Origin of the sequence: Amycolatopsis sp. GA6-003, assembly GCF_046267895.1 — a bacterium.
GTDB lineage: Bacteria > Actinomycetota > Actinomycetes > Mycobacteriales > Pseudonocardiaceae > Amycolatopsis.
In genome coordinates this window covers 5,460,020-5,911,660 of record NZ_CP176499.1, presented here as the reverse complement: position 1 = coordinate 5,911,660, position 451,641 = coordinate 5,460,020, and the positions used below count along the sequence as shown (strand labels likewise).

At 69.3% G+C, this 451,641-nt stretch carries 426 protein-coding genes, 5 tRNA genes, 1 other RNA gene, 5 pseudogenes and 1 riboswitch (2 of these 438 only partly in view); of the genes and pseudogenes, 180 read left to right on the top strand and 257 right to left on the bottom strand.

Translation table 11 applies throughout. The annotated features are described in order from the left end of the window. Positions 1 to 606: the 3' portion of a MerR family transcriptional regulator gene (locus F9C12_RS26745; RefSeq protein ID WP_409462198.1), read on the top strand. It extends 333 nt beyond the left edge of the window; only the last 606 of its 939 coding nucleotides appear in the window; its start codon lies off the left edge, out of view; the stop codon is at positions 604 to 606. 32 nt (positions 607 to 638) lie between these two features. On the opposite strand, the gene folK is transcribed toward F9C12_RS26745, so the two are convergent. From folK to dacB, 13 genes are all read right to left on the bottom strand, one after another. Beyond that, positions 639 to 1,133, bottom strand: coding sequence for a 2-amino-4-hydroxy-6-hydroxymethyldihydropteridine diphosphokinase (folK, locus tag F9C12_RS26740; RefSeq protein ID WP_134728484.1), 495 nt, complete (start codon positions 1,131 to 1,133; stop codon positions 639 to 641). After that, complete coding sequence (folB, locus tag F9C12_RS26735; RefSeq protein WP_409184542.1) at positions 1,130 to 1,489, bottom strand: dihydroneopterin aldolase; 360 nt, start codon at positions 1,487 to 1,489, stop codon at positions 1,130 to 1,132. Before folB ends, folK begins: the two co-directional genes overlap by 4 nt. Continuing rightward, a complete protein-coding gene (gene folP, locus F9C12_RS26730) occupies positions 1,482 to 2,288 on the bottom strand; it encodes a dihydropteroate synthase (RefSeq protein ID WP_409462197.1) in 807 nt (268 codons plus the stop codon). Before folP ends, folB begins: the two co-directional genes overlap by 8 nt. A gap of 26 nt (positions 2,289 to 2,314) precedes the next feature. Next, positions 2,315 to 2,929: a GTP cyclohydrolase I FolE gene (folE, locus tag F9C12_RS26725; protein WP_409184540.1), complete on the bottom strand. Its 615-nt coding sequence runs from the start codon at positions 2,927 to 2,929 to the stop codon at positions 2,315 to 2,317. Further along, the gene (ftsH, locus tag F9C12_RS26720) at positions 2,901 to 5,303 is read right to left on the bottom strand and encodes an ATP-dependent zinc metalloprotease FtsH (protein WP_409184539.1); all 2,403 of its coding nucleotides are present in this window, start codon (positions 5,301 to 5,303) and stop codon (positions 2,901 to 2,903) included. The genes folE and ftsH overlap by 29 nt, the downstream gene beginning before the upstream one ends. A 205-nt stretch (positions 5,304 to 5,508) precedes the next feature. Next, the gene (locus tag F9C12_RS26715; RefSeq protein ID WP_409462196.1) at positions 5,509 to 6,330 is read right to left on the bottom strand and encodes an ESX secretion-associated protein EspG; all 822 of its coding nucleotides are present in this window, start codon (positions 6,328 to 6,330) and stop codon (positions 5,509 to 5,511) included. Positions 6,331 to 6,425: 95 nt separating this feature from the next. Beyond that, positions 6,426 to 7,229, bottom strand: coding sequence for an ESX secretion-associated protein EspG (locus F9C12_RS26710; RefSeq protein WP_409184537.1), 804 nt, complete (start codon positions 7,227 to 7,229; stop codon positions 6,426 to 6,428). Positions 7,230 to 7,308: 79 nt separating this feature from the next. Beyond that, on the bottom strand, positions 7,309 to 8,604 hold the full coding sequence (locus tag F9C12_RS26705; RefSeq protein WP_409467078.1) for a hypothetical protein: 1,296 nt from the start codon (positions 8,602 to 8,604) through the stop codon (positions 7,309 to 7,311). Between the two features lie 125 nt (positions 8,605 to 8,729). Next, a complete protein-coding gene (locus tag F9C12_RS26700; RefSeq protein WP_409462195.1) occupies positions 8,730 to 9,098 on the bottom strand; it encodes a hypothetical protein in 369 nt (122 codons plus the stop codon). Positions 9,099 to 9,269: 171 nt separating this feature from the next. Further along, positions 9,270 to 9,824, bottom strand: coding sequence for a hypoxanthine phosphoribosyltransferase (gene hpt, locus F9C12_RS26695; protein WP_033292892.1), 555 nt, complete (start codon positions 9,822 to 9,824; stop codon positions 9,270 to 9,272). Positions 9,825 to 9,827: 3 nt separating this feature from the next. Then, a complete protein-coding gene (gene tilS, locus F9C12_RS26690) occupies positions 9,828 to 10,799 on the bottom strand; it encodes a tRNA lysidine(34) synthetase TilS (RefSeq protein ID WP_409462194.1) in 972 nt (323 codons plus the stop codon). Then, a complete protein-coding gene (locus tag F9C12_RS26685) occupies positions 10,796 to 11,812 on the bottom strand; it encodes a zinc-dependent metalloprotease (RefSeq protein WP_409186860.1) in 1,017 nt (338 codons plus the stop codon). Before F9C12_RS26685 ends, tilS begins: the two co-directional genes overlap by 4 nt. 109 nt (positions 11,813 to 11,921) lie before the next feature. Then, positions 11,922 to 14,846, bottom strand: coding sequence for a D-alanyl-D-alanine carboxypeptidase/D-alanyl-D-alanine-endopeptidase (gene dacB, locus F9C12_RS26680; protein ID WP_409462193.1), 2,925 nt, complete (start codon positions 14,844 to 14,846; stop codon positions 11,922 to 11,924). Positions 14,847 to 15,020: 174 nt separating this feature from the next. On the opposite strand from dacB, the gene F9C12_RS26675 reads away from it, so the two are divergent. Next, positions 15,021 to 15,539, top strand: a complete 519-nt coding sequence (locus tag F9C12_RS26675) for an inorganic diphosphatase (RefSeq protein ID WP_409184533.1) — start codon at positions 15,021 to 15,023, stop codon at positions 15,537 to 15,539. A 58-nt stretch (positions 15,540 to 15,597) separates the two neighbouring features. Here the strand turns inward: F9C12_RS26675 and F9C12_RS26670 are convergent, their stop codons facing one another. After that, on the bottom strand, positions 15,598 to 17,247 hold the full coding sequence (locus F9C12_RS26670; RefSeq protein WP_409184532.1) for an MDR family MFS transporter: 1,650 nt from the start codon (positions 17,245 to 17,247) through the stop codon (positions 15,598 to 15,600). 220 nt (positions 17,248 to 17,467) lie between these two features. Here F9C12_RS26670 and F9C12_RS26665 point away from each other — a divergent pair, with 220 nt between their 5' ends. Then, positions 17,468 to 17,875, top strand: a complete 408-nt coding sequence (locus F9C12_RS26665; protein WP_409184531.1) for a YciI family protein — start codon at positions 17,468 to 17,470, stop codon at positions 17,873 to 17,875. Continuing rightward, positions 17,872 to 19,008 carry an RNA polymerase sigma factor gene (locus tag F9C12_RS26660; RefSeq protein ID WP_409184530.1) on the top strand — a complete coding sequence of 379 codons (1,137 nt, stop codon included), beginning with the start codon at positions 17,872 to 17,874 and terminating at the stop codon, positions 19,006 to 19,008. Before F9C12_RS26665 ends, F9C12_RS26660 begins: the two co-directional genes overlap by 4 nt. A gap of 40 nt (positions 19,009 to 19,048) precedes the next feature. On the opposite strand, the gene glyA is transcribed toward F9C12_RS26660, so the two are convergent. The 3 genes from glyA to F9C12_RS26645 all read right to left on the bottom strand — a co-directional run bounded on the left by glyA (position 19,049) and on the right by F9C12_RS26645 (position 21,602). Further along, entirely contained in the window at positions 19,049 to 20,317 is a 1,269-nt protein-coding gene (glyA, locus tag F9C12_RS26655) for a serine hydroxymethyltransferase (protein WP_409462192.1), read from the bottom strand. A gap of 158 nt (positions 20,318 to 20,475) precedes the next feature. Beyond that, positions 20,476 to 20,994 (bottom strand): gamma carbonic anhydrase family protein, encoded by a 519-nt coding sequence (locus F9C12_RS26650; protein ID WP_409184528.1) that lies wholly within the window; start codon positions 20,992 to 20,994, stop codon positions 20,476 to 20,478. 20 nt (positions 20,995 to 21,014) lie between these two features. Further along, positions 21,015 to 21,602, bottom strand: a complete 588-nt coding sequence (locus F9C12_RS26645; RefSeq protein ID WP_037369190.1) for a TetR/AcrR family transcriptional regulator — start codon at positions 21,600 to 21,602, stop codon at positions 21,015 to 21,017. Positions 21,603 to 21,724: 122 nt separating this feature from the next. Here F9C12_RS26645 and F9C12_RS26640 point away from each other — a divergent pair, with 122 nt between their 5' ends. Beyond that, positions 21,725 to 22,183, top strand: a complete 459-nt coding sequence (locus F9C12_RS26640) for a GreA/GreB family elongation factor (RefSeq protein WP_409462191.1) — start codon at positions 21,725 to 21,727, stop codon at positions 22,181 to 22,183. A gap of 48 nt (positions 22,184 to 22,231) precedes the next feature. On the opposite strand, the gene F9C12_RS26635 is transcribed toward F9C12_RS26640, so the two are convergent. Continuing rightward, entirely contained in the window at positions 22,232 to 22,687 is a 456-nt protein-coding gene (locus F9C12_RS26635; RefSeq protein ID WP_409462190.1) for a hypothetical protein, read from the bottom strand. Between the two features lie 87 nt (positions 22,688 to 22,774). Continuing rightward, positions 22,775 to 22,909 (bottom strand): annotated as a pseudogene (locus F9C12_RS26630) (transcriptional regulator); the annotation flags it as partial. Between the two features lie 165 nt (positions 22,910 to 23,074). Here F9C12_RS26630 and F9C12_RS26625 point away from each other — a divergent pair. Then, on the top strand, positions 23,075 to 23,938 hold the full coding sequence (locus tag F9C12_RS26625) for a hypothetical protein (RefSeq protein WP_409462189.1): 864 nt from the start codon (positions 23,075 to 23,077) through the stop codon (positions 23,936 to 23,938). A gap of 72 nt (positions 23,939 to 24,010) precedes the next feature. On the opposite strand, the gene F9C12_RS26620 is transcribed toward F9C12_RS26625, so the two are convergent. Further along, a tRNA-Thr gene (locus tag F9C12_RS26620) sits at positions 24,011 to 24,087 on the bottom strand. A gap of 127 nt (positions 24,088 to 24,214) precedes the next feature. On the opposite strand from F9C12_RS26620, the gene F9C12_RS26615 reads away from it, so the two are divergent. Beyond that, positions 24,215 to 25,900: a hypothetical protein gene (locus F9C12_RS26615; RefSeq protein ID WP_409462188.1), complete on the top strand. Its 1,686-nt coding sequence runs from the start codon at positions 24,215 to 24,217 to the stop codon at positions 25,898 to 25,900. Between the two features lie 63 nt (positions 25,901 to 25,963). Here the strand turns inward: F9C12_RS26615 and F9C12_RS26610 are convergent, their stop codons facing one another. From F9C12_RS26610 to topA, 6 genes are all read right to left on the bottom strand, one after another. Further along, positions 25,964 to 27,163 carry a DNA polymerase III subunit delta' gene (locus F9C12_RS26610; protein ID WP_409462187.1) on the bottom strand — a complete coding sequence of 400 codons (1,200 nt, stop codon included), beginning with the start codon at positions 27,161 to 27,163 and terminating at the stop codon, positions 25,964 to 25,966. Next, positions 27,160 to 29,277, bottom strand: coding sequence for a bifunctional MFS transporter/dTMP kinase (locus tag F9C12_RS26605; RefSeq protein ID WP_409184522.1), 2,118 nt, complete (start codon positions 29,275 to 29,277; stop codon positions 27,160 to 27,162). The genes F9C12_RS26610 and F9C12_RS26605 overlap by 4 nt, the downstream gene beginning before the upstream one ends. 148 nt (positions 29,278 to 29,425) lie before the next feature. After that, on the bottom strand, positions 29,426 to 30,007 hold the full coding sequence (locus F9C12_RS26600) for a hypothetical protein (RefSeq protein ID WP_409184521.1): 582 nt from the start codon (positions 30,005 to 30,007) through the stop codon (positions 29,426 to 29,428). A gap of 1,004 nt (positions 30,008 to 31,011) precedes the next feature. Beyond that, complete coding sequence (locus F9C12_RS26595; protein ID WP_409184520.1) at positions 31,012 to 31,869, bottom strand: ESX secretion-associated protein EspG; 858 nt, start codon at positions 31,867 to 31,869, stop codon at positions 31,012 to 31,014. A 63-nt stretch (positions 31,870 to 31,932) separates the two neighbouring features. After that, on the bottom strand, positions 31,933 to 33,081 hold the full coding sequence (locus F9C12_RS26590; RefSeq protein ID WP_409462186.1) for an MFS transporter: 1,149 nt from the start codon (positions 33,079 to 33,081) through the stop codon (positions 31,933 to 31,935). Positions 33,082 to 33,142: 61 nt separating this feature from the next. Continuing rightward, positions 33,143 to 36,016, bottom strand: a complete 2,874-nt coding sequence (gene topA / locus F9C12_RS26585; protein WP_409184518.1) for a type I DNA topoisomerase — start codon at positions 36,014 to 36,016, stop codon at positions 33,143 to 33,145. Positions 36,017 to 36,321: 305 nt separating this feature from the next. On the opposite strand from topA, the gene F9C12_RS26580 reads away from it, so the two are divergent. After that, a complete protein-coding gene (locus F9C12_RS26580) occupies positions 36,322 to 37,137 on the top strand; it encodes a serine protease (RefSeq protein ID WP_409184517.1) in 816 nt (271 codons plus the stop codon). Positions 37,138 to 37,202: 65 nt separating this feature from the next. Here the strand turns inward: F9C12_RS26580 and F9C12_RS26575 are convergent, their stop codons facing one another. Beyond that, the gene (locus F9C12_RS26575; protein WP_409462185.1) at positions 37,203 to 37,904 is read right to left on the bottom strand and encodes a hypothetical protein; all 702 of its coding nucleotides are present in this window, start codon (positions 37,902 to 37,904) and stop codon (positions 37,203 to 37,205) included. A 114-nt stretch (positions 37,905 to 38,018) separates the two neighbouring features. Here F9C12_RS26575 and F9C12_RS26570 point away from each other — a divergent pair, with 114 nt between their 5' ends. Beyond that, positions 38,019 to 38,786 carry a nucleotidyltransferase domain-containing protein gene (locus F9C12_RS26570; RefSeq protein ID WP_409462184.1) on the top strand — a complete coding sequence of 256 codons (768 nt, stop codon included), beginning with the start codon at positions 38,019 to 38,021 and terminating at the stop codon, positions 38,784 to 38,786. On the opposite strand, the gene F9C12_RS26565 is transcribed toward F9C12_RS26570, so the two are convergent. Further along, complete coding sequence (locus tag F9C12_RS26565) at positions 38,753 to 39,340, bottom strand: hypothetical protein (protein WP_409184514.1); 588 nt, start codon at positions 39,338 to 39,340, stop codon at positions 38,753 to 38,755. The genes F9C12_RS26570 and F9C12_RS26565 overlap by 34 nt on opposite strands. A gap of 136 nt (positions 39,341 to 39,476) precedes the next feature. Beyond that, on the bottom strand, positions 39,477 to 41,762 hold the full coding sequence (locus F9C12_RS26560) for a sodium-translocating pyrophosphatase (protein WP_409462183.1): 2,286 nt from the start codon (positions 41,760 to 41,762) through the stop codon (positions 39,477 to 39,479). 276 nt (positions 41,763 to 42,038) lie between these two features. Between F9C12_RS26560 and F9C12_RS26555 the strand changes: the two genes are divergently transcribed. Continuing rightward, positions 42,039 to 45,014: a DEAD/DEAH box helicase gene (locus tag F9C12_RS26555; RefSeq protein ID WP_409462182.1), complete on the top strand. Its 2,976-nt coding sequence runs from the start codon at positions 42,039 to 42,041 to the stop codon at positions 45,012 to 45,014. A gap of 46 nt (positions 45,015 to 45,060) precedes the next feature. On the opposite strand, the gene F9C12_RS26550 is transcribed toward F9C12_RS26555, so the two are convergent. The 8 genes from F9C12_RS26550 to ssd all read right to left on the bottom strand — a co-directional run bounded on the left by F9C12_RS26550 (position 45,061) and on the right by ssd (position 51,555). Further along, entirely contained in the window at positions 45,061 to 45,681 is a 621-nt protein-coding gene (locus F9C12_RS26550) for a bifunctional DNA primase/polymerase (protein WP_409184511.1), read from the bottom strand. A 1,019-nt stretch (positions 45,682 to 46,700) separates the two neighbouring features. Then, positions 46,701 to 46,988: an Rv3654c family TadE-like protein gene (locus tag F9C12_RS26545; RefSeq protein ID WP_409462181.1), complete on the bottom strand. Its 288-nt coding sequence runs from the start codon at positions 46,986 to 46,988 to the stop codon at positions 46,701 to 46,703. A 71-nt stretch (positions 46,989 to 47,059) separates the two neighbouring features. Beyond that, positions 47,060 to 47,398 carry a TadE family type IV pilus minor pilin gene (locus tag F9C12_RS26540; protein WP_409462180.1) on the bottom strand — a complete coding sequence of 113 codons (339 nt, stop codon included), beginning with the start codon at positions 47,396 to 47,398 and terminating at the stop codon, positions 47,060 to 47,062. Next, on the bottom strand, positions 47,398 to 47,562 hold the full coding sequence (locus F9C12_RS26535) for a DUF4244 domain-containing protein (protein ID WP_409184508.1): 165 nt from the start codon (positions 47,560 to 47,562) through the stop codon (positions 47,398 to 47,400). The genes F9C12_RS26540 and F9C12_RS26535 overlap by 1 nt, the downstream gene beginning before the upstream one ends. Positions 47,563 to 47,592: 30 nt before the next feature. After that, positions 47,593 to 47,976: a type II secretion system F family protein gene (locus tag F9C12_RS26530; RefSeq protein ID WP_409467077.1), complete on the bottom strand. Its 384-nt coding sequence runs from the start codon at positions 47,974 to 47,976 to the stop codon at positions 47,593 to 47,595. 308 nt (positions 47,977 to 48,284) lie between these two features. Next, a complete protein-coding gene (locus F9C12_RS26525) occupies positions 48,285 to 48,881 on the bottom strand; it encodes a type II secretion system F family protein (protein WP_409462179.1) in 597 nt (198 codons plus the stop codon). Between the two features lie 473 nt (positions 48,882 to 49,354). After that, on the bottom strand, positions 49,355 to 50,497 hold the full coding sequence (locus F9C12_RS26520; RefSeq protein ID WP_409462178.1) for a TadA family conjugal transfer-associated ATPase: 1,143 nt from the start codon (positions 50,495 to 50,497) through the stop codon (positions 49,355 to 49,357). After that, a complete protein-coding gene (gene ssd / locus F9C12_RS26515; protein ID WP_409462177.1) occupies positions 50,497 to 51,555 on the bottom strand; it encodes a septum site-determining protein Ssd in 1,059 nt (352 codons plus the stop codon). The genes F9C12_RS26520 and ssd overlap by 1 nt, the downstream gene beginning before the upstream one ends. A 693-nt stretch (positions 51,556 to 52,248) precedes the next feature. Between ssd and F9C12_RS26510 the strand changes: the two genes are divergently transcribed. The 8 genes from F9C12_RS26510 (at position 52,249) to F9C12_RS26475 (ending at position 62,577) form a co-directional block, all read left to right on the top strand. Further along, positions 52,249 to 53,070 (top strand): HAD family hydrolase, encoded by an 822-nt coding sequence (locus tag F9C12_RS26510; RefSeq protein ID WP_409462176.1) that lies wholly within the window; start codon positions 52,249 to 52,251, stop codon positions 53,068 to 53,070. Between the two features lie 751 nt (positions 53,071 to 53,821). After that, positions 53,822 to 55,621: a glycoside hydrolase family 3 protein gene (locus F9C12_RS26505; RefSeq protein WP_409467076.1), complete on the top strand. Its 1,800-nt coding sequence runs from the start codon at positions 53,822 to 53,824 to the stop codon at positions 55,619 to 55,621. After that, on the top strand, positions 55,618 to 56,889 hold the full coding sequence (locus F9C12_RS26500) for an exo-beta-N-acetylmuramidase NamZ domain-containing protein (protein ID WP_409462175.1): 1,272 nt from the start codon (positions 55,618 to 55,620) through the stop codon (positions 56,887 to 56,889). Before F9C12_RS26505 ends, F9C12_RS26500 begins: the two co-directional genes overlap by 4 nt. 11 nt (positions 56,890 to 56,900) lie before the next feature. Next, complete coding sequence (locus tag F9C12_RS26495; protein WP_409462174.1) at positions 56,901 to 58,655, top strand: serine hydrolase; 1,755 nt, start codon at positions 56,901 to 56,903, stop codon at positions 58,653 to 58,655. 211 nt (positions 58,656 to 58,866) lie between these two features. Continuing rightward, positions 58,867 to 59,868 carry a MurR/RpiR family transcriptional regulator gene (locus F9C12_RS26490; protein ID WP_009084392.1) on the top strand — a complete coding sequence of 334 codons (1,002 nt, stop codon included), beginning with the start codon at positions 58,867 to 58,869 and terminating at the stop codon, positions 59,866 to 59,868. A gap of 16 nt (positions 59,869 to 59,884) precedes the next feature. Beyond that, positions 59,885 to 60,814 carry an N-acetylmuramic acid 6-phosphate etherase gene (locus tag F9C12_RS26485; RefSeq protein ID WP_409186858.1) on the top strand — a complete coding sequence of 310 codons (930 nt, stop codon included), beginning with the start codon at positions 59,885 to 59,887 and terminating at the stop codon, positions 60,812 to 60,814. Positions 60,815 to 60,905: 91 nt separating this feature from the next. Next, the gene (locus F9C12_RS26480; protein WP_409462173.1) at positions 60,906 to 61,982 is read left to right on the top strand and encodes a HoxN/HupN/NixA family nickel/cobalt transporter; all 1,077 of its coding nucleotides are present in this window, start codon (positions 60,906 to 60,908) and stop codon (positions 61,980 to 61,982) included. Positions 61,983 to 61,998: 16 nt separating this feature from the next. Then, positions 61,999 to 62,577: a hypothetical protein gene (locus F9C12_RS26475; protein ID WP_409462172.1), complete on the top strand. Its 579-nt coding sequence runs from the start codon at positions 61,999 to 62,001 to the stop codon at positions 62,575 to 62,577. Positions 62,578 to 62,641: 64 nt separating this feature from the next. Here F9C12_RS26475 and F9C12_RS26470 read toward each other — a convergent pair whose 3' ends face one another. Then, positions 62,642 to 63,094, bottom strand: a complete 453-nt coding sequence (locus F9C12_RS26470; RefSeq protein WP_409462171.1) for a carboxymuconolactone decarboxylase family protein — start codon at positions 63,092 to 63,094, stop codon at positions 62,642 to 62,644. Between the two features lie 71 nt (positions 63,095 to 63,165). Here F9C12_RS26470 and F9C12_RS26465 point away from each other — a divergent pair, with 71 nt between their 5' ends. After that, positions 63,166 to 64,044: a sigma-70 family RNA polymerase sigma factor gene (locus F9C12_RS26465; protein WP_409184497.1), complete on the top strand. Its 879-nt coding sequence runs from the start codon at positions 63,166 to 63,168 to the stop codon at positions 64,042 to 64,044. A 2-nt stretch (positions 64,045 to 64,046) separates the two neighbouring features. Here F9C12_RS26465 and F9C12_RS26460 read toward each other — a convergent pair whose 3' ends face one another. Beyond that, the gene (locus F9C12_RS26460) at positions 64,047 to 64,922 is read right to left on the bottom strand and encodes an aldo/keto reductase (RefSeq protein ID WP_409462170.1); all 876 of its coding nucleotides are present in this window, start codon (positions 64,920 to 64,922) and stop codon (positions 64,047 to 64,049) included. Between the two features lie 88 nt (positions 64,923 to 65,010). Between F9C12_RS26460 and F9C12_RS26455 the strand changes: the two genes are divergently transcribed. Further along, positions 65,011 to 65,580, top strand: a complete 570-nt coding sequence (locus F9C12_RS26455; RefSeq protein ID WP_409184495.1) for a TetR/AcrR family transcriptional regulator — start codon at positions 65,011 to 65,013, stop codon at positions 65,578 to 65,580. On the opposite strand, the gene F9C12_RS26450 is transcribed toward F9C12_RS26455, so the two are convergent. From F9C12_RS26450 to F9C12_RS26430, 5 genes are all read right to left on the bottom strand, one after another. Beyond that, complete coding sequence (locus tag F9C12_RS26450; protein ID WP_409184494.1) at positions 65,565 to 67,385, bottom strand: helix-turn-helix domain-containing protein; 1,821 nt, start codon at positions 67,383 to 67,385, stop codon at positions 65,565 to 65,567. The two genes, F9C12_RS26455 and F9C12_RS26450, sit on opposite strands and share 16 nt — an antisense overlap. Next, positions 67,382 to 68,689, bottom strand: a complete 1,308-nt coding sequence (locus tag F9C12_RS26445) for an MFS transporter (RefSeq protein WP_409462169.1) — start codon at positions 68,687 to 68,689, stop codon at positions 67,382 to 67,384. Before F9C12_RS26445 ends, F9C12_RS26450 begins: the two co-directional genes overlap by 4 nt. A 34-nt stretch (positions 68,690 to 68,723) precedes the next feature. Continuing rightward, positions 68,724 to 69,473 (bottom strand): 3-hydroxybutyrate dehydrogenase, encoded by a 750-nt coding sequence (locus tag F9C12_RS26440; protein ID WP_409184492.1) that lies wholly within the window; start codon positions 69,471 to 69,473, stop codon positions 68,724 to 68,726. 89 nt (positions 69,474 to 69,562) lie between these two features. Next, entirely contained in the window at positions 69,563 to 70,285 is a 723-nt protein-coding gene (locus F9C12_RS26435; protein ID WP_409184491.1) for an oxidoreductase, read from the bottom strand. Positions 70,286 to 70,367: 82 nt separating this feature from the next. Continuing rightward, positions 70,368 to 70,865, bottom strand: coding sequence for a phosphoribosyltransferase (locus tag F9C12_RS26430; RefSeq protein ID WP_009084412.1), 498 nt, complete (start codon positions 70,863 to 70,865; stop codon positions 70,368 to 70,370). Positions 70,866 to 70,978: 113 nt separating this feature from the next. Between F9C12_RS26430 and F9C12_RS26425 the strand changes: the two genes are divergently transcribed. The 3 genes from F9C12_RS26425 (at position 70,979) to F9C12_RS26415 (ending at position 74,308) form a co-directional block, all read left to right on the top strand. After that, positions 70,979 to 71,557 (top strand): GNAT family N-acetyltransferase, encoded by a 579-nt coding sequence (locus tag F9C12_RS26425; RefSeq protein ID WP_409184490.1) that lies wholly within the window; start codon positions 70,979 to 70,981, stop codon positions 71,555 to 71,557. 118 nt (positions 71,558 to 71,675) lie between these two features. After that, positions 71,676 to 73,655, top strand: a complete 1,980-nt coding sequence (acs, locus tag F9C12_RS26420) for an acetate--CoA ligase (RefSeq protein WP_409462168.1) — start codon at positions 71,676 to 71,678, stop codon at positions 73,653 to 73,655. Positions 73,656 to 73,792: 137 nt separating this feature from the next. Then, positions 73,793 to 74,308: a DUF6319 family protein gene (locus tag F9C12_RS26415; RefSeq protein ID WP_409462167.1), complete on the top strand. Its 516-nt coding sequence runs from the start codon at positions 73,793 to 73,795 to the stop codon at positions 74,306 to 74,308. Between the two features lie 62 nt (positions 74,309 to 74,370). On the opposite strand, the gene F9C12_RS26410 is transcribed toward F9C12_RS26415, so the two are convergent. Then, positions 74,371 to 74,709 carry a cupin domain-containing protein gene (locus F9C12_RS26410; RefSeq protein WP_409462166.1) on the bottom strand — a complete coding sequence of 113 codons (339 nt, stop codon included), beginning with the start codon at positions 74,707 to 74,709 and terminating at the stop codon, positions 74,371 to 74,373. Positions 74,710 to 74,829: 120 nt separating this feature from the next. On the opposite strand from F9C12_RS26410, the gene F9C12_RS26405 reads away from it, so the two are divergent. Then, positions 74,830 to 75,552 (top strand): VIT family protein, encoded by a 723-nt coding sequence (locus F9C12_RS26405; RefSeq protein ID WP_409184486.1) that lies wholly within the window; start codon positions 74,830 to 74,832, stop codon positions 75,550 to 75,552. Position 75,553: 1 nt separating this feature from the next. On the opposite strand, the gene F9C12_RS26400 is transcribed toward F9C12_RS26405, so the two are convergent. Genes F9C12_RS26400 through F9C12_RS26365 form a run of 8 tightly spaced genes read right to left on the bottom strand, consistent with a single transcriptional unit; the run spans position 75,554 to position 87,076 of the window. Then, positions 75,554 to 76,759: an MFS transporter gene (locus F9C12_RS26400; RefSeq protein WP_409462165.1), complete on the bottom strand. Its 1,206-nt coding sequence runs from the start codon at positions 76,757 to 76,759 to the stop codon at positions 75,554 to 75,556. Positions 76,760 to 76,802: 43 nt separating this feature from the next. After that, complete coding sequence (locus tag F9C12_RS26395; RefSeq protein ID WP_409462164.1) at positions 76,803 to 78,122, bottom strand: peptide ligase PGM1-related protein; 1,320 nt, start codon at positions 78,120 to 78,122, stop codon at positions 76,803 to 76,805. Between the two features lie 46 nt (positions 78,123 to 78,168). Then, positions 78,169 to 79,383 (bottom strand): 3-deoxy-7-phosphoheptulonate synthase, encoded by a 1,215-nt coding sequence (locus tag F9C12_RS26390; protein ID WP_409462163.1) that lies wholly within the window; start codon positions 79,381 to 79,383, stop codon positions 78,169 to 78,171. Positions 79,384 to 79,386: 3 nt separating this feature from the next. Then, the gene (locus F9C12_RS26385; RefSeq protein WP_409462162.1) at positions 79,387 to 81,330 is read right to left on the bottom strand and encodes an anthranilate synthase family protein; all 1,944 of its coding nucleotides are present in this window, start codon (positions 81,328 to 81,330) and stop codon (positions 79,387 to 79,389) included. Next, positions 81,327 to 82,046 (bottom strand): alpha/beta fold hydrolase, encoded by a 720-nt coding sequence (locus tag F9C12_RS26380; protein ID WP_409462161.1) that lies wholly within the window; start codon positions 82,044 to 82,046, stop codon positions 81,327 to 81,329. The genes F9C12_RS26385 and F9C12_RS26380 overlap by 4 nt, the downstream gene beginning before the upstream one ends. After that, positions 82,043 to 85,132 (bottom strand): non-ribosomal peptide synthetase, encoded by a 3,090-nt coding sequence (locus F9C12_RS26375; RefSeq protein ID WP_409462160.1) that lies wholly within the window; start codon positions 85,130 to 85,132, stop codon positions 82,043 to 82,045. The genes F9C12_RS26380 and F9C12_RS26375 overlap by 4 nt, the downstream gene beginning before the upstream one ends. Positions 85,133 to 85,166: 34 nt before the next feature. Beyond that, entirely contained in the window at positions 85,167 to 86,792 is a 1,626-nt protein-coding gene (locus F9C12_RS26370; protein ID WP_409462159.1) for an HAD-IIIC family phosphatase, read from the bottom strand. Continuing rightward, positions 86,789 to 87,076 carry a phosphopantetheine-binding protein gene (locus F9C12_RS26365; protein ID WP_409462158.1) on the bottom strand — a complete coding sequence of 96 codons (288 nt, stop codon included), beginning with the start codon at positions 87,074 to 87,076 and terminating at the stop codon, positions 86,789 to 86,791. Before F9C12_RS26365 ends, F9C12_RS26370 begins: the two co-directional genes overlap by 4 nt. A gap of 238 nt (positions 87,077 to 87,314) precedes the next feature. Here F9C12_RS26365 and F9C12_RS26360 point away from each other — a divergent pair, with 238 nt between their 5' ends. Both F9C12_RS26360 and F9C12_RS26355 read left to right on the top strand, forming a co-directional pair. Beyond that, entirely contained in the window at positions 87,315 to 88,766 is a 1,452-nt protein-coding gene (locus F9C12_RS26360; protein ID WP_409462157.1) for an SDR family NAD(P)-dependent oxidoreductase, read from the top strand. Between the two features lie 152 nt (positions 88,767 to 88,918). Further along, on the top strand, positions 88,919 to 90,121 hold the full coding sequence (locus tag F9C12_RS26355) for a LuxR C-terminal-related transcriptional regulator (protein WP_409462156.1): 1,203 nt from the start codon (positions 88,919 to 88,921) through the stop codon (positions 90,119 to 90,121). Here the strand turns inward: F9C12_RS26355 and F9C12_RS26350 are convergent. Next, positions 90,099 to 90,764 (bottom strand): isochorismatase family protein, encoded by a 666-nt coding sequence (locus F9C12_RS26350; RefSeq protein ID WP_409462155.1) that lies wholly within the window; start codon positions 90,762 to 90,764, stop codon positions 90,099 to 90,101. The two genes, F9C12_RS26355 and F9C12_RS26350, sit on opposite strands and share 23 nt — an antisense overlap. A gap of 167 nt (positions 90,765 to 90,931) precedes the next feature. Between F9C12_RS26350 and F9C12_RS26345 the strand changes: the two genes are divergently transcribed. Continuing rightward, on the top strand, positions 90,932 to 92,023 hold the full coding sequence (locus F9C12_RS26345) for an alkene reductase (RefSeq protein ID WP_409462154.1): 1,092 nt from the start codon (positions 90,932 to 90,934) through the stop codon (positions 92,021 to 92,023). A 20-nt stretch (positions 92,024 to 92,043) separates the two neighbouring features. Next, positions 92,044 to 92,640 carry an LmbU family transcriptional regulator gene (locus tag F9C12_RS26340; protein WP_409462153.1) on the top strand — a complete coding sequence of 199 codons (597 nt, stop codon included), beginning with the start codon at positions 92,044 to 92,046 and terminating at the stop codon, positions 92,638 to 92,640. A gap of 3 nt (positions 92,641 to 92,643) precedes the next feature. Here F9C12_RS26340 and F9C12_RS26335 read toward each other — a convergent pair whose 3' ends face one another. After that, positions 92,644 to 94,098, bottom strand: a complete 1,455-nt coding sequence (locus tag F9C12_RS26335; protein ID WP_409462152.1) for a peptide MFS transporter — start codon at positions 94,096 to 94,098, stop codon at positions 92,644 to 92,646. A gap of 287 nt (positions 94,099 to 94,385) precedes the next feature. Here F9C12_RS26335 and nhaA point away from each other — a divergent pair, with 287 nt between their 5' ends. Genes nhaA through F9C12_RS26320 form a run of 3 tightly spaced genes read left to right on the top strand, consistent with a single transcriptional unit; the run spans position 94,386 to position 97,064 of the window. Continuing rightward, positions 94,386 to 95,570, top strand: coding sequence for a Na+/H+ antiporter NhaA (gene nhaA, locus F9C12_RS26330; RefSeq protein ID WP_409462151.1), 1,185 nt, complete (start codon positions 94,386 to 94,388; stop codon positions 95,568 to 95,570). 59 nt (positions 95,571 to 95,629) lie between these two features. After that, entirely contained in the window at positions 95,630 to 96,127 is a 498-nt protein-coding gene (locus tag F9C12_RS26325) for a phage holin family protein (protein WP_409184483.1), read from the top strand. 19 nt (positions 96,128 to 96,146) lie between these two features. After that, on the top strand, positions 96,147 to 97,064 hold the full coding sequence (locus F9C12_RS26320) for an alpha/beta fold hydrolase (protein WP_409186857.1): 918 nt from the start codon (positions 96,147 to 96,149) through the stop codon (positions 97,062 to 97,064). A gap of 223 nt (positions 97,065 to 97,287) precedes the next feature. On the opposite strand, the gene F9C12_RS26315 is transcribed toward F9C12_RS26320, so the two are convergent. The 4 genes from F9C12_RS26315 to nth are packed head-to-tail and all read right to left on the bottom strand — an operon-like array spanning position 97,288 to position 100,475. Further along, a complete protein-coding gene (locus F9C12_RS26315; protein WP_409462150.1) occupies positions 97,288 to 98,472 on the bottom strand; it encodes a MarP family serine protease in 1,185 nt (394 codons plus the stop codon). A 7-nt stretch (positions 98,473 to 98,479) separates the two neighbouring features. Beyond that, the gene (locus F9C12_RS26310) at positions 98,480 to 99,196 is read right to left on the bottom strand and encodes an NUDIX hydrolase (RefSeq protein WP_409184481.1); all 717 of its coding nucleotides are present in this window, start codon (positions 99,194 to 99,196) and stop codon (positions 98,480 to 98,482) included. Further along, positions 99,193 to 99,795: a TlpA family protein disulfide reductase gene (locus F9C12_RS26305; RefSeq protein WP_409462149.1), complete on the bottom strand. Its 603-nt coding sequence runs from the start codon at positions 99,793 to 99,795 to the stop codon at positions 99,193 to 99,195. Before F9C12_RS26305 ends, F9C12_RS26310 begins: the two co-directional genes overlap by 4 nt. Continuing rightward, positions 99,792 to 100,475: an endonuclease III gene (gene nth / locus F9C12_RS26300; RefSeq protein ID WP_409467075.1), complete on the bottom strand. Its 684-nt coding sequence runs from the start codon at positions 100,473 to 100,475 to the stop codon at positions 99,792 to 99,794. The genes F9C12_RS26305 and nth overlap by 4 nt, the downstream gene beginning before the upstream one ends. 237 nt (positions 100,476 to 100,712) lie before the next feature. Between nth and F9C12_RS26295 the strand changes: the two genes are divergently transcribed. Beyond that, complete coding sequence (locus F9C12_RS26295) at positions 100,713 to 100,964, top strand: hypothetical protein (RefSeq protein WP_037369289.1); 252 nt, start codon at positions 100,713 to 100,715, stop codon at positions 100,962 to 100,964. 159 nt (positions 100,965 to 101,123) lie between these two features. After that, a complete protein-coding gene (locus F9C12_RS26290) occupies positions 101,124 to 101,798 on the top strand; it encodes a Crp/Fnr family transcriptional regulator (RefSeq protein WP_009084463.1) in 675 nt (224 codons plus the stop codon). Between the two features lie 414 nt (positions 101,799 to 102,212). On the opposite strand, the gene F9C12_RS26285 is transcribed toward F9C12_RS26290, so the two are convergent. Beyond that, a complete protein-coding gene (locus F9C12_RS26285) occupies positions 102,213 to 103,370 on the bottom strand; it encodes a glycosyltransferase (RefSeq protein WP_409462148.1) in 1,158 nt (385 codons plus the stop codon). Positions 103,371 to 103,462: 92 nt separating this feature from the next. Between F9C12_RS26285 and F9C12_RS26280 the strand changes: the two genes are divergently transcribed. Further along, entirely contained in the window at positions 103,463 to 104,719 is a 1,257-nt protein-coding gene (locus F9C12_RS26280) for an MFS transporter (RefSeq protein ID WP_409184478.1), read from the top strand. A 111-nt stretch (positions 104,720 to 104,830) separates the two neighbouring features. After that, on the top strand, positions 104,831 to 105,904 hold the full coding sequence (gene dnaN, locus F9C12_RS26275; protein ID WP_409462147.1) for a DNA polymerase III subunit beta: 1,074 nt from the start codon (positions 104,831 to 104,833) through the stop codon (positions 105,902 to 105,904). Between the two features lie 191 nt (positions 105,905 to 106,095). Here dnaN and F9C12_RS26270 read toward each other — a convergent pair whose 3' ends face one another. The 7 genes from F9C12_RS26270 to F9C12_RS26240 form a co-directional block, all read right to left on the bottom strand. Continuing rightward, positions 106,096 to 106,350: a glutaredoxin domain-containing protein gene (locus F9C12_RS26270; protein WP_037716041.1), complete on the bottom strand. Its 255-nt coding sequence runs from the start codon at positions 106,348 to 106,350 to the stop codon at positions 106,096 to 106,098. Continuing rightward, positions 106,347 to 107,123 carry an MBL fold metallo-hydrolase gene (locus F9C12_RS26265; RefSeq protein ID WP_409184475.1) on the bottom strand — a complete coding sequence of 259 codons (777 nt, stop codon included), beginning with the start codon at positions 107,121 to 107,123 and terminating at the stop codon, positions 106,347 to 106,349. Before F9C12_RS26265 ends, F9C12_RS26270 begins: the two co-directional genes overlap by 4 nt. Then, the gene (locus F9C12_RS26260; protein WP_409184474.1) at positions 107,124 to 107,948 is read right to left on the bottom strand and encodes an NUDIX hydrolase; all 825 of its coding nucleotides are present in this window, start codon (positions 107,946 to 107,948) and stop codon (positions 107,124 to 107,126) included. It abuts the gene before it with no gap. 128 nt (positions 107,949 to 108,076) lie between these two features. Continuing rightward, the gene (locus F9C12_RS26255; RefSeq protein ID WP_409184473.1) at positions 108,077 to 109,261 is read right to left on the bottom strand and encodes a hypothetical protein; all 1,185 of its coding nucleotides are present in this window, start codon (positions 109,259 to 109,261) and stop codon (positions 108,077 to 108,079) included. Positions 109,262 to 109,299: 38 nt separating this feature from the next. After that, positions 109,300 to 109,929 (bottom strand): hypothetical protein, encoded by a 630-nt coding sequence (locus tag F9C12_RS26250; protein ID WP_409184472.1) that lies wholly within the window; start codon positions 109,927 to 109,929, stop codon positions 109,300 to 109,302. Then, positions 109,929 to 110,384 (bottom strand): RidA family protein, encoded by a 456-nt coding sequence (locus F9C12_RS26245; RefSeq protein ID WP_409462146.1) that lies wholly within the window; start codon positions 110,382 to 110,384, stop codon positions 109,929 to 109,931. The genes F9C12_RS26250 and F9C12_RS26245 overlap by 1 nt, the downstream gene beginning before the upstream one ends. A gap of 10 nt (positions 110,385 to 110,394) precedes the next feature. Beyond that, complete coding sequence (locus tag F9C12_RS26240) at positions 110,395 to 110,556, bottom strand: DUF4177 domain-containing protein (protein ID WP_020664158.1); 162 nt, start codon at positions 110,554 to 110,556, stop codon at positions 110,395 to 110,397. A gap of 189 nt (positions 110,557 to 110,745) precedes the next feature. Here F9C12_RS26240 and F9C12_RS26235 point away from each other — a divergent pair, with 189 nt between their 5' ends. The 3 genes from F9C12_RS26235 to F9C12_RS26225 are packed head-to-tail and all read left to right on the top strand — an operon-like array spanning position 110,746 to position 113,139. Then, entirely contained in the window at positions 110,746 to 110,994 is a 249-nt protein-coding gene (locus F9C12_RS26235; RefSeq protein ID WP_409462145.1) for a hypothetical protein, read from the top strand. Positions 110,995 to 111,016: 22 nt separating this feature from the next. Then, positions 111,017 to 112,021, top strand: coding sequence for an ArsA-related P-loop ATPase (locus F9C12_RS26230; RefSeq protein ID WP_409184469.1), 1,005 nt, complete (start codon positions 111,017 to 111,019; stop codon positions 112,019 to 112,021). Beyond that, positions 112,021 to 113,139 carry an ArsA family ATPase gene (locus F9C12_RS26225; RefSeq protein ID WP_409184468.1) on the top strand — a complete coding sequence of 373 codons (1,119 nt, stop codon included), beginning with the start codon at positions 112,021 to 112,023 and terminating at the stop codon, positions 113,137 to 113,139. The genes F9C12_RS26230 and F9C12_RS26225 overlap by 1 nt, the downstream gene beginning before the upstream one ends. Before the next feature lie 44 nt (positions 113,140 to 113,183). Here F9C12_RS26225 and F9C12_RS26220 read toward each other — a convergent pair whose 3' ends face one another. Continuing rightward, the gene (locus F9C12_RS26220; RefSeq protein ID WP_020664154.1) at positions 113,184 to 113,477 is read right to left on the bottom strand and encodes a WhiB family transcriptional regulator; all 294 of its coding nucleotides are present in this window, start codon (positions 113,475 to 113,477) and stop codon (positions 113,184 to 113,186) included. 337 nt (positions 113,478 to 113,814) lie between these two features. Here F9C12_RS26220 and F9C12_RS26215 point away from each other — a divergent pair, with 337 nt between their 5' ends. From F9C12_RS26215 to F9C12_RS26205, 3 genes are all read left to right on the top strand, one after another. Next, on the top strand, positions 113,815 to 115,968 hold the full coding sequence (locus F9C12_RS26215) for a transglycosylase domain-containing protein (protein WP_409462144.1): 2,154 nt from the start codon (positions 113,815 to 113,817) through the stop codon (positions 115,966 to 115,968). Between the two features lie 235 nt (positions 115,969 to 116,203). Then, on the top strand, positions 116,204 to 117,184 hold the full coding sequence (locus tag F9C12_RS26210) for a metallophosphoesterase (RefSeq protein ID WP_409184466.1): 981 nt from the start codon (positions 116,204 to 116,206) through the stop codon (positions 117,182 to 117,184). 29 nt (positions 117,185 to 117,213) lie between these two features. Continuing rightward, positions 117,214 to 117,287: transfer RNA gene (locus F9C12_RS26205), tRNA-Pro, on the top strand. Between the two features lie 232 nt (positions 117,288 to 117,519). Here F9C12_RS26205 and F9C12_RS26200 read toward each other — a convergent pair. Further along, complete coding sequence (locus F9C12_RS26200) at positions 117,520 to 118,263, bottom strand: methyltransferase domain-containing protein (protein ID WP_409462143.1); 744 nt, start codon at positions 118,261 to 118,263, stop codon at positions 117,520 to 117,522. Between the two features lie 39 nt (positions 118,264 to 118,302). On the opposite strand from F9C12_RS26200, the gene F9C12_RS26195 reads away from it, so the two are divergent. After that, a complete protein-coding gene (locus F9C12_RS26195) occupies positions 118,303 to 120,150 on the top strand; it encodes a prolyl oligopeptidase family serine peptidase (RefSeq protein ID WP_409462142.1) in 1,848 nt (615 codons plus the stop codon). A gap of 408 nt (positions 120,151 to 120,558) precedes the next feature. Here the strand turns inward: F9C12_RS26195 and F9C12_RS26190 are convergent, their stop codons facing one another. The 5 genes from F9C12_RS26190 to F9C12_RS26170 form a co-directional block, all read right to left on the bottom strand. Beyond that, entirely contained in the window at positions 120,559 to 121,185 is a 627-nt protein-coding gene (locus F9C12_RS26190; protein WP_409462141.1) for a TIGR03085 family metal-binding protein, read from the bottom strand. Positions 121,186 to 121,249: 64 nt separating this feature from the next. Beyond that, complete coding sequence (locus F9C12_RS26185) at positions 121,250 to 122,641, bottom strand: glutamate decarboxylase (RefSeq protein ID WP_409462140.1); 1,392 nt, start codon at positions 122,639 to 122,641, stop codon at positions 121,250 to 121,252. Between the two features lie 95 nt (positions 122,642 to 122,736). Continuing rightward, complete coding sequence (locus F9C12_RS26180; protein WP_009084503.1) at positions 122,737 to 123,213, bottom strand: Dps family protein; 477 nt, start codon at positions 123,211 to 123,213, stop codon at positions 122,737 to 122,739. 26 nt (positions 123,214 to 123,239) lie between these two features. Beyond that, positions 123,240 to 123,662 carry an organic hydroperoxide resistance protein gene (locus F9C12_RS26175; protein WP_009084505.1) on the bottom strand — a complete coding sequence of 141 codons (423 nt, stop codon included), beginning with the start codon at positions 123,660 to 123,662 and terminating at the stop codon, positions 123,240 to 123,242. A 131-nt stretch (positions 123,663 to 123,793) separates the two neighbouring features. Continuing rightward, positions 123,794 to 124,366 (bottom strand): NADPH-dependent FMN reductase, encoded by a 573-nt coding sequence (locus tag F9C12_RS26170; RefSeq protein ID WP_409184461.1) that lies wholly within the window; start codon positions 124,364 to 124,366, stop codon positions 123,794 to 123,796. A gap of 185 nt (positions 124,367 to 124,551) precedes the next feature. Between F9C12_RS26170 and F9C12_RS26165 the strand changes: the two genes are divergently transcribed. Continuing rightward, positions 124,552 to 125,604, top strand: a complete 1,053-nt coding sequence (locus F9C12_RS26165) for an alpha/beta hydrolase (protein ID WP_409184460.1) — start codon at positions 124,552 to 124,554, stop codon at positions 125,602 to 125,604. A 112-nt stretch (positions 125,605 to 125,716) separates the two neighbouring features. On the opposite strand, the gene F9C12_RS26160 is transcribed toward F9C12_RS26165, so the two are convergent. Beyond that, complete coding sequence (locus F9C12_RS26160; RefSeq protein ID WP_409184459.1) at positions 125,717 to 126,238, bottom strand: hypothetical protein; 522 nt, start codon at positions 126,236 to 126,238, stop codon at positions 125,717 to 125,719. Between the two features lie 660 nt (positions 126,239 to 126,898). On the opposite strand from F9C12_RS26160, the gene F9C12_RS26155 reads away from it, so the two are divergent. Next, positions 126,899 to 128,047 (top strand): MFS transporter, encoded by a 1,149-nt coding sequence (locus F9C12_RS26155; protein ID WP_409467074.1) that lies wholly within the window; start codon positions 126,899 to 126,901, stop codon positions 128,045 to 128,047. 205 nt (positions 128,048 to 128,252) lie between these two features. Then, positions 128,253 to 128,507 (top strand): annotated as a pseudogene (locus F9C12_RS26150) (transposase); the annotation flags it as partial. Between the two features lie 82 nt (positions 128,508 to 128,589). Here the strand turns inward: F9C12_RS26150 and F9C12_RS26145 are convergent. Together F9C12_RS26145 and F9C12_RS26140 are read right to left on the bottom strand one after the other, a co-directional pair. Further along, on the bottom strand, positions 128,590 to 128,967 hold the full coding sequence (locus F9C12_RS26145; protein ID WP_409184458.1) for a hypothetical protein: 378 nt from the start codon (positions 128,965 to 128,967) through the stop codon (positions 128,590 to 128,592). A gap of 55 nt (positions 128,968 to 129,022) precedes the next feature. Then, positions 129,023 to 130,213: an RtcB family protein gene (locus tag F9C12_RS26140; RefSeq protein WP_409462139.1), complete on the bottom strand. Its 1,191-nt coding sequence runs from the start codon at positions 130,211 to 130,213 to the stop codon at positions 129,023 to 129,025. Between the two features lie 176 nt (positions 130,214 to 130,389). Here F9C12_RS26140 and F9C12_RS26135 point away from each other — a divergent pair, with 176 nt between their 5' ends. Genes F9C12_RS26135 through F9C12_RS26125 form a run of 3 tightly spaced genes read left to right on the top strand, consistent with a single transcriptional unit; the run spans position 130,390 to position 133,493 of the window. After that, positions 130,390 to 131,853: a M48 family metallopeptidase gene (locus F9C12_RS26135; protein ID WP_409462138.1), complete on the top strand. Its 1,464-nt coding sequence runs from the start codon at positions 130,390 to 130,392 to the stop codon at positions 131,851 to 131,853. Then, a complete protein-coding gene (locus F9C12_RS26130) occupies positions 131,841 to 132,941 on the top strand; it encodes a DUF4034 domain-containing protein (protein WP_409462137.1) in 1,101 nt (366 codons plus the stop codon). The genes F9C12_RS26135 and F9C12_RS26130 overlap by 13 nt, the downstream gene beginning before the upstream one ends. 57 nt (positions 132,942 to 132,998) lie before the next feature. Then, positions 132,999 to 133,493, top strand: coding sequence for a hypothetical protein (locus tag F9C12_RS26125; protein WP_409462136.1), 495 nt, complete (start codon positions 132,999 to 133,001; stop codon positions 133,491 to 133,493). A gap of 46 nt (positions 133,494 to 133,539) precedes the next feature. Here F9C12_RS26125 and F9C12_RS26120 read toward each other — a convergent pair whose 3' ends face one another. Next, a complete protein-coding gene (locus F9C12_RS26120; RefSeq protein WP_409184453.1) occupies positions 133,540 to 134,580 on the bottom strand; it encodes an aspartate-semialdehyde dehydrogenase in 1,041 nt (346 codons plus the stop codon). Beyond that, positions 134,580 to 135,845: an aspartate kinase gene (locus F9C12_RS26115; protein ID WP_009084527.1), complete on the bottom strand. Its 1,266-nt coding sequence runs from the start codon at positions 135,843 to 135,845 to the stop codon at positions 134,580 to 134,582. Before F9C12_RS26115 ends, F9C12_RS26120 begins: the two co-directional genes overlap by 1 nt. 236 nt (positions 135,846 to 136,081) lie before the next feature. Between F9C12_RS26115 and F9C12_RS26110 the strand changes: the two genes are divergently transcribed. The 3 genes from F9C12_RS26110 (at position 136,082) to F9C12_RS26100 (ending at position 137,438) form a co-directional block, all read left to right on the top strand. Continuing rightward, positions 136,082 to 136,672 carry a nitroreductase family protein gene (locus F9C12_RS26110; protein WP_409184452.1) on the top strand — a complete coding sequence of 197 codons (591 nt, stop codon included), beginning with the start codon at positions 136,082 to 136,084 and terminating at the stop codon, positions 136,670 to 136,672. 107 nt (positions 136,673 to 136,779) lie between these two features. Continuing rightward, positions 136,780 to 137,121: a hypothetical protein gene (locus F9C12_RS26105; protein WP_409462135.1), complete on the top strand. Its 342-nt coding sequence runs from the start codon at positions 136,780 to 136,782 to the stop codon at positions 137,119 to 137,121. Next, the gene (locus tag F9C12_RS26100) at positions 137,118 to 137,438 is read left to right on the top strand and encodes a hypothetical protein (protein ID WP_409462134.1); all 321 of its coding nucleotides are present in this window, start codon (positions 137,118 to 137,120) and stop codon (positions 137,436 to 137,438) included. Before F9C12_RS26105 ends, F9C12_RS26100 begins: the two co-directional genes overlap by 4 nt. A gap of 88 nt (positions 137,439 to 137,526) precedes the next feature. Here F9C12_RS26100 and F9C12_RS26095 read toward each other — a convergent pair whose 3' ends face one another. Further along, positions 137,527 to 137,904, bottom strand: a complete 378-nt coding sequence (locus tag F9C12_RS26095; protein ID WP_409184450.1) for a hypothetical protein — start codon at positions 137,902 to 137,904, stop codon at positions 137,527 to 137,529. Positions 137,905 to 138,149: 245 nt separating this feature from the next. Here F9C12_RS26095 and leuA point away from each other — a divergent pair, with 245 nt between their 5' ends. Further along, a complete protein-coding gene (leuA, locus tag F9C12_RS26090) occupies positions 138,150 to 139,934 on the top strand; it encodes a 2-isopropylmalate synthase (RefSeq protein ID WP_409184449.1) in 1,785 nt (594 codons plus the stop codon). Between the two features lie 20 nt (positions 139,935 to 139,954). Next, the gene (locus F9C12_RS26085) at positions 139,955 to 140,926 is read left to right on the top strand and encodes a helix-turn-helix transcriptional regulator (RefSeq protein WP_409462133.1); all 972 of its coding nucleotides are present in this window, start codon (positions 139,955 to 139,957) and stop codon (positions 140,924 to 140,926) included. Here F9C12_RS26085 and F9C12_RS26080 read toward each other — a convergent pair. Both F9C12_RS26080 and F9C12_RS26075 read right to left on the bottom strand, forming a co-directional pair. Beyond that, entirely contained in the window at positions 140,917 to 141,834 is a 918-nt protein-coding gene (locus F9C12_RS26080; RefSeq protein WP_409462132.1) for an SDR family oxidoreductase, read from the bottom strand. The genes F9C12_RS26085 and F9C12_RS26080 overlap by 10 nt on opposite strands. Positions 141,835 to 141,928: 94 nt before the next feature. Next, complete coding sequence (locus F9C12_RS26075; RefSeq protein WP_409462131.1) at positions 141,929 to 143,041, bottom strand: serine hydrolase domain-containing protein; 1,113 nt, start codon at positions 143,039 to 143,041, stop codon at positions 141,929 to 141,931. Positions 143,042 to 143,105: 64 nt separating this feature from the next. On the opposite strand from F9C12_RS26075, the gene F9C12_RS26070 reads away from it, so the two are divergent. Further along, entirely contained in the window at positions 143,106 to 143,660 is a 555-nt protein-coding gene (locus tag F9C12_RS26070; RefSeq protein WP_409462130.1) for a TetR/AcrR family transcriptional regulator, read from the top strand. Here the strand turns inward: F9C12_RS26070 and F9C12_RS26065 are convergent. Next, positions 143,657 to 144,562 carry a LysR family transcriptional regulator gene (locus F9C12_RS26065; RefSeq protein ID WP_409184444.1) on the bottom strand — a complete coding sequence of 302 codons (906 nt, stop codon included), beginning with the start codon at positions 144,560 to 144,562 and terminating at the stop codon, positions 143,657 to 143,659. The genes F9C12_RS26070 and F9C12_RS26065 overlap by 4 nt on opposite strands. 87 nt (positions 144,563 to 144,649) lie before the next feature. Between F9C12_RS26065 and F9C12_RS26060 the strand changes: the two genes are divergently transcribed. Continuing rightward, the gene (locus F9C12_RS26060) at positions 144,650 to 145,549 is read left to right on the top strand and encodes an EamA family transporter (protein WP_409184443.1); all 900 of its coding nucleotides are present in this window, start codon (positions 144,650 to 144,652) and stop codon (positions 145,547 to 145,549) included. Between the two features lie 149 nt (positions 145,550 to 145,698). On the opposite strand, the gene F9C12_RS26055 is transcribed toward F9C12_RS26060, so the two are convergent. The 3 genes from F9C12_RS26055 to F9C12_RS26045 form a co-directional block, all read right to left on the bottom strand. Next, complete coding sequence (locus tag F9C12_RS26055; protein ID WP_409184442.1) at positions 145,699 to 146,352, bottom strand: DedA family protein; 654 nt, start codon at positions 146,350 to 146,352, stop codon at positions 145,699 to 145,701. Positions 146,353 to 146,461: 109 nt separating this feature from the next. Continuing rightward, entirely contained in the window at positions 146,462 to 147,655 is a 1,194-nt protein-coding gene (locus F9C12_RS26050) for an RNA polymerase sigma factor (RefSeq protein ID WP_409462129.1), read from the bottom strand. Then, complete coding sequence (locus F9C12_RS26045) at positions 147,652 to 148,032, bottom strand: YciI family protein (protein WP_409462128.1); 381 nt, start codon at positions 148,030 to 148,032, stop codon at positions 147,652 to 147,654. The genes F9C12_RS26050 and F9C12_RS26045 overlap by 4 nt, the downstream gene beginning before the upstream one ends. 101 nt (positions 148,033 to 148,133) lie before the next feature. Here F9C12_RS26045 and F9C12_RS26040 point away from each other — a divergent pair, with 101 nt between their 5' ends. Then, positions 148,134 to 148,556 (top strand): YybH family protein, encoded by a 423-nt coding sequence (locus tag F9C12_RS26040; RefSeq protein WP_409462127.1) that lies wholly within the window; start codon positions 148,134 to 148,136, stop codon positions 148,554 to 148,556. A 77-nt stretch (positions 148,557 to 148,633) separates the two neighbouring features. Here the strand turns inward: F9C12_RS26040 and F9C12_RS26035 are convergent, their stop codons facing one another. The 11 genes from F9C12_RS26035 to F9C12_RS25985 form a co-directional block, all read right to left on the bottom strand. Continuing rightward, positions 148,634 to 149,746: an ABC transporter ATP-binding protein gene (locus F9C12_RS26035; protein WP_409462126.1), complete on the bottom strand. Its 1,113-nt coding sequence runs from the start codon at positions 149,744 to 149,746 to the stop codon at positions 148,634 to 148,636. After that, positions 149,743 to 150,738 (bottom strand): ABC transporter ATP-binding protein, encoded by a 996-nt coding sequence (locus F9C12_RS26030; protein ID WP_409184437.1) that lies wholly within the window; start codon positions 150,736 to 150,738, stop codon positions 149,743 to 149,745. Before F9C12_RS26030 ends, F9C12_RS26035 begins: the two co-directional genes overlap by 4 nt. 4 nt (positions 150,739 to 150,742) lie before the next feature. After that, positions 150,743 to 151,678: an ABC transporter permease gene (locus tag F9C12_RS26025; protein WP_409184436.1), complete on the bottom strand. Its 936-nt coding sequence runs from the start codon at positions 151,676 to 151,678 to the stop codon at positions 150,743 to 150,745. Further along, positions 151,675 to 152,676 carry an ABC transporter permease gene (locus F9C12_RS26020; RefSeq protein WP_409184435.1) on the bottom strand — a complete coding sequence of 334 codons (1,002 nt, stop codon included), beginning with the start codon at positions 152,674 to 152,676 and terminating at the stop codon, positions 151,675 to 151,677. The genes F9C12_RS26025 and F9C12_RS26020 overlap by 4 nt, the downstream gene beginning before the upstream one ends. 87 nt (positions 152,677 to 152,763) lie before the next feature. Beyond that, a complete protein-coding gene (locus tag F9C12_RS26015) occupies positions 152,764 to 154,440 on the bottom strand; it encodes an ABC transporter substrate-binding protein (RefSeq protein WP_409184434.1) in 1,677 nt (558 codons plus the stop codon). A gap of 427 nt (positions 154,441 to 154,867) precedes the next feature. After that, positions 154,868 to 155,344, bottom strand: a complete 477-nt coding sequence (locus F9C12_RS26010; RefSeq protein ID WP_409462125.1) for a uridine kinase — start codon at positions 155,342 to 155,344, stop codon at positions 154,868 to 154,870. A gap of 44 nt (positions 155,345 to 155,388) precedes the next feature. After that, positions 155,389 to 155,826 (bottom strand): DUF2304 domain-containing protein, encoded by a 438-nt coding sequence (locus F9C12_RS26005; protein ID WP_409184432.1) that lies wholly within the window; start codon positions 155,824 to 155,826, stop codon positions 155,389 to 155,391. A 9-nt stretch (positions 155,827 to 155,835) separates the two neighbouring features. Continuing rightward, positions 155,836 to 156,594 (bottom strand): glycosyltransferase family 2 protein, encoded by a 759-nt coding sequence (locus F9C12_RS26000; protein ID WP_409184431.1) that lies wholly within the window; start codon positions 156,592 to 156,594, stop codon positions 155,836 to 155,838. Between the two features lie 6 nt (positions 156,595 to 156,600). Beyond that, positions 156,601 to 158,547 (bottom strand): DUF6541 family protein, encoded by a 1,947-nt coding sequence (locus tag F9C12_RS25995; RefSeq protein WP_409462124.1) that lies wholly within the window; start codon positions 158,545 to 158,547, stop codon positions 156,601 to 156,603. A gap of 84 nt (positions 158,548 to 158,631) precedes the next feature. After that, complete coding sequence (locus F9C12_RS25990; RefSeq protein ID WP_409184429.1) at positions 158,632 to 159,936, bottom strand: hypothetical protein; 1,305 nt, start codon at positions 159,934 to 159,936, stop codon at positions 158,632 to 158,634. Beyond that, positions 159,933 to 160,952, bottom strand: a complete 1,020-nt coding sequence (locus F9C12_RS25985) for a glycosyltransferase family 2 protein (RefSeq protein ID WP_409462123.1) — start codon at positions 160,950 to 160,952, stop codon at positions 159,933 to 159,935. The genes F9C12_RS25990 and F9C12_RS25985 overlap by 4 nt, the downstream gene beginning before the upstream one ends. A 111-nt stretch (positions 160,953 to 161,063) precedes the next feature. Here F9C12_RS25985 and F9C12_RS25980 point away from each other — a divergent pair, with 111 nt between their 5' ends. Beyond that, on the top strand, positions 161,064 to 162,161 hold the full coding sequence (locus F9C12_RS25980) for a UDP-N-acetylglucosamine 2-epimerase (RefSeq protein WP_409462122.1): 1,098 nt from the start codon (positions 161,064 to 161,066) through the stop codon (positions 162,159 to 162,161). Positions 162,162 to 162,368: 207 nt separating this feature from the next. Here F9C12_RS25980 and recR read toward each other — a convergent pair whose 3' ends face one another. Together recR and F9C12_RS25970 are read right to left on the bottom strand one after the other, a co-directional pair. Beyond that, positions 162,369 to 162,965: a recombination mediator RecR gene (gene recR, locus F9C12_RS25975; RefSeq protein WP_009084581.1), complete on the bottom strand. Its 597-nt coding sequence runs from the start codon at positions 162,963 to 162,965 to the stop codon at positions 162,369 to 162,371. A 3-nt stretch (positions 162,966 to 162,968) separates the two neighbouring features. Next, a complete protein-coding gene (locus F9C12_RS25970; protein WP_009084583.1) occupies positions 162,969 to 163,325 on the bottom strand; it encodes a YbaB/EbfC family nucleoid-associated protein in 357 nt (118 codons plus the stop codon). A 103-nt stretch (positions 163,326 to 163,428) separates the two neighbouring features. Here F9C12_RS25970 and F9C12_RS25965 point away from each other — a divergent pair, with 103 nt between their 5' ends. Beyond that, complete coding sequence (locus F9C12_RS25965; protein ID WP_409462121.1) at positions 163,429 to 164,304, top strand: N-acetylmuramoyl-L-alanine amidase; 876 nt, start codon at positions 163,429 to 163,431, stop codon at positions 164,302 to 164,304. A 105-nt stretch (positions 164,305 to 164,409) separates the two neighbouring features. Then, on the top strand, positions 164,410 to 167,520 hold the full coding sequence (locus F9C12_RS25960; RefSeq protein ID WP_409462120.1) for a TIM-barrel domain-containing protein: 3,111 nt from the start codon (positions 164,410 to 164,412) through the stop codon (positions 167,518 to 167,520). Positions 167,521 to 167,622: 102 nt separating this feature from the next. Here the strand turns inward: F9C12_RS25960 and F9C12_RS25955 are convergent, their stop codons facing one another. After that, positions 167,623 to 169,665, bottom strand: coding sequence for a DNA polymerase III subunit gamma and tau (locus tag F9C12_RS25955; protein ID WP_409462119.1), 2,043 nt, complete (start codon positions 169,663 to 169,665; stop codon positions 167,623 to 167,625). An 87-nt stretch (positions 169,666 to 169,752) separates the two neighbouring features. Here F9C12_RS25955 and F9C12_RS25950 point away from each other — a divergent pair, with 87 nt between their 5' ends. Further along, on the top strand, positions 169,753 to 170,562 hold the full coding sequence (locus F9C12_RS25950) for a spermidine synthase (RefSeq protein WP_409467073.1): 810 nt from the start codon (positions 169,753 to 169,755) through the stop codon (positions 170,560 to 170,562). 8 nt (positions 170,563 to 170,570) lie between these two features. Here the strand turns inward: F9C12_RS25950 and ffs are convergent. The 4 genes from ffs to F9C12_RS25930 form a co-directional block, all read right to left on the bottom strand. Next, an RNA gene (ffs, locus tag F9C12_RS25945) (signal recognition particle sRNA small type) lies at positions 170,571 to 170,670 on the bottom strand. Positions 170,671 to 170,675: 5 nt separating this feature from the next. Continuing rightward, positions 170,676 to 171,170: a GTP-binding protein gene (locus F9C12_RS25940; RefSeq protein WP_409462118.1), complete on the bottom strand. Its 495-nt coding sequence runs from the start codon at positions 171,168 to 171,170 to the stop codon at positions 170,676 to 170,678. Between the two features lie 3 nt (positions 171,171 to 171,173). After that, complete coding sequence (locus F9C12_RS25935; RefSeq protein WP_009084595.1) at positions 171,174 to 171,593, bottom strand: roadblock/LC7 domain-containing protein; 420 nt, start codon at positions 171,591 to 171,593, stop codon at positions 171,174 to 171,176. After that, a complete protein-coding gene (locus F9C12_RS25930; RefSeq protein ID WP_409462117.1) occupies positions 171,590 to 173,917 on the bottom strand; it encodes an ATP-binding protein in 2,328 nt (775 codons plus the stop codon). Before F9C12_RS25930 ends, F9C12_RS25935 begins: the two co-directional genes overlap by 4 nt. 259 nt (positions 173,918 to 174,176) lie before the next feature. Between F9C12_RS25930 and F9C12_RS25925 the strand changes: the two genes are divergently transcribed. Then, positions 174,177 to 175,082 (top strand): serine/threonine dehydratase, encoded by a 906-nt coding sequence (locus F9C12_RS25925; protein ID WP_409462116.1) that lies wholly within the window; start codon positions 174,177 to 174,179, stop codon positions 175,080 to 175,082. Positions 175,083 to 175,117: 35 nt separating this feature from the next. On the opposite strand, the gene F9C12_RS25920 is transcribed toward F9C12_RS25925, so the two are convergent. Both F9C12_RS25920 and F9C12_RS25915 read right to left on the bottom strand, forming a co-directional pair. Further along, complete coding sequence (locus F9C12_RS25920) at positions 175,118 to 176,581, bottom strand: sensor histidine kinase (RefSeq protein WP_409462115.1); 1,464 nt, start codon at positions 176,579 to 176,581, stop codon at positions 175,118 to 175,120. Further along, on the bottom strand, positions 176,556 to 177,308 hold the full coding sequence (locus F9C12_RS25915) for a response regulator transcription factor (protein ID WP_409184419.1): 753 nt from the start codon (positions 177,306 to 177,308) through the stop codon (positions 176,556 to 176,558). The genes F9C12_RS25920 and F9C12_RS25915 overlap by 26 nt, the downstream gene beginning before the upstream one ends. A gap of 171 nt (positions 177,309 to 177,479) precedes the next feature. Between F9C12_RS25915 and F9C12_RS25910 the strand changes: the two genes are divergently transcribed. Further along, complete coding sequence (locus tag F9C12_RS25910; protein ID WP_409462114.1) at positions 177,480 to 178,034, top strand: hypothetical protein; 555 nt, start codon at positions 177,480 to 177,482, stop codon at positions 178,032 to 178,034. Positions 178,035 to 178,097: 63 nt separating this feature from the next. Continuing rightward, on the top strand, positions 178,098 to 178,286 hold the full coding sequence (locus tag F9C12_RS25905; RefSeq protein ID WP_409184417.1) for a hypothetical protein: 189 nt from the start codon (positions 178,098 to 178,100) through the stop codon (positions 178,284 to 178,286). Between the two features lies 1 nt (position 178,287). On the opposite strand, the gene F9C12_RS25900 is transcribed toward F9C12_RS25905, so the two are convergent. Next, positions 178,288 to 178,734 (bottom strand): nitroreductase family deazaflavin-dependent oxidoreductase, encoded by a 447-nt coding sequence (locus F9C12_RS25900; protein ID WP_409462113.1) that lies wholly within the window; start codon positions 178,732 to 178,734, stop codon positions 178,288 to 178,290. 126 nt (positions 178,735 to 178,860) lie between these two features. On the opposite strand from F9C12_RS25900, the gene F9C12_RS25895 reads away from it, so the two are divergent. Together F9C12_RS25895 and F9C12_RS25890 are read left to right on the top strand one after the other, a co-directional pair. Beyond that, complete coding sequence (locus F9C12_RS25895; RefSeq protein ID WP_409184415.1) at positions 178,861 to 179,541, top strand: TetR/AcrR family transcriptional regulator; 681 nt, start codon at positions 178,861 to 178,863, stop codon at positions 179,539 to 179,541. 46 nt (positions 179,542 to 179,587) lie between these two features. Beyond that, positions 179,588 to 181,105: a 3-hydroxyacyl-CoA dehydrogenase gene (locus F9C12_RS25890; RefSeq protein WP_409462112.1), complete on the top strand. Its 1,518-nt coding sequence runs from the start codon at positions 179,588 to 179,590 to the stop codon at positions 181,103 to 181,105. A 265-nt stretch (positions 181,106 to 181,370) separates the two neighbouring features. On the opposite strand, the gene F9C12_RS25885 is transcribed toward F9C12_RS25890, so the two are convergent. Together F9C12_RS25885 and F9C12_RS25880 are read right to left on the bottom strand one after the other, a co-directional pair. Next, positions 181,371 to 184,343 carry a PQQ-dependent sugar dehydrogenase gene (locus F9C12_RS25885; protein ID WP_409462111.1) on the bottom strand — a complete coding sequence of 991 codons (2,973 nt, stop codon included), beginning with the start codon at positions 184,341 to 184,343 and terminating at the stop codon, positions 181,371 to 181,373. A gap of 92 nt (positions 184,344 to 184,435) precedes the next feature. Beyond that, positions 184,436 to 185,065, bottom strand: a complete 630-nt coding sequence (locus F9C12_RS25880; RefSeq protein WP_409462110.1) for a L,D-transpeptidase — start codon at positions 185,063 to 185,065, stop codon at positions 184,436 to 184,438. Between the two features lie 262 nt (positions 185,066 to 185,327). Between F9C12_RS25880 and F9C12_RS25875 the strand changes: the two genes are divergently transcribed. Next, a complete protein-coding gene (locus tag F9C12_RS25875) occupies positions 185,328 to 185,846 on the top strand; it encodes a hypothetical protein (RefSeq protein WP_409184411.1) in 519 nt (172 codons plus the stop codon). Here F9C12_RS25875 and F9C12_RS25870 read toward each other — a convergent pair. Then, the gene (locus F9C12_RS25870; protein ID WP_409184410.1) at positions 185,830 to 186,723 is read right to left on the bottom strand and encodes a serine/threonine-protein kinase; all 894 of its coding nucleotides are present in this window, start codon (positions 186,721 to 186,723) and stop codon (positions 185,830 to 185,832) included. The genes F9C12_RS25875 and F9C12_RS25870 overlap by 17 nt on opposite strands. Positions 186,724 to 186,740: 17 nt before the next feature. Further along, positions 186,741 to 188,483 carry a class I SAM-dependent DNA methyltransferase gene (locus F9C12_RS25865; RefSeq protein ID WP_409462109.1) on the bottom strand — a complete coding sequence of 581 codons (1,743 nt, stop codon included), beginning with the start codon at positions 188,481 to 188,483 and terminating at the stop codon, positions 186,741 to 186,743. Between the two features lie 77 nt (positions 188,484 to 188,560). Here F9C12_RS25865 and F9C12_RS25860 point away from each other — a divergent pair, with 77 nt between their 5' ends. Next, a complete protein-coding gene (locus tag F9C12_RS25860) occupies positions 188,561 to 189,310 on the top strand; it encodes a PP2C family protein-serine/threonine phosphatase (protein WP_409184408.1) in 750 nt (249 codons plus the stop codon). 63 nt (positions 189,311 to 189,373) lie between these two features. Continuing rightward, positions 189,374 to 189,458, top strand: a tRNA-Ser gene (locus F9C12_RS25855). A gap of 232 nt (positions 189,459 to 189,690) precedes the next feature. Here F9C12_RS25855 and F9C12_RS25850 read toward each other — a convergent pair. Beyond that, on the bottom strand, positions 189,691 to 191,130 hold the full coding sequence (locus F9C12_RS25850; RefSeq protein WP_409462108.1) for an MFS transporter: 1,440 nt from the start codon (positions 191,128 to 191,130) through the stop codon (positions 189,691 to 189,693). Between the two features lie 125 nt (positions 191,131 to 191,255). Here F9C12_RS25850 and F9C12_RS25845 point away from each other — a divergent pair, with 125 nt between their 5' ends. From F9C12_RS25845 to F9C12_RS25815, 7 genes are all read left to right on the top strand, one after another. Further along, positions 191,256 to 192,014: a TetR/AcrR family transcriptional regulator gene (locus tag F9C12_RS25845; protein ID WP_409462107.1), complete on the top strand. Its 759-nt coding sequence runs from the start codon at positions 191,256 to 191,258 to the stop codon at positions 192,012 to 192,014. A 42-nt stretch (positions 192,015 to 192,056) separates the two neighbouring features. Further along, positions 192,057 to 192,434 carry a nuclear transport factor 2 family protein gene (locus F9C12_RS25840; RefSeq protein WP_409462106.1) on the top strand — a complete coding sequence of 126 codons (378 nt, stop codon included), beginning with the start codon at positions 192,057 to 192,059 and terminating at the stop codon, positions 192,432 to 192,434. A gap of 358 nt (positions 192,435 to 192,792) precedes the next feature. Continuing rightward, positions 192,793 to 193,053, top strand: a complete 261-nt coding sequence (locus F9C12_RS25835) for a hypothetical protein (protein WP_009084635.1) — start codon at positions 192,793 to 192,795, stop codon at positions 193,051 to 193,053. Between the two features lie 5 nt (positions 193,054 to 193,058). Next, positions 193,059 to 193,307 (top strand): hypothetical protein, encoded by a 249-nt coding sequence (locus F9C12_RS25830; RefSeq protein WP_409184404.1) that lies wholly within the window; start codon positions 193,059 to 193,061, stop codon positions 193,305 to 193,307. 7 nt (positions 193,308 to 193,314) lie between these two features. Then, positions 193,315 to 196,065, top strand: a complete 2,751-nt coding sequence (locus F9C12_RS25825; RefSeq protein ID WP_409462105.1) for an FtsK/SpoIIIE domain-containing protein — start codon at positions 193,315 to 193,317, stop codon at positions 196,063 to 196,065. After that, entirely contained in the window at positions 196,062 to 196,433 is a 372-nt protein-coding gene (locus tag F9C12_RS25820; protein WP_409462104.1) for a hypothetical protein, read from the top strand. The genes F9C12_RS25825 and F9C12_RS25820 overlap by 4 nt, the downstream gene beginning before the upstream one ends. A 55-nt stretch (positions 196,434 to 196,488) precedes the next feature. Then, positions 196,489 to 197,205, top strand: coding sequence for a DinB family protein (locus F9C12_RS25815; RefSeq protein WP_409462103.1), 717 nt, complete (start codon positions 196,489 to 196,491; stop codon positions 197,203 to 197,205). Between the two features lie 34 nt (positions 197,206 to 197,239). Here the strand turns inward: F9C12_RS25815 and F9C12_RS25810 are convergent, their stop codons facing one another. Then, positions 197,240 to 199,741, bottom strand: coding sequence for an endonuclease/exonuclease/phosphatase family protein (locus F9C12_RS25810; RefSeq protein WP_409462102.1), 2,502 nt, complete (start codon positions 199,739 to 199,741; stop codon positions 197,240 to 197,242). A gap of 125 nt (positions 199,742 to 199,866) precedes the next feature. On the opposite strand from F9C12_RS25810, the gene F9C12_RS25805 reads away from it, so the two are divergent. Further along, positions 199,867 to 200,883, top strand: a complete 1,017-nt coding sequence (locus tag F9C12_RS25805) for a CapA family protein (RefSeq protein ID WP_409462101.1) — start codon at positions 199,867 to 199,869, stop codon at positions 200,881 to 200,883. A gap of 381 nt (positions 200,884 to 201,264) precedes the next feature. On the opposite strand, the gene F9C12_RS25800 is transcribed toward F9C12_RS25805, so the two are convergent. Further along, entirely contained in the window at positions 201,265 to 201,954 is a 690-nt protein-coding gene (locus F9C12_RS25800) for an alpha/beta fold hydrolase (protein ID WP_409462100.1), read from the bottom strand. Between the two features lie 92 nt (positions 201,955 to 202,046). On the opposite strand from F9C12_RS25800, the gene F9C12_RS25795 reads away from it, so the two are divergent. After that, positions 202,047 to 202,610, top strand: coding sequence for a TetR/AcrR family transcriptional regulator (locus tag F9C12_RS25795; RefSeq protein ID WP_409462099.1), 564 nt, complete (start codon positions 202,047 to 202,049; stop codon positions 202,608 to 202,610). Between the two features lie 40 nt (positions 202,611 to 202,650). Here the strand turns inward: F9C12_RS25795 and F9C12_RS25790 are convergent, their stop codons facing one another. Next, entirely contained in the window at positions 202,651 to 203,577 is a 927-nt protein-coding gene (locus F9C12_RS25790) for a TauD/TfdA dioxygenase family protein (RefSeq protein ID WP_409462098.1), read from the bottom strand. 325 nt (positions 203,578 to 203,902) lie between these two features. Here F9C12_RS25790 and F9C12_RS25785 point away from each other — a divergent pair, with 325 nt between their 5' ends. Together F9C12_RS25785 and F9C12_RS25780 are read left to right on the top strand one after the other, a co-directional pair. After that, positions 203,903 to 204,196 (top strand): hypothetical protein, encoded by a 294-nt coding sequence (locus F9C12_RS25785; protein WP_409462097.1) that lies wholly within the window; start codon positions 203,903 to 203,905, stop codon positions 204,194 to 204,196. Further along, the gene (locus F9C12_RS25780; RefSeq protein ID WP_409184394.1) at positions 204,196 to 204,765 is read left to right on the top strand and encodes a hypothetical protein; all 570 of its coding nucleotides are present in this window, start codon (positions 204,196 to 204,198) and stop codon (positions 204,763 to 204,765) included. Before F9C12_RS25785 ends, F9C12_RS25780 begins: the two co-directional genes overlap by 1 nt. Here the strand turns inward: F9C12_RS25780 and F9C12_RS25775 are convergent. The 4 genes from F9C12_RS25775 to F9C12_RS25760 form a co-directional block, all read right to left on the bottom strand. Next, positions 204,762 to 205,556, bottom strand: a complete 795-nt coding sequence (locus F9C12_RS25775) for an SAM-dependent methyltransferase (RefSeq protein ID WP_409462096.1) — start codon at positions 205,554 to 205,556, stop codon at positions 204,762 to 204,764. The genes F9C12_RS25780 and F9C12_RS25775 overlap by 4 nt on opposite strands. A gap of 235 nt (positions 205,557 to 205,791) precedes the next feature. Then, positions 205,792 to 205,878, bottom strand: a tRNA-Ser gene (locus F9C12_RS25770). Positions 205,879 to 205,921: 43 nt separating this feature from the next. Then, entirely contained in the window at positions 205,922 to 206,362 is a 441-nt protein-coding gene (locus F9C12_RS25765; RefSeq protein WP_409184392.1) for a nucleoside deaminase, read from the bottom strand. Positions 206,363 to 206,385: 23 nt separating this feature from the next. Next, positions 206,386 to 206,868 carry a tRNA adenosine deaminase-associated protein gene (locus F9C12_RS25760; protein WP_037354362.1) on the bottom strand — a complete coding sequence of 161 codons (483 nt, stop codon included), beginning with the start codon at positions 206,866 to 206,868 and terminating at the stop codon, positions 206,386 to 206,388. Positions 206,869 to 206,944: 76 nt separating this feature from the next. Between F9C12_RS25760 and F9C12_RS25755 the strand changes: the two genes are divergently transcribed. Both F9C12_RS25755 and F9C12_RS25750 read left to right on the top strand, forming a co-directional pair. Further along, positions 206,945 to 208,174 (top strand): M20 family metallopeptidase, encoded by a 1,230-nt coding sequence (locus F9C12_RS25755; RefSeq protein ID WP_409184391.1) that lies wholly within the window; start codon positions 206,945 to 206,947, stop codon positions 208,172 to 208,174. Between the two features lie 170 nt (positions 208,175 to 208,344). Continuing rightward, a complete protein-coding gene (locus F9C12_RS25750) occupies positions 208,345 to 209,247 on the top strand; it encodes a dihydrodipicolinate synthase family protein (protein WP_409184390.1) in 903 nt (300 codons plus the stop codon). A gap of 4 nt (positions 209,248 to 209,251) precedes the next feature. Here F9C12_RS25750 and F9C12_RS25745 read toward each other — a convergent pair whose 3' ends face one another. Further along, the gene (locus F9C12_RS25745) at positions 209,252 to 210,217 is read right to left on the bottom strand and encodes an RNA polymerase subunit sigma-70 (protein WP_409184389.1); all 966 of its coding nucleotides are present in this window, start codon (positions 210,215 to 210,217) and stop codon (positions 209,252 to 209,254) included. Positions 210,218 to 210,427: 210 nt separating this feature from the next. Between F9C12_RS25745 and lysA the strand changes: the two genes are divergently transcribed. After that, positions 210,428 to 211,762: a diaminopimelate decarboxylase gene (gene lysA, locus F9C12_RS25740; RefSeq protein ID WP_409462095.1), complete on the top strand. Its 1,335-nt coding sequence runs from the start codon at positions 210,428 to 210,430 to the stop codon at positions 211,760 to 211,762. Here lysA and F9C12_RS25735 read toward each other — a convergent pair. Next, complete coding sequence (locus tag F9C12_RS25735; RefSeq protein WP_409462094.1) at positions 211,759 to 213,285, bottom strand: APC family permease; 1,527 nt, start codon at positions 213,283 to 213,285, stop codon at positions 211,759 to 211,761. The two genes, lysA and F9C12_RS25735, sit on opposite strands and share 4 nt — an antisense overlap. Positions 213,286 to 213,476: 191 nt before the next feature. On the opposite strand from F9C12_RS25735, the gene F9C12_RS25730 reads away from it, so the two are divergent. Next, a complete protein-coding gene (locus F9C12_RS25730) occupies positions 213,477 to 213,974 on the top strand; it encodes an Lrp/AsnC family transcriptional regulator (RefSeq protein ID WP_009084674.1) in 498 nt (165 codons plus the stop codon). A 1,748-nt stretch (positions 213,975 to 215,722) separates the two neighbouring features. On the opposite strand, the gene F9C12_RS25725 is transcribed toward F9C12_RS25730, so the two are convergent. After that, on the bottom strand, positions 215,723 to 217,555 hold the full coding sequence (locus F9C12_RS25725) for a LamG-like jellyroll fold domain-containing protein (protein WP_409462093.1): 1,833 nt from the start codon (positions 217,553 to 217,555) through the stop codon (positions 215,723 to 215,725). A 123-nt stretch (positions 217,556 to 217,678) separates the two neighbouring features. Further along, positions 217,679 to 218,152, bottom strand: a pseudogene (locus F9C12_RS25720) (DUF6328 family protein); the annotation flags it as partial. Positions 218,153 to 219,523: 1,371 nt separating this feature from the next. On the opposite strand from F9C12_RS25720, the gene F9C12_RS25715 reads away from it, so the two are divergent. Next, a complete protein-coding gene (locus F9C12_RS25715; RefSeq protein WP_409184384.1) occupies positions 219,524 to 220,111 on the top strand; it encodes a superoxide dismutase in 588 nt (195 codons plus the stop codon). 13 nt (positions 220,112 to 220,124) lie between these two features. Here F9C12_RS25715 and F9C12_RS25710 read toward each other — a convergent pair whose 3' ends face one another. Both F9C12_RS25710 and F9C12_RS25705 read right to left on the bottom strand, forming a co-directional pair. Continuing rightward, positions 220,125 to 220,526, bottom strand: coding sequence for a TIGR03667 family PPOX class F420-dependent oxidoreductase (locus tag F9C12_RS25710; protein WP_409462092.1), 402 nt, complete (start codon positions 220,524 to 220,526; stop codon positions 220,125 to 220,127). Between the two features lie 192 nt (positions 220,527 to 220,718). Then, complete coding sequence (locus tag F9C12_RS25705; protein WP_409462091.1) at positions 220,719 to 222,137, bottom strand: DUF2339 domain-containing protein; 1,419 nt, start codon at positions 222,135 to 222,137, stop codon at positions 220,719 to 220,721. 1,066 nt (positions 222,138 to 223,203) lie between these two features. Here F9C12_RS25705 and dusB point away from each other — a divergent pair. Then, complete coding sequence (gene dusB, locus F9C12_RS25700; protein ID WP_409462090.1) at positions 223,204 to 224,376, top strand: tRNA dihydrouridine synthase DusB; 1,173 nt, start codon at positions 223,204 to 223,206, stop codon at positions 224,374 to 224,376. A gap of 400 nt (positions 224,377 to 224,776) precedes the next feature. Continuing rightward, the gene (locus F9C12_RS25695; RefSeq protein ID WP_409462089.1) at positions 224,777 to 225,169 is read left to right on the top strand and encodes a hypothetical protein; all 393 of its coding nucleotides are present in this window, start codon (positions 224,777 to 224,779) and stop codon (positions 225,167 to 225,169) included. Positions 225,170 to 225,233: 64 nt separating this feature from the next. Here F9C12_RS25695 and F9C12_RS25690 read toward each other — a convergent pair whose 3' ends face one another. Beyond that, positions 225,234 to 225,653 carry an Hsp20/alpha crystallin family protein gene (locus F9C12_RS25690; RefSeq protein ID WP_409462088.1) on the bottom strand — a complete coding sequence of 140 codons (420 nt, stop codon included), beginning with the start codon at positions 225,651 to 225,653 and terminating at the stop codon, positions 225,234 to 225,236. A gap of 164 nt (positions 225,654 to 225,817) precedes the next feature. On the opposite strand from F9C12_RS25690, the gene F9C12_RS25685 reads away from it, so the two are divergent. The 3 genes from F9C12_RS25685 (at position 225,818) to F9C12_RS25675 (ending at position 228,137) form a co-directional block, all read left to right on the top strand. Beyond that, a complete protein-coding gene (locus F9C12_RS25685) occupies positions 225,818 to 226,651 on the top strand; it encodes an alpha/beta fold hydrolase (RefSeq protein ID WP_409184380.1) in 834 nt (277 codons plus the stop codon). 148 nt (positions 226,652 to 226,799) lie between these two features. Further along, positions 226,800 to 227,363, top strand: a complete 564-nt coding sequence (gene idi / locus F9C12_RS25680) for an isopentenyl-diphosphate Delta-isomerase (RefSeq protein WP_409462087.1) — start codon at positions 226,800 to 226,802, stop codon at positions 227,361 to 227,363. 114 nt (positions 227,364 to 227,477) lie between these two features. After that, positions 227,478 to 228,137, top strand: a complete 660-nt coding sequence (locus F9C12_RS25675; RefSeq protein WP_409462086.1) for a GGDEF domain-containing protein — start codon at positions 227,478 to 227,480, stop codon at positions 228,135 to 228,137. Between the two features lie 543 nt (positions 228,138 to 228,680). On the opposite strand, the gene F9C12_RS25670 is transcribed toward F9C12_RS25675, so the two are convergent. Next, positions 228,681 to 229,142, bottom strand: a complete 462-nt coding sequence (locus F9C12_RS25670; protein WP_409462085.1) for a hypothetical protein — start codon at positions 229,140 to 229,142, stop codon at positions 228,681 to 228,683. A gap of 2,424 nt (positions 229,143 to 231,566) precedes the next feature. On the opposite strand from F9C12_RS25670, the gene F9C12_RS25665 reads away from it, so the two are divergent. Together F9C12_RS25665 and phoU are read left to right on the top strand one after the other, a co-directional pair. Beyond that, a complete protein-coding gene (locus F9C12_RS25665) occupies positions 231,567 to 232,949 on the top strand; it encodes an LCP family protein (protein ID WP_409186852.1) in 1,383 nt (460 codons plus the stop codon). A gap of 84 nt (positions 232,950 to 233,033) precedes the next feature. Further along, positions 233,034 to 233,708, top strand: coding sequence for a phosphate signaling complex protein PhoU (gene phoU / locus F9C12_RS25660; RefSeq protein ID WP_037808604.1), 675 nt, complete (start codon positions 233,034 to 233,036; stop codon positions 233,706 to 233,708). A 105-nt stretch (positions 233,709 to 233,813) separates the two neighbouring features. On the opposite strand, the gene pstB is transcribed toward phoU, so the two are convergent. From pstB to F9C12_RS25630, 6 genes are all read right to left on the bottom strand, one after another. Continuing rightward, complete coding sequence (gene pstB / locus F9C12_RS25655; protein ID WP_009084706.1) at positions 233,814 to 234,590, bottom strand: phosphate ABC transporter ATP-binding protein PstB; 777 nt, start codon at positions 234,588 to 234,590, stop codon at positions 233,814 to 233,816. 3 nt (positions 234,591 to 234,593) lie between these two features. Beyond that, positions 234,594 to 235,508, bottom strand: coding sequence for a phosphate ABC transporter permease PstA (gene pstA, locus F9C12_RS25650; protein ID WP_409184376.1), 915 nt, complete (start codon positions 235,506 to 235,508; stop codon positions 234,594 to 234,596). 3 nt (positions 235,509 to 235,511) lie between these two features. Beyond that, positions 235,512 to 236,432, bottom strand: coding sequence for a phosphate ABC transporter permease subunit PstC (pstC, locus tag F9C12_RS25645; RefSeq protein WP_409186851.1), 921 nt, complete (start codon positions 236,430 to 236,432; stop codon positions 235,512 to 235,514). Positions 236,433 to 236,620: 188 nt separating this feature from the next. Then, positions 236,621 to 237,751, bottom strand: a complete 1,131-nt coding sequence (gene pstS, locus F9C12_RS25640) for a phosphate ABC transporter substrate-binding protein PstS (RefSeq protein ID WP_409462084.1) — start codon at positions 237,749 to 237,751, stop codon at positions 236,621 to 236,623. A 240-nt stretch (positions 237,752 to 237,991) separates the two neighbouring features. Continuing rightward, positions 237,992 to 238,891, bottom strand: coding sequence for a mycothiol synthase (gene mshD, locus F9C12_RS25635; RefSeq protein WP_409462083.1), 900 nt, complete (start codon positions 238,889 to 238,891; stop codon positions 237,992 to 237,994). Between the two features lie 22 nt (positions 238,892 to 238,913). After that, positions 238,914 to 239,645, bottom strand: coding sequence for a winged-helix domain-containing protein (locus tag F9C12_RS25630; RefSeq protein WP_409186850.1), 732 nt, complete (start codon positions 239,643 to 239,645; stop codon positions 238,914 to 238,916). A 174-nt stretch (positions 239,646 to 239,819) separates the two neighbouring features. On the opposite strand from F9C12_RS25630, the gene F9C12_RS25625 reads away from it, so the two are divergent. From F9C12_RS25625 to F9C12_RS25580, 10 genes are all read left to right on the top strand, one after another. Beyond that, positions 239,820 to 240,722, top strand: a complete 903-nt coding sequence (locus F9C12_RS25625; protein ID WP_409184373.1) for a DUF2993 domain-containing protein — start codon at positions 239,820 to 239,822, stop codon at positions 240,720 to 240,722. A gap of 5 nt (positions 240,723 to 240,727) precedes the next feature. Then, positions 240,728 to 241,162: a TlpA family protein disulfide reductase gene (locus F9C12_RS25620; RefSeq protein ID WP_409462082.1), complete on the top strand. Its 435-nt coding sequence runs from the start codon at positions 240,728 to 240,730 to the stop codon at positions 241,160 to 241,162. Positions 241,163 to 241,572: 410 nt separating this feature from the next. Next, entirely contained in the window at positions 241,573 to 242,007 is a 435-nt protein-coding gene (locus F9C12_RS25615) for a DUF4395 domain-containing protein (RefSeq protein ID WP_409184371.1), read from the top strand. 31 nt (positions 242,008 to 242,038) lie between these two features. Next, entirely contained in the window at positions 242,039 to 242,875 is an 837-nt protein-coding gene (locus F9C12_RS25610) for a sulfurtransferase (RefSeq protein ID WP_409184370.1), read from the top strand. Beyond that, complete coding sequence (locus F9C12_RS25605) at positions 242,875 to 243,180, top strand: DUF1416 domain-containing protein (protein WP_409184369.1); 306 nt, start codon at positions 242,875 to 242,877, stop codon at positions 243,178 to 243,180. Before F9C12_RS25610 ends, F9C12_RS25605 begins: the two co-directional genes overlap by 1 nt. A 102-nt stretch (positions 243,181 to 243,282) precedes the next feature. Then, positions 243,283 to 244,617, top strand: coding sequence for an MFS transporter (locus F9C12_RS25600; RefSeq protein ID WP_409462081.1), 1,335 nt, complete (start codon positions 243,283 to 243,285; stop codon positions 244,615 to 244,617). A gap of 129 nt (positions 244,618 to 244,746) precedes the next feature. Continuing rightward, positions 244,747 to 245,358, top strand: coding sequence for an FABP family protein (locus F9C12_RS25595; RefSeq protein ID WP_409184367.1), 612 nt, complete (start codon positions 244,747 to 244,749; stop codon positions 245,356 to 245,358). Positions 245,359 to 245,374: 16 nt separating this feature from the next. Beyond that, positions 245,375 to 245,977 (top strand): 5-oxoprolinase subunit B family protein, encoded by a 603-nt coding sequence (locus F9C12_RS25590; protein ID WP_409462080.1) that lies wholly within the window; start codon positions 245,375 to 245,377, stop codon positions 245,975 to 245,977. Further along, complete coding sequence (locus F9C12_RS25585) at positions 245,977 to 246,828, top strand: biotin-dependent carboxyltransferase family protein (RefSeq protein WP_409462079.1); 852 nt, start codon at positions 245,977 to 245,979, stop codon at positions 246,826 to 246,828. The genes F9C12_RS25590 and F9C12_RS25585 overlap by 1 nt, the downstream gene beginning before the upstream one ends. Before the next feature lie 2 nt (positions 246,829 to 246,830). Continuing rightward, on the top strand, positions 246,831 to 247,253 hold the full coding sequence (locus F9C12_RS25580; protein ID WP_409462078.1) for a hypothetical protein: 423 nt from the start codon (positions 246,831 to 246,833) through the stop codon (positions 247,251 to 247,253). Positions 247,254 to 247,537: 284 nt separating this feature from the next. Here the strand turns inward: F9C12_RS25580 and F9C12_RS25575 are convergent, their stop codons facing one another. Continuing rightward, positions 247,538 to 248,383: an aminodeoxychorismate lyase gene (locus F9C12_RS25575; protein WP_409184362.1), complete on the bottom strand. Its 846-nt coding sequence runs from the start codon at positions 248,381 to 248,383 to the stop codon at positions 247,538 to 247,540. Positions 248,384 to 248,414: 31 nt separating this feature from the next. Between F9C12_RS25575 and F9C12_RS25570 the strand changes: the two genes are divergently transcribed. The 3 genes from F9C12_RS25570 to F9C12_RS25560 are packed head-to-tail and all read left to right on the top strand — an operon-like array spanning position 248,415 to position 251,093. After that, positions 248,415 to 249,536, top strand: a complete 1,122-nt coding sequence (locus F9C12_RS25570; RefSeq protein WP_409462077.1) for a YgfZ/GcvT domain-containing protein — start codon at positions 248,415 to 248,417, stop codon at positions 249,534 to 249,536. Positions 249,537 to 249,585: 49 nt separating this feature from the next. Then, positions 249,586 to 250,152, top strand: a complete 567-nt coding sequence (locus F9C12_RS25565) for an aerial mycelium formation protein (RefSeq protein WP_409184360.1) — start codon at positions 249,586 to 249,588, stop codon at positions 250,150 to 250,152. After that, positions 250,149 to 251,093 (top strand): asparaginase, encoded by a 945-nt coding sequence (locus tag F9C12_RS25560; RefSeq protein ID WP_409462076.1) that lies wholly within the window; start codon positions 250,149 to 250,151, stop codon positions 251,091 to 251,093. Before F9C12_RS25565 ends, F9C12_RS25560 begins: the two co-directional genes overlap by 4 nt. Here F9C12_RS25560 and F9C12_RS25555 read toward each other — a convergent pair. Further along, entirely contained in the window at positions 251,074 to 251,970 is an 897-nt protein-coding gene (locus F9C12_RS25555; RefSeq protein WP_409462075.1) for a hypothetical protein, read from the bottom strand. The two genes, F9C12_RS25560 and F9C12_RS25555, sit on opposite strands and share 20 nt — an antisense overlap. Positions 251,971 to 252,177: 207 nt before the next feature. Between F9C12_RS25555 and F9C12_RS25550 the strand changes: the two genes are divergently transcribed. From F9C12_RS25550 to F9C12_RS25540, 3 genes are all read left to right on the top strand, one after another. Next, positions 252,178 to 252,360, top strand: coding sequence for a DUF3073 domain-containing protein (locus tag F9C12_RS25550; RefSeq protein ID WP_037716129.1), 183 nt, complete (start codon positions 252,178 to 252,180; stop codon positions 252,358 to 252,360). Between the two features lie 114 nt (positions 252,361 to 252,474). Next, positions 252,475 to 253,335: a 3-hydroxybutyryl-CoA dehydrogenase gene (locus tag F9C12_RS25545; protein ID WP_409184357.1), complete on the top strand. Its 861-nt coding sequence runs from the start codon at positions 252,475 to 252,477 to the stop codon at positions 253,333 to 253,335. Between the two features lie 268 nt (positions 253,336 to 253,603). Further along, positions 253,604 to 253,873: a hypothetical protein gene (locus F9C12_RS25540; protein ID WP_409462074.1), complete on the top strand. Its 270-nt coding sequence runs from the start codon at positions 253,604 to 253,606 to the stop codon at positions 253,871 to 253,873. On the opposite strand, the gene F9C12_RS25535 is transcribed toward F9C12_RS25540, so the two are convergent. From F9C12_RS25535 to F9C12_RS25520, 4 genes are read right to left on the bottom strand one after another with little or no spacing between them, the layout of a single operon-like run. After that, a complete protein-coding gene (locus F9C12_RS25535; RefSeq protein ID WP_409462073.1) occupies positions 253,866 to 254,651 on the bottom strand; it encodes an ECF transporter S component in 786 nt (261 codons plus the stop codon). The genes F9C12_RS25540 and F9C12_RS25535 overlap by 8 nt on opposite strands. Then, complete coding sequence (locus F9C12_RS25530) at positions 254,648 to 256,246, bottom strand: ABC transporter ATP-binding protein (RefSeq protein ID WP_409462072.1); 1,599 nt, start codon at positions 256,244 to 256,246, stop codon at positions 254,648 to 254,650. The genes F9C12_RS25535 and F9C12_RS25530 overlap by 4 nt, the downstream gene beginning before the upstream one ends. Further along, positions 256,243 to 257,322, bottom strand: coding sequence for a CbiQ family ECF transporter T component (locus F9C12_RS25525; RefSeq protein ID WP_409462071.1), 1,080 nt, complete (start codon positions 257,320 to 257,322; stop codon positions 256,243 to 256,245). Before F9C12_RS25525 ends, F9C12_RS25530 begins: the two co-directional genes overlap by 4 nt. Beyond that, complete coding sequence (locus F9C12_RS25520) at positions 257,309 to 257,959, bottom strand: hypothetical protein (RefSeq protein WP_409462070.1); 651 nt, start codon at positions 257,957 to 257,959, stop codon at positions 257,309 to 257,311. Before F9C12_RS25520 ends, F9C12_RS25525 begins: the two co-directional genes overlap by 14 nt. A gap of 12 nt (positions 257,960 to 257,971) precedes the next feature. After that, positions 257,972 to 258,102: riboswitch (cobalamin riboswitch) on the bottom strand. Positions 258,103 to 258,149: 47 nt separating this feature from the next. On the opposite strand from F9C12_RS25520, the gene F9C12_RS25515 reads away from it, so the two are divergent. Together F9C12_RS25515 and F9C12_RS25510 are read left to right on the top strand one after the other, a co-directional pair. Continuing rightward, entirely contained in the window at positions 258,150 to 259,043 is an 894-nt protein-coding gene (locus tag F9C12_RS25515) for a Gfo/Idh/MocA family protein (RefSeq protein WP_409462069.1), read from the top strand. Between the two features lie 164 nt (positions 259,044 to 259,207). Further along, positions 259,208 to 259,939 (top strand): GNAT family N-acetyltransferase, encoded by a 732-nt coding sequence (locus F9C12_RS25510; RefSeq protein WP_409467072.1) that lies wholly within the window; start codon positions 259,208 to 259,210, stop codon positions 259,937 to 259,939. Positions 259,940 to 259,993: 54 nt separating this feature from the next. On the opposite strand, the gene F9C12_RS25505 is transcribed toward F9C12_RS25510, so the two are convergent. From F9C12_RS25505 to F9C12_RS25470, 8 genes are all read right to left on the bottom strand, one after another. Next, complete coding sequence (locus F9C12_RS25505) at positions 259,994 to 261,211, bottom strand: cytochrome P450 (protein WP_409462068.1); 1,218 nt, start codon at positions 261,209 to 261,211, stop codon at positions 259,994 to 259,996. Between the two features lie 91 nt (positions 261,212 to 261,302). Further along, positions 261,303 to 261,731, bottom strand: a complete 429-nt coding sequence (arfB, locus tag F9C12_RS25500) for an alternative ribosome rescue aminoacyl-tRNA hydrolase ArfB (RefSeq protein ID WP_409462067.1) — start codon at positions 261,729 to 261,731, stop codon at positions 261,303 to 261,305. A gap of 33 nt (positions 261,732 to 261,764) precedes the next feature. Beyond that, positions 261,765 to 262,835, bottom strand: coding sequence for a phosphoribosylformylglycinamidine cyclo-ligase (gene purM / locus F9C12_RS25495; RefSeq protein ID WP_037354000.1), 1,071 nt, complete (start codon positions 262,833 to 262,835; stop codon positions 261,765 to 261,767). 31 nt (positions 262,836 to 262,866) lie between these two features. Continuing rightward, positions 262,867 to 264,414, bottom strand: a complete 1,548-nt coding sequence (purF, locus tag F9C12_RS25490) for an amidophosphoribosyltransferase (RefSeq protein ID WP_409184348.1) — start codon at positions 264,412 to 264,414, stop codon at positions 262,867 to 262,869. Between the two features lie 608 nt (positions 264,415 to 265,022). Further along, positions 265,023 to 265,412 (bottom strand): hypothetical protein, encoded by a 390-nt coding sequence (locus tag F9C12_RS25485; RefSeq protein WP_409462066.1) that lies wholly within the window; start codon positions 265,410 to 265,412, stop codon positions 265,023 to 265,025. After that, positions 265,399 to 265,638: a DUF397 domain-containing protein gene (locus F9C12_RS25480; protein ID WP_409184346.1), complete on the bottom strand. Its 240-nt coding sequence runs from the start codon at positions 265,636 to 265,638 to the stop codon at positions 265,399 to 265,401. Before F9C12_RS25480 ends, F9C12_RS25485 begins: the two co-directional genes overlap by 14 nt. 470 nt (positions 265,639 to 266,108) lie before the next feature. Next, a complete protein-coding gene (locus tag F9C12_RS25475) occupies positions 266,109 to 266,987 on the bottom strand; it encodes a helix-turn-helix domain-containing protein (protein WP_409462065.1) in 879 nt (292 codons plus the stop codon). Positions 266,988 to 267,156: 169 nt separating this feature from the next. Beyond that, complete coding sequence (locus tag F9C12_RS25470; protein ID WP_409184345.1) at positions 267,157 to 267,537, bottom strand: sterol carrier family protein; 381 nt, start codon at positions 267,535 to 267,537, stop codon at positions 267,157 to 267,159. A gap of 59 nt (positions 267,538 to 267,596) precedes the next feature. On the opposite strand from F9C12_RS25470, the gene F9C12_RS25465 reads away from it, so the two are divergent. Together F9C12_RS25465 and F9C12_RS25460 are read left to right on the top strand one after the other, a co-directional pair. Continuing rightward, positions 267,597 to 268,250 carry a type VII secretion system-associated protein gene (locus tag F9C12_RS25465; RefSeq protein WP_409184344.1) on the top strand — a complete coding sequence of 218 codons (654 nt, stop codon included), beginning with the start codon at positions 267,597 to 267,599 and terminating at the stop codon, positions 268,248 to 268,250. Between the two features lie 119 nt (positions 268,251 to 268,369). Further along, positions 268,370 to 269,158, top strand: coding sequence for a lysozyme (locus F9C12_RS25460; protein ID WP_409467071.1), 789 nt, complete (start codon positions 268,370 to 268,372; stop codon positions 269,156 to 269,158). Between the two features lie 46 nt (positions 269,159 to 269,204). Here the strand turns inward: F9C12_RS25460 and F9C12_RS25455 are convergent, their stop codons facing one another. After that, a complete protein-coding gene (locus tag F9C12_RS25455; RefSeq protein WP_378303814.1) occupies positions 269,205 to 269,339 on the bottom strand; it encodes a hypothetical protein in 135 nt (44 codons plus the stop codon). Here F9C12_RS25455 and F9C12_RS25450 point away from each other — a divergent pair. The 3 genes from F9C12_RS25450 (at position 269,332) to F9C12_RS25440 (ending at position 272,218) form a co-directional block, all read left to right on the top strand. Further along, positions 269,332 to 270,222, top strand: a complete 891-nt coding sequence (locus tag F9C12_RS25450) for a lysozyme (protein WP_409462064.1) — start codon at positions 269,332 to 269,334, stop codon at positions 270,220 to 270,222. The two genes, F9C12_RS25455 and F9C12_RS25450, sit on opposite strands and share 8 nt — an antisense overlap. A 186-nt stretch (positions 270,223 to 270,408) precedes the next feature. Next, positions 270,409 to 271,263 (top strand): hypothetical protein, encoded by an 855-nt coding sequence (locus tag F9C12_RS25445; protein WP_409462063.1) that lies wholly within the window; start codon positions 270,409 to 270,411, stop codon positions 271,261 to 271,263. A gap of 4 nt (positions 271,264 to 271,267) precedes the next feature. Further along, positions 271,268 to 272,218, top strand: a complete 951-nt coding sequence (locus tag F9C12_RS25440; RefSeq protein WP_409462062.1) for a pentapeptide repeat-containing protein — start codon at positions 271,268 to 271,270, stop codon at positions 272,216 to 272,218. A 42-nt stretch (positions 272,219 to 272,260) separates the two neighbouring features. On the opposite strand, the gene purL is transcribed toward F9C12_RS25440, so the two are convergent. Next, a complete protein-coding gene (gene purL / locus F9C12_RS25435; RefSeq protein WP_409462061.1) occupies positions 272,261 to 274,588 on the bottom strand; it encodes a phosphoribosylformylglycinamidine synthase subunit PurL in 2,328 nt (775 codons plus the stop codon). Between the two features lie 108 nt (positions 274,589 to 274,696). On the opposite strand from purL, the gene F9C12_RS25430 reads away from it, so the two are divergent. The 3 genes from F9C12_RS25430 to F9C12_RS25420 all read left to right on the top strand — a co-directional run bounded on the left by F9C12_RS25430 (position 274,697) and on the right by F9C12_RS25420 (position 278,563). Then, the gene (locus F9C12_RS25430; RefSeq protein WP_409462060.1) at positions 274,697 to 276,331 is read left to right on the top strand and encodes an ABC transporter ATP-binding protein; all 1,635 of its coding nucleotides are present in this window, start codon (positions 274,697 to 274,699) and stop codon (positions 276,329 to 276,331) included. Beyond that, positions 276,328 to 278,070, top strand: coding sequence for an ABC transporter ATP-binding protein (locus tag F9C12_RS25425; RefSeq protein ID WP_409462059.1), 1,743 nt, complete (start codon positions 276,328 to 276,330; stop codon positions 278,068 to 278,070). Before F9C12_RS25430 ends, F9C12_RS25425 begins: the two co-directional genes overlap by 4 nt. 73 nt (positions 278,071 to 278,143) lie before the next feature. Then, positions 278,144 to 278,563, top strand: a complete 420-nt coding sequence (locus F9C12_RS25420) for a pyridoxamine 5'-phosphate oxidase family protein (RefSeq protein ID WP_009084795.1) — start codon at positions 278,144 to 278,146, stop codon at positions 278,561 to 278,563. A gap of 49 nt (positions 278,564 to 278,612) precedes the next feature. Here the strand turns inward: F9C12_RS25420 and purQ are convergent, their stop codons facing one another. Further along, a complete protein-coding gene (gene purQ / locus F9C12_RS25415) occupies positions 278,613 to 279,290 on the bottom strand; it encodes a phosphoribosylformylglycinamidine synthase subunit PurQ (RefSeq protein ID WP_409184337.1) in 678 nt (225 codons plus the stop codon). Then, positions 279,287 to 279,526 (bottom strand): phosphoribosylformylglycinamidine synthase subunit PurS, encoded by a 240-nt coding sequence (gene purS / locus F9C12_RS25410; protein ID WP_409184336.1) that lies wholly within the window; start codon positions 279,524 to 279,526, stop codon positions 279,287 to 279,289. The genes purQ and purS overlap by 4 nt, the downstream gene beginning before the upstream one ends. A 93-nt stretch (positions 279,527 to 279,619) precedes the next feature. On the opposite strand from purS, the gene F9C12_RS25405 reads away from it, so the two are divergent. From F9C12_RS25405 to F9C12_RS25395, 3 genes are all read left to right on the top strand, one after another. After that, positions 279,620 to 280,498 (top strand): hypothetical protein, encoded by an 879-nt coding sequence (locus F9C12_RS25405; RefSeq protein ID WP_409462058.1) that lies wholly within the window; start codon positions 279,620 to 279,622, stop codon positions 280,496 to 280,498. A gap of 82 nt (positions 280,499 to 280,580) precedes the next feature. Continuing rightward, positions 280,581 to 282,161 carry a GMC family oxidoreductase gene (locus tag F9C12_RS25400; protein WP_409462057.1) on the top strand — a complete coding sequence of 527 codons (1,581 nt, stop codon included), beginning with the start codon at positions 280,581 to 280,583 and terminating at the stop codon, positions 282,159 to 282,161. Next, positions 282,158 to 282,952 (top strand): class I SAM-dependent methyltransferase, encoded by a 795-nt coding sequence (locus tag F9C12_RS25395; RefSeq protein WP_409462056.1) that lies wholly within the window; start codon positions 282,158 to 282,160, stop codon positions 282,950 to 282,952. Before F9C12_RS25400 ends, F9C12_RS25395 begins: the two co-directional genes overlap by 4 nt. Here the strand turns inward: F9C12_RS25395 and F9C12_RS25390 are convergent. After that, positions 282,949 to 284,103 carry a glycosyltransferase 87 family protein gene (locus tag F9C12_RS25390; RefSeq protein ID WP_409462055.1) on the bottom strand — a complete coding sequence of 385 codons (1,155 nt, stop codon included), beginning with the start codon at positions 284,101 to 284,103 and terminating at the stop codon, positions 282,949 to 282,951. The two genes, F9C12_RS25395 and F9C12_RS25390, sit on opposite strands and share 4 nt — an antisense overlap. 248 nt (positions 284,104 to 284,351) lie before the next feature. On the opposite strand from F9C12_RS25390, the gene F9C12_RS25385 reads away from it, so the two are divergent. Continuing rightward, a complete protein-coding gene (locus F9C12_RS25385; RefSeq protein WP_409462054.1) occupies positions 284,352 to 284,693 on the top strand; it encodes a hypothetical protein in 342 nt (113 codons plus the stop codon). Positions 284,694 to 284,697: 4 nt separating this feature from the next. On the opposite strand, the gene F9C12_RS25380 is transcribed toward F9C12_RS25385, so the two are convergent. Further along, positions 284,698 to 285,861, bottom strand: coding sequence for an alpha-hydroxy-acid oxidizing protein (locus F9C12_RS25380; RefSeq protein ID WP_409462053.1), 1,164 nt, complete (start codon positions 285,859 to 285,861; stop codon positions 284,698 to 284,700). Positions 285,862 to 285,870: 9 nt separating this feature from the next. Continuing rightward, on the bottom strand, positions 285,871 to 287,367 hold the full coding sequence (locus F9C12_RS25375; RefSeq protein WP_409462052.1) for an aldehyde dehydrogenase family protein: 1,497 nt from the start codon (positions 287,365 to 287,367) through the stop codon (positions 285,871 to 285,873). Positions 287,368 to 287,566: 199 nt separating this feature from the next. Here F9C12_RS25375 and F9C12_RS25370 point away from each other — a divergent pair, with 199 nt between their 5' ends. Further along, entirely contained in the window at positions 287,567 to 288,202 is a 636-nt protein-coding gene (locus tag F9C12_RS25370) for an MBL fold metallo-hydrolase (RefSeq protein ID WP_409184328.1), read from the top strand. On the opposite strand, the gene F9C12_RS25365 is transcribed toward F9C12_RS25370, so the two are convergent. From F9C12_RS25365 to F9C12_RS25335, 7 genes are all read right to left on the bottom strand, one after another. Next, a complete protein-coding gene (locus tag F9C12_RS25365) occupies positions 288,199 to 288,897 on the bottom strand; it encodes a DUF2334 domain-containing protein (RefSeq protein ID WP_409184327.1) in 699 nt (232 codons plus the stop codon). The genes F9C12_RS25370 and F9C12_RS25365 overlap by 4 nt on opposite strands. 1 nt (position 288,898) lies before the next feature. Continuing rightward, entirely contained in the window at positions 288,899 to 289,117 is a 219-nt protein-coding gene (locus tag F9C12_RS25360; protein ID WP_409462051.1) for a hypothetical protein, read from the bottom strand. A gap of 11 nt (positions 289,118 to 289,128) precedes the next feature. Continuing rightward, positions 289,129 to 289,989, bottom strand: a complete 861-nt coding sequence (locus F9C12_RS25355) for a class I SAM-dependent methyltransferase (protein WP_409462050.1) — start codon at positions 289,987 to 289,989, stop codon at positions 289,129 to 289,131. A gap of 248 nt (positions 289,990 to 290,237) precedes the next feature. After that, positions 290,238 to 290,729: an NADPH-dependent FMN reductase gene (locus tag F9C12_RS25350; RefSeq protein WP_409467070.1), complete on the bottom strand. Its 492-nt coding sequence runs from the start codon at positions 290,727 to 290,729 to the stop codon at positions 290,238 to 290,240. A 1,053-nt stretch (positions 290,730 to 291,782) separates the two neighbouring features. Next, a complete protein-coding gene (locus F9C12_RS25345) occupies positions 291,783 to 292,619 on the bottom strand; it encodes a patatin-like phospholipase family protein (RefSeq protein WP_409462049.1) in 837 nt (278 codons plus the stop codon). Positions 292,620 to 292,649: 30 nt separating this feature from the next. After that, positions 292,650 to 293,471, bottom strand: coding sequence for a helix-turn-helix domain-containing protein (locus F9C12_RS25340; RefSeq protein ID WP_409462048.1), 822 nt, complete (start codon positions 293,469 to 293,471; stop codon positions 292,650 to 292,652). 73 nt (positions 293,472 to 293,544) lie between these two features. Next, positions 293,545 to 294,426, bottom strand: coding sequence for a phosphoribosylaminoimidazolesuccinocarboxamide synthase (locus F9C12_RS25335; RefSeq protein ID WP_409184323.1), 882 nt, complete (start codon positions 294,424 to 294,426; stop codon positions 293,545 to 293,547). A gap of 47 nt (positions 294,427 to 294,473) precedes the next feature. Here F9C12_RS25335 and F9C12_RS25330 point away from each other — a divergent pair, with 47 nt between their 5' ends. Beyond that, the gene (locus F9C12_RS25330; RefSeq protein WP_409184322.1) at positions 294,474 to 295,268 is read left to right on the top strand and encodes an S-adenosyl-l-methionine hydroxide adenosyltransferase family protein; all 795 of its coding nucleotides are present in this window, start codon (positions 294,474 to 294,476) and stop codon (positions 295,266 to 295,268) included. Here F9C12_RS25330 and F9C12_RS25325 read toward each other — a convergent pair. Continuing rightward, a complete protein-coding gene (locus tag F9C12_RS25325) occupies positions 295,151 to 296,038 on the bottom strand; it encodes an MOSC domain-containing protein (RefSeq protein WP_409462047.1) in 888 nt (295 codons plus the stop codon). The genes F9C12_RS25330 and F9C12_RS25325 overlap by 118 nt on opposite strands. Before the next feature lie 84 nt (positions 296,039 to 296,122). On the opposite strand from F9C12_RS25325, the gene F9C12_RS25320 reads away from it, so the two are divergent. Beyond that, positions 296,123 to 296,644, top strand: coding sequence for an NUDIX domain-containing protein (locus tag F9C12_RS25320; RefSeq protein ID WP_409462046.1), 522 nt, complete (start codon positions 296,123 to 296,125; stop codon positions 296,642 to 296,644). Here the strand turns inward: F9C12_RS25320 and F9C12_RS25315 are convergent. The 7 genes from F9C12_RS25315 to F9C12_RS25285 all read right to left on the bottom strand — a co-directional run bounded on the left by F9C12_RS25315 (position 296,604) and on the right by F9C12_RS25285 (position 303,129). Beyond that, positions 296,604 to 297,344 (bottom strand): amino acid ABC transporter ATP-binding protein, encoded by a 741-nt coding sequence (locus F9C12_RS25315; protein ID WP_409462045.1) that lies wholly within the window; start codon positions 297,342 to 297,344, stop codon positions 296,604 to 296,606. The genes F9C12_RS25320 and F9C12_RS25315 overlap by 41 nt on opposite strands. Continuing rightward, positions 297,341 to 298,081, bottom strand: a complete 741-nt coding sequence (locus tag F9C12_RS25310) for an amino acid ABC transporter permease (protein WP_409184319.1) — start codon at positions 298,079 to 298,081, stop codon at positions 297,341 to 297,343. Before F9C12_RS25310 ends, F9C12_RS25315 begins: the two co-directional genes overlap by 4 nt. 4 nt (positions 298,082 to 298,085) lie before the next feature. Next, on the bottom strand, positions 298,086 to 298,850 hold the full coding sequence (locus F9C12_RS25305) for an ABC transporter substrate-binding protein (RefSeq protein WP_409184318.1): 765 nt from the start codon (positions 298,848 to 298,850) through the stop codon (positions 298,086 to 298,088). A 20-nt stretch (positions 298,851 to 298,870) separates the two neighbouring features. Further along, on the bottom strand, positions 298,871 to 299,674 hold the full coding sequence (locus F9C12_RS25300; RefSeq protein ID WP_409462044.1) for a substrate-binding periplasmic protein: 804 nt from the start codon (positions 299,672 to 299,674) through the stop codon (positions 298,871 to 298,873). A 145-nt stretch (positions 299,675 to 299,819) separates the two neighbouring features. After that, a complete protein-coding gene (purB, locus tag F9C12_RS25295) occupies positions 299,820 to 301,247 on the bottom strand; it encodes an adenylosuccinate lyase (protein ID WP_409462043.1) in 1,428 nt (475 codons plus the stop codon). 34 nt (positions 301,248 to 301,281) lie between these two features. Continuing rightward, entirely contained in the window at positions 301,282 to 302,430 is a 1,149-nt protein-coding gene (gene dgoD / locus F9C12_RS25290) for a galactonate dehydratase (RefSeq protein WP_409462042.1), read from the bottom strand. A gap of 18 nt (positions 302,431 to 302,448) precedes the next feature. Next, positions 302,449 to 303,129, bottom strand: coding sequence for an SDR family NAD(P)-dependent oxidoreductase (locus F9C12_RS25285; RefSeq protein WP_409462041.1), 681 nt, complete (start codon positions 303,127 to 303,129; stop codon positions 302,449 to 302,451). An 80-nt stretch (positions 303,130 to 303,209) separates the two neighbouring features. Here F9C12_RS25285 and F9C12_RS25280 point away from each other — a divergent pair, with 80 nt between their 5' ends. The 3 genes from F9C12_RS25280 to F9C12_RS25270 are packed head-to-tail and all read left to right on the top strand — an operon-like array spanning position 303,210 to position 305,514. Continuing rightward, the gene (locus F9C12_RS25280; protein ID WP_409462040.1) at positions 303,210 to 303,824 is read left to right on the top strand and encodes a bifunctional 4-hydroxy-2-oxoglutarate aldolase/2-dehydro-3-deoxy-phosphogluconate aldolase; all 615 of its coding nucleotides are present in this window, start codon (positions 303,210 to 303,212) and stop codon (positions 303,822 to 303,824) included. Next, on the top strand, positions 303,821 to 304,807 hold the full coding sequence (locus tag F9C12_RS25275; protein WP_409184312.1) for a lactonase family protein: 987 nt from the start codon (positions 303,821 to 303,823) through the stop codon (positions 304,805 to 304,807). Before F9C12_RS25280 ends, F9C12_RS25275 begins: the two co-directional genes overlap by 4 nt. Beyond that, entirely contained in the window at positions 304,804 to 305,514 is a 711-nt protein-coding gene (locus F9C12_RS25270) for a FadR/GntR family transcriptional regulator (RefSeq protein ID WP_409467069.1), read from the top strand. Before F9C12_RS25275 ends, F9C12_RS25270 begins: the two co-directional genes overlap by 4 nt. Here the strand turns inward: F9C12_RS25270 and F9C12_RS25265 are convergent. Next, positions 305,490 to 306,422, bottom strand: a complete 933-nt coding sequence (locus F9C12_RS25265) for a GlxA family transcriptional regulator (protein ID WP_409462039.1) — start codon at positions 306,420 to 306,422, stop codon at positions 305,490 to 305,492. The genes F9C12_RS25270 and F9C12_RS25265 overlap by 25 nt on opposite strands. A 71-nt stretch (positions 306,423 to 306,493) precedes the next feature. Here F9C12_RS25265 and F9C12_RS25260 point away from each other — a divergent pair, with 71 nt between their 5' ends. Next, positions 306,494 to 307,150: an HD domain-containing protein gene (locus tag F9C12_RS25260; RefSeq protein WP_409184310.1), complete on the top strand. Its 657-nt coding sequence runs from the start codon at positions 306,494 to 306,496 to the stop codon at positions 307,148 to 307,150. A 13-nt stretch (positions 307,151 to 307,163) separates the two neighbouring features. After that, entirely contained in the window at positions 307,164 to 307,577 is a 414-nt protein-coding gene (locus F9C12_RS25255; protein ID WP_409462038.1) for a Rid family hydrolase, read from the top strand. A 6-nt stretch (positions 307,578 to 307,583) separates the two neighbouring features. On the opposite strand, the gene F9C12_RS25250 is transcribed toward F9C12_RS25255, so the two are convergent. Genes F9C12_RS25250 through F9C12_RS25240 form a run of 3 tightly spaced genes read right to left on the bottom strand, consistent with a single transcriptional unit; the run spans position 307,584 to position 309,424 of the window. After that, positions 307,584 to 308,195, bottom strand: a complete 612-nt coding sequence (locus tag F9C12_RS25250; RefSeq protein WP_409184308.1) for a TetR/AcrR family transcriptional regulator — start codon at positions 308,193 to 308,195, stop codon at positions 307,584 to 307,586. Positions 308,196 to 308,232: 37 nt separating this feature from the next. Then, the gene (locus F9C12_RS25245; RefSeq protein ID WP_409184307.1) at positions 308,233 to 308,922 is read right to left on the bottom strand and encodes a hypothetical protein; all 690 of its coding nucleotides are present in this window, start codon (positions 308,920 to 308,922) and stop codon (positions 308,233 to 308,235) included. Further along, a complete protein-coding gene (locus F9C12_RS25240; protein WP_009084836.1) occupies positions 308,915 to 309,424 on the bottom strand; it encodes a SigE family RNA polymerase sigma factor in 510 nt (169 codons plus the stop codon). The genes F9C12_RS25245 and F9C12_RS25240 overlap by 8 nt, the downstream gene beginning before the upstream one ends. 141 nt (positions 309,425 to 309,565) lie before the next feature. On the opposite strand from F9C12_RS25240, the gene F9C12_RS25235 reads away from it, so the two are divergent. Both F9C12_RS25235 and F9C12_RS25230 read left to right on the top strand, forming a co-directional pair. Then, the gene (locus tag F9C12_RS25235; RefSeq protein ID WP_409186844.1) at positions 309,566 to 310,582 is read left to right on the top strand and encodes a threonine aldolase family protein; all 1,017 of its coding nucleotides are present in this window, start codon (positions 309,566 to 309,568) and stop codon (positions 310,580 to 310,582) included. 16 nt (positions 310,583 to 310,598) lie between these two features. Further along, positions 310,599 to 311,180 (top strand): HAD family hydrolase, encoded by a 582-nt coding sequence (locus F9C12_RS25230; RefSeq protein ID WP_409462037.1) that lies wholly within the window; start codon positions 310,599 to 310,601, stop codon positions 311,178 to 311,180. 68 nt (positions 311,181 to 311,248) lie between these two features. Here F9C12_RS25230 and F9C12_RS25225 read toward each other — a convergent pair whose 3' ends face one another. From F9C12_RS25225 to F9C12_RS25210, 4 genes are all read right to left on the bottom strand, one after another. Continuing rightward, positions 311,249 to 311,434: a hypothetical protein gene (locus F9C12_RS25225; protein WP_409184305.1), complete on the bottom strand. Its 186-nt coding sequence runs from the start codon at positions 311,432 to 311,434 to the stop codon at positions 311,249 to 311,251. 124 nt (positions 311,435 to 311,558) lie between these two features. Next, positions 311,559 to 312,725 (bottom strand): pyridoxal phosphate-dependent aminotransferase, encoded by a 1,167-nt coding sequence (locus tag F9C12_RS25220; protein ID WP_409462036.1) that lies wholly within the window; start codon positions 312,723 to 312,725, stop codon positions 311,559 to 311,561. Between the two features lie 41 nt (positions 312,726 to 312,766). After that, on the bottom strand, positions 312,767 to 313,906 hold the full coding sequence (locus tag F9C12_RS25215) for a transglycosylase SLT domain-containing protein (RefSeq protein WP_409184303.1): 1,140 nt from the start codon (positions 313,904 to 313,906) through the stop codon (positions 312,767 to 312,769). Between the two features lie 22 nt (positions 313,907 to 313,928). After that, positions 313,929 to 314,240, bottom strand: a complete 312-nt coding sequence (locus F9C12_RS25210) for a hypothetical protein (RefSeq protein ID WP_067577414.1) — start codon at positions 314,238 to 314,240, stop codon at positions 313,929 to 313,931. Positions 314,241 to 314,412: 172 nt separating this feature from the next. Between F9C12_RS25210 and F9C12_RS25205 the strand changes: the two genes are divergently transcribed. Further along, positions 314,413 to 316,257: a protein kinase domain-containing protein gene (locus tag F9C12_RS25205; protein WP_409462035.1), complete on the top strand. Its 1,845-nt coding sequence runs from the start codon at positions 314,413 to 314,415 to the stop codon at positions 316,255 to 316,257. A 1-nt stretch (position 316,258) separates the two neighbouring features. On the opposite strand, the gene F9C12_RS25200 is transcribed toward F9C12_RS25205, so the two are convergent. The 5 genes from F9C12_RS25200 to purD form a co-directional block, all read right to left on the bottom strand. Then, positions 316,259 to 317,017, bottom strand: a complete 759-nt coding sequence (locus F9C12_RS25200; protein WP_409462034.1) for an ESX secretion-associated protein EspG — start codon at positions 317,015 to 317,017, stop codon at positions 316,259 to 316,261. Next, positions 317,014 to 318,612 (bottom strand): hypothetical protein, encoded by a 1,599-nt coding sequence (locus F9C12_RS25195; RefSeq protein ID WP_409462033.1) that lies wholly within the window; start codon positions 318,610 to 318,612, stop codon positions 317,014 to 317,016. The genes F9C12_RS25200 and F9C12_RS25195 overlap by 4 nt, the downstream gene beginning before the upstream one ends. 9 nt (positions 318,613 to 318,621) lie before the next feature. Further along, complete coding sequence (locus F9C12_RS25190; RefSeq protein WP_409462032.1) at positions 318,622 to 319,119, bottom strand: DUF3558 domain-containing protein; 498 nt, start codon at positions 319,117 to 319,119, stop codon at positions 318,622 to 318,624. 85 nt (positions 319,120 to 319,204) lie between these two features. Beyond that, positions 319,205 to 319,594 carry a PE domain-containing protein gene (locus F9C12_RS25185; RefSeq protein ID WP_037354127.1) on the bottom strand — a complete coding sequence of 130 codons (390 nt, stop codon included), beginning with the start codon at positions 319,592 to 319,594 and terminating at the stop codon, positions 319,205 to 319,207. 99 nt (positions 319,595 to 319,693) lie between these two features. Beyond that, positions 319,694 to 320,953: a phosphoribosylamine--glycine ligase gene (gene purD, locus F9C12_RS25180; protein ID WP_409184299.1), complete on the bottom strand. Its 1,260-nt coding sequence runs from the start codon at positions 320,951 to 320,953 to the stop codon at positions 319,694 to 319,696. 241 nt (positions 320,954 to 321,194) lie between these two features. On the opposite strand from purD, the gene F9C12_RS25175 reads away from it, so the two are divergent. Next, positions 321,195 to 322,331 (top strand): glycerophosphodiester phosphodiesterase, encoded by a 1,137-nt coding sequence (locus tag F9C12_RS25175; RefSeq protein WP_409462031.1) that lies wholly within the window; start codon positions 321,195 to 321,197, stop codon positions 322,329 to 322,331. Between the two features lie 37 nt (positions 322,332 to 322,368). Here F9C12_RS25175 and F9C12_RS25170 read toward each other — a convergent pair whose 3' ends face one another. Beyond that, on the bottom strand, positions 322,369 to 322,836 hold the full coding sequence (locus F9C12_RS25170; protein ID WP_409462030.1) for a nitroreductase family deazaflavin-dependent oxidoreductase: 468 nt from the start codon (positions 322,834 to 322,836) through the stop codon (positions 322,369 to 322,371). A 367-nt stretch (positions 322,837 to 323,203) separates the two neighbouring features. On the opposite strand from F9C12_RS25170, the gene F9C12_RS25165 reads away from it, so the two are divergent. Together F9C12_RS25165 and F9C12_RS25160 are read left to right on the top strand one after the other, a co-directional pair. After that, positions 323,204 to 324,739 (top strand): amino acid permease, encoded by a 1,536-nt coding sequence (locus F9C12_RS25165; RefSeq protein ID WP_409184296.1) that lies wholly within the window; start codon positions 323,204 to 323,206, stop codon positions 324,737 to 324,739. A 452-nt stretch (positions 324,740 to 325,191) separates the two neighbouring features. Continuing rightward, the gene (locus F9C12_RS25160; RefSeq protein ID WP_409184295.1) at positions 325,192 to 326,829 is read left to right on the top strand and encodes a Na+/H+ antiporter; all 1,638 of its coding nucleotides are present in this window, start codon (positions 325,192 to 325,194) and stop codon (positions 326,827 to 326,829) included. On the opposite strand, the gene F9C12_RS25155 is transcribed toward F9C12_RS25160, so the two are convergent. Next, positions 326,810 to 327,712, bottom strand: a complete 903-nt coding sequence (locus F9C12_RS25155; RefSeq protein ID WP_409184294.1) for a TIGR03564 family F420-dependent LLM class oxidoreductase — start codon at positions 327,710 to 327,712, stop codon at positions 326,810 to 326,812. The genes F9C12_RS25160 and F9C12_RS25155 overlap by 20 nt on opposite strands. 150 nt (positions 327,713 to 327,862) lie before the next feature. Between F9C12_RS25155 and F9C12_RS25150 the strand changes: the two genes are divergently transcribed. Next, complete coding sequence (locus F9C12_RS25150) at positions 327,863 to 328,360, top strand: OsmC family protein (RefSeq protein ID WP_409184293.1); 498 nt, start codon at positions 327,863 to 327,865, stop codon at positions 328,358 to 328,360. On the opposite strand, the gene F9C12_RS25145 is transcribed toward F9C12_RS25150, so the two are convergent. Together F9C12_RS25145 and F9C12_RS25140 are read right to left on the bottom strand one after the other, a co-directional pair. Beyond that, positions 328,361 to 329,539: a pentapeptide repeat-containing protein gene (locus F9C12_RS25145; protein WP_409462029.1), complete on the bottom strand. Its 1,179-nt coding sequence runs from the start codon at positions 329,537 to 329,539 to the stop codon at positions 328,361 to 328,363. Between the two features lie 201 nt (positions 329,540 to 329,740). After that, the gene (locus F9C12_RS25140) at positions 329,741 to 331,027 is read right to left on the bottom strand and encodes an adenylosuccinate synthase (RefSeq protein ID WP_009084870.1); all 1,287 of its coding nucleotides are present in this window, start codon (positions 331,025 to 331,027) and stop codon (positions 329,741 to 329,743) included. Positions 331,028 to 331,103: 76 nt separating this feature from the next. Between F9C12_RS25140 and F9C12_RS25135 the strand changes: the two genes are divergently transcribed. Continuing rightward, complete coding sequence (locus F9C12_RS25135; RefSeq protein ID WP_409462028.1) at positions 331,104 to 331,775, top strand: hypothetical protein; 672 nt, start codon at positions 331,104 to 331,106, stop codon at positions 331,773 to 331,775. Between the two features lie 152 nt (positions 331,776 to 331,927). Next, positions 331,928 to 332,566 (top strand): HNH endonuclease family protein, encoded by a 639-nt coding sequence (locus tag F9C12_RS25130; RefSeq protein ID WP_409184290.1) that lies wholly within the window; start codon positions 331,928 to 331,930, stop codon positions 332,564 to 332,566. A gap of 65 nt (positions 332,567 to 332,631) precedes the next feature. Here F9C12_RS25130 and F9C12_RS25125 read toward each other — a convergent pair whose 3' ends face one another. Further along, complete coding sequence (locus F9C12_RS25125) at positions 332,632 to 334,509, bottom strand: FAD/NAD(P)-binding protein (RefSeq protein WP_409462027.1); 1,878 nt, start codon at positions 334,507 to 334,509, stop codon at positions 332,632 to 332,634. Between the two features lie 317 nt (positions 334,510 to 334,826). On the opposite strand from F9C12_RS25125, the gene F9C12_RS25120 reads away from it, so the two are divergent. The 3 genes from F9C12_RS25120 to F9C12_RS25110 all read left to right on the top strand — a co-directional run bounded on the left by F9C12_RS25120 (position 334,827) and on the right by F9C12_RS25110 (position 338,175). Continuing rightward, positions 334,827 to 336,086, top strand: a complete 1,260-nt coding sequence (locus F9C12_RS25120) for an MFS transporter (protein WP_409184288.1) — start codon at positions 334,827 to 334,829, stop codon at positions 336,084 to 336,086. A 323-nt stretch (positions 336,087 to 336,409) separates the two neighbouring features. Next, positions 336,410 to 337,594 (top strand): GGDEF domain-containing protein, encoded by a 1,185-nt coding sequence (locus F9C12_RS25115; RefSeq protein WP_409184287.1) that lies wholly within the window; start codon positions 336,410 to 336,412, stop codon positions 337,592 to 337,594. 74 nt (positions 337,595 to 337,668) lie between these two features. Continuing rightward, positions 337,669 to 338,175 carry a GNAT family N-acetyltransferase gene (locus tag F9C12_RS25110; protein ID WP_409462026.1) on the top strand — a complete coding sequence of 169 codons (507 nt, stop codon included), beginning with the start codon at positions 337,669 to 337,671 and terminating at the stop codon, positions 338,173 to 338,175. Here F9C12_RS25110 and F9C12_RS25105 read toward each other — a convergent pair. Together F9C12_RS25105 and F9C12_RS25100 are read right to left on the bottom strand one after the other, a co-directional pair. Next, positions 338,156 to 339,049, bottom strand: coding sequence for a helix-turn-helix domain-containing protein (locus tag F9C12_RS25105; protein ID WP_409184285.1), 894 nt, complete (start codon positions 339,047 to 339,049; stop codon positions 338,156 to 338,158). The two genes, F9C12_RS25110 and F9C12_RS25105, sit on opposite strands and share 20 nt — an antisense overlap. A gap of 111 nt (positions 339,050 to 339,160) precedes the next feature. Next, on the bottom strand, positions 339,161 to 339,571 hold the full coding sequence (locus tag F9C12_RS25100; RefSeq protein WP_409184284.1) for a DUF3151 domain-containing protein: 411 nt from the start codon (positions 339,569 to 339,571) through the stop codon (positions 339,161 to 339,163). Between the two features lie 234 nt (positions 339,572 to 339,805). Here F9C12_RS25100 and F9C12_RS25095 point away from each other — a divergent pair, with 234 nt between their 5' ends. Next, positions 339,806 to 340,984 (top strand): hypothetical protein, encoded by a 1,179-nt coding sequence (locus tag F9C12_RS25095; RefSeq protein WP_409462025.1) that lies wholly within the window; start codon positions 339,806 to 339,808, stop codon positions 340,982 to 340,984. On the opposite strand, the gene F9C12_RS25090 is transcribed toward F9C12_RS25095, so the two are convergent. The 3 genes from F9C12_RS25090 to F9C12_RS25080 all read right to left on the bottom strand — a co-directional run bounded on the left by F9C12_RS25090 (position 340,964) and on the right by F9C12_RS25080 (position 344,272). Further along, a complete protein-coding gene (locus F9C12_RS25090; RefSeq protein ID WP_409462024.1) occupies positions 340,964 to 341,749 on the bottom strand; it encodes a hypothetical protein in 786 nt (261 codons plus the stop codon). The two genes, F9C12_RS25095 and F9C12_RS25090, sit on opposite strands and share 21 nt — an antisense overlap. A 19-nt stretch (positions 341,750 to 341,768) precedes the next feature. Beyond that, on the bottom strand, positions 341,769 to 342,362 hold the full coding sequence (locus F9C12_RS25085; RefSeq protein ID WP_409462023.1) for a hypothetical protein: 594 nt from the start codon (positions 342,360 to 342,362) through the stop codon (positions 341,769 to 341,771). Positions 342,363 to 342,511: 149 nt separating this feature from the next. After that, positions 342,512 to 344,272 carry a hypothetical protein gene (locus F9C12_RS25080; RefSeq protein ID WP_409462022.1) on the bottom strand — a complete coding sequence of 587 codons (1,761 nt, stop codon included), beginning with the start codon at positions 344,270 to 344,272 and terminating at the stop codon, positions 342,512 to 342,514. 201 nt (positions 344,273 to 344,473) lie between these two features. On the opposite strand from F9C12_RS25080, the gene F9C12_RS25075 reads away from it, so the two are divergent. After that, positions 344,474 to 345,895, top strand: coding sequence for an alpha-L-fucosidase (locus F9C12_RS25075; protein ID WP_409462021.1), 1,422 nt, complete (start codon positions 344,474 to 344,476; stop codon positions 345,893 to 345,895). Positions 345,896 to 345,913: 18 nt separating this feature from the next. On the opposite strand, the gene F9C12_RS25070 is transcribed toward F9C12_RS25075, so the two are convergent. The 4 genes from F9C12_RS25070 to F9C12_RS25055 all read right to left on the bottom strand — a co-directional run bounded on the left by F9C12_RS25070 (position 345,914) and on the right by F9C12_RS25055 (position 348,870). Then, positions 345,914 to 346,570 carry an MBL fold metallo-hydrolase gene (locus tag F9C12_RS25070; RefSeq protein ID WP_409462020.1) on the bottom strand — a complete coding sequence of 219 codons (657 nt, stop codon included), beginning with the start codon at positions 346,568 to 346,570 and terminating at the stop codon, positions 345,914 to 345,916. Continuing rightward, positions 346,567 to 346,713, bottom strand: coding sequence for a hypothetical protein (locus tag F9C12_RS25065; RefSeq protein WP_409462019.1), 147 nt, complete (start codon positions 346,711 to 346,713; stop codon positions 346,567 to 346,569). The genes F9C12_RS25070 and F9C12_RS25065 overlap by 4 nt, the downstream gene beginning before the upstream one ends. A gap of 199 nt (positions 346,714 to 346,912) precedes the next feature. Continuing rightward, a complete protein-coding gene (gene fbaA / locus F9C12_RS25060) occupies positions 346,913 to 347,944 on the bottom strand; it encodes a class II fructose-bisphosphate aldolase (RefSeq protein WP_409184276.1) in 1,032 nt (343 codons plus the stop codon). Between the two features lie 104 nt (positions 347,945 to 348,048). After that, positions 348,049 to 348,870 carry an LLM class F420-dependent oxidoreductase gene (locus F9C12_RS25055; protein ID WP_409462018.1) on the bottom strand — a complete coding sequence of 274 codons (822 nt, stop codon included), beginning with the start codon at positions 348,868 to 348,870 and terminating at the stop codon, positions 348,049 to 348,051. 62 nt (positions 348,871 to 348,932) lie between these two features. On the opposite strand from F9C12_RS25055, the gene F9C12_RS25050 reads away from it, so the two are divergent. From F9C12_RS25050 to F9C12_RS25040, 3 genes are all read left to right on the top strand, one after another. Next, on the top strand, positions 348,933 to 349,847 hold the full coding sequence (locus F9C12_RS25050) for an aldo/keto reductase (RefSeq protein WP_409462017.1): 915 nt from the start codon (positions 348,933 to 348,935) through the stop codon (positions 349,845 to 349,847). An 82-nt stretch (positions 349,848 to 349,929) separates the two neighbouring features. Beyond that, positions 349,930 to 350,823, top strand: a complete 894-nt coding sequence (locus tag F9C12_RS25045) for an SDR family oxidoreductase (RefSeq protein ID WP_409462016.1) — start codon at positions 349,930 to 349,932, stop codon at positions 350,821 to 350,823. An 8-nt stretch (positions 350,824 to 350,831) separates the two neighbouring features. After that, positions 350,832 to 351,305: a pyridoxamine 5'-phosphate oxidase family protein gene (locus tag F9C12_RS25040; protein ID WP_409462015.1), complete on the top strand. Its 474-nt coding sequence runs from the start codon at positions 350,832 to 350,834 to the stop codon at positions 351,303 to 351,305. On the opposite strand, the gene F9C12_RS25035 is transcribed toward F9C12_RS25040, so the two are convergent. Then, positions 351,302 to 352,345 carry a zinc-binding dehydrogenase gene (locus tag F9C12_RS25035; protein WP_409462014.1) on the bottom strand — a complete coding sequence of 348 codons (1,044 nt, stop codon included), beginning with the start codon at positions 352,343 to 352,345 and terminating at the stop codon, positions 351,302 to 351,304. The two genes, F9C12_RS25040 and F9C12_RS25035, sit on opposite strands and share 4 nt — an antisense overlap. A gap of 68 nt (positions 352,346 to 352,413) precedes the next feature. Between F9C12_RS25035 and F9C12_RS25030 the strand changes: the two genes are divergently transcribed. The 4 genes from F9C12_RS25030 to F9C12_RS25015 all read left to right on the top strand — a co-directional run bounded on the left by F9C12_RS25030 (position 352,414) and on the right by F9C12_RS25015 (position 356,578). Then, positions 352,414 to 353,181: a helix-turn-helix transcriptional regulator gene (locus F9C12_RS25030; protein WP_409462013.1), complete on the top strand. Its 768-nt coding sequence runs from the start codon at positions 352,414 to 352,416 to the stop codon at positions 353,179 to 353,181. A gap of 75 nt (positions 353,182 to 353,256) precedes the next feature. Continuing rightward, the gene (locus tag F9C12_RS25025) at positions 353,257 to 354,726 is read left to right on the top strand and encodes a flavin-containing monooxygenase (RefSeq protein ID WP_409184269.1); all 1,470 of its coding nucleotides are present in this window, start codon (positions 353,257 to 353,259) and stop codon (positions 354,724 to 354,726) included. Next, positions 354,723 to 355,583 carry a metal-dependent hydrolase gene (locus tag F9C12_RS25020; protein ID WP_409462012.1) on the top strand — a complete coding sequence of 287 codons (861 nt, stop codon included), beginning with the start codon at positions 354,723 to 354,725 and terminating at the stop codon, positions 355,581 to 355,583. The genes F9C12_RS25025 and F9C12_RS25020 overlap by 4 nt, the downstream gene beginning before the upstream one ends. Beyond that, positions 355,580 to 356,578: a PDR/VanB family oxidoreductase gene (locus F9C12_RS25015; RefSeq protein ID WP_409462011.1), complete on the top strand. Its 999-nt coding sequence runs from the start codon at positions 355,580 to 355,582 to the stop codon at positions 356,576 to 356,578. The genes F9C12_RS25020 and F9C12_RS25015 overlap by 4 nt, the downstream gene beginning before the upstream one ends. Positions 356,579 to 356,594: 16 nt before the next feature. Here F9C12_RS25015 and F9C12_RS25010 read toward each other — a convergent pair whose 3' ends face one another. Continuing rightward, a complete protein-coding gene (locus F9C12_RS25010; RefSeq protein WP_409462010.1) occupies positions 356,595 to 356,879 on the bottom strand; it encodes a YciI family protein in 285 nt (94 codons plus the stop codon). Between the two features lie 197 nt (positions 356,880 to 357,076). Here F9C12_RS25010 and F9C12_RS25005 point away from each other — a divergent pair, with 197 nt between their 5' ends. From F9C12_RS25005 to F9C12_RS24990, 4 genes are all read left to right on the top strand, one after another. Beyond that, positions 357,077 to 357,652 (top strand): SigE family RNA polymerase sigma factor, encoded by a 576-nt coding sequence (locus F9C12_RS25005; RefSeq protein ID WP_409184265.1) that lies wholly within the window; start codon positions 357,077 to 357,079, stop codon positions 357,650 to 357,652. Between the two features lie 52 nt (positions 357,653 to 357,704). Beyond that, positions 357,705 to 358,895 carry an N-acetylglucosamine-6-phosphate deacetylase gene (gene nagA / locus F9C12_RS25000; protein WP_409462009.1) on the top strand — a complete coding sequence of 397 codons (1,191 nt, stop codon included), beginning with the start codon at positions 357,705 to 357,707 and terminating at the stop codon, positions 358,893 to 358,895. Between the two features lie 32 nt (positions 358,896 to 358,927). Next, positions 358,928 to 359,575 carry a hypothetical protein gene (locus F9C12_RS24995; protein ID WP_409462008.1) on the top strand — a complete coding sequence of 216 codons (648 nt, stop codon included), beginning with the start codon at positions 358,928 to 358,930 and terminating at the stop codon, positions 359,573 to 359,575. A gap of 138 nt (positions 359,576 to 359,713) precedes the next feature. Next, entirely contained in the window at positions 359,714 to 360,418 is a 705-nt protein-coding gene (locus F9C12_RS24990) for a DedA family protein (RefSeq protein ID WP_409184262.1), read from the top strand. 61 nt (positions 360,419 to 360,479) lie between these two features. On the opposite strand, the gene F9C12_RS24985 is transcribed toward F9C12_RS24990, so the two are convergent. The 3 genes from F9C12_RS24985 to F9C12_RS24975 form a co-directional block, all read right to left on the bottom strand. Beyond that, entirely contained in the window at positions 360,480 to 361,874 is a 1,395-nt protein-coding gene (locus F9C12_RS24985) for an FAD-binding oxidoreductase (RefSeq protein WP_409462007.1), read from the bottom strand. A 50-nt stretch (positions 361,875 to 361,924) separates the two neighbouring features. Then, positions 361,925 to 362,521, bottom strand: a complete 597-nt coding sequence (locus F9C12_RS24980; protein WP_409462006.1) for a class I SAM-dependent methyltransferase — start codon at positions 362,519 to 362,521, stop codon at positions 361,925 to 361,927. Between the two features lie 1,072 nt (positions 362,522 to 363,593). Then, the gene (locus F9C12_RS24975; RefSeq protein ID WP_409462005.1) at positions 363,594 to 365,108 is read right to left on the bottom strand and encodes an MFS transporter; all 1,515 of its coding nucleotides are present in this window, start codon (positions 365,106 to 365,108) and stop codon (positions 363,594 to 363,596) included. A gap of 89 nt (positions 365,109 to 365,197) precedes the next feature. Between F9C12_RS24975 and F9C12_RS24970 the strand changes: the two genes are divergently transcribed. Next, a complete protein-coding gene (locus tag F9C12_RS24970) occupies positions 365,198 to 365,770 on the top strand; it encodes a TetR/AcrR family transcriptional regulator (RefSeq protein ID WP_409462004.1) in 573 nt (190 codons plus the stop codon). A 696-nt stretch (positions 365,771 to 366,466) separates the two neighbouring features. On the opposite strand, the gene F9C12_RS24965 is transcribed toward F9C12_RS24970, so the two are convergent. Then, positions 366,467 to 366,892, bottom strand: coding sequence for a PPOX class F420-dependent oxidoreductase (locus tag F9C12_RS24965; protein WP_409462003.1), 426 nt, complete (start codon positions 366,890 to 366,892; stop codon positions 366,467 to 366,469). Positions 366,893 to 367,142: 250 nt separating this feature from the next. Between F9C12_RS24965 and F9C12_RS24960 the strand changes: the two genes are divergently transcribed. The 4 genes from F9C12_RS24960 to F9C12_RS24945 all read left to right on the top strand — a co-directional run bounded on the left by F9C12_RS24960 (position 367,143) and on the right by F9C12_RS24945 (position 371,955). Then, positions 367,143 to 367,670 carry a MarR family winged helix-turn-helix transcriptional regulator gene (locus F9C12_RS24960; RefSeq protein WP_409184256.1) on the top strand — a complete coding sequence of 176 codons (528 nt, stop codon included), beginning with the start codon at positions 367,143 to 367,145 and terminating at the stop codon, positions 367,668 to 367,670. Then, complete coding sequence (locus F9C12_RS24955) at positions 367,667 to 370,291, top strand: MFS transporter (protein ID WP_409184255.1); 2,625 nt, start codon at positions 367,667 to 367,669, stop codon at positions 370,289 to 370,291. The genes F9C12_RS24960 and F9C12_RS24955 overlap by 4 nt, the downstream gene beginning before the upstream one ends. After that, positions 370,288 to 371,112 (top strand): YceI family protein, encoded by an 825-nt coding sequence (locus tag F9C12_RS24950; RefSeq protein ID WP_409184254.1) that lies wholly within the window; start codon positions 370,288 to 370,290, stop codon positions 371,110 to 371,112. The genes F9C12_RS24955 and F9C12_RS24950 overlap by 4 nt, the downstream gene beginning before the upstream one ends. 165 nt (positions 371,113 to 371,277) lie before the next feature. Then, on the top strand, positions 371,278 to 371,955 hold the full coding sequence (locus tag F9C12_RS24945) for a DedA family protein (RefSeq protein ID WP_409184253.1): 678 nt from the start codon (positions 371,278 to 371,280) through the stop codon (positions 371,953 to 371,955). A gap of 4 nt (positions 371,956 to 371,959) precedes the next feature. Here F9C12_RS24945 and F9C12_RS24940 read toward each other — a convergent pair whose 3' ends face one another. The 8 genes from F9C12_RS24940 to F9C12_RS24905 all read right to left on the bottom strand — a co-directional run bounded on the left by F9C12_RS24940 (position 371,960) and on the right by F9C12_RS24905 (position 378,111). Continuing rightward, a complete protein-coding gene (locus tag F9C12_RS24940; RefSeq protein ID WP_409184252.1) occupies positions 371,960 to 372,370 on the bottom strand; it encodes a VOC family protein in 411 nt (136 codons plus the stop codon). A 132-nt stretch (positions 372,371 to 372,502) separates the two neighbouring features. Further along, positions 372,503 to 373,246, bottom strand: coding sequence for an SDR family oxidoreductase (locus F9C12_RS24935; protein WP_409184251.1), 744 nt, complete (start codon positions 373,244 to 373,246; stop codon positions 372,503 to 372,505). A gap of 3 nt (positions 373,247 to 373,249) precedes the next feature. Further along, on the bottom strand, positions 373,250 to 373,777 hold the full coding sequence (locus F9C12_RS24930; protein WP_409462002.1) for a hypothetical protein: 528 nt from the start codon (positions 373,775 to 373,777) through the stop codon (positions 373,250 to 373,252). Between the two features lie 4 nt (positions 373,778 to 373,781). Further along, complete coding sequence (locus F9C12_RS24925) at positions 373,782 to 374,417, bottom strand: nucleoside/nucleotide kinase family protein (protein ID WP_409462001.1); 636 nt, start codon at positions 374,415 to 374,417, stop codon at positions 373,782 to 373,784. Beyond that, the gene (locus F9C12_RS24920) at positions 374,414 to 375,280 is read right to left on the bottom strand and encodes a PfkB family carbohydrate kinase (RefSeq protein ID WP_409467068.1); all 867 of its coding nucleotides are present in this window, start codon (positions 375,278 to 375,280) and stop codon (positions 374,414 to 374,416) included. Before F9C12_RS24920 ends, F9C12_RS24925 begins: the two co-directional genes overlap by 4 nt. Before the next feature lie 7 nt (positions 375,281 to 375,287). Next, complete coding sequence (locus tag F9C12_RS24915; RefSeq protein WP_409184248.1) at positions 375,288 to 376,109, bottom strand: ATP-binding cassette domain-containing protein; 822 nt, start codon at positions 376,107 to 376,109, stop codon at positions 375,288 to 375,290. Beyond that, positions 376,106 to 377,095, bottom strand: a complete 990-nt coding sequence (locus F9C12_RS24910) for an ABC transporter permease (RefSeq protein WP_409462000.1) — start codon at positions 377,093 to 377,095, stop codon at positions 376,106 to 376,108. The genes F9C12_RS24915 and F9C12_RS24910 overlap by 4 nt, the downstream gene beginning before the upstream one ends. Beyond that, positions 377,092 to 378,111 (bottom strand): substrate-binding domain-containing protein, encoded by a 1,020-nt coding sequence (locus F9C12_RS24905; protein ID WP_409461999.1) that lies wholly within the window; start codon positions 378,109 to 378,111, stop codon positions 377,092 to 377,094. Before F9C12_RS24905 ends, F9C12_RS24910 begins: the two co-directional genes overlap by 4 nt. Before the next feature lie 131 nt (positions 378,112 to 378,242). Here F9C12_RS24905 and F9C12_RS24900 point away from each other — a divergent pair, with 131 nt between their 5' ends. Both F9C12_RS24900 and F9C12_RS24895 read left to right on the top strand, forming a co-directional pair. After that, entirely contained in the window at positions 378,243 to 379,265 is a 1,023-nt protein-coding gene (locus tag F9C12_RS24900; RefSeq protein WP_409184245.1) for a LacI family DNA-binding transcriptional regulator, read from the top strand. A gap of 133 nt (positions 379,266 to 379,398) precedes the next feature. Further along, positions 379,399 to 380,265, top strand: coding sequence for a LacI family DNA-binding transcriptional regulator (locus tag F9C12_RS24895; protein WP_409461998.1), 867 nt, complete (start codon positions 379,399 to 379,401; stop codon positions 380,263 to 380,265). A gap of 4 nt (positions 380,266 to 380,269) precedes the next feature. Here the strand turns inward: F9C12_RS24895 and F9C12_RS24890 are convergent, their stop codons facing one another. From F9C12_RS24890 to F9C12_RS24840, 11 genes are all read right to left on the bottom strand, one after another. Next, positions 380,270 to 381,235 (bottom strand): glycoside hydrolase family 76 protein, encoded by a 966-nt coding sequence (locus tag F9C12_RS24890; protein ID WP_409467067.1) that lies wholly within the window; start codon positions 381,233 to 381,235, stop codon positions 380,270 to 380,272. Between the two features lie 1,291 nt (positions 381,236 to 382,526). Next, complete coding sequence (locus tag F9C12_RS24885) at positions 382,527 to 383,186, bottom strand: TrmH family RNA methyltransferase (protein ID WP_409461997.1); 660 nt, start codon at positions 383,184 to 383,186, stop codon at positions 382,527 to 382,529. A 16-nt stretch (positions 383,187 to 383,202) separates the two neighbouring features. Further along, complete coding sequence (locus F9C12_RS24880) at positions 383,203 to 383,601, bottom strand: DUF2784 domain-containing protein (RefSeq protein ID WP_409184242.1); 399 nt, start codon at positions 383,599 to 383,601, stop codon at positions 383,203 to 383,205. Between the two features lie 380 nt (positions 383,602 to 383,981). Next, positions 383,982 to 384,284, bottom strand: a complete 303-nt coding sequence (locus F9C12_RS24875) for a hypothetical protein (RefSeq protein WP_409461996.1) — start codon at positions 384,282 to 384,284, stop codon at positions 383,982 to 383,984. Continuing rightward, positions 384,281 to 384,643, bottom strand: coding sequence for an Asp23/Gls24 family envelope stress response protein (locus F9C12_RS24870; protein WP_409461995.1), 363 nt, complete (start codon positions 384,641 to 384,643; stop codon positions 384,281 to 384,283). Before F9C12_RS24870 ends, F9C12_RS24875 begins: the two co-directional genes overlap by 4 nt. Then, complete coding sequence (locus F9C12_RS24865) at positions 384,640 to 385,197, bottom strand: Asp23/Gls24 family envelope stress response protein (RefSeq protein ID WP_409184239.1); 558 nt, start codon at positions 385,195 to 385,197, stop codon at positions 384,640 to 384,642. The genes F9C12_RS24870 and F9C12_RS24865 overlap by 4 nt, the downstream gene beginning before the upstream one ends. Next, positions 385,188 to 385,742, bottom strand: a complete 555-nt coding sequence (locus tag F9C12_RS24860) for an RNA polymerase sigma factor (protein WP_409184238.1) — start codon at positions 385,740 to 385,742, stop codon at positions 385,188 to 385,190. Before F9C12_RS24860 ends, F9C12_RS24865 begins: the two co-directional genes overlap by 10 nt. Positions 385,743 to 385,834: 92 nt before the next feature. Further along, positions 385,835 to 386,398 (bottom strand): orotate phosphoribosyltransferase, encoded by a 564-nt coding sequence (gene pyrE, locus F9C12_RS24855; RefSeq protein ID WP_037716211.1) that lies wholly within the window; start codon positions 386,396 to 386,398, stop codon positions 385,835 to 385,837. A 40-nt stretch (positions 386,399 to 386,438) separates the two neighbouring features. Next, positions 386,439 to 388,862 (bottom strand): ABC transporter permease, encoded by a 2,424-nt coding sequence (locus F9C12_RS24850; protein ID WP_409461994.1) that lies wholly within the window; start codon positions 388,860 to 388,862, stop codon positions 386,439 to 386,441. A 14-nt stretch (positions 388,863 to 388,876) separates the two neighbouring features. Further along, on the bottom strand, positions 388,877 to 389,623 hold the full coding sequence (locus tag F9C12_RS24845) for an ABC transporter ATP-binding protein (RefSeq protein ID WP_409461993.1): 747 nt from the start codon (positions 389,621 to 389,623) through the stop codon (positions 388,877 to 388,879). Between the two features lie 78 nt (positions 389,624 to 389,701). Then, positions 389,702 to 390,469, bottom strand: a complete 768-nt coding sequence (locus F9C12_RS24840; protein WP_409184234.1) for an SDR family NAD(P)-dependent oxidoreductase — start codon at positions 390,467 to 390,469, stop codon at positions 389,702 to 389,704. Between the two features lie 61 nt (positions 390,470 to 390,530). Between F9C12_RS24840 and F9C12_RS24835 the strand changes: the two genes are divergently transcribed. Beyond that, positions 390,531 to 391,400, top strand: coding sequence for a hypothetical protein (locus F9C12_RS24835; RefSeq protein ID WP_409461992.1), 870 nt, complete (start codon positions 390,531 to 390,533; stop codon positions 391,398 to 391,400). Between the two features lie 239 nt (positions 391,401 to 391,639). After that, the gene (locus F9C12_RS24830; protein WP_409461991.1) at positions 391,640 to 394,837 is read left to right on the top strand and encodes an arabinosyltransferase domain-containing protein; all 3,198 of its coding nucleotides are present in this window, start codon (positions 391,640 to 391,642) and stop codon (positions 394,835 to 394,837) included. 47 nt (positions 394,838 to 394,884) lie between these two features. Here F9C12_RS24830 and F9C12_RS24825 read toward each other — a convergent pair whose 3' ends face one another. Then, positions 394,885 to 396,033, bottom strand: a complete 1,149-nt coding sequence (locus F9C12_RS24825; RefSeq protein WP_409461990.1) for a glycoside hydrolase family 105 protein — start codon at positions 396,031 to 396,033, stop codon at positions 394,885 to 394,887. Between the two features lie 281 nt (positions 396,034 to 396,314). Here F9C12_RS24825 and F9C12_RS24820 point away from each other — a divergent pair. Next, positions 396,315 to 396,968: pseudogene (locus F9C12_RS24820) on the top strand (hypothetical protein); the annotation flags it as partial. 377 nt (positions 396,969 to 397,345) lie between these two features. Here the strand turns inward: F9C12_RS24820 and clpB are convergent. The 4 genes from clpB to F9C12_RS24800 form a co-directional block, all read right to left on the bottom strand. Then, complete coding sequence (clpB, locus tag F9C12_RS24815; protein ID WP_409461989.1) at positions 397,346 to 399,940, bottom strand: ATP-dependent chaperone ClpB; 2,595 nt, start codon at positions 399,938 to 399,940, stop codon at positions 397,346 to 397,348. A 93-nt stretch (positions 399,941 to 400,033) separates the two neighbouring features. Continuing rightward, entirely contained in the window at positions 400,034 to 401,221 is a 1,188-nt protein-coding gene (locus F9C12_RS24810) for an MFS transporter (protein ID WP_409184229.1), read from the bottom strand. A 139-nt stretch (positions 401,222 to 401,360) separates the two neighbouring features. Further along, a complete protein-coding gene (locus F9C12_RS24805) occupies positions 401,361 to 403,475 on the bottom strand; it encodes an MFS transporter (RefSeq protein WP_409467066.1) in 2,115 nt (704 codons plus the stop codon). 32 nt (positions 403,476 to 403,507) lie between these two features. Then, positions 403,508 to 403,999, bottom strand: a complete 492-nt coding sequence (locus F9C12_RS24800; protein WP_409184228.1) for a MarR family winged helix-turn-helix transcriptional regulator — start codon at positions 403,997 to 403,999, stop codon at positions 403,508 to 403,510. Positions 404,000 to 404,343: 344 nt separating this feature from the next. On the opposite strand from F9C12_RS24800, the gene F9C12_RS24795 reads away from it, so the two are divergent. From F9C12_RS24795 to F9C12_RS24785, 3 genes and pseudogenes are all read left to right on the top strand, one after another. Next, a complete protein-coding gene (locus F9C12_RS24795) occupies positions 404,344 to 405,522 on the top strand; it encodes a globin domain-containing protein (protein WP_183123475.1) in 1,179 nt (392 codons plus the stop codon). Positions 405,523 to 405,526: 4 nt separating this feature from the next. After that, complete coding sequence (locus F9C12_RS24790; RefSeq protein ID WP_409184227.1) at positions 405,527 to 406,219, top strand: dienelactone hydrolase family protein; 693 nt, start codon at positions 405,527 to 405,529, stop codon at positions 406,217 to 406,219. A 149-nt stretch (positions 406,220 to 406,368) separates the two neighbouring features. Next, positions 406,369 to 406,790: pseudogene (locus F9C12_RS24785) on the top strand (response regulator); the annotation flags it as partial. Here the strand turns inward: F9C12_RS24785 and F9C12_RS24780 are convergent. After that, positions 406,787 to 407,719 (bottom strand): SDR family oxidoreductase, encoded by a 933-nt coding sequence (locus F9C12_RS24780; protein ID WP_409461988.1) that lies wholly within the window; start codon positions 407,717 to 407,719, stop codon positions 406,787 to 406,789. The pseudogene F9C12_RS24785 and the gene F9C12_RS24780 overlap by 4 nt on opposite strands. A 101-nt stretch (positions 407,720 to 407,820) precedes the next feature. On the opposite strand from F9C12_RS24780, the gene F9C12_RS24775 reads away from it, so the two are divergent. Further along, entirely contained in the window at positions 407,821 to 408,411 is a 591-nt protein-coding gene (locus F9C12_RS24775; protein WP_409461987.1) for a TetR family transcriptional regulator, read from the top strand. 116 nt (positions 408,412 to 408,527) lie between these two features. Here the strand turns inward: F9C12_RS24775 and F9C12_RS24770 are convergent, their stop codons facing one another. The 7 genes from F9C12_RS24770 to F9C12_RS24740 all read right to left on the bottom strand — a co-directional run bounded on the left by F9C12_RS24770 (position 408,528) and on the right by F9C12_RS24740 (position 415,365). Beyond that, on the bottom strand, positions 408,528 to 408,962 hold the full coding sequence (locus tag F9C12_RS24770) for a heat shock protein transcriptional repressor HspR (RefSeq protein ID WP_037354416.1): 435 nt from the start codon (positions 408,960 to 408,962) through the stop codon (positions 408,528 to 408,530). Positions 408,963 to 408,967: 5 nt separating this feature from the next. After that, positions 408,968 to 410,146 (bottom strand): molecular chaperone DnaJ, encoded by a 1,179-nt coding sequence (gene dnaJ / locus F9C12_RS24765; RefSeq protein ID WP_409184223.1) that lies wholly within the window; start codon positions 410,144 to 410,146, stop codon positions 408,968 to 408,970. A 33-nt stretch (positions 410,147 to 410,179) separates the two neighbouring features. Then, positions 410,180 to 410,887 (bottom strand): nucleotide exchange factor GrpE, encoded by a 708-nt coding sequence (gene grpE, locus F9C12_RS24760; protein WP_409184222.1) that lies wholly within the window; start codon positions 410,885 to 410,887, stop codon positions 410,180 to 410,182. Then, positions 410,884 to 412,749: a molecular chaperone DnaK gene (gene dnaK / locus F9C12_RS24755; RefSeq protein ID WP_409184221.1), complete on the bottom strand. Its 1,866-nt coding sequence runs from the start codon at positions 412,747 to 412,749 to the stop codon at positions 410,884 to 410,886. Before dnaK ends, grpE begins: the two co-directional genes overlap by 4 nt. A gap of 189 nt (positions 412,750 to 412,938) precedes the next feature. Next, the gene (locus F9C12_RS24750) at positions 412,939 to 414,345 is read right to left on the bottom strand and encodes an alpha/beta hydrolase (RefSeq protein WP_409461986.1); all 1,407 of its coding nucleotides are present in this window, start codon (positions 414,343 to 414,345) and stop codon (positions 412,939 to 412,941) included. Continuing rightward, a complete protein-coding gene (locus F9C12_RS24745) occupies positions 414,342 to 414,560 on the bottom strand; it encodes a hypothetical protein (RefSeq protein ID WP_409184219.1) in 219 nt (72 codons plus the stop codon). The genes F9C12_RS24750 and F9C12_RS24745 overlap by 4 nt, the downstream gene beginning before the upstream one ends. Before the next feature lie 28 nt (positions 414,561 to 414,588). Further along, entirely contained in the window at positions 414,589 to 415,365 is a 777-nt protein-coding gene (locus tag F9C12_RS24740) for a DUF4097 family beta strand repeat-containing protein (RefSeq protein WP_409184218.1), read from the bottom strand. 162 nt (positions 415,366 to 415,527) lie between these two features. Between F9C12_RS24740 and F9C12_RS24735 the strand changes: the two genes are divergently transcribed. Both F9C12_RS24735 and F9C12_RS24730 read left to right on the top strand, forming a co-directional pair. Continuing rightward, complete coding sequence (locus F9C12_RS24735) at positions 415,528 to 416,067, top strand: YbhB/YbcL family Raf kinase inhibitor-like protein (RefSeq protein WP_409184217.1); 540 nt, start codon at positions 415,528 to 415,530, stop codon at positions 416,065 to 416,067. Positions 416,068 to 416,074: 7 nt separating this feature from the next. After that, positions 416,075 to 416,539 carry an NUDIX hydrolase gene (locus tag F9C12_RS24730; protein ID WP_409461985.1) on the top strand — a complete coding sequence of 155 codons (465 nt, stop codon included), beginning with the start codon at positions 416,075 to 416,077 and terminating at the stop codon, positions 416,537 to 416,539. On the opposite strand, the gene F9C12_RS24725 is transcribed toward F9C12_RS24730, so the two are convergent. From F9C12_RS24725 to F9C12_RS24715, 3 genes are read right to left on the bottom strand one after another with little or no spacing between them, the layout of a single operon-like run. Continuing rightward, positions 416,540 to 416,965 carry a GNAT family N-acetyltransferase gene (locus F9C12_RS24725; RefSeq protein WP_409184216.1) on the bottom strand — a complete coding sequence of 142 codons (426 nt, stop codon included), beginning with the start codon at positions 416,963 to 416,965 and terminating at the stop codon, positions 416,540 to 416,542. 22 nt (positions 416,966 to 416,987) lie between these two features. Further along, a complete protein-coding gene (locus tag F9C12_RS24720; RefSeq protein WP_009085017.1) occupies positions 416,988 to 417,548 on the bottom strand; it encodes a TetR/AcrR family transcriptional regulator in 561 nt (186 codons plus the stop codon). Then, the gene (locus F9C12_RS24715) at positions 417,545 to 417,871 is read right to left on the bottom strand and encodes a DMT family transporter (protein WP_409461984.1); all 327 of its coding nucleotides are present in this window, start codon (positions 417,869 to 417,871) and stop codon (positions 417,545 to 417,547) included. Before F9C12_RS24715 ends, F9C12_RS24720 begins: the two co-directional genes overlap by 4 nt. Before the next feature lie 169 nt (positions 417,872 to 418,040). On the opposite strand from F9C12_RS24715, the gene F9C12_RS24710 reads away from it, so the two are divergent. The 3 genes from F9C12_RS24710 (at position 418,041) to F9C12_RS24700 (ending at position 422,408) form a co-directional block, all read left to right on the top strand. After that, complete coding sequence (locus F9C12_RS24710) at positions 418,041 to 420,332, top strand: (Fe-S)-binding protein (RefSeq protein ID WP_409184214.1); 2,292 nt, start codon at positions 418,041 to 418,043, stop codon at positions 420,330 to 420,332. A gap of 134 nt (positions 420,333 to 420,466) precedes the next feature. Then, a complete protein-coding gene (locus tag F9C12_RS24705) occupies positions 420,467 to 421,405 on the top strand; it encodes a hypothetical protein (RefSeq protein ID WP_409461983.1) in 939 nt (312 codons plus the stop codon). A 10-nt stretch (positions 421,406 to 421,415) separates the two neighbouring features. Further along, positions 421,416 to 422,408 carry a cation diffusion facilitator family transporter gene (locus F9C12_RS24700; protein ID WP_409461982.1) on the top strand — a complete coding sequence of 331 codons (993 nt, stop codon included), beginning with the start codon at positions 421,416 to 421,418 and terminating at the stop codon, positions 422,406 to 422,408. On the opposite strand, the gene F9C12_RS24695 is transcribed toward F9C12_RS24700, so the two are convergent. From F9C12_RS24695 to F9C12_RS24680, 4 genes are all read right to left on the bottom strand, one after another. After that, positions 422,402 to 423,088, bottom strand: coding sequence for a CAP domain-containing protein (locus tag F9C12_RS24695; RefSeq protein ID WP_409461981.1), 687 nt, complete (start codon positions 423,086 to 423,088; stop codon positions 422,402 to 422,404). The two genes, F9C12_RS24700 and F9C12_RS24695, sit on opposite strands and share 7 nt — an antisense overlap. A gap of 103 nt (positions 423,089 to 423,191) precedes the next feature. Beyond that, positions 423,192 to 425,783 carry a rifamycin-inactivating phosphotransferase gene (gene rph / locus F9C12_RS24690; protein ID WP_409461980.1) on the bottom strand — a complete coding sequence of 864 codons (2,592 nt, stop codon included), beginning with the start codon at positions 425,781 to 425,783 and terminating at the stop codon, positions 423,192 to 423,194. Positions 425,784 to 425,955: 172 nt separating this feature from the next. Then, positions 425,956 to 429,945: a hypothetical protein gene (locus F9C12_RS24685; RefSeq protein ID WP_409461979.1), complete on the bottom strand. Its 3,990-nt coding sequence runs from the start codon at positions 429,943 to 429,945 to the stop codon at positions 425,956 to 425,958. 63 nt (positions 429,946 to 430,008) lie between these two features. After that, positions 430,009 to 430,479, bottom strand: coding sequence for a MarR family winged helix-turn-helix transcriptional regulator (locus F9C12_RS24680; protein WP_409184208.1), 471 nt, complete (start codon positions 430,477 to 430,479; stop codon positions 430,009 to 430,011). Positions 430,480 to 430,550: 71 nt separating this feature from the next. On the opposite strand from F9C12_RS24680, the gene F9C12_RS24675 reads away from it, so the two are divergent. Beyond that, entirely contained in the window at positions 430,551 to 431,747 is a 1,197-nt protein-coding gene (locus tag F9C12_RS24675; RefSeq protein WP_409461978.1) for an FAD-dependent oxidoreductase, read from the top strand. On the opposite strand, the gene dcd is transcribed toward F9C12_RS24675, so the two are convergent. Together dcd and F9C12_RS24665 are read right to left on the bottom strand one after the other, a co-directional pair. Further along, positions 431,744 to 432,325: a dCTP deaminase gene (gene dcd, locus F9C12_RS24670; protein WP_037354328.1), complete on the bottom strand. Its 582-nt coding sequence runs from the start codon at positions 432,323 to 432,325 to the stop codon at positions 431,744 to 431,746. The two genes, F9C12_RS24675 and dcd, sit on opposite strands and share 4 nt — an antisense overlap. Continuing rightward, entirely contained in the window at positions 432,312 to 433,532 is a 1,221-nt protein-coding gene (locus tag F9C12_RS24665; RefSeq protein WP_409461977.1) for an oxygenase MpaB family protein, read from the bottom strand. The genes dcd and F9C12_RS24665 overlap by 14 nt, the downstream gene beginning before the upstream one ends. 115 nt (positions 433,533 to 433,647) lie before the next feature. Between F9C12_RS24665 and F9C12_RS24660 the strand changes: the two genes are divergently transcribed. Then, positions 433,648 to 433,721 (top strand) — tRNA-Gly (locus F9C12_RS24660). Positions 433,722 to 434,092: 371 nt separating this feature from the next. On the opposite strand, the gene F9C12_RS24655 is transcribed toward F9C12_RS24660, so the two are convergent. Continuing rightward, positions 434,093 to 434,764 carry a helix-turn-helix domain-containing protein gene (locus F9C12_RS24655; RefSeq protein ID WP_409461976.1) on the bottom strand — a complete coding sequence of 224 codons (672 nt, stop codon included), beginning with the start codon at positions 434,762 to 434,764 and terminating at the stop codon, positions 434,093 to 434,095. 260 nt (positions 434,765 to 435,024) lie between these two features. Here F9C12_RS24655 and F9C12_RS24650 point away from each other — a divergent pair, with 260 nt between their 5' ends. Then, on the top strand, positions 435,025 to 435,423 hold the full coding sequence (locus tag F9C12_RS24650) for a hypothetical protein (RefSeq protein ID WP_409461975.1): 399 nt from the start codon (positions 435,025 to 435,027) through the stop codon (positions 435,421 to 435,423). Between the two features lie 383 nt (positions 435,424 to 435,806). Here the strand turns inward: F9C12_RS24650 and F9C12_RS24645 are convergent, their stop codons facing one another. The 4 genes from F9C12_RS24645 to F9C12_RS24630 form a co-directional block, all read right to left on the bottom strand. Next, positions 435,807 to 436,049 carry a hypothetical protein gene (locus F9C12_RS24645; protein ID WP_409461974.1) on the bottom strand — a complete coding sequence of 81 codons (243 nt, stop codon included), beginning with the start codon at positions 436,047 to 436,049 and terminating at the stop codon, positions 435,807 to 435,809. A gap of 64 nt (positions 436,050 to 436,113) precedes the next feature. After that, a complete protein-coding gene (locus F9C12_RS24640) occupies positions 436,114 to 437,487 on the bottom strand; it encodes an amino acid permease (RefSeq protein WP_409461973.1) in 1,374 nt (457 codons plus the stop codon). Between the two features lie 130 nt (positions 437,488 to 437,617). Further along, positions 437,618 to 438,268, bottom strand: coding sequence for a hypothetical protein (locus F9C12_RS24635; RefSeq protein ID WP_409461972.1), 651 nt, complete (start codon positions 438,266 to 438,268; stop codon positions 437,618 to 437,620). Positions 438,269 to 438,270: 2 nt separating this feature from the next. Then, the gene (locus F9C12_RS24630; protein WP_409184200.1) at positions 438,271 to 438,939 is read right to left on the bottom strand and encodes a hypothetical protein; all 669 of its coding nucleotides are present in this window, start codon (positions 438,937 to 438,939) and stop codon (positions 438,271 to 438,273) included. Positions 438,940 to 439,053: 114 nt separating this feature from the next. On the opposite strand from F9C12_RS24630, the gene F9C12_RS24625 reads away from it, so the two are divergent. After that, on the top strand, positions 439,054 to 439,431 hold the full coding sequence (locus F9C12_RS24625) for a nitroreductase family deazaflavin-dependent oxidoreductase (protein ID WP_409184199.1): 378 nt from the start codon (positions 439,054 to 439,056) through the stop codon (positions 439,429 to 439,431). 8 nt (positions 439,432 to 439,439) lie between these two features. Further along, positions 439,440 to 439,970 (top strand): GNAT family N-acetyltransferase, encoded by a 531-nt coding sequence (locus tag F9C12_RS24620; RefSeq protein ID WP_409184198.1) that lies wholly within the window; start codon positions 439,440 to 439,442, stop codon positions 439,968 to 439,970. 1 nt (position 439,971) lies between these two features. On the opposite strand, the gene F9C12_RS24615 is transcribed toward F9C12_RS24620, so the two are convergent. The 6 genes from F9C12_RS24615 to F9C12_RS24590 all read right to left on the bottom strand — a co-directional run bounded on the left by F9C12_RS24615 (position 439,972) and on the right by F9C12_RS24590 (position 445,142). After that, positions 439,972 to 440,247 (bottom strand): GlsB/YeaQ/YmgE family stress response membrane protein, encoded by a 276-nt coding sequence (locus tag F9C12_RS24615; protein WP_409184197.1) that lies wholly within the window; start codon positions 440,245 to 440,247, stop codon positions 439,972 to 439,974. Between the two features lie 159 nt (positions 440,248 to 440,406). After that, complete coding sequence (locus F9C12_RS24610) at positions 440,407 to 442,251, bottom strand: acyl-CoA dehydrogenase (protein ID WP_409184196.1); 1,845 nt, start codon at positions 442,249 to 442,251, stop codon at positions 440,407 to 440,409. Between the two features lie 159 nt (positions 442,252 to 442,410). After that, a complete protein-coding gene (locus tag F9C12_RS24605) occupies positions 442,411 to 443,199 on the bottom strand; it encodes a response regulator transcription factor (protein WP_409184195.1) in 789 nt (262 codons plus the stop codon). Between the two features lie 246 nt (positions 443,200 to 443,445). Then, complete coding sequence (mug, locus tag F9C12_RS24600) at positions 443,446 to 444,024, bottom strand: G/U mismatch-specific DNA glycosylase (protein WP_409461971.1); 579 nt, start codon at positions 444,022 to 444,024, stop codon at positions 443,446 to 443,448. 247 nt (positions 444,025 to 444,271) lie between these two features. Next, positions 444,272 to 444,913, bottom strand: coding sequence for a VanZ family protein (locus F9C12_RS24595; protein ID WP_409184193.1), 642 nt, complete (start codon positions 444,911 to 444,913; stop codon positions 444,272 to 444,274). Between the two features lie 103 nt (positions 444,914 to 445,016). Beyond that, positions 445,017 to 445,142, bottom strand: coding sequence for a hypothetical protein (locus F9C12_RS24590; RefSeq protein WP_409461970.1), 126 nt, complete (start codon positions 445,140 to 445,142; stop codon positions 445,017 to 445,019). 168 nt (positions 445,143 to 445,310) lie between these two features. On the opposite strand from F9C12_RS24590, the gene F9C12_RS24585 reads away from it, so the two are divergent. Continuing rightward, entirely contained in the window at positions 445,311 to 446,999 is a 1,689-nt protein-coding gene (locus F9C12_RS24585) for a bifunctional metallophosphatase/5'-nucleotidase (RefSeq protein WP_409461969.1), read from the top strand. A gap of 57 nt (positions 447,000 to 447,056) precedes the next feature. Here the strand turns inward: F9C12_RS24585 and F9C12_RS24580 are convergent, their stop codons facing one another. The 3 genes from F9C12_RS24580 to F9C12_RS24570 are packed head-to-tail and all read right to left on the bottom strand — an operon-like array spanning position 447,057 to position 451,083. Then, positions 447,057 to 448,895, bottom strand: a complete 1,839-nt coding sequence (locus F9C12_RS24580) for a VanW family protein (protein ID WP_409461968.1) — start codon at positions 448,893 to 448,895, stop codon at positions 447,057 to 447,059. A 24-nt stretch (positions 448,896 to 448,919) separates the two neighbouring features. After that, on the bottom strand, positions 448,920 to 449,252 hold the full coding sequence (locus F9C12_RS24575) for a GroES family chaperonin (RefSeq protein ID WP_009085068.1): 333 nt from the start codon (positions 449,250 to 449,252) through the stop codon (positions 448,920 to 448,922). A gap of 1 nt (position 449,253) precedes the next feature. Beyond that, positions 449,254 to 451,083: a thioredoxin-like domain-containing protein gene (locus F9C12_RS24570; protein ID WP_409467065.1), complete on the bottom strand. Its 1,830-nt coding sequence runs from the start codon at positions 451,081 to 451,083 to the stop codon at positions 449,254 to 449,256. A 169-nt stretch (positions 451,084 to 451,252) separates the two neighbouring features. Here F9C12_RS24570 and F9C12_RS24565 point away from each other — a divergent pair, with 169 nt between their 5' ends. Further along, a protein-coding gene (locus F9C12_RS24565) for a hypothetical protein (protein ID WP_409184189.1) crosses the window boundary here: on the top strand, positions 451,253 to 451,641 show its 5' portion. The gene runs 184 nt beyond the window's last position; 389 of the gene's 573 nt are visible here — the first part of the coding sequence; the start codon lies at positions 451,253 to 451,255; its stop codon lies off the right edge, out of view.

Below are 451,641 nucleotides of genomic sequence, written 5' to 3'. Positions count from 1 at the left end.
TCCGAGCTGGAGGAAGTGAAACTGATGAACCGCATCGCCCAAATGCCGGACGAGGAACGCCGCCGTCTGGTCGACGAGTTCTGGACCGAAATGATGCAGGGACTCGACGTCGATCCCGAGTTCTACGCGCGAATGCAATCAGCCAAACCAGACCTTCCGGATGATCCGACACCGGAACAACTGGAGGCCTGGATCGAGTTCGCCGAACTCGTGCGAGACCCGGACTTCCGGCAGTCCATCCGCACGATGAGCGAACGGCATTCGGCCACCCGGGAAGCGGGCGAATACGAGCACCCGACGAAGGCTCAGCGGGAGAACTGGGACGCCTGGATGACCGACGCCCGCTCCGCGCTCGACGCGGGCCACGCGCCGGACTCCCCGGCGGGACGAGCGCTGGCGGACGCGATCGCGACCGCCTCGGTCCGCCCCGGCCAGAACCCGGCCGACCCCGCGGTCCGTTGCCAGCTGGCGGACGGAATCGCTGTCGGTGCGGATCCGCGCGCCGAGCGGTACTGGCAGCTGCTCGCGACCATCAACGGCTGGCCCGCCATCCCCAGCCGCCAGGAAGAGGTCCAGTTCCTGCTGGCGGCGCTGCGGGCCTCGTGAGCGCCCAAGCCGGTTAGCACCGGCCTAAGCACTCACGACAGGGTGAGGTCGGGCCGCAGGACGACGCCCGCCCGGTCGGCTTCCGGCAGCCGGGCGAGCAGGTCGGCGGCCCGGCCGTGTCCGGGCACCTCGGCGTCCGGGTCGATCTCGAGCCACGGGATCAGCACGCTCGCCCGGTCCGGCGTCCCGGGATGCGGCAGCAGCAGCTCCGGATCGTCGGACGTCACGCCTTGCACGGTCACTATGTCGACATCCAGCGTGCGCGGGCCCCAGCGCAGTTCGCGCACCCGGCCCGCCGCCTGTTCGGCCGCCTGCCCGGCGCGCAGCCACGCCCAGTGGTCGCGCGCCGGGTCGTCGACGATGCACAGCGCGTTCAGGAAATCCGGCTGGTCCTCGACGCCCCAGGCTTTCGTCTCGTACACGCCGGACACCGCGACGAGCGCCGGGCGCACCGCGTCGACCGCGCTGCGCAGGTAGCCGAGCCGGTCGCCGAGGTTGGACCCCAGCGACAGCACCGCGCGGCTCATCGCTCCCGCCGGACGGTGACCGCGACGTCGTCGAAGGTCAGCGGAATCGGAGCGGACGGCTTGTGCACGGTGACCTCGACAGCGGTCAGCCGGTCGTCGCGCATGACCTCGTCGGCGATCTTCCCGGCGACGCTCTCGATCAGGTCGTACGGCTCCCCGGCGACGATTCCCGCCGCCAGCTCGGCCAGCTCGCCGTAGTGCAGCGTCTTGGTCAGGTCGTCCGACGCCGCGGCCGGCCCGAGGTCGAGCCACGCGACGATGTCGACGACGAATTCCTGTCCGTCGCGCTTCTCGTGGTCGAAGACCCCATGTCGGCCGAACACGCGCAGACCCGTGAGCGTGATGCGGTCAGCCATTGGCCCGTCCTTGCTGCCAGGCCGCGGCCACCGCCACGGCGTCCAGTGATGCCCCCACCTCGTGCACGCGCACGCCCCAAGCGCCCGCCGCCGCGGCCAGCGCCGAGATCGACGCGGTGGCGATCTCGCGGCCGTCCGGCGGCCTCGGCACGCCGTCCTTCCCGGCCAGCAACCGGCCGAGGAAGCGTTTGCGCGAAGCACCCACCAGAACCGGGAAACCCAAGCCCACCAACGAATCCAGCCCGTGCAGCAACGCCCAGTCGTGCTCGGCGTGCTTCGCGAACCCGAGCCCCGGGTCGAGCACGATCTCGCTCTCGGACACCCCGGCCGCGACCGCCTCGTCGATCCGCTGCAGCAGCTCGCCGCGCACCTCGGCGACCACGTCGGTGTACGTGGCCAGCGCGTTCATGTCCTTGCTGTGCCCGCGCCAGTGCATCAGCACCCACGGGGCCTTGGTCTCCGCCGCGACCCGCCCCATCGCCGGATCGGCGAGCCCGCCGGACACGTCGTTGATTACCTTCGCGCCAGCCGTCACCGCGGCCTCCGCGACCGCGGCCCGCGTGGTGTCGACCGACAGGACGACGCCTTCGGAAGCCAGCTGCCGGATCACCGGCAGAATGCGCGCGGCCTCGGTCTCCGCGTCGACCCGCGACGCGCCCGGACGCGTCGACTCGCCGCCGACGTCGATCAGGTCCGCGCCGCGCGCCCACATCTCGCGCGCGTGCTCCAGCGCCTGGTCGAGATCGAGGTAGCGGCCGCCATCGGAGAACGAATCGGGCGTCACGTTCAGCACGCCCATCACGGCGCACCGCCCCGGCCGGGGGATCACCGACGCCCCCGGATCAGCTCGATCGCCTCGGCCCGCGACGTCGCCGACGACCGCAGCATCCCGCGCACCGCCGACGTGGTGGTCCGCGAACCGGGCTTGCGGATCCCGCGCACCGACATGCACAGATGCTCGGCCTCGACGACCACGATCACGCCCCGCGGCTCCAGCCGGCGCACGAGCGCGTCGGCGATCTGCGAGGTGAGCCGCTCCTGCACCTGCGGACGGCGAGCGTAGAGATCGACCAGCCGGGCGAGCTTCGACAGCCCGGTGACCTTGCCCTCGCCGTTCGGGATGTAGCCGACGTGGGCCACACCGTGGAACGGGAGAAGGTGGTGTTCGCAGTTGGAATACATCGGGATGTCCGTGACGAGCACGAGTTCCTCGTGCGATTCGTCGAACGTCCGCGCCAGCACCTCGTCCGGATCGGTGTAGAGGCCGGCGAACATTTCCCGGTAAGCGCGAGCGACCCGGGCCGGGGTGTCCTGGAGACCGTCCCGATCCGGGTCTTCGCCGCAGGCGAGCAGCAGCTCGCGAACGGCGCGCTCCGCCCGGTCCTGATCGAAGACCGGGCGGATGCCGTCTTTACTGCTTGTCTGATCCGTCGACGTCACGCCGATGCTGCCCCTCGTCCGGCTGCTGGCCGTTCGCGCCGTCGGCGAACCAGCCCTGCTCACGCGGACGGTCTTCGGCGGGGCGCCACGGCTGCTGGCCGCCCGGGGACGTCGCCGGGGTCCAGCCCGGAGGCGCCCCGTAGTTCGGCGGTCCGCTCTGCGCACCGCCCGGGCCACCGGGCTGGTAGCCGCCGCCTGCCGGACCGCCCGGCTGCTGCTGACCACCATACGGCTGGCCCCAGCGGCCGGTGCCGTTCGGCCCGCCCGGACGGCCGCCGTTGGGCGGCGGGGCGTACGGGTTCGCGTTCGGGTCCGGAGCCTGGTACGGCGGACCGCCGGGCAGCTCGCCCGCACCCGGCGCGGTGCCGACCGGGGTCGGAGCGGGCTGCAGGGCGCGCTTTTCCTTCTCCGGAGCCGGCGGCGGCCACGGCTCGCCGCGCTCCATCGCCAGCTCGCCCGGGGTCTTGATCGGCGGCTTGTCCGACGGCGTGCGCTCGCCGAACTCGTTGAAGACGGTGATGTGCGGGCGCTTCTCGACCGTCGCGAAGATCCGCTCGAGGTCCTTGCGCTGCAGCGTTTCCTTCTCCAGCAGCTCCATGACCAGGTTGTCGAGCACGTCGCGGTAGGTGTTCAGCACGTGCCACGCCTCGGTGTGCGCGGTCTCGATGAGCTTGCGCACCTCCTCGTCGATCTCGTGCGCCACCTCGAGCGAGTAGTCGGCCTGCCTGCCCGCGGACCGGCCGAGGAACGGGTCGCCCTGCTCCTGGCCGTACTTCACCGCGCCCAGCCGCGCGCTCATGCCGTATTCGGTGACCATCGCGCGGGCGATCTTCGTCGCCTGCTCGATGTCCGAGGACGCACCGGTGGTGGGCTCGTGGAACACCAGTTCCTCGGCCGTGCGGCCGCCCATCGCGAACACCAGCCGCCCGATCATCTCCGACCGGGTCATCAGCTGCTTGTCGTCCTCGGGCACCAGCAGCGCGTGCCCGCCGGTGCGGCCGCGCGGCAGGATCGTCAGCTTGTACACCGGTTCGATGTCCGGCATCGCCCACGCGGCGAGCGCGTGCCCGCCCTCGTGGTAGGCGGTGATCTTCTTCTCCTTCTCGGAGATGATCCGGCTCTTGCGCGCGGGACCGCCGACCACCCGGTCGACCGATTCCTCGAGCGCGGCGTCGGTGATCACGTGCCCGTTCTCGCGGGCGGTGAGCAGCGCGGCCTCGTTCAGCACGTTGGCCAGGTCCGCACCGGACATGCCGACGGTGCGCTTGGCCAGCCCGGTCAGGTCGGTGCCCTGCGCGATCGGCTTGCCCTTGGCGTGCACCTCGAGGATCGCCTTGCGGCCGAGCAGGTCCGGCGCGGACACCGGGATCTGCCGGTCGAACCGGCCAGGGCGCAGCAGCGCCGGGTCGAGGATGTCCGGCCGGTTGGTGGCCGCGATCAGGATGATGCCGCCGCGGGCGTCGAAGCCGTCCATCTCGACCAGCAGCTGGTTCAGCGTCTGCTCGCGCTCGTCGTGGCCGCCGCCGAGGCCGGCGCCGCGCTGGCGGCCGACCGCGTCGATCTCGTCCACGAAGATGATGCACGGCGCGTTCTGCTTCGCCTGCTCGAACAGGTCGCGGACACGCGAGGCGCCGACACCGACGAACATCTCGACGAAGTCCGAACCGGAGATCGTGTAGAACGGCACGCCCGCCTCGCCGGCGACCGCACGCGCGAGCAGCGTCTTGCCGGTGCCTGGCGGTCCGTAGAGCAGGACGCCCTTCGGGATCTTCGCGCCGAGCGCCTGATATCGCGCCGGGTTCTGCAGGAAGTCCTTGATCTCGTACAGCTCTTCGACCGCTTCGTCCGCGCCCGCGACGTCGCCGAAGGTGGTCTTCGGCATGTCCTTGTTGAGCTGCTTCGCCTTCGACTTGCCGAAGTTCAGGACGCGGTTCCCGCCGCCCTGGGCGTTGTTCATCATCCACATCAGCAGGCCGAGCACCAGCGCCAGCGGGACCGCGAAGATGAGGATCTGGGTCAGCAGGCTCTGCTGGGTGACCTTGGTGGTGAACTTGATCGGCTGACCGCCGTTCTGGGCGGTGATCAGCTTGTCGTAGATCTCGTGCGTGGCGTTCGCGGGGAACTGCGCGACGATCTTGTCAGTCTGCTGGCCGTCGACGTCGATCTTCTGCGCGAGCAGCAGTTTGAGCTGCTGCTCCTTGTCCTCGAGGCTGGCTTCCTTGACGTGGCTCTGGGCGACCTGGCCCATCGCCGTCGAGATCGGAGCCTGGGTATAGCCACGATCGCTGTCGAAGATCGTGTTGTAGGCCAGCACCGCCAGCAACCCCGCGACGATCCACAGCAGTGGGTTCCTGAGCACGCTCTTCCGGTTCATACGACTCGGCCCTTGCGGCCTCGACCCTCCCTGGTTGGGCGGATCCTGTGATACCCGCCATCGCGATCTTGACAACCCGTGGGCACCGCCGGGCACCCGTCCCACCAGGGTACCGTCCGGACGGGCGGGGAAGCCTGGCGAGCCTCTCGCAGGTCAACGGCCAATCCCGCGCCAGGGTTCCCGGGCCGGTCGGCACGTCGGCCGGTCACCGCGTGTCGACCGCCACCGAGGCCGCCATTTCCCCCAGCCTGCTGCGCAGCGTGGCCGGGTCCGCCGGGGCGACGGTGACCCATTCGCGGCCGTCCGAACCCGCCCTCGACAAGCTCAAATACCGTCCGGTGGCGGTGTCGAACCAGCCCAGCACCCGCGACCGCTGCCGCGTTCCCAGCGATGACCTGCTGTTCGCTGCCAGCTGACCGCCGCGCAGCCGCGGCTGGCCCGCGATGAGCGCGTAAGCCTCGCGCGGGTCCACGGTGACGCGCTCGCTGAGCGACTGCCGCTTCGCGCGCCGCCCGCCCTTCTCCTCGGACTGGCCCCCGCCCGCCGCGACCGGAACCCGGATCGGCTGGATGCGCAGCGCCTCGTCCAGCGGAAGCGTGACCGACGCCTCACTGCCGCGCGGACCGCCGGGCAGCAGTTCGACGATGGTGGACACCAGCCCGTCCGGCGGGATCGCGCGCAGCCAGATGCCGTCCGCGTCCTGGATCGCGACCACGCCGGTGCGCTCGTCGCCCGCGGCGAGCAGCGCGACCGGATGCGCCTCGAACTGCGGGATGTGCAGCGCGTCGATGGATTGCGGGGCGCGCGCGAGCAGGGTCAGCCAGTCTTCGACGTCGGGTTCGACCCGGCCGCGCGCGTCGCGGATGCCGCGGGCCTTCAGTTCGGTGTCGACCCGGTGCCGCAGCGACACGCGCTCGTCCATCGTCGCGCCGTGCGAGCGCACGCGCAGCGGGTAGGGCAGCTCGCCCAGCTCCATCGACTCCCACAGGAAGTCGAATGCCAGCGGCGAGAAGAACTCTTGATGCATCCGGTGCTGCTCACCCTCCGGTCAACGATTTCCCGCCCAGCGTAGCGCCGGACCGGCAGTCTTCAAGCGCCCTGCGCCCGCGCTGGTCGGTTCGGTCAGAAGGCGCCCGCACTGGCCTGGTCGGCCACGCTGGCGAGCATTTCGCCGAGCCGGTGCCGCAAGGTCGCCGGGTCGGCGGGCGCGATGGTGATCCAGTCGCGTCCGTCGTGGCCCTGGCTTGCCTGCGTGAAGTATCGGCCGGTCTCGGTGTCGAACCAGCTCAGCACGGTCGACCGGCTGCGGCCGCCGAGGCGGTTGCGGGCGTTCGCGCCGATCTGGCCGCCGCGCAGCCGCTGCTGGGCGTGCAGCCGGGCGAGTGCCTTGCGGTCCTCGTCCACGCTCGCGCGGCCGGAGGCGTCCACCTGGTTGCCGCGCCGCTGCATGAAGTCGACCCCGGACGCGCCGACCAGCTGCTCCAGCGGCACGGTGATCGACTTCTCGGTGCCGCGCGGGGCGCCCGGCAGGAGCGAGATGATCGCCGTGGCCAGTCCGTCCGGCGCGCACGGGTGCAGGTGCAGTCCGCGCTGGTCCTGCACCGCGAACAGGCCTTCGCCGTTCGCGCTGCCCGCGACCGCGAGCAGCGGTTCGCCGTTCGGATCGAGCAGCTGGACGGTGTCGAGGCTGACGTCCGGCGAGGCGAGAATGCCGAAATAGTCCTCGACGTGCGGGGCGGGCCTGCCCCGGTCGTCGGCGAGCCCGCGGTCGGCCAGCGCGCCCAGCGTGCGCGTGCGCAGCGCCGAGCGCTCGTCCATCGTCGCGCCGTGCGAACGGATCCGCAGCGGATACGGCAGCTCGCCCATCCCGGCCGACTCCCACAGGAAGTCCACCTCGATCGGCGCGAGCAGCTCCGCGTTCGGCATCGACCAACCCCCTACCCCACGTGATTGCGAACGCTCGCGGGCGCGTGACCTTGCCGGTCACGCGCCCGCGAGCAGTGCGTCAGTTGTCGTCGTCCGACCACGCGCCGATGACCGGCGGCGGGGTGGCCTGGTTGGCCCCGAACGCGTCGTCCGGGTCCGGTTCGATGAGGAACGAGGCGTGCGTGTGCTCCTCGTCCTCCTCGCCGCCGCCGTGCGCGCCCGCACCGCCCATGCCGCCCATCGGGCTCATGCCCTGCGACTGGCCGATGGTGCCGCTCGCCGGGACGACGCCCTGCTGCTGCGGAGCCGCCGACGCGGCGCTCTGCCCGCTCTGGTGCTCGGACGCCGCGGAGGTCTTGCCTTCCTCCTCCTTGCGCGAACCGCTGCGGTTGCCCTCGCCGAGCTTGCCGCCGGCGAATCCGGCTCCCGCGCCGATGGCGCCGAGGCCGAGCGCCGCGCCGACCCCGCTGCCGCCGGTGCTCGCGGGCGCCGCGGCGACCGGGGCCGCGCCGACGCCGGAACCGGTGCCGACACCGGCGCCCGCGGCGAGCGCGCCGCCCTCGAGACCGGAGGTGCCGTACTTGCCCGAGTCAGCCGAGACGTGCGCCGGAGCGCCGTGCCCAGCCACTCCCGCGCCGCCGGGCCCGCCGTGCGCGCCCACCGTGCCGAAGCTGGCCGGGGAGCCGAGCGCGCCCGGAGCGTCGGTGTGGCCGACGGTGCTGACGTTGTTGAAGGAGTTGCCGTTGAAGTGCGTCGCGGTCGGCTTCATGCCGAGCGAGTCCGGGCCGAAGCTCGGGGTGGAGCTGTCGACCTCGCTCATCGCCTGGGTGTAGGCGTTGAAGAAGGCGACCTGCTGCGCCTTGACGTCGTTCGCGGCGTCCGCCTGCGCCTTCTGGTCCGCGGCCAGCGCGGCCGGGCCGCCCGCGAGCGCGGCCGCCATGGCCTGCTTCGGGTCGTAGTCGCGCGGGGCGGGCATCTTCTTGACCTCGGCGGCCGCGGCGGCCTGGCGGGCGAGCCGGTCGGCCATCGTGTGCGCGGCGTCGGAGGCCTGGGTGCCCGAGTTGGCGATCGCCACGAGCGCGCCCTGCGCACCCGCCGCGCCCTGGCCGACCCAGACGTTGCCCAGTTCGGTGATCGCGTTGTACAGGTCGTCGGACGCCTGCTTCAGCTCGGTGCCGTGCTTGGCCCAGTGCTGCCCGGTGGCCTCGGCGGTGCCCGGGTCGTTGTCCGTGGTCGCGCCGACGTAGAGCTGGTGGCTTTCCTGCGCCTGCCAGTTCGGCGGGTTGGCGATGGCGCGGTCGCCGCCGATCTCGAACCCGCCGGAGCTGCTGCGCGCCGACGCGACGATCTCGTTGGCCGCCGGGTTGGAGCCCATCGCCACGGTCGAACCGGGCGCGGGGACCGAGGACGACGTGCCGTAGCCGGAGGTGTTGTAGCCCGATCCGTCCGGGGCCGAGGTGGTGGTGTTCGGTGCCATGACTGCGTGATCCCCCTAGGACGTCAGGCCTTGCTGCGGAACGGGTCGCCTGCGGACTGGTCGAACTCGTGGTAGCGGGACATCGCCGCGACGATGCCTTCCTCCGCCGCCTGGTACTGGCTGAGCAGGTTCTGCAACGCGGACGAGTAGGAGTCGCCGCCGCCGTCGGCGCGCTGAACGAACTTCGTCGCCATCGCCTTGCCGACCGGGTTCGCGCCGAGCTTCGGCGGCTGCGCGAGCGTGCCCGCGCTGTTCAGAAGAGCTTCGATCGCGTCCCGCCCGGTCCGGATCTTCTTCAGCACGGTCTGCGCGGCATCCGGGTCGATCCCGACCTGGCCGTTGACAGCGGCGTTCTTGAACGCCGCGGCATCCGCCGAGCTGTTGTTGCCCATCTGCCCTCTCTCCGTTCCCCCGCGCGAGGACCAGCCCGTCGGCTGGTGTCACTCGTCCGCATGGCAATAGGTCTTCGCATAGGTTAACGCACCTGGTCGAGCCCTATGACGCGATTTCGGGCTTCGGGGTTCCAGACCCGAAAGAGTTATCGCGAACCGAGACGATCCGGACTATCCGGACGTGTAGACGTGCGGGTCCAGCGTGCCGATGTAGGGCAGGTCGCGGTAGCGCTCGGCGTAGTCGAGGCCGTAGCCGACGACGAACTCGTTGGGGATGTCGAAGCCGATGTACTTCACCGGCACCTCGACCTTCACGGCTTCCGGCTTGCGCAGCAGCGAGACGACCTCGAGCGAGGCCGGGTTCCGGCTCGCCAGGTTCTTCAGCAGCCAGGACAGGGTGAGCCCGGAGTCGACGATGTCCTCGACGATCAGCACGTCGCGCCCGGCGATGTCGCGGTCGAGGTCCTTCAAGATCCGCACCACCCCCGACGACGAGGTCGAAGACCCGTAGGACGACACGGCCATGAACTCCAGCTGCGCCGGCACCGGAAGCGCCCGCGCGAAGTCGGTCATGAACATGACGGCGCCCTTGAGGACGCCGACCAGGAGGAGGTCGCCCTGGCCGTTTTCCGGGTGGTCCGCGGCGATCTTCGCCGCCAGCTCCGCGATCTTGTCCTTGATCTGCTGCTCGGTGATGAGCACGGAGGCGATCTCGCCCTCGTACACGCGTCATTCCCCTCGGGTGGTGGGTTCGGGTCCGGCAAGCGAGAGCCTGCCACGCCGCCGTCGAGCCTCCAAGTTGCCCGGCAGCCACACCCCGCCCTGACCCCGCCAACGGGCCACGAGCGCGTCGACCGAACGCAGGTGCGCGTCGGTCAGTTCGCGGACCCCGGAGTCCAGCAGCCACCTGCGGAGAACCCGTCTGCGCAGCGCAGCGGGCTCGGCCGCGAGCACAGCTACGTCGAGGTCGCCTTCGCGGGTCGCGCGCTCGTGTACGCGCGCGGCGAGTGTGTCCAACGCCTCGGTGTCTTCGCGCAGCTGTGCGGCCGTACGGGCTAAAGCTGGAGCGACTCCACCCGACAGCACGTCCTCCAGGAGCGGCAGTGCTTCCGTACGCAGCCGTACGCGGGTGAAGCGCGGATCTGCGTTGTGCGGGTCTTGCCACGGCTCCAGACCGAGTTCTGTGCACGCCGCGACGGTTTGCGCGCGAGTGATGCCGAGCAACGGACGACCCCACGGCGGATCGTGTGGACGCATGCCAGCCAACGAGCGCGGTCCGGAGCCGCGGCCTAGCCCGAGCAGCACTGTTTCGGCTTGGTCGTCTTGGGTGTGGCCGAGCAGTACGAGCCCTTCGCCGTTCGGCAACGCTTCGCGCAGCGCGTGGTACCTCGCAGCGCGCGCCGCTGCTTCAGGACCGCCTTTGCCGACAACGTGTACGGCATGCACTTCAACGACGTCGATGCCAAGGCCCTTCACGACTGTCGCGGCTTCAGCGGCAACGACGGCGGAATCGGCCTGCAGGCCATGGTCGACGATAAGCGCCCGCGTACGGACGTCTCGATGCCGAAGGACGTACGCCGTCGCTTCAGCGAGCGCTAGCGAGTCCGCACCGCCCGACACCGCGACGCACACTTCGCCGGGAACAGCGACTGTCGCGAGGAAATCGCGGACCGCTGTCCGGACCGCGGCGAGCGCGTTCACCCGTGCAGGCGCCGCACCCAGGCCGCGGGGTCGGCGATCTCGGCGCGCGTCGGCAAGGTGTTCGGCGAGCGCCACACCTTGTTGAACCCGTCCATCCCGACCGCGTCGACCACGTGCCGCGTGAACTTCGCGCCTTCCTCGTACTGGCGGATCTTCGCGTCGAGGCCGAGCACCGCGCGCAGCAGCCGGTCGAAAAGCCCGCCGCCCTGGCGCCGCGCGGTGAACCGCGCCCGGATCTGCTCGACGCTGGGCACGACCTGCGGGCCGACCGCGTCCATCACGTAGTCCGCGTGGCCCTCCAGCAGCGTGGACAGCGCCAGCAGCCGGTCGAAAACCGAACGCTCCTTCGGCGACTGCAGCAGCTCCGCGATGCCGCCGCCCTTGCCGCGATTGCGCAGCGCGTCAGGCAGCCGGCCGACCAGTTCGGCGAGGCCCTCGGCGGAGCTTTCCGCGATCCCGGACACCAGCCGTTCGACCTCGTCGGCGAAGTAGTCGCGCAGCCACGGCACCGCGGTGAACTGCAGCCGGTGCGTGCATTCGTGCAGGCAGACCCACAGCCGGAAATCGTGCGCGGGAACCTTCATCGCGCGTTCGGCGGCCACCACGTTCGGCGCGACGAGCAGCAGCTCGCCCTTGTTCTCCGGACCGCCGAACGGGTCGTACTGGCCGAGCACTCGGGACGCCAGGAACGCGAGCAGCAGCCCGGTCTGCACGCCCGCGCCGGACGCCAGGATCGGGCCGAGCGGACCGCCTTGCGCCGCGGGCAGCGCGCGCCCGGTGAGCACGCCGAGACCGGACGCGGCGGACCGGACCCAGCCCGGCCGGTCGACCACGGTGCCGGGCAGCAGCGGCAGGTCGCGGCCGAGTCCGGTCAGCTCGCGGACGTGCCCCTCGGCCTCGGCGGTCAGCTCGCGCAGGTCGACCACGGCGCGGTCGGCCTCGCCTCGGGCGACCTGCGGGCCGCCGCGCACCAGCAGCGCGCCGGTGGCGGCCGCCCGGTCCCAGTCGACCATGGGCCGCCGTCGGGTCTCGGTTTCCTGGCTCACCCCTCCGACGCTACCTGCCGGTCGGAGATTGTGGGCAGCTCAGCCGAACCGGTTCAGCGAGTCGGCCCAGCGCCGGTTACTTGCAGCCACAGCCTCGCAAGGCCGTCGCCAGCACGTCGAGCGCCGCCTGCCCGGAGTTCTTCTCCGAACCGTTGGACATGAACGCGAAGGCGAGCACCCGGTTGTCGCTGTCGAGCACATACCCGGCGAGGGTGTTGACGCCGGTGAGCGTGCCGGTCTTGGCGCGCACCCAGCCCCTGCCCCCTTGGGTTTCGCCCGAGTGGTAGCGGCCGTGCAGCGTGCCCTCCGGGCTGCCCGCGACCGGCAGCCCGGCCAGCAGCGGACGCAGCTTCGGCGTGTTCGGGTCCTTGCCGTCCGGACCGGCCGCCGCGGCGAGCACCTGAGCCAGCAGCCTGGCCGGCACCTTGTTCTGATTGGACAGTCCGCTCGTGTCGAACAGCTGCAGGCCGTTGACGTCGAAACCGTGGTCCGCCAACACCTTCTTCACCGCGGCGGACGCACCGGCGAACGACGCTTCCCCGCCGGTGGCCATCGCGACCTGGCGGCCGAGCGCGTCGGCGAGCACGTTGTCGGAGATCTGCAGCAGCGCGTACGCGAGGTCCGGCAGCGGAGCCGACTGGACCTCGCCGAGCACCTTCGCGCCCTCGGGAGCCTTGGCGGCACCGGCCGGGCTCGCGCCGAGCTTGTCCGCGACGAGCTGGGTGAGCGCGGTTCCCGGGTTGGCCGAGCGCATCGTCTCGTCGACCTTCGGATTGCCGCGGCCGCCGTCGGTCATGGCCGGGACGATCGGCGCGCCGAACAGCGACGGCGCGTCGCCCGGCTCCCAGCCCGGCGCCGTGTTCGGGCCGGTGTAGGCGCTCGCGTCGAGCTGCACCTTCTTGATGTCGCCGCCGGCCTTCTTGGCCTGGTTGACGAGGTCGTCGAGGTGTGCCGCGCCCGGGTAGAGCGGCGAATCGGTGCCGACCGGCAGCGCGGTCAGCGACGGGTCGCCGCCGCCGACGATGATCACCGTGCCCGGCTGCGCGCCCTGGACGATCTTGGTGGAGATCCGCTTCGTCGGCTCCATCGCGAGCAGCGCCGCGGCGACGGTGAGGATCTTCGTGGTCGACGCCGGGGTCAGCGGAGTGTTCGACGCGTGGTCCCACAGCACGGTGCCGCTGGCCGGGTCGATCACGCTGCCGCTGAGCTGCGAGAGCGCCGCCGCGCCGGCCGGACCGGAAAGCTTCGCGGCCACGCCGTTCGCGGACGGTCCCTGCCCAGAGGTGTCCGGGCCATGCAGCGCGAGGCTGGCATCGGCGGGGTCGGGTTCGCTGCCCTTCGGCGCGTTCGGCGCCCACGGCAACCCGAGCCGGTTGGACACCGCGGGCACGGCTGACGCACCACCCGCGGCGGCGAGCAGAAGCAGCACGACGAGCGCCAGGACCAGCACCTTCCGGCGAGGCTTCTTCGGCGCGTCGTCCGCGGGCGGGACCGGCCCGGCACCGGCGGGCGGCTCCGGAGGCGACTGCTCCGCGGCGGCGCGCGGCGGAATCTGCTCCGGACCTGGCCGCTCCGCGAAGCCTTCCGCGGGCCGGGGAATGCCGACGGTCGCCTCAGACGGCCCCTGCTGCATGTCGGGTGCGCTCGGGAAACCCTCGGCCGGACGCGGGATCCCGACCGTCGCCTCCGCCGGGAACTGATCCCCGGACGGGTCGATCCGCATCGGCCGCACCTGACCGCCGCCCGCGGGCGGAACGGTGCCGGGCGCGGGTTCGGGCAGGGCGGGCCGGACGGGGATTTCGATCTGCTGCGACCACTCCCCGGAACCGGATTCGTTCCGATTGCCCTGCGACTCGTCGGGGCGACCCCGGTTTTCCTGCGCTTCGTTGCCCGGACGACCTGGCTGAGCCGGGTTGAGCTGCACCGCGCCCGGGACCGACTCGTCGGGGCGGCCCCGGTTTTCCTGCGCTTCATTGCCCGGACGACCAGGCTGAGCCGGGTTGAGCTGCACCGCGCCCGGGACCGACTCGTCGGGGCGGCCCCGGTTTTCCTGCGCTTCGTTACCCGGACGACCAGGCTGAGCCGGGTTGAGCCGCGCGGCCGCGGACCCGGCTTCCGGGCCCGATTCGCCCCGGGAGCCCGGCTGGTTCTGCTCCTCGGCGCGGCCGGGCTGAGCCTGGCCAGCCGTCCCTTCACCGCCACGACCCGGCTGCGCGGAGCCGGCAGCGTCGCCGGAGTCGTTGCGGAAGGCGGTCCAGCCCTCCTTGGGCGGCTCCTGCCCCTGCTCGTCCCGCGCGACGACCGGCCGGAACGCCGCCCAGCCCTGGTTGTTCTCGCTCGTTCCCGGGGTCTCGTCCCGGAACGCGGCGAACTGCTGTCCCTGCTTCTCCTCGGACCGAGCAGACCCAGCGGACTCGGCAGGCTGGCCGGACTGGAACGGATTCCACCCCTGCCCCTCGCCCGAAGACGCGGAACCCCCAGCGGGCTCGAACAGCGAGTTCCCCGGCTTCCGCGCGGCCTGCCAGGCGGGCGAGGACTCCTGCTGCCCGCCTTGCCCAGCCGAGACGTTCGGCTGCGCCCGGACCGTCTGCTCCGCGGCTCCCTCCGCGTCCGGGCGGCTCGCGTTGTCGCCCGGCCTCGGCACCCCGGCCGCGAACCGGGTCGGGCCCTCCACCGGGACCCAGGGCGCCTGCGGTTTCGGTGCCTCGGCCCGAGGGGGCATCGAGGTGCCGCTCACCCGGTCCGCGAGGTTCGACCGCGGCGGTTCCGGCGGCGGGACGGGAGCGTCCGAGGGGGCGTTCAGCCCGGGGACCTCCTCCGGCGGGACGTTCGGCCGGAACCACGATCCCGGGCCGTCGCCAGGTGTGACGTTGGGCACGGAAAGCTGCGCGGTGGCTCCCGCGTCGCGCTTGGGCAGGGGGAGGCGGGAAGTCGCCCGGTCCGGCTGCGACGAGGTGTCCTCGTCGCCCGTGGGCCACCTCGGCTGGTCGTTTTCCGGCACCCACCACTCCTTCTCACCCGCCCCCGGAGGGGCCAAGGTCACATGCCGTCTGGCCGACATCGGCGCGACCGGCCGACGGGGCGTAGTCCACACTAGTGACGTCAACGAGGTCATGAGGTTGCCGCCCACGAGCGCGTGGCACACCGAGAGTCAACAGAAGCAGCGAGGACGGCCGTGGAATTCGACGTCACGATCGAAATCCCCAAGGGGGAGCGCAACAAGTACGAGGTCGACCACAAGACCGGTCGGATCAAGCTCGACCGGACCCTGTTCACCGCGACCCAGTACCCGGCCGACTACGGCTTCATCGACGACACGCTCGGCCAGGACGGCGACCCGCTCGACGTGCTCGTGCTCGTCCAGGAGCCGACGTTCCCCGGCTGCCTGATCCGCTGCCGCGCGATCGGCATGTTCCGGATGACCGACGAGAAGGGCCCGGACGACAAGGTCCTCGCCGTCCCGACGAACGACCCGCGCCTTGAGCACCTGCGGGACATCCACCACCTGAACGAGTTCCACAAGCTCGAGATCCAGCACTTCTTCGAGGTGTACAAGGACCTCGAGCCGGGCAAGAGCGTCGAGGGCTCGTCCTGGGTGGGCCGCGCCGACGCCGAGTCGGAGATCACCCGCTCGTACGAGCGCGAGAAGGACCGCCTCGCCAAGGAAGAGATCAACGGCGAAGCGCACCACTGAGCCACGCGAAAAAGGGCCGTCCACCTGCCTGGTGGACGGCCCTTTTTTTACTGCCTGATCAGCCCGCGAGGGCCAGTTCGCCCGCTTCCTGCTCGGCGCGCTGCTCCATCGCCGACTTGTCCGACAGCGGCTTCTCCCGCAGCAGCCAGACCAGCGCGAACCCGACGGTCAGCACCGCGCCGCCGATCAGGAACACCGTGCTCATCGAGCTGGAGAACCCTTCCAGGATCGGCCGGGCGAGCACCGGGTCGAGCGTCGACAGGAACGAGGTGTCGTTCACGTCGAGGCCGCCGCCGGCCAGCTGCCGGGCGAACTCCGGGTGCTGCGCCAGCGCCGCGGTGTAGGCCGGGGAGGCCATCGCCGAGCGCACCGCCGCCGCGATCCGGTCGCCGACCGTGCTGAACAGGATCGACAGGAACACCGCAGTGCCCGCCGTGCCGCCGATCTGCCGGAAGAACGTCACCGACGAGGTCGCGACCCCGATGTCGCGGGGCGTGACGTCGTTCGTGGCGGCCAGGGTCAGCGTCTGCATGGTCGAGCCGAGGCCCAGTCCGAGCACGAACGCGATGGCCATGACCACGCCGAGCGCGGTGTCCACGCCGATCATCGAGAACGCGTACACCGCCGCGGCCATCAGGCCGAGTCCGGCGACCGCGAAGCCCTTGTACCGGCCGGTCCGGGTGATGATCCGGCCGCTGCCGAGGCTCGCGACCATGATCCCGAGGGTGAGCGGCAGCATCTGCAGCCCGGCCTGGGTCGGCGTCGCGCCCTTGACGATCTGCAGGTACAGCGGCAGTGACATCATCGCGCCGAACATCCCGATGCCCTGGATCACGGTGACCAGCGTCGACACCCGGAACACCCCGCTGCGGAACAGCCGCAGCGGCAGCAGCGCGGCGTCGCCCATCCGGCGTTCCTGCAGGACGAACAGGGCCACGCCGAGCGCGCCGACCAGGTACATCGCCAGCGACGCGGGCGAACCCCAGCCCCATTCGCGGCCCTGCTCGGCGACGAGCAGCAGCGGCACGAGACCGAGCGTCAGCGCGCCGGCTCCGAGGAAGTCGACCTTCTGGTCCACCCGGGTGTGCGGGAGGTTCAGCACCTTGCTCACGACGACCAGCGCGGCGAGCGCGATCGGGACGTTCACCATGAACACCCAGCGCCAGCCGGTCAGGCCGGCGAACGAGTCGAGTCCGGCGAAGAACCCGCCGACGACCGGGCCGGCGACGCTCGAGACGCCGAACACGGCCATGAAGTAGCCCTGGTAGCGGCTGCGTTCCCGCGGCGAGGTGATGTCGGTGATGATCGCCAGCGCGAGCGACATCAGCCCGCCGGCGCCGAGGCCCTGGAACGCGCGGAACGCGGCCAGTTCGTACATCGATCCGGCCATCGCGCTCGCCAGCGAACCGGCGAGGAAGAGCGAGATCGCGGTCAGGTACATCGGCTTGCGGCCGAAGAGGTCGGACAGCTTGCCGTACAGCGGCGTGGAAAGCGTCGCGGTGATCAGGTAGGCGGTGGTGGCCCAGGCCTGCAGGCTCTGCCCGTGCAGTTCGTCGGCGATGGTCTTCATCGCCGAGGACACGATGGTCTGGTCGAGGGCCGCCAGGAACATGCCGAGCATCAGCCCGGACAGAACCGTGAGGATCTGCCGGTGTGAAAGCCGTCCGTTCGTGGTGGCGCCCCCTTCCGCAGTGGCGGTGTCGCTCATGGTGGTCTCCCTCAGCGCCTGATTGAATGCTGTCGAGCTACTTGCTTGTATCCCTCAACTACTTGCTCGCCACAACTGTTCCCGAAAAACTTGCATTCATCAACCAAATATCCTGTGACGCTAATCTCTCGCCCGACGATGTCGAGAACGCGCGACCGGCTCCGTCCCTGGCGCGAACGTGGCCGACACCGAGTCGCCACCAGCACGGAGGAGAACCACCATGGCCAAGTACCTGCTGCTCAAGCACTACCGCGGCGCGCCGGCTTCGGTGAACGACGTCCCCATGGACCAGTGGACGCCCGAGGAGGTCACCGCCCACATCCAGTACATGCGCGACTTCGCGGACCGGCTCGTGGAGACCGGCGAGTTCGTCAGCGAGCAGGCGCTGTCCCCGGAAGGCACGTGGGTCCGCTTCGACGGCGAGGGCCGCCCGCCGGTCACCGACGGTCCGTTCGCCGAGACGAAGGACGTCATCGCGGGCTGGATGCTCATCGACGTCGACAGCTACGAGCGCGCGCTCGAACTGGCCGGGGAGCTGTCCGCGGCCCCCGGCGCGGGCGGCAAGCCGATCCACGAATGGCTCGAACTGCGCCCCTGCTACGGCGTGAACCCCTCGGTGACCGAATGAACGAGGAGTTGCTGCGGGAACTCGTGCCCGCGGTGATCGGCATCCTCGTCCGGCGCGGAGCGGACTTCGCGTCGGCCGAGGATGCCGTGCAGGAAGCGCTGATCCGCGCGCTGGACGCGTGGCGGGACGATCCGCCGCGCGATCCGAAGGCGTGGCTCATCTCCGCCGCGTGGCGCCGGTTCCTCGACGCCACGCGGTCGGAATCCGCGCGCCGGGGCCGGGAAGTGGCGGTGGACGCCGAGCCGCCGCCCGGTCCGGCGGCCGCGGTGGACGATTCGCTCCAGCTCTACTTCCTGTGCGCGCACCCGTCGTTGACGCCGTCGTCGGCCGTCGCGCTCACGCTGCGCGCGGTCGGCGGGCTGACCACGAAGCAGATCGCGCAGGCGTATCTGGTGCCGGAAGCGACGATGGCGCAACGGATCAGCCGGGCGAAGAAAACCGTGTCCACCGTGCGGTTCGACGCGCCCGGCGATGTCGCGACCGTGCTGCGTGTGCTGTACCTGGTGTTCAACGAGGGCTACTCCGGCGAACTCGACCTCGCCGCCGAGGCCATCCGGCTGACCCGGCAGCTCGCGGCGGGCTTCGACCATCCGGAGGTGGCCGGTCTGCTCGCGTTGATGCTGCTGCACCACGCCCGCCGCGCCGCGCGGACGAAGCCGGACGGCAGCCTCGTGCCGCTCGCCGAACAGGACCGGAGTGCCTGGGACACCCGGCTGATCGCCGAGGGCGTCGACATCCTGCAGGCGGCGCTGGCTCGGGATCAGCTCGGCGAGTACCAGGCCCAAGCCGCGATCGCCGCGCTGCACGCCGACGCTCTCACCGCGGAGGAAACCGACTGGGTGCAGATCGTCGAGTGGTACGACGAGCTACTCGCCCTGACCGACAGCCCGATCGTCCGGCTGAACCGGGCGGTCGCGGTCGGCGAGGCGGACGGGCCTCGCGCGGGGTTGAAGGCGCTGGCGGAGCTGGACGACAAGCTGCCTCGGCATAGTGCGGTGGCGGCCTACCTGCATGAACGCGACGGAGACCTGGCGACGGCCGCGCGGCTGTACCGCGAGGCGGCGGAGAAGGCGCCCAACGTGGCCGAGCGCAATCATCTGATCAGCCAAGCGGCCCGGCTCAACAACTCGTGAGTGGCGATCACGGTTCTAACCGTGATCGCCACTCACGACGTCACTCGCGGTAGCCCGGGATCGGGAACGGCTGGAGGAACTCGCGGATCTCCGCCGCGATCGAGTCCAGCTCGCCGTCCTGCTGTGCCGCCGCGGCGGTCACCGTCCGGTCGATCCAGTCGGCGACCTGCACCTGGTGCTCGGGCTTGAGCCCGCGCGTGGTGATCGCCGACGTGCCCAGCCGGATGCCGGACGGGTCGAACGGCTTGCGCGGGTCGAACGGCACGGTGTTGTAGTTCAGCTCGATGCCCGCGCGGTCCAGCGCCTGCGCGGCGGGCTTGCCGGGCACCGCCTTGTTGGTCAGGTCGATCAGCAGCAGGTGGTTGTCCGTGCCGCCGGAGACGAGGTCGTACCCGCGCTCGATCAGCGCTTCGGCCAGCGCCTTGGCGTTCGCGACGATCGTGTGCGCGTACTCGGAGAACGACGGCTGCTGCGCCTCCCCCAGCGCGACCGCGATGGCGGCCGTCGTGTGGTTGTGCGGACCGCCCTGCAGGCCGGGGAACACCGCCTTGTCGACCGCCTTGGCGTGCTCGGCGTCGGACAGGATCATCGCGCCGCGCGGGCCGCGCAGCGTCTTGTGCGTGGTCGTGGTGATGACCTGCGCGTGGCCGACCGGCGACGGGTGCGCGCCGCCCGCGATCAGGCCGGCGATGTGCGCGATGTCGGCCACCAGCACGGCGTCGACCTCGCGGGCGATCTCCGCGAACGCCGGGAAGTCGATGGTGCGCGGGATGGCCGTGCCGCCGGCGAAGATCAGCTTCGGCCGGTGCTGGCGGGCGAGGTCGCGGACCTGGTCGAGGTCGACGCGGCCGGTTTCCTTCCGGACCCCGTAGCGGACCGGCGTGAACCACTTGCCGGTCGCGGACACGCTCCAGCCGTGCGTGAGGTGGCCGCCGTCGGGCAGCGCCATGCCGAGCACGGTGTCGCCCGGCTGGGCGAACGCCAGGTACACCGCGAGGTTGGCCGGGGAACCCGAGTACGGCTGGACGTTCGCGTGGTCGACGCCGAAGACGGCCTTCGCCCGCTCGATCGCCACCTGCTCGACCTGGTCGATGAACTGCTGGCCCTCGTAGTAGCGCTTGCCGGCGTAGCCCTCGGAATACTTGTTGGTGAGCACGCTGCCGGTGGCTTCGAGCACCGCCTGCGAAACATAGTTCTCGGACGCGATCAGGCGGATCTTGTCGTGCTGGCGTTTCGCCTCGTCCTCGACCAGACCGGCGATCTGCGGATCCGCCGCGGACAGGGCGGACAGGGCGGGCTGGTGTGTCATGGCGTACTCCGGCTCTGCAATGGCTCGCACCCAGGCGCGCGGTGCCGGCCTCGTCGTCGCTCCCCGGTGGTGCTCCACCTCTTGAATGGCGCCAGTCGCTGCTGCGGGACGAAGTTTAGTGCACCGCGCCAGCCCGCGTCCGGTGCGCGGGAACGGGCTCAGACCTGCTCGAGGCCGCCCCGGTGCCGTCGCGCGAGTTCCTGGTAGACCGCCGCGTTGTGCTCGACCCACACGCGCGCGGAATCGGTGAGTTCCACGAACTTCTTCGCCGGGCTGCCCATCGCGATCATCTCCGCCGGGACCTCGGTGCCCGGCGTGACCGTCGACCCCGCGGCGACGAACGCGCGCGGGCCGATCACCGCGCGGTCGAGGACCGTGGAACCGTTGCCGATCAACGCCTGTTCGCCGACCGTGCAGTCGTGCACGAGGCACTGGTGCCCCACGGTGACGTTGCGGCCGATCTCGGTCATCTCGGGTCCGGAGTGAATGACCGAGTTGTCCTGGATGTTCGCGCCCTCGCGGATGACGATCGGGCCGAAGTCCGCGCGGATCACCGCGCCGTACCAGACCGAAGCGTCCTTCTCGACGGTCACGTTGCCGATCAGGGTGGCGGTGGGGGCGATCCAGGCGTCCGGGTGAACCTGCGGGCTGACGCCGTCCAAGGAGAACAAAGGCATGTGCGCGAGCCTATGCGGCGTCAGCGGTATCCGGCGAAGCAGAGCGCCTCGATGTCGCCGCGGAGACTCGCGGACGACCGCGGCCGGACCCGTTGCTGCACCACCGCGCCGAGCAGGTAGCTCAGCAGCGAGCGGGCGCGGGCGCGCGGATCGTCGACGTCGAGCGGGGCGAGGAGTTCGACGAGCAGTTCGGTGATCGAGGTGAGCATGGCGTCGATCGCCTGCGGATGCTGCGCGCGCCCGGCCGCGATCCAGTACTCGAACCAGAGGAACGCGCCGCGCGGATGGTCGGCGAACTCGGCGAGATAGGCCTCGGTCACCGCGAAAAGCCGTTTGCGCGGGTCGGAGTGCTTGTCCGCGACCTTGCGCAGTTCCGCCACGAAGGTGTTGATGTGCGCGGCCATCGCCCGGTCGATGAGCACGTCGATGTCGGCGAAGTAGTAATGGATCGCACTTTTGGTGAGCGGCCCGGCCTCGGCGATCGCGCGTACCGTGCACCCGGCGAGCCCTTCGCGGGCGAGGACCTTGCGAGCCGCTTCGACGATCAGTTCCTGCTTCTGCAACTGGTTGGGCGACAGCTGGGTGCTGCGACCGGGCACGGCGCTCACGGTGATCCTCGTTACGTTTGTCAGGACGGCGGCCCTGAATCCTAGGCCAGCAGTCCCAACGGCTTCCGGCGGGTGAAAAACCGGATTGGCCACCCCGGTCCGCGCGGCGGACAATGCCCGGCATGGTGATCTCAGGGGACAAGGGGCTCAGCGAGGCGGCGCGCCGTCAGCTGGAGAAGGAAATCGCGGACCTGCGCGCGCAGCGGGAGGCGCTGTCTCCGCAGCCGGGCGAGCAGGAACGCACGGGGGACGCCGCCGACCAGGCGGACGTGATCGACCGCGCCGAGGCAGCGGCGCGACTGGACCGGCAGATCGCCGAAGTCACCGCGAAGCTCGAGCACGGCGCGTACGACAGCTCGCTGCTTCCCGACGGCACGCGGGTTTCGCTGCGTTTTTCCGACGGTGACGAGGAAGAGTTCACCGTGGTGACCCTTCCCGGCGAGGACGCCGACGCGATCACTTCGGACAGCCCGCTCGGCCTCGCGCTGGCGAACGCGAAGACCGGCGAGGAAATCAGCTACCGCACCCCGCGCGGGCAAGCCACCGCGACAGTGCTGAAGCTGACGCCGCCCGCCAACTGACCACAGAGGACAGACAGTGGCCGCCCCGGTTTTCCGGGGCGGCCACTGTTATTTGTCCGCGTTGGCCACCGTTTCGGCTTGATACGCGTACACGCCGTCCGTCTCGACCGCGACGTGCCAGCCGCCGCAGTCCTTGTCCATCCGCTTGTGCTCGCCCGCCGGCCACCAGTCCGCGGTGAGCGTCGGCGCTTTCGCCTCGGCCTTTCCCGGCTTGCACAGCGCGGGCAGCTCCGACGGACCTGGCTGATAGCGCAGGATCCGCTCCGAACCGGTGGTGCGGATCAGCTCGGTGACCGACTTCGCGTCGTCCGGCACCCACGACGGGAGCCGGGCGTCCGAGTTGGCCTTGCCCTGCTTGCCGGTGTCGTAGGAAACCGCCTTCACGTGGCCGTTCGACTTCTCCTCGACCGAGGCGCCGAGCCCGCACGACGCGACCGTGGCCAGAGCCGCGATCCCGGTCACCGCCAGTACTGCCTTGTTCACCTTGTTCCGCACGCTGTTCATGACTTCCAGTCAACTGAGACCGGCGTGCGCCGCCCTCGTTCTTCCGGCTCTTTGCGGTTGGCCAGTCGGCCGACTCCGTCCCTCACATGAGTGAAATCGTGGGGTCGTTCTTCGCCGTCGAGATGCTCCCAGCCCGGCCTCGGACAGCAGGCCGAGGCGTGTGGCGATCGCCTGCCGGGTGATCGGAAGCCGGGCCGCGAGATCCGTCGCCGTCGCCGGACCGAGCCTGCATGCCCTCCTGACCACCGGCGCCGGTCAAGCCGATCCCGAAATCCGAGGCTCCGAAAGGACATTCGGCCAAACAAGATTCGCTGATCGCGGGTTCGCCCGGCCGTGGTTGTGCTAAGCAGGCGGGATGCGAAGATCAATTCCCCCGAGGGAATCCCGATGAATGATGACGTTTCCCAGAACCTAGTCGTCTTCCGGATCAAAGGCCTCCCCGAACCCGTGCTGGCCAGCGCGCCGACCCAGGCCGAGGACGCGGTCGAGCGGGCGTGGGCGAGCGTCCGGCAGCAGCACAAGGTGCGCGGGTCCGCGGTTCTGGCCGTGTACAGCGAATGGCAGCCTTCCGCCGCCGACCAGAAATTCATGGCCAAGAATTTCCGGAAGGCCGAGTGCACCTACAGCTTCGCCCGGCCCGCTCCCGGTGAGTGGGACCGAGCCTTCGCCGAAGCCCGCGCCGCGATGGCCGAAGCCGAACAGCGGAAAAGCGCCGAGGAGATACTGCCGATCCTCTGGAGCGCGTCCTCACCGCGCGCCGGGCTGCTCGATGCTTTGCCGCACCACCCTCTCGTGCCCGGCAGGCTGTCGGTCGCGCTCGCGGTGGTGTCGCGAACGCCCGAGGGCAAGATCGGGATGCAGCACATCACCCGGCACGAGCAGGAGCAGCTGGGCGCGCCGCTCGAGAAGCTGCTCGACGTCGGATTCGGAGCCCTGGCGCGCGGGCTGAAGTTCGAGGTGCGCCGCTCCGGCGCGGACGTCCTGGTCTCGCTCGCCCGGGAAAACCAGCTGGCGGCCTCCGCGCTCGCGCTGCCCGATCTGCACGCCCAGCTGACCCCGCACCTCGGAACGGGAGATCTGATCGTCGGCCTGCCCTGTCCGGACGAGATGTACGTCGCCCGGGAAGGCTCCGGGCTGGCGGACACCGTCCGGGAGCAGGTGCTGAATTCGCCGTACGAGACCACGGAGCTGGTCCCGTCCGTCCTGCGGCTGGGGACTGGCGGGCTGGAGCTGCTCGCCGAACGCCCCTAACGGGTGAATCTGGGAAGTGCCCACCCGACGAAGCAGGCCCCGTCCGGAGGTGTCCGGACGGGGCCTGATCTGTGGAGCCGCCTGGGGGAATCGAACCCCCGACCTATTCATTACGAGTGAATCGCTCTGGCCGACTGAGCTAAGGCGGCACGCCGCTGTGCGACGGTCATCAGTGTAGCGGAGGCGTGGTGCGTCACCTTGCGGGGGCCGCGTCGTTAGGCTCCTATGACTTCGGTCTCACTCCCCGACCCGGCGATCCACTGGAGGACCCGGCACATGCAGCGAAGACTGCCCCGTGCGCTGGCGGTACCCGCGACTGCCGCATTGCTGCTGCTCCTGGCCGCGCCGGCCGGTGCGCAGGAGATCCCGACGACGCCGATCCCGCAGCCCAACAACCCCTCGCAGCCGCCCGCGTCGGCGCCCGTCGGGCCGCAGCCGCTCGGGCACGCGGTGGGCGACGCGGGCACCGCGCTCGGCGTCCTGCGGCTGCTGCCCAACTCGGTCACCACGAGCACGATCCTTCCCGGTTTCGGCCAGACGCTGCCGAAGCAGTCCGCGCTCGAAGCGGGCATGGGCCTGTCCAGCGCGTCGGCGAACTCGGAGGCCTACCTGGCGTACGAGAAGGCGATCGCGCAGTCGTCGCCGTTCGGGCTGGCCGTCGGGGGCCAGGCTCCGCAGACGCCGGGCAGCCTCGTGCAGACCGCGCTGCCGGACAACCCGAAGGAGATCAGCGGGGGCCTGAACGCGCCGTCCAACCCGCTGCTGAACGTCGGGCTGCTCAACGGCACCGCGCACGCCCGCTGGAGCGAATCGCTCGGCCCGTGCGTGGACCCGATCGCCGACGCCAGCACGTCCGTCGCGAGCCTGTCGCTGCTGAACGTCATCCCGACGCTCCCGCAGGTCCCGATTCTCGGTAACGGCGGGCTGAACGTGTCGCCGGACCAGCTCGCGAAGGGCTTCGATCCGAAGACCGGGCTGCAGAGCCTCGGCGGCCTGCTGTCCGGCAGCGGACAGACGCCCGCCGCGGGCACCGGTTCGCTGCTGAGCCTGCCCAACACGCTGTCGTCGCGCTCGCAGGTCAAGCTCGTCGACATCCCCGGGTCGCCGAACAAGGCGGTGCAGTCGAGGTCCACGCTGCAGGCGGCGGACATCAACATCCTCAAGGGCACCCCGCTCGAGCTGAACCTCAAGGTGGCCAGCCAGCCGACGCTCACCGTCACCTCCACCGGCGACGCGAAGACGTCCAAGGTGGAGTACCAGGCTCCGGTGATCACCATCGCGGCCGGCGGCAAGACGCTGTACACGCTCGACGCGGCGCACCCGACCAAGGACATTCCGATCGGCCTGCCGCTCTCGCAGCTGAGCGACCAGTTCGGCGCGCTGGACAACGTGCCGGTCGTCGGCGGCCTGGTCGCCACCGCGACGAAGGGCCTGCAGCAGCTCGGCGACACCACCGGGAAGGTGCTCGACCTCGGCGTGCTGCGGCTGAGCATCGCGAATCTCGACCAGAAGCAGTCCGAGGCGACCACGCCGTTCAAGGGCTACCAGATCGGCGCGGCGGCGCGGCTGCTCGACCTGCAGGTGCTGCCGACGAAAAACCTGAAGGACCTGCTGCCGAAGCAGGCCGGCGACAACCTGCCGTCGTCGCTGGCGCAGCTGTCGCTTGGCGAGCAGATCGCCCGCGCGTACGCCCCCACCGGCGGCGTCGTGTGCGGTTCGACGACGACTCCGCCCGCCCCGCCGCAGGGCGGTGCCGCACCGGCCGGTCCGGTGAAGCACCTGGCCTACACGAACGGCGCGTACGACACGGTGCCGATGTTCTGGACGGGCACGGCGATGCTGCTGCTCGGTGTCGTGATGGTGGCGGCGTTCCCGAACCGGCGGCGTCCCGCGCTGGCGCTGAAACGGCCGACCGGCGGTCCGGACACGCCGTTCAAGCCGTCGCCGCATCCGCGCGACTGACGTCAGACAACGGAAACGGCCCCCTCGCTGACTGGCGAGGGGGCCGTTTTCGCTGAGCTGGGGTCAGCCTTGGCGAAGCGTGGTGACCATGGCTTCCACGGCGATCCGCGGCTTCACGTTCAGCCCGATCGCCTCGCGGCACTCCAGTACCGCTTCCAGGCGGCGCAGCGTCGACTCCGGCGACCAGGAGGCCGCGGCCGAGTTGATCTGCTCGGCGTGGTCGGGGTGCGTCAGCGTCGCGCCGGAACGCGTGCTCGTGACCAGGACGTCGCGGTAAAAGCCCGCCAGGTCGACCAACGCGAGGTCGAGGGTGTCGCGCTGGGTTCGCGTGGCGCGGGATTTCTGGCGTTTCTCCAGCTGCTTGACCGCGGCCTCAGCGGCTCGTTTCGCTCCGGCGACGCCCTTGCCGGTGCCGTCGCCGCCCATCGCGGTGCGCAGTTCGGAGCGTTCCTGCTCGTCGCGGCCCTTGCTTTCCTCGCCCGCGTCCGCTTCGGCCGCGCTGATCAGCTGGTCGGCGCTGGTGAAAACGTCGTCCGGACGCCGCAGTCCGAGCGGAATCCGCAGCACGGTGGCGCGGCGCTGCCGGGCGGCCTCGTCGGTGGCGAGCCGGCGCGCGCGGCCGACGTGGCCGTTGCACACCGACGCGGCCCAGTTGGCACGCTCGGGATCGACGCCGTCCCGGGAGATCAGCACCTGCGCGATCGCCTCGGCGGGCGGGGTGCGGAGCGGGACCAGCCGGCACCGCGAACGGATGGTGACCGAGACGTCCTCCGGATGGTCCGACGGCGCGCACAGCAGGAACACGGTGCGGGCGGGCGGCTCTTCCACGGCCTTGAGCAGGGCGTTCGACGCGCCCTCGGTGAGCCGGTCGGCGTCCTCGATGATCACGACCTGCCACTCGCCGGTCGTCGGCCGGCGCGCCGCCGCTTGCACGAGCGCGCGCATTTCGGCGACCGAAATGGACAGTCCTTCCGGGACGACCAGCCGCACGTCGGCGTGGGTTCCGGCCATCGTCGTACGGCAGCCGGGGCACGCGCCGCAACCGGTTCCGGTGCTGCACTGCAAGGCCGCGGCGAACGTGCGCGCGGCGACCGAACGGCCGGAGCCCGGCGGTCCGGTCAGGAGCCAGGCGTGCGTCATCGCCGCTGGCGCGACAGGTTCTCCGGCAACGATCTTGGCTGCCGCGGCCGCTGCGGCGGACAGTGTTTCCACCGCGGGTTCCTGGCCGACGAGTTCAGTCCAGACGCCGATCGGAGTCGTCACCGATCCTCCACTTTGGACACTACGGGCAATTCCGCCTCGGCCGCCGCGGCCTCGGAGAGATCGGCCGCAGCGGTTTCTTCGGGCTCTTTGTCCGCCGGTTCCGCGGGCGCGAGACCCGCGAGCGGGCCGACGAAGACCGACTGGACGGCGCTGCGGACGCGTCCGGCGACGTCGCTGTCGGAACCCTCGGCGTCGACCACCACGTACCGGTCCGGGTCGGCGGCGGCCATTTCGGTGAGCAGTTTCTGCACCCACAGCTGGTCCTTCAGCGACGGCTGCGGGTCGTCCGGGTGCTCGGAGTCGAGAAGCACGGTGAGGTCCGGGCGGAGCCGCCCGGTGGCCCAGTCGACCAGGCCTTCCAGCTCGCCGCGGTCCAGCTCGCCCGCCGCGGACAGCGACGCGAGCGGGGAGTCGACAAAGCGCTCCATGACGACCACGGACCCAGCGTCGAGCGCGGGCTGGATCTCGCGTTCCACCAGTTCGGCGCGCACGGCCGCGGCGACGAGCGCCTGCGCCCGCACCCCGGTGAGCGCGGCGTCCGAGACCAGCGTGCGGAAACGCTGTTCGCCGAGCGCCGGGTCGGCGGTGAGCACGACCGGCCGGGTGCCGGTGCCGAGCCAGCGCGCGAGGCGAGCGGCCTGCTCGGCGGTGTTGACGGCGGTAGTGCCCTCGATGGCGATCAGGAAGCCGTTGACGCGGCGCGGGTTGCGGCGCAGCGCGTTGCGCAGGTCGCTGAAGATCTTCTCGGTGCGCCGCTCGTCCATCTGCCGGTAGGCGATGATCCCGAGCAGGACCGCGAGCAGCCCGCCGCCGAGGATGACCGGACGGGTGCCGTCGACGATGATCGGGTTGCCGAACAGGTTGACGTTGCGCTGCCGGACCAGGCCGATCAGCACCGGCGTGACCACGGTCGCGCCGAACAGCACGATCTTGAGCATCGCCTGGTAGATCGCGTTGATCCGGCCGCGGATCGCGTCCTCGACGCGGGAGCCGATGATCGTGACGCCGGTGAGGAAGGCGGTGCCGGCGCAGACGCCGACGAAGGCGACCGCGGCCACCGAGATCGACAGGTGCGGCGACAACGCGACGACGCCGAGCGCGAGCCCGGCGAGGACGATCGAGATGCCGAACAGCCGGTCGTGCGGGAGCCGGTGCGCGAGCTTCGGGGCCAGCGCCATGCCGGTGGCCAGCCCGATGAAGACGGCCAGCATCAGCAGGTTGAACGCGGCGTCGCCACCGAGCAGCGACGACGAGTACGGCTTGGCCGCGCCGATGACCGCGCCACCCGCCGCGAACGCGCCGAAGGCTCCGATCAGCAGGCCGCGGACGATCGGCGTGCTGCGGACGAACTTGAGCCCGTCGCGCATCATCGCGCCGAAACCGAACTTCTCCTCGTCGGCCCGCTTGACCTTCTGCTGCGGCAGCGCGTGGACGTCGCGCAGGGACAGCTCGGGGATGCGGGTGGCGACGATGATGCCGCTGGTCAGGTACAGCAGGCCGGTGATGACGACGACGACCTTGGCGATGTAGAGGTCGACGCCGGGGCCCTGGAACAGGTGGAACGTGGAGTTCGCGCCGAGGATCAGCGCGTTGGCCCCGGCGGCGGTGATGACGGCGAGGCCGTAGGTCATCACCATGCCGAGCTGGTTGGCGGTCTCGACCTGCTCGGGGCGGCGCAGCAGGTTCGGCACCGCCGCGTCCTTGGACGGAATCCACATGATCGAGCAGCTGCCGACCAGGAAGTTCGCCACGAACAGCCACCACGGGGCCCCGACGACGGCGATCGAGAGCAAGAACCCGCAGCGCAGCAGGTCGCAGACGACCATGATCTTGCGCCGGTCGAACCGGTCGGCGAGCAGGCCGCCGAGCGGCGCGAAGAGCAGGCCGGGCAGCAGCGCGGTGACGACGACGCCGACGAACGCGTAGTTCTGCGCCGAGTAGTTGTCGAGGAGCTTGGTGCTCAGGCTGGTCAGGTTCAGCAGGTTCAGCCAGTCGGCGACACTGCACAGATACGTGACGCCCCACAGCCGACGGAACGGTTTGATCGCCAGCACCCGGCGGGCCCGGTGGATCGTGGACGTCCCGCCCGATCCGCCCGGGCCGGTGCCCGGCACCGACCGTACGCCCTCGCTGATACGCCCACCCCACTTGTCACGGCGGAGTCAGGCGACCCCTGCGGATCCCCCGACCGTGTAGCCGCCAGGGTAGTCCCGCCGCGGACGGGAGGAGGGCACGCCCCGTGATATGCGAGGTCAGCCAGGGTCAGCCGAACAGCCCCTTCACACTGCTCACCAGGCTGGCGATCAGTTCGATCGCGACGATTCCGAATACGATGAGCAACACCACGGCGAGCACCACGCCCGCCGTGCTGCTGGAGGGCCGCCCGAAACTGGGCATGCTGAGCGAGGGCAGCCCGCGCCGGCTCTGCCGCCCGGCGAGCTCTTCCTCGATGTCGTCGTCGGCGATCTCGGTAACCCGCTTCGGCCGCGGCAGGGGCACCTTCTTCAGCAGCTGAGGAGCCTTGGTCGGCCAGGTCCGCTGCCGGGGCAGCAGCCCGAGCGGAACCAGATCCGGCCGATCGGACGGCGGGATCGGATTCGGCGTCTTGACGACTTCTTTCTTCTTGGCTTCCTCTTTCAGCGCGGCCTCGACCATCCGCTTGACCTCTTCGGGATCATGCTGAACCGGCTTGGCCGTCGGCAACGGCCGAGGCGCGCGGCTCGTCGAGATCTCGAACCCGGCGAGCGGATCGGAGAACCGCTCACCCCCGACGTCACCGGCCAACGTCCCGTCCCGGTCCGGCCCGGAGGCGGGAAAAAACGGAGTCCCGTCGCTCGTGCTCATGGTGACCACCTCACTACGGAATGTCCGCCGAGTCCAGTGTCGGCGAGAGTACCGGCTCCCGCATCCGCCCAATGGCCGCAGAACCACTACTGCCCGCGCCCGGGGGAAGACACGCCACCCGGCCCAGTGACCGCTGACGGATGGCCGGAGGTGGGGGTTTTGGCGGGAGCGGTGGCCGGGGGCGGGATGGGAGCGGGGTGGGTTTTTAGGGGTAGGGCGGGCTGGTTTGGCGGGGCTGAAGCGGTTGCTTGGAGGGGCTGGATTGGGCGGCTTGGGTGGCGGGTGCGGCTGGCTTGGGTGGCAGGGCTCGAGTCGGCGACGCTGGCTCGAGCGCGACAAGGCGGACGCGTCGGCCCGGCCTCAGCGAGCGCCCGGATTGAAGCCGCGACCAGGCTGGCTGGCCGCCGGGCGCGGCCGAGCCGACAAGTCACCTATCCCAGGCGCGGGGCAGCCCGACGGGTTGGCAAGGCCGCCGAACCGACCGAGCAGGCTCGGCGAACAAGTCAGCCGGACCGCAGGTCGGCCGGGCTGGCTGGCTGACCCGGTCTGCGCGGACGACCTCACCGGTCCCAACCCCGAGGGGCACCGCGCGCGGCTGAGCCAAGCCACTCGAGCCCCCGCAGGCACCCGCCCAGCCTGAACCGGCCGAGCCCAGACCAGCGCGGCCCGGCCGGACACCCGGGACTCGGCCGACAACCCGGGCCCTCGCCGCACAACCCGGGGCCCGGCCGCCCAGCCCGACGTCAGGCCGCACCACCGCGACTCGACCGCACAACCCGGAGCCCGACCGCACAACCCAGGGCCCTGCCGGACGGCCCGGAGCCTGGCCGGACAACCCAGGGCCCAGCCCGACAGCCCGGAGCCTGGCCGGACAACCCAGGGCCCAGCCCGACAACCCAGGGCCCAGCCGAACAACCCGGGCCCGGCCGAACTACCGCTCGCTCAGCCGATCCCGCCCGACGACCCCGAGCCAACCAGACCGTTCCGGCCGCCATCACCCCCGCTCAAGCATGGCTTCGCACCGCCTCCACGATCCATGCCTCCGCGGTTCCCCTGGTCGCCGGAGACCACGTCACCACCCAGCCGCCGCCACTGCCGCTGTCCCGAGGCGCTGCCCGGAACTGATACCTCCCCTGATCGTTGTCCACCAGCCCGAACGCGCCGTGCGGGTACTCCGCCAGCACCGCGTCCCGCACCGCCAGGTCCACCAGCACCGTTCCCTGTCGGGGGCGGGCCACCGCTTGCCGGATGACGTCCAGGTCTCCCCAGGCCGCCCGCGGGATCAGGCCGCTGTCGTCCGTTTCGATGCGCACTGCCGGGCCGGGGCCGGGCGGGCGGTCCGGCAGGCCGTCGAACACCCATCCGGGCAGTGCGCTGAGCATCCCGGACCGCAGCCGCGCCCGGCGGCCCAGTTTGCTCATCACCGTGGTGAAGTCCTCGTCTCCGAAGAACCGCACCTCCCACGGCTCCTCGCTCGCCGGGAACACCCCGGTGACCACTCCCCGGATGAACCCGCCGCGCAGCACCCGGTACAGCTCGACCGCTTCGGCGGTCACCTCGCCGTCGGCGGCGAGGCCGAGCGCGGCCATTCCGGCGACGAACCGCGTGTACTGCTCCACCTCCTCGGCCAGCCCGGCGCCGAGCATCGGCCCGAACGACTGCCGGACCTCCTCGGCGAGGCTCAGTCCGGAAGCCGCTCCGGCGGGCTCCTCCTCGGCCAGCACGGGCGGCACCTCGAAATGCGGGTCGTAGAACTCCATCACCGAAGGCCGCTGCGGCATCTCGGCCCGCAGCGGCCCGATGACCTCGTCGATGACGTCGAAGACGACGGGCGCTGAACTGCTCACCCCGTCATTGAACACCCTGGTACCGACAATTTCTCGAACTTTTGTTCGAATCAACCCATCCGTGCGGCGAGCGGTCGGTCAGCGCCGCGACACCGGCTCGTCGACACGCATCGTGGGCGCGAGGAAACCCACCGTCACCACGAGAGCACCGACCACGGCGAGCGTCCAGTGCAGGCCGATCCCGCCGCTCAAGCCGCTGACCAGCACCGGACCGGCGAGAAACCCGAGGTAGCCGCACGCCGCGACGGCCGCGATCGCCCGGCCCGGCGCGTCCGGCTGCTTGCGTCCGGCCGCGCTCCACGCGAGCGGCACCATCTCGGACACGCCGAGCCCGACCACGGCGAACCCGAGCACCGCGACCACCGGCACCGGAACCGCGACCACCAGCAGGAACCCGGCGACCGTCACCGCGGTCGCGACCCGCATGAACAACACGGCGCCAACACGCTCGACAACCCGGTCGGCCACCGTGCGCACCGCGATCATCGTGATCGAGAACGCGAAGTAGCCCAGCGACGCGACGGCTGCGCTCGCGGTGGTGACCTGCCGGAGGTAGACCGCGCTCCAGTCGTTGATCGTGCCTTCCGCGACGAAACCGCAGAACGCGATCACGCCCAACGGGATCAAAGCCTTGCTGGGCAAGGCAAATGCCGCCTCACCCTGCCCCCGGTCGGCACCCGGCAAGAACTGCGCGGCAGCGAAAATCCCCAGTACCAGCAGCACCACGCCCGCACCGGTGAAGTGCGTCTCGATCGGCACGCGCCAGACCTCCATCAGCGCCGCGACGCCCGAACCCGCCAGTCCGCCGATGTTCCAGAACGCGTGAAACCCAGCGAAAATCGGTCGCCCGTAAGCCTCTTCGACGCGCGCGGCGTGCGCGTTCATCGAGACGTCCAGCAGGCTGTTGCCCACTCCGAGCACGACGAGCGCGGCGACGAACAACGGCGCGTCCGGCGCGAAGGCGACGAGCGGCAGTCCTCCGCACAGCACCGTGGCCCCGCAAAGCACCCCGCGTCGGCTGCCGATCTTCGTGATCAACGGTCCCGCGGCCAGCAGAGCGACGACCGAACCGGCGGCGAGCCCGAACAACCCGATCCCGAGTTCACCGGCGCTGAGGCCGAGTTTCGCTTGCACCGCAGGCACTCGAGCCGCCCACGAAGCGAAGGCCGCGCCGCACACCGCGAAAACCACGGAAACCGCGGCGCGAGCACGCTGTGTATCCCCCATAGCTCCCCCTGACACGAGAAAAGGCCACCCGGAGTTTTCCAGGTGGCCCTTCGGATCCTCGTTACTTCGACTTCGTCGCGGTGCTGCTCCGCTTCGCCGGCGCCTTCTTCGCCGTAGTCGACTTCGCCGCCGTCGACTTGGTCGACTTCGCCGCGGTCGACTTCGCCGGCGCCTTGCGCGTCGTGGTCCGCTTCTTCGGCGCGGGACCCTTCGCGCGCTTCTCCGCCAGCAGCTCAGCCGCACGCTCCGCAGTGAGTTCCTCGATGCTGTCGGACTTCCGCAGCGTCGCGTTGTACTCGCCGTCGGTCACGTACGGGCCGAAGCGGCCGTCCTTGACCACCATCGGCTTGCCCGACACCGGGTCGTCGCCGAGTTCCTTCAGCGGCGGACGCGCGGTGGCCGACCGGCCGCGCTGCTTCGGCTCCGAATAGATCTTCAGCGCCTCTTCCAGCGTGATCGAGAACAGCTGCTCCTCGGTCTGGAGCGACCGCGAGTCCGTGCCCTTCTTCAGGTACGGCCCGTAGCGCCCGTTCTGCGCGGTGATCTCGTCGCCCGACTCCGGGTCCTTGCCCACGACGCGCGGCAGCGAAAGCAGCTTCAGCGCGTCGTCGAGCGTGATCGTCTCGATCGACATCGACTTGAACAGCGAGCCCGTACGCGGCTTCGGCAGCTTCGCCTTCGCGGCCTTCTTCTGCGCCGCGGTGGCGTCCTCGGGCAGCTCCGGCTCCGGCAGCAGCTCCGTGACGTACGGGCCGAAGCGGCCTTCCTTCGCCACGATCTCGTGCCCGCTGACCGGGTCGGTGCCCAGCACGCGGCCTTCCTGCGGCGTCGCGAAGAGCTTCTCCGCGATCTCCGGCGACAGCTCGTCCGGCGGCAGGTCCTCGGGCAGGTTCGCGCGCTGCGACTCGCCGTTGACCTCGCGCTCCAGGTACGGGCCGTAGCGGCCGACGCGCACCACGACCTGGTGCCCTTCGGCGTCGCTGAACATCGGGATCGAGTTGATCTCGCGCGCGTCGATGCCCTCGACACTGCCGTCGACCAGCTTCTTCAGCCCGCCGAGCCGGCCGACCGAGCCCTCGACGCCGAAGTCGCCGCCGAAGTAGAACTTCGACAGCCATTCGACGCGGTGCTCGTCGCCGTTGGCGATGCGGTCCAGCTCGTCCTCGAGACCGGCGGTGAAGTTGTAGTCCACCAGCCGCTCGAAGTGCCGCTCCATCAGCCCGACCACGGCGAACGCGACCCACGAGGGCACCAGCGCGGAGCCCTTCTTCCACACGTAGCCGCGGTCCTGGATCGTCTTGATGATCGACGCGTACGTCGACGGGCGGCCGATGCCCAGCTCTTCCAGCTTGCTGACCAGGCTCGGCTCGGAGTAGCGCGCGGGCGGCGACGTGGAGTGCCCGTCCGCGGACAGCTCGGGCGCGGTCAGGCCCTGGTCCTTGACCAGCACCGGAAGCCGGCTCTGCTTGTCGTCGGCCTCGCCGCCGGCCTCGGTGTCGACGGCCTCGACGTACGCCTTCAAGAAGCCGGCGAAGGTGATCGTGCGGCCCGAAGCAGCGAAGGTGCACTCCTCGCCGGTCGCCGCGGTGCCGACGATGCGCACCGACATCGTGGTGCCCTTCGCGTCCGCCATCTGCGACGCGATGGTGCGCTGCCAGATCATCTCGTAGAGCCGGAACTCGTCGGTGTCCAGCTCCTTCGCGACCTGGCCCGGCGTACGGAAGACCTCGCCCGACGGACGGATCGCCTCGTGCGCCTCCTGCGCGTTCTTCACCTTGCGCGTGTACTGGCGCGGCGACGGCGAGACGTACTCCTTGCCGTACAGCTGCGTCGCCTGGTTGCGCGCGGCCGTGATCGCCGACTCCGACAGCGTCGTGGAGTCGGTACGCATATAAGTGATGTAACCGTTCTCGTACAGCTTCTGCGCGATCCGCATCGTGCGCTCGGAGGTGAAGCGCAGCTTGCGGCCCGCCTCCTGCTGCAGCGTCGACGTCATGAACGGCGCGTACGGCTTGCGCGTGTACGGCTTCTCTTCGACGCTCGCGACCTTGAAGTCACGCTCGCTCAACGCCTGGGCCAGCGCCCGCGCGTCGGACTCGCCGAGCACACGGATGTCCGCGGTGTTGCCTTTGAGCTGACCGTTGGAGTCGAAGTCGCGACCCGTCGCGAGGCGCGAGCCGTCGACCGCGACGAGGCGCGCGGGGAACGTACGCGGCGAAGCGTCCGCACCGGCGTCCATGGTCGCCGAGATGTCCCAGTACGACGCCGAGGTGAAGCGCATCCGCTCGCGCTCGCGCTCCACGACGATCCGCGTCGCCACGGACTGCACGCGGCCCGCCGAGAGCTTCGGCATGACCTTCTTCCACAGCACCGGCGAGACCTCGTAGCCGTACAGCCGGTCGAGGATGCGGCGGGTCTCCTGCGCGTCGACGAGGTCGGCGTCCAGCTCGCGGGTGGCCGCGGCGGCCGCCTGGATGGCCTGCTCGGTGACCTCGTGGAAGACCATCCGGCGCACCGGGACCTTGGGCTTCAAGGTCTCCAGCAGGTGCCACGCGATGGCCTCGCCCTCGCGGTCGGGGTCTGTCGCGAGGTAGAGCTCGTCGACGTCCTTCAGCAGCCCCTTCAGCTCGGTGACCTTGGACTTCTTGTCCGGGGTGACGATGTAGAGCGGTTTGAAGTCGTTGTCGATGTCGACGCCGAGCCGCGCCCACGACTCGCCCTTGTACTGCGCGGGGACGTCGGCGGCGCCGCGGGGCAGGTCCCGGATGTGCCCGACGGAGGACTCGACGACGTAGTTGCCGCCGAGATAGGGGGCGATCTTGCGGGCCTTGGTGGGCGACTCGACGATCACCAGCCGCCTTCGATCGGCACCGTTGCCCCCGGCGCCGCTCTTCTTGGTCCGTGTTCCTGCCACGCTGCCCTGCTCTCCACTCATCTCCGCGCCGCCGCAGCGGCGCTCTCCCCTCTGCGCCAGAGGGGTGCTGCGCCCGCGTCTCGACCTGTCAGTGTGCACGTCCCCGGTGTCCGCGCAGCGCCGAGGTGCCCTGACGAGCCGCCGGGCCCCTGCCCGTCGGATCGCCGCTGACCTCGGCGATGTTTCTTCTCCACACCTAGCACGTGATGTCGGACACGTGCCGTGCAGGGTAACCGGTCATACCACCGATACCCTCCGTTAGACGGTGGCGGGTCCAAGTCTGGCGACGGTTCACTTATTCCTCCCCCCAGCCGAAAGGAACCCACATGATCCGCCGACTGGTTGGCGCCACGATCGCCGTCGCGACGACATTCGCGCTGGTCACCGCCCCCGAAGCGAGCGCGGCGACCACCACGTTCACCGGTGCCGTCGCGCTGTCCAACTGCTCCGGTTCGGTCGTGAAACCGGCCGCCACGCCGATGGACGCGCCGGCGATGGTGCTGTCGAACGGCCACTGCCTCGAGGAAGGCATGCCCGATCCGGGCCAGGTGATCGTCGGACAGGCCTCGAACCGCTCGTTCGACCTGTTGTCGCCGGACGGGCAGAGCTCGGTGGGCACCGTGACCGCGACCAAGGTCGTCTACGCGACGATGACCGACACCGACATCTCGCTCTACCAGCTCAGCGACACCTACGCCGACATCGAGCAGAAGTACAACGTCCCGCCGCTCGAACTGGTCAACACCCACCCGCAGGCGGGCACGCCGATCGACGTGGTGTCCGGGTACTGGAAGCAGATCTACTCCTGCTCGATCGACGGCTTCGTGCACGAACTGCACGAGAACAACTGGGTGTGGAAGGACTCGATCCGCTACGTGCCGGGCTGCGAGACCATCGGCGGCACCTCCGGTTCGCCGGTCGTCGACCGCAACACCGGCAAGGTCGTCGGCGTGAACAACACGTCCAACGACAACGGCGAGCGCTGCACGCTGAACAACCCGTGCGAGGTCGACGAAGCCGGCAACGTGACCGTGCGGCCGAACTACAAGTACGGCCAGGAGACCTACGGAATCCCCGCCTGCTTGACCCCGGCCAACGAGATCGACCTCAACCAGCAGGGCTGCACACTGCCGAAACCGTAAGGCGCGCCGTCGAGAAGGTCCCTCGTCGCTTCGCGGAGCGATGGGGGGCCTTTCTTCTGCCGCCGCTACCCCACAGCCTCCAGTAAATACTGTGCGGGACTCTCCGCCGCGACGCTGCGCCGCGACTCTCCCGGCGTCCGCTCGCGGCGTTCCCCGGCCGGCGGCAGCTCCGGCCACGCCGCTTCCGCCCCGGCCGGAGGCTCGCCGATCAACTCGAGCAGACCGGCCAGCTTCCGCCGCCCGCTGACCCGCACCGCGGGCTGCTCCGCCTTCGGCCCCAGCAGCCGCGCCTGGACGCCCAGCGGCGCGAGCACGTCCAGCAGCTCCTCGTGCGTCGCCGGAGCCAGCGGATCGACGCCGAGGAGGTAGCCGCCGGGTTCGGGACGACCGGCCGCGAGCGCCCACATCCGCAGCATCGCGCCGCTCAGCCGGAATCCGCCGGGCACCGCCTTGCCCGAATCGCCCTCCGCCGGACCGGTGCGTCCCGGCCGGAGCCATTGCTCGGCGAGACCGAGCAGATCGACCCGGAACGACGTGCGAACCTGCGGACTGCCGCATTCGGCCACCGTGACCTGCGCGTCCGCGCCCCGGCTGCGGCATTCCCGCGCCAGCACGCGAGCCCGCCACGGCTCCTCGACCAGCACCGACAGCCGCGCCGCCGTGCGGCCGAACCCGGTGATCTGCCCTTGGCAGCACAACAGTCCGGCCAGGTCGGGCAGGCCCGGGCCGGTCGCCTCCGCCGAGAACAGCGAGATCGTCCGATCCACGCCGCGATGATAGAACACAAGTTCGATTGAAGGCGAGCGTCACGCCGAGGTTTTTCCCGGGCACACAGCGCTACCGGTATAGTTATCCCACTAGCGCTGAACTGGGGAGCGGAAATGTTCGAGGTTTCCGAACGCGTCCGGATCCGGGACGAGCTGATCGCCGCGGCCCGCCAGGACGTCGACATCGCGGGAGCCGCGCTGGTCGGCTCGGCCGCCCGCGGCGCCGAGGACCGCTGGTCGGACATCGATCTCGTCCTCCAGCTCGCGCAGGACGCGGACGAGGCCGCGGTCGTCGCCCGCTGGACTCGCTCGCTCGACGAGAAATACGGAGTCGCCGACACACTCGACGTGACCTCGCGCGAAGGAGTTCGCTACCGGGTCTTCCTTCTTGACTCGTCGCTCCAGGTCGACTTGTCGTTCTGGCCCCATGATTTGTTCCGCGCCACCGAGAACGGGTTCCAGCTCGTTTTCGGTCAGGCCAACGAGCCGACCAGCACCGCGGAACCCGATAGCGCGCAAGTGATCGGCATGGCCTGGCTGTACGCGTTGCACGCTCGCTCGGCCATCGCGCGCGGGCGGACGTGGCAAGCCGTGCTGATGCTCGATGACCTTCGCAACCAGATCAGCACACTGGAATGCCTGCGGTACGGCTTGAATCCCTGGCACGGCCGCGAAGTCGACCGACTGCCCGAGCCGGTTCTGGAGACGTTGCGGAACGGCCGTGCGGCGTCAGTCAGCTTGGCCGAACTCGAACGGTCTCGGCAGGCGCTGCTTCAGCACTATCTGGCCGCCGTCGAACACCATGACGCGGAGCGGGCGATTTCCCTTCGCCGGGCGCTCGATTCCGATCAGCGGGGCGCGGGCGGAATCACCAGCTGCTGACAGCCCGCCGCGCGTTTGCCCGCCGCGGACAGGGCTGGCGTCGCGTCCAGACCCTTGAGGACGTCGAGCCGGGAAATCTGGTCGAGCGCCGTTTTGGCGTCGTCCAGCGCCGCTTTCACCGCGTCGGGGCTTTCAGCCGCGTCGAGTTTGCCGCGCGCCTCGTCGGCCTTGTGCCGCACGGAAGTGAACTGGCCCAGCAAAGCCGTGCGCGCCGGTTCGCCGCCGGGCAGCGGCGCGGGACCGACCCGGTGCAGCCCGGAGACGGTCTGGTCGATGCCGTCGGAGACCGACGCCAGAAGATCGCTCGAGGTACGGGTGGCCTGCGCTGACGAACTCGGATCGATCGAGGGCAGATTCGCCAGCGCACGAACCAGATGCGTGACCGCCCCGCAGTATCCGTCGGCCCATTTCGCGGCCGGATCCGCCTGCCCCGCCGCCTCCGCGTGCCCGCCGGAAACGACCTGCTCAGCAGGCGGCGGCGGTTGCCCGCAGCCGGTCAGCCCCAGTCCGATTCCTGTTGCCAGCGCGGCTAAACCGGTCCACCGCGGCCGCACTCGCACCACTCCTGTCCCTCGGTTTCCCTGTCCTCCGCACGGTACCGACCCGCCAGTAGTCCGCAACTCGCCCCGGGTCGCGGACGCGAACGGGCCCGGTACGCGACGGCGTACCGGGCCCGAATGGAGCAGTGCGTCAGGCTTTCGCCTCCGCCGGAGTGTCCGACATGACGCTGCCGCGCCGCTTGGACATCACGATCGCCGCGACGATCACCGCGACCGCGACGACCGCGATCACGATCCGCCACGTCGTGTCCGCGCCGCCGCCGAGCGTCAGCGTGACCACCGCGGGCGCGATCAGCACCGAGACCAGGTTCATCACCTTGATCAGCGGGTTGATCGCGGGACCGGCGGTGTCCTTGAACGGGTCGCCGACGGTGTCGCCGATGATCGTCGCCTCGTGCGCGTCGGAACCCTTGCCGCCGTGGTTGCCGTCCTCGACGAGCTTCTTGGCGTTGTCCCAGGCGCCACCGGAGTTGGCGAGGAAGATCGCCATCAGCGTGCCGGTCGCGATCGCGCCCGCGAGGTAGCCAGCGAGCGCTCCGGTGCCGAGACCGAACCCGACCGCGATCGGCGCGAAAACGGCCAGCAGACCCGGCGTCGCCAGCTCCCGCAGCGAATCGCGGGTGACGATGTCGACCACCTTGCCGTACTCGGGCCGCGTGGTGCCCTCCATGATCCCGGGGATGTCGCGGAACTGGCGGCGCACCTCGTACACCACCGCGCCGGCGGCGCGCGAAACCGCGTTGACCGCGAGACCGGAGAACAGGAACACCACTGCCGCGCCGACGATCACGCCGACCAGCGTGTTCGGGCTGACCACCTGGTTGACGAACGAACTCACCGCGGTCACCGCGCCCTCGCCGCGTTCAGCGACGGTCTTCGCGATCGCGTCCGAATAGGACCCGAACAGCGCCGTCGCCGCCAGCACCGCGGTGGCGATCGCGATGCCCTTGGTGATGGCCTTGGTGGTGTTGCCGACCGCGTCCAGTTCGGTGAGGATCTGCGCGGCCTTCTCGTCCACGTCGCCGGACATCTCGGCGATGCCCTGCGCGTTGTCCGAGACCGGGCCGAAGGTGTCCATCGCGACGATGACGCCGACGGTGGTCAGCAGGCCGGTGCCGGCCAGCGCCACCGCGAACAGCGCGACGCCGCCGCCGAGCAGGTACGCGCCGAACACTGCCGCGCCGATCACCAGCGCGGTGTACACGGCGGACTCGAACCCGACCGAGATGCCGGACAGGATCACCGTCGCGGCACCGGTTTCCGACGTCTTGCCGACGTCCTGCACCGGCTTGTGCTCGGTGCCGGTGTAGTAGCCGGTGATGCGCAGGATCAGCGCGGCGAGCACGATGCCGATGATCACCGAGACGGTCGCGATCACCGCGGGGTTGCCGGTGTTGTGCGCGTAGCCCTCGCCGAATTCGGCGAAGCTGTTCGGCAGGTACACGAACGCGGCGATCGCCGACAGCACCGCGGAAATGACCGCGGAGATGTAGAACGAGCGGTTGATCGTGACCAGACCGCCCTCGCCCGCGCGCGCCTTGGTGATGTAGACGCCGATCACCGCGGTGATCACGCCGATGGCGGGCACGATCAGCGGGAAGATCAGGCCGGACGCGCCGAACGCGGAGCTGCCGAGGATCAGCGCGGCCACGAGCATCACCGCGTAGGACTCGAAGAGGTCCGCGGCCATGCCCGCGCAGTCGCCCACGTTGTCGCCCACGTTGTCGGCGATCGTCGCGGCGTTGCGCGGGTCGTCCTCGGGGATCCCCTGTTCCACCTTGCCGACCAGGTCGGCCCCGACGTCGGCGGCCTTCGTGAAGATGCCGCCGCCGACCCGCATGAACATGGCGATCAGCGCCGCGCCGAAACCGAAGCCCTCCAACACCTTCGGTGCCTGGCCGGTGTAGACGAGCACCACGATCGCCGCGCCGAGCAGGCCGAGCCCGACGGTGATCATGCCGACCACGCCGCCGGTGCGGAACGCCACGCGCATCGCCTTCTCGCGGCCGCCCTCCTCGCGCGACGCGGCGGCCACGCGCAGGTTCGCCTGCGTGGCCAGCCACATGCCGAGGTAGCCGATGGCGAACGAGAACGCCGCCCCGATGAGGAAGAAGATCGACCGGCCGATCCTCTCGTTCCAGTCGTCCGCGGGGAGCGCGAACAGGAGCAGGAACACGATCACGCCGAAGATGGCAAGGGTGTTGCGCTGCCGCTTCAGGTATGCGGCCGCACCTTCTTGCACTGCCTTCGCGATGTCCTGCATCTTGGCGGTGCCCTGGCCGGCGGCCAGCACCTCCTTGAGCAGTACGTAACCGATGGCCAGTGCGACAAGGGCGACCACGGCGACCACACCGACGATGGTGTAGCCACCCCCGGAGAGCGTGATACCGCCCTCCGCGAGGAACTGCCGGGACATTCGTCCTCCTGGGAACGCCGTCTGGCCAGCGCGGGCCCGTCGTACCCGGCGCGCCTGCGCTGGCGTGGATCTGTGCCGAAGGACACGCTAGCCGTGCAAGCAATGCACGTCTCACATGACGCTCGCCACAGTAGGTGTGGATCGAGGGAGTGTATTGGTAGTGATCTGCGCGTCCGCAATGTGTCCCGGCGAGAGCACGTTCGGTAACCTTGTGTGATTGGTCACTGGACCGGGCGCGTCCCGGTTTTGTCGGTGCCCTGTGCGAAGCTTCGGCCCGTGGTGGGAGAGCGAGGATGGAGGCTGCTGGACCGGGTCACGGCGGGGATCCCGGCGCACGAGAATCCGGTCACGCACGTGTCCCGGCTGCCGGAACGCGCGGCCCGATACGAGCCGTGGCCGGAGTGGGCCGAGCCGTCCGTGGTGGCCGCGTTCCGCGCGGCCGGAGTGGAAAAACCGTGGCGGCACCAGGTCGAGGCGGCGTCGCTGGCTCAGGCAGGCACGCACGTCGTGGTGTCCACCGGCACCGCGTCCGGGAAGTCGCTGGCGTATCAGCTGCCGGTGCTCAGCGCGCTGGCCACGGACGCACGGGCGACCGCGTTGTACCTCTCGCCGACGAAGGCTCTCGGCGCTGATCAGCTGCGTGCAGTGTCCTCTTTGGACGTCGCAGGCGTGCGCGCGGCGGCGTTCGACGGGGACACTCCGATGACAGAGCGCGACTGGGTCCGCGCGCACGCGAACTGGGTGTTCAGCAACCCGGACATGCTGCACCGCGGCATCCTTTCGGCGCACTCCCGATGGACGCAGTTCTTCCGCCGCTTGCGGTACGTCGTGGTCGACGAATGCCACAGCTATCGCGGCGTCTTCGGCTCGCACGTCGCGCTGTTGTTACGCCGGCTGCGCCGGGTGGCGGACCACTACGGCGCGTCCCCGGTGTTCGTGCTGGCTTCGGCGACCACCGCTTCGCCCGCTTCCTTCGCGACTCGGCTCACCGGCGTTGAGTGCTCCGCGATCACCGACGACGCGTCACCGCGCGGGGCGCGCACGGTCGCGTTGTGGGAACCGCCGCTGCTCGATGAGCTGACCGGCGAGAACGGCGCACCCGTCCGCCGTCCGGCTGGCGTCGAGACCGCGCGGATCCTCACCGAATTGGTCATCGAAGGCGCCCGCTCGCTCGCTTTCGTCCGCTCTCGCCGAGGCGCCGAGCTGACCGCGCTGGGGGCGCGTCGCCTTCTGTCCGAAGTGGACCCGCGGTTGGCGGACACCGTTGCCGCGTACCGCTCCGGTTATCTCCCGGAGGAACGGCGCGCGCTGGAACAGGCCCTGCTTTCTGGCCGGTTGCTAGGCGTCGCGACCACGAACGCGTTGGAGCTGGGCGTCGACATCGCCGGACTGGACGCGGTGGTTCTGGCTGGTTATCCCGGCACCCTCGCGTCGTTCTGGCAACAATCCGGCCGGGCCGGCCGTTCGGGCGATGAGGCGCTGGTGGTGTTCGTCGCGCGCGACGATCCACTCGACACGTACCTGGTGCACCATCCGGCCGCGTTGCTGGAACGCCCGGTGGAAACGGCGGTGCTGGACCCGACGAACCCGTATGTGCTGGGCCCGCAGCTCGCGTGCGCCGTCGCGGAATTGCCGCTGACCGAACCAGAACTGGAAACCTTCGGCGGCGAGGCAGCCCGCGCGGTGCTGGCGGATCTGGCCGAGGAGAAGTTGCTGCGCCGCCGTTCCAGCGGCTGGTATTGGACTTCCCGCGACCGTCCGCACGGCGAGGTCGGCATCCGAGGTTCCGGCGGCGACCAGATCGCGGTGGTGGAAGCGGACTCGGGCCGAATGCTGGGCACCGTCGATCCCGGCTCGGCTTGTTATTCAGTGCATCCCGGTGCGGTGTATTTGCATCAGGGATCTTCGTATGTCGTCGATGAGCTGGATCTGGAGACGGGTTTGGCGTTGGTGCACGCGGAGGACCCGGACTGGACGACTTCGCCGCGCGAGATCGTGGATATTTCGGTGCTGTCGACAGAGGAACAATGCCGCCACGACGGGGTGACGGTGTGCCTGGGCGAGGTCGCGGTGACGTCGCAGGTGGTGGGGTACCTCCGTCGGCGACCGTCGGGAGAGGTGCTGGACCATACGCCGCTCGACCTGCCGGAACAGAGCCTGCGAACGAGAGCGGTGTGGTACACGGTTTCGGGTGAGCTGCTGGAATCTCCGGTTGGGGGTGGCCGGGGTTCGGTGGCTGGTTCTCGGGCTGCGGCGGGGGCCGGGCGCGCATCGCTGAGCGCTGCGGACGTCGGCGGAACCACTGCGGGAGCCGCGGCTGACTCGGCGGGGGATGCGTCGCCCACCGCCGGAGAAATCGGCGAGGACGCCGCGACCAGCCATGCACCTGGAGAACCGGCGAAGACCGGGAGCACCTCGCCAACCACCGAGACCGCCGCGAACTCAGTCATCAGCCGTATGACGGGAACCGGGAGCGAGTCGCCAACCGCCGAGGGAAACGGCGAGGCCACTGCGGACGACCAGGCAGCGGGGGAACCGGCGGGGACCGGAACTGCGGCACCAGCCGCCGGGGGAAACGGCGAGGCCGCCGCGGACGACCAGGCAGCAGGCGAACCGGCGGGGACCGGAACTGCGTCGTCGACCGCTGCGGGGGCGGCCAGTCGTGCGGTTGGAAAACCGGTGGGGACCGGGAGCACCTCGTCGGTTGTCGGGGTAACCGGCGAAGTTTCGGGTGATCCGGCGGGTGGGCGGGGGCCTGGTGCCGGGGTGGAACTCGGTGGTGCGGTGGAACGCGGTGGTGCAGTGGGGCCGGTGGGGACCGGGGGTGCTGGCAGAGCACCGGGGGGCGCCGGGTTGATTCCGGCGCGCGTCCCCGGTGCCCTGCACGCCGCCGAGCACGCGGCGATCGGCCTGCTACCGCTGTTCGCTACGTGCGACCGGTGGGACATCGGCGGGGTGTCTACCGCGTGGCACGAGGACACCGGGGAGGCGACGGTGTTCGTGCACGATGGGCATCCCGGGGGTGCGGGGTTTGCCGACCGCGGTTATGCCGCGATTGTCCCGTGGCTGGCCGCTACGCGGGAGGCGATCGTCTCCTGCGAGTGCCCGACGGGCTGCCCGTCCTGCGTCCAGTCGCCGAAGTGCGGGAACGGCAACGATCCGCTGGACAAGGCAGGGGCGGTGGCCGTACTGGGAGCCGTGCTCGGGGCGTTGCGTCAGCACGGGGAACAGTGCGGCCACGGTGGAGCGTGAAACCTGTTTTTTGTTGTCGCGTGCTGCCTGCCGGGATGGAACCGGATCAGGCGGCGGCGGTTTCGACCAGCGTCGGGGCGTGCTCGGCGGCGAGGGCGCGGACCAGCACGTCCTGCACCTCGGCGGCGGGCGGCAGGTGCCAGCCGCACACCTCCGGCTTCACACGCCAGTGCACGACACCGTGCTGGAACGGCGACGGCGGCAGCGGGATGTAGCTGTCCTTGCCGTGCCACTGCACGGAAATCTGCTCGGCGAGTTCGGCCGGCAGCTGCTCGGCGGGCAAGGTGAGGAACAGCCAGCGGCCGTTCGGCATCGCGACGATCGGGGCCGGGTGTCCGATGGACCGCAGCAGCCGCGCCGCGCGCTTGCCCAGGTCCTGGTCGACCTCGACCGCGTCGATCACGGTGCCGGTCGCCACGAGCAGGCTGTGCGTACGGTCGCTGAACCAGCCGGCGACCTCGTGGGCGTGCGAACCGACCAGCTCACGCCAGTCGTCGCGCACCGGCACCGGACGGCGCCAGGTCAGGTCGTCCCCCTCCGCGGTAATCGGTTCCGGGGTCGCCCCCGGAAGCACCGGCCAGCCGCGCCAAGCGAGGCCGATCGCCTCCGCACGCAGTTCGATGCGGAAGGCGTTCCGCCAGCTGTCCGGCCAATTCGCGTCCAACATTGCTTTCCTGCCTTCGAGGTCCGGTTTCCGCGCCGTCCGGGTCGGGGCCGTGGTGGCGCACGTCTCACTAAACGGCAAGTTGCACATTGCGCGGAAGTCTTCAGCGACAACCGGCCGTTACCGAGCGATGAACGCCCAGTAGCCCACTGTCCGACCGATAACAAGGCGCCAATCGTCGGCCGCTGACCCCGCCGTCCGTCCCGCGAGAACGGGCCTACCACGGGATTCGACACTTTCCTGCCTTTACGCGCGCGTCCTGGAGTATCCGCTTGGCCGACCCGCTGACCTGCGTATTTGACCGTTCGCCGTACGTCAGCGACCGCTGCCCGTGTCGTTCGCCACTCGTCGGAGGTGCCGGAAAGTCCGGAGGCGCCGGGGGTTCCGGGGACTGGTCAGCGGGTCGGCTCGTCGCCCGATGAGCGGTCCGGCGGCTGTCCCGGAACGCCGCGGACGGGGCTGGAGGGGAGGGGTGGGCGGGAGGGTTGGCAGGTTGCAACTCCGTTCGGTTCGGGCGGGGAGGGATCGGTGCCGGGCTGTTCGTGCGGCGGGTCAGTGGTTGGGCTCCGCGGCGAACCGGGGGCCTGGGCTCGAGGGAGCGGTCGCGTGCGCGGGCGATCCGGGGACGCTCGACCGGTCGCGGAGGAACGCTCTCGCGACCGGCTCGAGCATCCGTGGAAAGAGCCGGCGGCCAGTCGCGGAGCCTGGTCGCCGGGCTGGGCCGGGATCGCCGCCACGGCTGCTGGCCGGGACCGGCCTCGCAGCCACAGCTACCGGACGAAGCCCGGCATCGCTGCCACAGTCGCCGGAGCAGACCGGACGACACTGTTACGGCTGCCCGCCGAGGCTCGGCATCGCTGTCACATCCGCGGGAGCGGGCCGGACCTCACTGCCGCGACTGCCCGGCGAAGGCGGACGTCACTGTCCCGGCCGCTGGGCGTGGGCGGGCATCGTTGCGTCTTGGCGTGGTTGCCGGGTCGGTGGCGGTGTTTGCGCGAGCAGGCCGGGGCGGCTGTCCTGGGCTAAGGGGGCAGGTCGACCGGGCCGGCGCGGGCTTTTGCGGTGGGGGCGGTCAGGCCTGGGATTGGGGTGGTAGCGGCGCGGACCTCGACGAAAGCGTCTCGGTTGTGCCAGCGGCAGCTGGTCAGCACTGCGCGTTCGTGGTCTGCGACCTCCTTTGCTCGGGTGCAGGCGATGGTCGGTCCGGCGGCGGCGTGCGCGGCTGCGGCCAGTGCGCCCAGGTCGGCGGCGGCTTCGGTTCGATGGCGGGCGGTGATGGCCGCGGCCAGCCACCACACCAGGACTGTCACGGCGATCAGGGTGGTTGCGGCCAGGGCGGTCCAGATGGTGGCTACCCCGGCGTCGGGTGGTTGTTCTCGGGTCATGAGGTGGGGCCTGGTTCGACGATGGCGTAGGCGGTCGCGCTCAGATGGAGAACCGTCAGGGCGTCGGTGGTTACTTCGGCGGTGAGGCCGTCGCCGGTGCGGTGGATGGTCAGGTGTGCGCCGTGCGGGGCAATGGTTTGGACCACTGCGTCGGCGGCTCCTGACTGTCCGGCCGCGGTGAGGCGGGCGGCTTCGCGGGCGGCGTCCAGGCATCGGAGGTGTCCGGCGATCGCGCTGGTGCCCGCGAGCAGGATCGCCAGCACGGCGGTTAGCGCACCCAGCGACAGGGCGGCTTCCACCGTGACGAATCCGCCGTCCCGGCGACGGCTGGCCATCAGGTGGCCACCGTCAGGGCTTTGTGCACCAAGCCGGCCAAGGTCGCGGAGACTGAGTCTCCGCTGAGCAGCACGTAGAGCGCCACAGCGAACGCCGCCGCGGCTACCGTGCCGATGGCGTATTCGGCGGTGGTGGTGCCCTCGTCTCCGGGCAAGAACCGCATGATCGGTTTTCCTTTCGGTCGTGGATGGGTTCACAGCAGGCCGCCGATTCGCCCGGCCAGGCCGAGCACTACCGGCAGCACGCCGAGGGCGAAGAACGCGGGCAGGAAGCACAAGCCCACCGGCAGGGCCAGGGCGACTCCGGCGCGTTCGGCGCGTTCTTCGGCCTCGACGCCCAGTCCGTCGCGGATGCGGCGGGCCAGGTCGTCCGCGGTCGAAGCGAGGGCGGCTCCGGACCGCGCGGTACGGGTGGCCGCGACTGCCAATTCGGCGAAGCCGGGCCGGGCTCGGATCGGTGCCCAAGACGGAGCTGCGTCCGCGCCCAGGGCTAGCAGGTTCGCTGTTGCGTGCAGGGCGTTTTCGGTATCCGGAGGTGCGCCGGGCGCTACTGCGGCCAGGGCAGTCGGGACTGGCATTCCGGCGCGCAGGCAGGCGGCGAGCATGTCCAGGACCGACGCGGAACGGAGTCTTTCCGAGGCATCGTCTGGGGTTTTCGGCTGACGAGATCGGCGCAGCAGCCACCAGGTGCCTGCTCCGGCGGCTAGCCCGATCGGGATTCCGGTGAGGACGGTGGCGGACAGGGCTACGACGATTGCGACGGCGGGGTGCCAAAGCTCTGGTCGCAGGGTTCGGTGATGGCGTTGGGGTTGGGCTAGGTGCCGGGGTAAGGGCGTGTTTGGCCAGAGCAGCAGGGCGGTGGCGGCTAGGACGAGACTTAGGGCAATCATGGGGCAGCTCTGCGGTTGGTCAGGGCTCTGGACCAGGCCGTGCCTGCCCACAGCAGGGTCGCGCCTGCGACCAGGAATGCTTGTCCGATAAGGGTTTCGGTGAGGACGGCTAGTGGGTTCGCTCCGATGAGCTGGCCCATTGCCAGGCAGCCGACGGGTAGCACGGTCAGGACGACTGCGCTCATGCGTGGTCCGGCCATTTTGGCGTGGAGGCGGCGGGTGAAGGCGGCTTCGGCGTCGACGTCTCGGCGGGCAGCGTCGAGGGCGTCGGCGATGGGGAGGCCGTGCTGGCGGGCGAGGTTCCAGGATTGGGCCAGTGCGGGGAGCGCCGTGGATTCCAGGGCTCCGTCCAGGCGGGCAGCGGTGGAGAGGTGGTGGAGTTCCGCGGTTAGTTCGGGGACGGCGTCAGCGGCTGCTTCAGCGGCGGCTACCGGGTGGGCGCCGGCGCGGAGTTCGGAGACCATCGTGCGGAGAACGGTCGAGGTGCGTTCGGCACGGGTCAGGGTTTCGGCGGTTTCCTTTCTGCTGCGCCATTCCTGACGGACGGCGAGGGTGAGCAGGGCGGTGGCTATCGCGGCTCCGATTCCGCCCAATGGCAGGGCGATGGCGGCCGGGGCTAGCCAGAGGGCCTGGCGGGGTGGGATGGGGAGACGGAGGCGTGGGGTCGGGAGAAGGCGGTTGGGGGTGGTTGGCCAGCACAGGAGTCCGGTGCCTGCGCAGAGGAATGGCCATGCGGAGATCAACGGGGCACCTCGATCCTCGGGCGGGTGGGCGATAGCGGGACGGTTCTTGTGCGGGGGCAGTGCATCCGGGGAATCGCGGATGTTCTGGGCTGACGCCGGGTTGTTGGGCAATGGGCGGACGGAGAGGCCTCCTGGGTCACCCGCTGGGCAAGCGCTGGCTGGGTGGATAGGTGCGGCAAGGGTGGGGTCTGATCGCGAATGTTGGGAGACTGCGCGGGAACCAGTCGCGGGTCCGGACGGAGAAGCCTCCGAGGTCACCCTCTGGCGCAAGCGCTGGCCGGGTGGCTACACGCGGCAAGGGTGCGACTGATCGCGAAAGCTGGTCATGGGTCCGGTGCGGTCAGGGCGGTGAAGAGGGAGCGGCGGCTGGTCCAGTGGCCGTCGCGCCAGACGGGGTGGGTTTTTACTTCTCCGTGGTAGCGCTGGAGCACTGCGACTTCCGTCAGGCGGCGGCCGGTGGGGGTTCGGCGCATGTGGAGGATTACGCGGACTGCCGCGGCTAACTGGCTGTGCAGGGCGCCCCGGGGCAGGCCGCCCAGGGCTGCCAGGGCTTCCAGGCGGGCGGGGGCTTCCGCGGGCGAGTTCGCGTGCAGGGTGCAGGCGCCGCCGTCGTGGCCGGTGTTCAGGGCGTTCAGCAGGGAACACACTTCTGCTCCGCGGACTTCGCCGACGATCAAGCGGTCTGGGCGCATTCGCAGGGCTTGGCGGACCAGCTCGGGGAGTTCCACGGCGCCGGCGCCTTCCACGTTCGCTGGGCGGGCGACGAGGCTTACGAACTGGGGGTGGGTCGGGCGTAGTTCACCTGCGTCTTCTACGCAGACGATTCGTTCGGTGGGGGCTACCGCGCTCAGCAAGGCGCTCAGGAGCGTCGTCTTTCCGGCACCGGTGCCGCCGGTGATCAGGAAGGCCAGGCGGTGGTTGAGGATGGTCTGGAGGATGGTGAGGGCGGTGGGGTCGATGGAACCGTGTGCGTGGAGCGCGGCTAGGTCGTGCGTCACCGGGCGCAGGACGCGCAGGGACAGGCAGGTGCCGTTGGCGGCGATGGGCGGCAGCACGGCGTGGACCCGGATTCGGCCTTGGCGGGCGGGGAGCCAGCCGTCCACGTAGGGCTGTGCGTCGTCCAGGCGGCGGCCTGCGGCCAGGGCCAGGCGTTGCGCTAGGCGGCGGACGGCGTCCTCGTTAGGGAAGCGGATTGTCGTGTGGGCGAGGCCGGCGGGGCCATCGGTCCAGACTTGGTCGGGGGCGGTGACTAGGACGTCGGTGACGGTGTCGTCCTCAAGCAACGGGGCTAGCGGGCCCGCGCCGACGAATTCGTCTCGGGCTTGGCGGACGGCGGCCAGTACTGCGTCGTGGCTCAGGGCGCCGCCGGCCTCGGCGCGGACTGCTTCGGCCAGGGCGATCGGGTCGGTGCCTCGGCTTTCGCCGGCTAGGCGGTGGCGGACTCGTTCTACGAGATCGGTGGTCATTACGCGGCCGCCGCGACGGTGAGGGGGCGCAGGTTCGCCAGTACGGCTCGGGCGGCGGTGGCCAGTGCGCCCTTCGGCGGCAGGTCGAACTCGCCGGATTCCAAGGTGCTCGCAACGCGGCGTTCCGGGGCGACCTCGGCGATCAAGGGCGGGCCTAGGATGCCCGCGGTTTGTGAAGCGGGAACGCCGTCACTGCGATGTCCACTTGCGACGACCGCGAACCGCTCGGTGTGCGGGCGGAGCCAGTTCAAAACTTGTTTCGCTGCCATGCAAGCCCGGAACTCGACGGGAACGACCAGCACGACCAGGTCGGCGACGGAAGCGACCGCCACCGTGGCTTCGTCGAAATGCCGGGGCAGATCGCAGACGATGGTGCGTCCGGCGCGGCTGCCCGCGGAGACCACAGCGGACACAGCGCGCGGAGTCGGGCCTTCACCGGAACGGCCGCAGGACAACACTGGGAGCTTGCCGCGGCTCGGCAGTGAAGCGAGTAGGGAAGGCACAGAGACGCGGCCGGACAGCCGAACTTCCGGCCAGCGCAAGCCTTTCGTGTGTTCCAGGCCTAGCGGGAGATCCAAACCGCCGCCCAACGGATCGCAATCGACCAACAACGCGGAGCCGGTGCGGGCGGCTTCGACCGCGACCGCGGCGGCCAGCACCGAGGTGCCGGAACCGACTCGGCCGCCTACGAAAGCGATTACTGGGCCTGGGGATTCGGCTGGTGCGTCGGTGACATCGGCGAATACGCCGGTCAATCCCGCTTCGTCGTCGGGCAGGCTGAAGACGCGGCGGGCACCGAGCGCGGCCGCGCGGCGCCAGGTGTCCAGCCCGGGCGCGCCTTTGCAGACGAGCACGACGCTATCGCGTGCTGGCAGTGCCGGACTGTCGTCAGCGATGTCCTCGTCCAGCACCACGAGCGGGGCCCGGGTCCATCGTCCGCGTGCGGCGGCCAGGTCTGGCGCGTGGTCGAACTCGCAGCCGACTACCGCGGCGACGCGGCGGATCTCTTCGAACACGGTGCCCTCGCCGGAGACGACGAGTGGTTGTGCGGTGGCCATGTGCCCCTCCCCTGGGTCTCGTGGGCCGGACCTCCACCGTCACCCACCGCCGGATCCCCCGGCAATGCCCGCTTTTCCGTCATGTGGATAACCCGGGGGTTGTGGACAACTCGGGGACCGAAATCGATCCAGAACCGCCGGAGCGTCGGTCCGCACGGGACAATGCACGGTTCCGCGCATTCGACCGAGAAAACGATTGCTGCGGAGAACCTCCGGAAAATCAAGTGAAAAGAAGTAAATTTGCCGCACCGGGCCGGGCAATGGGCTTCACAACCGGAGAAAACACCGGAAAGGTAAGCGTGCGGTTAATTGATCTTGCCGGTAAGGCGCGCCGGGAACAACCAACACTGCCCAGGTCAGGGGCGGAAACCCCGACTGTACAACGGTTTCCCGGCAGACCTGAAAATTGTTCGCCGACGCGGAAACACCGGAGCATAGAAGGCGGCCCTCGCCAGGGGGGAGGGACGAGGGCCGCCAGGGGTTCAGCCCCGGGGGGGTCGGACTGAACCGGCCCGGTTCACGACCGGGTCCGTTCACTGTAACTCCGTTAGCTATGAGTTGGCTGTGTGAGTGACACATACGATTCGATAACGGCACCCGAGGCCGCGAGCGAGCCGATGTCATCGATTTTCCGGCCGCCGCCGCGACCGGTGTGCTGCCAACAACACCCCGCGGTACGCCTATCCTGATCACGTGGCCGAACCCCGCAGCGAAGAAGCACCCCGGCGCGTAGCCGCCTTCTTCGACCTCGACAAGACGATCATCGCGTCGTCCAGCGCGCTCGCGTTCAGCAAGCCGTTGCTGCGCGAAGGACTGATCAACCGCCGCGCGGCGCTGCGAAGTGCTTACGCGCAACTGGTTTTCTCGCTAGCCGGCGCGGACGCGGACAAGACCGAGCGGATGCGCGCCGAGGTTTCCGCGTTGTGCGCGGGCTGGGATGTGGCACAGGTTTCGGCGATCGTGCGCGAAACCTTGCACGACGTAGTCGATCCGCTCGTCTACGTGGAAGCGACCGACCTCATCGCACAGCATCTCGCCGACGGACACGACGTGATCGTGCTTTCCGCGACCGGCGAGGAGGTCGCCGCTCCGGTCGCGGAGATGCTCGGCGCGACCCGCTGCGTGGCCACCCGCATGGAGATCGTCGACGGCCGCTACTCCGGCGAGGTCGATTTCTATTGCTACGGCGACAACAAAGCCGTCGCCGCGAAGCAGCAAGCCGCCACGCACGGCTACGACCTCGCCGACTGCTTCGCCTACACCGACTCCAGCACCGACATCCCCCTCCTGGAGGTGGTGGGTCACCCGCACGCGGTGAACCCGGACAAGCTGCTGCGCCGCACCGCGGAGGAACGCGGCTGGCCGGTCCTCGCGTTCGAGCGGCCGATGTCGCTGCGCACCCGCATCCCGGCGAAGTCCGCGGGCATGGTCGCGCTCGGCGTGGGGGCCGTGGCGGCAGGCGCGACCTGGTACAGCCTCAGCCGGCGCCGCCGGTCCCGGGGCTCCGACAACTGAGCACCCGCGTGGCGGTACCAAAACTCCGGTTTCCGCAGCTAGGTCCGTTGCTGTGGGTGGTGTTGTCACCGGATCGAGCCTCTGTACCGGTGCACCCGTACGCGCACTTGAAGTGACCGCGCTCACGGCGTAGAAAGTAGGTGCGGACGTTGATTCGGCCAGGACAGAGGTAGAAGAGAAGCCTCTGTCACCCCGGGCAACCTCCGTGCGCGGACTCCGGGTACCCACGCGCAGCACGCCGCGGGAGGCTCGTCGTCTAGGGACTGCGTACCGGGACGCCGGACGCCGAGTCCATGAAGGTACGACCAGAGTTGCACGCTTGGTCGCCCGAGATGTCCGCGCTGACTGGCGGCGCCCGTTGGCCCCTGGCTGACGGGCGCCGCCAGTGTTATGTCCGGGCAGCGGCATAGGAACCGCCCGACCTCGTATGTCCGGGCAGCGGCACAGGCACCGCGCGCCGAGCCTCGTCTGTCCGGCCAGCAGCACAGGCACCGCGCGCCGAGCCTCGTATGTCCGGCCAGCGGCATAGACACCGCGCGCCGACCCTCGCTCGAACAACTCCGAGTCCGCGGTCCTCCCAGGTGAACCCTCTCGTTCCTGCGCACGGCCGATGGACAACCCCGTGTCGCGGTGAGTAGCTTCCCGATACCGGTGCTGCCCGGTGGACGCTTCACAACTCGCGTCCGCACCCGCGGCGGCACGCGACACTGGGAGGCAATTCGTGACGAACCGACTCGCGCGCACGCGGAGGATGCAGGCGTTCGCCGTTCCCCTCGCGGGGGTGCTCGCCGTCGGGGGGTTGAGTTCCTCGGCGTTCGCGGCGCCGAAACCGCAGCAGACGCCTCAGCAGGCGGCCGCGCAGCTCGACGCCGCGGCCGCGCGGGCGCTGCGCGGCATGAGCCTGGAAGAAAAAGTGGGGCAGCTGTTCGTCACGTGGGTGAACGGCAAGTCCGCGGACGAGGTGAACCCGAAGAACCACACCGATTTCGGGGTCGACACCGCCGCGCAGGCCGTGCAGAAGTACCACCTCGGCGGCGTCATCTACTTCAACAACACCAGCCGCGACAACTTCGACGACCCGGTGCAGGTCGCGAAGCTGTCCAACGGCCTGCAGCGCGCGGCGATCTCCAGCGGCGCGCACATCCCGTTGCAGATCGGCACCGACCAGGAGGGCGGCACGGTCACGCGGATGGGCGCGCCGGCCACCGAATTCCCCAACTCGATGGCCATCGCCGCGGGCCGGGACGCCGGCAGCGCGACCAAGGCCGCCACGATCCTTGGCCACGAGCTGCGCGCGGTCGGCATCAACCAGGACTACGCGCCGGACGCGGACGTCAACTCCAACCCGGCCAACCCGGTGATCGGCGTCCGGTCGTTCTCCGGGCGACCCGACCTGGCCAGCAGTTTCGTGACCGCGGAGGTCAAGGGCTACCAGGACTCCGGTCCGGCGAGCCAGACCGTCTCGTCCACCGCGAAGCACTTCCCCGGCCACGGCGACGCGGCCACCGACAGCCACACCGGGTTGCCGAAGATCAACCGCACCGAAGAACAGTGGCGGGCGATCGACGTGCCGCCGTTCAAGGCCGCGATCGCGGCCGGCATCGACTCGATCATGAGCGCGCACATCCAGTTCCCCAGCCTCGACCCGTCCGGCGAGCCGGCGACGCTGTCGAAGCCGATCATCACCGGCAAGCTGCGCGGCGAACTCGGCTACAACGGCGTCGTGATCACCGACTCGCTCGAGATGCAGGGCGTGCGGGAGCTGCACAGCGACGCCGAAATCCCGGTCCTCGCCCTGAAGGCGGGCGTGGACCAGCTGCTCATGCCGGTGCACCTGGACGTCGCGATCAACTCCGTGCTCGCCGCGGTGAAGTCGGGCGACCTGCCGATGCAGCGGATCGACCAGAGCGTGCTGCGGGTGCTGAAGCTCAAGCTGAAGCGCGGAATCCTGACCTCGCCGTTCACCAATCCGGCGCAGGTGATGAAGAAGGTCGGCACGCCGGACCACCTGGCCACCGCGCAAGGCATCGCCGACCGGTCGATCACCGCGATCGCCAACGACGCCGGGGTGCTGCCGCTCAAGCAGAAGCCGTCGAACGTGCTGGTCACCGGCTGGGGCGTGACCACGACGCAAGCGCTTGCCGACCGCTTCGCCGCGCACGGCACGAAGGCGACCGCGCTGGCGACCGGGCAGACGCCGACCGACGCGCAGATCGCTGAGGCCGCGGCCGCCGCGAAGCAGAACGACGTCGTCGTGGTGCTGACCAACAACCTGGGCGGTTTCCCCTTGCAGGGCAAGCTTCTTCAGGCGTTGATGGACACTGGCAAGCCGGTGGTCGCGGTCGCCGCGCAGATTCCGTACGACGCCGGGTACGCGAACCCGGTGCCGACTTGGCTCGCCACCTACGGCTACATCACGCCGTCTCTCGAGGCGTTGGCCAAGGTCGTGCTCGGCGAGACGAAGCCCAGCGGGAAGCTGCCGGTCGACGTCCCGGCCGGGGCGGACGTGCACACCGTCAAATACCCCTTCGGACACGGGCTGACCTGGTGACTCTCAACCGCCGGAATTTCCTGGCCGTTCCAGCGCTCGCGGTACCGGTACTGACGGGTGGCTCAGCGGCAGCACAAGCGGCACCCGAAGCGGCACAACCCGAGTTGCAACGCCGGGTACTCACCGGTGCCGAGCAACTCGCCGCGCAGGGCTGGCGTCCGGTCGCCGGACGCAAGCTCGGCGTGCTGTCCAACCCGACGGGCGTGCTCGCCAACGGCGACCACATTGTCGACTCGATGGTCGCGGCGGGCGTACGTCCCGTCGCGGCCTTCGGGCCCGAGCACGGCTTTCGCGGCAGCGCGCAAGCCGGTGGCTCCGAAGGCGATTACACCGACCCGCGCACTGGCATCCCGGTGTACGACGCGTACGGCGCCAACGCGACGAAGCTCGCTTCGCTTTTCCAGAAGGCCGGTTTGGACACTGTCGTCTTCGACATCGCGGACGTCGGCGCGCGCTTCTACACCTACATCTGGTCGCTGTACACGGCGATGGTTGCCGCGGCGAAGGTCAACGCGGCCTTCGTCGTTCTAGACCGGCCAAACCCCATCGGCGGACGACTGTCCGGTCCAGTGCTCGACCCGAAGTTCTCGTCCGGCGTCGGGCTGAAGCCGATCGCACAGCAGCACGGCATGACCGTCGGCGAGCTAGCACGCTTCTTCGCCGCCGAGTTCCTGCCCGGCGAAGGCGCGCAGCTGGCGAAGCTCGAAGTCATTCAAGTACGCGGCTGGCGACGCGACAGCTTCTTCGCCGACACCGGTCTCCGTTGGGTCCTGCCCAGCCCGAACATGCCGACGCCGGACACAGCGCTCGTGTACCCGGGCACAGGCATGTTCGAAGGCACGGTGTTCTCCGAAGGACGCGGCACCACCCGGCCATTCGAGATCATCGGCGCGCCCGGCCTCGACTGGCGTTGGCGCGAAGAACTCGAGAAGCTCCACCTGCCGGGCGCAGCGTTCCGCGAGATCTACTTCGTGCCCACCTTCGGCAAGTTCGTGAACGAGCCTTGCGGCGGCGTACAGGTCACCGTCACCGATCCGCGGGCCTTCGACGCCATCAGCACCACCGTCTCGATGTTCGTGACGGCCAAGCGTGTCGCGCCGGACAAATTCGGCTGGCGGCCGGACCACATGATCGACAAGCTGTCCGGATCCGCACGGCTGCGCACCATGGTCGACGCCGGGGCCGGGGTCGACGAGATCACCGGCGCGTGGCGCGCCGAACTCGCCGATTTCGCCCGCAGACGCCGTCCCCACCTGATCTATCGCTGAGGAGAGCGGTCATGCGTGCTAGGAAAGTGCTCGTCGCGACGTTGGCCGTCCTAGTCGCGGCCACGACGACCGCGGGAGCAGCGACGATCGACAACCGACACGGCGGCTTCGCCGGGCGCTTCGACCGTCCGCAGCACGGGTTCGCTCCGGCGAGCACGACGCTGCGGGACGGCAGCCCGCGCGAGGTCAACCTCGACCCGCAGCCGATCCGCGACGCCGAGCAGTTCCTGAAGAGCTGGACGCAGCCGGACGCCAGCGGGCATCCGCACTTCTCCGGCGCGGTCGGCCTGCTCGCGCACGACGGCGTGGTCGTGGACCGGTACGCCGTCGGCGGCGCGCTCCGGTACGCCGACGCCAAGGGCACCGAACTGCCGCCGGACCAGCAGGTCCCGATGCGCAACGACACCATCTTCGACCTGGCGTCGATCTCGAAGCTCTTCACCTCGATCGCCGCGCTGCAGCTGACCGAGCAGGGCAAGCTGGACGTCAACGCGCCGGTCGTGCGCTACCTGCCGGAGTTCGGCGTCAACGGCAAGCAGGACGTCACCGTGCTGCAGCTGCTCACGCACACCTCCGGTTTCGACGCCGACCCGTCCCCGTCGCTCTGGCAGGGCTATCCGGACATCCCCTCGCGGCGCAAGGCAGTGCTCGACAGCCCGCTCAAGAACGCGCCGGGCAGCACGTACCTGTACTCCGACCTCAACATGCTCACCCTCGGCTTCCTGATCGACAAGCTGTCCGGCAAGCCGCTGGACCAGGTGGTGCACGACCGCATCGCCGCGCCGCTCGGCATGGTCGACACCGGCTACAACCCGCCCGCCTCGAAGCTCGCCCGGGTCGCCGCGACCGAGTACGAGACCACTCCGCCGCGCGGCCTCGTGCGCGGAGGAGTGCACGACGAGAACGCCTGGTCGCTCGGCGGCGTCGCCGGGCACGCCGGCGTGTTCTCCACCGCCAGCGACCTGGCCGTGCTCGCCCAGACCATCCTCAACGGCGGGAGCTACCGCGGGCACCGGATCCTGCGGCCGGACACCGTCAAGAAGATGCTGACGAACTACAACCAGCGCTTCCCCGGCGACGAGCACGGGCTCGGCTTCGAGCTGGACCAGCCCTGGTACATGGGCGCGCTGGCGTCGCCGATCAGCGCGGGCCACACCGGCTTCACCGGGACCACGCTGGTCATCGACCCCGAGTCGCGGTCGTTCGCGCTGCTGCTCACCAACCGCGTGCATCCCACGCGCACCTGGGGTTCCATCAACCTCGCCCGTCAGGTCTGGGCGACTTCGCTGGCGAAGGCGATGGCCGTGCGGCCGGTCGAAGGCCCCGATGCCTGGTACGCGAGCCTCGGAAACAACGGCGTCGCTACGCTCAGCACACAACCGCTTCCAGCCGGTGCGCCACTGCGCGTATCCTTCGCCGCTTTCGTCGACACCGAGGGTCCGAGCGACCCGTTGCAGCTCGAATCGAGCACCGACGGGGTTAATTGGCAACCTGTTCCGCTTCAGGCCCGTGGCCCGGGCGCACCCGGCGACGAGACGCTCACGCTGGGCGGACACGGGCACCGCTCCTGGTGGCGGGTGTCGGCAGAAGTGCCCGCGGCCGCGGCTACCTCGCTCCGGTGGCGTTACCGCACCGATCCGAATTACACCGGACGGGGAGTTTCCCTCGATAGTGTGAAAGTCACCCAACGCGGCCGCGTCGTTCTCGATGGTGAGCGAAACCCCTCGGAACTGGCCTCTTCGGGGTGGAAATTAAGCGCTCGGTAGGCGCCCTGGCGCACATTGCCACGATTGCGCCCCCACTCAGTGGAACAAGACTCCTTCGCTAGACACACTTAGTTGCCAAGTCGTTAGCTTGAGGTCGTTAACACCGTGGACTCGGTTGGCGACTTTCTTGACAACGATTAATCGCAAACCGAAGTCCGCAGACACGGACGGGTTGTGGTTCTGCCGAAGGATGTGGGTAGCCTTGTCGCAAATGCCAACGGTTAGTAACTTTCCGACGGCGGATGATGCGGGATCCGTAATCAGCAGCGCACCCTCCGAGCACCTCGCAGGTCAGGCGACGGCGCGCGACGCGGATGCGAGCCCCCTGGTCCGCATTCGCTCGCTGCTGCCCGGACTCGCCCGGGCCGAGCAGCGGGTCGCGAAGGTTGTCCTGGAAGACCCCGCCGCGGTCGCGCGCCGCAGCATCACCGAGGTGGCGCTCGCCGCGAACACCTCCGAGACCACCGTCACGCGCTTCTGCAAGGCCGTCGGCGTCGGCGGTTACCCGCAGCTGCGTATCGCGCTCGCCGCGGACACCGCCCGCACCGAGGCGCGGACGTCGCGCAACCTCGGCGGCGAGATCGGCCCCGGCGACGACCTGGCGTCCGTCATCGGCAAGGTCAGCTTCGCCGACGCGCGCGCCGTCGAAGAGACCGCGGACCAGCTCGACGTCGCCCAGCTGCAGAGCGTGATCGACCTCGTCGCCGAAGCCGGCCGGGTCGACGTGTACGGCGTGGGCGCAAGCGCTTTCGTCGCCGCTGACCTGCAGCAGAAGCTGCACCGGATCGGCCGCGTCAGCTTCTCCTGGTCGGACACGCACATCATGCTGACCTCGGCCGCCGTGCTGAAGCCGGGCGACGTCGCGATCGGCGTCTCGCACACCGGCGCGACCACGGACACCGTCGAAGCGCTGCGGGTCGCGCGCGAGCACGGCGCGGTGACCGTCGCGGTCACGAACTTCCCGCGTTCGCCGATCACCGAGGTCGCCGACCACGTGCTGACCACGGCGGCCCGCGAAACCACCTTCCGGTCCGGGGCGACGGCGAGCCGGATCGCCCAGCTGACCGTGATCGACTGCCTCTTCATCGGCGTCGCGCAGCGGCACATGGAGGCGTCGGTCAGCGCGCTGGACGCCACGAGGGACGCGGTCGGCTCGCACCGGCTCGGGGTCAGACCCGACGGTCGTCGTCGTCCGCGGGAAACCGGCAAGTGAACCAAGAAGCGAGGATCTGATGTCCGTCCCCTGCCAGACGGTGCACGTCGATTCGCCCACCGAACAACGCAACCCGCGCACGGTGGACATCGACCTGATGTCCACCATGGGGATCCTCGGCGCGATCAACGCCGAGGACCGCCGGGTGCCGGACGCGGTGGCCGCGGTGCTGCCGCAGCTGGCCCGCGCGGTCGACTACGCCGTCGAGGCGCTGCGCGGCGGGGGGCGCGTGCACTACGTCGGCGCGGGCACCTCGGGCCGCCTCGCGACGCTGGACGCGGCCGAGCTGGTGCCGACGTTCAACGTGCCCGGCGACTGGTTCATCGCCCACCACGCGGGCGGGGAGAAGGCGCTGCGGCAGGCGGTGGAGAACGCCGAGGACGACGCGGACGCCGGTGCGGAGGAAATCGCGCTCTCGGTGCGGCCGGGCGACTTCGTGCTCGGTCTCGCCGCCTCCGGGCGCACGCCGTACGTGCTCGGCGCGCTCGCCGAGGCCAGCCGGATCGGCGCGCACACCGGGCTCGTTTCGGCGAACCCGCGCGCCGCGCGACCGGCAGGCGTGGACGTCCTGATCGCCGTCGCCACCGGTCCCGAGGCCATCGCGGGCTCCACCCGGATGAAGGCGGGCACGGCGCAGAAGCTGATCCTCACCGCGTTCTCCAGCGCGACGATGATCAAGCTGGGCAAGACGTACTCGAACCTGATGGTGAGCATGCGCGCGACGAACGCGAAGCTGCGCGGCCGCACCATCCGGATCCTGCAGGAAGCCACCGGCATGACGATGGCCGACTGCTCGGACGCGCTCACCGAAGCCGGCGGCGACCTCAAGGTGGCGCTCGTGCACCTGCTGTCCGGCAGCGACGTCACCCGCTCCGCCGAGGCGTTGTCCGCGGCGGGTGGGCACGTGCGCAAGGCGCTCGACTCGCTGCACCTGCGCGCCGGCTGACGCTTACTGGTTTGTCCGGGAAGGGCTCGGTGAGGGAATCTGATTCCTTCACCGAGCCCTTCCCGGCTTTCCGGCGAGCGAGAGGACAGCGATGACGCAGCGGCTCACCCGCGGCGACCGGTGGTCGATCGGCGGCATGGCGGCCGTGATCCTGCTGCTCAACCTCGTCGGCTGGGGTTTGCTGGTGCTGGTCGTCGCGCCGCGGCACTACGCGCTCGGTGCGGGCGGCACGTTCGGCGTCGGCCTCGGCGTCACCGCGTTCACCCTCGGCATGCGGCACGCCTTCGACGCCGACCACATCGCCGCCATCGACAACACCACGCGCAAGCTGATGTCCGACGGCCAGCGTCCGCTCTCGGTCGGCTTCTGGTTCTCCCTCGGGCATTCGACGATCGTCTTCGCGCTGTGCCTGCTGCTGTCCATGGGAGTCCGCGCGATCGCCGGGCAGCTGGAGGACGACGGTTCCGCGCTGCACGAAACGACCGGGCTGATCGGCACGTCGGTGTCCGGGATTTTCCTGTACCTGATCGCGATCATGAACCTGGTCGTGCTCGTCGGGATCGCGCGCGTGTTCGCCCGGATGCGCCGCGGCGACCTGGACGAGGCCGAGCTGGAACGGCATCTCGACAACCGCGGCCTGATGAACCGGCTGCTGCGCGGAGCCACCAAAGCGGTGCGGAAGCCGTGGCACATCTATCCGGTGGGTGTCCTTTTCGGACTCGGTTTCGACACCGCGACGGAAATCGGCCTGCTCGTGCTCGCCGCGGGTGCGGCCGCGTTTTCCCTTCCCTGGTACGCGATCCTCGTGCTGCCGATCCTGTTCGCCGCCGGGATGAGCCTGTTCGACGCCGCGGACGGCGTGCTGATGAACTACGCGTACGGCTGGGCGTTTTCCCGGCCGATCCGGAAGATTTATTACAACCTCACCGTCACCGCGCTTTCCGTGGCGGTCGCGCTCGGCATCGGGACCATCGAACTGGTGACGCTGCTCGCCGAGAAGCTCGGCATCAGGTCCGGCCCGCTCGCCGCGATCGCCTCGGTGGACCTCGACTACGTGGGCTTCGCGATCGTCGGACTGTTCCTCGTCACCTGGTTGGCCGCGTTCGCGATCTGGAAATTCGGGAGAATAGAAGAGAAGTGGGCCGCGCGGCTGGGCACCGCCGACTGACGCGGGAGGGGGCACGGTGAAGAGGCAAGTGCTGGTACTGGCGCGGGCGTTGGCGTTCGTGGTCCGCCGCCGGATCGACGTGCCGTCTGACGGTGCCGCCATCCACTACAGCCGCGGCATCCGTCCGATGTTCTGGGCCTTGCTGGTGGTCAACCCGGTCGACATCGTGCTGGTCGAGGTCGTGGTGAAGTCGGTGCCGGTGCGCATCTCGGTGCTGGTGCTGGAAATCCTCTGCGCGCTCGCGTTCCTGGCCCTTGTCGCGACGCTCTACAAGTACCCGCATTCCGTCGGCAAGGACGAGCTGCGGGTGCGGTACCTGTCCGTCTTCGACTGCCGGATCCCGTTGGCCAGCATCGATTCCGTCCGGCAGGCGAGCCGGTCACTGCGGACGCGAGGCGGCGTCAGCGTGCCCGAAGACGGGGTGCTGGCAGTGGGAATCAGCCAGTCGACCAACCTGTCGGTCGTCCTCCGTGCACCGCGACTCGTCGATCTCGGCCGCAAGGGCACCGTCGAAATCACGCAGCTCGACTTCTGGGCCGATGAGCCGCGGGAGGCCGTTACGGCGATCCGGGAGCGGCTGCCCGCCAGCGTGTGAACCTGCCGGAAGCGGCGGCGGATCCCCTCGCCGCCGCCCCGGCAACACCCCCAGTACCCCAGCCTCAGAACGAGCCGACCGGCTGGCGGATCGCGGCGTTGAGCCGGTTCCACACGTTGATCCCGGCGATGGACAGCAGCAGCGACGAAAGCTCCTTCTCGTCGTAGATGTCCGCGGCGGCGTCCCAGACCGCGTCCGGGACCGGGTCGGTCTGGTCGGCCAGCCGGGTCACGTGTTCGGCCAGGTCCAGCGCGGCGCGCTCGGCGTCGGTGAAGTACGGCGATTCGCGCCACGCGCCGACGGCCCAGATCCGCTCGTCCTTCTCGCCGGCCTCCTTCATCTCGCGAGCGTGCATGTCGACGCACACGCTGCAGCCGTTGATCTGGCTGACCCGCAGGTGGATCAGGTGGTGCGTGGTCGCGGGCACGGTGCTGTCGTTCGTGGCCTTGCCCAGCGCCATCAGCGCCTTCATCGCGTCCGGGTGCACCTTGATCGGGTGGGTCATCCGAGCCTGCATGGTGATCTCCTCCTGTCACGTCCGCCTCGTTCGGCGGGTCTCGTCAGTAGGACCCGGCCCAAGGAGAAGATGTGACAGTGCGGGACGAAAAACAGGACGAGAATTTCTGGGCGGCGCAGTTCGAGGAGCATCGGCCAAGGTTGCGCGCGGTGGCGTACCGGATGCTCGGATCGTTCGCCGAGGCCGACGACGCGATCCAGGAGACCTGGCTGCGGGTGACGCGGTCCTCGGGAGAGGACATCCGCAACACCGGCAGCTGGCTGACGACGATCGTGTCGCGCCAGTGCCTCAACATGCTCCGCTCGCGCGCGACCCGCCGCGAGGACCCCTTGGACATCCGGGTGCCGGACCCGGTCGTGGAGACCGGGGACGGCGTCGACCCGGCGGAGCAGGAGGTCCTCGCGGATTCGGTGGGCCTCGCGCTGCTCGTGGTGCTGGAGGCGCTCGACCCGGCGGAACGGCTCGCCTTCGTTCTGCACGACATGTTCGCGGTGCCGTTCGACGAGATCGCGACGATGCTCGACAAGAACACCGCCGCGGTACGGCAGCTGGCGAGCCGGGCGCGCCGCCGCGTGCAGGGCGTGACCCCGGCCGGCCCGGCGGATCGAACCCAGCAGCGCAAGATCGCGGACGCCTGGCTCACCGCCGCTCGCGGCGGCAACTTCGAGGGGCTGGTCGCGCTGCTGCACCCGGACGCGCTGCTGCGCGTCGACACCGGCGGGCCCGGCTCGAAGGTCGTGCGCGGCGCGGCCGAGGTCGCGGGCAACGCGTCGCGATTCCGGTCGGTCGGCCTGGTGTCGCAGTACGCGACCGTCAACGGCGGCCCCGGCTTCATCGCCCGGCGCGACGGCAAGGCGGTTTCGGTACTGTCGTTCACCATCGCCGACGGGCTGATCACGGAGATCAACATCCTCTCCGACGCCGAGCGGCTCGCCGCGCTGAACTTTTGAACTCAGCCGAGCCGGTCCAGGGCGGCTACCGCTTCGGCGGGCAGCCGCACCTGGCCGGCGGCGAGGTTCTCGGCGAGATGCGCTCGCGTCGCCGTGCCCGCGATCAGCAGCGTGCCCTCGTAGCGCTGCAGCAGCCAGGCCAGCGCGACCTGCGCCGGGGTGCGGCCGAGTTCGGCCGCGACGCCGGTCACGACCGGGTTGCCGGTCACGTCCTGGCCCAGCTCGAACGCGGAGCCCAGCGGGAAGTACGGCACCCACGCGATCCCGTGTTCCCGGCACAGCTCCAGCACCGGTTCGGTGGCGCGGGCGAGCACGTTGTAGGAGTTCTGGACACAGACGATTCCGACGCCGAGCGCGTGCCGGAGCTGGTCCGCGGACACGTTGCTGAGCCCGAGCGCGCCGATCTTTCCCGCGTCGCGCAGGGAAATCAGTTCGGCGAGCTGGTCGTCGATGTCGACGAGCTGGTCGCCTTCCGCGATCAGGCCGGGTCCGGCGTCCGCGCGGCGCAGGTTGACCACGTCGAGCCGCTCGACGCCGAGCGCGGCGAGGTTGGCCTCGACTTGCGCGCGGAGCTGCGCTGGTTGTTGCGCGAGCCGGAGCCCCCGCGGTCCTTCCTCAGCCCCGACCTTGGTCACCACGACCAGGTCGTCCGGGTAGGGCGAAAACGCTTCGCGGATCAGGTCGTTGCAGCGGCCGTCGCTGTAGAACTGGGCGGTGTCCAGGTGGTTCACGCCCGCCTCCGCCGCTTCGCGGAGCAGTTTCACCTGGTCAGCGCGGTCGGTGCCGGGGCGGCCGAGCTGCATCACGCCGTAGCCGATCCGCGCGACCTCGTGGCCGGCGAGCTTCGCGGTGCCGCCTGGAGCAGTGGTTGCCGTCATGAGGAAAGACTCCTGCCGTGGCATAGTGGAAGTTGATGCGGAGGCGCCTCCGTATTTCCACCGTAGCAGAACCGGAGGGTCCTCCGCTTTGTCGAGCGTCAAGAAACCGCGCGCGGACGCTGAACGCAACCGTCTGCGCCTGCTCGCTGCTGCCCGCAAAGCGTTCGGCGAAGGCGACGAGCCCGTCACGTTGGAGCGCGTCGCCCGCGAAGCAGGGGTCGGCATCGGCACGCTCTACCGGCACTTCCCTACTCGCGAAGCGCTAGTCGAGGCGCTGTACCGCGATGAGTTGGCACAGGTGGTCGCGAGTGCACCGAAGCTGCTTGAGACCGAGAAGCCGCTTCGCGCGCTGCGTCGGTGGATGGACCGCTTCGCCGAGTACGCGAGCACGAAGTACGACATGGCCGACACGCTGCGCGCGATCATCGAGGCGGGCACCGTCGACATGACGCAGGTCCGCGCGGAGCTGACCGAGGCCGTCCAGCTGATCATGGACGCGGGCGTGGCGGACGGCACGCTTCGGGCAGACGTACGCGCGCAGGACGTGGTAGTGACGGTGGTCGGCGCGTGCAGCATCCCAGCGCTGCCGGACGGCCGGGAGCAACTGGGCCGGATGCTCGACCTGATCGTGGCCGGAGTCCGTCAGCCGCCGAGCTGATGCACGCGCAGCGCGAGCTGGATCTCCAGCGAGCGTTCGGGTTCGCGCCAATCCTCACCGAGCAGCACGGCGAGGCGTTCCATCCGCTGCGCGACCGTGTTGACGTGGACGTGCAGGGTTTCCTTTGCCCGCGCCAGATTCCCGCCCGCGGCGTAGTACGCGCGCAGCGTGCCGATGAGGTCGGTGCCGCGCCGGGCGTCGTAATCGAGGACCGGGCCGAGCGTTGCGCGGACGTACCCGGACAGGTCGGAATGGCGACCGAGCAGCACGCCGAGGAACCCGAGGTCGGACATCGCCGCGCCGTCGCCTTCGCGGCCGAGAGCCAGCAGAGTGTTCACGCAGCGAACAGCTTCGGTGTACGCCTGCGCCAACGCTTCCGGCCCGCTCGCCGGACCAGCCGCACCGACGGTCACCGGACAGTCCACAACGGACTTAAGTTCGGCCGCGATCCGTGCTGCCACAGGCTGATCCGGCGCAAGCGCGACGACTTGCTCCGCGTGGACACCGACCAAATCGCCGTACCGCGCACAGGCAGCGGCGAGCCCGCGGCGCGAGATGCCAGACGCGTGCGCGACCAAAACGACGTGTGGTGCCGACAAATCGACACCCAAGCGGCGTGCGCGGGAAACCAACGCACCCGGGTTGCGGGTCGGTGCAGTAAGGAGATCGGTCAGCAACTCGCCGCGTACCTGATCCTCAGCTTGCGCTACCGAACGACGCAGCAGCAACAACAATGCCGTGACAACCGCAGCGCGCTCGAAGAGCCGGCGGTCGTCCCCAGCCAGCTCCGGACGTCCAGAGAGGGTGAGGCTGCCGAGCAGTTCGCGGCCCGCCCGCACCGCACACACCCAGACGTCCTTTGTGGACACTGCCCGGCCGTTGGCATGCGACGAAGCCACCGCAGCCGCGTCGAACGGCACCGAAGTACCGGCCAGCAGCCCGCCTTCCTCGTCGTGCACGGCGATCGAGCCGCGCAGCACTCCGGCCACTTCCGCCGCCACCGCAGGCAAATCCGCGCCGCCGAGCACGAGGTCCATCAGCCGGTCGTGTGCTTCGTCGGCCCGGCGCATCGTCGCGTTGGCCGCGTTCAGCTCCGCAGCCGCCGACCGCGTTTCTTCCAGCAGATGCGCGGTGTCCAGCGCGATCGCGGCGTGCGCGGCCAGCGACGACAACAGCGCGACCTCCGCCGTCGAGAACGCCCGCGACGAACGGTCGGACGCGTACAGCACGCCCAGCACCTTGCCGCCGATCGCCAGCGGCACGCCAAGGATCGCCTTCAGCCCCTCCTCGCGGACGCCCGCGTCGATCGGCTTCGTGTGCCGGAACCGCTCGTCCTTGAAGTAGTCCGCGGTCGCGTATGGCCGTGCGGTCTGCGCGACCAGCCCGCCGAGCCCTTCGCCCATCCCCAGCACAATCTGTTGGAACAGCGCGGAAACCGATCCGTCGGTGACCCGGATGTAGGTCTCGCCGTTCGCCTCGTCGTTGAGGCTGAGGTACGAGACGTCCACGCCCAGCAACGTCCGCGCGCGCCGGACGATCGACCGCAGCACCGCGTCCGGGTCGCGCAGCCGGGCGAGGTCGCTCGCGGTGTCGAACAACGCGGTCAGCTCGGCTTCCCGCCGCCGGTGCTCGCTGAGCGTCTCGCGGATCCGCAACGCCAGCTCGGTCGCCGAACCGATCGCGGCCGCCTGCTCCGCGGACAACCCCCGGGCAGCGACGTGCGCCAGCTGCTCACTGCTCGCTCCGGCGGCGAGCAGTTCGAGCAGCCGGCGATACGCCTCGGCGGTGGGGTCCACACCCGTCATGCTGTCATTGAAGCCTGCCGTTCGGCCGTCGTCTCGTGCAACGACGCGCCGCGCGTCTCCCGTGCGGCAAGCAGCGCGACCAGCGACAACAGGCACATCGCGACCACGTAGAGCGAAACCGGCACGGTGGAGCGGTAGGCCTCGAACAGCGCCACCGCGATCAACGGCGCGACCGCTCCGGCCGCGATGGAGGACAGCTGGCCGCCTACCGAAAGCCCGGTGTAGCGCACCCGCGTGGGGAATTGTTCCGCGAAGAACGCCGCCTGCGGCCCGTACATCGCACCGTGCACGACCAGCCCGATCACCGCCGCGCCAATCACCGAACCGGTCGTGCGCAGGTCGAGCAGCCAGAAGAAGCCGAACGACCACGCGGCCATTCCGACGACGCCGAACAGGTACACCGGCTTCCGGCCGATCTTGTCAGACAGCAAGCCCCACAAAGGAATCGTCACGAAATGCACCGCCGACGCGACGAGGACCGCGGTCAGGCCAGTCGCCTTCGGGAGGCCGAGCCCGGTGGTCACGTACACGAGAATGAACGCGGTAATCACGTAGTAGGACACGTTTTCCGCGATGCGCGCGCCGAAGGTCACTGCCAGCGCGCGGAAATGTCCGCGGAAGACGTCGACAATCGGTGCTTGCTCACGTTCGTCCGCGGCCGCCTTCGCCGCGATGAACACCGGCGATTCCGAAACCGCCAGCCGGATCCACAGGCCGAGCACGACCAGCACACCGGACAGCAGGAACGGGATCCGCCAGCCCCAAGCCTGGAACGTCGCGTCCGGCTGCGCCGACGCCAGGATCGCGAGCACCGCGGTGGCCAGCAGGTTTCCGGCCGGAACGCCGGTCTGCGGCCAGGACGCCCAGAACCCGCGCCGCCGGTCGTCGCCGTGTTCGGACACCAGCAGCACCGCGCCGCCCCACTCGCCGCCGAGGGCGAAGCCCTGGATCAGCCGCAGCAGCGTCAGCAGGATCGGCGCGAGCACGCCGACCGCGCTGTAGGTGGGCAGCAAGCCCATCGCGAACGTCGAGCCGCCCATCATCAGCAGGCTCACGACCAGCAGTTTCTTGCGGCCGATCCGGTCGCCGAAGTGCCCGAACACGAGCCCGCCGATCGGCCGGGCGAGGAAGCCGACCGCGTAGGTGAGCAACGCCAGCAAGGTTCCGGTGAGCGGGTCGGCGGTCGGGAAGAACAGCTTGTTGAAGACCAGCGCGGCGGCCGAGGTGTAGAGGAAGAAGTCGTACCACTCGATGGTGGTTCCGATCAGCCCGGCTCCGACGACGCGCAGCAGCTTTTTGTCCATAGTGGACTCCACTCCGTTGTGGGGAAAGGGGAATTCAGCCGGCGGTCCAGCCGCCGTCGACGGGAAGCGACGCGCCGGTGACGTGCCCGGCGGAGTCGCCGCACAGCCACAGCACGAGAGCGGCGACGTCGGAGGGTTCGATCAGCCGCTTGATCGCGGCCCGGCGCAGCAAAACCTCTTCGAGCACTTCTTCTTGCCGCACCCCGTGTTCGGCCGCCTGCGCTTCGAGCTGCCCAGTGACGAGCGGCGTGCGGACGTAACCGGGGTTCACGCAATTGCTGGTGACACCGTGCTCCGCGCCTTCGAGAGCGGCCACTTTGGACAGTCCCTCAAGCGCGTGTTTCGCCGTGACGTAAGCGGCTTTGTACGGACTCGCCCGCACGCCATGCACGCTCGACATGTTCACGATCCGTCCCCAGCCGCGCGCGTACATCGCCGGAAGGCACTGGCGGATCAGCAAAAACGGCGCGGTCACCATCAACGACTGGATGAAGGCGAACCGCTCCGGCGGGAACTCCGGCAACGGAGCGACGTGCTGCACGCCCGCGTTGTTGACGAGCACGTCGACGTCCGCGGGGAGCGTCGCCAGCGCCACCGGATCGGTCAGGTCCACGACGTGCGCCTGCCCGCCGACCTCCGCGGCCGCCGCCTCCGCCCCGGCGACGTCCACGACGTGCACCTTCGCCCCGGCCGCACCGAACGCCCGCACGCACGCCAGCCCGATGCCGCTGCCGCCGCCGGTCACCAAGGCGGTGCGGCCGGCGAGGGAACTGTCAGTGGTCATGGCCGGAAACAGTAAGTCGCTCCGACCTGGGCGACCATGGCTCAATCCACCACAGAACGCCGTCCGGTGATGTGGTCAGACCACACAGCTCAGCCAGCGGCCGACGAGATGCTCCGCGCCTCGTTAGCCCCGGTTTCGAAAGCCTCGCAGCAGAAGAGCAGCCACTCGCGCACCCCGTCCGGCGTACCGCTGGCGAACCCCTGCGCCAGCTCGACATACCGCGGAACGCGCCGGAAATACGCGACCTCCGGCACCGTCAACGCCTTCGGATCAAGCCCAGTAGCGACCATCGACAGCCGCGCCGCCGCCCGGGCGACCACGCCGTCCGCCGAACCGAAGGGCGACAACGCGAGCAGCTCGCCGTGCACCACCGCGGTCAGCACCGGCCCGGGCACCGAAGTAGCACCGGTGACGAGCTGAGCCAGCAACTCCAGGCGCTCGCCGCCGCGCTGCGGACGGCCGAGCTGATCCGGATCGGACACGACGTCCGACGCGGCAAGCAAATGCAGCCGCGCCAAGGCCTGCAACGGCGCCCGCCGCCACGTCGGCAGCAACGACTCCAGCTTCTCCGCGACCCGCAACGCACCGGCCAGCAACGGATCCGTCACCGAACCGTCTTCCGGCAGCTCGGGGTTGGCCCCGTCGATCCCCGCCGAAGCCCGAGCCGCCCGGACCGAAGCCTCGGCCGCGGTTTCCGCCCCGCCCCGCAGATTCGCGGGCAGCCGGTGCACGGCGAACACCGCGTCCTGCGCGGCTTTCGCCGCCGCGGCGACGCCGTCCAGCTCCAGCAACGGCTTCAGCGGATCACTCATGCCGTCGCCTCCATGACGAGTTGCCCGCTCGCGGCCGAGAAGGCGCCGGCGTGAACATCGATGATTCGCTCGCAAGCGGCGCTCATGCGTCGAGCACCTGCCCCGCGCGCTCGACCACCGGAGGCAGCACCGACCACGGGAAGTTGATCCACCGGTCGGTCCGCTTCCACACGTACTCGCACTTCACCGTCGAAGCGGGCTTCTCGTAAACCACCGCGCACCGCACGTCCGCGACGTGGTCGGCGCAGAAGTCGCGGACCAGTTTGAGCGTCGCCCCGGTGTCCGCGACGTCGTCGGCGACCAGCACCTTCTTGTGTGTGAGATCCACCACGTTGGGCACCGGCGGCAGCATGACCGGAAGGTCCAGCCGCTGGTCGACCCCGGTGTAGAACTCGACGTTCATCACGTGCAGGTTCTTCACGTCGAGCGCGTACCCGAGCGCGCCGGCGACGAACAGCCCGCCGCGCGCGATGGAGAGGATGAGGTCGGGGACGAACCCGTCCGCGGCCACCTCCCGCGCCAGCTCCCGGCTCGCCGAACCGAACAACTCCCAGGTGAGGTTTTCTCGTTCCTCGGCCATGCGCGCTCTCTTTCTCGGGTGGTCCGCCGAGCATAAGCGGCCGGATAGTGGACTGCTGAAATGACCGGTAAATGGTACTTCTACGCAGCCACTTGCCGTCGTAGCGTGAGGCCGTGACCTGGAGCGAGCACCCTGTCCTGACCGGCCGCCACGTACGGCTCGAACCGCTGGCGCCCGAGCACGCCCCCGGCCTTCTCGAGGCCGGAGCCGACCCGGGCATCTGGGCCTGGCTGAGCGTCCGCCAGCCCGCCGACCTCGGCGAAGCCGAGACGATGGTCAAGGACGCGCTCGCCGACCCGGACCGCCGCCCGTGGGCGCAGATCGACCTCGCGTCCGGCCGCGTCGCCGGGACCACCTCTTATTACCAGGTAGTAGCGAAGCACCGGATCCTCTCGATCGGGCACACCTGGATCGGTGCGGAATACCAGCGCACCGCGCTCAACACCGAGGCCAAATTCCTCCTGCTGCGCAACGCCTTCGAAGACTGGGGAGCCCAGCGCGTCGCGTGGGAAACCGACAACCGCAACCTCCGCTCGCAACGCGCCATCGAACGGCTCGGCGCACTGCGCGAAGGAGTGCTCCGCGCGCACCGGATCCGTCCGGACGGCACGACCCGGGACACGGTGCTCTACTCGATGACGGACGCCGAGTGGCCGGGCGCCCGTGCCCGGCTGCTCGCCCGCCTCGGCTGAGCCTCGCCGCACGGCGCTTGGAGCTGTGCGCGCAACGTGGCTGCAACCTTGTCGTAGGCGGACTAACGTCGCTAGCGTTCCCTGAGCCGCGGGTTCGCACTACAGGAGGCTTTGCACCATGACCGAGCAGTCCCCAGCGTTGGACAACCTGCTCACGGAGAGCCGCACGTTTCCCCCCAGCGAAGAGTTCGCTGGTCAGGCGAACGCGAAGGCCGAGTTGTATGCGACGGCGGACGCTGACCGGGAGCAGTTCTGGGCCGGCCAGGCGGAACGGCTGTCGTGGGACACGAAGTGGTCCCAGGTATTGGACTGGACCAATGCGCCGTTCGCGAAGTGGTTCGTCGGCGGGAAGCTGAACGTCGCCTACAACTGCGTGGACCGGCACGTCGAGTCCGGCCACGGGGACCAGGTCGCGATCCACTGGGTCGGCGAGCCGGGCGACACCCGCGACATCACCTACGCGCAGCTGAAGGACGAGGTCTCGAAGGCGGCGAACGCGCTGTCGTCGCTGGGCGTCGCGGCCGGGGACGTCGTGGCGATCCAGCTGCAGATGGTGCCCGAGGCGATTTTCGCGATGCTGGCGTGCGCGCGGATCGGCGCCCTGCACAGCGTGGTGTTCGGCGGTTTCTCGCCGACGGCGCTGCGCGCGCGGGTGGACGACGCGGCGGCGAAGATCGTGATCACCTCGGACGGCCAGTACCGCCGGGGCAAGGCCGCGCCGATGAAGGCGAACGTCGACGAAGCCTTGCAGGGCGCGGAAACCGTGCAGAAGGTCATCGTCGTCAAGCGCACCGGCAGCGACCTCGAGGGCGAGACGCCGTGGACCGAGGGCCGCGACCTGTGGTGGCACGAACTGGTCGACGGACAGTCCACTGAGCACAAGCCGGAAGCGTTCGATTCCGAGCACCCGCTGTTCATCCTGTACACCTCAGGCACCACGGGTAAGCCGAAGGGCATTCTGCACACTTCGGGCGGCTACCTGACCCAGACCGCGTACACGCACAACGTCGTGTTCGACCACAAGCCGGGCGAAGACGTCTACTGGTGCACCGCCGACATCGGCTGGATCACCGGGCACTCCTACATCGTGTACGGGCCGCTGGCGAACCGCGTGACCCAGGTCGTCTACGAAGGCACGCCGAACACGCCGCACGAGGGCCGGCACTGGGAAATCATCCAGAAGTACAAGGTCTCGATCTACTACACGGCGCCGACGCTGATCCGCACCTTCATGAAGTGGGGCGAGGACATCCCGGCCAAGTACGACCTGTCCTCGCTGCGGGTGCTGGGAAGCGTGGGCGAGCCGATCAACCCCGAGGCCTGGATCTGGTACCGCGACAAGATCGGCGCGAACAAGACGCCGGTCGTGGACACGTGGTGGCAGACCGAAACCGGCGCGATCATGATCTCGCCGCTGCCCGGCGTCACCGCCGCCAAGCCGGGTTCCGCGCAGCGCGCGCTGCCGGGCATCTCGGCGAAGGTCGTGGACGACACCGGGGTCGAGGTCCCGCACGGCGGCGGCGGATACCTGGTGCTGGACAAGCCGTGGCCGTCGATGCTGCGCGGCGTCTGGGGCGACGACGAGCGCTTCCGCGACACCTACTGGTCCCGGTTCTCCGAGCAGGGCTACTACTTCGCGGGCGACGGCGCGAAGTACGACGAGGACGGCGACATCTGGCTGCTCGGCCGCGTGGACGACGTGATGAACGTGTCCGGGCACCGGATCTCCACCACCGAGGTCGAGTCCGCGCTCGTGTCGCACCCGACGGTCGCCGAGGCCGCGGTCGTCGGCGCGACCGACCCGACCACCGGACAGGGCATCGTCGCGTTCGTGATCCTGCGCGGCAACGCCGTCGACGGCGGCGATGAGGCGGTGCAGGAACTGCGCAACCACGTCGCGAAGGAGATCGGGCCGATCGCGAAGCCGCGGCAGATCATGGTCGTGGCCGAGCTGCCGAAGACCCGCTCCGGCAAGATCATGCGCCGGCTGCTGCGCGACGTCGCGGAGAACCGCCAGATCGGCGACGTGACCACGCTCGCCGACTCGTCGGTCATGGACCTCATCTCCTCCGGACTGAACTCCGGCAAGGAGGAGTAAGTTCTTCACCGTCAGGAAGGGGCTCTCCCGGCTGGGAGGGTCCCTTCCTGCATTGCTCCCCTGAAAGTGCGGGCATCGAACGCATGTTCTACGATGCCCGCGTACCCAACCCAGATCCGGGCAAGGAGACGACACGAATGTCCGTGGAAGCCTTGACGCACGACGAGGACACTGCGGCCGGGCCGGCGGCGGCGTCATCGCCGCAGGCCGCCGGCACCCCGGAGGCCCCGGAAGTCGCCGAGCCCACTGCCGCTGGAGAAGCTTCGAGCGCCCCGGCGGACGCTCCGAAGCCGGAGTCTTCGCAGGCTGAGGAGGCCCCGGCGGTCGAATCGCCGAAGCCGAAGCGCGGCCGCCCGAAGGCCGCGGCGTCGACGGCGAAGAAGACCCGCACCGTGGAGCTGACGCTCACCGTCACCGGCACGGCGGACGGCGAGTGGCAGGCCGAGCTGAAGAACGGCGCCAAGTGGGTCGCGAAGGGCCTGGCGATCCCGGCCGCGGCGGTGTCGCGCGCGGCGAAGGAACTGCACGACGACCTGTCCGGCCCGATCGACGAGGTCATCAACGCCGCCCGCGAGGCGCAGGCCGCGAAGGTCGCGCAGCTGGAGGCCGAGCTGGAAGCCGCGAAGGCGGCGCTGGCCGAACTCGACAACTGAGCCAGACCCGGTTCGTCCGGGTCCGGTGTCCGCTGGGGCGCCGGACCCGGGCGTTCGTCGTTTCAGCCCACCGGCGGCCGTCCGGGCAGCGGAGCCTTGAACTCGATCCACCGGCTGTCGGCGAGCGCTTCGACGTGGTGGCGCACGCCGCGCGGATGCACCACGACGTCGCCCGGCCCGAGTTCGGACCACACCCCTTCGACCGTGCCGCGCAGCCGCCCTTCCAGCACGTGCACGATGCTGTCGTGGTCGTGACTGTGCTCGGCCGACGCGACGCCCGCCGGATAACGGATTTCGTACGCCAGCCCGTGTTCCGCGCGCGCCCGTTCGCGGATCAGCCCGGTGCCGCCGCGCAACGGCTGGCCCTCCACCACCGACAACGTCCGCCACTGCTGCTCCATCCCGGCAGCCTATTCGCCCGGTCAGGCAAGGCACAATTCATTGAGGATTGCCTTTCTTAACCGAATTCCAGAACTCAGGAAAATGTCGCGCGGAAACAATTTCCGTGATTCACTGAAGCCGTGACCGAAACGATGGGCGACGCGGTGCACGCGCACGAGCCGCACGAGGACGTCGGCGGCAAGCTGAACTGGCTGCGCGCGGGGGTTCTCGGCGCGAACGACGGGATCGTGTCCGTGGCGGGCATCGTCGTGGGCGTCGCGGGAGCCACCACCGACAGCACCACGATCCTCACCGCGGGAATTGCCGGGCTCGTCGCGGGCGCGTTTTCCATGGCGGGCGGGGAATACGTGAGCGTGAGCACCCAGCGCGACACCGAACGCGCGCTGCTGCGGCTCGAGAAGCACGAACTGAAAACGATGCCGGAGGCCGAGGAACGCGAACTCGCGCAGATCTACGAGGACAAGGGCCTCTCGCCGGAGCTGGCCAAGCAGGTCGCGCGCGAGCTGACCGAAAAGGACCCCCTGCAGGCGCACGCGGAAGCCGAACTCGGCATCGACCCGGACAACCTGACCAGCCCGTGGCAGGCGGCGTGGGCGTCGCTGCTGGCGTTCTCCGTCGGCGCGCTGCTGCCGTTGCTGGCGATCGCCTGGACGTCGGTCGGCGTCCGGGTATGGGCGTGCGCGCTGGCGGTGGTCGTCGGCCTCACGCTCACCGGTTTCGTGAGCGCGAGGCTCGGCAACGCACAGGTGGGGCGCGCGATCGTCCGCAACGTCGGCGTCGGCGCCCTCACCATGCTCGTCACTTACTTCGTCGGGGTGGCTTTCGGCACCACCGTGGGTTAGCTCAGCATTCTTCGACACCCGGCACGGCAGGCATCGACGAAGCCGGTGCCCGGCGCAGCTCGGCTAGGGCACTGGCGACGGTGAGCAGGAGGGTCAGCGCCGCCGCGCCGATCAAGGCGGTGACCGGGGTGAACGACGCCAGGGCCAGGGCCGTCAACGTCGCGGTGAGCGTGTACCCGACCCCCTGAACCGCGTACATCACGGAGTATCCCCCGGTGTGCGCCTCCTCCGGCAATGCTTCGCGCAACGAGAGGTTCCGGGTCACGGCCACGGCAGCCTGGCAAAGACCACCGACGACCAGGACGATGCTGATCGCGATCAGGCCAGGCACGACAGCGATCAATGCCACGCAGGCCGACATGCCGACCAGAAGCACCAGGCTCTGCGTCCGCACCGCACCGGGCCACTTCCGCAGGCCGTAGACGAACGCGCCCACCGCGCTCGCCCCGGAGAACACCGTCAGCAGTACCCCAGCCCAGCCGGTCTGCAGATGCCGGAACTCAAGCAGCGGGGTGAGGATCAGTTCCGCGGCCGACAGCAAAGCCATCGACGCGGCGCTGGTCAGATAGATCGGCCAAGCCGACAGCAGCTGCCGCCCGTGTCCTCTGGTCTTCACCGGAGCCTTCGCGGGCAGCGCGGCGCCGGCCGGCCCGGGCAGCAGGGGCAAGGTCACGGCCGCGACCGCCATCGCCGCCGCGGCCAGCGCGAGGGGCACCTCGGCACCCGCCCACAGCGCCAGCGAAACCGACAGACCTGGAGCGATGGCCCAGATCGCCTGGGTCAGCGTGGATTCCGCACTCAATGCCGACGCGACAGCGTCCTCGTCGACCAGCCGGGTCAGCATCGCCCGCATGCCTCCCGGGCTCGCGGCAGGGCCGCCACCGGCCAGCACGGCCAGCGCCACCAGCACCGGATCGGGAGCCGAGGAGACAAGCGCGAGCGCCCCGAATGCGACCGCCCCCGTCCCCAGCCCGAGCGCGAGCCCCGGCTTGCCCCGGCTGACCGGCAGGGTGCCGATGAGCAACGCGCCGAGCACCTCGCCGACGACGTAGGCCGCGGCGAGGGTCGCGCCCAGCGAATAGCCGCCCGGCCGGTCTCTGGCCAGAAAGACAAGTCCCAGCGGGGCCATCGCGATGGGCAGCCTGGCCACCACCGCGACCAGCGCCCAGAGGATCACCGGTTTCTTGGCCAGCCTCCGGTAGCCCATGAACACGCCTCCGTTCCTCGATGCGATCAGCTCGGTGCCGGGATCAGCTGACGGACAGCTTCCCGATCCGGTCTTCCAGCTCCGTGGCGTGCTCCACATTTTCCGCGATCAGGCAATACTCGACAGTCCCTCCCGTGACGTCGTCCGAGGTGATCACCACGCCGGTGCGGGTCTCTCGGTCGAACGCGAGACCGCTGGCCCGCAGTGCGGCCAGCGCCTGGTCGAACGACGGCACCGGCCAGAAATGCCGCTGCATCACCACTCGCTCTCGCAGAAACGCCGGACCGACGAGATGCTGCGCGATCCGGGTGACATGCGTTGACCCGCCGACCCGCCCGTTCACCTCGTTGAGCAGCACTTCCCCTGCCGGAGTGACGATCCCGTCAATACTGATCAGCCCGCGGTAGCCCATGCCCCGAATGGCCTGGCACAGCTTTTCCGCGGCTTCGAGGTATCCCGGCCAACCGGGGTGCGCCGCGGACTGCGCTGGGATCACCAGGCCGTTGAAGATCGGCTTGGTCAGCATTTCACCGTGCCCGAAGAGCTCGACGTCGTCGTCGGTGATGCTCATCTCGACGTACACCGGGGTGCAGTCGGGAACGTAGTGCTCTACCACGACCCGGCGGCGGCCGTCGCCGGAATACCACGGCCAGCGACGGCAGACCAGATCGTGCAGCGCCTCCCGATCCGGGACAGTGATCACTTCGGCCGCGCCGATCGGCGTGACCCCGTCGTACGGGCTCAGGATCTCGTTGCCGTAACCGCCGACGTGCTGGTCCTGTTTGACGATCGCGCACCGGCCGCTGGAGAGCAGCTCCCAGAGCCATTCCTCGGTGGCGGCGGCGTTCGCGGTCACCCGGCCTTCGGGAATCGGGCAGCCGGTGCCGCCCGCCAGCGCCCGGAACACGGACTTGCTGTTGAGGAGGTCGCTTCCGCCCTGCCCGACAAAGCCGAACCCGGGAGTGTCCGCGGCCAGCCCGTGCCGTCGGGCCAGCCGGACCATCACGGCGTCGAAGATGATCGGGAACAACCGGGTCGCGCCGGTTTCCTGGATCGCCGCGGCCAGCGCACGGTCGAAGCGGAAGTCCTCGAACCGGTCGGCCGAGAGGACGTCCACGCCGAACCGGCCCGGCGGCGGCGCCATCATCCGTATCTTGCCGAGGTCGACGTCCATCAATTCGGTGAGGTACCGCGCGAAGGAATCGTTCGGCGGATGCGGCACTACCAGGACGTCGCCTTCACCAACGTAGGAAAGCATGCGCTGGGCGGTGTAGCCGGCGAGCCGGCGCTGTTCGTCGGTGAGCACGGCGAGGTCGCCGACCATGTGCTCAGTGCGGTTGTTGGCCACGAAGAGAGTGGGCATGTTCGCTTCCTTTCGCATCGGGCGGACGGAATTCCGAATGCTTTTCTCAGCCCGGCCACGCGCTGACCACTAGGCTCGCCTGGTCGGGGTTGAGCCGGGGATCGCACAGCGGTTCCGTCCCGTCGGGCAATCCGGCGAGTTCCTCCTCCTGGAGGACGCATTCGACGACCTCGTCCGGGGTGGCTTCCAGGTGCAGCCCGCCCGGCACGCCGTGCTCGGCCCGGACCGCGCTGTGGAAGCCGAGCATCTCCCGGATCAGAGAACCGACCAGCCGGGTCTTGCGCCCTTCGGCGGCACGTAAAGTGTTGCCGTGCATGGGGTCGCACAACCAGATCACGGGATGCCCCGCCTGGCGGACCGCCGCGACGAGCCCCGGCAGCCGGTCGGAGACCTGGCTCGCCCCGAGCCGGGCGATGAGAGTCAGCCGCCCCGGCTCCCGGCAGGGATCGAGGCGTTCGCAGAGTTCGACCAGGTCCGCGGCATCGAGGCCGGGACCGACTTTGCAGGCTACTGGATTGGCGACTTTCGAGAGCAGGTTCACGTGTGCTCCGTCGAGCTGCCGGGTGCGATCGCCGATCCACGGCCAGTGGGTCGAGGCGAGCACCAGCTCACCGTCTTCCCGCCGCAGCAGCGGCAGCTCGTAGTCCAGCACCAGCGCTTCGTGGCTGGTCCATACCCGAGGCCGGCTCAACCCGGACGGGCGAGTGCGGCGCAGTGCTTCGGACACCCGGGCCGCGGACCGGTAGCCATCCACTAACCGCCGCGCGTCCGGCCTCCGGGATTCCGCGTCGAAAGCCGGATCGTTGACCAGGTGGCCGCGGAAAACCGGCAGCTCGACTCCGGCTCTGACCTCGACGGGAGAGGAACGCGGCTTCGCGAACTGGCCGCCGATCCGGCCGACCGTGACGACCGGACGGCTCGACTCTTCGCTCATCAGGTCGCCGAGCCGCACGAGAAGTTCCGCTTTGCGCATGACGTGTTCGTAAGTCGCGTGCCGCGGGTCCTCCGCACAATCCCCTGCCTGGAGCACCCGCAACCGGCCCTCGGCGACTCCGGCGAGCAGACCGCGAAACTCGTCGACCTCGGCGGCGGTGACCAATCCTGGTGCGGCGCGCAGCCATTCGGTCGAAGCAGCCAGCGCCGCCGGGTCCGGCCAGCTGGGCTGTTGCCCGGCCGGAAGCGCGCGCAAGGCGTCGAGTTCGGCTTCCGGCAGCGGCGTCGCGGGAAGGCTGACGACGAAGCTGGGAGAGACAACGGACATCGATCAATCCTTTGCGGTCGGAACGGAACGAAGGCGGCCGACGGTGCGCACTCCCGGCCACAACGCCGTGCTGACGAGATTCCGCAGCAAGTGCGGGCCGTGCTCGGTGAGCAGCGATTCCGGGTGGAACTGGACTGACGTGAACCCGGAGCCGCTCAGCGCGTGCACCTCTCCGGTGGACTCGTCCCGGCTCAACCGCACTGGCTCAGGGGAGTACGGACTGAGCAGGCTCTCGCTGTCGGACCGCGCGGCGAACGTGTTGTAGAAGCCGACGTCCACGCTTTCGCCGAAAAGATCGATGCGGTGCCGCACCCCTTGATTGGGTTCGGAACGGCGGATCACCTCGAGCCCCAGCAACCTGCTGAGCACCTGGTGGGACAGGCACACCGCGACGAATGCGCGGCGGTCGGCGAGCAATTGCCCGAGCAAAGCGCCCAGCTCGGAGATCTTCGTCTGGCCGGTGTCGTTGGGGTCGCCGGGGCCGGGGCCAGGCACCACCACGTCGAAGTCCCGGTGCGACGGCAGAGCACGCCAGGAGGCGACGGAAACGACGAGGCCGAGTGCGCGCAACTGGTGGGCGAGCATCGCGGTGAAGGTGTCTTCGTTGTCCACGACCAGTGCCCGGAGCCCGGTCAGCTCGGGGGCCTGCCAGTCGACGCCGGTCCGGTCGCGCAGCCAAAATCGGGCCAGTCCAGTGTTACGGCTGGCCAGGCCGCGCCGGATGCCGGGATCACGGCTCAGGTCGGGACCTGCCGCGCCGACGGACGCGCGTTGCTCTCCGCGCAGCGCGGCGAGCAGACCAGCCGCTTTTGCGTGGGTTTCGGCCACTTCGCCGTCCGGGTCAGAATGGCGGACCAAGGTCGCCCCGACTCCGAACGTGAGAGAACCGTCCGGCGTCAGCTCGGCCGTCCGGATGAGAATCGCGGAATCCATCTCGGGCCTGCCCTCGGCGTCGTGGCCGATCAGCGCGGCCACTCCGCTGTAGTAACCGCGGCCCGCGGGTTCGTGTCGCTTCAGGACCTGGCACGCACTTTCCACCGGGCTGCCGGTGACCGTGGGAGCGAGCAAAGTCTGGCGCAGGATCTCGTGCGGAGGTCGAGCGGTCCGGCCGCGGACGAAGTACTCGGTGTGCGCCAAATGCCGCATCTGCCGGAGGCAGGGGCCGTCGATTTCAACGCCGTCGTCGCAGATCCCCGCCATCATCTTCAGTTCCTCGTCGACCACCATGTACAGCTCCTCGACCTCTTTGCGGTCGGCTAGGAAACTGAGTGCCTGTTCGACAGAAGGTCCGTTCGCGCCGTAGCGAAGAGTGCCGCTGATCGGGTTCATCGTGGCGACACCCGCCGTCAGGCCGACGTGCCGCTCCGGGCTCGCCCCGACGAACGTGCGTCCGCCGGTGTGCACCAGGAAGGTCCAGTGCGCTCCGTCCTCCCCCAGCAGCAAGCGGCGAAACAGAGCCAGCTCGGTGGCCACCGAGTAATTCCGTACTCGGGCCGAGAAAGAACGCTTGATCACGAAGTTGGCTCCGGCTCCGGAGCCGATTTCCTCGGCGAGCACCTTGGCGACGATGCGGGCGTACTCGTCGTCGGCCAGGTCGAACCCGGCCGCGTCGAAGCGCACCTCGCTGTCTGGTACCTCGGCGAGGAAGTCAGACCGGCTCAGGCTCGTCGCGGTGCGGATCCGCATAGCCAGTAACGGCGCGTGGTCGTCTTGGCAGGCGTAGCCCCGTTCGGCGACCTGCCGGAACGGCACCAGCACCAGCGTCGCCGGGCCGGGGCGAGGACGGCCCGGAGAGTCCTCCGCCAAGTCCGAGAGGCTCGTCATCTCCGCCACCGGCCCGCGGAACAGCTCTAGTGTTCCGGTCCCGGTCGCACCCGGCCGGTGCAGCAGGGCGAACGGTTCCCCGTCGGCCGTGAGTTCCCGCAAGAGCGTCTCCTGGTCGCTCACGGGTTCCCCTCCTTCCCCAGTACGTCTTGCAGGAAACCGCCGACGTGTCCGGCGACGGCAGGCAATCGTTTCGACACCAGCAGTCCGAAGTGGTCGCCGTCGACCACCTCCGTACGCAGCTGGCTGGAGAGCCGTTCCCATTCCGCGCGCTGCCGCCGCACCGGACCGTCACCGCAAGCCAGCAGCAGCGCCGGCCCGGCGTAAGGCACGGTCACCTCATGTCCGGCCGCGGCACGCACGTGCGCGGTCGCGGTACGGCGAAGACGGTTCCGGTCCGCCTCCGGCAGCGCGGCAGGCCATCCGTCCACAATGGATTGAGTGAAGGCGGCGAGGTCCGAGTCCGGCGGCAGCCGGACGAAGCTGTCGAGCAGCACGACAGCAGGCCGGTGTCCTTCGTGCGCGGCGAGATGAGCCGCGACGTGCCAGGCCAGCACGCCGCCGAGCGACCACCCGGCCAGCACGGCGGGCACGGACGACAGACCGCTGATCGCGGCCAGGCAGCGCGTAACCATCGCCGGCACGTCGGTGTCTGGATCCTCACCAGCGGCGAGGCCCCTCGCGCGCACCGCGTGTACGTCGCCGTGCTCGACGAGCGCAGCCGCCAAGCCGAGGTAGGGCAGGAAACCACCGCCTGCCGGAGGAAGCACGACGACCTGGCGGCCGGTCCGTCCGGAAGCGAGCTTCCGCAACTCGGGGACCAGCACCGCGCGGCTCACGCGGCACCTCGCCCGGCCTCGACAAGCCCGGCAAGCGCGCGCACAGTCGGTTCCCGGAAGAAATCCAGCACCGGCACTTCCACCCCGTGCTCGGCTTCGATCCGGCTGAGCACGACCACCACATTCAACGAGTGCGCACCGTGCTCGATCAGCGACCCGTCAAGGGGAACCGGCGCGCCGAGCGCCTCCTCCCACCACTGTCGCAGCTGCGCCTCCAGCGAACTCGACGGCGCTCCCGCGGCGGACGTCGGCTCGTCTCCCTCTGCCTCGATCGCCTTGCGCACCAAGGCTTCCCGATCAAGTTTTCCGGTGAAACCAGTCGGGATCGAGCTGACCGGATGGACCCGGACGGGCACCATGTATCCAGGCAGCCGCCGGGAAAGGGCGGCACGGACCGCGTCCGGCTCCGGGTTGCCATCAGGCACGAAAAACAGCATCAGTCGCTGTCCCGGTGCCACTGCCGCGACCGCGCGCTTCACCCCGGCGACACCGTTCGCCGCGGCCTCCACCTCTCCCAGCTCGACCCGATAGCCGCGGATCTTGACCTGGCCGTCGCCGCGACCGAGATAAACCAGTTCCCCGCCCGCCGCGGCCAGCACCTGATCGCCGGTGCGGTACTCGCCGTCGACGAATCGCTCGGCAGAGCGCCGCGGATCGCGAACGTAGCCCAACGCCGGAGCGATCCCTCCGAGCCGGAGTTCACCGGGTACGCCGGGAGGAGCCAACCGCCCGGACGCGTCGACGATCCGGGCGAGCACTCCGGGGAGCGGACGGCCGATCGGTGCGTGCACCGGCCACGGCTGGTCGGCGGCTCGGAAGAACGCCGCGGTCGTGACGTGGGTTTCGGTCGGGCCGTACATGTTCACGAGCACGATGTGCGAGCGCTCGGCGAAGAACCGCTGCACCAATTCGTCAGTCACCAGCTGCTCGCCCGCTACGCAGAGAAACCGGACCGTGGGCAGCAGTTCTCCCGCCGCGTGGGCAGCTCTGGCGAAGGCGCCGAGCGCGGCAGCGGGCAGATAAACGTGGGTCACCTCGGCCAGCGCCGCCCGGCGCACCAATGCGGGCAGGTCTTGCCGGTCGACCGGCCGTCGCGAGACGACGGTCCCGCCGGCCAGCAGCGTCGGGAAGATCTCTTGGAACGAGACATCGAAGCCGAGCGGCGCGTACTGCAAGAACCTGGTCCGCGGGGACATCTCCAGCGCCCTGTGCTGCCAAGCCGCGAGGTTCGCCAACGGCGCGTTCGCCATCAGGACGCCCTTCGGCCGTCCAGTCGAGCCTGAAGTGAACATGGTGTAGACACCGTGCTCGCGGCCTCCCCCTGAAACAGGCTCTGTCGCGGGACCGCGGAGTTCTTCGATCGGGTACACCCGTGCACCGGGGAAGTCGCCTTCACCGAGCACTGTCTCGCAACCCGCCTGCTCGACCATGCCGGCCAGCCGTTCCGCGGGAAGGTCCGACTCCAGCGGCAGATAGACGGCCCGGCGCGAAAGTATCGCCAATACCGCGACCACGCTGTGCACGAGGTCTCCGGTGGTCACCCCGACGATGTCACCCGGCCCCACGCCGCGCTCGGCAAGGCCGCCAGTCACTTCCCGAACGCGTTTCGCGAGTTCACCGTAAGCAAGCCGGGTTCGCCGTTCCTCCACGGCGACCGCGTCCGGACAGGCGTCGGCGACCTCCAGCACCCGTCGCGCGAAATCACAATGTTCCACGACGCTGCCTGGCAGCTCGGGCACCGCGGGACCGTCCTCGAACAATTCGCGCACCGTGATGGCACCGTGCTGCCGTCCTATGGTCGCGATGGCCGACCGAAGCGAGTCCACATAACCGGAGACCACCGGCTCCGGCAACAGCCGCTGGTCGTGCTCGACCTCCAGCATCCACCCCTGCCGGATCGGTTTCACCCACAGCAGCAAGTCGAACTTCGCGGTGTCGTTGCCGTGCTGGCGCATCGAACGAACCGTCGCGCCCGCGCCCGCCTCCGCCGGTTCCTGCATCGTCAGCAGCGTGGTGAAAACCGGGTTCCGATTGCCCTGGCGTTCGGGTTTCAGGCGAGCGGTGACCCGGCTCAGCGGAACGGCCGCGTTCCGCCGCGCCCGTTCCGCTTCGGCTGCCACCGAGCCGGTGACGAAATCGGCGAAGGTCTGGTCCCAGTGAACGCTCACGGCTACCGGCACGGTGTTCACGAAGAACCCGCACAGGTCGAAGGCCGCGCTGGTCCTGCGGGTCATCACGCTCGCCCCGAAGACGACCGCGTCCTCGCCGGTGTGCCGGGCCAGCGTCGCCGAGTGCAGCGCGGAGAACAGGGTGAACGGACTGATCTCGAGTTCGCGGCAGACCTGGTCGATCCCGGCGGATTCCGCTGGGGTGAGTGGAATTTCCCGGCGCGCGCCGGCGAAGAGCGTCTCGGGCGGGCGGCCCGGAAGCGGATACAGCACGGTCGGAGACACTCCCCGGAGCCGATCGGCCAATGCGGTCGCCGCGGCGTCCGCGTCCGGTGTGGCTGCAGCCGCGACCTGCTCGGTGAGTTCCTCGGCAAAGGCCGCTTCCCGTTGCGGAACCAGGCTTTCGACGTCCAGTCTTCCCTGCAGCGCCAGGTTCAGCTCGGTCCGCAGCACCCCCACCGAGTAGCCGTCGAACACCGAATGGTGCACCGCGAGGACAAGCACGGCCCGCGACCGATCATTGGCGCGCACGTGCACCGCGCGGACAAGAGGCGGCCGGTCGAGCGCGAAGGCGGTGGCACCGACTTCTTCGAGCGCGGCGGACCGGCAGAGATCGAACTCCTCGGCCGACACCGCCCAATCCCGGAGCACACCGGAACTGCCCACGTCCGAGGCCACAAGAAGCGCACCGTCGTCCGGCTGTTCGGTCAGGCCCGAACGCAACGCTGGTTGCACCGCCAGCACCGCGGCGAACGCCTCGGCGAGATCCGCCGGTTCGCAACCCGGATCGAGTTCCGCCTCCACCACCACGTTGTAGAGATGGGGCACCGGCACAAACCGATCGACTGCGAGCAGTTCGCGCTGGGCGTCGGTCACCGGCAACGCCACCGCCCGCATGTTCCCCACATCGCTTGACATGCGATTTCCTCCCTCTGCTCGATGTGCTCCGGGCTCAGACGGGCTGGCGCAGCCATTCGCGCACCGGGACCGGCACGGTCACCGGCTCGTCGTCCCCGCCGAGGACGACGCCGGCCGCCTGCTCGACGAACAACCGGGCCGGCGCGTTGCGCGCGGTAGGCCGCACCGGCAACCGGAGCGTCGAAGCCCCCGACTGTGCGGCTTGGTCCGCCGCGAACCGCAGCACCTCCTGTTCGACGCGTCGGTTCAGAACCCGGCAGCTGAGCAAGAAGACCGGCAGTTCGAGGGCATCGTCTTTGTGTTCGGCCACAACCAGGCCGACCGTGCCGTAGTCGCCGAACCGGTCCGCGACTCGTACCGTCCAGCCTCGAGAACCGCTGGCCAGCAACGCACGCAGCTCTCCGACCGAGTAGACGACACCGGCGAGGTTGAACTGCGTGGTGCGCGCGGTCAGCTGAGCCGCCCGGTCGAGCAGGTCCTCGGTCAGCTCGGTGAAGCCGACCTCGATCTCGCATCGGTCAAGGAAGTCCTGGTAGTCAGCACTCGCATCGCGCAGTGCGACCCGATCGCCGCGGGTCGAGTACCAGTCGGCGCGCAACCGGTCCTCCTCGGTCACCACCAGCTGGTCGAAGGCCCAGGCGTGGTCGAGCTGGCCATCGATCTCCGCGGGGTCGCGCGACAGCTCCAGCACGGTGACGTCCGGCAGCTGGGCCCGTACCGACGCACATTCCACGACATCGTCGTCGACGAACACGAACGAGTTCAGCGACAGGTCCAGTTCCTCGGCGATCTCGCGCAGAGAATGCGCTTTCGGGTTCCACCCGATCCGGTGCGCGGAGACGTGCTCCCAGCCCAGCACCATGCCTGGATTGCGCTCGAAGACTTCCTTGACGTCGGCCTCGTTGTTTCTGCTGCACAGGCAGAGCAGCTTTCCGTGGGCGCGCTGGTCGAGCATGAACTCCTGCAATCGCCGGTGTGCCGAGGTGACCTGGACGCCGAGAGCTCCGTCCTCACCGCACACCCCTGCCCACAATGTGTTGTCGCAGTCCAGCACGACGACCTTCTTCGGCTTGGCCCACACGCTCGCGGCGAGCCGCACCAGCTGAGTGCCGAGAGCGGCGCAGTACTCGTCGGTATACGGCAAGTGTCCGATACGGTCGGCATACTCGTCGTGTACTTCTTTTACGCGGTAACGTGTTTCGAGTTCATCGACGGCGACCGGGTACACCGCTGGCACGGCTTCCGCCGCCGCGATGATGCGAGCGCCAGCTTCACTGACCCACTGCCGCGTTTCCAGCTGGGCAACCACAGCGGGGGAAGCCGGGAGCACAGCCACGAACCAAGTAGCCGCCGCTAGGTCCGGGAGCCGTTCCAGCATCTCGACAAGTTCCGTGAGCATGGCGTCGGCCCGGCCTCGCGCGGCGGCGAATCCCCCGCCGCGAAAGAAGTCTTCGGGTCGCAGGAGAAGGATGTTGACGCCGTTGTGGCCGCGCAGCGGGCTCGCGGGATCATGCAGTGCCTCCAGCACCTGGCCATACGGCGCGAGAGCGAGTGGCCGCCCGCCTTCCCGCTCCGCGAGCAGCGCCGACATCGGGCTGGCCACGGCATCGAGGGTGAAGGTGCCGGCTAGTGCGATCCCCGGTTTCACGACGCCGTTCATGCGGACATCGCCTCGACGTGTTCCCGGACTACGCCGACGAACTCCCCGACCGTGGTGCCGGGCCGCAACGTGTGCACCGGGAGTTCGACACCCAGATCACGCCACAGCCTGGAAAGCACGCGCACCGCGCGCAGCGAATCGCCGCCTAGCACGGCGAACCGGTTCTCGGGAGCCACTTCGGCCACGTCCAGCACATCGCGCAACGCCGCTAAAACCGCCCCTTCGACCCCGTCGGACTGGCCGGCCGAGTTCACGGCCAGCGCGGAATTCCGATATTTCTCCATGAGATCACCCCAAAGAAGTTATTGCTTGCCTTATTGCGCCCCGGCGCGCATGCGTTGGAGAGAAAACTCGATCCCAGAGCGAACTCCCGCACTATTGCGGGCTTTCGCAGGCTACCGCACTATTCACGGCAAGGACAACCGACGACGAATCACCGTTCCCGTCCCATTTGCCGGCCGCATTGTCAACCGGTCGCGTTCATTCCCATAGTGCGGTAGCCCCCTCGAATGGAGTACCTAAATGTTGCTTACCCCCGCCGACCTCACGCTGTTCGCGGACGCGAGCGGCGACCGCAACCCCTTGCACGTCGATGCCGAATACGCTCGTAGGACGCCGTTCGGGCAACCGGTCGCACACGGGGTGCTCGCCGCCGTCGCGGCCCTCGACGAGGTTCCGGGGCCGCCGGGCGAGGTCTCGGGCATCGACCTCGAATTCAGGCGGCCGACACATCCCGGTTTTCCCTACAGCACCAATATTTCCCACGAACTGGACGGCCGGACGAGGGTCACCGTCGCCGAGGGGACCGAAACCTGCCTGACCGTCCGGGTGACCCACGGGCCTGGAGGCACCGCGGTCGCGGAACCGCTCCAGCCGCGCAGCCAGCCGCGTTCCTTCGCACCGGAAGAATTCGCCTCGGGGCTCGCGGTCAGCGGGCAATACGGCCCGGGCAGCGCACTGGAAACACTCATGACCCGGTGGCCGGGGGCAGCTCGGCTGCTCGGGCGACACGCACTGGCCGGACTTCTGTGGTGCAGTTTCGTCGCGGGCATGGAGCTGCCGGGGCGCGACTGCCTGCTCAACAGCGTTTCGCTGAGGCTGCGCCCGGCCACCGGGCGGCCCGCGCTGGAGTACCGCGCGGAGGTCCGGGACTTCGATCCTCGTTTCGGCCTGCTCACCGTCGAGGCCGTACTCAACGACAGCACCGCAGTCGTTGCCGAAGCGACCCTGGAGACGATGGTTCGCCGTCCGGCACCAGGACCGGACAGCGACCGGCTCACCGCCCACCTGCCCTGCTCAGACCGGCTGTACGGCCGCACCGCGGCCATCGTGGGCGGAAGCCGGGGCCTTGGCGCGGCGCTGGTGCTCGCTCTCGCGAGCCAAGGTGCCCGGGTGCTTGTCGGCCATCGGGGCGGCAGCCTGTCCGCATTGGCCGCGCAAGGCGCGGAACTCGGCGGGGAGGTCGTGTCATGTCCAGGTGACGCGGCAGATCCGGCCTGGTCCGATCAGGTTGGGCGGCTCGCCGGCGGCAAACTGGATCTGCTCGTCTGCAGTGCGGCACCGCCGATCCGCCCGCTGCGCTTGGACACCGCGGGTTTGTCCCGAGTCCAGACGTTCGTCGCCGACGCCTTCGCTCTGGTCAGCGCCCCACTGGCCGGATTGCTGCCCGCTCTGGCGAAAACGTCCGGCCGCTGCCTGGTCGTCTCGTCCTCGGCCGTCACCGATCCGCCCGCGGACTGGCCGCACTACGTCGCCGCCAAACACGCACTCGAAGGACTCGCCCAGTGGGCGGCCGCGCGGCATCCTGAGTGCGAATTCTTTGTCAGCCGACCGGGAATGCTGCTGACTGAGCAGATGAACACGCCAGCCACCCGGGAAATCGCACAAGCAGTCGAGCCAGTCGCGGCCGCGATGGCCGCTCGTCTCGCGGATTCGGCTCCCGCGAAGAGCCGGCCCGAAATCATCGCGCACTGAGTCACGGGTGATGTCCCGCGACGGCGGGACATCACCCGTTCGGCCGCCTCTGTTCGCATGAATATTCAGTGGTCTGAGCCACACCGGCGCAACGGAGAAGCATTCAATGGCATGATCAACGGACTGATTCCGGCGGGGCTACGGGCGGGAAGATGTTCGAGGGTGTGGTTGTGCGCGGCCGCGATGAAGTCCACGGCCGAATAAGGGAATTGCTTCTCCGCCTCGGAGCACACACCGGAATCATTGTTCTGCTGGAGGGTGCTCCAGGAATCGGGAAAAGCATTATATTGGAGAATACCCGCCGCATCGGCGAGGAACTCGGTTTTCACCTGGCACCACGCGACGTTTCCCTATTCGACACCACGCAGCAACCTGGCGCGGCTTATTACTGGTGTGCGCGGCAACCGGACGGCCAACCGCTGCTCATGCTCGCCGACGACGCTCAACTGGCCGCGCCGGACGCGATCCGGCGGCTGGCCTGGTTGCCCGGTTTGCTTTCCGCTCGCCCGTTCTGCCTCGTCCTCGCGCGGGTGCCGGGCATGGGCGGCACCGAACTGAACCGGTTGCTCACCACCGCCAGCACCCAAGTCCACCTGATCCGGCTCAGCCCGCTCGATACCGCTTCGTTCGAGGCCATGCTGGGCGACCTGCTCGGCGCGGAGCCCGATGAACCGCTGCGCCGGGCGGCAGCGGAACTCGGCGGCAACCCTCGGCTCCTGGTCGACCTGGTAACCGGGCTTCGCGCGGAGGACGGGATCGAAACCGCGGGCGGAATCGCGCGACTGCGCGGGACAATGCCACCGGAACGGCTGCGAACCACGTTGGTCCACAAGGTCCGCAGTCTGACCCCGCCGACCCGCAAACTGGTCCAAGTCGGCGCGGGGCTCGGCCAAGCTTTCCTGCTGGCGGACGCGGCGAAAATGCTGCGGGAGGCTCCCGGAAACCTGTTGCTGTGCGTGGATGAGGCGTTGGCCGCGGGGCTGCTCGTCGAATCCGGCGACCGGCTGCGCTTCCCTGGGCGACTGGTGTGGCGGGGCGTCGCCGAATCCGTGCCGCCGAGCGTGTTCGCGCCGCTGCGTGCCGAAGCCGAAGAGCTGCTAGGGGTATCAGCCGCCGAAGACCGCGAATCCGACAGCCAGTCCGAGCGGGAATCGTCCGCCAGATGGAGCCGGCTGACCAGCACCGAGCAGCACATCGCCAAGCTGGTCGGTTCCGGGCTGACCAACCGGCAGGTCGCGCGGGACGCGATGATCTCCACGCATACCGTCAACTACCACCTCCGCAGCATCTATCGGAAGCTGGCGATCCGGTCCCGGGTGGACCTGACCCGGCTCATCCACCAGAGCCCGCAGTGACCACCCGACTGTCCACTTGCGACAACAGCTCGGAGGTGGTCGGTACCGCGGCGCATCGCTCCGCCGCGTAGCGCAGAGCCATCCGGTGGTATTCGGCGGAGAAATCGGCCACTGCGTCCGCGACCAGGAACGGCTGGATGTCGTGGGAAAAAGCCTCGCACGCCGTCATCAGACAGCCGACGTGGGCGTATACCCCGCAGATCACCAGCTGGTCGCGGTCCTTGTCGCGCAACAACTCGAGCAACCCGGTGTGGTGAAAGGCGCTGTAACGCCATTTGGTGAACACGACGTCTTCCGCGGCGGGGGTGAGTTCGTCGACGACTTCCCGGTCGACCGGAGCCACCGTCATGCCCGGCCCCCAGAAGTCCTTGAGCAGTCCGCGCTCTGACTCCGTCATCCCACCCGGCTGCGCGGTGTACACGACCGGGATTCCGAGTTCCGCGCACCGTTCGCGCAACGCGGCGCAGTTGCGTACGAGTTCGGTACGCGGCGCTGCCCCCTCGGTGAACGGCGCCAGAAAGTAGCGCTGCATGTCATGCACGAGCAAGACCGCCCGGCTCGGGTCGAATCGCCACTGGGCGATGTTCTCCGGCACGTCCTCCGCAGCGGGCATCGCGTACGGTGCGATCGCTGGCACGCCCACGTCTTTTCCCTTCCGCCGAAACAAAACCGTTCCTCGCCAACGTAACCAGCGGCCGCTACCGCCGCACCTACCCGCTCACGCGGGGCATACCACTCGTACGAGCAGTTGCCCGCCGGGCGGCTTCGGGCCAAGGCTGGTGATCGACACCGATCCGAGGAGGGGAACAGGTGCGCTCCGCCTTCGAGCCCGCCGAATTGTTCGGCTCGACTTTGAAGAACCGCATCGCGATGTCTCCGATGACCCGCAGCCGGGCCTATGGCGCGGGACAGACGCCGGGGCCGGGGGCGGTCGAGTACTACGCCCAACGCGCGAGCGCCGGCCTGATGGTTTCCGAGGGCATGCACCCAAACCCGCAGGGGCAAGGCGAACCCGATACTCCTGGCATGTACACCGCGGAACAAGCCGAGGCGTGGCTGCCGGTGACCGCCGCCGTACAAGCCCAGGACACTCTCTTCTTCGCGCAACTCATGCACTCTGGCCGGGTCAGTCACCCGGAGAACAATCCGCGGGGGGTCGCCCCCGTGGCACCGTCGGCGGTGCCGGCTCCCGGCGAGATCTACACGCATCGCGGTCGCCAACCACATCCGTGCCCCCGCGCGCTGACGGCTGCCGAAATCGACCAGACCGTACGTGACTTCGCGACCGCGGCGGGCCTGGCGCTCGACGCCGGATTCGACGGGGTGACTTTGCACGCGGGCAACGGATATCTGCTCCACGAGTTTCTCGCCGAGAACACCAATCGCAGGACCGACGGCTACGGCGGCTCCCTGTCGGCTCGGCTGCGTTTCGTCGTGGAAGTCGTTGAAGCGGTCTGCTCGGTAGTGCCGTCGCACCGGGTGCTGCTGCACCTCACCCCGGCGAAGATCGGCACGGACATCGTCGAAGGCGATTCCGTCGCCCTCTACGACGCTCTGCTCGCCGCTCTGCCTGCCACCCTTGGCGGGCTGAGCATCTTCGAAACCCGGCGACGGGACCTCACCTGGCGGCTACGCGAACGCTGGCCGGGCCCGTTCGTGCTGAACCCACACGAGGATTACGGCAACGGCGCGATCCCGGCCGGCCCGGCGGACCTGCCGTTGATCGACGACGGTCTCGCCGACGTGCTCTCTTTCGGGAGGCTGTTCCTGGCCAACCCCGACCTGCCCGCGCGGCTCCGCGCGGGCGGCCCGTTCAATGAACCGGATCGCGAGACCTTCTACGGCGGCGGTGCCACCGGATACACCGACTACCCTGCCTTGCACACCACGGATGCCCATTGACCCCAAGGAAAGGAACGACCGTGGTACAAGACACCGCAACGCTGAACGGCAACGGCAGCGGTTCCCGAACCGCATTCGGCGTCGCGCTGCCCGGGCTCGCCGTGACGGCCAGCCCGGTCGGGCTCCGCTTCGAAGCGGAGCTCAGTCTGCCTTCCTGGTGCCGGCTCGGGTCACACGTGACTCAACTGGGCACCGCGGCCGCGTGGTGGATCGGCGATTGGCTCGTCTACGGCCAGGACCGGTACAAGGATCGGTACCGGCTCAGCATGTCGGAGCATTCGCTGGACTACCAGACGCTGCGCAACTACGCGTGGGTTTCCCGCCATGTCCACCTGTCCCGACGGCGCCGGGGGCTGAGTTTCCAGCATCACGCCGAAGTCGCCCGGCTGCCCGCGGAACAGCAGACCAGGTGGCTTCTCGCTGCCGAAGAACGCGGCTGGTCCCGCAACACGCTGCGGGACCAGCTGCGCGGCCGCGCCAGCGGGGCGCGGCCGGTCACCCTGCGTATCGACGCCCCTCCGCAGCACAAACGACGCTGGGAGGAGGCCGCCCAGGCCGCCGGGCAGAGCCTCACCGCATGGGTGATCAGCAGGCTCGACGCGGCGATCGGCGCCTGAGTTTCAGCGCACGCCGGACATCAGCTTGCGGATCATCGGCGACGTGGCCGCGATCACCAAGCCCACCAGCACCGCGATACCGCCGAGGATCCCGAAGTACGGAGTCTCGTTGTCCAGCGAGTAGTACCCGGCCAGCGCACCCGACAGCGCGCTGCCAAGGGCGACCGAAAGGAAGAACAAGGCGACCATCTGGGCCGGGTACGCCTCTGGAGCCAGTTTCGTCGACAGGGAAAGCCCAACCGGCGACAAGTTCAGCTCCGCGAGAGTAAAGACGAACAGGATCAGCACCAGCATCAGCAGCGGAGTCCGGGTCGTGCTGTCGGCGGTCGGAAGGAACAGCAGGAACGCGACGCCCATCAAGCCGGTGCCGAGGGCGAATTTGATCGGCGTCGCCGGCTGCCGGTCGCCGAGCCGGGTCCACAGCGCGGCGAACACCCCGGCGAACACGACGATGAACACCGGGTTGATCGTGTTCACCCAGGAGACTGGCATCGTCCAGCCGAACAGGTCGCGATCGAGCCGCTTGTCCGCGTAAATCGCGACCACCGTGAACTGCTGCTGGTAAAGCGACCAGAAGACGACGCTGGCCACGAACATCGGAATGAACGACACCACCCGGCGACGCTCGATCCGGGTGACCTTGCGACTGGTGAGCAAGATCGCGAAGAGAACGATCGACCCCGCGGTGATCACCAGCGCGGTGACAGTGGCGAGATTGCCCGCGGTGACCCAGCCCAGCAACACGGCGACGAGCACGACGGCCACCACCGCCAGGCCCACGCCGACCGCACCGCCGCGCTGCCCGGCCGGAAGCGGGTTCGGGACCGTCCTCGCGGTGTCCGGGAGATTACGCCTCCCGATGCTGTACTGGACGAGCCCGATGGCCATGCCGAGCGCGGCGATCCCGAAGCCGACGTGAAAACCGATCTCTTGCTGCACCCACCCGGTGATCAGCGGCCCGATCAGCGCCCCGAGATTGATGCCCATGTAGAACAGCGAAAAGCCGCCGTCCCGGCGCGGGTCCTTCTCCTCGTAAAGCGTGCCGACCAGCGCGGTGGCGTTACCCTTGATCCCGCCGCTGCCGAGGGCCACACAGACCAGGCCGATGCCCACTCCGGCCAGACCCGGCACGACGGCCAATGCGATGTGCCCCGCCATCACCAGCAGAGCGCTGAAGAAGAGCGTGCGCTCAGAACCCAGCAGCCGGTCGGCGACCCAGGCCGCAACGATTGTCGACAAGTAGACCAGGCCGCCGTAGGCGCCCACGATACTGGTCGCAGCCGCCTCCGGCTGGCCGAGGCCGCCCTTGTCGGCCTGGTAGTAGAGGTAGATGGCGAGGATGCCCTGCATCCCGTAGAAGGAGAAGCGCTCCCACATCTCCACGCCGAAGAGGTTCGCCAACCCCCTCGGGTGCCCGAAGAATCTGGTGTCGGCCTGGGCGTCGATAGGGGTGCTCACTACTGCCTCGTCCCTGTTTTCAACATCATTGTCGTTCTCTCCTCGCATGCTAGAAGGCGAACAGGTGAACGAAAAACCGGCGTCAGTATGGACTAGACAACTTGCCCGCCGCGATGGGCTGACCTGCGTTTGCGCCCGGTCGCCGGGGATGCGAGCGTCAACGGGCAATCGTGAGTTGCCGTTCGTCACAACGGGCGGTAATCGGCGACTGCGGACGGTAAACTGGACATCGGTGTGCCGGGAAGTCTGGTCGGCGGGAGAGCCGCCGTCCCCACAAGGAGTTTTTCGTGACCCCAGCACGCGCCGTCGCCGAATTCGCCCGTTTCCTTCGCACTGAAACCACCGGCGGGCTGATCCTGCTCGGCGCCACCGCGGTCGCGCTGATCTGGGCCAACTCGCCGCTCGCGCCGGCTTACGAGGCACTGCGCGACTTCCGGCTCGGCCCAGAATTCCTGCACCTCAACCTCACCCTCGGCGACTGGGCCAAGGACGGGCTGCTCGCCCTGTTCTTCTTCGTCGCCGGGCTTGAACTCAAACGAGAACTGGTGGTTGGCGAGCTGTCCCGGTGGCGGCAAGCGGTGCTGCCGGTGATCGCGGCGGTCGGCGGGATGGTCGTGCCCGCGGTGCTCGCGCTCTCGGTCGCCTGGGGAGCGCCGGGCGTCGACCGGGCGTGGGCGATCCCGGTGGCCACGGACATCGCGTTCGCGCTCGGCGTGCTCGCGCTGACCGCCTCGAACCTGCCCAGCAGCGCGCGGGTCTTCCTGCTTTCCCTTGCCGTGGTGGACGACCTTGGCGCGATTCTCGTCATCGCGATCCTCTTCACCAGCAGTTTCAACCTGATCGCGGCGGCGGTCGCGGTGGTCGCGCTCGGGCTTTACGCCTTCCTGCAGCACAAACGCGTCCGCACGCCCTGGCTGTACGTGCCGATCGCGCTGATCACCTGGGTCGCGGTGCATTCGGCGGGCATCCACGCGACGATCGCCGGCGTCGCGCTCGGGCTGCTCACGCGGGTCCGCGAGGACGAGGGCGAGGAAGAAGCACCCGCGGTCCGGCTCGAACACCGTCTGCAGCCGTGGTCCGCGGCGGTGGCGGTGCCGGTGTTCGCCTTGTTCGCCGCGGGGATTTCGGTGAACGGCGACGCCCTGTCCACGGTTTTCACCACCGCGTTGCCGCTGGCTGTCCTCATCGGACTGGTCGTCGGGAAGTTCGTCGGCATCTTCGGCGCGAGCCTGCTGGCGGTGAAGCTGCACGTGGCGGAAAAGCCCAGCGGGATGAGCTGGCGAGACGTGGCCGCGCTGTCCGTGCTCGGCGGCGTCGGGTTCACCGTCAGCCTCCTGATCGCCGAACTCGCGCTGCCCGGCGAAGCGGCCGAAGTGGCCAAAGCGGCGGTCCTGATCGCCTCGGCGATCGCCTCGCTGACCGCGGCTCTGCTGCTCTTGCGACGCAGCCGGGTGCACGCGAAGGCGGCTTGATCCCGACACTCCCGCCGGTCCGTCGCGCCTCGCATACGGTCACGTGGCACGATGACCCAGTGAGCAGCCCCAAACACGAGCGCACCAGCCCCGACGGCGTGGGGGCCGTGCCGTACCTGCCCCTGTCCAGCGACGAGGAAGCCGCGGCGAGCGAGCAGTCCATCGGCAAGCTCGTCGGCGACGCCACCCAGCACCTGTCGACGCTGGTCCGCGCCGAAATCGAGCTGGCGAAAGCCGAGCTGGCGCAGGAAGCGAAGAAGGCGCTCAAGGGGACGGTCTTCTTCCTGATCGCCCTCACCGTCTTTCTGTACAGCACCTTCTTCCTGTTCCTGCTGATCGCCGAGGGCCTGTCGGACTGGTGGGGCATCCGCTGGCCCGCGTTCGCGACGGTGTTCGGCCTGATGCTGGTCACTGTGGGCGCGACGGCGTTCCTCGGCTGGCGCAAGGTGAAGAAGCTGCGCGCGCCGGAGCGCACCATCAGCAGCGTCAAGGAGACGGCCGAGGCGTTCAAGCGCAAGCCGGCCGAAGACGCCGACCTGCCCTCGACGCAGGGCTGACGCCAGCCCTCGCCCGGTGGTGGAGCTGACGCCGGACCCGTCGAGCGTGCGGGTCGACGGGCCGTGGACGCATCGCGACGTCTCGGCCAACGGCATCCGCCTGCACGTGGCCGAATGCGGCGAGGGCCCGTTAGTGCTGCTCCTGCACGGCTTCGCCGGTTTCTGGTGGACCTGGCGGCACCAGCTGCCCGCACTGGCCGACGCGGGTTTCCGCGCGGCAGCGGTAGATCTGCGCGGCTACGGAGACTCGGACAAACCCCCGCGCGGCTACGACGCGTGGACCCTGGCAGGCGACGTCGGCGGCCTGATCAAGGCACTGGGCGCCCGCCGGGCACACCTGGTAGGCCACGCCTGGGGCGGCATGCTCGCCTGGACAGTAGCCGCACTGCACCCGCGCCTGGTGTCGTCGGTGACCGCGATCGGAGCCGCACACCCGCTGGCGTTCAAGTCCGCGGTGAAGCGCGCCAGAAGCCAGATCCGCGCAGCAGGCCACCTTTTCCGCTTCCAGATACCGATGGCCCCGGAAAAATGGCTGGTCCGCGACAACGCGGCGGCAGTAGAAGAGCTGTTCAGCAAATGGTCCGGCGAAACCTGGCGAGCATCCACGGACTTCACCGAGACCGTCCCGTCGTTCCGCCAAGCCATGCTGGTCCCAGGCGTAGCCCACTCCGCACTGGAGTACTACCGCTGGGCCTTCCGCGCCCAATTCCGAGGCGAAGGCAGACGCTTCACCGACGCAGTGAACGCCCGCGTCAACGCCCCAGTACTGCAACTGCACGGCGCAGCTGACACCTGCATCCTCCCGGAAACCGCGACGGCGTCAGTCCACTGGGCAGGCCCGCACAGCGAACCGAAAATCTGGCCGAACATCGGCCACTTCCCCCACCTGGAAGACCCAGACCGAGTAACAAAGTCCGTTGTGGACTTCATCAGCTAGGGCCGCAAGGCCAAAAAAACCGCAGGCGCCGCACCCAAACAGCGTGGCACCCAGCCCCTCCCCCGCACCCCGATACGAAGCCTCCCTGCGGTCTGGGGGTGCTTGTCAAGGCATCTTTCCCGCCTTGACAAGCACCCCCAGACCGTCAGCACAATGGGGCTTCGGGGTGCCCCACGCAACCCATCAATAGCAATGTCGCCCGCCAGGGCGACGAGCCGGACCCTCAATTAGCACAAGCCCCAGTCCCCACCCGCTCACTCTGCGAGGGAGCAGCCTCAACCTCACCCCGAACCTGATCCGCAGTCAACGTAAACCCAGTCTCCGGATCCTCAACCGCAGCCCCAAAAACCACCCCGATGACCTCCCCATCAGGAGTAATCATCGGCCCCCCAGAATTCCCGCTCCGCACCGTCCCCCGTACAGTGAAAACATCCCGCTGCACAGTACGAGCGTCGTAAATATCCGGCCCGCGAAGATTGATCCGCCCCCGAACCCGAGCCGGAGTAGCCGTATAAGGCCCATCCAACGGATACCCCAGCACCACCGCGTTATCCCCAGCCTTCGCAGTCGTCGGCGCGAACGGCAACACCGGCGCCCGCAACCCGGGCACGGCAAGCACCGCCACATCGACCTCCGGATTGAAATAAACAACCCGAGCCCGATAATCCCCGGAGGTCGACTCGATCCCGACCTCCTCGGTCCCCGCCACCACATGCGCGTTAGTCATCACCCGCTGCGGCGCGACCACAAACCCACTGCCCTCAAGCGCCCGAGAACAAGAAGGCGCGTTCCCCCGAATCTTCACCACGCTGGGATGCACCCGCTTAGCCACCGCGGACACATTGAGCGAAGTATCCGGCGGCGGCGTATCCGCCGAAGGCGCCTTCTCAAACGGCGACAACGCAGACGGAAACCCAGACGCGTCAAGCAACTTCCGCAAATCACTGGGAAGCCCCTGCGCCTCAGCCGGCATCAGGTCGTTGACCTCGCCCAACACCACCGACGAGTTGATCGACTTGGCCAGCCCGGGAATCGCCGACACCGTCGTCAATGGATTAGCGACCAGCCAAGCGACCACGAACACCGCGGCCGCCTGCAAAATCGCGCCGAGCGTCTTGTCGATGCCGGAAAGCTTGTCCGGATTGATCTTCTGCCGCAGCTTCCGCCCGACCCACACGCCGAGCGTCTCGCCCAGCACGATCAGGAACACCACCACCGCGAACGCGAACGCGACCTTCGCGACCGGGCTGTCGAAGAGGCTGATCACGAACGGGGCCAGTTTCACCCCGGCCACCGCGCCCAGCGCTACGCCCACGAGCGCGGGCAGCGCGACGATCACGCCCTGGAACGCGCCGGAAACCGCCGCCATGACCGCGAGCAGCAGGACGACGACATCGACCCAGTTCACCGCGCCGTCACTCCTCGATAGTGCCGTCCCGGGCCGCCAACCGGCCCTGATGTTCGGCCCACGCTACGTCAAGCTCGCGTACATCGCCGGTGTCCCACTCCCGTTCCCAGCCGCCGAGGGAGAGCAGCACGGACAGCAGACCAGCGGTGAAGCCCCAGACGAACAGGCCGTCGACGGTGAACGCGGGACCCCGCCAGGACGCGTCGCCGCGGCGCACGGTGAACCGGTTCGCCGGGTCCGCGAGGTCGGCCAGCGCCACCCGCGCGACCGCCGCCGTCTCGGCCGGATCGACCGCGCGCACCGGCGACGGGGTGTGCCAGTGCGCCAGCACCGGCGTGACCGCGAACCGCGACACCGGCACGAACAGCTCCGGCAGCACCGCGACCGGCAGGATCCCCGACGGGTCGACGCCGGTCTCCTCCTCCGCTTCGCGCAGCGCGGTGCCGACCGGCCCGTCGTCGCCGTCCTCCGCGCCGCCGCCGGGGAACGAGACCTGCCCGGCGTGCGAGCCGAGCGTGTCCGCCCGCCGCTGCAGCAGGACGTCCGGACCGGCGCCACCAGGCCGTTCGCCGAACAGGATGAGCACCGCGGCGGCGCGGGTGAGCAGGTCGTCCGGCGGGCTGAACCGGGTGAACGTGCGGCTGTCGACCTCTCCGGACACCTTCACCAGCGGCCGCAGCCATTCCGGCACGGCTTCGGGTTCGACGAGCGGTCCGGTGGTCATGAGTAGTCCTTCACAGCAGCGCGCACCTGGTCAGTGTTGTCGAACAGCCGCGGGTTCGCGATGAACCGGACCTGGCCGTCCGCGGTGACCAGGTACGACGCGGGCAGCGACGAGGGCGCCTTGAGCGCGGTGCGGATCGGGCCGGTCTGGCCGTCGCCGTCGTAGAGCGACGGCAGGTGCACGCCGAGCCGTTCGAACAGGCCGAGCCCGTCCGAGGCCGGGCTCGCGACCTGCACGCCGACCACGCGCACCGCGCCCGGCTCAGCCGCGTACCGCTGCAGCACCGGCAGTTCGGTACGGCACGGCTGGCACCACGAAGCCCACACGTTGACCAGCACCGGACCGCCGCCGAGGACCTTGCCGACGTCCACCCGGGACCCGTCGCCGAGGCAGTCCGCCTCGATCCCGGACAGCTGGCCGACCTCCTTCGCCGCGGCGGGCGGGCAGGCCTGGAGCTTCGCCGCCGCCCGCGCGGCCGCGAGGTCGCCGGACGCGGGCGGCGCGGACTTCGCGTCGCCGCCGCGCAGCGTCAGGACCGCGACCAACGCGGCCACCGCCAGCACCGCGACCCCGAGCGCCCATTTGGTGACCGCGGTCACCCGCGCGCCGCCAGCTCGAGAATGTGGTCCTTCTCCGGACCCTTGACCAGCTTCGCGGCCGCTTCGAACTCCGTGGGCCCGGCGCCGAACGACGGGCAGTCCTTGCGCAGCGGGCACGCGCCGCAGGCCGGTTTCCGGGCGTGGCACACGCGGCGGCCGTGGAAAATCACGCGGTGGGACAGCATCGTCCACTCTTTCCGCGGGATCAGTTCGCCGACCGCGTGCTCGACCTTGACCGGATCCTCTTCCGCGGTCCAGCCCCAGCGCCGCACGAGCCTGCCGAAGTGAGTGTCCACTGTGATTCCCGGCACGCCGAAAGCGTTGCCGAGCACGACATTCGCGGTCTTGCGGCCGACGCCGGGCAGCGTGACGAGGTCGTCCAGTTTCTTCGGCACCTCGCCGCCGTAGCGCTCCACGAGCGCCGCGCCGAGACCCATCAGCGAATTCGCCTTCGCCCGGAAAAACCCGGTCGTGCGCAGGTATTCCTCGAGTTCGGCGCGGTCGGCTCCGGCGTAATCGGCGGCGGTGCGGTACTTCGCGAACAACGCGGGCGTGACCAGGTTCACCCGCACGTCCGTCGTCTGCGCCGACAACACCACCGCGACCAGCAGTTCCAGCGGATTCGTGAAGTCCAGCTCGGCCTTCGCGTCCGGATAAACCTCGTCGAGGCAACGTTTCATCCGCCGGGCGCGTCTCACGAGGGCGAGCCGGCTTTCTTCGCGGTCCGCGCGGGGCCCGTTCGGGACAACAGGGGGCACCCCGATAGCCTACGGGCGAGTCGGACGAGCCGGTCGGGAGCATCCGCCGGTGGACGGCCGAACCGCCAGAGCACCACCTCTGCGGGCCGCGCGTCCGCCCTGAGCGAGGATCTGGAGATCCATGACCGAGTGCGTCACCGAAAACAGCGGAGCTGTGGCATGACCGTGTGGTTCGTGATCTTGGTCCCGCTGGTGATCATGTTCTTCGCGTTGTTCATGGAGCGGGTCGAAAGCCGGCTCAAGCACGTCGCGGTGCAGGAGAACGAGGTCGAGGAATTCCTGGAGCAGGCCCAGCCCAACGAGGTCAGGGCGCTGTACGGGCACGGGATCGGCCGCGCGCTCGAGCTCTTCCGGCTCCGCCGGCTCGGCGGACGGGCGGCCAGACTACGCGCGCGCAAGGTGCGGAGTTAGGCTGCTCAGTCGGACGTGATCGTTCCAGGCAGCCGCGCCGGGCGCGGCGAGCCGACGAGCGATCCGCCCGACACGCCCTAGACTGACGCGAAAGTGATCGGCGACACTGCCTTCGACCTGCGAAGGAAGTGATCGTTTCTCGACGAGGAGGCACCCGAGGTGGACGAAACCCTGGCCCGTGCGGGCATTTTCCAGGGTGTGGAGCCGGCAGCGGCGGAGGCGCTGGCCCAGACCTTGGAATCCGTGGAGTTCCCCCGCGGCCATGTCATCTTCAACGAGGGCGAGCCGGGCGACCGGCTGTACATCATCCAGTCCGGCAAGGTGAAGATCGGCCGCAAGTCCCCGGACGGCCGCGAGAACCTGCTGTGGATCGCCGGTCCGTCCGACATGTTCGGCGAACTGTCCATCTTCGACCCCGGCCCGCGCACGTCCGGCGCCACGACGGTCACCGAGGTCCGCGCGGTCACCATGGACCGCCCGGCGCTGCGGCAGTGGATCGCCACCCGCCCGGAGATCGCCGAGCAGCTGCTGCGCGTCGTCGCGCGCCGCCTGCGCCGCACGAACAACATGGTCGCGGAGCTGATCTTCACCGACGTTCCGGGCCGCGTCGCCCGTGCGCTGCTGCAGCTGGCGCAGCGCTTCGGCAGCCAGGAGGCGGGCCTGCTGCGGGTCACCCACGACCTGACGCAGGAAGAGATCGCCCAGTACGTCGGCGCGTCCCGCGAGACCGTCAACAAGGCGCTCGCCGACTTCGCCCACCGCGGCTGGCTGCGGCTCGAGGGCAAGAGCGTGCTGATCCTGGACCCGGAGCGGCTCGCTCGCCGCGCCCGCTGATCTTCCCCCGAGTGGGTTAATCCGCACGGGTTTTTCGAAGGCCACCTCCTGCTGGGGGTGGCCTTCGTGCGTGCGTCCCCCACAAGAGCGGCATTCCTCGCGGACCCCGTGTCGCCGCCGGAACCGGGCGGTCCGGCCCGGAAAATGACAAGGAGCCGGGCGCCACCCCCGACGTGGCGCACCGGCTCCTCGCCTGCGCGCGGATCATCCCCCGACGACCCGCGCTCCCCCCGCCCTCCGGACCAGGCCCCGACCCATATGCCGGAGGGAGCTGGGTGCTGCAGTGCTGTCCAGCCCGCAAGCGGGCTGTCGTTCAACCATCACGGCCAAAACTCACGAATTCAAGGCCTTTCACCCTCAAGGACGCCAAGACCGCGTCTTCGTTGCACGAGTTCACGAAGAATCCAGCTGGTGTTATCGGATCGAGACCTCTAAGTCACGCAACCGCGCCGCCACCGCCGCCGGGCCGGGCTGCTCGGCGATCCCGGCGGCGAGGGACTCCGCGGACGCCCGGTAGGTCCGGTCGGTGAGCACCGTCTGGACCGCGGCGAGAATTTCGTCGGCCGACTCGACCGCGATTCCGGCTTCCGCGGCCTGAATCTGCGCGGCGACTTCGAAATGATCAGTCGCCAACGGCAAAACCACGAGCGGCACCCCGTGCGCGAGCGCGCCGAGAACGGTAGCCGAACCGCCGTGACAGACCACCGCGTCGACCGCGGGCAGCAGCTGCGTCTGCGGCACGAACTGCTCGATCCGCACGTGGCCGGGTTGCTCGCCGAACCGGCTGAGGTCGCCGTCCCGGCCGATCGTCGCCACCACGTTCACCGGCTCGTCGCGCAGCGCGGCGACCATGCTTTCCAGCACTCCGGGCCGCGCGTTGTGGGTGGTGCCGAGGGTGACGTAGACGGTCCGGTCATACGGCAGGCCGTCGAGCACCGCCGGACGCGGGCCGGGCGTCGGCATCACGCCAGCGGGCTGGAGCGGCCAGCGCGTCGGGTACTCCCAGGCGACGTCAGCCGGGCGCAATTCCTCCGGCCAGAAGTCCAGGTAGGGCACTGCGTCGCGGGGCGGCAACTCTTCGAGGCCACGCTCGCGAACCAGGCCGTTCGCGACTTCCCAGGCCCGTTCCATGGTCGCGGCGGCCTTCGGCGGACCGATCGCGTGCATCGCGTACGGCACGCCGGCCAGGCCCGCGGCCATCACGGCGGCGCGTTCGGCGAGGTTGGCGATGACGAGGTCCGGCCGCCAGTCGCGGACGAACTCGACCATGCCGTCGAGCCGTGCGGCCGCGCCGAGGCCGACCAGGTACTCCGCGACCAGGTGGGAGAGCCGCTCGTCCGCGGTCATCCCGGCCATTTCTTCGCGAGCCCGCTGCCACGTCGAAGCCGCGGCGGCCGGGTCGCTCGGCTGCCCGACCGACACCGCGTGCAGGCCGGTGTTTTCCAGATACCGCATGGCTTCCGGGCCGGTCACGAACGCGACTTCGTCCCCGGCTTCGCGTGCTGCCCGGGCGAGCGGAAGCATCGGCGCGAGATGGCTGTATCCGGCTCCGGAGGAGAACATCAGCCGCATCGCGCGAGCGTACTGGCCGACCCGATCGGGCGTGACCAAGATGACCGGAAAATTACTGGTACCTCCGTACCAATTTCGCCATACTAGTACGCGTGTCCCAGTCTGCCCACTCCGAAGGCCGCACCACGCTCGCCGACTACCGTGCCGCGCTGACCGCCCCCGGCTCGCGCGGCCCGGTGATCGCGTCGATCCTCGCCCGGCTCCCGATCGCGATGATCGGCATTTCCGCGCTGCTGTACGTGCAGCGCGAAACCGGCTCGTTCGCCGCGGCCGGGCTGGTCTCGGCGAGTTCGCTCGCCGGGGTCTCGGTGGGCGCGGTCGTGCAGGGCAGGCTGATCGACCGGTTCGGGCCGAGCCGTCCGCTGCTGGTCGTCGCCGCGGTGTTCGCGCTGTCGATGGCGTCGCTCGCGATCGCGATCGAGGCGCATCTGCCCACGTTCGTGCTGATCCCGCTGGCCGCCGCGACCGGGCTCGCGGAGCCGATGGTGGGCTCCGCGTCGCGGGCGCTGTGGACGAAAATCCTGCCGGAAGGACCGGCGCGCAACGCCGCGCTGTCGTACGAGGCGATCAGCATGGAGGTCTTCTTCATCCTCGGCCCCGGCATCGCGGGCCTGCTGATCACCGCGCCGTGGGCGGGCACCGGCATGGTCGCCGGCTCGATCACCATGGTCACCGGTGCGGTGCTGTTCGCGCTGAACCCGACCGTGCGCGCGTGGGGTCCAGCCCCGAAGGCCAAGACGCCGCTGCTCGGCGCGCTGGCCAGCCCCGGGATGCGGACGCTCGCGGTGGCCGCGCTCGGTTTCGGCGTGGTGATCGGCTTCGTGGAGGTCGCCGTGCCCGCCGCCGCGACCGAATCCGGCCACCCTTCGCTCAGCGGTTTGCTGCTCTCCGCGTGGTCGCTGAGTTCGGTGGCGTTCGGCGTGGCCTACAGCCTGCACCCGTGGCCGCGCCGGCTGGGCCTGCGCCTGCCGGTCCTGCTGGGCGGTTTCGGTGCTCTTGTTGCCCTGCTTGCGCTTCCGTCGAGCCTGTGGGCGCTGGCGCTGCTGATGCTGCTGGCCGGGGCGATGATCACCCCGCAGTCGACCACCCATTCGGCAGCCATCGAGGTCGTCGCCCCGCGCGGCACCGCGGCCGAGGCGTTCGGCTGGGTCCTCACGGCGGTGACGCTGGGACTGGCGGCCGGCCAGTCGGTGAGCGGCTACCTGGTCGAACACTCTGGGACCGCCGCGGCGTTCCTGGCCGCCGGGGTGGCCGGGGTCGCGCTGGCCGTGGTGGTGTGGCTGCTGCGGGGGACTGTGCGGGCGGCTTCGCCTTCGGTGGATGGCGAATTGGTCGGGGCGGCGAACTAGCCGTCTCTTCGCTCGCGGTCAGCACTGTCCGTGCTCCCGCGGTGAGGCGTTTTCGCAGCTCAACGGTCTTGGCCGCGGTTTTTGTCGGTGGTCGCCGCTACTTTGCGTGGCATGGATCTCACCTCCTTCGTGCGGCCGCTGGCAGCGGTCGTCACCGCCGCCGCCCGGCTCCTGTCGAGGCAAGCCCGCTTGCGTTTGCGAGCGAGCGCAACCGGATTAGTCGTGTCCGGCAACGACCGCGACCTGGCCGTCCAGCTGTCCTGCCCGGCGACCACGCATGTGGACGGCGAGGTCGTAGTGCCAGCCGCGCCGTTCGCCGAAACGGTCCGGATGCTGGATGTCGACCAGGTCCGGCTGGCCGTCGAAGGAACCCGGCTCGCGATCCGCACGGACCATGCCCGCTTCGCCCTGCCCCTGCTGGACCGGGATCTGCTCCCCGAGCCAGCACCGCCACCGCTGCGGTCCAAAGTGGACGGAACAGCACTCGGCGAGGCCCTGCGCACCGTCGCCGGCACTGCCGCGAAGGACGATCCGCTCCCGGTATTCACCGGCGTGCGCGTGCAGTCGATGGGCGGCGAACTGTGCCTGACGGCATCCGACCGCTACCGAATGGCCGTGGCCCGCTTGCCGCTGCGAGAGGTTCGCGAGCCCATCGACGTCCTAGTCCCAGCCGCTTTGCTGACCGAAGCCGCCCGCCACGGCACCGGTCTGATGGGACTCCACGCCGACCACGGTCACTTCGCGCTGAGCTGGCCCGGCGGCACCGTCACGACGGCGGTGCTTGACGCGGGTTTCCTGTCCGCGGACTCGATCCCGTCCGACGCGATCGACACGGAAGTCGAGGTAGGCGCCGACGAGTTGGCCGCAGCCATCCGCCGAGTCGGCGTCTACTCCGAGGACCGCCGAGTCCTGACCCTGGAAGTCGGCGACGCCCACCTCCGCCTCGCCAGCGCGCGGCAAGACACCGGCGAGGCAGAGGAACTCCTGAAGGCAAACGTTTGCGAAGGCCGGACGTCGCCGTCCTTCCAGGCCCGGTACCTCTTGGACGCACTCGCCCCGTTCTCCGGAGAACGAATACGCCTGGCAATCCAGCCCGGACTGCGAGCGTGCGTCCTGACTCCGGCGGATACGGAGGGACGGGAGGTGAGCTTGAGGTACTACCTGATGCCGATGCTGCCTCGGTAACCGCGTTCTCGGGTCGCGACGGTTCGGGCTGCGGCCGGGACGGCTGCATGCGGCGGCGAGCTACCCGCCGACCTCGCGCCTGCGGATTCACCGGGAGCCGGTGCGGTGCGCCCGCAGCAAGGCCCGGACGACCAAGCCCAGACGGCCAAGCCCGCAGAAACGAGCCCCGGAGGAACGTCCGGGAACCGCCCTCAGGCAGCCGTCTCGGCGGCCACCGCGGCTTTGACCTCGTCGAACGTCGGGTTCACCAGCGCGGTCGACCCGACGATCACCGTCGGCACCGTTTCGTTGCCGTTCGCTACCTCGCGGACTCGTTCGGCCGCGCCCGGTTCCTCCCAGATGTTGATTTCCCGGACCGGCAGGCCGCTTTCCAGCAGCGGCCGGCGCAGGGCCGAGCAGAAACCGCAGCCGGGGCGCCAGTAGAACTCGACCTCGACGTCGCTCATTGTCCGTCCTCCGATGAAGCCCGTAGGTAGTCCAGTTGTGCGCGCACGCTCGCCTCGGCCGGTGCCCACAGCGCGCGGTCGACGTCCGCGTAGACGACCTCGACCACTTGCCGCGGCGTCGCGTCTTCGCCGAGCGTTCGCAAGGCGGAACGCACCTGATCCAGGCGCTGTTCCCGGTGGGCCAAATACTCCCGTGCGGTCGCGGGCAGGTCCGGCAGTTCCGGGCCGTGGCCGGGGAGGCCGGGAGTTCCTTCCGGAAGCGCGATCAGCTTGCGCAGCGAGCGCAGGTAATCGCCCAGGTCGTGCAGGACCGTCGTGCCTCGGCCGAGGATCGTGTCTCCGGTCAGGATCTGGCCGCCGACCAGCAGCGAGACCGAATCGTCGGTGTGGCCGGGGGTGTGCAGGACGCGGAAGTCCAGGCCGCCCGCGGTGAAGGAGTCGCCGTCGGCGAAAGGTGGGGCGTCGATGCAGAGGGAGGCGTCGAAGGCCCGTACCGGAGCACCCGTTTTCGAGGCGAGCCACGGCGCGCCCTCGGCGTGGTCCGGATGGTGGTGCGTCAGCAGGATCAGCTCGACCGGACCGGTCTCGGCGAGTTTTTCCAGGTGTTCCAGGTCGTGGTACCCGGGATCTACGACCACGGTTGCAGCGGCGTCCTTACCGCGCAGCACCCAGGTGTTGGTGCCCTCCAACGTCATCGTCGACGGGTTGTTCTCCAACAGCACTGACGCGGTCTCGGAAACACGGCGCAGCACGCCATAAGCGGGAGCGGTCACTCAGGACTCCGAAGTATCGAGGACGACGCGGATGGTCTCGCCGTCGCGGACCAGGGTCGGCACAGTCTTCACGATCTCGCGCGGCTCGGCGAGCACCGCGTCGGCCCTGGAAAACTCGGCGAGTTCGACGAGGGTCAGCCAGGTCGGCGGCATCAGCGTGCGACGGCCTTCGCGGGCGTCCGCGACCGCCTCGGCGGGCCGCTGCCACCCGGCGGCGGCCGCTTCGGAGGTCGCGCCGTCCGCGCGCTGGCCTTCCGGCAGTTTCGCGACGAAGAAACGGGTGTCGTACCGACGCTGTTCCTGCGGCGGCGTGACCCAGTGCGCGTACGGGTGCAGCAGGTCCGCGCGCAAGGTGAGCCCGGCGTCGGCGAGGAAGCCGGCGAGCGAGATTTCCCGGGATTCCAAGGCTTTCCGCGCTTCGTGGTACGGCGCGACGTCGGCGACCACCGTGTCCTCGGTCCCGGCCAGCAGCACGCCGGACTCCTCGAACGTCTCCCGCACCGCCGCGCACACGAGCGCGCGGGCGAGGCTTTCGTCGCAGGCGAACTGCTCGGCCCACCACGACGGCGGCGGCCCGGCCCACGCCACCGAAGCATCGGCGTCGCGCGGATCCACGCCGCCGCCAGGAAACACAGTCATCCCGCCGGCGAACGCCATGCCCATGACCCGGTGCTGGAGGAAGACCTCCACGCCGTCGGAGGTGTCCCGCAGCAGGATCACCGTGGCGGCGTCCTTCGGGGTCGCCGGCGGGCCATCCGCGTTGTCCCGGATCGCGATGCCGGGACGGGCGGGGATGTCGAAAACGAATTCACGCGGCCGTTCCACCCGGGCAACATACCTCGCAATCCGTACGCGTCGCGGATTACTTGTGTCACCTCGCGGCAGGCCCGAAGCGCGAAAAGGGCCCCTCGCGACGAAGCGCGAAGGACCCTTCTCAGCAACCCCGAAAGACCTCAGGACCAGTGCTGGTCCCCGCCGGAACGGGACGCGCCGTTGAGCCGCAACCGGGCGGCCTCGGCACGCTCGCGCTCGGCCAGTTCCTCGTGCAGCTCGCGCAGCAGGGCACGGTCGCGTTCGGACAGGCTCGGATCGTCCAGATCCAGCGCGGGCAGCTCGACCACCTCGTGCATGCTCGGTTTGCCCGCGGCGATCTCGCGGCCCTTCTCCGGGTCCTCGGCCAGCGCGCGCCGCAGCTGCGCCACCTCGGACGGCGTCAGGTCCGACGTGCGCTCGGCACGCGTCTCCGACCCAGCTGTTCGCGGCCGTTCCGCGGCGGCGGGCTCGGCCGCCGGCTCCGGCATCGAGACCGGCTGTGCGGGCACGGCCTGCACGATCGGCACCACGGGCGCGACCGGCACGACCGGTTCGGGCGCGGCGGCCGCTTCCGGTTCGGGCTGCCGGTGCCCGTGCCGGCTCGGCGCTTCCGAGACCGGTTCCGGAACCGGGGCCGAAGCGGGCGCCGGAGCGCTGCGCTGCGGGGTCGGTTCCGGCCGGTAGTCCGGGGCCGAATGCGTGCTGCCGGTGACCCACACCGGGCTGGCGACGGCACCCGCGGCCTGGTGGTAATCCGACTGCGGGATTCCCGGGCCGCTCACCTCGACGACCGAGCGGATGCCCGCCCGGCGCAGCGCGGTGTCGACGCGGAACGCGACCGCGGGCGGATTGCCCTCCGGACCCAGCTCGACCAGCACGACCCGCTGCGGCAGCGCGCCCGGCACGCTGCCCGCCGGGGTGTTGCGCCACACCGCGTGCACCGAACGCACGTCGGGCAGCACCTGCAGGGTGCGGTCGAGCGCCTCGGCGAGGCCGAACTCGGGCTGGTTGTCGCCGGTGAACCGGTGCGTGTGCATCGGCTCGTGGTCGGTGACCAGCAGGTCGTTGGCGAGCGTCGCGTCCGAGCGGCTCATCTCGAGCACCAGCGCCAGTTCGCGCTGTTCGGCCTCGCTCACCGGGATCCGGCCCGCGATCAACGTGCCGGTGGTGAGTTCCACCGCCTCGTCGATGTGGGCCCGGGCGATCAGCTCCCGCGCTTCGGTGAGCGCGCTGTCGTCGATGCGGCCCGCCAGGGCCAGCAACAAGTTATGCAGGCGCAGGGGCACCGAGAACCCGTCCATCGGGCCGTCGTGAACCTCCACCATGGCTCTGCTCCTCCCAGCTCGCCTGGCGGCAACGAGCGTTAAGCGGCGACAAGTCGATGACCGGCGCCCGCGGCGCCTACGCAGACCAGCTCGGACTCGGCGAGCGCGGCCCGGTGGTACCCGGGAAGGTCGAAGCGCGGCGGGATGACCTCGACGCTGGGTTCCTCGTCCCCCATGACCCGCAGCACCCGCTGCAGTTCACCGGTGAGCCGGGGCTGTCCCGCGGTCGCCGTCACCAGCAGGACTCGCTTCGCCCCGCTCTCACTGGCCGCACCGAGGCGCCGCCAGCTCTGCCGTACTTCCCCCACATCCGCGCGTCCACGCAACGTCGCGTGGAGCAAGACGGACACAGAGTCGACGGAGTTCACCCATTCGGGCGCACTCTGCGTGAATGTGTACCGGGTCTCGGTGACGTCGTCTACCCCCAGGGTGGAACTCACCTGGTGCCAGTCGGCGCCGTGCGGGATCAGACCGGCCACGAGCAGGCGGTACTCCGCCTGGTCCAAATCGATCCTGTGCTTGAGCAAAGACCTCGGCAGCGTCCGCGCGAGCGTCCCCATCGCGCCCTCGCCGAGCCAGTCGCGGAACCGCCACAGCAGCTGGTCGGGCAGGCGGCCGGCGAGCCGCAGCAGCAGTTCGTGCAGGGATTGCTCGATGTCGGGGTCCATCACTTCACCTCCACGATCAGTTCGACCTCCACCGGCGACGCGATCGGCAGCTCCGCGACGCCGACGGCCGACCGGGCGTGCACCCCGGCGTCGCCGAAGATCTCGCCGAGCAGCTCGGAGGCCCCGTTCACGACCGCGGGCTGGCCGGTGAAGCCCTCCGCGGAGGCGACGAAACCGACCACCTTGACAATCCGGACAACAGAGTCGATGCCGACGAGGGCGTGCACCGCGGCCAGCGCGTTCAGCGTCGCGGTGCGGGCGTGGCCCTTGGCTTCCTCCGGGCTGATCTCGCCGCCGACCTTGCCGGTCGCGGCGAGCGTGCCGTCGACGAAGGGCAGCTGGCCGGAGGTGTAGACGTGCGAGCCGGTGCGCACGGCCGGCACGTACGCGGCCAGCGGTGCGGCGACTCCGGGCAGTTCGATGCCGAGCTCGGCGAGCCGGTCGCTCCAGGTCAACGCCGCCCCCTCAGCTCTTCGGCCGCTTCAGGTACGCGACGTGCTGTTCGCCGCTCGGGTTGGGCAGCACGGTCACCAGTTCCCAGCCGTCCTCGCCCCACTGGTCGAGAATCTGCTTCGTCGCGTGGATCAGCAGCGGGACGGTGGCGTACTCCCATTTGGTCGCACTCATGACTCGGGAGCGTAACCAAGCGGGCAAGGCCCCTCCGGACCGCCGCCGCCGAAAGCCCGTCACCCGTCCAGGGGACAGGCTCGCTGAGCCGGGTGAGTGTGGGTCAGGTCACATCCGATCGTAGGTCTCGTGCGCGGCGATCACGGTAAGAACCGCGTTCGCCACTCACGAGATCGCTAGCGTGGGCACGTGGAGACCTGGCGGATCGTCGCGACCGTGCTGCTCGCCGTGGCCGGGGTGCCGCTCGTGCTGGCCGTGATGGCCAAGACGCGGGACCGGGTGAACGATTCGGCCCAGGTGGCGATCTCCGGCGCGGTCACCCTCACCGCGCTGATCGTGGTGGCAGTGCTCACGCTGACCGTGCTGCCGCCCGTGGTGACCTGGATCGTCGTCGCGGCGGTCGCCGCTGCGGTCAGCGTCATGATGCTGGCCAGCTGAGCACCGGTTTAGTGTGGATGACGTGACCACACCCTCCGCCGGCTGGACCGACGAGCTCGCCAGGGCCCGGCTGCATTTCGTCACCGGCAAGGGCGGAACCGGCAAGACCACGCTCGCCGCGGCGCTGGGTCTCGCGCTCGCCGCGGGCGGCCGCCGGGTGCTCTTGATCGAGGTCGAGGGCCGCCAGGGCATCGCACAGCTCTTCGACACCGAACCGCTGCCGTACGCGGAACAGCGGATCGCGTCGGTCCCCGGCGGCGGCGAACTGCGCGCGCTGCACATCGACGTCGAAGCGGCGCTGCTCGAATACTTCGAGATGTTCTACAACCTCGGGTTCGCCGGGCGGACGCTGCGCCGGATGGGGGCGATCGAGTTCGCCACCACGCTCGCGCCGGGCCTTCGCGACGTCCTGCTCACCGGGAAGATCAAGGAATGCGTCGGGCGCACGGAATCCGACGGCCGGCACACCTACGACGCGGTCGTGGTCGACGCGCCGCCGACCGGGCGCGTGGTGAAGTTCCTCGACGTCACCAAGGCCCTCACCGATCTCGCCAAGACCGGCCCGATCCGCGGCCAGGCCGACGGCGTCGTCCGGCTGCTGCATTCCGGCGAGACCGCCGTGCACCTCACCACGCTGCTGGAGGAGATGCCGGTGCGCGAGACCGTCGAGGCGGTCGCCGAGCTGGACGGAGCCGATCTGCGTCCGGGCGCGGTGCTGGTGAACCGGGTCCGCCCGCCGCGGCTGCCCGCGCGTTCGGTGACCGCGGCCGCCGACGGCCGGGTGGACGCCGACCGGGTGCGCTCCGGCCTCGCCTCGGCCGGGCTGAACCTGCCGGAGGCGACGCTGGACGCGCTGGTGGAGGAAACCGTGGAGCACGCCGTCCGCGTCGCCGCCGAACAGCGGGCCCGCGAACAGCTCGCCGAGGCCGATCTGCCGACGCTGGAGCTGCCGGACCTCACCGACGGCGTCGACGTCGCCGCGCTCTACGAACTCGCCGAAACGCTGCAGGAACAGGGGGTGCGCTGATGCCCGCCGACTCGAAGCTCGACGTGGACGCCCTCCTCGACGACCCGGCCAGCCGCGTGATCGTGTGCTGCGGTTCCGGCGGCGTCGGCAAGACCACCACCGCCGCGGCGCTCGCGCTACGCGCCGCCGAGCGCGGCAGGCAGACCGTGGTGCTCACGATCGACCCGGCGCGCCGGCTCGCGCAGGCGCTCGGGCTGCGCGAACTGGGCAACCACCCGAAGCAGGTGCGGGTCGAGGGCTTCGAGCCCAAGGGCGAACTCTGGGCGATGATGCTCGACATGCGCCGCACGTTCGACGACATGGTGCGCGTGCACGCCGGCCCCGAGCGGGCCGAGCAGCTGCTACAGAACCCCTTCTACCAGACCATTTCCACGTCGTTCTCCGGCACGCAGGAGTACATGGCGATGGAGAAGCTGGGCCAGCTCGCGGCGACCGACGAATGGGACCTGATCATCGTCGACACGCCGCCGAGCCGGTCCGCGCTCGACTTCCTGGACGCGCCGACCCGGCTGTCCACCGCGCTCGACGGCCGGATGATCCGGTTGCTCACCGGCCCGGCCAAAGCCGGCGGCTGGGGCCTGCGCAAGGTGGTCAGCGCCGGGTTCTCGATGTTCGCGAAGGCCGTCTCGACGATCATCGGCGGCCAGCTGCTCGCCGACGCGTCCGCGTTCATGCAGGCCTTCGACAGCATGTTCGGCGGCTTCCGCGAACGCGCGCGCAAGACCGCCGAGCTGCTGCGGTCGTCCGGCACGTCGTTCCTGGTGGTGGCCGCGCCGGAGCCGGACGCGCTGCGCGAGGCGTCCTACTTCGTGGAGCGGCTGGCCGGAGAGTCGATGCCGCTGGCCGGTTTGGTCGCCAACCGCACGCACCCGGTGCTCGCACCGCTGTCCGCGACCGAAGCGCTGACCGCCGCCGAGTCGGTACAGAACGCACCGCTCGCCGAGGCCGTGCTGCGGCTGCACGCGGACCGCGTCGCGCTCGCCGAACGGGAAAACCGCCTGCTGGCGCGCTTCACCCGCGCGCATCCGGAAGTGCCGCTGACCCGGGTGCCCGCGCTCGCCGGCGACGTGCACGACCTCGAAGGCCTGCGCGACATCGGAGCGAAGCTGACGTCGTGAGCGGCGATGCCGGTTCTCACCGGCATCGCCGCTCACGAGAAGACTCAGCCCGCCGCGGCGGCCAGCGCGTCCCGCTTGGCCGCTTCGAGCAGGTCAGTCCAGCTGGTCACGTCCGGACGACGGCGCAGCAGGGCGCGCCGCTCCCGTTCCGTCATCCCGCCCCAGACCCCGAAATTGATCCGGCCGTCGAGTGCCTCGGCGAGGCATTCGGTGCGGACCGGACACCCCATGCACACGGCTTTCGCCCGGTTCTGTTCGGCGCCTCGCACGAACAACCCGTCGGGATCAGCGTCCCGGCACGAGGCATCGACTCGCCAGCCAACCTGATTGGTTTGCATACCCCCAGCTCCCTCATCTGGTGTATGGCACCAGCGAAGGCGAAGCTCCCGCTCCCACCCCCGCGAGCGTTTCCCACTGCGCCGCACGTCGGTGACGGCACCTCCCCGGTGCCGCTGCCGCTGTCCGGACCAGCCAGGCTCCCACCCGGGCTGCTCCGTCTGTCGGCATCTACGTGAGACGTTGACGGACTGTAGGGTCCCTCGGTTCCCTCCGTCGAGACCTAGCATGCATTCCGTTACCTGAGGTCACGTCACGGGGTCCCGTTAATGATCGCGTTTAGGGGCGCGCGGGCGTGAGGTCACGAAGGCGACACGGGCCTTCAGTACCCTGGCTTTCGTGCGCAAAACGGATGGTCTTTTCAAGCTCCTCGGCCTGTGCCTGCTGGCAGGGGTGCTGGTCGCCGGGATCCTCTTCCCGGTGGTGGGCGCCGCGGGGGTCGTGTCCAACCAGGCGAGCGAGACGGTCGACAAGACGTCTTCCGACCTCGCCGACATCCCGCCGCCGCTGGTGACGACTGTCACCGACTCCGGCGGCAAGCCGATCGCGACGCTGTACGACCAGTACCGGATCCCGGTCCGCCCGGACCAGATCAACCCGGCGCTGAAGTGGGCGCTGCTGTCGGCCGAGGACAAGGCGTTCTACGAGCACCACGGGGTGAACTGGGGCCGGACGCTGCGCGCCGCCGTCTCCAACACCGCGGGCGGGGACACGCAGGGCGCCTCGACGATCACGCAGCAGTACGTGAAGAACTACCTGATCAACGTGGTCTACCGGAAGGACAAGAACGGGCAGGCGAAGGCGCAGGAGCAGTCGCTGTCGCGCAAGCTCAAGGAAGCCCGGATCGCGATCAATCTCGAGACGAAGCTCTCGAAGGACCAGATCCTCGCCGGCTACCTCAACATCGTCGAGTTCTCCCGGCAGATCTACGGGGTCGGAGCGGCCGCGCACGCCTACTTCAACACCACCCCGGAAAACCTGACCGTGCCGCAGGCGGCGCTGCTCGCCGGCATCGTGAACAACCCGATCGTCCTCGACCCGTGGAACCACCCGGACAAGGCCACGAAGCGGCGCAACCTGGTGCTCGACCGGATGGTCAGCAACCAGAAACTGGCGAAGGCGGACGCGGACAAGTTCAAGGCCGAACCGCTCGGCGTCGTGCCGGACACCCCGCAGAAGCCCGCGTCGAACTGCACCGGCGCGGGTCCGGAGAACGGCTTCTTCTGCCAGTACGTCGAGGACTATCTGCTCAAGTCCGGAATGACGAAGGACCAGCTGTACACCGGCGGCTACACGATCAAGACCACGCTGGACGAGAAGGCCAACCACGAGGCGAAGGTCTCGGCCGAAACCCAGGTGAGCAAAACCCAGAAAAACGTCGCGAACACGCTTTCGCTGATCCGGCCGGGCAAGGACCGGCACGAAGTGGTGGCGCTCGCGGCGAACCGGGACTACGGATTGGATCCCGATCAGGGCCAGACGATCTTCGCGTTGCCCTCCGGCGTCTACAACACCGGCGGCGCGGGGTCGAGCTACAAGATCTTCACCACCGCGGCGGCGCTGAACCAGCACATCGCCGGGATCTACAGCAACATCCCGGTCGGCAGCAGCTACACGTCGCACGTCTTCACCGGTGGTGGCAACCACTGCCCGCCGACCGGTCCGCCGCTGAACTCTCGCTGGTATTGCGTGGGCAACGCGGGCAACAACTACCCCGAGTCCTCGACGTTGCAGAGCGCGCTGGCGACCTCGCCGAACACCGCGTTCGTGGCGCTGGAGGACAAGCTCGGCAGCACCGGTCCCGGCATCGACATGGCGATCAAGCTCGGCATGCGCGACACCATGGCGAGCAACCCCGGCGGCGGCCGCGTCGACCCGAAATCGAACGAATCGGGCAAGAACCAGAGCCAGGCACAGGCCTACGGCCCCAAGCCGAACTACCCCGGCACGGGTGCGTTCACCCTCGGCTTCAGCCCGACAAGCGGACTGGAACTGGCGAACGTCGCCGCGACCATCCTGAGCGGCGGCAAATGGTGCCCGCCGACCCCGCTGGCGGCGGTGACCGACCGCGACGGCAAACCGGTGCCGATCAAGGAAGCCGCGTGCGAACAGGTCGTGCCGGAAGGCCTCGCGAACACCATGGCGGTCGGCATGAGCAAGGACGACCAGCCCGGCGGCACGTCCGCCGCCGCGGCCGGAGCGGTCGGCTGGAACCGTCCGCTGGTCGGCAAGACGGGTACGACGCAGAACAACGGCTCGGCGACGTTCGTCGCAGGCACACCGCAGATGGCCGGTGCGGCGATGGTGTTCCGTCCGGAAGGCGGCAGCGGCGGTCTTTGCTACAACGGCGTCGGCAACGTGACGACGTGCGGCACGGGCAACATGTTCGGCGGCAAGACACCCGCCCAGACCTGGTTCGGTGCGATGAAGAACATCATGGAGGGCCAGCCGGTCGTCCCGCTGCCGCCGGAGGATCCGGCGTACACGAGCTGAAACCGGTGAAAACGGGCCGGGAGACGCGATCTCCCGCCCCGTTTCGCTTGTCCCGTCGCCCTTTGAGCGCTCAGCACCGCCAGCACAAAGAGCACCGCCAGCGTCCCCGTCGGACTGGTCCAATCCAACCCAACGACGCCCGGTGCGAGCTAGAGAATCCCGCTGAGACCTCCGCCTTACGCCATCCGGCACCGGCCACAGCGGGCGACCCGGCCGAACACGTATCCTCGAACACGTGAGCACGCTCGGTAACGCCAGTCCGTCCGGAAGCCCCGCGAAGCGGTTGGCCGCAGGGACCATCGCCCTCGGGGCCGCCACCCTCGGTTACGCCGTCGGCATCGAACGCCGCCGCTTCACCCTGCGGACCGCTGAACTGCCCGTCCTCGCGCCCGGCACCCCGCCGTTCACCATCCTGCACGTCTCCGACCTGCACATGCTCCCCGGCCACCAGGCCAAACAGCGCTGGGTCGCCGCGCTCGACGAGCTCGACCCCGACCTCGTCGTCAACACCGGCGACAACCTCTCCCACCGCACCGCGGTCCCCTCCGTGCTCCGCGCGCTCGGGCCGCTGCTCGACCGGCCCGGGCTGTTCGTCTTCGGCAGCAACGACTACTACGCGCCGAAACCCAAAAACCCCGCGCGCTACCTCATGCCCCGCGGCAAAAAGAAGCGCATCCACGGCACCCAGCTCCCCTGGCGCGACCTCCGCGCCGCCTTCGTCGAACACGGCTGGGTCGACCTCACCCACGTCCGCCGCACCATCGACGTCGGCGGCCGCGCCGTCTTCGCCGCCGGCGTCGACGACCCCCACCTCCACCGCGACCGCTACTCCGACATCGCCGGACCCGCCGACACCACCGCGGCCGTCCGCCTCGGCGTCACCCACTCCCCCGAACCACGCGTCCTCGACACCTTCGCCACCGACGGCTACGACCTCGTCCTCGCCGGCCACACCCACGGCGGGCAACTCCGCATTCCCGGCTACGGCGCCATCATCACCAACTGCGAACTCGACCGCAGCCGCGCCCGCGGCGCCTCCCGCTGGGGAGCCCGCATGTGGCTCCACGTCTCCGCCGGACTCGGCACCTCCCCCTACGCCCCCGCCCGCTTCGCCTGCCCGCCGGAAGCCAGCCTGTTAACGCTGGTCCCGCGCGGATCCGGGCCCGCGAACCCCCGCAAACCAGCCCCGCGCAAAGCCGCGAAACCCGTCCGCTAGACTTACTCCCGACCCGCTAAGCAGTACCTCGGGGTGTGGCGCAGCTTGGTAGCGTGCCTCGTTCGGGTCGAGGAGGTCGTGGGTTCAAATCCCGCCACCCCGACTGGTGAGTGAGGGCTCTTCGTCTGCAAAAAGCGCAGACGGGGGGCCCTCACTTCGTTGTTTCCTCTGGGGGTCGGACCCCCAGGCCCCCGCCAGGGGGCGTTGCCCCCTGGACCCCCGAAGGTGCATCGGCTGCGGTTGGTGGGTGGGTCTAGGGGCCGAAGGTGCATCGGCTGCGGTTGGTGGGCGGGTCTAGGGGCCGAAGGTGCATCGGCTGCGGTTGGGTAGCGCTGTTAGTGGGTTGCGGTTAGTTCTTGCCAGCATTGGTGGAAGTCGCCTATTGCTGCGGACTTTGTCCAGGACCAGGCTGAGCGGGCTGCTGAGGTTAGTTGGTCTTGGTCTTTGGTTTGGGGGTTCGCCAGGGCGGCGGCCAGGCGGGACTCTACGTAGAGCGCCAGGGCTCGGTACGAGAGGTCTTCTCGGTAGCGGGTGCGTTCTGTGATGTTCGTGAAGCCCGCGGCGGCCAGTTTTGTGGCGATGGTGCGGCCCGAGAAAGGGTCGCCGCCGTGGTGGCGGCGTAGCAGGTAGTGGCCGCGCAGGGCGGCGTCTACGTTTGCGGTTCTTGGACGGATTTTCGCTCTGCTCCAGTCCGAGGTGGAGATTGCCAGGTGGCCGCCTGGGCGGAGGACTCTGCGGATTTCCGCCAGGGCTGCCGCGGGGTTTGTCAGGTGTTCGAAGAGGGCGTGGGAGAAGACGACGTCTATTGAGGCTGTTTTTAGGGGGAGGGCGTATGCGGTTGCGTTGATGTAGTCCACTGTGGACGGCATGGGGAGCAGGGCGTGGTGGATGTCTACGCCGATGACGTGGCAGGACGGGGCCAGGGTGGCGGTGATGGAGCCTTGGCCGCAGCCTAGATCCAGGACTTTCGCGCCTGGCGTGAAGAGCGGTTGGGCGAACGCGGCGCGGTCACTCGCTGTGCGCGTGTTCATCATTGACAGCGCGTCTTCGGCATAGCCCGGCGCGTAACCCTCCAGCACCCCGCACAGAGTACGGGTGAGAGGTGGCAGGATCGAGGGGTGAGCACGCAGTCAGGCAACCAAAATCCGCCCGCGGTGGTCCCGGACCGCCTGTTCGACGACCCCGAAGCCGAAAAGCGCTGGCTGGCGCGGTTCCACGCGCCGCGCATCTCGGTGCCCGAATGGGCCCGCGACGCGCCTGACGCCAACGTGTACGTCTCCAACGCCAGCGGCGTCTGGGAGGTTTACGCGTGGGACCGGGCCACCGACAGTCACCGGCGCGTCACCAACCGGCCCAACGGCACCCTGCAGGCCACGCTCTCGCCCGACGGAACAGCCATCTGGTGGTTCGACGACACCGACGGCGACGAGTTCGGGTCCTGGCGCAGCCAGCCGTTCGACGGCGACAGCTCGGCCGCCCGCACAGCACTGCCCGACATTCCCGACGGATACCCGGCCGGACTGGAAATCGGCCATCGGGTGATCGCGGCCGGCGTTTCGACCGACGACGGCAGCGCACTGTTCGCGAAAATCGACGGCGAAACCTCGCGGTTTTATCAGCACGCGGACGACGCGGGCATCGCGTCCATGTCGCGCGACGAAAGCCTGCTCGCCATTTCCCATTCCGAGCACGGCGATTCCCGGCACCCGGCGTTGCGCGTGCTGTCCACCGACGGGTTCGGCACCGTCGCGGAGAAGTGGGACGGCGAAGGAAAAGGCTTGCAGGCACTGGAGTTCTCGCCGCTGCCGGGCGACCAGCGCCTGCTGGTCCTGCACGAACGCCGCGGCCGCGAGGAACTGCTGATCTGGGACGTGCAGGCGGACACCGAAACCGAACTGCGGATCGATCTGCCCGGCGAGGTCGCCGCGGACTGGTACCCGGACGCGCGCGCCTTGCTCGTCGTGCACTTCCACCAGGCCCGCAGTTCGTTGTACCGCTACGACCTCGACACCGGCGAACTGTCCGCTGTGGACACTCCGGCTGGCCGGATCGGCGGCGCGGGCGTGCGCCCGGACGGGACCATCGAGTACTCGTGGTCCAGCGCCGCGGAACCCGCCGCGGTCCGCGCCCGCGCGACGGACGGCACGGATTCGGTGCTGCTGACGCCGCCGGGCGAGCGCGCGCCGGGTTCGGCTCCGGTCACCGACGCGTTCGTGGAAGGGGTCGGCGGCCGGATCCACGCACTGGTTTCCCGGCCCGAGAACGCCCCGGAAGGCCCGCTGCCCACGGTGTTCTCGCTGCACGGCGGCCCGCACGCGGCCGACGAGGACCGGTTCTCCGCCTACCGCGCGACCTGGCTGGACGCCGGATTCGCCGTGGTCGAGGTGAACTACCGAGGCTCCACCGGCTACGGCTCGGCGTGGCGGGACGCCATCGAGGGCCGCCCGGGTCTCACCGAACTGGAAGACGTCGCGGCGGTCCACGACTGGGCTGTCGAAAGTGGACTGTCCGATAAGGACAAGTGCGTCGTGAACGGCGCTTCCTGGGGCGGCTACCTGACCCTGCTGGCACTGGGCACCCAGCCGACGCGCTGGGCGGCCGGGATCGCGGGCGTGCCGGTGGCCGACTACGTGGCCGCGTACGAGGACGAGATGGAACAGCTGCGCTCGTTCGACCGCGCCCTGTTCGGCGGTTCCCCGGAGGACGTGCCCGCGGTGTATCGCGAGTGCTCGCCGCTGACGTACGTGGACGCGGTAGCCGCTCCGGTGCTGATCCTGGCCGGCGACAACGATCCCCGCTGCCCGATCCGGCAGATCGAGAACTACCTGGAGCGCCTCGCCAAACGCGACGCGCCCCACGAGTTCTACCGCTACGACGCGGGGCACGGCTCGCTGGTGATCGCGGAGACGATCAAGCAGACGTCGATCGAGGTGTACTTCGCCTTGCGGGCGCTGGGAATGCGTTGAGGGTTCGGGCCGTCCAGGTTTTCCTGGACGGCCCGGTCTTTCGGAACCACCACAGCGGGACCGTTGAGCCGCTCGGGTGCACATATGCCCAATGTCAAGTTTCGGGAGTTCCAGTACACCGCCACCGGTTCTCTCGCGCTTGACGACGTGTATCTCATTGACGCATGTTCGATGCAGGTGAAACTGACGCAAGTGCTGCAAATCAACACGCTGGCCGCTCAACTCCATCGCAACTCTACGAAACTGCGCCGACGTCCGATCGCATCCAGTACCTCGAGGGCAGAGAAGTTCGCGGTGACTGTTCGGCCGTGTTCTGCTCGCGACTTCTGAGGGCCTCCGCTCGCCCCGATGGAGCGACATCAGCGAACGACTTAGCTAGTAGCCATGCTCGCGCCGCGCAGACCTGATCTACAGCCCGCGCTTAGCACCCTTCAACTGCGCCACCGCGGCCTCGTCACCCTCAAAAGACACCTGCACCGCGTCCCGGCCGAACACGAACAGCAGCAGCTCCACCGGCGCGCCCACCACGGTCACCACCGGAGCCCCGGACTTCACCGACGCCGACTGGCCATCCGGGGTCCGCAGCACCACCCCGACCGGCGACTTGCGCAGGTTCAGCTTCGCCGTCCGCGTCGCCAGCCGCCACGCTGCTCCGTCTCGGGAAGGGTCTGCCGGGCGCGGGGTCCAATCCGGTTGTGCCCGGCGGACGTCCTCGTGGTGCACCAGGAACTCGGCGCTGTTCGTCGCCTCGTCCACCGGGCCGAAGGACGTCGGCCAAAAGCGGGACGGGCCGCGGCGCACCTGGGCGACCAGGTCGTCCCACGGGCGCGCCGCCACCCCGTCCTGCACCCTCTGCGTGTGCCCGGCGAGCGCGGGCACCACGATTCCGGGCATCGCGTCCGGCCGGTGCTCCCGCACGACCAAATGCGCGGCCAGATCCCGCGTCTGCCAGCCCTCACACAGCGTCGGGGCGTCCGGGCCGAGCTGCTCGAAGAGGTCGCTCAGCGCTTGGCGTTCATCCTTGGCAAGGCCCATGCACAGAGACAGTACTGCGCTCCGTTGAGGGCGGCGGAGGGGAGGAAGGCGGAGTACTCGTCAGTTAGTGATGGAAGCCGGTCGAAGTGGCGGGGTCGTGCTGCGGGGACGGCTGGCGGTTCAGTTCCGGCAGTATCCGCTTCAGGTCGGCGAGCAGCAGGTCGGCGAGGTCGTGGGTGAAGCCGTTGCGGACGACGACGCGCAGCACCGCCAGGTCCGTTCGGTGGTCCGGGAACGTGTACGCGGGCACCAGCCAGCCGCGTTCGCGGAGGCGGCGGGAAACGTCGAAGACGTCGAACGCGGTGACGTCCGAACGGGTGGTGAAGGCGAACACCGGCAACTGGTCGCCTCGGGTGAGCAGTTCGAACGGCTCAAGTTTCGAGATCTCTTCGGCCAGGTACATCGCGACATCGCGCGAAGCTTGTTGCACCGCACGGAAACCTTCGCGACCCAGCCTGACGAACGTGTAGTACTGCGCGGCGACTTCCGAGCCGGGGCGGGAGAAGTTCAGCGCGAAGGTCGGCATATCGCCGCCGAGGTAGTTGACGTTGAACACCAGTTCCTCGGGCAGCGCCGCCTTGTCGCGCCAGACCACCCAGCCGACGCCGGGGTAAACGAGGCCGTATTTGTGCCCGGAAGTGTTGATCGACGCGACGCGCGGCAGCCGGAAATCCCACTCCAAGTCCTCGTCGAGGAACGGGGCGATCATCGCGCCGGACGCGCCGTCGACGTGCACCGGGATGTCCCAGCCGGTCCGCTCCTGCAGCGCGTCGAGGGCGGCCGCGACCTCGGCGACCGGCTCGTAGCTGCCGTCGAACGTCGACCCGAGGATCGCGACGACGCCGATGGTGTTCTCGTCGCAGAGCTTCACCGCTTCTTCGGCGGACAGGTGGTACCGGTCGCCCTCCATCGGCACCAGCCGCGGTTCGACTTCCCAGTATTCGCAGAATTTTTCCCAGCACACCTGGACGTTGATGCCCATCACCAGGTTCGGCTTCCCGGTGCGGCCGAGCTTCGCCCAGCGCCGCTTCAACGCCATTCCGGCGAGCATGCAGGCCTCGGACGACCCGGTCGTCGAACAGCCCATGATGTTCGCGGGGTCCGGCGCGTGCCACAGATCGGCGAGGATGTTGACGCAGCGCCGCTCGAGTTCCGCGGTCTGCGGGTACTCGTCCTTGTCGATCATGTTCTTGTCGACGCATTCGGCCATCAGCTCGCGCGCCTGCGGCTCCATCCACGTCGTGACGAACGTGGCGAGGTTGAGCCGCGCGTTGCCGTCGAGCATCAGCTCGTCGCGCACCAGCTGCAGCGCGGTGTCCGGCGGCAGCGAATCGTCCCGCAGCCGATCGCGCGGCATCGTGAAGCCCGCGGCGAGCGCCGGATTGCTCCCGGCGTACAACGGATTCGTGCCGGTCTTCCGGTCTGCCCGATCTTGTTTCCCCTGATGCAGCACCATGTCAGCGAACCTACTGCCGGGCGCACCCGGCGACCACCGGATGACAAGAAAGCCGCCCGCGCGAAGGCGGGCGGCATTTCTTCCGGCGAGCGCGGTCAGGCCTGCTGCGCCTGCCACATCCAGTGCGCCTCTTCCAGCGCGCGGGTGATCTCGATGAGCAGATCCTGCGTCACGAGGTCGCTCTTGTCGGTCTCGTCGATGCGCTTGCGGAGCCGCTCGATCAGGGCCGCGAGGGTGTCCACGATCGCGGCGATGGTCGATTCGACGGACTGCCAGTTGTCCGGGTACTCCGGCGCGCCGGAAGTCGCCACGACGGTCTTCGCCTTGCCGTTGGGCGAAATCCCGATCGCGGCGGCGCGCTCGGCCACCTCGTCGACGTACTGCCGCGCGGTCGACACCAGCTCGTCCAGCTGCAGGTGCGCGCTGCGGAAGTTCTGGCCCACCACGTTCCAGTGCGCCTGCTTCGCGATCAGCGACAGGTCGATCAGGTCGGCCAGCGTCGCCTGCAGCGCGTTGCCGGTGATTTCCTTGTCCGCGTCGGAAAGCGGGCTCTTGATGGGGGAAGTGGTCATCTCGGGTGTCCCTCCTCGGTCTTGGCTCAGACGGTGGTGGTCAGCTCCACCTCGATGTTGCCGCGGGTCGCGTTGGAGTACGGGCAGACCTGGTGCGCCTGCTCGACCAGCTGGTCGGCGTCGGCCTTCGCCAAACCGGGCAGCGAAACGTCGAGCCGCACGCCGAGCTGGAATCCGACGTCCTTCTTGAAGACGCTGACCGAACCGGTCACCGTCGCGGCCGGCAGCGCGACCTTCGCCTGCCGGGCCACCGCTTGCAGCGCGCTCAGGAAGCACGCGGAGTACCCCGCGGCGAACAACTGCTCCGGGTTGGTTTTGTCGCCGCCGGGACCGCCCATCTCCTTGGGGATCGCCAGCGACTCGTCCAGCACGCCGTCCGAAGACGTCACGTCGCCGTTGCGGCCTTCTCCTCGCGCGGTCGCGACGGCGGTGTAGATCGGCTCGGCCATGCGTGTTACCTCCTCATCGGACGCCTCCGGAGTCAGCGTCTCAATGAGTTCAACGCTCCGCATCCGCGGAACAGTGCCCCGGCATGGCAGTCATCACCCCGGGAATAACCGGGATTCGAGGAGGCGAAACCTCAGTGTGCGCGAAGCAACGCGTGCTCCGCGACCTGCTCTCCGATGAGCCGCAGCGTGCGGACGCTCTTCTCGTCGGAAGCGCCGCCCGCCTCGTCGAATTTCGTCTCGGCGGAGTTGATCGAACCACCCAGCGGGGTGGACCAGCCGCGCAGCGCGTGCGTGATCGTGCGGAGCTGTTCGAGCGTGGTGACGGCGGCCTGCCAGCCGTACGCGACGGCGGCGAGCCCCACCGCGCGGCCGTCGAGGTAGGGGCGGGTGTCCTCGCGGAGGTCTTCGACGTAGTCCAGTGCGTTCTTGACCAGCCCGGACAGCCCGCCGTGGTAGCCGGGCGAGACGACGATGAGCCCGTCGGCCTGGCGGATGCCCTCGATGAGCTTCCGGGCGCGTTCGTCCCGCTCCGGGATGGCGGTGTCGTAGAACGGCAGGACCAGCTCGGGGCCGGGGATCAGCTCGGTCACGACGCCGCGCTCTTCGGCGGCGGCGAGCGCGATGCGCAGCGCGCGCTCGGATTGCGAGCCCTCTCGCAGCGAGCCGCCGATACCCAGCACCTTGACCGTTTTCGCTGAAGTCACGTCCGACCTTCCTCCCCACCACCACCCTCAACGGAGTGGCTGTGCCACGCTGGCTCGTTTCGAGGCTAACCCCTCTACTTAACTGGAGGACCAGGATCTGAGACGGAGGCCTGGGTCACACATCGACTGGACCAACGTACCTACTGGCAAGTAACCTCGGCTCATCCGGCGTTCGAGGAGGAACGATGGCAATTCCGCCGCAGATCCGTGCCCAGGCTGCCGCCGCGCAGTTGTTGTTCTGGCTGCCCCGGCCAGTGCGCAGGCTGATCGCCGGCGCGCCGCTGCGGCTGGACGGCCAGGAACTCGCCCTCGACGCCCAGTTGCTGCTGAAGCTGCAGAAGCTCTCCGGGGCTTCGCTGGTCAACGGGTCGGTCGAGCGGTCCCGCGCGCTGCTGGAAGCGAGCCAGCACCTGGTCAACGGCAAGCGGATCAACCCGGTCGCGACCCGCGACGTCGCCATCCCCTCCGGCGACGCGTCCCTCGACGCCACCCTCTACACCCCGGCCGGACTGCCGGAACCGTCGCCGCTGCTGGTGTTCTTCCACGGCGGCGGCTGGGTCATCGGCAGCCGGGCCACCCACGACAACGCCGCGCGCTACCTCGCGAAGCACGCCGGGGTCCGAGTGCTGTCGGTGGAGTACCGGCTCGCGCCGGAAAGCCCGTTCCCCGGACCGGTGGAAGACGCGCTCGCGGCGTTCGACTACGCGTACGCCAAGGCGGCCGACCTCGGCGCGGACCCGGAACGGATCGCGGTCGGCGGCGACAGCGCGGGCGGCAACCTGTCCGCCGTCGTCGCGCTGGAGGCGACCCGGCGCGGCGGCCCGGCCCCGGCGTTCCAGCTGCTGATCTACCCGGCGGTCGACTTCACCACGCGCCGCCGGTCCCGCGAACTGTTCGGCGAAGACCTCTTCCTCACCGACGAGGCGATGGTGTGGTTCGAGGGCCATTACGCGCCGGAGGGCGTCGACAAGGCCGACCCGCGGATGTCGCCGCTGCTCGCGTCTGACCACAGTGGACTCCCGCCCGCCTACATCGTCACCGCGGGCTTCGACCCGCTGCGCGACGAAGGCGAGGCGTACGCGGAAAAACTCCGTGCCGCGGGGGTTCCGGTGGCGCTCAGCCGACAGGCCGACCTGATCCACGGGTTCCTCAACTTCGCCGGGGTCGGGACGCGGTTCCGGGAAGCGATCGCGGAAATGGCCGGCGCGCTGCGGGTGGGGCTCGCCAAGCGCTCGTGAGTGTTCATCCCGGTGAGAACCGGGATCGCCACTCACGAGCCCGGACATGGAACGGAGCCTGGCGCGGCCGACCGCACCAGGCTCCGGGCCTTCCCCCTCCCCTCCGGACCGATCAGGAACCGGGCACCGGCACCGGCACCGGAAGCGGCGGCACCGGCACCCCGCCGAGCAGACCGCCCAGCAGGCTGGTCACCGCCGCGAGCAGGCCCTTGACCAGGTCGCTCACCGCCTTCAGCGGTCCGGGCAGGTCCGGCAGCGGCGGGATCGGCAGCGGCGGGATCTGCCGCGGCGTCGCCGTCGGGTCGGCCAGCAGCCGGTTGGACTCGTCCGCGCGGACCTTCGCCGCCGACGAGAGCTGCTGGGTTTCGGATTGGACCTGGTAGCGCTTGCCCGCCGCGATGTCGGCGAGCACCGGGCTGAGCCGCGTGAGGTCCGCCCTCGTCTTGGCGACATCGCCGGCGTACGCCACCTTGGTCAGGTCGTCGCGCATCTGCAGCACCTGCGCGGCGACGGCTTGAGTGGCCGAGGAGCCCTTGCCTCCCGCCGGGCTCGCGGCGGCCATCCCCGAAGTGCCGACGGCCAGCAGACTGGCCGCGGCGACCACAGCGACGATCCGCCCGATCTTGCCTTTCATTCTTTACCTCCCTGGCCTCTGGGACCTGCCGGGTAAATCGATACCCGCCGTGTCGGCCCAGCACCAGCCGATCACCGGATAGGGAGTTTTTCTAACCCTTACGTGCCGAATCCAAGAATCGGGAACCGGCCCGCAATTGATTAACGTGGACGGCTTGCGCGTCCCCCGACGATCACGGACCGCCGAGCTGAATCTGACTCTTCGTAGCCGAATTGCCCGAACGGCGGAATCGCTCACTCACACAGGCGTAGTTCGTGATCGATTACCTTCGTCACCCCGTCGGGACGCGTGATCTCGCTCGTCCGACCGTGGTGGGTCCCCCACGCACGCACCGCCGCCCGCATTCGGGTCCGCTCCCCTTTTCCCGGGGCCCGACCGGAGAACTCCAAGGTCGGCGCAGAAATATGAAAAACTGTTCGCAACGGGGCGGCGAAATGCTTTTCCGCGTCGCCTGCGAAGTTATCACCCAGGTCGCGCTCGCCTTTTCCGGGGCCGCCGAACGCCTGCGCGACACCCGGCCGGGTGCGCGGGTGCCGCTCAGCGGGTGTGACGAAAAGAAGTTGCACGCTCGTACCAACTCTTGCTCTCATGGGGTACGTGCCTTTTCAGCCTTATCGCCGTGTCCTGAGCGTCCCCGGAGTTCGCCCGTCGATGGCGCTGATGTTCTTCGCACGCGTGCCCATGACGATGACCGGCGTGACGCTGACGCTGTACGTCGTCAGCGGTCTCGGCCGGGGCTACGGCGCGGCGGGCGTCGTCGGCGCGGCCGTCACGCTGGGGATGGCACTCGGCGCGCCGGTGATCGGGCGCACCATCGACCGGTACGGCCTGCGCCCGGTGGTCGCGGTGTGCGGGGTGTCGTCCACCGCGTTCTGGTTCGCGGCCCCGCATCTTTCCTACGCGGCGCTGGTGGTGTGCGCGCTGCCGGCCGGCGTGCTGTCGGTGCCCGCGGGCTCGCTGGCACGGCAGATCCTGGCCGCGCTCGTGCCCGCCGAGCAGCGCCGCGCGGCGTATTCACTGGACACGATCCTGGTCGAGGCGTCGTTCATGATCGGCCCGGCGGCCGGGATCGCGGCGATCTCCTCGCTGTCGGCGACGCTGACGCTGAGCGGCATCGGTGCCATCTTCGGCGTCACCGCGCTGCTGATCTTCCTGCTCAACCCGCCGATCCGGAACGAGGACGAACTGGCCCCGGCCGGCACCGCGCGGCCGCCGCTGCGGTCCTGGCTGACCGGGCGGCTGCTGGCGACCCTGCTGATCGCCGCCGGGACGCTGTTCTGCCTGGTCGGCACCGAGGTCGCGACGCTGGCCGCGCTGCGCTCGCACGGCGACGTCGGCTGGACCGGCCTGGTCATCGCGGTGATGTGCGCGGCGTCGATGCTCGGCGGCATCGTGCACGGCGCGGTGCGGAAGTCGCTGCCGCAGGGACTGCTGATGCTGCTGCTGGCGCTGCTGGTGATCCCGGTCGGGCTCGCGACGCAGCCGTGGTGGCTGCTGATGCTCCTGCTGATCCCGACGAACCTGCTCTGCGCCCCGACGCTCGCCGCCACCACGGAATCGGTGAGCGAACTCGCGCCGCCCGCGGTCCGGGGCGAGGCGATGGGCCTGCAGGACGCGTCGACACGGCTCGGGCTGGCCGCGGGAAGCCCGGTGGTCGGCTTCGCGATCGACCATTCGAGCCCGGCGTGGGGTTTCGCGGCGGCGGGATTCGGCGGGCTGGCGCTGGCGGCGCTGGGACTGGTGTGGTCGCTGCGCCGAAGCTCGGTGCGAGTGCCTTCGCTGGCGGCCGCGGTGCGGGCTCGCCGCTGAGCTGTCCCGGTTGGGCTGGCGCGTGGTCCGTGAGGGGAACCCTGAGGGGGTGTTGTGGAACCTGGTGGTCGGTTCGGTGTGTCGGCTGTGGTAGCGGTGTGTCGATGGTGATCATCCGGTCGGGTGTGTGTTTGTCCGCGTAAGCCGGACTCATCCGGGCCTGGGCGGGGGTGCACGACGTGCTGCGCGGCCGGGTCCGCGAACCGACGCGGGGAAACGGGTGCGGGGCCGCGAACGGCATGTCCTGGTCGACACGCTCGGGCTGCTGCTTGCCGTGGCCGTGGGCGCGGCGTCGGTGCAGGACCGTCCCGGAATCCACCGGATCCTGACCGGGATCCGACGGGCCTTTCCCCGGCTCCGGCCGAGGTGGGTCGACGGCGGCTACGTCAACTCCGAAGACGCCACTCTCGCCGACGAACCCATCGAACCCCACGGCATCGAAACCGAAGCAGCCCGCAGAAGACACCAACGACTAACCACCCAGGTTCCCCAACACCCTCTCGGGGTTCCCCTCACGGACGTTTGCGTCAGTCGGGTGAAGATCAGGTGCAGGCTTTGCGCAGCCCGTCGAGTTTCTCCAGGTTCCGCTTGGTCCACCGGGCGATCACCCCAGCGTCCTCGAGGTGCTCCTTCTGCACCTGGACGTACGAGTCGGCCATGCCGAGCAGGGCGTTCTTGACGTCCTCTTCCTTGACGTTGGCCGCCAGCTCGCGCAGCCGCCGTTCCTTGTCCTGCGCGCGGGCCTTGAGCTTTTCGCCGTCCACCAACGGGTTCAGATCGGCCAGCCCCAGCGCTTCGGTGCACGTGGAGACCTTGTCGACCGCGGAATTCGTCTGATTGACCGCCGAATCGACCTGGTCGCATCCGGCCAGCAGCGCTCCAGCCGCCAGCAAGGCGGCCGCCACCCCCCAGCTCTTCATGGCTTCAGGGTAGCGGTCCCGCGGGCTTCTCGGAACGATTCGCCCGCGGGAGGCCTCATCCCTTCACGCACACGACCTGCTTGAGGTGGGCGACCACCTCGACCAGGTCGGTCTGTGCCTGGATCACCGTCTCGATGTCCTTGTACGCGGCCGGGATCTCGTCCACGACCCCGGTGTCCTTCCGGCATTCCACGCCCGCGGTCTGCGCGGCGAGGTCGGCCGCGGTGAAGGTCTTGCGGGCCTTCGTCCGCGACATCCGCCGTCCGGCGCCGTGCGACGCGGATTCGAACGACGCGGTGTTGCCCAGTCCGCGCACGATGTACGAACCCGTTCCCATGCTGCCCGGAATGATCCCGAGGTCGCCGGAGCCGGCCCGGATCGCGCCCTTGCGGGTGACGAGCAGGTCGACGCCGTCGTAGGTTTCCTCGGCGACGTAGTTGTGGTGGCACGAAATCGCGTCGTCGAAGCTCGTTCCCGGAATGACTTCCGCGACCGCGAGCTTCACCAGCGCGATCATCGTCGCCCGGTTCCGCGCCGCGTAGTCCTGCGCCCAGAACAGGTCGCGCCGGTAGGCCCGCATTTCCGGCGTGTCCGCGACGAACACCGACAGGTCGGGGTCCGGCAGATCCTTGTTGTGCGGCAGCTTCCGCGCGATCGCCATGTGCCGCTCAGCGAGTTCCTTGCCGATGTTGCGCGAACCCGAATGCAGCATCAGCCAGACGCGGCCCTCGTCGGTGCCGCCCTGTTCGAGGCAGACCTCGATGAAGTGGTTGCCGCCGCCGAGGCTGCCGATCTGCCGCGCCGCCCGGTCATGCAGGCCCTGGACGCCTTCGTGCAGATCGCCGAACGACTTCCAGAACGTGTCCCACCCACCGACACCGTGCACCTTCGCGGTGTTGACCGGCGTCTTGTGCAGGCCGAACCCGACCGGCACCGCCGCCTCGATCCGCTTGCGCAGCTTGCCGAGGTCGTCCGGGAGGTCGCTCGCGGTGAGCGAGGTCCGCACCGCGCTCATCCCGCAGCCGATGTCGACGCCGACCGCGGCCGGGGAGACCGCGTCGCGCATCGCGATGACGCTGCCGACCGTCGCGCCCTTGCCGTAGTGAACGTCCGGCATCACCGCGACGCCGTGCACCCAAGGCAGGTTGGCGACGTTGCGCAGCTGGCGCATCGCTTGGTCTTCGACCGACGCGGGATCTGCCCACATCCGGATCGGAACCCGCTCGCCGTCCACCGCCGTGTACATGACTTTCCTTTCCCAGACCGGTGTTTGCCCAGTCAGCATCCGGCACCGAGGCGCTCGCGACAACGGGTTTTCCGGATCCGCGGCAGGAGTGAAACGAAAACGGCACTGGCTTCGATATCGGGCTCGGACGACCGGTTCGCCCAGGGTGCCGGTCTTGGGGAGGATTCCGTTTTTCGATGAAGAACTCGTCGCGGGCGTTGCTCGCTGTCTTGCTGCTGGCCGGTTTCCCGGTGCTGATGCTCGTTGTCGCCGGACTGCTGATCTGGCTGGAAATCGCCGCGTTCCAGCACAGTCCGTTCTCCGCGGAGCGGCTTGGCATCTTCGTGGTCCCGGTGCTGTATGTGCTGTTCAGCGCCCTGCTGACGTTCGAGCGGACCCGCGACGACGACGTGGGCGTGCCTGTCACACCTGAGGAACAGCCCGAACTGTGGGCGACCGTCCGCGAACTCGCCAGCGAGGTGGGCACCCGGGCACCGGATGAGATTTACCTGATTCCCCAGGCCAACGCGGCGGTGTACGAGGACACGCACTGGCTGGGGTTGCGCGTGCGGCGGCGCCAGATGTTGATCGGCGCGCAGCTTCTCGCCGGGACGCGAGTCAGCCAGCTTCGCGCCATTCTCGGGCACGAACTGGGCCACTTCAGCAACCGCCACACCCGGTTCGCCAGCGCGACCTACCGCGGACGGCAGACGATCGGGCGCGTCCTGAATGGACTCCACCGGTCGGCCTGGTTGCTGCGACCGGTCTTCAGCGCGTACGCCGCGATGTACTTCCGGGTCTCGATGCGCGTGAACCGGGAACGGGAACTCGCCGCTGACATCGATTCCTCTCGGGTCGCGGGCACCGCGGCCGCGACCACCGCGTTGCGCGAGGCCGAAGTGCTCGACACGGCGTGGTGGCTCTTCCTGAACGAGTACGCGTCGATCGCCTGGGCCGCCGGCTATCTGCCAGAGCGGATGACCGAGGGCTACCAGCTGCTGCTCGCCGACGGGAAACGCACGGAGGAGTTCGCTTCCCTGCGGGAAAATCCGCCCTCGGAGCCAGAATCGAAGTACGACAGCCACCCGACGACCTCCGAGCGGATCGCGCTGCTGGAAGCCGCTCCGGCCATCCCCGTGCCGCCCGGCGGCGAGCGGCCGGCGACGGATCTTCTCCGTAATGCAATGACGCTGCTCGACGCGGTACTAGCGACTGGCTTCGCGGAAGAAGCGTCCTCGAAGAAGAAGCTCGATTGGGCCAGCCTGATCGACGTCGGAATGCGCAACTTGAATCAGGTCGAGGCACTGAGGATTCTCCGCAGCCGCAGCCTCGACGATCTGCTTGACCTGCTCGATGCCGGACGACTTGAGGACATCGCCGATCCCACCGCGCCACCGGAGGCCAAGGCGCGGGCGAAGCGCGAGCTTTACCGTCCGCAAGTCCACAGTCGACTGTCCATTGTGCTGCACACGGAACTCGCCAAAGCCGGTGCGGCGCACTGGGAACTGTCTTGGTCTGGACCAGCGAAGCTGGTGCTGGCCGAACCGTATGCCACCGAACTAGATCCCGCGCTCGACGCGGCGATCGACGGGGACACCGCTCCGCTTCGCGCGTTGCTCACCCCGGCCAATTCCGGAGAGGAAACCCCTTGCTGCGACTGATCAAGCTCTACACCGTTCCGCGCTACCGCCGGATGATGAAGGGCATCGCGAAAGACGCCAAGAAGCGCGGCTTGAGCACTTCCGACTACATGCGCACGCTCGGCAGCAAGGAGCTGGCCCGCTATCTCATCCCGCCGATCAAGCCGATGGACGTCGAACGGTTCGGCCTGCCGCCGGACGCCAAGCTCACCAAGAAGCCGCTGCTGCCGGAGCCGGTCCGGGCCGCCAAAATCGCGCATGCCGCCGGGGACTGGCAGCCGGGCGCTGATCTGCTCGCCGAAATCGGGCCGGACTGGGACCGGCGCAGCGCGATCGTGAGCCTTCTCGGCGAGGTCGCGGCCGACGACGACACCGCGTTGAAGGCTTGGCGGGCAGCCCGGCCCGAGGACGCCGGTGCCGCCGCGGTACACGCCGACGCGCTCACCAATGTGGCGTGGCAGATCCGCAGCGCGCGAAGGGCGAAGCACGTCAGCGCGGAGCAATTCACGGGATTCCAGCGCGTGCTCGGCGAGGCCGACGAAGCGAGCCAGACCGCCGCTGAACTCGCTCCCGACAACCCGACGCCGTGGGCGATCCGGTGCATGATCGCGATGGGCCGGCAGTACGGGCACGAGGAATTCCGCGCGGTGTGGAACGGCGTGCTGGCGCGCGATCCGTTGCACGTCCACGCGCACGCACGCGCCCTGCAGTACTGGTGCGGCAAGTGGTTCGGCAGCAACGAGCTGATGTGGGCATTCGCCGAGGAGGGCGCGGCGAAGCATCCGAAACTGGCGTTTCTGCCGCTCGCCGCGGCGTTCGAGGCGTCTATCGCGGACGTCAAGAACGCGTGGCGGGACAAGCGCGTCGAAGCCGCTCTCGATCGGCTGCTGCCGTGGCTCGACGGCGAAGGCCGGGACGCGCCGGACACGCCGAACAGCCGGGCCTACGCGGCCCGCGCGCTCGTGGAACTCCGGCGCGGCCCCGAGGCGGTGGAGCAATTCCGCCACCTCGGCCGGAGCGCGTCCGGTCGAGTGTGGTCGTACAGCGGCTACGGAGCCATCCACGAATTCCGGACGCACCGCAACCAGGCCTGCCGGCTCGCCCGGTAGCGGGGACCGGTCCCGAGCAGCCAGTGGTCTCCTGGCCCGGTTCCCGAGCTCGAGGTGGTGTCCGAGGTGTACCCGTCCAGCCCTGACCAGCCGATGCCCGCGTCCGGTGCGAACGCCGAGCAGGAGGTGCGGCGAGGAATCCGGTCGATGCGCTTGGCGGTCAGCGGTCAGGCCGGGCTCTGCCTGGCTCTCGCGGCGTTCACCGGATTCCTGCTCGGGCTCGGCGGTACTACGAGCGCCGTGGCCTTGCCGGTGACGTTCCTGGCGATCGACTCGGCGCTGATCATCGCGCTGGCGGGGTGCGCCGTGCTGCTGGGCAGGCGGCAGCGCAAGGTCGTGCTCGCGCTCATCTGGCTGGAGTGCGGGTTCGCCGCGATGCTGCTGCTCGGCTCGATCCTGTCGCTGGCCACGAGTTCCGGGTCCGGAGGCGCGCCGGTCGGGCTGGTCGCGTGGGCTTTCCTGATGCAGGCCGCGCTGCGGCCGCTGCAGAAGCCGGAGGTCCGGGCCGCGTTCGGGCTGAAACCGATCAAGCCGCGGCAGAAGAAGCAGTGAAAACTGCCCGGCCCCTCGGACGAGGGACCGGGCAGTTTCGCCAGCCTCAGCGGTTCTGCGCCACCAGTTCGGCGATCTGCACGGTGTTCAGCGCCGCCCCCTTGCGGAGGTTGTCGGCGGAGACGAACAGCGCCAGTCCGCGGCCGTCCGGGACGCCCGGGTCGGTGCGGATGCGGCCGACCAGGCTCGGGTCGATGCCCGCGGCCTGCAGCGGCGTCGGCACGTCCGCCAGCTGCACGCCCGGCGCGTTCGACAGCAGCTCCGTCGCCCGCTCGACCGACAGCGGCCGCTCGAACTCGACGTTCACCGACAGCGAGTGCCCGGTGAACACCGGGACCCGGACGCACGTGCCGGACACCAGAAGGTCCGGGATGCCCAGGATCTTCCGGCTTTCGTTGCGCAGCTTCTGTTCCTCGTCGGTCTCGAACGTTCCGTCGTCCACAATGGACCCAGCCATCGGGAGGACGTTGAACGCGATCGGCGCGACGTACTTGGCCGGGGCCGGGAATTCGACCGCCGAACCGTCGTGCGTGAGCGAGGCCGCGCGCGACGCGACCGCGTTCACCTGCGCGGCCAGCTCGTCGACGCCGGCCAGGCCGCTGCCGGACACCGCCTGGTACGTGCTCGCGATGATCCGCACCAGACCGGCTTCGTCGTGCAGCGGCTTGAGCACCGGCATCGCGGCCATGGTGGTGCAGTTGGGGTTCGCGATGATCCCCTTCCGCACCTCCTTGATCGCTTCCGGGTTGACCTCGCTGACGATCAGCGGCACGTCCGGGTCGCGGCGGAACGCCGACGAGTTGTCGACCACGATCGCGCCCGCCTCGGCGAACCGCGGCGCGTGCTCGCGCGAGGTCGCGCCGCCCGCGGAGAACAGCGCGATGTCCAAACCGGACAGATCAGCGGTCGCGGTGTCCTCGACCGTGATTTCCTCGCCGCGCCACGGCAACGTGCGCCCCGCCGAACGGGCCGAAGCGAAGTACCGGATCTGCTCGACCGGGAAATTCCGCTCGTCGAGCAGCTTGCGCATCACTGCGCCGACCTGGCCGGTCGCCCCGACCACGCCGACGCGAAGACCCTGCGCCATCAGCGACCACTCCCCGCGTAGACGACGGCTTCCTCGTCGCCGCCGAGTTCGAACGCCTCGTGGATCGCGCGCACGGCCTCGTCCAGCTGTGCGTCGCGGATCAGCACCGAAATGCGGATCTCCGAGGTGTTGATGATTTCGATGTTCACGCCCGCGTTGGCCAGCGCCTCGCAGAACGTCGCGGTGACGCCCGGGTGCGAGCGCATCCCGGCGCCGACGAGCGAGACCTTGCCGACGTGGTCGTCGTACAGGACCGACTCGAAGCCGATCTCCGCCTTGATCTTCTCGAGTTCCTTGACCGCCTTGGCCCCGTTGGCCTTCGACAGCGTGAAAGTGATGTCGGTGCGGCCAGAGGACGTGCTGGACACGTTCTGCAGCACCATGTCGATGTCGATCTCGGCGTCGGCGACGACCCGGAAGATCCGGCCCGCGGCGCCGGCGTGGTCCGGCACGCCGGTCACGGTGATCTTCGCTTCCGAGCGGTCGTGTGCCACACCGGTGATCAGCGCTTGTTCCACGGGGATCTCCTCGATCGATCCGGCCACCGTGGTGCCCGGCTTGTCGCTGTAGGAAGAACGGACTCGGATCGGCACGCCGTAGCGGCGCGCGTACTCGACCGAACGCAGGTGCAGGATCTTCGATCCGCTCGCCGCGAGCTCCAGCATCTCCTCGTACGGGATGGTGTCGAGCTTTTTGGCGTCCGGCACGATCCGCGGGTCGGCCGAATACACACCGTCCACATCGGAATAGATCTCGCAGACGTCCGCGTTCAGCGCGGCGGCGAGCGCCACCGCGGTGGTGTCGGAACCGCCGCGGCCGAGCGTCGTGATGTCCTTGGTGTCCTGTGCCACGCCTTGGAAACCGGCCACCAGCGCGACGTAACCCTGCTCGAGCGCCTCGGTGACGCGGCTCGGAGTGACGTCGATGATGCGCGCGTTGCCGTGCACCGACGTGGTGACCACGCCCGCCTGGGAACCGGTGAACGACCAGGCCTGCGCACCCTGCGCGGAAATGGCCATCGCGACCAGTGAATTCGAGATGCGCTCGCCCGCGGTGAGCAGCATGTCCATTTCCCGCTCCGGCGGCGCCGGGTTCACCTGCTGCGCCAGATCGAGCAGCTCATCAGTGGTGTCGCCCATCGCCGAGCACACGACGACCACGTCGTTGCCCGCCTTCTTGGTCGCGACGATCCGTTCTGCCACGCGCTTGATCCGGTCGGCACTTTCCAGCGACGATCCGCCGTACTTCTGGACCACGAGGGCCACGCCCGAACCTCCTTGACGGGCCGGGGCGTACTCCTTGGAGGGCACCGAGGAGCGCCCACGGCCCTTCATTTGGGGAAGAGCCTACCGGCGCGAACGGCGCTCGCCACCCCATCGAGTGGTCCGCCACGGCCGCTCCGGAGGGTTTGGAAGTAAATTTTCCTTAACGCCAGGGGAAAGCTCGAAGCCCTTCCGCCGGAGTGACGGAGAGCACTCCCCGGCCGTACTACGTTCGCCGCATGCGCAAACCAGCCGAGACGAGCGTCCCCGTCGCGCCGGCCATCGCCGAGCGCTGGAGCCCCCGGGCCTACGACGAGACCGCCGAAATCACCGCCGCCCAGCTGACCGCGTTGCTCGAAGCCGCCAGGTGGGCGCCGTCTTTCGGCAACACCCAGCCGGCGCGCTACCTCGTCGGCCGCCGAGGCGATCCGGTGTTCCCGCGCATCCTCGCCACGCTGAACTCGGGGAACCAGGCGTGGGCGTTCAGGGCGAGCGCGCTGCTGATCGGCGTGACGGTCACCACGAACGAGAAGGGCGAGGTGCCCTACACCGACTACGGGCTGGGCCTCGCAACCGAGAACCTCGTGCTGCAGGCGGTCGAGCTCGGCCTGATCGCGCACCAGATGGCCGGCTTCTCGCCGGACGCGGTCCGCGCTGAGTTCAGCTTGCCGGAGGCCGCGGTGGCCCGGGTGGCGATCGCCGTCGGATCGCCCGCCGCCCCGTCCGTGCTCGAGGATCCACGCCGGATCGAACGCGAACTCGCCCCTCGGCAACGACTGCCGCTCGCGGAGTTCGCGTTCGGCGACCGATGGGGCTCACCCGCACTGTGACCGGTTCGTAATCCTTCGAGGGAACCGGCATCTCGCCCATGAGGTCTGATGGACACCAAACCGGTCAGACCAATGAATCGGTGGAATATCCCTCAAGGAGTGACGAGATGCGTACTGGCCTGCCGGTTTTGACGGCGATTTCCGCTGCAACCTTGGCACTTGCCCTGTCCGGGTGCTCCAGCAAGGACGACAAGCTGCCGGACCCGCCGATCGCGCCGCCGGCCACTTCCTCGGCGAGCGCGCCCTCGTCAAGCGCCGCACCCGCTGGCGAGTCCGTCTCGGCCCCCTACACGAAGCAAGGCACGAAACTGAAGGTCGGCGAGAAGGCCGTGGTGCCGTTCAAGTCGAAGAACAACACCGGCGCGCTCGGGGTGACGGTGACCGGCATCGACAAGGGCGTCGAGGCGGATCTGGCCCCGCTGAAGCTGGGCGACCGGGCCAAGGGATGACGCCGTACTACATCCAGGTCAAGGTCACGAACGAGACCGGCACGGACTTCGCGTACGCCTCGCTGGGCCTGATGAACGGCCTGCTCGCGGACGGCACCAAGGGCCCGCACGTGACGGTGATCGGCAAGTTCGAGAAGTGCGACAGCGAGAACGGGGGCAAGACGTTCACCACGAAGGGGGCGTCGTTCACCAGCTGCGTGCTGGCACTGGCTCCGGCGGGCGCGGAGGTGAAGGGGGCCAGCTACAGCGCTAGCACGTATCGGGATCTGGCCCCGGAGACCGACTACGGCAAGGAAGCGGTGACCTGGCAGTCCTGAGGACGGGACGCCGGTCGGCGAGCGAATTCAGGGAAGCGGCTGTTTCCTTGGATTCGCTCGCACCGCAAAAGCCGCGGGCCGCGACCGGTCAGGCGCCCGCGCCGCCGACCCGGCGGATGATCTTCGCCAGGATCCCCGACACGACGAGCCAGAACACCGCCGCGATGCCGTAGTTCACCAGCACCCGCAGCTTGGCGTCGCTCGGGGTGAACAGGTCCTTGAAGCCGAGCGACAGGCCGTCGGCCCAGCCGCGGACGAACGAGACGATGCCGTTGCCCTGGTTGGCCTCGCCGATGACGAAAATCACGTGCAGCACCAGTACCGCGGCGAACAGCAGCCCGGCCCAGCGCACGAGGGACGCGACGAAAGACACCGCGCGTTCCCGAACGCGCCGCCAGTCCACCGGGGTGCGCTGGGGACGCGCCTTCGCCTCGGTTTCCTGTGCTTGCTCCGCGTGCTCGCCCATGCCGGGCAGTCTGGCACGTCGTTTCGCGGGCCGCTACCCGCTAGTAACAGGGATCAGCCACCCGACGTAACAGTTCGATCGCGGCGGGCGGCTTTCCTTTCGGCGCGTCGGGTGGTTACAGTGACCCCGTGGCGCGTGAACTCCTGCTTCGCTGCCGCGACGGGGCCTGATCTGACCGGCTCCTCGTCGCGGGGCTTTGTGGTGCCGGTCGTCCGCACCGATTCCCTTCAGGAGATTTTCCCGCGATGAGCACCGACCCCCGCACCACCAACTCCCGTCTGCGCAAGCCCTCTCGTCCCGCGCCCGCCGGGCAGCCCTCGTGGAACCCGCAGCGCGGCACGTCCATGCCGGTCCACCGCTACCGCCCCTGGTACGACGTCGTCGAGAACATCGACCTGCCCGACCGCACCTGGCCGGACAAGCGCATCGAGCGCGCGCCGCTGTGGTGCGCGGTAGACCTGCGCGACGGCAACCAGGCGCTGATCGACCCGATGTCGCCCGCGCGCAAGCGCAAGTTCTTCGACCTGCTGGTCCGCATGGGCTACAAGGAGATCGAGGTCGGCTTCCCGGCCGCGTCGCAGACCGACTTCGACTTCGTGCGCGAGATCATCGAAGAGGGCGCGATCCCCGACGACGTGCACATCCAGGTGCTGACCCAGTGCCGTCCCGAGCTGATCGAGCGCACCTTCCAGGCGCTCGAGGGCGCGCCGAGGGCGATCGTCCACATTTACAACTCGACCTCGATCCTGCAGCGCCGCGTGGTGTTCCGCGAGGAGCGCGAGGGCATCAAGAAGATCGCCACCTCGGCCGCGGAAATGGTCGTCGAGCTGGCGGCGAAGCAGCCGGACACCGACTTCCGCTTCCAGTACTCGCCCGAGTCCTACACCGGCACCGAGCTGTCCTACGCGCTCGAGGTGTGCAACGCGGTCACCGAGATCTGGCAGCCGACGCCGGAGAAGCCGGTCATCCTGAACCTGCCGGCGACCGTCGAGATGGCCACCCCGAACGTGTACGCCGACTCGATCGAGTGGATGTCGCGCAACCTGGAGCGCCGCGATTCGGTGATCCTGTCGCTGCACCCGCACAACGACCGCGGCACCGGCATCGCCGCCGCCGAACTGGGATACCAGGCGGGCGCGGACCGGATCGAGGGCTGCCTGTTCGGCAACGGCGAGCGCACCGGCAACGTGGACCTGGTCGCGCTGGGCATGAACCTCTACAGCCAGGGCATCGACCCGCAGATCGACTTCTCGGACATGGACGAGATCAAGCGGACCGTCGAGTACTGCAACCAGCTGCCGGTCCCGGAACGCTCCCCGTGGGGCGGCGACCTGGTGTTCACCGCCTTCTCCGGCAGCCACCAGGACGCGATCAACAAGGGTCTCGACGCGATGAAGGACGCCGCCGACAAGAAGGGCGTCCCGGTCGACGAGCACCCGTGGGAGGTCCCGTACCTGCCGATCGACCCGAAGGACGTCGGCCGCACCTACGAGGCCGTGATCCGGGTGAACTCGCAGTCCGGCAAGGGCGGCGTCGCCTACATCATGAAGGCCGAGCACCAGCTCGACCTGCCGCGTCGGCTGCAGATCGAGTTCTCGAAGGTCATCCAGGCCTACACCGACTCCGAGGGCGGCGAGGTCGACCCGGCCACCATGTGGCGCGCGTTCTCGGCGGAGTACCTGGAGTCGAAGACGCCGCTGGAGCTGATCAAGCAGCGCGTCACCGACAACGGCGGCGGCGAGTACGACCTCGAGGCCACGGTGAAGGTCGAGGGCGACGAGCACGAGATCACCGGCCGCGGCAACGGGCCGATCGCCGCGTTCTTCGACGCACTGTCCACTGTGGGCTACGACCTGCGGCTCCTGGACTACAGCGAGCACACCCTGAGCCCGGGCGACGATTCGCGCGCCGCGTCCTACATCGAATGCGCGATTTCCGACCGCGTGTTCTGGGGCATCGGCATCGACCCGTCGATCGTCACCGCTTCGCTGCGCGCGGTGGTAAGCGCGGTCAACCGGGCCAACCGCTGATCCGAGCCTGATCCAGCCTGATGCGAGCCGAGCGCTTGGTCGCGCTTCTCTTCACGCTGCACCGCAAACGCGCGGGCACGGTCGGGGAACTGGCCAGTGAATTGGGCGTGACCGAGCGGACGCTGCGGCGGGATCTCGCCGCGTTGCGCGAAGCCGGCGTGCCGCTCTGGAGCGAACCAGGGCGGCACGGCGGCATCCGGCTCGTCGACGGCTGGCGTTCGCGGCTCGACGGCCTCACCTCGCGGGAGGCCGTCGCGCTGCTGGCCCTCGACGTACCAGACGCGCTGGCCGGACTCGGCCTCGGCAACGCGGTGGCCGCGGCGCACGCGAAAGTGTCCGCGAGCATGCCCGCTCAGCTGCAGGAACAGGCCCGGACGGTCGCCGGGCGATTTCATCTCGACGCCTCGGCCTGGTTCAGCTCGCCAGACGACGCGGCCGCGCTGCCCGCGGTCGCGAAGGCGGTGTGGACCCAGCAACGGCTCGACGTGCGTTACCGGCGACGCGACAAGGTCACCCGGCGGACGCTCGATCCGCTGGGTCTCGTGCTGAAGGCCGGGGTGTGGTATCTGGTGGCGCGGGTCGACGCTGACCTGCGGACGTACCGCGTCTCCCGGTTGGAAGGGGTGGCCGAAACCGGCGAAACCTTTGCACGGCCGGAAGAATTCTCGCTCGCCGATTGGTGGCGGGCGTCGTCGGCGGAGTTCGAAAAGATGCCGTTGCCGCTGAAGGTGACCGCACGGCTGGACCGCTCCGCGACGGGCGCACTGCGGCGGGTTTTCGGGCCGGAGCACGTGAACGAGGTGCTGGTGTCCCTCGGCCCGCCCGACGACGACGGGTGGGCCGAGGCCGAGTTCGCCATGGAAGGCGAGAAAGTCGCTGTCGGACAGCTGGTTTCCCTCGGCCCCGGCGTCGAAGTGCTGACCCCGCCGGAAGTGCGGGCCGCGGTCGCGGAGTTCGGTCAGGCGCTTGCTGAGCGCAACCGTCAGCGGTAACCGGTGGCGTCGGCGGGCTTTCCGGGTTCCTGGACCTCCTCGATGTACCGCCACGCGTCCGGGCGGCTGCCGTCCACGTCGTCGATTTCGTAGACCTTCGCCAGTTGCCCGCTGGAAACCGTCTGGCCGGTCCAGCGGTGCCGGTCCGGGTCGGCGGCCAGTGCGACGACCGTGCGGCCGGAGAAGGCCGGCGACTCCGAGATCACGAAATGCGGCTCGCGAACGGTCGCGTCGCGCCAGTTTTCCTCGGTCACTTCGAAGATCTCCAGCATCGCTTCCGAACGCAGCCAGCCCGGCGTGAACGCGATCGCGGTGCACTCGTGCGCCTTCAGCTCCGCCGCTTCGCCGACGGCCAGGACGTTGATCGCCGCCTTGGCCAGGTAGTACGGCAGCGACGTGCCCTCGCGATACTTCCGGTTGTACTCGGCGGTGCCGTCGGTCAGCTCGATCACCAGCCCGCCCGGACGGCGGATCACCAGCGGAAACAGGTGGTGGCTGGTGATCAGGTGGGCGTCGAGGGACAGCCGCATCATCCGGAGGCTTGCCTCCAGCGAGTGCTCCCAGACCGGTTTGCCCCACTCCAGGTAGCGGTCGCCGCCCCAGATGCCGTCGACCAGGATGTCGAGCCCGCCGTGCTCGGCGTCGATCCGCTGGGCGAGCGCGGCGACCTCGTCGCTCACCAGATGGTCGACCCGCAGCGCGGTTCCCTTGCCGCCCGCGGCTTCGATTCGTTCCAGAGTGTCCTCGATGGTCTCCGGACGGTCCACTTCGGACCGCCCAGCCCGCGTCGTGCGACCGGTGACGTACACGTACGCCCCGGCCCGGCCCAGCTCGACCGCGATCGCCCGGCTCGCCCCGCGCGTGCCGCCCGCCACGAGCGCGACCTTGCCGGCCAGTTCCCCGCTCATCTCGTTCGTCCTCTTTTCTCTCGGTGGACCACCAGCGTGCGGGCAAACCCTGACATCCTCTGTCCGGGTTCTCGAGAAATCCGCGTTCCGGCGATCACCCCCGGGCTTCGACGGCACGCACCGCCGAGTACACCGCCTTGATCAGCGGCTCGTTCTCCGGAGCGGCCGCGGCCGGGAACGGGACGCGGCGACGGGTGTAGCCGTAGGCGATGCCGTTGCGCGGATCGGCGAACGCCTGCTGGCCGCCCGCGCCGCTGTGTCCGAAACTGCCCTGGCCCAGCTCCGGATAACGCTCGCTCGTGACGTGGAAGCCGACCCCGAACGCTTTGTGCTCGCGCAGCACCACGTCGTGCCCGATGGACTGGATCTGCGCGAACTCGGCGGCGGTTTCCGGTTTCAGCAGCGGCGATTCGCCGTCCAGCGGGCTGATCGCCGCCGCGTACATCCGGGCCAGGCCGCGGGCGGAAGCGACACCGCCGAACGACGCCGAGCCGAGCCGCCGGACTTCCGGGAAGTTCGGCAGTTCCCACACCTCCGGGCTGCCGGGACGATGCCGGTTGAAGGCGATCCCGGACAGGCTGTTCGCCGCGGGCAACGGGAGCTGCCGTTCGGGCGTCCGCACCATCGGCTGCGTGTTCACGAACCGCGGCTCCAGTTCGGCGGGAAGGCCGAGGTAGAAGTCCACCGCGTACGGATCGCGGACCCGGTCGGCGAACTGTTCCTGGATCGTGCGGCCGGTTGCCCGCCGCACGACCTCACCGCTGAGCGCACCGATCACCAGTGCGTGGTACCCGAAAGCACTGCCTGGCCGCCAAAACGGGCGTTGCCGCGCCAGTCGTTCGGCGACGATCCGGTCATCGGCGAGCTCCTCGCGCGAGAAGCCTTCGTCGGAGCCGACTAGGCCGGCTCGGTGCGCCAGGAGGTCCCGCAGGGTGACGTCGGCGGGGAACTCCGGCCAGTAATGGCGCACCCGCTGGTCGAGGTCCAGCACGCCGTCCTGGACCAGCAACGCGACGACCAGGTGTGCCGCGCCCTTCGTCGCGGAGTAGGCGCCGAGCAGGGAATCCCCGTCGACGCCGGTCCACAGATCGACTACCCGCTCACCGCGGTGGTACACGACCAGCTGGGCGGCTCCGTCCTCGACTGCCGCGAACGTGTCCCGCACCTGTTCGAAACCGGGCCGCACGGTGCCCTCGATGTCTGCCATGCCCCGACTGTACGCCCATTAGTAACCATTGGTCACTAACCTGTTCTCGGTAGAGTCCCGAGCCATGACCCGACCGCGGCCCGGCCGCCCCGCACAGCTCGATCGCGAGCGGATCGTCGACGCGGCGTTGTCCGGCGGAAACCTCGACACGTTGACCATGCGCGAACTGGCGGCGCGGCTGGGCGTGACGCACGGCGCGCTTTATCGCTGGGTCGCCAACCGGGACGCGCTGTTCGATCTGGTCAGCGAGGTGGTGCTGGAGCGGGTGCTTCCGGCGGAGGGACCGCCGCGCCGGTCCTGGCGGCCGTGGCTCGCGAAGGTCGCGTGGGCAATGCACGACCAGTTCCTCGCGGTTCCCGGTTACGCGACCCGCTTGTCCCGGCCGCATCGGCATAACCCGGATTCGTTCGGCCGCCTGCGCGGTCAGGTGGTCACGGCGTTCACCAATGCCGGTGTGTCGCCGGAACTGGCCGAACAGAGCTGGTACATCTTCATCACGTGCACGGTGAGCTGGCTTGCCGTGCGGGAAAACCCGCTCGATCTCGGCCCCGGCGCACCGCGGTTCGACCTGTTCCTCGACACCCTGCTGCGAGGTCTGCCCGCCCGGGAACCCGCCTAGGTGGTCAGCGCGGCCACTTCGGCGCGCATCTCGTCGATCACGGTCGCGACAGCGGGGCGGTTCGCGGCACCCGTGCGGCACACCACTTCCACCAGCCGCGCCGCGCGGATTCCCGCCAGCGGGCGGCCGACCAGGCCGCTGCCCCGCCGGGTGTCCATTGTGTACCGGGGCATCAGCGCGATCCCGTGCCCGGCCGCGACGAGTCGTTCGGTGATGCGGAAATCGTTGATGCGCTGGACGATCTGCGGCCGCACCCCGGTGCGCACGGTCAGCGAGCGCAGGACGTCGTCCACCGGGAAGCCGTGGTCCACCGAGATCCAGCGTTCGTCCGCGAGGTCGGCCAGGCCGACGCGGCGGTTGCGGGCGAGGCGGTGGCCGACCGGGAGGGCGACGTCCAGCGGTTCGCGCAACAGGGGGACGACGTCCAGGCGTTCGGTGTCGAATTCGGGCGCGTGCTCGTCGCGGTGGGCGACGACGACGTCGTAGTCCGCGACCAGGCCGGGGACCTGCGGCGGGACCATGTCGACGTCGCGGACGTCGACCTCGAGGTTCTCGTGCGCTTCGATGCGGCGCAGCAGTCCGGGCAGGAGCATCAGCCCGGCGGATTGGAAGATCGCGATCCGCACGCGTCCGCGCGGGGCGCTGCGGTAGGTGTCCAGCTCCGCTTCGGCGCGGTCCAGCGCGGCCAGCACGTCGTCGGCGCGGGCGACCAGCGCGCGGCCCGCGTCGGTGAGCCGCAGGCCGCGGCCGGCCGGTTCGGTGAGCGCGATGCCGACCTCCGCCTGCAGCGCGCGCAACTGCTGTGAGATCGCCGACGGCGTGCAATGCAGCGCCCGAGCGGCGGCGGTGACGCTGCCTCGATCGGCGAATTCGCGCAGCGTGCGGAGCCTGCCCAAGTCCATTGGCGCAGTGTATGTGAAGCAGTGCTACACAGTCAGTGCAGTATTTCTCGCTGGTGCTTCAAGGTTCGCCTAGGCAAGCTTGGGGGCATGGCCATCCGGGACCGTTTGCTCGCTGTGTTCGTCGCCGTCTTGTGGGGCCTGAATTTCATTGCGATCCACGCCACTCTCGGCCAGTTCCCGCCGATGTTCGCGGGCGCGCTGCGGTTTCTGCTGATCGCGATTCCGACGGTGTTCCTCGTGCCGCGGCCGCGGGTGAAGCTGCGTTACCTGCTGGGTTACGGGCTCGGGTTCGGCACCGGACAGTTCGCGTTTCTGTTCGTCGCGATGCACCTGGGCATGCCGACCGGGCTCGCGTCGCTGGTGCTGCAGGCGTCCGCGCCGTTCACCGTGCTGCTGGGCGCGGTGCTGCTGCGGGAACGCGTCTCCGGACGGCAGCTCGCCGGAATCCTGCTCGCGGTGGCGGGCATGACGGCGATCGCCTGGCAGCAGTCCGCCCACGCCGCGCTGGTGCCGGTGCTGCTGACCTTGCTGGCCGCGCTGAGCTGGGCGATCGGCAACCTGAGCATGCGCCGCGCGGAGCCGGACAACCCGCTGCATCTGACGCTGTGGATGTCCGTGGTGCCGCCGCTGCCGATGCTGGCGCTGTCGAGCATCTTCGAGGGACCCGGCGCCGCCTGGCACTCACTGACGACGCTCGGCACGAAGACCGGCCTGATCGGCGTCGCGGGGCTGGCGTACGTGGTGCTTTTCGGGACGGTCCTCGGTTCCGGCATCTGGACCACGCTGATGCGCCGCAACCCGGCGGGCGTGGTCGCGCCGTTCTCGCTGCTGGTGCCGGTGGTGGGGCTGACCGCGTCGTTCTTCATCCTCGGCGAGGTGCCGACAGCACTGACCCTGGTCGCCGCGGCGGTGGTGATCGGCGGAGTGCTGCTGGGCTCGCTGCGGCGGAAGCCGGTGGTGACGCCGGAGGAACTGCAGCCCGTGTGAGGGTTACCGGCGCAGCAGTTCGGGTCGTACGCCGTCAGCGTCCCCGGGTCGCCTCTGCTTGCGCAGGCCGCCCGGGGCATCGCTTATTTCCGGGCCCGGCAGCAGAAAACCCCGGCAAGTCCGAAGACCTGCCGGGGCGATCAGTCGCCTCAGGCGACCGCGTCGTTTTTCTCCTCCGCCGACGTGGCCGAGGAAGCCGTCGCGTTGCGGGCCATGCGCTTCTTCAGCACCAGCGTCACCACCACGCCGATCACCAGCGCCGCTCCCAGGCCTGCCCACTGGAAGCCCTTCAGCCACTTGTCCGCGACCACGCCCAGGTAGTAGATCAGCGCCGTCGTTCCGCCCGCCCAGACGATGCCGCCCAGTGCGTTCGCGATCAGGAAGCGCGGGTAGTGCATGTTGAGCGATCCGGCGAGCGGGCCGGCCAGGATGCGCAGCACCGCGACGAACCGGCCGAAGAACACCGCCCACATGCCGCGTTTGTGGAACATTCTTTCCGCGCTCGCGATGTGGTCCGGGCCGAAATGTTTGGGGAACTTCCGGCCTGCCCAGGCGAACAGCCGTTTGCCGCCCTTTTTGCCGATCAGGTATCCGATGCTGTCGCCGATGATCGCGCCCGCCGACGCCAGCACGCCGATCCACAGCGGGTTCAGCCCGCTGTGCGACGAGGCCAGCAGCGCCGCGCTCACCAGCACGATTTCCCCCGGCAGCGGGATGCCCAGGCTTTCGACCATCACCACCAAGCCCACCAGCAGGTAGACCGAGAGCGGAGGAATCGCCTCCAGCACGTGGTCGATGTTCACTGCCAACCCCCTTGTGATTCGTGCCCGGTCTCCGCAGGGTACCCAGCCGAAGCGCATTCTCGCGTCCGCCTGGAGTCGGGGGTGGGGTCCGTCTTCCGGCAGGGGTATTTCAGGGTTTTTCCGACATAACACGCAAAGCGCGCGATTCGAAATATGCCCGTTCCGGAAGGCTCAAGGTGCGCTGGGCGGCGCGGACGTAACAGTCGTGGGCGCCTCGCGGGTCGCCGGACAGTTCCAGCAGGTGCGCGCGGACCACGTCGGCCCGGTAGTGGTCGGGTTCGGCCGCGTCCAGTTCGGCGAGAGCGACCGCCGGGCCTTCGACGCGGGCGAGCGCGACCAGGCGGTTCAGCGCGACCATCGGGCCGGGTGCGACCTGCTGAAGGAGGTCGTACAGCAGCAGGATCTGCGGCCAGTCGGTGGCGTCGGCGGTCGGGGCTTCGTCGTGCACGGCGGCGATCGCGGCCTGCAGCTGGTACGGGCCGACCGGGGTGGTCGCCAGCGCGTGTTCGATCAGCGCACTGCCCTCGGCGATCGCGGACGCGTCCCAGAGCGAGCGGTCCTGTTCGGCCAGCGGCACCGGGACGCCGTCGCGGCCGGTGCGGGCCGGACGGCGGGCGTCGGTGAGCAGCAGGAGGGCGAGCAGTCCGGCGACCTCGCCGTCGGCGGGCAGCAGGGCGTGCAGTTGCCGGGCGAGCCGGATGGCCTCGGCGGTCAGTTCGACGCGGTTCACCTCGCTGCCGGAGCTGGCGGTGTGGCCTTCGGTGAACACCAGGTACAGCACCTGCAATACCGAAGCGACGCGTTCCGGCAGCTCGTCCTTCGGCGGCAGGACGAAATCCGCACCGCGCAGTTTCTGTTTCGCGCGGCTGATCCGCTGGCCGATCGTCGGCTCCGGGACCAGATACGCCCGCGCGATCTCCGCGGTGGTCAGGCCGCCGACGGCACGCAAGGTGAGCGCCACTTGCGACGGCCGGGTCAACGCGGGATGGCAGCAGAGCAACAGCAGGGTGAGGGTGTCGTCCTGCTGCGGCACGAGTTCGAACGACGGCGGTTCCAGCGCGGCCACCGTCTCCTCCCGACGAATGCGCGCGGCTTCACTGCGCCACATCTCGATCCGCCGGCGCGAGGCCGTCGTGATGAGCCAGGCCTTCGGGTTGTCCGGCACCCCGTCCTTCGGCCACTGCACCGCCGCGGCGAGCAGGGCCTCCTGCACGGCGTCCTCGCATTTGCCGAAGTCGCCGTAGCGGCGCACGAGCGCGGTCAGTACCTGCGGGATGAGGTCGCGCAGGAGGCCGTCGATCACAGCTCGAAGTCCACGTCGCCGGTCAGTCCCATCACCGGCCGCACCTCGATCGTGGCGAACGGGGCCTCCGGAATCCGCGCGGCGATCTCCAGCGCGCGAGCTTCGGAATCGCATTCCAGCAGGTAGAACCCGGCGAGCTGTTCCTTGATCTCGGCGAACGGGCCGTCGGTGGTGCTCACGCCGTCCGCGGTGACGCGCACCTGCTTCGTCAGCTCCGGCGCGGCCAGCCGTTCGGACACGATCCGCTCGCCGGTGCCCGCCAGCTCGTCGTGGAACCGCTGGTAGGCCCGCAGGCCCTCGGCCTTCTGCTCGTCGCTCATCCCCGCCCAGGCCGCGCGCGACGCCGGGTTGCCGTAGATCAGGACCAGATACTTCATCGGGATCCTCCTCGAAAAGTTCTTCCACCCCTGATGTCGAAGCCGGGCGGACGGCTTCGACGTCCCGGACGTCCACCGCATCCGGAAAAGGAGAACACAGAATGTCCGAAAACGAGATCCGCGACCTGCTGGCCGAGCGCACCGCCGCGATGCACGAGAAGGACCCGCAGCGGGTCGTCGCGAGCTACACCGAGAAGGTGGTCAAGTTCGATCTCGCGCCGCCGCTGCGCAGCACCGGCGCTTCCGCGGAATCCGTCGCGCAGTGGCTCAGCACCTTCGACGGGCCGGTTTCCTACACGTACCACGACGAGGAAATCACCGTGTCCGGCGAACTGGCGGTGGTCGCTGCGCTGGCGAAGCTGACCGCGACGCCGCGAGGCCTGAGCGAACCGTTCACCCTCTGGTTCCGCACGACGTTGGCGTTGCGGCACACGGAAAACGGCTGGCTGGTTGAGCACGAGCACAATTCGACGCCGTTCCACATGGACGGTTCGTTCCGTGCCGCGGTGGATCTTCAGCCCTGAGACTGGGAACCCGGCCGCGGGGGCCAGGGACAGGTGAAGGCCCCCACCTGTAAAAGGCAGGGGCCTTCACCGGGCGATCAGAGAATCTCAGCCGCCGACCCGACGTCCGGCGGGCCGAGGTCCGGGTTCAGTGCGCTGGCGTCGACCAGTTCCACGTCGACCTTGTGCGGCTGGATCCGTCCGTCGCGGATGTCCTCCGCGTAGTGGCAGGCCACCCGGTGTCCGGCGCCGATCTCGCGCAGCTGCGGGCGATCGGTGGTGCACAGGCTTTCCTGCTTCCACGGGCACCGCGTGTGGAAGCGGCAGCCCGACGGCGGATTGGCCGGCGACGGGAGGTCCCCGGCGAGCAGGATTTGCTCGCGGCTGTCCTCCACCACCGGGTCCGGCACCGGGATCGCCGACAGGAGCGCCTTCGTGTACGGGTGCAGCGGGTTCTGGTACAGCTCCTCCGACGTCGTCTCCTCGACCAGCGCGCCGAGGTACATCACGCCGATCCGGTCGGAGATGTGCCGGACCACCGCGAGGTCGTGCGCGATCACCACGTAGGTGAGCCCCAGCTCGTCCTGCAGATCTTCCAGCAGGTTCACCACCTGCGCCTGCACCGAAACGTCCAGTGCGGACACCGGTTCGTCGGCGACGATCAGGTCCGGCTCCACCGACAGCGCCCGCGCGATGCCGATGCGCTGGCGCTGCCCGCCGGAGAACTCGTGCGGGTACTTCCGCAGCGCGGTCTCCGGGAGGCCGACCGCGTTCAGCAGCTCGCGCAGCCGTTTCGCGGTGGACTCCTTGTCCTTGTCCAGCCCGTGCGCGCGCATGCCCTCGACGAGAATCGACTCGACCGACTGGCGCGGGTCCAGGCTCGACATCGGGTCCTGGAACACCATCTGCATCCGCCGCCGCGCCTTGCGCAACTGCTCGCCCTTGAGCTGGGCGACGTCGGTGCCGTCGAACACGACCTTGCCGCCGGTCGGCTCGTTGAGCCGCAGGATCGCGCGGCCGAGCGTCGACTTGCCGCAGCCGGATTCGCCGACCAGGCCGTAGGTTTCGCCGCGGCGGATCGACAGGTCGACCCCGTCCACCGCGAACACGTGCCCCACCGTGCGGTCCACGACGATGCCGCGCTTGATCGGGAAGTGCACCTTGAGGTCGGTGACCTCGAGCAGCACCTCGTCGGTGTTCGCCACCGTCATCGGGTTCCTCCTCCTGCCGCCACGGCGGGTCGCACCGGGTTGTGGCAGCGCAGCAAGCCGTTCCGGTCGGGAACGAGATCCGGCGAATGCTCCAGGCAGGCCTGGATCGCGTTCGGGCAGCGCGGCGCGAACGCGCAGCCGCCGTCCCACGGGATGTTGTCGGCCACCGAGCCGCGGATCGGCACCAGCTTCTCGCCGCGGCCCTCGTCGAGCCGCGGGATCGAGGCCAGCAGGCCGTGCGTGTACGGATGCCGCGGCTGCGCGAACAGCGAATGCCGCGCCTGGCGCTCCACGATCCGGCCGCCGTAGAGCACGTTGACCTCGTCGCAGAGCCCGGCGACGACGCCGAGGTCGTGCGTGATCATCACCAGCGCGGTTCCGGTGTCCTGCACCAGTTCCCGCAGCAGTGCGAGGATCTGCGCCTGGATCGTCACGTCGAGCGCGGTGGTCGGCTCGTCCGCGATGAGCAGCCGGGGACGGCACGCCAGCGCGATGGCGATCAGCGCGCGCTGGCGCATCCCGCCGGAAAGCTGGTGCGGGTACTCGGAAAGCCGTCGCGTCGGGTCGGGGATGCCGACCTTGTCGAGCAGTTCCGCCGCTTCGATCCGTGCCTTCTTGCGCGGCATGTCGCGGTGGCGCTCCAGCACCTCGGTGATCTGCAGCCCGATCGGGATGACCGGGTTCAGCGAGGACAGCGGATCCTGGAACACCATGCCGAGATCGCGGCCGCGCCGGTCGCGCATTTCGCGGTCGGACAGGGACAGCAGGTCGGTGCCCTCGAAGCGCACCGCACCGCTGACGGTGTTGCCGCGCTTGGCGAGCAGCCGCATGATCGCGAGCGACGTCACGGACTTGCCGCAGCCGGATTCGCCGACCAGCCCGACCGTCTGGCCGGGTTCGACGTCGAAACTCACGCCGTCGACCGCGGTGAACGGACGCTCTCCGCGGCGCTGGAACACGACCTTCAGGTCGCGGACTTCGAGAAGTGCCACGGGGTCACCGCCGGTTCTTCGGGTCGAGGGCTTCGCGGAGGGACTCGCCGAGCAGCGTGAACCCGAGCGCCACCACGATGATCGCGATCGCCGGGTAGTAGGCCAGCTCGGGCCGGATGTCGAGGAAGTGCTGGGAAGCGTTGCCCAGCATCAGTCCCCATTCCGCGCGGGTCGGGTCCGGGTCGCCGAGGCCGAGGAACGACAGCGCCGCGGCTTCCAGGATCGCGGTCGCCAGGGTCAGCGTCGCCTGCACGATCACCGGGCCGAGCGAGTTCGGCAGCATGTGCCGGAACACGATCGTCGTCCGCTTCACGCCGAGCGACGTCGCCGCCAGCACGTGGTCCGCCTCGCGCTGGGCGAGCATCGAACCGCGCAGCAGCCGGGCGAAAATCGGCACGCCGATGATCGACACCGCGATGATCACCGTCCACTGGCTCGGCTTCGCGAACAGCGCCGCGATCGAAATCGCCAGCAGCAGCGAGGGAAACGCCAGCAGCACGTCGACCAGTCGCATGAGGACGGTGTCGACCCAGCCGCCGAACGCGCCGGCGAGCCCGCCGATGACCGCGCCGAGGAGCACGCCGATCACCGTGGCGAGCACGCCGACCAGCAGCGTCTGCTGCGCGCCGATCAGCAGCCGGGACAGGAAGTCGCGGCCGAAATCGTCGACGCCGAGCGGGAAACCGGGCTGGGCGCCCGGGATGATGCCCCGGCCGAGGACGACCTTGTCCTGCAGATACCGGACCTGCGGGTCCTTCGGCGCGAGCAGCGGCGCGAAAATCGCCAGCAGCAGGAACAGCAGGGTGATCACGCCGCCGACGATCGCCACCGGGCTGCGCAGCATCCGGCGCAGCGCCTCGGCGCCGAGGCTCCGCCCGCCCGCCGACGCCGCGGCGAGCTTGTCGATCGGTTCTTTCTTCTTGTTCAGCAGAGTGTTCACCGCACACGCACCCTCGGGTCGATGAGCCCGTAGGAAATGTCCACGAGCATGTTCACGAGCACGTAGACCAGTGCCCCGAGAAGCAGCAGTGCCTGCAGCCGCGGGTAGTCCCGCTTGTCGATCCCTTCGGCGAGAAGGAATCCGAGGCCGCGGAAGTTGAACACTCGCTCGGTCAGCACGGCGCCGCCGAGCAGCGCGCCGGTCTGCAGGCCGATCGTGGTGATCACCGGAAGCAGCCCGTTGCGCAGCACGTGCCGCTGGCGGACCACGGACTGGGTGAGGCCCTTCGAGTTCGCGGTGCGGATGAAGTCCTCATTGAACACGTCGAGCACCGACGCGCGGGTGATCCGGGTGATCACCGCGAGCGGAATGGTGGCGAGCGCGAGCGCGGGAAGAATGAGGTGCTTGATCGCGTCCCACACCGCGTCCCATTCGCCGGTCATCATTCCGTCGAGAATGGCGAAATGCGTGACCACGGTGGCGTTGATGCCGGGAGCCTGCCTGCCCTGCGACGGCAGGCCGAGCGGCGTGGACAGCAGGTCCTGCATCATGTAGCCGAGGAAGAAGATCGGCACCGCGACGCCGACCAGCGTCAGCACGATGATGACGTTGTCGACGATCTGGCCGCGGAACCGGGCGGCGAGATAGCCGAACGAAATGCCGAACAGCACCGCGATGAGCATCGCCGTGATGCCCAGTTCGATGGTGGCCGGCAGGAACGTGCCGATCTCCGACATCACCGAACGGGACGACACCAGCGAATTGCCGAAATCGCCGGTGATCGCGCGACCGAGGAATTTGAAGTACTGCACGAAAATCGGCTGGTCGAGGCCGAGCACGTGATTCAGGTTCGCCAGTTTTTCCGGAGTCGCCTTGTCCCCGAGCAGTGCGGACGCGGGTCCGCCGGGGAGTGAGCGCAACCACGCGAACACCAGGATGGACAGGATGAGCAGCGTCGGGATCGCTTGTAGCAGCCGACGCACGAGGAAACGGAGCACGAGTAGTCCTTTGTGTACAGCCCGGGAACGAGGCCAAGGGCAGGCGCGGTAGCACCTGCCCTTGGCCTGGCTGCTCAGTGGAGCACGTCAGCCGATCGTGACGTTGTAGAAGCGTTCGTCGGTGAGCGGGCTGGCCACCACGCCCTTGATCTTCGGACCGACCACGATCGCCGGCGTCGGGTAGGCGATCGGAATGGCGGGCAGGTAGTCCATGATCTTCTTGTTGGCTTCCTGGTACGCCTTGGTGTGCGCGTCGCCTGCCGGCGCGGCGTCCGCGTCGGCGAGCGCCTTGAACAGATCCGCGTTGTCGAAGCCGAATTCCGGCTTCGGGCGGCCGAAGAAGGTGCCGACGAAGTTGCCCGCGTCGTTGTAGTCACCGGTCCAGCCGAGCAGGTGGATGTCCTGCTTCCCGGCCTGCTGCACGTCGTCCTTGTACCCGCCGTTCCACGACTCGGCGACCGGCTGCACGTTGATGCCGATGGCCTTCAGGTCCTCGGAGATCGCGGTGTAGGTGTCGGCCGGGTTCGGCATGTAGGGCCGGGTGACCTCGGTCGGGTAGTAGAACTTCAGCGTCATGCCCTCGGCGCCGGCGTCCTTCAGCATCTGCTTGGCGCGGTTCGGGTCGTACGGGTACTTCGCGACGTCGTCGGTGTACCCGGAGATCGCCTTCGGCACGAACTCGGTCGCGACCTCGGAACCCTCGGCCAGCTTGGAGCGCACGAACTGCTCGCGGTTGATGCCGTAGGCGAGCGCCTTGCGGACCTCGTCCTTCTTGAGCAGCGGGTTGTTCTTCTGGTTGATGCCCAGGTAGAGCACGTTGAACGACGGGCGGATCAGCACCTGCTCGCCGTCGTTGCGCAGCAGCCCGTAGTCGGCGGGGGCCGGGAAGTCGTAGCCGTTGATGTCGCCGGCCTTGAGCGCCTGCTTGCGGGCGTTCTCGTCCGGGATCACCTTGAACACGAGCTTGTCCAGCTTGGCGGGCTGCGGCATCGTGCTGGTGTCGTTGCGCACCAAGGTGATCTGGCCGTTGCCCTGGTCCCAGCCGTCGAACTTGAACGGGCCGGTGCCGGTCGGGTGCTTGTAGCCGTACTCCGGATACGTGATCGACGTGCCGGAGCCGGTGACCTTGTCCGCGTTGTACTTCTGCAGCGCGGTGGGGCTCTGCATGGCGAACGACGGCAGCGTGAACGCGGCCGGGAAGGCGCCCTTCGCGCGGGTCAGGTTCAGGACCGCGGTGTGGTCGTCCTTCGCCTCGCAGCTCTTGTAGACCGGCTGGCCCTTGGTGGTGCCCTCGTTGTGCGCGAAGCCCTCGAAGACGTCGCCGTAGTAGATCATCTGGCTCTGGGCGGTGGCGCCCTTCATGTTGTACCAGCGATCGAAGTTGAAGCAGACCGCCTTGGCGTCGAACGCGGTGCCGTCGCTGAACTTCACGCCCTGCTTGAGGTCGAAGGTCCAGGTCTTGCCGTCGTTGCTCGGCGTCCACTTCGTGGCGAGCGAAGGCTCCAGCTCGGCGGTGCCCGCCTTGTTCTGGATCAGCGTGTCCAGCATCTGCCGGGTGATCCGGAACGTCTCGCCCTCGTCGTTGAAGATCGGGTCGAACGTCTTCGGGTTGCCGGTGTTGCCGAAGACCATGGTGCCCCCGGACCCGCCGCCTCCGGCCTCGTCGCGCTTCGATTCCGCACACGCGGACAGCGAGACTGCGAGCGCGCCCGCCAGCCCGATCAGAGCTGCCCGGCGTGTTCGGGTCAGCCGCAATTGCTGCATCTGGCACCCCTTGGGAATGTTCGGTCTCTCGAAATTCACCGTCGGCGGTCAGTTCGGGAAGACCAGTGCGATCGGTGTGTTCGGTGACACTAGCGGCAACTCGGCCTCCGCTTAAGCACGTGAGGTTACGATCGCGCTACGTAAGCCCCAAATAGACCGCAACATGTCAGCAAATGTGCGCGCTGTGTAGCGAAATCTGCCGGTTTAGTACGTTGAGTGGCGGTTTGCTCACCCGGTTGGCCTAACGGTCCGGGTTGTCCGTTCCGGGTGCCGTGGATGTTCCGGAACCCCTCCGGGGGGCGCGCGAAGCTGCCCGCGAAGGCCACTTAAAGCGCCCGAATGTACTCGAGTTCGCCGCGCTCGCGCATTCGCACAATAGCCGTCTTTCGGCTGCCGCAAACCGATGTCGAGCCGGGCTTCCGGTTGTTCAGACCAGCTGGTCGGCGGCCTCGCGCGTGCCGTCGACGGCGAACCAGCCGCGTTCGAACAACTGCCAGCGGCGCAGTTCGGCCCGCGCCGCCTCGCCGTCCCGGGCGACCGCTCTGGACAACCGTTCGGCCTCGGTGCCGCCCTCGATCCAGCACAGCCGCGACAGCCGGGACCGCACCGCCCGGCGTCCGCTCGAGACGCCTTCCAGCACCAGCACCTCGGGAACCTCGACGCGCACCAGCTCGCCGGGCCGCGGGGCGCCGGAGGTCCAGTCCATCCGGCGATACTCGCCGGGCCTGCCCTGTGCCAGCGGCGCCAGCACGCCGTCCTCCAGCCGCGGCCACCACGCGACGGGATCGTCCCAGGTGGCGAAGGCGTCCGTGCTGACCAGCGCGGCGCGCGCGCCGAGAGCTTCGACCGTCTCGGCGGCGAGCGTGGACTTCCCGGCCCCGGACGGACCGTCGATGGCGAGCACCCGGACGCCGCCGAGCCGGGGCGGAGCGGCGAGCAGCGCGGAGATCAGCGAACGCGTGCCGGACTCGCTTCAGGCAGGCCGTCCACGCTGTCCGGCGCGGACGTGCGCTTCTCCAGCTCGGCGATGCGCGCTTCGAGCGCGCGCTGGGTGTCCTCGAGTTCGCAGCGCAGCAACGCGGTCTCCTCGACCGCGGTCCGCACCTCTTCCTCCAGGTGCCCGACCTCGGTCGAAAGCTGCAGCGCGACCAGCGCGAGAACCACTCCGGCCAGGAAGAAGACGAAGTTCGACGGGGTCGCGACCCCGGTGAGATGCGCCAGGAACTCCGCGACCGGCGGGACCACCGCGAGCACCACCACGCCGATGGCCACCACGAGCCAGATGCCGGCGTACTTCTCGCGCAGCTTGCGCCGCCGCATCATCTCGACGACGACGAGCAGCACCAGAGCCGCGATGACGATGCTCAGTACCTGCCAGCCTGCCATGGAGCCTCCCTACGCCGCGTCGGACGAGTCAACGGACGGACGGCGGCGCACCAGCGCGAGCAGCAGGGCGAGCCCCGCCCGGCCCAGGTACACCGCGGACTTCACCGGCGAATGGCTCGGCTTGCCGCCCGCCCGTTCGCGCATGACCACCGGGGTCTCCCGGATGGACAGTTTCGCCCGGATCGCCATCACCAGCGCCTCGACCGTGTCGCCGAGGTACTCGGCCGGGTAGTAGCCGGCGAACAGGCGGATCGCGCGCGGGCCCATCGCCTTGAACCCGGAGGTGACGTCGGTGAGCTTGCTGCCGGACAGCCGGGTGAACACCAGCGACAGCACGACCATCGCGTACTTGCGCGGCCCGACCGCGCGGTAGGAGCCCTTGCCGGCGAACCGGGAGCCGATCGCGATGTCCGCGCCCTCGTCGAGCAGCTGCAGCAGGGCGCCGACCTCTTCCGGGTCGTGCTGGCCGTCGGCGTCGACCTGGACGACGGCGTCGTAGCCGCGCGCGGCGGCGTAGCGGAACCCGGTGCGCATCGCGCCGCCCACGCCGAGGTTCACCGACAGCCGGGCCACCCGGACGCCGGAGGCTCGGGCGAGTTCGGCGGTGCGGTCGGTCGAACCGTCGTCGACCACCAGCACGTCCGCGCTCGGCAGCGTCTGCTTGACCTGGCCGAGCACCGCGGAAATGCTGTCCTGCTCATTGAGCGCGGGCATCACGATGAGCACGCGTCGAGTGCTCACGGATGTGCTGGACACGGCAGCCACCATAACCGCTCACTGACCGTTCGCCGTGGTAGGGCCGGTCACGCCGGACTGTCCGGCGATCTCGTAGATCGTCGCGCCCTCGTTGCGGAACACCACGCGGAACTCCGGCCCGGGCCGCACCCGCGCGACGCCGGCGGACTCGATCGCGTCCTCGGTGGCCTTGCCCTTGCCCTGGATGAGATAGCGCACCCGCAGGTCGGTGAGGTCCGCGCGGACCTGCCGGTACTTGTCGATGTCGTTGACCCAGGCGCTGAGATAGGCGGCCTTGGTGTTGGCCTGGGCACCGTAGAAAGTCCACTCGACCGGCTGAACTCCGGCCAGCGCGTACATCCACGCGGAACCGTCCGCCCGGTCGTTCATCACCCGCTCGCCCGGCACGGTGTGCTGGCTGAGCCAGGTGTAGGCGGCTTCCTCGGCCTTGGACACCGTCGGCCCGTCCTGGTAGGTGACGGCGAGCCGGGACGCGTTGCGGCCGAGGTAGCCGCCCTTGCTCAGGCCGCCGCAGACCAGCCCGAGCAGGACGACCGCGACCACGCCGAGGGTGGCCGAGGCGAGCTTGACCCGCGGCTGCGCCTTCCGCACGAACCAGGCGGCTCCGGTGTGCGCGAACTCTCCGAACGCGACCGCGCCCGCCAATGGGATCAGCGCGGCGATCCGCCAGTGGTCGTTGTAGAAGAGGCTGGTCAGGGTCTGCATGATCGGCGAGTTGATGGACACCGTCAGCATGAAGAGGCCGCCGAACACGACGTACGCGCCGACCAGCCACAGCATCCGCCGGTGCCGCACCAGCAGGACGAGCCCGACGAACGCGGGCACGCCGATCCACCACTGCGGAAAGTCCGACATCGGCGAGAAAGTGATCGTCTGGCCGAAACCGCCGGCGAGCGTGGTCTCCGGCGCCCAGTACGCGCTCGTCACCCCGCCCGCGTTGTACAGCGAGGGCAGCACCAGCGGCACGCCGAGCACGATCGCGAGCCCGCCGGTCGCGATCAGCGAGGGCAGGCTGCGCCGCCATTCGATCTTCTCGAAACGGCAGAGAACGGCGAGCAGAATAAGCAGGAAATAAACGACGACCACGAACACGACACTGGTGTGCAGACCGCACAACCCCGCCACGCCGACGCCGATCGCGACCGGGCCGGCGATGCCGTTCGGCTTCAGCAAATAACGGCCGAGCGCGAGCATCGCCGGAACCAATGCGACACCGGCCACATAGGGCCACAACGGACCGCGCCACAACGAGTCGTACGGGAAAGCGCTGAACCACGTGCTCACCGCGGCCGCGGCGGCGGCGCCGAGCGCGGGCATGCCCCAGACCCGGCACAGCGCGGCGACCCCGAACGGCACGGTGAAAATCACCGCCAGCGCGGCCAGGTTCAGCGTGGGCATCATGGTCAGCCCGCCCTTGCCGAAAACCAGCGCGAGCAAGGCGTGATACGTGTCCGGGTAGAAGTAGTCGGTCTGGTTCGGCAGGTTGGCGATCGTGCCCACCGTCGAGGGCCGGGCGTCGCCGTGTTCGGCGATCCAGCGGACCAGGTTGCCGTGGAACGGCGCGTCCCAGCCCTGCTGGACGCTGGTGATCCCGTTGGTGCCGCGCAAAAAGGTGACCGCGCCCACGCCCAGCGCGACGACGACGCCCGCCGCCAGCACGAGGTGGTCGCGCAGCGGCAGCTTCTCCAGGTCCTCGCCCGTCCAGTCCGGATGCCTGCGGGCGCGCAGCCGCTGCGCCGCGAACGCCAGCGCGGCTCCGACGACGACGAGCACCAGCGTCCACAGCGCGACGTTGAGCAGCGACCAGCGGATGCCGAGGCCGCCCAGCACCGGGACGCCGAGCGCGACGATCCCGAACGTCAGCAGCGGGGCCGCCGCGGCGAGCGTCCACCCGCGCAACCGGATGGCCGCTCCGAAGACGAGCCCAGGCACCCAGAATGCAAGCAGCACCAGAAGAACGTTCATCGAATTCGAATCCAAACCTGATCGGCTTTCGCCATCCGAAGCGCACCGGGAAACCGGCAGCCCGGAACTCACACTACTGCGACGCTAAGAACACGCTTCACCCGTGTCGGAGGTTCCTTCCGCGGACGAATTAGCGAGCACGAATACCAGCACGACGGCGAGCCCGGCCATCGGCGCGACGGCGAGGGAAACGACGGCGCGCAGCACGGTGTCGCCCGGAATGGCGAGCAGCAGCGCCGAAGCGGTGACCGCGACCACCGCCCAGGTGATCAGCACGCGGTTGGCCTGGGCGCGCGCCACCAGCACGGCGGTGAGCAACTGCATCGGCACCAGCAGCACCGAGGACCACACGAGCCCGGCGACCGCCCAGCCGTCCACCTGGTAGGCGGCTCCGTAGACGAGTTCCACCGCCCACGGGCCGATCAGCATGCCGACCAGCGCGCCGAGCGCGGCCAGCGCGAGCGCGGCGAAGGTGCCCAGCAGCAACACGCGGCGCAACCGGCTCCTGCCGTCCGCGGTGGCGGAGAGCCGCACCACGAACGGCACGGCGAGCGACTGCACTGGCGCGACCAGCGTCAGCGGCAGCCGGGCGATGACCAGCGCGGCGAACACCGCGCCGAGCTTGTCCCGGTCGCCGCCGGGGGCGAGCAGGCCGACCAGCGCCGGGTAACCGGTGATGACGGTCGCGGTGAGGGCCGCGCCGAGCAGCAGCATGAGCATCCGGCGGCTGGTGACCGCCCAGCCGTCGCCGTCCGCCCGGACGTCCAGCAGCCGCCACGCCTGGCGGACGAACAGCAGCCAGGCGAACGAGCCCGCCGCGACCGCCAGCGCCAGCGGAACCAGCCGGTAGGCGGTGGCGAGCACCAGCAGGCCCAGCACCAGCACGCGGACCGCGGGTTCGGCGACGATCAGCCCGGCGAAGTGCTTGACCTGGTGCTGGCCGATCAGCAGGCCGCGGACGCCGAACTGGCAGGCGAACGCGATCCCGCCGGCCACCACCACCAGCGCGAGTTCCCCGCTGCCGTGGAAGAGCCGGTCGTTGACCGGCGGGATGAGCAGCGCCAGCCCGAACGCCGCCGCGGCCGCCGCCGAGACGGCCACCGCGCGCAGCGCGCCGCGGCCGGCCACGCCGCCGGTCAGCGCGGCCGTCGCGGACTGCCGGGAGAGCTCCTGCTCCAACGGGGACAACGCGCTGCCGAGGCCCATCAGCAGGCCCCAGAACGTGAGGAAGGTGGCGTACTGGTCCGGGGGCAGCAGCCGCGCGCAGGCGACGGTGAGGACGTAGCCGAGGAGGATCGCCACGAGCAGCGAACCGCCGAGCTTGCCCGCGGTGCGATGGGTGTCCCGGACGACCCCGTTGGCCGCCGCGCCGGTGTCCGCCACGCTCATCGGCGCCGCAGCCGGGCGCGCAGGGCGAGGGACAGACCGCGGAACACGCCCGAGCCGAACCCGGCCGCGAACACCGGCAGCAAGGTGCCGACCGCCCGCGCCTCGGCCGTGCTGGCCCCGCACTTCTTGACCGCCGCGGCGGCCGCCGCCGACCCGGCGATCCCGAGCGCGGCGGCCGTTTTCGGCTTCTTCACCGCCAGCCCGGCTCCGGCCGCGCCGACCGCGAGCGCGCCGAACAGCGCGGTGCGCGCCGGACCGGGCGAACCGAGGTAGGAATCCACGTACGTGGTGCCGCGGAAGAACGACTGCGCCCAGAACTTCTTGAGCGAATCGCGGCCGTGGTAGGTCCCGGCGAACTCCGGGGACAGGTGAATGCGCGCGCGTTCGGCGATCCAGCGCAGCATGCGGGTGTCGTCGCTGGCGAACCGGACGTCGTCGAACAGCGATTCGAAAGCGGCGACGGAGCCCTCGAGCAGATCGCGGCGGGCGCAGAAAAATCCGGTGCCCTTCGGGTAGAGATCGAATTCCTCGATGCCGAACGACGTCAGCTTCGGATCCGCGAAGTACCTGCGCCACGAGAATGCGACCAGCCCGGCCATGAAACCGGCGTAGGGATTGTGCTCGGACGCGACGTTGATGTGGCCGTTCCAGGCGGTGCGTTCGGGGTGGGCGGTCAGCTGGTCGCGCAGGAAACCGAGGCTGCCGACGTCCACGAGCACGCGGCTGTCCAGCAGCAGCAGCCATTCGCCGGACGCCTTCGCCATTCCGGCCCGGCGGGCCTCGAACCGGCCGCTGTTGGCCTGGCTCAGCACGGTGATGCCGTGCTCGTCGCGCAGCCGGGCGAGCCGGGCGGGGGTGTCGTCGGTGCTCCCGTCGTCCACGACAAGGATTTCCACCGGCCACCGCGCCGCCTCGGCCGAGGCGATCAACGCGCCGACGCTGCGATCGATCCAGTCTTGTTCGTTGTAGACCGGAATCACGACGCTGAGCGACGGGAGGGGCGGATTCGCACTCACCCCGGCGAGGCTACCCTGTACCGGCCGGGACAGCGTGCGCAGCATCCTGACCCGCGGCGTTGACCTGCTGTTTACCCGGCTGCGGCCGGTACGGAGATTGGGTAATCCACGGTGATTTCGTTCATTGTCGGCACCACCGCGGAACTGATCAAAATCGCGCCGGTGTTCCACCGCGTCGCCGAGCGCGGGGCGAAACCGGAGATCTGGTTCACCGCGCAGCACGTGGACGAGGTCGCGGACGTGCTCTCGGATCTGAAGCTGCCGGAACCCGCGCTGTGGTTCGTGCCGCGGGACCGGGCGCACAACCTCGAATCGCCGGCGCAGGTGCCCGGCTGGGCCGCGCAGGTGCTGCGCACCGCGTGGAGCCGCCGCGCCGAACTCCGCGCCCGGCTGTCCTCGGACGGCCGGCCGCCGCTGGTGCTGGTGCACGGCGACACGTTCACCACGCCGTACGGGGCGTTGCTCGGCAAGAAGATCCTGAAGGCCCGCGTCGGGCACATCGAGGCGGGCACGCGGTCGGGCAGCATCCTGTCGCCGCTGCCGGAGGAGCTGAACCGCAAAATCGCCGGGAAGCTGGTGGACATCCACTTCTCGCCGAGCGAGCGCGAGGTGCACAACCTGCGGGGCGCCCGCGGCATCGTGGTGAACACCGAGGCGAACACGGCGATCGACTCGATGCGCCAGGTCGTGGACCAGCCGCTGGACGTGCCGAACCTGCCGGAGAAGTTCGGCTTGGCGACGCTGCACCGGTTCGAACTGGTGTCGCGCGCGGACAAATACCGCGAGGTACTGGAAATCCTGCGCGAGCAGAGCCGCGAGATGCCGATCCTGTACATGGCCGGCGCGCCCGAGCGGGAGAAGATCCGGGCGCTGGGCCTGGACAATCTGTTCGACGACAAGTTCATCGCGCAGCCGAAGATGCGGTATTTGAAGTTCTTGCCGCTGGTCGCGCGAGCCGAGTACGTGGTCACGGACTCCGGCGGGCTGCAGGAGGAATGCGGTTACCTCGGCCTGCCGTGCGCGGTCCACCGAGCCCGCACGGAGCGGCACGTGGGCCTCGGCGAGAACGTCGTCCTGACCGAGATGCGCGGCGACCGGCTGCGGGAATTCCTGGCCACGTACCAAAACCGGCGCGGAGAGTCCTGGATGGACAAATACCATCCGTCGGACATCGTGGTGAACTCGCTGGCACAGCTGGGCTACTGCTGACCGGAGAGCAGCGTTAGGCGCGGCCGTCGGCGCGAAAAGGTGGAAGTCAGTCGCCGAACTCGGGGCTGCCACAGAGAAAACCGACCCGAACGCGGGATCGCGTCGGCGTCTGACGGAGCTGCGTGCACGGCCCCCGGGCCGGGTGCGCAGCTCCGTCAGACGCCGACTTGAAGGCGATCCCGCCGCGCCGACGAAGTCGGCGCCAAATTACAGCGCACGTCTTCCGGACAACGCGCGTCCCAGGGTCAGCTCGTCCGCGAACTCCAGGTCCCCGCCCATCGGCAACCCGGACGCCAGGCGCGTCACCGACAGGCCCGGGAAGTCGCGCAGCATGCGCACCAGGTAGGTCGCCGTCGCCTCGCCCTCGGTGTTCGGGTCCGTCGCGATGATGATCTCCTTGACGTCCGCCTCGCCGATGCGCTGCAGCAGCTGCCGCATCCGCAACTGCTCCGGCCCGATCCCGGACAACGGGTCCAGCGCACCGCCCAGTACGTGGTAGCGGCCCTTGAACTCGCGGGTCCGCTCGACCGCCAGCACGTCCTTCGGCTCCTCGACCACGCAGATCACCGTGAGGTCGCGGCGTTCGTCGCGGCAGATGCGGCACGTTTCCTGTTCCGACACGTTGCCGCAGATCTCGCAGAACTGCACGCCTTCCTTGACCTTGCCCAGCACGTCCTGCAGCCGCGCGATGTCCGCGGGGTCGGCGGCCAGCAGGTGGAACGCGATGCGCTGGGCACTCTTCGGACCGACGCCGGGCAGCCGGCCCAGTTCGTCGATCAGGTCCTGGACGACACCCTCGTACAAGTGTCAGCCGCCGAAGCCGAGGCTGCCGAGGTCCGGCATACCGCCGCCGAGGCCGCCTGCCAGCGGGCCCAGCTTCTGCTCGGTGAGCTTCTGCGCGCTCGCCGACGCGTCGCGCACCGCGGCGACCACCAGGTCGGCCAGGGTTTCGACGTCGTCCGGGTCGACCACCTTCGGGTCGATGACGAGGCTCTTCAGCTGGCTGTCGCCGGACACCGTCGCGGTGACCAGCCCGCCGCCCGCGGTGCCGGTGACCTCGGTGCTGGCGAGTTCCTCCTGGGCCTCCACCAGCTTCTGCTGCATCTGCTGGGCCTGCTGCATGATCTGCGACAGGTCGAAGCCGCCGCCGCCGGGTTGCACCATGATCGCACTCGGTCCTTCCGCGTTTGGGTGTTCCTCTCCAGCCTAGCCGCGAGCCCGGCGCGTCCGTCCTGGCGGCACGCGTGTGCTGTGGCACCGTGGTCTCGTGCGAGCGAAGACTCTCCCGCTGCTGACCGGCCTGGTGCTGCTCACGGCGTGTTCCGGCGGCGGCGAGACGCCTCCCTCACCGGCCGCCGCGCCGACATCGGCGCCCCAGGCGACCCCGGCGTCCCCGGCGTCCCCGGCTCCGAGCCCGTCGTCGTCCAGCCCGGCCCCGCCGTCCTCGTCTTCGAACCCGCCCTCGACGTCCGCGGCGCCGCCGGTCGGCTCGGGCAAGGTCGTGGTCCTCGATCCCGGTCACAACGGCGGCAACGCCTCGCATCCCGCCGAGATCAACCGGAAGGTGCCCGCCGGGCGCGGCCAGACTAAGCCGTGCAACACCACCGGCACTTCGACCAACGCCGGGTACCCGGAGCACGCGTTCACCTTCGCGGTCGCGCGGGAGGTCGGGAACGCGTTGGCGGCCAAGGGAATCAAGGTCGTCTACACCCGGCAGAACGACTCCGGCGTCGGCCCGTGCGTCGACGAGCGCGCGCAGCTCGGCAACGACGCGAACGCCGACGCCGTGGTCTCGATCCACGCCGACGGCTCCACTTCGCCGACCGCGCACGGCTTCCACGTCGCGTACTCGGCGCCTCCGTTGAACGCGGCGCAGGGCGAACCGTCGCTGAAGCTCGCGCGCACCCTGCGCGACGGAATCCGCGACGACGGCTTCGCCACCTCCACATACATCGGCTCGGCGGGCCTTTCGCCGCGGAATGATCTGGCCGGGCTCAACCTGTCGACCCGGCCGGCCGTGCTCGTCGAATGCGGCAACATGCGCAACGCCGACGAGGCGAGCCAGATGTCGTCCGCGGCGGGCCGGGCGCACTACGCGCAGGCCATCGCGAAGGCGATCGAGGCGTACCTCGCCGGCTCCTGACGCAGGGAGCCGAAAGGGCTACTGAGCGGACAGAACACCGGACACCGTCTTCTCCCTTGATCGGTCCCGACTTACCGTCGCTGGGGACCTGTCGAGGAGGCGCCGGTGGCCACATCACTCCGAGGACGACTGGTACGGCTGCTTGCCGTGGCAGCCATGGCGGGCACGCTCGTGTCGACGGGGGTCGCCGAGGCCGCTCCACCGGCGGTGACCGCCGGGCAAGCCCGCTTCGAAGTCCTGTCGCCGACGCTCATCCGCACCGAGTACGCGGGCGACGCCAAGTTCGTCGACGCTGGCACGTTCAACGCGATCGGCCGCGGCAGTTTTCCCAAAACCCCTTACACCGCAACAAAACGCGACGGCTGGCTGACCATCCGGACCAGCGCCGTCCAACTGCGTTACAAACTCGACTCGGGCGCGTTTTCCGACGACAACCTCACCGTCCAGCTGCGCACCGGCGGCCAGGATGTCACCGCGCGGCCGTGGGCGGGCAAGCTGACTCCGGCCTGCGCGTTCGGCACCCTCTGCGAGGCCGAACAACTGCAGCTCTACGGACCCGGCACGGCTACCGACCACCGCGGCTACACCGGCGACGGTTTCGCGGCGGGCTTCACCAACCCCGGCGACAGCCTGTCCTTCCGCGTCACCGCGCCCGGTGCTCAGCAGCTGGATCTGCGCTACGCCAACGGAACCGGCGGCGACGGGCAGCACACCACCCGCACGCTCACCGTCCTCGTCGACGGCACGAACGCGCACCCCGTCACCCTTCCAGCCACCGCGGACTGGGACACCTGGGCCCTCGCGACCGTGCCGCTCACCTTGCCTGCCGGACAGCACCAGGTGACCGTCAAGCGCGGCACCGCCGACTCGGGCAACGTCAACATCGACAGCCTCGCCGTGGTCAACCCCGGTGCCGCGTACCCGCAGCCCGTGCCGCCCGCGCCGACGCCGTGCGCGTTCGGTGCCCTGTGCGAGGCAGAACAAGGCGCGCTGTCCGGCGGCGCACACCCGGCCAGTGACCACGACGGCCACTCCGGCAAGTCCTTCCTCGCGGGCATGGAGCGACCCGGCGCAGCCGACGCGTTGACCATCACCGGCGTCCCCGCCGACGGTGCCTACGACCTGCAGCTGCGCTACGCGGACGCGACCGCCGTCTCCGGCCAAACCCAACCGACCTCGTTGACCCTCCAAACCGGGGGCACCTCGACCGACCTGACCCTGCCGTCGACCAGCAGCTGGAATTCGTGGCGCACCAAGGCAATCCCGGTGCGACTCAAGGCTGGCGCCAACACCGTCACGCTGTCCTGCCCGGACGCGAACTGCCACGTCAACCTCGACACCGTCGCCGTCACCGCCGCGCATTCGGCACTGCTCGCCCCGCACGCGCCGCTCGGCGGTTACCGACGCGGCCTCGACGGCGTCGACGGAAGCGCGGTCTCCGCACCCGGAATCCTTTACCAGGACGGCTGGTCACTCCTCGACGACACCGCATCGGCGCTGTACGACCCGCGCACCAAAGCCGTCACCCAGCGGCCCAGCAGCGAGACCTACCAGGACGGCTACGTCTTCGCCTACGGCCAGAACTACGGCCAAGCGCTGCGGGAACTGGCCCAGCTGACCGGACCGTCGCTGTTGCTGCCCCGCTGGGCTTACGGCGTCTGGTACTCCGAGTACTACGACCGCACGGCCGCCGACTTCCAGCAGACGATCGTGCCGAAATTCCGCGAGCAGCACGTACCGCTCGACATGCTCGTCATCGACACCGACTTCAAATCGCCGGACCGCTGGAACGGCTGGGAAATCGACCCGACCCGCTTCCCCGATCCGAAGGCGTTCTTCCAGTGGGCGCACGAGGAGGGCCTGCACACGTCGCTGAACATCCACCCGAGCATCCGCGCCGACGACCCGCAGTTCCCGGCGGCGCAGGCGACCGCGAAGGGCAAACTGCAGCCCAGCTGCGGAAAAGACTGCTACGTCTTCGATTTCGGCGACCCTGACCAGCTGCGCGCGTATTTCGACCTGCACCGGCCGATGGAACAGCAAGGCAACGACGTCTGGTGGCTCGATTGGTGTTGCGACAGCTCGAAATCCAGCCTCGCCGGCGTCACTCCGGACGCGTGGATCAACCAGCAGTACGCAAAGCGCGGCAGCTTCGCGTTCTCCCGCGCGTACGGCTCGCTGCAAGCCGGCGGATACAGCTCGCCGACCGCGGTGCCGACCGGACCGTGGGCGGACAAGCGCACCACGCTGCACTTCACCGGAGACACCATTTCCGACTGGGCCACGCTGGCTTTCGAGGTCGGCTACACGCCCGGTGAATCCGCGGCGACCGGCCTCGCTTCGATTAGCCACGACATCGGCGGCCACACCGGCGGATTGCAGCAGCCGGGCACGGAGCCGGGCAGCACGAAACTGCCGGACGACCTGTACGCGCGCTGGGTCCAGCTTGGCACGTTCCAGCCGATCGACCGGCTGCACTCCAACCACAGCGACCGGTTGCCCTGGCAGTACGGAGCGGAGGCGGACGCGTCCGCGACGAAATTCCTTAACCTGCGCGAGAATCTCGTGCCCTATACGTACACGCTCGCACAGCAGGCCACGGCGACGGGAATGCCGATCGTGCGCCCGCTGTACCTGCAATACCCGGACCAGCAGGAGGCGTACGTACAGGCTGGCGGGGAATACCTGTACGGCCCGGACGTCCTCGTAGCTCCGGCGACCAGCCCGGGCACCACGGCGACCACCAGCGTCTGGTTCCCGCCGGGCAGCGACTGGACGGATTACTTCACCGGCAAGACCTACCGCGGCGGCACCAGCGCGCAGATCACCACGGGCTGGGACACCATGCCGGTATTCCTGCGCTCGGGCGGAATCATGGTGACCCGCAGCGGAAACGTGCCCGGCGACGCACAGGATCCGCGCACGGCCGCGACCGTCACCGTGGCTGGCGGGCACGACGGCGCGTTCACGCTGAACGACGGGTCGGGCACGACTGCGTTGCGCTACACCGAAAATCCCCACTCGGCGACGCTCGCGATCGGTGCCTCGCAGCGCGCTTGGACGGTCCGGTTCACGAATGCCAGCGCGCCTGCCGCGGTGTACGTGGACGGGCGGCGCAGCGGAAGCTGGAGCTGGGATGCGGCGACCCGGACCGTGACCGTGCAAGCGCCGCCGACGCAGCACCCGCAGAAGGTCGTGAGTGTTTATCCCGGTTAGAACCGGGATGCGCACTCACGAGCCACCTGCGGCTCAGGCCGGGCGGACACGCCGGTGAGTGCTGCGCACGGGGACTGACCGTGCGCAGCACTCACGAGCCGGTCAGTCCAGCGGACGTGCGCCGAGGTGGTCCGAAAGCAGCTTGCGGGCGATCTGCTCCGGGTCCTCCTCCGCGGGCGGCGGCGGAGGCGGCGGGACCGGGCTCGAGTCCTCGGAGTAGATGTCGTCGTCCTCGTCCGTGGGTTCGGGCGGGAGCGGGATGTCCGGTTCGCTCGTGGTGACGCGCGGGCGGCTCGGGGCCTCCGGCGCGGGTTTCGGCGGCGGGGGCGCGGCGGCCGCCGGGGCCTGCGCGGACGCGGACGGACGCGTGAACGACCGTTCCGGAGCCGGTGCGGCCGGTTGCTGCCGGGGCGCCTGCCGCGCCGGAGCGGCGGCCGCGGCCGCGCCGTGCACGCAGCGGACCTGCCATTCGCCGCCGAGCACCTCGCTCAGCCCGGCCGCGATCTTGCTCGCGTTGCCCTGATCGCTCAGGCGCCGGGCGAGCGGTTCGGACTTGTGCGTCAGCGTGACCGCCGAACCGTCGACTTCGGCGACCGTCGCCTGCGTGAGCATGGCTTCGAGCGCGCGCCCGCCGGTGAACTTCCGCAGCGACGCCAGCAGTTGCGGCCACTTCTCGCGCACCTTGGCCGCGTCGATCCCGCCCGCGGCCGGGGCTTCCGCGGCGGACGGCGCTTCCGGGGCGGGAGCGGGGGCAGGCGGTTCAGCAGGAGCCGGACGGCTCACCTCCGGGCGAGCCGGACGCGCCGGTTCGGCCGGTGCGGCGGGAGCTTCCTGCACCGGACGTGCGGGGGAAGCTTCCTGCGCCGGACGCTGCGAAGGCCGCTGGAACCGAGCCGGAGCCTCCGCCGGAGCAGCGGATGCGGCCGGAGCAGCGACCGGAGCGGGACCAGCGTGCGGAGCCGGGGCACCGGCCGGAGCGGGCGCACCGGCCGGACGCCGCTCGAGCTTTTCGATCCGCGCCAGCAAGGCTTTCTCCGCCTCGGTGACCGACGGCAGCAGCATCCGCGCGCAGAGCAGTTCGAGCACGAGCCGCGGCGACGTCGCGCCGCGCATCTCCAGAAGTCCACTGTGGACGATGTCGGCATAGCGGGACAGCGTGGCCGGGCCGAGCTTCTCGGCCTGCTCGGTCATCCGCTTCAGCTCGTCGTCCGGCGCGTTGACCAGGCCGCGTTCGCCCGCTTCCGGGACCGCGCGCATCAGCAGCAGGTCACGCAGCCGGTCGAGCAGGTCGGTGGCGAAGCGGCGCGGGTCGTGCCCGGCGTCGGCGAGTTTCTCGACGGTGCCGAACACTTCGGCCGGGTCGTCGTTCGCGAGCCCGTCGATCACCGCGTCGATCAGCGCGGTGTCCGTGACGCCCAGCAGCGCCACCGCCCGCGGGTACGTGACACCTTCCGGACCGGCCCCGGCGAGCAGCTGGTCCAGCACCGACTGCGTATCGCGAGCCGAACCCCCGCCGGCGCGGATCACCAGCGGGTACACCGCCGGTTCGACCGTCGCGCCCTCGGCGGCGACGTTGCGCTCCAGCAGCTCCCGCATCGAACTCGGCGGGATCAGCCGGAACGGGTAGTGGTGCGTGCGCGAGCGGATGGTGGTGAGCACCTTGTCCGGCTCGGTGGTGGCGAAGATGAAGATCAGGTGCTCAGGCGGTTCTTCGACGATCTTCAGCAGAGCGTTGAAGCCCTGCGTGGTGACCATGTGCGCCTCGTCGATGATGAACACGCGATAGCGCGATTCGGCGGGCGCGTAGAACGCCTTGTCCCGCAGGTCGCGGGCGTCGTCCACACCGCCGTGGCTGGCCGCGTCGAGTTCGGTGACGTCGACGCTGCCCGGGCCTTCCGGCGCGAGCGCGCGGCACGAGTTGCACTCGCCGCACGGATCCGGCGTCGGGCCCTTGGCGCAGTTGAGCGAGCGCGCCATGATCCGCGCGCTCGATGTCTTGCCGCAGCCGCGTGGCCCGGAGAACAGGTACGCGTGGTTGATGCGCCCGGCGGCCAGCGCCGTGCGCAGCGGTTCGGTCACATGCTCCTGGCCGACGACCTCGGCGAAGGTCGCCGGACGGTACTTCCGGTACAGCGCGAGAGCCACGTGCCCGAGACTACAGTGAGCACGGTGAGCCCCTCCCGTTCCGGTCGCGGCCGTGCGCCGAGCGGCCCGCGGCCGGGCACGTACCCGGTGCGGTTCGGGACCGCCGAGCTGCTGCGCGACGCCGATCGGCCCAACGCGTGGATGCTTTCGGTGGGCGGGGTGGCGCAGTCCTACGTCGATCTGGACGATCCGACGAATCTGGAGTTCGACTACGTGCGCCGGCTCGGCGACCTGGTCGACTTCCTTCCGCCCGGCCCGCTCGACGCGCTGCACGTCGGCGGCGCGGGCTGCTCCCTGCCGCGCTACGTCGCCGCGACGCGCCCGGGTTCGCGGCAGCTGGTCTTCGACGCCGACGAACCGCTGATCGACCTGGTCCGCGAACAGCTTGACCTGCGCAGCGTCCCGAAACTGCGGGTGCGGATCGAGGACGGTCGCGCGGGCGTGCGCAGCCGGCCCGACTCGACGGCGGACCTGATCGTGCTCGACGCCTTCGAACGCGCGACGCTGGCGAGCGGCTTGGCGACCGTCGAGTTCGCGACCGACGTGGCCCGCGTGCTGCGCCCGGGCGCGACGATGCTGGCGAACATCTCCGACGGCCCTGGCCTGCCGTTCGCGCGCCGGTTCCTCGCGACGCTGGCGGAGGTGTTTCCGCACGTCGTCCTGCTGGCGGAACCCAGCGTGCTGCGCGGCCGGCGGTTCGGGAATCTCGTGCTGGCCGCTTCCCGGCTCGAGCTGCCGACGGCGGAGCTGACCCGGCGCGCGGCGTCTTCGCCGTATCCAGCGCGTGTGGTGCACGGCGCTGAGCTGCGGCAGCTCCGGGGAAAGGCCGCGCCGGTGTTTGACGCGGAAGCGCTGCCCTCGCCGACACCGCCGGACGACGTCCTCGGCTTGTTTTAGGGCCATAAAAAAAGCGGGTTCCCCCCGTACCCGCCAGAGCCCGCTTATCCTTGCTGCCTTCCGGCCCTGGGGAAGTTCACAGGGTGGACGCCACGGGGGGTCCCCGCAGACGACTATAGCGGACTCGGTTGCCGCGCCCGCGCCCCCTCGGCCGCCCCCGCCGCGACCAGGTCGAGCACCTCGCGCACGGACGCCGGGTCGCGGGCGTCGAACGGGTGCACCGGGACGCCGTCGCGCACGGTCAGCGCCCAGCGCACGTCGTGCAGCGGCCGGGTGAGCAGGCCGTCGAAGCAGTTCACCCCGACCACGAAGGGCAGCCGCATGCCCTCGACCGCGTCGAGCACCGGGTAGGCGTCCGCGATCCGCCGCGGGTCGACCACCACGAGCGCGGCGTCCGCGCCCCGCACGAGGTCCGGCCAGCGGAACCAGAACCGGGCCTGCCCCGGCGCGCCGAACAGGTACCGCCGCCGCTCGCCCTCGCCGAGCCGGCCGAAGTCGAGCGCCGCGGTGGTGGCGCCAGCGTCGGTGCGCACCGGCGCGATCTCCGAAACGGCGTGCACCGCCGTCGTTTTCCCGGCTCCGGCCGGGCCAAGCACGAGGATCTTCACGGGTCAGGCGAACGCGGTGTTCTTCAGCTCCTCGACCAGCGCGGGGGTGAGGACTTCGGACGCGCGGTTGGCGAACATCGCCATCTCGTAGGCGATCGTGCCGAGACTGGCCTGCTTGTTGGCCAGCACGCCGAGCGAGCAGCCGATGCTGATGGTGCAGACCACCAGGTAGCCGCGTTCCAGTTCGACCACGACCTTGTCCGGATCGCCGAGCGGATGGCTTTCGGACACGCTCTGGGCCAGCGCGAGCATCGCCGAGCAGGTCGCCGCGAGCCGGTCGGCGTCCGCCCGGTCGAGGTCCTGCGAGGCGGCGATCAACAGCCCGTCCGCGGACACCGCGAGCGCGGCGATCGCGCCGGCGGTGTGCAGCGCGAAGCGGTTGACCAGCCAGTTGAAGTTCTGCGCGGCGGCGGGAACGGTCATGATCCTCCTTGATCGGCCTGGCGAGCGGTGACTTGCTGTGCTTTGGCGACGCCGTCGGAAAACGAGTCGAAGGTGGCCCGCTCGGCGGCCGGATCGCGCAGTTCGCGGCGCGGCAACGGGGTGCGGACGAGCTGCGGGAGTTTCAGCCCGGGAGCCAGCTGGGCGCCGGGGACGCGGCGGAACACTCCGTCGCGGGATTCCGGCGGAACCACGGTGAACTGATGCGTCGGGGACGGGTCAGCGGCACCCTCGGTGTCCTTTGTGGACGGCTCAGGCTCTTCGGGTTCGTCGGGGAGTTCCAGCGTTCCGGTGAGCGAGGCGAATTCCGGCTCCGCCTCAGGCCACTCCGGAGCCTCTTCCGGTTTCGCTTCGTCGGCTTCGGGCTCCGGCTGGTCGGCGAACCACCGGAATCCGGGCGGGGTCGGCGTGGACAGCGCGGCGATCGCGGGCGCGGGCAGCAGCACCGGCCGCGGGTCGGGCACCTGTCCCGGTTCGAAAAGCCCTGGCCCGCGCCGGAAATCGACGTCGCGGGTGAACAACGCCTGCGGCACCGAAACCATCGCCGTCACCCCACCGTCCGAAGTAGACTCCAATTGGACGCGCAGCGAATGCCGCCGCGCGAGCCGCCCGACCACGGCCAGGCCGAGTTGCTGTCCGGACGCCGCGTCGACCGGTTCGGCGAGCCGGTGGTTCTCCTGCGCCAGCCGTTCCGGCGACAGCCCGACGCCGTGGTCGGCGATGCGCACCAGCAGATCGCCGGAGGGCTGGAACTCGGTCGAGATCTCCACCAGGGACTCCGGCGGCGAGAACGCGGCCGCGTTTTCCAGCAGTTCGGCGAACAGCAGCACGAGGTCGATGCCCAGCGACGGCGCGAGCAGCGCCTCCGCCGGTTCGCCGATCCGGATGCGGGATTCGTCGTCGATTTCCGCGGCGGCCGAGCGCAGCGCGGTGGCCAGTTCGATCGGGCCGCCGACCCGCGTTTCGTCCCGGTTTCCCGTCACTACAAGGAGATCGTCGGCGGTGCGGCGCAGCCGAAGGGCGGCGTGCCCCACGCGACGCAGCCCGGCGAGCAATACCGGATCGTCGGTGCCGCGCGTCAATTCCTCCACCGTGGTGCGCTGGCCGGCGACCAGGTTCTGCGTGCGCTTGGCCGCTCCGACCAGCAGCTGGAGCGCGGCGCGGCGGGCATTCGCCTGTTCTGTCACGGCTTCGACCGCGGTGCCTCGGAGCCGGTTGAACGCGTCGGCCAGCTCAGCGAGTTCGCCACCGGTACCCGCCTCGAGCGCGGGCAGCAACGGTTGCGGCGGACCCGACGCCGGCTCCGCGGCCTGAACCAATTCAGGGCCGGCCAGGTCCGCGGTCGAGCGGGCTTGCCCGCTCAGCCGCCGCAGCGGCCGGACGACCGATCGCGCGGTCAGCACGGACAGCGCAGCGATTAGTCCGAAAAGGACAATCGCGGCACCGCCGACGAGATAAGCCGTCCGGGTCGCGCTGGACGCTTTCGCGGAGGCGGTATCGGCGATCGCGCCGGCGATCCGGGCTTCCACCGCGCCGCGCTGCTCGGCGAGCTGAGTACCGGCAGTGACCACATCGGACACAAACTGCCGGTCCTGCCGCGGCGCGGCGGCCAGCCGGTCGAGCTGCTGGGCAGTCGCCCCGGTTTCCATCGCGGAGACCTGTGCCGCGTCCTGCTTCCCGGCCAGCCGGTCGAACTGTTCTTCGTAAACCGCAGCGCGCTGACCTGCGCGATCAGCTCCGGCGGACGCGATCAGCGCGGTCGCCCTGGCCGCTCGCTGCTCGTCCGCGCGCAGCAGTGCGTCGAGGGCCCGGACCCCAGCATCGTCCGAAGTGGCCAGTCCGAGTGCGTCGATCAGCCCACCGGAGATGGAATCGTAGCCAGAGGCAACATCAGCTACGGAAATCTGTCGATTGAGCGCGTTCTGCCGCAGTTTCGACAGTTCGCCGCCGGGGCCGACCAGGCTGTCCGCGACGCCGTGCGCGGTGCCGTCCACCGTCTGCTGCTGCCGGACGAGCGCGGTGTTGGTGGCCGACGGGTCCGCGACAAAAGCGGCCGTGAGCAGGCCTTCCTGCTGCAACTGCCCCACCAGCGAGCCCACCTGCCGCGCCCGGGCCGCGGTGTCCGAAGTGGTCGCGGCCTTCGCCGCGGCGGTGACCTGGGTGAGCACGAGCGGGACCGCCGCCGCTGCGGCCAGGATCAGCGGAGCCACGACCAGCACAGTCACTCGCGCCTGCACAGTGCGGATCCCGAGGCGGTCAAGCAGCCGCGCAGCGGATTCCGGCGACCGGGCCGAGCCGTCGCGCATCCACGTCACCTTCCGTTCCCGAGGAGTCCCGGCGAGACCGAGGCGTGAAGTGCACCGAACGGGGACACCCGCAGGACGCTACTACTCTCGGTAGTACTCGTCGCGGTACGCACATGGTCGGACACCCCACGTCTGCGCAGAGCTTAGCGAGATCGGCAAGAACTAGACAATGCCCTCTTGTCCCGTGTCGCGCCCTGTCACGCTGGGGTTTTCCCGGCGAGTGGCACCCGAGGCGGCCCGGGAGAGGAGAATGACCGATATGCGCATCGCACCCTCTGCCGCCGACGTCGCCGCTGCCCACCTCCGCCTCCGACCACACGTCCGGTGGACGCCGCTGTTACGCACCGAAATCGACGGTCGTCCGCTTGTCCTGAAGCTGGAGCACCTCCAGCGGTCCGGTTCGTTCAAGCTGCGCGGCGCGGTAAACGCCCTGCTCAACGGCCCTGAACCGAAGCGAGTGGTCACCGCGTCGGGCGGCAACCACGGTCTCGGCGTCGCGACCGCCGCGCAGACACTGGGGGTTCCCGCTGTCGTCTACGTGCCGGAGACCGTGCCCGAGGCGAAGGCCGCCGGCATCGAAGCAGCCGGTGCGAAGCTCATCCGGCACGGCGCGACATATGGCGAAGCCGCGGCAGCCGCGTTGGCGGTCGCCGACGAACCCGGCACCCGCTACCTGCACGCGTACGACGACGCCGACGTGATCGCCGGGCAAGGAACCGCGACCGCGGAAATCGTCGCCGACGCACCGGACGTGGACGCCATCGTCGTCGCAGTGGGCGGCGGCGGACTGGCCTCCGGCGCGACGCTGGCCGCGGACGGCCGTCAGGTGTTCGCCGTGGAGCCGGAGCACTGCCAGGCACTGCACGCCGCCCTCGCCGCGGGCGAACCGGTGGACGTCATCATCGACTCGGTCGCCGCCTCGGCACTCGGCGCGACCCGCGTCGGCGAGCTGGCGTTCGGCATCCTCACCTCGCCAAGCGTCACTTCAGTGCTGGTGTCCGATGCCGAAATCCTCGCCGCGCGCGACCTGCTGTGGCGCGAGTTCCGGCTCGTCGTCGAACCCGCCGCCGCGGCTCCGCTGGCCGCCTGGCTGGCTGGGCGCGTCCCAGCCGAGCTGCCGTGTTTTGTCTTGTGCGGAGCCAATACCTCGGTCACCTTCGCGTGAGGTCGTCGCGCCGCTCGACCCGGGCGGCGCACCGCTCACGATTGCGGGAAGGAAGCCACGAACTCGGTACGCCCCGGCTGGCTGGTGACCATCACGCGCCCGGAATGCGCGGCCACGACCGCGGCGACGATCGCCAGCCCCAGCCCGGTGCTCCCGGCGGCACGCGACCGCGAATTGTCGCCCCGGGCGAACCTCTCGAAAACCTCGGGCAGGATTTCCGGCGGAATGCCCGGCCCGTCGTCCACAACGGACAAAGTCGCCCATCCGTCCTTAGTGGACAGCGCGGTGGCCACCGTGGTCCCCGCGGGCGTATGCGTGCGCGCGTTGCCGAGAAGATTCAGCACCACCTGGTGCAACTGCCCGGAATCGCCGAGCACCGAGATCGGCTCGCCGGGAAGTTCCAGCAGCCACTTGTGTTCCGGGCCGGCGACGTGCGAATCGGCGACCGCGTCCGCGACCAGCCGGGACAAATCGACCGGCTCGGGCACCACCGGACGCCCGGAGTCGAGCCGGGCGAGCAGCAGCAGGTCTTCCACGAGCATCGTCATCCGCGCCGATTCGGATTCCACCCGGCTCATCGCGAACGCGATGTCCGGCGGCACCTGTTCGCCGCTGCGCCGGGTCAATTCGGCGTAGCCGCGGATCGCGGCGAGCGGCGTGCGCAGTTCGTGGCTCGCGTCCGCGACGAACTGCCGCACCCGGCTTTCGCTCGCGTGCCGGGCGGCGAGCGCTTCGGCGATGTGGCCCAGCATCCGGTTGATCGCCGATCCGACCTTGCCGACCTCGGTCCTCGGGTCAGTGTCCACTTCGGGCACTCGCTCGGACAGCGCGACCTCGCCGCGGTCCAGCGGCAGTTCGGACACCCGGGAAGCGGTGGCGGCGAGCCGGTCCAGCGGGGCCATCGTCCGCCGGATCGTGACCGCGCCGGCGAACCCGGCGACGAGAATGCCGCAGAGCGCGACGCCGCCGAAAATGAATCCCAGCCGCCACAACGTTTCCGAGACCCGGTTCATCGGCAGCCCGATCACGGTGAACTCGCCGCGCGGCGAATAGGTCGCGACCACGCGGTATTTCTTGAGGCTTCCGGGAAGCTCGACGGTGCGGCTCTGTCCGTTCGGCGCGAGCACGAGCAGGATCCGGTCCTGGTCCGGCGTCAGCGGGACGAGCCCGAACGGGCCGATCACCTGCCCGTTGACCACGCCGTCGTGCACGACCAGGCTGAGCGTCCCCTCGGGCTGGCCGAGCACGCGAAGCGGGTCCGGCGGCAGTTTTCCGGGACCGTTGATGGGCGGACGCGGCACGCCGTGCCGGAACCCGCGGTCGCTCGCCGCCGCCAGCTGTCCGTCGAGCTGCCCGACGAGGAAACTGTTCAACGCCAGTTCGGTGACCACGCCGACCACCACGCAGACCAGCGCGAGCAGCGCCGCCAGCTGCACGATCAGCCTGCGGCGCAAGGACCACGGACGGCGGCGCTCAGCCCGCGGCGGGTTTGAGGACATACCCGGCGCCGCGCATGGTGTGGATCATCGGTTCCCGATCGGCGTCGATTTTCTTGCGGAGATAGGAAATGTACAGCTCGACGATATTGGCCTGGCCGCCGAAATCGTAGCTCCACACGCGGTCGAGGATCTGCGCTTTCGACAGCACGCGGCGCGGATTGCGCATCAGGTACCGCAGCAGTTCGAACTCGGTCGCGGTCAGCGGCACCAGATCGCCGCCGCGGTGCACCTCGCGGCTGTCCTCGTCCAGCGTGAGATCGCCGACCACGAGCTGTGACCCGGTCGCCCCGGAAACGCCGCCCGCCCGGCGCAGCAGCGCGCGCAGCCGCAGCGCCACTTCTTCCAGGCTGAACGGTTTGGTCACGTAATCGTCGCCGCCCGCGGTGAGCCCGGCGATCCGGTCCTCCACCGCGTCTTTCGCGGTGAGGAAAAGAACCGGCAGATACGGCGTTTCGGCGCGCATCCGGCGCAGCACCTCGAGCCCGTCGAAATCGGGCAGCATCACGTCGAGCACCACGGCGTCCGGCCGGAAATCGCGGCCGACGCGCACCGCCTCGGCCCCGGTGCCCGCGCTGCGCACCTCCCAGCCCTCCATCCGCAGGGCCATGGACACGAGTTCGGCCAGCGTCGACTCGTCGTCGACGACCAGCACGCGGACCGGGCTGCCGTCCGCGCGGCGCAGTTCGGCCTTGCCCCGGCCGGCAGACGCGGCGTTCACACTGCTCATGGTGCCATCTTCGGATTCCGTCTTCAGGCCGAGCTGAGTACTGGCTGTGCGTTTCCTGTGCGGCGTTTCCCCGACCGGGGCGCACAGGTGTCCCCCACGTCCGGCACAGCCTCCGCACAGCGGCCGCCCCGACGCTCGGAAAGGACCAGCCCGAACGTTCCGGAGGAGACCATGACGACCGATCCAGCTCAGGGCGCGACCTGGGGAGAGCAGCCCGCTCCGGCATCCGGCGGCGGCCCGGGCACCACGTGGTCGGGCCGGAAAACCGCGCTCGCGGCGGGCGTCGCGGCCGTGCTCGCGGTGGGCGGCGGACTGGCGATCTGGGCGGGCAGCGGCGGCAACGACGCGTCCGCGCAGCAAGGTCCGGGCGGATTCGGCGGCCCAGGCGGACCCGGTGGTTTCGCCGGCCGCGGCATGGGCGGAATCGCCGCGCTGCGCGACGCGCTGCACGGCGACTTCGTGGTGCCGGACACGGCCGGCGGGTACGTGACCGAACGCCTGCAGACCGGGACGATCACCGAACTCAGCGCCACGTCGGTGACCCTGACCAGCAAGGACGGCTACCAGCAGACCTACACGCTGGATTCGGCCACGGTGAAAACCGGTTCGCCGAAGTCCGGCGACAACGTCACCGTGGTCGCGAAGGTCCAGGGCACTACGGCCACCGCGACCTCGCTCGGCGAAGCACAGCAGCTCGGCAACGGACAACCTCGCCGCCGCGGGTAACTCGGGGGGAAGGGAACCTTGAGAGACTTCCTCGAGGTTCCCTTCCCGAGCGAGGAGATGGTCGTGAAGCGGTGGATCACGCTGGCGTGCGGGGTCGTGCTGGTGCTCGTCGGCGCGGTGTGGGTGCTGCAGGGCGTCGGCGTGCTGACCGGCAGCTTCATGACCGGACAGAAACTGTGGTTCCTGATCGGACTGGTCGCGTTCCTGGTCGGCGTCGTCCTCGTCGCGGCCACCGCGGTCCGGAAGCGCTGACTCACCGGGTGAAGACCTCGAACACCGGGTAGCCCGGCGCGATTTCCAGCAGCTTTTCCTCCGGCGCCTTCGCGTCGACGCCCTCGAAGAACGCGCCGACCTCGAACGCCCAGCGCTTGAGATACGAGCGCAGGATGGCGGGCTTCTCGTCGTCGGACAGCTCGCGATAGCGGAAAGTCTCGGTGCGCCGCCCAACGGTCAGCTGGCCTTCGCCCGCCGCGCGCAGGTTCCGCACCCACTGGGTTTCGCCGCGCGCGGCCACCAGGTACTGCTTGCCCTCGAACGGCAGCAGGTTCACCGGCACCTCGCGCAGTTCGCCGGACTTGCGGCCGCGAACGCCCAGCACCCGGCTGCCCCACACGCTCAGGCCGCGCTTGGTGAGCCAGCGGACGCAGCCGTTGAACGCCGCGGTCGCCTTGCCCGGTTCGAGGTAACGAGTGCTGGTCATGGGGTTCTCCTCCAGTCAGCGAGAGCGGTGCTCTCTGTTGTGAACAGTGAACACCTCAGGCGGTCTCGCGTCAAGAGCACTGCTCTCGGTTTTGCGCAGCGCTCTACTCCGAGGCACACTGATCGCATGACTGCCGCACCCCGGACCGCCCGCGAACGGGTCCGCGCCGAGCTGACCCGCGAGATCAAGGACGAGGCCCGCCGCCAGCTCGCCGAGGTCGGCGCGCACGGACTTTCCCTGCGTGCGGTCGCCCGTGAGCTGGGGATGGTCTCGTCGGCGCTGTACCGGTACTTCCCGAGCCGCGATCACCTGCTCACCGCGCTGATCGTCGACGCGTACAACGCCGTCGGCGAGGCCGCCGAACAGGCCGACCCGCACACCGGCGACCCGCGCGAACGCTGGCGGGCCATCTGGCGCGCGACCCGCGAATGGGCCCGCGCGCACCCGCACGAGTACTCGCTCATCTACGGCTCGCCGATCCCCGGTTACCAAGCTCCGCAAGACACCGTCGGCCCCGCCGGACGAGTGGCGTTCGCGCTGGTCGCGGTACTGCGCGACGGCAACCCGCACGAACCCGCCGTCACCGCGCCGATGTCGGACGAACTGCGCGCGCAAGCCGGCGAGCTCGCCAAGATCCTGGACATCGACGCGCCGGCCGAGGTCGTCATGCGCGCCATCGCCGCCTGGACCCAGCTGTTCGGCGCGCTCAACTTCGAGCTGTTCGGCCAGTACGTCGGCAGCGTCGACCCGGCGGACGCGTACTTCGAGCACCTCATCGGGCAGATGGCGGACTTCGTCGGTCTGTAGTCCGGGGTAAGTTCGCCGTGGCGCCAACGCGAAAGGTGGGTTCGACGTGACGGGATGGGCCGGACGGGTCGGCAGGATCCGGGTGATCGGCACCGGGGTGATGGGACGCGGCATCGTCCAGCTCGCCGCGACCGGCGGAGTCACCGTGGAACTCGCGGACGCACAGCCGGAAGCGGTGACCGCGGCGATCGACCACGTCGGCGCGATGGTCGACCGGCTGGTCGCCAAGGAGAAGCTGACCGAGGAGGCCGGCCGCGCGGCGAAGGAAAACCTGGTCCCGGTCGACGGCCCGCTCGCCCCCGCCGAGGGGGTCGACCTGGTGATCGAAGCCGTCCGCGAAGACCTGGAAACGAAGCAAACCCTCTTCGCCGGCCTCGAGAAGGTCTGTGGCCCGGACACCATCTTCGCGACCAACACCAGCTCGCTGTCCGTCACCGAAATCGCCGCCGGACTCACCGATCCCACGCGCATGATCGGCCTGCACTTCTTCAACCCAGTCCCGCTGATGCGACTGGTCGAGGTCGTCCCCGGCGCCCGCACCGCCGATTGGCTTCCCGGCGAAGCCCTCGAACTCGTCCGCGGCTGGGGCCACGAACCCGTGCTGGCGAAGGACGCCCCCGGGTTTCTCGTCAATCACGCCGGCCGCGGCCTGAACACCGAAGCCCTGCAGATTCTTTCGGAATCCCTCGCCGCCCCCGCCGAAATCGACCGCATCGCACGCGACGTACTCGGCCTCAAACTGGGCCCGTTCGAGCTGCTGGATCTGACCGGCTTGGACGTCTCGCACGCGGTACTGGAAAGCATCTGGAGCGGCTTCCACGCCGAACCACGCCTGCGCCCGTCGTGGCTCACCCGCCCGCGTGTCGCCGCCGGACTCTTCGGCCGCAAAACCGGCGAAGGTTTTTACCGTTATGTCGACGGAAAACAGGAACTCCCGCCCGAGCCCGCAGCACCGCCAGCCCCCACCACACCGGTCTACGCGGCCGACGAACGACTGGCCCGCCTCCTCTCCGCAGCAGGCGTAGACGTAGTCCAAGACGCCTACCCCGACACGGTTCTCCTGGTCACCCTGCGCGGAGAGTCCACTGTGGAGGCCGCGCGGCAACTGGAACTGCCCGCCTCACGCGTCGTCGGAATCGACGCCCTAGGCTACGAATCGCGCTTCACGATGTCCGTCCACCCAGGACTGGACCCCCACTACGGCCGCGCCGCCTGGGGCGCCCTGGCCGCCACAGGAACCCCAGTAACGGCAGTCCGAGACGGCGCCGCCCCCATCGCCCAACGCTTGCTGGCCTCCATCATCAACACGGCCTGCTACCTAGCCGACCAGGGCCTGGCCGCCCCCGCCGACATCGACACCGCAGTCCGTCTAGGCCTGGGCTACCCTCGCGGCCCCCTGGAATGGGGCGACCGGGTCGGACCAGAAAAAGTCCTCCGAATCCTGAACGGCCTGCACCGAGCCACCGGCGACCCCCGCTACCGCCCCAGCAACTGGCTGACGGAACGCGTCGCGCTGGGCTTGCCACTCACCTCCATCGGCACCCGCCCGGCTGACCTGGCCTGACTTTCTGTCGGTGGTGCGCGGTAGCTTTTTGCATGGCTGCCGTTCACCGCCCCTAAAACCGCACCGCTGCACCCAAACAGCGAGGCACCCAGCCCCTCCCCCAACCCCGATACAAAGCCGCCCTGCGGTTCGGGGGTGCTTGTCAAGGCATCTTTCCCGCCTTGACAAGCACCCCCGAACCGTCAGCACAATTGGCCTTCGGAGTGCCCCACGCAACCACTAACCGGCAATGTCGCCGCCAGGCGACGAGCCGCCCGAGAGAACCTCACCACCGATAATCCACCACACCCCCATTCCGATAAACAACAAACCCACCCCGAAAATCACTACGAGCACCCCCGCCAATCGGATACTCATCCGACACAGGCAACCCCAAATACCCTCTCTCCCACCCCAACGCAGCCCACCGCTTCCGAATCTCCCCCTGCACCATATGCGCCCCAGTCCCCGCACTCCAATAAACCGACCCGCCACCGCCAAAGTGGTTATACCGAGCACCCCCACCAGGAGTAGCGGTCTCATCGGTCACGGGATACCCAAGCCCCCGCTCCCACCCCAACGAGGCCCACTTATCCCGAATAGCCCCACCAATCTGATGCGCCCCAGTACCCGGCGTCCAATACACCGACCCACCCGTGAAGTGGTTATACCGCCCAACCCGATCCGGAGTCACAGACTCATCGGTAGTCGGATACCCAACCCCGCGCTCCCACCCCAGCGAAGCCCACTTGTCCCGAATAGCCCCACCAACCTGATGCGCCCCACCAGCAGGAGTCCAATAAACCGACCCACCAGTGAAATGGTTATACCGACCAACCCCGTCCGGAGTCCCGGACTCGTCAGTGACCGGATACCCAACCCCGCGCTCCCACCCGAGCGCAGCCCACTTGACCCGGATCTGCCCCTGCACCGAATGTGCCCCAGTACCCGGAGTCCAATAAACAGAAGCGGCTTGACTCCCCGGCGTACCCATCAAATGGTTGTACCGCCCCACCCCATCCGGAGTCGGAGTCTCATCGGTAACCGGCGGCCCATAAACCCGATGCCCGCCAATCGCGAGATACCGAGCCAAAATCTGCCCGCCGATCTCCCGCACCCCAGTAGCCGCGGACCAGTACAACCGCCCGTTCGCATAAGCCCGGTACCGCACCAGCCCGTCCACCACCTCGGGCCCCGTTGGCGCACCGAGCAAACTCCGCAACCCAGGCTCACCCGCATACCGCTGATCAATCGCAGTCACGTAATTAGCAGTAAGCGTCAGGTCACCAGCACCAACAGTGATCGACCACGAAGAGGTAGCCGGACCACCCTGCCACCCAGCGAACTTGGAAACCCCGTCAGTCCCCACCAACGCCGCGGTCACATCAAACGTGGCCCCCTCAGTGACCATCGCACTGCTGACACCCCCCTCGCTGGGAATGCTCAACGCGGCAGGCTGCGTCCCCACCAACGTCAACCGATGCTGGCGCGGGTAAGCGACATAAGTCTTACTAGCCTGTACCCCAGCACTATCGGTAACCGTCGCGGTGAACTCCATCCGCGAGTCCGTGTGCTCAGTAAACGGCACCGTCAACGACGGCCCAGTCGAACCATCCCCAGGATGCACATGGCAGGCCCCAAGATCCGGACAGTGCCGAATCATCGACGTCCACGTAACAGGAAGCCCGCCATCCTCCACATCACTAGCCGTGGCCGACAGCGAAACCGGCTCACCCACCGCAAAAGCCTTATCCGGCGCGGACAACGTCAACACCGGCGAGTGATTACCCGGCGCGACAACAACCTTCGCAGTCCCGACCCCGCCCAGCGGATCCGACACCGTCACCGTCGCAGTGAACGAAGCCCCCTCGCCATACTGATGACTGACCTGAACCCCAGCACCCGTAGCACCGTCCCCGAAGTCCCACGAATACGTCAGCGCATCCCCGTCAGCATCAGTAGAACCGCTGGCATCAAAGGAAACCGTCCGACTGTCCGGATCCGTAGCTGAAGCAGCCTTCGCTGCCGGAGGAGCATTGTTCGTCGAGTAACTCAACCGCCGCAACACCCCGGCGTTGAGATCACTGAAGACGATATCCCCGTTAGGGGCAGCGGAAATCCGAGTAACCCCACCAACATTCTGGAACGGCGACGGACTCGAAGGCGCCTGCGTGAGCTTGCCCTGCGCGTCATACCGCAGCGTCCAGATCTTCTGCCCCGCGTAGTCCCCGAAGAAGTACGCACCCTGGTAAGCCGCCGGATAGGTCGTGCCCCCATACACAATCCCGCCGGTAACGCTGTTGCCTTGCGCCGGACCAGTCCCGTGCTGGTAGTCCCACAACGGCGGCGTGTTCACCGCCGAAGCACAACGTGCGTCAGTCGAATAGCCCGGCGTCAGGTGGTTCCCCTCATAGCAAGGCCAAGCGAGATTCGCGCCAGGCTGCACGACATCCAGCTCTTCCCACGTGTACCAGCCGACGTCGCCGACCACCGGCAGCCCGCTCTTCGGATCGAGGCTGAACCGGAACGGGTTGCGGAATCCGCTCGCGAACACCTTGCTGCGAGCGGAATCCGGCGCGGCAGCGTTGTAGTACGGATGGCTCGGCACCCCCTTGCCGTCCGCGGTGAGGTGCAGGATCTTGCCGAACGGCGAGTCGAGGTCCTGTGCGGCGAAGGCGACCGGGTTGGTCTTGCCCGCGTCGCCGTTGTCGCCGACGGAGTACCAGAGCGTGCCGTCCGGCGCGGGATAAACCGTGTCGAGGCCGTGGATGTAATACGGACTGCCCGGCAGGTCGAAAATCACCTGCTCTCCGGTCAGTCCGGACGGATGCCCAGCACCGTCGAGCTGCACGGTGAACTTGGCGGCGCGCAGCGTGTACTGACCGTTGCCCAGCGACACCGAACGGTTCAGGTAGATCTGGTGCGAGGTGGCGTAGTCCGGCGCGAGCGCGATGCTCGTAAGGCCCATGTCGCCTTGCGTCTCGACCGAGAAGGTCGCGATCTGCTCCGGTGCGCCGCCGCCCGCGGCCGGGACCCAGTTGACGACGCCGGACTTGCCGAGGGCCAGCACGCTGTCGTCGGGCAGCCAGGCGAAATCGGTGAACTCGTACTGCCCGAGCCCGGTGGGCAGGTCCCGCAAGACAAACCCCGGCGGCAGCGCCGGAGTATCGGCTGCTGCCACCGGGGCGGTGACCACGGTGGGGACTGCGACGACCACGAGTGCGGCCACCAGCAGGGAACGGAGCTTGTGCCAGGCCATCCAGGCCCCCTTTCTCAGCGATCGGTAATCGCTCAAAAGGGGGAGTAAGTTGCCTCGATCGGGTGATATTTACTCGACCGTGACGCGCTGAGTCACGCCACGACCTGGACCACGTCGCCGATGTGCAGCGTGGTGAAGAACCGCAGCGACGACGCCGCCGACAGGTGGATGCAGCCGTGCGAGTACACCTTCAGGCTGCCGGTGTGGAACGCGTCGCCCGGGTAGAAGAAGACCGAGTTCGGCATCGGCGCGTTGTCGAACTGCTTGCTCAGGTGCAGCTTTTCCTTGGACAGCACGTGGAACGTGCCGGTCGGGGTCGCGTGCCCCTTGCGTCCGGGCAGCATCGAGACGGGCCCGTAGATCACCTTGCCGTCCTGCAGGAGCCAGGCGCGGTGCGCGGAAATGTCGACACAGGCGCTGGTGCCGGAAGCGGCGGCGGCCGCCGCGCACGGGACGTCGGCGTCGCTCGGCTCCGGGTCCGTCTTGGGCTTGGGCGTGGGCTTCGGCGTCGGTTTCGGAGTCGGCTTCGCGCTGGTGCTCTCCGGGCTGCTGCTGGTCGCCGGGGCAGAACTGCTGGTCGGCGCACTCGAGGACGAGCTGGACACGCTCGCCGCCGCGGGCACTGCCCCGCCGCCGGACGCCGACCCGGCCGTGCCCCCGGAGCACGCCACGAGCCCGAAAGCCGCGGCCAGCGCCGCCATCCCCACCAGAACCCTCTTCACGATCCGGTACCCCCGCGTTCGGTCGGGTCGCATTCGGCAGGACCCGTATCACCCGAATAGACGACCACCACCCCTTCGTGGTTGCTCGGCAATGGTCACGATCCGGCGTCTCCACCCGAGGGTTGAACCGCGAATCCACCCGGCCCCAGCCCGTGCGCCGACGAAAAGCGCATCGACCCCGGCGAGGCTGGAAGCACGCCGGGCCTCCTCCCGGCACCCGCCGCCGGCCGGGCGAAGCCGACCACCTTTCCGAAGGAGCACCGTGAACCTCGGCCCGCTCACCATCGTTCTGTACGTCGCGATCGCGGCGCTCGTCCTCTACCGGGTCGTCTACCGCCAGTGGCGCGGCACGCTGCTCAGCCGCAAGCGCTTGCTGACGCTCCCGTTCATCCTGACCGCGATCGGCGTGTTCTCCGCCGCCACCGCGCTGCAAAGCGCGACCGCGACGGACTACGCGCTGCTGGCTGGCGACGTCGTAGTCCTCGGGCTGCTGGGCGTCGTCCGTAGCTCGTCGTCGGTACTCAGTGCTCGCGAAGGCACGACGTTCGTGAAGGGCACTCCGCTCACGTTGGTGCTGTGGTTCGCCACTATCGGCGTACGCGTCGCCTTCTCCTTCATCGGAGCCGCGCTCGGCGTCAGCAACACCGTGGCCTCTTCGACGATCATGCTCACGATCGGCATCAGCATCGGCGTACAGAACGCCTGCACCTACTACCGCATCCAGAAGCTCGGCCTGCCGCTCTCGGAGCAGACGCCGACGAGCATCAACGCTGGCCGCTAAGCCCCACCATGCGCGCGTACATCCGCGAAGGACTCAACGCCGTTGCCGGGTGCAGGAACCCCGGCAACGGCGGCAAGTCCCGCGCGAAGGGCACGAGATGCGCGTACAGGACTTCCGCCGCAGACGGTCGCATCGAAGGATCCTTCGCAAGCGTCGCGGCGAGAAGCGCATTCAGCTCCCGAGGTACGCCGGGAACGACCGGCGCTGGTTCCTTCACCTGCTTGTCGAAGACGGCGTACGCGGTCGGCCCGGTGAAGACCGGACGGCCGGTGAGCATCTCGTGCAGTACACAACCGAGCGCGTACAGATCGCTTCGCGGCTCCGCCTGCCCACGCTGAATCTGTTCCGGAGCCATGTACGACGGTGTGCCCAGCAGCTGTCCCGCGCGCGTGAAGCGAGCAGTGTCGGCTTCGCGCAACACAGCGAGCCCGAAGTCCATCACCTTGACACTGCCGTCCGGACAGAGCATGAGGTTGGCCGGCTTGAGGTCACGGTGACAGACCGCGCGCGCGTGCGCCGCCGACAGCACCGCGGCCGCTTGCGCCGCGATCGCCGCCGCCCACGGCACCGGTAGCGGACCGTGCTCGGCGAGCAGATCGTCCAGCGCCACGCCTTCGACGAACTGCATGACCTGGAACAACCGGTCGTCGTGCGTGCCGAAGTCGTACAGCGTGGGCGCGCCGGGATGGTCGAGCGTGGCGAGAATCCGCGCTTCGCGGGCGAAGCGTTCTTCAAGCTCTTCGTCGCCGCCGGGGAGCCGAAGCAGCTTGATCGCGACTTGCCGGCCGAGCCGCCGGTCGAACCCACGGTGCACCGAACCCATGCCGCCCCGGCCGAGCGGCAGATCGTCGACCTCGTAGCGGTCCGCGATCAGCATGGGCCCCCTCACAGCGCTCACCCGCCACCGGGCTTCAGCCGTCCTTCGGCGAGTGCGGCAAAGCCTAGCCGCACCAGGTCGCGGCCGATTTCCGCGGTTTGCCGCAAGGCCCGGTCGAAGTCCGCGAGCGCGCGGAACGCGACGCCGTACGCACGCTGCGTTTCGAGCGGATGCCGCGGCACCTTGAGCCGGCGCGCGTCGATCCGGGTCGACGCGCTGTGCACCGGGAAGTCCGCGGCGCGCAGGCATCCGGCGAGGAACTGCGCGTCGAGCAGCTCCGGATCCACGCGATAACGGGAAAGCGCGGGTCCGAGCCGCACCGGAGCTCCACTGTGGACGATCACCGCGCCGGTGACCGACGCGACCACGTCGCCATCGTGGGCGAACACCGCCGCCGGATCGGCCGCGGCGTGCCCGGTCGGCGGACCGCCGATCAGGACGTCGTCGGTGGTCAGCACGGGTTCGTCGCCGTCGGCGGTGCGCGGCGGCGCGTGCGTGATCCGCAGCGCGCCCGCCTTCACCAGCTCGCCGACGGTCGTGTGCGCCGCTTCGCCGGACGCCAGTTCCAGCTTGGGCAGCTCGATCCCGATCTGGCCGAAAATCCGTTGCGCGGCCAGGAAAGCCTCGCCCGAATCGCTCTTGCCAGGCCGGCCCGAGGGGGTCAGGTCGACGTCGTCGTCGAGCATGTCGATGATGCGTTCGCCGGTGTCCGGATCGGCCAAAAAGGCCTGCCACACCTGCTCGACGTTCTCCGCGGTGGTGTCGGCGATCAGCACGGTAGCCGGCGCGCGCTGCTCCGGTTCCGGTCGCGTGAGCAGCCAGAGATCGGTGCCTGGCGCGAGCGTGCACACCGCGCGCAACGCGCCCGCGCGCAGCAAGTTGGCCCGGATGCGCTTCCCGCTTCGCCGTCCGGCCGCCGCGCCCGGCATCAAAACCGCCACCGCGCCACCGGGTTTCACGTGCGCGAGGCAGTGCTGCACCCACGCCAGCTCCGACTCGCCACGCGGCGGCAAGCCGTACTCCCACCGCGCGTCGCCGACGAGTTCCTCGTGCCCCCAGCCCCGCTCGTTGAACGGCGGGTCGCACAGCACGACGTCCGCCAGCCGTCCGGCGAAAGCGTCCGCGCGCAACGCATCCGAGGCGTGCACCTCGGTGTCCGCGCCGTGCAGCCGCAGCCGGATCGCGGCGATCCGCGCGGTGTCCGGGTCGACGTCCTGCCCGCGCGCCCGGGTCGCCGCGGCGGCCAGCAGCAGCGACCCGAATCCGCACGCCGGGTCGAGCACCGTGGCGCCCTTCGCACCGGTCAGCCGCACCATGAGGTCGGCGTACGCGGTCGGCGTCGTGGAGAGCCGACGCGCGTGTGCTTCGAAGAACCGGTCGCAGAGCTGCTCGAACGTCTCCGCCGCGCCTTCGTCCGAGGCGAGCTGGGAGATCAAGGCCAGCAGCTGCGGATCGTCCGGCCCCGCGGCGTCGTCCGCGAGATACTCGCCGACCGACGCCAGCCGCGCGCCAAGGTCGAGGTCATCGCCGAGCGCGCGCAGCCGTTGCCACGCTTCGTCGATCGGCGCCAGCTCGAACGGACGACCGCGCCCGCGCAGCCACGCCTGCACTTCCGGCAGCGAAAACAACGGGCTGGATGCCGTGCCGCCTACCGGCTTGGGAAAATCGTCATGGCGCCGCCGCCAGTTGCTCACCGCCGCCCGGCGCACGCCCGCCAAGCGCGCGATGTCGGCCGCACTCACCGCCGCGTCGTCTGCCATGTCGAGCACGATAGCCGACGACAGCGGTTTCCATCGTTTTGCTTGTTAACTCAGTCAACCAATGGTTTCATGGGGGCATGGCCACCGAGCAGACCCGGTTCACCCTGCGCTACTCCGCGGGATCGGACCAAGGGCGACGACGCCCCAACAACGAGGACTCCGTGTACGCCAGCGGGCGGATGCTCGTGGTGGCGGACGGGATCGGCGGCCAGCCGCACGGCGAGGTGGCCAGCTCGACCGCGGTCAGCGTGCTGGCCTCGCTGGACGCGGAGCTGCGCACCCTGGACCTGACGGCGCACAACCTGTCGAACCTGCTCGCCGACGGCGTCCGCCGGGTCGGCGAACAGCTCGCGCAGGTGGCCGAGGAAACCCCCGCGACCCACGGCATGGGCACCACGCTGACCACCCTGCTGTTCGACGGCACCCACTTCGCCGCGGCCCACGTCGGCGACTCCCGCGGCTACCTCCTGCGAGACGGCGAACTGCAGCGCATCACCCGCGACCACACCCTGGCCCAGGCCCTGGTCGAAGACGGCACGATCAGCGCCGCCGACGCCGACGGCCACCCGCGCGGCTCAATGCTGATGAAGGCCCTCCTGAGCACCGGCTCGGCCGAACCGGACGTCTGGGAATTCACCCCGCAAGCAGGCGACCGCTACCTGCTCTGCTCGGACGGCCTCACCGCGGGCGCCAGCGAACCGGCCATCCAGGACGTCCTTTCCCAAGGCACCCCAGAGGAAACCGTCCCGAGGCTCATCGCACTGGCCAACGAGGGCGGCGGCCCGGACAACATCACCATCGTGGTCGCCGACGTCGTCCCGGCCTGAACGCGTACCCGCAGGTCGGACCACCTGCGGAAGGCGAAAGGGCCATCCGGTATTCTTCCCCACGGAGGATTGGCCGAGCGGCCTAAGGCGCACGCTTGGAAAGCGTGTTGGGTTCACGCCCTCGCAGGTTCGAATCCTGTATCCTCCGCAGCGGTAACCAGCGGAAACGCCGGTCGTCCCAGGTTTGGGGCGACCGGCGTTTCTCGTCTTGGGCTCAGTTTTAGGCTCGGTTGCCCCTGGCCGATGACCGGCTCCTTGCCCTTGTCCCGCACGCTCCCCTTCACGAGCCTGCTGACGTCGGGTTTCGTCGCGGGAAAATGCAGAGCGCCGCAGCCCAGGCGGGCTTGGCGAAGAAGTCGGTTCGGCGCTTGGTCACCCCCTCACCGAACACGGACAATCACCACAGCCGCCCCAAGCATCAACCCCGCACACACCACCGCCGCCACCCCGGTTTCCGTGCTGAACGCCGCGAAAGCCGCCTCGCGCAACGCATCCCCGGGCGGGAGCTTCGCCGCCGCTTCCAAGGTCTCGGCACCCGACGGCATCGCCGCGCGGTACACGGCCGCGCCGATGCTTCCCAGCAGGGCGATTCCCATCGCGCCGCCGAATTCCGCGGACGTTTCCGCCATCGCCGACGCCATTCCGGCTCGTTCCGGGGGCGCCGCGGACAGGATCACGTCCGTCACCACCGCCGCGACTCCGGCGATGCCCAGCGACACCACCGTGAGCGCCGCGATGAAGTACGCGGCTCCGGGCAGCGGCAGTGCCAGCAGTCCGAACCCCGCCGCGGCCACGAGCAGGCCGATCGCCAGCACCCGCGGTTTGCCGATGCGGGCGGCCAGCGTCGCGGCCACCCCGATCCCGACCGGCATCACGGCGAACGTCGGCAGTGCCCACAGCGCCGACTCCAGCGGGCTCATCCCCAGCACGACCTGCAGGTACTGCCAGGTGAAAAGGTTGAACCCGACCAGCGCGAACGTCGCCAGCAGATCGATCAGCAACGGCACCGCGAACGCACGCGAGCGCACCAGAGCCAGGTCGATCAGCGGACGCGCCGCGGTGCGCTGGCGGCGTACGAAGGCGACGCCGGCGACGAGACCGGCGACGCAGCCCGCGATCGGCAGCCAGCCGAACCCATGCGCGGCGAGCTGCTTGACGCCGTAGACGATTCCGAGCACGGACCCGATCGACAGCACCGCGCCGAGCAGGTCGAAGGGCCCCTCCGCGAGCGTCCGGTGTTCGGGCAGCAGCAGCGGGCCGAGCGCCAGCAGGAGCAGCATCACCGGCACGTTGATCAGGAACACCGAGCCCCAGTGGAAGTGCTGGAGCAGCAGGCCGCCGATGATCGGGCCCAGCACCGCGCCTCCCGCGAACCCCGCGGTCCACAGGCCGACCGCGGTCGCGCGCTGCCTGGCGTCGTGGAACATGCCGCGGATCAACGCGAGGGTGGACGGCGCGAGCGTCGCCCCGGCGATCCCGAGCAGCATCCGGGCGACGATGAGCATCGTCGGCGTGGCGGAGAAAGCGGCGAGGACCGACGCGCCGCCGAACGCCGCCGCTCCGGCCAGCAGCAAGCGGCGGCGGCCGATCCGGTCGCCGAGGGTGCCCATGGTGATGAGCAGGCCGGCCAGCAGGAACCCGTACGAGTCCATGATCCACAGCAGCTGCGAGCCGCTCGGCTCCAGATCGGCGGTCAACGACGGCATGGCCACGAACATCACCGACATGTCCATCGACGCCAGCACGCACGGCAGCAGCAAGACCGCCAGTCCGGCCCATTCCCTCGGACCTGCGGTCGAGGAGGTTGTTTCTTCCAGCATGCGTACAAAGTACGCACGCCTGCCGCCGACTTCCAAAGCCTTTTATCCAGAGGCTGACAGAGCAATTCCCGCACCGGCTAGACTTTCCGCACGGCCGTCAGCGGTGTGACGAAAAGAGGTATCGAGTGAAGTGCGGGTCCTGCGGAAAGCCCCTCGCCGCTCCAGACCGGGGCCGGCCGCGGCAGTACTGCTCAAGGGCCTGCCAGGCGAAGGCGTATCGCGCGCGCAAGGCGGAATCCGAGGAGGACCGCGGCCAGCTGACCGTCGACCGGATCGTGCGGGCGGGGATCGCGGTCGCGGACGCCGAGGGGCTCGAAGCGCTGTCGATGCGCCGGGTGGCGGCAGAACTCGGCGCGGGGACCATGGCGCTTTACCGGCACGTCGCGTCCAAGGACGACCTGGTGGCGCTGATGGTCGAGGCCGCGCTCACCGAGGTCCCGCCGCCGGAAACCCCGCCGCGCGACTGGCGGGCCGGGCTGGAGCGCGCCGCCTACCGCGACTGGGACCTCTACCACCGGCACCCGTGGATCCTGGCGAAGGTGCTGGTCACCACCCGGACCCACGACAGCCCGGCCCTCTCCGCGGACAGCGAGCACGCGTTCGCCTCCTTCGACGGCCTCGGCCTCGACCCGGCGGACGCGTTCCGGTACCTGTTCCTGTTCGCCTCGTACGTGCAAGGCGTGGCGCTCACCTACGTCAGCGACGTGGAGGCCGAACGCCGCGGCGCACCGAGGCACCGCCCGAGCTTCGACGCCTACCCGCGGCTCGGCGCCGCGATGCGGGCGATGACCGATCCGTGGGACCTGGACGAACTGTTCGCGTCCGGGCTTTCCGGTGTCCTGGACGGGATCGCGGCCGACCTGGCCCGCAAGGGAATCCTCTGACGGCGCACAATCCCACCCCTCGGACGCTGGCAGAATCCGGTCATGGACCACAGCGCGGCGCACGAGTTCGCCACCCACTGGGCGAAGGCCTGGAACGCCCACGACCTCGACACCCTGATGACTCACTTCGCCGACGACGTGACCTTCCGGTCCCCGGTCGCGGTCCAGGTGATCGGCGGCGACGGCGTGATCCGCGGCAAGGAGGCGCTGCGCGCGTACTGGGCCGAAGGGCTGCGCCGGATTCCCGACCTCCGTTTCGAGGTCATCGGCGTCTACGTCGGGCTCGACGCGCTCGTCATCAACTACCGCAACCAGAAGGGCGGGCTGGTCAACGAGGTCCTGGTTTTCGACGGCCCGCTCGTCGTCGAGGGCTACGGCACCTACCTCGGCGCCGACCCGAATCCGGCCGGGGCTCGCTGAACCAGGGGGAGCGGTCCGCGACAAGGGGCTGGGATCGGCCGAACGGTCCTACCCGCTAGGCTTCGCCGCAGACTTCATCGCAGCCGTCCGGAGAGGTTCCCCGGTGTCACGAATACCGTTTTGACCTGGGCGTTGGCGGTCGCACGCCACCGGAAAACCCGCAGCTCAGAAGAGGGTCGGGCGGGTTTCGGACCCCGCGTGCGCACCAGTGAAGCCAACGCCCGACAGGCCCCGGACCGCCACCCGCGTCCGGGGCTTTGTCGATTCTCCCGTTCCCACTTACTTACCGAAAACACTTGATCACGCTAAGTTTGTACGTGGTCGTTCCAGCCCCAGACGTACCGAGGAGCCCGCCCCCATGGCCGGAGTGGAAGAGATCCGCGCTGGTATCGCGCTCGCGAACGAGAAGGCGTCCGCGAGCATCGCCGCGCTGCAGCAGGCAGCACAGGCACTCGAAGAAGCACAGCTGTCGCTGTCCCAAGCCACCCAGGGCAGCAGCCAGCACGAGGTGAACCAGGCGCACGGCCTGCTCGCCGAGGCGCTGCAAGGGATCACCGGCATGCAGAGCACCATCCAGGCCGGCATCTCGTCGGCCGATTCCTACTCGGCACGGCTTTAACGCCGATGTCCGGGCTCGCCGAAATCCACCAGTTGCTCACCGCCGCGCGAGCGGGGGTCGGCGACGGACGGGCGCACGCCGAGCGGGCGAGGACTCTGCTCGGCGACGCCCGGCGCGCTCTCGTCGACGCACAGGCCAAGGCAGATCCGTGGCTGCCCGGGCAGCTGGCGCAGGCCGACGAGGCGATCGAGCATCTCCTCACCCGTTTGTCCGCCGCCGACGATTTAGTGGGCGGATACCAGTCACGCCTGTAGGGATGAGATGGCCAGCAAGGCAGCCGAGCAACGCAATCGTGTGCAAACCGCCCTCGACCGGGTCCGGCACCAGATCGGGCTCGTGCTCGGGGCCGCGGCGGGCGCGCGCGAAATGGCCGAGGCCGAGGTGGCGCGGCTGACGCTGGAACAGGAGATCGTCCGGGTCGGCATGGACCACGCCGATCCGGCGCAGCAGACGGAGTGGGCCCGGCATCCGGCGGCGCACGAGGTGTTCGCCGCGCTCGGCGGCACCCGCGCCGCCTTCTACACCGACTGGAGCGCCGGTCCCGGCGAGTTGCGCGATCTCGTCGCCGCGCACGCGCCGGGCCCGGCCGGACGGCCGCCGAGCGAATGGCTCGGCCGCGTCGGCACGAATCCCGGCGTGACCGCGCCCGGGTTGTGGCGGGTCGGTTCGGCCACCGCGGCCGGACGCGACATCTCGCGCACGTTCGACGTCGCGGTGCCGTTGCTGGACGAATCGCACCTGGCCATCACGTCCGCGCCGAAAACGCGGCCGGTGGTGGACGGGATCGTGCAGGGCCTGCTGATGCGCGTGCTGTCGGCGTTCGAGCCCGGCGCGGTGAAAATCCACCTGTGGGACGTCGGGCAGCTCACCGCGATCCTGCCGGACCTGTACCCGCTCAGCCGCACGAGCGCGCTGTCGCTGTACGACCCGACGCGGCTGGAGGATCTGCTCGACGAACTCGCCGGGCACATCCGCCGGATCCACGCCACCGGCATGCAGGCCGGCCACACCTCGTTGCGGGAACTGCGGAAAGCCACCGGCCAGCGCCTGGAGCCGTACCGGATCGCGGTGCTGTACGGCAACGGCGAAACCCTCGACGCGGAACGCGCGCGCGACCTCAAACGCGTGGCCAGCGGCGCGCTCGCAGCCGGGATCTGCCTGATCCTGGTCGACGTGCCCACCGCGGTGAGCGCGTCGATCGAAACGCTCAGCCTGCTGGACGAACGCCGCGCGGTCAGCAGCATGACCGGCAGCGACCTGGTCGTGGACCTCGACCCGCCGATGCCGTCCGGGCAGGTCATCCGGGCGGCGAACCGCATCGCCGAAGCGCTGATCGCCCGCCAGGGCGGCCCCCGGTCGTTCGCCGACCTGATGCCCGCCGAGATCGGCCAGGAAAGTTCGGCGCGGGAACTGCGCGCGCCGGTCGGGTTCCACGAGGGCGAAGCGGTCGAGGTGGTGATCGGCGACGCGAGCCCGCACGCGCTCATCGGCGGACCGAGCGGCTCCGGGAAAACGAACTTCCTGTACGCGTTGCTGGGCAGCCTCGCCGCGCGCTATTCGCCGGACGAGCTGGCGTTGTACCTGCTGGACTTCAAGGAAGGCGTCTCGTTCGCCGGTCTCGCGCCCGGCCGCAAGGACTCCAGCTGGCTGCCGCACGCGAAACTGGTCGGCGTCAACGTCAACACCGACCGCGAATTCGGGTTGGCGCTGCTGCGTTTCCTCGCCGACGAATTGCGCCGCCGCTCCGCCGCGGCCAAGGAGCACGAGGTCACCAACCTGGCCGACCTGCGGGAACAAGACCCGGGCGGGCACTGGCCGCGGATCGTCGCGGTGATCGACGAATTCCAGTACCTCTTCGCCGGACGCGACCAGGTCACCGCGCAGGCCACGCAATTGCTCGAGGACATCGCGCGCCGCGGGCGTTCGCAGGGCATTCATCTCGTGCTGGCGAGCCAGGACGTCGCCGGCATCGAGGCGTTCTGGGGCAAGCCCGCGGTATTCGAGCAGTGCACGCTGCGCATCGCGATGCCGAAGGCACGCCGGGTGCTCGCGGAAACGAACAACGCGGCGGTGTCCGCGCCCAAGTGGCACGCGGTGATCAACCACGATTCCGGGGTCGCGCATGGAAACCAGCTCGCGCACGTGCCGGACGCGAGCACTCGCAACGTTTTCGTGAACCTGCAGCAGAAACTGTGGGAACTCTACGCCGGCCGCTTCACCCGGCCGCGTCTTTTCGACGGGGCGCATTCGCCGATCCTGGAACAGTTCCCGGCTTTCCTGGAACTCAAGCCGAACCCCCAGCCGCGGGCGATCCTCGGCCAGTCGATCGACGTCACCGAGGCCGCCTGCGGAGTCGAACTGCCCCGCGTACCCGGCCGGAACGTCGCGGTGCTCGGCGGCGCGACCGCGGAGGCTCTGTCCATTATGGACTCCGCCGCGCGCTCGCTTTCCAAGCAGCTGAAGGAAGGCGAAGCCGAGTTTCTGCTGCACTGCCCGATCGAAGCGAGTTCGTCAGCCGTCCTGGATTTGAAGGACCGGCTGGTCGACGAAGGACATCTCGCGACGCTGACCGACAACCTGTCCGGGGAGCTGGAGTCCATCGCCGAATCGCTCGACACGACGACGCCGCGCATTCTGTTGCTGTACGGAGTGGACGCCGCGTTGCCTTCGCTGGAGGCAAAGGCCGTCGGACAGCTGAAGAGCGGTCTCGACCACCTGCGCACGCTGCTGAAAAATGGCCCGTCGCACGGCGTGCACGTCATCGGCTGGTGGCGCAGCGTCGCGCGGCTCAAGGACACTCTCGGCTTCGGCGGCACGGACGACATCGGCACCTGGGCCGCGCTGGACGTCCAGGGCAACGAACTGTCGCCGTTCGCCGCGGGCCAGGTCGTGCACTGGTCGCCGCGACCGGGCCGGGCCTTGTTCTTCGACCGCACCACGCACGGGGCGCCGGAAGTCATCATCCCGTTCCAGCGCCCGGAAACCGAGCCGACCGCGGGAGGCACGCCGTGACCGAGGGAACCACCAGCCCCGCCATGCGGTACAAGGAAATCGTCGGACTCGCCCGAGGTTCGGCGGACAGCTTGCGCGCGTGGGAACTGGCACGAGCGGACGAAATCGAACGTCTGCTGGCGGACGCGCACGCCGCGGTGGCCGCCGCGCAGGACCGGGAGGAGAAGGCCCGCGAGCGCGCCAACCGATGGTGGAAAATGGCGCTGCACAACGTTTCCCGGCTGAGTTTCGTTGAGGTGCTGGACGATCCGCAGCCGATCCCGACGGCTCGGCCGCAGTATTTGGACCGGTATCTGGAAGAGGTCAAACCGAGTTACCAGGAGCTGGTCCAGGCGGTGCTGGGGCTGGGCTGGCGGGCCAAACGCTGACCCGCCTCTCGCTGGCCGCCCGTTTTTGTCGGTGCCCGGTCCTAGCATGCGAAGTATGACCCGATATGTCGACGAAGACCTGCACGGCGCGGAGTTCCGCGAGTGCGATTTGACTGGGGCGCGCCTGATCGGTGTCGTCATGCAAGACGCGGTGATCGACGGACTGGTCACCAACCTCGTGGTGAACGGGGTCGAGGTCACCGAGTACGTCGAGGCGGAGCTGGACCGGCGGTATCCGGTGCGGGTGCTGATCCGCTCCGGCGATCTCGCCGACCTGCGCGAGGCGGCCCGGCGGCTGCACGCTGACTGGGCCGCCACGATCGAACGAATCCGCCGTGCGCCCGGCATCGAAAGCCGCGGCGTGAACGACGAATGGTCGGCCGCGCAGACGTTGCGCCACCTGGTTTTCGTCCACGACTCGTGGTTCCGCCGCTGCTGTCTGAGCTCGACGGAGCTGTTCACGCCGATGGGCATCGGGCCAGCTGTCGAGCCCTACCGGGAAGCGCACGGGATTGATCTCTCGCTCGATCCGTCCCTCGACGAGATCGTACGGGTGCGTGCCGCACAGGCCGCCGAACTGGAGTCCTGGCTGGATAAAGCCACCGCGGCTCAGCTAGCGGCGCCAGCCCCGGTGCCGGAAGACGATGTCTGGCCGCCGTACGCCCGGGGCCGCTCGGTGCGGCAATGCCTTGGCACGGTGCTGAACGAAACCTTCGAGCACCACGGCTTCTGCGTTCGCGACCTTGACCTGATCGAAGGCGAAAAGCCGTGAGGGGAACCGTGCGGTCCCCCTCACGGACGGCTAACTACGCCGTGCGATGCAGAAACCGGTCGAACTGGTCGAGCAGGTCGTTGGCGAAGTCCGCGAACGGATTCCCCTCCGAAGGCCGGAACCGCACCACCTGTGGGTCGTGGTCGCTCGCCTGGTCCGCGAACTCGGCGTTGACATGCACCACGTCATAGTCCACGCCGCGCGGGGCGGCCGACGTCAGAATGTGGTCCAGCACCTGCGACTGCCCTTCGTACACGTAGCTGTACCGCTCGGCCGGCGGCAGCGTCGAGATCAGGTCCTTCAGCAACCCTCCCGACGTCAGCTTCGCCAGCGCGGGCGAGAACTGGTAGTCGTTGAGGTCGCCGGCCACCACGACGTTCGCCCGCGGGTCCGCGTTGAGCAGCTGCGCCACGAACCCCTGCAGCACGGTCGCCTGCTTCTGCCGCTGCACCTCGGAGCTGCGCTTCGGCGGCTGGTAACGGCCATGCGTTGGCTGGTCGCCCCCCTTGGAGTTGAAGTGGTTGGCCAGCACGAAAACGGTGCGGCCGCGGAACACGAACTCCCCGGCCAGCGGCTTGCGGCTGTCCTCCCACGCCTCGTTGCCCGGGTCGACCCGGCCCGGCGACTGCGTCAGATGTGCCTTGCCGTGTTCGGAAACCACGCCCACCGAGGAGGTCGGGCCGCCACCGGGCCGGTCCACAAAGGACACCCGCGCCGGGTTGAAGAGGAAGCCGACTCGGATGTTGCCGCCCGGCTGTCCGCCGTCCTCGTCGTTCACCGGGTTGATCTGCCGCCACTGGTAGCGCGGGCCTCCCGCGGCGACGATCGCGTCGGTGAACTTCTTCAGCGTCGCGTCGGCGTCGACCGTGCCGTCGTCGATCGCGCCGCTGTTGTCCTGGATTTCTTCCAGGGTAACGATGTCCGGCGTCGCGAGGTTGTCGACGATGCCGTGCGCGAGCTGCGCGTACTTGGTGTCCGAATCGGACGGTGCGAGGTTCTCGACGTTGTAGGTCGCCACCGAAAGCTCGCCCGGCCGCTGCTTGCGCGTGGTTTCCCTCTGCAGCTTGTTGTCCTTGGCCGCGCCCAGCTTCGACGCGAACAGCGTGTAGCCGCCGAAGTTGCTGTACTCCACCGGGCCGGAGGTGACGCCGGTCAGCACGTCGCCGGTGTTGACCTTCGGAGCCGCCTGCTGCGCGGAAGGAATGATCGACTGCACCTTCAGCACGCCAGTGTTGGTCTTGTCGTAGCCGAGGTACACCGTGCCGCCGCGCGGCGTCGGGTTCTGCTGCGGTTTCGTGGTCACGTAAAGCTCGCCGTACTTGTTGCTCGGCCCGACCACGCGCGCGTCCGAAACCTGGACGATCTCGCTCTCGTGCGATTCCCAGAAGTCCAGCGAGTACTTCGCAGGCTCGAGCGGCAACGGCTCGATGTTGCCGCCCGCGTTGGGAGCCAGCACCTCCGGCACCTGGTCCGGCGTCAGCACCGTCGGCGCGGGCAGCGGATTCCCCGCCGAATCGACCGTCCACTGTGCACTCGTCAGCTCGGTGAGCGACTGGTAGTTCGAGGTCGCGGGCGCGTCCGGGTAGTACTCCTTGACCTTGCCCCGAGCGGTCACCGCGTCGCCGACCGCCACGTCCGGGGTGGTCGATCCGGTGAACACGAACAGGCCCTCGCTGGTGCGCGGGTCGCTGTCCGGATGCGGGTCGGTGATCCAGAATCCGCGCGCCGAGCCGAAGCTCCGCACCGCGGTGACAATGCCGGTGACGTCCTCGACCTGCTTGTCCTTGAACGGCGAAATCCGCGTCGTGCCCTGGATGTCGTGGATCTTCGCCGGAACGCCGGGCTCGCCGGGCGGGGTGCCGGTGGTCTCGCCCTTGGTGTTGGTGGGCGTCGGGTCGCCGACGGCGAAGTCCGCGCTGTTGTTGTCGGTGTCGGCGAGCGTCGCCGCGCGCGCGACCGAGGTCGTGTTGGACGGCGCGGCGGCCGGATTTCCTTCGCGGACAACGGCATCGCCGAAGCCGACGAGATCCTTGACGCGGCTGTCCGCCAGGCAGTCAGCCGCGGTCTTGCAGGTCAGCGGCGCGTTGTCGGACACGAGCGCGACGGTTCCCGCGGTCGCGGACATCGCGATGCCGCCGGTCGCGTCGGGCGTCGGCAGCGCGACCGTGCCGCCGTTGCCCTTCCCCTCCGCGACGAGGTAGCGGCCCTTCGGCGCGACCGAGCCGGTAAGCGGCGTGACCTGCCACTTGCTCGACGCGCTCGCCGAAGCAGGCAGGTACTGGACGCTGTAGCCGTCGAGCGCGACCGGCGCGCCGCCGTGATTGGCCAGCTCGATGAAGTCGTTGGTCAGCGTGGCGCCGGAATTGCCGCCACCGCCGTAGACCTCGGCGATCAGGGCGTCCGCGCTCGGCGTCGCCGAAGCGGGCGCGGCCAGTCCGCCGAACGCGAGAGCAGCGGCGGAGGCGGCAACCGCGCCTCTGGTCAGTCTTGCCCCACCGGCGCTGCGGCCCCCGGCGGGACGACGGGATATGGTCACCCTGAGTCCCCTCTGCATGTCAACGGTCGAGGCATCGTCCCCCGAACAAGCGAAGCGGAGGAAGACGAAAGGGCAACGATTCGTAACGAGCTGGAGGGATTTCCTCCTTTGGACGGGTTGACGCAATGATCACGCTCGTACTCGGCGGAGACGTCAACCTGCAGGGCCGCGCGAACCCGGAAACGGCGTTCCACCCGTTGACCTCGCTGCTCACCGGTGCCGACGTGCGGTTCGTGAATCTCGAAGGGCCGCTGTCCGGTTCGACCGGCATGGACATCCCGCACAAGCCGAACTGGCGGCATTCGCCGCCGGAGATGGTCGCCGCGCTGACCGCCGCCGAGATCGACGTGGTGTCGGTGGCCAACAACGTCACCTACCCGCCGGCCGCGGCGATGGCGAGCCTCGCCGTGCTGGACCGCGCCGGAATCGCGCACTGCGGCGCGGGCGCGAACCTCGCCGAAGCGCACGCGCCGGCGATCCTGTCGCGTCCCGGCGGCCGGATCGCGTTCCTCGCCTACACCTCGTTGTGCTGGCCCGTCGGACAGGAAGCGACCGAAGACTCGCCGGGCGTCGCCGTGGCGGGCGCTTACACGTCGTACCAACCGGATCCGCGCGTCCTGGACGTCCCCGGCCGCCCGCCGATCGTGCACACCACGCCGGTCCGCCGCGACCTGGAACTGCTGCTCGCCGACATCCGCCGCGCCCGCGCCGAGGCCGACCACGTCGTCGTGTCGATGCACTGGGGCATTCCCGGCGAAGAACTGGCCGAATACCAGGTGGCCTACGCGCACGCGATCATCGACGCCGGAGCCGATCTGGTCGTCGGACACGGGCCGCACACCGTGCAGCCGGTCGAGGTGTACCGCGGCCGCCCGATCCTGTACAGCCTGGGCAATCTCGTCTTCGACTGGCCGGCCATGCGCGACCGGCACCGCGACGGCCTGCTCGCCGGCTGCGTCGTCGGCGAGCAGATGCGGGTCGAATTAGTGCCGATCCGCCGCGACGAAGACAACGAATGCGTACCGTTGACGGGAGCGGACGCGGACGAGGCGCTGCGGCGGTTTGTGGAGCTGTCCGCGCGCCGCGGCACGAGCGTGACGGTCAGTGACGGTTTCGCGGCCGTTGAAGGACTTCGCGGCTGACCCGCCGATCCCGCCGTCACCCGGACGGCGCATCTGCCTTAAATGCAGCTCAAGCCCGGGGTCGGCTGGTACCGGGCGGGAGTACCTTACCGATGAGCACGGAAATTGTGGCCCAGACCACTTTCGGGCCGCCCCGGCGCTCACGGGTAGCACCTCGCGGGGGGAGGCGACACGGTCACGTGGGGGTTGACCGTCGTCGAGTGCGCGGGTGCCACCACCCGGAGGAAACAGCCGCGGGCGCGGGACTTTTTCCGCTTCGCCCGCGACCGCGGCTCCATGGATTTGCCCCGGGGAAGCCTCGCGAGTGGCGAGGCGCCGCCTTGACCGCGCGGGGGAGCGCGGGAGGGGGAGGAAGGCGGCCTGCCTCGCCACTCGTGAGCACTAACCGCTGAGCAGCGCCGTCGCGAGTCCGCCGGCAACCCGGGCACAGATCTCGCCGTGGGTGAGCGGCAGGTAGTGCCCGGCTCCCGGCACGATCTGCAGCGCCCCGTCTTGGCAGGCAGCCAAAAACCGTCGTTCGCCGAGGCGGAAGTGGTCGTGGCGGCCGTTGAGCAGCAGCACTCGCCCGGGGTACCGCGCGAGGTCGGCGAGCGGATCCAGCCCAGCCGCCAGCACGTCGGGGATGACTTCGGAAGCGATGCCCGCGGCGATCGTCGGTTCAGCCACCTCAGCGGGAAGAACCCGGCGAAGCAGCCACTCACCGTCGTGCGCGGTCCCCGCCAGGCCGCGGCTGGCGAACCGGAATCCGCCGCGCAGAACGCTGTTCGGCGCCAGCGAACATCCGGCTCCCACCAGGGAAACGACCCGCTCCGGATGGCGCGCCGCGGTCGCGATCGAGACATAGCCGCCGAGCGAATGCCCGACCACGACCGCCCGTCCGCCCACCTCGTCGATGGCGTCGGCGACCGCGGCGACCGCGCCGTCGAGCGTGAACTTCTCCCCGCGCCGCGTCCCGTGTCCCGGCAGGTCCGGCGCGGCGATTCGCCCGCGTGCCAGGCGTTTCTGCTGCTGCCAGCACGCTCCGGCCAACCGGATGCCGTGCACGAAAACCACCGGCAATACGTCGCTCATGTCCCCGCCTTCGCCCAGTTTGCAACGGTGCGTTGCGTATCACCGGTCTACCGAATGCAACGCACCGTTGCAACTCTGGCTAGGATCGGGCCATGGACCGGACCGCCTCCCGCCCGCGCAAGGCGGACGCCATCTTCTCCGCGACCCTCGCGCTGCTGGCCGAACGCGGGTACGACGCGCTGACGATCGAAGCGGTCGCCGCGCGGGCCGGGGTGCACAAAACGACGATCTACCGCACGTGGGCGACCAAGGACGAGGTCCTCGCCGACGCGCTCGTGCGGGCCCCGGAGCTGACCTTCGAGGTCCCCGACACCGGCTCCCTGCGCGGCGATCTTCTCGCGCTGGCCAAGGAGATCCACCGCCTGCTGGTCGATCCGGCGAACCGGCGCGTCATCACCGCTGCCGTCTCCGCGCTGCCGGACCGGCCCGCCACCGCCGAGGCCGCCGCACGGTTCTTCGCCGACCGCCTCGGCCGCGAGCAGGCCGTTTTCGACCGCGCCCACGCCCGAGGCGAACTCGCCGACGCCGCGGATTCGGAGATGATCATGGATCTGCTCGGCGGGAATCTCTGGTTCCACACCTTGGTCCGGGCGAAATCCGCCGACGACGCCTATCTCGAACGACTTGTCGACACCGTCCTCACCGGGGTGTCGTGAGTGGTGATCCCGGTTCTAACCGGGATCACCACTCACGAGGTCAGTACGGCCGATCCCCGACGATCGCGACGCGCTCGGCGACCCGGACGTGCGGGTGGTAGTCGTTGACCGCGTAGTGCTGGGTCGCTCGGTTGTCCCAGAAAGCCACCGAGTTCCGTTCCCAACGGAACCGCACCTGGAACTCCGGCGTGTGCGCCTGCAGGAACAAATACCGCAGCAGCCGGTCGCTTTCGGCGCGGTCGAGGCCGACGATGTGCGTGGTGAACGCCTGATTCACGAACAACGTCCGCCGTCCGGTCTCCGGATGGGTCCGCACCACCGGGTGCTCGACCGGCGGGTACGCGTCCTGCCAGCGGGCCAGCAGATCCGGGTCGGTGAACCGGTCGAAACCGGGGACGAAATCGTGCACCGCGGTGAGGCCGTCGATCCGTTGGCGGACGTCGGCGGGCAGGTTGTCGTAGGCGGCGGCCATGTCGGCCCACATCGTGTCGCCGCCGATCGGCGGGACCTCGACCAGCCGCAGCACCGAACCGAGCGCCGGATTCGGCCGCCAGGTGACGTCGGTGTGCCAGATGTTCTCGTATCCGGGCATCCCGGCGGTGCGGGTGAACCGCACGACCTGATCGGAGTCGCCTTGCGGGATGAACGGGTTGGTCTCCAGCTCGCCCCAGTTCGCGGCGAACGCGCGCTGCTGCTCCGAGGTGAGGTGCTGGTCGCGGAAGAACAGCACCTTCCACTCCAGCAGCGCGCGGTTCAGCTCGGCCCGCAGCCGAGGCGACACCGGCGCGCCGAGGTCCACTCCGGAGATTTCCGCGCCGATCACCCGGCCGAGCGGGTGAAGGGTGAAAAGCTCGTAGGGACGTTCTTCAACGCCGTCCGGAAGGCGGCGCAGCACGCGCGGACCCTCGAGGATTCCGTCGTCCGGAGTGATGGCCGAGCGCAGGCGGGCAGGCAGGTCTACCGACATGGAGGTACTCCCGGAAGAATAGGTGAATTCGGCTGTATCAGCGGAAAATCGCCTACGCGGGAGGGGAGCCGAGACGACCGCGACGCCTCAGGAGAGCGGCCACGCCCTCGCCGTCCGACCGCGCCGGGGCACGGCCGGCTTGCGGCACTACCCGGTTCTCTGGCATGACTCCAATTCTGGCGGGGTGCGGAGCGGCCGGTCAAGGATCTCCACGATGTGGAATCGTCGCACGCCCGGCCGAGTGACCCGGGTGGCCTCGATGGGGTTAGATCTCTCCAGAGGGTGGCGGACCGCGGTGCGCGCCCTCCCGGAAGCGGAGGTCCCGATGGCAGGTTCGACGAGCGAGCGGCTCAACGCCGCCGCGGACGCGCTCGATCGGGCGGCTGCCGACGCGGACCGCGCGGCGGGCCGGTTCTCCGAAGCCCGTCTCGAATCGACGCCGTGGGGGATTTCCGCGCCGGCGCGGGAAATCGCCGTCCGGTGGGAGGCCGCGCTCGCCGCGCGGGACGTCGACGCGCGCATCCTCGGCGACGCGACGTCCGATCTGGCCGGTCAGCTGCGGATGGCCGCCCGCGGCCACCACCAGCGCCCGACGATCGCGACGGCGCTGCTGAGTTGATGCCGTTCCTCCACCCGGCGCTGGACAACGCGGCCGCCGGGCTGGCTTCCTTGAGCGCCGCGGCCGCCGTGGTCGGCGCACCGGATCCGGTCACCGCGCTGCGTCAGATCGACTGTTCCCCGCAGGCGATCCGCGAATCGGCGCGCACGCTCTCCAGCGGCCGCGACGTTCTGGTGATGGCGCGGCTGGAGTTCGAACGCGGGGCGCACAGCGCGGAACGCAAATGGGGCGGCGAACCGGCCGCGCGCTTCCGGAGCAGCGCGGACGAGCTGGACGCGCACTACCGGCAGGCCGCGGAAGCCGCCGCGCGCACCGCGTCGGTCGGCTTGGACCTGGCGGAGCTGCTTGACCGGCTGGCGGATCAAACCGCGGCGCAGGTCATGCTGATCGCGGAAGGCGTGACCCCGGCGGCCGTCGCGCTGCTGGCGGGCGACCGCGCCGCGGAGCCGGCGGTGCGGGAGGCGTGCCGGACCATCGCGGAAGCGGTCGAGCGCGGCGTCGCGACCATAGGAGAGGCAACGACTTTCCTCGACGCGTTCGGAACCCCGGTGCTGCAGGAAGAGAATTAGCGAGTCGCGGTCACGAATCCGCCGCGCGTGTGCTCCACCGGCTCGCGTCCGTATCGGAGGGCAAGTTCCGCCACCGTAACGGTTTCCGGCCGCCAGCCGTGGTCGGCAAGCCATTCCGGAGCATCGCCGCCGAGACCGCCGCGCCACAGCGCCGTGACCTCGCCGCCGACTTCGCGCGCCCGTTCCAGCAACCCGTCCCGCTCGCCGTCCGGCCGGTGCTCGAACGAAATCCGGCTGCCCGGCGCGGACAACCCGGTAACCGCCGCGAGCAGCCGCTCCGCCTCCTCGCGGCTGAGGTAGACCAGCAGCCCCTCGGCAAGCCACACCGTCGGCTGCTCCGGGTCGAATCCCTTGTCGCGCAAGGCAGCGGCCCAGTCGTGCCGCAGATCCGCCGGAACCACCGTGCGCTCGCACCGGGGCCGCGCACGCCGCTCCGCCAGCACGGTCTCCTTGAACGCGAATACGTCCGGCAGATCGATCTCGAACACTCGCGCCCCGTCCGGCCAATCCAGCCGAAACGCCCGCGCGTCGAGCCCAGCCGCGAGCAGCACCGTCTGGGTCCCGCCGGACACGAAGTCGTCAAAGAACCGCGTGCGGATCGCGACCTGCTGCGCGAACACCATCCCCAGCTCGCGGTGATTCTCCCGGCCTTCGAAGATCGCCCGCCCGGCATGGAAGAACGCCCCCGCGTACGGATCCTCGAACAGCCGATCTGCCCGCCCGCTCTCAACCGCCCGAAGCCCAGCGACCCCAACCGCGGTCTTGCCAACCGCAGGAAGCTCTCCGCCCATAACCCCAAGCTACTGCGGAACCCTCCAACCCGAAGGCGACCACCCTCCGGGCGGCACCTGGGGGTTGCACCCCTGCGAAAACACCCCACCGGAACCCTCCAACCCAAAGGCGACCCCCCTCGGGGGGTCCGGGGGGCGAAGCCCCTCCGGGCGGGGCCTGGGGGTTGCACCCCCAGAAACACGGCGGGCGAGCCAGGCCGACGCTTTCCGTCGGCATGGCTCGCCCACTCGCACGCGGTGGCGGTGGGATTTGAACCCACGGACGGGATTAACCGTCACACGATTTCGAGTCGTGCTCCTTCGGCCGCTCGGACACGCCACCGCCGAGAACAATACCGGACCCCTTCCGCGGGATGCGGCGGGGGTTACTCGGCCACGGGGCGACGGTCCGCGAAGTACGTCTCGAGCAGGGCCGCGCACTCGTTTTCGAGCACTCCGCCGTGGACTTCCGGCCGGTGGTTGAGGCGGCGGTCGCGTACGACGTCCCACAGCGACGACACCGCGCCGGTCTTGGGCTCCCAGGCCCCGAACACCAGCCGCGCCACCCGGGCGAGCACGAGCGCGCCGGCGCACATCGTGCACGGCTCCAGCGTGACCGCGAGCGTGCAGCCCTCCAGCCGCCAGCCGTCGCCGAACTCTCGGGCCGCGGCGCGCAGCGCGAGGATCTCCGCGTGCGCGGTGGGGTCGGCCAGTTCGACGCGCGCGTTGCGGGCGGCGGCCAGCGGGCGCCCGTCGGGGTCGAAGACGACCGCGCCGATGGGCACGTCGGCACCGGGGGCGCGGGCCGCGTCGAGCGCGGCCCGCACGGCCTCGGTGTCGTCCGGCCGTCTCAGAGCTGGTCCAGCAGTTTCGAGAACTCGGCCTCGAAGCCGCACCGCTGGGCGATCATCTGGAGCTGTTCGTCCGGGTAGAGGTCGACCTCGCCGACGATCACCTCCAGTTCGCCGCCGGGCAGGCCGAGGTCGGCCAGGATTTCGAGGTCGCCTTCGGGCCAGACGGCGTCGTCGTCCTCGTCGGGCGGGTCGACCCGCAGCACGTCGAGGACGTCGGCCGCGATGTCGTAGTCGAGCGCCGCGGCGGCGTCCGACAGCAGTAGCGACGGTCCCCTCGGGCTTGGCCGGACGATCACGAAGAACTCGTCGTCGACGGCCAGCAAGCCGAACGCCGCCCCGGTCGACCGGAGTTTGCCCAGCTCGGTGATCGCCGCGTCGAGTTCTGTGAGCGCCGAGGAATCGAGCGCACTGCACCGCCACCGACCGTCTTCACGGACCACAGCTATCGCGAAGCCCGTGACCGGCTCTTGCACCGCCATGCGCACACCGTATTCCGCCTCGCTGGCGAACGCACGCACGGTGCGCCCGAAGCGTGCGAGGTGCCACTATCGAGCCATGACCGGACCCACCGACCTCCCCACCCTGCCCGGCAATCGGCACGCCGGGCTGCTCGACGCCGCGCGGCAGCTGCAGGACCGCACTGTCGAGCTTCGCCGCGCTGTGCACCGGCACCCCGAACAGGGGTTGCAGCTGCCGCGCACCCAGGCGGCCATCCGTGCCGCGCTGGCCGACCTGCCGATCGAACTCACCGACGGCCGCTCCACGACGTCGCTCACCGGCGTGCTGCGCGGGGCCCGTCCCGGACCGGCCGTGCTGCTGCGGGCGGACATGGACGCGCTGCCGCTGACCGAGGACACCGGCCTGGAGTTCTCGTCCGAGATCGAGGGGGCGATGCACGCCTGCGGGCACGACACGCACGTCGCGATGCTCGCTTCCGCCGCGCGGCTGCTGTCGGAGCGCGTGGACGACCTGGCGGGCTCGGTGGTGTTCATGTTCCAGCCGGGCGAGGAGGGCTTCCACGGCGCGCGGCACATGATTCACGAGGGAGTGCTCGACGCGGCCGGGACGCGCGTCACGCGAGCCTTCGGACTGCACACGATCGCCAACAGCCCGAGCGGCGTCCTGCAGGTGCGCGGCGGGCCGATGATGGCGTCGGCCGACGCGTTCAGCGTCGAGGTCACCGGCCGCGGCGGCCACGGTTCGGCCCCGCACGACGCCATCGACCCGGTCCCGGCCGCGGCCGCGATGGTCGGCGCGCTGCAGACGATGGTCACGCGCCGGATCAGCGTCTTCGACCCGGCGGTGGTCTCGGTGACCCGCATCCAGGCCGGGACGACGACGAACATCATCCCCGAGACGGCGGTGCTCGAGGGGACCATTCGCACACTGTCGGAGGCGACGCGCTCCTTCATCCGCGAGGAGCTGCCGAAGGTGTGCGAGGCGGTCGGAGCGGCACACGGCTGCCGCGTGTCGGCCGGAGTGGACCCGGGCTATCCGACGACGGTCAACGACCCCGCGGTCGCGGCTGAGGTGTTGTCGCTGGGTGCGGAGGTGCTGGGAGCTGAGAACGTCGAGGAGCTGGCCACGCCGATCATGGGCGCGGAGGACTTCTCGTATGTCCTGCAACGGGTTCCGGGCACGTTCGCGTTCATCGGAGCCCGCGAGCCGGGAGCGGACCCGGCGACGACCGAGGACAACCACTCGAACCGGGTGAAGTTCCACGAACCGGCGATGGCCGCCGGGGTGGCCATGTACACGGCGTTCGCACTCGACGCCCTGCGCTGAGTTTCCCGGCACACCCTCGCGCAGGGCGTGCCGGTCCGCTTTTTCGCCAGGTCAGCCTGCGCTCCGCGGTTGACCTGGGACACCTATCCCAAAGATCAGGACGACTGTCCTGGGCTGCCTCGTGTTACGCTCCGGTTGTCGAGACATCATATATCAGATCGGATCTGCTCGTGGCGTTCGAGAAACAGCGACAGCGGCTCGCCGGCGTGGTGGCCATCCCGGTGACCCCCTTCACCGCGGCCGGGGACGTGGACGCCGAGACGTACGAGCGGCTGGTCGAACGGCTCGTGCTGAGCGGTGTCGAGGTCGTGACGCCGAACGGCAACACCGGCGAGTTCTACGCGCTGGACGAGCAAGAAGCGCGACAGTGTCTCGAAGTCACCGCGAAGGCCGCGCGTGAGGCGAGCGTCCTCGCTGGCGTCGGCCATGACGTACGTACCGCCGTGAAGGCCGCGAAGCACGCGCGCGCCTCCGGCGCGGACATGGTGATGATCCATCAGCCCGTGCACCCGTACGTATCGCGCGAGGGCTGGATCGACTACCACCGCACTATCGCGAACGAAGTGCCCGAGCTCGGGGTTGTCCTGTACGTGCGCAACCCCGCCATCGAGGGTTCAGACCTGGCACAGCTCGCCGACGCCGCACCGAACGTGCTCGGCGTGAAGTACGCAGTGCCGGATCCAGTGCGCTTCCGCACCGTCGCGCGCGACGCGGGGTACGAGCGCTTCGTGTGGATCGCCGGTCTCGCGGAACTGTCCGCCCCTGGCTACTTCGCCGTCGGCGCGACGGGCTTCACCTCCGGCCTCGTGAACGTCGCGCCGCAGATCTCGCTCGACCTGTTCCGCCGTCTGCGTAACCACGACTTCGCCGGTGCGATGGAGATCTGGGACCGCATCCGTCCGTTCGAGGAGATGCGCGCCGCCCACGGCAACGCCAACAACGTCAGCGTGGTCAAGGACGCGCTCTCGCAACTCGGCCTGTGCCGTCCCGACGTACGGCCGCCGAGCAGGCTGCTGACGGCCGCCGAACGGGACCAGCTGTTCGCAATCCTGTCCTCGTGGGGGCTTTCGTAACGCGTCAGCCGAGCGTCGGCGGGAGGTCGAAAGCCGGGAAAACTTCCGGCGCGAAGGTGGTCACTTCAGCGACGCGTCCGCCATCCAGCCGGAGAGTCACCAGTCCGAAGGCCCGGAACTCTCCGACCGTGCGCGCGTACGTGGCGAGCGCAGGCAGACCATTCGCGCGCGTCTCCAGAAGGCGGAACTCGACCGCGTCGCCACCGCGCAACGCCGGTGCCCAGGCTTCGAGCACTGCGGCCCGCCCCGCGTACCACGTTGGTTCCGGACCCATATGCCCACCAGCGCCGGGAGCGTGGCTGCAACGGACGTCTTCGCGCAGCAGTTCAGCGAAGGCCGCTTCGTCGTGCTCTACGAGCGCCTTCACGTACTTCGCGACGACAGCGCGCTCCTCATCGCTGGCAGAAGCCGACGCCCATTCCGTACGTCGGGCAGGCAAGTGCTCCCGCAGCTGGGCACGCGCTCGCAGCACATTGCTGTTCACGGACGCAGGCGTCGTACCAAGCGCTGAAGCCGTTTCGCGCGCAGACCAGCCGAGTACGTCGCGAAGCACCAACGCAGCCCGCTGCCGCGGTGACAGGTGCTGGATGGCAGCGAGGAACGCCAACTCCACCGTCTCGAGCGCGACGACGACAGTGTCCGGCTGAAGCGCGCTGTCCGGCACAGGCTGCAGCCACGGCACCGCGACGTCGGGACGCGGCGCGAGGTCGGAGTCGGGCGTGACGGGCAGGTCGAGCGTCGGCAGCTCGCGCGGGTGCGCATCAAGGTGGTCCAGGCACGCGTTGGTCGCGATCCGGTACAGCCAGGCCCGCAAGCTCGCGCGCCCCGCGTACGTCGAACGGCTGCGCCATGCCCGCAGCAGAGTCTCCTGGACCAGGTCCTCGGCCTCGTCGAACGACCCCAGCATCCGGTAGCAGTGCACCCGCAGCTCGTGCCGGTACGGCTCGGTCTCGCTCGCGAAGTCGGTCATCTGTTCAACCATGTCCGATAAGACGGCGGATCGCCGCAAGACTCGGCAAAGCCCAGCTCAACCGGGGTGTGGCGGAGGTTACTCGTGCGTTAAGAACGCGTCAGCACGGCCGCCTGGACCGTCAGGGGGCCGTTTCCGGGTCGGTGCGGTGCGGGCTCGGCGCAGTGTGCTGGCGATGTTCGCCGCGATCGACATCGACCGGAGGTAACCGTGACGCTCAGCGAGCTGCTCCCGAGTCTCGGCTGCGAGGCCGCCGACCATCTTGAACCGGGGCTGTGGCCGCAAGGCACGAAGCTCGGCGAAGGCGGTGAATTGCTCTTCGCCGGCGCGCCGGTCAGCCACTTGGCCGCACGCTTCGGTACGCCCGCCTACCTTCTCGACGAGGAGCAGGTGCGCGAAACAGCCCGCGCGTACCGTCGCGCGCTTCCGGAGGCCGACGTCGCCTTCGCGAGCAAGGCGCTCTGTACGCGAGCAGTGTTGCGTTGGGTCGCTGAAGAAGGACTGTCGCTCGACACGTGCTCCGCAGGCGAGATCGCGGTCGCGCGCGCAGTCGGTTTCCCCGCGGAGCGCATTCTGTTGCACGGCAACGCGAAGACGCCCGAAGACCTGAAAGCCGCGCTGCAGTACGGAGTCGGCCGCATCGTCCTCGACTCTCTCGACGAAGTCGAGCAACTCGGCACCCTCGCCCACGGTGCACAACGCGTCCTCATCCGCGTCACGCCCGGCGTCAGCGGCGACACGCACGCTGCGATCACGACCGGCACTGAAGGACAGAAGTTCGGCTTCTCGCTCCGCCCCGACGTACGCGACAACGTCGACCGCGCGGTCGCAGCAGTTCTTTCGCAACCGAGCCTGCAACTGACCGGACTGCACTGCCACATCGGCTCGCAAGTGTCCCGAGTGGACCGTTACGAAGAAGCCGCACGACGGATGGTCGAAGTGCTCGTTCGCATCCGCGACCAGCACGGAATCACGTTGCGCGACTTAGATCTCGGCGGCGGCCACGCGGTGCCGTACGCCGACCGTGAAGCGTCCTTCGACCTCGACGGGTACGCACGACGCCTCCGCGTCGCACTGAGCTACGAATGCTCGTCGCGCGATTTCCCCTTGCCCCGCCTGACCATCGAGCCCGGTCGCGCGATCGTCGGACCGGCAGGCATCACCGTTTACCGCGTGTGCGCAGTAAAACGCGGCGCACGCACCTTCGTCGCTGTCGACGGCGGCATGAGCGACAACCCGCGCCCCGCGCTGTACGGCGCGCGCTACACCGCGCGTCTCGTCGGCCGTCGCACGAAGGCCGCGCGTACGCCGATGACAGTGGTCGGACGGCACTGCGAATCCGGCGACGTACTGGCGGACGTCTGCCTGCCGGACGACATCCACGTCGGCGATCTGCTGGCCGTACCGTGCACCGGCGCGTACCACCACTCGCTGGCGTCGAACTACAACCTCGTCGGCCGCCCACCGCTGGTCGGCGTCCGCGACGGACACGCGACGCTCCTCGTACGCCGCGAGACCGAAGAAGACCTGCTTCGCCGCTGCTAGCTTTCGATGGTCTGACCGTCGCGGGCAACGGCGCCGCGCGTCAGACGTCGCCCAGCGAAGAAGTCACGGCACGCGCGTTGCACAGCGAACATCAACGGGAAGCCGACAAGGATTGCTACGACCCCGATCACCGCGACGCCGCCGATGCCGAACACTGTGGTCTCTCCGGCGTCAGGCTTCGCGTACGCAATTGCCGCGAGCACCAGTACCGCCAGGAAGAACACGCCGCCCACGAAGGGCAGTAAGCCGCGAAGCACGAAGTTGCGCACGCTCGACAACAGCGTCCGGCGAAACACCCACACACACGCAAGCGCCGTCACAGTGAACTCGATCGCGATCGTGAGTCCGACCGCGTCGACCGAATCCGCGAGCACGTTCCGGCTCCACAACGCCAGCAGCACGTACAAGGCGAGCGACACCAACCCGAACGCCCAGGTGGTCACCGACGGCGTCTGGTACTTCGGATGCACGCGGCCGAACACCTTAGGCAGCGCGCCGTGGCTGGCCATCGACAACGTGGTGCGCGCGGCGGGCATGATCGTCGCCTGGCTCGTGGCCGCACCGCTGGTCAGCACCGACACGATCAGCAGTACCCCCATGACCTTGCCGAAGCCGGACGTCCCGAACACCGCGCCGCCCAGCCCGGCGAGTACGTCCTCGGCGTTCGCCTCGTTGGCCAGCCCGATCCCGTGCTCGCCGACGCCCGCGAACGCCAGCGAAGCGACGGTCACCAGCAGGTAGTTGAGCACCAGCAGCACGGTGGACAGAATCGCCGCCCGCCCCGGCGCGTGCCGCGGATCGGCCGATTCCTCGTTCACCGAAAGCGAACTCTCCCAGCCCCAGTAAATGAAGACCGCGAGCAGCACCGCCGACACTGCCGTCCCGACGCTGACCCCGCTCGGCCACAGCCAGTCCCACTGCGGCGTGGTCGCCTGCGGGCCTGCCGTGCCGCTATAGACGCGCGTAAGCGCGACGACGGAAAAGATCACCAGGACGGCGAGTTCGATGCCGAGGAGGATCCACTGCGCCCGCGCGGACACTTCGATGCCGCGGTAGCACAGCCAGCAGAGCCCGAGCAGCCACCCGCACCCGATGGCGGTCGTCACCGCGCGGTTGTTCGCGAGGTCGTCTAGACCAAACAGCAGCAGCGTGTACCGGCCGGTCAGCGCCGACTGACTGCTCATCACCAGCAGCTGCTCCACCAGGACGACCCAGCCGGTCATCCAGCCGACGCGGCTGCCGAACGCGCGGGTGGCCCACGTGAAGTTGGTGCCGCAATCGGGTTCGGCCGCGTTGAGTTCCCGGAAGGCGAAAGCGACGAACAGCACCGGGACGAACGACAGCAGCACGAACGCGGCGGCCTTGAACCCCGTCCCGGCGAGCACGATGAACCCGAGCGTCGCGGCGATCGAATACGCCGGCGCGGTCGACGACATCCCGATCACCGTCGAAGACACCATGCCCAGCGCGTTCGGACGGAGCCCCTTGGCCGGCACCACGGGCGCGGCGACGGCTTCGGTCATTGGAATATTCCTCCTCGGGATCGGCGGTTCGCGACCGTACCCGCTGTTTGCCCGAGCCAGAACGGGGGCGTGCGGGAGCGCACATGTCCGCCATCCGGAGAAGAAAACGGGAAAGGGTCTCCTGCTCTACGGCTCCTGCCGATACGCTGCGCGTCTGACGAATCACATGCCGAAACACAGGGAGGGACGGCATGGGTGACGAAAACCGTACGAAAATCGAGGAACCGCGTGCTCCGAGAGCGCTAGACGGGACAGACCGGACGCTCATCACGCTGTTACAGGAAGACGGCAGGGCGTCGTTCACCGCACTGGCCAAGGCGGTGGGTCTTTCGGAGGGCGCGGTGCGGCAGCGAGTACAACGGCTGCTGCGGGAGGAAATGGTGCAGATAGTCGCCGTGACCTCGCCGGAACACGTCGACCTGACCCGAAGGGCGATGGTCGGCATCACGGTGGACGGAGACGCCCGCGAAGTGGCCCAGCAACTGGCCAAGGTCGCCGACGTGCACCAGGTGGCCCTCTGCTCGGGCCGCTTCGACCTGCTGGCGGAACTGCTGTGCCGCGACGACGACCACCTCCTGTCCGTACTCGGCGACGAGGTACGGCCAATCGCGGGCGTCGTCTCGACGGAGCTGTTCGTGTACCTGAAGCTCGCGAAACAGGACTACTCGTGGGGAAGGCTCACCGCCTGACCCATGAGTACGGTTCACGGTTGGGCGCCCGGCTGGCGGGCACGGGCCGGGGTTCTCGGTGGGGCTCCCGGCCTGAAATGCCAGCTGAGCCACGGAGGGGCGCGGAGGGACCGGTTGCGTGGCTGGGTTCCTGGGTTGGTCTCGGTTCTGGGGGTCGCTCCGGTTCTTGGGTTGGCTCCGGTTCGCGGGCTGGCCCCGGTTCGCGGGCTGATCTCGGTTCGCGGGCTGGCCCCGGTTCGCGGGCTGATCTCGGTTCGCGGGCTGGCCTCGGTTCGCGGGCTGGCCTCGGTTCGCGGGCTGGCCTCGGTTCGCGGGCTGGCCTCGGTTCGCGGGCTGACCTGGGCTCCTCGGGCAATGCCCCATGGCGCGGTGGGCACGGTCCGCGGGCCAGCGCGGAGGGTCCGGACCGGTACCCGGCTGTGCCTCTGGCCGACTGGATCGGGCTGGCACCCGGCTCTGGCCGGGCCGACCCGGACCGGTACTCCGGCTCGGCTGGCTGGGCCAGATCAGGCTGGCCCCAGGTCTGGACCACTGGCCCCGCGGCCGGTGTCTCAGACCTCGAACGACCAGGTCCGGAGCTTGCCCAGACCGGAATCGGCCGGACTTCGGAACTCCGGTTCCAGCACCACGCCGGCCCCGGTTTCGGAACTCCGGCACGGCACCGGCACTGGTCGGGCACGGTTCCGGCGCAGCCATCCGTCCGACGCCAGCACCGACACCGATCCCGGCTCCACTGCTGCCCCAGCAACGACGCTGGCCAGCACGGGATTTCCACCCCAACCACCGCTCCAGCAACGACGCTGGCGGACACCGAACCGGCCTGATCGCTAGCTCCAGTAACGACGCTGGCCCAGCAACACGCCACCCGGCAACGGAGCGGGCCTAATCACCAGTTCCGGCAACGACGCCGCTCTGGCACCAGGCCCAGCTCGCCCTCGGTTCCAGCACCCGTGCTGACCCCGGCAACGAACTCCGACCCCATCGGCACCCAGCCGATCCGGGTTCAGCGAGTCCCCCGTCGGATCGGCATCAGTGCAGGTCCGGGCAACGAGTTCCACGGCCACGGCATCCGAGCTGGTCCCGGCGACGGGCACCAGCGAGCGCCACCGGCATCGGAGCTGGCCCCAGCAACGGGCGCCAACCCGAGCCACCGGCACCACGCTGGTCCCGGCGACAGGAACCAGCTAGAGCCACCGGCATCGGAGCTGGTCCCGGCGATGGCCACCAGCTCGAGCCACCGGCACCCGTGCCGCCCAGGCAACGGACTCCGGCCCACCACCGGTTCCGGCAACGGCACCGGCCCTGGTCCCGGAATCCCGGCCCAGCACCGCCGCTGGCCCGCCTCGGCCGCACACCGACGTTCCCTGCCCCAGTCCCCGGCACGGGAACGCTCGCCGATTCCCGCGTCTCCTCAACGCGGCCAGCCCCGGATCCCACTCACCGGCACAGCGCCGAACTCGGCGAACCGACCGCGGCCAGCACTCACCGCCACGCGAATTCGCGCCCCTTCCATACTACTTCAAGATGACTATTACACCCCTTCACCGATTAGACCGACTGGCCGAAGCCATCAGTTTCGCTAATACGCCCGAACGGCCGCACTAGTCGAATTTGCCCACCGCGCAGTCGCAATAGCGCGGGCGGCGATTCCGTATCGCCCTCCGCCGCCGAGCCGGTTCCGGCTCCAATCCCGGCCCGCGCCTTCCCCGATCCGCCCCGCGCAATTGCCGAGCAGCCAATCGGGCCGGTTATTCGCCCAGCAGAAATTCCCGCGGAGCCAGCGCCCGGTCGACCACGCGAGCCTCGCCGATCTCGCCGTAGAAACTGCGTTCCACCTTGCCCCGGTACGACGACGCGCCGACCAGCCAGCTGCCGCCCGGGTTGGCCAAGCCGATCGCCGGCGTCTTGGGATTGCGCAGCAGCGGGCAGCCGTCGACGTACAGGGTGCTGCGCCACCCATCGTTGACGACCGCGACGTGCCACCACTTCGCCAACGGCAGTTCGTGTCCCCAGTTGGTCGAAATTCCGTTCTGGTTCAACGGGAACACCGCCCACTGCAGCTCCGCGCCGTCCGAGACGCTGAACGTCGCTGCCGATTCGTTCGGGTCGTCGCCGGACTTCCCGGCCGCGCCGCCGTTGCCGAGGCGCGCGAAGAGGCCGCACCAGCCGTGGGTGCCGTCGCGGAAGTCTTCGGGCAGGCGGATGAACGCCTCGACGGTGTAGCCACGCTGGAAGGTCAGGCTGTTCATCGGCGCGCTGTCGACGGTCTGGAGGTACGCGCCGCGGTTAGGGTTGCGCGCGCCGTCGAAGCGAAGGCTCGCCCGCGACGGTTGGCGGGGCGAGAAGTCCGCCGAGTAAGTCAACGCGTCGGGCCCACTGCCCGGCACGGTCGCGCGGCGCAGGTCGTTGCCTCGGCCGGTGAGGTCCTTGATCAGCACGTTGTCCGGTACCGGAGTTCCCGCGCGACCGCCCTCGAACCGCCAGTACGCGACGGTGCCAGGTACGAGCTGCGGCTTCACCGGGCGAGCGGGCGGCACCGGAACGGGCGCGAACCCGGCGAACCGCTTGTCGAAGTCGATGTCGATGCTGAAGTAGTCGACGTCGGTGCTGCGCTCGGCCTCGATGCGCTCGAGTTCGCTGAGGTCGCGCCGGCCGTCGAGCCACGGCGAGAAGGTGCGGACGTCGATCACGCCGCGGGCGACGTCGAACTGGTACAGCCGGATCATGCCGCTGCCGCCGTAGTAGCGGTCCTGGTAGTTCGCGAGGTGCAGGTGCACGTCGTGGCCGGCGGCGTTGCGCTTCACCAGCCGGCTCGGTGGCCAGTAGTGACCGTTGAGGGTCAGGAAGATCTGGTCGCTTTCGTTGACGAACTCGTCCCAGACCTGCTGTCCGAAGTCCGACAGGAACGCCTTGCCCTGCTCGTCGGAGTTGACCAGCTCGTGGATCGTCAGGATGGCGGGCATCTTCGGGTGTTGCGCGAGGACCTGCTTCGCCCACGCGAATCCGCCCGCCGACGGACGCCAGTCCATCGCGAGCACCAGCCATTCCCGACCGGCGGCACGGAACACGTGGTAGGTGTTGTAGCCGTCCTTCGAGGAACCGCGGAACGTCGGCGAGTTCCGTTGCCGCTGCGGCCCGAACACGTCGAGGTACGGCGTCCGGCCGCGCTGGTCGTCGGTGCGGCCGTCGATGTCGTGGTTGCCCGCGAGCGTGCTGTACGGGAAGCGGAACCGGTCGAGCGCTTGGAACGACCGGCTGATGCCGGCGAACTCCCGCGCCTGCCCGTTCTGCGTGAGGTCGCCGAGGTGCGCGAGGAAGACAACGTTGTCGTCGTGCGCGTGCCGCAACACATACGCCAACGAGGCGTCCACCGGTGCCGAGTCGCCCCGGTCCTCGTCGAACAGGTACTGGGTGTCCGGCATGACCGCGATCGTGAACCGCGGGCTGTCACCGTCCGGCCGCCGAGCGACACCAGGATCGGCCGCGGCGATCCCGTTCAGACCAGGAAGCGCGGACACCGCCGCACCGGCACCGAGGATTCCGGCACCGCGCAGGAAGTTCCGCCGTGAAGAGTCAGTCACGAGCAGGAAGCTACGGGCCAGTCCCGACCGCTACGGCAACAATTGCCGACGGCTCGATGAACAGCACCACGGCACGGCGTTTCTGTCCGGTGCAGGACAACGGCAGCTCGGTACGGATGTCGCTCAGTGACCGTCGCGTCGCCTCTCGTCGCCGACAAGCATGCCCGGCACCGCAAACCACAACAGCCCGAACAGCAAGACCGCCATCCCGCCGACGAGCCCCATCGCCACCGGTCCGAACGAGACCTTCGCGATCAGCGCCACAGTCACCGTGATCGCCGCGGCAAGACACCCGAACCCCACAAGCACGACCCGGTTGCCGACCCGCAGGATCTGCTCCCGCCGCCCAGTACGGAACAGCATGCGGTGCCACGCCGCGGGCGCGATCAACAACGCCGTCGCCGCGACGGTAAGCAGCACGGCCAGCAGATGCAGCGTCTTCTCGAACCCGCTCGCGTCATGGAACCGACCCGTGAAGACGACCGACAGCAGGAAGCCGAAGAGGATCTGGACGCCCGCCTGCGCGACCCGCAACTCCTGCAACAACTCGCCGACGTTCCGCTGCAGCATCTGGTTCCGCGTCTCGCCGGTGTGCTCGACGTCGTCCCCAACCTCAGCCGACTCGCTGACCTGCGCCGGACCACTGACCTGCGCCGATTCACCGACTTCAGCCGTCCCGCTCGCCGCCGCCGATCCCTCGGGCCGCCCAGAGCCACTGCCCTCCGCTGACCCGCGGGCCGCTGATCCGCTGGCCGCCACTGTCCTGGGGATCGGCGCAGAGCCGCCGTCCTGCGCTGGCTCGCGGGCCCGCGCCGATCCGGTGGCCTGCACTCCTCCGCCAGGTTGTGCCGGTCCGGTGGGTCGCTCCGGGCCGCTGGCCTGCGCTGGCCTGTCGGCTCGCGCCCGATCACTAGCCTTTGCTGGCCCGTCGCCTTGCGACTCACCACTGGCTTGCGCCGGCCCGTCAGCTTGCGTCCGCCCACTGGCCCGCGCCGGCCCGTCGGCTTGCGTCCGCCCACTGGCCCGCGCCGGCCCGTCGGCTTGCGTCCGCCCACTGGCCCGCGCCGGCCCGTCGGCTTGCGACCGCCCACTGGCCCGCTCCGGTCCGGCGGCTTGCGCTCGCCCGCTGGCCTGCGCTGGCTCGTCGCCTTGCGTAGCTTCGCTGGCTTGAGGCAATCTGCGGCTCCGACCCGACCCGCCGGGTCCCGGCGATCCGGATGCCTGCGCCCGGCGGCCGGATTGCGCGGATTGCGCCGATCCGCCGCCGCCCGGCAGCCCGCCACCGTCTGGCCCGCCGCTCGGCAGCTCACCGCCGTCTGGTCCGCCACCCGCCAGGCCGCCACCGGATGGTCCGCCACCGGCCGATCCGCTACCGCTGGCCTGCCCACTGGCGTCCGCCGGCCCACCACTCTCCGACGCCCCACCGGCCTCGACCGGCCCGCCGGCACCTGCCGTTCCGTGGTCGTCCGCGCGACGGCCGTCAAACCCCATGGCTCCGTTCGGGTCGTCAGGCATGTCAGGCTCCACCGGTGCTCGCCGAAGCATCGCCGGGCAAGTCCGACGCTGCCACGCTGCCAAGTACCCAACGCGTCAACGCCCGAAAACTCACCAGACCACCCGGGCGACCCTCAGATCCGCCGCAACCGCGATCCGAGCCCCACCCGGCCCGTCAACCGCCCCTGCAAACCGAGCGCGCGCTGCAGACCGGACACGCCGAAACGCACCAACCACCGCAGAGCCGTTCCGCGCTCAGCACAGCGTTCGGCCCTCCCGCCCGACGTCCGGGCAGGGACCCGCAGCAGCGCCTCGTCTGACCCAGCCCACGGCTGAATCTGGCCGATCCCGACGCCGTCCAGCGCCCCATCGCACCTCACGCCCGCGCGGAAAGCCTTCCCGATGTCCGGGCGACCTCCACACGTTCGAGTGGAGAACATGGCACGGCGCGCGCCGACTGGTTAGAGAAGTTTCATGCGTTCCCTCCCTAAATTCCTTTCCGCGGCCCTCGCCGCCGGTCTCTCCGTCACGAGTCTCTCGGCCACCTCCGCCGCAGCGGCTCCGCGCACGGCCTCACCACTGCACTTCACCGCTGCCCACGGCACCTTCGCGGCATACACGCCCGGCAGCAAGGCCGTCACCTACCGTCCGGATCTGGTTCCCGCCGGAGCCAAGGCGCACGTCTCCGCCCTGTCCGGCAGCCGCATCGGCACCACAACCGTGCTGGTGATCAGCGGCCTCCTGCCGCAGCACGAATACGGTGCACACGCGCACGTGAACTCCTGCGGCGCCACCGGTGACGCCGCGGGCGGACACTTCCAGCACGTGCCGGACCCGGTGAAGCCATCGGTGGATCCGGCCTACGCTAACCCGCGCAACGAGATCTGGCTCGACTTCACCACCGACCGCTCAGGAATCGGTCATGCAACCTCCATGGTGAACTGGACATTCGACGGACGGCGGGCGAAGTCCGTGGTGATCCACGAAACCCACACCCACACCGACCCCGGGCACGCCGGAACCGCGGGTGGACGGCTGGCCTGCCTGGACGTCGGCTTCTGAATCCGGACCCGCCTCAGAATCCCCAGGACTTCTCCGGCACGATCCGGATCCGGACGGAGTAGTCGGCGTCGAAGGCCGCCGGGTCAGCGAACCCGATACCGGCGTAGTGCCGCTGGTATTTCGCTAAGTAACCGGGTGCTTCAGAGGCCTTGGCCTCGTCGATGTGCGCGCGTCCGTTGACGACGATGATGCTCCCGCCGTGTTCGTCGCTGTTCAGGTGGAAACTCACCTCCGGGTTGGCGGCGAGATGCCGGAGTTTGGCCGTGCCTGGCCGGCTGAAGACCACGATGTCCTCGCCGTCGAGCACGAACCAGACCGGCCGCGGCGCGGGGCGTCCGCTCGGAGTCACAGTGGTGAGCCAAGCGACGGATTCGCCCGCGCGGTCAATGAGTTTCGGGTCGTGGGTGTAGGTCATGATCGGATGCCTCCTCGGTAGGTTTCCCAGGTAACCACGAGCCACCGACAGTTCTGGCCCGGCGGCCGGCGCGACGGCCTTCGCGAGCCGTCTCCGGCCACTTTCCAGACAGCTAATTTTTGTTGCTATACAAGGAAAACCCCCGATCCGAGGTAAATCTCGATTCCCCGGATCGGGGGACTTCTCACAAACTCAGCGCGAGGCGACAACCCGCGCGTACCGGGCACCGGCAACAAGCAGGATCACCCCAGCGCCGAGGAACGCGCCCACGCGCGCCAACCCGTCCAGCGCGGCAAGGTCGAACAACACGAGCTTCGCCACCGCAGCGGCCACCAGCACCAGCCCAGTGATCCGCAACGCGACCACCTCGATCCCGCGCAGGAGAAGGACGAGTGCCACCACCGTCCACGAAACCGTGACGAGCGTGTGGCCGACCAGGAATCCGGCGCGACCAGGGATTACGAGCATGGACGCGGCCAGAACCAATCCAGCGGCACCGTAGAGCGCACACAATCCTGCGGGCAGCCAAGGCGCAAGGCTGGCCGATTTCACTACGTTGAGCCGAATCGCCGCCCACGGCAGGGCGATCGCCGCGGCGAGAAGAAGCGCAGCCGAGGCCAGCGCGGAAAGGAGCAGATCGCGTGGATGCCAATGCGGGAGCACCAACAGCGCCGGAGTCACCTCCGACCCGAGCGCGAACAGTCCGCCGATCACCGCGAAGGCGAGAGAACCGCCTAGCGCGAACCGGTTCCGAGTGAACTTCGCCGCGAAGGCAAGCACTACTGCTTCGCCAAGCAGGACAGCTCCGCCATCGACCTGCGTGACGGTCGCCTGCATCGCGGCGACGAGGCCAGCGATTCCAGCGACAGTACCGGAATTCCCCCGCACGATGGGCCAGGTCGCGATGAGCACAACCGCCGTTCCGCCCGTCAGAAGCACGGATTCCGGCCGGTTCAACACCAGCGCGGCAACCAAGATCGGCAATGGGGCAACAGCAAGGACAGACAGCGAGTACGGCTCATTATCGTTGCGTCGCAACGTAATCAGCGCTGCCGACGCGCTGACTACACCGGCGGCAATCGCTGCCCACACCGGCAGGGTCCGCAGCCCGACACCGATCAGCGCCGATGTCAAGGGAGGAATGGCTGCAGTAAACGAAAGTGGCCACCATGACCGACGGAGCTGGACAGGGACGGTCGCGATCTGGATCATGAGAAGGAACGTCACGAGTTCGTCGCTGAAGCCCCAGGTGATCAGGGGCGCGCACACACCGCATCCTCCCACCACGGCATTCGCCAAGAGAGAGGAATCCCATTTGACCGCAAGCAAAAGGCCGCCCACCGCGATCGCCAAGCCGACCGCGAGCCCGGCGGGAACCGGCAGGAAATCGTACAAGGAGGTGGCAGCGACAGTGTCGAGGTAGAGCGTCGCGATCCCAGTGGCGACAAGGGCGAACGCACCGGTGCGCGCAGCCGGTTTGCGGTGCAGCCAAGCACCCGCGCCGACAAGGATGCCACCGAACACCGCGCCAACTGCTATCCGCGGCAACGGACCGAGCCAGCCGCGCTGGATGGCCAGAATCAGCAGCAGGACGACCCCGAGCAGAGTCACCGCACCACCGATCCACGCCAGCAGCCGCGAACCGGCACCTTCACGGCTGAGCCGCTCCCGGAGTGTCGGAGGCGGGGTGTACAGCGTTGGGGCGTAAGGCCGTTGACCGTAAGGCGACTGGGCGAGGGGCGGTTGGCCGTACGGCGGCCGTGGGGCAGTTGCCTGCGGGGGTTCTTGGGCGGACTGGCCGGCCGCGAACTGACCGGCGGCGTGCGGTCCGTGGCCCGGATGGGCAGCGGACTGTCCGGCTGCGGCATGGTCCGCGGCGGGCTGGCCAGGTTCGGGTCGCGGCGTCGACGGGTGGGTCGTGCTGGCCATGGGCTGGGCGGAATACGGAGCTGCGTAAGGGTTGTACGGGTAGTAGCCCGGGTGGGGGTGGAACGTCGTCCCGTGCGCGGCCGAGTAGGCCGGGTACAGGTACGGGCCGGTGCCCTGCGCAGTTGGGTAGCCCTGGGCGGGTCCGTGGCCCGGAGCAGTCGGGTAGCCCTGCGCGGCAGGGTGACCAGGCGCGGGCGGCTGGACTGGTCCGGCAGCGCGGGCAGGCTCAGCGGCTTGGCCCGGCTCGGCGGGCTGGCCCGGGTCACCGAGACGACCGGGCTCGGCTGTCTGGCCCGGCTCAACGTTCTGGCCAGGTGCAGCAGCCTCGCTCGGCTCAGCGTCCTGGCCAAGTGCAGCGGCCTCGTTCGGCGTGGCGGAGAAGCTTTCCGCACCCGAGCGGTCGGAGCTGACGGGCTGAGCGGCGCCGGACGGGTAGCCCGGCCGCGACGCGTCCCCAGCCGACTCGTCGCTGCCCGGGTGGCCTGGTGCCGACTGGGAGGCCGGGTTGAGGGCGGGCGTCTCGTCGGGCTGGTCGGTGGCCAGCTCGGGCTGGGGACGCACCGCGCGGAGTTCGGCACCTACGTGGGTCAGGCGGCGGCCGAGGTCGTCCAGTTCGCCGGCCAGGCGGTGGAGCGTTGCAGCTTCCGTGGTCATACCGGACATCGTCGGCGAAACGGCACGATGATCGGATCCGTAGCACTACTCAACGCTGGACACGAGACGGTCTCGCGACCACGGACCTGCCCGGATGCGTGTGCCGTACGTCACGGGCGACAATGGAAGCGTGACTGCCACGTTGAGCGCGCCCACGTTGAAGATCGGCCCCTACCAGGTCGATCCTCCCGTCGTGCTCGCTCCGATGGCGGGGATCACCAACGTCGCGTTCCGGCAGCTCTGCCAGGAGTACGGCGCGGGCATCTACGTGTGCGAGATGATCACCGCCCGCGCGGTCGTCGAGCGGCACCCCGGCACCATGCACATGATGACCTTCGGCGAGCACGAAAACCCGAGGTCCATGCAGCTCTACGGGGTCGACCCGAAGACGATGGCCGAGGCCGTGCGGATCATCGTCGGCGAAGGGCTTGCCGACCACATCGATAGCAACTTCGGATGCCCGGTCGCGAAGGTCACGCGGAAGGGCGGCGGGGCGGCTCTGCCGTTCAAGCGGCGGCTGTTCGCGGACATCGTGCGCGAGTCGGCGAAGGCGGCGGCTGAGGGTGGCGTTCCGTTTACCGTTAAGTTCCGCGTCGGGATCGACGACGATCACCACACGTTCCTCGACGCCGGGCGCATTGCCGAAGCCGAGGGCGCGGCTGCCGTCAGCTTGCACGCGCGTACGGCCGCCCAGCGCTACTCCGGGCAAGCCGACTGGTCGAAGATCGCGGCGCTGAAAGAAGCCGTCACCAGCATCCCGGTGCTGGGCAACGGCGACATCTTCAGCGCGGACGACGCGCTCCGCATGGTCGCCGAGACCGGTTGCGACGGCGTGGTCGTCGGGCGCGGCTGCCTCGGTCGGCCGTGGTTGTTCGGCGAGCTCGAAGCCGCCTTCCAGGGGCGTGAAATTCCGGCGGGACCGAACCTCGGCGAAGTTGCGCGCGTCCTGCGGCGGCACACCGAGCTGCTCATCGAGCACGACGGCCACGACAAGGCCATGCGCGACATCCGCAAGCACATGGCCTGGTACCTGATGGGCTTCCCGGTCGGCTCCGAGCTGCGGCGCGGCTTCGCGATGGTGACGAGCCTGAACCAGCTGGACGACCTGATCGCGCAGCTGGACCACGACGCTCCGTTCCCGAGCGCCGCGACCGGTCCGCGCGGGCGGCAGGGGTCGCCGGGCAAGGTGACGCTCCCGCACGGGTGGCTCGACGACCCGGACGACGACTGCGTTCCCGAGGCCGAAGACATGCACTCCGGCGGCTGATCACCGGAGTTCGGCCGTCAGGCTGGACGGCCCAGATCGACCAAACACCGCTCGGTCATCCGGTATCTGCGGCAAAGGGCACGGACCGTGACCACCAGCTAAGAATCCGTCGTGACAAAGGGAATTCGCCGTCAGGGTCGCGACAGCGACCGCACATCGGCAACCCGCCGAACGCACGACCTGATCTACGCGAGTCTCAGCGACGCGCCCAACCCGCCACCACGAGAGGCTCGCTGCACAAACCCAGTCCGAGCAGGAGATTTGCCGTTTCCCGCCGCAGCCGTCGGCGGATCGCCTGGGCCATGGTCGCCATGTCCGCCATCGGCGTCGGGTTGTTCTCCGCCGCGACGTACCTGACCGGCGATCCGACGCTGAGCCGGATCCCGCGGTCGCTTGGCACTTGACGATCGTGCTGCACGCCCTGCCCGCGAGCCTGGTGCTGCTGATCGGACCGCTCCCATTCGCGGCGACGTTCTCGGTCGACGGCTTCTCCGCCCAAATCGCCTTCCACATCTTGGCCATCGCGTGGCTTTGCACGCTCTACCGCGGCTATACCTTCATCCGACAGAGCCAGATCCAGAGTTTCGCCGCGATCGTGCTCCATGGATTCCTCGGCATCGGCGCGGCAATGAAGGGCATCTTCCCGACGCCAAGCTTCGCCGACCTCTATTCGACCCAGCGCGTGGGGCTCGATCGCGGTCTGCGCGGAGTACTTCGTCCTCAACCGCACGATCGCACCCCTGATCCGCGAGCGCCCACCGGCGGAAAATCCACAGTTGACCTGCACAGATAGCAACTGTCCCCAGGTTATCCACAACCGGCTGTGGACAACCTGGGGACAAACTGGGGTCACGACCTCAGGCGTCGATCTCCTGAGGCGCGCCGCCGACGGTGATCTTGCGCGGCTGGGCCTTCTCGGCGACCGGGATGCGCAGCGTCAGCACGCCGTCGACGTAGTCCGCGGCGATGCGCGTGGTGTCGAGCGTGTCGCCGAGGAACAGCTGGCGCGAGAACTTTCCGCGCGGGCGCTCGGACACCTGCACCTGCGCGTCCTCGACCGCGACCGGCGTGCGCTCGGCGCGGACGGTGAGCACGTTGCGCTCGACGCTCACGTCAATGGAGTCGCGGGCGATCCCCGGGAGGTCGAACTGGACGACGTACTCGTCGCCGGCGCGGTAGGCGTCCATCGGGACGGAGCGCGGCGCGGGGCCCTGACCGCCGAAGAACTGCTGGGTCAGGCGGTCGAACTGGGCGAACGGGTCGGTGCGGATCAGCATGTCGAATCCCCTTTCGGACAACTGCGGCCAGCTGCTGGGGCGCTGACCAAGCCTTGCAAAGTTGCCAACGAGCGACTCAACTTATTTGTTCCCGTGTAGCTCAGATCACAGGGCTGGCGCGAGACCGGCCAAAACTGTCGGTGCCGGTCCGTAGAGTGCGTCTCGTGATCGACCAGCTGACCATCCCGACCGACGCGGGATCCTTCGACGCCATCGCCGCCGGCCCCGAAGACGGCCGCCCGGTACTGCTGCTGCACGGCTTTCCCCAGGCCGCCGTGGAGTGGGAGCACCAGGTGGCGACGCTCGGCGTGCTCGGCTACCGCGCGGTCGCGCCGGATCAGCGCGGTTATTCGCCGGACGTGCGGCCCGAACGCCCGGCCGAGTACGGCATCGCGACGCTGGTGTCCGACGTCCTGGCCATGGCCGACACGCTCGGCTGGAGCAAGTTCGACCTGGTCGGCCACGACTGGGGCGGCGCGGTCGCTTGGTGGACGGCCGACGAGCACCCGGAGCGGCTGCGCAGCCTCACCGTGGTCTCCACGCCGCACCCGGGCGCGCTCGCCGAGGCGATGCGGACGGACGAGGACCAGCACCTGCGGTCGGCGTATATGACGGAGTGGCGGCAGACGCCCGCGACCGAACGCCGAATGCTCGCCGACAACGCGAAGGCGTTGCGCGACATCTTCGACCGGCGCATCCCGCCGAGCAAGATCGACGAGTACGTGCAGCGGCTGTCCGAACCGGGTGCCCTCACCGCCGCGCTGAACTGGTACCGAGCCGGGCGTCCGGGCGGGAAAATCGGCAAGATTTCGGTGCCTGCGATGTACGTGTGGTCCACAGAGGACGTCGCGTTCGGATCCACGGCCGCGCTCGACACGGCGAACTGGTGCACCGGGCCGTACCGGTTCGAGATGCTGGAGGAGGTGTCGCACTGGGTAGCGGAAGAAGCGCCGGAGGCATTGACCTCGTTGATCGTCGAGCACCTCGGAAGCCGGTGACGGCGGGGGCTTCTCGCGCCGTCGTTCGGCTGGGTGTCCGGCGAGCTGCGGTTTCGAGCGTTGCGTGAAGATCCGACACTCGAATCGGGCGAAACGGCCACCCGGCTCGCGGTATCGGCCGGGTGGTGGGTGGTGTTCAGTATCCGGAGTGGACACCAGCACTGAAGCCGAAACCGAACGCGTCGTCTTCGTGACCGAGGACGGCATACCCACCGGGGAGACCGGGCCGAAACTCGCCAGCCATCACGCGGACACGCGGCTGCACCTCGCGTTCTCCTGCTATGTCCTGCGCCGTTCGGACAACGCCCTGCTGATCACCCAGCGCGCGCTGCACAAGAAGGTGTGGCCGGGGGTGTGGACCAACAGCGTGTGCGGGCATCCGGCTCCCGCTGAAGCGTTGGAGGCCGCAGTGCGCCGGCGGGCTTCGTACGAACTCGGGCTGCCCGCGCTCGAAGACCTCGAGTGCGTGCTGCCCACGTACCGCTACCGCACGCCGCCCTTCCAGGGGGTCGTGGAGAACGAGTTCTGCCCGGTGTTCGCCGCCTGGACGGACGTCGATCCGCGGCCGAATCCCGAAGAAGTGGGCGGCTGGCGATGGATTTCCTGGGCTGATTACACACAGTGGATCGAGGATCCGGGTACTGCCGCGAGTTACTGGGCTCGTGATCAATTCGCGCAGCTCAAGGACAAAAAGCCCTTCTCCGCGCTCTAAGCCCGGAACTGCGCTGCGTGACAACGGCGGAACTCCGTCGTCCACTTGAGCGAAATTCACCTTCGTCCGTACCGATCACTCAAGCCACCGCTCCTTTACGACGAAAACGATGGAGTGGCGGAGGTCAGAGTGTCGGCGGACGACGAACTCGGAACGGGGGAGACCGCGCCAGACCTGCTCTCGTTGCACGAGTCGATCGCGGACCTGTTCGCGACACGCGGCGATTGGCACCGGGCCTACCGGCACCTGCGCTCCGCGCTCGACATCGCGCGAGCGGGCAGCCTGCGCGATCCGCTCACTTCCAGCTACAACCGCCGGTACCTCGACCAGCGGCTGCCCGAACTGCCCGCCGCGGTGGCCGTCGCACTGGTCGACCTCGACCGGTTCAAGTCCGTGAACGATACGTACGGTCACCTTCTCGGCGACCGCGTCCTCTGCCGGGTCGCCGATCTCCTGCAGGAGGGGCTGCCCACCGATGCCTTCTGCGCACGGTACGGCGGCGAGGAATTCGCTCTCGTCCTGCCGGGAATCGATCACCGGGACGCAGTCCGGCTCGCCGATGCCGCGCGCCGTCGGGTCGCCCGTCATCCCTGGTCAGAACTCCGCCCGGGCCTGCGGGTGACGATCAGCGTCGGCCTCGCGCACGGCACCGGATCGGGACCGCGCCAGCTCCATCGGGCCGACAATCTCCTTTACGCCGCGAAGCGGGCCGGACGCAACAAGGTCGCTTTTCACGACCGCGAGACGGCTCAGGTAATTACGCACTCTGAGTAACGCACGGCTGCGATTACTCCATTCACTGAACCCGATCTTCACCTGTTCGTCCGCTTCAGTGCGCCTTAGGGCGACGCAAGGTGAAGAAATTCGCGGGAGGGTGTCGTCACGAACGGCGGGTATCCGTACGATAACGAAAAGCTCCCCCGGTACGACGAGTCCTGGGAGACCCGGCGAAGCCGCCGGGTGTTCAAAGGTAAGCCGCCCCAGCCAGGCGCCTGACGTGCGAGAGGAGACCGAGTGCCCGACGAGCGCACCACCCCAGGCACCGGTCGCCATTCCGACACCACCGCACGTCCCCGCGGCGGACGCCGCCGTTCGATGGACACTCACGGCGGCATCAGCGTGTCCGACGTGGTCGCACGGCACACGGGTGAGCGACCGGCCTTCGCCGACGATCCCGGCACGCGGCATGCGGAACCGGTGAGCCGGCTCGCGGAACCGGGCGCCCGGCGGGCAGAGCCGGGCCGTCGCCGCGCGGACCCCGAGCCGGGGCGACGGCGGGCGGAGCCGGACTCCGGTTTCCTGGGCGCGGGCGGCGGGTCATCGGTCGAGCCGGGTCGACTGCGGGGGGAGCCGGACTCCGGTTTCCTGGGCGCGGGCGGCGGTTCGCCGGTCGAGCCGGGCCGGCGGCGGGCGAATGGGCACGCCAACGGGGTCAGTCGGCACGCGGAGCCGGGAGACGGCGCGGAGCTGAGCGGCCTGGTGAACGGGTGGCACGGCGAGCCCGCGGAAGACGACGTCGCGGCCGGTGAACGCGCGAACGGGCACGTCAATGGGATCGGCGGTCGGCACGGTGGGCCAGCCGTCGGAGATTTCGGCCGACGAGCCAAGCGGCGCAGCGAGCTTGCGGACGATGACGCTGTATCGGACGACGGGCACGTCAACGGGGTCGGCAGTCGCCTCGGCGAACCAGCTGCAGGAGATATCGGCCGACGAGCCAAGCGGCGCAGCGAGCCTGCGGAAGAAGACGCCGCATCGGATGGCGGGGTCGGCAGTCGCCACGGTGAGCCAGCCGTAGGAGATATCGGCCGACGAGCCAAGCGGCGCGCCGAGCCCTCGGAAGGAGTTGGCAGTCGCCCCGGCGAGACGGCCGGAGACGTCAGCTCAGGGAGACGGGCCAAGCGCAGCAACGAGTCTGCAGAAGAGGTGCCCGCTGGCGGGTGGACGAACGGGGTTGGCAGCCGACATGGTGAGCCAGCCGGAAACGACGCTGATTCCGTCGGGAGACGAGCGAACGGGCGAGGTTACCGAACCGCTGGGATGGCGGAAGACGACGCTGCTTCGACTGGTCGAGACAGCGTCAATGGCGTCGGCAATCGGCACAGCCGAGAAGTCGCCGACGGTTCCGGAGCGAGCGGGGCAGCAGACGTATCCGCGGCCCCGGTCAACGGGGTCGGCGATCGGCGTGCCAGTTCTTCGGACGACGCGGGGGTCCCCGGCGGACGTCGGGCGAACCGGCTCGACGGGCCCGCGCGAGTGGGCGGGCGGGCGCTGCTTGGTGGAGCGGTGCCGGACAGTATCGGCGACCCGGATGCGTCCGGTGGAGGTGCGCGGCGTCGGGGGACTTATCGCGCTGAGCCGAGTGAACAGCTTGGCGAGACGGGCGGTCGGCGGGCTCAGCCTGCTGACGTTCGGCACGCCGCGCCGGACTCGGATGAGCGGCTCGGGGAATCCGACGCACGTCCTGATGCTGGTCTGGACCAGGGGGCTGGCCGTCGCGGGGAGCCGGGTGGGTCCGAAGCTTCGCCGGTGGAACCGGGCGGACGGGTTCGGCCTGGTTCGGGCGAGGCCGGGGAACCGCGGGGGCGTCGTGGTCAGGGGCTCGCCGGAGTCGGCGAGGGGCTGGCTCGGCCCGCGGAGGACGGTGGGCAGCCGGGGAGCACCGAGGTGGGTTCTCCGGAGCTGGGGATGCGACCGCGGCGTAGGCGGGCGGACGGGCTTCCGCCCCGGCCTCGGCAGGGTGGTGGCGTTCCGGTTTCGCCGGAGCCGCCCGGGCCTCGGCGGCCGCACGGTGCGGAGAACGCTCCTGGTCAGCGGATGGCCGGTCCGGATTCCGGCGGACATCGGTTGCCTGGCCCGGAGTTGGACGGGCCGCACACCGACGGGCCAATCTCCGCCGCGCGACGGATGCCCCGTCCGGAACCGGACGCGCAACGCATCGCCGGACCGCGACCAGCGGGACCGGATTCTCCTCGACCAACGCCGCCCGGGCCTGGCTCGGCAGCGCAGCAGCGGCCTGGTCCGCAGCTGGACCCGCAGCCCATGGCCGGGCTGGATGCCGATGGGTCAGCCGGGCCCGGCTCGGCCGCACAACGAATGCCCCGTCCGGAACCGGACGCACAGCGCATGGCCGGACCGCGACCAGCGGGACCGGATTCCCCTCGACCAACGCCGCCCGGGCCTGGCTCGGCAGCGCAGCAGCGGCCTGGCCCGGAACTGGACCCGCAGCCCATGGCCGGGCTGGATTCCGATGGCCCAGCTGGGCGCGGCTCGGCGGCACAGCGCATGGCCGGACCGCGCGCAGCAGGGCCGGACTCCCCTCGACCGGCGCCGCCCGCGCCCGGCTCGGCGGTGCAGCGGATGTCTGGTCCAGACCTGGACGCACCGCGAGCGGCTGGGCCGCGCCCGGCAGGGTCGGTTGTCGATGGGGCAGCGGGGCACGGGCAACGGGCAGCCGGTCCTGAGACGCCGGGTGTGCTCGATCCCGACGGGCAGCGCGCGACCGGGCAGGATTCCGGCGGCCACCGGGTGCCTAACGCGCCCAGTCGGCGACCGGCCGGTCCGGGAGTAGCTGGGCGGCGGTCGGGCGAACCGGCTGGCGGCGCGGAACCTGAGGACGAGCTTGAACGGACGCAGCTGAGTCCAGCCCTCGCGCCGGACCAGCGGCGGGGCAAGGGAGCGGCGCGGGGGCGTGCGGGGCTCGACGGTGACCGGCCACTCCCGGCGAATGGCTCCACGCCAGCCGGGAGGCCAGACCCAGAACGGACCCAGCTCAGCCCCGCACTCGACGGTGACCGGCCACGCCCGACGAATGGCTCCGCGCCAAGCGGGCGGCCAGACCCGGAACGAACCCAGCTCAGCCCCGCACTCGACGGTGACCGGCCACGCCCAGCGACTGGCTCCGCGCCAGGCGGAGGGCCAGACCCGGAACGGACCCAGCTCAGCCCCGCGGTGAACGGGGGGCGTCCTCGGCGCAGACCGGTGCCGAAGGGGCGGCAAGGCGCGTCGGAAGGCGAGCGGACCCAGCTCAGCCCGGTGCTCGACGGGAACTCGGCGGACCGGACGCAGTTCACGCCGGTCAAGGGAGTCGGTCTCGGGGCGAAAGCTCAGCTCAGCCCGGACGATCCGGGTCCGGCCGTCGAGGGGCCGAATGGCAAGCGGCCTCGGCGTACTCCGGCGAAGCCTGCCGCGGCGGTTCGGGCGGAGATGGATCCGCTCACGATGACCGACGAGATGGAGGCTATCGACGAGGCGACTCAGTACCGTCGCAAGATCGATCACAGTCTTGCTCGGTTCTCCGCCGCGCATGACGACGCCGCCGCGGAGGAAGCGAAGCGGCGCGAACGGCGGGAGCGGCTCACTACCCGTTCGATGGCCTTGCTCGAGCAGACTCGGACTGCGCTGCAGCGGGTGGTGCTGCTCGACAAAGAGGAAGAAGAGCAGCCTGCCGAAAAGCCGGAGCAGACGCGGCTGCAGGAGAAGAAACAGCGGCATACCGCGCGCAACGTCCGGATCGGGCGGATCGCGTTGATCGTGGTCGTCGTGCTTATTTTTGTCGGCACGGGCGTCGCGTGGGGTGCGGTTACCTGGTTTGACGCCAAGTTCGCTCAGGTATCCGCGCTGGACGAGAACTCTTCCGACATCCAGAACGCCGAGGGGCAGGCCAACGACGAGAACTTCCTCATGGTCGGCTCCGATTCCCGCGACGGTGCGTCCTCCGAAGAAAACGTCGGCGACGCGGCCAATATCCCCGGCGCGCGGTCGGACACAGTCATGGTCGCGCACGTTCCCGCGGACCGGAAACGGGTCGTCGTCGTTTCGTTCCCTCGCGACCTCGAAATCGACCGGCCCGATTGCAACCGGTGGGATCCGGCCAAAGCCCAGACTACCGACGAGGTCGTGCCCGAGCAGAAAATCGCGAAGCTCAACACGGCCTACGCGATCGGCGGGCCGCAATGCATGACGAAGGTGATCCAGAAAGTCACCGGCCTGCGGATCAACCATTTCGTCGGCATCGACTTCAACGGGTTCAAGGAAATGGTCGACGCGGTGCACGGGGTGACCGTGCACAACGAGAAACCGATCGACGACACCGTGCTCGGCAAGGTGCTGGCCGAAACCGGCGACGTGACCATTTCCGGCGACCAGGCGCTGAGCTACGTGCGCGCGCGGCACGTCAAGGGCGACCCGACCTCCGACTACGGCCGGATCAAGCGGCAGCAGGCGTTCATCGGGGCACTGCTCAAGAAGGTCATGTCTTCGGATGTCGTGCTGGACCCGGGGAAACTGTCCGGCTTCATCACCGCTTTCGCGCACGCGACGTTCGGCGACAACCTCGGCGTGCAGCAAATGATGACGCTCGCGCAGTCGATGCGCGGGCTCGACCCGGCGAACATCAACTTCATGACCGTGCCCACCGTCGGCCTGCCGAACAAGCGCGGCAACGAAGTCCTGGTCCAGGAAAAGACCAAGAGCCTCTTCGACGCGTTGCGCGACAACACCCCGCTCCCGGGCAACCAGCCCGCCGGCACCGCGGCGAACGCGCCGCCCGCCAACGCGGATTCGCGCAAGAGCGCCAACTCCGGCTGAGCACTTCGGATTCGTTAGGCGGGGTTCATATGCGGTTCACCCAGCGATGCGGTATTCGGACAGTCCACGACGTAGGGTGTGCTCATGCGTGAGGCCTACCATGTCGAACTCGATCAGCTCGCCGAAAACCTGGCCGCGATGTCGGTCCAGGTTGCCGACGCCATGGAGCGGGCCACCAAAGCACTGCTGGAGGTCGACCTCGGCCTCGCCGAGCAGGTGATCAGCGACGACGCGAAGGTCGACGACGCGCGTGCCGAATGCGAGGAGCAGGCGTACGCGCTGCTGGCGCTGCAGGCCCCGGTCGCGACCGATCTGCGCACCGTGCTCGCCGCCATCCACGCGGCGGAAAGCCTGGAGCGCATGGGAGATCTCGCCCTGCACGTCGCCAAGGCCGCCCGCCGCCGCCACCCCGACCCGGTGCTGCCGGAAGCGGTCAAGCCGTACTTCGCCGAGATGGGCCGGGCCGCGGTCAAGCTCGCCCGCCAGGTCGAGGCGATCATCAAGACCAAGGATGTGTCCGCGGCCAAGGACCTCGAGGCCGAGGACGACCAGGTCGACGACCTGCACCGGCACCTGTTCACCGTGCTGATGGACCGCGAATGGCCGCACGGCGTCGCCTCCGCGGTCGACGTCACGCTGCTCGGCCGCTTCTACGAGCGCTACGCCGACCACGCGGTGTCCGTCGCCAAGCGGATGATTTTCGTGGTCACCGGCCGGATGCCCGGCTACGGCACCGACGACGAGGACCTGACCATCTGAGACACCACGACAAAAACCGCCGCCCGAGCCAACGGGCGGCGGTTTTTTAGTGCCCGGAAAACGGCCGCCCAGGCAGGGAAACCAGGGCGGCCGTCCACAGTGGAATCAGCCGAAGCGGCCCGAAATGTAGTCCTCGGTGGCCTTCTCGTCCGGGTTGGAGAAGATCTTCTCCGTGTCGTTCAGCTCGATCAGCCTGCCCGGCTGACCGACGCCGGCCAGGTTGAAGAACGCGGTCTGGTCCGAAACCCGCGCCGCCTGCTGCATGTTGTGCGTCACGATGACGATCGTGTAGTCCTTCTTCAGCTCGCCGATCAGGTCCTCGATCGCCAGCGTCGAGATCGGGTCCAGCGCCGAACACGGCTCGTCCATCAGGAGCACGTCCGGCTGCACCGCGATCGCCCGCGCGATGCAGAGCCGCTGCTGCTGCCCGCCGGAAAGGCCGCCGCCCGGCTTGTTCAGCCGGTCCTTGACCTCGTTCCACAGGTTCGCGCCGCGCAGCGCGCGCTCGGCGACCTCGTCGAGCTGCTTGCGGCTCTTCACCCCGCCGAGCCGGAGACCGGCCACCACATTGTCCTTAATGGACATCGTGGGGAACGGGTTCGGCCGCTGGAACACCATGCCGATGGTGCGCCGCACCTGCACCGGGTCCACCGCCGAGGCGTAGATGTCCTCGCCGTCGAGCAGCACCTGCCCGTCGACCCGAGCCCCCGGAATGACCTCGTGCATCCGGTTCAGCGTGCGCAGCACGGTCGATTTGCCACAGCCCGACGGCCCGATGAACGCGGTCACGTTCCGCGGCGGGACGTTCAGCGTGACGCTGTCCACGGCGTGGAACTTGCCGTAGTAGATGTCCAGGTCTTTGACGTCGATTCGCTTGGCCATGACTCACTTCTTCTTCGGGGCGACGATGCGGGAAAGGACCGTGGCGAGCAGGTTGATCACGGCGATGATGAGCACCAGGGTGAGCGCGGCTCCCCAGATCCGGTCGAAGCCGACGCTGCCCGGGTCCATCGAGTTGGTGGCGCGTTCGTTGTTCATCACCAACGGCAGCGACGCCTGCTCCCCGCTGAAGATGTTCCAGTTGACGTAGGACGTGTACCCGACGAGCACCAGCAGCGGCGCGGTTTCGCCCATCACGCGGGCGAGCGCCATCATGATGCCGCCGAGAATGCCCGACAGCGCCGTCGGAAGCACGATCTTCATGATCGTCTTCCACTTCGGGACGCCCAGCGCGTAGGAGGCCTCGCGCAGGTCGTCCGGCACGATCCGCAGCATTTCCTCCGCCGAGCGGACGACCACCGGAATCATCAGCAGCACCAAGGCCAGCGACACCGCGAACCCGCTGCGCGGCAGGCCGAGCGTGGTGACCCACAGCGCGTAAATGAACAGAGCGGCCACAATGGACGGAACACCGGAGAGGATGTCCACCATGAACGTGGTGGCCCTGGCCAGCTTGCCGCGGCCGTATTCGACGAGGTAGATCGCGACCAGCAGGCCGATCGGCACCGAGATGACCGCGCACACGAGACCCTGCAGCAGGGTGCCGATGACTGCGTGCAGCACGCCGCCGCCGACCTCGTCGCCGAGCACCGAACCGAAGTCCTGGCCCCACCAGTTGCTGTACGGGATCCGCTTGATCCCGTTGGCGATCACCGTGTACAGCACCCACACCAGCGGGATCACGGCGATCAGGAACGACAGCCACACCAGCACGGTGGCCACGCCGTTCTTGACCTTGCGGGCCGCGCTCACCTGTTGGAAAGCCGGTGTCGTCGCGGGCCGTTCGAGGGTGGTCGACACGCCTCACTCCCCCTTCTTGCCGACGATCGAGCGCGCGGCGAAGTTGACCAGGAACGTCAGCACGAACAACACCAGGCCGGCCGCGATGTACGCGCCGGCCGAGGTCGGGTTGTTGAACTCGCTGTAGTTCTGGGCGATTTTCGAGGCGAACGTCGCGCCGCCGTCGAAGAGGCTCCAGTCGAAGTTGCGGCCCTGCGGGATCAGCAGGATCACCGCCAGGGCAATGGTTTCACCGAGTGCGCGGCCGAGGCCGAGCATCGACGCGCCGACGAAACCGGCCTTGCCGAACGGAAGCACCGTGGTGCGAATGACCTCCCAGCGCGTGGCTCCGAGCGCGAGCGCGCCCTCGACCTGCGCGGTGGGCGTGCGCTCGAAAACCTCGCGGGTGAGGGACGTGATGATCGGCAGGATCATCACCGCCAGCACGATTCCGGCGGTGAAAATGGTGCCGCGCACGTTCGGCGCGATGTTGCCCGGCGCGAAAATCGGAATCCACGAGAAGGTGCGGTTGACCCACTCGGAAAACGGCTCGATCGCGGGCGCGAACACGAGAATGCCCCACAGGCCGAAAATGATCGACGGCACCGCGGCGAGCAGATCCACGATGTAGGCGAACGGCCGGGCCAGTTTCGGCGGCGCGTACTGGGTGAGAAACAGCGCGATGCCCAGCGAGATCGGCATCGCGATGATCAGCGCCACCAGCGAGGTCGCCACGGTGACCTCGGCGAGGTCGGCGATCCCGAAGGCCATGTTGGCCGGGTCGTTCGTCGACCACCCGTGGTTGAACAGGAAGTTGACCTTGTCCGCCTTCAGCGCCGGAATCGCCTGGACGACCAGGAAAATCCCGATCAGGGCGATCAGGGCGACGACGAAGATCCCGGCCCCGGTGGTCAGGTTCTGGAAGATGCGGTCACCGGCTCGCACCTTCGTCGGCTTCTTCCGCGCGGGCGGCGCTTCCGGCGCCGGCGCGGGTGGCTTGTCCGAAATCGGATCCTCCGGGAACGCTCGGGCGGACGACGAACGCCCACCGGGGTCGCCGGTGGGCGTTCGCGTCGAGGATTGGTCGCTCATCGACAGTCTCTAGTCAGCCTTCGTACCAGCTAGCCGTTGTTTCAGGAAATTTCCTTGACGGCCTTCAGCACCTTGTCCTGCAGGCTCTGCGGGATCGGCACGTAGCCCTTGGCCGACAGCGGCTGCTGGCCGTCGGTGGCCGACACCGTCAGGAACGCCTTGACGGCCTTCGCGACGTCCGGGTTCGAGTACTTCGAGCACACGATCTCGTACGTGGTCAGCAGCAGCGGGTAGGCGCCCGGCACGTTGCTGGAGTAGATGCCGTTGAGGTCCATCGCCAGGTCGTTGGTGCCCGGGTGGAAGAACTTGGCGGCGTCCAGGGACTTCGCCACGTTCTGCGCGTTCAGCTCGACGCCGCCGGAGCCGCTGTCGATCAGGGCCGGGGTGACGCCGTCCTTGGCGAACGCGCTCTCCACGTAGGTGATCGAGCCGTCCGCGCCCTTGACGGTGCTCGCGACCCCGTTCGAGCCCTGCGCACCGTTGCCGACGCCGCCGTTGAACTTCTTGCCCGCGCCCTGGGTCCAGACGTCCTTGGCGGCCGCGCCGAGGTACTTCTGGAAGTTGTCGGTGGTGCCCGACTCCTCGGAGCGGGAGACGACCTGGATCGGCTTGTCCGGCAGGTTCAGGTTCTCGTTGCCCTTGACCGCCTTGATCGCCGGGTCGTTCCAGTTCTTGATGCCGCCGTTGAAGATCTTGGCGATGACCTGCGGGGTCAGCGTCAGCTTGTCCACCCCGGACAGGTGGTAGCCGACCGCGATCGGGCCGACGACCAGCGGGATGTTCAGCGCGGGCGAACCGCAGCGCTTGGTGGCGGCCTCGAGGTCGGCGTCCTTGACCGGCGAGTCCGAACCGCCGAAGTCGACCTGGTTGGCGTTGAACTGCTTGACGCCCGCGCCGGAGCCGGTGCCGTTGTAGTTCACCTTCTGGCCGGGGCACTTCTTGGCGTAGGCCTGGTTGAACACCTCGATGGCGTTCTTCTGGGCCGACGAGCCCTCAGCGGACAGCGGGCTCTTGCCCCCGCAGTCGACCTGGGCGGTTCCGGTGGCGGCGGGAGCGGCGGAGTTCGAGCCCGCGCCGCTGTTGGACGCCGAAGGGTCGGAGCCACAAGCGGCGAGGACGAGCGCGGCGCTCGCCACGATGCCGACGGCACCCAGGGGCCGCATGATCTTCACTGCATTTCCTCCACTCGGAGATGTGCCTTTTTGAATCCGGTCGGGATCGGCGGGCGGGTGAGCCGCACCGGAACCGGACACTAGGCAGCCTCGGTGGACGGTCGTCCTTGGTTGGATGAACGGAAGGTGAACAAGTCACCGTTTGTGAGCAGGACTACTACCCCGAACGGGTGCCGTGGCCTGCTCGTGACCTGCTAGTACGCGGAAAGTAACACGGGTCACCGGTCGCGTCGACCGTGATCACTCACCGTACTGGACGTCGGTCTCGAAACGCTGGAACCCCAGCTTGTTGTACACGGCCAAGGCCGCGGCGTTGTCGCCCTCGACGTAGAGGATCACCCTCGGTAGCCCTCGCGAGCGCAGGTAGCGGAGTCCGGCCAAGGTCAGCGCCTTCCCCAGGCCACTACCCTGAGTAGCCGGATCCACGCCGACCACGTAGACCTCCCCGACCGGGTCGCCGTCGAACCGGCCGGGCACCGGGTCGTGCACCTTCGTCCAGTGGAAGCCGACGAGCTCGCCGCTCTCGTTCTCCGCGAGGAAGAAGCCGGCCGGGTCGAACCAGGCCTGCCGCTCTTCGGCGCGCACCTCCGCGACGGTCAGCGCGCCCTGTTCCGGATGCCAGTCGAACGCGCGCGCGTTGACCGCGACCATCGCGTCCTCGTCCTGGCCCGGCACGAAGGTGCGCAGCCGGAAACCGTTGTGCAGCACCGGTTCCGGCCAGTCCGCATCGGACACGTCGACGTGCAGGATCAGCAACTCGCGCTGCCGGCCGAGGCCGAGTTTCGCCGCGATCGCCGCCGCGCCAGGGTGATCGCCGTGCGCCCACACGCGGAGTCCCGCGTCGGCGCGCTCGACTACCGCCCGCGCGAGTGCGGTGCCGACGCCGCGACGCCGGAAATCCGGGTGCACGAACAGCTCCGCGACCTGGTGGCCGTGGGAATCGCCTTCGGTGTCAAGGTGCACGTATCCGGCCGGCGTGCCGTCGAAGCGAGCGAGGAGGTGTAGCCCGCCCTCGAATTCGCGCGGCAGCGGCCCGGTCGCGTCGACCTCGGGACGTCCGTCAGCCGCTTTGACTGCGAGCAGCACTTCGCGCGCCGCGTCGTCGGGATCGGTCGTCCAGTCGCCAAGGTCGATAGCCACAAACCGACCTTACCGGCGAACGTCAGTGGGAGGTCAGCTCCGAAGCGTCGGCCGGAGCGGCGACAGCGGGCTTCGCGCCCTTCGCCGGCCGCTCGAACTTGTAGCCGACGTTGCGCACCGTGCCGATCATCTGCTCGTGCTCCGGGCCGAGCTTCGCGCGAAGCCGCCGTACGTGGACGTCGACCGTGCGCGTACCGCCGAAGAAGTCGTAACCCCACACTTCCTGCAGCAGCTGCGCGCGAGTGAACACGCGACCGGCGTGCTGGGCGAGGTACTTGAGGAGCTCGAACTCCTTGTACGTCAGCTCTAGCGTGCGACGGCGCAGCTTCGCCGTGTACGTCGCTTCGTCGATGACAAGGTCGCCTACGCGCAGCTCGGCGTCCGCCTGCAGACCGATGCCGTCGCGAGTGGTGGCCAGCCGCAGCCGCGCGTCGACCTCCGCCGGACCAGCGGTCGGCAGCAGGATGTCGTCCGTGCGCCATTCGGAGTTGACCGCGACCAGGCCGCCTTCGCCGACGACAGCGATGACCGGCGTGCCCGATTCGTCTTCCGCGCCCTTAAGCAACCGGCACAGGCTCTTCGCGGACGCGAGATCGCTGCGCGCGTCGAGCAGGATGACGTCGCGGTGGCCCGCGTCGAGCAGGGCCGTCACTTCCGGCTCGCGTACGCGTACGGTGTGCGGCAGCAGGTCCAGCGCGGGTAGTACGGAGGTAGCGTCGAGTTCCCCCGTCAGCACCAGCAGGTCCAAGCTCATGATCCGCACCGCCTTCAGATTCGTCGCCTCGAACGTGGCGTCGGTCGGTGCTAAGTGAGAATAGCGGGTGAACACCCCGGCACCTAGCGCGTGCTGGATCGATCACACCTGGGCCAACCGTCCGGACGTGACCCGCACCACGACGAAATCCACCCGAACAGGAGAACCGAGGCGATGGCGAGCAGGCCCGTGACGCGGGACGACCGACCGGCCAGCAACCCCGGCGGCGGCCGCCGCGGCAGGCGCGTGCGGCGGTGGCTCATCGTGCTGGGAGTGCTGGTGCTCCTGCTGGTCGGTGCGGATTTCGGAGCGGCGGCCTTCGCCGAGCACACGATCTCGCAGAAGGCCCGCGCACAGCTCGGGCTGAGCGACGATCCGTCGGTCACCATCCACGGTTTCCCGTTCACCGTGCAGGCGCTCTCCGGTGACTACAGTCACATCTCCGTTTCCGCGGACGGCGTGCCGGTCGGCAGCGAACTTCGCGACCTGCGCGTGAGCGCCGAACTCGAGGACGTCATCGCGCCGCTGTCGGACCTCACGTCCGGCAACACCAAGGCGGTGAAGATCGGCAAGCTCACCGGCGCGGTGACGATCAAGGCGTCCGACCTCGCCCGGGTCTCGCCGCTGAACAAGATCCAGAACCTGAAGATCGAGCAGTCGACCCAGGCGTACGTCAAATACGGCGACACCGAGCAGGGCAAGCAGCCGGACCCGACGCCGACCAACGCCGACGGCGAACCGGCCGACGGCACCAGCGCGGGCGTGCGGATCTCCGGCGACGTCCAGGTGGCCGGGCAGAAGGTCGAGATCTTCTGCTTCGCGCTGATCCAGCTCAAGGAGAAGACGATCTCGATCGTGCCTTACCGGTTGCAGTTCGGGAATGACCAGAGCACCACGATCGTTCCGGAAGCCGTGCAGAAAGCTCTGTTGCCGAACTTCCGGGCGTCCATCTCGACGACCCGGCTGCCGCTGTCGGTCACCCCGACCGCGGTCCGCGTGGACAGCGGTTCGGTGACCATCAAGGGCGAAGCGCAGGACGTGAACTTCGCCGACCTGTCCACCAACCACGGAGGCTGATCCCGGTGACCGGAGTGTGGGTGCTGCTGGCGACGCTGGTCGTCGCGACGGCCGCGGGCCTGGTTCTGCGCGCGCGCAACGGCCGGATCCGCGCGGCCAAACCGGCCGCCGCGACCCGTGCCCTCCCCGCTCCGGTCGCCGAGGCCCTTGATCCGGAATCCGCCGTCACCCTGGTGCAGATCTCCACCACGTTCTGCACCCCGTGCCGGCACACGCGGGCGATTCTGTCGTCGCTCGCGGAGAAGACAGACGGCCTGCACCACGTCGACCTGGACGTCACCGAACGTCCCGAGGTCGCGCAGGCGCTGTCGGTGCTCAGCACGCCGACCACGCTCGCGCTGGACCCGGAAGGCCGGGAACTGCTGCGCGTGGGCGGCGTGCCCAAGGGCCCGGAGCTGCTCGAGGCGCTCCGCCCGCACCTCGCCGCCGCATCGCGCTGACGCGCGCGGCCCCGCTCCGGCTGCCCCTCGCCGCGCCGGCCCTCGCCGCCCCGCCGAATCCGTACCCGGCACCTCCTCGCCGCCCCGCCGAACCGCGCGCACGCTGCTCGACCGCCGCGCCGGACACCACGGTCCGCGGTGGTTGATTCTCAGGATCCGGACCTCGTCCCAAGGAATGAACATGGTTCCGGGAGCGAGCGAGCCTGGGTACCCTCCCCCCTGTGGACGAGCTGCCCATCACCCTCCTGACGCAGCGCCGCGCGGTCGATTTCTGCCGCGTGCGCAGCAGCTTGTGTCTGCCTTTTCCCGGTCGGCGCTGAAGCACGTCTCGCGCCGTCTCGCAGTTCGCCCCGTCTTCGCCGCGTGCTGTCGACGCACGCCCTTCCCCTCGCACTGAGCAGGAGGAACCCATGTCCGCCGGACCGGCCGTAGACCCGCGAGGTCCCAGGTTCGCCGCGATCGTGACCACGGTGGTGCTCGCCGTCGTGCTGATCACGCAGTGGTGGCCGTTGCTCGCACTGCAGACCGTGGTCTTCGCGATCGGGGCGTTCGTCGGGCTCAAGCCCGCGCCGTACTCGGTGCTGTACCGGCTCGTGGTCGCGCCGCGGCTCGGGCCGACCACCGAACGCGAGGACGCCGCCCCGCTGCGGTTCGCCCAAGCGGTCGGGTTCGTGTTCGCGCTCGTCGGCACGATCGGCTTCGCGACCGGCGTGACGCCGCTCGGCGTCGTCGCCACCGCGTTCGCGCTTTTCGCCGCCTTCCTCAACGCGGCGTTCAACTACTGCCTCGGGTGCCAGGTGTACCTGCTGCTCAAGCGTTTCAGCCCCGCGCGGGCGTCCTCGTAAAACCCCAACCCAGAAAGAGAGCCAGCCTCCCATGAGCCGAGAAGACGTCCTGGTCACCACCCAGTGGGCCGAGGAAAACCTGGACACCCCGGGCGTGGTGTTCGCCGAGGTCGACGAGGACACGACCGCTTACGACAACGGGCACATCCGCGGCGCGGTGAAGCTCGACTGGCGCAAGGACCTCCAGGACGGCGTCCGCCGCGACTTCGTCAACAAGGAGGGCTTCGAGAAGCTCCTGTCGGAGAAGGGCATCTCGAACGACGACCGCGTGATCCTCTACGGCGGCAACAACAACTGGTTCGCCGCGTACGCGTACTGGTACTTCAAGCTCTACGGCCACGAGAACGTGCAGCTGCTCGACGGCGGCCGCAAGAAGTGGGAGCTCGACGGCCGCGAGCTGAGCTCCGACGAGGTCAAGCGCGAGCCGACCAACTACAAAGCCAAGGACCAGGACCTGTCGCTGCGCGCGTTCCGCGACGAGGTCGTCCAGTCGATCGGCTCGAAGAATTACATCGACGTGCGCTCGCCCGACGAGTACTCCGGCAAGCTGCTCGCCCCGGCGCACCTGCCGCAGGAGCAGTCGCAGGTGCCGGGCCACATCCCGGGCGCGCTGAACGTGCCGTGGGCGAAGGTCGCCAACGAGGACGGCACCTTCAAGTCCGAGCAGGAGATCAAGGACCTCTACGCCGAAGCCGGCTACGACGAGAGCAAGCCGACCATCGCGTACTGCCGCATCGGCGAGCGTTCGTCGATCGCCTGGTTCGCCCTGCACGAGCTGCTCGGCCAGCAGGACGTGAAGAACTACGACGGTTCGTGGACGGAATACGGTTCGCTGGTCGGCGTTCCGGTCGAGTTGGGAGCTAAGTGATGGCAGACGGCTGCAGCGCACCGGCACAGGTCGCGACCCCGGCGGACTTCGACACGAACGGCCAGGTCGTGCTGGCCGGCAAGGTCACCGGAGCCGACGGACCGGTCGGCGGCGCGTTCGTCCGGCTGCTCGACGGCGGCGGCGACTTCGCCGGCGAGGTCGTGTCCTCGGCGGACGGCGATTTCCGGTTCTACGCGGCCGAGGGTTCCTGGACGGTGCGCGCGCTGCACCGCACGGGCAACGGCGAGGCCACCGTGACCGCGGAGGGCCCGGGCTTGCACCAGCTGGCCATCTCGGTTGCCTGACAAGGTTTTCTCGCAGAAGGGCCCCTCGGATATCGAGGGGCCCTTCTCGCGTCTGCGGGAATGCTTGACCTCAAGACGGCTTGAGGAGCCAAGCTCGCGGGCGTGTCGCAAACGAAAACCATTACGCGGAGCCCGCTGCTGGCCGCCGCCGTGTTCCTCGGCAGCTTCATGGCGTTGCTCGACGCGAGCGTGGTGAGCGTCGCGCTGCCGACCGTCCAGCGCGACCTGCACGCCGAATTCACTGACCTGCAATGGATTGTGGACGGGTACACCGTCGGGCTCGCCGCGTTGATGCTCACCGGCGGCACGCTCGGCGACCGGTACGGCCGCAAGCGGATCTACCTCGGCGGGCTCGCCGTGTTCACGCTCGCCTCGCTGGCGTGCGGCCTCGCTCCGACCCTCGGACTGCTCATCGCCGCCCGCGTGGGACAAGGGATCGCGGCCGCCGCGGTCATCCCGGGCGGCCTCGCGCTGCTGGCGCACGCGTATCCGGAGCCGCGGGAACGGGCCCGGATGCTGGGGGCGTGGGGCGGGGTGGCCGGATGCGCGCTGGTCGTCGGCCCGCTCATCGGCGGACCGATCACCGACGCGCTCGGCTGGCCGACGATCTTCCTGATCAACCTGCCCATCGGGGTGTGCGCGGTGCTCGCCGGGCACCGCGGGCTCACCGAATCGTCCGACCCGGCGCACGGCGCGCTGGACTTGCCCGGCCAGCTGCTCGGAGCGTTGTGGATCGGGGCCTTCACCTACGCCGTGATCGCGTCCGACGCCGTGGCCGCCGCGCTCGGCGCGCTGGCGCTGATCGCGTTCGTCGTGGTGGAACTGCGCGCCCCGCATCCGATGCTGCCGATCCGGTTGTTCGGCAAGTTCCGCTTCGCCGCCTCGATCTTCACCTCGTTCGTGATCGGCTTCGCCTGCTATCCGTTGCCGGTGCTGATCGCCGTGTACCTGCAGCAGGCCTGGGGCAGCACCGCCTCGAAGGCAGGCGTGCAGATGCTGCCGTACGTCGTCGCCAACGCCGTTCTCGCGTTCTTCTCCGGACGGCTCGCCGGCCGGTTCACCGCGGAACGCGTGCTGCCGGTCGGTCTCACCATCACCGCGGCGGGCAGCTTCGCCTTCCTCCTGGTCGACCCCACGAGCCCGGATTGGCTGCTCAGCGTCCCGTTGACGCTGTCCGGCGTCGGGCTCGGCCTGAGCATCACCCCGACGAACGTCGTCGGTCTCGCCGGGCTTCCGGTGCGGCGCACGGGCACCGCGGCGGGCACGGTCAACGCTGCGCGGCAGGTCGGAATGGCGCTCGGCGTGGCCGCGCTCGGGGCGCTTCTCGATCATGGCAGCACGCTCACGACCGGGCTGCAGACCGCGATGACGGTGGCCGGAGCCGCGCTGCTGGCGGTGACCGTCCTCACCGCCGCGACCCTGCGCAGCGCTAGATGAGCCGGGGCGGACTATTGTCCTCGCTGTGGAGACCTTGTTTACGACCCTGTTGATCATCGCGGGCATCGCCACCGTGTGGTTCGCGGTCTACGTCGTCTACCGGCTGTACGCCGACCAGCGCTGAGCAGCATGACGAGCGGCGACGAAGCCATCGCAGCGGCCGAGAAGCGGGCGGAAAGCACGCGCGACCGCAACCTGCCGTTGTGGGACGACCTGCCGATCCCGAACGACACGGCGAACCTGCGCGAGGGCCCGAACCTGAACGACGCGTGCCTCGCGCTGCTGCCGCTCGTCGGCGTCTGGCGCGGCGAGGGCGAGATCGACTACCCGACGATCGACGGGCCGATCAAATTCGCCCAGCAGCTGACCGTCTCCCACGACGGCCGCCCGTTCCTGTTCCACGAGGCGCGCTCGTGGCTGCTGAACGAGGACGGCAGCGTGCTGCGGCCGGCCGCCCGCGAAACCGGGTTCTGGCGCCCGCAGGAGGACGACACCATCGAGCTGCTGCTCACGCACAGCTCCGGCATCGTCGAGCTGTACTACGGGAAACCGCGCAGCCAGACGGCCTGGGAACTCGGCACCGACGCGGTCATCCGCACCGCGACGGCCAAGGAGGTCACCGGCGCACAGCGGCTGTACGGCCTGGTGAACGGTGACCTCGGGTACGTCGAGGAACGCGCGATGGTCGGCCAGGAATTGCAGCCGCACGCCTCCGCGCTGCTGCGCCGCGTGGTGGGCTGAGGCTCCGGGAGACGCCGTGCGCTGGCGGCGGTACGGCGAAGACGCCGCCCTGCTCGACTGCGCCTCGCTCGAGGAGATGAGCGCGGCCCGGGCGACCCTCGCGCAAGCCGCGCTCGACGGCGTCGACGAGATCGTTCCCGGGGCCCGCACTCTGCTGGTGGTCGCTTCCCCGAGCGCCCTGGAAGCCGCGCGCTCGTTGCTGGCTTCGGCCGATTTGGAGCATCCGCCTGCCGGGGACGCTCGCGAAGTCGTCTTGGACGTGCGCTACTCCGGCGAGGACCTCTCCCTGGTCGCCGAGGACGCCGGGCTCCGCGTGGACGAGGTCGTCACCCTCCACACCAGCACGGTCTACACGGTCGCGTTCACCGGTTTCGCGCCCGGTTTCGGTTACCTCGCCGGACTTCCCGCTCAGCTGCGGCAGCCGCGGCTCACTTCTCCCCGGACCCGCGTCCCCGCCGGGTCGGTGGCCATCGCGGACGAGTACACCGGCGTCTACCCGCGGGAATCACCTGGTGGCTGGCGGTTGATCGGCCATACCGAGGCGACGCTTTTCGATCCGTCCGCAGCGCAACCGGCGTTGTTCACGCCCGGGCTCCGCGTCCGGTTCCGGAGCGTCTGATGCGTGCTGTGGAGATCGTCTCGCCCGGATCGCTGGCTCTGGTGCAAGATCTCGGCCGCCCCGGTTACGCACATCTGGGCGTCCCACCGTCGGGTGCTCTCGACGTCGCCGCACTACGGCTCGGCAACCGGCTGGTCGGCAATCCCGAGGACGCCGCCGGCATCGAAACGGTGCTGGGCGGACTGACCGTCCGGGCGGCGGTTTCGTGCACCGCCGCGGTGACCGGACCGCCGGTCGCGGTGACTGTGGACGGACGCGAAACCGGCTCGCACACGCCGATTCCGTTGCGGCCAGGCCAAAAACTGACGATCGGCCGCCCCGCCTCCGGACTGCGCTGCTACCTGACGGTGTCCGGCGGCATCGCCGTGCCGCCGGTTCTGGGGAGCCGGTCGACTGATGTCCTATCCGGACTCGGCCCCTCGCCATTGGAAGCTGGCACGAGAGTCCCCCTCGGTCCGGTCACCGGTGTTCCGTCCGGTGCCGACGTGGTCGCCGCCCCGCCCGTGCCATCCCAGCTGACCGTGCCGGTTGTGCTCGGCCCGCGCGACGACTGGTTCGCCGACCCCGCGAGCACGCTCAACACACAGTGGACGGTGACCGCGGAATCCAACCGAGTGGGGGTCCGCCTTGACGGGCCGCCACTACGTCGAGTGTCCACTTCGGAATTGCCCAGCGAAGGCGTGCTCACCGGCGCGATCCAGGTCCCGCCGAACGGATTGCCGCTGGTCTTCCTGGCCGATCACCCGACCACGGGCGGTTATCCGGTCATCGCGGTCGTGAGACGGGCGTCACTCGGAGCACTCGCTCAAGCACGCCCCGGAACCTTGGTGCGGTTCCGCGCGTCCTTGTGAGCGTGGAACGGGTAACGATCACCGGCGGCGCGGGTTTCCTGGAGCTGAACACCGGAGGACGGGCGGAGCTGCCGCAGTCGCTGCGCATCGCGCTCGCGACCGGCCAGGTACGCCTCCCGCTGGCCGAAACCCTCCGCGAACTGCTGTCGTTGCTCGTCGACGGCCACTACCGGGTGAGCGGCCCGCAACGATTCGAGGCGGCGAACCTGGTCCCGGCGAACGACTGGCCGGACGACGACGATGCCCGGGTCGCGTACTACCGAACGGCGATCCGCGCCGGACACCGCCCGGTGGCGGTGGTCCTGTCCGGCACGCGGCCGATGCTGGTGGACGGGCACCACAAGATCACCGCTTACCGGGCGGAGGGGGTCACGCCGTCGGTGGTGCTGATTTCGGCTGGTCAGCCGGGGGCCGGGGGTGAGTGAGAAGTTCGCCGGGGGGCTGAACACGCCTGCCGCTTCGCACCGCTGACCGACCCTGAGGACGGTTTCGGATCGATCGAAGAGCAGGCCACACGCACGAACCTGTTCTGCGACACCCACGGATTAACCGCCCCGGGAGCCCGCCCGGCAAGCATCGCCTCCGCCGCCAATCGGGAGCGCGACCTGGTGCACCTCCTGCGGGCCCAGTCGGGTCCGGCGGCGGGGCTCCACGAGCCAGGTCGCGGCCGGACCCAAGCGGGCTTATCGCGTAAACCCGAGCGAAGCGCTCAGTACTCGCTCTCGTAAGCCGCCACCAGCTCCTCATGCACTGCCGTCGAGTCCGGCAGTTCCGTCCCGTTCAGCGTGTGCACCCGGGTCACCTTCCGGACCGACGACGTGAGGAAAACTCCGTCCCCTCGCAGCAAGTCCTCCACCGAAAGCGGCTCCACCTTCACCGACCAGCCCGCCTTCTCCGCGCCGCGGAACAGCGCGTACTGCGTTGTTCCTGGCAGGATGCCAACAGTGGACGGCGGGGTGTAGAGCGTCCGTTCCTTCGCCAGCACGACCGTCGACGTCGGTCCTTCGAGGACCGAATCGTCGGTAGCGGTGAAGATCACATCTTGGGCTCCGCGCCGGGCCGCCTCGCGCAGGGCGGCCATGTTCATCGCGTAGGAAACCGTTTTCGCGCCGAGCAAAAGCCACGGGGCGCGCTCGGCGAGTTCGGGGCCGAAACCGCGTTCCAGGGTCACCACCGAAACGCCTTCGGTGCGCGCCCGCAGCACCTTCTCGTCGACCTCCAGGCCCATCGCGAACGCCGTCGGCTTGCCTTCCGGATCGCCGTCGACACCCCGCGTGTACACGAGTTTCAGCGCGATTTCCGGGCCGCCCTGCCAGGCATCGACGACCGCCTGCGCGGCTCGGGCGAAGCCTTCGAGGTCCGGGGCCGGCAGGTCGAGCATCGCCGCGGAACGGGCGAGCCGGTCGAGGTGCGGACGCATTTCCCGCGGCTTTTTCACCGCCACGAGGATCGTTTCGAACACCCCGTCTCCGCGCAGCAGGCCGAGGTCGTCCACCCGGAGGTGAGCGGCTTCGGGGTCGGCCAGTGAACCGTCGAGGAAGGCGAGAACGCGCATCCTCACACGGTACTCACTTACTCTTGGGGCTATGCCGTACAGCTCGCCGCTGCTCGAAATCCCCCGCGCGGTCGCCGCGCCCGAGGGCCATCCGGAAGCCGGAGTTCCGTGGCACTGGGGCGATCCGTTCGCCGAGCAGCGCACCGCCGCCCGGGGAGTGGTCGTGATCGACCGCTCGCACCGTGAAATCCTCGCTGTCACCGGCGAGGAACGCTTGTCCTGGCTGCATTTGGTGATCTCGCAGCACGTCACCGAACTCGCCGATAACACCGGCACCGAAGCGCTCGTTCTCGACAGCCAGGGCCACGTCGACACCCACTTCGTGCTCGCGCACACCGGCGAGACGGTGTACCTCGACAGCGACCCCGGCCCGCTCGTCACGAGCGCGTTGCCCAAGGGCGGCAAGCAAACCCTGCGCGAGTACCTCGAAGCGATGAAGTTCTGGTCCAAGGTCGAAATCCGCGACGTGACCGAAGAACTCGCCGTTCTCACCGTCCTCGGCCCGGAGACCGACAGCGTGCTCGGCGTCGAACTCGGCGCCGAACCGTATTCGGTGGCCGCGCTGCCCGAGGGCGGTTTCGCGCGCCGGATGCCGTGGCCGACGCGAGCGGGTGCGGACCTCGTGGTGCCGCGCGCTCAGCTCACTCAATGGTGGCAACGGCTCACCGACGCGGGCGCGCGCCCGGCCGGCTCCTGGACCTTCGACGCGCTGCGCGTGGAATCGCGGCACCCTCGCCTCGGCGTCGACACCGACGAACGGACGATCCCGCACGAGGTCGGCTGGATCGGCTCGGCCGCGCACGTCGCGAAGGGCTGCTACCGCGGCCAGGAAACCGTCTCGAAGGTGCACAACGTCGGCCGCCCGCCGCGGTATCTCGCGCTGCTGCACCTCGACGGTTCGCCGGAGATCACCCCGGAGACCGGCGATCCGGTGAAGCTCGGCGAGCGCGTGGTCGGCCGGATCGGCACGGTCGCGCAGCACCACGAACTCGGGCCGATCGCGCTGGCGCTGGTCAAACGTTCGGTGCCGGGCGGGGCGGAACTGCTGGCAGGCGACGAGGACCGAGTGGTCCAGGCCACTGTCGATCCGGACTCGGTGCCCGGCGAGCACGCGGCGCCCGGACGGGAAGCGGCGCAGAGACTGCGGGGCTGAAGTGAACTCGACGGTAGCGTCGTCGCCGAATGTGGAGCAGGATGTGCCCGTGATCGAAGTGCGTCCCGGCGGGCGACGACGGATCGACCGCGTCCTCGGCCCGGGATATCTCACCGGATTAGGCGACTTGCCGCTCCCGGTGCTGCGCGAGCGGCGCGACGAGGCCGCGCAGGAAGAGACGGACCTGTCCTACCTGCGCCGGCTCCTGCACGCCCGCATCGACATCGTGCGCGCCGAACAGGAGCGCCGTTCGTCCGGCGGGGAAAGCAGCATCGTCGACCGGCTGGCGTCGATCCTCGCCGACAACGCGCTCGGCCCGGCCGCCGGTTCCGGCCGCCACCAGCAGCTCGAACCGTCCCGCGCGGGCGAGCACCGCAGACACGCGGAGGCGCTGATCGGCGACACCGGGCTCACCGACGTCGGTTCGCTCTCCGACGACAAGCTCGCCGCCGCGCTGGACACCTACGCGGCCGAGGAAGCCTCCGTGTCCTCCTTCCGCCGCCAGGTCCAGACCGTGATGGACACGCTCAACGCCGAGATCGCCGCGCGCTACAGCAGCGGCGCGGCCACCGTGGACCAGCTGCTGGACAGCGAACTGGGGCGCGCCGAGGAATGACCGGCCAGCCGATCCTTGTCGAGGTCGTCCGGAACGGGTTCGTCGAGAGCGTCCACCACGGATGCCTCGTCGTCACCGCGCCGGACGGTTCGGTCCGGTTCTCCGCGGGCGACGTGACCAGCCCGTTCTTCCCTCGCTCGGCGAACAAGCCGCTGCAGGGCGTCGGGATGCTCCGCGCCGGGCTCGGCTACGACGGCGCGGACCTGGCCCTGGGCTGCGCGTCGCATTCCGGCGAAACCGGACATGTCGAACGGGTGGCCGCCATGCTCTCCGAGGCGGGGCTCGACCCGGCGGCGCTGGCCTGCCCGGCCGAGTTCCCGATCGGCGAGGACGCCCGGCGCGCGGCCGACGAGCCGCGGAAGATCACCATGAACTGCTCGGGCAAGCACGCCGCGATGCTCGCCACCTGCGTCGCGAACGGCTGGCCCACCGACGGGTACGCCGAGCCGGACCATCCGCTGCAGGTCCAGCTCGCGAAGACGGTCGAGGAGCTGACCGGCGAATCCATCGCCGCGGTCGGGGTGGACGGCTGCAGCGCGCCGTTGTTCGCGTTCTCGCCGACTGGCCTCGCGCGGTCGTTCGGCAGGCTCGTTCAGGCCGAACCGGGCACCGACGAGCGCCGGGTCGCGGATGCGATGCGCGCGCACCCGTGGCTGGTCGCGGGCACCGGCCGGGAAGACACCCGGCTGATGCGGGCCGTGCCCGGGTTGCTGGTGAAGAGCGGAGCGGAGGGCGTCCTGGCGTTCGCGCTGGGCGACGGCACCGCGGGCGCGATCAAGATCGCGGACGGCGCCAAGCGCGGCTGGGTCCCGCTGGCCATGGCCGTGCTCGCGCACCTGGGCATCGAGACGCCGGAAGAGCTGTCCGACCTGGCTCACCCGCCGGTGCTCGGCGGCGGAAAACCCCAGGGCGAGCTGCGGGTCAGTTGGAGTGCTCCTTAGCCGCGAGGTCGCCCCAGAACTCGCGCAGCTGCGAAAACAGCTCGGCCAGCTCCTCGACGTTCCCGGTGCGCAACGCGTCGAGGATGTCGTGGACCTCCTCCGCGGTGGAGTCGGCGTCGAGCAGCGAGTCGGCGAACAGCTGCACGAGACCGCCGTAGTCCAGTTCGACGATCGAGTCCGGGTCGAAGCTCTCCAGCCACTGCCGGGTTTGCGAGAGCACCCGGCCGGGGCCGGAGTCGCCGAAGGTCGTCTCGATCAGCTCGCCCGCCTCGGACGCCCGGCGGAGCGCGGCCGACATCGGCGTGCGCCAGGACGCTTCCCGCGCCGGATCGGCCGGGCCGCTGCCGAGCACGAGCTTGCGTTCGTCCGGGTCGACCAGCGAGAACCAGGGCAGCGGCACGGTCCAGGTGGTGGTGAGGGTGTGCGCGGCGGTGGCGGTGAGGTCGGTCATCGCGGCCTTCGTCTGCGCGCGGGCCCGGTCCGCGGTGACGCCGCCCGCTTCCAGCACCGCGATCCGCAACGCCGGCTCGGCGTCGGCGAGGAAGGTGCTCAACGCGGCGGCGGAGCGGGCGCGCAGTTCGAGCGGGCACGCGAACGGGCCTTCGCCCGTGTGGCCGGCCGGGACGTCGGCCGGGTCGAGCACGAGCACGTCGGTGACGAGGCTCGGCGAGGGCCGTCCGTCGCGCAGCTGCGCGGGCAGCAGCCGCGCCGGCGCGGCTGCCTGTGACTTGAGCCACATCCACTGTTCGCGTTCGCCGATCCCGACCCGGCTGAGCCCGCCCGCGGAAACGGCCTCGACCAGCTGTTGCGCGGGAGGATCGCCCAGCGCGCGCAGAGGTTCGTACACCCGCAGATAGGCCACGAAGGGTCGGAGCACCCGAGCATCGTGGCACGCCGACCAGCGCCGATCCGCATCGACGTGCCGGTAACCGGCGTCCGGCGGACACTGTCGCGACGAGCACACCGTGCCACGTCGCATCCAACCCCCGGGACACGGTACGGTGTCAGCAGGAAAGAACTGTCGAGACGATGCGGGGCCGCCGATTCCCCCGGCCGCCCCGCCCCTGTGCGAGGGGGTCGAGCCATGGGGCGCGGCCGGGCTAAGGCCAAGCAGACGAAGGTGGCGCGCGAGCTCAAATACAGCTCCCACGAAACCGACTTCGATGCTTTGCAGCGCGAGCTGTCGAGTAGTTCCTCGGACAACCACGAGGACGACAAGCGGTACGAGGACCCGTACGACGACGGGTACGACGAGTACCGCCGTTGACGCAGGCACATGACACGCGAGGGCGGAATCGGACCGGGTGTCCGAGACGCCCTCGCGCGTTGTGTGCTGCCCGTTTTTCTTGCCTGCCGGTGAGGTGACGAAGGAGTTGGACGGGTGAGCGACATCGCACGAGTAGGTGTGGTCGGAGCCGGGCTGATGGGCTCCGGCATCGCCGAGGTGCACGCCAGGTCCGGATTGGACGTGCTGGTCACCGAGGTGAACCAGCCCGCCCTCGACGCGGGCAAGGCGCGCATCGAGAAGTCGCTGCAGCGCGGCGTCAAAAGCGGCAAGCTGGCCGCCGAGGACGCCGAGGCGGCACTCGGGCGGCTACGCTTCACCACGGACCTCGCCGAGTTCGCCGACCGCGATCTCGTCGTCGAGGCCATCCTGGAACAGGAACAGGCCAAGGTCGACGTGTTCCGGCAGCTGGACAAGATCGTCGAACGCGAGGACGCGGTGTTCGCGTCCAACACGTCGTCGATCCCGATCATGAAGCTCGGCATGGCCACCGGCCGTCCGCAGCAGGTCGTCGGCATCCACTTCTTCAACCCGGTGCCGGTGCTGCCGCTGGTCGAGCTGGTCCCGTCGCTGCTGACCAGCGAGGAGACCGCCCGCCGGGCCGAGGAGCACGCCACCGGCGCGCTGGGCAAGACGGTGATCCGGTCGCAGGACCGGGCCGGGTTCATCGTGAACTCGCTGCTCGTGCCGTATCTGCTGTCGGCGATCCGGATGATCGAATCGGGCTTCGCCTCGGCCGAGGACATCGACCGCGGCATGGAGCTGGGCACGGCGCATCCGATGGGTCCGCTGCGGCTGTCCGACCTGATCGGCCTCGACACCATCAAGGCCATCGCGGACTCGATGTACGCCGAGTTCAAGGAGCCGCTGTACTCGTCGCCGCCGCTGCTGCTGCGCATGGTGGACGCCGGGCTGCTCGGCAAGAAGACCGGGCGCGGGTTCTACTCGTACTCCTGACTTCAGTTGCGGGTCCGGGGCAACCTTTACCCGCTGTGCGCGGCCGGGCGGCTCGCTTGACTGTGCGGCATGACTTCGACGTTCGTCTTCGCCGCCGGTGCCAACGGCGTGTCCGCCGCCCCGCCGGAACTCGTGCTGCGCGGGTATCGCGGGGTCGGGGTGCCGCAGCCGGAGCAGCAGTTCCGGCTGTCGTATCAGGCTGGTCTACGACGCCGCGGCACTCTGCGCGGACGCCACCGACGGCGAGTTCTACGCCCTGCTCAACTCGATGGCTCCGGACGACATCATCGGCCGCAGCTCGACCGACTCGCGCGGCACGCCGGAGCGGTGGGGTCGCGTCCCGCGGTTTTACGTCCGGCATCGCCAAGACCGTCTGGTGCCGCTCGCCCTGCAGGACCGGATGATCGCCGAGGCCGACGCGCGCACGCCTGGCAACCAGTTCGAGGTGCACGGCCTCGACACCTCGCACTTCCCGAACGCGGCCGGAATGGCGCAGCTCGTCGAGGTGCTGGACAGGGTCGGCCAGTCGCTCAGCTGAACGCCGCTCGTCGGGCGGCCCGGCGCAGCACAGTCAGGATCGCCGGGCCCAGCACGACGATCGCGGCCAGGTTCGTGAGCGCGCGGCCGGTGTCCCAGCCCAGGGTGGACGTCAGCACGGTGAAGACCAGGAACCGGTGCAGGTTCTCGCCGAGCGGGCCGCCCGGGACGAAGTCCAGCGCGGTGTGGCCCGCCAGGAACGGCCAGGTGAACAGGCTCATCGCGAGGCCGTAGAAGTAGGCGGCGACCACGCCGTAGAACGCCAGCAGCGCGATCTCCCACCGGCCCCGCACCCGCCGCGGCAGCAGCCCGGCGCCCAGTCCGACCAGCGCCGACGCCAGCATCTGGAACGGCAGCCACGGTCCGACTCCGCCGGTGAGCAGCGCGGACGCGAACAGCGACGTCGACCCCAGGACGAACCCGAAGCCCGGCCCGAACACCCGCCCGGCCAGCACGAGCAGGAAGAACACCAGCTCGATCCCGCCGGTGCCCGCGCCGAGCGGACGCAGCGCGGCGTTCACCGCGGACAGCACGCCGAGCAGCGCGAGCGCCTTCGCGTCGAGTCCGCCGCTGGACAGTTCGGCGAGCACGATCAGGATCAGCACCGGGAGCGTCACGAGGAAAACGAACGGCGCGTCGGTCACGTGCGCGGACGTGCCGACGGAGCTGCGGGCCAGCAGCGGCCAGCAGAACATCGCCAGCCCGACGACGACGGCAACCGTCAGCACCAGCGCTGTGCGGTGCCGGATGCGGACGGCTGGGCCCAGGAAATCGGTCACGCCAGCGCCTTCGCCACCGCGTCCACGGTCAGCCACGGTTCCGGCGCGAGGATCTTCGCCACCTGCGGCGCGAAGGCGGGTGAGGCCACGACGACGTCCGCGGTCGGGCCGTCGGCGACCACCTCGCCCTCGGCGAGGACCACGACGCGGTGCGCGGCGGAGGCGACGAACTCGACGTCGTGGGTCGCCAGCAGCACCGCGTGTCCGTCGGCGGCCAGGTCGGCGAGGATGGCCGCGAAGTGCCGTTTCGCCGGGTAGTCGAGGCCGCGGGTCGGCTCGTCCAGCAGCACGACCGGCGGGGCGGCGGCCAGCTGCACGGCCAGGACCAGGGCGAGGCGCTGGCCTTCGGACAGGTCGCGCGGGTTGGTGGCGTCGTCGATCCCGGGCACGAGGCGGTCGAGGAGCTTCCGGGCGGTGCCCGCGGCGACCTCCGATTCGACGTCGGCTTGGCGGCATTCCGCACCGACCGAATCGAGATACAGCAGGTCAGACGGGGTTTGCGGGACCAGCCCGACCCGCGCGCGGGCAGCCCGCGACCGGAGCGTCTTCGGGTCCGCGCCGAGGACGTCGACCGTGCCGTCGGATCGGGGCCCGCTGCCCTGCAACGCCCACAGCAGCGAGGACTTGCCCGAGCCGTTCCGGCCCATCAGCGCGACGACCTCGCCCCGGTTCAGCCGCAGGTCAACGCCGCGTACCGCGTTCACGCCGCCGTATCGGACCCGCACGCCCCTCGCGGTGAGGACCGCTTCGCCAGTGCTTTGCGTGACCTGGGCCGGGCGACGCTCGGCGAGGCGTTCCCGGAGCGGACGGGCGAGGCGGCGGGCGTCGCGGACCGACAGCGGCAGCGGCGACCAGCCGGCGAGCCTGCCCAGCTCCACGATCGGCGGGGCGACGTCGGTCTCGGCGAAAACCTCCGCCGGTTGGCCGGAGACGACGGTGCCGTCGCCGGGCAGGTAGAGCAGGCGGTCGGCGTACTGCGCGACGCGTTCCATCCGGTGTTCGGCGACGACGACGGTCGTACCCAGGTCGTGCACCAAGCGCGTGATCGCGGCCAGGACCTCCTCGGCCGCGGTCGGATCGAGTGCCGACGTCGGTTCGTCCAGCACCAGCACGCTCGGATGCGCGGTGAGCACCGCGCCGATCGCGACGCGTTGCTGCTGCCCGCCGGAGAGTGTCCGAAGTGGACGGTCGCGGAGTTCGGCGATGCCCAGCAGGTCCAGGGTTTCCTCGACGCGCTTGCGCATCACGTCCGGCGCGACAGCGAGCTGCTCCATCGCGTACGCGAGTTCTTCCTCGACGGTGTCGGTGACGAATCCGGCGAGCGGATCCTGCCCGACCACGCCGACCACCGAGGCCAGTTCGCGCGGCGGATGCGTCGCCGTGTCGAGCCCGGCGACCTTGACGCGTCCGGCCAGCGTGCCGCCGGTGAAATGCGGAACCAGGCCGTTGATCGCGCCGAGCAAGGTCGACTTGCCGACCCCGGTGCGGCCAGCGACGAGGCAGAGTTCGCCCTCCTCGATCGTCAGGTCCACGTCCTGGAGCACCGGCCGCTCGGCCCCGTCGTAAGTGACGCTGACGTGCGAAAACTCGATCATCGGGCAACCTCCGACACCAGCGCCGGACGCGGCGCGAACCAAGCGGGCGCCACGCTGATCAGCACCGCGACGGTCGGCAGCAGCGGCAGCTCCGGCCAAGTCAGCGGGCTGGCCGGCGTGATGAGCGAAACCGGGTCGGCCAGCAGCACGAGCACCGCGGTCGCGACGCCGCACAGCGCGACCAGCGTTTCCGGCAGCCGCCACGGATCGGGCCGGTAGGTCGTGCGCCGGATCTGCCGTCCGCCCAGCACGAATCCGGCGGCGGCAAGCAGCAGACCGGCGATGAGCATGGGCACGCCGAGCCACGAAGCGGACCCGTCGAGCACGCCGTAAACCCCGACCGCGACGCCGACCAGACCGGCCAGCACGCAGGTCGCGATCAGCATCCGGACGCGCGGCGAGAGGTAGCTGCGCCGTCCGTAGCCGCGGGAGTCCATGGCCGCCGCGAGCTGCAGCGACCGGTCCATGGCGTCGGCGAGCACCGGCACGAAAATCCCCTTCACGAACCGCAGACCGCGCGTCTTCCCGGAACGCAGCCGACGTGCCCGGCGCACCCGCTGCACGCTCTCGACCAGCTGCGGTGCCACGGACAGCGCGACGGTGACCGCCGTCCCCACCTCATACAGCGCCCCGGGTACGGCCTTGAGCAGGCGTTTCGGGTTCGCGAGCGCGTTCGCGGCACCGACGCAGAGCACGATCGTCGCGAGCCGGAGCCCGTCGTAGAACCCGCCGAGCAGCTCCTCGGCCGAGGTGGGGCCGAGGAGCTGGATGCCGGCCGCGACGCTCGGCAGCGGGATGGCCGGCAGCGTGAACAGGACGTGGCCGCCGTCCTCGCCGCCGATCAGGATCCGGAACAGCACGCGCGACACCAGGATCACCCCGGCGATCCAGGCGTACATCCGGAACGCCAGCGCCCAGGGCGCGTCGCCGCGGCGGAGCACCACGACGAACCCGGCCACCGCGATCACCAAGGCAAGCAGAACCGGGTTCGTGGTCCGGCTCGCGGCGACGGCGAGCGCGAGCGCCCACACCCACCACGCGCCGGGATGGAGCGCTCGCGGGCTACTCCGCGGCACGCCGGCGGCGCACCGCGACGACCGTCCCGGCCACCACGAGCAGCACGACGACCACGATGCCGAGCACCAGGCCCCACGGGAACCCACTGTCCGAAGTGGACGCCGGAGCCGGGGCGGGCGCGGCGGCCTTGCGCACCGGCGCGGTGCGCGGCGGCGGATATTCGGTATAGGACTTGCCGATCGCGAACGACCAGCCCTCGAACGCACCGGCCGGCGGCTTCCAGCTCTGCGCACCGACCTGCGCCGACTCCCATTTGCCGCCGTTCGTGGCGGTCCAGAAGCTCCACGACGCCTTCTCCGGCGGCATGCCGGTGCAGGTCTGATCGGCGGGTTTGCCTTCGATCTTGCACATCACCGCCAGGCCGTACTTGCCCGCGCCGGTGAGTTCGAAGCCGGCGTTCTGCAGGGCGGTGACGCCGTTTTCCTGCTTGCCCGGAGCGCACCGGATCAGGGTTTCACCGCCGAGCCCCTGGAAGTCGACGATCACGGTGACGCCGTTGTCGTCCTGGCAATAGCCGTCGGTGCCCTTGCCGGGCGTGGTGGCCGAAGCGGAGGACGCCCCGCCTAAACCGGTAGCGACGAGAAGAGCGCAGCCGGCGAGGACTCGCCCCCAGTGCCGCGCGTGCACGAACCGCATGTCAGATGTACCTCGCATCGATCGGACCACGACGGGCGATCCGGCTCGCGGTCCCTCCCGGGGCCGCTCACGGTTGCGGGCCAGCGCCGGATTCTCACCGGCTTCCCCCGTTCGTGGCGAAGAACTTGTCGACGTTAACGCACCGCAGGCCCCGCCGGAAGCGACCGCGGACACACCTACACTTCCGGGCGTGGGACAGGACCAGCTGCGCGTCGGCCTCGTAGGAACCGGACCGTGGGCCACCACGGTGCACGCCCCCGGGCTCGCGGATCATCCAGGGACCGTGCTCAGTGCTGTGTGGAGCCGCCGGCCGGAAGCCGCCGCCGCGCTGGCGCAGGCCTACGACGCGGTGCCGACCAGCGATCTGGACGAGCTGTTCGAGCAGGTCGACGCACTCGCGTTCGCCGTGCCGCCGACCGTGCAGGCCGAGATGGCGACCCGGGCCGCGGAGGCGGGCAAGCACCTGATCCTGGAAAAACCGATCGCTGCTGACCTGGCCACGGCGCAGCGGCTCGCCGACGCGGTGACGTCCGCTGGCGTCGCCTCGCTGGTGATGCTGACGCTGCGGTTCGCCCAGCAGACGCGCGACTGGCTGGACGGCGTCACCGCGGCTGGCGGCTGGCGTGGCGGCAGCGTGCGGTGGCTGTCCGGCGCGCTGCTCGACGGCAAGTACGCGACCTCGGCCTGGCGACAGGACCCGGCTGGCGGCGCACTCGCCGACATCGGCCCGCACGCGTTCGACCTGCTCGACGCCGCCCTCGGCCCGATCACGGACGTTCTCGCCGCGCACCGCGGCCCCGAAGACCTGTGGCAACTGCTGCTCGAACACGAAGGCGGCATCACGAGCACCGCGACGCTCAGCCTGCGCCTGCCGGTTCAGCCGACGGTGGTCGAGTACTCGGTCTTCGGCGAGCACGGTTTCCGCACGCTCGGCCGCACCGGAACGGCGAACGACGCGTACACGGCGCTGCTGGACGATTTCGCCGCGATGGTGTCGAGCGGAACGACCACGCATCCCTGCGATGTCCGCCGGGGCGTGCACCTGGCCCGGATCGTGGACCAGGCGCGCGCCGCCCTTCGCTGAGCCCTTAATTCGCTTGCCCGGTCTGAGACGATAAGCGGGAAGTTCGTTTCGGACGAAGGAATGCCTATGTGCTCCGCCACGGCCCGCTCCGGCCGCGTGGCCTGAGCTGTTCGGCCTGCCGTTTTCGTGCTGCATTCCTTCTTCCCGAAAGGCTTCTCCCAGAGATGTCCGCCCTTCAGGCTTACGTCCGCGCGACCGCACCGCTCGGCCGCGAAACCGAACGAATCGGCCCGTTCCTGGCGACTTACGCCAAGGACAGCTCCCATCCGATGGAGAACTACGCAATCCCCGACGACGGCGCGCAGCCCTCGACCGAGGATCTCGCTCGCCTGATTTCCGCTTACCGGCAACGAAATCTCCTGCCCAGGCTGGAGTTCTTCACCGACGCCGCCCCGGATGTCGAGGCTTCCCTTGCCGCCGCGGGATTCACTCTCGAACGACGCGTGCCGGTAATGACCTGCACTGCTGAAGACCGCGTGGATTGCCTTGCGCCAGAACACATTCAGCTGCGCGAACCGTCGTCCGACGAGGAATTCCGCCGCCTGCGGTCGGTGCAGAACGTGGCCTTCGGAGAGCCGCCGGAGGTGTCCGACGCCGATGTCGAACGCAACCGCCACCACCTGACCGTCCTGGCCGAACACGGCGAAACCATTGTGGGCGGCGGAATCGCCCTGGACATCGTCTCCGGAACGACGGAAATCGTCGGCATCGCAGTGGCGGCAGACCACCGAGGCCAAGGCATCGCGGCGGCAATCACGGCCCACTTAACGCACCTCGCCCACGCCCGCGGCGCACGAACAGCATTCCTTACGCCGGGCGACGTGGGGATCGGGACGGTGTATCGGCGTGCTGGGTACCGGGTTGCTGGTGAGTGTGTGCACCTGTCGCTGAGCTAGCTGGCTTGTTCCTTGCCGCCGCCCCGCATCGCCGTTGCGGCGGCAAGGAACCGGCTACCACTCGACCAGCACCTCCCGCACCCCACGAATCACGCCATAGGTGCGCTGCGGCCGGGCTTCCGGGTGAAGCCGCATGTTCGGCAGGGCCGCGAGCAACTCCTGCACCATGACCCGCAACTCGACCCGGGCAAGATGTCGGCCGAGGCACCGATGCGCCCCAGCACCCCAGCCGAGATGAGCTGGCCGCGTCCGCCCCCGCTCCGGACGGAAGACGTCCCCGTCGAGGAAATGCCGCTCGTCGCGGTTGGCGCTTCCCCACGTGAGCAGCACTCGATCGCCTGCGTCGAGCAGCACCCCGCCCAGCGTGGTCGGCCGCGTGACCGCCCGCCCGGTCGCCGCCACAGCGGGCTCATAGCGGACCGCTTCCTCGATGAACTCGTCCAACGCCTTCTGGCTGCCGCGCACCCGCTCCCGCAGGTCCGGGTTCTCGGCCAGCAGCAACGCCATCGTGGCGGCCGCGTCAGTGGTGGTGATGAGCTGACCAGCAGCGACCATCAGCGAGGCGAAGCGCAGCACCTGCCGTTCGCTGACGGTCTCGCCGAGGTCAGCATGGATGACGTCGGACAGCATGTCCTCCCGCGGCGTGCCAACCCGTTCCCGGATGTGGCCGAGCAGGAGCTTCGCGTACTCGCGACCACGCTCCTCCGCTTCCTCCCTGCTTTCGGCGGCGACCAGTCGCTTGGCGTGTTCAGCCAGCCGCCCTCGCTCGCCTTCCGGAACACCGAGCAAGGCCGCGACGACGAGCGGCGGAACCACCTGCGTGTAGGCAGTTACGAGTTCGGCTCGGCCGTCCTTGGCGAATCCGGCGAGGGCCTCTCGGCACAACCGCCGGATGAGTGACTCGTGTTCCTTTGCCGCAGCAGGCGTGAAATAGGGTCGGAGAATCCGCCGCCACGCCAAGTGTGCCCGGCCGTCGAATTCAAACAAAGGCGCTCTCGGTGGCGGATTGTCTTCGGATTCAGCATCCTCGGCTACGACATCCGCAGCGCCGAGGCCATGCACATACGAACTGAATATCTCGCCATCGCTGGCCGCTTCCCGGATCTCGTCGTAGCCGGTCAGCAGGTGGAACCCGCCATGCGCGGAGCTTCTCGCCACGGGGCAAACCCGCCGGATAGCGCCGAGACGTGCGTAAACGTCTTCGGCGACCGCGGGATCGAGGTGGTCGAAATCGACTTCGGCGGGAATTCGCCGTTCCGGGGATCGCGTCACTCCCCAGGAATAGCGAAGGCGGAATACAAATCACAAGAAGGCAATTCAGCGAAATCCCCAGCCAAGCCTTCACCCGCAGTGATCAACAACTCTAATCGTCGTACCGGCCACCCCGGCCGCGCTTCACGTCGCTGCGTCGTTTTTTCGCCGCCAGCCGGCGTTCCTTCGAGCCTCGTGACGGCTTGGTCGGGCGCCGCTTGGCTGGCGGTGGTGCGGAAGCCTTCGTCAGCACCTCCGCCAACCGCTCCCGGGCCGCGTCGCGGTTCATAAGTTGGGAGCGGTGTTCGCTGGCGGCGATGGTCAGCACGCCGCCGACCAGGCGGGAGCCCAGCCGGGTCGTGATGCGTTCTTTCAGCGCGGGCGGGATCACGGCGGAGCCCGCGACGTCGAACGACAGCTCGACGCGCGAGTCCGTCGTGTTCACGCCTTGTCCGCCCGGTCCTGAGGATCGGGAGAAGCGCTCTCGCAGTTCGGCGCCCGGGATCACGAACCGGGCGCCGACGCGTACGTCCTCCGCCATGTCCTCAGTGTCTCAAGACAGGGCAAGCGGCTTTCAGAACCGCGGGTGGTCGCCGGACAGGACCGCGCGCGGGCCGTCCGGGTCTTCGGCGGGCTGGACGTCTCCGAGGATCCACGCGGGCACGTGCCGGGCGGTGAGCACCGCCAGTGCCCGGTCGACGTCCTCCGACGACACGATCGCCACCATGCCGACGCCCATGTTGAACGTCTTCTCCAGCTCCGCCCGCTCGACCTTGCCGCGCTGCCCGATCAGCGCGAACACCGGAGCCGGCGTCCACGTGCCGCGTTCGAGCTTGGCGACCAGGCCGCGCGGCATCACCCGGGCGAGGTTGGCCTCCAGGCCGCCGCCGGTGATGTGCGCGAACGTGCGCACCTCGGTCTCGGCGACCAGCGCGAGGCAGTCCTTCGCGTAGATCTTGGTCGGCTCGAGCAGTTCCTCGCCCAGCGTGCGGCCGAATTCCTCGACGTGCCCGTCCAGCGGCATCCGCGCGATGTCCAGCAGCACGTGCCGGGCCAGCGAGTAGCCGTTGGAGTGCAGCCCGGACGAGCCCATCGCGAGGACGACGTCGCCGGGGCGGACCTTCTCCGGCGACAGCAGCGCGGACGCCTCGACCGCGCCGACGCCGGTGGCCGACAGGTCGTAGTCGTGCTCGCCCATCAGGCCGGGGTGCTCTGCGGTCTCGCCGCCGAGCAGCGCGCAGCCCGCCTGGACACAGCCCTCGGCGATGCCGCCGACCAGCGCCGCGATCTTCTCCGGCACGACCTTGCCGACCGCGATGTAGTCCTGCAGAAAGAGCGGCTCGGCCCCGGTGACGACCAGGTCGTCGACCACCATCGCGACCAGGTCGATGCCGACCGTGTCGTGCTTGTCGAGCGCCTGCGCGACCGCGATCTTGGTGCCGACGCCGTCGGTCGACGACGCGAGGATCGGCTCTTTCCACTTGTCGAGCTTGAGGGAGAAAAGCCCGGCGAAACCGCCGACCCCGCCGCGCACCTCGGGCCGGGTGGCCCGCTCGGCGTGTGGCTTGAGCAGCTCGACGGCCTGGTCACCGGCGTCGATGCTGACCCCGGCGGCTGCGTACGTGGCGCTCGTGGACTCGCTCACGGAAGCGGACTCCCTACTGGACATGCTTGGTTCACGGACGCCGGACGGCGTCTTCGGCACCGTACCCGGCGGCGCTGACCGGAGTCGCCGCGCCACCGGCGGCGTCCATGCTTTCGAGCAGGTGCTTGCCGATGAGCGCGTCCTCGGGCAGCGGAATCGGGTACTCGCCGGAGAAGCACGCCGTGCACAGCCGCGACTTCGGCTGCTCCGACGCCGCGACCAGGCCGTCCAGCGAAATGTAGCCGAGCGAATCGGCCCCGATCGAACGCCGGATGCCGTCCAGGTCGACGCCGTTGGCGACGAGTTCGGCACGCGAGGCGAAGTCGATGCCGTAGAAGCACGGCCACCGCACCGGCGGCGACGCGATCCGCACGTGCACCTCGAGCGCCCCGGCCTCGCGCAGCATCCGCACGAGCGCGCGCTGGGTGTTGCCGCGGACGATCGAGTCGTCCACCACGACCAGCCGCTTGCCGCGGATGACGTCGCGCAGCGGGTTCAGCTTCAGCCGGATGCCGAGCTGCCGGATAGTCTGCGACGGCTGGATGAACGTGCGCCCGACGTAGGCGTTCTTGACCAGACCGGTGCCGTACGGGAGGCCCGAGCCCTGCGCGTACCCGATCGCGGCCGGGGTGCCGGACTCCGGCACCGGCATCACGAGGTCGGCGTCGACCGGGTGCTCGGCGGCCAGCTTGCGGCCGATCTCGACGCGCGTGGCGTGCACGCTGCGGCCGGCGATCGACGTGTCCGGACGCGCCAGATAGACGTACTCGAAGACGCAGCCCTTGGGCTCCGGGTTGGCGAACCGCGACGAACGCAGCCCCTCGGCGTCGATGGCGATCAGCTCGCCCGGCTCGACCTCGCGCACGAACGACGCGCCGCAGATGTCGAGCGCGGCGGTTTCGCTCGCCACGACCCAGCCGCGCTCCAGCCGGCCGAGCACCAGCGGGTGCACGCCGTGCGGATCGCGGGCCGCGTACAGGGTGTTCTCGTCGGCGAAGACCAGGCAGAACGCGCCCTTGAGGGTCGGCAGCAGGTCCAGCGCGGCGGCCTCGATGCCCTTGTCCGCGGCGTTCGCGGCGAGCAGCCCGCAGACGAGGTCGGAGTCGCTGGAGGACCCGGTGAGCCCGGCGTGCGGCTTCAGCCCCGCGGCGACGGTGCGATCGCGCAGTTCGGCGGTGTTGACCAGGTTGCCGTTGTGCGCGAAGGACAGGCCGCTGCCGGTGTCCGTGGTGCGGAAGATCGGCTGGGCGTTCTCCCAGATCGTGGCCCCGGTCGTGGAGTACCGGCAGTGCCCGACGGCGATGTGCCCCTGCAGCGACTGCAGGACCTGCTCGTCGAAGACCTGGCTGACCAGCCCGAGGTCCTTGAAGACGACGATCTGCGAGCCGTCCGAGACGGAGATGCCCGCTGCCTCCTGCCCGCGGTGCTGCAGGGCGTAGAGGCCGTAGTAGGTGAGCTTGGCGACTTCTTCCCCCGGAGCCCAGACGCCGAAGACGCCGCACTCCTCACGGGGTTCCCGTTCGGGTTGATCTTCGTGATCTTCGGGTCGAGCAGGACTGGCGGAGGGGTCGGAAACCACCGGGGAGCTCCCAGGAAGACGCGGGCGGGGCACGTTCAAGTGTAAGGGGTGGACGGGGCTGGGAGGCCGGGCGCGGGGTGGTTCTGCCCACTCTGGGGGATGGGTTTGTGAGCGGTGGTCTTGGTTTGGAGCGGGGGTCTTGTTGCTGGGGGGGGTTCGGCTCGTCGCCTGGCGGCGACATTGCTGAGGGGGCTGGGCAGGCACCCCGAAGCCGAGTGTGCTGACGGTCTGAGGGTGGTTGTCAAGGCGGGAAAGATGCCTTGACAACCACCCTCAGACCGCAGGGAGGCTTCGTATCGGGGTGCAGGGCGGGGGGTGGCTGCATGGAGCTGGTGGGGGTGCGGGATTGCGTTTTTTCGGTGGGAGGGGCTTGCGTCTCGAGGTGGTGTTGCGGCGGAGGCGGGGGGTCGTGAGGGGAACCCTGGGGCGCGAGGGTGGCCCTCACGGACGGTGGCCGGGGCCGGGAGTGCGCGGCGGCGGGGGCGGGAGCGCGCGGAGGTGGGGGCGGGGCGGAAATGAGCCAGGCCCCGCACGAAGTGGATTGGGCCACTTCGTACGGGGCCTGAAACTGGGGGCGCCGGTGGGGAACAGCGCGGAGGGGGGTGGAGCTAACGGGCGGCTAGCCACTTCGAGCGGCCGCCTCGGCCGGGGACCCAGCAGCCGTTCGTGGAGACGGCGGTGGGGGCCGGTGAGCGCTCGGGGAGGGCTAGCACTTCGCCCAGTACCTGGTTTGCTTCGCCGCGCGAGCGCCACAATGTCGCGGTCGGGGCGAAGATGTTGTGCTCGCTGCCAGGGAGGCGGGTGGCCTCGACGTCGTCCTCCGCGTTCAGGCGGACCACGTCTACTACGTTGTCGTGGACTCGCACTCCGACCACGGCCTGCACTTCCCCGCTCCCGTCCGTCGGGTGGACGAACTGGTAGCCGCGGGCGATCAGTTGCTGCAGGCCCTCTTCGAGGTCGAAGGTCGAGCCGACGACGTCGGTCTCAGCCGAGGACATCGTCGAATTCGCCGTCCTTGGCTCCCGCCAGGAAGGCGGCCATCTCGGCCCGCGTGTAGACGAGCGCCGGGCCCTCCGGGAAACGGGAGTTCCGCATCGCGATCTCGCCCGAGGACAGCGGGGCCACTTCGACGCAGTTGCCTACCGCGCCGCTGTAGCTCGCCTTGCGCCACTGCGCTCCGGTCAGACGGTCGGCCGGAATACCGTTCTCGAACCGCTCAGCCATGATGCCACCTTCCGGGAAGGACGATGAAAAGCTCAGGAATCTGCATGTGCATCTGCCTGTGACTTCGACGCTAGCACGCGCGCATGCAGCGGTAAATGCACGTGCAAAATTTTCTGCAAATTTCTCACTGCGTGACGACACGGTTCAGTAGAAGTTCCCAGACGGGTGATTCGAGCACTACCCGAGCGGGCTAATTGCTACCTGGAGTCACGATATTGGCAGGCTGTTAACGGAATGCGTTCGGGACTCGCCGCCGCTGAGTGCAGTGAGTGAATGAGGGACACTTACCGTGATGACCGGAGCATCGATCGGGAGGGCCTGCACCCCGGGTTAGCGGGGACGCGTTTCCGGACTTATGCACGCTCGGTGATGAAAATGCGGTGCGGTGTTCTCTATTCGGCTAGTCGTCGCCGGATGGCCGGGGCGGAATTCCCGGCGAGGAGAATTCCCCCGGAGACCTAGGAGCCGACTTAGATCTCGGCCTTGCGCTTGGCGATGCGGGCCCGGCTGCGTTCGGGAGTTTCCGCGTCGACCGCGAGCAGGTCCAGCGCCCGGCCGTACTTCTCGGTCTCGTCGCGCTTGTCCAGGTAGTGCGCGCCGGTCAGGTACTCGACGTAGACGATGTTCGGCAGTTCCGCCTCCGCGAAGCGCAGCAGCGAGAACGCGTGCTCGGCCGACAGGCCGCTTCGGCAGTACGGAAGGATCTGCACCGACACGTGCGGCAGGGTGGTGACCTCGAGCAGGTACTCCAGCTGCTGCCGGAACACCTTCGGGCCGCCGATCGGCCGGTACAGCACCGATTCGTCGAGCACCGCCCAGATCCGCGGCGCGTCGGGGCGGGCCAGCATCTTCTGCCGCCGCATGCGCAGGGCGACCAGCTGGTCCACGCGTTCGTCGGCCATCTCCGGACGGCCGTGGCTGAAGATCGCCCGCGCGTACGGCTCGATCTGGAGCAGGCCCGACACGAACAGCGGCTCCCAGATCTGGATGCGGGACGCCGCTTCCTCCAAGCCGACGAGGTCGGTGAACCACGCGGGCACCGTCTCCCCGAACTTGCGCCACCAGCCCGCTTCATTCGACTGCTTGACCATGTCGAGGAACGCTTTGCGCTCTTCCTCGTCGGAGACGCCGTACATGGTGAGCAGGTCGGCGACGTCGCGTTCCTTGAAGCCGACGCGGCCGAGCTCCAGCCGGGAGATCTTGGATTCCGAACCGCGGATGTTGTAGCCCGCCTGCTGGCGCGTGATCCCGGCTTCCTCGCGCAGGCGGCGAAGCTGCGAACCGAGGATCATCCGGCGCGCTGTCGGGCCGAGGCTCTGCTCGCCGGCGGACACGCCTACCGCGTTCATGACCAGGGCCCTTCCATCGCCGCTCGTTCGCAGGGGGAATCGAAATCCGACTACCCAAAGTACACGCAAGGCCCGGCCCCGGACAGCGTGGCACAAGCCTCGGCTCAGGGGATTCTACGGAGTGTGTGCCCCAGAAGACACACCTGTGAGAACAATTTGCCGCGGTAAATCAGATCCGGACGACCGGAAGCCAGTGCGAAAGGTCCGCCCGGCTGCCCGATGCGGAGACGCGGGCGGCGCTGAGCGCGTCGTCCCAGTCCAGGAGGCCGGTGGCCAGTTCGAGCCACGTCCGCGGATCGGTCTCGACGACGTTCGGCGGCGTGCCTCGGGTGTGCCGCGGGCCCTCGATGCACTGCACCGCGGCGTACGGCGGAACCCGGACCTCGACGGTGTGCCCGGGTGCGTCCTGGGCGAGCGTCCGCAGCGTCGCGCGCACCGCGGCGGCCAGCTCAGGACGGGCCGGATCCGGTCCGGCACCGCGCAACCAGTCCGAAACGGCCAGCACCGCGGCCCGTAACTGAGCGGGATCGACCGAACGCGAAGAGGCCATGCGACAACAGTAGAGTGGCCGCGGACGGACTTTCAGGCACCCGGCACCGAGGGACGGCGATGGCGCAGCGGGACGAGGCAGATCGGATGGTTTCCCGGACCCCGGCGGGCAAACGCGCGCGCCGGAACGCGTACCCCCGTCGCGGACCGCAGGGAAAACCGGAGATCACTCCCGAGATGCGGGCCAACGCGCGGGCGAACCCGAACAGCTGGCTGTACGTCATCGACGAGGCCTTCGACGCCCGCGGCCCGGTGCCGTCGTGGGCGGTCGTCGGCGCGTATCCGGTGAACGGGACGGGAGAGGTCGTCGAGGACTTCCACCCCAACGACCGGTACCGGCCCTCGCCGAAGGCGCTCGGTTTTCCCGAGCCGCGCAACGAACTCGAGCGGCTGCTGCAAATGGTCCGGACCGAACACCGGCCCGCCGAGGACCTGCCGCGCGTCATCCTCGATTCGACGCTGCTGGTCTACGCGCTGTCCCCGGTGCAGCGCACGGTGATCGGCTTCCACAACACCGACGGCCGCGTCATGGTCCCGGCGTACACGTCGAAGTCGCTGGTGCCGCGCGAATGGCCGCACGCCCGCGCGGTGCTCGGCCGCGACATCGCCGGGCTGCTCGCCGGACATCCGCTCGCGATCAATCCGCACGACCTGATCACCGCCGTCGTCCCGGCCGAGCACCTGCTGAAAGCGCTGGCCGAAGAGCGCCGCTGACCTGGGCAGACCACTCTGCCGAGTGATCATGATTCGCCGAAACCCGCGCATCGGGGCATCGTGACGCAGTAGGAGTACACGCGTCCGGTGAGGAGTCCTGGGTGAAGCGTCATCTGCTGCTGCGCTGGAGCGCGGTTCTCTTCGCCGGGATCACCGGCACGTCCCTGTGCGAAACCGCCGAGGCGGCGCCGAGCTACACCGGGGCCGCGGACAACTACGCGGGTTCGCAAATCGCGAAGCACGAAGGCGTTCTGGGAGCGCCGAACCTCGCGTACACGACCGGAGACCAGTACCTCGGACACGACGTGAGCGGGCACCAAGGACCGGTCGACTGGCCGGCCGCGGCGAGAGACGGCGCGAAGTTCGTGTACGTGAAAGCGACCGAGGGCACCGGGTTCGTCAGCGGCCAATTCGCCCAGCAGTACAACGGTTCCTACCAAGTCGGGCTCGTCCGCGGGGCCTACCACTTCGCGCGCCCGGACGTGTCCGACGGGGCCGCGCAGGCCAACTACTTCCTCGCGCACGGCGGCGGCTGGTCGGCCGACGGCCAGACGCTTCCCGGCGCGCTCGACATGGAATACAACCCCTACGGGGAAACGTGTTACGGCAAGGACGCGAACGGGATGGTCGCGTGGATCCGCGCGTTCTCCGACACCTATCGCGCCCGCACCGGAAGGCTGCCGACGATCTATACGTCGACTAGCTGGTGGAAACTCTGCACCGGAAACAACCCTTCTTTCGGAGGGAATCCGCTCTGGATCGCGCGCTACAACTCGTTCATCGGCGAGCTCCCGGCGGGCTGGGCACAGCACGCCATCTGGCAGTTCTCGAACAGCGGGACCCTGCCCGGGGACCAGAACTGGCTCAACGGAGCCCAAACGGCGCTACGCAATCTGGCATTCGGGTGAACGTTCGTGACGTCGTCACGAATTAGTCATCACCCCCCGATGAAAATCACCCACTCGCCCATTCATCTTCACGGAACTTGATGACAAACGCCGATTCGTCCTCAAGAATCTCCCCCGTGGCGGCTACCTGCACATAGCCGCCCTCCGCGAGGGTATCTGTGAAGGGATCGACGATGTCCACTTCCCGAAGAGGACGGCGCACCACGCTGCTGTCCGCACTGACCGTCCCGGTTGTCGCGCTCCTGCTCGGCGCGTCGACGGAGGCGACGGCCGCCCCGGCGGCTTCCCCGCTTTCGGCGAGGGAGATCAACGCCGTCAACGCCGACATCCAGGCGAACAACCACGCCATGGGGTCGCAGATCCGGCGCGTCGAGGGGGATCAGTCCACCCCCGAGACGAAAGCCGCCGCGCAGCAGCCGCAACCCGCGGCCGCGCTGCCGAACCAGGTGGCGGCCACCGTCGCCGGCATGGACGTCGCCAGCTACCAGGGCAACGTCAACTGGGCCAGCTGGTGGAGCCAGGGCAAGCGATTCGTCTGGACCAAGGCGACCGAGAGCACGAGCTACACGAACCCGTACTTCGCCCAGCAGTACAACGGTTCCTACAACCAGGGCTTCATCCGCGGCGCCTACCACTTCGCCACCCCGAACACCTCGAGCGGCGCGGCACAGGCGACCTACTTCGTCGCGCACGGCGGCGGCTGGTCCCGGGACGGCAAAACGCTGCCCGGCGCGCTGGACATGGAGTACAACCCCTACGGCGCGACCTGTTACGGCCTGAGCAAATCCGCGATGACGGCGTGGATCAAGGACTTCCACGACACCTACCACGCGAAGACGGGCCGCTGGCCGGTGATCTACACGTCGACGAGCTGGTGGAGCCAGTGCGTCAGCGGCGATTTCTCCAGCACCGCACCGCTGTGGGTCGCGCGGTACGCGTCCTCGGTCGGCACGCTTCCGTACAACTGGAGCTACTACACCGTGTGGCAGTACACCTCGAGCCCGCTGGACCAGGACACGTTCAACGGCGCCTACGACCGGCTGCAGGCACTCGCCAACGGCTGACCTGAGCGGCGCGCACGGACGCGGCTCCCGGTTCTCCCCTCCTCCTGCCGGGCGGGGCGGCCGGGAGCCGCTTTTGTGCGCGCGTTGCCCGCCTTGCACAATGCAGACCTGGGGCGGAGACGGAACCGCCTGAGCCGGCGGGGCGTCAGACCGCGGCGCGAGTCGGTGCAGCAGGAAGGCGGAACCATGACTTACCCACCGCAGCCCGGACAGGGCGGGGACCCCTACGGCCAGGGCTGGCAGCAGCCCGGCTCGGGCGGGGTGCCGCAGCAGCCGGGGTGGGACCCCAACCAGGGCCAGCAGCAGCCGGGCTGGGACCCGAACGCCCAGCACCAGCAGCAGCCCGCCTGGGATCCGAACGCTCAGCAGCAGCCGCAGCAGGGCTGGGACCCGAACGCTCAGCAGCAGTACCCGGGGTATCAGCAGCAGCCTTACGGCGGCACCCAGCAGTTCCCGCAGCAGGGCTGGGACCAGGGGCAATACCCGGGCGGACCGGGCGGTGAGCCGCCCAAGAACAACAAGACCGGCCTGTGGATCGGCATCGCCGTCGCGGTCGTCGTGGTGGTCGCGCTGGGCATCACCGGGTTCGTCGCGCCGGGATTCTTCCTGAGCAAGGACGACAAGGGCACCACGCAGGCGCAGCCGCCCGCCCCGGCCCCGTCCCAGTCGTCGGAGGCCCCGCTGCCGAGCGATTCGTCCTCGCCGTCCACGGATTCGAGCGACGAGCCCGACTCCGGCGGGTCCGGTTCGGGCGAGGCGCGGCAGGTCATCAACGACTTCCTCGCGAAACTCAACGCCAAGGACGCGGCGGGCGCGACCGCGATGGCCTGCCAGGGCACCGAGAGCATGTCCAAGCGCAGCATCGACGAGACCACCAGCGGCGACCCGCAGCTCAAGCTCGGCAAGGTCACCGAGGGCAGCGCCACGACGAGCGCCCGGCTCAGCGGCAAGCTGTCGGGCAAGGACGCCAGCGGCACGATGGTCGTGATGAACCGCGGCGGCGGCTACTGCGTGGGGCTGTACCTGATCCTGGCGTTCTGACCCGGTGCGCTCGCCGCTGCTGTGGACGCTGATCGCGTCCGCGGTGCTGCTGTGCGGGGTCGGTGGCTGGCTGCTCACCGACCCCGCGACGAGCCGGAGCGAAGCGCTGAAAACCGGCGGACTCGCGGGCGGCGCGGTCGTGGCGCTGTATGCGTTGTGGCTCAACGACCGCCGCCGCCGCGTCGAAGAGGCGCGGCAGGTGATCGAACAGCAACGGCACGACGTCGACCGCGAGCGGATCTCCGACGAGCGGTTCGCGAAGTCGGTGGAATTGCTGGGGCACGAGGCCGATCAGGTGCGCGTGGGTGCGTTGCACGCGCTGGCCGGGCTGGCGCGTTCGCGGCCGGAGTACCGGCAGACCGTGCTGGACGTGCTGTGTTCCTATCTGCGACGGCCGTTTACGCACCGCCGTTATGAAAATCCTGAGCACTCCGGCACTCCGGAAGAGGAACGCGAGCTGCAGGTGCGGCTCACCGCGCAACGGCTCATCCGGGACCTGCTGCCACCGTCCGATGTGGACGGACCGGGTCCGGACCTCGACCTGACCGGCGCCGTGCTCGAGTATTTCGACCTTTCCCGCCGCCGGATCGGCGGCTTGCTGCTGCGGCACGCTTCGCTGTACAGCAGCACGAACCTCAGCGGCAGCGTCTTCACCGGACAGGCCTACTTCACCGCGGCCGGTACCGGACCCGGTCGGCTGGTGGGCGTTTTCCGTTGCCGCGACGCGACTTTCCTCGACCGGGCGTGGTTCTCCGGCACTGAGTTCTCGGAGCGGACCAACTTCTCCGGCACGACCTTCGCCGGGCAGACCACCTTCAATGGGGCGACGTTCGCGAAGGAAGTCTTGTTCGACGGGGCGAGGTTTTCCGACTTGGCCGCGGCGGAGGTGCACCTGCCCGCAGGCTGGACGCTCGAAGCACAGAGTCACGGCTGCATAGCGGTGCGGTCGTCGTGAGTGCCTGTCCCGGTTCTAACCGGGACAGGCACTCACGAGGGCTCAGTCGAACAGCGCCGGAAGGGTCTTCTCCCAGGTCTCGCGCAGTTCTTCGAGGGTGAACTCGGTGATGCCCTGGATCTCCAGCGTCCCCGAATCCGGGTCGACGACACCGGTCTTGCGCCACGGCAGGCCGCGCGCGGTGCACATCTCGGTGAACCGCAGTTCCTCCGTGCGCGGGACCGCCACCAGCACGCGGCCGGACGACTCGGAGAACAGCTGCACGAACGGGTCCTGGTCGCGGTCGAGGAACACCCGGGCCCCGCACTGTCCAATGAGGACAGTTTCGGTGAGGGCCTGTGCCAGGCCGCCGTCGGACAGGTCGTGCGCGGCGGAGATCATGCCGTCGCGCGAACCGGCCACCAGGATCTCGGCCAGCAGCTTCTCACGGGCCAGGTCCACCCGGGGCGGAACGCCGCCGAGGTGGCCGTGCAGTTCGCGGGCCCAGGCCGAACCGTCCAGCTCGTCGTGGGTTTCGCCGAGCAGCAGCAGGGTCTCGCCGGCTTCCGCGCCGATGCCGGTCGGGATGCGGCGGGTGACGTCGTCGATCACGCCGAGCACCGCGATCACCGGGGTCGGCAGGATCGCCGTGTCGCCGGTCTGGTTGAAGAAGCTGACGTTGCCGCCGGTCACCGGGATGCCCAGCTCGACGCACGCGTCGGCGAGACCGTGCACAGCCTGCTCGAACTGCCACATCACGCCCGGGTCGGTCGGGGCGCCGAAGTTGAGGCAGTCGGACACCGCGACCGGGGTCGCGCCGCCGGTGGCGACGTTCCGGTACGCCTCGGCCAGCGCGAGCTGCGCGCCGCGGTACGGATCGAGGTAGACGAACTTCGCGTTGCAGTCGGTGGCGACCGAGACGCCGCGGTTGCTCTCCTCGTCGATCCGGATCATGCCGGAGTCGGACGGCTGGGCCAGCACCGAATTGCCGCGCACGTAGCGGTCGTACTGCGCGGTCACCCATTCCTTCGACGCCTGGTTCGGCGACGCGATGAGCTTCAGGAAGTCCGCGCGCAGCTCCTCGGGTGTCGACGGACGCGGCAGCTTCGCGGACGTGTCGGCGATCAGGCCGTCCTGGAACGCGGGGCGCTCGATCGGGCGGTCGTACACCGGGCCCTGGTGCGCGACGGTGTGCGCGGGCACGTCGACCACGATCTCGTCGTGCCAGGTGATGACGAGGTGCTCGCCGTCGGTGACCTCGCCGATGTCGGTGGCGATGACGTCCCACTTGGCGCAGACCGCCATGAACGCCTCGACGTTCTCCGGCGCGACGACCGCGCACATGCGCTCCTGCGATTCGCTGGAGAGCACTTCGGCGGGCGTCATCCCGGTGGCGCGCAACGGAACCCGGTCGAGGTAGATGTGCATGCCGCCGTCGCCTGCCGCGGCCAGCTCGGACGTCGCGCAGGACAGCCCGGCGCCGCCGAGGTCCTGGATGCCGACGACCAGGTTCTCCTTGAACAGGTCGAGACAGCACTCGATGAGCACCTTCTCGGTGAACGGGTCGCCGACCTGCACGCTGGGCAGCTTGCGCCGCCCGGCCGCGGATTCGTCGCCGGAGAAGGTGTCGCTGGCGAGCACGGACACGCCGCCGATGCCGTCGAGGCCGGTGCGCGCGCCGAACAGGATGATCTTGTTGCCTGCCCCGGACGCGAACGCCAGGTGCAGGTCCTCGGTGCGCATCGCGCCCACGCACAGCGCGTTGACCAGCGGGTTGCCCGCGTACGACGGGTCGAAGACCAGCTCGCCGCCGATGTTCGGCAGGCCGAGGCAGTTGCCGTAGCCGCCGACGCCCGCGACCACGCCGGGCAGCACGCGCTTGGTGTCCGGCGCGTCGGCCGGGCCGAAGCGCAGCGCGTCCTGCACCGCGAGCGGCCGCGCGCCCATCGCCATGATGTCGCGCACGATGCCGCCGACGCCGGTGGCCGCGCCCTGGTACGGCTCCACATAGGACGGATGGTTGTGGCTTTCCACCTTGAAGGTGACCGCCCAGCCGTCGCCGATGTCGACGACGCCCGCGTTCTCTCCGATGCCGGCCAGCATCTTGGCCTTCATCTCGTCGGTGGCGGTCTCGCCGAAGTAGCGCAGGTGCTTCTTCGAGGACTTGTAGGAGCAGTGCTCGCTCCACATCACCGAGTACATCGCGAGCTCGGCGTCGGTGGGCCGGCGGCCGAGGATTTCCCGGATCCGCGCGTACTCGTCTTCGGCGAGGCCGAGTTCGACGTACGGCTGGCTCGTTTCCGGGGTCGCCGCGGCCACTGCGGTGGTGTCTGTGCTAGCAACAGGGCTGGTCACAGTGTTTGTCCGACTGTCCGTGTCAGGGTTCGCCACAAGGCCAAGACTACGTGTCGGCCGGGTCACACCCGCAGCCGCCCGGCCTGCTCGGGCGGGGATAAATGAGTCGCGCCGGACACTCCCGGCGGCTTAGCGTCAGTGATCGTGCTTTCCGCCACGTACCGCTTTCCCGAGATCCGACTCCCGGAACACCCGACGCCGGTCCGGTACCTGCTGGCGGTCCTGCGCGCGCGGCCGGGGCTGGTCCTCGCCGCGATCGTCACCGGGGCCGGCTGGTCGCTGCCGAGCGCCCTGCTGCCGCTGGTGGTCGGCCGGGGCGTCGGGGCGATCGCCGCAGGCGATTCGTCCGCGCTGTGGCGCTGGGCGCTGATCGCGGGCGCGCTCGGCGTGACGCAGGCGCTGCTCGGCACCGGGCTGCACTTCGCGTCGTACGGCCTGTGGATGCACGGCGCGGGCAGCACGCAACGCCTGGTCACCGACCACACCACCCGGCTCGGCGCGTCCCTGCGCGAGGCGACCAGCACCGGCAACGTGGTGGCGGTGACGTCGTCGGACATGAACTGGGTCGGCAACGCGTTCGAGGTCGTCGGCCGCACGTTCGGGTCGCTCGTGGCGTTCGTGGTGATCGGGATCGCGATGCTCGGCACCTCTCCGGTGCTGGGCACGGTCGCGCTGGTCGGCGTCCCGCTCGCGGTGCTCGGCATCGGCCCGCTGCTCGCGCCGCTGCAGAAGCGGAAAACCGCGCAGCGGGAGAATCTGAGCGACGTGAACGCACTCGGCGCGGACATCGTGTCCGGGTTGCGGATCCTGCGCGGCGTCGGCGGCGAACGGCGGTTCCTCGCCCGGTTCCGCGAGGCCAGCCAGCTGGTGCGGCGGTCAGGCGTCGAGGTTGGCCGCAGCGAATCCTGGCTCGCCGCGGCGGAGATCCTGCTGCCCGGGCTGGTCACGGTGGCGATCACCTGGCTGGGCGCGCGGCTCGCGCTCGACGGCACGATCGGCGTCGGCGAACTGGTGGCGTTCTACGGCCTTTCGGCGTTCCTGGTGGTGCCGGTCGCCACGGCGACCGAACAGGTCAGCTCGCTCAGCTCGGGGCTGGTCGCGGCTCGCAAAGTGTGCGGGCTGCTGGCGCTGCGGCCGAAGCTCGCCGAGCCGGTTTCGCCGCTGCCGCTGCCGGACGGTCCGCTGGAGCTGGAGGACACCGCCAGCGGCATCCGGATCGCGCCGGGCAAGCTGACCGTGGTCGACCTCGGCGCCGAGGCGGAGGCGATCGCCGCGCGGATGAGCCGGTTCGCCGACGCGGACGAGGGTGAGCAGGTGCTGGTCGGCGGGGTGCCCGCGGATCGCGTCGCGCTGGCCGAGCTGCGCCGGCGAGTGGTGTACGCGCACAACCAGGACCTGTGGTTTTCCGGGGTGCTGCGCGATCAGCTGACCCCGGAGCATCCGCGCGAGGTGGACATCTTCGCGGCGCTGCACGCGGCGGACGCCGAGGACATCATCGAGGCCCTGCCGCGCGGCGTCGACGAGCTGATCGGCGAACGCGGCCGCGAGGTGTCCGGCGGGCAGCGGCAGCGGCTGAGCCTGGCCCGCGCGCTGGCGATGGACTCCGACGTGCTGCTGCTCGACGAGCCGACCTCGGCGGTCGACGCGCACACCGAGGCCCGGATCACCCAGCGCACCAAGGAATTGCGGGCCGGAAGGACCACGGTGGTGTTCAGCCAGAGTCCACTGTGGAGGAACGTGGCCGACGAGGTCGTGCACGGAAAGGCAGTGACGGTATGACGACGCGGCTCCCGCTGGCGTCGAAACGCGAGGTACGGCGTTGGGCGAAACGCGTGGCGGTCGAGCACCGGCGCGAGTTTTCCGTGATGCTCGGGCTGTTCTGCCTGGCCACCGTGGTCGGGCTGGCCGGGCCGCAACTGCTCGGCTGGCTCGTGGACGGCGTGGTCGAGCACGGCCCGACGCTGCAGGTCGACCTGCTGGCCGTGGGTTTCGTGGTGGTGCTCGTGCTGCAGGCGTGGGCGAGGAAGGCGGCGCGGCTGCGCGGCCGGATGTTCGGCGAGCGCGTGCTGGCGCAGACCCGCGAACGGTTCGTCACGAACGCGCTCAGCCTGCCGCTCGGCACCGTCGAGGCGGCCGGCACCGGCGACCTGCTCAGCCGGGCGACCACGGACATCAACCGGCTGGACGTCGCGGTGCGGTTCGCCGCGCCGGAAATCCTGATCGCCGCGGTGACGGTGTTGTTCACGACCGTCGCGATGATCGTGACGTCCCCGCTGCTCGCGCTGGCCCTGCTGGTGGCGATCCCGCTGCTGGTGCCGGTGAACATCTGGTACCAGCGGAAGATCCCGACCGCGTTCGCGTGGATGCTCGACCGCTGGGGCGACCTGCAGTCGATCACCCACGAGACGGTGGAGGGCGCGCGGACCACCGAGGCGCTCAGTCTCACCGAGCGCCGCATGCGGGCCGGGCACCACGCGCTCGACCAGGCGACGCTCGGCGAACGCCGGATGCGGGCGCTGCAGATGCGCTGGCTGCCGACGCTGGAGATCAGCTACGTCTTGCCGATCGCCGTGCTCCTGCTGCTCGGCATGCTGGCCTACAGCCAGGGCTGGGCCGGACTCGGCACGATCACCACGATGCTGGCGTACGCGCAGGCGATGACCGCGCCGCTCAGCGAGGCGATGTTCTGGCTGGAGGACCTGCAGGTGGCGGTGGCCGCGACGCGCCGGATCATCGGCGTGCAGCCGAACGAATCGGCGGACAAGGTCACGGAGGTGCCGCGTGGTCGGGACATCGAGGTGCGCGACGTCCGGTTCGGCTACACCGCCGACCGCGAGGTGCTGCACGGCATCACGCTGAGCGTGCCGCGCGGCGAACGGCTGGCGATCGTCGGGCCGTCGGGCGCGGGCAAGTCGACGCTGGGCAGGCTGCTGGCCGGGATCTCGGCCCCGACGGCGGGGTCGATCCAGGTCGGCGGCGCCGAGGTGTCGACGCTCGCGGACGACGTGCTGCGCGGCGAGGTGCTGTTGCTGACGCAGGAGCACCACACGTTTTCCGGCACGCTGCGGGAAAACCTGGCGCTCCCGGCGCGCCGCGGCGGCGGGGACTGGACCGACGAGGAACTGATGGCCGCGCTCGCGTCCGCCGGCGCGGCGGAGTGGGCGGCCAGCCTTCCGGACGGGCTGGACACCAAGCTCGGCTCGGGCGCGTACGCGGTCCCAGCCGGTCTCGCACAACAACTGGCGCTGGCCCGGGTCGTCCTGGCCGACCCGCACACCCTGGTGCTGGACGAGGCGACGTCGCTGCTGGACACCGGTTCGGCGCGGGAGTTGGAACGGTCGCTGAACTCGGTGCTCGAAGGCCGCACGGTGATCGCGATCGCGCACCGGCTGCACACGGCCGCGGCGGCCGATCGGGTCGCGGTGGTCGAGGGCGGGCGGATTACCGAACTCGGCCCGCATGAGGACCTGATCGCGGCGGGCGGTCCGTATTCGCGATTGGTTGCGGCGGCGAGTTGAGCGGAATGCCCGCAGGGGGTTCGGCGTTGGCTCCAAGCGGAACCTGATCTTCCTAGCTTGGGGGTGGTGCCGGATGGCAGTCATGACGGTAGATGAACGAGAGAAATTCCTCGCCGAGGAGCGCGTGGGCGTGCTGTCGATCGGCCGGGAAGGCGCGGCTCCGCTCGCCGTGCCGGTCTGGTACGACTACGAGCCCGGCGGCGAGCTGCTGATCTGGATGGACCGCGGCTCGGCGAAGGACCGCGCGATCGAGGCGGCGGGCCAGCTGAGCCTCACGGTGCAGCAGGAGACCCAGCCGTACAAGTACGTCACGGTGTCCGGTCCGGTCGTGGACCGGTCCTCGGCTCCGACCGAGGAGCAGGCGCTCGCCATCGCCTCCCGGTACGCGCCGGAGGCCGAGGCGCGGAAGTTCGTCGAGGGTTCGCTCAAGGAGACCTCGGTGCTGGTGCGGGTGCGCACCGAACGCTGGCTCTCCAGCGACCACAGCAAGTAACGCGAAAAGGGGGCCCCGGGATTTCCCAGGGCCCCCTTTTCGGCGCTGATCAGGCTTTCACGAGCGCGTCGACCGCGCTGTAGAACATGCCGAGGCCGTCGTCGGACGGGCCGGTGAGCGCGTCGATCGCGTGCTCGGGGTGCGGCATGAGACCGACCACGCGGCCGTTCTCGCTGGTGACGCCCGCGATGTCGTTGCGGGAGCCGTTCGGGTTGCCGCCGACGTAGCGGAACGCCACCCGGCCCTCCGCCTCCAGCATGTCCACAGTGGACTGATCGGCGACGTAGCAGCCGTCGTTGTTCTTGAGCGGGATCAGGATTTCCGCGCCCGCCTCGTAACGCGTGGTCCACGCGGTGGTGTTGTTGTCCACGCGCAGCCACTGGTCGCGGCACACGAAGTGCAGGCCGACGTTGCGGATCATCGCGCCGGGAAGCAGTCCGGCCTCGCACAGGATCTGGAAGCCGTTGCAGATGCCGAGCACCGGCATGCCCTTGCGGGCCGCGTCGATGACCGAGGACATCACCGGCGCGTAGCGGGCGATCACGCCGGCGCGCAGGTAGTCGCCGTAGGAGAAGCCGCCGGGGACGACGACCGCGTCGACGCCCTTCAGGTCGTCGTCGGCGTGCCAGAGCGAAACCGCCTCGGCCTCGGCGTAGCGGACCGCGCGGGCGGCGTCGCCGTCGTCGAGCGTGCCGGGGAAGGTGATGACGCCGATGCGGGCGCTCACGCGTCCACCCGCCGGATCGTCCACTGCTCGATCACCGGGTTGGCGAGGAAGCCCTCGGCCATCTTGGCCAGCGTCTCGTCGTCGACGTCGTCGTCGACCTCGAGTTCGAAGTGCCGTCCCTGACGCACGTCGGAGACCCCGGAGAAGCCCAGCCGCGGCAGCGCGCGCGCCACCGCCTGGCCCTGCGGGTCGAGGATCTCGGGTTTGGGCATGACGTCGACAACGACTCGAGCCACGGCTGGCTGCTCCTTATTTCTGCAGGTCGTGGGTGCGGTTGAAGCGTACTTCACTAGCCTGACCGGCAGACAGTCCGGTATCGAGGGGGAGACATGAACCACCCGCCGCAAGGCCCGTACCCGCAGCAGGGTCCGTTTCCGCCGCGCGGGCCGCAGCAGGGGCAGTTCCCGCAGCCGCACCCGCCGCAGTTCGGCCAGTACCCGCCGCCGCCTCCGGAGAAGAAGTCGAAGGCCGGATTGTGGATCTCCCTCGGCGCAGCGGTCGTCGTGCTCGGCGGCGCGGTCGCGTTCACCGGCTGGGTGACGCCCGGGTTCTTCAAGGAGAAGCTGGACACGACGTCGCGGGGGACGCCGGAGCAGCTGGCCCAGTCGGTCGCGAACTCGATCACCGAGCAGACCGGGCTGGACCAGCTGTGGTGCAAGATCCGGTCGAAGCGGTCCTACCCCGCCGACGACTTCTTCCGGAGCGCGAAGGGCGAGGCGAAGATCAGCAATCCGGTGCATCCGACCGGTCAGCAGGAACGCGCGGCCACGGTCACCGCGAGCAACCTCGCCTACGGCATCGCGCTCATCCCGGACGGCAACGGCTGGTGCGTGCGCGACGCCAAGGCGGACGGCGAACCCGCCCCGCTGGCCAGCCTGTCGACCGAGCCGAAGCCGCGGCCCCAGGTGAAGGACGGCACGGACGCCGCGATCAAGTTCATCGACGCGGTCAACGCCCGCGACATCCCGGCGGCGCTGTCGGTGATGTGCCGGGACGCGCCGGACACCACCCGCGACGGCACCCAGCAGTGGATCTACGGCGAAACGAAGCTGGCCGTGCGGAAGACGGACGTGCTGCGGACCGCGGGCCGGACCATCGTGCACGTCGACGCCAAGCTCGACGGCGTCGCCAAGGAGGGCCGGGTGGAAACCGACGACCACGCGGTGGACGGCGCGTGCGTCACCTCCTTCGACCCCACTTCTGACTGATCGGTTTTCCGGGGAGTTGCGCGTAGCGTGACCTGCGCCATGACGTGTCGTTGACAGGGTGTCAACACCACCGGGAGGCAGCGTGCCAGAGCAGGACTCCTTCGACTACGTGATCGTCGGCGCGGGCAGCGCGGGCTGCGTGCTGGCGAACCGGCTGAGCGAGGACCCGTCCGCGCGGGTGCTGCTGCTCGAGGCGGGCGGCGAGGACACCGCGGACGAGGTCCGGATCCCGGCGGCGTTCGCGTCGCTGTTCAAGACGAAGTGGGACTGGAACTACGAGACCGTCGAGCAGAAGCACACCGGCAAGACGGCGTACTGGCCGCGCGGCCGGATGCTCGGCGGCTGCTCGTCGATCAACGCGATGATCTACATCCGCGGCAACCGCGCCGACTACGACGGCTGGCGCGATGCGCACGGAGCCGCCGGGTGGGGCTGGGACGACGTGCTGCCGTACTTCAAGCGCGCCGAGGGCAACCAGCGCTTCGGCGGCCCGCTGCACGGCACGGACGGCCCGCTGCACGTCGAGGACCGGCGGTTCACCCACGAGCTGTCGCACGCGTGGGTGGACAGCGCGGTCACGTGGGGGCTCAAGCACACCGACGATTTCAACGGCGAGTCGCAGGAGGGCGCCGGGCTCTACCAGGTCACCTGCAAACGCGGCCGCCGCTGGTCCACCGCGGACGCCTACCTGCGGCCCGCCTTGTCGCGGCCGAACCTGACGGTGCGGACGAACGCGCAGGTCACCCAGGTGGTGTTCGAAGGAACCCGCGCGGTCGGAGTGTCCTATTTGGACAAGGGCGTGCCGGCGACCGTCCGGGCGGACGCGGAAGTGCTGCTGTCCGGAGGCGCGATCAACTCGCCGCAGCTGCTGATGCTGTCCGGAGTCGGACCGGCCGAGCACCTGCGCGAACTGGGCATCGACGTGGTCGCCGCGCTGCCCGGGGTCGGCGCCAACCTGCACGACCACCCGGCGGTCGGCGTGATCTGGTCGACGAAGGGCACGACCGACATCGCGGACTCCGCGACGCCCGCCGGACTGATCCGCTACCAGCTGACCAAACGCGGCCCGCTCGCGTCGAACATCGGCGAGGCCGGCGCGTTCTACGCGACCCGCGACGGGCTGGCCGCGCCGGACATGCAGATCCACGTGGCCCCGACGTTGTTCTACGACAACGGAATGCGCGAACCGACCTGCCCTGGTTTCACGTCCGCGGCCACGCTGGTCGACGTCGCGAGCCGCGGCCGGCTGCGGCTGAAGTCGGCGAATCCGCTGTGGAAGCCGGAAATCGACCCGGCTTATTACGCGGAGCCGATCGACCTGGAGACGGTGAAGTCGGCACTGCGCTCACTGATCGAGATCGGCCGGTCGGGCCCGCTGGCGAAGTTCCTGGACCGGCCGTTCCTGCCGGCGACGCACGAGCTGTCGGACGAGGCGTTGACGGAGCATGTCCGGGAGAACACGCAGACGCTGTACCACCCGGTCGGCACGTGCGCGATGGGCAGCGGCGAGCACGCGGTGGTGGACCCGGAGTTGAAGGTACGCGGGGTTACCGGACTGCGGGTGGTGGACGCTTCGGTGATGCCGGTGGTGCCGCGCGGGAATACGAACGCGCCGACGATCATGGTGGCGGAGAAGGCGGCGGATTTGATTCGGGCTCGATGACCGCTCTCTCCACCTGGCGAGAACTCCTTGCCGCCTGGGCGATTCCGGACACCGTGCATCCTCCGGAATCGCCGTGGGTCCTTCCGCGCGAGGTGTTCCTCCGGCGGGCCGATCGGCAGATCGCGCAGCCGATCGGCGCGACTCACCGGCTGGCCGCCGAGGCGTTGCGGGGACCGGGCACAGTGCTCGACATCGGCGCGGCGGCCGGGGCGGCGAGTCTCCCCCTGGTCGGCCGCGCGAACGTTACCGCGGTGACGGCGGTCGACACCGACGACGAGTTGCTCGCTGCGTTCGCCGAGCGGGCCGCGGGGGTGGAGCATCGGCTGTTGTCCGGTCGGTGGCCCGATCTCGCCGACGAGGCGGGCGTGGCCGATGTCGTGGTGTGCGGGAACGTGGTCTACAACGTCCCCGACCTGGCTCCGTTCGCCGCGGCGGCACGACGTCGGGTGGTGGTCGAGACGGCCGCGCGGCATCCGTTGACTGAGCTTAACCCGCTGTGGCAACGGTTTCACGGCATCGAGCGGCCGAATGGGCCGACTGCCGAGGACTGTCTCGCCGCGCTCGCCGAAGTGGGGATCGAGCCGGAAGTCGTGGAATGGCAGCGTCCGCCGGAGCCGGAGTACGCGGAATTCTCGACCATGGTGGACGTCGTCCGGCGGCGGTTGTGCTTGCCTGCCGGCGCGGCCGCGGAGGTCGAACACGCCTTGCTGGAACTGGGCGTAGACCCGGAAATGCCACCAGATCTCGGGTCCTCCGGCCGGGATCTGGTGACACTGGCGTGGTCCGCTTAACGGACCCGTTCCAGCACGGGAACCCGGGCGAACTGCACCGCGAGTTGCCACGAGAGGAAACCTAGGGCGAGCAGCAGGTACGAGTCGCCGATCAGGTGTTGCCACGGGGCCCACGCGAGTTCGCGCATTTCGCTCGATGGAAGGAAAGCGTGTGGCGCGGCGATGAAGACCGCGACACCCGCGAGCAACACTGCGGCGGCGCGCGGCGTACGGACCCGGGCGGCGAGGATGAGCGCCGCGGGGGCGACCCAAACCCAGTGGTGCGACCAGGAAATCGGCGACAGGACCAGCACCGCCGTCGCGTTGACCACGAAGGCGAGCGGGCCGTCGACGCGGCGCATGATGGTTACCGCGGCGGTCAGGACGAAGGCGGACAGCGTAAGCCACAGCAGGTCGTGGGCGTATGGCGGCAGGTCTAGGCGGTTGAGCGCGCCTTCGATGGTCTGGTTGGTCGCATAGGGCGAGCCGCTGAGGCCGCCGGCACCGGTGAGGCCGCCGCCGAAGAAGTACTCGGCGGACGCGCGCGGGGCGACCAGGAAGCCGAGCAAGGTGGCTCCAGCACCGGCGAAGAGGGCATTGCGAGCGGCGCGGAAATCCTTGGTGAGCAGGAAGAACAGCAGGAAACCGGCGGGCGTCACCTTGATCGCGGCGGCCAGGCCGACCAGCACGCCACGCGGCCAGCGCGGGTTGGGCGCGAGGCAGTCGACCGCGACCAGGGCCATCAGGACGAGGTTGATCTGTCCAAAGGAGATAGTCGAGCGCACGGGTTCGAAGGCAAGTGCCGCAACGGTGAGCCCGGACGCGGTAATGACTGCGGTGCGGCGGTTCCAGGACTGCCACAGACGGCGGACCGCGGCGTACAGGACCGCCCAGAGCGACGCGAGCGAGATGAGGTCCAGCAGGACAGCCGCGACGGGCAGCGGGGGAAGTGCCAGGGCAGAGAAGAGAATCGCGGCGAACGGCGGGTAGATGAACGGCAGCGGGTACCCGGACGTGGTGGCGGGGAGGGTGCCGTAGGGGTCGCCGCCGTGGAGGACGGCGTCCGCGCCGAACCGGTAAACCTGCAGGTCGACCGGCCCGAAGCTGCCGACGACGGTTACTACGCCCGCGACGAGCACGGTCGCGCAGACCGCGAATGACAGGGCAGGCATCCGCCTGGCCTTTTCGGGCAACCACGTGCCGATGTCCATTGTCCCCAGTCACCTCGTGTTCCGGTGGTCTTGATCCGGAACTCGAGCCTGGCGGCCGGGACGCTGGCGCTGATCATCTGAATGGCCCGGGCACAGTGGCCGTTCGGGTGGGGTTTGCCAGCGGGGATCAGCCGAATGGCTGAGAACGATCCCTGACGGTTTGTCGATATTTCGCCGTTTTGTCGGACCCCGTCGCTACTCTCCAGCCCATGAGCACTTCCCTCTACTACGACGCGAGCCGGGCGACCGCGCTCACTCCGGACGAGACCGCGGCGATCGAACGGATCGTCACCGACCAGCAGTCGGCTTTTCCTTACCCCGACGAGGAATCCCTCTTTCTGTACGAAGAGGACAGCAGCGAACCGGACACGGTCGTGGCCGGGTCAACCAAGCTGCCGTTCGATCCGGACCGGGTGATGCCGGTGCTCGAACACCTGCTGGGTTCGGTGACCGAGCTGCGCCGCGCTGTTCCGGACGCGCAGTGGCGCGTGCACCTGGACGATTTCGACCTCCCGTGGGACGAGAGCGAGGGGTATTTCCTGCCCTCGTAAGCGGCTAGCCGACTCTCCGCAGCGCTTCGCGGGTGAGGTCCGCCAGGGTCGGATAACCGTCGACAGCCATGATCAGGTCAGCTTCAGCGAGCAAGGTACGCAGAACATGGACAACGCCGTCCTCACCAGCCAAAGACAGGCCCCAGGCATACGGGCGGCCGACGCCCACCGCGGTCGCGCCCAAGGCCAGCGCCTTGACCACGTCGGCTCCGGAGCGCACGCCGGAGTCGAACAGCACCGGCGCGCCGTCCGCGGCGTCGACGACTTCGGCCAGGCAGTCCAGTGCCGGGAGGCCGCCGTTGGCCTGCCGTCCGCCGTGGTTCGAGCAGTAGATCCCGTCGACCCCGCCGTCGAGGGCGCGGCGGGCGTCGGCGGGATGCTGGATGCCTTTGACCAGCAGCGGAAGCTTGGTCAGCGACCGCAGCCAGGGCAGGTCCTCCCAGGTCAGCGGGTTGCCGAAAAGCTGTGCCCACAGTCCGATGGCGGCCGCCGGATCGTCCTCCGGCGCCTTGCCGAGCCGCTTCCGGAACACCGGGTCGGTGAAGTAATTGGCCAGGCAATGCCCGCGCAGCTGCGGGAAGTTCGCGGTCGACAGGTCGCGCGGCCGCCATCCAGTGACCCAGGTGTCGAGCGTGACGACGATGCCGCGGAAACCCGCTTCCTCGGCACGCTGCACCAGCGAGGCGGCGAGGTCCCGGTCAGTGGGCGTGTAGAGCTGGAAGAAGCCCGGGGTGTCGCCCAGTTCCGGGACGAGCGTTTCGATCGGGTCGACGCTGAGCGTCGAAGCGACCATCGGCACGCCCGTCCGGGCGCTGGCCCGCGCGGTCGCGAGGTCGCCGCGGCCGTCCTGCGCGCACAGGCCGATCACCCCGACCGGCGCGAGGAACAACGGCGACGGCAGCTTCATCCCGAACAGGTCCACCGACAGGTCGCGTTCCTTCGCGCCGACGAACATCCGCGGGACCAAGGCCCAGCGCGCGAACGCCTCGACGTTCGCGCGCTGGGTCCGCTCGTCGCCCGCGCCACCGGCCACATAGGACAGCACGGACGGCGGAAGTGCCTGTGCCGCACGCGCTTCCAGCTCCGCGTACGCCATCGGCAGGTCCGGAACGCGGCCGGACAATCCGGCGAAATAGATCTCGTGCTGGAAGTCGCCGAAGCCGGGCAACAGTTCTCCTCAGCGTTTGCCGTGCAGGACGGTGACCAGCTTGGCGACCAGCGCGTCCGTGGATTCCTTGCGGGAGAAGGAGGTGAGCGTGAGCGGCGCGGTGAACCGCTGCCGCGCCACCGCCTTCGGCCGGGCGAACTCGCGCAGCCCCTCCGGACCGTGGATACGCCCGAACCCGGAATCGCCGACGCCGCCGAAGGGCAGCGACGCGATGCCCGCGAACGACAGCGGCGCGTTCACCGCGGTCATGCCCGCCCGCAGCCGCGACGCCAGCTCGGCGCCGCGCGCCCGCGAGAACACCGTGGAACCCAGGCCGTACTTGGTCGCGTTGGCCTTCTCCACCGCCTCGTCCATGTCGCGCACCCTCGCGATGGTGACCGTCGGCCCGAACGTCTCCTCGCGCACGGCCTCGGAGTCCTCCGGCACGTCGACCAGCACGGTCGGCTGCACATACCGGTCGCCGACGCTGTCCACGCCGCCGACCAGCGCTTTCCCGCCCCGCTCGAGCGCGTCGGCGATGTGCCGGCGGATCACCGACAGCTGCGAGGGCATCGTGATCGGGCCGTACTGCGCGTCCTCGTCCGAACCCGCGCGCACGTTCTTCGCCTTCTCCACCACCTTCGCCACGAACTCCTCGGCCACCCGCTCGTGCACGTAGACCCGCTCGACGCCGATGCAGGTCTGGCCGGAGTTCGAGAACGCGCCCCACACAGTCGCATCAGCCGCCGCCTCGAGGTCCGCGTCCGTGTCGACCAGCAGCGCGTCCTTGCCGCCGGCCTCGATCACCACCGGGGTCAGCGTCTCCGCGGCGGCGGCCATGATCTTCTTGCCGGTCGCCGCCGAGCCGGTGAAGGCGATCTTGTCCACCCCGGAGCCGACCAGCGCGGCCCCGGTCTCGCCGAACCCGGTCACCAGCTGCAGCACCGGCTGCTCCGGCACGACCTCGGCGAACGCGTCCACCAGCCACTTGCCGACGCCGGGGGTGTACTCGCTCGGCTTGAAGACCACGGCGTTGCCCGCGGCCAGCGCGTACGCGATGGAGCCGAGCGGGGTGAACACCGGGTAGTTCCAGGGTCCGATCACGCCCACGACGCCGAGCGGGAGGTACTCGACGGTCGCGGCCTGGTTGGCCATCAGCAGGCCGGACGAGCGGCGGTGCTTGCCGAGCACCTTGCGGGCGTGCTTCGCCGCCCACGCGATGTGCTCGATCGCCAGCACGCTCTCGAGCTGGGCGTCCGCGATCGGCTTGCCGGTCTCGTCGCGCACCACCTGGCACAGCTGCGGCAGCCGCCGCGTCAGCACGCCCTTCCAGCGCTGCAGCCGCTCCGCGCGCCCGGCGAAACCGAGACCGGCCCACCAGCCCGCGGCCGCCCTCGCCCGCTCGACAGCGGCGCCGACCTGCTCGGCCGTGTGCACCGGGTAGGTGCCGACGACCTCGTCGGTGGCCGGGCTGAGCGAATCGAACGTCTCGCCGACGGGCGTCGGCTTCGGCTGGACCGCGGTCATCGGCGTCTCCCCGTCTCGGTGAACCCCCAGGCTACGAGGTTGCTGACTCTCTGCCAACAGTTGCCCGGGCTTCCCGCCAGCATGGCATCCGGGAAGCGGGCGCGGGAAGTCCTCCGACCGGGAGTCCTCGCCGGACGCCGACGCCGCACCGGCCCGAAGCGTAAGGTTGAGCCGACTAATCTGGTAAGGAGAAAACCTGATGCGGATCGTCCATTTCGGACATTCCTGCGTACTGCTCGAGACCGCCGCGGAGCGGATTCTGCTCGACCCGGGCACGTTCTCCACCGGCTTCGAGGCCGAGCGCGAACTGTCCGCGGTGCTGATCACCCACCAGCACTTCGACCACCTCGACGTCGAGCGGCTGCCCGACCTGCTCAAGGCGAACCCGGACGCGAAGCTGATCGTCGACCCGGGTTCGGCCGAGGCGGTCGAGAAGCTGCACCTGGAGTTCGAGGTCGCACGGCCTGGGGACGCGTTCGAGTTCGGCGGCACGGCGGTGTCGGTCGTCGGCGGCGAGCACGCGGTGATCCACGCCGACATCCCGGTGATCCCGAACATCGGCTACCTCGTCGACCACGGCGCGTTCTACCACCCGGGCGACTCGTTCTTCGTGCCCGAGCAGAAGGTCGACGTGCTCGGCCTGCCCACCGGGGCCCCGTGGCTGAAGGCGGGCGAAGCCGTGGACTTCCTGCGCGCGGTCGCGCCGCGCCGTTCGGTGCCGATCCACGAGGCGGTGCTGGCCAACCCGGCGATGCACTACGGGCTGTTCCAGAACCTCGCCCCGGAGGGCACCGACGTGAAGGTGCTGGAGCGAGGCGTCGCGACGGAGGTCTAGGCGGGAGCGGTGTGGCGCAGGGAGCCGTAGGTGCTCCCGAAAGCCCGGTTTTCGAGGGCGACGTCCACCGCGTCCAGCAACGCCTGCCGCAAGCCGGGGCGGCTGAGGTCAGCGGCGTCGATGCCAAGCCGCACCAGCCCGCCTCGGCGCGCGGCCCGGGCGGAGGCCAGTACGAGCGCGAAGCAGCGGACGGTCTCCGTACGGTGCGACTGACTCGTGAAGTCCTGCACCCGCGCACGCCGGATCTCTCCGGTCACCAGGTCCCGGACGGCGTTTTGGTCAGCGCACAGCTTGAAGCCGTGCTCCCGCAGCGCCTGCACAGTGCCGGGCGACGCGAGCCAACGCGGCGGCGCGAAGCCGTCGACAGCCACGCCGGTCGCGTCGAGCGCGGCCTTCGCGGCGATAAGCCGAAGCCGCGCTTCGTGCGCGGGAAGCGCGGCGAACTCGGCCTTACGCCCCAGGTGCACCGCGCGGTGCGTCGGCGGGATGCGGTGGTCGTAGCCGTTGAGCAGCACCGAGTCGCCCGCCGCGGCGCGCGTCCGGACCCAGGCGGTGACGGGTCCGTCCTCGGTGCGCGCGACATGCAGGATCGACAGCGGGACGTTCCGACGTTCGAGTTCGGCCGCCAGATGCGCACAACGGTGCAGCGTGCGCGTGGTGACCCCGGACAGCGAGACCAGCAGGCGAGCATCCACGTCACCATTGCGCCGCAGCCGGGTGGCGGCCGCCTGACCGCGCCGTGAACTGCGAGTGAGACTTACGCGGCGGACCGGTCCGCGTCAGCTCCACCCGCACGCCGCCCAGCGGGTCCGCCGTCCCTTCCCACCGCACGCGACCAGCCGGTTTGCCGTCGTGCAGCCAGGTGTAGGCCAGCACCTCCGGCGACCGCGATTCCAGTACCTCCGCCCCGGTCACCGCCGGGTTGATCAGTCGGTTTTGCGGCAGTGCCAGATGAGCATCGCCGGCACGTCCTTCGCCGCTGCCGCCAGCGCGTCCGGGACCAGGCCGTTCAGCGACCACGGCCAGAGATCCCACGGCCCGCCTCCCGGGACGTGCCGGGGAGTGGTCGAGGCGGGCTTCGGTTCCTGGCAGCTCACCGGCGCGAGATCCGCGGCGAAAAAGGCGCGCAGATAATCGCCGACGCGATGGTGGTTCGTGCGCACCCGGGCCGGAGCGCCGTCGACCGTGCGCACGGACGGGATCGATCCGCGCTGGACCTGCTCGGGGTGCACGTCGGAAAGGACGAGATGCCCACCCGGGGCGAGGACGCGGGCGAATTCGGCGATCACTGGCGTCAGGTCCGGCACGTGCGACAGCGCGAGGCCGCAGAGGACCAGGTCCTGCGAACCGTCGTCGACCGGGAGTTCGTGCAGGTCAGCGACGAGGGTCGAGTCCGCCTTGGCGTGGCTGAGCATCTCGGGCGAACCATCGACGGCGACGACGTGGTGCCCGCGCTCGACCAGGAGACGGGTGAGCCGCCCGGTACCGCAGGCGGCGTCGAGCGCGCGACCAGGCGGAATGGCGTCGAGGATCGCCGCGAGGTGAGGCTCGTCGGCGAAGGCCGCGTTCTCGCCGGAGTCGTACGCGGCGGCCCAGCGGGCGTAGCCATCTCGGGGGTCCAACTGGGTCACCTCGACCCCGCTAGCCAGGTCTTCGTCGGCCAGCAGCGCGCGGATCTCGGCCAGACGTGCTTCGACGAACTCGCGATCGTGCTCGCCGGTGAACGCGCGAAGCAGCGCCGCTCCTTCGATGCCGATGAGGTAGGCGAGGGGATGCTCGTAACTCACTCTTGTGGACGCTAACCGGGCAAATGCCACGGGGCCACCGATTTTCGCGCCAGGGTCCGGCCGCGGAAGTCCGTTGCTCCGCCTCACGGATTACGCTGTGCTGGCTTTCTTGCCCGGGAACTCCGGAATTTCCGCCGCGGCCGCATCGCATCAGAGGCTGCGGGCTCACCTCCCTTGCCGCGGAACAGGTTCGCGACCCTCCCGCCGCGGTACTGCCCGAGCGCGAGACAGCTCTCTCGCTTGGGCGCTTACGGGTTGACCGGTTTGGCCGCCTCCACAAGCCGCCGCACCGCGACCGCGACCCGCCCGCGCAGATCGGGGTCGATGAGGGCCCCGTTCTCGACGGCCTGGCGGGGAATGGGAATCCGCGCACATGCGTCGTCGACGATGCGGGTGCCCGCGTAGGTGAGCGTCTTGCGGAGGGATTCGTGCGCGTCCGCACCCCCGGTCGGCGCGGCAACCGAAGAGGCGTTGATCCACGCCACGGGTTTGCCGTACATCTCGCCGCCGCCGATGGTCCAGTCGAGCAGGTTCTTGAAGGACCCCGGCAGACCGCCGGCGTACTCCGGGGTGCAGAACAGGACGCCGTCCGCCGCCCCGATCGCCTGCCGCAACGCCACGACCTCAGCAGGCAACGGCTCCCGATCGCGATCCGGATTGAAATGCGGCAGCCCGGCAAGCCCGCCGTACACAGTGGACGCCGTGAACCCGGCCGCGGTCGCGATCACAGCCCCGTTCACCGAACCGGCCCGGAGGCTGCCGCTGATGAGGAGAAGCACGGGCCCAGTGTGCCAGCGCGGGAGTCGCTGCGGGGCCGGGTTTGGTCGGGGGTCGCCTGACTTTCACCCGCTGATACCGCACGCACGGGGATCGCCCGCACGACCCGCCGCCTGCCACGGCCGCCCTCGGAGCCGAACTTGCCGATGGCTGAGTGGCGGCGAACCGGGGCGACCCAGCGGAGCCCGAACTCCGGACCAGCCCGCTACGACAGGCCAGTTCCGCTCCCGAGCACGAGGGCTGCCAAATGCGGCTCGCACAGCACCGAGCCCAACCCGGCGGTGACTGAGCAACGGCGAACCGGCACGACCCAGCGGAGTCCAGACTCCGGAGCAGCCTGCCTCGACAGACCAGGCCCGCCCCGGAGTACGAGAGCTGCCGAGCGCGGCACCCACACCCCACATGAAACCGCACGGTGCCGAGCCGCACTCGGCAGTGGCTCAGCCGCGATGAACCGAAGCAGACCGCTCCGCAGCACGAGTGCTGCCAACTGCGGCTCCCGCGCCCACGCAAAACCGCACAGCACCGAGCCACACTCGGCGAGGGCTGAGTGGCGGTGAATCGGAGCGACCCAGCGAAGCTAGGACTCCGGAGCATCCTGCTTCGACAGACCTGGCCCGCTCCACAGCACGAAAGCCACCAAGCACGGCACCCACACGAAACCGCGGCACCGAGCCGCACCTGGCAGTGACTCAACGGCGGTGAACCGAAGCGGCCTGCTTCGACAGGCCAGACCCGCCCCGGAGCACGAGGGCTGCCAAGGGCAGCACCCACACTCACACGAAACCGCACAGCACCGAGCTGAACCCCGCGGGGGCTCAGCAGCGGCGAATCGGGGCGACCCAGCGGAGTCCAGACTCCGGAGCGGCCTGCTTCAACAAGCCAGGCCCGCCCCGCAGCACGAAAGCCACCAAGCGCAGCACCCGCACCAACGCGAAACCGCACAGCACCGAGCCCGCACCCGAACCTGGGGCAACCCGCCAAGGGTCAGCAGCGAGTCGTTAGGTGCACCAGCCTTACTTCCACACCACCCCTCCCCGTTGGCCTTGTGCCAAGCCCGCCGCCGCGGCTGCCGTTCGGGTTTCTGGGTCCAGTGGGTTTGGTCCGATCGCCGCGACTGAGGCCTCGTCCGGTTCCAGTACCGCTACCTTCGCTCCTGCCGCGCGCAGGTCCGCCAGTACCTGATCGAACGACCGCTCGGTCGGGAATATCTCCGTCGCGCCCATCGGGACGACCACTGTCACCTGGGCGAAACCTGTTGCGTAGTCGGCATTCGCGGAGGAGCGGACTCCGCCGTCGACGTACCGCTTTCCGTTGATCGGCACTACCGGCCAGACTCCCGGCACCGCGCAGCTAGCCGCCACCGCGGCGACCAGTGGGACGCCGGACGAGCGGTCGAACACCGCCGCCTCGCCGGTTTCCGCTTCCACCGCAACGATTTTCATCGCACGCTCGGGCCAATCATGGGACGGCAGGCGGGATTCGATCACCGCGCGCCGGTGCGGTTCCGGCACGGTTTCCGCGGCCAGGGCGTATTTCCCCACCGCTCGGCGGGTTTCCGCCGCGGTGCTGCCCTTGGACAGCACCGCGGCGAACTCCTCGCCGAACTTTTCCTGGTCGAACTCGGCCGCGATCTCCGCCGCTTGCAAGGCCGGATCGGTTTGCCTCGCGTACAACTGCGGCAGCGGCAATCCGCTGCCCAGCTGCGCCGCCACCGTCGCGCCCGCTGACGTGCCGATCAGCAGGTCGGCGTCGGTCAGGTCCGGGCCGGCTTCCGCCAGCCCGGCGAGCAAACCGGTCGCCCACGCGATCCCGGCGACGCCACCGCCGCCCAACACCAAAGCTCGGCTCATGCCGCTCCCTTCGCCAGTGCCCACTCTGCCTCAGGGCACCGACAATTTCCGAAGCGCCGACTCCAGCAGGGCATCCGTCTCCGGCTTCGGCAAGGCCAGCTCCAGCAACGTTTCCGCCACCTCGCGGTACTTCGCCACCCGCGCCGGGCTCGAACTGCTCGCGCTTTCCCGCAACAGCCGTTCGTGGACGATCGACGGCAGGTCCGCGAAATCGAAAATCGTGAACGCCCTGCCCAGGTCGGGACGGCGGTCCGCCGGGACCACTCGCACCTCGACCTTGCCTTCCGCCAACCGCTCACGCAGGTGCCACAGCTGTTCCGCCATCACCTCCGCGCCGCCGATCTTCTTGTGCAGCGCCGTTTCCCCCAGCGCCAGCACACACCGCGTGCCCGAATCGAACACCGCTCGCCGCGACAGCCTCTCGGCTACCTTCGCGTCCACCTCGTCCTCGACCGCGCCCGCGGCACTCGACAGCAACGCTCGCGCGTACCCGCTCGTCTGCAACAACGGCGGCACCACTTCCGGCTCCCAGCCGAACACTGCCTCCGCCGTGCGTTCCCACTCCAGGTACGGCTCTTCTCCGCCGTTGTCTATCCAGTCCTGCTCTCGCGCTCCTCGCGCCATCTCCACTATTCGCCTGCGCTCCGGCCCGATCACCCTGCAGTGCGCCAGTACCGCTCCGATGTCCTCCGGCTTCGGCAGCCGCAGTCCTCTTTCCCAGTTCGTCACGAAACCAGGCGTCATCCCCAGCAACCGGGCCAACTCTCTTACACCCAGTCTTCTTCTCTCCCGCGCCGCGCGTAACTCCAGGCCCAATGCCCTCGCGCGCGGTGTTGCGTACGGTGTGGTCATGGTTGCAGTGTGTCAGGGGGTGCCGACAGTTTTCGGGGTTCTCTCCCCTGGGCCCCTCGGCTGCTTCCCCGGGCTACAGCCAGTCCTCCAGCGACAACCCCGTCATCCTCTCGTACGCCTCCACGTACCTTCCCCTCGTCGCCTCCACCACTTCACTCGGCAACGGCGGCGGCTGCACGTTCGACGCCCTGTCCCAGCCCGACTCCGGCCCCGTCAGCCAATTTCGCACGTACTGCTTGTCGAACGACGGCTGCACCCTTCCCGGCTCGTACCCCTCCGCCGGCCAGTACCGCGACGAATCCGGCGTCAGCACTTCGTCCGCCAGCACCAGCGCTCCCGTCTCGTCCACGCCGAACTCGAACTTCGTGTCCGCCAGCAGGATTCCGCGCTTCGCCGCCACTTCCGCGCCACGGCGGTACACCGCGAGCGTCGCCTCGCGTAGCTCCTCCGCGCGCTTCGCTCCGATAGCCGCGACCACTGCGTCGAACGAAACGTTCTCGTCGTGCTCGCCGAACGCCGCCTTCGTCGCGGGCGTGAAGATCGGCGAAGGCAGCTTCGAGGCCTCCACGAGCCCTTCGGGCAGCTCTACGCCGCACACTGCGCCCGTACGCTGATAGTCCGAGTACCCGGACCCCGTGAGGTACCCGCGCGCGACAGCTTCCACCGGAAGCATGTCGAGACGGCGTACGAGCAGCGCGCGCCCGCGTACCTCGGCGGGGATGCGCGGGTCGTCGTACGCGACAAGGTGGTTCGGGATCAGGTCCGACAGCTGCTCGAACCAGAACACGCTCATCGCCGTGAGCACGCGGCCCTTGTCCGGGATGGGCGTGTCCAGGATGAAGTCGTAGGCGGAGATGCGGTCCGAGGTGACCAGCAGCAGGTGGTCGTCCCCGACCGCGTACAGGTCCCGGACTTTTCCGGCGGCGATCTTCGGGTAATCGGCGAGCGTCGTCACTGCTGCACCCTAACCCGAGCACCGCTATCGCGAGGATGATGCAGGTCATGGCCTACCGCTGGATTTCGTTCACCTCCGACTACGGGCTGCACGATGGCTTCGTGGCCGCTTGCCACGGGGTCATCGCCGGCATCGCGCCCGACGTACGCGTTCTCGACGTAACCCACCTCGTCCCGCCGCAACAGGTGCGCTCAGGCGCGGCAGTGCTCGCGCAGACCGTGCCGTCGCTGCCTAAGTCCGTACACCTGGCTGTCGTCGACCCAGGCGTCGGCACCGAGCGTCGCGGCATCATCGTGGTCGCGGCGCACGGCATCCTGGTCGGCCCGGACAACGGCCTGCTCTTACCCGCCGCGGAGGCGCTAGGCGGCGTGTACGCGTCGTACGTGATCGACGTGCGCACGCCGACGTCCGCGACCTTTCACGGCCGTGACATCTTCGCCCCCGTCGCCGCGAAGCTCGCTCTCGGCGCGCACCCCGGCTCCTTCGGACCCGCCATCCACGACCTGGTGCGCCTGCCAGAACCGCTGGTCGCGGCGTTCCCCGGCAAGCTCGTGTCGGACGTGCTGACCGTCGACCACTTCGGCAACGTCCAGCTCGCCGCCACCCCCGCCGACCTCGAACTAACCGGCTTGACCGGTGAGGTGACGGTGCACAGCGAGCACGTCGCGGTGTCCGCCGCGATCGGCCGGACCTTCGCCGACGTGCCGCGCGGCGCGAATCTCGTCTACCCCGACTCAGCGGGGAAGCTCGCCGTCGCGGTCAACGGCGGTTCGGCGGCTTCCGTGCTGCGGATCGGGCCCGCCGAGGAATGCACCATCACCGCGTCGCCGACCGCCAGCTGACCGGGCCGGGTCACCGCCGCCTTCATGCCGAAGAGGACGCCCCCGGACGGGTCGCGGTGGTACGCCGCGAGCGACCGGATCGGCTCCGGACCGGAGCGCTTGCCGGTTTCCTGGTCGACCATCGGCACCGCGCAACGGACGCACAGCTGCGCGTAGGCGAACTCGACGCCGCCGGCTTCCATCCGGCGCACCGCGTCCTCGGCATGCGGTTCCGCCCAGCCGCGGATCACGAGGTTGGGCCTGAACCGGTCCATCGGCACCGGCTCGCCGCCGCGCTGCGCGATGCGTTCGTTCAGGTGGTCCAAAGAGGACTCGGAGATGACGAGGATCGCGTGGCCGTCGGCGAACCGCGCGGTGCCGGGAGTCTCGCCGCCGGTGACGCGGTCATGCTCCGGAGTGACGCCGAGCAGCACGGACGGCTGACCCACCACGGTGGAAAACCACTCAGCGGCATCGGCACCCTGGTGGACGCCCTCGCCGGCCCAGTTGAAGGTGGACGCGGGGTGCCGTCGGCCGTCCTTCCGGACCTCGATGGTGAGGTCTTCGACGCCCGGCGCGGACAAGGCGAGGCGGGTGCCGCCGTCCAGCAGGCGGGGGCGGATCGCGGCCATGACGGGGAAACGGCGCTGGCTGCGAAAGTCGCCGTCGGCCGCGGTGACGATGAACTCGCGGTCGTGCGCGAGCCCGGCCGGGGTCACGTCGGCGGACTGGACTGTCGTGCCGGCGCAGCCTTTGACCGGGTAGTACGTGAGCCGCGAGATGGTCCCCATGGGTTCACGGTACCTGTTGGTCCGAAGGGGACTGGGGGGCACGATCCCGCACGGACGGCTGCCACGCCGGTACTCTGCGGACTCGTGGAGCTGCTGCCGTTCGACGAGTATGTGCGCTCGCTGCCGCGGAAGCGGATGTCGGCAGGCACCCTGCTGCGCGACGAAACCGGGCGCGTTCTCCTCGTCGAGCCGTCCTATAAGGACAGCTGGGACATCCCCGGCGGCGTATGCGACGCGGGCGAGCCGCCCTGGCGCACGGCGCGCCGGGAACAAGCCGAGGAAATCGGGATCGACCGCCCGCTCGGCCCGCTGCTGGTCATCGACTACGCACCGGACGACGGCCGGATGCCGGAAGGTCTCGCGTTCATTTTCGACGGCGGGCGAATCTCCGCGGCGGAAACCGCCCGCCTGACCCTCACGGATCCGGAGATCCTGGCCGTGCACCTCCTGCCGATCGACAAGGCGACTCAGCGAGTAACCCCGCCGCTGGCCAGGCGGCTTCAGGTTTCCTGGGAAGCCGCCCGGACCGGCGATTGCTTCATTCTCTGCGAGGACGGCCGTCCCCTCACAGCACCTGTGACAGGAACTGCTGCAACCGAGGGCTAGCCGGTGCGTCGAACACCTGCTCCGGCGTCCCCTGTTCCACGATCCGGCCCTCGTCCATGAACGCGACCTCGTCCGCCACGCTTCGGGCGAAGCCCATCTCGTGGGTTACCACGATCAAGGTCAGGCCACGGGAAGCCAGCCCCGCCATCAGGTCCAGGACGCCCTTCACTAGTTCCGGGTCCAGTGCGCTCGTCGCCTCGTCGAAGAGCATCACTTCCGGTTCCATCGCCAGCGCGCGGGCGATCGCCACTCGCTGTTGCTGGCCACCAGACAACGCGGCCGGGCGGTACGGGGCCTTGTCCGCGAGACCCACCTCCGCCAACCTAGCGCGGGCTACCTCTGCAGCGTCCTCTTTGGACAGACCGCGCACGCTGCGCAGCGGGAGCACGATGTTGTCCAGCACGCTTCGATGTCCGAACAGGTTGAAGTGCTGGAACACCATCCCCACCCGCTGGCGCAACGCGTCCGGATCCGAGGAAATGACGCTCTCCCCGTCCAGCAGCAAATCACCGCTGTCCGGTTCCTGCAGGCGGTTCACGCAGCGCAGCAGGGTCGACTTACCGGAACCGGACGGGCCGATCACACACGTCGTACTCCCGCTCGGCACCTTCAGGTTGACCCCGCGCAACACCTCCAGCGTCCCGAACCGGACGTGGATGTCGCGCAATTCCACCGAAGACGAACGAATCGCTGTACTCATACCGTCCCGCTCGCGATCATTTCCTTGGTCTCCGTGGTCACCTTCCGACCGGTCTGCAGCCGCTTGTCGATGTAGTTCACCAGGTGCGTCAGCGGAACCGTGATCACCAGGTACACCACCCCGGCGGCGACCAGCGGCGACAGGTTGCCCGTGTTGGCCGCGAGGTCCTGGCCGATCCGGAACAGTTCCCGTTGCGAGGTAAGGAAACCGAGGAAGTACACCAGGGTCGAGTCCTTCACCAGCGCGATGAACTGGTTCACCAGCGCGGGCAGTACCCGCCGCACGCCCTGCGGGATCACCACCAGCAGCATCGCCTTGGTGTAGCTCATGCCGAGCGCACGGCTCGCCTCCAGCTGTCCTTTGTCGACGCTCTGGATGCCGGCCCGGAAGATCTCGCCGATGTAGGCGGCGGCGATCAGGCTCAGCGCGGCGATGCCCAGCGGGTACGGGTTGTTGCCCACCAAACCGCGGGCGAGCAGGCCGACGCCCTGGCCGATCACCAGGATCGTCAGGATCGCGGGCAGCCCCCGGAAAATGTCCGTGTACACCCGCGCGGGCCAGCGCAGCCAGCGTTTCGTGGACAGGCCCATCACCGCGAGCACCATGCCGAGCAGAGTGCCGATGACAGCCGCGGCCACCGACAGGATCAGGGTGTTCAGCAGGCCGGTCTTGAGCAGGTCCGGGAAAACCTCCCAGATGTACTGCCAGTTGAGGAAAGTGTCGAAAAACTGGTCCATCAGGCTACTTCGTCTTGAAATCCGCGGGAACCGGAATGCTCGGCTCGAACTGCTGGTGCACCCGCGCCCAGGTGCCGTCCGCGACGGCCTTCTTGATGCCGTCGTTCAGCTTGGCCAGCAGTTCGTTGTTGCCCTTCCGCACCGCGTATCCGTGCGGGATGCTGGTCGTGATCGCCTTCGTGACCTTCAGCTCCGGGTTCTTGCTCGCGTAGTCCTCCGCCGACACCTGGTCGAACACCGCGCCGTCGATCGCCGAGGACTTCAGCCCGCTCAGCGCCGCCGCGTCGTTCGGGAAGCGGACCGCCTGCGCCTTCGGCGCGTTCGCGGCGAGCCAGGTGTCCGACACCGTGCCCTGCACCACGCCGATCCGCTTGCCCGCCAACGAGTTCTCGTCGGAGATGCCCGCGCTCGCCTTCGCCTCGATGCCGAGCGACTGGTAGTTGTACGGATCGCTGAACGCCACCGTCTTCTTGCGCTCGTCGGTCTGCGCGATCGCCGAACTGCCGATGTCGAACCGGCCGTTCGCGACGCTGCCGAGCAGGGCCGAGAAATCCGTCGCCACGAATTCCAGCTTCAGCCCCTCTTTCGCGGCGATATCCTTCAGCAACGCGTTGTCGAACCCGGTGAATTCGCCGTTTTCCTGGTACGCGTTGGGCCGGGAGTCGCTGAGGGTGCCGACCCGCAGGGTGGTCTCGCCTGCGTCGCCACCGCACGCGGTGAGACCGGCGACCAGTGCCGCCGCGAGGGCGGTGACGATCAGTTTTTTCATGCCACCAGTGTGCCCTCGCATCAGGAGTTCGCCACCGGGAGGCCCGGTCCGCCCTTCTCCAGCTCCTTCGCGACCGGCGCTTCCTTGAAGAACTGCGCGTGCAGCCGGGCCACGGTGCCGTCCGCGATCGCCTTGGCCAGCCCGTCGTTGATCTTCTTCAGCAGCTCGGTGTTCGACTTGGCGACCGCGAAGGCCGACGGGGTGTCCTTGTCCGCGACCGTGTAGCCGAATTCCAGCGGCACCGTCGGGTTCTGGTCGATGTACTTCTGGCCGATGTCCTTCGGCACGACCCAGCCGTCGAGACCGCCCGTCTTCAGCTGCGCGAAACCGGCGTTGTAGTCCGGGAACCGGACCACCTGCGCACCGGCGAGCTTGCCGGCGAACTCGTCCTGCACCGAACCCTGCACGACGCCGACGCGCTTGCCGGCGAACGAGTTCGCGGCGGGCAGCGCGGCGCCCTTCTTGCTGACGACGGTGGTGTAGCTGGTGTCGTAGCCGTTGCTGAACGCCACGGTCTTCTTGCGCGCGGCGGTCGCGGAGATCGTCGAGCTGCCGATGTCGAACTGGCCGCCGGCGACCTTCGCGAGCAGCCCGGAGAACTCGGTGCCGACGAACTCGACCTGGAAGCCCTCGCGCTTGGCGATGTCGCGCAGCAGCTCGTTGTCGTACCCGGTGAACTGGCCGTTTTCGAGGTAGATGCTGGGCGGGGCGTCGGTGAGGGTGCCGACGCGCAGGGTCTGCCCAGAAGCGTCCGAGGATCCGCACGCCGTAAGGCCCGCGGTGGCGGCGACTACGACGGCGAGCGTGCTGAGGAGCTTTCTCATGACTTCTTCCTGAGTATCCGGGGTGCGCAGACGAGAAGCGCCAGGCCGCGGGTCGGCGGCCTGGCGCTTCCGGGTTCGGCACGAAGACTAAAAGCTTCGCCCGATCGAGTAATGCCGTCTCAGCACGTGGACGGCGTGCGCGCACTCACAGAATCGGCTGCGGCGCGTACGCCGCGGCATCCGGGAATCGCTTGAGCACGTCCTCGACGCGCGCCGCGACCTCTTCGACCTGACGCGGGGCCACGCCGGTGAACGAGATCCGGTCGGCGAGGAGTTCGTCCAGCTCAGCGCGGTCGAGCGGGATCCGTTCGTCGGCCGCGAGCCGGTCGAGGAGGTCGTTCTCCGCGCCGCGTTCGCGCATCGCGAGGGCGACCCCGACGGCGTTCTCCTTGATCGCCTCGTGAGCCGTCTCACGCCCGACGCCCCGGCGCACCGACGCCATGAGCACCTTCGTGGTGGCGAGGAACGGGAGATAGCGATCAAGCTCACGCTCGACCACGGCCGGGAACGCGCCGAATTCGCCGAGCACGGTGAGGAAGGTCTCGAGCAGGCCGTCGAGCGCGAAAAACGCGTCCGGCAGCGCGACGCGGCGCACCACGGAATCCGAGACGTCGCCCTCGTTCCACTGGTCGCCGGCCAGTTCGCCGATCATCGACAGGTAGCCGCGCAGCACCACGGCCAGGCCGTTGACGCGCTCGCAGGACCGGGTGTTCATCTTGTGCGGCATGGCCGACGACCCGACCTGGCCGGGTTTGAAGCCCTCGGTGACCAGCTCGTGCCCGGCCATCAGCCGGATCGTCTTGGCGAGGCTGGACGGCGCGGCGGCGAGCTGGACCACGGTGGACAGCACGTCGAAGTCGAGCGAACGGGGGTACACCTGGCCGACGCTGACGAACCGGTTGCCGAACCCGAGGAACTCGGCGATCTTCGTCTCCAGCTGGTCCAAAGTGGACTCGTCGCCGAGCAGGTCGAGCATGTCCTGCGAGGTGCCGACCGGGCCCTTGATGCCGCGCAGCGGGTAGCGCTCGATCAGGTTGTCCAGCCGGGAGAACGCGACGAGCAGCTCGTCGGCGGCGGTCGCGAAGCGCTTGCCGAGCGTGGTGGCCTGCGCGGCGACGTTGTGCGAACGGCCGGCCAGCACCAGGTCGGAGTGTTCGACGGCGAGCGCGGCCAGCCGGGACAGCACCGCGGCGACGCGGCCGCGGACCAGTTCCAGCGACCGCAGCTGCTGCAGCTGCTCGACGTTCTCGGTGAGGTCGCGTGAGGTCATGCCCTTGTGCACGTGCTCGTGCCCAGCGAGGGCGTTGAACTCCTCGATCCGGGCCTTGACGTCGTGCCGGGTGACGCGTTCGCGGGCGGCGATCGAGTCGAGGTCGACCTGCTCGACCACGCGCTCGTAGTCCGCCAGGACGCCTTCGGGCACCTCGACGCCCAGCTCGGCCTGAGCCCGCAGCACGGCGAGCCACAGCCGCCGCTCGAGCACGACCTTACGTTCGGGCGACCAGAGCGCCACCAGCTCCGGCGAGGCGTAGCGGGCGGCGAGCACGTTCGGAATGCGGGGCTTGTCCGTCACGCGGCCACGATACCTGCGCAGGTCAGCGCGGCGGTCACCACTCCGTGAAGCTGCCGTCTGGCAGCCGCCACACCGGCGACCGCCAGGCGTGCCCGCTCTCGTCGGCGCGCCGCACGGCCTCTTCGTCCACCTCGATGCCGAGGCCGGGTGCGGTCGGGCGCGCGGCGTAGCCGTCGGTGAACCGGAACAACTCGTCGTCGGCGAGATAAGCGACCGGCTCGCGGCCGTCGTGGTAGTGCATGCCGAGGCTTTGCTCCTGGATCAGGAAGTTCGGCGTCGCGAACGCGACCTGCAGCGCGGCGGCGAGCGAGATCGGGCCTAGCGGGCAATGCGGGGCGAGGTTCGCGCCGTACACCTCGGCCAGCGCGGCGATCCGGCGCAGCTCCGAGATGCCGCCCGCGTGCGACGGATCCGGCTGCACCACGGCGACGCCCGCGTCCAGCACCGGTTTGAACTCCCAGCGCGAGAACAGCCGTTCCCCGAGCGCGATCGGCACCGTCGAGGCCTCGACCACCGACTTGACCACGTCGGCGGGCAGTTCCGGCAGCACCGGCTCCTCGACGAACATCGGCTGCACTTCTTCGAGCATCTTCACCAGCCGGCGCGCCATCGCGGGCGAGACGCGGCCGTGGAAGTCGATCGCCAGGTCCCGGTCGGGTCCGAGCGCTTCCCTTGCCTCCCGCGCGCGGGACAGCGCGGCTGCGGCTTCGGCGGGCGTGGCGATCGGCCCGAGCGGACCGGCGACGTTCATCTTCACCGCGGTGAAACCCCGCTCGACCTGCGCGGACACCGCGTCGAAGATCCCGGACGGACGGTCGCCGCCGACCCACGAGTACACCCGCACTTTCTCGCGCACTGGACCGCCGAGCAGCTCGTGCACCGGCGCGTTCCGGGCCTTGCCCGCGATGTCCCACAACGCCTGGTCGAGCCCGGCGAGCGCGCTGGAAAGCACCGGACCGCCGCGGTAGAAACCGCCGCGCCGCAGCACCTGCCAGTGCTCCTCGACGCGCAGCGGGTCTTTGCCGATGAGCAGTTCGCTCAGCTCGTGCACGGCCGCTCGGACGGTCCCGGCCCGTCCTTCCACGACCGGTTCGCCCCAGCCGGTGATGCCCTCATCGGTGCTGACCTTGAGGAACAACCAGCGCGGCGCGACGAGGAACGTTTCGATCCCGGTGATCTGCACCCTTGTCTCCTAAGCGGACTAAGCGGAATCTTTCGCGGCCGACCAGCCGCCGTCGACGGTCAACTCGGCGCCCGTGACGAACGACGCCGCGGGCGAGAGCAGGAACGCGATCACCGCGGCGATTTCGGCCGGGTCGCCGAGCCTTCCGGCGGGCGTCGCGCGGACGCTGCGTTCGCGGTCTTCCTTGCTGATCCGGCTCCACGCTTCGGTCTCGACCGGACCGGGCAGCACCGAATTCACCCGCACTTCCGGCGCGTACTCCACCGCCAATTGCCGGGCCAGGGAGACCAACGCGCCTTTGCTGGCCGCGTACGCCGGATGGCCGGGCAGCCCGAATCGCGCGTGTACCGAGGAAACCAGCACCACGGAACCGCGCCGCGCCCGCAACGACGGCAGGCAGGTCCGCACGGCGAGGTACGACGCGGTGAGGTTCACGTCGAGCTGTCGTTGCCATTGCGCGCGGCTGGTTTCGTGCAGGGGGCCCGAAGTCGGCAGATACGCGTTGCTGACCACGGCGTCGACTTCGCCCGCAAGATCAAGAACCCGTTGCCACGTCTCGTCTTCGGTCACGTCTCCTTGCACGCCGCCGGGCACCGGGGCGAGGTCGACGCCGATCACCCGGTAGCCGTCGGCGGTGAGCTGGAGGGCGGTCGCGGCTCCGATCCCGGACGCCGCGCCGGTCACCACGGCAGTGCGCATGGTCCGCAAGCATGCCGCGCCGCCCGAGCAGCGGTCAAGAATAATTAGTAATTTATAATTCTCCTGCTAGGCTGGCCGCCATGGGATACCGGTGGGAGATCACGCGCGAAGCGGTGCGCCAGGGCGTCGTCGGAATCGTGCGGACGGCGGACGCCGCCTCGGCCGTCGCCGCCGCGCGGGCAGTGCTCGACGCTGGGTTGAAGTCGGTCGAAGTCCCGCTCACCAACGCGGGTGCGCTTGTCGCCATCGAGGAGCTGAGTGCCGCCTATCCGGACGCCACGATCGGGGCCGGCACGGTGCTCGACGAATCGTCCGCGACGGCCGCAATCCGGGCAGGTGCACAGTTTCTCGTCTCCCCGTCGCTGCACACCGAGGTCTTGCGTACCGCTCATCGGTACGGCGTCGCGGCGCTGCCGGGCACCGGTTCGGTTACCGAAATCGTGCGTGCGATGGAGGAAGGTGCTGACGCCGTAAAGGTTTTCCCGGCTTCCACGCTCGGTCCGCAGTGGATCAAGGACGTGCGCGCCGCGCTTCCGCAGGCTCCGCTCGTGCCGACGGGTGGAATCGCTCCCGAGGACGTGCCACGCTGGCTCGACGCGGGCGCCGTCGCCTGCGGGATCGGGTCGGCGCTGACCCGTGGATCCGCTGAGGACATCCGGGCCCGAGTGGCCGCATTAGTGAGGGAGAACTCGTGAGCGACGTCGTACTCGTCGGCTGCCGTACCGCCGAAACCGGCGGGAAGGGTACGGGAATCGCGGTTTTCCGGCGCTCCGGCGGCGAACTGGTCGCGGATTCGACCGTGCCGATGGTGTCGCCGACCTGGCTGACCCAGCATCCCGCGCTGCCGATGGTGTACGCGGTCAACGAGACGAGCTACGGCGAGATCACCTCCGTTTCGGTCGCCGACGGCCTGGTCGCGCTCGACGTGGTCGAATCCGGCGGGGCAAGCCCGTGCCACCTCGCGGTGACGCCGGACGGCCGGTTTCTGTTGTGCGCCAACTACGGCGGCGGCAGTCTCGCGGTGTTCGCCCTGCGCGAGGACGGCCGGATCGACGGACGCACGGACCTGGTGCAGCACACCGGGAGCGGGCCGCGCGCCGACCGGCAGGAAGGCCCGCACGTCCACATGGCGGTGTCCTCGGCGGACAGTTCGGTGGTGAGCGCCGTCGACCTGGGCACCGACGAAATCCGCAGCTACACGCTGTCCCCGCAAGGAAAACTCACCCCGCTGGCCGTTTCGGCGCTGCCGCCGGGCACCGGACCGCGGCAGCTCGTCCGCGGCGCGGACGGAATCGCTTACGTGGCAGGGGAATTGTCCGGCGAGCTGATCACGATGCGGGAGACTTCGCCGGGAGCGTTCGAGTTCGTCGAGGCGACCCCTTCGACGGTGGCGGGCGGCGAATCCCTGGTGGCACACTTGGAAGTACTCGACTCCGGGATTTACCTGTCCAATCGCGGCCCGGAATGCATTACGTCGTTCGCCGGGACTCCGCTGCGCGCGACGGCGGATCAGCGATGCGGTTCTTATCCGTGGAACTTCGCCGTGGCGGACGGGCTGTGCTACGTCGCGGCGTTCAAGGACGACGCCATTTCCGTTTTCCCGTTGAAGGACCTCGGAAACGCGGAGGTCCGTGATTACCCGGCTGGCTCCCCGACGTGCGTGCTTCCGCTCCGGTGACCGACCATCGCCCTCGCGGCCTGCACGGACAGACCGTGGAAACGCTCGCCGCGCGCATTCTGTCCGGCGAATGGCGCGAGGGCATGGTGCTGGATCTTCCCGCACTGCGCGAGGAGCTGGACATCAGTCTCACCGCGCTGCGGGAAGCGTTAAAAGTGCTGGCCGCAAAGGGAATGATCGGCGCGCGGCAGAAGCATGGCACGTTCGTGCAATCGCGCGGGAATTGGCAACTGCTCGATGCCGATGTCATGCGCTGGCAAACCACCGCCCGCGGAAACGCCGGTCTGCTGGACGAATTAGCCGAAGTCCGCGCGGTGGTCGAACCCGCTGCCGCGCGGATGGCCGCCGAGCGCGCGACCGCCGAAGACCTTGCCGCCCTTGAATCCGCGCTCGACGCCATGGTGGCCGCGCCGGATCTGGAAGCGAGCGTCGAGGCGGATTTGTCCTTTCACCGCAGCCTGTTGGCCGCCGCGCACAACAACTTCCTGCTCCAGATCGAACGCGTCATCGCGATCGGCCTGGCGGAACGGGACAAGCTGGTGCACAGCGCCGGTCCCGCCGGCGATCCGGTGCCGAGCCACCGCCGGGTACTCGACGCCATCGCCGCGCATGACCCGGTCGGCGCGGAGACCGCGATGCTGGAGCTGCTGGCCACCTCCGCCGCCGACGCCAAGCGAGCGGGTCAGGAAGTGAACGCCCGGCGGTAAGCCGTCGGGGTGGTCCCGAGCACGCGCCGGAAGTGCAACCGCAGGTTGGCCGGGGTGCCGAGACCGCAATCCCGCGCCACCCGGTCCACCGAATAGTCGGTGGTTTCCAGCAATTCCCGCGCTTTGCCAAGCCGGGCGTTGAGCAGCCACTGCAGCGGCGTCGTCCCGGTTTCCTCGGCGAACCGGCGCAGGAAAGTCCGCTGCGACATCCCGGCGTGCCGGGCGAGCAGCCGGATGCTGAGCGATTCGTCCAGTCGCCGCAACGCCCATTCCCTGGTGGCCGACAGCGAAGCATCCCCAGCGTCCGCGAGCGGCGCGGGGACGTACTGCGCCTGCCCGCCCTCGCGGTGCGGAGCGGCGACCAGACCGCGCGCGATCCGATTCGCGACCGCGGCGCCCAGATCGCGGCGCACGATGTGCAGGCAGAGATCGATGCCACAGCACACGCCTGCTGAGGTGAGCACGTCGCCCTCGTCGACGTAGAGGACGTCCCGGTCGACCTGGACCGCCGGGTATTCCCGCTCGAATTGGTCGAGGTATTCCCAATGCGTCGTGGCGTGCAGACCGTCCAGCACCCCTGCCGCGGCCAGCGCAAACGCACCCGTGCAGATGGACACCACTCGCCGCCCTCGGTCGCGTGCCTCGGCCAGCAGCTCGACCGCCGCTTCCGGCGTTGGGCCGATCGGGTCGTAACCCGGCACGATCACCGTGTCCGCCGCGCGCAGCTCCTCGATCCCGCCCTCGGCGGCCAGGGTGAACCCGGCGCTGGTGGAAACCGTGGGGCCAAGCGCGCACAGCGTCATCTCGTAGTGCGTTTGCGGCCGGACGTGAAACACCTGCGCCGGGATCGCCAAGTCCAGCGGGAGGACGCCGTCGAGTGCCAGCACCGCGACCCGATGCACCGTCATGGCAAGATTCTATCGAAGTACGGCAAACTTGCCACTCACCAGGTCAGCGGCTCGCGGTCCACCCTGAAGACATGACCGAACTCCTTCCGGACCCGGTGCTCGCCCTGCCCGCGACCCCGCTGGCGGACGCCGTGCTCGACGTCGTCCGCCCGGTGGAATCGCAGTCGGTGTTCAACCACAGCGTCCGCACCTATCTGTTCGCCCGCCTCGTCGCCGACCGGCTCGCCCTGTCGGACTTCGACGACGACCTGCTGTTCGCCGCGTGCGTCATGCACGACATCGGCGTGGCCCCGGACGGCCCGCACGTGGAACGCTTCGAGGTCGAGGGAGCCGAACGCGCGGCCAGATTCCTGGTCCAGCAAGGGGTTTCGCCTGGCGACGCCGACCAGGTCTGGCAGGCCATCGCCCTGCACACCTCCGCGGGCATCGCCGAACACCGCGGTCCGCTGTGCGTGCTTGTCCGCGCCGGGGTCGCCGTCGACTTCGGCGGACCGATCGGTGCCGAGTACCTCGACGCAGTCACCGACGAGCAGGGCGCGGCGATCCACGCGGCCTACCCCCGGCTCGAGATGGTCCGCTCGCTCACCGACGCGATCGTCGCTCAAGCCGCGAAAAACCCGAAGAACGCGCCAGTGCCGTCCGTGCCCGCGGATTTCCTGCGGGAACGCGCGGCCGACGGCGAAACCCGGCTGGAACGCGCCAGCCACGCTTCCCGCTGGGGAAGCTGAGAAAGGAAGCCACATGCATTCCGTCGAAATCCCCGAGGACTCCGAGGTTTTCGGGCCGTCCGGAGCCTCCGCCTTCTCCCGCTTCGGCTACTCGGCCGCCGTCCGCGCGGACCGCCTTCTCTTCATCGCGGGCACGATCGGCCGCCGCCCGGACGGCGAGATCGCGGAAACCGTCGAGGAGCAGACCGAGATCGCGCTCCGCCGGATCGAGGAAATCCTCCGCTTGGAAGGCCTCGACCTCTCCGCGCTGGTCGACGTCACGAGCTACCACGTCGACATCCACCAGCACCTGCCCGGTTTCCTGGAAGCCAAAAAGCGCCTCGTGCCCGCCGAGCCGTACCCGGCGTGGTCGATGATCGGCGTCAGCGGGCTCGCCAGTCCGGGGCTGCTGGTCGAAATCCGCGCCACCGCGGCGTACCCGGACTGACTGTCCTCAATGGACGCTGGCGGACTCCGCGAGCGCGGTCCGCAGCATCCGCCCGGCCGCGGCGCGCGGAGCCGGGTCGACCGCGATCAGCGCGTTCACCACGGCTCCGTCCACGAGCGCGACCAGCCGGTCCAGCTCGTCCTTGGCCACCGGCGTCCCGGACCGGGCGAAGATCTCCGTCAGCAGTTCGTTGAGCTGTTGGGACAGCGTCCGCATCAACGGGCGCAGGTACGGCCGCCGCCCGGTCGCGACCAGGCGTTCGTAGCGCAGCAGGACCGCCTCGGCGTCGGCTTCCGGATCGCCGCTCTGCGGGCCGAGCAGCATGTCCAGCACGAGTTCCACGGTCGCCTGCACGCCCCGGTTCCGGGTCGTCAGGTCCTCCAGCTGCCGGCGTCCGTTGGCCAGTTCGGTCTGCCCGTGGTGTTCCACCGCGGCGGTGACGAGGTCTTCCAGCGAATCGAAGTAGTACGTCGTGGACGCCAGCGGCAGGCCCGCCCGTTCGGCGACGGCCCGGTGCCGGACCGCGTCGAAACCGCCCTCGGCCAGCAGCTCAGCGGCGGCTTCGACGAGCGCGGCCCGTCGTCGCTCGCCCTTGGGAGTGGTGGCTGCTGCCGTCATGCCCGGATATTCTGCCAGCCGCCCCGACGGCCGCCGATCAGAACCGGGGGGCCAGCGAAGCGGCGAAGCGCGCCAGGTCGGTCGCGTACGGTGCTGGATGCCCGGAAGTCCCCGGCACGCTGACCAGCACGAGAGTTCCGCCACTGCCGGTTTGCTGACGCACGGTGACGGCTCCGGCCGGTTGCGTGGGCACGTTCACCGCGGTCCCGCGAGCGAACACCGCCGCGCCGATCATCCCGTCCGGAAGCGGGAACCCCGCGCCGCGCGACGACGTCGTACAAACGCTGCCTGGGGAAGCCTGTGCGGCATTCAAGTGGCCTGGGAGCTCGCCAGCGAGGGCAGTGGCGAGCTCCCAGTCCACCCGTCCGCACCCGGAGGTGCCTTCGACCCGAGGGCCGGTCCTCCCGGTTTCGCCGGCTCCCTGCCGAGACGGCTCGCCCGGGAAGTCATCCCCAGTGCTGAAAGGACGCGCCGCCGGTCCACTAGGTTGCACGGGCGCGGCCGCGGAATTCGCCATCGAATCGGACTTCTCGTTCGAAATACCCACAATTCCCCAGGTACCGAACCCGGCGACCACGAGCACGGCCGCCGCGCCCGCGGTGATCCGGTTGCGCCGGCGCACCGTTTCGCGCTTCGAACGGCGCACCACGTCTTCCACCGAGAAGGTCGGCGGCGGCACCTCGCCGGGAACGGCGGAGAACAACGTCTCAGCTTCCCGCTCATCCATTGGTCTCCACCTCCCGTTCCAGCACCTGACGCAGATTCGCCAGCCCGCGCGCCGTCTGGCTCTTCACGTTGCCCTCGCTGCAGCCCAGCGCGGTCGCCGCGGCCCCGACGTCCAAACCGTCGAAGAACCGCAGCACCAGCACCGCCCGCTGCTTCGGCGGCACTTCCTTCAGCGCCGCGAGCAGGTCCTCGCGAGTCGCGACGCGTTCGGCGAGCCCGGGACTGTCGTCGACGGGTTCCGGCAGCACCTCGGTCTGCCGCTCCCGCCGCCACGGACGGCGGGATTCGTCGATGACCGCGCGCACCAGCGTCTTGCGCACGTACGCGTCGGTCGCCGCGCGGTCTCTGATCTTCTTCCACCTCCGGTGCAACGCGACGAACGCCGTCTGCGCGAGGTCGTCGGCCTTGTGCCAATCCCCGCACAGCAGATAGGCAGTCCGGCGCACAGCGTCCCTCTTCGCGGCGAAGTACTCCGCGAACTCCTGTTCGTCGCGCTGGTCCACGCGCTTTGCAGCTCCGCTCTGGCCATGTCCGGTGAAGGGACGGATCCGGGGGCGTCCACGGTTGCACGTCCGGCCGGAAACGTTCCACCCCCCGCCGCATTGATGCCGCGCCCAGCTGTGTGATGTGATCGGACTGTGACCATGACTGGGCAGCTGATCGACTTCCGTTCCGACACCGTCACCCGCCCGGACGCGATCATGCGCGCGGCCATGGCCGAGGCCGAGGTCGACGACAACGTCATCGGCACCGACCCGACCATCGCCGAACTGGAGCACCGGGCCGCGCAGACGCTCGGGATGCCCGCCGCCCTGTGGACGCCGAGCGGGACGATGGCGAATCTGATCGCGCTGAGCGTCCACCTCCAGCGCGGCGACCGCTTCCTCGCCACCCGCGGCGCGCACGTGCTCGTCAACGAACTCGGCTCGGCCGCGTGGCTGGCCGGCGGCATGCCGGACATCCTCGAACACGACGCGGGCCCCGGCCGGTGCCTGCCGGAAACGCTCGAAGCCGCGATCGGCAACCCCGGCCCGTACTTCACGCTCCGCACCACGCTGTTGTGCCTGGAGAACACGCACAACGCGGCCGGCGGCGCGGTCACTCCGCCGGACGAGCACGCGCAGCTGCTGTCCGTCGCGAAGCAAGCCGGGCTCACCGTGCACCTCGACGGCGCGCGGATCTGGCACGCGGCCGTCGCGCTGCAGGTGCCGCCCGCCGCGCTGACCGTCGGAGTCGACTCGGTGTCGGCGTGCTTCAGCAAGGGCCTCGGCGCGCCGGTCGGCTCGGTCCTCGCGGGCAGTGCCGAGTTCGTCGAAAAGGCCCGCCGGATGCGGCAGATGCTCGGCGGCGGCGTGCGGCAGGGCGGAATTCTCGCCGCGGCCTGCCTGGTCGCGCTGGACCGCGTGGACGAACTGGCCGAAACGCACGAGTTCGCGAAACGGCTGGCCGACGGCCTCTCCGAACACGGCTGGGACGTGCAGCCGCCGGACACCAATATCGTTCTGGCCGGGGTGCCGGACGTGCCGACCGCGCTGAACTGGCTCGGCTCGCTCGGCATTCAAGCCCTGCCCATGGCGGGCAAGGTCCGGTTCGTGACCCACCGCGACCTGTCGTCCGCCGACATCGCCGAAGCACTGCACCGGATCAAAGCCGGTGCCTGAACCCTGGGGGACTCGGGTGACCAACTGGATCGTGTTCGACTACGGCGAGGTGCTCAGCCACCGCACCGCCGCGGTGCCGAAGCTGGCCGCCGCCATGGGCGTCTCGCCCGAGACGTTCGAGCCGGTGTACTGGAGCGTGCGCGACGCGTACGACCGCGGCTGCACCGACCTGGAGTACTGGACGTCGATCGGCGACCAGGTGGGCGTGCAGGTGGACGACGCGCTGTCGGCCGAGCTGACCGCACTCGACGTCGCCGGATGGGGACAGCTCGCGCCGGGCTCGCTGGACCTGCTGCAGTCGCTGTCCGACGCCGGAGCCTCGCTCGCGCTGCTGTCGAACGCGCCGTCGGCGTTCGGCGTCTGGGTGCGCGAACAGGAATGGTCGAAGCTGTTCAAGCACACGCTGTTCTCCGGCGATGTGAAGGTCGCGAAGCCGGATGCCGAGATTTTCCAGCTGCTGCTGGACAAACTGGGTGCCGAACCGGACGAGTGCCTGTTCTTCGACGACCGCCAGGTCAACATCGACGGTGCCCGCGCGGTCGGAATCCGAGCCCACCTGTGGGACGGCGCCGAGGCCGCCCGAGCGGCACTGGCCTGAACCGCGAACGGCTCCCGCACTTTTCCCGGTGCGGGAGCCGTCGTCTGCTCAGGATGGTTCGGCGCCGGTCAGCGGGTGATCCGCTTCGACTGCTTCTTGCCGGTGATCGCCCCGTAGGCCGCGGTGCCCAGGAACAGCACCCCGCCGATGATGCCGATCCACAGCACGGCCTTGAACAGGAAGCCGATCACGGACCCGATCACCATGAAGGCGATCCAGGCCACGACGAGCGCTCCGACGATCTTCCAGAACATGGCTCCTCCGATGCCGTTTCCGCGCCACGTCGGCCCGGTGCCCTCCAGCGTGCCATCCGTGCGTCGGAAACTCTCTCATTCGGGCCAACGTTCAGGGAAAGCTCGGGGTTCCCCCTGACCGGTTTCACCCCAGCCAGCCACCGAGCCGACGCAGCCCCTCGGTCACGTCCTCGGTCGCGCCCGCGAAGGAAAACCGCACGTAGCGGCCGCCGTCGACCGGGTCGAAGTCGATGCCCGGGGTGATCGCCAGGCCGGTGTCGGCGAGCAGCCGCTGGCACCAGCTCAGGCTGTCGGTGGTGTGGTCGGAGACGTCGGCGTAGGCGTAGAACGCGCCGTCGGCCGGGGCGAGTTTGCCGAGGCCGATCTCGCGCAGGCCGGCGAAGAGCAGGTCGCGGTTGCGCCGGTAATGCTCGACGTGCGCGTCCGCTTCGGCGTACGACTCCGGGGTGAACGCCGCGACCGCCGCGTACTGCGAAACCGCGGGCGGGCAGATGGTGAAGTTGCCGGTGAGGACGTCGACCGCGCGGTGCAGCCGCTGCGGCACCAGCATCCAGCCGAGCCGCCAGCCGGTCATCGCGAAGTACTTCGAGAACGACCCGAGCACCAGCGCTTCCCGGCCGTACTGCCAAGCGCAATCGAGCTGCTTGCCGTACGAAATCCCGTGGTAGATCTCGTCGCTGATCAGCTGCACGCCGTGCGACGCGCACCAGCCGGAGATCGCCGCCAGCTCGCCCGGCGGCAGCACGGTTCCGGTGGGGTTGCTGGGACTCGCGACGATCAGCCCGTCGATCGGCCCGAGCTGGTTCAGCTGCTCGACGGTCGGCTGGAAATTCGTCTCGGCCGTGGTCGCGAACTCCACGACCTCGCAGCCGAGGACGTTCAGCAGGTTCCGGTACGCCGGGTAACCCGGACGGGCCATCGCGACCCGCGCGCCCGGGTCGAACGCGCTCAGGAACGACAGCAGGAACCCGCCGGACGAGCCGGTGGTCAGGACGACGTCGGACGCGGTCACGTCGATGTCGTAGGTGCGCCGGTAATGCCCGGCGACGGATTCGCGCAGCTCAGGAATGCCGAGCTGTTCGGTGTAGCCGAGGGTGTGCGCCTTGAGCGCTTCCTGGGCGGCGTTGAGCACCGCCGCCGGAGCGGGCACCGACGGCTGCCCGGCGGCCAGCGAAATCAGGTCGCCGTGGCTGCGCTGCCGGGCCTGCGCCGCGGACAGCACGTCCATCACGTGGAAAGGAGGCACGCCTGCCCGCAGCGCGGGCCCGCCGAAAGCACCGATGTCGACCATGCGGCCAGGCTAACCGGCGGGACCGCGCGCCGGGCGTGCCGTCAGTAACCGCGGTACGCGCCGCCGTGCGCCATCGCCTGGATGCCCGGCACGTTGCCGAGCGAGCCGTACCGGTCGATCGAGTACCGCACGCCGGCGATGATGTTGTCGACCGGGTTGTAGATGTTGTCGTGCCCGGGCAGCTTGTGCGCGTTGAACGTCGAGTCGATGCACTGCATCAGCCCCTTGGACGGATGCCCGGCCGCGGCGTTCGAATCCCAGTTGTTGATCGCGTTCGGATTGCCGCCGGACTCGTGCTGGATGATCGCCCAGATGTTCTTGATGTCCGCGTCGGTCACGTTCACGCCCGCGGCCTGCAGTGCCTTGATCGCTTCCTGGATCCACTGCTGAACGTTGCCGGGCGGAGGCGAGGACGGCGGACCGCCGCTCGGGCCGAGACCGCCGCCGCCGCCGCTGGCGCCCCCGCCACCGCCGCCGTGGTGCCCGCCTCCGCCGCCACCGCCGCCGTGTCCGGTGTGCAGGCCGCCGGTGCTCTGCGGGATGGTGCCGTCCGAGTTCGGGAGCGGGACCTTCGAGTAGCCGCCCTCGATCTGGGTCTTCATCAGGTCCTGCGACTTCTTGACCATGTCGTCGGCCTGCTTCAGCAGCGGGTCGATGGCCTGTTCGGCATTGGTGGCGTCGGTCTGGTTGTCCTGGTTCGCCTTGTCGATGATGGACTGCGACGTCGGACTGGGCGCCGGGCCCTTTTTGTCCGACTTGGCGTACTCGGCCTCGGCGGCCTGCGCCTTCTGCGCTTTGTCCGACTCTTCCTTGATGCGGTTGTCGATCCGCGTCTTGGCGGTGTTGAAGGCCTCGGTGACCTTGCTCTTGATCCCGCCGAGGTCGCTCGACAGCTGGGTCAGGTCCTTGCCGACCTCGTCAAGATGCCCCTGCACCTTGGCACCCGCCGTGGTGATCTGCCGGACGTAGTCGACGAAGGCGTCCGCCGCCGGGCCTTCCCACACCCCGCCGGCCAAAGAATCGGTGGACGATTTCAGTTCTTGGCTGTGGTCGCCCGCCCGCTTCGCGGCCTCGGTGAACTGCTGCCCCGCCCGGTTGATCGCGTCCGGGTTGATCTTGTCGACCTTCTTGGCCTTTTCGACAATGCCATTCCAGTTCGGCGGGTAGTCGATCAGCGCCATGCTCCAGCCCCCTCGTGCCTGCTCAGCGGTCTTCGTGAACGGTCAGGTCGGTCTTGTGGACCTGGTCGGTCTCCTGGATCAGCCCGGCGGCCTTCTTGAGAATGAAGCTGGTCGCCTCCATCAGCTTCCCGGCCGCGTCGAACTCGCTGTGCACGCCCTGCTTGAACGTGCCGACCGCGCCGTGCACGTCCTTGGAGCCGCCCATCGTGCCGAACGGGCTTTCCGGCTCGTCGTCAACGCCGGTGAGGTGCTTCTTGGACTTTTCGAACTCGTCCTTCAGCTTCTCCACGTTCCTGGCGGCGATAGCCATGGAATCCGGGTCGTAGACAGGCACCGTTCGTCATCCCCTTCGCGACACTCGCTTCCCAACCAGTTCAGACGTTCCCCTGACCGGTTCGGTTCCCCCGCTTACTCTAAGACTTCGGACGCGTGCCGTGTGCAGTTCTCCCGGACTTCCACCCGCGTCTCGACCACGAGGGCCACAACCGGGGAATGGAGAGTATTCAGTGCAGCCGTTGCCACCCGGCGAACCGCGACAATTCGGGCGCTATCGCCTGATCGCTTCGCTGGGGGAAGGGGGAATGGGCCGGGTGCTGCTCGGGGTGTCCAGGGAAGGACGGCTCGTCGCGGTCAAGCAGGTGCATCCGGCATTCGCACACGATCCGGGGTTCCGCTCCCGGTTCAAGCGCGAGGTGGAAACCTCCCGGATGGTGTCCGGCGCGTACACCGCTGCCGTGATGGACGCCGATCCGGAGGCTCCGCTGCCGTGGCTCGCGTCGGTCTTCGTCGCGGGCCCCTCCCTCAAGGAAGCAGTGGACGCCGCGGGGCCGCTCCCGCTGAGCGCGGTGCACTACCTCGCTACCGGTCTCGCGTCGGCGCTCGCCGAGATCCACCGGGTCGGCCTGATCCACCGGGACCTCAAGCCCAGCAACGTCCTCCTCGCCACGGACGGCCCGCGGGTCATCGACTTCGGCATCGCCAGGGCCGCCGAAGGTGACACCGACATCACCCACACCGGCTCGATCATCGGTTCGCCCGGGTTCATGTCGCCGGAGCAGGCGAACGGTCTCCCTCTGACACCTGCCAGCGACGTGTTCTCATTCGGCGCGCTGGTTACGATGGCTGCGACCGGGCGGGCACCGTTCGCCGGAGCATCCACGCCTCAGACGCTGTACAACGTGGTCCACAGCGCACCCGATCTCACCACCCTGCACCCGGACCTGCGGCGGCTCGTCGAACCGTGCCTAGCCAAGGATCCGAAGGCGCGGCCGAACACGGCGCAGATCCTGGACTTTCTCGGCTCGGTTCAGCTCACTGCGACGCCTTGGCCGCCAGCGGTGTACTCGATGATCGAGCGTCAGCAGGCCGAAGTGAGGGCAGCGCTTGCGTTGCCGGTGCCGAAGCAGCCCCGGAAACGTCCTAAGTGGCTGATCCCGACTGCCGCGGCAGCGATGGCAGTGGTTCTCGCGGCGGTGACGACCACGGTGATTTTGGCGAACCGAGACGCCGACCCCGTCGTGGCTGCCGCACCCAGCACCAGCGCTCCGCCGCCGGATCCGCTGAGCGCGGCGGCACTGCGCCGGGTCGATCCGTGCAAGCTGCTCGGACCTGATTCGCTGCCGAAGAGCGGAAAGCTGCTGGCTGCGGGGGACCCGGATTCGCAGTACGACCGGTGTGGTTACTTCTTCGACAGGTCAGCGGAGCTTTCCGATCGTTCGCTCCTGTCGCTCGAACTGGGCGTGCGCATGTCAGGCAAGAAAGGACAACCAACCAAGGTCGGCGCTCTGGATGCCATCCAAAACCAGGAATCGGACGACTGCTCGCTCGCGGTCAGCAATCCCGCGACACCCGACTACGGCATAGAGGTAAGCGCGAGACGAACCGCGCAAACAAGTTGCGGGATCGCAAAGGAAGCTATGGATGTGGTGCTGAAGAAGCTGCGCGACAACCCGGAGCCATATCCCAATGTCGAGAAGACACTCCGGCAAGCCGATTTATGCGCGCCCGAGCTGAAGAAACCTTTGCAAGACGCGACTGCGCAAACCCTGCGCAGCGAAGTACAGGGATTGCACGAGTGCAACTGGCAGGGTCGTACCACCTACCTGCTGAAAACCTGGCACGTGAAGTCGCTGGACAACGCCGAGACCAAGATCGGGAACGCGTACCTTTCCGTCAGACAGGAGGGCGACTCATGTGTTGTGGCGTGGACGTTTCCGCAGCAGGAACTTGGCTGGTGGGACCGACTCGATGTGTATGGGGGCACGAGTACCACCCCGTCGGGCACGAAGAACTGCGATTCCTCGCGACGAGTGCTGGAAGCGGTCGTGAACACCGTCAAACCACGCGGCTGACTCAAATCGCGGCCTGCAACTCCCGCACCCGCTCCGCCAGCATCGCGTTGTCCGCAGGACTCACCGTCGCCCAGGTATGCCCGTCCGAATCGTCGGTCAGCTGGAAGAGATACCGCCCGGAATCGGTGTCGTAAAACGCCGCCACGTGCGGCGATCGGCGCACCGTCCCGTCTCGCAGCACCCGTTCCGCGCAGAACTGGCCGCGCGCCGCCTGTCCCATCAGCATGCCCGCCAGTTCCTGCGCTTCCCACAACGCCACGCCCCGGTCTTCCAGGGCGGTGACCAGCGTCTTCGGGTCGCCAGCGGCAGCCGCGTCGGCGGCGACGAGCGTGCGGTGCGGCACCGAGACCGACTGGCCGACGCCCGGGTCCAGCGATCCGGCCACCGACACCACGGCCTCGGCGAGCGCGCTGGCGTCGGCGGGAATCAGCCACACCTCGTCCCGGTCGATCACCGCGAGCACGGCCTGGCTGCCCCGGCTCACCGCGCGGCCGTGGATTTCCCGGTCCGCCCACACCCAGACGTCCACCGCCTCCCGCGGGCTCGCCAGCAAATGCAGCTGATCGAGCACTGTCCCGGAAGGACGGCGGCCGCGCGCCAGCCGGCGCTGTGCCAGCGAATCCCACACGGACTCGATCAGCTCGGCCCGTTCGGTGTGCGTGCGGCCCGGCGACGGGACCGCGAGCGCGGCCGGGCGCCCGCCCAGGTCCAGCGATTCCCACAGCACATCGAATTCGAGGGCGGTCAGTACCAGGTTCACGGCCGGCGCACGTCTCCCGTGCCGTCGCCGAGGACGTCGCGCGTCACCATCCGGCCGTCGGCGAACAGGTCCTTGTCGTCGACGCCGAAGCGGCGCACGTGCTCGTCGTCGCCTTCCTGCGGAGCGGCTTCGGAGAGGTACTTGGCGTCGCCGCCACCCGACTTCGGCGCGATCTGCTCGGCTTTCCGCAGTGCGACGGCTTCTTCCTCGGGAAGCTCGTCCACCGGCAACGGCCGGACCAAGCCCTTTTGCTGACCGTCTTGCGCGCGGCCCTGCCGTTCCCGGTCGCCGGAAAGCGCGCCACCGGCCACTCCCGCGCCCAAGGCGGCAGCGCCTGCCCCGATTTCGCCGGGCGACGCTCCTCCTCCACGCGGGACCGGGGCGTTGCCGGAGGTTTCGGCGACCGGCGCGGGCGGCGCCTGCGGGACGCTGCCGACCAGCCGACCTCGTTGCAGCGCTTGGTTTTCGTGACCACTACCGGGGTTGCCGCCACCGCCCGGACCAGGCGTGGAACGACCGGATCCGCTTGCGCCGCCAAGACTTTCGGAACTTCCCACAGTTCCGCGACCAGCCGGACCACCAGTTCCGCTGTCGGCGCCCCGCGGTCCAGCCGGCACGAACGTGCCCGGTTCCCCGGGCCGAACCGCGCCCGGAACCCGAGTCCCACCCGCGGTGGGTCCGCTCGAAGTGCTTGGCCCGCTAGGGATTCCGGGTCCGTTGGTCGAACCGACCGACCGAGGCGCGCTGCCGTGCGATGCCGGCCCCTTCTGCCACCCCTGCGGCGGAGGAGGCGGCGGCGCGTAACTGGCCGCGACCACCGGCGCGGCCGGCCGAGGAGCCGGTGCCTGCGAAGCCGTGCCGTACGCGGGGGTCGGCGGATCCACCGGCGGGGCCGAAGGAGGCGGCGGCGGGGGAACGTACTGCGATTTCACCGACGCCGCGGCGGGACGCACCTGGCCGTCCGGGGTCACCTCGACGGCCGCGGCCGCGCGGTCGACCGGGCTCGGCCCGCTGCCCGGCTGGACCATCGTGAGCGACTGCGGCTGGCTCAGCGGTTCGGTGGACAGCAGGTTTTCCCCGCTCTGCTGGGCATAGGCGTTCAACGCCTCGACCGCCTGGCCGCGCGCGTTGTCCGCGGCCTGCACCTGGGCCGCGTGATCGGTCTCGAAACCGAGGAAGCTCGCCACCGAATCGATGAGCGTCAGGCTCTCCGCACCTTTGCGCACCGCGGCCGGGTCGGGCAGCTTGTACTTGGTGCGGTTGAACGCTTCTCCTTGGGCGAACAGCATTTCCGCGGTGTGCGCGACCTTCTGCATCGCGTCCTGCGAGAAGCCCGCCTGGTCCGACAGGACCTGCCCGGCCTGCCCGCCCGCCTGGCTCTGCCATTCGACGCCGAGCTTCGCCAGCTGGTCGCGCAGCGCGTGGTCGGTACCCGCGAGCGCGGTCGCGATTTCGCGCAGCGCCTCGACCGCGGTGGCGATGCTGGCGATTCCGTCGCCAGTGCCGAACTTCTCGATCTCGTCGGCGATGGCGGTGTCGGTCCAGCCGTCGAAACGGTGGTCGCGGATCCTGCCCGCGAGTTCGGAGATCTCCACGCGCCCTCCCTAGGTCCGGTTCTTCAGGCCCTGCACGGCCAGGCCGGCGGCCTGGGTGGCGATTTCGCACAACTGCGGCTGGCTGAACGCGCCCGCGGTGACCGCGAACTCCTGTGCCGCCATGGTCTGTCCCGCCGCGACGCCGACGAGCACCTCGCAGTCCGCGGGCGTGCCCGCCGCGCGGTAGCTGGTGATCGCCGGATAACCCTCGACGCTGGTAGTCGCGGTGGTCATGCTGTTCTTGCGCCGGGAGCCGGTGAGCCATTCCCGCACGTCCGCGTTGACGATCCGCAGGTGCAGCGCGTGGAACGGTTCGGTCTTGTCCGAATCGAACACGCAGGTCGGCCCGTCCTTCGACTCCGCGGCCTTGCGCGGCACGCTCGTCACCTTCAGCAGGTCGAGCTGCGCTTGCCCGAGCAAGTCGCACGGATCGGTCCCGGCGATCGGCAAATCCGACGGCCGCTGCGGCAACGCGGCCGCTTTCGTCTGCTGCGCCAAGGAACTCATCGCGGGCTGTACGGGGTACGCGGTGCCTTGCGCACCTGACGAGCAGCCTGCGACCCCGAGCACCGCGACAACGGCGATGAGCGGCTTAGTGGATGCCGTGCGCACCGCGGTCCCCGAACGCCGCTGCCTTGTCCGCGTCGCTGGCCTCGTACGTCTTCGCTGCTTCGCGCAGCTGTCCGACAAGCTTGTGCAGATTGGCGACGTACGCACGCACCTGCGCGGCGTACGACTGATCACCTTCCGCGACCACGGTGTTCCACGCGGCCATCGCGTTGACGCTCACCGTGTCCGACGAAGGAGTGTCGACGCGCAGCTCGCCCAACCGCGTGAGGAGCTTGTCTTCGAGCGCGCTGACCTGCTCGTCGACCACCCGCGCGACCTCGAGCAGTTTCGCCGGCTCGACCACGATGTCCGCCACGCCCGGCGCTGCCGGTACCGACGAAGCCAGGTCGGTGAGCGGTGTGCTTCCCGGCATGCGCTAACCCCTCCCGTGATACGGACGGTGACCGTACGGACCCGTTTCGAGGCTACCAACCGGCGCGTGAACTCGAGGCGAACTTCGTGGAGAAGCTGCTCAGGCGGGAGCGCTTACTTCCCCGTTGGCCGCGCGCAGTGCGATATCGGTGCGATGGTGCGAGCCAGCGAGGTGTACGCGCTCGACAGTCTCGTACGCGTGCTTACGCGCCGCCTTGAGCGACTTGCCGGTGCCGACGACGGACAGCACGCGCCCGCCAGCCGAGATAACCGCACCGTCGTCGCGACGCCGCGTACCCGCGTGAAGCACGCCTTCGATCTCCCCGCCAGTGATGACGTCGCCAGTGCGCGGCTTGCCCGGGTAGCCGTCCGCGGCGATCACCACGGTGACCGCGGCCCCGTTCGACCACTCCAACGGCGGCAGCTCAGCCAGCTTCCCGGTAGCCGTCGCGTTCAGCACCGTCGCCAGCGACGTACGCAGCAGCGCGAGCACTACCTGCGTCTCGGGGTCGCCGAAACGGCAGTTGAACTCGATCACCTGCGGGCCTTCCGAGGTGAGCGCGAGGCCGGCGTAGAGCAGGCCGGAGAACGGGCTGCCCCGGTCGGCGAGTTCGTCCACCACCGGCTGCACGATCCGCGCGACGACGTCGTCCACCAGGCCTTCGGGTGCCCACGGGAGGGGTGCGTACGCACCCATGCCGCCGGTGTTCGGGCCGGTGTCGCCGTCGCCGACGCGCTTGAAGTCCTGCGCGGGCAGCATCGGCACCACGGTGCGGCCGTCGACGAAGCAGAACAGCGAGGCCTCCGGGCCGTCCAAAAAGGACTCCAGGAGGACCGGGTGCCCGCCGTCGAGCAGCATCAGGGCGTGCTTGCGCGCGACCTCGATGTCCTGCGTCACGACCACGCCCTTGCCAGCGGCGAGGCCGTCGTCCTTCACGACCCAGGTGGGCCCGAAGCGCTGAAGCGCGGCGTCGAGACGCGCGGGGGTGTCGACGACTTCACTGCGGGCCGTCGGCACCTTCGCGGCCGCCATGACGTCCTTCGCGAACGCCTTCGACCCCTCGATGCGCGCGGCCGCGGCAGACGGTCCGAAGCAGGCGATGCCGGCTTCGCGCACCGCGTCGGCGACGCCCGCGACAAGCGGCACCTCCGGCCCGATCACGACGAGGTCGGCCTTCCACTCCTTGGCCAGGGCCGCGACGGCCTCGGGCTCGGCGAGCTCGACCCCGAGCTGCTCCGCGACCGCAGTCGTGCCGGCGTTGCCGGGGGCGCAAGCGAGCGCCGTGACCGCGGGGTCGCCTGCCACCGCGAGGACGAGTGCATGCTCCCGGGCGCCGGAGCCGATTACCAGTACGCGCACGCCGGACAGCGTAACGGTGCGTGTCGCGCCGCGGCAGCGCGCCGTCCGCGACCCCCTCCGGACCAGGTACGCGACTGATCCGGTGCCGGTCACCCGGTGTCCGGATTCGGGTGCCATCCACCGTTTACCCGGTTGTCAACCGCCCGTCCGGCTGGTGCCGTGCGCGCGACGCTTGCGGCGGTGAGGGTGACGCGGTAGTCGTGGCGAGCTGCGGATCGCCCCGGTAGAGAAAGGTCCCCCCATGAAGCGCAAACGCCTCGGCGTGCTCGCCCTGTCCGGCCTGGCCCTGCTCGGCGTCGCGGGTCTCGCGATCGGCCCGGCCGCCGCGAGCGAGGAGACGGCCGCGGGTGCGGCCGCGTACGGTCCCCGGCACGATGATCCGGTGATCGTCGGACACCGGGGCGCGCCCGGCTACCGCCCGGAGCACACGCTCGCGTCGTACGAACTCGCCTACCGGATGGGCGTGGACTACGTCGACGTCGACCTGGTGCCGACCAAGGACGGCCAGCTCGTCGCCCGGCACGAGCCGGAGATCGGCGGCACCACCGACGTCGCGGCCCATCCGGAGTTCGCCTCGCGCAAGACCACGAAGGTCATCGACGGAACCAAGATGACCGGCTGGTTCACCGAGGACTTCACCCTCGCCGAGCTGAAGACGCTCTACGCCAAGGAGCGGATCCCGCAGAACCGGCCGAACAACCAGCTCTACGACGGCCGCTACCGGATCGCCACCTACCAGGAGGTGCTCGACCTGACCCGGCGGCTCGGCCACGAGCTGCACCGGACGCTGGGCACCTACCCGGAGGTCAAGCACTCGACGTACTTCAGCTCGATCGGCAACCCGACGGAACCGAAGCTGGTGTCGATCCTCAACCGCAACGGCCTGAACCGGCCGAACGCGCCGGTGATCATCCAGTCGTTCGAGGTGTCGAACCTGCAGGCGCTGAGCAAGCAGGTGCGAGTGCCGCTGCTGCAGCTGACCGAGGCGAAGGGCGCTCCGGCGGACTTCGTCGCGAAGGGCGACAAGCGCACGTACGCGGACCTGGTGACGCCCGCCGGCCTGCGCGAGATCGCCAAGTACGCGAAGTACCTCGGCCCGGAGAAGGGCCAGATCATCCCGCGGGACGCGCAGGACAACCTCGGCAAGCCGACCACACTGATCGCCGACGCGCACCGCGCCGGGCTCGAGGTGCAGCCCTACACCTTCCGCAACGAAAACCCGTTCCTCCCGGCGAACCTGCGCTCGTCGGCCAGCCCGAGCGCGTACGGCAACGTGTTCGCGGAGGAAGCGGCGTTCCTGAAGGCCGGAGTCGACGGATTCTTCGCCGACCAGCCGGACACCGCACTGGAATCGGTGCGGGACTTCGTCGGTCGCTGAGTTTTCCTTTAGTTCTTTCCGGCCCGCCGGTGCCCCGTCACCGGCGGGCCGTTTCGTGTCCGCCTTGCGGAGCGAGCAGAACGATCGGGATCACGCGGTCGGTTTTCTGCGCGTACTCGTCGTACAGCGGGAAAACGCGCGCCATCTGCGGCCAGAGCACCTCGCGCTCTTCCGGGGACGCGACGCGAGCGCGCGCGGTCAACCGGCGCGCACCGACCTGCACGCCGACGCTCGGTTCCGCCACGATGTTCTTGAACCACTCCGGGTCCTCGTCGGCGCCGCCCTTGGAAGCGACGACCACGAATTCGTCGCCGGAGGTGCCGTAGATCAGGCAGGTGCGCCGGGGCACGCCGGTCTTGCGTCCGGTGGTGGCGAGCACGAGCATGCGGAGCCCGTCGGATTCGTGGCCTTCCGCGCCGTTCGAGGCCAGGTATGCCCGGGTCTGCTCGGCGACCCAGTCCCACTGGGAGTCAGTAGCGCGGTCGAGGTCTTCGGCGACAGCCATGGCGGTGGTCCTTTCCGGTGCGGACGGTGCTTCTCGCCCCGGAGACGGAGCCGCCGCGTCGATCTCTACATCGCGGCAGCGAACTGCGTCAGGACTTGGGTGACGGTTGTGGGTTCTGGAGGCGGGTGCCTGAGCGTCGGCCGTTGCCGACGTATTTGATGCCGGAGACGACCGGTTCGAGTGATGCACTCTCGAACATTCGTTCGAGATACTGGATCCATGGTGATCACCCAGCTCCGAGCCGCCCTGCGCCGTTCGGAGGAGCTTCCGTCCAGCCACCAGCGAAACCTTGACACCCGCGAACGGAGAGGGCTAACTTCTGCGCACTCTCAATGGTCTGTCCGCATACCTTTCAGGTGGGTGCCCGATGGATGTCTCCGACCAGCAGACCGGCCAGCCCGACGAAGACAGCGCTCGCCTGCACGCGCTCGGCTACGCGCAGGAACTCAAACGCACGATGTCGGCGTTCTCGAACTTCGCTGTGTCGTTCACGATCATCTCCATCCTGTCCGGCTGCCTCACCCTCTACGGCTTCGGCATGAAGACCGGCGGCCCGGCGGCGATGATCTGGGGCTGGCCGCTGGTCGGGCTGTTCGTGGTGCTGGTCGGGCTGGGCATGGCGGAGGTGTGCTCGAGCTATCCGACCGCCGGCGGGCTGTATTACTGGGCGGCGAAACTGGCGACCCGCAACGGTCCAGCGTGGTCGTGGTTCACCGGCTGGTTCAACCTGATCGGGCAGATCGCGGTCACCGCTGGCATCGACTTCGGAGCCGCGCTTTTCCTCAACGCGTTCCTCGACCTGCAGTGGGGCTTCAGCGCGACGCCGGGGCACACGATCCTGTTGCTGGCCATCATTCTCGTCGTGCACGGGGTGCTGAACACCTTTGGCGTGCGAGTGGTGGCGGTGCTGAACAGCGTGAGCGTGTGGTGGCATCTGCTGGGCGTGCTGGTGATCGTGGGCGTGCTGGTGTTCGTGCCAGCGAAGCACCAGGAAGCGTCGTTCGTGTTCGGCAGCTTCGTGAACCAGACCGGCTGGGGTTCCGCGCCATACGTCTTCTTGCTGGGTTTGCTGCTGGCGCAGTACACGCTCACCGGCTACGACGCCTCGGCGCACATGACGGAGGAAACCAAGAACGCGGCGAAAGCAGGCCCGCGCGGGATCATCAACTCGATTCTCGTGTCGCTGGTCGCGGGCTGGATCCTGTTGATCGGCCTGACATTCGCGATCCAGGACTACGACGGAGCCGTCAACTCGGCCACCGGCGTCCCGCCCGCACAGATCTTCATCGACGCGACCGGCGCGGTGACCGGCAAATTCCTGCTCCTGATCTGCATCGGCGCACAGTTGTTCTGCGGCATGGCATCGGTGACCGCGAACTCCCGGATGATCTACGCCTTCGCCCGCGACGGCGCGATCCCGGGTTCGAAGATCTGGCACAGCATCAACAAACGAACCCAAACCCCGACCAACGCAGTGTGGCTGGCAGCGGGCGGTGCACTGGTGCTGGCGCTGCCGTACCTGTGGAGCGCGACGGCTTACGCAGCAGTCACCTCGATCGCGACGGTGGGCCTGTACGTCGCCTACGTGATCCCGGTCTTCCTCCGCGTCCGCCGCGGCGACAGCTTCGAGAAGGGCCCGTGGAACCTGGGCCGCTGGGGCAAACCGATCGGCATCGTCGCGACGGCGTGGGTCGTGGTGATCTTCGTGCTCTTCATGCTGCCCCAAGCCAGTCCCATCACGGTCGACACGTTCAACTACACGCCGATCGCCTTCCTGGTCGTCCTCGGCGGGGCGGCGCTGTGGTGGGTCTTGTCGGCACGGAAATGGTTCACCGGCCCGAAGGTGCAGGGGTCGGCGGAGGAACTTGCCGCGGTGGAAAAGGAATTGAAGGAACTAGGTTAGTCCCGCGCGTTTTCGAGACGGCCGGGCGTTCTCCGCCCGGTCTCGTATGGTCCGGCCTCGTTTCGCTGGCGGGTGGCTGACCGGAGCCCGCGTCCGCCCGCCCCCGAGACCCAGGTCGGTGCCGCTTCCGTGTTGATTCCCGTGATCGCCTCGCGCGCCCACGGACTCGTCCGGGTTGCCGCGCTGCGACTATCCCGGCACGGTCCGCCAACCACCACCGCCTCGGCCCGGCCCGGCGATCACCCCCGTGGACGGTGTCGCGCGACCACCGCCGACCCCACCCGACGCCGACCCGGAAAGTCCACGACCACTCCACCTACGACCGCCGCGCGCGGCCCTCCGAAGAACCGCCCGCCCCGCGACCCGAGCCATCCCACCTCGACCCGAAGGGAGTCCCGACACGAACCCACACCATCCGTGCCTCGGCGGAGCCATGAGTCAAGATGCGAAGCATGGAGACCTTGACGCTGGTCGGCGTGCTCGCCGGGTCGCTGGGGCTGACTGCGATCGCCCGGCGGTTCAACCTGTCCGCGCCGCTGCTCATCGTGGTGGTCGCGCTGGGGGTCGCGTTGATTCCCGGCGTTCCGCGGGTCGAGCTGGAGCCCGAGCTGATCTTGACCGTCGTGCTGCCGCCGTTGCTGTACTCGACGTCGCTGGAGAGTTCGATCTCGCACTTTCGTGCGAATCTGCGGCCGATCATCACGCTCGGCGTGCTGCTCGTGGTGGCCACCGCGTTCGTGATCGCCTTCGTCGTGCACCTGCTGCTGCCGGATTTGCCGTGGGCGTCGGCGCTGGTGCTCGGGGCGGTCGTGTCTCCGCCGGACGCGGTCACGGCGGTCGCGATCGGGCGACGGCTCGGGCTGCCCCGGGGCGTGATGACGGTGCTCACCGGCGAGAGCCTGGTCAACGACGCGGCCGCGCTGACGCTGTACAAGGTCGCGCTCGCGGCGGTGGCCGGGACGGCGGGGTCGCTCGGGCACGGGTTCGCGGTCTTCGCCGTCGCGACGGTGGTCGGCATTCTCGTCGGGCTGGTCGCGGGCGGGGTCGTCGAGCTGATCCGCACGCGGCTGGACGATCCGCTGCTCGAATCGGCGTTCGGGATCGTGGTGCCGTTCGCGGCGTACGTCACCGCGGAGCATCTGCATCCGTTCGGGGCCGAGTTCAGCGGGTCCGGCGTGCTGGCGGTCGTCACGGCGGGGCTGTTCCTCGGCCACCGGTCGTTGCGGGCGTCCCCGGCGACGCGGGTGCAGGACCGGTCTGTCTGGGCGTCGATCGACGTGATGCTCGAGGCGCTGGTGTTCGCGTTGATGGCGCTGCAACTGCCGTTCGTGCTCGACGGGGCGCAGCATGCCGCTCGGGACAACTGGACGCTCGCGGTGTCGGCGATCGTCGTGTTGCTCGCGACGATGTTCGTCCGGATTCCGGCCGTTTTCCTGTCCAGTTACCTGCCCCGGTCACTGCAACTTCTCAGACGTACCAAGCACGATCCGCCGGCGTGGCGTTCGCTCGCGGTGATCTCCTGGACCGGGATGCGGGGCGTCGTCACCATCGCGGCCGCGTCCGGTGTTCCCGCGGATACGCCTGGGCGAGCCGAGATTCAGCTGTTCGCGTTCGCCGTCGCGGTCGGGACCGTGCTGATCCAAGGGCTCACGCTGCCGCCGTTGATCCGGTTGCTCAAAGTCCAGGACCCGGACGAGGACGCTCGCGACCAGGCCGAGGAGCTGGCCGCGCGCAAGGTCGCGCAGAAGGCCGCGCACGAACGCCTGCGCGAGCTCGCGCGCGACCAGCTGTCCACTATGGACATCGAGCCGGAGAAGATGAAGCGGCTCGAACAACGGCTGGAACGCGTCGTGGACACCCGGTACCGGTTCGCGCAGGCCGCGATCACGCTGTCCGGCGAGGAGCGGCGCGACAGTCCGCAGGCGCAGTTCGCCAAGGCGCGGCGGGAACTCCTCATCACCCAGCGCGCGGCGATGATCGAGGAGAACCGCGCCGGCCGCCTCGACGACGACGTCCTGCAGAAGGTGCTGCGCGAACTCGACCTGGAGGAAATGTCCGTAACGACAACCCTTACGAACCGATTGAGTTGAGCTCGCCCGTCAGCCGCCAGGTACGCCGCCGGTCCTCGTCGGTGTGCAGGGCGGTTTGGGTGAGCAGCACGTCGGTCGCGCCGGCGTCGAAATAGCGTTGCACGCCGGCCGCGACCGTCTCCTCGTCGCCGATCAGCGCCAACTCCGTCGCGCTTTCGACGCCGCCTGCCGCGAGCACCCGCTGGTACGACGGGATCGAACCGTAAAAATCAAGCTCTTTCGCCGCGAGTTCGCGCACCGCGTCGACGTCGCTGGTCACCACGGCCGGGACGGCGGCGATTACCCGCTTCCCGGGGCCGATCCCGGGCACGATCAGGTTCGAGAGAGCGCGCGGGCTGGCCAGGTACGGCAGGGTGCCGTCGGCCAGTTCACCGGTGACCCGCAACGCCTGCGGCCCCATCGCGGCGACGAGCACCGAAATCGGCGCGGCCGGCGCTGGCTCCGACAGATGCACCTCCACCGTCGAGCCGGTGAAGTCGACTTGTTCCCCGGCGAACAATGCCCGCAAGACGGTCAGGTACTCCCGCAGGTGCCGAACCGGCGGCGGATACGGCGTGCCATAGACGGGTTCGAGGAAGCTTTTCGCACCGAGGCCGATGCCGAGCGCGAACCGCCCGCCGGACGCCTCGCTCGCCGTTCGCGCCGCGGCGGCCAGCACCAGCGGGTGCCGTGGGTAAATCGGCACGACGGAGGTGCCGATTTCGATGCGAGAGGTCACCTGTCCGGCCAGCGCGGACACCGCCAGCGCGTCATGGCTCGTGGGCAGCTGGGCGAACCAAATCGACGCCGCACCCGCCTCCTCGGCCTCGCGTGCCTGGTCCAGGACTTCGGTCACCGTGATGTGCTCCCGCGGGAGGGCGGGCAAGCTCAGTCCGACGCTCATGCCTTCAATTATTCAGGCGCACCACCGGTTTCCCACTAGATGAAACCAGCGCTCGGCTTTGTGTCAGCCGCGTTCCCAGCCGACGAGAGCCCCTGGCCCGGCGCCCCGGCAGACCCGCACCCTGGACGCCCGACGATTCCAGGAGGACCGATGTCACTGACCGACGTCATCGACGGCACCCGCGAGGCCGTGCGGACGGACCGGCACAACGCGGCGGTGTCGTTCAGCGTCGACCACGCGCTGGTCGCGAACACCGCGACGGTGGTGGACGTCCGGGTGCGCGACCACGCGTTCACCGTCGACGAGCCGCCCGCGCTCGGCGGCACCGACCAGGCGGCGAACCCGGTCGAGTACGCGCTGGCCGCGCTCGGGTCTTGCCAGGTGATCACGTACCAGTTCTGGGCCGCGCGCCTCGGCATCCCGCTGGACGGGGTGCGCGTGAAGGTGGACGGCGACCTGGACCTGCACGGCTTCTTCGGCTTCGACGAATCGACCCGGCCCGGCTTCAGCGACGTGCGAGTGTCCGTGGAACTCGACGGCCCGGCCGCACCCGAGGTCTACGAACAGCTCCGCCGCGCGGTGGACGAGCACTGCCCGGTGCTCGACCTGTTCCGCAACCAAACCCCGGTCAGCACAACGGTTCGCTGATCACGACGGAGCCAATTCGCCGCGATAGGCGAACGTCCCGTCCGCGGAAACGCTCCACCGGTCGGGCAGCGTCGGTTCGGTATCCAGCTGCCCGGCCCTGGCGCCCTGGAAGTTGAATCGGGTGTCGGGAAACTCGGTCCACCACAACGAACCGTCGCTCGGCTCAGTGAGCGCCGACTGCTTGTCGAAGTCGGCGCATCGCTCGAACTCCCCGCCGCTGAAATCGCACCTTCCTCCGAATTTCGAGCGAAGAAACCAGGCTCCGCCGAGGAACCGCACCCCGCTCGCCAAGAAATGCCAGCCGAATCGCGTGTTCGTGAAGGCCGCTCGATCGAGAAACCTCGCGTCGCGGAAGCTCGCCAGCCGGTCGAAGTCGGCCTCGTAGAACCACGCCTCTCGGTGAAAGACGGTCTGGTCGAACCTGGCGACCACCAGGAACTGAGCTCCGCGGAAGGTCGCTTCGCCTACGACGCAATGCTCAAACCGGAAGTCGATCAAGACCGCGCGGTTGAGGTCGATATCGAGGACGCCCCACTTCTCCGGGGAGCCGTCCGCCTCCCGGAGATGATCCGCCAGCATTTGCTGCACCGCGAGCCTTACCTGAAGCTCCTCGCGTTCCTGTCGCTCGGCCTCCGACAGCCCGTTCTTCATCTCAACGGCTCTCGACCGCTCGTAATCCCACGACGGTTCCGGAAACGGCATCCGCAGATACGCGCAGATGACGTTGACGACCGCCTGCCGAAGCGTCGGATTCGCGTTGGCCAGCCGTTCGAGCGCGTACAACCCGCCGAGCCGCACCGGTGCCTTGTCCGAACCGATCTGCTCGACCGCCTTGGCGTACAGCTCGGTGATCCGCCGTTCGGTCAGGTCGAACTCGGTCGCGAGCTGGACCCGCTCCCGGTGACGCTGGTCCTCGGCGGTGGCGGCGATGGTCTCTTTGATCTGGATTTCCGTCGACCGCTGCCGCCGCGCCGCGAGCCACAGCGCGAACGCGCCGCCCGTGCCGACCGCGAGGCTCAGCGCCGTGCGGATGGCGTCCAGTTCGGCCCTGGCCGCGTCCGACGTCGGCGCCGTCGCCACCTGGCTCACCAGCAGCCAGGTGGCCGCGACGATCAGGACCGCGGTCGCCGCGGCGGCAGCGGCTACCCACCACCACCGCAGCTCCGGCAGCTTCTGCACCCGGACCGGCCGGACAGGCTGGCCAGGCCGATCCGAACCACCGGCGACGCCATCTGTCCCGCCGCTAGGCCCACCAGACCGATCCGAACCACCGGCGGCACGCCCTGCCACTCCGCTAGGCCCACCAGACCGGCCCGACCCACCGGCAGCACCATCTGTCATGCCGCTCTCATCGAACCGCGGCCGTCAGCCGCAACAAGCTCAGGCGAACTCGTGCCGCACGATCGTCTGCTCGCGGCCGGGACCGACGCCGATCGCCGAGACCCGGGCGCCGGACAGCTCCTCGATCCGCTCGACGTAAGCACGCGCGTTGGCGGGCAGTTCGTCGTAGGTGCGGCAGTGCGAGATGTCCTCGAACCAGCCCGGCAGCTCTTCGTAGATCGGGACCGCGTGGTGCACGTCGGTCTGGGTCATCGGCATGTCCGAGGTGCGGAAGCCGTCCACCTCGTAACCGACGCACACCGGGACCTTCTCCAGGCCGGACAGCACGTCGAGCTTGGTCAGGAAGTAGTCGGTGATCCCGTTGACCCGCACCGCGTAGCGGGCGATCACCGCGTCGAACCAGCCGGTGCGCCGCGAGCGGCCGGTGGTGACGCCGAATTCGCCGCCCTGCTTGCGCAGGTACTCGCCGGACTCGTCGTCCAGTTCGGTCGGGAACGGGCCGGAGCCGACGCGGGTCGTGTACGCCTTCAGGATGCCCAGCACCGTCGTGATGCGGCCCGGGCCGATGCCCGACCCCGCGCTCGCGCCGCCGGACGTCGGGTTCGACGACGTGACGAACGGGTACGTGCCGTGGTCCACGTCGAGCAGCGTGCCCTGCGAGCCCTCCAGCAGCACCGTCTCGCCACGCTCCAGCGCCTGGTTCAGCTGCAGCCGGGTGTCGGCGATGCGGTGCGCGAACTTCTCGCCCGCCGCGAGCACCTCGTCGGCGACCTGGTCGGCGTCGAGCGCCTTGCGGTTGTAGACCTTGACCAGCACCTGGTTCTTGAATTCCAGTGCCGCCTCGACCTTCTGCCGGAAGATCTTCTCGTCCAGCAGGTCCTGCACGCGGACGCCCACGCGGGCGATCTTGTCCTGGTAGCACGGCCCGATGCCGCGGCCGGTGGTGCCGATCTTGCGGCTGCCGAGGTAGCGCTCGGTGACTTTGTCGATCGCCACGTGGTAGGGCATGATCAAGTGCGCGTCGGCCGAGATCAGCAGCTTGCTGGTGTCGACGTCGCGCTCCTCGAGACCGGCCAGCTCGTCCAGCAGCACGCCCGGGTCGATGACCACGCCGTTGCCGATGACGTTCGTCACGCCCGGCGTCAGAATCCCGGACGGGATGAGGTGCAGCGCGAAGTTCTCGCCGTTCGGCAGCACGACCGTGTGGCCCGCGTTGTTGCCGCCCTGGTAGCGGACGACCCACTGGACGCGGTCGCCGAGCAGGTCGGTGGCCTTGCCCTTGCCCTCGTCCCCCCACTGGGCACCGATCAGCACGATGGCCGGCATGTGACACTCCAGGTGTTCGGCAATAGGAATAGTGACCCCGGACGGGGGCACGGGTGGCGCTGGCAAATGCCGGTGCATGACTTTAACGGAGGACGCCGGAGTGCGCGGAATAGTGGTGGCCTGCGGCGCCGCGGCGGATCTGCCCGCCCGGCTCGGCGACGTCCCGCTGGTGCACGCCGGGCCCCGTCCCGGCAAGGCGGAAATCGACCCCTTGCTGCGGGAACACGACCGGCTCGTCGTGCTGGGCACCGACGCCGACCTCGCCGCCGTGGTGGCGCGTCTCATGCGCCGCGACCTTCTCCCGGGCGTGTCCGTGGGTTTCGTGGCCACCGAGTCCGGCTCGCGCGTCGCCGCGCGCTGGCGGCTGCCCTCGGACCCGGACGAGGCGTTCGCGCTCGCCTGGAAGGGGGAGGACGCCGAGATCTCCCTCGTCCGCGACGACACCGGCGGCGTGCTCCTCGGGCACGCGAGGCTGCGCGATGTCAAGGGCCAGGCGTATTGCGACGAACAGGTGGCTTTCGACGGCTTCGTTTCCGGCATCGAGGTCGCACCGGACGACACCGGCGTGACCGCCCGAATCACCCGCGGCAAGCTCCTCAAACGATCTTCGACGTATCGCGGCCGCGCCTTCCAGCTCGGCTGCGTGCCGACGTCCTCGCTGGTCATCGACGGTGTCCCGCAGGAACGCGAGATCACCCGGCGGACCTGGTACCGGCATACCGCCGACCTCCGCGCGGTCCGCGGCTGACCCGCTCTCGCCGGCCGAGGTTCAGCCGGACTTGGACTCTCGGTGACTTTCCGTTTACAGAAGGTCGGTTTCCTGTCACCTGACGGTGTTGCGCACGCCACTTTCGTGGTCAAAGGTGAATCAGTCCCGCATCTGACCAGGAAGGCAGCAAAATGCCGACCACACGTACAGTTCGCAACTCCTTGACCGTCCTGGCCGGCGTCGCGCTGCTCGGCTCGGTCACGGTCGGCGTCGCCGACGCCACGCCGCCCGGCATCCCGTCGGCGGACACCGCGAAAAGCCAGCTCGCCGGCCTCACGGTGAAGCCGGACGGTTCGCAGGACGGCTACAGCCGCGACAAATTCCCGCACTGGATCGACCAGGGCAACAGCTGCAACACGCGCGAGATGGTGCTCAAGCGCGACGGCACGAACGTCCAGGTCGGCTCCGACTGCTACCCGACGTCCGGCAAATGGACCTCGCCGTACGACGGCGCGACCTGGAGTTCTCCGTCCGATGTGGACATCGACCACGTCGTGCCGCTCGCCGACGCGTGGCGCACCGGAGCCTCGTCCTGGACCCAGTCGCAGCGCCAGGCCTTCGCCAACGACCTGTCCGACCCGCAGCTGATCGCGGTGACCGACAACGTCAACCAGGAAAAGGGCGACAAGTCGCCGGACCAGTGGAAGCCGCCGTCCACCGGATACTGGTGCACCTACGCCAAGATGTGGGTGACGGTCAAGTACAAGTTCAAGCTCACCGTGAATTCGGCGGAGAAGTCCGCGCTGACGGACATGCTGGGCCGCTGCTGACTCGACCCGGCTACCGCGGGCACCGCCGCCGTCCACTGTTTCCGAACCGGCGGCGGTGCTGGCGGTCAGGGGTTGGCCAGTCGCAGGATTTCCCTTGCCAGCGCGTCGTTCTGCCGGAACGAGATCGCGTTCGTACGCGGCCGCGTGAAGGCTCCGGCCGAGCGGACGCTCGTGTGCGGGCCCACTGCGAACCGTCGCGGATGTGCCGCTCCGTCCACAGTGACCAGCCGGAAGTCGTTGAGCGTGGTGGCAATTCGCCCGGACGGCAATGTCGCACCGTCCACATCCGGCACGGTCTCCTCAGCCAACGCGCCAGCGTCGCGCAGGCTGCGCAACAGCGGGTCGGACACGCGCGGGACGCTCGCGTCAGGCAGCCGCGCCTCGATCAACGTGCGCGCGGCGACGGTGTCCGGGTGGCTGGCGCTCGACGCGACGAACGTTCCGGCCTTCACGTCAGCAGCGATCGAGATGTCCGCTCCCAGGAACGACACGACGCCAGCGTCCTCGAGAGCGAGCAGTTCCTCGAGCCGACGCGGCGGCGGACCGCTGGCGTAGTAAGAGAAAAAGCCATGGAACCAACCGTCCATATCGGACACTTGCGACGCGGCGGTCAACCGTCCGGTCGCGAGCAGCGCGGGCAGCTGACCGATCACCGACAGCAGCGCCATGAACGCGCCGAGGTCCGCGCTGTGGTGCACATCCGCCCGGCGCGCGAGGTCGGACTCGATGTATTTCCGCACCGCTTTCCCGAATTCCTCGCCGGAATCGAAGCGGCGGCCAGCGAACGGCCGGTCCAGCCGCTCCAGGTCGAGCCGGTCTTCCCGAGCCGGCACCGCGTCCGCGATCAGCGCGGCCATTTCGGCCGAAAACCACGGCAGGTCGGCGAATTTGTCCGCGAAGACCGCGAAATCCATCCGCACGCGGTCGGGATGCTCGGTGAACAGCTCGGTGTAATACGCCCAGGCGAGTTCCTTCGCGATGAGCGGCCACACGTCTACGCGGAAATCGAGCGGACCGGTCAATCCCTCGATCGCCCGCTGGTCGAAGAACCTGGGCAGCTGCAAGGGTTTTCCGCGCAACCGGTAGCCAGTCTTCGCGTGATACGGCACCCCGCGCCGCGAACCGACGTGCAGCACCGGCTCGGCACCGCTCGGGTGGTAGCGCAGCCCGCCGCACGGCAACTCCTCGAACCGGCCGCCACGCCCCTCGGTCAGCAACAGCATCAGGTCCACGAACGCGAGCCCGAAACCGCGCACTAGCACCGGTTCTCCGGCGGGCACCGCGGAGTAGTCGACGTCCGCGGTGTAGCCAGCGGGGTAGTAGGACAACTGGTGCTGCTCGGCGAACGCCTCCAGTTCGCGTTCGCGGGAGTCGGGGACCGCGTCGAGGTGGCCGACAGTCAGCACCACGGCATCGGCGGCCACGGCGGTGCCGTCGGAAAGCCGCACGGTCTCGTCGTCGTCGATGCTTTCGGCGGTGGCGAGGTGCTCGACCACCGTGATGCCGGGCGGAAGTTCGGCCACCACCTTGCGGTAAAACCACTCCAGGTACCGGCTTTGCAGCCGCCGCGTCGGGAAATCCGTGGAGGCGAGCGTCTCGAACTCGGCGCGGACGTCGTCCGGCACCAGATAGGCGAGTGTGCCCGCGCGCACCTGCCGCACCCACTCGATCAGCGACGGACCCGGCCGCACCGGACCGTCGATCCGGACGGTGTCGTCGGTGAACACGGTGACGTCCTCGGGCATCGAGTTCATCCGCAGCAGCGGCGACTGCTCGTACCGCCACACGCGGCCGGGGCCGGGCGGGAACGGGTCGATGAGATGGACTTCGATCCGCCGGTCGCCGAGGAGGCCGGCGGCGTTCGCGGACAGCCGTTCGAGGACGCCGACCCCGCGAGGTCCGGCGCCCACGATGGCGAGCGTGAACGTCGGGAGAGCGGTCACCCGGGCGAAGCTACGCGGCCGGATGGCCGGACGGCGGCCGTTCCACTCTGCGGACGGCCGACCCCATCGGGTGTGGCACAAACCACAAAGATCGAACCGGCCCCAGCGGGGAGTGCGGAGCGCTATCGTCTGGACACGTGGCGAACTGACCGTGACCTGTCGGATACCGGCGAAAGAACCTAGAGAATCACCAACAGTCACGAGACACTGAGCTTGACAACTCACTTCGTGTGACCGACCCGTGACCAGGAGGATCTAGGGTCACCCGTTGGTCACTAGTGCGGCACAGTCCGCGCACAGCAGCGGGGAGAACACGCATGACGACAGCACCACACCGGGTCACTTTCCGCGAGGTGTTCGGAGTCGCCGAGTTCCGCGCGATGTGGTTCGGCGAGCTGCTGTCTATCGCCGGTGACCAGCTGGCCCGGGTCGCGTTGTCCGTCCTCGTCTACGCCAACACCGGTTCGGCGACGCTGACCGGCCTCACCTACGCGCTCACGTTCTTCCCGTCGCTGCTGGGCGGTATCTTCCTCACCGGGTTCGCCGACCGTTTCCCGCGCCGGGCGGTCATGGTCGCCGTCGACCTCACGCGCGCGGTGCTGATTCTGTGCGTAGCCATTCCCGGATTGCCGTTCTGGGCACTATGCGTGCTCGTCGGCTGTGTTTCACTGCTGAATCCGCCGTTCAAAGCGTCTCAGCTGGCGTTGCTGCCGCAGGTGCTCGAAGGCGACCGGTTCGTGGTCGGCATGGGCATCCGGAGCATGACGGTCCAATCCGCGCAGCTGCTCGGATTCGCCGGCGGCGGCGCGCTTCTGCTCACGATGGACGCCCGTCTCGCCCTGGTGCTCGACGCGGGCACCTTCGTGCTCTCCGCGCTCTTCCTCCGCTTCGGACTGAAGGCGCGTCCCGCGGCGGCGAGCGGGGAAAAGCGCAAGCCGTTCTTGTCCTCGCTGAGCGCGGGCGGCCGGGTCGCCTTCGCGACCAGCGCGTTGCGGTCCTTGATGATCTTCACCTGGCTCGCCGGGCTGATGCCGGTGTACGAGGGCATCGCCGCGCCCTACGTCGCTTCCTCGGGCGGCGGGTCCGAAATGATCGGCTTCCTGCTCGCCGCCGACCCGGTGGGCAGCGTGATCTTCACCTTCGCCTACACCCGCTGGGTGCCCGCCGGGATCCGGCCGAAGCTGATCGGCCCGATGACCGCGCTCGCCGCGATCCCGCTGTTGCTCTGTTTCCTGCAGCCGGGCCCGGTCGTCTCGGTGATTTTGTTCGTGATCTCCGGCGGTTTCGGCACGATCGCGCTGCTGCAGGCGACCGCCTCGCTGACGGTCGCGGTCCCGGACGAGAGCCGGGCGCAGACAATGGGGCTGTCGAACACCGGATTGACCACGACGATGGGCGTGACACCGTTGATCGGCGGCGTCATCGCGGACCACGTGAGCGCCCAGACGACGGTCGGAATCTTCGGATTGGCCGGCTTGCTGATCACGATTCCGCTCGCGATCGCGTGGCAGCGCACCGTTTCCGGGCAGGCCGAAGAGGGGTCCGCGAAGGAAGCCACACGCGCCGAGCCTGCCTGATTACCCCGACATGCCCCGCGCGTGAGGCTCTGACCTGCGCGACCTTGCGGTGCTGCTACGCGGTCACTGTTCCTTGCTGCGCATCGCTGGTCACCCTTCATCCGGCGTGTTCGGGAAAAATGTACACACCTAAGGCCCTTGTGGACAGGCGGCAAACGGTCTGAAACTGTGAGTAAGGCGAGTGTCACTGTCGATCCGCGCAAGACCCGGGGGGAAGAATGGTCACATTGGGGGAATTTTCTGGGCTGGGGCTGCGCGCTGCGGTTTCCCGGTGGTCGCTCTGGTCGAGGCCGCGGCAGTGGGTCGCGGTCACGCTGACGAGCATGGCCGTCACCGCGGCGCTGACCGTGGTGAGCGCGCTGGTGTTCCCGGTCAGCCTCAAGCAGATCGGCATCCTCGGCATGCTCGCCGGACTCGCGATCGCGCAGACCGAGGTCACGCGGCAGATCGAGCGGCAGCGCCGGATGCTGAGCCAGGGCCCGCACATCACCGTCACGTCGGTGTGGCTGCTTCCGGCGGCGCTGCTGGTGCCGCCGCAGCTGGTGGCCGCGCTGGGCGTGATCATCTACGTCTACCTGGCGTTCCGCAGCTGGAACGGCACGCGCCCCGGTGAGGCGCACCGCGTCGCGGCCAACGCGACCACGATGATCCTGTCCGGCTTCGGCGCCGCGCTGGCCGGACACCTCACCGACGGCGGCAGCGTCACCACCGTGGTGGCAGGCGCGCTCGGATACTTCCTGGTCAACACCGCGCTGACCGGCCTCGGCCTGTACCTGACCGACCCGGCGAAGGCGACGGCCGAATCGTGCCTGGGCACGATGGACGACAACCTGCTGGAACTGGCGACCCTGTGCGTCGGCGGGCTGCTCGTGATGGTGCTGAGCCACGAACCGCTGCTGTCGGTGCTGGTGATCCTGCCGCTGTACGTGCTGCAGCGGTCGATGCTGATCAAGCGGCTCGAGGAACTCGCGACCACGGACCAGAAGACGCAGCTGCTCAACGCCACCACGTGGCAGGACGGCGCGCAGCGCGAGATTTCCCGTGCCGAGCGCGAGAACGGCAGCTTCGGCGCGCTGATGATCGACCTCGACCACTTCAAGCGGATCAACGACACGTTCGGTCACCTCGCGGGCGACGACGTGCTCAAAGCCGTTGCCGCCGTGGTGAAACAGGAGACGCGGGCACACGACCTCGTCGGCCGGTTCGGCGGCGAGGAGTTCGTGGCGCTGCTGCCGTCGACGTCGAAGGAAGACGCGATCGTGACCGCGGAACGGATCCGGCAGCGGATCAGCGAACTCGTGATCCCGACGCAGACGAACGAAGGCGAAGCGGTCTCGATCGAAAACCGCACCGCGTCTATCGGGGTGGCCGCGTTCCCGCTGGACGGGACGAGCATCGAGGAAGTGATGGCGGCGGCCGACGCGGCGGTGTATGCGGCGAAGAACAGCGGCCGCAACCGGGTCGTCGGCTCGGTCACGCCAACCCGGGAACTCGCGGCGGTCGCCTGACGGACCCCGGACCCGGCCGGCACCCTCCCCCGGCCGGCCGGGTCCATCCTTCGTCAGCCAGCCGAAAAGCGGAAATGACTGCTGTGCCGCGCACCGGGATCCGCCTGGCCCGCGACGACGAACTCGCCGCCGTCGCCGCGTTGCGCTGGCGATGGGTTGCGGACCAGGACGGCCTGCCGCACCGCGATCGGGCCGCATTCGTACGCGAGTTCGTCGCCTGGGCTCGCGCGCACGCCGAAACGCATCGCTGTCTGGTCGCGGTGCGGGACGAGCAAGTGCTCGGGATGGCGTTTCTCGCGCTGACCCCCAGAGTCCCGACGCCGCACGACTTTTCGCGGATTTGCGGCGACGTGCAATGCGTGTACGTCGTGCCGGAAGCTCGCGACAGCGGCGTCGGCGGCCTGCTGATCGAGGCGACACTGCGGCTGGCCGCGGAATTCGGGCTGGAGCGGGTGACCGTGCATTCCTCGGATCGCGCGATCCCGGCCTATCTGCGGCACGGTTTCGCGGTGTCGAAGAACCTGCTGCAGAGCGAACTCCGGATCGCGGTCGACGTCCCGGCTAACCGAACATATTCCTAGGCCCCTCCGGCTTTTTCCCCTGCGCGATCTCCCTGAACTCCTGCGCCACGTGCTGCACGAACGCGGCCGATTTGCGGGAGTCCAGGGAGATATCGCGGATCCGGTCCGCGACCTCGCAGTAGGTGTCGTCCCCCTCGTCGAGGAGGAAGGCCCCCGAGTGCTGATGCTCGAAGTAGACGATCGGGTCGCCGACCTCCACGTAGTACACGCAAAACCGCCCGGCGAGTCCCGGATGCCCGCCGCTGGCGGCGGGCACGACGCGGACCGACAGCTTCGCCGACGTCGCCATCAAGTCGGCGAGGAATCGCAGCTGCCGGGCCATGGTCGCGGGCCCGCCGATCGGATTGCGCAACGCTGCCTCGCCCAGCAGCACCTCGCACGGAATCGCGCCGGGGCCGACCACCAGCGGACGGCGCATCATCCGGATCTCCGCCTGGCGTTCCGCTTCCTTCAGCGGCAGTCCGTCGGCGAGGAACAGCGCCCGCGCGTAATCCGGGATCTGCAGCAGTCCCGGGATCAGCAGCGGTTGCCATTCGACGACGGACGTCGCGGCGCGTTCGCAGGCGAGCAGCCCGCCGAGGTGGTCCGGGTCGGATTGCTTGCCGCGGGCGACCCAGCCCGGTTCGGCGGTGCCGCGCGCCAGTTGCAGGATCCGTTGTTTCTCCGCACCCACGACGCCGAGCGCGCCGAGGATGCCCGCGACGTCCTCCAGCGCGGGAACCCGTTGTCCCAGCTCCCAGTTCGACACCAGGGCAGGGTTGGTGCCGACTCGCCGGGCGAGTTCGCGCAGTCCGAAACGGGCGTCGACCCTGGCCTCGCGCAGTGCGGTGCCGAGGGTGCGGATCCGGGGGGTGAGCATGGCCGTGCCTCGCATGGCCGCCTTTGTAGGTGTCACCAATTGCGAACACCTCTAGCTGTCACCCGAAGGTGGGCAACCTGCCGGTCGCGCCCGGGTTTTCGGCGGGGCGCGACCGGCAGGCCCGCGTCACTTCAGTCCGGTCGCCTCGGCCGCGGCCGGGTCGGAGTCGGCGAGGAAGGTCTTGCAGCGCTCGTGCTCCTCGGACTCGCCGATGCGGCCCGCGGCGGTGCCGAGCGCGGCGAGCGCGCGCAGGAAACCCTGGTTCGGCCGGTGCGCCCACGGCACCGGGCCGAAGCCCTTCCAGCCGGCGCGGCGGAGCTGGTCGAGGCCGCGGTGGTAGCCGGTGCGGGCGTAGGCGTACGCGGCGACGGTCTCGCCGTCGGCGAGCGCGCGTTCGGCGAGCGCGGCCCAGGCCTCGCTGTAGTCGGGGTGTTCGGCGGCCACGGCGGACGGGTCCGTCCCGGAGTCGAGCGCGGCCTGCGCTTCGGTGTGCTCGGGCAGCAGCGTGGGCTCGGGGCCCAGCAGGTTGTGCGTCATGCCGCCATTGTGCCCACGATGTCCTCGGGTCAGAGGAACAGGCTGGTCAGCACGCCTCCGCCGGCCAGAACGAGTGCTGCGATCAGCACGGCGGCGACAGCTCGTTTCGGCATCATGGGCCGACACCTTGCCGTGCCGGGCCGCGCCCGGGCAAGTCCGCCACCCGTAGGGGTGAACCCCGGTTTTCGCCCCTTGTCCCGCCGCGTCCTCTTGCGGCAGGGAATGATGGCGCCTATGACGAAGGCGGTTGAAGGCGTCGCCGGCCCCGCGGTCCCGCGCGGACCCGTAGGCAAGACCAGGCTTTTCTTCGCGACGCACTGGCACCGCGGCGCACCGGGAGCACCGACCCCGGCGTGGGTGCTGCGGTTCTGTTACGGCATGTGGCTGACCGCGTTCGCGTTCAAGCTCGTCGGGTCGTCGTGGGACATGTCGTGGCACTTCAAGTGGCTGCGCGACGACCTCGCCCCGCCGCACCTGATCAACACCGTCGGCACGGTGATCATCGTCGTGCTGGTGGCGATCCACAGCTACACCGGCCTCGGCTGCGACCGGCGCTCGCTGCGGCTCATGCAGGCCGGGCTGATCGTGTTCCTGGTCGCCGCGCCGCTCGACGTGATCAACCACCGCGTGAACGGCCTCGACCTGACCGCGTGGAGCCCGTCGCACATGATGCTGTACCTCGGCACGGGCATCATGCAGGCAGGCGTCCTGCTCGGCTGGCTGCGGCTGTCCCCGCCGGGCCGCTTCCGCACCGGGGTGCTGCTCGCGCTGTGGGCGTTCTTCCTGGAGAACACCTTCTTCCCGAACGGGCAGCAGGAGTACGGCATCCTCGGCCTGCGGGCCTGGGAACGCGGCACGCCCGAGGCCGAGCCGACGCTGCTGTCGTTCGCCGCCAACCAGATCGGCCACCCGGTCGACCGGGCCGCGGTGCTGCACTTCACGATGCCGATCCCGGAGTGGGTGTACCCGCTGTGGGGCATCGGCGTGTCGGCGCTGATCCTCGTGCTGGCCCGGAAAACCGTCGGCAAGCGCTGGGCCGCGCTGACCGTGGCCGGAGCGTACGTCGCCTACCGCGGCGTGATGTGGCCGCTGCTGCTCGCGCTGGGCTTCCCGGTGTCGACCGTGCCGTTCTATCTGCTGGCTGTCGGGATCGCGGTGGACTTGGCCTTCCTCCTGCCGCGTCCCGCGCTGACGGGCGCGGTTTTGGTGACGGCGCTCGGGTATGGCGCGTTCTGGGTGCAGTCGCAGTTGCGGCCTTGGCTGCTCGGGGACCAGCCGACGGAATCGGCTCCGCCGGTGGCTTATTGGACGGCGTTGGTCGCGGTGGTGGCGGTGTTCGGGTTGTGGGCTGGGGCTGGTCCGGCGAAGGAATGGTGGAGGAGCCGCAATGCGTCATCTCATGTCGGAATATAGCCGCATTTCGGAAGGCGTTGCCGTGCGCAACCACAATGGAGCGCCTATCAATACCCGGCCGTGCCCATCCTGCGGCCCGCCTAAAGTTTCCGCCAAATCGAAGTCTTGATATATTTCAGCGAACCATTCACCGCCATGCAAAACGTCCCCATACATGTAGCCGCGTTGGGGATGATCAACCTTCGCAGGTTGATCATATAACCCTTGAAAGGCAGCGATCTTAACCGCCTCTCGGGCCATATTTTCACGATTCTCCCATCGTGAGGGTGTTACTCGACATTCGCTCTGGAGAAACTTATAAATGCTTCCCGAGGCGGACGAAGTCCACCCGCGCTCGACCGGACCGTCCGCCGGGGATACGAAGTCAGAGTAGTTCTCTACGCTACCAAACAAACATACAGCAGTAATATCGCCGCGGGAAGACCTTTGCGGAATGTACATCATTGCCATATCCGTATCCGCGCCGACGAATTCACCGAAGGCCACCGAGCCCTGACCTCTCGCAAAGCAGATCGGAGCAGGAGACCCTAAATCCGATACCACCTCGTCACCAAGAACAGACTCGACCTTTGATGCCAACTGCGGCTTGGTCAGAGACGAGTACTCGACAACCCACTCAACTACCGGAAGGAAGCTTTTAATGTTAGGCGTGGAAATTTTACGCTGCTTCCTGTCGTTCAATCCAACACCTTGATCCCCCAAAATTCCGAGCACCCGACGATTGGCCCAATAGATATACCGACGAACGCCAGTTTCCTTCTTCATCAAACAGCCTCCCACTGCACTACCGGCCAACTTCAACGCGAACCTCTTCGCGAATTCTCGAAAAAATCAAATTAATCTCGCGTTTTGCGTCAAAAAACTCAGAGCTGGCGCGGTACGAATTCGGCGTCAAGTCTTCAGTATTCTCGAGAATTTTTTTAAGATCACGAATTGCCCATCCTACAAAATCATACATCTTTCGATAGAACTCTCCCATAAGATCGCGAATGGCGTCGTTCCAGTAATACTGAGTAGCAGCTACTTCACGCGGCGGCCGCAGTGTCGACCACGACCAACTTTCCAATTTTCTATTCAGATCATTAAGATTCGTTCTATTATCTGAATACAATGCGACATGCACTCCGTCGACATCGATTTCTAGTTCATAGAGCCAACCCATCAGCTGGCCGTATGCATGCTCTACCTTTTCGAGCCGCCTTCTCGCCTCGTCAGCGTCGAGCTTCGCCTGGAGGCATCGCTCGATTACGGCCAGGTCTCCAGCGGGTTCGTGGCTGGCCAGACCCGGCGGAAACGCCCGGTTGACGCGGTAGCTGAGCAGACTGCCGAGCACCACTCCTGCAAGTGAGGTCACCGCAAACATCCAAGCAGAGGTCATCAATGCATAGTGCCCCTAATACGAGCACCGCGCGACCCTGAAGCTGCAAGGAGTCGGACCACTAACACAATCCCCCGGCACCCTTCAGAAGCGTTGGCTGGTGTAGCTGACGCTGAACCCCCTCAACGAGGATGGTGCAGGCACCCACCTTATGAGGACAGAAGGCGGCGGTAATAGTCGGTGGCCGGCTTGAGGCCGTGGTCCGGGTCGGCGTTGTACAGCCCGTCTGGGCCTTTCGGGCCGAAGCTGTATGGCTGGTACAGCGTCGCGCAGGAGGGTTCGGTCTTGGCAAGTCGTTGCCAGCGTTGCCATTCCGCGTCGTAACGGGCGAGGTGGTAGCGCATCGCGGCTTTGTCGGATCCGCCGGCGTACCCGCGCAGCATTACTTCCCAGCCGTGGTGTACGACGCGGTGCCAGGATTGGCCGTAGCGCGCGGACACTCGCAGGTACGTCCGGTCGGCGTGGTCGCGCAGCGGGAGCGTGCCGGACAGCGCGACGATTTCGTCCCACATCCGGGCCGCCGCGGCTTTCTCCGCTAGCACGCCTTCGACGCGTCCAGCGGCGACGATCGCAGCGTAATCGCTGGTCAGGTCCTTGTCCGAACCGCCGAGGAACTGGTCGCGGGTCCACATCAGCCTGTTCATCGGGTGCACCACGCTGTAGTGTCCGCGCAGCACGGCGGCCGCGGAAAGCAACGCCAGCCGGCGGAAGCGGCGGATCTGGTCGCCGCGCAAGCCGAGCCGCGTCGTCGCGTATTCGGTGAACGCGCCTTCCTCGCCGAGGCCAGTGTCGCGGGTCCAGCGGGCGATTACCCAGGTGTTGAGGTCGCACCACAATTCGTTCTGCAGATACGGCCCGCGCCAACCGCCGCCGCGGGACCAGGTCCAGATTCCGGCGATGATGGGGTTGTCGGCCACTTCGGCGATCCCGATCGGGCCAGTGCGCTGCGACGTGCGGAATTCCTCGAAACCGTTTACTACGCCGTCGATCACGTAATTCGGGAACGCGCCCTTGCCCTCGTACTCACGCTGGCATTCCACTTCGATGATCTGCCGGTGTTTGCCGACGCCGATGGTGCGGTTGAACGGGATGGTCCGCCAGAAGTCCTTCTCGGTGTGCTTGATCGAGAAGACCAGGTTTTCGTGCGTTTCGACCTGGTCGGTCACCTGCCGGTAGAAGGCGGGGTCGCTGGTCAGCTTGTCGCTGCCAGTGGACCAGGTGCGGTAGAAGACCCGTTTGCCTGCGCGTACGCACAGCTCGTCGCGCAGGATTCCGAGCAGGGTCAGGTGACTCGCGGCACCGTTGGTGATCGGGTTGTTTCCGGTGTGGAACGGCACGTTCTGCAGGTAAGTCTCACCGGTGCGGACGACGATTCCGTCCAGGCCGGGGAAACGCGCGCAGATCTCGCGCAGCATCAGCCGGTGGATTTCCTGGGTGAGCGGACGGTCGAGGCTGATTCTGCCTTTGCTGTCGAGTATTTGGTCGCCGTAGAGTTCGACCAGCCGTTTCGGCAGGACGATGAGGTCGGTGAAGAAATACGCCGCGATACCCGCCGCGTGCGCTCGCGCGATGTGTGCGTCGATCTTCTTCGCGGTGGCTTCCACCCACGCACGACCCGGTGATCCAGCGGGGAAAACGCGTTCGTCGAACGTCTCGAAGGTGATCGCGGTCTGCGGCGGGGTGAACTCGTTGATCACCTGACCGTCGTAGCCGTAGCTTTTCAACGTCACGGGATCGTTGAAGCGACTGGAAAACAGCGGTTCGCCGGGATTGTTCTGGACCATGTCGAGCAGGAACGGCAACCGCCGCCCCGGCTTCGGGTCAGCGAACGCGGTCCCCGCCGTGGCGGCCAGTGCCGCGAGGGCGACCCCGCCGCGCAACGCCGTCCGCCGACTGGTTTCCCCACCCATGGCCGCCACCTTCGAGAGATCTGATGTATTCGCTCGACCATAAGAAAGGCATTCCGCGGAAGTCAATCGGCCAATCCGCGCGTTCATGCATGTGAACACCTGTCTTGACCAGACAGGATGCTTGCCGGTCGTTCGGCGACCTGGTACCCCTGAAAGGCCAAGACATCTGATGACCGCCGCCGCGACGGGAGTGGATGCGTCATGGACCAGGCAGGAATCACCCGCCGAGGCGTGCTCGCCGCGGCGGGTGCCGCCGGACTGCTCGGACTCACCGCGACCCAGGCCCGAGCCACCCCGGTCGCCACGCCTTGGTACCCCTCCGCCAAATTCGGCATCTTCATTCACTGGGGCGCTTATTCAGCCGCGGCTTGGGGCGACGCGAAACACGCCGCGGAATGGTACCTGTACGCCATGAACGTCACGGATCCCGCGCGCGGCACCGGAACTCGTGACCACCACCTGAAAACCTATGGCGCGGATTTCGCCTACGACCAATTCATCCCGCGCTTCACCGCCCGCCGCTACGACCCGCACTCCTGGGTGCGCCTGTTCGAACAAGCCGGTGCCCGGTATTTCGTGCTGACTTCCAAGCACCACGACGGTTTCCAGCTGTTCCGCAACACCGCGTCGGACCGCAATTCCGTCCGCCTCGGCCCCGGCCGCGACCTGGTCGGCGAACTCTTCTCGGCCGCCGAACACTCCCGCCTTAAACGCGGTCTCTACTATTCATTGGGCGAGTTCTACAGCCCCGCGCTCGGCACCGCGCCCAGAAACCCTTACACCGGCGCGGAAATCCCCTACACCGGGTATCGCCCGGTCGCCGACTACGTGACCCAATACGAGCACGCGCACCTGAGAACCCTGATCGACCAGTACGACCCGGACCTTTTGTGGGCAGACGGCCAGGGCTACCACGACTTCGGCGGCGGCCCGATCTTCCGGCCGAAGACGTGGGATTGGCGCAGCGACGAAATCCTGTCCTATTACTACCGGAACGCCGCCGACCGACCCCGCCCGAAGAGTGTACTGGCAAACGACCGCTTCGAGGCCTCGCACGCGGATTTCGCGACCGTGGAAGGGGACAACAAGAAGTACGTCCTGCGCCCGGATCCGTGGGAAGCCTGCCTGAATATCGGAAAGTCCTGGGGCTACAACGAAAACGAGGATCCGGCGAAGATCAAATCCTCGGTACAGTTGCTCCGGCTGCTCGCGGAAGTCGTCAGCAAGAACGGAAACCTGCTGCTCAACATCGGCCCGCGAGAGGACGGCACGATCGCGGACTGGATGAGTTCGCGGCTGCTGGACATGGGCCGCTGGCTGCGCATCAACGGCCGCGCGATCTACGGTGCGACCCCGTGGATTCGCGCGATGGACGGCGATCTTTGCTATACGCGGACGCGGGGCGCGTTCCACCTGATCCCGCTCCACTGGCCGGACGGCCGGCTTCTCGTGCCGGGTGATGTGCCCATCACCGGCCGGTCCCGAATCCGCTTGCTGGGCGGGCCTTCCCGGCCGCTGCCGTGGACACGGACGACAGAGGGAATCGTGCTCGACCTGCCTCGGCACCGGACGGATGGCTTCACCGAGGAATTCCCGGCAGTCCTTTCGGTGACGAATTGGTGAGCGGGCCGCGCGACCCGCTCACCAGCCTCGTTCGCGCCACTCGGGAAGCTTCGGACGTTCCGCCCCCAACGTGGAATCCCCGCCGTGTCCGGGATAGAACCACGTCTCGTCCGGCAGCTCGCCGAAAATCTTCTCCTCCACGTCCTTGAGCAACGACGCGAACCGAGCCGGGTCCTTCTCCGTGTTTCCGATCCCGCCCGGGAACAGCGAATCGCCGGTGAAGAGATGCGGAATGCCTTCAGGATCCCGATAAACGAGCGCGATGCTGCCCGGCGAATGACCGACGAGATGCCGAGCCGTCAATTCGACCTCGCCGACGCGGATGAGGTCGCCATCGTCCACCGGAACGTCAATACGGGCCTTGATCCCGTCGATGTCATCGCGGCCCGCGTAGGTACGAGCACCGGTCGCCTCGGCGACTTCCTCCAGGGCGATCCAGTGGTCCCAATGCTGGTGCGTCGTCACGATCGACGCGAGACCGCCGTCGCCGACCAGGGCGAGCAGGGTTTGCGGGTCGGCCGCCGCGTCGATCAGCAATTGTTCTCCGGTGGCGCGGCAACGCAGCAGGTACGCGTTGTTGTCGATCGTCCCGACGGAGACTTTCGAGATGATCAGCCCGCTGGTCTCGCGCACGTCCGCGGGGCCGCCAGTGGTCACCACTCCGGTGTAGGTCATGGAGTCCCTCCCTCGTCCCGGTCCAGCCAACCGATGCGGCGAGGAGCCGTCAACCGAGTCTCGGCGGGCAGCGCTTCGCGTGCCTTCTTCGAGTACTCCTCAACCTTCTGGTTGGCCTGTTCCAGGGTGATCGTCGGTTCCATTCCGGCTCCGCCCGTACCGCACGCGGGCAAGGACCACGTCAGAACGGCGACTGCCGCCAGGCAGATCACGGAGGCGGGTCGCCAGCGGCTTGCCCGCGATCTCATCGAGCTTCTCCTTGCCCGGCCAATCCCTCTCACCTAAACAAAGCAGGAAGGCCGCCCCGATCACAGATCGAGACGGCCTCCCCAACAAACCCCGTCAGCCCAGCTTCTTGCCCGCCGAGCCCAGGGCCTGCGAAGCCTCCACCACCCGGGCCGCCATGCCCGCTTCGGCGGCCTTCAGGTAGCTGCGCGGGTCGTAGACCTTCTTGTTGCCGACCTCGCCGTCGATCTTCAGCACGCCGTCGTAGTTCTTGAAGAAGTGGTCCGCGATCGGGCGGGTGAACGCGTACTGCGTGTCGGTGTCCACGTTCATCTTCACCACGCCGTAGGACACCGCCTCGCGGATTTCCTCCGGGAGCGAGCCCGAGCCGCCGTGGAAGACCAGTTCGAAGGGCTTCGAGCCGGACGGCAGGCCGAGCTTCTCCGAGACCACTTCCTGGCCGCGCTTGAGCACGTCCGGGCGCAGCTGCACGTTGCCCGGCTTGTACACGCCGTGCACGTTGCCGAAGGTCGCGGCCAGCAGGTAGCGGCCCTTCTCGCCGGCGCCGAGCGCGTCGACCGTCTTCACGAAGTCGCCCTCGGCCGTGTACAGCTTCTCGTTGATGTCGTTCGCGACGCCGTCTTCCTCGCCGCCGACGACGCCGATTTCGACCTCGAGGATGATCTTCGCCGCCGCGGCCTTGGCGAGCAGTTCCTGCGCGATCTGCAGGTTCTCGTCCAGGTCGATCGCCGAACCGTCCCACATGTGGGACTGGAACAGGGGCAGGCCGCCGCCGCGGACGCGTTCGGCGGAGATCTCGATCAGCGGGCGGACGAAGCCGTCCAGCTTGTCCTTCGGGCAGTGGTCGGTGTGCAGCGCGACGTTGACGTCGTACTTCGCCGCCACCACCTGGGCGAACTCGGCCAGCGCGGTCGCGCCGGTGACCATGTCCTTCACCTTCTGCCCGGACGCGAACTCCGCGCCGCCGGTGGAGAACTGGATGATCCCGTCGCTCTCCGCCTCGGCGAACCCGCGGATCGCGGCGTTCACGGTTTCCGACGAGGTCACGTTGATGGCCGGGTAGGCGAATTCGTCCTTCTTCGCCCGGTCGAGCATCTCCGCGTACACCTCGGGGGTGGCGATGGGCATCGGTTCCTCCTCGAGACGACTGGCTTCTACAGCGGCATCGTACGAGGTGGACCGGCCGGGGCGACCGGTCCTACCTCACACGAGACGAAACCGACTGGAGCGATTCAGAGCAGCTCGGCCGCGATTGCCCGGTAGGCAGGGAACGGATCCTCGTCCAGCGACTGCACGCTGACGTGCCCGGCTCCCGCGTCGAGGTGCGCCTGCAGGCCGTTGGCCAGCGCTTTCGCGTCGCCGTGGACGGCCAGCGCGTCGATCAGGCGGTCGCTGCCCTTCCCGGCGACGTCCTCCTCGGAGAACCCGAACTTGCGCAGGTTGGCGGTGTAGTTCGACAGGCCGAGATAGAACTGCACGGTCTTGCGGCCGGTCTCGCGCGCCCGCTCCGGATCGGTGTCGAAGACGACCTTCTGCTCGGGCGCGAGCAGCGCCGCCGAGCCGAGGAGTTCCCGCGCGGACCGGGTGTGCTCGGGGGTGGTCAGGTACGGGTGCGCGGCCGCGGTGCGGTCGCGGGCGAGTTCGAGCACCTTCGGGCCGAGCGCGGCCAGCGCGCGCGACTCCTTCGGCACCCCCGCCGCGTCGAGCGCGTCCAGGTAGTCGACCAGCGCCGCGTACGGCTTCCGGTACTCCTGCGTGTGCTCGCGGTGGCCCGCGCCGACGCCGAGCAGGAACCGTCCCGGGTGCCTTCCCTCGATCCGGTGGAACGCGCGCGCGACGTCCTCGGCCGAGACAGCCCAGATGTTGACGATCCCGGTGGCGACCTTGATCCGTTCGGTCGCGTCCAGCACCTCGTCGACGATCGCCAGGTCGCCGCCGGGCGAACCGCCGAGCCAGATCGTGCCGTAGCCCAGTTTCTCCACCTCGGCCGCGAACGCGCCGTCCACCTGAGCCGACATCCGCCACACGCCTAGCTTGCCCAATTCGATAGCCATGTCCCGCCCAACGCGCGAGAACCCGGTTTTCCTCCCGCCCCGGCCGGATTAGGTTCGAAAGCATGACGAAGCTCGGCACTACGGAACTGGATATCCACGGCCTCAACCTCGGCTGCAACGTCTTCGGCCACACCGCGGACGAACCCACGTCATTCGCTGTTCTCGACGCGTACACCGCGGCCGGCGGCAACTTCCTCGACACCGCCAACACCTACGGCGGCGGAGGCGGTTCCGAGACGATCATCGGCAACTGGCTCGCCAAGCGCGGCCGCCGCGACGACCTCGTCATCGCCACCAAGGTCGGCGCGGGGGAGCAGCGACCCGGCCTCGCCGCGAAGAACATCGCCGAGGCGGTCGAAGAATCGTTGCGCCGCCTGCGAACCGACCACATCGACCTGTACTACGCGCACAAGGACGATCTCGACACTCCGCTCGAAGAGACCCTCGGCGCGTTCGACCAGCTCGTCCGGGACGGCAAGGTCCGCTACATCGCGGCGTCCAACTACGAACCGGACCGGCTCTCCGCCGCACTGTCCATTTCGGACCAGAACGGCCTCGCCCGCTACGTCGCCCTGCAACCGCATTACAACCTGGTCGAACGGGATTACGAGCGCGAACTGGCCCCGCTCGTCGCCCGCGAGAACCTGGTGACGCTGCCGTATTTCGGGCTGGCCAAGGGATTCCTCACCGGCAAGTACCGTTCGAAGGACGAGCCGGGCGACTCGCCGCGTGCTCCGCGGGCGCTGGAATACCTCGACGCGCGGGGCGAACGCGTGCTCGCCGCGCTGGACGAGGTGGCCGCCGCGCACCAGGCCTCGGTGGCCAGTGTCGCGCTCGCTTGGCTCCGGCAGCAGCCGACCGTCGCCGCGCCGATCGCCAGCGCCCGCACCCCGGAACAGCTGGTCGATCTGCTCGCCTCGGTCGAGCTGAACCTGACCGACGCCGAACTCACCGCTTTGGGCGAAGCGTCGAACTGATACTTACCGAGGAGTAGCTTACTGCGGGTAGGTTGTTGTACGGTGCCCTCCGGACAGGCGAAAACCGGCTCAGGAGGGCACCGTGGCTCAGCAGAAGCAGGTCGACGGCAAGGTCGTGCTCATCACCGGAGCCGCTCGCGGGATCGGAGCCGGCCTGGCCGAGCGGCTCGCCGCGCGCGGAGCCAAGGTCGCGCTCGTCGGGCTGGAAGCCGACGAACAGGAAGCGGTCGCCAAGCGGATCGGGCCGAACGCGAAGTCCTGGGAAGCCGACGTGACCAGCTGGGACGACCTCGAGCGCGTCACCGCGGGCGTGGTCGAGCACTTCGGCGGCATCGACATCGTCATCGCCAACGCGGGCATCGCGACCGCCGGATTCGTGCGGTCGGTGGACCGCGCCGCGTTCGAGCGCGTGATCGAGGTCGACCTGCTCGGCGTGTGGCGCACGTTCCGCGTGACGATGCCGCACGTCATCGAACGACGCGGCTATCTGCTCGGCATCTCCTCGCTCGCCGCGATCACGCACGCGCCCGGCATGGCGAACTACGCCGCAGCGAAGGCGGGCGTCGAGGCGTTCTGCAACAGCCTCCGCGCGGAGGTCGCGCACCTCGGCGTGAAGGTCGGCGTCGCGCACCCGACCTGGATCCGCACCGACCTGGTCGAAAGCGCCGACGCGCACCCGGTGTTCGGCAAGCTGCGCGCCGGGATGCCGGGCCTGCTCGGCAAGACCTACCCGCTGGACGTCGCGCTCGACGACCTGGAGGCCGGGATTCTGCGCCGCGCCCGGACGATCCACGTGCCACGCTGGGTCGGCGGCCTGAAGCTGCTGCGCTCGTTCCTGCCGCCGATCGTCGAACTGGGCGCGCGGACGCGGGTGCCGGCGGCGGACCGGGCCGCGCTGAAGGACGTCGAGGAACGCGGCGCGTTCGAGTCGTCGGTCAACGGCCACGGCGGACGCGCGGCCACCAAACGCAGCTGAGGAGCGCCATGTCCCGTCGCGATCAGATCCGGATGACCCCGGACGAGGTGCAGGCCTACCTGGCCGGGCAGAAGGTCATCAACGTGGCCTCGATCGGCCCGAACGGCAGGCCGCACCTCGCCCCCCTCTGGTACTACCCGTACGAGGGCGGGGTCGCGACGTGGACCTATGGCACCTCGCAGAAGGCGAAAAACCTGCGCCGGCTGCCCGAGGCGACCGTGCTGATCGAAAGCGGCGAAACGTATGAGCAGCTGCGCGGGCTTTCCTTCGAGGCGGACGTCGAGTTCGTCGAGGACACCGAGCAGGTCACGGCCATGGGGATCGCGCTGATGATGCGCTACTCCGGGGCCGAACCGGGCGCGCCGGTGCCCGACGAACTGCGGACCTTCATCGAACGGCAGGCCCCGAAGCGGGTCGGGCTTATCCTGCGTCCGACGAAGATCGCGAGCTGGGACCACTCGAAACTCGGCGGCACCTACTAGGGCACCAGGGCCACGAAGCTCAGCCCCGAAGTGCGTTCCGCCAGGTCGAGAGCGGAGTCCGGGTCGGTCAAGTCCGTCTTCAGCAGCTCGACCGCGGAAAGGTCCAGGACGCCCGAGCGGACCAGGTTCCACACCGTCCGCACCGTGTCGTCGTCGCTCATCCACGAGCCGCGCAGGGTGAGCCTGCGGTGCATGAATTCGCCGTACGGGATGGTCAAGTCCTGGCGTACGCCGCCGACGAGCACCAGGGTGCCGCGCACTCGCAGGCTGTCGTAGGCGGCCATCGTCGCGTCCGCCGTCGGGGTGGCACCGAGAGCGTCGAGGGCGACGTCCACCGGGCCGATCGCCGCCGCGTCCGTCGCGCGATCGCCGGTCAGCTGATGGGTACGCACCCGCGAATCGAGTTCGGCCAGCCGGTCCAGCGCCGCCTGGTTGCGGCCGACCGCGGTCACCGTCGCCGCGCCCTCGGCCAGCGCCAGCAGCACCGCGGCACCGCCCATCTGCCCGGTCGCGCCGAGCACCGCGACGTCGCGTCCGGCCAGTGGACCCGCGGTATGCAAACCCGCGGCGGCAACGCAGAGCCACGGCAGAAACGCCAGCCGCGCCGGGTCCGGGTAATCCTCGGCCCCGGGCAGTTTGACCATCGTTTCCTTGGCGCACAACGCTTTCTCCGCGAAGGCACCGTTACGCCACACCGCCCGCATACGGTCCGTGCGCTCGTTGCCGCCGGAAGCGCCGAGGCCGACCCAGCCGACCAGGATCTCGTCGCCGTCGCCCGCGTTGAGCAGCGCCGTGTCCAGCACGAGGTCGCCGGGCGCGACGTGGAAGACATCCGGCGCGACGGCGGTCACGCGGCCGATGCACGAAGGGCCGAGAATCAGCGGAAGCGGAAGGCCGCCACGCCCGCCCGTCACCACCGCCTTCGTATAAGCCGGGAGGTGCGAGGCGAGCACCTCCACGATTACGCCGCCGCCCCGCAGCGCGGGTTCGGGCACTTCCGAGAGGCGCAGGCCTTCTGCGTCAACAGTCCAAGCTCGCATACAACCAGCCTGGTGCGCCGTTAAGCTGGTATCCAGAATCGCGTTATTCTGGTACTGGAGGTTCTAGGGTGAGCGTCGAACTGGGCACCTTCCTGCGCAGCCGCCGTGAGCGAATCTCCCCGGCCGACGCCGGCCTGCCGGTCACCGGACGCCGCCGCACTCCCGGATTGCGCCGCGAAGAGCTGGCCTTGCTGGCCGGAATCAGCGCCACCTGGCTCACCTACCTCGAGCAGGGCCGCGACGTCCGCCCGTCCGACCAGGTGCTCGACGCGCTGGCCCGGGCATTGCGGCTGACCAGCGCCGAACAGGAGCACCTGCGCCGCCTCGCCGACGGTGGCGCGTCTCCCGAGGACGCGCCCGAAGAGGCCGCACCCGAGGTCGCGGGAGTCCCGGCGATGCTGGGCGACAACCCCGCGTACGTCACCGGCATCTGTTACGACCTGCTCGCGTACAACGACGCCGCCGCCGAGCTGTTCCAGAACATCGAACCGGGCGCGAACGTCGTCCGCTGGATGTTCACCGAGCCCGCGGCCCGCGAAATCCTCGTCGACTGGGAGCAGGAGGCGCGCAACATCCTGGCCCGGCTGCGCGCGATCGCCGGACGGCATCCCGACCACCCCCGCGTGACCCGGCTCGTGACCGAGTTGACCGAGGCGAGCCCGGAGGTGCGCCGGTGGTGGCCGCACTACGAAATCCAGTTCAGCCACGCAGGTCAGAAGCGCTTTCGGCACCCCCGGCTCGGCGTGGTCACCGCGACGCACGCCGCGTTCCACGTGGCCGAGCGTCCGGAGCAGACGCTGGTGGTCTACCGGCTGCCGAGCGGTACTGACGAGTAGGAAGTACTTTCGAGTAACTGTTACCTGAGGTAACATCAACGCTGCCAGACCCCCAGCGCAGCGGAGGCCGACAAGATGACCGAGCGGTTCAAGGTCGTGATCGTGGGCACCGGGTTTTCCGGGCTCGGCCAGGCGATCCAGCTCGAAAAAGCGGGCATCCGGGACTACGTGATCCTGGAGAAGGCCGACGAGGTCGGCGGCACCTGGCGGGACAACTCGTACCCGGGCTGCGCGTGCGACGTGCAGTCGCACATGTACTCGTTCTCCTACGCGCAGAACCCGGACTGGAGCCGGTCGTTCTCGCCGCAGCCGGAGATCTTCGACTACCTCAAGGGCGTCGCCGACAAGTACCGGCTGCGGGAGAAGATCCGGTTCGGCACCGAGATCACCGGCGCGCACTGGGACGAGGGCGAACGCCGCTGGACGGTGGAAACCAAGGGCGGCACGGAGTTCTCCGCGCAGTTCCTCGTCGCCGGCGTCGGCGGACTGCACATTCCGCAGATCCCGAAACTGCCCGGGATCTCCAAGTTCAAGGGCCAGACCTGGCATTCGGCGCAGTGGAACCACGAGTTCGACCTCAAGGGCAAGCGGGTCGCGGTGATCGGCACCGGCGCGAGCGCGGTGCAGTTCGTGCCGAAGATCGCGCCCGAGGTCGGCGAACTGACGCTGTTCCAGCGCACGCCGCCGTGGATCATGCCGAAACCGGACCACGCGATGCCGGGCTGGGCCCGGCAACTCTTCAAGCGCGTCCCGGGCACCCAGCGGCTGTACCGCAACGCGTTGTACTGGATGCTCGAATCCCGCGCGATCGGGTTCAACGGGCACCCGAAACTCATGCAGGCCGCCGAAATCCTCGCGCGCAGGCACATCGCGAAGGGCATCAAAGACCCCGCGCTGCGCCGGAAAGTCACGCCCGACTACACGATGGGCTGCAAACGCGTCCTGCTGTCGAATGACTACTTCCCCGCGCTGGACCGGCCGAACGTCGACGTCGTCACCGACGGGGTCGCCGAGGTCCGCGCGCACAGCATCGTCGACACCGCCGGGGTCGAGCACGAGGTCGACGCGATCATCTACGGCACCGGCTTCAAGGTGACCGACGCGCTGGAGTACCTCGACATCACCGGCGTCGGCGGCCGCGATCTCGCGAAAACCTGGGCCACCGAAGGGATCCAGACGCACAAGGGGATCACCGTTTCCGGGTTCCCGAACCTGTTCTTCCTGCTCGGCCCGAACACCGCGCTCGGCCACAACTCCGTGGTGTTCATGATCGAATCGCAGTCCCGCTACGTGGTCGACGCGATCCGGCTGGCCGATTCCCGCGGCGCGGCGGCACTCGACGTGCGGCCGTCGGTGCAGGACGAATTCCAGCGGCAGATCCAGGAAAAGCTCGTCAAGGGCGTGTGGACCCAGGGCGGCTGCAAGAGCTGGTACCTCGACGCGAAGGGCGTCAACCGGACGATCTGGCCGGGCTTCACCTGGCGGTACTGGCTGGAGACGCGGCGCGTCGAGCCGAGCGACTACGAGCTGAGCGGCCGGTCATGAGTGCCGACCACGAACAGATCGTGCTCCACGCGCGCGACGTGGAGTTCGACTGGTCGAAGCTGCCGATGCACTGGATTCCCGGGCAGCCGCAGGCCACGCACAGCATCAACGTGCTGCACCTGGCGCTGCCCGAGGGCGAACGCTGGTTCGTCGAGGTGTTCAAGCAGGCCGTCCCGCTGATCCGCGACGAGCGGCTCAAGGAGGACGTGCTCGGGTTCATCGGCCAGGAGGCGATGCACGCGCAGGCGCACGACGGCGCGGCCGAACACCTGGAGTCCGCCGGGATTTCGGTGCGGCCGTACATCGCGCAGATGGAGTGGATGTTCCGGCGGCTGCTCGGCGACCGGCCCGGAGCGAGCCGGGAATGGCTGATCGAACGGCTCGCGCTGATCGCCGCGATCGAGCACTACACGGCGTTTCTCGGCCAGTGGATTCTCGACGCGAAGGAACTCGACGCGGCCGGTGCCGACGAGACGATGCTGGATCTCCTTCGCTGGCACGGCGCGGAGGAAGTCGAGCACCGATCGGTCGCCTACGACCTGTTCTGCCACCTCGACGGACGTTACGGCCGGCGAGTGCGCTCGATGCTCGTGGTGACACCGGTGCTGGCGTGGATTTTCCTGCGAGGCACGCGATTCCTGATGAAGAACGACCCGACGCGGCCTGGCCGCACCAGCTGGCGGGCCTACCGGCGCGCCGCTCGCCAGGGGCTGCTGCCCGGACCGCGCGAGCTGCTGCGCGAAATCCGGCCGTACTTCCGGAAGTCCTACCACCCCACCGAAACCGGCAACACCGACCAGGCGGTGGCGTACCTGGCGAGTTCACCCGCGGCCCAGGCCGCCGACGCACCGCGATGACCGCACCGCAGTTCCCGCCCCGGCTCGACGGCAGCGGCAGGCGCGACCGGCTGATGTCCACTTTGGTCGCGGTCGGCGCGGCTTATCGAAGGCTGGCCGAGGTTTCCGGCCGACGCCGTCCTCCGGTGCGGGAGGTCGACCGTCGCCTTCCGCTGGTCGTCGACACCGTGCGCACCGAGGCTGACGGCGTCGTGAGTCTTAAGCTCGTGCGTCCGGACGGAAATCCGCTCCCTGCTTGGCGTCCCGGCGCGCATCTCGACTTGCTGCTGCCTTCCGGAATGGTGCGGCAATACTCGCTGTGCGGTTCGCCAGCCGACCTTTCGCACTACCGGATTGCCGTGCGGCGCATCGGTTCCGCGTCCACTGAAGTGCACGCACTCACCGCCGGAACCCGCGTGAGAGTACGCGGACCGCGCAACGCTTTCCCGTTCGTCACCGCGCCCGCGTACCACTTCGTCGCGGGCGGCATCGGGATCACGCCGATCCTGCCGATGGTCCATCGCGCGGAGGCGAACGGCGCGGATTGGCGGCTGGTCTACACCGGACGGTCTCGGGAGTCGATGCCGTTTCTCGACGAACTCCCCGCCGAGCGGGTGCGGATCCGGCCGGACACGGAGTTCGGCATTCCGGCGTCCGGCGCGGAATTGCTGGAGGAAATGCCCGCCGGCGCCTCGGTGTACTGCTGCGGCCCGGTGCCGATGATCACCGGCGTCCGCGTCGACCTGGCCCGCACGGGTGCCGCCGGGGTCTACTTTGAACGGTTCTCGCCGCCGCCCATCGTGGACGGCGAACCGTTCCAGGTGGTCCTGCGCCGCAGCGGACTCACCCTCGACGTGCCCGCCGACCGCTCCACGCTCGACGTGGTGCGCGAGGCGCTGCCGGACGTGCCGTACTCGTGCCGGCAGGGCTTCTGCGGCACCTGCGAGGTGGCGGCCGAAGACGGCGGGCGAGTGCGGATCTGCGTCGACCGCGGGCCCGCCGTCCTGGAGCTTTAGTCCTGCTTAGTCCTGCTTAGTCCTGCGGCGGAACCCAGTCGCCGAGCACCGGCTTGAACTCGCGCACGGTGCGCTCGGCCACGACGCCTTCCAGCGCGTACGGGTCGTTGTCGATCAGCTCGGCCAGCGCCGCCTCGTCCTCGGCCTGCCACAGCACCAGCCCGCCGGAGTTGTCCGCGAGCGGACCGGCCACCGCGACGCGGCCCGCCGCCACGTGCTCTTTGAGGTACTCCCGGTGCCGCGGCCGGACGTCGGCCAGCTTCTCCTGGACGTAGCGGATTTCGACGAGGTACCAGGCCATGCGCTTACTCCCGGGGTGAGCACGACAGTGACGCCGCAGACGCTACCGGTGACCGCCGGGCGGACGCACCATGCGAGCGGTGGCAGCGGGAGGCCAACCCGATAGGCTAGGCACGGGCGGAACCTGTGTGCACGCTGTGCCTATCGCGCACGCGTTTGGGCCTGGTGAGCGGACATGTCGAGGACAGGCGGGGATACATGCTGGAGGGGAACGCGGAACGCAGCGTCGAGGCGACCCTCGGCCACCTGCGGACCATGGACGGACCGGTCCCGGCGCAGCCGCCGGCCGCCCCGTTGACCCTGGAAGACCTCTACCGGCAGCACCGGATGCGGCTCGTGCGGCTGGCCATCCTGCTGGTCGACGAGCCGGCCACGGCCGAGGACGTCGTGCAGGAGGCGTTCACCGGACTGCACCGCAACTGGGGCAGGCTGCGCGACGCCGCGGCGGCGGTCGGCTACCTGCGCACCGCGGTGGTCAACGGCTCGCGCAGCGTGCTGCGGCGGCGCAAGACCGCCCGCGAGTACGTGCCCCCGCACGCGGTGAACGCCCGGTCCGCGGAAAGCCTCGCGATGCTCTCCAGCGAGCACCAGGCCGTGGTCAACGCCCTGTCGAAGCTTCCGCCGCGCCAGCGCGAGGTGCTCGTGCTGCGCTACTACGGCGGGCTGAGCGAAGCGGAGATTTCGGAAGCCGCGGGCATTTCGAAGGGCACCGTGAAGTCAACCGCCAGCCGGGCGCTGGAGGCGCTGCAGAAGGCAATGCAGCCGCCTCAGTGACCTGGGCGGACCAATCTCGCGCTGGTCGGCCCTCCTTGGTCCAGACCAATATATGCTGGACCGCGTGAAGCACCCCGGAGACTTCGTCATCACGGGCGGCCGCGTCGTGGCCCCGGACCGCGTACTCGACGACGGCTGGCTCGCCGTGTCCGGCGGACAGATCGCCGCGGTAGGCACCGGAACGCCCCCGAGCAGCCCGGACACCACGACGGTGGACGTCGCCGGGGCGCTGGTCGTGCCCGGTTTCGTGGACACCCATTGCCACGGCGGCGGCGGCGCGTCGTTCTCGACGCTCGACCCGGACGAGATCCGCACCGCGGTCCGCGCGCACCGCAGGCACGGCACCACGACCATGCTGGCGAGCCTGGTCTCCGACCCGATCGACCTGCTCACCGAGCAGATCGCCGCGCTGCGCGAACTCGTGCAGGAGGGCGACCTCGCGGGCATCCACCTGGAGGGCCCGTTCATCTCGCGCGCCCGCTGCGGCGCGCACGATCCGGACACTCTGCGTGAACCGGACACCGGCACCGTCGAGAAGCTGCTGCGCGCCGGGCACGGCTCCATCCGGATGGTGACGCTCGCACCGGAGCTGAACGGCGGCGTCAAGGCGGTCCGGCAGCTCGCGGAATCGGGCGTGATCGCCGCGATCGGCCACACCGACGGGGTCGCTGACCAGCTGGTTCCGGCCATCGACGCCGGGGCGACGGTCGCCACCCACCTGTTCAACGGCATGCGCCCGCTGCACCACCGCGAACCGGGCCCGGTCGGCGTGCTGCTCGACGACGAGCGCGTGACGGTCGAGCTGATCTGCGACCTGGTCCACCTGCACCCGACGGTCGTGCGGCTGGCCGCGCAGCACGCGGGCCGCGGCCGGACGGTGCTGATCACCGACGCCATGTCGGCCACCGACGCCGCCGACGGCCGCTACACCCTGGGCCGGCTGGAGGTCGACGTCCACGACGGCGTCGCCACCCTGGACAACGGTTCGCTGGCCGGAAGCACGTTGACCATGGACAACGCCTTCCGCAACCTGGTGAAGGGTGCGAAACTCGACGTACTGGACGCCGTCCGGGCGACGTCGGCGCGCCCCGCCGAACTGCTCGGGATCGCCGACCGCACCGGCGCGCTGCGTCCCGGCCTGGCCGCGGACGCCGTGATCCTGGACGACGACCTGCGCCCGACCCGGGTCCTGCACCGGGGCGAATGGGTGGCCGAGGCGGGCCGGGCTACCTTGAGTACGTGACGAGCTAGCACTTCGACAGGCGGACGGAGCGGATGAGCGAGCCGAAAGACCCGGAACGGTTACTGGCCGACGCGCTGCGTGCCCAAGCCGTCTTCGCTCCGCACGTCGCGGCGAACCCGGTCGACGAGCAGGCCGCTCCCGAAGCCGGTTCCGGCGCGCAGGGTGGCGTCCAGCCGGGCGCTTCCGGCACGGGCTCGTTCAGCACGGCTGGCGGGCCTGGCATGTCGGGGACCGGTTCGGCTTCGTTCAGCACGGCTGGCGGTCCCGGCACGTCCGGGGCCGGTTCGTCCGGGGCCGGTTCGTCCGGCTCGGCTTCGTTCAGCACGACTGGCGCTCCCAGCACGGCCGGGACCGGTTCGTCCGGCTCGGCTTCGTTCAGCGCCGAAGCAGGCACGCCAGCGCAAACCGGCCCGACCACCGAACTGCCGCCCAACTACGGCCTGTTGTCCGGCGCGGGAGCCGATTCGCTAGCCCGCGAACGCGCCGCCCTCGACGCGGCCGCCCCGACCTCGCCCGGCGCCACCGGCTCGATCCCGCCGGCCGGGTCCGGCGACGCGACCGTCCGCCGCCCCGCCCAGACGGCGCAGAACGGCCCGCTGCCCGCGCACTGGGTCCTGCTGCTGGCGGTGCTGCTCGGTCTCGCCGCCGGGTCCGTCATCGGCCTGCTGACGCTGATCTGAGCCCGCCGCCGGCGTTTGCCCGTACGGCCACCCCGGCAAGGCACTCCCGGGCCGAGTTCTTAACCCCGATCCCACACCGATGACCTGCGATTCCTTGCCCGATGAGGTCGCACTGAGTCACCCTGTACCGTTTTCGGTGTGATTCTCGCCCAGAACACAGTGACCACCATGTCCCTGCTGCCGTCGTGGCTGGACCCGCAGCATCTGCTGAACGGGCTGACGGTCCCCGTGATCGCCGTGCTGTGCTTGATCATCTTCGTCGAGAGCAGCATCTTCCCGGTCCTTCCCGGCGACTCGCTGCTCTTCACCGCGGGCCTGTTCATCGCGAACGGCACGCTGAAGGCCCCGCTGTGGCTGGTGTGCGTGCTGGTCACGATCGCCGCGCTGGTGGGCAACGTCGCCGGGTACTACCTCGGCTACTTCGTCGGGCCGAAGCTGTTCAGCAGGCCGGATTCGAAGTTCTTCAAGCAGGAGTACGTCGACAAGACGCACTCGTTCCTGGAGAAGCACGGCCCGAAGGCCGTCGTGCTGGCCCGGTTCGTGCCGTTCGTGCGGACGTTCATCACCTGGATCGCCGGCATCGGCCGGATGGACCCGAAGCGCTACTTCACCTACACGGTCATCGGCGGCATCCTCTGGGCCGCGGGGATCACCGTGCTGGGGTCGCTGCTGGGCAACATCGGCTTCATCCGGGACAACGTCGACGCGATCTTCGTCCTCATCGTGCTGGTGTCGGTGGTGCCGATCGCCCTCGAGTACCTGAAGAGCCGCCGCGAGAAGAAGGCCCGGCCCGCCGACAATTCGGCCGACGTCACGCAGCAGATCCCGCGCGTGCGCGACTGATTTTCTCAGCTGACCGAAGCGGCGTCCGGACTTTCCGGACGCCGCTTCGTCGTTGCTGGCGTCAGTCGGTCATCGAGAACATCGAGCCGGGGTTGAAGAGGTTTTCCGGGTCGAGGGCCTGTTTGATCTGCCGGTGCACGCGAATCCCGACCGGGCCGATCTCGCGGGCGAGCCATTCGCGCTTGATCTTGCCGACGCCGTGCTCGCCGGTCACCGTGCCGCCGAGCGACAGGCCGACGTCGAGGATCTCGTCGAACGCCTGCCGGGCGCGTGCGAACTCGTCCTCGGAATCGGGGGAGTACACGATGGTCGGGTGCATGTTCCCGTCCCCGGCGTGGCCGACGACGGCGATCTTGAGCCCGACTTTCTCGCTGATCCGTTCGCAGCCGCGGATCAGTTCGGCGATCCGGGTGCGGGGCACGCTGACGTCGTCGGTGAGCCACACGCCGTAGGTCTCCAGCGCGGTCAGCACGACGCGACGGGCCTGCAGCAGCATCTTGCCCTCTTCGAGGTCGTCGGTGGCGTAGACGAGGTCCGCGCCGCAGTCGGTGCAGATCTTCTCGAGCAGCGCCAGTTCGCGCTTCGCCGCCTCGCCGCCGGCGTCGGACTGGCCGAGCAGCAGCGCCTGGCAGTCCGAGCCCGCGCCGAGGTCGGTGTTGAGGTAGGTCTCGGACGCCTTGATCGACGCCGCGTCCATGATCTCCAGCAGCGACGGCACCAGCCCCTCGCGCACCGCCCGCGCGACCGCTTCGCCGGCCGCCTCGGTGGTGTTGAATCCGGCCACGAAAGTGGCCGAGGCCTGCGGAAGCGGCCGCAGCGAGACGGTCGCCTGGGTGATCACGCCGAGCGTGCCCTCGCTGCCGACGAACAGCTTGGTGAGGTCGTAGCCCGCGACCCCCTTGACCGTGCGGCGGCCGGTTTTCAGCAGCGATCCGTCCGCGAGCACGACTTCGAGGCCGAGCACCGAATCGGTGGTCACGCCGTATTTCACGCAGCAGAGACCGCCGGCGTTGGTGGAGAGGTTGCCGCCGATGGTGCACCAGTCGTAGCTGGACGGGTCGGGCGGATAGAACAGGCCGTGCTTCTCGACCGCCGACCGGAAGTCGAGGTTGACGACGCCCGGCTGCACGACGGCGAGCCGGTTGCCCGCGTCGACCTCCACGATCTCGTTCAGTTTGGTCAGCGAAAGCACGACACAGCCGTCGATCGCGTTGGCCGCGCCGGAAAGCCCACTGCCCGCCCCGCGCGGCACGATGGGGACTCTCGCTTCGGCACAAGCACGGACAGTCGCCTGTACTCCCGCGGTGTCCGCCGGAAGCACTACCGCCAACGGTTTTCCCGAGGGAGCGAGCGGCATCATGTCGCGCGCGTAGGCGTCGGTGACGTCAGCGTCGGTGAGCACCGCGGCCGGGCCGAGGTCGTCCCGAAGCCGCTGGAGGAGGGCGTCGTTGCTCATCTCCGCATGGTAAACCGGAATCTCCGCAGTGCGGAATATTAATTCCGATATTAGCTGGTCCGCTGGGCGCGCAGCACGGTGTCACGAGTGTGCGAGGTCCCCGGCGGCGCTGGCCTCACCCGCGGCCGGCTCTCGTTGACGAGGACAGTCCACTGCTCGTCGAGAACCCGCGCGATGTCGTCGGGCTGGCAGTACCCGGAGTGCTCCGGCGGCAGGTCCCGCGGATCGTGACTGGCGAAGAGAAACGTCCCGCCAGGCGCGACCGCGTCGAGCAGCTTCCGCAGCACCCGGTCGTCTTGGCGGAGCGGGAAATACTGGACGCTGACCAGGTCGAACGCCCCCGCCGGAAGCGGACTCGCGGCAAGATCAGAACAGATCCAGGCGATCCCGGCCTGAGCAGCGGCCGCCCGCTCCAGGGCGGTGCGCGAGATGTCGAGAGCCGTCACTCGCCACCCGCGCGCGGCCAGCCACCGCGCATCAGCGCCTTCGCCACACCCGACGTCCAACGCCTGCCCCGGTGCCAGCCCCTCGACCTCGGTGACGAGCACACCGTTGGGTTCACCACTGAACACCTGCTCGCGACTGCGGTAGAGGTCCTCCCAGAACTGCGCGTCCTGCGTGGTTTCGGATTCCCCGGACGGAGCCATTTTCGTTACCACCTCCGATGTTCACGATTCCGCTGACCGCGCCGGACGACAAGGTTCTTTGCCGGAACCGCAAATTACCGCCGCCGGGGGTGGTCGGGGCCCGTGACCGCGGACTCGGTGGTGGTGGGTCGTGGTTGCCGTTGGTGGAGAGGTGATCGGCCTCGGGGTTTCTTGCCGCGCAACTGGAACCTCGCGGTGGTGGTCGCCGAACCGCATCGCCTGTCAGGCCGCCGACACTCGTTCGCCTGCCTGACGGGGCAGCGGACGCGGGCACTTCCGACGCGCCCCAGCGCTGGCAGGCCATGCCGCCAGCGGAGGACACGCCCTCACGGCAGGGCCGCTCACCCGGGCGTCTCGGCCCCTTCGCCCCGCACCGCCTGCGGGCCGCCGGGCCGACGCCGGGATCACGGTGCCCCGAGCGCTGGCGCGCAGGCCGTCGCGAAGGACCCGCTCGCCTGACGAGACCGCATCTCCCGGACACCCCGGCCTCTCCGGCCGCACCGCCAACGACCGTTGCGCCGACACCACGAGCGCGGATCGCCGAGCGCTCGCACGCAACACCGCCACGCCGACTCGCCCACCGACGGGACCACGTCGCCCGGACATCACCGACTCCTCCAGCCGCGCCGTCAGCAGACCGCCGCGCCGACACCAGAAGCACGCCCTACTCCGCGCACTACGTCGTCGCGAAGGACCCGCCCGTCCGACAAGACCGCATCTCCCGGACACCCCGGCCCTTCAGTCCCACCGCCTGCGGGCCGCCGGGCGACGGCGGAAGCACGCCCGCGCACTACACCGTCGCGAAGGAGCCGCCCGTCCGACGAGACCGCGTCACCGGATATCGCGGCCGCTTCGGCCGCACCGTCTGCGGGCCGCCGGGATCACGGCACCCAAGCGTTGGTGCGCAAGGCCGTCGCGAAGAACTCGCCCGTCCGACGAGATCGCACCTCCCGGACACCCCGGCCCCTTCGGCCGCACGGCCTGCGGGACGCCGGGGCGACGCCGGGATTACGGCACCCAAACGTTGGTGCGCAAGGCCGTCGCGAGGGAATCCCCGGCCGACGGGGCCAGGTCACGCGGACATCGCTGGTTCCTCCTTTCGCGCTGTCTGCGGTCGGTTTCGCCTGCGGCCCAACAGGAAGTACGCCTGCAGAGCCGTGTAGACGAGGATCGCGGCACCTACCCACGCGCTGGTGTGCAAGGCCGTCACGAAGGACTCGCGGGCGGTGTTCAGCAGTTCCGCGCCCTCTGCGGCGGGCAGGCTGTGCGCGGTGGCTACCGCACCGCCCAGGGTGTCGTGGGCTGCGGTGGGCGTGGTGGTCGGGAGGCCGGATTGGTAGACCGCCGTGGCGAGGCTGCCCAGCAGGGCGGTGCCTAGTGCGCCGCCCAGTTCGTAGCCCGTTTCCGAGATCGCCGACGCGGCGCCGGCGCGGTTGACCGGCGCGGCGGAGATCACCAGGTCGTTCGTCAGGGTTTCGGACAGCGCCACCCCGCCGCCGACCAGGACGAACGCGACTACGACCGCGGCCAGTCCGGCGTCGGCTCCGATGGTGGTCAGCACCAGGAAACCGGCCGCGCCGAGCAGCAGGCCGAGGCTGACCAGGACCGGCACCTGGACGCGGCGCGCGAGCCAGGCGGCCGCGAGGGCGCCGACGACGCCGGCGACCGTCGCGGGCAGCATCCACAACGCCGCGACCAGCGGGGTCAGGCCCAGCACCAGCTGCAGGTACTGCGGCAGCAGGAACAGCAGTCCGACCAGCGCGAACACGCCCAGCAGGTTCGTGATCACCGACCCGGCGAACTGGCGGTTGGCGAACAGGCCGAGGTCCAGCATCGGCTGGTCGAGCCGTCGCTGCCGGCGCACGAATGCCACGCCCAGCGCGAGCCCGAGCACCATCGCGGCACCGGCCGGCCAGGTCATTCCCTCCGTCGCGGCGATCTTCACGCCGTAGACGACCGGCAGCATCGTGCCCAGCGACAGAAGCGCCGACCACGGGTCGAACCGGCCCGGGTTCGGATCGCGGAACTCCGGCAGCAGCAGCGGGCCCGCGACGAGCAGCAGCACCATCACCGGCACGTTGATCAGGAAGACCGAACCCCACCAGAAGTGCTCGAGCAGCCAGCCGCCGACGACCGGGCCGACCGCCATCCCGCCGGAGAACGCCGCGCTCCAGACCGCGACCGCGGTGCGCCGCGTGCGGTCCTCGGTGAAGATGCTGCGGATCAGCGACAGCGTGGACGGCATCAGCGTCGCACCCCCGACGCCCAGCAGCGCCCGCGCGACGATCAGCATCAGCGGCGACGTGGCGAACGCCGCCAGCACCGAGGCCGCGCCGAACGCCGCACCTCCGATGAGCAGCAGCCTCCGCCTGCCGATCCGGTCGCCCAGCGTGCCCATGAAGACCAGCAATCCGGCCAGCACGAACGAGTAGACGTCGACGATCCACAGCTGCTCCGCGCCCGTGGGCGCGAGGTCCTCGCTGAGATAGGGCAGGGCGAACCCCAGGACTGTCGTGTCCACGCTGATCAAGAGGACCGGCAGCACCAGAACTGCCAAAGCCCACCACTGGCCTCCGCGCCGCACCATGGCGCACTCTTCCTTCCTTGTACCGTCCAGACGGTACAGTTTCGTTCCTGAGGTAGAAGGTAAACCGTCTGGACGGTATAGTCAAGGTGATGGCGAAACCTTCAGCACGTGAACGCATCCTCGGTTCGTACGAGGTCATCCTCGCCGACCGTGGCCCGGCCGAGATCACGCTCGACGCGGTCGCGGCGCATGCCGGGGTGTCCAAGGGCGGCCTGCTCTACCACTTCGGGTCGAAGGACGCCCTGCGCGACGGCCTGCTCGAACGCCTGGAGCGGCTGACCGACGACGACCTCGAACGCGCGCGCAACGCGCCGGAGGGCGTGGTCCGGTACTACCTGCGCTCGGCGATCACCGACGTCACCCGCGACCTGGCGTTGCACCGCACGACGATGGCCGCGCTCCGCCTGGTGCTCAACGACCCGGTCGCGGCGGAAGTGTCCCGCCGCTGCACCGAGCGCACCCGCGAGATGATGCTGGAGCACGTCGAAGACCCGCTGACGGCGGAGCTGGTGATGCTGGTCGGCGAAGGTCTCTACATGCGCGCGGCGCTGGGCGAAGAGGTGACGGACAGCCTGCTGGCGCAGATCGAGGAAATCGCGGACCGGATCGAGGCCGGGGCGCCGGCCAAGGCGACGGTCGCGGCTGGGCTCCGGAAGGGCTGAGACGCCGGAGACGGGTCGAGGCCGGGCCGGTCAGGGCGACGCTCGTGGCGGGTGCCAGGAGGCTGAGGCCTGGGCACGGCGGGGCTGCCGGAAAAGCTCAGTGCGAGCACAGCGGCGTTCGCAGCGGAACGCCGGAAAGGCTCAGTCCGAGCACGGCAGAGCACCAAAAAGCTGAGCCCGAGAACGGCGGCATTCGCGGCGGAACGTCCGGAAGGCTGAGCCCGAACACGGTGGAGCCGCCGAAAACCGAGCCCGAACACGGCGGCATTCGCAGCGGAACGCCCGAAGACCGAGCCCGAGCACAGCAGAGCCACCGAAAGACCGAGCCCGAGCACGGCAACGTTCGCGGCGGAGCACCCGACAAGGCTGACTCCGGACACGGCAGAGCCACCGAAAATCCGAGCCCGAGCACGGCACCGTTCGCGGCGGAGCGCCCGAAAAGGCTGACTCCGGACACGGCGAGAGGCCAGCCCCGGCCGGACCGAAGCGAGGCCTCCTCACCACCGAACCCACGCGAGGCCTGCGAACCACCAAACCGGCACAGGGCCAGCCTCGAAACACCGGAGCAGACCGGACCGGACGGAGCCCCAGCGAACCCGCACACCACCGGCACCACGCCAGCCCATCCAACCCCACCAACACCCGGGCAGCCACCCACACCCGCCCCAGCACCCCCGGTGCAAACCCCCGAAAACCTCAGCGAACCAGCCCGTACACCCGCTCAATCTCCACCGTCAGCACCAACCGCCGATCCGCCACCATCGCTGCTCGGTACTCATCCCAGTCCGGATGCTCGCCCGCCACCTTGCGATACAGCGCGATCAACGCCTCCACCGCCTCGTCGTCCGGCGACGACGCCACTGGCGACAGCACCGCTCTGCCCTCCGCCACCGCGTAAGACCACCCGTTCGGGGACGCCACGTGGTAGCTCACCCGCGGATCCCGGCGCATGTTCTTCGTCTTCGCGCGCGTGTCCGTGATCGACACCTGCAGCTGGCGGGCCTCGCGATCGAAGTAGTGAGTCACCGTCGACAGCTGCGGGCGGCCGTCTCGTTTCAGGGTCGCTAGGACGCCCTGTTTGCTCGCCGCGATGAGGTCGTAGAGCGCTGTGTCGTCAGTCATACCTCTATGAAGGCCCGCCGAGAGGGATCTGTTCCCGCCCGAAACCCCTGATGACCAGCGGCTCCCCAGATCGGGAGAAAACGGACGCCACCCCTCCGGTTGAAATCTGCTTGCATGCGGCAACTAAAGTGTCATGTGACACAACCACGGGCCGGCCGCTTGCGAAATACGCCGTACGGGCACACTCTTGCTTAAGGCAACTAGTTGCAGTCGCCAACCAATGGTTTGCTCCACCCCAAGGAAGACCCACATGGCACCTCAGAACTCCGCCGTCAGGCCAGAGGCCGACCTCGACCTTGCCGACCAGCTCGGACACGAGCTGGTCCGGTTCATGCGCTTGATCACCAAGGCGAAGTCCCAGGTCGCCAAGCACGGGCCGGACGGGATCGAGAGGGCCGCGTACGCGATCCTCTTCTGCCTCGTCCACGAAGGCCCGCAACGCACCAGCAAGCTGGCCGAGTTCCTGCATTCGGAGATCTCCACGATCAGCAGGCAGTCCAGCTCGCTCGTGCAGCACGGACTCGTCGAACGGCAGGCCGACCCCGAGGACGGCCGCGCCTGCTTGCTCGCCCCGACCGCCGAAGGCCTTCGCGTCTTCGACGAAAACCGCAAGCACCGCGCCCGGTGGCTGGCCGAAGTACTCGGCGATTGGAGCCAGGAGGAGCGCGAGACGCTCAAAAAACTTCTCGCGCGGCTCAACACAGGTATCGAAAAGAACAATCCGTCGCTCTCGGACACCGTGGCGGCGGCACAGGCCAAGGGGGCCTCGAACGCATGACGTCCACTGTCGAAAAACAACCTCAGTCGCGAGGGGGAGCGCCCGCTGAAGACAGCGAAGGCGGTCTGCGGCTGACTCACCGCCAAATCGTCACGATCATCAGCGGCCTGATGTGCGGCATGTTCCTCGCCGCGCTCGACCAGACGATCGTGGGCACCTCGATCGTCCGGATCGCCAACGACCTGCACGGTTTCGACCTGCAGGCGTGGGCGACCACGGCGTACCTGATCACGTCGACGATCGCCACGCCGATCTACGGCAAGCTGTCCGACATCTACGGCCGCAAGCCGTTCTACCTCGCCGCGATCGCGATCTTCGTCGCCGGTTCGGCGGCCGCGACCTTCTCCACGTCGATGTACGAACTGGCCGCGTTCCGCGCGGTGCAGGGTCTCGGCGCCGGCGGTCTGATGTCGCTGGCCATGACGATCATCGGCGACGTGGTCCCGCCGCGGGAACGCGCGCGGTACCAGGGGTACTTCCTCGCAGTGTTCGGCACGTCGACCGTGCTCGGCCCGGTGCTCGGCGGCTTCTTCGCCGGCTTCGACACCCTCGGCGGCCTGCACGGCTGGCGCTGGGTGTTCCTGATCAACGTGCCGATCGGCGTCATCGCGCTGTTCGTCGTCGCGAAGGTGCTGAACGTCCCGCACAACCGGCACGACCACAAGATCGACTGGTGGGGCGCGCTCACCATGGTCGTCGCCGTGGTGCCGTTCCTGATCGTCGCCGAACAGGGCCAGAAGTGGGGCTGGGGCGACCAGAAGTCGGTCTGGATGTACATCATCGGCGGCGTCGGCATCGTGGCGTTCATCGTCGTCGAGAAGCTGATGAAGGACGCCGCGCTGATTCCGTTGCGGCTGTTCAAGAACTCGACCTTCAGCGTGGCCATCGTCGGCGGCGTGATCGTCGGTGTGGCGATGTTCGGCGCGATCACGATGATCCCGCAGTACCTGCAGGTCGTGCAGGGCTACACGCCGACCGAATCGGGTCTGCTGATGCTGCCGCTGATGGTCGGCATCATGTCCAGCTCGATCATCTCCGGCAAGATCACGTCGAAGACCGGGCGCTACAAGATCTTCCCGGTCGTCGGCACGATCCTGATCGCGGGCGGCGCGTTCTTCTTCGCCACGGTCAAGTACGACACCGCGATCTGGCACCCGCTGCTGGCCGCGCTGATCATCGGCCTCGGCCTCGGCCAGTGCATGCAGACGCTGATCATCGCGGTGCAGAACGCGGGCCCGCGCAAGGACATGGGCGTCTCGACCGCGTCGGCGACGTTCTTCCGCCAGATCGGCGGTACCGCCGGTGTCGCGGTGTTCCTGACGATTCTGTTCAACGTCCTGCCGGGCAACATCACCAAGGCGTTCGGCGGCCACCTGCCTCCGGGCGCGGGCACCCAGATCGGCGACCTGTCGAGCAACACGAGCGTCATCCAGACGCTGCCGGAAGCGGTGCGCACGCCGATCCTGATCGGCTTCACCGACTCCATCACCACGGTGTTCTGGGTCGCGGGCGGCGTCGCGCTGCTGGCCACCCTGGTGCTGCTGTTCATGAAGGAGATCCCGCTGGCGGGCATGAACCCGGCCGCGGCCGCGGTCGAAGGCGGCGAAGCGCTGCTGGAGAACGTGGACGAGCCGGCTCCGGCCGCGGACGACACCGCGGAGCTGAAGACGGGTTCGCTGTTCGAGGAAGGGCCGAAGGAGCCGGTGCTCGTCGGAGCGGGCGGCAAGCACGCCCTGACCAACGGCCACGGCGACGCGCAGGCAGTGGCGGACGCCCGGCCGATGCCGATCACCAACTCGGTGGCCGACGCCGAATTCGGCACGACCACCGGTTCGGGCGGCGTCCCGGTCACCGGCCACGTGCGCCGCCAGGACGGCAGCCACGTGAGCGCGGCCGCGCTGACCCTGATCGACCAGCAGGGCCGTCAGGTGGCGCGGGCGACCGGCAACGGCGACGGCAGCTACTCGATCCCGACCCAGGGTCCGGGAACGTACGTGCTGATCGTGTCCGCTCCCGGGCACCAGCCGCAGGCCTCCAGCGTGATCGTCGGCGGGCACCCGGCGAAGCTGGACGTCACGCTCACCGGTTCCGGCGAGCTGACCGGCGTGGTGCGTTCGATCGGCACCTCGACCCCGCTGGCGAACGCGACGGTCACGCTGACCGACTCGCGCGGCGAGGTCAACGGCGCGTTCATCACCGGCGAGGACGGCGTCTACACCTTCAGCGGCGTCGGCGCCGGGCAGTACACGCTGGTCGCGAGCGGCCCGCACTACCGCCCGGTCGCGGTCACGCTGACGGTGCCGGACAGCGGCGTGCTGCGCCACGACGTCGAACTCGCCGGCGCGGTGCTGCTCCAGGGCGTCGCGCGCACCGAGGGCGACCGGATCGTGCCGGACGCGCGGATCACCGTGCTCGACGCGAACGGCAACGTCGCGGCGGTGGCCCGCACCGACAGCGAGGGCCGTTACGTGGTCAGCGACCTGCCGATCGGCTCCTACACCGTCGTGGCGAGCGGCTACCCTCCCGCCACCAGCCAGGTGACGCTGAGCGACGGCGAGGCGCAGCACGACGTGCGGCTGAGCTACGACCAGGCGCTCGACGAGCTGGTCGACCGGTCATGAGCGGGGGCCTGCGCGCACAGCTGCGCTCGAACGGCGGATGGCCGGTCGAGAACGCGGTGCTCACGGTCACCGACCTGAACGGTCGCCAGGTCGCGCGGCAGGTCACGGACGCGAAGGGGGCAGTGGTCACCGACCCGCTGCCCCCGGGCGTCTACACCGCCGTGATCACCGCGCCCGGGTACACGCCGCTGGCCCGCACCGTGCAGATCGGCTCCGACGGGGCCGGGCTGCTCGGCGACATCGCGCTCGCGCCGGTTTCCGGCGCGGTCGAGCTGCCGCCGGAGGGGCCGTGGACGATCGACCCGATGCACTCGTCGGTGGTCGCCACCGCGCGGCACATGGGCATCGCGAGCATCAAGGTGCGGTTCCCGGACGTGGCCGGGCGGATCGAGGTGGCCCGGCCGGTCGAGCGGTCGAGCGTGCGCGCCGAGATCAAGGCGGGCAGCATCGAAAGCGGCATCAAGATGCGCGACGACCACCTGCGTTCGGCCGAATTCCTCGACGTCGACGCGTATCCGCTCATCACGTTCGAAAGCACCGGGCTTTCCCAGCTCGGCACGGACAGCTGGGCGCTGCGCGGAGTGCTGACGCTGCACGGCGAACGCCGCGACGTCACGCTCGACCTGCGCTACACCGGGCACGGTCCGGACCCGTGGGGCGGCGTGCGCGCCGCGTTCCACGCCGAAACGCAATTGCACCGCAACGATTTCGCGATCAACTACAGCGCGATGGTGCGGGCAGGCGTGGCCGCGATCGGCACGACCGTCAAGGTGGAGCTGGACATCGAGGCGGTGCAGGGCGAGTCCCTGCCGCAGTTCTAGGGAAAACCGCGACGGGCCGTCCGGGAACTGTTCCGGGCGGCCCGTTCGTTGTCCTGGGCGAAAAGGGTGAACAGTCTGGTTATCCCAGGAATACCCAAAGTCACCGAATGCGGAGGATTCGATGGTTGCGTACTGCAGCCGTTCCCAGCCACGTAGGCTCTTCGCGTGAACCTCGACGCCGCCCAGCCCGCGCACGCCGCGGGAATCGGCCTGAGCTGGCTGGACACCGCCGGCCCGGTGCTCGTCTGGGTCATCGTGCTGTCGTTCGTGCTGATCGAGTGCGCGCTCATCATCGGGCTGTTCCTGCCGGGCGATTCCCTGCTGTTCGGTGCGGGCGTGGTGCTGGCCCAGCACGGCTCGGACCTCAACGCGTGGCTGCTGTCCGGGGCCGCGCTGGTCACCGCCGTGGCCGGCAACCAGATCGGCTACTACATCGGCCGAGGCGCGGGCACCACGCTGATCGCGCGCCGCGGCGGGCGGATGCTCAACCGGCACAACCTCGAACGCGCGCAAGCTTTCCTGGACCGCAAGGGATTCTTCGCGATCGTCGCGGCCAGATGGATCCCGTGGATCCGCACGCTGGCCCCGCTCATCGCCGGAGCCGCGCGGATGGATTCGCGCCGGTTCCTGCTCGCCACCACCGTCGGCGGGCTGCTGTGGGTGCCGACGCTGGTGCTGCTCGGCTACTACGGCGCGGGTCTGCTCGACGCCATCCCGTGGGTCAAGACCGTCGCGCTGTGGGCGAGCATCGCGTTCTTCGTGTTCGGCACCGCGTACGGCGTGCTGCGCTACCGCCAGGAAATGCGGCGTCCGGTCGAAGAACCCGACGACGCGCACGCCTGAGTTTTCACGCCGGGTCGGACCAGACTTCGAGCTGGATGCCGTCCGGATCGCGGAACACGATCACCGCGGAGCCTTCGAAGGTCTGCGACTCCGTGGCGGGCAGGTAGGAAACGCCGTATTCCCGCAGGCGGTCCTCCCATTCGGCGACCTCGGCGCGCGACGACACCGAGAACGCGACGTGGTCCAGACCAGTACGGCGTTCGTCGAAGGCGGGTCTTACCGCGACCGGATGCTGGACCAGCACCACGGAGAAACCGTCTCCCGCCGAACGCAGAACTACTTTGCGCACCCCGGTTTCCGGGTCTTCGCGCCGATGGCTTTCCTCGAGGTCGAGCACCCGGACGTACCAGGGAACACTTCGGTCCACATCGGTCACGGTGAGCGCCAGATGGTGCACAGACGTGAGCTTGGGCATGACTTTCGCGGCCGTCCTTTCAACCCCTCGTTCCAGACTCGCACACGGCGCCGACCGCTTTGGGCGAGTTCACCGAGTTCCGGGGTCAATCGTGATCTGCCCGTCTCCGGGCGTCTCACTGTCCGAGACGGATCAGCGGCCGCCGCCGACCTCGAGCACCGCGCCGACCGTGAAGGACGCCTCCGGGGACAGCAGCCACAGCACGGCCGCGGCGATCTCTTCCGGCTGGCCGGCGCGGCCGAGCGGGATGCCCGGACGGAGCCGGTCGATCCGGTCCGGCATCCCCGCGGCGGCGTGCAACCCGGTTTCGACCAGGCCGGGGGACACGACGTTGACCCGGATTCCCTCGTCGGCGACTTCCCGCGAGAGGCCGAGGCTGAGCGTGTTGACCGCCGCCTTGGACGCCGCGTAGTGCACCCATTCGCCCGACGATCCGTTCCGCGACGCCGTGGACGAGACGTTCACGATCGCTCCGCCGGACCCGCCGTAGCGCGTCGACAGCCGCCGCACCGCCTCGCGGCAGCACAGGAAAACGCCGGTGACGTTGATGTCCAGCACCCGGCGCACGGTCTCGACACTCTGCTCGTCAAGCCTGCCGGGCGTGTTGCCGGTGATGCCCGCGTTGTTCACCAGACCGACGAGCGGCCCCAGCTCGGCTGCCGCCGAAAAAAGCTCACTGACCTGCTGTTCGTCGGAAACGTCGGCCCGGTACGCAAGCGCTTGCGCACCATGCGACCGCACCCGTTCGGCGACCTCCTCAGCCGGAGCGGGGTCGCCGGAGTAGTTCACCACGACGTCGTAGCCGCGGCTCCCGGCCAGTTCGCAGATCGCCGCGCCGATGCCTCGGCTGCCGCCGGTGACGACCAAAACCCCCACGGGTCATTCCCCTCTTGGCTTGAGCGGTTCGACGAACTGCGCGTCGAGCCAGCGCATCTGCGCCATCCACATCCACCACGTCGCGTCGTCCGGACAGTGCTGCCCGTCGACCGCTTCGCCGCGCAGCCACGCTCCCAGCAGCGCGGTGATCGCGGTGCACACGTCGAGCAACGCGCGTCCCCACCACCACTGGTGCATCGGCGTGTGCAGTTCGAGAACCCCGCCCTGCTCGGGCAGCACCGACAACGCCCAGTCCAGCCTGGTCCGCACGTCGGCGAGCACTTGCGGCTCGAGCTGCGGCTCGCTGCTGGTCTCGCGCATCCGCTCCACCAGCAGCTCCAGCCGCGGGTCCGCCATGAGTGCCGAGGGCTCGGACAGCCGCCGATCGACCAGCGCCCGCAGCCCGTTCAGGTGCGTGCGCAAGAGCGGAACGTACGGCGGGTACAGCACGGCGATCCGGGCTTCGCCCGCCCGGTCCCAGGTGACCGCGCCCGCATACGGGTCCGTGGTGCCTGGGTCGGAGAACAGCACCTGCTCAGAGGACGAAATTCGTCAGCGGCAGGTTCTCGAGCACCAGGTCGGCGCGGTCGCGGGTGTTCGCGATCAGGTCCGCGTTGCGCTGGTCGGAACCGAGCGCGCGCTGCCGGGCCTCGACCAGCGAACGGCCGTAGCGCCGGTGCCGGGACACGAGCCGCTCGATCCGCTCCGGCTCGTCCGGCGCGAGGAACCACGCTTCGGTGAGGAACTGCCGCACGCCGCTCCACGGGTCGTCCGGAAGCAGCAGGTAGTTGCCCTCGGTGATGACCAGCTGCACCTCGGGCGCGACCGGGACGGCACCGGCGATCGGCTCCTCGATCTCGCGGCGGAACTCCGGCGCGTACACCGTCTCGCGGCCCTCGGCGAGCCGGCGGATCAGGTGCACGTAGCCGGCCGCGTCGAAGGTGTCCGGCGCGCCCTTGCGGTCGGTGCGGCCGAGCCGCTGCAGCTCGACCTGCGCCAGGTGGAAACCGTCCATCCCGACGACCGCGGCCCGCGAGCCGAGCGCGTTGGCGATCGCCCAGGCCAGCGTGGTCTTGCCGGAGGCGGGCGCGCCGATGATGCCGAGCACGTGCCGCTCCCGCGGTTTGGCCAGCTTCTCAGCCCGCGCCAGCAGATCCTCGAACGCCGTCATCGCACTCCCTCTTCTCTGCTCTTCGCCAGTTCCCCGACCGGCCCGGTCCACGAACGCGGCCCCACGTGCCGGACCCGTTCCGCGGCCACCGCGTTCGCGTATCCGATCCAGTCGGCGACCGCGCCTTGCCGCGTCGCGACCGCGTACGCGAGCGCACCGTGCCACACGTCTCCGGCCCCCAGGGTGTCCCGCGCTTCGACGAGCGGCACGGGGACCTGCCCAGAGTCTTCCGTAGTGCTCCAGGCGACCGGCTCCGGGCCTGCCGTCGTGATCGTCACTGACACTCCGCGTTCGGCCAAACTCGGTGCGGGAGCACGGAACCGCGCGGAACAGGCTGCCACGTGGACCAGTGGCAGCAACTGGTCCAGTACCGGTTTCCAGCTGCCCGCGTCGAGGATGACCGGCACCTCGCGGGCGCGGGCTTCCTGGGCGACAGCAAGCGCTAGCTCGGGATGGTGCCCGTCCACGAGGACCGCGGCTACTCCCTCGAAAACCGGGGCGAGGTCAGGCAGTTCGAGCGGCGCGGCGGACGCGGCGTTGCGGGAGACGACGGTGCGTTCGCCGTCGCCGTCCCGCACCACGACCGCGCTGACCGGCGGCGCCTGCGTGCGCGCCGGAGCGAGGTCGACCAGGTCCACGCCACAGGCTTCGAGGTCCGCGCGGGCGAGCGCGGCCAGCGGGTGCGTACCGAGAGCCGTCAGGAGGGTCGCTTCGGCACCGAGCGCGGCGACGGTCACCGCGGCGTTCGTCGCGGGCCCGCCGGCCGCGACATCCACCTGAAGCGACTGCACTTTCTCGCTCGGCTCCGGAAATTCCGCGACCCGCTGTACGACATCGACGGTGCACAACCCCGCCAGCAGCACTCGCACGTCAGGTCAACCCGGCGTGCGTGGTGGACGCGACCTCGACGACTTCGCCGTTCTCGTCGAGCTTCAACGCACCGGTGAGCAGGCCGACGACCTGGTTCATGCTGTGCGTCTTCGGCGACACCACGGCGACGCGCTTGCCGAGCCGGTGCACGTGGATCCGGTCGGCGATTTCGAAGACGTGCGGCATGTTGTGGCTGATCAGCACCACCGGCAGGCCGCGGTCGCGGATCCGGCCGATCAGCTCCAGCACCTTCGCGGATTCCGCGACACCCAGCGCGGCCGTCGGCTCGTCCATGATCACTGCTTTGCGGCCGAACGCCGCCGCGCGCGCCACCGCCACGCCCTGCCGCTGCCCGCCGGACAGCGTTTCCACCAGCTGGGTAATGGATTTGACCTTGATGCCGAGGTCGTCGAGGATCCGCTGCGCTTCGGTGCGCATGGTCGCGGTGTCGAGCTTGCGCAACCCGATGCCGAACGGTCCCTTGAGCCGCTTTTCCCGGCCGAGGAACATGTTCGACGCGATGTCCAGCGCGGGTGCGACGGCCAGATCCTGGTACACCGTCTCGATTCCGTAATGCCGGGCGTCCAAAGGGGACTTGAAGTGGACCGTCTTTCCGTCCACTTTGATCTCTCCGGCGTCCGGCACCACCGCGCCGGACAATGCCTTGATGAGACTGGACTTTCCGGCCCCGTTGTCGCCGACCACGGCGAGCACTTCGCCCGGGTAGAGGTCGAAATCGGCACCGTCGATGGCGGTGACCCGGCCGTAGCGCTTGACCAGGCCGCGCGCGGAAAGGGTGGGCTGCTGCTGCGTAGTGGTCATGACTGCTGCTGCCTCCGTGCGATCCGGTCCACGACTACCGCGGCGATCAGCAGCGCGCCGGTCGCCAGGTCCTGGTAGTTGCCGTCCACGCCCATCTGCGTCAGTCCCGAGCGCAGCACCGCGACGACCAGCGCGCCGAACAGCGTGCCCAGCACCGAACCGCGTCCACCGAACAGGCTCGTGCCGCCCAGCACCACCGCGGTGATCGAGTCGAGGTTGCCGAGCTGGAACTGGTTCGGGTCGGCGTTCGGCGTGCGGCCGAGCGCCTGCCACGCGGCGATGCCGAAGCACAGCCCGGCGACGAGATAGACCGACAGCACGGTGCGGTTGACCTTGATCCCGGACAGCCGCGCGGATTCCGGCGCGTTGCCGACGGCGTAAACGTGCTTGCCCCACGCGGTTTTCGTGAGCGCGTACCAGACAGCGAGGAACATGAGCAACGCGAGCGTCATGCCGTAGGTGATCGGGATGCCGCCGAAGAGGTAGCGCTTCGTGCCGAGCCAGGTGAGCAGCCCGTCGGACACCGGAACCGCCTGGCCGCCCGCGATCAGCTTCGCCACCGCGGTCAGGCCGGTGAACGTGCCGAGCGTGATGATGAAGGCGGGCAGCTTGATCCGGGTCGCGAGGGTGCCGATGAACAGGCCGACCACGACGGTCAGCACGACCCCGGCCAGCAGTGCGAAGAAAACGTTCGTGACCGCGGCGAGCTTGGCCATCACCAGCGTCGCCACGACCATCGACGACGCGTTGGAAAGGTCGATGCCCGCGATCAGGATGATCAGCGTCTGGCCGAGCGCGAGCGTGCCGACTACCAGCGATTGCTGGACCACTGTGGACAGATTGTCCAGGTCGAAAAAGGTGTCCGTGGCGAAGGAAAACACCAGGACCGCTACGACCAGCGCCAGCGCGGGGCCGACTGCCGGGGCGCGGAGGAAGAACTCGCCGAGCGTTTCGCGCTCGCGGTTGTTGACCGTCGCGCTCGTCATTTCCCGCCTCCCCAGCAGTTCTGCAGGCCCCACGCGGTGTCCTTGCTCGGAACTCCCGGCATCGGGTGGTCGGTGATCGCGGTCGAACCGGTGTTCACGAACCCGCTCGGCTTCTTGCCGGTCTTCGCGTACTCGACCGCCGCGAGCACGCCCTGTTCGGCCATCTTCCGCGGGAACTGCATCACGGTGACGGCGAACTGGCCGTTCTTGACGTTCTGCACGCCCTCGCAGCCGCCGTCGATCGAGCCGACGGTGAGCTGAGCGTTGAGGCCGCGCGCTTTCAGAGCCGCGTACGCGCCGCGGCCCATCGGCTCGTTCATCGTGTACACCGCGTTGAGATCGGTGGTCCGCTGCAAGAGGTTCTCCATGCCCTGCTGAGCGAGGCTCTGGTCGCCGTTGGCGTTGGTGTGGCCCTTGATCTCCGGCGCGCCGTCCTTGAGCCCGATGCCCTTGAGGAACCCGCCGTGCCGCTGGGTGTCGACCGAACTGCCCGCGGTGCCGTCGACCATCAGGAGCTTGGGAGCCGCGCCCTTCAGCGCCGCCTTGACGTACGCGCCCTGCTGCTCGCCCGCCGCGAAGTTGTCGGTGGCGAAGGTGGCGTCGACCGCGTCCGGCGGTTCGGTGGCGGTGTCGAGGGCGATCACCAGGATGCCGGCGTCGCGGGCGTCCTTGATCGCCTTGAGCACGCCGGTGGACGAACTCGGCGTGATCAGGATGGTGTTGACGCCCTGCTGCATCAGGTTCTCGATGGCGCGCACCTGGCCGTCGTTGTCGCCGTCGAACTGCCCGGCGAGCGCGCTGAACTCAGAGCCGTTGGCCTTGGCCGCGGCGGCCGCGGCACTGCGCAGTTCGACGAAGTACGGGTTGGTGTCCGTCTTCGTGACGAGGCCGACCTTGGCCTTGCCGCTGCCGCCGGTTTTGGAGCTGCCGCCCCAGTGGCGTTCGACGGTGCACCCGGTGGCGGAGACCGCGACAGCGGCCGCCAAAGCGAGTGCGGTGAGACTCCGGTGTCTCATGGAGATGCCCTCCGAATCGAGGTGCGAGCTTGCCGATGGACCGGAAGGTAGACAGACTCTGTGCTAGACGCAAGCGTTTGCGCAAACGCTTGCCAACGCTCCTGGTTTCGCTCTCCCGGTGAAGGACTGACATGCCGCGACCTCGCTCGACCCGCCCGACCCAGCGCGACATCGCCGAAATGGCGGGGGTCTCGATCACGACGGTGTCGCACGTCGTCAACGGCACGCGGGCGGTGGCCGAGGAAACGAAAGCCGCGGTGCTGCGGGCGATCGAGACCACCGGGTACACCGGCGACGCGATCGCGCGTTCGCTGGTCACCGGGGGTACGCGCTCGATCGGGATGGCGATCTCGCTGGTCGCGAACCCGTATTTCGCGGCACTGATGCACGCGATCGAGCGGGAGGCGTCGGCAAATGGATACACCGTGCTGCTGGCGGACACGCACGACACCGCGGGCACCGAACGGGACGTGGTGCGCGCGCTGCGGTCGCGGCGGGTCGACGGCCTGCTGATCACGCCCGCGCCCGGCGACGGGTCGGTGCTGGGCGAACTGGTGTCGCTGGACGTGCCGACCGTGCTGATGGACCGGCTCACCACCCGGACCGACATCGACCAGGTCGGCGCGGAGAACATCCAGGCGACCTCGGCGCTGACCGCGCATCTGGCGTCGCTGGGCCACCGCCGGATCGGGATGATCTCCGGCGCGCCGGGGCTGACGACGAGCGACGAACGCGTGCTGGGCTACCGGCTCGGCCTCGGCAGGTCGGGGTTGAGCTGGTCGCCGGACTTGGTGGCGTGTGGACAGTCCTCTCGCGACGGTGGCGGCTTGGCGTTGAGCACGCTGCTGGCGCTGCCGGATCCGCCGACCGCGCTGGTGGTGGCCAACGACAGCATGATGGTCGGCGTCCTGCACGAGGCGCGGCGGCGGGGTTTGCGGATCGGCAAGGACCTGCCGGTGGTGGTGTACGACGACGTCGAATGGGCCGACCTCGTGGACCCGCCGCTGACGACCATGGCCCAGCCGATCGACGAGATCGGCAGGCGAGCGGTGCAGCTGCTGCTGGCCCGGCTGGCGGATCCCGGACGGCCCGCCGAGACTGTGCGGTTGCCGCCGACGTTGCGGCACCGGGCTTCGTGCGGGTGCGGGTCTTGACTGCCCCGCGTAACCAGGCCCGCGGCCGTTCACTCACCTCAGTGATTCTCGAGACCCGATCGTCTCGGACCCTCTCTGGTGCGGCCCGACAGTGGCTACTGTTGGGTAGGTACCGACGACGAGGGCCGGGAAAATGACCGTTCTGGCGCCGGAGGTCCCCCACTGGGACCTGCCGGTCACCCATCGGTTCGGGGTGGCATTGGGGAGGCACGCCAGCCCGTACCACGACCAGCTGCTGCGTGCGATCCGCGGCGCTGCCGCACGCGCGGGTTGCGACCTGCTGCTGGCCGACACCAGCGACTGCCCGCGCGAGGAAGCCGAAGTGCTGCGCGCGCTGCGGGCGGATCGGGTGGACGGCGTCCTTCTGGTGCCCGCTCCAGGTGACGAGGCCGTCGTGAACGGACTCGTGCGCGCCGGCGTGCCGACGGTGCTGGTCGACCGGATCGCCGGACGCAACGACGTCGACCAGGTCGGGTCGGAGAACTTCCAGGCGATGTCCGCGCTGGTGGAACATTTGGCCGCGCGCCGGCACCGGCGGATCGCGTTGATCACCGGCACCGAGGGAACGACGGTGAGCGAAGAACGCGCCCTGGGCTACCGCCTTGGCCTGGGCCGAGCCGGACTGCGCTACCACCCGGAACTGGTCGCCTCCGGCCAATCCACCGCGGGCGGCGCGGCCCGAGCCGCCGCCAAACTCCTGGACGGCTGGCCTTCCCCGACGGCCTTGGTGGTCGCCGGGGAGGCAATGCTGATCGGAGTGCAGTGGGAAGCACACCGCCGAGGGATCCGGATCGGGTCGGAGCTGGCGGTCGTCGGCTACGGCGACATGGACTGGGCGCGCACGGTTTCGCCCGGCGTAACGACGATGGCGCAACCGATCTCGGAAATCGGCCGCCGAGCGGTGCAGCTGCTGCTGGCACGCTGCCGCGAGCCGGAACGTCGGCCGGAGTCCGTGCGCCTCGCGCCGCGCTTCTTGCACCGCGCTTCGTGCGGCTGCTGAGTTTCTAGAGCGTGGCGGCGGCTTCCAGCAGCATCCACCCTCCAATTTGGACAGACAAATCCCGCTCCGCCTTGCCCGGCGGTGTCGTTGCTGGCTTATCCCAGTACGCACTGAACAGCGGTCCGGTTTTCTCTTGTGCCGCCCCGTTCCAGCACGCTTCCGCTGATTTTTGCACCAGCCTCTTCGCCGTCTCCGCCTCCGGCCTTGGCAGCTTCTTCGCCGCGAGCGCCAGGTACCGGGCGGCGATCGCCGAGAAGAGGCCGCCGTCGCCACCGTCCGAACCGGGGAGAATCCCTTGCGGTGCCAGGTGCTTCTCGACTGCCCGAATGGTGCGGGCCGCGTCTTCCCACCGGGACTGTTCGAGGCAGGCACCGAGGTAAACGCCTTGGCAGTACGAGAAAATATGCTTGACGACTTCGCCGGTGTCCGCCCGGATCCCGTCCCAGACAAGGCCGGTCTCCGGGTCGACCAGAGTGTCGGTGAGCCATTGCGTCATGGCCCCGGCGCGTTCTTGATCACCCGTACGAGCGTGAAAGATAGCGGCAGGACCGTTGGCGGGGGTATTCTTGAAGGAGTCGCCTCGCCGCCACCAGATTCCCCCGCCAAGGTCTTCTGTCCAGCCTTCGTGCAGCCGTTTGTCGATAGCCTCGATCGCTTCGTCCACTGTGGATAGTCCGCTTTGGCGTACTCGCTGCAACGCTAGTCCTAGCCAGGCTATGTCGTCGTAGTAGTCGTTGACCCAAGAGCCGAAGTTGCGCCGGTGCACCGTCGCGATGAAGCGGTTGATCAGCCGCGCGCGCTCGTTGGTGGGGTGACGGAGTTGTGCGTCAACGAGGCTGTCGAGGAGGTGGGCTTGCCACCAGTAGTTCCAATGCCAGTGAAGCCGCTGGCTCACGGTAGGCGGCCAACCACTACGACCGAGGACGGTGCCAGGGAGAGCCCACAGGCGACGGAGATGCCTGGCACACACAGCCCGCTCCGCTGCGGCGGCCCGTTCAGCTGCGGCAGTACGGTCGGTTGCGGCTGCACGGTCGGTTGCGGTGGCACGGTCGGCTGCTACGGCCTGCTCGGCCGCGGTGGCACGATCGGCCGCGGCAGCACGGTCGGCTGCTGCGCCCTGCTCAGCCGCGGCAGCACGGTCGGCCGCGGCAGCATGGTCGGCTGCGGCAGCACGGTCGGCCGCAGCAGCACGCTCGGCCGATGTGGCCTGCTCAGCTTCGGCAACACGATCGGCCGCAGCAGCACGCTCGACCGATGTCGCCCGCTCGGCTGCAGCACGCTCAGCCACTGCAGCATGGTCGACCGCACCAGCCTGCTCGGTCGCGGCGGCTCGGTCGGCCGCCGTGGCACGCTCAACTGCGGCACCACGCTCGGCCGCGGCGGCACGGTCGGCCGCGGCGGCACGGTCGACTGGGCGGGTCGCACCGTTGGCTGAGTTTGCCGCGCCCTTGGCCGTCGCCGGACGCTCAGCGCGATCCGCCGCGCCCTCGGCCAGGTTTGCTGCGTCCCGGGCCGGGTTCGTCGCGCCTTCGGCAGCATTCGCCGAGCGCTCGGCCACCGCACGCTCAGCCGGACCCGCCGCATCCTCGGCCGCCTCTGCCGGATGATTGGCCGCGTTTCCTGCGGTCTTCGCCGGATTTGTCGCGCCCTCGATCGAGTTTGCCGCACGCTCAGCCGAGCCCACCGCGCCGTCAGCCGAGTTAGCCGCGGCTCCGGCCACCGGCGGACTCTCAACGGGATTCGCCACCCCCTCGGCCGGATCTGCCGTGTTCGCCGCATGCTCGGCCGGATTCGCCGCGCGATCAGCCGTCGCGTCCTCGTCCGCCGTTACTGCATTCCTGGCCGGGTTCGCCGCGCCTTCGGCAGCGTTCGCCGTGCGATCAGCCGCTGGACGCTCAGTCGGATCTGCCGCGCTCTGGGCTGCCTTTGCCGCGCGATCGGCCGCGCCGTCCGCCGCCTCGGCCGGATTTGCCGAGCCCTCGATCGCGTTCGTCGGATGAGCAGCCGACGTGCGATCGGTGGGATCGGCTGTGCGCGCCGGGTCCGGGTGGGATCCGTCGCCGTGTGCGGCGGGGTCGGCTGAATCGGCACTCATGAGGCGATTCTGCCTGCGCTGCGGGATACCTGCCTCTCCACGGCACTTCCCGGGAGAGTGACCATGAGGGGGCATCACCGCGGAATCACCAGGCCAGCGCAAAGTCTGGAGCGACGTGAGCGGCCATCGGGTCTCAACGGCGTAGCACCCGCCAGGGCGAGGGCGGTTACCAAGCCTGGGAGAGGTCCGCGTGTTGGCGGATCCATGCGTGCATCACGATGCCCGCCGCGACGCCTGCGTTGATTGATCTCGTGGTGCCGAACTGGGCGATGGACACCACTTTCGCCGAGTCCGTCTGTGCCGCCTCCGAAAGGCCCGGGCCCTCCTGGCCGAACAGCAGCAGGCATTTTCGCGGCAGCTCGGCGGTTTCCACCGGCTCGGCACCGGGCGTGTTGTCCACAGCTACCACCGTCAGATCCTCGGCCGTGGCGAAATTCAGGAGGCTTGCGACGTCCTCGTGGTGGCGGAGGTGCTGGTAGCGGTCCGTGACCATGGCACCTCGGCGGTTCCAGCGGCGGCGGCCGACGATGTGCACTTCCGCGGCGGCGAAGGCGTTCGCGGTGCGGACCACGGTGCCGATGTTGTGGTCGTGCTGGAAATTTTCGATCGCGACGTGGAACGGGTGCCGTCGGGTGTCCACATCGGACACGATGGCTTCGCGGCGCCAGTAGCGGTAGGCGTCGACCACGTTGCGGCGGTCGCCGTTGGCCAGGAGTTCGGGGTCGTAGCGCGGGTCGTCCGGCCAGGCGCCTGGCCAGGGACCTACTCCGACCTCCTCGCGGTTCGCCCACTCGGTGGGGCCCGCTTCGGGTTGTTCCGTCGTCACGAAGGACGATTGTCGCTCAGCCGAGGCTGACGCTGTGCGCCGGACTGTCGTCGTGGCGATGACGCCACCGCAGGTACGCGCCCAGGTACGAGATCACCAGCACCGCCAGTGCCACCACGACCACCGCCGGCAGCAGCGAGCGCGGGATCACCGTGCCGTAGAGGTAATACGCGTTGAACCCGCCGGGCAGATCGCCCAGGCCCTGCTGATGCCGGAAGAAATCCTCCAGCGCGGTGAGCGGGCACGGAATCGGCGTCACATTGACCAGCACGCCCCACATCGCGAAGAAAATGTGCACGAAAATGACCTTCGGCCAGCGCCACGCGAGGAAGCCGCCGAAGCCGATGAAGAGCAGGGCGAGGACATGCACCGCCACGGTGACATCGGCGAGAACGTGCGCGACCGTCGTGTCCACCTTCGCCCCCTTCCCAGTGCACCTACCAGCGACGTTACTCCGATTACCCGCCCCCGGAGCGGGAAATAGGGGGACCTGATGTGATGTTCGACCCACCGGAGCAACGAGTTCACCCGGCAGGTAGCGGAGGGATCACTCCGGGTAGGAGGCTCCTCGAAATACCCCCGCGAGGGGACCCAACGCGCGGTAAGCGACCTCGTTCCGTGTCCGTCGAGGGGAGTGCGAATCGGCGGAGAAAGCGGGCGGAAAGGCGGAAGGAAGTGAACGGACGCGGCGACGGCGGTCAAGCCACGCCCGGCCAGAGGGTGACCTCGCCGCTAGATGGGTCCGTTGCCTAGAGGTAAACCACATCATCGAAGGCAAGCCGGGGCAGCCCGCGTTCAGCCAGTGAACGCAGCCCCGTCGATGTCCGTCACCACCAGGCGGATTCGCGCGTCCGCCCACTTCGTCCCCTCGAGCACCTTCCGCACCTGCGCCTCGGCAGCCGTCAGCAACGGCGGCAGCGGCAATCGCAACGCCACCACCCGCACTTCCACCGACTCCGCGGTCAGATCCACCGACCCGCCAGCCGGATCGGTCGGGAGCCAGCTGATCTCCGCGGCGATGCTCGTCGCGGGGCGGAGGCCGTCGACCATCGCCAATGCGTCGGCCAGTCTTCCGGCCAGCGAACGCGAATCGGTCACCGCCGCCCCACTTCGATGTCCAAAATGGACACTCGGACGGCGTCCACTGGACGACCGGTCTGCGCGAGGACCTCCCGGGACACCGCTCGTTGCACGGCGCGGCCCACGGCGGCGGCTTGGTCCGCGCCCGAGATGACCACGTCGACCTCGACGGTCAGGCTGTCCTCGTGAGCGCGGACCCGGACGCCGTCCGCAGGAGCCGGTTCCAGGCCCTTCCAGCGGTGCCGGGCTTCGCGCGCCCAGGCGGTCGCCAGCCCGCGCAGGCCGGGTTCCAGGCGCACGACTCCGGCGGTTTCGGCGGCCGCGCGGGCGGCGACGCTCGCGATCACCGGCGCGGCGACCACGTATTCGGCGGTCATTCCCCGTCCTCGTACACGTCTTCCACCAGCAGATCCAGGCTGACCAGCGAAATACCCACCCGGGCAGTCGCGGCAGCGGTCACCAGTTCTCGTACGCGAGCCAACGTTTCCGCGCCGCCGGTGTTCCCGAGCCGCGCCGCGAGGGTGAGTTGGACCTCGACCTGGGCCGCGCCGGAAGCGTCGACGCCGACCTTCCGCACCCGGACCCGGCGGGCGCGGACGTTGCCCGCGGAGTCGGCGGCATACCGGAGCACGACCGCGACGGCCTGCTCGCTCACTTCGACGGAGCCCGGCTCAGCCGCGGAGAGATCGAGCATCTGGCCGCGGCGCACTTCCGCGCGGACGGCCGACATGATCCGGCCGAACAGGTCCGGCGGGGTCGGGTCGGGCTCGTCGATCAGCTCCTGCGTCGCCGAGCGCAGGGCCAGCAGGCTTTCCCGCGCGGTGCGGCAGTGGACGCACTCCGCCTGGTGGTCGTCGGCCTCGTCCAGATTCTCCCAGACCGTTTCCAGTTCCCGGCCGCATGGCAATTCGTAGTCCTGGTTCACCTCCACGGCTTCATCACCTCCGCCAGCTGCGCACGGGCCCGGGCAATCCGCCCCCGGACCGCGGTGGGGTTCGCGCCGACGATCTCGCTGATCTCGTCGTACGACCGGCCGTGCACCTCACGCAACAGCCAGCACGCCCGCTGCTGCGGGGTGAGCGTCTGAAGCGCCTCGTCGAGCGCCGCGAGCTGGCCGCTGACCTGCGCCGCGTGTTCGGGCTGAGTGTCGCGCCGCGGGGATTCGGCCAGGTCGAGGTCGACGTCGGCCTGCGGGCGGCGCGCCCGGATCACGTTGAGGCAGCGGTTGGTCGTTCCGCGGTACAGCCAGCCGACGAACGCGTTGTCGTCGTTCAGCTGTGCCAGCTTCCGCCACGCGCCGAGGAACGCTTCCTGCACTACGTCCTCGGCGTCGCCGCGGTGATGCAGCATTTTCAGGGCGAGCCGGAACATCGGGCCCTGATAACGCTGCACGAGCTCTTCGTAGGCGCGCACGTCGCCGTCTCGCGCACGGCCGACGAGGGTGGCGTCGTCGAGCGGGACACTTGTCGTGGTCACGGCACCCCCTTCCGTCAGGGGGACACCGGGAGGCGGGCATTCGTCACGCACGCATTGTGAGTGACAGTGCTCACTCTCGCTCGCGCAAGCGCTCAGCTGAGCCCGAGGTCGTCCTTGTTCAGCAGGTACCGGTACTCGAGCCCGGCCTTCTCGATGGCTTCGCGCGCGCCGGTGTCGCGGTCGACGACCGTCGCCACGCCGACCACGGTGGCCCCGCCCTCGCGCAGCGCCTCGACCGCGGTGAGCACGCTGCCGCCGGTGGTGGAGGTGTCCTCGACGGCCAGCACCCGCTGCCCGCGCACCTCCACGCCCTCGATCCGGCGCTGCATCCCGTGTTCCTTGATCGCCTTGCGGACGACGAACGCGTCGAGCACCACGCCCTCGGCGGCGGCGGAGTGCAGCATCGCCAGCGCCACCGGGTCCGCGCCGAGGGTGAGCCCGCCGGCGGCGACGTAGTCCCAGTCAGCGGTGAGCTGCCGCAGCAGCTTGCCGATCAGCGGGGCGGCCGCGTGCTGCAGCGTCGCCCGCCGGAGGTCGACGTAGTAGTCGGCTTCCTTGCCCGAGGCCAAGGTGACCTTGCCGTGCACGACGGCCAGTTCGCTGACCAGCCTGGCCAGTTCGAGTTTCGCAGTTTGATCCAACCCGGGGTACGCCACGGCCGAGAGTCTTACACACGGCACCGACAACTTCCGCGCGTCACTCCCCGGTCGCGACGGCCGTCACCGGACGCGTCCGCGTCGCCACCCAAGCGGGCAGGATCGCGGCGAGGAACGCCAGCACGATCGCGGTCGCGATGATCACCAGGTAGACCGACACCGGGCCCTCCGGGAGCACCCGGCCGGTCGCGACGAGACAGAACGGCACGATCGCGCCCGCCGACACCGCGGTGCCCAGCAGAATGCCGATCGCGGCGATCAGGCCGCCTTCGCCCGCGGCCATCCGCAGCACCTGGCCGCGGGTGAACCCGCCGAGCCGCTGCAGGCCGAACTCCCTCCGCCGCCGCGAAGTGGCCATGACCAGGGTGTTCACCACGGAGATCACCGTGTAGCCGACGATCATGCCGACCAGCAGGTAGTTCACCCACGCGCCGGTCTCGTCGCTTTTGGCGTTCGCGGCGGCCAGTGTGCTCCGGTCGCCGACGGACACCGGGAGACCGGCGGTCGCGGCGGTCAGGCTTCGCGTCAATCGGGCCTGGTCGACGCCGGGCGCGGCGCGGACGAGCACCTGCCGGGCGAGACCGGACGTGGTGTGCCCGGCGAGCAGATCGGCGGGCAGCAGGAGCTGTTCGGCTCCCGGCCGCTGGTGCACGATCGCGACGATGCGAAGGGTCCGGTCGCTCCCGTCGCCGAGACGGAGCGTGACGGACTCGCCGACCGACCGGGAGACCTCGGCGGTGTCCGGCAACGCGATCGTTTCGCCGGTGAGCTCGGCGAGGTTGCCGTGGACGACCGTGGCGGCGTTGGTCGACGCGTCGGTCAGGCCGAGTGCCGGATAGCCCTTTTTGGTCTGGTTGTCGTCGAACGGCGCGATGAGGTAGGCGCGGCTGGTGACGTACGGCGAGGCCGCCGCGACGCCGTCCGCGTGCCGGATTCGGTCGATCGCCTCGGGAGAAACCCCGGTGGGGCCAGCGACAACCGCGTCGGCGCGGAGGTCTTCGGCGAAGGCCTGTGCGGAAGCGGCGGTAGTCGTGGTCTGCAGGTAGATGTTGGCGGTCGCGATGCCGACGGCGAGCATGATCGGCGTGACCGCGCCGGCGACCCGGGTGGCCGCGTTGCGCGTGTTGGTGATCGCCAGCCAGCCGGTGACGCCGCTGACCAGGCGCATCGGGCCCTGCAGCAGGATCGCGGTCAGCTTCGTGACGCCCGGGCTGATCATCGCGACGCCGATCGCCCACAACATCACCGCCGGACCGGCCGTGCTCGCCGCGATGGGTCCCGTCATCACCGCGAGCGTGACGATGCCCAGCGCGGTCCCGCCGCCGAAGCACAGCAGCGCGATGATCAGCCGCAGCGGCGTCAGCCAGCCACGCGGCACGGAGGCCTCGGCGAGTGCCTCGGTCGGCCGGATGCGCCCGACGCGGAATCCGGCCACCAGCGCGGAAATCCCGACCGCGAGCAGCGTCGCGCCCGCCGCGATGAGCATCGGGATCCAGCCCTGGTGGAATTGCACGGCGGGCGAAATGAACCCGCCCGAGGTGAACTGGTCGAACAGCCATCGGCCGAACACCGGGCCCAGCGCGGCCGCGACTCCGGTCGCGAGCACGCCGATGACCAGCGCTTCGCCGAGAACCATGCGCCGCAGCTGCCGCGGAGTCGTGCCGATCGCGCGCAGCAGAGCCAATTCCCGCTGCCGCTGGCGCACCGACAGCATCAACGTGCTGGCGATGACGAACACCGCGACCGAAATGGACAGTCCGCCCGCGACACCGGACAGCGGGATCAGCCGGCCACCGCTCGCTTGCGCCTCCGGGAATTCGGCGAGTCCGCGCTCATCCCCAGTCAGCACGGACACCCCGGAACCGAGCTGCAAGGCGGCCGGATTGTCGGTGACGACGCCGAAATAGTCGACCTTTCCCGGGTGTCCGGAAAGCTGATCGGCCACGTCGTCGGCGAAGAACACGCCGGAACTGTCCACCGTCCGAGCAACCCGGTAACGGCTGATCTTCCCTTGCACCGCAAGCTCAACCGTGCTCCCGGCTGACACACCGCTGGCGGCCGGAAGGACCACTTCGTCGGCTCGGGGCGCGGGACCGGGCAGCCGAGCGGATTCCCAGCCGTGCGCGACGAGCGGCTGTTTGCCCAGCGATACCGGGAAATTCACCTCACCGACCACAGTGGACACCCCAGGCGTCGCGGCGATCTTCTCCGCGAGCGACCGGTCCAACCTGACCCGCTCCGGCAGCGCGACCGACTGCGTCTTGGGCTTGTCGGAATGCTTCCGCAGCTCGAAATCCTGTTGTCCGGCAACGACCGCCGACGCCCAAGCCAGCCGATGCGGCGGCGTGGCGGACCGGATTCCGGTCTCCATCAGACCGGCGCAGGCGGACACGATCACCGCGCCGAGGAACGCGGCCACGAACGCCGCGACGAACCCGCCGGTGCGGAAACGCAAGGTGCGCAAAGCAAGACTGAACATCAGAAGCCGCCCACCGGCATCCGGTCGGCCCACGCGCCGAGGTGCGTCATGCGTTCCGCGACCGCCGTCGCGGTCGGCCGGTGCAGTTCTCCGGCGACGCGGCCGTCCGCGAGGAAGACGACGCGGTCCGCGTACGAGGCCGCGACCGGGTCGTGCGTCACCATCACGACGGTCAGCCCGCCGCGCACCGATTCCGACAGCAGGCCGAGGATTTCGCCCGCGGTGCGGGTGTCGAGCGCGCCGGTCGGTTCGTCGGCGAACAGCACGGCCGGACGGCTGACCAGCGCGCGAGCGATCGCCACCCGCTGCTGCTGGCCGCCGGAAAGCTGGCCCGGCAGATGCTTGCGCCGGTCGCTCAGTCCGACGTGCCCGAGCATCTCGGCGACGCGGCGGCGGTCCGCCCGGCGGCCGACCAGCCGCAGCGGCAGCACAACGTTCTGCTCGACGGTCAGCGCGGGCAGCAGGTTGAACGCCTGGAAGACGAACCCGACCTTGTCCCGGCGCAGCTTCGTCAGCTGCGTTTCGGAGAGCTTGCCCAGTTCCTGGTCGTCGAGCAGGACCGAACCGCTCGTCGGCCGGTCGAGACCAGCCGCGCAGTGCAGGAACGTGCTCTTGCCCGAGCCCGACGGGCCCATCACCGCGGTGAACCCGCCGCGCGGAAACGACAGGCTCACCCCGTCCAGCGCCGTGACCCGGCCGTATTCCTTGCGGACGGATTCGAGCCGCACCGCTTCCCCAGTCGCCATGGGGAAAACGCTATGGCCTGCCGGGGGAAAACACCCTGGGGCGCACACGCCGGGACGGGGTAGGGCTGTCCCTACCTCTCAGGTGCGGCGGCGGTTGCCGAACCCGCCGGCGAGCTTGCGCAGCACCGGGCGCGGGAGCAGTCCGCCGATCCCGACCAGGGCTTTGTACTGCAGGCTCGGCACCGAGATCACCTTGCCGCGGCGCAGGTCGGCGAGGGCTTCGTCGACCACCTGGGCCACCTCCAGCCAGAACGCCTTCGGCCCTTCCCTCCGCAGACCCGCGCGCTCGTGGAACTCGGTGTAGGTGAAGCCAGGGCACAGCGCCATCATCCGCACGCCCTTCGGCAGCGACATCGCGATGCCCTCGGTGAACGACGTGACCCAGTTTTTGCTGGCGGTATAGGTCGAGCCGCGTCCCGAGAAGAAGCCCGCGACGCTGGAGACGTTGATGACGTCGCCGCGGCCGCGTTCGACCATGCCCGGCAGCGCCGCCCGGGTCAGCTGCAGCACGGCGGTCACGTTCACGTCGAGCTGCCGCTGCAGGTCCTCGGCAGGGATCTCCCAGAACTCGCCGCTCAGCCCGAAGCCCGCGTTGTTCACCAGCAGGTCGACCGGCTGGGTTTCGAGCAGCTCGGCGACGCGGCGGCGTCCGTCCACTTCGGACAGATCGGCGGACAGGACGGTCACCTCGACGCCGTGCTGCGCGCGCAGCTGCCCGGCCAGCGCGGTCAGCCGTCCCTCGTCCCGGGCGACCAAGACGAGGTCGTGCTTGTCGGCGGCGAGCCGGCGCGCGAATCCGGCTCCGATGCCCGCGGTGGCTCCGGTGATCAGGGAAGTGGTGGTCATGTGGGTGAAGCTACCCGTTTTTCGGCTGCGTTCGCCCTGGTGGCGCAGTATGGTCCGGCGCATGGGCAAGCACACCAAGCGGACGCCCGGATATCTGCCCCGGATGGCCGCCGGTGCGGCGCCCCTCGCTCTGTTGCTCGCCGGCCCGGCCGCGGCGCTGGCGGACACCCCGCGCGGGGAATTGCCGCTCGACCTGCACCAGCACGGTTCCTCCTCCGACCTCCAGTTCACCCGCGACGAGACGCTCGCGACGCGCGACCTGCCCGCGTCCGCCGCGTCGGACCTGCACCAGGCACTCGCCCCGGACGCCGCGGGCCAGTCCCAGACTCACGACCTGCGCGTCGGCGACGCGGTCCGCACGGTCACCGGCAACGGCCTCGGCGTACACCACACGCAACCGTTCGCCGGTGCCCACGTGGCCGGTCTGGACCAGTCGATGCGGCACGGCGTCCAGCTGCCGCACGGTGTTGACGCGCTGTCAGCCAGCAAGACCGCGGCCGAGACCGGGCTGGCCGGCCGCTTCTCCGGCGACCTGATGGGCGGCACCCGCGTCGAACGCACCTCAGCCGACGCCGTCGACCTCGGCCCGGCGGGTTCGGTGGTCGCGAACTCGGACGAGAGCGTGCTCGGCCAGTTCACCGGGAAGCTCGACGTGGCCCGGCTGGAGTCGACCGAACGGCACAGCGTGTCCGGCGACCTCGGCCCGGTCCACACGCTGGCCGCGATGGGCCAATCGACCGAGGAGCGCACGGAACGGTTCCACGGCGAACTGTCGGCGGCGGACATCGCGGCGGTGCGGGGGAGCGGTGCTTCTACTCTCGGTGTGCCGGTTACGCGGAGCCAGCACGTGGAGGCTGAGGTGCTGGGCAATCCGGTCATCGACAACGGGTGGACGGTTTCCGGGCCTCCGTTCACCTTCTCGCCCGGATGAGTTCATCGACTCGCCGAGTCCCCTTTCGGCAACCGAGTCCCACCGTTTCCGGATCGTGAAACGGCCCTCCGCTCGGGCCGTCCAGAGCTGCCGGTAGTCACCCGTTTGCCCTAAGCACGGTCGAGGCTCCTTTACCCACCGTGGTTATCCGGCGGAGGAATCCAGGCTCGACCTGGTGGGGCTGGCCCCGGGAGAGTCCCCAGCGGGGCGCGCGCATCCGCTTGGATAGCCTGCGGGGCGTGGTCGACCTCGAATCCGTTGCCGCCGAAAAGGCGTCGCCGACAGCTATCGGCAAGAGCCAGGCCGGGCGTCGGGCTCGGTTGCTCGCTGCGGTTTTCGGGATCGCCGGCGCGATTCTCGCGATCGCGGTCCCGTTCCTGCCCGTCACGCTCGAGCAAACCACCCTCGACTGGCCGACCGCCCAGGGCACCAGAGCGGTGTCCGCCCCGCTGACCGCGCAGGCGCCGATCTCGCTCGACGCGAAGGTTCCGTGCGCGACCGCGCGGGCGCTCGACGCACGCACCGACGGCAACGCCGTGCTGTTCAGCACCAACCCGCCGAGCTCCGGCATCGGCGTCGTCACCGGGATGGCCCTGCAGGTCGGCGACGGGCAGCTCACGCTCTCCTCCCAGGGCCAGCAGCTCGGCTCGGCCCCGCTCGGCGAGGGCGACTGCACCATCACCGTGCATTCCGACCCGCAGCACACGACCGCGTCCGTCGGCGGCACCCGGCTGGCCGACGTCAGCGACGACCACCGGCCGCAGCTCACCGGCTTCTTCTCCGACCTCACCAACCAGGACGACACGCACGGCCTCTCCGTCTCCGCGCAGGTCGACAACCGCTGGGCCAGCACCGCGACCGGCATCAAACTGGCCGCCATCGTGCTGTCGGTCCTCTGCTTCATCGGCGCGGTACTGGCGCTGTACCGCCTCGACCGGCTCTCCGGCCGGCGCGCGCCCCGGCTGGCCGCGCGCGGCTGGTGGAAGCTGAAATTCCTCGACATAGCCGTGCTCGACACGCTCGTCGTCTGGTGGCTCATCGGCGCGATGACCGCCGACGACGGCTACTTCACGACCATGGCGCGCGTCCGCGGCGACGCCGGGTACATCGGCGAGTACTACCGGTGGTTCGCCGCGCCGGACGCGCCGATGGCGTGGTTCGTCGACGTCTACGCGGCGATGGCCAAGGTCAGCACGCTCACGCCGTGGATGCGGCTGCCGTCGCTGTTGATGGGCGTCGCCTGCTGGATGCTGATCAGCCGGGGCGTGCTGCCGCGGCTTGGCAGGCAGGTGCGGATCAGCAGCGCGGCCGGCTGGGCGGCGGGCGCGGTCTTCCTCGCCTTCTGGCTGCCCTACGACAACGGCCTGCGCCCGGAGAACCTGGTCGCGCTGCTGTCGCTGATCTCGATCTGCACCGTCGAACGCGCGGTCGCGACGCGCCGGCTGGGCCCGGCGGCGATCGGGCTGACCGTCGCGGCGCTGTGCGTATCAGTCAACCCGCACGGGCTGATGGCCGTGCTGCCGTTCGTGGTCGGGCTGAAGCCGCTGGCGAAGATCGTGCTGCGGCACGCGCGGCAGTTCGGCTGGGTGCCGGTGCTCGCGCCGATCGCCGCCGCCGGCCTGGTGATTCTCGCGCTGATCTTCTGCGACCAGACCCTGCGCGGCGCGCTGGAATCGGTGCGGCTGCGGTCGTCGCTCGGGCCGACCGGCTCCTGGTACGACGAGCTGGACCGGTACTCGATGCTGTTCAGCAACGGCCCGGACGGCTCCATGACGCGCCGGTTCCCGGTGCTGTTGATCTTCCTGTGCCTGGCTACCTGCGCGGTCGTGCTGCTGCGGCGGGGCAACATCCGCGGCGCCGCGCTCGGCCCGAGCCGCCGGCTGCTCGGCATCAGCGCACTGTCCTTTGTGGTCTTGGCGCTGGCCCCGACCAAGCACACGCACCACTTCGGCATGATGGTCGCGGTCGGCGGCCCGCTCGCCGCGCTCACCGCGTTGTCGACGAGTACGACGGTGCTGCTGTCGCGCCGCAACCGTTCGGCGTTCTTCGCCGGGCTGATGGTGATCGTCGCGCTGGCGTCCACCGGTCCGAACGCCTGGTGGTATGTCTCGGCGTGGGGCGTGCCGTGGTTCGACCTGCCGCCGCAGATCTTCGGCATCAAGCTGAGCACGATGGCGCTCGTCGCGGCCGCGGTCGCGCTGGCGATCGCCGCGATCGAGCACATGAAGCACAACGAGCACGAACCGTTCGTGCCGCCCGCGCCGGTGCCGCGGTCCGACCTGGAGAACCGCGGCCGCGCGCTGCGGCTCGGCCTCGCGCCGCTGTCGACGGTGTGCGCGATCCTGGTGCTGTTCGAGATCGGCAGCATCGCGAAGGGCATCCAGAAGCGCTGGGACACCTACAACATGGGTGCCGACAACATCCGCCAGCTGGCCGGGCAGAGCTGCGGGCTGTCCGACTACATCAAGGTCGAGCGCGATCCGAAGGCCGGGCTGCTGGAAGCCGCGCCGCAGCAACCGAGCAGTGCCGCGCCGGGCTGGCAGGTGCCCGCCGACGCCGCCCGCGGGACCACCCCGCAGGACTGGCTGACCAGCACCCAGAAGGGTTTCGTCACCAACGGCGGGCTGCCGACCGAGAACGCCGACAGCTGGAACCCGCCGTACCAGCTCGGCAAGGACGGCGCGCCGATCTGGGGCAGCTACCGCAAGTCCGGCGACGGCGCGGGCGACCTGCGCACCCAGTGGTACTCGATCCCGGAGCGGGCGCGCGACGGTTCGGTGCCGATCGTGGTCGCCCTCGCCGGCAAGGCCGACGATCCGAACTCGCTGACCGCGGAATTCGGCAAGAACACCCCCGCCGGGTTCGAGGTGCTCAGCCGCGAGCAGCTCAACGCGAAGAAGAAGGACACCAACTGGCGCGACGCGCGGGTCAGCGTGCCCGAGGGCGCGGACCAGGTGCGGATCGTGGCGAAGGCACGCGGGCTCGGCAGCGAGGGCTGGGTCGCGTTCAGCGCGCCGCGGGCGCCGAAGATCGCGAAGATGACCGACGTGGTCGGGCAGGACCCGGTGTTCCTGGAGTGGGCCGCCGCCGCGCAGCACCCGTGCCTGCGCCCGTCGTCGATCCACAACGGCATCGCCGAGGTGCCGAAGTACCGGATCAGCGCGGGCGACGACCTGCGCACGGTCGGCCGGTACTGGTCCTCGCCGGCGGGCGGCGGCCCGTTCGTGTGGATGAACGCGAGCACCCAGATGCAGGCGCTGCCGACGTATTTGGAAGGCGACGTCGATCGGGACTGGGGAACGCTGTACGAGGTGACGCCGGAGGTCTCGAACGCGCTTCCGGCGTCGGCGGCGTTGCATCAGCAGTCGGTGACGCATTCGGGGATCTGGTCGCCTGGTCCGCTGGCCAAGCCCGCCAACCCGACTGGCGAGTCGTGAGTCCGGGTGGGGAATCTTGATTACCTCAGGGTTCCCCACCCGGACGTTCAGCAGCGGTATCGGGTGAACTGTTCGTTCATGATCAGAAACGCGCCGAGGCCGTGGAAGTCGTTGGTCAGCCTTTTCCGCGCGAAGTAAAACGCGAGGTCCCCGACGTTCGTCCCCTCGCAAATATCCGCGAGATTCGTCAACCCGTCCGACCCGATCGACACCTTCTGCAGCACCCCGGCGTATCCGCGCTGGGCGACCGAGGCGTAGGAAGCGGGCAGATATCCGCGCTCGATTCCGCGGGAGACGGTGAACGCGTACATCGACGAGGCGGACGTTTCCAGCCAGTTCCCCTCGTCGCCGCCGTGGTCGACCACCTGGTACCACCGGCCGGTCCGCGGGTCCTGGTACCGGCGATACCCCTCGGCCAGGAACTGGACGATCCCGACCAGCTCCGGCCGTCGGGGATGGTCCGCGGGCAGGACCTCGAGGATGTCGATCGCCGCCATCCCGAACCAGCCGATCGCGCGGGCCCAGTGGAAGCTGGAATGCTTGCCGGGACCGGTCGCCCACGGCTGGGTGCCGCTTTCGTCGTAGGCGTGGTAAATCAGGCCCTTCGCGGGTTCCTTGAGGTGTCCGAAGTAGACGGACAGATTTTTGGCGGATTCCTCGTAGCAATAACCCGGGTCCTGGAAAACCTTGCCGTACAACGCGAGGAACGGCTGTGCCATGTACACCCCGTCGCCCCACAGCTGGTGCTGACGGCTGACCGCGTGCCACATTCCGCCGTCGCTCGTGCGCGGGTAAGTCTCGAAGCGTTTGCGCAGCTGGTCGGCGGCCTTGCGGTATTTGGCGTTGCCGGTTTCGTTGTACAGCAACGGAAGCATCTGGCAGGCTCGCATCGAGTCGAGGCTGGAGAAGCTGTTGGAGATGCCGTCGTCGGTGATGAACCGGTCGTACCAGGCGATGAGGTAATCGAGGTATTTGCGTTCTTTGGTGCGCCGGTAGAAGAGGTACTGGCCGTAGAAGTAGAGGCCGAGCGGGTAGCTCCAGCCGCCGATGGACGCCGGGGTGTAGCGCTTCATGGTGGAGTCGATGACGGCGCGGGACCAGTCGCGCGCGCCCAGCGCCGTCGCGGCCCCGGGCAGCGCCAGGGTGCCGAGCGCCGCCGCGGTCCCGGTGAGCACCGATCTTCTCGAGAGGGACATGCGAGTGTCCTTCCTGCTGTCGGCGGCGGCGGGAAAGGCTGTCGAACGACCTCTACCCGGTCCGCGAGCGGTCCGGCAAGGTTCCTGTCCGGCTTGTCCGGCGCGATCGCCGGATAGGCGCAGCGGACCGTCCGGTCAGCGGGAACCTGTCCGCAATGGACACCCGAGCCGGGCGATTAGCCGATTTGTCGACGCGACCGGGACGGTTCCGGCCAAACGGGGCGCGCCGACACGGTGCGGCCGTCCCGGTCGGAAGGCCCGGCAGCGATACCCTGACCGGCGTGGGTATCTCGGCGTGGATCTGGTTCGTCATCGCCGCCGTCGCGCTGGTGGCGGGGCTCGGCCTGCTCTTCGCGGACCGGGCCAAGGAAGGCTCGCGCAACCGTGAGCGGCAGCGCTGGGCCCAGTTGCGCGGCTGGCAGTTCGTGGAAGAGGACGAACGACTGCCCCGGCAGTGGTCAGGAGGCGCGATCGGCTACTTCGGAGCCGACGCGGCGGTGAACGTCGTCGCGGGTTCCACCTTCACCTCCGACGGCCGCCGTCCGGTGTTCATCTTCGACATCGAGTCCCAGGGCCAGGTGCCCGCGGTGGTCGTGGCCGTGCGCTGCAACAAGACGCACCGGGTGCCGGTCGAGATGTGGCTGTCGAGCGTGCCGTTCCAGCGCGAGAACATGCCGGAGATGCTCGGCCCGATCGGCCAGCGCTACGCCTTCGCGGACGATGCGGAGGGGGCGCGCCAGGTCATCACCCAGGACCTGGTGGACGCGGCCGACCAGCTCGGCGGCGACGTCGGGGTGGCCTGGCTGGAGAACGAGTGGGTGCTGGCGAGCGTGGTGCCGGGCGCCGGGCCGTCGCGGCTCGAGCGGCTGCTGCGCGACCTGGGCGAGATCGCGGACATCGTGGACCCGTTCGACGAGGACTACGACTCGAACCGGACCTGGACGCCGTCCGCGGGCACCCCGGCAGCGCCGCCCGCCCCGCCCGCCCCGCCTGTCTCGACGACCGCGCCGTCCCCGGCGGACACCCAGGCGACCCGGCCGGTCGACACTCGCGCGGTGGAGACGTCGGCTCCCTCTCCGGCGGACACCCGGATGACGGAGCGGCAGCCATCTCCGCCCGCGCCGAGGACCCCGCCCGGCCGGGGTGAGGTTCCGCCGCCTCGGCCGGTGGAATCGGATCGTCCGGAGGACGCCTCCTCCTGAGACACGGGAACCGCCCGGTCGCGCATCAGCGGCCGGGCGGTTTCGTTTGTGGCGGCCTGGGGCCGGAGGCGAAGGTCCGCGAGGGCGGCGCGGACAACCTCCGACCGCCGTCAGACCCGCGACACCTTCAGCGTGTCGCCGGTCTCCAGTTCCGGCAGGTCCACCCGCACGGTGTCCCCGTCCCGGACCTCGCCGGACAGCAGCTGCTTGGCCAGCTGGTCCCCGATCGCCGACTGCACCAGCCGGCGCAGCGGGCGGGCGCCGTAGATCGGGTCGAAGCCGTTCAAGGCCAGCCATTCCCGGGCGCCGTCGGTCACCTCGAGGTGCAGCCGGCGCTGGGCCAGCCGCTTGGCCAGCCGGGCGACCTGGATGTCCACAATGGACGTCAGCTGCTCGGTGCCGAGCGCGTGGAACACCACGATGTCGTCCAGCCGGTTCAGGAACTCCGGCTTGAACTGGCGTTGCACGACCTCCATCACCGCGTCGCGGCGTTGGCGTTCGTCCAGCGCCGGGTCCGCGATGGCTTGCGAGCCGAGGTTCGACGTCAGGATCAGGATGGTGTTGCGGAAGTCCACCGTCCGGCCCTGGCCGTCGGTCAGCCTGCCGTCGTCGAGGACCTGCAGGAGCACGTCGAACACGTCCGGGTGCGCCTTTTCGACCTCGTCCAGCAGCACCACCGTGTACGGGCGGCGCCGGACGGCCTCGGTCAGCTGACCGCCCTGGTCGTAGCCGACGTAGCCCGGGGGAGCACCGACCAGGCGGGCCACCGAGTGCTTCTCGGAGTACTCGCTCATGTCGATCCGCTGCATCGCGCGTTCGTCGTCGAACAGGAACTCCGCCAGCGCCTTCGCCAGCTCGGTCTTGCCGACGCCGGTCGGGCCGAGGAACAGGAACGAGCCGGTCGGCCGGTCCGGGTCCGCCACGCCTGCCCGGGCCCGCCGCACGGCGTCCGCGACGACCTGGATCGCCTGGTCCTGGCCGATGACGCGGCGGGTTAGCTCCTGCTCCATCCGGAGCAGCTTGCCCGTCTCGCCTTCGAGCAGCCGTCCGGCGGGGATGCCGGTCCACGCGCTGACCACGTCGGCGACGTCGTCCGCGCCGACCTCTTCCTTCAGCATGACGTTCTGCTTGCTGGCCTCGTTCGCGGCCATCGCGGCCTCGAACTCCTTCTCCAGCACCGGAATCCGGCCGTAGCGCAGCTCGGCGGCCTTGCCCAGGTCGCCGTCGCGTTCGGCGCGCTCGGATTCGCCGCGCAGCTGTTCCAGTTGCTCCTTCAGCTCACGGACGGTCTCGATCGAGCCCTTCTCGTTCTGCCAGCGGGCGGTCAGCGCGGTGAGTTCCTCGCGTTTCTCGGCCAGTTCGGCGCGCAGCGCGGTCAGCCGTTCGAGAGAAGCAGCATCGTCCTCTTTGGACAGTGCCATTTCCTCGATCTCCATCCGCCGCACGGCCCGTTCGACCTCGTCGATCTCCACCGGACGCGAGTCGATCTCCATCCGGATCTTCGACGCGGCCTCGTCGACCAGGTCAATTGCCTTGTCCGGCAGGAACCGCGCGGTGATGTAGCGGTCCGACAGCGTCGCGGCGGCGACCAGCGCGGCGTCCGTGATCCGGACCCCGTGGTGCACCTCGTAGCGCTCCTTCAGCCCGCGCAGGATCGCGATGGTGTCCTCCGGCGACGGCTCGCCGACCAGCACCTGCTGGAAACGGCGCTCCAGCGCCGGGTCCTTCTCGATGTGCTGGCGGTACTCGTCGAGCGTGGTCGCGCCGACCATCCGCAGCTCGCCGCGGGCCAGCATCGGCTTGATCATGTTGCCCGCGTCCATCGCGCCCTCGCCGGTCGCGCCCGCGCCGACGATGGTGTGCAGCTCGTCGATGAACGTGATGACCTCGCCCGCGGAGTCGGTGATCTCCTTGAGGACCGCCTTCAACCGCTCTTCGAACTCGCCGCGGAACTTGGCTCCGGCGACCATCGACCCGAGGTCGAGCGCGACGACTCGCTTGCCGCGCAACGATTCCGGCACGTCGCCCGCGACGATCCGCTGGGCGAGGCCCTCGACGATCGCCGTCTTGCCGACGCCCGGTTCGCCGATCAGCACCGGGTTGTTCTTGGTACGCCGGGAGAGCACCTGCACGACGCGGCGAATTTCCGTGTCGCGGCCGATGACCGGGTCGAGCTCGCCCGAACGCGCGCGCTCGGTGAGGTCGACGCCGTACTTCTCCAGCGCCTTGAACGTGCTTTCGGGATCCGCGCTGGTGATCCGGGCCGAGCCGCGCACCTTCGCGAACGCCTCGCGCAGCGCGTCCGGCGTGGCCCCGTGCCGCTTGAGCAGGTCCGCGACCTGGGCGCCTTCGGTGGCGAGGCCGACGAGCAGGTGCTCGGTCGACACGTACTCGTCACCCAGTTCGGTGGCGAGCTTCTGCGCCCGCGTGAGCGATTTGACCGCGGGCGCGTCGAACTGCGGCGTCGACACGGTCGCGCCGGTCGCCGACGGCAGCCCGTTGATGATCGGCTCGAGCTCCTTGTGCACCGTCTCCGGGTCCGCCCCGACCGCGGTCAGCAGCGGTGCGGTGGTCCCGTCACCCTGCGCCAGCAGGGCGCCCAGCAAATGGGCGGCCGACACGTGCGGGTTGCCGGCCACGGTGGCCGCCTGCGCCGCGGACGAGATCGCCTGCTGGGTCTTCGTGGTCGGGTTGAAAGCGTCCATCCCTCACCTCATGCGTTCGTGAAAATTCGTGGTGACCGGCCCGACCAAGGCCCGTCGACAGGTATAACGTCAGCAAAGTTGAGTCTGTTCCGCTCAACTCTGAATTGGTGCCACCGCGGCCGCGGGCAGCCTCGGCCCCAGCCTGCCGAGCCCGAGCGCGGCGAGGCAAGCACAACCCCCGACCAGTACCCAGGGTAACCACGCCGCCACGGAAAACAACGACACGATCGCTGGAGCGAGTACCTGGGCCACAGTGAACGCGTATTGGAACGCGGCGAGGTAACGGCCCTTCGCCTCGGGCGGCGCGGCGGCCTCGGCGAGCGCGCCGGAGCGCGGCCCGAACACCAGGTCGCCGGCGGCGAACACGAGCGTGGCGGCCAGCAGATACGGCACCTGCCAGCTGCGCGGCACCAGCAGCACGCCGACGCTCGTCAGGCACCACGCGGCGAACAGCGCGGACCCGGCCCGCATCGCGCTGATCCGGCTGAGCCCTCGGGTGAGCCGGAGCGCGACCGTGCCGCCGGCGCTGGTCAGCACGGTCAGCAGGAACAGGATCGCGCCGGGCAGCCACGTCGGCGCGTGCAACCGGTCGAGCACGAACACCGGGGTGCCGATGAGGAAGAAGTCGAGCGACAGTCCGAACAGGCCGCTCAGCAGGATCAACGTCAGGTACGGGCGGTTGCGCAGCACGCCGCTGCGCACGCGCGCCGCGGGCGCGAACCGGCGGCCGGGAGGGATGAACACCGCGATGAGTCCCGCCGCCGCTACGAAAGTCAGCACATCCACGATCAGCGCGACGTTGTAGCCGCTGTCGCCGAACCAGGTGAGCAGCGCCGACGACATCAGCCCGCCGAGCCCGAATCCGCCCGCGCGCACCATTCCGACTTCGGCGAACGGCCTGTCCTTCGGCACTTCTCCGGCGACCTCGGACACCAGCGCGAACAGGCAGCTGTAGAACAATTGTTGGCCCGCACCGAGAAGGATGGCGGCCACCACGACCCCGCTGATGCCGTGCGCGAACAAATACGCGCTGATTCCGGCAGCCTGCAACAGTTGCGCCGCGAGAACTCCGGCTCTCGGCCCGGCACGATCCACCAGCCGCCCGGCCAGCGGCGGCATGAGAAGCCCCGCCGTCGTGCCCAAAGTGACCGCCGTGCCCGCCTCGACGAGCGGAACGCCGATCACCCGCGTCACGTAAAGGAGTGCGAGCGGAAGGAAAAGTCCGGAACCGAAGTTGTCGATCCCCATTGCCAGCAACATCGCGACCCTGCTTCGCGTCACGTATTCGACGCTACCTCCGGGGAAGGGGGACGAGGCAGGGCCGGGAGGGCGCATCGGCTGACGGCAAATGCCACTCCCAGTAGAAAGCTCGTGAGTGTCTATCACGGTTCTAACCGCGATAAACACTCACGAGCCCCCGTTAGTCGACGCTGAGTGTTCCTTGGTGCCTAACGAACTCTCGCTCGGCCGCCTCGCTCAACTCGACATCGTGCTGTGCCGCCGCACCGTCCCCAACCGTCATCGGCTCCGCGTGCGGCGTATATCCGTGCGCGGACACAGTGAGCGTGTAGGCGCCCGGTTCGATTCCCGTGAATCGGTACGTGCCGTCGCCGCCTGCAAGGTACGTTGCGGTAACTATGCCCAGGCGATCGGTAAGCGTCAGTACCGCGCCTGCGACGGCGGCGTGCCGTCCAGCTACGCGTACGCGACCCGAGATGGTGCCCTGACTGTCCAACAGCAAGTCGTGCCAACGCGCGTTTCCGTTAAGCCGCACAGTCGACACCGCGGGCCGCGTCGAGCCAGCTGTCGCGAGAAGCACGTGCTCGCCCACAGTGTTCGCCGACAACTCGTACGCGCCGGTACGACCCGTACGGCCGACATCAACCTGCCGTCCCGTCATGTCGGTGAGCGTGAGCACGACGCCGGGCACTGGACGACCAGCCGCGTCGAGAACTCGGCCGCGCAACACAGTGGTCGCCTCGACCGGAGCTTCGGCCACAGTCACGGCCTCAGCGGAAACAGCCGCCGGCGCCGGGGCGTCCGCGTCGAGAGTCCGGCGCAGCGGAATCTCCTTGATGAACAACACGGCGAGGAAGGTGACCACGGCGATGCAGCCCGCGACAAAGAAAACCGTGCCGGTCGCGTCGCCGAAGGCCCCGCGCACCACCGGCTGCAACGCCGGCGGGAGCGACGAGATGGCGAACGTGCCGCCGCCGCCGGAAACCGCACCGTTCGAGTGAATGCCCATCTGCGACAGCGAGTTCGCGATGTTCGTGGCCACCCGGGCGGCCAGCACCGCACCGAGCGCGGACACGCCCGCCGCGCCGCCGAGCGACCGGAAGAACGTGACGACCGAGGACGACGAACCGATGTCCTTCATCGCGACCGTGTTTTGGACTACCAAAACCAGGTTCTGCATCAGGAAACCCAGCCCGAGGCCGACCAGCGCGAGGTAGACGCCCATCAGCGTCAGGTTGGTCGCGTGGTCCACCGTCGAGAGCAGGAACAGCCCGGCCAGCAGCGAAATCCCGCCCGCGATCATGAACGGCTTGGTGCGCCCGGTGCGGGAAATGACCTGCCCGGCCCCGGTGGAGGCGACGGCCAGCCCCAGCACCATCGGCAGCGTCATCAGGCCGGCGTGCGTCGGCGAGAAACCGCGCGCGATTTGGTAGTACTGCCCGAGGAATACCGAACCGCCGAACATCGCGGTGCCGACCGCCAGCGAGGCGAGCACCGAAAGCGTGAAGGTGCGGTTGCGGAAGAGCCGCAGCGGAACCACCGGCTCCGCCACCCGGGATTCGACCAGAACCGCCAGCGCCAGCGCGACAATCGCCCCGCCGACGTACGCGACGCTCGACCACGAGACCCACGCGAAGCTGCCGCCCGCCAGCGAAACCCAGATCAGCAGCAGCGCGACGCCGCCGACCAGCAGGGTCGCGCCCAGCCAGTCGATCCGCACCTTGCGCTTGAGCACCGGCAGCTTCAGCGTCCGGCCGAGCACGATGAACGCGACGACGGCCAGCGGCACGCACACCCAGAAGCACCAGCGCCAGCCGAGCGGCGAGTCGACGATCAGCCCGCCGATCAACGGGCCGGACACGGTCGCGACGGCGAACACCGCGCCGGTGTAACCGGTGTAGCGGCCCCGGTCGCGCGGCGCGATCATCGCCGCGATGACGACCTGGATCAGCGCCTGCAGCCCGCCGAGCCCGATGCCCTGCAGCGCGCGGTAGGCGATGAGTTCGGGCATCGACTGGGCGATCCCGCCCAGCGCCGAACCGGCGGTGAAGACCACGATCGCGATTTGGTACAGCAGTTTCTTGCTGAACAGGTCGGAGAGTTTGCCCCAGATCGGGGTGGTCGCGGTCGACGTCAGCAGCGTCGCGGTGACGACCCAGGTGTACTCGCTCTGCGAACCGTGCAGGTCGGCGAGGATCGTCGGCAGCGCGTTGGACACGATGGTCGACGACAGCAACGCCACGAGCAGGGCCAGCAACAGGCCGGTGAAGGCCTTGAGGATTTCCCGGTGCGTCATCGGCTGCCCGGATGCGGTGGTTTCCACTATCGCTACTTCACTTTCCCGTCTGCGGGTGCGCCGGCGCAGTACCCGGACGGGCCGAGCGTCGCGCGCAGACCTTCGTTCAATTCGGCGAGCTGCGACGTGAGGCCGGCGATCCGGTCCTCGTCCCAGCCGCCCAGTGCCGTCTCGAAGAACTCGAGGTACTGCTTCCGCCACAGTTCGAGCCGTTCGAGACCGGCCTCGGACACGCTGATCAGCGACGCGCGCCCGTCCTCGGGGGCGGGCCGGCGCTCGATCAGCCCGGCGGCCTGCAACTGGGCGAGCTGCCTGCTGATCACCGACAGGTCGACGAGCCTGCGCTTGGCGACCTCGGACGGACGGGCCTCGCCGTGCTTGGCGAGGTCGGACAGCAGCATCGCCGAGGCCGGGTGCAGCCCTGGCTCGTTCTGCCACGCCTGCATGATCCACAGGTGCTGGAGCTGGGCGGACGCCTTCAGCTCCCGCAGCAGTTCGAGCCGCACGTCGTCAGCTGGGCTCATCGTTCCTCCCGGGCCTGGTGCCCACTTGCTTGTATTCTACAAGTTTAGGCTCAAAGGTTGCGTAGGACAACTATCTAATCGGTGAGCTGCCCCACGTCCCGACCGGCCGGTAACCCGACCGGAGCAACGATGCGGGCATTCCGCCTCAGTGCGGCTACTCTGCGGACCAGACGTCCCGCGATGCCGACGCGGCGAGCACGTCGTGGACAACGAGGAGCAGGAGTGGCGAATTCCCCCGCGCGGCGGCGCGAGCCGAATCCGACAACCGCGGCCGCCCTGCTCTCGTGACCATCCCCTCCCAGCCCCCCGGCCTCCGGTCCCGACCCATGAACGACGACAGCCCGATGACAGCCGATTCGATCAGCCCGCTCCCGCGGACCTCAGCCGCGCCCCGGCAGGCGCCCGCGGCTGTCGTCGCGATGGTGCAGCTCATCCGCGACACCTGGGCGAAATCGGAGCCGTACGCGCCGGAGATCTCGCAGTTCTTCTACGGAATGCTGTTCACCCTCGCGCCGGCCACCCGCGATTTCTTCCCGATCAACATGGAAGTGCAGGGCGGGCGCATCATCCGCGCGCTGGCCCGCGTGGTGCAGATGGTGGACCGGCCGGACGACCTGCTGCCGTTCCTGCGCCAGCTCGGCCGCGACCACCGCAAGTTCGGCGTCGCGCCGAAGCACTACGAGGCCGTCGGCACCGCGCTGCTCGCCGCGCTCAAGAACCACCTCGGCCCGGACTGGACGCCGGAGGTCGAGCGCGCGTGGGCGGAGGCGTTCACCATCGTCGCGCGCGCGATGCAGGAGGCCGCGGCGGCAGACGAGAACCCGGCGTCGTGGTCGGCCACCGTGATCGAGCACCGGCGGCTCACCTGGGATCTCGCGCTGGTGCGGGTGATCCCGGACCAGCCGGTGCCGTATTCGCCGGGCCAGTACATGAGCGTGGAGGTGCCGCAGCGGCCGAGGCTGTGGCGGTACCTGTCGCCGGCGAACGCGCCGCGCGAGGACGGCGGCATCGAATTCCACGTGCGCGCGGTCGACGGCGGCTGGGTCTCGCGGGCGATCGTGAGCCACACACAGGCGGGCGACGTCTGGCGGCTCGGCCCGCCGCTGGGCCGGATGACCGTCAACCGCGAACAGTCGCGCGGCGTGCTGATGGTCGCGGGCGGCACCGGGGTCGCGCCGCTGCGGGCGATCCTCGACCACCTCGCGCTGTGGGGCGAGAACCCGAAGACCCGGCTGTTCTACGGCGGGCCGACCCGCGAGGACCTCTACGACCTGGAAGAACTTCGTGCGCTCGCGGCGACCAACCCATGGCTGACCATCACGCCGGTCGTCGAACGCGGCGACCATCTGCCGGGCTGTGAACACGGCACGCTCGCCGAAGCGGTCACGCGGTACGGAGCGTGGCCGGACCACGACATCCTGGTGTCCGGGTCGCCGGCGATGATCCGCGCGACGGTGTCGCGGATGCTGGTCGCGGGCAGTGCGCTGGACCAGATTCAATACGACCCGTTCACCGCGGACTGAGCCGATGGAGATCCGGATTCCGGTGGCGGACGGGGAAATCGGCGGCTACCTGGCGGTGCCGTCCGGCGACGGCCCGTTCCCCGCGGTGGTGCTGATCCACGACGTGTTCGGGCTGAACCAGGACGCGCGCGAGATCACCGACCGGTACGCCGCCGCGGGCTATCTAGCGCTGAGCCCCGATCTGTACTCGCGCGGCGGCCTGGTCCGGTGCGTCAAGCGGACGTTCCAGGACCTGTTCGCCCGCGAGGGCCGGGCGTTCGCGGACATCGAGGCGGCGCGGGCGCTGGTCGCCGGACGGGCCGACGCGACCGGCAAGGTCGGCGTGGTCGGGTTCTGCATGGGCGGCGGGTTCGCGTTGGTGGCCGCCTCGCGGGACTTCGACGCTTCCGCGCCCTACTACGGGCAACTGCCGAAGGATCTGTCCGCTTTGGACGGTGCCTGCCCGATCGTCGGCAGCTTCGGCGGCAAGGACTTCTCCCTGCGCGGCGCCGCGGCCAAGCTCGAAGCCGCGCTCGCGGAACGAGGAATCCCTCACGACGTCAAGGAATACCCGGACGCCGGGCACGGCTTCGCGAACCACTACCGGCCCGCGCCACTGGCCGCACTCGCCCGGATCACCGGGATGGGCTATCACGAACCGTCGGATTCCGACGCCTGGCGACGCGTCACCGCGTTCTTCGAAGAGCACCTGAAGTAGTCAGCTCAGCGTGCTCAAGTAGCCCAGCGCACCGACCCGCGCCGAGGCAGGCGAGGCCGAAGGTGCGTCGGTCCGGTCGTTTCAGCAGCCGGATTCCGGACGGTACGAGCGCGAACGCGTCGCCCTCTACGGCGGCGAACTGGTCGCCGCCGGACGTGGTGCTGATGGACGTCCGGATGCCGGTGATGGACGGCATCGAAGCGACCCGGCTGATCGGCGAGCGCGCCCCGGACGTGCAAGTGCTGGTGCTGACCATGTTCGACCTCGACGACCACGTCTTCGCCGCACTGCGCGCCGGAGCGACCGGCTTTTTGCTCAAGGACACCCGCCCAGCCGACCTGTGCTCGGCGGTGCGGGTGGTGGCTTCCGGGGACGCAATGCTCGGCCCGGATGCCCCGCCGCGCGCGGACGTCGCCGCTCTGGCCCCGCGAGAACGCGAGGTGCTCGCGCTGGTGGCGAGCGGACTGTCCAATGTGGAGATTGCCGAACGGATGCAGCTGTCGATGCCCGAGATCGTGCGCAGCTGGTGCTCGTCGCGTACGAATCCGGCTTGGTGCGTCCCCGGAACTAACGCCACACCGCCTCGGCGCGGTCGCTGGCTTCCGGGGTGAAGTAGTCGCCGGTCTCCAGGTCTTCCAGCAGGGTCGCGTGGTGCGGGGTCCAACCCAGCAGCTCCTGGGTGTACGCGCTGGACGCAGGCACATCGAGGGAGAAGAACCTTGCCAGGAACGGGTTTCCGAGGTGTTCGGCGGCTTCTTCGAGAGTCAGGGATGCCGTGGGGATATCCAGCAGCTGCGCGATCTTCTCCGCGACGCTCTTGATCTCGACGGTTTCCCCGACCCCGTGCAGCATGCTCCCCGCGGGCGCTTTCTCCAGCGCCAGCCGGAAAAGCACCGCCGCGTCGTCGCGATGGACAGCGGGCCAGCGGTTCGTGCCGTCGCCCAAGTAGGCCGAGACGCCCGCTCGGCGTGCACCGGCGATGAGCGCTGGGATGAAGCCGTGGTCACGTGGTCCGTGCACGGTCGGCGCGAGCCGCACGACGCTGGCTCGGACGCCGCGGTCGGCGAATCCGAGGCAGGTCTGCTCGCCGGGGATGCGGAAGTACGCCACCGAATCCGGATCGGCCGGGTCGAGTTCCGTGCTGATCTGGTCGGCCTTCAGCACCAGCGTGCCGGACGTGCTGACGAACGGTTTGCCGGTGCCGACCAGTGCCTGGCCCAGCGCGTCGATTGCCTCGCAGTCGCGGCGGATGAGGTCGTCCGGATCGGCGTAGCTGCCGCCCTGGGCCAGATGCACCACGCCGTCGGCGGCTTCGGCACCGCGGCGCAGGCTGTCGAGGTCGTCGAGCGAACCTCGGTGCGGTGTCGCGCCGAGCGATTCCAGCCGTGCGGCGGAAGCGTCCGAGCGAGCCAGGCCGGTGACCGTGTGTCCGGCCCGGATCAGTTCGGCGACGACGGCGGGACCGGTCTGGCCGGATCCGCCGGTAACGAAAACCTGCATGAAGGACTCCTTAGTGTCAGTGACTGACTCTACGCGTAGCGACAGTGACTGACGCAATGTGAGGTCAGTCACTGTCGCAAAAGCCGGGTAGGCTTCAGGACGTGCCACGGAGCGGAGCAGAAGCGCGCAGCCGCCTCAAGCAGGCGGCGCTGGAGCTGTACCGGGAAAACGGGTTCGACAAGACGACCACCGCGGAAATCGCGGCCCGGGCAGGCGTCACCGAGCGCACGTTCTTCCGGCACTTCCCGGACAAGCGCGAGGTGCTCTTCGACGGCGAGGCCGACCTGCGCGAGGACCTGACGAAGTCGGTCGCCGAAGCCCCGGAAGGCCTGGCACCGCTGGAAATCCTGCTGCGCGCCTTCCGGAAGGCCGGGCGGATCATGGAGCGCAATCTGCCGTTCGCCGAGCCCCGGCGCGACCTGATCGCGGCGACGCCGACTTTGCGGGAACGCAATCTGGCCAAGGCGGCGACCCTCGCCGAGGCACTCGCGGAAGCGTTGCGGCAGCGGGGGGTCGAGGATCGGTTAGCGGGATTGGCGGCCCACACCGGGTGGGCGACGTTCCACCACGCCACCCAAGCCTGGATCAGCGACCCGACGCGAGAATTGGACGACTATCTGACCGAGGCGTTCGCCGATCTGCGCACGCTCGGCGCGGAGGTCCGGACAGCGAAAAGCCCTCCCGCGTCGTAACACGAGAGGGCGCTCCGGGGAGACGGGCAGGCAGCGAAAACCCCTCCCGCGGCGGCAGGAGGGGTTCTCGTGAGCGGCGAGCACGGCTCTCACCGCGATCGCCACTCACGACATGCTCAGCGGCGCTTGGGTTTCCACACCACCAGCGAGGTGTTCTGCCGCAGCGGCACCAGATCCTTGCGGTAGGAAGCGTGCACCGCGGCGGCGGCTTGTTCGGCGGCCGCGTAGGCGGCGGCGAGTTCTTCGGTCAGCTCGTGCACCCGGGACCGCAGCGCGTCGACCTGGTTTTCCAGTTCGATGATGCGCTTGATGCCGGACAGGTTGACGCCCTCCTCCTGCGAGAGGCGCTGGACCTCGCGCAGCAGGGCGATGTCGCGCATCGAATACCGCCGTCCGCCGCCGGCGGTGCGGCCTGGCGAGACCAGGCCGTGCCGGTCGTAGGAGCGCAGCGTCTGCGCGTGCAGCCCGGAAAGCTGGGCCGCCACCGAAATCACGAACACCGGGGTGTCCTCGTCCGCACCGTGCGGGAGTCCCGGATTACCGCCGAACATCACCCTCACCTGCCTTCGAGCAACTCGGTGATTTCAGGGCGCGGGTCGTGGCCCTTCATCGCCTCGGCGTAGGCCTCGAGCGCCGCCCGCGCCTTGTCGTCGAGCTTCGCCGGGACCGCCGCCTCGAGCGTGACCAGCAGGTCGCCCTGCGAGCCGTCCCGTTTCTGAATGCCCTTTCCGCGCACGCGCAACACTCGTCCGCTCGCGGTACCCGCGGGCACCTTAAGCGACACCTTGCCTTCGAGCGTCGGCACCGTGACGGTCGTGCCCAGCGCGAGTTCGGTGAAGTCCACCGGCACGGTGAGCGTGAGGTTGAGGTCCTTGCGCCCGAACAGCTTGTGCGGGGCCACGTGCACCCGCACGTACAGGTCGCCCGCCTGCGCGCCGCCGCGTCCGGGTTCGCCCTGGCCGGCCAGCCGGATCCGCTGGTCGTCCTTCACGCCCGGCGGGATGCGCACGGTGAGCGTGCGGGTGCGGGTGCTGACGCCCTCGCCGCCGCACTCCGGGCACGGCTCGTCGATGATCTTGCCCCGGCCGCGGCAGTCCTGGCACGGCTCGGAGAACGCGAACGCGCCCTGGCTGCGGCTGACCAGCCCGGACCCGCTGCAGGTCGGGCAGATCCGCGGCGACGTGCCCGGCTTCGCGCCGTTGCCGCCGCAGGTGGAACAGGTGGCCGGGCTCGACAGCCGCAACGGCAGCGTCGCGCCCTTGACCGACTCGAGGAAGTCGATCCGCACGTCGGTCTCGACGTCCGCGCCGCGCTGCGGCCGGTTCGCCGTGGCACCGGCGGCACCGCCCCGGCCGCGGCCGAAAATGCCGCCGAGGATGTCGCCGAGCCCGCCGAAGCCGCCCTGGCCCTGAGCACCGGCCTGGTTGAACAGGTCGCTCATGTCGAACCCGCCCGCGCCGCCGCCCGGGAAACCGCCGAATCCGCCCGCACCGCCGGAGCCGAAGAGCGTGCGCGCCTCGTCGTACTCCTTGCGCTTGGCCGGATCGGACAGCACGCCGTACGCCTCGGACACGGCCTTGAACTTGTTCTCGGCCGCGGTGTTGCCCGCGTTGGCGTCCGGGTGGTTTTCCTTGGCCAGCTTGCGGTAGGCCTTCTTGATCTCGTCCGTGGTCGCGTCGGAGGAGACACCCAGCTCTTTGTAGAAGTCCTTGCCGATCCACTCCCGAGCACTCATCGGGTGTCTCCTCCTTTCACTGCGAACCGATTGTTACTGCTGACCGGACTCATCGACCGAACCGTCGAGCGGCAATTCGCCGCCGACCGGCGGATCGACCGGCTGCTCCGCGGGGGCTTCGCCGGGCTCGTGGTCGGTCACGCCGACCAGCGCCGCCCGCAGCACCCGGTCGCCGAAGCGGTAGCCGCGGCGCATCACCAGGGTGACCGTCGGGCCCTTCACGTCCGGGGACGTGTTGTGCTGCACGGCCTCGTGGACGCTCGGGTCGAATTCCTCGCCCTCGGTGCCGAACGCCTCCAGACCGGCTCGCTCCAAGCTGCTGACCAGCTTGTCGGCCACCGATTTGAACGCGCCGGTGAGGTCGCCGTGCTGCTCCGCGCGCTGAAGGTCGTCCAGCAGCGGCAGCAGATCGCCGACGACGGACGCCTTCGCGCTCTGCACCACGGCCTCGCGGTCGCGGTCGACCCGCTTGCGGTAGTTCGCGTACTCCGCCTGCAGACGCTGCAGGTCGGCAGTGCGCTCGGACAGTTGCTTCTCGATATCCGAGGCGGCCGGAACGGCTTCGTCCACGGAATCGCCCAGCGAGGGGCCCGCGTGCTGCACGGGCTCCTCACCGGCCGGAGTTTCCTCCGCGGCGGGCGGGCGGACCTCGCCGGTCTGCGGGTCCACCCGGCGCCGATCCCGCACGACTACCGGTTCCTCGGGGCCAGTGCCCTCGGTCTCGGAGTGGCGGGGGGTCACTTCTTCTCGTCCTCTTCCACGATCTCGGCGTCGACCACGTCGTCCGCCTTCGACTTCGGAGCGTCGCCCTTGGCACCGGCCGCGCCCTCAGCACCCGGAGCGCCCTCGGCGCCGGCCGCGCCCGCGTTCGCGTACAGCGCGCTGCCCATCTCCTGCGAAGCGGTGTTCAGCTTCTCGATGGACTCGCGGATCTTGGCCGAGTCGGTGCCCTTGAGCGCTTCGTTCGCCTCGTCGATCGCGGACTTCACCTTGCCCTTGAGGTCCTCGGGCAGCTTGTCGTCGTTGTCCTTGACGAACTTCTCGGTCTGGTAGACCAGCGTCTCCGCCTGGTTGCGGGTCTCCGCTTCCTCGCGGCGCTTCTTGTCTTCCTCGGCGTGCGCCTCAGCGTCCTTGACCATGCGCTCGATGTCGTCCTTCGGCAGCGCCGAGCCGCCGGTGATCGTCATCGACTGCTCCTTGTTCGTGCCGAGGTCCTTCGCGGTCACGTGCACGATGCCGTTGGCGTCGATGTCGAAGGTGACCTCGATCTGCGGCACGCCGCGCGGGGCCGGCGGAAGACCGGTCAGCTCGAACATGCCGAGCTTCTTGTTCGCCGCCGCGATCTCACGCTCGCCCTGGAACACCTGGATCTGCACCGACGGCTGGTTGTCGTCCGCCGTCGAGAAGATCTCGGACCGCTTGGTCGGGATCGTGGTGTTGCGCTCGATCAGCTTGGTGAACACGCCGCCCTTGGTCTCGATGCCCAGCGACAGCGGGGTCACGTCGAGCAGCAGGACGTCCTTGACCTCGCCCTTGAGCACGCCGGCCTGCAGCGCGGCGCCCACGGCGACGACCTCGTCCGGGTTCACGCCCTTGTTCGGCTCGCGGCCGCCGGTCAGCTCCTTGACCAGCTCGGCCACCGCCGGCATGCGGGTGGAACCGCCGACGAGCACCACGTGGTCGATGTCGCCGACCGAGATGCCCGCGTCGCGGATGACGTTGTTGAACGGGGCCTTGGTGCGGTCCAGCAGGTCCGAGGTGATCTTCTGGAACTCGGCGCGCGACAGCGTCTCGTCGAGGAACAGCGGGTTCTTGTCCGCGTCCACCGTGATGTAGGGCAGGTTGATGCTGGCGGAGTTGGAGCTGGAGAGCTCGATCTTCGCCTTCTCCGCCGCCTCGCGGATGCGCTGCAGCGCCATCTTGTCCTTGGTCAGGTCAATGCCGTTGGCGGCCTTGAACTTGTCGACCAGCCAGGTGACGATGCGCTCGTCCCAGTCGTCGCCGCCGAGGTGGTTGTCACCGGAGGTGGCGCGCACCTCCACGACGCCCTCGCCGATCTCCAGCAGGGAGACGTCGAAGGTGCCGCCGCCGAGGTCGAAGACCAGGATGGTCTGTTCCTTCTCGCCCTTGTCCAGGCCGTAGGCCAGCGCGGCCGCGGTCGGCTCGTTCACGATCCGGAGCACGTTCAGGCCGGCGATCTGGCCTGCTTCCTTGGTGGCCTGCCGCTGCGCGTCCTCGAAGTACGCCGGGACGGTGATCACCGCGTCGGTGATCTCCTCGCCCAGGTACGCCTCCGCGTCGCGCTTCAGCTTCATCAGCACGCGCGCGCTGATCTCCTGCGGCGTGTAGGCCTTGCCGTCGATCTCGGTCTTCCAGTCGGTGCCGATGTGCCGCTTCACGGACCGGATCGTGCGGTCGACGTTCGTGACGGCCTGGTTCTTCGCCGGCTGGCCGGTGAGCACTTCGCCGTTCTTGGCGAAGGCGACGATGGACGGGGTGGTACGGGAGCCTTCCGAGTTGGCGATGACCGTCGGCTCGCCGCCCTCAAGGACGGCGACGACCGAGTTGGTCGTGCCGAGGTCGATGCCGACCGCTCGCGCCATGGTGCTTCCTCTCGTGTTCTGGACTGTGGGTTGGTGCTATGTTCGTGACCTGCGGTTTCGAGGCACTCTTGAGTACCTTCTTAGCAGGTTTTCCAGGTCTCGCGCACGGCTTGGTCCACCAGACTTGAGCCGACCGCACTCAACCTTGCTACCAGGATAACGGCGGGACCCCCGGTCTTGTTCCCGGGTTCACCCGCAGAATTCGCCCCGCGGCGGTGTGACGCCACTCACCAGGTAGTCGGCCTCGGCCCGGCGCACGCATTCGGAGTTGAGCAGCCCGGTGTGGCCGTCGCCGTAGTACGTGAGCAGGGCCGATCCGTCGATGCTCGCGGCGAGCCCGTGGGCCCACGGCAACGGCGTCGCCGGGTCGTGCGCACCGCCCACGACGAGGATCGGCGGAGCCCCGTGCACGGGATGCGGCTGGGGCGGGTTCAGCGCGGGAAGCGGCCAGCCGGTGCAGCCCGCGGAGAGGTCCCAGTACTCGCTGTAGCGCCAGCTGTGCGGGGCGACGGCGCGGATCACCCGGGCGGTCGCGCGCAGGTCCGCCAGTCCGGTGAACGGCGATGGGAAGTCTTGGCAGCCGATCGAGCGATACGCGCCGTAGGTCTCGGTCGCGAACTGCGAGCTGGTCGCGAGCGCGCTCGCGTCCGGGTCCGCCAGCGCGCGGCTCAGATTCGGCCACTCGGCCGGGAGGTAGAGGTGGCTGTACGCGCCGGAGGCCAGCTCCTCGCCGGTTGCCTTGCGGCCCAACGCTTTCGCGTACGCGCCGTGGGTGACCAGGTCGTCGTAGCGGGCGAGCGCGTTCTTGCCGTGCAGCGCGCAGTCCGTCGAGCGGTCGCACCACGCGGCGAACCGCAGCAAGGCATCCTCGGTAGCGGCGGCTTCCTCGACCATCGCCTGGCGCATCGGCCGGGAGTGGTCGACCGCGCCGTCGAGCACCATCGTGCGCACCCGGTCCGGATGCTTCGACGCGTACACCGCGCCGAGTTCGGTGCCGTACGAGACGCCGAGCCAGGAGATCTTCTGCTCGCCGAGCGCGCCGCGGATCGCGTCGATGTCCTCGGCGGCGCTTTGGGTGTCGACGTGCCCGAGCATCGGGCCGGTCTTGGCGAGACAGTCTTCGCCCGCCGCGCGGTTGTGCGCGACGAAAGCGTCGTACTGCGGGCGCGTCGTCGGGAAGAGGCCGATCTTCGGGTCGTACAGTTTCGCCTGGTCACAGCTGATCTTCGGCTCGCTGAACCACACGCCGCGCGGGTCGAAGCCGATGATGTCGAAGCGGTCCCGCAGTGGTTTCCGGGCGGAGCCGATGACCTTCGGGTCGAGTCCGCCGAAGCGCACGAAGCCAACCCCGGAGCCGCCCGGACCGCCCGGGTTGACCAGCAGCGAGCCGACCCGGTGCTTCGGGTCGGCCGCGGGCAGGCGAGTGAGCGGGATGTGCGCCGTGCCGGTCTCGGGATGGGCGCGGTCGATCGGCACTTCGATCTGGGCGCATTGCGCGGTCGGTTCCTGCTGGGTCCCGCACGGTGTCCAGGTCAACGCCGGCGTCGGTGCGCTGACCAGCGGAAGCAGGGTCAGCACGGCAGCGGCCAGGTTCATGCCCGGCGCACCTGCACCGTCCGGTCCTCGGCCGAGGTGCGGAGCACGACCGTCTCCGCGTTCCGGACGATCCCCTGCTGCACCGGGATTTCCACCACCGCAACCGGTGTCGTGGCCTGCGGTTCGGGCGAGTGGCCGACCGCCGCGGTGATCGCGAACGCCCCCACCGCGCCCGCCAGCACCGCGGCCAGCAGCCGCTTTTCGAGTGTGCGCATGATGTGTCTGTTCTCCCCTTCAGCCGGCTCAGACGGCCTTGACGGTGACGCTGCCGCTGTCCGTGTTCAGCTCGAGCGTCTTCGCGTCCGGACCGGAGTTCTGCGGAATGTCGATGCTGCGGTGGCCGCTCTCGCTGTTGCCGGTGACCTGGTAGGACCCGCTGCGCGGCACGGACACCGTGATCCGGCCGGAGTCGGCCTGCGCCTTGACGTTGTTGGGCTGGGTCAGGCTCAGCTCGATCCGCCCGCTGCCCGCGGAGACGTCGACCGGCCCGCGCAGGCCGTCGCCCTCGATCCGGCCGGACTGGCTGTGCACCTGCACCTCGCCGACGTTGTGCAGTTCGGCCGCGCCGCTGTCCAGCCGGAGCTTGACCGGCCCCGGGATGTCCTGCATCTGCGCCCGCCCGGAATCGGCGGTGACGTCGACGCTGCCGACGCCCGCGAAGTCGAGCGTGCCGGAATCGGAGCTGCCGGTGACCGGGATGCCGGCCGGGACGATCAGCTCCATGTCGGCGGTGCAGTTGCGGCCGCAGTCGAGGATGACGAGCTGATCGCCGTCGACGCGGTAAGCGTCCCCGGGCTCGCCGCTGAAGTGGTAGCGAAGAGTCTGATGCACGCGAGCCGCGCCGGGAGCGGTGCGGATGCGCACGTCCCCGGAGCCGTTCTCCAGCTTCACCCCGCGGATCTCCTGCGTCAGCGTCGCGTCCCGGGAAACCGTCGACCCGAACCCCCACCCGCCGAATCCGATCGCCACCCCAACGCCGATCACCGCGATGCCGGCCAGTGCCAGAAGCGGGCGTGCCATGTCAGTTCCCCTCAGTACCACTCTCGGCTGTCGCGAGAGACGTTAGAAGGTGCGGGGCCCCGGGGACATCCGGTAAACCCCCCGAAACATCCCTGAGGCGGCGACGGGAGGGCCAGGGTCCTAACCTGGCGGCCGGAGAGCCCCGTGGATCAGGAGGAACCCATGCCCCAGCCGCCCAATCCGTACGACTACCTGCCGTCGGTTCCCTCGTTCACCCTGCGCAGCACGGACATCGCCGACGGCGAAACCCTGGCCCAGCCGCACCTGTCGGGCATCTTCGGCGCCGGCGGCGAGGACCGTTCGCCGCAGCTGGAGTGGGAAGGCTTCCCGGAGGGCACCCGCAGCTTCGCGATCACGGTCTACGACCCGGACGCCCCGACGGCCAGCGGTTTCTGGCACTGGGCGGTCTTCAACATCCCGGCGTCGGTGACCTCGCTGCCGTCCGGAGCGGGCGACTCCGCGGGGTCGGGACTGCCCTCTTCGGCGGTCACGCTTAAGGGTGACGGCGGAGTGAAGCAGTACCTGGGCGCCGCGCCGCCTCCCGGACACGGGCCGCACCGGTACTTCTTCGTGGTGCACGCGCTGGACGTGGAGACGCTGGAGGTGCCGGAGGACGCGACGCCGGCGTTCCTCGGGTTCAACATGTTCGGCCACACGCTGGGGAGGGCGACGTTGGTGCCGGTGTACGAGAACAAGGGCTGAGGTTTCGGTGGCGGAGCCGGGGGTCGCGGTTGCGCGCGAGCAACCGCGACCCGACGTCGTGGGCGGGGTCGTCCTAAACGCCGAGGGACGCGCGTTCGTCCAGCTCCGCAGCGCGGACCGCGACCTCTACCCGAACACGTGGGACGTCGTGGGCGGGAAGGTCGAGCCCGACGAGACGGCAATGGAGGCGCTGGCGCGGGAGGTCGTCGAGGAAACCGGATGGCGGTTGCGCCGGGTTGTTCGCGACCTCGGCAGTTTCCACTGGCCGGACAACGACGGCGTCGAGCGGACCGGTCTCTACTTCTTGCTCGAAGTGGACGGCGACCTTTCCCGCCCCGTCCTGGAATGGCACAAGCATCCGCGCTACGCCTGGGTTGGTGCCGAAGACCTGGAAATGCTGCGGGAGAACTGCGCGCCGGACGACACCTTGATCAGGGACGTCGTTGCCCGCGCACTGTCCTCACTGGACTGATCAGCGAACCGCCTCGCGTTCCAGGTACCGGCCCTCCGCGTGCTCCGCGAAGCCGAACTTCCGGTACAGCTCGTGGGCGTCCGACGTGTGCAGCATCCATCGGAACTTCGCCCCCGGCCCGTGGTCGATCATCTCGCGCACGAGTTCCTTGCCCAGTCCCGCGCCGCGCGCGTCCGCCACGACGAACACATCCGCGAGATAAGCCATCGCGACCCCGTCCGAGAACGCGCGCGCGAAGCCCACCTGCCGCCCGCTCGCCGTTTCGTACGCGCCGACCACCCGCCACGCCGTCCGCACCTGCTGCTCGACGTGTTCCCGGGTCCGCCACCGAGCCCAGTACGCCTCCCCGGACAGGAACTCCCACACCACGTCGAGATCCACCCGCGCGACGTCGTCGTCCAGTTCGTAAGCACCCACAGTCCTCATGGCCGCTAGGCAATCAGCGCCGTCAAGCGGGTTTGAGCAGGTAGTCCACCACCGGACGCAGTTCCTCCGCGGACGGCGGCTCGTCGTCGATCAAGCCCTGGATCAGCAGGCCGTCGATGCCCGCGAGGAACACCCGGAACGCGACCTCGTCGTCGTGCCGGACCATCGACGTCAGCACATCCAGCCACCGCCGCGCGGCCGGGCGCAGTTCGGGTTTGCGGGCGGCCAGCAGGTACAGCTCGTATTCCGCCATCGTGCGCCCGCGGCGCGGCCCCAGCGCTTCCGCGAGCAGGCCAGCCACCTCCTCCGCACCGCGGCTGCCGCGCGATCGGGCGCGGTCGATCATCCAGTACACCTCGGTCGCCATGTCGCGCGCGCACGAGATCAGCGTCGCCACGAGCAGGTCGTCCAGCGACGAGAAGTGGTAGGTCGTGGACGTCGTCGGCACCCCGGCCTCGGCCGCGACCGTGCGGTGCGTGACCCCGGCGACGCCGTCGCGTTCGATCACCCGCAGGGTCGCTTCGATGATCTCCGTCCGGCGCTTCTCGCCGCGGGCCTTGCGGCCGTCGGTCTGGATTTTCACGACTGGCTCCCGACCTCGATGAGCACCACCCCGCCGATCACGAGCACCAGCCCGGAGATCACCGCGAGGTTGATCGGCTCCTTCAAAAACAGCACGCCGACCAGCGCGACCAGCGCCACGCCCGCCGCCGCCCAGATCGCGTAGGCCACCCCGATCGGCAGCCCCAGCTTCAGCACCCGCGACAGCGCGAAGAACGCCAAGCCGTACCCGACGACCACGAGGATCGAGGGCGTCAGGCGCGAAAAGCCCTCGGAAAGTTTGAGCGAGACGGTGGCGGTCACTTCTGCGGCGATGGCCAAAGCGAGGTACAAGTAAGCACCCATAGCTCGACAAACTACCTGAACGATCGTCCCACTTGTCAGCGAGGCGTGCACCACATCGGTGGGACTTGGGAGCGGCTCACCGGTTACCCATCAGTAAGAAGCGTTACCCTGCTCGGCACCGGCGCGCTCGCGCGGCGGCACCACCACACCGGACGAAAGGCACCCGACGATGGGCGCTGTACAGCTGACGCTCGGGGGGATCTCCGTCCTCCTGGGCATCGTCGCCTGGGGAATGTTCATCGCGACCATTGCCCGCTTCGTGCGGGTGATCAAGCTCGGCCAGCCGGACTCCACCCGCAACGGCCCGTTCCTGCCGCGCTTGACGACCCTGATCAAGGAGTTCGCGGCACACACCCGCATGGCGAAGTTCCGCCAGGTCGCCCCGTGGCACTGGCTTGTCATGTGGGGCTTCCTGATCGGGTCGCTCGCGCTGTTCGAGGCTTACGGCGAGGTGTTCGTCCCGACCTGGGGCTGGCCGATCCTCGAGGACTGGTCGCTGTGGAGCCTCCTGATGGAGCTGCTCGGCGTCGGCACGGTCGTCGGCGGCGTGGCGCTCGCGATCATCCGGCAGGTGAACCACCCGCGCCGGGCCGACCGGCTGTCGCGCTTCGCGGGCTCGAACTTCAAGTGGGCCTACTTCGTCGAGGCCGTGGTGATCGTCGAGGGCATCGGCATCATCGGCGTGCGCGCGGGCAAGGCCGCGATGCACGTCCACGAGACGCCGACCTGGGCCGCGTTCGTGTCGAACCCGCTCAGCGAGCTGCTGCCCTCGAGCGCGGCGCTGGTGTCGGTGTTCGCCTTCATCAAGCTGATGAGCGCGACGGTCTGGCTGATCGTCGTGGCCCGCACGATGACCATGGGCATCGCCTGGCACCGGTTCAGCGCGTTCTTCAACATCTACTTCAAGCGCGAGGCCGACGGCGGCGTGGCGCTCGGCGCGGTCAAGCCGATGATGAGCAAGGGCAAGGTGCTCGACCTCGAAGAGGCCGACCCGGACGAGGACACCTTCGGCGTCGGCGCGATCGAGGACTTCAGCTGGAAGGGCTGGCTGGACTTCTCCACCTGCACCGAATGCGGCCGTTGCCAGTCGCAGTGCCCGGCGTGGAACACCGGCAAGCCGCTGTCGCCGAAGCTGCTCATCACGCAGCTTCGCGACCACGCCTACGCGAAGGCCCCGTACCTGCTCGCGGGCGGTAAGCGCGACATGGCCGGCGACGAAGTCGGCCTGTCCGGCGACAACATGTACGCGGGCATCGACGTCCTCGCGATCGCTGAGTCGCAGAAGGCGCTCGTCGGCGACGACGGTGGCGTGATCGACCCCGACGTGCTGTGGTCCTGCACTTCCTGTGGTGCCTGCGTCGAGCAGTGCCCGGTCGACATCGAGCACGTCGACCACATCGTCGACATGCGCCGCTACCAGGTGATGATCGAGTCGTCGTTCCCCACGGAGCTGAACGGCATGTTCAAGAACCTGGAGAACAAGGGCAACCCGTGGGGCCAGAACGCCAAGGACCGGCTGCAGTGGACGGAGGAGCTCGACTTCGAGGTCCCGGTCTTCGACGGCGATCTGGGCGACGCGGAGTACCTGTTCTGGGTCGGCTGCGCCGGCGCGTTCGAGGACCGCGCGAAGAAGACCACCCGCGCGGTGGCCGAGCTGCTGCACATCGCGGGCGTCAAGTACACCGTGCTCGGCTCGGAGGAGTCCTGCACCGGTGACCCGGCTCGCCGCGCGGGCAACGAGTTCCTGTTCCAGATGCTGGCGCAGCAGAACGTCGAGGTGCTGAACTCGGTGTTCGAGGGCCGGGAACGCAAGGCGCGCAAGGTGGTCGTCACCTGTGCGCACTGCTTCAACACCCTCGCCAACGAGTACCCGGAGCTGGGCGGCCAGTTCGACGTCGTGCACCACACGCAGCTGCTGAACCGCCTGGTGCGGGAGAAGCACCTGACGCCGGTCGCGCCGGTCGCCGAGGACGTCACCTACCACGACCCCTGCTACCTGGGCCGGCACAACAAGGTCTACGACGCTCCGCGCGAGCTCGTCGGCGCGTCCGGTGCGCAGCTGCGCGAAATGCCGCGGCACGGCGACCGCTCGATGTGCTGCGGCGCCGGCGGCGCGCGGATGTGGATGGAAGAGAAGATCGGCAAGCGGATCAACGTCGAGCGCGTGGACGAGGCGCTCGGCACCGCTCCGTCGAAGATCGCCACCGGCTGCCCGTTCTGCCGCGTGATGCTCACCGACGGCGTCACCTCGCGCCAGAGCGACGGCCTGGCGAGCGAGAAGGTCGAGGTCGTGGACGTCGCGCAGCTGCTGCTGACGGCGGTGAAGCGCAAGCCGGAACCGGCGCTGGTCGCTTCGGGCGCGCCCTCGCTGGACGAATCGGACGCGGAGCTGTCCGCCAAACCGGACGTCCCGACCGACGAGAAGCCGACCGGAACGCCGTTGCCCGAGGGCGACGACTGAGTTTTACCTGAAACGGCCCCTGGCATTCGCGGATGCCAGGGGCCGTTTTCGTGAGCGCACCCGGGACATTTGTCAGTGCCGGAGGATGATGTTCGGCCCGGGTCCGCGGCCGCGCGCGCTGCGAAGGTCACGGCATGACCTTGCGCAAGACCGCGGTTGCCGCGCTGGCAGCACTTTCGCCGTTCTTCGCCGAGTTCCTGCTCGGCGACCAATACCTGGCAGGGCCTCCGGAAGTCGGCCGGCAACTGGCCATGTTCGCGATGTTCATGATGATGTACGGAGCCGGCGCGGTGTTGATCCGCGAGGTCGCGCGGCGGAGGAATCGCGGCTGGCCGACCATCCTCGCGTTAGCGCTAGCGTACGGCGTCGTAGAAGAAGGATTGTTGACCCAGACCCTCTTCAACCCGCACTATCTCGGCCTCGACCTGCTTAAGTACGCATACATTCCCTGGCTCGGCATGGGCGGGCAGTGGACTGTGTACGTGCTAACGCTGCACGTGGTGTGGAGCATCGCGACGCCTATCGCGATCGCGGAAGCCTTCTTCGGCCGTACCCCGTGGTTGCGTCGGCCTGGCCTCTGGGCGTGGAGCAGCGTATTGGCCATCGGCTGCGCGGGAACATTCTTCGTGAGCTACCGAATGGGGCAGCACTTCCTCGCTTCTCCGGCACAGCTGATTGGCGCGTTCCTTGTGGCCGCCGGGCTCGTGTTCGCGGCCCTTCGCCTGACAGCCACCCCGAAGCCGGTACGCGGCAACGGATGGCTCGGTTTCGCGGTCGGCCTCATCGCGAGCACTGCGTTCCAGGTCGTCATGAAGATGGCGCACCTGCCTCCGTGGCTGGCTGTTGTCGTCATGCTGGCACTGGAAGTGGCAGTGTTCGCGTACGCGATCCGCGCGCGTCCTCCCGCCATTTCGCTGGCCGCGGGTGCCACCGTGACGTACGGCTGGGTTGGGTTGCTGACCGCCTTGGACGCGGGTTTCGCCGCGACGGTCGAGCAGTCGGTACTGGTCGCGGGCGTCCTCGTGCTGGTGGTGGTCGCTTGCAGCAGGCGGCGTACCCCGCGGTGCAGTTAGTCTTTCCGGCGTGAGCGACGAAACGGAAGGCGGCGGCGAAAGCACCCTCACCGTGGTACTGGCCGGCGGGGTGAACCTGGCGATCGCGGTGCTGAAGCTCGTCGCGGGCATCATCACCGGATCGGGCGCGATGCTGTCGGAGGCCGCGCATTCGGTCGCCGACACCATCACCGAGGTTTTGCTGCTCACCGCGTTGAAACGGTCGGAGCGGCCAGCCGATCGCCGCCACCCGTTCGGGTACGGCAAGGAGCGGTACTTCTGGTCGCTGCTGGCCGCGGTGTCGATCTTCGCTTCCGGTGCGGTTTTCGCGCTGTACGAAGGGTTTACCACCGTTTTCGGCGAGGGCGCGGAGCAGACGAAACCGATCGTCGGCTACATCGTGCTCGGATTGGCCTTCGCGCTCGAATCGGTGTCGTGGGCGCAGGCGGTCCGCCAAGTCCGTCGCGACGCGAAGGCCGAACAGCGGCCGTTTTTCGCCTACCTCCGGATGATCGACGACCCGGCCCCGAAGACGGTGCTCTTCGAGGACTCGGCGGCGCTGGTCGGCCTGCTGCTCGCGTTCGCCGGGATCGGGCTGCACCAGCTGACCGGTTCGGACGTGTGGGACGGCATCGCGTCGATCCTCATCGGCGTGCTGCTGGCGTGTGTCGCGTACCTGCTCGGCAGCACGAACCGCGGTCTGCTGGTCGGCCGTCAGGCGGATCCGCGCCTGGTCCGCGGCATCCGGGACCAACTCGGTTCGGCGCCGGAAATCGACGCGCTGGTGGATTTGCAGACCATGCTGATGGGCACCGACCACGTCCTGGTGTGCGCCCGCGTGGACTTCGACGACGCGCTCGGCGCCGCCGATCTGGAACACGCGTGCGTGCGGCTGGCGGACGAACTGAGCGAGCGGTTTCCGGACGTCGCGGAGGTCTTCATCGAGCCGGTGCCGCGGACGGATCCGAAGCTGCGCGCGACCGTGCTGGCCCGGTACGGGCTTCCGCCGCGGCCGAATCAGTAGCCGAAGTCCTGCGTCCAGTACCAGCCGTCCTTCGCGACGCCGACGCCCAGTTTCGTCAGCGAGCAGTTGAGGATGTTCTTGCGGTGCCCGCTGGAGTTCATCCACATCCGCATCACCTGGTCGGCGCTGGTCGCGCCCTTGGCGATGTTCTCCGCGCCCGGCTTGGGGTATCCCGCGGCGGTGATGCGGTCGGCGAAGCTCTCGCCTTCCGGGGTGTCGTGGGAGAAGTAGCCGCGCTGGGACATGTCGTCGCTGTGCCCTTGCGCCGCCTGGTCGAGATGCGCCTCCTCGGTCACCGGGTCGCAGCCCGCCTTGTCCCGTTCGTCGTTGACCAGCGCGATGACCTGACCGGCCAGCGTCGGCGCGCTGCGTGGTTTGGGCGAGGGCTTCGCGCTGCTGCTCGGCGGAGTGTCCTCTTTGGACTCTTCGCTGGACGGCGGCGGGGGAGCCGCGGGGGTGGCCGACGACGAGGAGGGCGGGGTGGCCGCGGGAGCGGTGGTGCTCGGTGTCGCCGACGTGGAGGACGCCGGCGACACCGCGAAGGGCCGCGACGCGGCCGAGGAAACCTCGTCGGTGCGCGTTTCCGGGACCGCGACGCTCAGTGTGCCGAGGTGCCCGGAGCGCAGCGCGAAAGTGCCGCCAGCTGCTCCAAGACCCCCGAAAAGCACACTGAGAGTCACGCTCACGACCCGGACGCGCACACTAATGGAGGACACAGCCGCGGAAACTATCACGAACTGATTACGATGGTTACCTCCAAATGGCGCAGCGGCCGGAGGCCCCCTATCCGGCGTCGAGGATCTCCAGATAGCCGTCCGTCCCGTTCACCCGGATCCGCTGTCCGTCCTTGATCAGCCGCGTGGCGTTCTGGACCCCGACGACCGCGGGCAGGCCGTACTCCCGCGCGATCACCGCGCCGTGCGTCATCTGGCCGCCGACCTCGGTCACCAGGCCGGTGATCGCCACGAACAGCGGCGACCAGCTCGGGTCCGTGTACGCCGTGACGAGGATGTCGCCCGGCTCGAGATCGGCGTCGGCGAGATCCAGGATGACGCGGGCCCGTCCTTCGATGGTCCCGGCGGACACCGGGAGCCCGACCAGCGCGCCTTCGGGCAGGTCGTCGCGGCGGTACTTGCCGGAAACGGCCTCGCCGTCCGAGGTGAGCACGCGCGGCGGCGTCAGCGATTCGTAGGACCGGAACTCTTCCTTGCGCTGCCGGATCAGCTCGCGGTCGACCTCGTTCGTCCGCACCACCTCCTGAAACTCCTGCAGCCGCAAGAAAAAGAGGTCCTCCGGCTCGTCGAGCACCCCAGCCCGCACCAGCCGCCGCGCCTCGCCCAGCAAGGCCTGCTTGTACACGAAATAGCGGCTGACCATGCCGTACTTCGGATATTCGCGGTATCCGGTGAACGTGCGGACGCGCTCGATCATCCGCTCGGTTTCCTCGGCCTTCGCCTCGCCGTCGGGCAAGGCGCGCAAGCGTTCCAGCACTTCCCGCGCCTTGTCCAGCGCTTCCCGCCGACCCTGTTCGAAGCGCCGCTGCCCGGCTCCCGGCTCGAAGTTTTTGATGTTGGACAACACCATCGGCACCAGCGCGATCGGCTGTTCGCTCCACCGCGGCCGGGTAATGTCGATCTCGCCGACGCAGCGCATGCCGTACTTGTCGAGGTACCCCTGGATCGCCGCGCGCGATTCCTCGCCGCCGGCCAGCTTGGGCAACTCGTCCAGGAAGTCGTTGTCCTCGACATCCTGCAGGAAGGCGACTACCTCGGGGTGGTTCCGGAGCACGTCCGCGACGTCGAGCAGCGCCAGGCCCATCTCCGAGGTGACGTTGTGCGGGACGGACTGGGTGAGCGTGTCGGCGACGTTCTTCTCGCCAAGCCATTCCCGCAGGTGGTCATTCAGCCACCAAGAGGCCTGCATCGCCGCGGTGAACACCTGGTGGCTGCGCGGATCGAAGAGAATCCGGCGCAGTTCTTCGAAGTCCGCGAAAATGAAGTCGAGCAACTCGCTGCCGGACTTCGCCGCGATTTCCCGCCGCAGCGCGGTGATCGAGGCCTCGCTCTGCCCGATCAGCTCGGTGACGACGGCCGGATCGGTTTCGATGGTGGCCGGTGCGACCCCGGGGATCTGCTCGCCGGGCCCGTCGTCCTCGGACAGCGGAAGGAAGCCCTCGCGGGAGAGGACGGTCTCCAGCGCGTCTCCCATCAGCGGGTCGGATTTCCCGGCTACCTCAAGGAAACCGGCACGGGTCTTGGGCACCGACAGCAGCGGGGTGGCGTCCGCGAACAGCCGTCCGCCCGCCTCGGCCATCGGCCGCGGTGTCGTCAGCTGCCAGACCGACAGGCCCAGCGGCTTCATCGCGTCGGTCATCATCTGCTGGTGGCCGACGGAGACGTAGACGCGGTTTCCTTCGCCGGTGGCCTCCGGGATCGGGAACAGCGTGGTGATCGGGCGGCTTTGGACGATCTGGAACTCGTCGCCGGCCAGGCACCACTCGATGTCCTGCGGACGGCCGAAGTGCGCCTCGATCGTGCGGCCGAGTTCGACGAGCCGAAGCACCTGCTCGTCGGTCAGCGCGGCCTGTTCCTGCTGATCCGCGGCGATCGGCCGCTCTTCGGTGCCGCCGCCCTCGACGGCCAGGACGGCGCGCTGCTTGGCGGAGATCGTCTTTTCGATGATCTCGCCGTCGCGCACCTGGTAGTGGTCGGCGTTGACCAGACCGGACACCAGTGCCTCGCCAAGGCCGAAGCTGGCCTCCACCGTGGCGACCTTCCGGTTGGACGTCACCGGGTCGGCGGTGAAGAGAATCCCGGCCGCCCGCGGGAAGACCATTTGCTGCACGACCACGGCCATGTGGACTTTCCGGTGGTCAAAGCCGTTGCGCAGCCGATAGGTCACCGCGCGTTCGGTGAACAGCGACGCCCAGCACCGGCTGATCTGCCGCAGAACCGCCTCCGCGCCGAGCACGTTGAGGTAGGTGTCCTGTTGACCGGCGAAAGAAGCCCCCGGAAGGTCTTCCGCGGTCGCGCTCGACCGGACCGCGTACGCGCGGCCGTCCACCAGCGCGGCGGTGATCTCCGCGGCCAGCTCGTCCGGGATGGCGATTGCTTCGAGTGCCTGCCGGACCTCCGCGCTGCCTTCGCTGATCGCTTCCCGGTCGTCCGGGTTCAGGTTCGCCAGCCGCTCCAGCGGCCCGGTCAGTTCCGGCGCGTTCGCGACGATTCGCTCGAACGCTTCGGTCGTCACGCACAAGCCGGGCGGCACGCGGACCCCGTCGATCCGCGCGAGTTCGCCCAGTTGCGCGCCCTTGCCTCCGACGAGCGCGACCTGGTCCCGGTCGATCTCCTGGAGACCAAGCACGTAGCTGCCCATTCGTTCGTTTCCCCCGTCTGTGGTCGTTCCCGGCTTGGTTCGCCCGCGAGCGGCAGCCTGGTCGGCTGGAGATTCTGCGGTACCACCCGGGTCTTGCGGCAAGCCCCCCGATGCGTTATAAGTTAAATACGGCAGGGAGAGATATTTTTCGCTGCCTTTTCTTGTGCCTTCCTCACCGGCCGACCTTCGTCGTCGTGGTGGCTTCCTTCGAAACGGTGCGCCCGGTCTGGTCAGTCGCGGTCGCGGTGGTTGTCGTGGTGCCGTCCGCGCGGGCCGACAGCGTGCAGGCGCGGGTGACCTGCTCGCCAGGGGCCAGCTGGGTGACGGTGAACGAGCAGGCCGGGTCGGCGTCGCGAACGGTCACCTCGTGCAAGGGCGCGTCCCCGGTGTTGCGCAGGGTGCTCACGTACGTCACCGGGTCACCCGGCCGGATCGGCTGCTGCAGGTGATCGCGGCGCAGGTCCAGCGCGGGATGAAGCACCGTGATGGCTGCTTTTCCGGTCGCGGCGACCGGCGGGCCCCACGGGGCGGCGGCGGTCGCGGTTGCCTGGCCGGCGGTTGCCGGAGCCACGCATTGGTAGCGCTGGGTTCCGCCGACCGGCAGCTCGGCGAAGGTGCGCGCGCAGGCGGGGTCGTCAGTCACCCGCACGTCGTGCAACGGCTGATCGCCGGTGTTGGTCAACACGACCTCGAACGGCACCGCGTCGTCGGCTCGATACGCGCTGCCGGCGGCGTGCTTGGCGACCGCCAGCGCGGGCTTTTTCACCTTGAACGACGCCTGCGCGGTAGCGCTCACCGTGCGCTGTGTCGGGTCGGTTCCGGTCGCCTTCGCGGTGTTCGTGAAACCAGCCGCGCCCGCGGTGATCGTGCACTGGTACTCGATCTGGGCGTCCGGGGCCAGGCTCGGGATCTGGTGCGCACACGCCGGGGTGCGATCGTCCACAACGGACACCGCGGTCAGCGGGACGTCGCCGACGTTGCGGACGAGCAGCGAGAAGGTGACCTTGTCGCCTTGGCGCACCTCGTACGGCTGGGCGTCTTTCATGATGACGATTTCCGGGTGGATGACGTCGATCTTCGCCGAACCGGACGCGGTGACCGTGCGGTTCGTCGGGTCGGTGCCGGTCAGGGTGGCGGCGACGGCGAAGTCGTCCGGTTTCGCCTTCACCGTGCACTGGTAGCTCTGCGCGGCACCGGGTTCGAGGCGGTCGAACTTCTTCGGGCAGCCAGGATCGTCGCTGGTCACCGCGGTGAGCGGGACGTCGCCGGTGTTGGTGACGGCGACTGTCACGGCGAGGGGGTCGCCAGCCCGCGCGACGGTCGGATTCGCCGAGGTCATCACGGTGAGCGCGGGGTGGATCACGTCGAGGTGCGCGTCGGCGGAGGCGGTGAGCGGCGGGCCCACCGGCGGATTGCCGGTCGCGCGCGCGGTGCTGACCGCGTCGTCGGCTGGGGCGGGGAGGGTGCAGTCGTAGGTCTTGTTCGCTTTCGGGGCGAGGGTGTCGAGGGTTTTCGCGCAGGGGCCCTGGTCGGTCACCTTGACCGCGGTCAGCGGGGCGTCGCCGGTGTTGGTGACCGTGATGGTGAAGGTGACCGGGTCGCCCTCGCGGAAGGGGCCGCCGTGGACGGTTTTCGTCAACGCCAGTCCGGGGTGCACGACGGTGAACGCGGCGTCCGCCGTGGCGGTCACCGGCCCGCCGATCGGGTCGGTGGCGGTCACCTTCGCGATGTTGGAGTAGCCGTCCCGCCCGGCTTGGGCGGTGCAGGTGTAGCGCTGTTCTTCTCCCGCGGCCAGGGCGGGAAAGTCGCGGGCGCAACCAGGGGTCTTTTCGTCCACAATGGACGCTTTGGCCAGTGGGACGTCTCCGCGGTTGCGCACGGTGATGGTGAAGGTGACTTGGTCCCCCTCGCGCACCTGCGTCGGCGCGACAGTCTGGGTGAGCTGGACGGCGGGATGGATGACGTCGAGGCGCGCGCCCGCGTTCGCGGTGACCGGTCGGCCGGACGGATCGGTGCCGGTGACCGTCGCGTCGCTGGTGAGGTCGTCGGTCGCGGTCCGGGCGCAGTTGTAGGTGTGCGTTGCCTGCGGGGCAAGGGTTCCCAGCCGCTTCACGCATTCCGGCACGGCCGGGTCGGCGACCTGGATGTCGCGGAGTTCGGTGTCGCCGGCGTTGGTCACGGTCAGGGTGAACGTGGCGGGTTCGCCCGGGCGCACCACCGCCGGCGCCACGCTTTGGGCGAGCGTGACGAACGGGTGGATCACGTCGATCGCCGCCTCGGTCGCCGCGGTCACTGGCGCGCCGACCGGCGGTTTCGCGGTGATCTGCAGCGCTTCGGTGGTGTCGGTGTTCGGCGCGGTGGTGGCGCAGTCGAACGTCCAGCTGGCTCCGGGGGCGAGTGCGTCGTGCTGCTGCGCACAGCCTTCGGCGCGGGCCATCGTCGTGACGGCGAGCCCGGTGAGCGGCACATCACCGGTGTTCGCCACGAGCACGTGCACCGCCACGGCGTCGTTTTCGCGGAATGGTCCACCTTGGACAGTCGCGGTCAAGGTGACCGCTGGGTGCTGGACGGTGAACGACGCACTCGCCTTCGCGGTGACCGGGCGGCCGGTCGGGTCCGTGCCGGCGACGGTCAGATCGTTGGCGAAGCCCTGTGTTCCGGCGACCGTGCTGCAGGTGAAGGTCTGCTTGCCTTGGGGGGCAACGGTTCCCAGCGGGCGCGCACATTCCGCGACGCGGTCGTCTGCCACCGTGACGTCTTTTAACTCCGCATCCCCGGTGTTGCTCACCGTGACGGTGAAAGTGACCCGGTCCCCCTCGCGCACCTGCGCGGGAGCGGCAGCAGCGGTGGCCTCCAGCGTCGGATGAACCACGTCCACGCGCGCAGCCGCGGTTGCGCGCTGTGTCGTACCGAGCTGGTCTTTGCCAGTCGCGACAACGGTATTCGTCACATCGTCCGCCGGGGCTAACTGTTCGCACTTGTACGTCTCGACCGCGTTGGGCGCCAACGTGCCGAACTTGCGCACGCAACCGGGCACACTGTCGTCGGCTACCGCGACGTCGTCCAGCGGCACGTCGCCGGTGTTGCGCACGGTTACCGCGAAGGTGACTCGGTCCCCTTCGCGCACCGGCACGGGGGAGGCCGCGGCGGTGACCGCCAAGCCCGGATGGATCACCGTGACGGTGGCTGAAGACTTGTCCGTGACCGGTCGGCCGGTAGCGTCCGTACCGGTGGCGGTGACGGTGTTTGTGGTGGTGCGCGCGGGTTTCGCGGTGCAGGAGTAGGTCTGCTGGGCACCGGGCGCGAGCACGCCGAAGGACCGCGAGCACTCCGGCGTCGCGTCGTCGGTGACGTCCACCGGATTGAGCGGACTGTCGCCGGTGTTGCGCACGGTGACCTTCCAGGTGACCTGGTCCCCGCCGTGCACCACGGGCGGGACGGCCTCCTTCGAAACCGCCACCGCGGGCGCGATGAGGGGGACTTTCGCGTCCGCGGTCGAGCTGACGACCTTGCCCAGCGGGTCGATCCCCTTCACCGTCGCGCTGGCTCCGTTCGGCAGCGGCACGGTCGCCGTGCAGGTGCCCGCCACCGATTGCCCCGGCGCGAGGGAGCCGATCGCGCGAGCGCACGAGGGGACCGTTGGGTCGCCGATGGTCACGTCGTGCAACGGAACGTCGCCGGTGTTGGTGGTCTTGAGCGTGAAGGTCACCTGATCGCCAGCGCGATAAGCCGGTTTGTCGACTTGGTTGCTCAACGTCAAAGCCGGGCGAAGGACGTCGACCTTGCTGCCCGCCGAAGCCGAGACCTGCTGTCCGCCGGAACCCACTCCGGTCACCTTGACCGTCGAGACGAAGCCCTTCTCCGGCGCGGCGAACGTGCACTGATAGCGCGTGCTGGCCCCCGGTGCCAGCGAGCCGATCTTCTTGCCGCACTGCGGGTTCTGCTCGTCCACGACGTCCACATCGGACACCGGGACCGAAGCCGGATTCGCCACGCTCACCGTGAACGTCACCTGGTCGCCAGCGTGCACCCGATGCGGTTCGGCGGCCGTCGTGACCTGCAGCTCTTGCACCGGCCGGGCCTGCGCCGCGGGCGCGGCGGGCGTCAGCAGAATGGCCGTCAGGCCGAGGACCAAGAGCGGACGTTTCCCGGCCGAAACCATGCGCGCAAGTTTTCCACCATCCGGTGACGCCGCGGCGATTTCTTACCCGGCCGTGGGACTACCTCACTCCGCTGAGCGATTAGTGAGACGCACGGTTGACTCGTGAGTGATCGCCGCTGCCTGTTCGAGGAAACCGATCACCGTTTGGAGTTGCTCGTCGGAGTAGCCGGCCGCGATCGACTTCATCGCCGCGACGATGTGGTCCCACAGCGGCGCGACCCGCTCGACGCCCGCCGGGTCAAGCCGGACGAGGACCTTCCGCCGGTCGTCCGGATGCGGCATCCGGTTGACGACGCCCTTGCGCTCGAGCCGGTCGACGAGAGCGGTGACGGACGCCGGCGCGAGCCCCGCGTACCCGGCCAGCTCCTTCGGCGTGAGGGGACCGAGCCGGGCGAGATAGTCGGTGACCTTGCTCTCGACCGTCGAAAGCCCGTTCTGCTCGGCGAGCGCGGTGTGGAACATGACCGTCTCGGTCGACAGCACCCGGGAACGAAGCAGCAGCTCAGCGACCAGATCCTCGCGCTCGCTTGACATGCCCAGGAGTCTAGCGGACTATTTAGTTCGATAGAACGAATTACTTTCCAAGATATTCGAAGGGGCGAACCATGGCACGAGTCTTGATCGCGGGCGGGGGCATCGCGGGGGCGATCACCGCGATCGCGCTGCACGAGGTGGGGCACGAACCGGTGCTGTACGAGGCGTACGACCGCAGCGCGGAGGGGGTCGGCGCGTTCTTGACTCTCGCCGTGAACGGCCTCGACGCGCTCACGCCGTTAGGGCTGAAACCGCTGGTCAAAGACCTGGGTTTCGACACTCCGCGGATGACGCTCGGGCTCGGCAACGGCCGCCAGCTCAGCGAGTTCCCGCTCGGCGGGCCGCTGCCGGACGGCACGGTGAGCCAGACCGTGCTGCGCTCCGACCTCTACGTGGCGCTGCGCGACGAGGCACGCAGACGCGGCGTGCCCACGGAGTTCGGCAAGCGGCTGACCAACGCCGAGCAGACCTCCGACGGCGTCACCGCGCTCTTCGCCGACGGCACGAAAACCCACGGTGACCTGCTGATCGGCGCGGACGGGCTGCGGTCGACCGTCCGCCGGATCCTGGACCCGTCCGCACCCGCGCCGCGGTACGTGCCGCTGCTCAACACTGGCGGTTTCGCGCGCGGGCTCGACCTCAACGACGAGCCCGGCGTCATGCACATGGTGTTCGGCCGCAAGGCGTTCTTCGCGCACGTGCTCGCCCCGGACGGCGCGGTCTGGTGGTTCGCGAACGTGCCGCACCACAGCGAGCCGACGGAATCCGACCTCGCCGCGATGCGCGGCCCCGGCTGGCGGAAGCGGCTCCTCGACCTGGTGCGCCCGGACCGCACTCCGGCCACCGCGATCATCGAGGCCAGCGAAAACATCTACGAACCGTGGGCGACGTACGACTTCCCGACGGTCCCGGTGTGGCACCGCGGCCGGATCGGCCTGATCGGCGATGCCGCGCACGCGACGTCACCAGCGGCCGGTCAGGGCGCGGCGATGGCGATCGAGGACGCGGTGACGCTCGCGAGGTGCCTGCGCGACGTGTCCGACCCGGCGGCCGCGTTGACGACCTTCGAGACCTTGCGCCGGGATCGGGTGGAAGCCGTTGTCGCGCAAGGCAAACGCAACGGCGACGCCAAAGCGCCCGGCCCGGTCGGCCGAGTGCTCCGCGACTTCTTCATCACGCGCGCGCTGCGCAAACCGGCCACCGACGACCCGAACCGGTTCATGTGGGACCACCGGATCGACTGGGCGGCCCCGGTGCGGGCGGCCTAGCGCCAGGTGTCGACGCGGTGGAAGTTCTTGTACGCGCGGCTCGGCGTCGGCCCGCGCTGCCCCTGGTAGCGGGAGCCGGCCTCGCTGGAGCCGTACGGGAATTCCGCCGAGCTGGACAGCCGGAAAATGCACAGCTGGCCGATTTTCATCCCCGGCCACAGCGTGATCGGCAGGTTCGCGACGTTCGACAGCTCGAGCGTGATGTGCCCGGAGAAACCGGGGTCGATGAAGCCCGCGGTGGAGTGGGTGAGCAGCCCGAGACGGCCGAGGGAGGATTTGCCCTCGAGCCGTCCGGCGAGGTCGTCGGCGAGCCGGACCTGCTCGAACGTGGACCCGAGCACAAACTCGCCGGGGTGCAGCACGAACGGCTCGTCGCCCTCTTTTTCGACCAGCGAGGTCAGCTCGTCCTGCTGCAGCTGCGGGTCGATGTGGGTGTACTTGCTGTTGTCGAAGACCCGGAAGTACCGGTCGAGCCGGACGTCGATGCTGGACGGCTGGACCATGGCAGGGTCGAAGGGGTCGATGCCGAGCCGGTCGGCGTCGAGCTCTTTGCGGAGGTCACGGTCACTGAGCAGCACGGATGCAGCCTATCGGGCGGGTGGGCGCGGCCGGGGCACCCCTCCGTCCGAAGACCGCGTCCATCCGCTTGAGGTACCGCCGCCGCCCGAACGCGCCGAGCGCTTCCTGCAGCGCGGTCGCCCCGGGAACGAGCTGGCGCACGGTCTCGGCCGCGTAGTTCACCCCCGCGGCGGCGAGCACCGCGGCCTGCGCGACCGGGTTGTCCGGCAGCCCGAGAAAGTCGGCGTTGTCGCGCCCGAGCACGAGCCGGCTGATCGCGGAATGCACGCCGACGCTCACCCGCGCGAGCACCTTCCCGGCGGCCCCGCGCCCCTCGCCGACCGCCGCGTGCGTGTCGACGAGGGCGCGGGCGAGCCGCCGGGAGTCGTCGTCGGGGATGAACTCGGTGGCGGCGAGCATCCAGAGCAGCCGCCAAGCGTCGTCCTCGTCGGCCGGCAAGAGTTCGTCGTCGACGCCCATCAGCCAGCCGACGTAGCGCCAAAGATGCAGGATGTCGGCCTTCTCGCGGGCGGTGTAGCGGAGGCCGAGCAGCTGGGTGCCGAAGACGTAGACGAGCGAGAAGAGCAGCAAGGTGCCCGCGGTCTGGACCTGATTGACCGGCCGGTCCCACCGGTCGTAATCCCAGTCGGGCCGGTTGTTCATCGCGCGCCGGACGTGCGCGTGCACGAGCCGGATCCGCAGCGCGGCCTGATACCCGGAGCCGTGTTTTTCGAGCGCCCCCGGCGTGGTGACGTCAATCCACCACGCCGCGGTCTCGACCAGCCGCCGAGGCGCCCGGTGTTCGATTTCGCCAGTGCCGACCAGGGATTTCGTCGCACGGGAGGCCAGGTAACCGCCCATGAGCGACATGTCGCCGAGGGGAAAGAGACCAAGCAGCCCGGCGCGGGTGATCGCCTTCGCGCCGCTGATCAGCCGCTGGTGATCGACCCAGTACGGGGTGGCTTCGACGTGCTCGACGAAGGCGGCGAGTTCGGCCGGCACTCGTTCCCCGGCGAGCGCCTGGTCGACCAGCTCTTGGCGATGCGGTTCCCGATGAAGCCACTCGACGACGGCGTCGGCTAGGGCGTCCTCCTGCTGCGCGAAGGTTCGGAGCCGCTTGAGCTGGGCTTCGTCGGCGTGCGCGCCCCGGGTCCGGGCTGCCAGGCGGAACCCGCCTTGGCGGAACATCTCCGGGGGCAGTCCCGGGGGCATCTCGGGGTCGTCCATCGCGCACCTCCGCACCTTGGGTCGACAACAAGTGTTGTCACTTTGCTGGCGGAGCGTCAAGGCGTGCCCCCGCTGGACATGGGGGTGCCGTGGTTGTGTATGCTGGCGGGGCACTGCGGATGTAGTTCAATGGTAGAACATCAGCTTCCCAAGCTGAATACGCGGGTTCGATTCCCGTCATCCGCTCCATTCATAAAACCCCAGGTCAACCGGCATAAGCCGCACGGCTTGGGGTTTTATTGTGCTCGGCACCGCAGCAGCGCGGGCCTTTAGTCAGCGACATCGGGGTTGCCCTCAACGGAATAGGTGTCCGTCTCGGCGGGCGGTTCTCCGCCAAGCGCGAGATGCGATCGGCGAGGCCCTAGCCCGCCTCTCTGGGTGGCATGGTGACAGCGGATCCCGATGCTCGCCATCGACCACGTGCCCGAGACCGCGCCAGCCGACCCACCGTTGCTGACGTACCCACCGGCGAGGACTACCAGCGGGTTGGCCCTGGCCAACCCGAGGCCAAAGACGAACGCCAGGACGTCTCGCTCTTAATCCGGTCTCTCCGTGAATGGTTAGGTGTGCTTGTAGGCGTTGATGTTGATGGACCGCTCGGCCGCTCCTCGGTATTGCAGGATCGTTCCGCCGTCCGAACAATCACTGTTGAGGTAGCCGCGTTGCCGTTCTTTTGTGTTATTCAGTGCCGACCGCGCGCTGAACGGCAGGCGGATACAGTGGCTTCCCGTTGCCCAGTCGGGTGGTTCCTGGATTTTCTGTCCGCCGAAGTTTGGTTCCGACCAGAAACACACGAAGTTCTCCGCGCACTCCGGCAGGGCAGTGGGGGCGCTGGTTTGCGCGCCGAGATCGACCCCGCCTCCCATGCCGACCAGCGTTACCACCCCTGCTACCGCGACAGTGGCGCTCACCGCGAACACCGGTGCCCTCCACCGTCGACGACGAGGCCGAACGGCAGAGGCGTCACCACCCGGACTAACCGATGACGGACGGTCCGGGGCAGCGAGCCGGCTTCGGATGCCCTCCCATTCGTCGCGCTGCTCGACGCATCCGCATCCTCGCAGGTAACACGCCAACTGCTCAGGCGTGGGCAAAGCGCCGTTTTCAATACTCGAGACTCGCTGCCTGGTCAGCACGTTCTGCTCGATCCTGGAATGCCGTGCCAGCGCTGCCTGCGTCATCTCGCCGCGCAAACGCCGTAAATGATCACCGAATTCTTTAGCAGTGCTCACCGCGGGCACTGTTGACCCCTCGCCAGCCATGCCATCCCCCTCCGATGACTTCGCCGATCCCCAAGAAACCCCTGGTAGCGGTGTCGTGACATTGCGCGCGACATCCGCGACACCAGCAGTGTTGCCCTCAACGGCTCAGCGATGCAACGCTCGAACGAGCGAAATCCCTACGGCGGCACGGTGACTCGACGCCGCGGAGCGTCCTCGGCCAGGACCGAATGTCACCAGTTGCCAAAAATCCGCAGCGAAAGGAATTACCCATGTCCAAAATAATGGCTGCAGCCATCGCGGCCGCGTCGGTGTCTGCGCTGTCACTGCTGACAGTGCCCTCAGCGTCGGCGATCACGTCATCCAGCATTCCGTTCAATTTCAGCTACGGGCCGGCAATGGGCGACATGTGGAGCAGGGAATTTCACCCCGCATCTGACGGACGAGTCTGCGTAGCGATCACCAACTCCAGCAACTCCGCGTTGACGATCCGGCCCTACCGAGTACTGCCAGGCCCCATCCCGGATCAACCCGCCGGCCCCGCAAAGTACTACCCAGCCGCGGACGGACACGCACACAGCTTCTGCTGGACCGGCTTCGACCCCAGCCACGACTACGAACTCTATTTCTCCGGCGGATACCTCCGCGGAACCGGGCGCGTCTACCACTGAAGCGGCCCGCCGCCACCGCTCATCAGACCACGGAGGCCCTGGTGTCACACCGACACCAGGGCCTCCGCACATCACCACACCGCCCGACATCCGAAAGGTCGGTGCGTTCACGAATCTGCCGGTGAGATGAAATCCAAAAAGGTGAGCCCTAGGCCGCTTACTTCTCCGGGTTGTACGCCGACACCATCGCCACCCTGGACCACGCTCTAGTCGCCTGCCGACGCAGCGAACACGCCATCACCGGGGCACCAGGAGCGGTCTCACCGTCGTGACCTGCGTCTGCCCGCGCAGCCTTTCCGCAGCAGCCGAAAGCTGCCGCAGGAACACGCGCTGGGTACGACCGATGCCCTCCCTGAACGGGTGGCAGACGTTCAGCTCGCCGCCTATTTCCGGGTTCGGTGGAGCCGCGCGCTGAACAGTCCTCCCGCCAGTACGCCTGCGCAGCCTGCCCACTGGAGAAAGGCGTCCAGCTGGCCGGTCACCGCGAGGATGGCGACCAGGGCTCCGTACGCGAGCACCAGGTAGAAGAGCAACCACAGGAGCAACCGGGGAGAGGAGCGGCCCGAGACCCGGAGGCCAGAGGCTTTGGCGAGGTCGTCCCGCAGCCACGATCGACGGTTCCCCATTCGTTCATTATGGCATGAGCATCCCCGTTAATTCCCGGAGTCCACTATGGACCTCCAAGGGAGGCTACCTGGCCTCGGTCATCGCGTCTTCCTTCGGAGCCGAAGTTGCCCTGCGGTGAAACCAGAACAACCCGCACAGCACCGCCAGCCACACCACACCGACGATTAGCGCCAGGCGGGTGTCTTCAGCGAACGCCATCACCACGAAGATGAACACCATGAACACCATCGTCAAAATCTGACCCACCGGCCAGAACGGTACCGGGAATGCCAGATCGGCGGCAGTCGACCCGCGGCGAGACCGGTAGTGCGTAAGCAGGATCATGAACCAAACCCACACCGTCGCGAAGGTGCCTACCGAGGCGATCAGCAGGAAAGCACTGTCCGGCAACAGGTAGTTCAAGACCACCGCCAGGCTTAGCGCGGCAGCAACGACCAGGACGGTCATCCACGGGATGCCATTCCGCGTCACCCGCGCCATGACTGCGGGAGCTTGGCCACGGCGAGCCAAACCGTAGATCATCCGGCCAGCACCGAAGATGTCGCTGTTGATCGCGGACAACGCGGCAGTGACCACGACTATGTTCAAAACCGTGGCGGCGGAGTGCAATCCCAGTCCCGAGAAGATTTGGACGAAGGGGCTTCCCGAACTGCTGATCGTGTTCCACGGGTTCAGCATCATGATGATCGCGAGGGTCGCCACGTAGAACAGCAGGACTCGGACCGGGACCGTGTTGACTGCTTTGGGCATCGCGGTGCGCGGGTCTTCCGATTCCGCCGCGGTGAGGCCCAGGATTTCCGTGCCGCCAAAGGCGAACATCACCAGGGCGAACGAAGCCAGGAAACCGCTGAAGCCATGGGGGAACCAGCCGCCGTGGGACCACAGGTTCGTGACGCTGCCGGCATGCGCGCCGAAGATCAGGATTGCCGCGCCGCCAAGGATCATCGCGACGATGGCGACTACCTTGACCAGCGTGAACCAAAACTCCAACTCACCGTAAACCCGTACGCTGACCAGGTTCGCGGCGGCGATGACCAGGATCGTCAGCACCACCCAGATCCAGCGGGGCACATCCGGGAACCAGAATCCCATATACACCGCCAAAGCCGTGACATCAGCGACGCAGACGATCACCATCTCGAACGCATACGTCCAGCCGGTCAGGAAACCCGCCAAGGGGCCCAGATGCTTCCGGGCGTATTCGCCGAACGAACCGGGCGCGGGATCGTTGACCGCCATCTCGCCCAAAGCGCGCAGGACGAAGAAAATCGCCGCTCCGCCGATGAGATAAGCGAGCAGGACGGACGGCCCGGCTTTGGCGATCGTGTCCGAGGAGCCGTAGAACAATCCGGTGCCGATCGCCGAACCGAGCGCGATGAACCGGATGTGCCTTCCGTTCAACCGGCGGCTCAACCCATCCTCGGACTTCGTCGTCATCGACGGTTACCTCCCGAAATCGGCGGCCCGCGGCGCGAGCGGGTCGGCACAGTAGAACCGATCCGGGTTCGGCCGACCAACCAACGGTGCCGGGAAAGCGTCTGCGATCTCAGACGGTCCACAAAGGACGTCAGCCTTCCACCAGTTCCCACGGCGCGCCCGGCTCGGCGCGATCGAACACCTGGCCCGGCGCGGCGAGGAGGGTCGGCACGACGTCCGGGTACAGCTGCACGACGTGCTCCAGTTCCAGGCCCTCCACCTCGAAGTCCTCGGCCTCGGGGACCTCGAAGCCGACGAACAGCCACGTCCCGTCCTGCTCCCGGACCACCTGGCGGACCGCGCGGGCCGGAGCGTCCGCGGTCGTGCCGATTTCGGTCAAGCCGGTGCTCAGCTGGACTTCTTCCAGCGGCGAACCCGGATGCGTCCAGGCCGCGATCCGGGCGTCGCGGTGCGCGAGGTCCTCCTCCACGTCGTCGGAATCCGACACCGAGCTGAGCAGCCAGGTGCGGCGGTCCGGATCCCAGTCCGCGGCCATCCCGGCGGGCACGCCGGCCAGCGCGACCAGGTGCGGCAGCAGGGTCACCGCCTCGCGCAGGGCCATCGCGCCGAACAGCTGGCGGTTGACCTCCATGTCCTCTTCGAACTCGGCGCCGTCGCTGATGAACCAGTCGTCGTCATCGTCGAGGACGACGAAGGCCAGCTTCTCCGGATGATCCACCAGCTCGTGCGCGATGATCACCGGGGATTCCGGGTCCTGCCGCAGCGGCCATTGTTCGGACATCTTCACTCCCCGTCGTCGATTACCCGCAGCCACTCGGCGTCCGGCGCCTCGCGAAAGAACACTTCGCCCGGCTCGGCGTCCAGCAGCTCGACCACGTCCGGGTACAGCTCCGCCACGTGGCCGAGCTCCAGCGTGTCAACCTCGACCTCGGTCTGCTCATCCGGGTCCGGCACCTCGAACCCGACGAACATCCACGTGCCGTCTTCGTCCCGGCTGACGTACCGCACGTTGCGGGCCGGAGCGTCCCTCGCGGTGCTGATCTCCATCAACCCGAGGCTGAGGTTCACCTCGTCCATCGGCGATCCGGCGTGCGGCCACGCGGCGACGCGGGCTTCCCGGTACGCGCGGGCCTCTTCGTCGTCACTCGGCACCAGCGGCGAAATCAGCACCCAGGTCCCGTTGCCGGCGTCCCATTCCGCACCCATCCCGGCCGGCAGCTTGGCCAGCGCCTTCAGCTGCGGCAGCAACTCGACAACGTCGTGCAGGCACATCGTGGCGAACTGTTCCTCGTCCAGCTCCGGATCCTCGCCGAACTCCGTGCCGTCGCTGACGAACCAGCCTTCCTCGTCGTCGAGCAGCACGTGATCGAGCTGCTCCGGATGCTCGATCAGCCCGCGCGCGACGAGCACCGCCGCGTGCGGTTCCTGCCCCATCGGCCAGTCCTCGGACATACCCGCTCCCCACCTCGTGTCCACGTGCGCGCCCATCCCACCAGACCCGCCCGCTCAGGTGCACAGCGCGTCTCCAGCAGGAAATTCCACGAACGTTGGATTAGGCTCGGCGGCATGGTGCTGCCCGAACGTCTCGCCCGGTTCAACCGCGTGGTCACCAACCGGGTCACGAAACCCTTCGCCGACAAACTGCCTGGATTCGGGGTGATCGTGCACCGCGGCCGCAAGTCCGGCCGCGAGTTCCGCACGCCGCTCAATATCTTCCGCACCGACGACGGATTCGTCGTCGCGCTCACCTACGGACCGGACGCCGATTGGGTCCGCAACGTCCTCGCGGCGGGCGAGGCGGAGGTGCTCACGCGGGGCCGTAAATACCGCGTGCGCGACCCGGAACTCGTGCATGATGAATCGCGCCGGCCGATGCCGCCCGGGGTGCGGCAGTTCCTCGGGCTGGTCGGCGTCACGGATTTCCTTGTGCTGAAACGAGAATAAGGGGCGCGATGCTCACCGGGAAGCTAGTGCGGCTGCGGGCGCTCGAACCGGCGGACGCCGAATCGATCTACCGGTGGATCCACGACCCCGAAGTCGGTCGATACATGACTGCCGATTACCCGCGTTCACTAGCCCAGTTGCGCAAGCGGGGCGAGGAGCGCCCGGTGAACACCTACGACAACGTCGTGCTCGGCATCGAATCCATCGAGGCGGGCAAGCTGATCGGCGTCGTCGACCTGCGGGACGCGCGCCCAGAGGTCGGCCGCGCCGAGCTGGACATCTACCTCGGCGAGACCGACCACTGGGACGGCGGGTACGGCACTGAGGCCTTGAAACTCATGTGCCGCTACGGGTTCAACGTGATGCGGCTGCACCTGATCGCGCTCTGGGTGGTCGCGGAAAACGAGCGCGCCCGGCACGTCTACCGCAAGGTCGGGTTCGTGGAAGACGGCAGGCACCGCGAATGCCATCGCGGGCCCGACGGCCAGTACCACGACATGTACCTGATGAGCCTGCTCGAGCCGGAGCTGAACGACTGAGCTAGCTCCTGACCTGCCGCTTGCCCCACAGGGTGGCGGCGAGCGTCACGCCGATCGCGGCGAGCACCACCTGGGTGATGATCTCCAGCCAGTCGATGCCCTTCGTGTCGGCGTAACCCAGGCCGCGGGCGATCGCGGTGCCGACGAACGCGGCCACGATGCCGACCAGGATCGTCAGCCAGATCGGGATCGATTGCTTGCCAGGTGCCACCAGCTTGCCGAGCAGGCCGAGGATCAGGCCGATCACGACCGCGCTGATGATGCCGGAAACCGCCATGGCGAAACTCCTTCTGCCGATAAGACCGGGCTCGGCCGGTATAGCCCGGAACCCGTAGGACCAAACCCGGCTTACCGCCCGCGGGAGGCCATCGCCACCGGGAGCACGAAAAATGCCCCGGTCCGGGTGCGGAGCGGGGCATTTTTCCGGCGAGTGGGATCAGAACGCGGCTTCGTCCACGTCCATCAGCGCGTTGTCCGCGGCCTCCACGATGGCGCGGCGCGAGGTCAGCTCCGGCAGCACGGTCTTCGCGAAGAACGACGCGACCGCGAGCTTGCCCTCGTAGAACGGCTTGTCCTTGGCCGACGCGCCGTTGTCGAGCTTGGCCAGCGCGACCTCGGCTCCCTGCAGCAGCTTCCAGCCGACCAGCAGGTCGCCGACCGACATCAGCAGCCGCACGGTGTGCTGGCCGACCTTGTTGATGTTCTGCGGGTCTTCCTGCGACGAGGTCAGGTAGCCGATCAGCGAGCCCAGCATGCCCTGGGTGTCCTCGAGCGCCTGCTTGAGCAGCGCGCGCTCGTTCTTGAGCCGGCCGTTGCCCGCCTCGGACTCGATGAACTTGGTGATCTCGCCTGCCACGAACGCGAGCGCCTGGCCCTTGTCGCGGACGATCTTGCGGAAGAAGAAGTCCAGCGACTGGATCGCCGTGGTGCCCTCGTACAGCGAGTCGATCTTCGCGTCGCGGATGTACTGCTCGATCGGGTAGTCCTGCAGGAAGCCGGAACCGCCGAGGGTCTGCAGCGACTGCACGAGCTGCTCGGTGGCGCGCTCGGAGCCGACGCCCTTGACGATCGGCAGCAGCAGGTCGTTGACGCCGTGCGCCAGCTTCAGCGACGCCTCGTCGCCCTCGCCGGTCCACAGCTGGTCCTGGAAGGACGCGGTGTACAGGTAGATCGCGCGCAGGCCCTCGGCGTACGCCTTCTGCAGCATCAGCGAACGACGCACGTCCGGGTGGTGCGTGATGGTGACGCGCGGCGCGGTCTTGTTGAGCATGTTCGGCAGGTCCGCGCCCTGCACGCGCTCCTTGGCGTACTCCAGCGCGTTCAGGTAGCCGGTGGACAGCGTGGCGATCGCCTTGGTGCCGACCATCATCCGGGCGTACTCGATGACCTGGAACATCTGCGCGATGCCGTCGTGCACCTCGCCGAGCAGCCAGCCCTTGGCCGGGGTGCCGTGCTGGCCGAAGGTCAGTTCGCACGTGGTGGACACCTTGATGCCCATCTTGTGCTCGATGTTGGTGACGAAGGCGCCGTTGCGCTCGCCGAGTTCGCCGGTCTTCGAGTCGAAGTGGAACTTCGGGACCAGGAACAGCGAAAGGCCCTTGGTGCCCGGCTTGGTCTCGATGCCGGGGCCCTCGGGGCGGGCCAGCACCAGGTGCATGATGTTCTCGACCATGTCGTTCTCGGCCGAGGTGATGAACCGCTTCACGCCGTCGATGTGCCAGGAGCCGTCCTCCTGCTTGACCGCCTTGGTGCGGCCGGCGCCGACGTCCGAACCGGCGTCCGGCTCGGTGAGCACCATGGTGGCTCCCCAGCCGCGGTCGATCATCAGCCGGGCCCAGTGCTTCTGCTCTTCGGTGCCGTTCTTGTCCACGATCATGGCGAAGTTCGGGCCCGCCAGGTACATGAACAGCGGCGCGTTCGCGCCGAGGATCAGCTCGGCCGCGGCCCACTGCACCGTCGGGGGCAGGCCGAAGCCGCCCAGCTCGTTGGTGAGGCCGAGCCGCCACCATTCGCCGTCGACGAGAGCCTGGTAGCTCTTCTTGAACGACTCGGGGATGGTCACGCTGAAGGTCTTGGGGTCATACACCGGCGGGTTGCGGTCGGCGTCGGCGTAGGACTCGGCGAGCGGGCCGGTGGCGAGGTTGTTCAGCTCCGACAGCACGCCGCGGGCGGTCTCCTCGTCCGACTCGGCGAGTACGCCCTTGCCGAGCCGTTCCTGCACGCCGAGCACCTCGAAGAGGTTGAACTCCAGGTCTCGGACGTTGCTCTTGTAGTGGCCCATGTCGTCACTCCGTGTCGTGTTCGGCTTTCCGGCCGGGCACTGGTTCCCTTACTCGCCGGTAACATCAGGATATTACCTACCAGTAACCAGAGCAAGCGAATCCGCCCTTCCAGGGGTGGGTATTCGCTCGGGAACATCGGGCCGACCAGCGGGCCGACCTCACCGGGTGCCGCGCGCCACGGCCTCCTGCACCACCTGGGGACCGGCACTGTCGTCAAGCTGGGGGACCAGAATGCCGCTGCGGAACGCGATGGTCACCGCGTGTGTCCGGTCGCGGGCGGAGAGCTTGCGCAGAATGCTCTTCACGTGGGTCCGCACGGTTTCCACGGACAGGAAGAGCAGTTTCGCGATGCCCGAGTTCTCCAGCCCTTCGGCGACGAGCTGCAAAACCTGGTACTCGCGCCGGGAAAGCGGCATGGCGCCCTTGGGCTGCACGAGCTGCCCGTCGACCGGAGCGGCTCTCGGCGACGGTTCGCGCTTGGGCCGCGCGGTGAGCGCGGACAGCGCCGGGTCGATGTAGCGGCGGTCGTGGTGCGCGCGCCGGACCGCCTCGGCGAGCCGCCGGGAATCGACCGCGCGCGGGACGATGGCGTGCGCACCCGCGCCGATGGCCGCGGCGAGGTACTGCTGGGTGCGGTTCGTGTCGCGCACGAGGGTGACCAGCACGAGTGCCGGGTCGCCCGCGTTGAGCAGCTTCGCGAGATGGCAGTTGGGGTCGAGCGCGGAGTCGAGGATCACGACGTCCGGACGGACCTGCTCGCACAGCTGCATCGCCGCGTGGTGGCTCGCCGCCTGGCCGGACCAGTGCAGGCCCAGCGTGCGGTGCACCATCGCCGCGATGCCCTCGCGGAAAATCGGGATCGGGTCGACGACCGCGACCCCCAGGCTTCGACCGCCGGCTGGCTGACCGGCCGACATGGGCGTTCGGTGGGGCTCGATGCCACGCATCTCGGGCCTCCGTCCATCGAGGTCGCTCCCGGTGACCGGCACACCCCCTCGGCGTGCCGGCCGGTCCCCCCTGCCGGAACCGGCCGGGAACGACACCTTGTCCCTGGTTCGACTCCGCCGAGAGCAGCTTGTGACGCGGTTTCCCCCTCATGGCCGTAACGGGTGGTCGCAGCAAACTGTGAGTAGAAAAGTGGCTCCGAAATGCGGGCGGACGGCGCAGCGAGGGGCCGCCCGCGCGGGTTAGCTCTACTGAGGGTTTAGCCACTCGGGTGAATCTCCGCTGACCGCCCGTGCGCGCAGCCGGCCGAACTCCTCGGCGAGCGTTTTCGGGGTCCAGTGGGCGTTCAACCCGCTCGGATTGGGCAGAAGCCAGACCCGAGTTGTCCCGATTGTCCGTTCTTGCGGCCCGACCGCGGCCCGCCGATCGCCGAACGCGACGCGGTAGGCAGTGATTCCGACCACTGCCAGCCAGCGCGGGCGGTACTTCTTGACCTTCCTGGTCAGGATCCGGCCGCCTTCGCGGAGTTCGTCGTCGGTCAGCTCGTCGGCGCGGGCGGTGGTCCGGGCCACGACGTTGGTGATGCCGAGGCCGAGGTCGAGGAGCTGGTCCTGTTCGCTCGGGTCCAGCAGGCGAGGGGTGAACCCGCTGGCGTGGAGAGCGGGCCAGAACCGGTTGCCGGGGCGGGCGAAGTGCAGGCCGAGCGCGCCGGAGTAGAGGCCGGGGTTGATGCCGCAGAACAGCACGTTCAGGTCGGGGGCCAGGACGTCCGGGATGGTGCGTCCGTGCGCGGCGGCCTGTTCGGCCTTGGTGGGTTTGGCGGGCATGGGTCCAGTTTCCGGGATGCTGGACGTCCGCCGGTTCTCCGCACGACCTTCGAACGCGGGGTAGCCAACCCGCCGCCCCGCTCGGTAGCCTGTGTGATCTCTCGCACAACGGCGTCGATGAGGAGAGCACATGCAGTTGTGGCTAGTGCTCGGCCTGGTAGCACTGATCATCGCCATCGCCTCGTTGATCGTGATCCTGGAAGACCGCCGCGCGGCGCGCCAAGCCGCGATCGCGAGGCGCGCCCGGTTAGCGCGTCTTGGCGAGGTCGATCCGCTCGCTCCGGGCAGGCTCCGCGCGGAGGGTTGAAGAGACCGGCCGGAGAGCGAGCAGCAGCGCGCCGGCCAGCCAGCCGAGGCCGGAGCCGAAGGTGTTGGTCATGAGGTCGTCGACGTCGAAGATCCGGTAGACGAACGGCGCGGTCCCGAAATTCGCCGTGAGCTGGGTGATCTCGACGGCCAGTGAGGCCGCGAAGCCGATCGCCAGCGCGCCGACCAGACCGCGTCGCCACAGCACCCGGGCGAAGAAGCCGAGCGGGACGAACAGGAGCACGTTCATCGCGGCCTGCTGGAAGGTCTGGGTGGTGAACCACTCCGCCGCCGAGAGGCCGTGTTTCACCAGCTCGGTGTGGATGTCCGCGATCCACTGGAACGGCTCCAGCTGCACGGTCTGCTCCAGCCGCCTGCTGTGCGGGCCGGGCAGCGGCAGGAAGACGACCGCCAGCGCCATGCACGCGTAGAACACGACTGCCGCCGTGGTCACCAGGCTGCGCGGCTGCGGGCGGCCGTAGCGCGCGAACTGGAGCACGAGCTGCGGGACCAGGATCGTCGCCCAGACGGCGAGGAACCCGATGAACCCGTACTGCAGGGCGGTGACCTGTGCGTTCGTCATGGCAAGAACGCTATTGATCTTGCCGCCGCGACACTTCGGTCGAAGAGCCGGAGCCGCCGAGGCCGGGGTCGGCCAGATGGCCGAGTACCCGCCGACCGATTGGTCAGCCGTCGCGCGAGGGCGGTTCGTCGTCCCGGTCCACCCGCTCCGAACGCCAGGCCGCGAAGACGGTGTCGGCGATCAGCAAAACCACCACGGCGAGCGTGAGCACGACGAGCTGCAGTTCCATTTGTCCCCCTCGGCACCCAACGCGCAATCGGCGCGGGGGAGGCGAACGTTACCGAAACTTTCATCCGGCACCGGCCGTTCTGCCCTGGTCAGCGCGGTCCGATTTGGGCAGACTGCTTCGCCGGGCGTCCGCATCAGGGGTCAAGCGGACGCGAACCCCGGAGGAAACATGAAGCTCTTCACCCGGCTCGCGGCCACCGCCGCGGCCGCACTGGCCGCCGTGGCCGGCACGAGCGCGCCCGCCGAGGCCGCACAGACCACCGACGTCCGGATCATCGCGTTCAACGACCTGCACGGGAACCTCGAACCGCCGTCCGGGTCGGGCGGGAAGATCACGCTCCCGGACGGGTCCAAGGTGGACGCGGGCGGCGCGGCCTACCTCTCGACGCACGTCAAGCAGCTCGAGGCGCAGGTGCGCAACTCGATGGTGCTGTCCTCGGGCGACAACATCGGTGCGTCGCCGGTGATCTCGGCGCTGTTCCACGACGAACCGACCATGGACTTCCTCAACGAACTCGGCGTGAAGGCGTCCGTGGTGGGCAACCACGAGTTCGACGAGGGCTACCAGGAACTGCTGCGCATGCAGTTCGGCGGCTGCAACAAGACCGACGGCTGCCAGTTCCGCAAGAGCTACGACGGCGCGCGCTTCCCGCTGCTCGGGTCCAATGTGTACTTCGACAACGGGCTGCCCGCGCTGCTGCCGTTCAGCATCCAGTACTCCGGCGGCGTCCCGGTCGGCGTCATCGGCGCGACGCTCAAGGACCTGCCGTCGGTCGTGACCCCGGAAGCGATCAAGGGCCTCAAGTTCGGCGACGAGGTCGAGGCGATCGACCGCACCGCGACCATCCTCGACCGGCTCGGCGTGAAAGCCCAGGTCGTGCTGCTGCACCAGGGCGACGAGGCGCTGCCCGGCGCGGGCCCGAACGACTGCAAGGTCCAGCCGGACGGGGCCGCCGCGACCATCGCGAAGAACGTGACCCCGAAGGTCGACGCGATCTTCACCGCGCACAGCCACCAGCAGTACAACTGCGTCCTCAACGACCCGGCCGGCCAGCCGCGTCCGGTGATCCAGGGCGCGTCGTTCGGCCGGTTGCTGTCGGTGGTGGACCTGAAGATCGACCGCCGCACGCGCGACGTCGTCCGGGCGCAGACCAAGGCGCACAACGAGATCGTCACCCGCGACGTCACGCCGGACCCGGCCGTGACGAAGCTCGTCGACGAGGCCAAGACGAAAGCGGCGCCGATCGCGAACAAGCAGGTCGGCACCATCACCGCGGACCTGCCCGCGGCGGGCGGGCCGTCCGGCGAATCGCCGCTCGGCGACGTGATCGCCGACGCCCAGCTCGAAGCGACCAAGTCCAACAACGCCGTGATCGCGATGACGAACCCGGGCGGTATCCGCGCGGACCTGACGTACAAGTCGTCGTCGGCCGGGGAAGGCGACGGCGTCGTCACCTACGGCGAGGCGTTCACCGTGCAGCCGTTCTCGAACATCATGCAGACGATCACGCTCACCGGCGCGAACCTGAAGAACGTGCTGGAACAGCAATGGGGCCAGTCCGGCGGCACCAAGATCCTGCAGATCTCGAAGTCTCTGCACTACACGTACTCGGCGGCGGCTCCGGTCGGCTCGCGGGTCTCGAACCTCACGGTCAACGGCACGCCGGTCGACCCGGCCGCCAAGTACCGGGTGTCGGTGAACAACTTCCTCGCCGCGGGCGGCGACGGGTTCACCGAGTTCAAGAAGGGCACCGACCTCGCGGGCGGGCCGGTGGACCTGGACGCGTTCATCGCCTACCTCGGCGCGCATCCGGGCATCGCTCCGCCGCCGGCGGACCGGATCACCGCGACTCCGTAAGCGAAGTCCGTGAGGGGACTCTCATCCCGCGGAGTTCCCCTCACGGCCTTTCGCGGCTCAGCACAGGACGATCGGCTGCGGCGAGTACGTCGTGCTGCGGCTTTCCTCGCGGACCTCGGCGCCGCTGGCCAGGTCGTAGAACACCCGGGTGTCGCTGACGGTGAACCCGGACGCGCCCGGCGACGCATGACACTGGCCGTCCGGGCCGGGTCCGACCTGCACCGGCGGCGGTACCTGGTTCGACGGCGCACCGCTGCGGCCTTCGACCCGGAAGTGCTTGGTACCCCAGATCTTCACCGTCACCGAACCGCCGCTGACGCTCGCCTGGATCGCGAACCCGGTCGGATCGTTGTTGGCCAGCTTGAGGTCCACGGCGTTGCCGGAACTGTCCACCGCCACCGCGTCGCGGCCCGCCGGGTAGCGGTTGAGGAAGTGGTCGTGCGCCGCGTGGCCGCCGTCGCCTAGGCCAGCCAGGTAGGCCGCGTTGTACAAAGTGGACGAAAGCTGCGACAGCCCGCCGCCGGGCACCGCCGGGCCGGTGCCGTCCTCGTCGACCGGCGCGGACGCGTACCCGCCGCCGCGATAGTCGTTGAGGCTGAACGATTCTCCCGGTTTCACGACGACCCCGTTGATGCGGCCGGCGAGCGTGGCGACGTTGTCCGCGGCCGGGCCGCTGAGCCCGCCGGTGGTGTACTCGCCGATGACCTCCTTGACGCCCAGCGCGTTCGCGTCGTCGGTGGTCAGGCTCGGATGCTTCTTGTCGTACGCGACCGGCAAATCGCGGCCGGCCGGCTTGGCGAGCACCTCGGTGAGGGTCTTGAAAGTGTTGGCCCAGTTGATCTTTCGCCCCTCTTCGGACGGCGTGACGGCCGGGACGCCGGAGTCGAGGCTGATCCGCGCGTCCTTGCTGTTGGCCTCGGTGGACGCCAGGTCCGGCTGCACGGCCGCGCGCAGCTTCTCCTGGTCGATCCGCAGTTCGAGACCGCCGCCCCCGTTGGGCTGGAACTGGAACGACGCCGCGATCGCGGACGGCTGCAGCGTGGCGTCCTTGCCCTCGCCGTGCAGCACGACCGGCGCGGCGACCGCGGGCGCGACCACGGTGTCCAGCAAGCGATGCACGTCGGCGGACGTGGTTTTGGCCGGGGTAACCGCCATCTTCACCGTGACCCCGCGCGGCGAAAGCCAGTCCGCCACCACGGCTTGCACCGCGGCCGGGACGTCGGTCAGCTCCTGGCCCTGGCGCGGCTCGACCGCGTACGCGGTGACCCCGTTGTTTTCCTTCGGCGTGAACCCGATGCTGCCCTCGACCAGCGGATGGTTGAGCTGCTTCCCGGCGAGCTGCTGGACCGCGTCGGTGACCTCGAGCTGGTCGCTGCGCGTCACGACGCCGACCTCGCGGGTGGTGAAGAACGAGAGCAGCCGCGTGACCGGGCTCCACGGCTGATGCCCGGCCTGGGCGAGCGTGCCCGGCCAGTCGAGCCCGAGTCCGGAATCCGCGGGCACGAGCGTCGCGGTGACGTCCCCGGCGTGGACCGGCACCGGACGCGTCAGCCTCGGCTGGAGTTCGGTGTGCAGCTTGGCTTCGGCCTCGGCGTACGACAGGCCGCCGACGTCGATCCCGGCCACCTGCACGCCGCGCGGAACGTCGCCGGCGCTGGTCATCAGGTCGATGGTGTAGAGCAGCACGAACAGCCCGAGCAGACAGCCGACGATCATGAAGCTGCGGCCGACGCGTTTGCGGAAGCGGCGAAACGGCGTGTCCGGCGGCGGGGGCGCGTCGGCGACGGCGAAGATCTCCGTGGCCAGATCGGGTTCCCTGACCAGGGCGGGGTCGTTCAGCAGCTCGTCGCTCAGCAGGTCGTCGGCGAAAGCCGACGAACGGTCTTCTTCACGCAACGCCTGCCTCCCCTGGTACGGGAGCTACAGGTAAAGCCCCGTGCCGTGTTCGGTCCGCTCCGTGGCCACCGCGTGGATGTCGCGTTCGCGCATCACCAGATGGCCTTCGCCCTGGATCTCGACCTCGAGCTGGTCCTCCGGGTTGAACAGAACCCGGTCTCCCTGCTTGACGTTCCGCACGCTGTTGCCGACACCCAGTACATCACCCCACATCAGCCTGCGCGCGACTTGCGCGGTGGCGGGGATCACGATGCCGCCGCTGCTGCGGCGCTCGCCTTCCTCCTGCGACAACCGCACGAGGACGCGGTCGTGCAGCATCTGGATCTCGAGCTTGGGCGTGTCCGGCACGCCAGCCATGCTACTGACCGGTTGCCGGAGCCTTGGGCTCGCCCGCCATCATCAGGCTCAGCGCCTTCCCCCCTCCGTTCTCGAACCGCACCGGAACGCCCCAGTCCTGCCGGGTGATCCGGCACGCCGGGTGCTCGCCGCCGTCGTCGCAGCTCGCGGCCTGCGCCACTACCTGCAACACACCTTCGGTCGCTCCTTCGGCGAACTTGATCCGCCGGACGAGATCAGTTCCGACCCCGGCCCCGTCGGCGAGCAGCTCCGGCGGCGACGCGGTGATCTCCAGCCGCGTCGAGGGCCCGTAGCGCTCGTCGAGCTTCTCGCCCGGCGGCGGGGTGAAGACGACGGAAAACTCGATCTCGCCGGGAGCGAGCACGGTCGGCGGACGCCGCACGGCTTGCTTCGTGCCCGCGACGGCGGTCGCCTGCCCATTGCCCCCGAGCGGGGTAACCCGGTTGCCCGCCGATTCCACGACGTACAGCTCGCCGTCGTGGCGCACCAGGCCCTGCGGTTCGGCGAACCCGGTCGCCAGCGTCGTGACGTCGCGGGTGAACGGGTCGTAGCGGCGGATCGCGCCGTTGTAGGTGTCGGCGATCGCGACCCGGCCGTCGGGCAGCACGGCGAGGCCGAGCGGATGCTGCAGCAACGCCTGGTCGGCCGGGCCGTCGGCGTGCCCGAAGGTGAACAGGTCGGTACCGACCGCGGTGTGCACGGCGAACGACTCGCCCGCCGGTTCGATCCAGCGCAGGGCCGAGGTTTCCGCGTCGACGAGCCACAGTTTCTGGCCGTCCACGGCGAATCCGGAGGTCTGCGCGAAGAACGCTTCGTGCACGTCGCCGTCGCGCAGGCCCTCGACGGTGGTCCCGGCGAACCGGCGGATGGAGCCGGCGACCGGGTCGAACACGCTCAGCGTGTGGTTTCCGGCCATCGCGACCACGACGCCGCCCGCCGGGGCCCACCAGGCGACGTCCCACGGGCTGGTGAGGTCGATGTCCAGCGCCTTGCCGGTGTCGGTGCCGTCGCGCCACTGTTTCCCGGTCCCGGCAACGGTTTTTACCTCGCCGGTGTTGAGGTCGAGGCCGCGCAGCCGGTGCCCGGCGGTGTCCGCGACGACCGCGTGGTACCCGGCGCGCTCGGCGACCTCGTTGGGCAGCAAGGCGATTCCGGCCGGTTCGGCGAACTGGGCCAGGTCGAACGGCCCGTCCTGCGTCCCGCGCACGCCGCTGCCGAAGCGGCGGATGACGGTCTCGCCGTCCGAGGCGAACTCGACGATGGAGTGGTGCCCGGTGTCGGCCACCAGGATCCGCCCGCCCGCGGTGACCACGGCCTTGCTGGGGAAACGCAGTTCCGTGCGCTGTTCCTCGACCGGTACGTACGGGCTGCCGCCGCGGCGGAGGGTGCCCTTCGCCTCGTGTTTGGCGACGAGGTCGGCGATCACTCGGCGTAGCGCCTCGCCGTGGCCCTCACCAGCCGCGACGTGCACGACGTAGCCCTCGGGGTCGACGACGACCAGCGTCGGCCAGGCTCGCACGGCGTACTGCGACCAGAGTTCCATCTTCGGGTCGTTGACCACCGGATGCTGCACCTCGTACCGGCGCACCGCGGCCTCGATCGACGTGCGCTCGCCCTCGCGGCTGAACTTCGGCGAGTGCACCCCTACGGTGACCAGGACGTCGGCGAATTCCTGTTCCAGCGGACGCAGTTCGTCGAGCACGTGCAGGCAGTTGATGCAGCCGCTGGTCCAGAAATCCAGCAGCACCACGCGTCCGCGCAGTTGCGCCAGGGACAACCGGCGGCCACCCGTGTTGAGCCAGACGTCGCCGGTCAGCTCGGGCGCGCGCACGCGGGCTTGCCGGGCTTGCGGTGAGGAAGTCACGGGAGGAGTGAACTACATCCGGTCACGCAGTGTTCCGCCAACCACGGCTGGAGAGAAGAACCTCACCCCGGCGAGGGAGCTCATTCCGGCGAAAAAGGACGCGCGGACGCGGCCCGGCGCTACGTACGCTTCGGGCATGACAAACGTTCAGCCGGCCGAAGCCTTCACCGTGGAGGAGGCCCGCGTCCTGCAGCAGAATCTCGGCGAGCCCTTGCGGCCTGGCCTCACGCCCGCCGAACTGAGCGACGTCGAAGACCAGTTCGGGTTCACGTTCTCCGACGACCACCGGATTTTCCTCACCGCGGGCGTGCCGGTCGGCGACCGCTGGCCGGACTGGCGCCACGGCGACCCGGACCAGCTGCGCAAACGCCTGGACTGGCCGGTCGACGGCGTCCTGTACGACGTGGAGAACAACGACCTGTGGCTTCCCGAATGGGGCGCCCGGCCGCGGTCGATGTGCAACGCGCTGGCGGTCGCCCGCCGACATCTGGCGACGGTGCCGCAGCTCGTGCCGGTGTGCGGGCA

What these genes read in the sequence shown, in the direction of transcription:
- folK (WP_134728484.1), bottom strand. Translation starts at nt 1,133, where the DNA reads ATGAGCCGCGCGGTGCTGTCGCTGGGGTCCAACCTCGGCGACCGGCTC.
- folB (WP_409184542.1), bottom strand. Translation starts at nt 1,489, where the DNA reads ATGGCTGACCGCATCACGCTCACGGGTCTGCGCGTGTTCGGCCGACAT.
- folP (WP_409462197.1), bottom strand. Translation starts at nt 2,288, where the DNA reads ATGGGCGTGCTGAACGTGACGCCCGATTCGTTCTCCGATGGCGGCCGC.
- ftsH (WP_409184539.1), bottom strand. Translation starts at nt 5,303, where the DNA reads ATGAACCGGAAGAGCGTGCTCAGGAACCCACTGCTGTGGATCGTCGCG.
- F9C12_RS26715 (WP_409462196.1), bottom strand. Translation starts at nt 6,330, where the DNA reads ATGCATCAAGAGTTCTTCTCGCCGCTGGCATTCGACTTCCTGTGGGAG.
- F9C12_RS26710 (WP_409184537.1), bottom strand. Translation starts at nt 7,229, where the DNA reads ATGCCGAACGCGGAGCTGCTCGCGCCGATCGAGGTGGACTTCCTGTGG.
- F9C12_RS26705 (WP_409467078.1), bottom strand. Translation starts at nt 8,604, where the DNA reads ATGGGCTCCAACCCGGCGGCCAACGAGATCGTCGCGTCGGCGCGCAGC.
- F9C12_RS26700 (WP_409462195.1), bottom strand. Translation starts at nt 9,098, where the DNA reads ATGGGCAACAACAGCTCGGCGGATGCCGCGGCGTTCAAGAACGCCGCT.
- F9C12_RS26685 (WP_409186860.1), bottom strand. Translation starts at nt 11,812, where the DNA reads ATGGTCGACTGGGACCGGGCGGCCGCCACCGGCGCGCTGCTGGTGCGC.
- F9C12_RS26670 (WP_409184532.1), bottom strand. Translation starts at nt 17,247, where the DNA reads ATGAGCGACACCGCCACTGCGGAAGGGGGCGCCACCACGAACGGACGG.
- F9C12_RS26665 (WP_409184531.1), top strand. Translation starts at nt 17,468, where the DNA reads ATGGCCAAGTACCTGCTGCTCAAGCACTACCGCGGCGCGCCGGCTTCG.
- F9C12_RS26660 (WP_409184530.1), top strand. Translation starts at nt 17,872, where the DNA reads ATGAACGAGGAGTTGCTGCGGGAACTCGTGCCCGCGGTGATCGGCATC.
- glyA (WP_409462192.1), bottom strand. Translation starts at nt 20,317, where the DNA reads ATGACACACCAGCCCGCCCTGTCCGCCCTGTCCGCGGCGGATCCGCAG.
- F9C12_RS26650 (WP_409184528.1), bottom strand. Translation starts at nt 20,994, where the DNA reads ATGCCTTTGTTCTCCTTGGACGGCGTCAGCCCGCAGGTTCACCCGGAC.
- F9C12_RS26640 (WP_409462191.1), top strand. Translation starts at nt 21,725, where the DNA reads ATGGTGATCTCAGGGGACAAGGGGCTCAGCGAGGCGGCGCGCCGTCAG.
- F9C12_RS26635 (WP_409462190.1), bottom strand. Translation starts at nt 22,687, where the DNA reads ATGAACAGCGTGCGGAACAAGGTGAACAAGGCAGTACTGGCGGTGACC.
- F9C12_RS26625 (WP_409462189.1), top strand. Translation starts at nt 23,075, where the DNA reads ATGAATGATGACGTTTCCCAGAACCTAGTCGTCTTCCGGATCAAAGGC.
- F9C12_RS26615 (WP_409462188.1), top strand. Translation starts at nt 24,215, where the DNA reads ATGCAGCGAAGACTGCCCCGTGCGCTGGCGGTACCCGCGACTGCCGCA.
- F9C12_RS26600 (WP_409184521.1), bottom strand. Translation starts at nt 30,007, where the DNA reads ATGAGCACGAGCGACGGGACTCCGTTTTTTCCCGCCTCCGGGCCGGAC.
- F9C12_RS26590 (WP_409462186.1), bottom strand. Translation starts at nt 33,081, where the DNA reads ATGGGGGATACACAGCGTGCTCGCGCCGCGGTTTCCGTGGTTTTCGCG.
- topA (WP_409184518.1), bottom strand. Translation starts at nt 36,016, where the DNA reads ATGAGTGGAGAGCAGGGCAGCGTGGCAGGAACACGGACCAAGAAGAGC.
- F9C12_RS26580 (WP_409184517.1), top strand. Translation starts at nt 36,322, where the DNA reads ATGATCCGCCGACTGGTTGGCGCCACGATCGCCGTCGCGACGACATTC.
- F9C12_RS26570 (WP_409462184.1), top strand. Translation starts at nt 38,019, where the DNA reads ATGTTCGAGGTTTCCGAACGCGTCCGGATCCGGGACGAGCTGATCGCC.
- F9C12_RS26560 (WP_409462183.1), bottom strand. Translation starts at nt 41,762, where the DNA reads ATGTCCCGGCAGTTCCTCGCGGAGGGCGGTATCACGCTCTCCGGGGGT.
- F9C12_RS26550 (WP_409184511.1), bottom strand. Translation starts at nt 45,681, where the DNA reads ATGTTGGACGCGAATTGGCCGGACAGCTGGCGGAACGCCTTCCGCATC.
- F9C12_RS26540 (WP_409462180.1), bottom strand. Translation starts at nt 47,398, where the DNA reads ATGGCCAGCCGTCGCCGGGACGGCGGATTCGTCACGGTGGAAGCCGCC.
- F9C12_RS26535 (WP_409184508.1), bottom strand. Translation starts at nt 47,562, where the DNA reads ATGCGGTTCTTGCCCGGAGACGAGGGCACCACCACCGCCGAATACGCC.
- F9C12_RS26530 (WP_409467077.1), bottom strand. Translation starts at nt 47,976, where the DNA reads ATGCCAGTCCCGACTGCCCTGGCCGCAGTAGCGCCCGGCGCACCTCCG.
- F9C12_RS26520 (WP_409462178.1), bottom strand. Translation starts at nt 50,497, where the DNA reads ATGACCACCGATCTCGTAGAACGAGTCCGCCACCGCCTAGCCGGCGAA.
- ssd (WP_409462177.1), bottom strand. Translation starts at nt 51,555, where the DNA reads ATGGCCACCGCACAACCACTCGTCGTCTCCGGCGAGGGCACCGTGTTC.
- F9C12_RS26505 (WP_409467076.1), top strand. Translation starts at nt 53,822, where the DNA reads ATGCAGGCGTTCGCCGTTCCCCTCGCGGGGGTGCTCGCCGTCGGGGGG.
- F9C12_RS26495 (WP_409462174.1), top strand. Translation starts at nt 56,901, where the DNA reads ATGCGTGCTAGGAAAGTGCTCGTCGCGACGTTGGCCGTCCTAGTCGCG.
- F9C12_RS26490 (WP_009084392.1), top strand. Translation starts at nt 58,867, where the DNA reads ATGCCAACGGTTAGTAACTTTCCGACGGCGGATGATGCGGGATCCGTA.
- F9C12_RS26480 (WP_409462173.1), top strand. Translation starts at nt 60,906, where the DNA reads ATGACGCAGCGGCTCACCCGCGGCGACCGGTGGTCGATCGGCGGCATG.
- F9C12_RS26470 (WP_409462171.1), bottom strand. Translation starts at nt 63,094, where the DNA reads ATGCAGGCTCGGATGACCCACCCGATCAAGGTGCACCCGGACGCGATG.
- F9C12_RS26460 (WP_409462170.1), bottom strand. Translation starts at nt 64,922, where the DNA reads ATGACGGCAACCACTGCTCCAGGCGGCACCGCGAAGCTCGCCGGCCAC.
- F9C12_RS26450 (WP_409184494.1), bottom strand. Translation starts at nt 67,385, where the DNA reads ATGACGGGTGTGGACCCCACCGCCGAGGCGTATCGCCGGCTGCTCGAA.
- F9C12_RS26445 (WP_409462169.1), bottom strand. Translation starts at nt 68,689, where the DNA reads ATGGACAAAAAGCTGCTGCGCGTCGTCGGAGCCGGGCTGATCGGAACC.
- F9C12_RS26440 (WP_409184492.1), bottom strand. Translation starts at nt 69,473, where the DNA reads ATGACCACTGACAGTTCCCTCGCCGGCCGCACCGCCTTGGTGACCGGC.
- F9C12_RS26435 (WP_409184491.1), bottom strand. Translation starts at nt 70,285, where the DNA reads ATGAGTGATCCGCTGAAGCCGTTGCTGGAGCTGGACGGCGTCGCCGCG.
- F9C12_RS26430 (WP_009084412.1), bottom strand. Translation starts at nt 70,865, where the DNA reads ATGGCCGAGGAACGAGAAAACCTCACCTGGGAGTTGTTCGGTTCGGCG.
- acs (WP_409462168.1), top strand. Translation starts at nt 71,676, where the DNA reads ATGACCGAGCAGTCCCCAGCGTTGGACAACCTGCTCACGGAGAGCCGC.
- F9C12_RS26415 (WP_409462167.1), top strand. Translation starts at nt 73,793, where the DNA reads ATGTCCGTGGAAGCCTTGACGCACGACGAGGACACTGCGGCCGGGCCG.
- F9C12_RS26410 (WP_409462166.1), bottom strand. Translation starts at nt 74,709, where the DNA reads ATGGAGCAGCAGTGGCGGACGTTGTCGGTGGTGGAGGGCCAGCCGTTG.
- F9C12_RS26400 (WP_409462165.1), bottom strand. Translation starts at nt 76,759, where the DNA reads ATGGGCTACCGGAGGCTGGCCAAGAAACCGGTGATCCTCTGGGCGCTG.
- F9C12_RS26395 (WP_409462164.1), bottom strand. Translation starts at nt 78,122, where the DNA reads ATGCCCACTCTCTTCGTGGCCAACAACCGCACTGAGCACATGGTCGGC.
- F9C12_RS26390 (WP_409462163.1), bottom strand. Translation starts at nt 79,383, where the DNA reads ATGTCCGTTGTCTCTCCCAGCTTCGTCGTCAGCCTTCCCGCGACGCCG.
- F9C12_RS26375 (WP_409462160.1), bottom strand. Translation starts at nt 85,132, where the DNA reads ATGTCAAGCGATGTGGGGAACATGCGGGCGGTGGCGTTGCCGGTGACC.
- F9C12_RS26370 (WP_409462159.1), bottom strand. Translation starts at nt 86,792, where the DNA reads ATGAACGGCGTCGTGAAACCGGGGATCGCACTAGCCGGCACCTTCACC.
- F9C12_RS26365 (WP_409462158.1), bottom strand. Translation starts at nt 87,076, where the DNA reads ATGGAGAAATATCGGAATTCCGCGCTGGCCGTGAACTCGGCCGGCCAG.
- F9C12_RS26360 (WP_409462157.1), top strand. Translation starts at nt 87,315, where the DNA reads ATGTTGCTTACCCCCGCCGACCTCACGCTGTTCGCGGACGCGAGCGGC.
- F9C12_RS26355 (WP_409462156.1), top strand. Translation starts at nt 88,919, where the DNA reads ATGTTCGAGGGTGTGGTTGTGCGCGGCCGCGATGAAGTCCACGGCCGA.
- F9C12_RS26310 (WP_409184481.1), bottom strand. Translation starts at nt 99,196, where the DNA reads ATGACCACCGGACCGCTCGTCGAACCCGAAGCCGTGCCGGAATGGCTG.
- nth (WP_409467075.1), bottom strand. Translation starts at nt 100,475, where the DNA reads ATGAAACGTTGCCTCGACGAGGTTTATCCGGACGCGAAGGCCGAGCTG.
- F9C12_RS26295 (WP_037369289.1), top strand. Translation starts at nt 100,713, where the DNA reads ATGACCGTGTGGTTCGTGATCTTGGTCCCGCTGGTGATCATGTTCTTC.
- F9C12_RS26285 (WP_409462148.1), bottom strand. Translation starts at nt 103,370, where the DNA reads ATGCGGCTGATGTTCTCCTCCGGAGCCGGATACAGCCATCTCGCGCCG.
- dnaN (WP_409462147.1), top strand. Translation starts at nt 104,831, where the DNA reads ATGGATCTCACCTCCTTCGTGCGGCCGCTGGCAGCGGTCGTCACCGCC.
- F9C12_RS26270 (WP_037716041.1), bottom strand. Translation starts at nt 106,350, where the DNA reads ATGAGCGACGTCGAGGTCGAGTTCTACTGGCGCCCCGGCTGCGGTTTC.
- F9C12_RS26255 (WP_409184473.1), bottom strand. Translation starts at nt 109,261, where the DNA reads ATGGTGGAGGTTCACGACGGCCCGATGGACGGGTTCTCGGTGCCCCTG.
- F9C12_RS26250 (WP_409184472.1), bottom strand. Translation starts at nt 109,929, where the DNA reads ATGGACCCCGACATCGAGCAATCCCTGCACGAACTGCTGCTGCGGCTC.
- F9C12_RS26240 (WP_020664158.1), bottom strand. Translation starts at nt 110,556, where the DNA reads ATGAGTGCGACCAAATGGGAGTACGCCACCGTCCCGCTGCTGATCCAC.
- F9C12_RS26225 (WP_409184468.1), top strand. Translation starts at nt 112,021, where the DNA reads ATGCCCGCCGACTCGAAGCTCGACGTGGACGCCCTCCTCGACGACCCG.
- F9C12_RS26220 (WP_020664154.1), bottom strand. Translation starts at nt 113,477, where the DNA reads ATGCAAACCAATCAGGTTGGCTGGCGAGTCGATGCCTCGTGCCGGGAC.
- F9C12_RS26190 (WP_409462141.1), bottom strand. Translation starts at nt 121,185, where the DNA reads ATGGGCCTTGCCAAGGATGAACGCCAAGCGCTGAGCGACCTCTTCGAG.
- F9C12_RS26185 (WP_409462140.1), bottom strand. Translation starts at nt 122,641, where the DNA reads ATGGTGCTGCATCAGGGGAAACAAGATCGGGCAGACCGGAAGACCGGC.
- F9C12_RS26180 (WP_009084503.1), bottom strand. Translation starts at nt 123,213, where the DNA reads ATGACCACTTCCCCCATCAAGAGCCCGCTTTCCGACGCGGACAAGGAA.
- F9C12_RS26175 (WP_009084505.1), bottom strand. Translation starts at nt 123,662, where the DNA reads ATGGCCGAGCCGATCTACACCGCCGTCGCGACCGCGCGAGGAGAAGGC.
- F9C12_RS26165 (WP_409184460.1), top strand. Translation starts at nt 124,552, where the DNA reads ATGGCAATTCCGCCGCAGATCCGTGCCCAGGCTGCCGCCGCGCAGTTG.
- F9C12_RS26160 (WP_409184459.1), bottom strand. Translation starts at nt 126,238, where the DNA reads ATGAAAGGCAAGATCGGGCGGATCGTCGCTGTGGTCGCCGCGGCCAGT.
- F9C12_RS26155 (WP_409467074.1), top strand. Translation starts at nt 126,899, where the DNA reads ATGTTCTTCGCACGCGTGCCCATGACGATGACCGGCGTGACGCTGACG.
- F9C12_RS26145 (WP_409184458.1), bottom strand. Translation starts at nt 128,967, where the DNA reads ATGAAGAGCTGGGGGGTGGCGGCCGCCTTGCTGGCGGCTGGAGCGCTG.
- F9C12_RS26140 (WP_409462139.1), bottom strand. Translation starts at nt 130,213, where the DNA reads ATGTACACGGCGGTGGACGGCGAGCGGGTTCCGATCCGGATGTGGGCA.
- F9C12_RS26135 (WP_409462138.1), top strand. Translation starts at nt 130,390, where the DNA reads ATGAAGAACTCGTCGCGGGCGTTGCTCGCTGTCTTGCTGCTGGCCGGT.
- F9C12_RS26120 (WP_409184453.1), bottom strand. Translation starts at nt 134,580, where the DNA reads ATGGCGCAGGGTCTTCGCGTCGGCGTGGTCGGGGCGACCGGCCAGGTC.
- F9C12_RS26110 (WP_409184452.1), top strand. Translation starts at nt 136,082, where the DNA reads ATGCGCAAACCAGCCGAGACGAGCGTCCCCGTCGCGCCGGCCATCGCC.
- F9C12_RS26105 (WP_409462135.1), top strand. Translation starts at nt 136,780, where the DNA reads ATGCGTACTGGCCTGCCGGTTTTGACGGCGATTTCCGCTGCAACCTTG.
- F9C12_RS26100 (WP_409462134.1), top strand. Translation starts at nt 137,118, where the DNA reads ATGACGCCGTACTACATCCAGGTCAAGGTCACGAACGAGACCGGCACG.
- F9C12_RS26095 (WP_409184450.1), bottom strand. Translation starts at nt 137,904, where the DNA reads ATGGGCGAGCACGCGGAGCAAGCACAGGAAACCGAGGCGAAGGCGCGT.
- leuA (WP_409184449.1), top strand. Translation starts at nt 138,150, where the DNA reads ATGAGCACCGACCCCCGCACCACCAACTCCCGTCTGCGCAAGCCCTCT.
- F9C12_RS26085 (WP_409462133.1), top strand. Translation starts at nt 139,955, where the DNA reads ATGCGAGCCGAGCGCTTGGTCGCGCTTCTCTTCACGCTGCACCGCAAA.
- F9C12_RS26080 (WP_409462132.1), bottom strand. Translation starts at nt 141,834, where the DNA reads ATGAGCGGGGAACTGGCCGGCAAGGTCGCGCTCGTGGCGGGCGGCACG.
- F9C12_RS26075 (WP_409462131.1), bottom strand. Translation starts at nt 143,041, where the DNA reads ATGGCAGACATCGAGGGCACCGTGCGGCCCGGTTTCGAACAGGTGCGG.
- F9C12_RS26070 (WP_409462130.1), top strand. Translation starts at nt 143,106, where the DNA reads ATGACCCGACCGCGGCCCGGCCGCCCCGCACAGCTCGATCGCGAGCGG.
- F9C12_RS26065 (WP_409184444.1), bottom strand. Translation starts at nt 144,562, where the DNA reads ATGGACTTGGGCAGGCTCCGCACGCTGCGCGAATTCGCCGATCGAGGC.
- F9C12_RS26060 (WP_409184443.1), top strand. Translation starts at nt 144,650, where the DNA reads ATGGCCATCCGGGACCGTTTGCTCGCTGTGTTCGTCGCCGTCTTGTGG.
- F9C12_RS26045 (WP_409462128.1), bottom strand. Translation starts at nt 148,032, where the DNA reads ATGAAGTATCTGGTCCTGATCTACGGCAACCCGGCGTCGCGCGCGGCC.
- F9C12_RS26040 (WP_409462127.1), top strand. Translation starts at nt 148,134, where the DNA reads ATGTCCGAAAACGAGATCCGCGACCTGCTGGCCGAGCGCACCGCCGCG.
- F9C12_RS26035 (WP_409462126.1), bottom strand. Translation starts at nt 149,746, where the DNA reads ATGACGGTGGCGAACACCGACGAGGTGCTGCTCGAGGTCACCGACCTC.
- F9C12_RS26015 (WP_409184434.1), bottom strand. Translation starts at nt 154,440, where the DNA reads ATGCAGCAATTGCGGCTGACCCGAACACGCCGGGCAGCTCTGATCGGG.
- F9C12_RS26005 (WP_409184432.1), bottom strand. Translation starts at nt 155,826, where the DNA reads ATGGCAGGCTGGCAGGTACTGAGCATCGTCATCGCGGCTCTGGTGCTG.
- F9C12_RS26000 (WP_409184431.1), bottom strand. Translation starts at nt 156,594, where the DNA reads ATGGTGGCTGCCGTGTCCAGCACATCCGTGAGCACTCGACGCGTGCTC.
- F9C12_RS25995 (WP_409462124.1), bottom strand. Translation starts at nt 158,547, where the DNA reads ATGAACGTTCTTCTGGTGCTGCTTGCATTCTGGGTGCCTGGGCTCGTC.
- F9C12_RS25990 (WP_409184429.1), bottom strand. Translation starts at nt 159,936, where the DNA reads ATGAGCGTGGCGGACACCGGCGCGGCGGCCAACGGGGTCGTCCGGGAC.
- F9C12_RS25970 (WP_009084583.1), bottom strand. Translation starts at nt 163,325, where the DNA reads ATGGTGCAACCCGGCGGCGGCGGCTTCGACCTGTCGCAGATCATGCAG.
- F9C12_RS25935 (WP_009084595.1), bottom strand. Translation starts at nt 171,593, where the DNA reads ATGACCGTTCCCGCCGCCGCGCAGAACTTCAACTGGCTGGTCAACCGC.
- F9C12_RS25930 (WP_409462117.1), bottom strand. Translation starts at nt 173,917, where the DNA reads ATGCGCGACGGCTCGGCCCGGTCGCCGGAATCCGCTGCGCGGCTGCTT.
- F9C12_RS25925 (WP_409462116.1), top strand. Translation starts at nt 174,177, where the DNA reads ATGCGCATCGCACCCTCTGCCGCCGACGTCGCCGCTGCCCACCTCCGC.
- F9C12_RS25920 (WP_409462115.1), bottom strand. Translation starts at nt 176,581, where the DNA reads ATGTCCTCAAACCCGCCGCGGGCTGAGCGCCGCCGTCCGTGGTCCTTG.
- F9C12_RS25915 (WP_409184419.1), bottom strand. Translation starts at nt 177,308, where the DNA reads ATGAGCAGTGTGAACGCCGCGTCTGCCGGCCGGGGCAAGGCCGAACTG.
- F9C12_RS25910 (WP_409462114.1), top strand. Translation starts at nt 177,480, where the DNA reads ATGACGACCGATCCAGCTCAGGGCGCGACCTGGGGAGAGCAGCCCGCT.
- F9C12_RS25900 (WP_409462113.1), bottom strand. Translation starts at nt 178,734, where the DNA reads ATGACCAGCACTCGTTACCTCGAACCGGGCAAGGCGACCGCGGCGTTC.
- F9C12_RS25895 (WP_409184415.1), top strand. Translation starts at nt 178,861, where the DNA reads ATGACTGCCGCACCCCGGACCGCCCGCGAACGGGTCCGCGCCGAGCTG.
- F9C12_RS25885 (WP_409462111.1), bottom strand. Translation starts at nt 184,343, where the DNA reads ATGGCCTGGCACAAGCTCCGTTCCCTGCTGGTGGCCGCACTCGTGGTC.
- F9C12_RS25870 (WP_409184410.1), bottom strand. Translation starts at nt 186,723, where the DNA reads ATGCTGATCGCGGACCGCTACGAGGTCGACGATCTGCCGCTCGGCCGG.
- F9C12_RS25865 (WP_409462109.1), bottom strand. Translation starts at nt 188,483, where the DNA reads ATGGCAGACGACGCGGCGGTGAGTGCGGCCGACATCGCGCGCTTGGCG.
- F9C12_RS25860 (WP_409184408.1), top strand. Translation starts at nt 188,561, where the DNA reads ATGGCCACCGAGCAGACCCGGTTCACCCTGCGCTACTCCGCGGGATCG.
- F9C12_RS25850 (WP_409462108.1), bottom strand. Translation starts at nt 191,130, where the DNA reads ATGCTGGAAGAAACAACCTCCTCGACCGCAGGTCCGAGGGAATGGGCC.
- F9C12_RS25840 (WP_409462106.1), top strand. Translation starts at nt 192,057, where the DNA reads ATGGACCACAGCGCGGCGCACGAGTTCGCCACCCACTGGGCGAAGGCC.
- F9C12_RS25835 (WP_009084635.1), top strand. Translation starts at nt 192,793, where the DNA reads ATGGCCGGAGTGGAAGAGATCCGCGCTGGTATCGCGCTCGCGAACGAG.
- F9C12_RS25830 (WP_409184404.1), top strand. Translation starts at nt 193,059, where the DNA reads ATGTCCGGGCTCGCCGAAATCCACCAGTTGCTCACCGCCGCGCGAGCG.
- F9C12_RS25825 (WP_409462105.1), top strand. Translation starts at nt 193,315, where the DNA reads ATGGCCAGCAAGGCAGCCGAGCAACGCAATCGTGTGCAAACCGCCCTC.
- F9C12_RS25815 (WP_409462103.1), top strand. Translation starts at nt 196,489, where the DNA reads ATGACCCGATATGTCGACGAAGACCTGCACGGCGCGGAGTTCCGCGAG.
- F9C12_RS25805 (WP_409462101.1), top strand. Translation starts at nt 199,867, where the DNA reads ATGATCACGCTCGTACTCGGCGGAGACGTCAACCTGCAGGGCCGCGCG.
- F9C12_RS25800 (WP_409462100.1), bottom strand. Translation starts at nt 201,954, where the DNA reads ATGAGCGACGTATTGCCGGTGGTTTTCGTGCACGGCATCCGGTTGGCC.
- F9C12_RS25795 (WP_409462099.1), top strand. Translation starts at nt 202,047, where the DNA reads ATGGACCGGACCGCCTCCCGCCCGCGCAAGGCGGACGCCATCTTCTCC.
- F9C12_RS25790 (WP_409462098.1), bottom strand. Translation starts at nt 203,577, where the DNA reads ATGTCGGTAGACCTGCCTGCCCGCCTGCGCTCGGCCATCACTCCGGAC.
- F9C12_RS25785 (WP_409462097.1), top strand. Translation starts at nt 203,903, where the DNA reads ATGGCAGGTTCGACGAGCGAGCGGCTCAACGCCGCCGCGGACGCGCTC.
- F9C12_RS25780 (WP_409184394.1), top strand. Translation starts at nt 204,196, where the DNA reads ATGCCGTTCCTCCACCCGGCGCTGGACAACGCGGCCGCCGGGCTGGCT.
- F9C12_RS25775 (WP_409462096.1), bottom strand. Translation starts at nt 205,556, where the DNA reads ATGGGCGGAGAGCTTCCTGCGGTTGGCAAGACCGCGGTTGGGGTCGCT.
- F9C12_RS25760 (WP_037354362.1), bottom strand. Translation starts at nt 206,868, where the DNA reads ATGGCGGTGCAAGAGCCGGTCACGGGCTTCGCGATAGCTGTGGTCCGT.
- F9C12_RS25755 (WP_409184391.1), top strand. Translation starts at nt 206,945, where the DNA reads ATGACCGGACCCACCGACCTCCCCACCCTGCCCGGCAATCGGCACGCC.
- F9C12_RS25745 (WP_409184389.1), bottom strand. Translation starts at nt 210,217, where the DNA reads ATGACCGACTTCGCGAGCGAGACCGAGCCGTACCGGCACGAGCTGCGG.
- F9C12_RS25735 (WP_409462094.1), bottom strand. Translation starts at nt 213,285, where the DNA reads ATGACCGAAGCCGTCGCCGCGCCCGTGGTGCCGGCCAAGGGGCTCCGT.
- F9C12_RS25730 (WP_009084674.1), top strand. Translation starts at nt 213,477, where the DNA reads ATGGGTGACGAAAACCGTACGAAAATCGAGGAACCGCGTGCTCCGAGA.
- F9C12_RS25715 (WP_409184384.1), top strand. Translation starts at nt 219,524, where the DNA reads ATGCGTTCCCTCCCTAAATTCCTTTCCGCGGCCCTCGCCGCCGGTCTC.
- F9C12_RS25710 (WP_409462092.1), bottom strand. Translation starts at nt 220,526, where the DNA reads ATGACCTACACCCACGACCCGAAACTCATTGACCGCGCGGGCGAATCC.
- dusB (WP_409462090.1), top strand. Translation starts at nt 223,204, where the DNA reads ATGCGTGTGCCGTACGTCACGGGCGACAATGGAAGCGTGACTGCCACG.
- F9C12_RS25690 (WP_409462088.1), bottom strand. Translation starts at nt 225,653, where the DNA reads ATGCTGATCCGCACCGACCCGTTCGCCCAGTTCGACCGCCTGACCCAG.
- F9C12_RS25665 (WP_409186852.1), top strand. Translation starts at nt 231,567, where the DNA reads ATGGATCCGCTCACGATGACCGACGAGATGGAGGCTATCGACGAGGCG.
- phoU (WP_037808604.1), top strand. Translation starts at nt 233,034, where the DNA reads ATGCGTGAGGCCTACCATGTCGAACTCGATCAGCTCGCCGAAAACCTG.
- pstB (WP_009084706.1), bottom strand. Translation starts at nt 234,590, where the DNA reads ATGGCCAAGCGAATCGACGTCAAAGACCTGGACATCTACTACGGCAAG.
- F9C12_RS25630 (WP_409186850.1), bottom strand. Translation starts at nt 239,645, where the DNA reads ATGAGCTTGGACCTGCTGGTGCTGACGGGGGAACTCGACGCTACCTCC.
- F9C12_RS25625 (WP_409184373.1), top strand. Translation starts at nt 239,820, where the DNA reads ATGGCGAGCAGGCCCGTGACGCGGGACGACCGACCGGCCAGCAACCCC.
- F9C12_RS25615 (WP_409184371.1), top strand. Translation starts at nt 241,573, where the DNA reads ATGTCCGCCGGACCGGCCGTAGACCCGCGAGGTCCCAGGTTCGCCGCG.
- F9C12_RS25610 (WP_409184370.1), top strand. Translation starts at nt 242,039, where the DNA reads ATGAGCCGAGAAGACGTCCTGGTCACCACCCAGTGGGCCGAGGAAAAC.
- F9C12_RS25605 (WP_409184369.1), top strand. Translation starts at nt 242,875, where the DNA reads ATGGCAGACGGCTGCAGCGCACCGGCACAGGTCGCGACCCCGGCGGAC.
- F9C12_RS25595 (WP_409184367.1), top strand. Translation starts at nt 244,747, where the DNA reads ATGACGAGCGGCGACGAAGCCATCGCAGCGGCCGAGAAGCGGGCGGAA.
- F9C12_RS25585 (WP_409462079.1), top strand. Translation starts at nt 245,977, where the DNA reads ATGCGTGCTGTGGAGATCGTCTCGCCCGGATCGCTGGCTCTGGTGCAA.
- F9C12_RS25575 (WP_409184362.1), bottom strand. Translation starts at nt 248,383, where the DNA reads ATGCGCGTTCTCGCCTTCCTCGACGGTTCACTGGCCGACCCCGAAGCC.
- F9C12_RS25570 (WP_409462077.1), top strand. Translation starts at nt 248,415, where the DNA reads ATGCCGTACAGCTCGCCGCTGCTCGAAATCCCCCGCGCGGTCGCCGCG.
- F9C12_RS25560 (WP_409462076.1), top strand. Translation starts at nt 250,149, where the DNA reads ATGACCGGCCAGCCGATCCTTGTCGAGGTCGTCCGGAACGGGTTCGTC.
- F9C12_RS25550 (WP_037716129.1), top strand. Translation starts at nt 252,178, where the DNA reads ATGGGGCGCGGCCGGGCTAAGGCCAAGCAGACGAAGGTGGCGCGCGAG.
- F9C12_RS25540 (WP_409462074.1), top strand. Translation starts at nt 253,604, where the DNA reads ATGGCTCCGGACGACATCATCGGCCGCAGCTCGACCGACTCGCGCGGC.
- F9C12_RS25530 (WP_409462072.1), bottom strand. Translation starts at nt 256,246, where the DNA reads ATGATCGAGTTTTCGCACGTCAGCGTCACTTACGACGGGGCCGAGCGG.
- F9C12_RS25520 (WP_409462070.1), bottom strand. Translation starts at nt 257,959, where the DNA reads ATGCGGTTCGTGCACGCGCGGCACTGGGGGCGAGTCCTCGCCGGCTGC.
- F9C12_RS25510 (WP_409467072.1), top strand. Translation starts at nt 259,208, where the DNA reads ATGTCCGCCCTTCAGGCTTACGTCCGCGCGACCGCACCGCTCGGCCGC.
- arfB (WP_409462067.1), bottom strand. Translation starts at nt 261,731, where the DNA reads ATGGCGGAGGACGTACGCGTCGGCGCCCGGTTCGTGATCCCGGGCGCC.
- F9C12_RS25485 (WP_409462066.1), bottom strand. Translation starts at nt 265,412, where the DNA reads ATGTCCTCGGCTGAGACCGACGTCGTCGGCTCGACCTTCGACCTCGAA.
- F9C12_RS25480 (WP_409184346.1), bottom strand. Translation starts at nt 265,638, where the DNA reads ATGGCTGAGCGGTTCGAGAACGGTATTCCGGCCGACCGTCTGACCGGA.
- F9C12_RS25475 (WP_409462065.1), bottom strand. Translation starts at nt 266,987, where the DNA reads ATGAACGCGGTAGGCGTGTCCGCCGGCGAGCAGAGCCTCGGCCCGACA.
- F9C12_RS25470 (WP_409184345.1), bottom strand. Translation starts at nt 267,537, where the DNA reads ATGGCCTCTTCGCGTTCGGTCGATCCCGCTCAGTTACGGGCCGCGGTG.
- F9C12_RS25465 (WP_409184344.1), top strand. Translation starts at nt 267,597, where the DNA reads ATGGCGCAGCGGGACGAGGCAGATCGGATGGTTTCCCGGACCCCGGCG.
- F9C12_RS25450 (WP_409462064.1), top strand. Translation starts at nt 269,332, where the DNA reads ATGTCCACTTCCCGAAGAGGACGGCGCACCACGCTGCTGTCCGCACTG.
- F9C12_RS25445 (WP_409462063.1), top strand. Translation starts at nt 270,409, where the DNA reads ATGACTTACCCACCGCAGCCCGGACAGGGCGGGGACCCCTACGGCCAG.
- F9C12_RS25425 (WP_409462059.1), top strand. Translation starts at nt 276,328, where the DNA reads ATGACGACGCGGCTCCCGCTGGCGTCGAAACGCGAGGTACGGCGTTGG.
- F9C12_RS25420 (WP_009084795.1), top strand. Translation starts at nt 278,144, where the DNA reads ATGGCAGTCATGACGGTAGATGAACGAGAGAAATTCCTCGCCGAGGAG.
- F9C12_RS25405 (WP_409462058.1), top strand. Translation starts at nt 279,620, where the DNA reads ATGAACCACCCGCCGCAAGGCCCGTACCCGCAGCAGGGTCCGTTTCCG.
- F9C12_RS25395 (WP_409462056.1), top strand. Translation starts at nt 282,158, where the DNA reads ATGACCGCTCTCTCCACCTGGCGAGAACTCCTTGCCGCCTGGGCGATT.
- F9C12_RS25390 (WP_409462055.1), bottom strand. Translation starts at nt 284,103, where the DNA reads ATGCCTGCCCTGTCATTCGCGGTCTGCGCGACCGTGCTCGTCGCGGGC.
- F9C12_RS25385 (WP_409462054.1), top strand. Translation starts at nt 284,352, where the DNA reads ATGAGCACTTCCCTCTACTACGACGCGAGCCGGGCGACCGCGCTCACT.
- F9C12_RS25375 (WP_409462052.1), bottom strand. Translation starts at nt 287,367, where the DNA reads ATGACCGCGGTCCAGCCGAAGCCGACGCCCGTCGGCGAGACGTTCGAT.
- F9C12_RS25370 (WP_409184328.1), top strand. Translation starts at nt 287,567, where the DNA reads ATGCGGATCGTCCATTTCGGACATTCCTGCGTACTGCTCGAGACCGCC.
- F9C12_RS25345 (WP_409462049.1), bottom strand. Translation starts at nt 292,619, where the DNA reads ATGAGCCGAGCTTTGGTGTTGGGCGGCGGTGGCGTCGCCGGGATCGCG.
- F9C12_RS25340 (WP_409462048.1), bottom strand. Translation starts at nt 293,471, where the DNA reads ATGACCACACCGTACGCAACACCGCGCGCGAGGGCATTGGGCCTGGAG.
- F9C12_RS25330 (WP_409184322.1), top strand. Translation starts at nt 294,474, where the DNA reads ATGGCCTACCGCTGGATTTCGTTCACCTCCGACTACGGGCTGCACGAT.
- F9C12_RS25325 (WP_409462047.1), bottom strand. Translation starts at nt 296,038, where the DNA reads ATGGGGACCATCTCGCGGCTCACGTACTACCCGGTCAAAGGCTGCGCC.
- F9C12_RS25315 (WP_409462045.1), bottom strand. Translation starts at nt 297,344, where the DNA reads ATGAGTACAGCGATTCGTTCGTCTTCGGTGGAATTGCGCGACATCCAC.
- F9C12_RS25310 (WP_409184319.1), bottom strand. Translation starts at nt 298,081, where the DNA reads ATGGACCAGTTTTTCGACACTTTCCTCAACTGGCAGTACATCTGGGAG.
- F9C12_RS25305 (WP_409184318.1), bottom strand. Translation starts at nt 298,850, where the DNA reads ATGAAAAAACTGATCGTCACCGCCCTCGCGGCGGCACTGGTCGCCGGT.
- F9C12_RS25300 (WP_409462044.1), bottom strand. Translation starts at nt 299,674, where the DNA reads ATGAGAAAGCTCCTCAGCACGCTCGCCGTCGTAGTCGCCGCCACCGCG.
- F9C12_RS25285 (WP_409462041.1), bottom strand. Translation starts at nt 303,129, where the DNA reads ATGCGCACTGCCGTGGTGACCGGCGCGGCGTCCGGGATCGGAGCCGCG.
- F9C12_RS25280 (WP_409462040.1), top strand. Translation starts at nt 303,210, where the DNA reads ATGGGATACCGGTGGGAGATCACGCGCGAAGCGGTGCGCCAGGGCGTC.
- F9C12_RS25265 (WP_409462039.1), bottom strand. Translation starts at nt 306,422, where the DNA reads ATGACGGTGCATCGGGTCGCGGTGCTGGCACTCGACGGCGTCCTCCCG.
- F9C12_RS25260 (WP_409184310.1), top strand. Translation starts at nt 306,494, where the DNA reads ATGACCGAACTCCTTCCGGACCCGGTGCTCGCCCTGCCCGCGACCCCG.
- F9C12_RS25255 (WP_409462038.1), top strand. Translation starts at nt 307,164, where the DNA reads ATGCATTCCGTCGAAATCCCCGAGGACTCCGAGGTTTTCGGGCCGTCC.
- F9C12_RS25250 (WP_409184308.1), bottom strand. Translation starts at nt 308,195, where the DNA reads ATGACGGCAGCAGCCACCACTCCCAAGGGCGAGCGACGACGGGCCGCG.
- F9C12_RS25245 (WP_409184307.1), bottom strand. Translation starts at nt 308,922, where the DNA reads ATGGATGAGCGGGAAGCTGAGACGTTGTTCTCCGCCGTTCCCGGCGAG.
- F9C12_RS25235 (WP_409186844.1), top strand. Translation starts at nt 309,566, where the DNA reads ATGACTGGGCAGCTGATCGACTTCCGTTCCGACACCGTCACCCGCCCG.
- F9C12_RS25225 (WP_409184305.1), bottom strand. Translation starts at nt 311,434, where the DNA reads ATGTTCTGGAAGATCGTCGGAGCGCTCGTCGTGGCCTGGATCGCCTTC.
- F9C12_RS25220 (WP_409462036.1), bottom strand. Translation starts at nt 312,725, where the DNA reads ATGGTCGACATCGGTGCTTTCGGCGGGCCCGCGCTGCGGGCAGGCGTG.
- F9C12_RS25215 (WP_409184303.1), bottom strand. Translation starts at nt 313,906, where the DNA reads ATGGCGCTGATCGACTACCCGCCGAACTGGAATGGCATTGTCGAAAAG.
- F9C12_RS25190 (WP_409462032.1), bottom strand. Translation starts at nt 319,119, where the DNA reads ATGAGTTCCTTGGCGCAGCAGACGAAAGCGGCCGCGTTGCCGCAGCGG.
- F9C12_RS25185 (WP_037354127.1), bottom strand. Translation starts at nt 319,594, where the DNA reads ATGCCGGGAAGCACACCGCTCACCGACCTGGCTTCGTCGGTACCGGCA.
- F9C12_RS25175 (WP_409462031.1), top strand. Translation starts at nt 321,195, where the DNA reads ATGAAGCGCAAACGCCTCGGCGTGCTCGCCCTGTCCGGCCTGGCCCTG.
- F9C12_RS25170 (WP_409462030.1), bottom strand. Translation starts at nt 322,836, where the DNA reads ATGGCTGTCGCCGAAGACCTCGACCGCGCTACTGACTCCCAGTGGGAC.
- F9C12_RS25165 (WP_409184296.1), top strand. Translation starts at nt 323,204, where the DNA reads ATGGATGTCTCCGACCAGCAGACCGGCCAGCCCGACGAAGACAGCGCT.
- F9C12_RS25160 (WP_409184295.1), top strand. Translation starts at nt 325,192, where the DNA reads ATGGAGACCTTGACGCTGGTCGGCGTGCTCGCCGGGTCGCTGGGGCTG.
- F9C12_RS25155 (WP_409184294.1), bottom strand. Translation starts at nt 327,712, where the DNA reads ATGAGCGTCGGACTGAGCTTGCCCGCCCTCCCGCGGGAGCACATCACG.
- F9C12_RS25150 (WP_409184293.1), top strand. Translation starts at nt 327,863, where the DNA reads ATGTCACTGACCGACGTCATCGACGGCACCCGCGAGGCCGTGCGGACG.
- F9C12_RS25140 (WP_009084870.1), bottom strand. Translation starts at nt 331,027, where the DNA reads ATGCCGGCCATCGTGCTGATCGGTGCCCAGTGGGGGGACGAGGGCAAG.
- F9C12_RS25135 (WP_409462028.1), top strand. Translation starts at nt 331,104, where the DNA reads ATGACTTTAACGGAGGACGCCGGAGTGCGCGGAATAGTGGTGGCCTGC.
- F9C12_RS25130 (WP_409184290.1), top strand. Translation starts at nt 331,928, where the DNA reads ATGCCGACCACACGTACAGTTCGCAACTCCTTGACCGTCCTGGCCGGC.
- F9C12_RS25120 (WP_409184288.1), top strand. Translation starts at nt 334,827, where the DNA reads ATGACGACAGCACCACACCGGGTCACTTTCCGCGAGGTGTTCGGAGTC.
- F9C12_RS25115 (WP_409184287.1), top strand. Translation starts at nt 336,410, where the DNA reads ATGGCCGTCACCGCGGCGCTGACCGTGGTGAGCGCGCTGGTGTTCCCG.
- F9C12_RS25110 (WP_409462026.1), top strand. Translation starts at nt 337,669, where the DNA reads ATGACTGCTGTGCCGCGCACCGGGATCCGCCTGGCCCGCGACGACGAA.
- F9C12_RS25105 (WP_409184285.1), bottom strand. Translation starts at nt 339,049, where the DNA reads ATGCGAGGCACGGCCATGCTCACCCCCCGGATCCGCACCCTCGGCACC.
- F9C12_RS25100 (WP_409184284.1), bottom strand. Translation starts at nt 339,571, where the DNA reads ATGACGCACAACCTGCTGGGCCCCGAGCCCACGCTGCTGCCCGAGCAC.
- F9C12_RS25095 (WP_409462025.1), top strand. Translation starts at nt 339,806, where the DNA reads ATGACGAAGGCGGTTGAAGGCGTCGCCGGCCCCGCGGTCCCGCGCGGA.
- F9C12_RS25090 (WP_409462024.1), bottom strand. Translation starts at nt 341,749, where the DNA reads ATGAAGAAGGAAACTGGCGTTCGTCGGTATATCTATTGGGCCAATCGT.
- F9C12_RS25085 (WP_409462023.1), bottom strand. Translation starts at nt 342,362, where the DNA reads ATGACCTCTGCTTGGATGTTTGCGGTGACCTCACTTGCAGGAGTGGTG.
- F9C12_RS25080 (WP_409462022.1), bottom strand. Translation starts at nt 344,272, where the DNA reads ATGGGTGGGGAAACCAGTCGGCGGACGGCGTTGCGCGGCGGGGTCGCC.
- F9C12_RS25075 (WP_409462021.1), top strand. Translation starts at nt 344,474, where the DNA reads ATGGACCAGGCAGGAATCACCCGCCGAGGCGTGCTCGCCGCGGCGGGT.
- F9C12_RS25070 (WP_409462020.1), bottom strand. Translation starts at nt 346,570, where the DNA reads ATGACCTACACCGGAGTGGTGACCACTGGCGGCCCCGCGGACGTGCGC.
- F9C12_RS25065 (WP_409462019.1), bottom strand. Translation starts at nt 346,713, where the DNA reads ATGGAACCGACGATCACCCTGGAACAGGCCAACCAGAAGGTTGAGGAG.
- fbaA (WP_409184276.1), bottom strand. Translation starts at nt 347,944, where the DNA reads ATGCCCATCGCCACCCCCGAGGTGTACGCGGAGATGCTCGACCGGGCG.
- F9C12_RS25055 (WP_409462018.1), bottom strand. Translation starts at nt 348,870, where the DNA reads ATGGCTATCGAATTGGGCAAGCTAGGCGTGTGGCGGATGTCGGCTCAG.
- F9C12_RS25050 (WP_409462017.1), top strand. Translation starts at nt 348,933, where the DNA reads ATGACGAAGCTCGGCACTACGGAACTGGATATCCACGGCCTCAACCTC.
- F9C12_RS25040 (WP_409462015.1), top strand. Translation starts at nt 350,832, where the DNA reads ATGTCCCGTCGCGATCAGATCCGGATGACCCCGGACGAGGTGCAGGCC.
- F9C12_RS25035 (WP_409462014.1), bottom strand. Translation starts at nt 352,345, where the DNA reads ATGCGAGCTTGGACTGTTGACGCAGAAGGCCTGCGCCTCTCGGAAGTG.
- F9C12_RS25025 (WP_409184269.1), top strand. Translation starts at nt 353,257, where the DNA reads ATGACCGAGCGGTTCAAGGTCGTGATCGTGGGCACCGGGTTTTCCGGG.
- F9C12_RS25020 (WP_409462012.1), top strand. Translation starts at nt 354,723, where the DNA reads ATGAGTGCCGACCACGAACAGATCGTGCTCCACGCGCGCGACGTGGAG.
- F9C12_RS25015 (WP_409462011.1), top strand. Translation starts at nt 355,580, where the DNA reads ATGACCGCACCGCAGTTCCCGCCCCGGCTCGACGGCAGCGGCAGGCGC.
- F9C12_RS25010 (WP_409462010.1), bottom strand. Translation starts at nt 356,879, where the DNA reads ATGGCCTGGTACCTCGTCGAAATCCGCTACGTCCAGGAGAAGCTGGCC.
- F9C12_RS25005 (WP_409184265.1), top strand. Translation starts at nt 357,077, where the DNA reads ATGCTGGAGGGGAACGCGGAACGCAGCGTCGAGGCGACCCTCGGCCAC.
- nagA (WP_409462009.1), top strand. Translation starts at nt 357,705, where the DNA reads ATGCTGGACCGCGTGAAGCACCCCGGAGACTTCGTCATCACGGGCGGC.
- F9C12_RS24995 (WP_409462008.1), top strand. Translation starts at nt 358,928, where the DNA reads ATGAGCGAGCCGAAAGACCCGGAACGGTTACTGGCCGACGCGCTGCGT.
- F9C12_RS24985 (WP_409462007.1), bottom strand. Translation starts at nt 361,874, where the DNA reads ATGAGCAACGACGCCCTCCTCCAGCGGCTTCGGGACGACCTCGGCCCG.
- F9C12_RS24980 (WP_409462006.1), bottom strand. Translation starts at nt 362,521, where the DNA reads ATGGCTCCGTCCGGGGAATCCGAAACCACGCAGGACGCGCAGTTCTGG.
- F9C12_RS24975 (WP_409462005.1), bottom strand. Translation starts at nt 365,108, where the DNA reads ATGGTGCGGCGCGGAGGCCAGTGGTGGGCTTTGGCAGTTCTGGTGCTG.
- F9C12_RS24970 (WP_409462004.1), top strand. Translation starts at nt 365,198, where the DNA reads ATGGCGAAACCTTCAGCACGTGAACGCATCCTCGGTTCGTACGAGGTC.
- F9C12_RS24965 (WP_409462003.1), bottom strand. Translation starts at nt 366,892, where the DNA reads ATGACTGACGACACAGCGCTCTACGACCTCATCGCGGCGAGCAAACAG.
- F9C12_RS24960 (WP_409184256.1), top strand. Translation starts at nt 367,143, where the DNA reads ATGGCACCTCAGAACTCCGCCGTCAGGCCAGAGGCCGACCTCGACCTT.
- F9C12_RS24955 (WP_409184255.1), top strand. Translation starts at nt 367,667, where the DNA reads ATGACGTCCACTGTCGAAAAACAACCTCAGTCGCGAGGGGGAGCGCCC.
- F9C12_RS24950 (WP_409184254.1), top strand. Translation starts at nt 370,288, where the DNA reads ATGAGCGGGGGCCTGCGCGCACAGCTGCGCTCGAACGGCGGATGGCCG.
- F9C12_RS24940 (WP_409184252.1), bottom strand. Translation starts at nt 372,370, where the DNA reads ATGCCCAAGCTCACGTCTGTGCACCATCTGGCGCTCACCGTGACCGAT.
- F9C12_RS24925 (WP_409462001.1), bottom strand. Translation starts at nt 374,417, where the DNA reads ATGACGGCGTTCGAGGATCTGCTGGCGCGGGCTGAGAAGCTGGCCAAA.
- F9C12_RS24915 (WP_409184248.1), bottom strand. Translation starts at nt 376,109, where the DNA reads ATGACCACTACGCAGCAGCAGCCCACCCTTTCCGCGCGCGGCCTGGTC.
- F9C12_RS24910 (WP_409462000.1), bottom strand. Translation starts at nt 377,095, where the DNA reads ATGACGAGCGCGACGGTCAACAACCGCGAGCGCGAAACGCTCGGCGAG.
- F9C12_RS24905 (WP_409461999.1), bottom strand. Translation starts at nt 378,111, where the DNA reads ATGAGACACCGGAGTCTCACCGCACTCGCTTTGGCGGCCGCTGTCGCG.
- F9C12_RS24900 (WP_409184245.1), top strand. Translation starts at nt 378,243, where the DNA reads ATGCCGCGACCTCGCTCGACCCGCCCGACCCAGCGCGACATCGCCGAA.
- F9C12_RS24895 (WP_409461998.1), top strand. Translation starts at nt 379,399, where the DNA reads ATGACCGTTCTGGCGCCGGAGGTCCCCCACTGGGACCTGCCGGTCACC.
- F9C12_RS24870 (WP_409461995.1), bottom strand. Translation starts at nt 384,643, where the DNA reads ATGACCGCCGAATACGTGGTCGCCGCGCCGGTGATCGCGAGCGTCGCC.
- F9C12_RS24845 (WP_409461993.1), bottom strand. Translation starts at nt 389,623, where the DNA reads ATGGCGACTGGGGAAGCGGTGCGGCTCGAATCCGTCCGCAAGGAATAC.
- F9C12_RS24840 (WP_409184234.1), bottom strand. Translation starts at nt 390,469, where the DNA reads ATGACCACCACTTCCCTGATCACCGGAGCCACCGCGGGCATCGGAGCC.
- F9C12_RS24835 (WP_409461992.1), top strand. Translation starts at nt 390,531, where the DNA reads ATGGGCAAGCACACCAAGCGGACGCCCGGATATCTGCCCCGGATGGCC.
- F9C12_RS24825 (WP_409461990.1), bottom strand. Translation starts at nt 396,033, where the DNA reads ATGTCCCTCTCGAGAAGATCGGTGCTCACCGGGACCGCGGCGGCGCTC.
- clpB (WP_409461989.1), bottom strand. Translation starts at nt 399,940, where the DNA reads ATGGACGCTTTCAACCCGACCACGAAGACCCAGCAGGCGATCTCGTCC.
- F9C12_RS24805 (WP_409467066.1), bottom strand. Translation starts at nt 403,475, where the DNA reads ATGACGCACCGGGAAATCCTCAAGGCCTTCACCGGCCTGTTGCTGGCC.
- F9C12_RS24800 (WP_409184228.1), bottom strand. Translation starts at nt 403,999, where the DNA reads ATGAGCCCAGCTGACGACGTGCGGCTCGAACTGCTGCGGGAGCTGAAG.
- F9C12_RS24795 (WP_183123475.1), top strand. Translation starts at nt 404,344, where the DNA reads ATGACAGCCGATTCGATCAGCCCGCTCCCGCGGACCTCAGCCGCGCCC.
- F9C12_RS24790 (WP_409184227.1), top strand. Translation starts at nt 405,527, where the DNA reads ATGGAGATCCGGATTCCGGTGGCGGACGGGGAAATCGGCGGCTACCTG.
- F9C12_RS24780 (WP_409461988.1), bottom strand. Translation starts at nt 407,719, where the DNA reads ATGCAGGTTTTCGTTACCGGCGGATCCGGCCAGACCGGTCCCGCCGTC.
- F9C12_RS24770 (WP_037354416.1), bottom strand. Translation starts at nt 408,962, where the DNA reads ATGTTCGGCGGTAATCCGGGACTCCCGCACGGTGCGGACGAGGACACC.
- dnaJ (WP_409184223.1), bottom strand. Translation starts at nt 410,146, where the DNA reads ATGAGTGCTCGGGAGTGGATCGGCAAGGACTTCTACAAAGAGCTGGGT.
- dnaK (WP_409184221.1), bottom strand. Translation starts at nt 412,749, where the DNA reads ATGGCGCGAGCGGTCGGCATCGACCTCGGCACGACCAACTCGGTCGTC.
- F9C12_RS24750 (WP_409461986.1), bottom strand. Translation starts at nt 414,345, where the DNA reads ATGAACCTGGCCGCTGCCGTGCTGACCCTGCTTCCGCTGGTCAGCGCA.
- F9C12_RS24745 (WP_409184219.1), bottom strand. Translation starts at nt 414,560, where the DNA reads ATGCGCACACTCGAAAAGCGGCTGCTGGCCGCGGTGCTGGCGGGCGCG.
- F9C12_RS24740 (WP_409184218.1), bottom strand. Translation starts at nt 415,365, where the DNA reads ATGGCACGCCCGCTTCTGGCACTGGCCGGCATCGCGGTGATCGGCGTT.
- F9C12_RS24735 (WP_409184217.1), top strand. Translation starts at nt 415,528, where the DNA reads ATGCCCCAGCCGCCCAATCCGTACGACTACCTGCCGTCGGTTCCCTCG.
- F9C12_RS24725 (WP_409184216.1), bottom strand. Translation starts at nt 416,965, where the DNA reads ATGAGGACTGTGGGTGCTTACGAACTGGACGACGACGTCGCGCGGGTG.
- F9C12_RS24715 (WP_409461984.1), bottom strand. Translation starts at nt 417,871, where the DNA reads ATGGGTGCTTACTTGTACCTCGCTTTGGCCATCGCCGCAGAAGTGACC.
- F9C12_RS24710 (WP_409184214.1), top strand. Translation starts at nt 418,041, where the DNA reads ATGGGCGCTGTACAGCTGACGCTCGGGGGGATCTCCGTCCTCCTGGGC.
- F9C12_RS24705 (WP_409461983.1), top strand. Translation starts at nt 420,467, where the DNA reads ATGACCTTGCGCAAGACCGCGGTTGCCGCGCTGGCAGCACTTTCGCCG.
- rph (WP_409461980.1), bottom strand. Translation starts at nt 425,783, where the DNA reads ATGGGCAGCTACGTGCTTGGTCTCCAGGAGATCGACCGGGACCAGGTC.
- F9C12_RS24685 (WP_409461979.1), bottom strand. Translation starts at nt 429,945, where the DNA reads ATGGTTTCGGCCGGGAAACGTCCGCTCTTGGTCCTCGGCCTGACGGCC.
- F9C12_RS24680 (WP_409184208.1), bottom strand. Translation starts at nt 430,479, where the DNA reads ATGTCAAGCGAGCGCGAGGATCTGGTCGCTGAGCTGCTGCTTCGTTCC.
- F9C12_RS24675 (WP_409461978.1), top strand. Translation starts at nt 430,551, where the DNA reads ATGGCACGAGTCTTGATCGCGGGCGGGGGCATCGCGGGGGCGATCACC.
- F9C12_RS24665 (WP_409461977.1), bottom strand. Translation starts at nt 433,532, where the DNA reads ATGGACGACCCCGAGATGCCCCCGGGACTGCCCCCGGAGATGTTCCGC.
- F9C12_RS24650 (WP_409461975.1), top strand. Translation starts at nt 435,025, where the DNA reads ATGTCCAAAATAATGGCTGCAGCCATCGCGGCCGCGTCGGTGTCTGCG.
- F9C12_RS24645 (WP_409461974.1), bottom strand. Translation starts at nt 436,049, where the DNA reads ATGGGGAACCGTCGATCGTGGCTGCGGGACGACCTCGCCAAAGCCTCT.
- F9C12_RS24640 (WP_409461973.1), bottom strand. Translation starts at nt 437,487, where the DNA reads ATGACGACGAAGTCCGAGGATGGGTTGAGCCGCCGGTTGAACGGAAGG.
- F9C12_RS24635 (WP_409461972.1), bottom strand. Translation starts at nt 438,268, where the DNA reads ATGTCCGAACAATGGCCGCTGCGGCAGGACCCGGAATCCCCGGTGATC.
- F9C12_RS24630 (WP_409184200.1), bottom strand. Translation starts at nt 438,939, where the DNA reads ATGTCCGAGGACTGGCCGATGGGGCAGGAACCGCACGCGGCGGTGCTC.
- F9C12_RS24625 (WP_409184199.1), top strand. Translation starts at nt 439,054, where the DNA reads ATGGTGCTGCCCGAACGTCTCGCCCGGTTCAACCGCGTGGTCACCAAC.
- F9C12_RS24620 (WP_409184198.1), top strand. Translation starts at nt 439,440, where the DNA reads ATGCTCACCGGGAAGCTAGTGCGGCTGCGGGCGCTCGAACCGGCGGAC.
- F9C12_RS24615 (WP_409184197.1), bottom strand. Translation starts at nt 440,247, where the DNA reads ATGGCGGTTTCCGGCATCATCAGCGCGGTCGTGATCGGCCTGATCCTC.
- F9C12_RS24610 (WP_409184196.1), bottom strand. Translation starts at nt 442,251, where the DNA reads ATGGGCCACTACAAGAGCAACGTCCGAGACCTGGAGTTCAACCTCTTC.
- F9C12_RS24605 (WP_409184195.1), bottom strand. Translation starts at nt 443,199, where the DNA reads ATGCGTGGCATCGAGCCCCACCGAACGCCCATGTCGGCCGGTCAGCCA.
- mug (WP_409461971.1), bottom strand. Translation starts at nt 444,024, where the DNA reads ATGCCCGCCAAACCCACCAAGGCCGAACAGGCCGCCGCGCACGGACGC.
- F9C12_RS24595 (WP_409184193.1), bottom strand. Translation starts at nt 444,913, where the DNA reads ATGACGAACGCACAGGTCACCGCCCTGCAGTACGGGTTCATCGGGTTC.
- F9C12_RS24590 (WP_409461970.1), bottom strand. Translation starts at nt 445,142, where the DNA reads ATGGAACTGCAGCTCGTCGTGCTCACGCTCGCCGTGGTGGTTTTGCTG.
- F9C12_RS24585 (WP_409461969.1), top strand. Translation starts at nt 445,311, where the DNA reads ATGAAGCTCTTCACCCGGCTCGCGGCCACCGCCGCGGCCGCACTGGCC.
- F9C12_RS24575 (WP_009085068.1), bottom strand. Translation starts at nt 449,252, where the DNA reads ATGGCTGGCGTGCCGGACACGCCCAAGCTCGAGATCCAGATGCTGCAC.